The sequence below is a fragment of the Achromobacter sp. SD115 genome, from assembly GCF_017355315.1.
GTDB classification, from domain to species: domain Bacteria; phylum Pseudomonadota; class Gammaproteobacteria; order Burkholderiales; family Burkholderiaceae_B; genus Achromobacter; species Achromobacter xylosoxidans_B.
Map to the genome: position 1 here is coordinate 1 of NZ_JADIJM010000004.1, position 356,246 is coordinate 356,246.

The 356,246-nt window shown below is 65.7% G+C and carries 356 protein-coding genes, 8 tRNA genes and 1 pseudogene; 236 read left to right on the forward strand and 129 right to left on the reverse strand.

Features of this window, described 5'->3' with window-relative positions; all coding sequences use genetic code 11:
• The 4 genes from IPU70_RS06810 to aspT (IPU70_RS06825) form a co-directional block, all read left to right on the forward strand.
• On the forward strand, positions 1–265 hold a 265-nt coding region (locus IPU70_RS06810; protein ID WP_207466016.1), incomplete at its 5' end, for an electron transfer flavoprotein subunit alpha/FixB family protein.
• 195 nt (positions 266–460) lie between these two features.
• Positions 461–2,152: an aspartate-alanine antiporter gene (gene aspT, locus IPU70_RS06815; protein WP_207466018.1), complete on the forward strand. Its 1,692-nt coding sequence runs from the start codon at positions 461–463 to the stop codon at positions 2,150–2,152.
• A gap of 104 nt (positions 2,153–2,256) precedes the next feature.
• On the forward strand, positions 2,257–4,077 hold the full coding sequence (locus IPU70_RS06820) for a bifunctional aspartate transaminase/aspartate 4-decarboxylase (protein ID WP_207466020.1): 1,821 nt from the start codon (positions 2,257–2,259) through the stop codon (positions 4,075–4,077).
• Between the two features lie 37 nt (positions 4,078–4,114).
• Complete coding sequence (aspT, locus tag IPU70_RS06825; protein WP_207466022.1) at positions 4,115–5,815, forward strand: aspartate-alanine antiporter; 1,701 nt, start codon at positions 4,115–4,117, stop codon at positions 5,813–5,815.
• Here the strand turns inward: aspT (IPU70_RS06825) and IPU70_RS06830 are convergent.
• Positions 5,812–6,747, reverse strand: coding sequence for a LysR substrate-binding domain-containing protein (locus IPU70_RS06830; protein WP_207466024.1), 936 nt, complete (start codon positions 6,745–6,747; stop codon positions 5,812–5,814). The two genes, aspT (IPU70_RS06825) and IPU70_RS06830, sit on opposite strands and share 4 nt — an antisense overlap.
• 95 nt (positions 6,748–6,842) lie before the next feature.
• Between IPU70_RS06830 and IPU70_RS06835 the strand changes: the two genes are divergently transcribed.
• The 14 genes from IPU70_RS06835 (at position 6,843) to IPU70_RS06900 (ending at position 21,761) form a co-directional block, all read left to right on the forward strand.
• Positions 6,843–8,048 carry a CaiB/BaiF CoA-transferase family protein gene (locus IPU70_RS06835; protein ID WP_207466027.1) on the forward strand — a complete coding sequence of 402 codons (1,206 nt, stop codon included), beginning with the start codon at positions 6,843–6,845 and terminating at the stop codon, positions 8,046–8,048.
• Positions 8,045–8,812: an enoyl-CoA hydratase/isomerase family protein gene (locus IPU70_RS06840; protein ID WP_207466029.1), complete on the forward strand. Its 768-nt coding sequence runs from the start codon at positions 8,045–8,047 to the stop codon at positions 8,810–8,812. Before IPU70_RS06835 ends, IPU70_RS06840 begins: the two co-directional genes overlap by 4 nt.
• 65 nt (positions 8,813–8,877) lie before the next feature.
• The gene (locus tag IPU70_RS06845) at positions 8,878–9,855 is read left to right on the forward strand and encodes a tripartite tricarboxylate transporter substrate-binding protein (RefSeq protein ID WP_207466031.1); all 978 of its coding nucleotides are present in this window, start codon (positions 8,878–8,880) and stop codon (positions 9,853–9,855) included.
• A 10-nt stretch (positions 9,856–9,865) separates the two neighbouring features.
• The gene (locus IPU70_RS06850) at positions 9,866–11,692 is read left to right on the forward strand and encodes an acyl-CoA dehydrogenase (protein WP_207466033.1); all 1,827 of its coding nucleotides are present in this window, start codon (positions 9,866–9,868) and stop codon (positions 11,690–11,692) included.
• A gap of 147 nt (positions 11,693–11,839) precedes the next feature.
• The gene (locus IPU70_RS06855) at positions 11,840–12,481 is read left to right on the forward strand and encodes a peroxiredoxin (protein ID WP_042792543.1); all 642 of its coding nucleotides are present in this window, start codon (positions 11,840–11,842) and stop codon (positions 12,479–12,481) included.
• Positions 12,482–12,752: 271 nt separating this feature from the next.
• Complete coding sequence (locus tag IPU70_RS06860) at positions 12,753–13,733, forward strand: sulfate ABC transporter substrate-binding protein (RefSeq protein ID WP_242702379.1); 981 nt, start codon at positions 12,753–12,755, stop codon at positions 13,731–13,733.
• 24 nt (positions 13,734–13,757) lie between these two features.
• The gene (cysT, locus tag IPU70_RS06865; RefSeq protein ID WP_371818874.1) at positions 13,758–14,648 is read left to right on the forward strand and encodes a sulfate ABC transporter permease subunit CysT; all 891 of its coding nucleotides are present in this window, start codon (positions 13,758–13,760) and stop codon (positions 14,646–14,648) included.
• Entirely contained in the window at positions 14,645–15,544 is a 900-nt protein-coding gene (gene cysW / locus IPU70_RS06870; protein WP_207466039.1) for a sulfate ABC transporter permease subunit CysW, read from the forward strand. Before cysT ends, cysW begins: the two co-directional genes overlap by 4 nt.
• Before the next feature lie 26 nt (positions 15,545–15,570).
• Positions 15,571–16,635: a sulfate/molybdate ABC transporter ATP-binding protein gene (locus tag IPU70_RS06875; protein WP_013392420.1), complete on the forward strand. Its 1,065-nt coding sequence runs from the start codon at positions 15,571–15,573 to the stop codon at positions 16,633–16,635.
• Entirely contained in the window at positions 16,632–17,375 is a 744-nt protein-coding gene (locus IPU70_RS06880) for a phosphoadenylyl-sulfate reductase (RefSeq protein ID WP_207466041.1), read from the forward strand. The genes IPU70_RS06875 and IPU70_RS06880 overlap by 4 nt, the downstream gene beginning before the upstream one ends.
• Before the next feature lie 41 nt (positions 17,376–17,416).
• Positions 17,417–18,325, forward strand: coding sequence for a sulfate adenylyltransferase subunit CysD (gene cysD / locus IPU70_RS06885; protein ID WP_207466043.1), 909 nt, complete (start codon positions 17,417–17,419; stop codon positions 18,323–18,325).
• A 41-nt stretch (positions 18,326–18,366) separates the two neighbouring features.
• On the forward strand, positions 18,367–19,665 hold the full coding sequence (locus IPU70_RS06890) for a sulfate adenylyltransferase subunit 1 (protein ID WP_207466045.1): 1,299 nt from the start codon (positions 18,367–18,369) through the stop codon (positions 19,663–19,665).
• 211 nt (positions 19,666–19,876) lie between these two features.
• Positions 19,877–21,223: a PA0069 family radical SAM protein gene (locus tag IPU70_RS06895; protein ID WP_207466046.1), complete on the forward strand. Its 1,347-nt coding sequence runs from the start codon at positions 19,877–19,879 to the stop codon at positions 21,221–21,223.
• A gap of 73 nt (positions 21,224–21,296) precedes the next feature.
• A complete protein-coding gene (locus IPU70_RS06900; RefSeq protein ID WP_207466048.1) occupies positions 21,297–21,761 on the forward strand; it encodes a hypothetical protein in 465 nt (154 codons plus the stop codon).
• 98 nt (positions 21,762–21,859) lie between these two features.
• Here the strand turns inward: IPU70_RS06900 and IPU70_RS06905 are convergent, their stop codons facing one another.
• A complete protein-coding gene (locus IPU70_RS06905) occupies positions 21,860–22,732 on the reverse strand; it encodes a DMT family transporter (protein WP_207466050.1) in 873 nt (290 codons plus the stop codon).
• A gap of 297 nt (positions 22,733–23,029) precedes the next feature.
• Here IPU70_RS06905 and rplS point away from each other — a divergent pair, with 297 nt between their 5' ends.
• On the forward strand, positions 23,030–23,410 hold the full coding sequence (gene rplS, locus IPU70_RS06910; RefSeq protein WP_054423686.1) for a 50S ribosomal protein L19: 381 nt from the start codon (positions 23,030–23,032) through the stop codon (positions 23,408–23,410).
• A 123-nt stretch (positions 23,411–23,533) separates the two neighbouring features.
• Positions 23,534–24,265, forward strand: coding sequence for a CoA pyrophosphatase (locus IPU70_RS06915; protein ID WP_013392427.1), 732 nt, complete (start codon positions 23,534–23,536; stop codon positions 24,263–24,265).
• Positions 24,266–24,379: 114 nt separating this feature from the next.
• Here IPU70_RS06915 and rsgA read toward each other — a convergent pair whose 3' ends face one another.
• Both rsgA and IPU70_RS06925 read right to left on the reverse strand, forming a co-directional pair.
• Positions 24,380–25,294 carry a ribosome small subunit-dependent GTPase A gene (gene rsgA, locus IPU70_RS06920; protein WP_207466051.1) on the reverse strand — a complete coding sequence of 305 codons (915 nt, stop codon included), beginning with the start codon at positions 25,292–25,294 and terminating at the stop codon, positions 24,380–24,382.
• Complete coding sequence (locus IPU70_RS06925) at positions 25,291–26,541, reverse strand: M48 family metallopeptidase (RefSeq protein ID WP_207466054.1); 1,251 nt, start codon at positions 26,539–26,541, stop codon at positions 25,291–25,293. The genes rsgA and IPU70_RS06925 overlap by 4 nt, the downstream gene beginning before the upstream one ends.
• 138 nt (positions 26,542–26,679) lie before the next feature.
• On the opposite strand from IPU70_RS06925, the gene orn reads away from it, so the two are divergent.
• Positions 26,680–27,225, forward strand: a complete 546-nt coding sequence (orn, locus tag IPU70_RS06930) for an oligoribonuclease (RefSeq protein WP_207466055.1) — start codon at positions 26,680–26,682, stop codon at positions 27,223–27,225.
• Between the two features lie 13 nt (positions 27,226–27,238).
• A complete protein-coding gene (locus IPU70_RS06935; protein ID WP_207466057.1) occupies positions 27,239–28,213 on the forward strand; it encodes a sigma-54-dependent Fis family transcriptional regulator in 975 nt (324 codons plus the stop codon).
• A gap of 3 nt (positions 28,214–28,216) precedes the next feature.
• On the opposite strand, the gene IPU70_RS06940 is transcribed toward IPU70_RS06935, so the two are convergent.
• From IPU70_RS06940 to IPU70_RS06950, 3 genes are all read right to left on the reverse strand, one after another.
• Positions 28,217–29,167 (reverse strand): tripartite tricarboxylate transporter substrate binding protein, encoded by a 951-nt coding sequence (locus tag IPU70_RS06940; RefSeq protein ID WP_242702361.1) that lies wholly within the window; start codon positions 29,165–29,167, stop codon positions 28,217–28,219.
• 71 nt (positions 29,168–29,238) lie between these two features.
• Positions 29,239–29,565, reverse strand: a complete 327-nt coding sequence (locus IPU70_RS06945) for a DUF4387 domain-containing protein (RefSeq protein ID WP_207466060.1) — start codon at positions 29,563–29,565, stop codon at positions 29,239–29,241.
• Between the two features lie 12 nt (positions 29,566–29,577).
• Positions 29,578–30,939 carry an acyclic terpene utilization AtuA family protein gene (locus tag IPU70_RS06950; RefSeq protein WP_207466062.1) on the reverse strand — a complete coding sequence of 454 codons (1,362 nt, stop codon included), beginning with the start codon at positions 30,937–30,939 and terminating at the stop codon, positions 29,578–29,580.
• A 179-nt stretch (positions 30,940–31,118) separates the two neighbouring features.
• Between IPU70_RS06950 and IPU70_RS06955 the strand changes: the two genes are divergently transcribed.
• The gene (locus IPU70_RS06955) at positions 31,119–31,745 is read left to right on the forward strand and encodes an NAD(P)H-hydrate epimerase (protein WP_207466499.1); all 627 of its coding nucleotides are present in this window, start codon (positions 31,119–31,121) and stop codon (positions 31,743–31,745) included.
• 15 nt (positions 31,746–31,760) lie between these two features.
• Here the strand turns inward: IPU70_RS06955 and paaX are convergent, their stop codons facing one another.
• A complete protein-coding gene (gene paaX, locus IPU70_RS06960; protein WP_207466064.1) occupies positions 31,761–32,690 on the reverse strand; it encodes a phenylacetic acid degradation operon negative regulatory protein PaaX in 930 nt (309 codons plus the stop codon).
• Positions 32,691–32,864: 174 nt separating this feature from the next.
• Between paaX and paaA the strand changes: the two genes are divergently transcribed.
• The 9 genes from paaA (at position 32,865) to paaK (ending at position 41,021) form a co-directional block, all read left to right on the forward strand.
• Positions 32,865–33,854: a 1,2-phenylacetyl-CoA epoxidase subunit PaaA gene (paaA, locus tag IPU70_RS06965; RefSeq protein WP_207466065.1), complete on the forward strand. Its 990-nt coding sequence runs from the start codon at positions 32,865–32,867 to the stop codon at positions 33,852–33,854.
• Between the two features lie 83 nt (positions 33,855–33,937).
• Positions 33,938–34,222, forward strand: a complete 285-nt coding sequence (gene paaB, locus IPU70_RS06970; RefSeq protein WP_013392438.1) for a 1,2-phenylacetyl-CoA epoxidase subunit PaaB — start codon at positions 33,938–33,940, stop codon at positions 34,220–34,222.
• A gap of 15 nt (positions 34,223–34,237) precedes the next feature.
• The gene (paaC, locus tag IPU70_RS06975; RefSeq protein WP_207466067.1) at positions 34,238–35,002 is read left to right on the forward strand and encodes a 1,2-phenylacetyl-CoA epoxidase subunit PaaC; all 765 of its coding nucleotides are present in this window, start codon (positions 34,238–34,240) and stop codon (positions 35,000–35,002) included.
• Positions 34,999–35,505, forward strand: coding sequence for a 1,2-phenylacetyl-CoA epoxidase subunit PaaD (paaD, locus tag IPU70_RS06980; RefSeq protein ID WP_059379300.1), 507 nt, complete (start codon positions 34,999–35,001; stop codon positions 35,503–35,505). The genes paaC and paaD overlap by 4 nt, the downstream gene beginning before the upstream one ends.
• Positions 35,506–35,518: 13 nt before the next feature.
• Positions 35,519–36,607: a 1,2-phenylacetyl-CoA epoxidase subunit PaaE gene (gene paaE / locus IPU70_RS06985; protein WP_207466069.1), complete on the forward strand. Its 1,089-nt coding sequence runs from the start codon at positions 35,519–35,521 to the stop codon at positions 36,605–36,607.
• A 48-nt stretch (positions 36,608–36,655) separates the two neighbouring features.
• Positions 36,656–38,320 (forward strand): phenylacetic acid degradation protein PaaN, encoded by a 1,665-nt coding sequence (paaN, locus tag IPU70_RS06990; protein WP_013392442.1) that lies wholly within the window; start codon positions 36,656–36,658, stop codon positions 38,318–38,320.
• Between the two features lie 14 nt (positions 38,321–38,334).
• Positions 38,335–39,123, forward strand: a complete 789-nt coding sequence (gene paaG, locus IPU70_RS06995; RefSeq protein WP_207466070.1) for a 2-(1,2-epoxy-1,2-dihydrophenyl)acetyl-CoA isomerase PaaG — start codon at positions 38,335–38,337, stop codon at positions 39,121–39,123.
• Between the two features lie 2 nt (positions 39,124–39,125).
• Entirely contained in the window at positions 39,126–39,596 is a 471-nt protein-coding gene (paaI, locus tag IPU70_RS07000; RefSeq protein ID WP_054450972.1) for a hydroxyphenylacetyl-CoA thioesterase PaaI, read from the forward strand.
• 111 nt (positions 39,597–39,707) lie between these two features.
• Positions 39,708–41,021: a phenylacetate--CoA ligase PaaK gene (gene paaK, locus IPU70_RS07005; RefSeq protein ID WP_207466072.1), complete on the forward strand. Its 1,314-nt coding sequence runs from the start codon at positions 39,708–39,710 to the stop codon at positions 41,019–41,021.
• 101 nt (positions 41,022–41,122) lie between these two features.
• Here the strand turns inward: paaK and IPU70_RS07010 are convergent, their stop codons facing one another.
• From IPU70_RS07010 to radC, 6 genes are all read right to left on the reverse strand, one after another.
• Positions 41,123–42,523, reverse strand: a complete 1,401-nt coding sequence (locus IPU70_RS07010) for an MATE family efflux transporter (protein WP_207466074.1) — start codon at positions 42,521–42,523, stop codon at positions 41,123–41,125.
• The gene (locus IPU70_RS07015) at positions 42,520–44,250 is read right to left on the reverse strand and encodes a glycosyltransferase (RefSeq protein ID WP_207466076.1); all 1,731 of its coding nucleotides are present in this window, start codon (positions 44,248–44,250) and stop codon (positions 42,520–42,522) included. Before IPU70_RS07015 ends, IPU70_RS07010 begins: the two co-directional genes overlap by 4 nt.
• A 124-nt stretch (positions 44,251–44,374) precedes the next feature.
• A complete protein-coding gene (locus IPU70_RS07020) occupies positions 44,375–44,641 on the reverse strand; it encodes a type B 50S ribosomal protein L31 (protein WP_006218255.1) in 267 nt (88 codons plus the stop codon).
• 255 nt (positions 44,642–44,896) lie between these two features.
• Positions 44,897–45,745, reverse strand: a complete 849-nt coding sequence (gene kynA / locus IPU70_RS07025; protein ID WP_207466078.1) for a tryptophan 2,3-dioxygenase — start codon at positions 45,743–45,745, stop codon at positions 44,897–44,899.
• Positions 45,746–45,925: 180 nt separating this feature from the next.
• On the reverse strand, positions 45,926–46,552 hold the full coding sequence (gene kynB, locus IPU70_RS07030; protein WP_013392449.1) for an arylformamidase: 627 nt from the start codon (positions 46,550–46,552) through the stop codon (positions 45,926–45,928).
• A gap of 85 nt (positions 46,553–46,637) precedes the next feature.
• On the reverse strand, positions 46,638–47,315 hold the full coding sequence (gene radC / locus IPU70_RS07035; RefSeq protein ID WP_207466081.1) for a DNA repair protein RadC: 678 nt from the start codon (positions 47,313–47,315) through the stop codon (positions 46,638–46,640).
• A gap of 50 nt (positions 47,316–47,365) precedes the next feature.
• Between radC and IPU70_RS07040 the strand changes: the two genes are divergently transcribed.
• The 3 genes from IPU70_RS07040 to maiA all read left to right on the forward strand — a co-directional run bounded on the left by IPU70_RS07040 (position 47,366) and on the right by maiA (position 49,544).
• Positions 47,366–47,842 (forward strand): peptidylprolyl isomerase, encoded by a 477-nt coding sequence (locus IPU70_RS07040; RefSeq protein ID WP_207466083.1) that lies wholly within the window; start codon positions 47,366–47,368, stop codon positions 47,840–47,842.
• The gene (ispH, locus tag IPU70_RS07045) at positions 47,842–48,819 is read left to right on the forward strand and encodes a 4-hydroxy-3-methylbut-2-enyl diphosphate reductase (RefSeq protein WP_207466085.1); all 978 of its coding nucleotides are present in this window, start codon (positions 47,842–47,844) and stop codon (positions 48,817–48,819) included. Before IPU70_RS07040 ends, ispH begins: the two co-directional genes overlap by 1 nt.
• Before the next feature lie 80 nt (positions 48,820–48,899).
• Complete coding sequence (gene maiA, locus IPU70_RS07050) at positions 48,900–49,544, forward strand: maleylacetoacetate isomerase (protein WP_207466087.1); 645 nt, start codon at positions 48,900–48,902, stop codon at positions 49,542–49,544.
• Between the two features lie 23 nt (positions 49,545–49,567).
• On the opposite strand, the gene IPU70_RS07055 is transcribed toward maiA, so the two are convergent.
• The 4 genes from IPU70_RS07055 to IPU70_RS07070 form a co-directional block, all read right to left on the reverse strand.
• On the reverse strand, positions 49,568–51,010 hold the full coding sequence (locus tag IPU70_RS07055; RefSeq protein WP_207466089.1) for a DegQ family serine endoprotease: 1,443 nt from the start codon (positions 51,008–51,010) through the stop codon (positions 49,568–49,570).
• A 64-nt stretch (positions 51,011–51,074) separates the two neighbouring features.
• Positions 51,075–52,403 (reverse strand): ATP-binding protein, encoded by a 1,329-nt coding sequence (locus IPU70_RS07060; protein ID WP_207466091.1) that lies wholly within the window; start codon positions 52,401–52,403, stop codon positions 51,075–51,077.
• A complete protein-coding gene (locus IPU70_RS07065) occupies positions 52,400–53,059 on the reverse strand; it encodes a response regulator (protein ID WP_207466093.1) in 660 nt (219 codons plus the stop codon). Before IPU70_RS07065 ends, IPU70_RS07060 begins: the two co-directional genes overlap by 4 nt.
• A gap of 130 nt (positions 53,060–53,189) precedes the next feature.
• Positions 53,190–53,265 (reverse strand) — tRNA-Thr (locus IPU70_RS07070).
• A gap of 214 nt (positions 53,266–53,479) precedes the next feature.
• Between IPU70_RS07070 and IPU70_RS07075 the strand changes: the two genes are divergently transcribed.
• The 3 genes from IPU70_RS07075 to IPU70_RS07085 all read left to right on the forward strand — a co-directional run bounded on the left by IPU70_RS07075 (position 53,480) and on the right by IPU70_RS07085 (position 55,648).
• Positions 53,480–53,555: transfer RNA gene (locus tag IPU70_RS07075), tRNA-Asn, on the forward strand.
• Positions 53,556–53,633: 78 nt separating this feature from the next.
• On the forward strand, positions 53,634–54,632 hold the full coding sequence (locus tag IPU70_RS07080; RefSeq protein ID WP_207466094.1) for a GTP-binding protein: 999 nt from the start codon (positions 53,634–53,636) through the stop codon (positions 54,630–54,632).
• Positions 54,633–54,742: 110 nt separating this feature from the next.
• A complete protein-coding gene (locus tag IPU70_RS07085) occupies positions 54,743–55,648 on the forward strand; it encodes a LysR family transcriptional regulator (RefSeq protein WP_207466096.1) in 906 nt (301 codons plus the stop codon).
• Positions 55,649–56,301: 653 nt separating this feature from the next.
• Here IPU70_RS07085 and IPU70_RS07090 read toward each other — a convergent pair.
• Positions 56,302–56,378: transfer RNA gene (locus IPU70_RS07090), tRNA-Met, on the reverse strand.
• Between the two features lie 62 nt (positions 56,379–56,440).
• Here IPU70_RS07090 and scpB point away from each other — a divergent pair.
• The 8 genes from scpB (at position 56,441) to typA (ending at position 68,179) form a co-directional block, all read left to right on the forward strand.
• Entirely contained in the window at positions 56,441–57,697 is a 1,257-nt protein-coding gene (scpB, locus tag IPU70_RS07095) for an SMC-Scp complex subunit ScpB (RefSeq protein ID WP_207466098.1), read from the forward strand.
• A 35-nt stretch (positions 57,698–57,732) separates the two neighbouring features.
• Positions 57,733–59,559, forward strand: coding sequence for a 23S rRNA pseudouridine(2605) synthase RluB (rluB, locus tag IPU70_RS07100; RefSeq protein ID WP_207466099.1), 1,827 nt, complete (start codon positions 57,733–57,735; stop codon positions 59,557–59,559).
• 466 nt (positions 59,560–60,025) lie between these two features.
• Positions 60,026–60,529: a ribosome maturation factor RimP gene (gene rimP, locus IPU70_RS07105; protein WP_207466101.1), complete on the forward strand. Its 504-nt coding sequence runs from the start codon at positions 60,026–60,028 to the stop codon at positions 60,527–60,529.
• Positions 60,526–62,004, forward strand: coding sequence for a transcription termination factor NusA (gene nusA / locus IPU70_RS07110; protein ID WP_013392462.1), 1,479 nt, complete (start codon positions 60,526–60,528; stop codon positions 62,002–62,004). Before rimP ends, nusA begins: the two co-directional genes overlap by 4 nt.
• Before the next feature lie 91 nt (positions 62,005–62,095).
• On the forward strand, positions 62,096–65,143 hold the full coding sequence (gene infB, locus IPU70_RS07115; RefSeq protein ID WP_207466103.1) for a translation initiation factor IF-2: 3,048 nt from the start codon (positions 62,096–62,098) through the stop codon (positions 65,141–65,143).
• 24 nt (positions 65,144–65,167) lie between these two features.
• On the forward strand, positions 65,168–65,569 hold the full coding sequence (gene rbfA / locus IPU70_RS07120; RefSeq protein ID WP_006388333.1) for a 30S ribosome-binding factor RbfA: 402 nt from the start codon (positions 65,168–65,170) through the stop codon (positions 65,567–65,569).
• Positions 65,570–65,606: 37 nt separating this feature from the next.
• The gene (gene truB / locus IPU70_RS07125; protein WP_207466104.1) at positions 65,607–66,359 is read left to right on the forward strand and encodes a tRNA pseudouridine(55) synthase TruB; all 753 of its coding nucleotides are present in this window, start codon (positions 65,607–65,609) and stop codon (positions 66,357–66,359) included.
• Positions 66,356–68,179: a translational GTPase TypA gene (typA, locus tag IPU70_RS07130; protein ID WP_207466106.1), complete on the forward strand. Its 1,824-nt coding sequence runs from the start codon at positions 66,356–66,358 to the stop codon at positions 68,177–68,179. Before truB ends, typA begins: the two co-directional genes overlap by 4 nt.
• Positions 68,180–68,274: 95 nt before the next feature.
• On the opposite strand, the gene cynR is transcribed toward typA, so the two are convergent.
• On the reverse strand, positions 68,275–69,186 hold the full coding sequence (gene cynR, locus IPU70_RS07135) for a transcriptional regulator CynR (RefSeq protein ID WP_207466108.1): 912 nt from the start codon (positions 69,184–69,186) through the stop codon (positions 68,275–68,277).
• A 155-nt stretch (positions 69,187–69,341) separates the two neighbouring features.
• Here cynR and IPU70_RS07140 point away from each other — a divergent pair, with 155 nt between their 5' ends.
• From IPU70_RS07140 to IPU70_RS07155, 4 genes are all read left to right on the forward strand, one after another.
• Positions 69,342–70,568, forward strand: coding sequence for a muconate cycloisomerase family protein (locus IPU70_RS07140; protein WP_207466110.1), 1,227 nt, complete (start codon positions 69,342–69,344; stop codon positions 70,566–70,568).
• A gap of 42 nt (positions 70,569–70,610) precedes the next feature.
• Positions 70,611–71,525, forward strand: coding sequence for a dioxygenase (locus IPU70_RS07145; RefSeq protein WP_207466111.1), 915 nt, complete (start codon positions 70,611–70,613; stop codon positions 71,523–71,525).
• Between the two features lie 109 nt (positions 71,526–71,634).
• Complete coding sequence (locus IPU70_RS07150; RefSeq protein WP_207466114.1) at positions 71,635–72,981, forward strand: MFS transporter; 1,347 nt, start codon at positions 71,635–71,637, stop codon at positions 72,979–72,981.
• Positions 72,982–73,003: 22 nt separating this feature from the next.
• Positions 73,004–73,792 carry a 1,6-dihydroxycyclohexa-2,4-diene-1-carboxylate dehydrogenase gene (locus IPU70_RS07155; protein ID WP_207466116.1) on the forward strand — a complete coding sequence of 263 codons (789 nt, stop codon included), beginning with the start codon at positions 73,004–73,006 and terminating at the stop codon, positions 73,790–73,792.
• Between the two features lie 142 nt (positions 73,793–73,934).
• Here the strand turns inward: IPU70_RS07155 and IPU70_RS07160 are convergent, their stop codons facing one another.
• A complete protein-coding gene (locus IPU70_RS07160; protein WP_207466118.1) occupies positions 73,935–74,894 on the reverse strand; it encodes a LysR family transcriptional regulator in 960 nt (319 codons plus the stop codon).
• A gap of 124 nt (positions 74,895–75,018) precedes the next feature.
• Between IPU70_RS07160 and IPU70_RS07165 the strand changes: the two genes are divergently transcribed.
• The gene (locus IPU70_RS07165) at positions 75,019–75,936 is read left to right on the forward strand and encodes an alpha/beta hydrolase (RefSeq protein WP_207466120.1); all 918 of its coding nucleotides are present in this window, start codon (positions 75,019–75,021) and stop codon (positions 75,934–75,936) included.
• A gap of 64 nt (positions 75,937–76,000) precedes the next feature.
• Complete coding sequence (locus IPU70_RS07170; protein ID WP_242702362.1) at positions 76,001–76,930, forward strand: alpha/beta hydrolase; 930 nt, start codon at positions 76,001–76,003, stop codon at positions 76,928–76,930.
• A gap of 127 nt (positions 76,931–77,057) precedes the next feature.
• On the opposite strand, the gene IPU70_RS07175 is transcribed toward IPU70_RS07170, so the two are convergent.
• Positions 77,058–78,020, reverse strand: a complete 963-nt coding sequence (locus IPU70_RS07175) for a LysR family transcriptional regulator (RefSeq protein WP_242702363.1) — start codon at positions 78,018–78,020, stop codon at positions 77,058–77,060.
• A gap of 104 nt (positions 78,021–78,124) precedes the next feature.
• On the opposite strand from IPU70_RS07175, the gene IPU70_RS07180 reads away from it, so the two are divergent.
• Positions 78,125–79,108, forward strand: coding sequence for a tripartite tricarboxylate transporter substrate binding protein (locus IPU70_RS07180; RefSeq protein ID WP_207466122.1), 984 nt, complete (start codon positions 78,125–78,127; stop codon positions 79,106–79,108).
• Positions 79,109–79,150: 42 nt separating this feature from the next.
• Positions 79,151–80,575, forward strand: a complete 1,425-nt coding sequence (locus IPU70_RS07185) for a M20 family metallopeptidase (RefSeq protein WP_207466124.1) — start codon at positions 79,151–79,153, stop codon at positions 80,573–80,575.
• Positions 80,576–80,615: 40 nt separating this feature from the next.
• Here IPU70_RS07185 and IPU70_RS07190 read toward each other — a convergent pair whose 3' ends face one another.
• The gene (locus tag IPU70_RS07190; RefSeq protein WP_041652933.1) at positions 80,616–81,242 is read right to left on the reverse strand and encodes a TIGR00730 family Rossman fold protein; all 627 of its coding nucleotides are present in this window, start codon (positions 81,240–81,242) and stop codon (positions 80,616–80,618) included.
• Between the two features lie 64 nt (positions 81,243–81,306).
• Between IPU70_RS07190 and polA the strand changes: the two genes are divergently transcribed.
• The 3 genes from polA (at position 81,307) to IPU70_RS07205 (ending at position 85,848) form a co-directional block, all read left to right on the forward strand.
• Positions 81,307–84,024 (forward strand): DNA polymerase I, encoded by a 2,718-nt coding sequence (gene polA / locus IPU70_RS07195; RefSeq protein ID WP_207466126.1) that lies wholly within the window; start codon positions 81,307–81,309, stop codon positions 84,022–84,024.
• Between the two features lie 123 nt (positions 84,025–84,147).
• Positions 84,148–84,987, forward strand: coding sequence for a ZIP family metal transporter (locus IPU70_RS07200; protein WP_013392476.1), 840 nt, complete (start codon positions 84,148–84,150; stop codon positions 84,985–84,987).
• Positions 84,988–85,059: 72 nt separating this feature from the next.
• Positions 85,060–85,848: a dienelactone hydrolase family protein gene (locus tag IPU70_RS07205; protein WP_207466128.1), complete on the forward strand. Its 789-nt coding sequence runs from the start codon at positions 85,060–85,062 to the stop codon at positions 85,846–85,848.
• A 77-nt stretch (positions 85,849–85,925) separates the two neighbouring features.
• Here the strand turns inward: IPU70_RS07205 and IPU70_RS07210 are convergent, their stop codons facing one another.
• Positions 85,926–87,587: a Na/Pi cotransporter family protein gene (locus IPU70_RS07210; protein WP_207466130.1), complete on the reverse strand. Its 1,662-nt coding sequence runs from the start codon at positions 87,585–87,587 to the stop codon at positions 85,926–85,928.
• A 173-nt stretch (positions 87,588–87,760) separates the two neighbouring features.
• Here IPU70_RS07210 and IPU70_RS07215 point away from each other — a divergent pair, with 173 nt between their 5' ends.
• Positions 87,761–89,152: an L-serine ammonia-lyase gene (locus IPU70_RS07215; RefSeq protein ID WP_207466132.1), complete on the forward strand. Its 1,392-nt coding sequence runs from the start codon at positions 87,761–87,763 to the stop codon at positions 89,150–89,152.
• 66 nt (positions 89,153–89,218) lie between these two features.
• On the opposite strand, the gene htpX is transcribed toward IPU70_RS07215, so the two are convergent.
• Positions 89,219–90,100, reverse strand: coding sequence for a protease HtpX (gene htpX / locus IPU70_RS07220; RefSeq protein WP_013392481.1), 882 nt, complete (start codon positions 90,098–90,100; stop codon positions 89,219–89,221).
• 152 nt (positions 90,101–90,252) lie between these two features.
• On the opposite strand from htpX, the gene IPU70_RS07225 reads away from it, so the two are divergent.
• Positions 90,253–91,107: a DMT family transporter gene (locus IPU70_RS07225; RefSeq protein ID WP_041652943.1), complete on the forward strand. Its 855-nt coding sequence runs from the start codon at positions 90,253–90,255 to the stop codon at positions 91,105–91,107.
• A gap of 37 nt (positions 91,108–91,144) precedes the next feature.
• A complete protein-coding gene (locus IPU70_RS07230; RefSeq protein WP_207466134.1) occupies positions 91,145–91,996 on the forward strand; it encodes a sulfurtransferase in 852 nt (283 codons plus the stop codon).
• Positions 91,997–92,097: 101 nt separating this feature from the next.
• Here the strand turns inward: IPU70_RS07230 and IPU70_RS07235 are convergent, their stop codons facing one another.
• Positions 92,098–93,021: a LysR family transcriptional regulator gene (locus tag IPU70_RS07235; RefSeq protein WP_207466136.1), complete on the reverse strand. Its 924-nt coding sequence runs from the start codon at positions 93,019–93,021 to the stop codon at positions 92,098–92,100.
• 218 nt (positions 93,022–93,239) lie between these two features.
• On the opposite strand from IPU70_RS07235, the gene IPU70_RS07240 reads away from it, so the two are divergent.
• Entirely contained in the window at positions 93,240–94,373 is a 1,134-nt protein-coding gene (locus IPU70_RS07240; protein ID WP_207466505.1) for an MFS transporter, read from the forward strand.
• Here IPU70_RS07240 and IPU70_RS07245 read toward each other — a convergent pair.
• Both IPU70_RS07245 and IPU70_RS07250 read right to left on the reverse strand, forming a co-directional pair.
• On the reverse strand, positions 94,351–94,920 hold the full coding sequence (locus IPU70_RS07245; RefSeq protein WP_207466138.1) for a phosphonate degradation HD-domain oxygenase: 570 nt from the start codon (positions 94,918–94,920) through the stop codon (positions 94,351–94,353). The two genes, IPU70_RS07240 and IPU70_RS07245, sit on opposite strands and share 23 nt — an antisense overlap.
• Before the next feature lie 38 nt (positions 94,921–94,958).
• Entirely contained in the window at positions 94,959–95,822 is an 864-nt protein-coding gene (locus tag IPU70_RS07250) for a LysR family transcriptional regulator (protein ID WP_207466140.1), read from the reverse strand.
• A 149-nt stretch (positions 95,823–95,971) separates the two neighbouring features.
• On the opposite strand from IPU70_RS07250, the gene IPU70_RS07255 reads away from it, so the two are divergent.
• The 5 genes from IPU70_RS07255 to IPU70_RS07275 all read left to right on the forward strand — a co-directional run bounded on the left by IPU70_RS07255 (position 95,972) and on the right by IPU70_RS07275 (position 102,002).
• Complete coding sequence (locus IPU70_RS07255; protein ID WP_207466142.1) at positions 95,972–97,045, forward strand: putative 2-aminoethylphosphonate ABC transporter ATP-binding protein; 1,074 nt, start codon at positions 95,972–95,974, stop codon at positions 97,043–97,045.
• Complete coding sequence (locus tag IPU70_RS07260) at positions 97,023–98,813, forward strand: putative 2-aminoethylphosphonate ABC transporter permease subunit (RefSeq protein ID WP_207466144.1); 1,791 nt, start codon at positions 97,023–97,025, stop codon at positions 98,811–98,813. The genes IPU70_RS07255 and IPU70_RS07260 overlap by 23 nt, the downstream gene beginning before the upstream one ends.
• A 23-nt stretch (positions 98,814–98,836) precedes the next feature.
• Entirely contained in the window at positions 98,837–99,658 is an 822-nt protein-coding gene (gene phnX / locus IPU70_RS07265; RefSeq protein ID WP_013392490.1) for a phosphonoacetaldehyde hydrolase, read from the forward strand.
• 96 nt (positions 99,659–99,754) lie between these two features.
• The gene (locus IPU70_RS07270; protein ID WP_013392491.1) at positions 99,755–100,777 is read left to right on the forward strand and encodes a putative 2-aminoethylphosphonate ABC transporter substrate-binding protein; all 1,023 of its coding nucleotides are present in this window, start codon (positions 99,755–99,757) and stop codon (positions 100,775–100,777) included.
• Between the two features lie 94 nt (positions 100,778–100,871).
• Positions 100,872–102,002, forward strand: a complete 1,131-nt coding sequence (locus tag IPU70_RS07275) for a TIGR03364 family FAD-dependent oxidoreductase (RefSeq protein WP_207466146.1) — start codon at positions 100,872–100,874, stop codon at positions 102,000–102,002.
• 74 nt (positions 102,003–102,076) lie between these two features.
• Here the strand turns inward: IPU70_RS07275 and IPU70_RS07280 are convergent, their stop codons facing one another.
• The 3 genes from IPU70_RS07280 to IPU70_RS07290 form a co-directional block, all read right to left on the reverse strand.
• A complete protein-coding gene (locus tag IPU70_RS07280; protein WP_013392498.1) occupies positions 102,077–103,225 on the reverse strand; it encodes an aromatic ring-hydroxylating dioxygenase subunit alpha in 1,149 nt (382 codons plus the stop codon).
• Between the two features lie 242 nt (positions 103,226–103,467).
• Positions 103,468–104,478 (reverse strand): acyltransferase, encoded by a 1,011-nt coding sequence (locus IPU70_RS07285; protein ID WP_207466148.1) that lies wholly within the window; start codon positions 104,476–104,478, stop codon positions 103,468–103,470.
• A 204-nt stretch (positions 104,479–104,682) separates the two neighbouring features.
• Positions 104,683–105,651: a tripartite tricarboxylate transporter substrate binding protein gene (locus tag IPU70_RS07290; protein ID WP_207466150.1), complete on the reverse strand. Its 969-nt coding sequence runs from the start codon at positions 105,649–105,651 to the stop codon at positions 104,683–104,685.
• Positions 105,652–105,806: 155 nt separating this feature from the next.
• Between IPU70_RS07290 and IPU70_RS07295 the strand changes: the two genes are divergently transcribed.
• The 12 genes from IPU70_RS07295 (at position 105,807) to IPU70_RS07350 (ending at position 115,904) form a co-directional block, all read left to right on the forward strand.
• Entirely contained in the window at positions 105,807–106,661 is an 855-nt protein-coding gene (locus IPU70_RS07295; protein ID WP_207466151.1) for an IclR family transcriptional regulator, read from the forward strand.
• Between the two features lie 93 nt (positions 106,662–106,754).
• Positions 106,755–107,021: an exodeoxyribonuclease VII small subunit gene (locus IPU70_RS07300; RefSeq protein WP_054451022.1), complete on the forward strand. Its 267-nt coding sequence runs from the start codon at positions 106,755–106,757 to the stop codon at positions 107,019–107,021.
• A gap of 7 nt (positions 107,022–107,028) precedes the next feature.
• Positions 107,029–107,940, forward strand: coding sequence for a polyprenyl synthetase family protein (locus IPU70_RS07305; RefSeq protein WP_207466153.1), 912 nt, complete (start codon positions 107,029–107,031; stop codon positions 107,938–107,940).
• A 53-nt stretch (positions 107,941–107,993) separates the two neighbouring features.
• Positions 107,994–109,856 carry a 1-deoxy-D-xylulose-5-phosphate synthase gene (gene dxs / locus IPU70_RS07310; protein WP_207466155.1) on the forward strand — a complete coding sequence of 621 codons (1,863 nt, stop codon included), beginning with the start codon at positions 107,994–107,996 and terminating at the stop codon, positions 109,854–109,856.
• 181 nt (positions 109,857–110,037) lie between these two features.
• Positions 110,038–110,835, forward strand: coding sequence for a GTP cyclohydrolase FolE2 (gene folE2, locus IPU70_RS07315; protein ID WP_013392505.1), 798 nt, complete (start codon positions 110,038–110,040; stop codon positions 110,833–110,835).
• A gap of 7 nt (positions 110,836–110,842) precedes the next feature.
• Complete coding sequence (locus tag IPU70_RS07320) at positions 110,843–111,766, forward strand: DUF817 domain-containing protein (RefSeq protein ID WP_207466157.1); 924 nt, start codon at positions 110,843–110,845, stop codon at positions 111,764–111,766.
• Between the two features lie 187 nt (positions 111,767–111,953).
• Entirely contained in the window at positions 111,954–112,331 is a 378-nt protein-coding gene (gene rpsF, locus IPU70_RS07325; protein WP_013392507.1) for a 30S ribosomal protein S6, read from the forward strand.
• 51 nt (positions 112,332–112,382) lie between these two features.
• Entirely contained in the window at positions 112,383–112,706 is a 324-nt protein-coding gene (gene priB, locus IPU70_RS07330; protein WP_013392508.1) for a primosomal replication protein N, read from the forward strand.
• 110 nt (positions 112,707–112,816) lie between these two features.
• Positions 112,817–113,089: a 30S ribosomal protein S18 gene (gene rpsR, locus IPU70_RS07335; RefSeq protein ID WP_006218308.1), complete on the forward strand. Its 273-nt coding sequence runs from the start codon at positions 112,817–112,819 to the stop codon at positions 113,087–113,089.
• A gap of 14 nt (positions 113,090–113,103) precedes the next feature.
• Entirely contained in the window at positions 113,104–113,559 is a 456-nt protein-coding gene (rplI, locus tag IPU70_RS07340; RefSeq protein WP_013392509.1) for a 50S ribosomal protein L9, read from the forward strand.
• A 126-nt stretch (positions 113,560–113,685) separates the two neighbouring features.
• On the forward strand, positions 113,686–114,525 hold the full coding sequence (locus tag IPU70_RS07345; protein WP_207466159.1) for a hypothetical protein: 840 nt from the start codon (positions 113,686–113,688) through the stop codon (positions 114,523–114,525).
• Complete coding sequence (locus IPU70_RS07350; protein WP_013392511.1) at positions 114,522–115,904, forward strand: replicative DNA helicase; 1,383 nt, start codon at positions 114,522–114,524, stop codon at positions 115,902–115,904. The genes IPU70_RS07345 and IPU70_RS07350 overlap by 4 nt, the downstream gene beginning before the upstream one ends.
• A 65-nt stretch (positions 115,905–115,969) precedes the next feature.
• On the opposite strand, the gene IPU70_RS07355 is transcribed toward IPU70_RS07350, so the two are convergent.
• From IPU70_RS07355 to IPU70_RS07375, 5 genes are all read right to left on the reverse strand, one after another.
• Positions 115,970–116,947, reverse strand: coding sequence for a bile acid:sodium symporter family protein (locus IPU70_RS07355; protein ID WP_013392512.1), 978 nt, complete (start codon positions 116,945–116,947; stop codon positions 115,970–115,972).
• A 136-nt stretch (positions 116,948–117,083) separates the two neighbouring features.
• Positions 117,084–118,064, reverse strand: coding sequence for a 4-hydroxythreonine-4-phosphate dehydrogenase PdxA (gene pdxA, locus IPU70_RS07360; RefSeq protein WP_207466161.1), 981 nt, complete (start codon positions 118,062–118,064; stop codon positions 117,084–117,086).
• A gap of 62 nt (positions 118,065–118,126) precedes the next feature.
• Positions 118,127–118,435 (reverse strand): hypothetical protein, encoded by a 309-nt coding sequence (locus tag IPU70_RS07365; RefSeq protein ID WP_013392514.1) that lies wholly within the window; start codon positions 118,433–118,435, stop codon positions 118,127–118,129.
• 42 nt (positions 118,436–118,477) lie between these two features.
• Positions 118,478–118,936 carry an Lrp/AsnC family transcriptional regulator gene (locus IPU70_RS07370; protein ID WP_013392515.1) on the reverse strand — a complete coding sequence of 153 codons (459 nt, stop codon included), beginning with the start codon at positions 118,934–118,936 and terminating at the stop codon, positions 118,478–118,480.
• Positions 118,937–119,043: 107 nt separating this feature from the next.
• Positions 119,044–119,649 (reverse strand): hypothetical protein, encoded by a 606-nt coding sequence (locus tag IPU70_RS07375; protein ID WP_207466163.1) that lies wholly within the window; start codon positions 119,647–119,649, stop codon positions 119,044–119,046.
• A 182-nt stretch (positions 119,650–119,831) separates the two neighbouring features.
• Here IPU70_RS07375 and IPU70_RS07380 point away from each other — a divergent pair, with 182 nt between their 5' ends.
• Both IPU70_RS07380 and IPU70_RS07385 read left to right on the forward strand, forming a co-directional pair.
• Complete coding sequence (locus IPU70_RS07380) at positions 119,832–120,077, forward strand: hypothetical protein (RefSeq protein WP_013392517.1); 246 nt, start codon at positions 119,832–119,834, stop codon at positions 120,075–120,077.
• A 200-nt stretch (positions 120,078–120,277) separates the two neighbouring features.
• Positions 120,278–120,550 carry a hypothetical protein gene (locus tag IPU70_RS07385; RefSeq protein WP_207466165.1) on the forward strand — a complete coding sequence of 91 codons (273 nt, stop codon included), beginning with the start codon at positions 120,278–120,280 and terminating at the stop codon, positions 120,548–120,550.
• Between the two features lie 7 nt (positions 120,551–120,557).
• Here the strand turns inward: IPU70_RS07385 and IPU70_RS07390 are convergent, their stop codons facing one another.
• Together IPU70_RS07390 and IPU70_RS07395 are read right to left on the reverse strand one after the other, a co-directional pair.
• A complete protein-coding gene (locus tag IPU70_RS07390) occupies positions 120,558–121,121 on the reverse strand; it encodes a DedA family protein (protein ID WP_207466166.1) in 564 nt (187 codons plus the stop codon).
• Entirely contained in the window at positions 121,118–122,557 is a 1,440-nt protein-coding gene (locus IPU70_RS07395; protein ID WP_207466168.1) for a PLP-dependent aminotransferase family protein, read from the reverse strand. Before IPU70_RS07395 ends, IPU70_RS07390 begins: the two co-directional genes overlap by 4 nt.
• Before the next feature lie 244 nt (positions 122,558–122,801).
• Here IPU70_RS07395 and IPU70_RS07400 point away from each other — a divergent pair, with 244 nt between their 5' ends.
• Positions 122,802–123,107, forward strand: a complete 306-nt coding sequence (locus IPU70_RS07400) for a hypothetical protein (protein ID WP_242702367.1) — start codon at positions 122,802–122,804, stop codon at positions 123,105–123,107.
• A 20-nt stretch (positions 123,108–123,127) separates the two neighbouring features.
• Positions 123,128–123,204, forward strand: a tRNA-Met gene (locus IPU70_RS07405).
• Between the two features lie 3 nt (positions 123,205–123,207).
• Here the strand turns inward: IPU70_RS07405 and IPU70_RS07410 are convergent.
• Entirely contained in the window at positions 123,208–123,348 is a 141-nt protein-coding gene (locus tag IPU70_RS07410) for a hypothetical protein (RefSeq protein ID WP_207466172.1), read from the reverse strand.
• Positions 123,349–123,455: 107 nt separating this feature from the next.
• Between IPU70_RS07410 and IPU70_RS07415 the strand changes: the two genes are divergently transcribed.
• Complete coding sequence (locus IPU70_RS07415) at positions 123,456–123,800, forward strand: hypothetical protein (protein ID WP_207466173.1); 345 nt, start codon at positions 123,456–123,458, stop codon at positions 123,798–123,800.
• Positions 123,801–124,085: 285 nt separating this feature from the next.
• Positions 124,086–125,357, forward strand: a complete 1,272-nt coding sequence (locus tag IPU70_RS07420; protein WP_207466175.1) for a TIGR03862 family flavoprotein — start codon at positions 124,086–124,088, stop codon at positions 125,355–125,357.
• Between the two features lie 12 nt (positions 125,358–125,369).
• On the opposite strand, the gene IPU70_RS07425 is transcribed toward IPU70_RS07420, so the two are convergent.
• Both IPU70_RS07425 and IPU70_RS07430 read right to left on the reverse strand, forming a co-directional pair.
• On the reverse strand, positions 125,370–125,777 hold the full coding sequence (locus IPU70_RS07425; protein WP_207466177.1) for a hypothetical protein: 408 nt from the start codon (positions 125,775–125,777) through the stop codon (positions 125,370–125,372).
• Between the two features lie 65 nt (positions 125,778–125,842).
• Positions 125,843–126,202, reverse strand: coding sequence for a hypothetical protein (locus IPU70_RS07430; RefSeq protein ID WP_207466179.1), 360 nt, complete (start codon positions 126,200–126,202; stop codon positions 125,843–125,845).
• Between the two features lie 180 nt (positions 126,203–126,382).
• On the opposite strand from IPU70_RS07430, the gene IPU70_RS07435 reads away from it, so the two are divergent.
• The 5 genes from IPU70_RS07435 to IPU70_RS07455 all read left to right on the forward strand — a co-directional run bounded on the left by IPU70_RS07435 (position 126,383) and on the right by IPU70_RS07455 (position 130,473).
• Complete coding sequence (locus IPU70_RS07435) at positions 126,383–126,514, forward strand: entericidin A/B family lipoprotein (RefSeq protein ID WP_042792633.1); 132 nt, start codon at positions 126,383–126,385, stop codon at positions 126,512–126,514.
• 141 nt (positions 126,515–126,655) lie between these two features.
• The gene (locus IPU70_RS07440) at positions 126,656–127,087 is read left to right on the forward strand and encodes a BPTD_2524 family lipoprotein (RefSeq protein ID WP_207466181.1); all 432 of its coding nucleotides are present in this window, start codon (positions 126,656–126,658) and stop codon (positions 127,085–127,087) included.
• A gap of 3 nt (positions 127,088–127,090) precedes the next feature.
• Complete coding sequence (locus IPU70_RS07445) at positions 127,091–127,504, forward strand: hypothetical protein (RefSeq protein ID WP_013392528.1); 414 nt, start codon at positions 127,091–127,093, stop codon at positions 127,502–127,504.
• A 97-nt stretch (positions 127,505–127,601) separates the two neighbouring features.
• A complete protein-coding gene (locus tag IPU70_RS07450; RefSeq protein ID WP_207466182.1) occupies positions 127,602–128,894 on the forward strand; it encodes an aspartate carbamoyltransferase in 1,293 nt (430 codons plus the stop codon).
• Positions 128,895–129,036: 142 nt separating this feature from the next.
• On the forward strand, positions 129,037–130,473 hold the full coding sequence (locus IPU70_RS07455) for a diguanylate cyclase (protein ID WP_207466184.1): 1,437 nt from the start codon (positions 129,037–129,039) through the stop codon (positions 130,471–130,473).
• Between the two features lie 75 nt (positions 130,474–130,548).
• Here IPU70_RS07455 and IPU70_RS07460 read toward each other — a convergent pair whose 3' ends face one another.
• Positions 130,549–131,448: a recombination-associated protein RdgC gene (locus IPU70_RS07460; protein ID WP_054451049.1), complete on the reverse strand. Its 900-nt coding sequence runs from the start codon at positions 131,446–131,448 to the stop codon at positions 130,549–130,551.
• A gap of 148 nt (positions 131,449–131,596) precedes the next feature.
• Between IPU70_RS07460 and IPU70_RS07465 the strand changes: the two genes are divergently transcribed.
• On the forward strand, positions 131,597–131,806 hold the full coding sequence (locus IPU70_RS07465; protein ID WP_013392532.1) for a hypothetical protein: 210 nt from the start codon (positions 131,597–131,599) through the stop codon (positions 131,804–131,806).
• Positions 131,807–132,232: 426 nt separating this feature from the next.
• Here IPU70_RS07465 and IPU70_RS07470 read toward each other — a convergent pair whose 3' ends face one another.
• The 3 genes from IPU70_RS07470 to IPU70_RS07480 form a co-directional block, all read right to left on the reverse strand.
• On the reverse strand, positions 132,233–133,894 hold the full coding sequence (locus IPU70_RS07470) for an MFS transporter (RefSeq protein WP_041652979.1): 1,662 nt from the start codon (positions 133,892–133,894) through the stop codon (positions 132,233–132,235).
• 196 nt (positions 133,895–134,090) lie between these two features.
• Complete coding sequence (locus tag IPU70_RS07475) at positions 134,091–135,470, reverse strand: sensor histidine kinase (protein ID WP_207466507.1); 1,380 nt, start codon at positions 135,468–135,470, stop codon at positions 134,091–134,093.
• Positions 135,471–135,585: 115 nt separating this feature from the next.
• Positions 135,586–136,275 (reverse strand): response regulator transcription factor, encoded by a 690-nt coding sequence (locus tag IPU70_RS07480; RefSeq protein ID WP_013392535.1) that lies wholly within the window; start codon positions 136,273–136,275, stop codon positions 135,586–135,588.
• Positions 136,276–136,552: 277 nt separating this feature from the next.
• Between IPU70_RS07480 and recA the strand changes: the two genes are divergently transcribed.
• Positions 136,553–137,614 (forward strand): recombinase RecA, encoded by a 1,062-nt coding sequence (recA, locus tag IPU70_RS07485; protein WP_207466187.1) that lies wholly within the window; start codon positions 136,553–136,555, stop codon positions 137,612–137,614.
• A 135-nt stretch (positions 137,615–137,749) separates the two neighbouring features.
• Positions 137,750–138,433: a recombination regulator RecX gene (gene recX, locus IPU70_RS07490; RefSeq protein WP_207466188.1), complete on the forward strand. Its 684-nt coding sequence runs from the start codon at positions 137,750–137,752 to the stop codon at positions 138,431–138,433.
• 27 nt (positions 138,434–138,460) lie between these two features.
• Here the strand turns inward: recX and IPU70_RS07495 are convergent, their stop codons facing one another.
• Positions 138,461–139,378: a LysR family transcriptional regulator gene (locus tag IPU70_RS07495; protein WP_207466190.1), complete on the reverse strand. Its 918-nt coding sequence runs from the start codon at positions 139,376–139,378 to the stop codon at positions 138,461–138,463.
• A gap of 142 nt (positions 139,379–139,520) precedes the next feature.
• Between IPU70_RS07495 and metE the strand changes: the two genes are divergently transcribed.
• The 14 genes from metE to ppa all read left to right on the forward strand — a co-directional run bounded on the left by metE (position 139,521) and on the right by ppa (position 156,543).
• Positions 139,521–141,818 (forward strand): 5-methyltetrahydropteroyltriglutamate--homocysteine S-methyltransferase, encoded by a 2,298-nt coding sequence (metE, locus tag IPU70_RS07500; RefSeq protein WP_207466192.1) that lies wholly within the window; start codon positions 139,521–139,523, stop codon positions 141,816–141,818.
• A 227-nt stretch (positions 141,819–142,045) separates the two neighbouring features.
• The gene (locus IPU70_RS07505) at positions 142,046–146,029 is read left to right on the forward strand and encodes a Pls/PosA family non-ribosomal peptide synthetase (RefSeq protein WP_207466194.1); all 3,984 of its coding nucleotides are present in this window, start codon (positions 142,046–142,048) and stop codon (positions 146,027–146,029) included.
• Entirely contained in the window at positions 146,026–146,592 is a 567-nt protein-coding gene (locus tag IPU70_RS07510) for a 4'-phosphopantetheinyl transferase superfamily protein (protein WP_207466196.1), read from the forward strand. Before IPU70_RS07505 ends, IPU70_RS07510 begins: the two co-directional genes overlap by 4 nt.
• 80 nt (positions 146,593–146,672) lie before the next feature.
• Positions 146,673–147,275: a DUF2889 domain-containing protein gene (locus IPU70_RS07515; RefSeq protein ID WP_013392543.1), complete on the forward strand. Its 603-nt coding sequence runs from the start codon at positions 146,673–146,675 to the stop codon at positions 147,273–147,275.
• 10 nt (positions 147,276–147,285) lie between these two features.
• Complete coding sequence (sucC, locus tag IPU70_RS07520) at positions 147,286–148,446, forward strand: ADP-forming succinate--CoA ligase subunit beta (RefSeq protein ID WP_025140294.1); 1,161 nt, start codon at positions 147,286–147,288, stop codon at positions 148,444–148,446.
• A 22-nt stretch (positions 148,447–148,468) separates the two neighbouring features.
• The gene (gene sucD, locus IPU70_RS07525; protein WP_013392545.1) at positions 148,469–149,350 is read left to right on the forward strand and encodes a succinate--CoA ligase subunit alpha; all 882 of its coding nucleotides are present in this window, start codon (positions 148,469–148,471) and stop codon (positions 149,348–149,350) included.
• Between the two features lie 356 nt (positions 149,351–149,706).
• Complete coding sequence (locus tag IPU70_RS07530) at positions 149,707–150,405, forward strand: TerC family protein (protein ID WP_013392546.1); 699 nt, start codon at positions 149,707–149,709, stop codon at positions 150,403–150,405.
• A gap of 112 nt (positions 150,406–150,517) precedes the next feature.
• Complete coding sequence (locus IPU70_RS07535) at positions 150,518–151,237, forward strand: TerC family protein (protein ID WP_207466197.1); 720 nt, start codon at positions 150,518–150,520, stop codon at positions 151,235–151,237.
• The gene (locus tag IPU70_RS32965; RefSeq protein ID WP_042792647.1) at positions 151,224–151,346 is read left to right on the forward strand and encodes a hypothetical protein; all 123 of its coding nucleotides are present in this window, start codon (positions 151,224–151,226) and stop codon (positions 151,344–151,346) included. Before IPU70_RS07535 ends, IPU70_RS32965 begins: the two co-directional genes overlap by 14 nt.
• A 9-nt stretch (positions 151,347–151,355) precedes the next feature.
• Positions 151,356–152,303, forward strand: a complete 948-nt coding sequence (gene hemC, locus IPU70_RS07540) for a hydroxymethylbilane synthase (protein WP_207466198.1) — start codon at positions 151,356–151,358, stop codon at positions 152,301–152,303.
• Complete coding sequence (locus IPU70_RS07545; RefSeq protein WP_207466199.1) at positions 152,303–153,121, forward strand: uroporphyrinogen-III synthase; 819 nt, start codon at positions 152,303–152,305, stop codon at positions 153,119–153,121. Before hemC ends, IPU70_RS07545 begins: the two co-directional genes overlap by 1 nt.
• 37 nt (positions 153,122–153,158) lie before the next feature.
• Complete coding sequence (locus IPU70_RS07550) at positions 153,159–154,352, forward strand: uroporphyrinogen-III C-methyltransferase (RefSeq protein WP_207466200.1); 1,194 nt, start codon at positions 153,159–153,161, stop codon at positions 154,350–154,352.
• 5 nt (positions 154,353–154,357) lie between these two features.
• On the forward strand, positions 154,358–155,980 hold the full coding sequence (locus IPU70_RS07555) for a heme biosynthesis HemY N-terminal domain-containing protein (protein ID WP_207466201.1): 1,623 nt from the start codon (positions 154,358–154,360) through the stop codon (positions 155,978–155,980).
• Positions 155,981–156,012: 32 nt separating this feature from the next.
• The gene (gene ppa, locus IPU70_RS07560) at positions 156,013–156,543 is read left to right on the forward strand and encodes an inorganic diphosphatase (protein ID WP_207466202.1); all 531 of its coding nucleotides are present in this window, start codon (positions 156,013–156,015) and stop codon (positions 156,541–156,543) included.
• Here ppa and IPU70_RS07565 read toward each other — a convergent pair whose 3' ends face one another.
• The 4 genes from IPU70_RS07565 to IPU70_RS07580 form a co-directional block, all read right to left on the reverse strand.
• Positions 156,544–157,383, reverse strand: coding sequence for an IclR family transcriptional regulator (locus IPU70_RS07565; protein ID WP_207466203.1), 840 nt, complete (start codon positions 157,381–157,383; stop codon positions 156,544–156,546).
• A gap of 15 nt (positions 157,384–157,398) precedes the next feature.
• A complete protein-coding gene (locus IPU70_RS07570; protein WP_207466205.1) occupies positions 157,399–158,160 on the reverse strand; it encodes an SDR family NAD(P)-dependent oxidoreductase in 762 nt (253 codons plus the stop codon).
• Positions 158,160–159,371: an ABC transporter substrate-binding protein gene (locus tag IPU70_RS07575; protein WP_207466207.1), complete on the reverse strand. Its 1,212-nt coding sequence runs from the start codon at positions 159,369–159,371 to the stop codon at positions 158,160–158,162. Before IPU70_RS07575 ends, IPU70_RS07570 begins: the two co-directional genes overlap by 1 nt.
• A 78-nt stretch (positions 159,372–159,449) precedes the next feature.
• On the reverse strand, positions 159,450–159,848 hold the full coding sequence (locus tag IPU70_RS07580) for a cupin domain-containing protein (RefSeq protein WP_054451069.1): 399 nt from the start codon (positions 159,846–159,848) through the stop codon (positions 159,450–159,452).
• Positions 159,849–160,022: 174 nt separating this feature from the next.
• On the opposite strand from IPU70_RS07580, the gene IPU70_RS07585 reads away from it, so the two are divergent.
• The 7 genes from IPU70_RS07585 (at position 160,023) to IPU70_RS07615 (ending at position 165,496) form a co-directional block, all read left to right on the forward strand.
• Positions 160,023–160,802, forward strand: coding sequence for an SDR family NAD(P)-dependent oxidoreductase (locus tag IPU70_RS07585; RefSeq protein ID WP_207466208.1), 780 nt, complete (start codon positions 160,023–160,025; stop codon positions 160,800–160,802).
• A gap of 10 nt (positions 160,803–160,812) precedes the next feature.
• Positions 160,813–161,574 (forward strand): ABC transporter ATP-binding protein, encoded by a 762-nt coding sequence (locus IPU70_RS07590; protein WP_207466210.1) that lies wholly within the window; start codon positions 160,813–160,815, stop codon positions 161,572–161,574.
• Between the two features lies 1 nt (position 161,575).
• Positions 161,576–162,268, forward strand: coding sequence for an ABC transporter ATP-binding protein (locus tag IPU70_RS07595; protein ID WP_207466212.1), 693 nt, complete (start codon positions 161,576–161,578; stop codon positions 162,266–162,268).
• Positions 162,269–162,281: 13 nt separating this feature from the next.
• Positions 162,282–164,159: an ABC transporter permease gene (locus IPU70_RS07600; protein ID WP_207466213.1), complete on the forward strand. Its 1,878-nt coding sequence runs from the start codon at positions 162,282–162,284 to the stop codon at positions 164,157–164,159.
• Positions 164,159–164,461, forward strand: coding sequence for a Dabb family protein (locus IPU70_RS07605; protein WP_207466215.1), 303 nt, complete (start codon positions 164,159–164,161; stop codon positions 164,459–164,461). Before IPU70_RS07600 ends, IPU70_RS07605 begins: the two co-directional genes overlap by 1 nt.
• 165 nt (positions 164,462–164,626) lie before the next feature.
• The gene (locus IPU70_RS07610; RefSeq protein ID WP_013392562.1) at positions 164,627–165,322 is read left to right on the forward strand and encodes a fumarylacetoacetate hydrolase family protein; all 696 of its coding nucleotides are present in this window, start codon (positions 164,627–164,629) and stop codon (positions 165,320–165,322) included.
• A 42-nt stretch (positions 165,323–165,364) separates the two neighbouring features.
• The gene (locus tag IPU70_RS07615) at positions 165,365–165,496 is read left to right on the forward strand and encodes an entericidin A/B family lipoprotein (RefSeq protein ID WP_013392563.1); all 132 of its coding nucleotides are present in this window, start codon (positions 165,365–165,367) and stop codon (positions 165,494–165,496) included.
• A gap of 66 nt (positions 165,497–165,562) precedes the next feature.
• On the opposite strand, the gene IPU70_RS07620 is transcribed toward IPU70_RS07615, so the two are convergent.
• The 3 genes from IPU70_RS07620 to IPU70_RS07630 form a co-directional block, all read right to left on the reverse strand.
• Positions 165,563–167,263 (reverse strand): PhoH family protein, encoded by a 1,701-nt coding sequence (locus tag IPU70_RS07620; RefSeq protein ID WP_207466217.1) that lies wholly within the window; start codon positions 167,261–167,263, stop codon positions 165,563–165,565.
• Positions 167,264–167,326: 63 nt separating this feature from the next.
• Positions 167,327–167,791 carry a peroxiredoxin gene (locus IPU70_RS07625; protein WP_013392565.1) on the reverse strand — a complete coding sequence of 155 codons (465 nt, stop codon included), beginning with the start codon at positions 167,789–167,791 and terminating at the stop codon, positions 167,327–167,329.
• Positions 167,788–168,249 carry an Mth938-like domain-containing protein gene (locus IPU70_RS07630; RefSeq protein ID WP_013392566.1) on the reverse strand — a complete coding sequence of 154 codons (462 nt, stop codon included), beginning with the start codon at positions 168,247–168,249 and terminating at the stop codon, positions 167,788–167,790. Before IPU70_RS07630 ends, IPU70_RS07625 begins: the two co-directional genes overlap by 4 nt.
• A gap of 284 nt (positions 168,250–168,533) precedes the next feature.
• On the opposite strand from IPU70_RS07630, the gene alaC reads away from it, so the two are divergent.
• The 4 genes from alaC to IPU70_RS07650 all read left to right on the forward strand — a co-directional run bounded on the left by alaC (position 168,534) and on the right by IPU70_RS07650 (position 173,009).
• Positions 168,534–169,721, forward strand: coding sequence for an alanine transaminase (gene alaC / locus IPU70_RS07635; protein WP_008164319.1), 1,188 nt, complete (start codon positions 168,534–168,536; stop codon positions 169,719–169,721).
• A 177-nt stretch (positions 169,722–169,898) separates the two neighbouring features.
• Positions 169,899–171,203 carry a homoserine dehydrogenase gene (locus IPU70_RS07640; RefSeq protein WP_207466509.1) on the forward strand — a complete coding sequence of 435 codons (1,305 nt, stop codon included), beginning with the start codon at positions 169,899–169,901 and terminating at the stop codon, positions 171,201–171,203.
• Positions 171,200–172,609 carry a threonine synthase gene (gene thrC, locus IPU70_RS07645; RefSeq protein WP_207466219.1) on the forward strand — a complete coding sequence of 470 codons (1,410 nt, stop codon included), beginning with the start codon at positions 171,200–171,202 and terminating at the stop codon, positions 172,607–172,609. The genes IPU70_RS07640 and thrC overlap by 4 nt, the downstream gene beginning before the upstream one ends.
• Before the next feature lie 178 nt (positions 172,610–172,787).
• Positions 172,788–173,009 carry a YgdI/YgdR family lipoprotein gene (locus tag IPU70_RS07650; protein WP_013392569.1) on the forward strand — a complete coding sequence of 74 codons (222 nt, stop codon included), beginning with the start codon at positions 172,788–172,790 and terminating at the stop codon, positions 173,007–173,009.
• A gap of 86 nt (positions 173,010–173,095) precedes the next feature.
• Here IPU70_RS07650 and IPU70_RS07655 read toward each other — a convergent pair whose 3' ends face one another.
• Both IPU70_RS07655 and pepN read right to left on the reverse strand, forming a co-directional pair.
• Positions 173,096–174,118, reverse strand: coding sequence for a class 1 fructose-bisphosphatase (locus IPU70_RS07655; protein ID WP_207466221.1), 1,023 nt, complete (start codon positions 174,116–174,118; stop codon positions 173,096–173,098).
• Between the two features lie 9 nt (positions 174,119–174,127).
• Positions 174,128–176,833 carry an aminopeptidase N gene (gene pepN / locus IPU70_RS07660; RefSeq protein ID WP_207466223.1) on the reverse strand — a complete coding sequence of 902 codons (2,706 nt, stop codon included), beginning with the start codon at positions 176,831–176,833 and terminating at the stop codon, positions 174,128–174,130.
• A 149-nt stretch (positions 176,834–176,982) separates the two neighbouring features.
• On the opposite strand from pepN, the gene IPU70_RS07665 reads away from it, so the two are divergent.
• Entirely contained in the window at positions 176,983–177,627 is a 645-nt protein-coding gene (locus IPU70_RS07665) for a DUF4136 domain-containing protein (RefSeq protein WP_207466225.1), read from the forward strand.
• Positions 177,628–177,715: 88 nt separating this feature from the next.
• Here the strand turns inward: IPU70_RS07665 and IPU70_RS07670 are convergent, their stop codons facing one another.
• Positions 177,716–178,099, reverse strand: coding sequence for an H-NS family nucleoid-associated regulatory protein (locus tag IPU70_RS07670; protein WP_013392573.1), 384 nt, complete (start codon positions 178,097–178,099; stop codon positions 177,716–177,718).
• Positions 178,100–178,912: 813 nt separating this feature from the next.
• Between IPU70_RS07670 and tldD the strand changes: the two genes are divergently transcribed.
• The 6 genes from tldD (at position 178,913) to glcF (ending at position 187,274) form a co-directional block, all read left to right on the forward strand.
• Positions 178,913–180,373: a metalloprotease TldD gene (gene tldD, locus IPU70_RS07675; RefSeq protein WP_088139355.1), complete on the forward strand. Its 1,461-nt coding sequence runs from the start codon at positions 178,913–178,915 to the stop codon at positions 180,371–180,373.
• A 249-nt stretch (positions 180,374–180,622) separates the two neighbouring features.
• Positions 180,623–181,696, forward strand: coding sequence for a 3-deoxy-7-phosphoheptulonate synthase AroG (aroG, locus tag IPU70_RS07680; protein WP_013392575.1), 1,074 nt, complete (start codon positions 180,623–180,625; stop codon positions 181,694–181,696).
• Between the two features lie 102 nt (positions 181,697–181,798).
• On the forward strand, positions 181,799–183,208 hold the full coding sequence (locus tag IPU70_RS07685; protein ID WP_207466226.1) for an FAD-binding oxidoreductase: 1,410 nt from the start codon (positions 181,799–181,801) through the stop codon (positions 183,206–183,208).
• Between the two features lie 202 nt (positions 183,209–183,410).
• Positions 183,411–184,910 carry an FAD-linked oxidase C-terminal domain-containing protein gene (locus IPU70_RS07690; protein ID WP_207466228.1) on the forward strand — a complete coding sequence of 500 codons (1,500 nt, stop codon included), beginning with the start codon at positions 183,411–183,413 and terminating at the stop codon, positions 184,908–184,910.
• Positions 184,911–184,922: 12 nt separating this feature from the next.
• Complete coding sequence (gene glcE, locus IPU70_RS07695; protein WP_207466230.1) at positions 184,923–186,029, forward strand: glycolate oxidase subunit GlcE; 1,107 nt, start codon at positions 184,923–184,925, stop codon at positions 186,027–186,029.
• Positions 186,030–186,035: 6 nt separating this feature from the next.
• Positions 186,036–187,274 (forward strand): glycolate oxidase subunit GlcF, encoded by a 1,239-nt coding sequence (glcF, locus tag IPU70_RS07700; RefSeq protein ID WP_207466232.1) that lies wholly within the window; start codon positions 186,036–186,038, stop codon positions 187,272–187,274.
• Between the two features lie 36 nt (positions 187,275–187,310).
• Here the strand turns inward: glcF and IPU70_RS07705 are convergent, their stop codons facing one another.
• From IPU70_RS07705 to IPU70_RS07725, 5 genes are all read right to left on the reverse strand, one after another.
• Positions 187,311–188,750 (reverse strand): NAD(P)(+) transhydrogenase (Re/Si-specific) subunit beta, encoded by a 1,440-nt coding sequence (locus IPU70_RS07705; protein WP_207466234.1) that lies wholly within the window; start codon positions 188,748–188,750, stop codon positions 187,311–187,313.
• Complete coding sequence (locus IPU70_RS07710) at positions 188,747–189,064, reverse strand: NAD(P) transhydrogenase subunit alpha (protein WP_013392581.1); 318 nt, start codon at positions 189,062–189,064, stop codon at positions 188,747–188,749. The genes IPU70_RS07705 and IPU70_RS07710 overlap by 4 nt, the downstream gene beginning before the upstream one ends.
• A gap of 4 nt (positions 189,065–189,068) precedes the next feature.
• Positions 189,069–190,187, reverse strand: coding sequence for a Re/Si-specific NAD(P)(+) transhydrogenase subunit alpha (locus IPU70_RS07715; protein ID WP_207466236.1), 1,119 nt, complete (start codon positions 190,185–190,187; stop codon positions 189,069–189,071).
• Positions 190,188–190,419: 232 nt separating this feature from the next.
• Positions 190,420–191,295, reverse strand: coding sequence for an N-formylglutamate amidohydrolase (locus IPU70_RS07720; protein WP_207466239.1), 876 nt, complete (start codon positions 191,293–191,295; stop codon positions 190,420–190,422).
• A gap of 68 nt (positions 191,296–191,363) precedes the next feature.
• Positions 191,364–192,353, reverse strand: a complete 990-nt coding sequence (locus IPU70_RS07725; RefSeq protein ID WP_013392584.1) for a tripartite tricarboxylate transporter substrate binding protein — start codon at positions 192,351–192,353, stop codon at positions 191,364–191,366.
• A gap of 192 nt (positions 192,354–192,545) precedes the next feature.
• Between IPU70_RS07725 and gcvA the strand changes: the two genes are divergently transcribed.
• The 3 genes from gcvA (at position 192,546) to IPU70_RS07740 (ending at position 195,523) form a co-directional block, all read left to right on the forward strand.
• Positions 192,546–193,472 (forward strand): transcriptional regulator GcvA, encoded by a 927-nt coding sequence (gene gcvA / locus IPU70_RS07730; protein WP_207466512.1) that lies wholly within the window; start codon positions 192,546–192,548, stop codon positions 193,470–193,472.
• A 7-nt stretch (positions 193,473–193,479) separates the two neighbouring features.
• Complete coding sequence (gene mnmA / locus IPU70_RS07735) at positions 193,480–194,598, forward strand: tRNA 2-thiouridine(34) synthase MnmA (protein ID WP_207466241.1); 1,119 nt, start codon at positions 193,480–193,482, stop codon at positions 194,596–194,598.
• Positions 194,599–194,704: 106 nt separating this feature from the next.
• On the forward strand, positions 194,705–195,523 hold the full coding sequence (locus IPU70_RS07740) for a sulfite exporter TauE/SafE family protein (protein ID WP_207466243.1): 819 nt from the start codon (positions 194,705–194,707) through the stop codon (positions 195,521–195,523).
• Positions 195,524–195,695: 172 nt separating this feature from the next.
• Here the strand turns inward: IPU70_RS07740 and IPU70_RS07745 are convergent, their stop codons facing one another.
• Positions 195,696–196,301: a glutathione S-transferase gene (locus IPU70_RS07745; RefSeq protein WP_013392588.1), complete on the reverse strand. Its 606-nt coding sequence runs from the start codon at positions 196,299–196,301 to the stop codon at positions 195,696–195,698.
• 160 nt (positions 196,302–196,461) lie between these two features.
• On the opposite strand from IPU70_RS07745, the gene purB reads away from it, so the two are divergent.
• Together purB and IPU70_RS07755 are read left to right on the forward strand one after the other, a co-directional pair.
• Positions 196,462–197,838 (forward strand): adenylosuccinate lyase, encoded by a 1,377-nt coding sequence (purB, locus tag IPU70_RS07750; RefSeq protein ID WP_207466245.1) that lies wholly within the window; start codon positions 196,462–196,464, stop codon positions 197,836–197,838.
• A gap of 56 nt (positions 197,839–197,894) precedes the next feature.
• Positions 197,895–198,353, forward strand: coding sequence for a cytochrome c (locus IPU70_RS07755; protein WP_013392590.1), 459 nt, complete (start codon positions 197,895–197,897; stop codon positions 198,351–198,353).
• Between the two features lie 135 nt (positions 198,354–198,488).
• Here the strand turns inward: IPU70_RS07755 and cml are convergent, their stop codons facing one another.
• The 4 genes from cml to IPU70_RS07775 all read right to left on the reverse strand — a co-directional run bounded on the left by cml (position 198,489) and on the right by IPU70_RS07775 (position 201,862).
• Positions 198,489–199,676 carry a CmlA/FloR family chloramphenicol efflux MFS transporter gene (cml, locus tag IPU70_RS07760; RefSeq protein WP_207466247.1) on the reverse strand — a complete coding sequence of 396 codons (1,188 nt, stop codon included), beginning with the start codon at positions 199,674–199,676 and terminating at the stop codon, positions 198,489–198,491.
• A gap of 132 nt (positions 199,677–199,808) precedes the next feature.
• Positions 199,809–200,501 carry a cytochrome b/b6 domain-containing protein gene (locus tag IPU70_RS07765; protein WP_013392592.1) on the reverse strand — a complete coding sequence of 231 codons (693 nt, stop codon included), beginning with the start codon at positions 200,499–200,501 and terminating at the stop codon, positions 199,809–199,811.
• 84 nt (positions 200,502–200,585) lie between these two features.
• Complete coding sequence (locus IPU70_RS07770; RefSeq protein WP_013392593.1) at positions 200,586–200,867, reverse strand: hypothetical protein; 282 nt, start codon at positions 200,865–200,867, stop codon at positions 200,586–200,588.
• Positions 200,868–201,502: 635 nt separating this feature from the next.
• Positions 201,503–201,862, reverse strand: coding sequence for a hypothetical protein (locus IPU70_RS07775; RefSeq protein ID WP_207466249.1), 360 nt, complete (start codon positions 201,860–201,862; stop codon positions 201,503–201,505).
• A 124-nt stretch (positions 201,863–201,986) separates the two neighbouring features.
• Between IPU70_RS07775 and IPU70_RS07780 the strand changes: the two genes are divergently transcribed.
• From IPU70_RS07780 to IPU70_RS07800, 5 genes are all read left to right on the forward strand, one after another.
• Entirely contained in the window at positions 201,987–202,469 is a 483-nt protein-coding gene (locus IPU70_RS07780) for a GNAT family N-acetyltransferase (protein WP_242702369.1), read from the forward strand.
• A gap of 152 nt (positions 202,470–202,621) precedes the next feature.
• On the forward strand, positions 202,622–203,335 hold the full coding sequence (locus IPU70_RS07785; RefSeq protein ID WP_207466250.1) for a DUF3053 family protein: 714 nt from the start codon (positions 202,622–202,624) through the stop codon (positions 203,333–203,335).
• Between the two features lie 54 nt (positions 203,336–203,389).
• Complete coding sequence (locus IPU70_RS07790; protein WP_207466251.1) at positions 203,390–204,481, forward strand: AI-2E family transporter; 1,092 nt, start codon at positions 203,390–203,392, stop codon at positions 204,479–204,481.
• 116 nt (positions 204,482–204,597) lie between these two features.
• Complete coding sequence (locus IPU70_RS07795) at positions 204,598–204,819, forward strand: hypothetical protein (RefSeq protein WP_207466252.1); 222 nt, start codon at positions 204,598–204,600, stop codon at positions 204,817–204,819.
• 257 nt (positions 204,820–205,076) lie between these two features.
• The gene (locus IPU70_RS07800) at positions 205,077–205,700 is read left to right on the forward strand and encodes a GGDEF domain-containing protein (RefSeq protein ID WP_371818882.1); all 624 of its coding nucleotides are present in this window, start codon (positions 205,077–205,079) and stop codon (positions 205,698–205,700) included.
• Positions 205,701–205,727: 27 nt separating this feature from the next.
• Here the strand turns inward: IPU70_RS07800 and IPU70_RS07805 are convergent, their stop codons facing one another.
• On the reverse strand, positions 205,728–205,997 hold the full coding sequence (locus IPU70_RS07805; protein WP_207466253.1) for a 6-phosphofructokinase: 270 nt from the start codon (positions 205,995–205,997) through the stop codon (positions 205,728–205,730).
• Between the two features lie 150 nt (positions 205,998–206,147).
• Between IPU70_RS07805 and yddG the strand changes: the two genes are divergently transcribed.
• Positions 206,148–207,056, forward strand: coding sequence for an aromatic amino acid DMT transporter YddG (yddG, locus tag IPU70_RS07810; RefSeq protein WP_305827141.1), 909 nt, complete (start codon positions 206,148–206,150; stop codon positions 207,054–207,056).
• Positions 207,057–207,087: 31 nt separating this feature from the next.
• Here yddG and IPU70_RS07815 read toward each other — a convergent pair whose 3' ends face one another.
• Positions 207,088–207,279: a hypothetical protein gene (locus IPU70_RS07815; protein ID WP_013392602.1), complete on the reverse strand. Its 192-nt coding sequence runs from the start codon at positions 207,277–207,279 to the stop codon at positions 207,088–207,090.
• Between the two features lie 262 nt (positions 207,280–207,541).
• Between IPU70_RS07815 and IPU70_RS07820 the strand changes: the two genes are divergently transcribed.
• The 3 genes from IPU70_RS07820 to IPU70_RS07830 all read left to right on the forward strand — a co-directional run bounded on the left by IPU70_RS07820 (position 207,542) and on the right by IPU70_RS07830 (position 209,206).
• On the forward strand, positions 207,542–207,790 hold the full coding sequence (locus IPU70_RS07820) for a hypothetical protein (RefSeq protein WP_207466254.1): 249 nt from the start codon (positions 207,542–207,544) through the stop codon (positions 207,788–207,790).
• 128 nt (positions 207,791–207,918) lie between these two features.
• Positions 207,919–208,110, forward strand: a complete 192-nt coding sequence (locus IPU70_RS07825; protein WP_207466255.1) for a hypothetical protein — start codon at positions 207,919–207,921, stop codon at positions 208,108–208,110.
• Positions 208,111–208,297: 187 nt separating this feature from the next.
• Positions 208,298–209,206 carry a hypothetical protein gene (locus IPU70_RS07830; RefSeq protein ID WP_207466256.1) on the forward strand — a complete coding sequence of 303 codons (909 nt, stop codon included), beginning with the start codon at positions 208,298–208,300 and terminating at the stop codon, positions 209,204–209,206.
• A gap of 152 nt (positions 209,207–209,358) precedes the next feature.
• Here the strand turns inward: IPU70_RS07830 and IPU70_RS07835 are convergent, their stop codons facing one another.
• The 24 genes and pseudogenes from IPU70_RS07835 to IPU70_RS07945 all read right to left on the reverse strand — a co-directional run bounded on the left by IPU70_RS07835 (position 209,359) and on the right by IPU70_RS07945 (position 223,436).
• Complete coding sequence (locus IPU70_RS07835; protein WP_207466258.1) at positions 209,359–209,649, reverse strand: addiction module antidote protein; 291 nt, start codon at positions 209,647–209,649, stop codon at positions 209,359–209,361.
• Between the two features lie 77 nt (positions 209,650–209,726).
• On the reverse strand, positions 209,727–210,020 hold the full coding sequence (locus IPU70_RS07840; protein WP_207466259.1) for a type II toxin-antitoxin system RelE/ParE family toxin: 294 nt from the start codon (positions 210,018–210,020) through the stop codon (positions 209,727–209,729).
• Between the two features lie 399 nt (positions 210,021–210,419).
• The gene (locus IPU70_RS07845; protein WP_207466261.1) at positions 210,420–211,502 is read right to left on the reverse strand and encodes a tyrosine-type recombinase/integrase; all 1,083 of its coding nucleotides are present in this window, start codon (positions 211,500–211,502) and stop codon (positions 210,420–210,422) included.
• Complete coding sequence (locus IPU70_RS07850) at positions 211,477–211,764, reverse strand: DUF4224 domain-containing protein (RefSeq protein ID WP_207466263.1); 288 nt, start codon at positions 211,762–211,764, stop codon at positions 211,477–211,479. Before IPU70_RS07850 ends, IPU70_RS07845 begins: the two co-directional genes overlap by 26 nt.
• A complete protein-coding gene (locus IPU70_RS07855) occupies positions 211,761–212,435 on the reverse strand; it encodes a hypothetical protein (protein ID WP_207466265.1) in 675 nt (224 codons plus the stop codon). The genes IPU70_RS07850 and IPU70_RS07855 overlap by 4 nt, the downstream gene beginning before the upstream one ends.
• Positions 212,428–213,369: a hypothetical protein gene (locus IPU70_RS07860; protein WP_207466267.1), complete on the reverse strand. Its 942-nt coding sequence runs from the start codon at positions 213,367–213,369 to the stop codon at positions 212,428–212,430. Before IPU70_RS07860 ends, IPU70_RS07855 begins: the two co-directional genes overlap by 8 nt.
• Positions 213,366–213,725, reverse strand: a complete 360-nt coding sequence (locus IPU70_RS07865; RefSeq protein WP_207466269.1) for a hypothetical protein — start codon at positions 213,723–213,725, stop codon at positions 213,366–213,368. The genes IPU70_RS07860 and IPU70_RS07865 overlap by 4 nt, the downstream gene beginning before the upstream one ends.
• A complete protein-coding gene (locus tag IPU70_RS07870) occupies positions 213,722–214,087 on the reverse strand; it encodes a hypothetical protein (RefSeq protein WP_207466271.1) in 366 nt (121 codons plus the stop codon). Before IPU70_RS07870 ends, IPU70_RS07865 begins: the two co-directional genes overlap by 4 nt.
• The gene (locus tag IPU70_RS07875) at positions 214,084–214,695 is read right to left on the reverse strand and encodes a 3'-5' exonuclease (RefSeq protein WP_207466274.1); all 612 of its coding nucleotides are present in this window, start codon (positions 214,693–214,695) and stop codon (positions 214,084–214,086) included. The genes IPU70_RS07870 and IPU70_RS07875 overlap by 4 nt, the downstream gene beginning before the upstream one ends.
• A 14-nt stretch (positions 214,696–214,709) precedes the next feature.
• Positions 214,710–216,497 carry an AAA family ATPase gene (locus IPU70_RS07880; protein ID WP_207466276.1) on the reverse strand — a complete coding sequence of 596 codons (1,788 nt, stop codon included), beginning with the start codon at positions 216,495–216,497 and terminating at the stop codon, positions 214,710–214,712.
• Positions 216,498–216,506: 9 nt separating this feature from the next.
• Complete coding sequence (locus tag IPU70_RS32755; RefSeq protein ID WP_371818887.1) at positions 216,507–216,776, reverse strand: DNA translocase FtsK; 270 nt, start codon at positions 216,774–216,776, stop codon at positions 216,507–216,509.
• A pseudogene (locus IPU70_RS07885) lies at positions 216,765–217,667 on the reverse strand (recombination-associated protein RdgC); the annotation flags it as partial. The gene IPU70_RS32755 and the pseudogene IPU70_RS07885, both read right to left, overlap by 12 nt.
• Before the next feature lie 12 nt (positions 217,668–217,679).
• A complete protein-coding gene (locus IPU70_RS07890; protein ID WP_242702370.1) occupies positions 217,680–218,804 on the reverse strand; it encodes a hypothetical protein in 1,125 nt (374 codons plus the stop codon).
• A gap of 16 nt (positions 218,805–218,820) precedes the next feature.
• Positions 218,821–219,624, reverse strand: coding sequence for a PD-(D/E)XK nuclease family protein (locus IPU70_RS07895; protein WP_207466280.1), 804 nt, complete (start codon positions 219,622–219,624; stop codon positions 218,821–218,823).
• A gap of 14 nt (positions 219,625–219,638) precedes the next feature.
• Complete coding sequence (locus IPU70_RS07900) at positions 219,639–219,788, reverse strand: hypothetical protein (protein ID WP_207466282.1); 150 nt, start codon at positions 219,786–219,788, stop codon at positions 219,639–219,641.
• The gene (locus tag IPU70_RS07905; RefSeq protein ID WP_207466284.1) at positions 219,785–220,024 is read right to left on the reverse strand and encodes a hypothetical protein; all 240 of its coding nucleotides are present in this window, start codon (positions 220,022–220,024) and stop codon (positions 219,785–219,787) included. The genes IPU70_RS07900 and IPU70_RS07905 overlap by 4 nt, the downstream gene beginning before the upstream one ends.
• A complete protein-coding gene (locus IPU70_RS07910) occupies positions 220,021–220,323 on the reverse strand; it encodes a hypothetical protein (protein WP_207466286.1) in 303 nt (100 codons plus the stop codon). Before IPU70_RS07910 ends, IPU70_RS07905 begins: the two co-directional genes overlap by 4 nt.
• Entirely contained in the window at positions 220,320–220,604 is a 285-nt protein-coding gene (locus IPU70_RS07915) for a hypothetical protein (protein WP_207466288.1), read from the reverse strand. Before IPU70_RS07915 ends, IPU70_RS07910 begins: the two co-directional genes overlap by 4 nt.
• Positions 220,601–220,957 (reverse strand): hypothetical protein, encoded by a 357-nt coding sequence (locus IPU70_RS07920; protein ID WP_207466290.1) that lies wholly within the window; start codon positions 220,955–220,957, stop codon positions 220,601–220,603. The genes IPU70_RS07915 and IPU70_RS07920 overlap by 4 nt, the downstream gene beginning before the upstream one ends.
• Positions 220,954–221,163 carry a hypothetical protein gene (locus tag IPU70_RS07925; protein ID WP_175207190.1) on the reverse strand — a complete coding sequence of 70 codons (210 nt, stop codon included), beginning with the start codon at positions 221,161–221,163 and terminating at the stop codon, positions 220,954–220,956. Before IPU70_RS07925 ends, IPU70_RS07920 begins: the two co-directional genes overlap by 4 nt.
• On the reverse strand, positions 221,160–221,660 hold the full coding sequence (locus IPU70_RS07930; protein ID WP_207466292.1) for a zinc-finger-containing protein: 501 nt from the start codon (positions 221,658–221,660) through the stop codon (positions 221,160–221,162). Before IPU70_RS07930 ends, IPU70_RS07925 begins: the two co-directional genes overlap by 4 nt.
• A gap of 100 nt (positions 221,661–221,760) precedes the next feature.
• Positions 221,761–222,141 carry a hypothetical protein gene (locus IPU70_RS07935; protein WP_207466294.1) on the reverse strand — a complete coding sequence of 127 codons (381 nt, stop codon included), beginning with the start codon at positions 222,139–222,141 and terminating at the stop codon, positions 221,761–221,763.
• Positions 222,142–222,281: 140 nt separating this feature from the next.
• Positions 222,282–222,668, reverse strand: a complete 387-nt coding sequence (locus tag IPU70_RS07940) for a hypothetical protein (RefSeq protein WP_207466296.1) — start codon at positions 222,666–222,668, stop codon at positions 222,282–222,284.
• Positions 222,669–222,698: 30 nt separating this feature from the next.
• Complete coding sequence (locus IPU70_RS07945; RefSeq protein ID WP_207466298.1) at positions 222,699–223,436, reverse strand: XRE family transcriptional regulator; 738 nt, start codon at positions 223,434–223,436, stop codon at positions 222,699–222,701.
• 18 nt (positions 223,437–223,454) lie between these two features.
• On the opposite strand from IPU70_RS07945, the gene IPU70_RS07950 reads away from it, so the two are divergent.
• On the forward strand, positions 223,455–223,739 hold the full coding sequence (locus IPU70_RS07950; protein ID WP_207466300.1) for a helix-turn-helix transcriptional regulator: 285 nt from the start codon (positions 223,455–223,457) through the stop codon (positions 223,737–223,739).
• A gap of 52 nt (positions 223,740–223,791) precedes the next feature.
• Here the strand turns inward: IPU70_RS07950 and IPU70_RS07955 are convergent, their stop codons facing one another.
• Positions 223,792–223,947: a hypothetical protein gene (locus IPU70_RS07955; RefSeq protein ID WP_242702372.1), complete on the reverse strand. Its 156-nt coding sequence runs from the start codon at positions 223,945–223,947 to the stop codon at positions 223,792–223,794.
• Between the two features lie 98 nt (positions 223,948–224,045).
• Here IPU70_RS07955 and IPU70_RS07960 point away from each other — a divergent pair, with 98 nt between their 5' ends.
• Entirely contained in the window at positions 224,046–224,645 is a 600-nt protein-coding gene (locus tag IPU70_RS07960; RefSeq protein ID WP_207466304.1) for a hypothetical protein, read from the forward strand.
• A complete protein-coding gene (locus IPU70_RS07965) occupies positions 224,642–226,579 on the forward strand; it encodes a DNA cytosine methyltransferase (RefSeq protein WP_207466305.1) in 1,938 nt (645 codons plus the stop codon). The genes IPU70_RS07960 and IPU70_RS07965 overlap by 4 nt, the downstream gene beginning before the upstream one ends.
• A gap of 41 nt (positions 226,580–226,620) precedes the next feature.
• On the opposite strand, the gene IPU70_RS07970 is transcribed toward IPU70_RS07965, so the two are convergent.
• The gene (locus IPU70_RS07970) at positions 226,621–227,235 is read right to left on the reverse strand and encodes a hypothetical protein (protein ID WP_207466307.1); all 615 of its coding nucleotides are present in this window, start codon (positions 227,233–227,235) and stop codon (positions 226,621–226,623) included.
• 50 nt (positions 227,236–227,285) lie between these two features.
• Here IPU70_RS07970 and IPU70_RS07975 point away from each other — a divergent pair, with 50 nt between their 5' ends.
• Genes IPU70_RS07975 through IPU70_RS07995 form a run of 5 tightly spaced genes read left to right on the forward strand, consistent with a single transcriptional unit; the run spans position 227,286 to position 230,388 of the window.
• The gene (locus IPU70_RS07975) at positions 227,286–227,894 is read left to right on the forward strand and encodes a hypothetical protein (protein ID WP_207466309.1); all 609 of its coding nucleotides are present in this window, start codon (positions 227,286–227,288) and stop codon (positions 227,892–227,894) included.
• Positions 227,891–229,054: a DUF1376 domain-containing protein gene (locus IPU70_RS07980; protein WP_207466311.1), complete on the forward strand. Its 1,164-nt coding sequence runs from the start codon at positions 227,891–227,893 to the stop codon at positions 229,052–229,054. Before IPU70_RS07975 ends, IPU70_RS07980 begins: the two co-directional genes overlap by 4 nt.
• Positions 229,051–229,275, forward strand: coding sequence for a hypothetical protein (locus tag IPU70_RS07985; RefSeq protein ID WP_207466313.1), 225 nt, complete (start codon positions 229,051–229,053; stop codon positions 229,273–229,275). Before IPU70_RS07980 ends, IPU70_RS07985 begins: the two co-directional genes overlap by 4 nt.
• Positions 229,275–229,769, forward strand: coding sequence for a RusA family crossover junction endodeoxyribonuclease (locus tag IPU70_RS07990; RefSeq protein WP_207466315.1), 495 nt, complete (start codon positions 229,275–229,277; stop codon positions 229,767–229,769). The genes IPU70_RS07985 and IPU70_RS07990 overlap by 1 nt, the downstream gene beginning before the upstream one ends.
• Positions 229,759–230,388, forward strand: coding sequence for a hypothetical protein (locus tag IPU70_RS07995; protein WP_207466317.1), 630 nt, complete (start codon positions 229,759–229,761; stop codon positions 230,386–230,388). Before IPU70_RS07990 ends, IPU70_RS07995 begins: the two co-directional genes overlap by 11 nt.
• Positions 230,389–230,421: 33 nt before the next feature.
• On the opposite strand, the gene IPU70_RS08000 is transcribed toward IPU70_RS07995, so the two are convergent.
• Positions 230,422–231,054, reverse strand: a complete 633-nt coding sequence (locus IPU70_RS08000) for a hypothetical protein (RefSeq protein WP_207466319.1) — start codon at positions 231,052–231,054, stop codon at positions 230,422–230,424.
• A 158-nt stretch (positions 231,055–231,212) separates the two neighbouring features.
• Here IPU70_RS08000 and IPU70_RS08005 point away from each other — a divergent pair, with 158 nt between their 5' ends.
• Positions 231,213–232,004, forward strand: a complete 792-nt coding sequence (locus IPU70_RS08005; RefSeq protein ID WP_207466321.1) for a DNA adenine methylase — start codon at positions 231,213–231,215, stop codon at positions 232,002–232,004.
• Positions 232,005–232,013: 9 nt separating this feature from the next.
• Complete coding sequence (locus IPU70_RS08010; RefSeq protein ID WP_207466323.1) at positions 232,014–232,622, forward strand: putative metallopeptidase; 609 nt, start codon at positions 232,014–232,016, stop codon at positions 232,620–232,622.
• Here the strand turns inward: IPU70_RS08010 and IPU70_RS08015 are convergent.
• Positions 232,619–232,996 carry a DUF4145 domain-containing protein gene (locus IPU70_RS08015; protein WP_207466325.1) on the reverse strand — a complete coding sequence of 126 codons (378 nt, stop codon included), beginning with the start codon at positions 232,994–232,996 and terminating at the stop codon, positions 232,619–232,621. The genes IPU70_RS08010 and IPU70_RS08015 overlap by 4 nt on opposite strands.
• A gap of 332 nt (positions 232,997–233,328) precedes the next feature.
• Between IPU70_RS08015 and IPU70_RS08020 the strand changes: the two genes are divergently transcribed.
• The 28 genes from IPU70_RS08020 to IPU70_RS08155 all read left to right on the forward strand — a co-directional run bounded on the left by IPU70_RS08020 (position 233,329) and on the right by IPU70_RS08155 (position 255,597).
• Positions 233,329–233,802 carry a DUF2280 domain-containing protein gene (locus IPU70_RS08020; RefSeq protein WP_207466521.1) on the forward strand — a complete coding sequence of 158 codons (474 nt, stop codon included), beginning with the start codon at positions 233,329–233,331 and terminating at the stop codon, positions 233,800–233,802.
• Complete coding sequence (terL, locus tag IPU70_RS08025; protein WP_207466327.1) at positions 233,753–235,336, forward strand: phage terminase large subunit; 1,584 nt, start codon at positions 233,753–233,755, stop codon at positions 235,334–235,336. The genes IPU70_RS08020 and terL overlap by 50 nt, the downstream gene beginning before the upstream one ends.
• Positions 235,333–236,616, forward strand: a complete 1,284-nt coding sequence (locus IPU70_RS08030; protein ID WP_242702373.1) for a DUF1073 domain-containing protein — start codon at positions 235,333–235,335, stop codon at positions 236,614–236,616. The genes terL and IPU70_RS08030 overlap by 4 nt, the downstream gene beginning before the upstream one ends.
• A complete protein-coding gene (locus IPU70_RS08035; protein WP_207466329.1) occupies positions 236,558–237,397 on the forward strand; it encodes a phage minor head protein in 840 nt (279 codons plus the stop codon). The genes IPU70_RS08030 and IPU70_RS08035 overlap by 59 nt, the downstream gene beginning before the upstream one ends.
• 10 nt (positions 237,398–237,407) lie before the next feature.
• Entirely contained in the window at positions 237,408–238,496 is a 1,089-nt protein-coding gene (locus IPU70_RS08040) for a DUF2213 domain-containing protein (RefSeq protein WP_207466330.1), read from the forward strand.
• Positions 238,496–238,951: a hypothetical protein gene (locus IPU70_RS08045; RefSeq protein ID WP_207466332.1), complete on the forward strand. Its 456-nt coding sequence runs from the start codon at positions 238,496–238,498 to the stop codon at positions 238,949–238,951. The genes IPU70_RS08040 and IPU70_RS08045 overlap by 1 nt, the downstream gene beginning before the upstream one ends.
• A gap of 59 nt (positions 238,952–239,010) precedes the next feature.
• On the forward strand, positions 239,011–239,970 hold the full coding sequence (locus IPU70_RS08050; RefSeq protein ID WP_207466334.1) for a DUF2184 domain-containing protein: 960 nt from the start codon (positions 239,011–239,013) through the stop codon (positions 239,968–239,970).
• Positions 239,970–240,332, forward strand: a complete 363-nt coding sequence (locus tag IPU70_RS08055; RefSeq protein ID WP_207466336.1) for a hypothetical protein — start codon at positions 239,970–239,972, stop codon at positions 240,330–240,332. The genes IPU70_RS08050 and IPU70_RS08055 overlap by 1 nt, the downstream gene beginning before the upstream one ends.
• A gap of 2 nt (positions 240,333–240,334) precedes the next feature.
• Positions 240,335–240,709: a DUF4054 domain-containing protein gene (locus IPU70_RS08060; RefSeq protein WP_207466338.1), complete on the forward strand. Its 375-nt coding sequence runs from the start codon at positions 240,335–240,337 to the stop codon at positions 240,707–240,709.
• Positions 240,699–241,151 (forward strand): hypothetical protein, encoded by a 453-nt coding sequence (locus IPU70_RS08065; protein WP_207466340.1) that lies wholly within the window; start codon positions 240,699–240,701, stop codon positions 241,149–241,151. The genes IPU70_RS08060 and IPU70_RS08065 overlap by 11 nt, the downstream gene beginning before the upstream one ends.
• Before the next feature lie 3 nt (positions 241,152–241,154).
• A complete protein-coding gene (locus tag IPU70_RS08070; RefSeq protein ID WP_207466342.1) occupies positions 241,155–241,523 on the forward strand; it encodes a hypothetical protein in 369 nt (122 codons plus the stop codon).
• 158 nt (positions 241,524–241,681) lie between these two features.
• Complete coding sequence (locus IPU70_RS08075; protein WP_207466344.1) at positions 241,682–242,206, forward strand: hypothetical protein; 525 nt, start codon at positions 241,682–241,684, stop codon at positions 242,204–242,206.
• Between the two features lie 61 nt (positions 242,207–242,267).
• On the forward strand, positions 242,268–243,626 hold the full coding sequence (locus IPU70_RS08080; protein WP_207466346.1) for a DUF3383 family protein: 1,359 nt from the start codon (positions 242,268–242,270) through the stop codon (positions 243,624–243,626).
• Positions 243,627–243,636: 10 nt separating this feature from the next.
• Positions 243,637–244,065: a phage protein gene (locus tag IPU70_RS08085; RefSeq protein ID WP_175207223.1), complete on the forward strand. Its 429-nt coding sequence runs from the start codon at positions 243,637–243,639 to the stop codon at positions 244,063–244,065.
• Complete coding sequence (locus IPU70_RS08090; RefSeq protein ID WP_207466348.1) at positions 244,065–244,550, forward strand: phage tail assembly chaperone; 486 nt, start codon at positions 244,065–244,067, stop codon at positions 244,548–244,550. The genes IPU70_RS08085 and IPU70_RS08090 overlap by 1 nt, the downstream gene beginning before the upstream one ends.
• Positions 244,551–244,692: 142 nt before the next feature.
• Positions 244,693–247,044: a tape measure protein gene (locus IPU70_RS08095; RefSeq protein ID WP_207466350.1), complete on the forward strand. Its 2,352-nt coding sequence runs from the start codon at positions 244,693–244,695 to the stop codon at positions 247,042–247,044.
• An 11-nt stretch (positions 247,045–247,055) separates the two neighbouring features.
• Positions 247,056–247,661: a phage baseplate protein gene (locus IPU70_RS08100; RefSeq protein ID WP_207466352.1), complete on the forward strand. Its 606-nt coding sequence runs from the start codon at positions 247,056–247,058 to the stop codon at positions 247,659–247,661.
• On the forward strand, positions 247,658–247,990 hold the full coding sequence (locus IPU70_RS08105) for a hypothetical protein (RefSeq protein WP_175207227.1): 333 nt from the start codon (positions 247,658–247,660) through the stop codon (positions 247,988–247,990). Before IPU70_RS08100 ends, IPU70_RS08105 begins: the two co-directional genes overlap by 4 nt.
• Entirely contained in the window at positions 247,977–248,894 is a 918-nt protein-coding gene (locus tag IPU70_RS08110; protein WP_207466354.1) for a hypothetical protein, read from the forward strand. The genes IPU70_RS08105 and IPU70_RS08110 overlap by 14 nt, the downstream gene beginning before the upstream one ends.
• Positions 248,891–249,592, forward strand: a complete 702-nt coding sequence (locus IPU70_RS08115; protein WP_207466356.1) for a Gp138 family membrane-puncturing spike protein — start codon at positions 248,891–248,893, stop codon at positions 249,590–249,592. Before IPU70_RS08110 ends, IPU70_RS08115 begins: the two co-directional genes overlap by 4 nt.
• On the forward strand, positions 249,592–249,960 hold the full coding sequence (locus IPU70_RS08120) for a hypothetical protein (RefSeq protein ID WP_207466358.1): 369 nt from the start codon (positions 249,592–249,594) through the stop codon (positions 249,958–249,960). Before IPU70_RS08115 ends, IPU70_RS08120 begins: the two co-directional genes overlap by 1 nt.
• A gap of 25 nt (positions 249,961–249,985) precedes the next feature.
• Positions 249,986–251,437 carry a hypothetical protein gene (locus IPU70_RS08125; RefSeq protein ID WP_207466360.1) on the forward strand — a complete coding sequence of 484 codons (1,452 nt, stop codon included), beginning with the start codon at positions 249,986–249,988 and terminating at the stop codon, positions 251,435–251,437.
• On the forward strand, positions 251,437–252,102 hold the full coding sequence (locus IPU70_RS08130) for a DUF2612 domain-containing protein (RefSeq protein ID WP_207466362.1): 666 nt from the start codon (positions 251,437–251,439) through the stop codon (positions 252,100–252,102). Before IPU70_RS08125 ends, IPU70_RS08130 begins: the two co-directional genes overlap by 1 nt.
• Positions 252,102–253,670, forward strand: a complete 1,569-nt coding sequence (locus tag IPU70_RS08135) for a hypothetical protein (protein ID WP_207466532.1) — start codon at positions 252,102–252,104, stop codon at positions 253,668–253,670. Before IPU70_RS08130 ends, IPU70_RS08135 begins: the two co-directional genes overlap by 1 nt.
• Positions 253,671–253,681: 11 nt before the next feature.
• Complete coding sequence (locus tag IPU70_RS08140; RefSeq protein WP_207466365.1) at positions 253,682–254,302, forward strand: phage tail assembly chaperone; 621 nt, start codon at positions 253,682–253,684, stop codon at positions 254,300–254,302.
• Between the two features lie 82 nt (positions 254,303–254,384).
• A complete protein-coding gene (locus tag IPU70_RS08145; protein ID WP_207466367.1) occupies positions 254,385–254,570 on the forward strand; it encodes a hypothetical protein in 186 nt (61 codons plus the stop codon).
• Entirely contained in the window at positions 254,567–255,109 is a 543-nt protein-coding gene (locus tag IPU70_RS08150; protein ID WP_207466369.1) for a lysozyme, read from the forward strand. The genes IPU70_RS08145 and IPU70_RS08150 overlap by 4 nt, the downstream gene beginning before the upstream one ends.
• Positions 255,088–255,597: a lysis system i-spanin subunit Rz gene (locus IPU70_RS08155; protein ID WP_207466371.1), complete on the forward strand. Its 510-nt coding sequence runs from the start codon at positions 255,088–255,090 to the stop codon at positions 255,595–255,597. The genes IPU70_RS08150 and IPU70_RS08155 overlap by 22 nt, the downstream gene beginning before the upstream one ends.
• Here the strand turns inward: IPU70_RS08155 and IPU70_RS08160 are convergent.
• Entirely contained in the window at positions 255,594–255,884 is a 291-nt protein-coding gene (locus tag IPU70_RS08160; protein WP_207466373.1) for a hypothetical protein, read from the reverse strand. The two genes, IPU70_RS08155 and IPU70_RS08160, sit on opposite strands and share 4 nt — an antisense overlap.
• A 31-nt stretch (positions 255,885–255,915) precedes the next feature.
• Positions 255,916–256,242: a hypothetical protein gene (locus tag IPU70_RS08165; RefSeq protein ID WP_242702374.1), complete on the reverse strand. Its 327-nt coding sequence runs from the start codon at positions 256,240–256,242 to the stop codon at positions 255,916–255,918.
• 80 nt (positions 256,243–256,322) lie between these two features.
• On the opposite strand from IPU70_RS08165, the gene IPU70_RS08170 reads away from it, so the two are divergent.
• A complete protein-coding gene (locus IPU70_RS08170; RefSeq protein ID WP_207466375.1) occupies positions 256,323–256,517 on the forward strand; it encodes a hypothetical protein in 195 nt (64 codons plus the stop codon).
• On the opposite strand, the gene IPU70_RS08175 is transcribed toward IPU70_RS08170, so the two are convergent.
• The 5 genes from IPU70_RS08175 to egtD all read right to left on the reverse strand — a co-directional run bounded on the left by IPU70_RS08175 (position 256,514) and on the right by egtD (position 260,198).
• Positions 256,514–257,170: an SOS response-associated peptidase gene (locus IPU70_RS08175; protein ID WP_207466377.1), complete on the reverse strand. Its 657-nt coding sequence runs from the start codon at positions 257,168–257,170 to the stop codon at positions 256,514–256,516. The genes IPU70_RS08170 and IPU70_RS08175 overlap by 4 nt on opposite strands.
• A 15-nt stretch (positions 257,171–257,185) precedes the next feature.
• Positions 257,186–257,521 (reverse strand): hypothetical protein, encoded by a 336-nt coding sequence (locus IPU70_RS08180; RefSeq protein ID WP_207466379.1) that lies wholly within the window; start codon positions 257,519–257,521, stop codon positions 257,186–257,188.
• Between the two features lie 145 nt (positions 257,522–257,666).
• Positions 257,667–257,743, reverse strand: a tRNA-Met gene (locus tag IPU70_RS08185).
• A 125-nt stretch (positions 257,744–257,868) separates the two neighbouring features.
• A complete protein-coding gene (gene egtB, locus IPU70_RS08190; RefSeq protein WP_207466381.1) occupies positions 257,869–259,185 on the reverse strand; it encodes an ergothioneine biosynthesis protein EgtB in 1,317 nt (438 codons plus the stop codon).
• A 35-nt stretch (positions 259,186–259,220) separates the two neighbouring features.
• The gene (gene egtD, locus IPU70_RS08195; RefSeq protein ID WP_207466383.1) at positions 259,221–260,198 is read right to left on the reverse strand and encodes an L-histidine N(alpha)-methyltransferase; all 978 of its coding nucleotides are present in this window, start codon (positions 260,196–260,198) and stop codon (positions 259,221–259,223) included.
• Between the two features lie 419 nt (positions 260,199–260,617).
• Here egtD and IPU70_RS08200 point away from each other — a divergent pair, with 419 nt between their 5' ends.
• A complete protein-coding gene (locus tag IPU70_RS08200) occupies positions 260,618–260,953 on the forward strand; it encodes a YqjD family protein (protein WP_013392609.1) in 336 nt (111 codons plus the stop codon).
• Positions 260,954–260,964: 11 nt separating this feature from the next.
• Complete coding sequence (locus IPU70_RS08205; RefSeq protein WP_242702375.1) at positions 260,965–262,431, forward strand: phosphatidylserine/phosphatidylglycerophosphate/cardiolipin synthase family protein; 1,467 nt, start codon at positions 260,965–260,967, stop codon at positions 262,429–262,431.
• Between the two features lie 18 nt (positions 262,432–262,449).
• On the opposite strand, the gene IPU70_RS08210 is transcribed toward IPU70_RS08205, so the two are convergent.
• The 5 genes from IPU70_RS08210 to IPU70_RS08230 all read right to left on the reverse strand — a co-directional run bounded on the left by IPU70_RS08210 (position 262,450) and on the right by IPU70_RS08230 (position 268,734).
• A complete protein-coding gene (locus IPU70_RS08210) occupies positions 262,450–264,120 on the reverse strand; it encodes an FMN-binding glutamate synthase family protein (RefSeq protein ID WP_207466385.1) in 1,671 nt (556 codons plus the stop codon).
• An 84-nt stretch (positions 264,121–264,204) separates the two neighbouring features.
• Positions 264,205–265,431, reverse strand: a complete 1,227-nt coding sequence (locus IPU70_RS08215) for a YeeE/YedE family protein (RefSeq protein WP_207466388.1) — start codon at positions 265,429–265,431, stop codon at positions 264,205–264,207.
• A gap of 145 nt (positions 265,432–265,576) precedes the next feature.
• Complete coding sequence (locus tag IPU70_RS08220) at positions 265,577–266,857, reverse strand: arsenic transporter (protein ID WP_207466390.1); 1,281 nt, start codon at positions 266,855–266,857, stop codon at positions 265,577–265,579.
• 11 nt (positions 266,858–266,868) lie between these two features.
• The gene (locus tag IPU70_RS08225) at positions 266,869–267,813 is read right to left on the reverse strand and encodes an AEC family transporter (protein ID WP_207466392.1); all 945 of its coding nucleotides are present in this window, start codon (positions 267,811–267,813) and stop codon (positions 266,869–266,871) included.
• Positions 267,814–267,840: 27 nt separating this feature from the next.
• Positions 267,841–268,734: a DMT family transporter gene (locus IPU70_RS08230; protein WP_207466528.1), complete on the reverse strand. Its 894-nt coding sequence runs from the start codon at positions 268,732–268,734 to the stop codon at positions 267,841–267,843.
• A gap of 114 nt (positions 268,735–268,848) precedes the next feature.
• Between IPU70_RS08230 and IPU70_RS08235 the strand changes: the two genes are divergently transcribed.
• Positions 268,849–269,298 carry a GNAT family N-acetyltransferase gene (locus IPU70_RS08235; RefSeq protein ID WP_371818883.1) on the forward strand — a complete coding sequence of 150 codons (450 nt, stop codon included), beginning with the start codon at positions 268,849–268,851 and terminating at the stop codon, positions 269,296–269,298.
• A 131-nt stretch (positions 269,299–269,429) separates the two neighbouring features.
• Here IPU70_RS08235 and IPU70_RS08240 read toward each other — a convergent pair.
• Positions 269,430–269,514, reverse strand: a tRNA-Leu gene (locus IPU70_RS08240).
• 161 nt (positions 269,515–269,675) lie between these two features.
• Between IPU70_RS08240 and IPU70_RS08245 the strand changes: the two genes are divergently transcribed.
• On the forward strand, positions 269,676–270,287 hold the full coding sequence (locus IPU70_RS08245; RefSeq protein WP_207466397.1) for a tRNA-uridine aminocarboxypropyltransferase: 612 nt from the start codon (positions 269,676–269,678) through the stop codon (positions 270,285–270,287).
• Positions 270,288–270,398: 111 nt separating this feature from the next.
• Here the strand turns inward: IPU70_RS08245 and IPU70_RS08250 are convergent.
• Positions 270,399–270,483: transfer RNA gene (locus tag IPU70_RS08250), tRNA-Leu, on the reverse strand.
• Positions 270,484–270,702: 219 nt separating this feature from the next.
• Here IPU70_RS08250 and rnr point away from each other — a divergent pair.
• The 12 genes from rnr (at position 270,703) to IPU70_RS08310 (ending at position 283,330) form a co-directional block, all read left to right on the forward strand.
• Positions 270,703–273,168, forward strand: coding sequence for a ribonuclease R (rnr, locus tag IPU70_RS08255; protein ID WP_207466399.1), 2,466 nt, complete (start codon positions 270,703–270,705; stop codon positions 273,166–273,168).
• A gap of 130 nt (positions 273,169–273,298) precedes the next feature.
• Positions 273,299–274,036, forward strand: a complete 738-nt coding sequence (gene rlmB, locus IPU70_RS08260; RefSeq protein ID WP_013392619.1) for a 23S rRNA (guanosine(2251)-2'-O)-methyltransferase RlmB — start codon at positions 273,299–273,301, stop codon at positions 274,034–274,036.
• A 52-nt stretch (positions 274,037–274,088) separates the two neighbouring features.
• Complete coding sequence (locus IPU70_RS08265; protein WP_207466401.1) at positions 274,089–275,333, forward strand: cystathionine gamma-synthase family protein; 1,245 nt, start codon at positions 274,089–274,091, stop codon at positions 275,331–275,333.
• 58 nt (positions 275,334–275,391) lie between these two features.
• Positions 275,392–276,072: a Fe2+-dependent dioxygenase gene (locus IPU70_RS08270; RefSeq protein ID WP_207466403.1), complete on the forward strand. Its 681-nt coding sequence runs from the start codon at positions 275,392–275,394 to the stop codon at positions 276,070–276,072.
• 352 nt (positions 276,073–276,424) lie between these two features.
• Positions 276,425–276,697 carry an HU family DNA-binding protein gene (locus tag IPU70_RS08275; protein ID WP_003812968.1) on the forward strand — a complete coding sequence of 91 codons (273 nt, stop codon included), beginning with the start codon at positions 276,425–276,427 and terminating at the stop codon, positions 276,695–276,697.
• 153 nt (positions 276,698–276,850) lie between these two features.
• Positions 276,851–276,926 (forward strand) — tRNA-Val (locus IPU70_RS08280).
• A gap of 271 nt (positions 276,927–277,197) precedes the next feature.
• A complete protein-coding gene (locus IPU70_RS08285) occupies positions 277,198–278,007 on the forward strand; it encodes an energy transducer TonB (RefSeq protein WP_013392622.1) in 810 nt (269 codons plus the stop codon).
• A 1-nt stretch (position 278,008) separates the two neighbouring features.
• Complete coding sequence (locus tag IPU70_RS08290) at positions 278,009–279,004, forward strand: MotA/TolQ/ExbB proton channel family protein (protein WP_013392623.1); 996 nt, start codon at positions 278,009–278,011, stop codon at positions 279,002–279,004.
• Positions 279,004–279,486, forward strand: coding sequence for a biopolymer transporter ExbD (locus IPU70_RS08295; RefSeq protein WP_088139398.1), 483 nt, complete (start codon positions 279,004–279,006; stop codon positions 279,484–279,486). The genes IPU70_RS08290 and IPU70_RS08295 overlap by 1 nt, the downstream gene beginning before the upstream one ends.
• Before the next feature lie 65 nt (positions 279,487–279,551).
• Positions 279,552–280,223, forward strand: coding sequence for a response regulator transcription factor (locus IPU70_RS08300; RefSeq protein ID WP_006218435.1), 672 nt, complete (start codon positions 279,552–279,554; stop codon positions 280,221–280,223).
• 66 nt (positions 280,224–280,289) lie between these two features.
• A complete protein-coding gene (locus IPU70_RS08305; RefSeq protein ID WP_242702376.1) occupies positions 280,290–281,405 on the forward strand; it encodes a HAMP domain-containing sensor histidine kinase in 1,116 nt (371 codons plus the stop codon).
• A complete protein-coding gene (locus tag IPU70_RS08310) occupies positions 281,402–283,330 on the forward strand; it encodes a potassium transporter Kup (protein ID WP_041653043.1) in 1,929 nt (642 codons plus the stop codon). The genes IPU70_RS08305 and IPU70_RS08310 overlap by 4 nt, the downstream gene beginning before the upstream one ends.
• Before the next feature lie 420 nt (positions 283,331–283,750).
• Here IPU70_RS08310 and argG read toward each other — a convergent pair whose 3' ends face one another.
• Positions 283,751–285,091 (reverse strand): argininosuccinate synthase, encoded by a 1,341-nt coding sequence (gene argG, locus IPU70_RS08315; RefSeq protein ID WP_207466405.1) that lies wholly within the window; start codon positions 285,089–285,091, stop codon positions 283,751–283,753.
• Positions 285,092–285,168: 77 nt separating this feature from the next.
• Positions 285,169–286,101 carry a LysR family transcriptional regulator gene (locus tag IPU70_RS08320; RefSeq protein ID WP_207466407.1) on the reverse strand — a complete coding sequence of 311 codons (933 nt, stop codon included), beginning with the start codon at positions 286,099–286,101 and terminating at the stop codon, positions 285,169–285,171.
• A gap of 97 nt (positions 286,102–286,198) precedes the next feature.
• On the opposite strand from IPU70_RS08320, the gene IPU70_RS08325 reads away from it, so the two are divergent.
• The 4 genes from IPU70_RS08325 to IPU70_RS08340 all read left to right on the forward strand — a co-directional run bounded on the left by IPU70_RS08325 (position 286,199) and on the right by IPU70_RS08340 (position 289,199).
• Positions 286,199–287,065: an amidohydrolase family protein gene (locus IPU70_RS08325; protein ID WP_207466408.1), complete on the forward strand. Its 867-nt coding sequence runs from the start codon at positions 286,199–286,201 to the stop codon at positions 287,063–287,065.
• Between the two features lie 70 nt (positions 287,066–287,135).
• Positions 287,136–288,089 carry a tripartite tricarboxylate transporter substrate binding protein gene (locus tag IPU70_RS08330; RefSeq protein WP_207466410.1) on the forward strand — a complete coding sequence of 318 codons (954 nt, stop codon included), beginning with the start codon at positions 287,136–287,138 and terminating at the stop codon, positions 288,087–288,089.
• Between the two features lie 2 nt (positions 288,090–288,091).
• Positions 288,092–288,622 (forward strand): carboxymuconolactone decarboxylase family protein, encoded by a 531-nt coding sequence (locus tag IPU70_RS08335; protein WP_207466412.1) that lies wholly within the window; start codon positions 288,092–288,094, stop codon positions 288,620–288,622.
• Between the two features lie 13 nt (positions 288,623–288,635).
• Complete coding sequence (locus IPU70_RS08340; RefSeq protein WP_207466414.1) at positions 288,636–289,199, forward strand: DUF4286 family protein; 564 nt, start codon at positions 288,636–288,638, stop codon at positions 289,197–289,199.
• A gap of 69 nt (positions 289,200–289,268) precedes the next feature.
• Here the strand turns inward: IPU70_RS08340 and argF are convergent, their stop codons facing one another.
• Both argF and IPU70_RS08350 read right to left on the reverse strand, forming a co-directional pair.
• Positions 289,269–290,210 (reverse strand): ornithine carbamoyltransferase, encoded by a 942-nt coding sequence (gene argF / locus IPU70_RS08345; protein ID WP_207466529.1) that lies wholly within the window; start codon positions 290,208–290,210, stop codon positions 289,269–289,271.
• A gap of 58 nt (positions 290,211–290,268) precedes the next feature.
• Positions 290,269–291,450 (reverse strand): aspartate aminotransferase family protein, encoded by a 1,182-nt coding sequence (locus tag IPU70_RS08350; RefSeq protein ID WP_207466417.1) that lies wholly within the window; start codon positions 291,448–291,450, stop codon positions 290,269–290,271.
• 209 nt (positions 291,451–291,659) lie between these two features.
• Between IPU70_RS08350 and IPU70_RS08355 the strand changes: the two genes are divergently transcribed.
• Positions 291,660–291,950 carry a DUF3579 domain-containing protein gene (locus tag IPU70_RS08355; RefSeq protein ID WP_013392635.1) on the forward strand — a complete coding sequence of 97 codons (291 nt, stop codon included), beginning with the start codon at positions 291,660–291,662 and terminating at the stop codon, positions 291,948–291,950.
• Between the two features lie 78 nt (positions 291,951–292,028).
• Here IPU70_RS08355 and IPU70_RS08360 read toward each other — a convergent pair whose 3' ends face one another.
• Complete coding sequence (locus tag IPU70_RS08360) at positions 292,029–292,748, reverse strand: GntR family transcriptional regulator (protein ID WP_207466419.1); 720 nt, start codon at positions 292,746–292,748, stop codon at positions 292,029–292,031.
• A 249-nt stretch (positions 292,749–292,997) separates the two neighbouring features.
• Here IPU70_RS08360 and IPU70_RS08365 point away from each other — a divergent pair, with 249 nt between their 5' ends.
• The 8 genes from IPU70_RS08365 to IPU70_RS08400 all read left to right on the forward strand — a co-directional run bounded on the left by IPU70_RS08365 (position 292,998) and on the right by IPU70_RS08400 (position 302,106).
• Positions 292,998–293,753: an aspartate/glutamate racemase family protein gene (locus tag IPU70_RS08365; RefSeq protein ID WP_207466421.1), complete on the forward strand. Its 756-nt coding sequence runs from the start codon at positions 292,998–293,000 to the stop codon at positions 293,751–293,753.
• Between the two features lie 74 nt (positions 293,754–293,827).
• Positions 293,828–295,405: an ABC transporter substrate-binding protein gene (locus IPU70_RS08370; protein WP_207466423.1), complete on the forward strand. Its 1,578-nt coding sequence runs from the start codon at positions 293,828–293,830 to the stop codon at positions 295,403–295,405.
• Between the two features lie 62 nt (positions 295,406–295,467).
• On the forward strand, positions 295,468–296,460 hold the full coding sequence (locus IPU70_RS08375) for an ABC transporter permease (protein WP_207466426.1): 993 nt from the start codon (positions 295,468–295,470) through the stop codon (positions 296,458–296,460).
• Positions 296,450–297,397, forward strand: a complete 948-nt coding sequence (locus IPU70_RS08380; RefSeq protein WP_207466427.1) for an ABC transporter permease — start codon at positions 296,450–296,452, stop codon at positions 297,395–297,397. Before IPU70_RS08375 ends, IPU70_RS08380 begins: the two co-directional genes overlap by 11 nt.
• Positions 297,398–297,421: 24 nt before the next feature.
• Complete coding sequence (locus tag IPU70_RS08385; RefSeq protein WP_207466429.1) at positions 297,422–298,615, forward strand: amidohydrolase family protein; 1,194 nt, start codon at positions 297,422–297,424, stop codon at positions 298,613–298,615.
• Positions 298,615–300,102: an amidohydrolase family protein gene (locus tag IPU70_RS08390; RefSeq protein ID WP_207466431.1), complete on the forward strand. Its 1,488-nt coding sequence runs from the start codon at positions 298,615–298,617 to the stop codon at positions 300,100–300,102. The genes IPU70_RS08385 and IPU70_RS08390 overlap by 1 nt, the downstream gene beginning before the upstream one ends.
• Entirely contained in the window at positions 300,099–301,133 is a 1,035-nt protein-coding gene (locus IPU70_RS08395) for an ABC transporter ATP-binding protein (protein ID WP_207466433.1), read from the forward strand. Before IPU70_RS08390 ends, IPU70_RS08395 begins: the two co-directional genes overlap by 4 nt.
• Positions 301,123–302,106, forward strand: coding sequence for an ABC transporter ATP-binding protein (locus IPU70_RS08400; protein WP_207466435.1), 984 nt, complete (start codon positions 301,123–301,125; stop codon positions 302,104–302,106). The genes IPU70_RS08395 and IPU70_RS08400 overlap by 11 nt, the downstream gene beginning before the upstream one ends.
• Before the next feature lie 919 nt (positions 302,107–303,025).
• Here IPU70_RS08400 and IPU70_RS08405 read toward each other — a convergent pair.
• From IPU70_RS08405 to IPU70_RS08415, 3 genes are all read right to left on the reverse strand, one after another.
• Positions 303,026–304,303, reverse strand: a complete 1,278-nt coding sequence (locus tag IPU70_RS08405; RefSeq protein ID WP_207466437.1) for a TRAP transporter large permease — start codon at positions 304,301–304,303, stop codon at positions 303,026–303,028.
• Between the two features lie 35 nt (positions 304,304–304,338).
• Entirely contained in the window at positions 304,339–304,839 is a 501-nt protein-coding gene (locus tag IPU70_RS08410; protein ID WP_043544239.1) for a TRAP transporter small permease, read from the reverse strand.
• 102 nt (positions 304,840–304,941) lie between these two features.
• Positions 304,942–305,916 carry a TRAP transporter substrate-binding protein gene (locus IPU70_RS08415; RefSeq protein WP_207466439.1) on the reverse strand — a complete coding sequence of 325 codons (975 nt, stop codon included), beginning with the start codon at positions 305,914–305,916 and terminating at the stop codon, positions 304,942–304,944.
• A gap of 102 nt (positions 305,917–306,018) precedes the next feature.
• On the opposite strand from IPU70_RS08415, the gene IPU70_RS08420 reads away from it, so the two are divergent.
• The 9 genes from IPU70_RS08420 (at position 306,019) to IPU70_RS08460 (ending at position 314,890) form a co-directional block, all read left to right on the forward strand.
• The gene (locus IPU70_RS08420) at positions 306,019–308,550 is read left to right on the forward strand and encodes an ABC transporter permease (protein ID WP_207466441.1); all 2,532 of its coding nucleotides are present in this window, start codon (positions 306,019–306,021) and stop codon (positions 308,548–308,550) included.
• Positions 308,550–308,972: a group II truncated hemoglobin gene (locus IPU70_RS08425; RefSeq protein ID WP_207466443.1), complete on the forward strand. Its 423-nt coding sequence runs from the start codon at positions 308,550–308,552 to the stop codon at positions 308,970–308,972. The genes IPU70_RS08420 and IPU70_RS08425 overlap by 1 nt, the downstream gene beginning before the upstream one ends.
• 58 nt (positions 308,973–309,030) lie before the next feature.
• Complete coding sequence (locus IPU70_RS08430; protein WP_242702394.1) at positions 309,031–309,699, forward strand: 3-deoxy-D-manno-octulosonic acid kinase; 669 nt, start codon at positions 309,031–309,033, stop codon at positions 309,697–309,699.
• A 144-nt stretch (positions 309,700–309,843) separates the two neighbouring features.
• Positions 309,844–310,947, forward strand: coding sequence for a polyamine ABC transporter substrate-binding protein (locus IPU70_RS08435; protein WP_207466445.1), 1,104 nt, complete (start codon positions 309,844–309,846; stop codon positions 310,945–310,947).
• Positions 310,948–310,953: 6 nt separating this feature from the next.
• Positions 310,954–312,081 carry an ABC transporter ATP-binding protein gene (locus IPU70_RS08440; protein ID WP_207466447.1) on the forward strand — a complete coding sequence of 376 codons (1,128 nt, stop codon included), beginning with the start codon at positions 310,954–310,956 and terminating at the stop codon, positions 312,079–312,081.
• Positions 312,078–312,998: an ABC transporter permease subunit gene (locus IPU70_RS08445; protein WP_207466449.1), complete on the forward strand. Its 921-nt coding sequence runs from the start codon at positions 312,078–312,080 to the stop codon at positions 312,996–312,998. The genes IPU70_RS08440 and IPU70_RS08445 overlap by 4 nt, the downstream gene beginning before the upstream one ends.
• Positions 312,995–313,804: an ABC transporter permease subunit gene (locus IPU70_RS08450; RefSeq protein WP_042792726.1), complete on the forward strand. Its 810-nt coding sequence runs from the start codon at positions 312,995–312,997 to the stop codon at positions 313,802–313,804. Before IPU70_RS08445 ends, IPU70_RS08450 begins: the two co-directional genes overlap by 4 nt.
• Positions 313,801–314,157, forward strand: a complete 357-nt coding sequence (locus tag IPU70_RS08455) for an arsenate reductase (RefSeq protein ID WP_059380432.1) — start codon at positions 313,801–313,803, stop codon at positions 314,155–314,157. The genes IPU70_RS08450 and IPU70_RS08455 overlap by 4 nt, the downstream gene beginning before the upstream one ends.
• Positions 314,158–314,176: 19 nt before the next feature.
• Positions 314,177–314,890: a DNA-3-methyladenine glycosylase gene (locus IPU70_RS08460; protein ID WP_371818889.1), complete on the forward strand. Its 714-nt coding sequence runs from the start codon at positions 314,177–314,179 to the stop codon at positions 314,888–314,890.
• A 40-nt stretch (positions 314,891–314,930) separates the two neighbouring features.
• Here the strand turns inward: IPU70_RS08460 and IPU70_RS08465 are convergent, their stop codons facing one another.
• Positions 314,931–315,629 carry a PhoP regulatory network YrbL family protein gene (locus IPU70_RS08465; protein WP_207466451.1) on the reverse strand — a complete coding sequence of 233 codons (699 nt, stop codon included), beginning with the start codon at positions 315,627–315,629 and terminating at the stop codon, positions 314,931–314,933.
• A gap of 139 nt (positions 315,630–315,768) precedes the next feature.
• Here IPU70_RS08465 and rmuC point away from each other — a divergent pair, with 139 nt between their 5' ends.
• The 5 genes from rmuC (at position 315,769) to phoU (ending at position 322,120) form a co-directional block, all read left to right on the forward strand.
• On the forward strand, positions 315,769–317,148 hold the full coding sequence (gene rmuC, locus IPU70_RS08470; protein WP_207466454.1) for a DNA recombination protein RmuC: 1,380 nt from the start codon (positions 315,769–315,771) through the stop codon (positions 317,146–317,148).
• 105 nt (positions 317,149–317,253) lie between these two features.
• On the forward strand, positions 317,254–318,783 hold the full coding sequence (locus tag IPU70_RS08475; protein ID WP_207466456.1) for an amidase: 1,530 nt from the start codon (positions 317,254–317,256) through the stop codon (positions 318,781–318,783).
• Positions 318,784–318,847: 64 nt separating this feature from the next.
• Positions 318,848–320,509, forward strand: a complete 1,662-nt coding sequence (locus IPU70_RS08480; protein WP_207466458.1) for an isovaleryl-CoA dehydrogenase — start codon at positions 318,848–318,850, stop codon at positions 320,507–320,509.
• Between the two features lie 37 nt (positions 320,510–320,546).
• Positions 320,547–321,227 (forward strand): ribose-5-phosphate isomerase RpiA, encoded by a 681-nt coding sequence (gene rpiA / locus IPU70_RS08485; protein ID WP_207466460.1) that lies wholly within the window; start codon positions 320,547–320,549, stop codon positions 321,225–321,227.
• A 170-nt stretch (positions 321,228–321,397) separates the two neighbouring features.
• On the forward strand, positions 321,398–322,120 hold the full coding sequence (gene phoU, locus IPU70_RS08490) for a phosphate signaling complex protein PhoU (RefSeq protein WP_207466462.1): 723 nt from the start codon (positions 321,398–321,400) through the stop codon (positions 322,118–322,120).
• Between the two features lie 90 nt (positions 322,121–322,210).
• Here the strand turns inward: phoU and IPU70_RS08495 are convergent, their stop codons facing one another.
• From IPU70_RS08495 to argA, 3 genes are all read right to left on the reverse strand, one after another.
• Positions 322,211–324,163, reverse strand: a complete 1,953-nt coding sequence (locus IPU70_RS08495) for a phosphocholine-specific phospholipase C (RefSeq protein ID WP_207466464.1) — start codon at positions 324,161–324,163, stop codon at positions 322,211–322,213.
• A gap of 153 nt (positions 324,164–324,316) precedes the next feature.
• Positions 324,317–324,589 (reverse strand): oxidative damage protection protein, encoded by a 273-nt coding sequence (locus IPU70_RS08500; RefSeq protein WP_013392664.1) that lies wholly within the window; start codon positions 324,587–324,589, stop codon positions 324,317–324,319.
• 96 nt (positions 324,590–324,685) lie between these two features.
• Complete coding sequence (gene argA / locus IPU70_RS08505; RefSeq protein ID WP_013392665.1) at positions 324,686–326,044, reverse strand: amino-acid N-acetyltransferase; 1,359 nt, start codon at positions 326,042–326,044, stop codon at positions 324,686–324,688.
• Positions 326,045–326,260: 216 nt separating this feature from the next.
• Between argA and hrpA the strand changes: the two genes are divergently transcribed.
• Positions 326,261–330,178 (forward strand): ATP-dependent RNA helicase HrpA, encoded by a 3,918-nt coding sequence (gene hrpA, locus IPU70_RS08510; RefSeq protein WP_207466465.1) that lies wholly within the window; start codon positions 326,261–326,263, stop codon positions 330,176–330,178.
• A gap of 437 nt (positions 330,179–330,615) precedes the next feature.
• On the opposite strand, the gene lpxO is transcribed toward hrpA, so the two are convergent.
• Positions 330,616–331,515, reverse strand: coding sequence for a lipid A hydroxylase LpxO (gene lpxO, locus IPU70_RS08515; protein ID WP_207466468.1), 900 nt, complete (start codon positions 331,513–331,515; stop codon positions 330,616–330,618).
• A 140-nt stretch (positions 331,516–331,655) separates the two neighbouring features.
• On the opposite strand from lpxO, the gene dnaE reads away from it, so the two are divergent.
• The 7 genes from dnaE to IPU70_RS08550 are packed head-to-tail and all read left to right on the forward strand — an operon-like array spanning position 331,656 to position 340,820.
• Positions 331,656–335,150, forward strand: coding sequence for a DNA polymerase III subunit alpha (dnaE, locus tag IPU70_RS08520; RefSeq protein WP_207466470.1), 3,495 nt, complete (start codon positions 331,656–331,658; stop codon positions 335,148–335,150).
• Positions 335,147–336,247, forward strand: a complete 1,101-nt coding sequence (locus tag IPU70_RS08525; RefSeq protein WP_207466472.1) for a glycosyltransferase family 4 protein — start codon at positions 335,147–335,149, stop codon at positions 336,245–336,247. Before dnaE ends, IPU70_RS08525 begins: the two co-directional genes overlap by 4 nt.
• A complete protein-coding gene (locus IPU70_RS08530) occupies positions 336,244–337,092 on the forward strand; it encodes a polysaccharide deacetylase family protein (RefSeq protein ID WP_207466474.1) in 849 nt (282 codons plus the stop codon). Before IPU70_RS08525 ends, IPU70_RS08530 begins: the two co-directional genes overlap by 4 nt.
• On the forward strand, positions 337,089–337,841 hold the full coding sequence (locus tag IPU70_RS08535) for a glycosyltransferase family 2 protein (protein ID WP_207466476.1): 753 nt from the start codon (positions 337,089–337,091) through the stop codon (positions 337,839–337,841). Before IPU70_RS08530 ends, IPU70_RS08535 begins: the two co-directional genes overlap by 4 nt.
• Entirely contained in the window at positions 337,838–338,947 is a 1,110-nt protein-coding gene (locus IPU70_RS08540) for a glycosyltransferase (RefSeq protein ID WP_207466479.1), read from the forward strand. Before IPU70_RS08535 ends, IPU70_RS08540 begins: the two co-directional genes overlap by 4 nt.
• Before the next feature lie 24 nt (positions 338,948–338,971).
• A complete protein-coding gene (locus tag IPU70_RS08545; protein ID WP_013392673.1) occupies positions 338,972–339,697 on the forward strand; it encodes a polysaccharide deacetylase family protein in 726 nt (241 codons plus the stop codon).
• Positions 339,672–340,820: a glycosyltransferase family 4 protein gene (locus IPU70_RS08550; RefSeq protein WP_207466481.1), complete on the forward strand. Its 1,149-nt coding sequence runs from the start codon at positions 339,672–339,674 to the stop codon at positions 340,818–340,820. The genes IPU70_RS08545 and IPU70_RS08550 overlap by 26 nt, the downstream gene beginning before the upstream one ends.
• A 34-nt stretch (positions 340,821–340,854) precedes the next feature.
• Here the strand turns inward: IPU70_RS08550 and IPU70_RS08555 are convergent, their stop codons facing one another.
• Genes IPU70_RS08555 through IPU70_RS08565 form a run of 3 tightly spaced genes read right to left on the reverse strand, consistent with a single transcriptional unit; the run spans position 340,855 to position 342,888 of the window.
• On the reverse strand, positions 340,855–341,145 hold the full coding sequence (locus IPU70_RS08555; protein WP_207466482.1) for a YkgJ family cysteine cluster protein: 291 nt from the start codon (positions 341,143–341,145) through the stop codon (positions 340,855–340,857).
• Positions 341,136–341,900 (reverse strand): YdcF family protein, encoded by a 765-nt coding sequence (locus IPU70_RS08560; protein WP_013392676.1) that lies wholly within the window; start codon positions 341,898–341,900, stop codon positions 341,136–341,138. Before IPU70_RS08560 ends, IPU70_RS08555 begins: the two co-directional genes overlap by 10 nt.
• 16 nt (positions 341,901–341,916) lie before the next feature.
• The gene (locus tag IPU70_RS08565; RefSeq protein ID WP_207466484.1) at positions 341,917–342,888 is read right to left on the reverse strand and encodes a glycosyltransferase family 9 protein; all 972 of its coding nucleotides are present in this window, start codon (positions 342,886–342,888) and stop codon (positions 341,917–341,919) included.
• 107 nt (positions 342,889–342,995) lie between these two features.
• On the opposite strand from IPU70_RS08565, the gene msbA reads away from it, so the two are divergent.
• The 4 genes from msbA to IPU70_RS08585 all read left to right on the forward strand — a co-directional run bounded on the left by msbA (position 342,996) and on the right by IPU70_RS08585 (position 348,713).
• A complete protein-coding gene (msbA, locus tag IPU70_RS08570) occupies positions 342,996–344,771 on the forward strand; it encodes a lipid A export permease/ATP-binding protein MsbA (RefSeq protein ID WP_013392678.1) in 1,776 nt (591 codons plus the stop codon).
• Positions 344,772–344,940: 169 nt separating this feature from the next.
• Positions 344,941–346,746, forward strand: a complete 1,806-nt coding sequence (locus tag IPU70_RS08575) for a monovalent cation:proton antiporter-2 (CPA2) family protein (protein ID WP_207466486.1) — start codon at positions 344,941–344,943, stop codon at positions 346,744–346,746.
• A gap of 121 nt (positions 346,747–346,867) precedes the next feature.
• Positions 346,868–347,098 carry a hypothetical protein gene (locus IPU70_RS08580; RefSeq protein ID WP_207466488.1) on the forward strand — a complete coding sequence of 77 codons (231 nt, stop codon included), beginning with the start codon at positions 346,868–346,870 and terminating at the stop codon, positions 347,096–347,098.
• 142 nt (positions 347,099–347,240) lie between these two features.
• A complete protein-coding gene (locus tag IPU70_RS08585) occupies positions 347,241–348,713 on the forward strand; it encodes a sensor domain-containing diguanylate cyclase (protein WP_207466490.1) in 1,473 nt (490 codons plus the stop codon).
• Positions 348,714–348,781: 68 nt separating this feature from the next.
• On the opposite strand, the gene IPU70_RS08590 is transcribed toward IPU70_RS08585, so the two are convergent.
• Positions 348,782–349,483: a DUF3053 domain-containing protein gene (locus IPU70_RS08590; RefSeq protein WP_207466492.1), complete on the reverse strand. Its 702-nt coding sequence runs from the start codon at positions 349,481–349,483 to the stop codon at positions 348,782–348,784.
• Positions 349,484–349,675: 192 nt separating this feature from the next.
• Entirely contained in the window at positions 349,676–350,569 is an 894-nt protein-coding gene (locus tag IPU70_RS08595) for a LysR family transcriptional regulator (RefSeq protein ID WP_207466493.1), read from the reverse strand.
• 219 nt (positions 350,570–350,788) lie between these two features.
• Between IPU70_RS08595 and IPU70_RS08600 the strand changes: the two genes are divergently transcribed.
• The 4 genes from IPU70_RS08600 to IPU70_RS08615 are packed head-to-tail and all read left to right on the forward strand — an operon-like array spanning position 350,789 to position 354,537.
• Positions 350,789–351,328: a TRAP transporter small permease gene (locus IPU70_RS08600; protein ID WP_242702378.1), complete on the forward strand. Its 540-nt coding sequence runs from the start codon at positions 350,789–350,791 to the stop codon at positions 351,326–351,328.
• Complete coding sequence (locus IPU70_RS08605; protein WP_207466497.1) at positions 351,325–352,596, forward strand: TRAP transporter large permease; 1,272 nt, start codon at positions 351,325–351,327, stop codon at positions 352,594–352,596. The genes IPU70_RS08600 and IPU70_RS08605 overlap by 4 nt, the downstream gene beginning before the upstream one ends.
• 56 nt (positions 352,597–352,652) lie before the next feature.
• Positions 352,653–353,645, forward strand: coding sequence for a TRAP transporter substrate-binding protein (locus tag IPU70_RS08610; protein WP_013392686.1), 993 nt, complete (start codon positions 352,653–352,655; stop codon positions 353,643–353,645).
• 58 nt (positions 353,646–353,703) lie between these two features.
• A complete protein-coding gene (locus IPU70_RS08615) occupies positions 353,704–354,537 on the forward strand; it encodes an NAD(P)-dependent oxidoreductase (protein ID WP_013392687.1) in 834 nt (277 codons plus the stop codon).
• A gap of 2 nt (positions 354,538–354,539) precedes the next feature.
• Here the strand turns inward: IPU70_RS08615 and rng are convergent, their stop codons facing one another.
• A complete protein-coding gene (rng, locus tag IPU70_RS08620; RefSeq protein ID WP_041655367.1) occupies positions 354,540–356,003 on the reverse strand; it encodes a ribonuclease G in 1,464 nt (487 codons plus the stop codon).
• Between the last annotated feature and the right edge of the window lie 243 nt (positions 356,004–356,246).

The following is a 356,246-nucleotide window of genomic DNA, read 5'->3' on the forward strand; positions in this document are numbered from 1 at the left end:
CGCACTCGGCGCCTCGCGCGCCGCGGTTGACGCGGGCTATGCGCCCAACGACTGGCAAGTCGGTCAGACCGGCAAGATCGTCGCGCCGCAGCTGTATGTGGCGGTTGGTATCTCGGGTGCCATCCAGCACTTGGCCGGGATGAAGGACTCGAAGGTCATCGTCGCCATCAACAAGGATCCGGAAGCGCCGATCTTCGGCGTGGCCGATTATGGCCTGGTGGGTGATCTGTTCCAGGTCGTGCCTGAACTGACCGGCGCGCTGTAAGTCTTATCGCGCTGCAGTATTGAAGGCCCGCCAGCTTCGCGCTGGCGGGCTTTTTTATTTTTGACGCCAGGACCACATATCCTTTGATTTCAATATCCCAAATCTTTTGATTTCTCGAAAGATTCTGATAATGTGTTCCGCGCGCAGCTAGATTCGCGCAAGTGCTCGACCTGTACAGAACGAAGGAGATTCGGGATGGAATGGTTCTTTGACACTCTGCGAAAATATCCGGAACTTGCGATCTTCCTTACCCTGGGTGTTGGGTATTGGATAGGCGCCAAGAAGATTTTCGGATTCAATCTGGGAGCCGTGACCGGCACGCTGTTGGTGGGCGTGCTGGTGGGACAGCTCAATATCACGATCGCTCCCATCCTCAAGCAGGTCTTCTTCCTGCTCTTCCTCTTCGGTCTGGGTTACGGCGTCGGACCGCAGTTCTTCCGAGGCATGAAAAGCGATGGCCTTCCCCAGGTCATCTTCGCCGTCCTTATATGCGTGATCTGCTTGTTGGTGACATGGGCGACAGCCGTGGGCTTCGGCTTCGACGCCGGCACCGGCGCAGGCCTGCTGTCCGGGGCTCAGACCATTTCTGCGGTCATGGGCGTGGCAACGGACACCATCAACGGCTTGGGCATAGACGCAGCCACCAAGAAGAAATGGATCGACAGCATTCCGGTCGCCTATGCGGTCTGCTACATCTTCGGCACGGTCGGAAGCGCCTGGATACTGGCTTCCTTGGGCCCGAAGCTCATGCGCGTGGATATCGTCAAGGAGTGCCAGGAATACGAGGCCAAGATGTCCGGCGGCGCCGATTCGATGGAATTGTCGGGCTACCGCAAGTTCATCGCGCGCGCCTACAAGCTGGACCGTCCGGAATTCGCCGGCAAGACGGTGGGAGAGCTGGAGTCTCGCTTTGTCGAGGCCCGAGTATTCGTGGAGCGTATCCGTCGCGGCGACCAGATCATCGACAGCGATGCCAAGACCGTGCTGCAGCAAGGCGACGTGCTGGGCGTGACCGGCAGGCATGATGCGTTGGTTACGCAGGCCGCCGGCATCATCGGCACCGAAGTCGAGGACCGCGACCTGATCAACATGCCCGCCGAGGTCGTCGAAGTCGTCCTGACCAACAAGAACATTGCCGGCAAGACCATCAAGGAAATCGCGGACAGCGAAGCGGGCCGCGAGCTGGGACGCGGCGTGTTTCTGCGCAAGGTCGTGCGCGGCGGCCACGACATGCCGATCAACTGGGGCCTGAAGCTCGACCGCGGCGACCGCCTGTTCGTGCTGGGCGCCAAGCGCGACGTTGAGCGCGTGGTTGGCAGGCTGGGCTATGTGGATCGCGCCACCAGCCAGACCGATATGGTCTTCGTCGGCTTCGGCATCCTGCTGGGCGGCCTGTTCGGCTCTCTGGTGATGACCGTGGGCGGCGTTCCCGTCACCTTGTCGACCTCCGGCGGCGCGCTGATTTCCGGCCTGATCTTCGGCTATCTGCGCTCGGTGCATCCGACCTTCGGTCGGGTGCCGGAACCGGTGCACTGGTTCCTGACATCCGTGGGCCTTACAACCTTCGTCGCAGTCGTGGGCATATCGTCCGGGCCGGGATTCGTGCTGGGCTTCCAGCAATTGGGCGCCAAGCTCTTCATCGCGGGCATCATCGCCACCAGCGTGCCGATGATCGTGGGCGTGTACATTGCGCGGTACGTATTCAAGTTCCATCCCGCCATTGCGCTGGGAGTCTGCGCCGGAGCCCGGACCACCACCGCGGCCATAGGCCAGATCACCGAAACGGCGAAGAGCCAGGTGCCCGCCCTGGGCTACACGGTGCCCTACGCCATCGGCAATACCCTGCTCATCATCTGGGGGATTGTCATCGTCATGCTCATGTCCTAGCAGAACGCCCCGCAAGCCCCGTGCTTGTGGGGCGTTTTGCAAGCGCGCCGGCCCGGCCGGCGACGCTCAGCGCCTGTCACCATGCAAACCAGGAGTACTGAACAATGGCTTCCACCGCGCCTCTCACCGTCAGCCTGGCTTCGGCCTTGAAAACAACCCGTTCGCGCCAACGCGACCTCGAACAGCTTTCTCCGTTTGAACTGAAGGACTATCTGATCACGCTGGCCAAGGACAACCAGCACACCGCCGCCATCACCATGTTGAACGCCGGCCGCGGCAACCCGAACTGGATCGCCACCGAACCGCGCGACGCTTTCTTCCTGATGGGCCAGTTCGCGATGAAGGAAGCCCGCCGCGTGCGCGACGAGTCCATTCTGGCGGGCATGCCGGCCAGGAAGGGCTGCGCCGATCGGATGCGCAAATTCCTGTCCAAGCACAAGGGTATGGACGGCTACGATTTCCTGGTCGGCGTGCTGGAATACGGCGTCAAGGTCAAGGGCTTCGACCCCGACGCATGGGTCCATGAATTGACCGACAGCATCATCGGCGACAACTATCCCGTGCCGCCGCGCGCGCTGGTCCATCTTGAACAGATCGTGCACGATTACCTGATCAAGGAAATGTGCGACGGCCGTCCGCCCAAGGGCAAGTTCGATCTGTTCCCGGTCGAAGGCGGTACGGCTGCCATGTGCTACATCTTCGATTCGCTGATGCAGAACGGCTTGCTGAAGCAGGGCGACACCATCGCGCTGTTCCTGCCGACCTTCACTCCCTATATCGAAATCTCGCATCTGGAGCGCTTCCAGTTCAAGATCGTGCCGATCAACGCCAGCAGCCTGCGGGCCGACGGCACCCACGATTGGCACTATCCGGCGTCCGAAATCGCCAAGCTGGAAAATCCCAAGATCAAGCTGGCGGTCACGGTCAATCCCAGCAACCCGCCGTCGGTGGCGTTCAGCCCGGTCGAGATGAAGCAGATCGTGCGCCTGATCCGCAAGAACCCGGACCTGGTGCTGGTGACGGACGACGTGTACGGCACCTTCGTGCCGAACTTCCGCTCGCTGATGGCCGAGGTGCCGCACAACACGATCTGCGTGTATTCGTTCTCCAAGAACTTCGGCTGCACGGGATGGCGCCTGGGCGTGATCGCGACCCATGAAAAGAACACCATGGACCGCCGTATCGCCGAACTGCCGGCGTCCTGGAAACAGCGCCTGAACAAGCGCTACGGCGCCATGACGATGGAGCCCGAAAAGCTCAAGTTCATCGACCGGCTGGTGGCCGACAGCCGCAATGTCGCGCTGAACCACACTGCAGGCCTGTCGCTGCCGCAGCAGGTGCAGATGGGCTTTTTCGCGCTGTCGCATCTGATGGACCTGAAGGACTCCTACAAGCACCTGACGATGAAGATCGTGCGCGCGCGCCGCGATGCGCTGTGGCGCGGCCTGGGCATTCCCATGCCGCCCGAGGATCCGATGCGCGCCTGGTACTACGTCGAGCTGGATTTCATGGTCTGGGCCAAGATCACGTATGGCGAGGCGTTCTGCAAGTACATGATGTCCAACTACGAACCGGTCGACTTCCTGTTCCGCCTGGCCGAGAAATCCGGCGTGGTGCTGATGGACGGCGGCGGCTTCGGCGGCCCGCCTTGGTCGATCCGTGTGTCGCTGGCGAATCTGGACGACGGCGACTACGCCAAGATCGGCAAGCACATGGTCGAAGCCGCGACCGAGTACGTCGAGGCGTGGAAGGCCGGCGAGCTGGTGCGTTCGGGCCCGACGGCCGGCAAGGGCCAGACCACGAAGGCGCCCGCAGCCAAGCGCAAGGCGGGCAAGACCGCGGTTGCGAAGAAAGCCGTCAAGAAAGCGGTGAAGAAGTCTGACGTGGCGGTGAAGTCCGTCAAGAAGGCGGCCGCGCGCAAGTAGGCAGGCCAGGTAGCAACCTCCAGGGCGACATGACGACATGACTTGCACCGTCGGGTTTTTCAATAGCGTTCCCATCGCAGTGCTGTTCGTGACGGTGGGCTTGGGATACCTGATAGGCAAGCTCAAAGTCGGGCCGATCCAGCTGGGCGGCGTGTGCGGAACACTCATCGTCGCCCTGCTGATCGGCCAGACGGGTTGCCAGATGCGCGGCGACCTGAAGGAAGTCGCGTTCGCCCTGTTCATCTTTGCAATGGGGTATTCGGGCGGGCCGCAGTTCTTTGCCAACCTGAACCGCTCCAGCTTGCGGTACATGGCGCTACCCCTCGTCGAAGCCTTGCTGGTGCTGACGATCGTGCTGATCGCGGTGCCGCTGTTCGGCCTGGATGCAGGCACGGCGGCTGGCCTGGCTGCCGGCGCGGCCACCGAGTCGGCCGTGGTCGGCACCGCCGCCGAGGCGCTCAAGCACCTGGGGTTGGCGGATGCCGAGGTCCAGCGCATGGAAGCCAACATCGCCACGGCCTACACGCTGACCTACCTGGTCGGACTTATCAGCATCGTGTTTTTCACCAGCCAGATCGCGCCGGCGCTGCTGCGCATAAATCTGCGCGAGGCTTCCAAGGCGCTCGAGGAAAAGCTGGGCGTGGCTGCAGGCGAGGGCGAGGAAGCGACCCTGTCCACGCTGCCGCGGTTGGTGGGACGCTCGCACGTGGTCAAGGACGCCGATGGCAAAAGCGTGGCCGAAGTGGAGTCCGCGCTGGGCGGGCGCACGGTCATCAGCCGCATCCTGCGCAATGGCGAGGCGGTGGACGCCACGCCGGACGACCTGCTAGCCACCGGCGACATCGTGGTGGTGCTGGGCTTGCGGCGCTTCGCGCTGCGCGCGGGTTCCGTCATCGGACCCGAAATCCAGTTGCCGGAGGCGCATGCCGACGATCTGCAACTGAGCGAGTTGGCCGTCATCGTCAACAAGAAGACGGTCAACGGCCATACCGTCGGGGAACTGGCGAAGCGGCCGAACGCCCGGCGCGCGCGCGGCGTTTTCCTGCAATCCATTGTGCGCTCGGGCCACTCCTTGCCGATCACGCTATCCACGGTGGTGCAGTATGGCGACCTGGTCACGCTGGTCGGCGCCGAGCCTGAGCTGTCGGAAGCCGGCGCGGCCCTGGGCAACGAACTGCGGCGCAGCGGCGTGACCGATCTGGTGTTCCTGGCTTTCGGTATTCTCGCGGGCCTGATGATCGGCAGCCTGAGCGCGCGGCTCTGGGGCATTCCCGTGTCGCTGGGCAGCGGCGGCGGGGCGCTGGTCAGCGGCCTGGTCTGCGGCTGGATCAACGCCAAGCGGCCGGCGATAGGGCATATGCCGGACCATGCCGTGCAGTTGTTGAAGGACCTGGGGCTGGCGGTATTCGTGGCTTGCGTCGGGCTGTCGGCGGGACCCGAGGCCATGGCCTTGATCCGCGAGCATGGCGCGGTGCTGCCGCTCATCGGCTTGCTGGTTTCGCTGGGGCCGGCCTGCCTGTCGCTCTGGCTGGGCCACAAGATCCTGAAGATCGAGGGCCCCCTGCTGGTCGGCGCCATCGCGGGCCAGCATGTCAGCACCCCGGCCATCAGCGCCATCCTGACGTCCAGCGGCAGTTCCGTGCCGCTGCTGGGCTACACGGTGACCTACGCCATCGCCAATGTGCTGTTGCCGGTGCTGGGGCCGATCATTGTGTCGTTGGCGCATCATCTGGCCTAGCGCGAGCCTTGTTGTAGCAGTGCGCATCCCTGCCAGGTCTGATCGTCGATCAGGCGCTCTATTTCGTCCTTGCACAGATCGATGACCCGGCTTACCGCCGGCGTGGGAGGCAGGCTCTCGCTGGCGCAGAGCACCAGTTCACGCGACAGGGCTTCGTCCAGCGCGTGCGCCACGATCGATCCGTCCGCGATTTCAGGTTGGGCTGCCGAGGACGGCAGTATCGTGGCCGCCATTCCGCTGCGCACCGCCGGAACAAGGATCGCCGACGTGCTCGCTTCGGCGAACAGATTGCAGGTCAGGCCTGCCGTCAGGAAGGCATGGTCGAGGCGCGCGCGCAGGGTATTGGGCAGGCTGGGCAGGACTAGCGGCAAGGCGGCGAAGTCCGCAATGGCCAGGGTGCGGCGCGGCAGCGTCACGCTGGCGTGGGCCAGCAAGAACAGGTTTTCCCGCAGCAGCGGCGTGCGCAGCAGGCCCTGGATGGGCTGCTGGTCCGGCGATAGGGAAAAATCAATGCGCCCCTGCAGAACCAGCTTGGTCAGGTCCGCGCTGGGCACGTCGACGATTTCCAGCACCACCGAGGGCAGTTCCGCCTTGGCGCGGCGCATCAGCGGCAAGGCCAGCATGCGGGCGGTGCTGGAGGCCAGCCCGATCGATACCGTGCCGGTGACCTGATCCGTGGTCTTGGAGAGCAGGCTGCGGGTGCTGTCGACCTGACGCAGAATGGTTTGCGCATGCCGGTACAGCAGCAGGCCTTCGGCGGTGGGCTGCGCGCCCTTGACGCCGCGCACCAGCAACGAGACGCCCAGGCTTTCCTCCAGCAGCGCCATCTGTTGGCTCAGCGCCGGCTGCGCGACGTGCAGGCTTGCCGCTGCGCGGGTCATGTTGCGCATTTCAACGACACGGACGAAGTACTTGAGTTGGCGCAGATTCATTGAATAAGAGAATCTTATGAATAGATCGGAAAATAGTATTTTCGGCGCTCTCGAGGTGCTGCCTAGAATGGGCCTCGCATCAAGGGAGAACGAAAATGAGTCTGCCGTTGGCAGGGTTGAAAGTGCTGGATCTGACCCGAGCGCTCTCCGGACCGTTCTGCACAATGATTCTTGGAGACCTGGGCGCTGAAGTCGTCAAGGTGGAGCCCATGCCGGCGGGCGAAATGGCGCGGCAATGGGGCCCCTTCGAAGAAGATATAAGTGTTTATTATCTTAGTGCCAATCGTAGCAAGCAAGGTATAGGCGTGGACTTCCGCAAGCCGGAGGGGTTGGCGCTGCTGCGCAGAATGGCCCTGGCATCCGACATCGTGGTCGAGAACTTCAAGGTCGGAACCATGGATGCGATGGGCCTGGGTTACGAGGCGCTGGCGCAAGAACAGCCGGGGCTGATCATGGCGTCGATCTCCGGTTTCGGCAGCAAGGGGCCGGCGCGGGACTGGGCCGGCTTTGACCAGGTCGCGCAAGGCTACTCCGGCTTCATGAGCCTGACGGGCTCGCCGGAGTCGGGGCCGATGCGAGTGGGCGTGGCTGTCGGCGACCTGACCGCAGGCATGTGGCTGGCGATAGGGATCCTGTCGGCCGTCGCGCAGCGTTCGTCGACCGGACGCGGGCAGCACGTGGAAACGTCGCTGCTGGCTGGACTCATGGCGCTGCTCAGCGTCCAGGGCCAGCGCTACCTCAGCAAGGGGGAAATCCCCGAACCCTGCGGCAACGTGCATCCGGTCATCGCGCCCTACGGTACTTTCGAGACCGCGGACGGTCCGCTCAATCTGGCGCCGGCGACCCAGGCGATGTGGGTCAAGCTCTGCAGCATACTCGGGCTCTCCCATCTGGTGTCCGACGAGCGCTTCCTCACGAACGCGGAGCGCATGCAGCACCGCTATGCGTTGAAGCAGGAGCTGGAGGCCGGCCTCCAGCGCAAGACGCGCATGGAGTGGACTGCGCTGATGATCGAAGGCGGCATTCCCGCCGGGCCCATTAATACCCTGGAAGACGTGTTCGCCGATGCGCAGGTGCAGGCCTGCGGACTGGTGCGCTCCCTGGACCACCCGCTGCTGGGCGAACTGCGGCAGGTGGACCTGCCCCTGGGCCTGAGCGCTGCGGGCACGGCAAGCCGCCGCGCCCCGCCTGTCTTCGGCCAGCACACGCGTGAAGTGTTCGCGCGCTACGGGATGGCAGATGCCGAGATCGATCGCCTGTTGGCGGATGGGGTGGCGCATCAGGCGGAGGTCCACGCATGACGGCGCCTTCCGATACGCCCAGCTTGTCCATTGACGGACACGTTGCCACCGTCCGCCTGCGCAGGCCTGGCCATGCCAACCGTCTCGGTCCCCAGGACCTGGCTGTCCTCAGGGAGCAACTGGAGCGGGTCAATGCGGACGACGCGGTCAGGGTGCTGCGCTTCCAGTCCGAGGGCAAGTATTTCTGCAGCGGCTATGACATTTCGTCCCTGGCATCGGACCAGGCCCCCAGCTCTCTCTACTTCGGCCAGACCATGGACCTGATCGAGGCGGCGCGGCCAGTGACGATAGCGGCGGTCCAGGGCGGGGCCTATGGCGGCGGCACCGACCTGTGCCTGGCCTGCGATTTCCGCATCGGCACGCCGCAGGCGGATATGTTCATGCCGGCCACGCGGCTGGGCCTGCATTTCTACGCTGGCGGCATGTCGCGCTATGTGGCGCGGCTTGGCCTGGATCAGGCCAAGCGGCTGTTCCTGACCGCGGAAAAGCTCCAGGCCGACGAAATGCTGCGCATCGGATTCCTGACCGAACTGGTGCCCGAGGAGACGCTGGCGGCGCGGCTGGACGCCTTGAGCGCGCAGATAGCAGCGATGGCGCCGATCCCGCTGTTCGGCGTCAAGGCGCATCTGAACCGCATCGCGCGGGGCGAACTCGATCTGGCCGGAATCGAACAGGCGGTATTGCGTTCCGAGCGGTCGCATGACCTGGCTGAAGGCGCGGCGGCCTGGAAGGAGAAGCGCGCGCCGCATTTCACCGGCTGCTGACGCAGCCGGCGCATGAGCAGAGAGCCGCAGCACAAGCGGCTCCGATTCCACCAAAGGAGACACCGATGAAACCCGCTATCGCCGCCTGCGGCGCCGTACTTGCCGCTGTTGCCACTTTGTCCGCGATGCCCGGAGGGGCGCACGCGGCAGCTCCTTACCCCTCCAAGCCCTTGACGCTGGTGATCGGATTTCCGCCTGGCGGCGGGGCGGATCAGGTGGGCCGCGTCTATGCGAACGCACTTGCCAGGCAGTTGAAGCAGCCGGTCGTCATTGAAAACCGTCCTGGCGCAGGATCGACCATCGGCGCCAGCCTCGCCGCGCGCGCCGCCGCCGACGGCTACACGCTGTACCTGGGCAATTCCAGCGTCATGGGCAGCGACAGCGCGCTGTACAAAGTGGATTACACGCCGGACAGTTTCGTGCCCGTGGCGCAGCTCACCACCGGTCCCATGGTGCTGATCGCGAACGCCAAGCTGGGGCTCAAAGACGTGCAGGACCTGATCGACCGCGCCAAGAGCAAGCCGGGGTCCATCAACGTCGCGTCGTCCGGCAATGGCGTCATCACGCACCTGGCGGCGGTCGAGTTCATGACGCTCTCCGGGGTGAAGCTGATGCATATTCCCTTCAAGGGAGGGGCCGCAGCGGCGCAATCCGTGGCAGCGGGCGACACCGACGTCTCGTTCGCCACGGCGCCGTCGGCCAAGTCGGTGATCGACACCGGCAAGGTAGTGGCGCTGGCGGTCACGTCCGGCCAGCCTTCCCGGCTGTTGCCCTATCCTCCCATTTCGCAGACCGTGCCCGGCTATGACCTCTCCAACTGGTGGGGCATCTTCGCTCCCAAGGGCACGCCGGTGGAAGTGCTGGAGACGCTGTTCAAGGCCAGCAATGAGGTGCTGGCTTTGCCCGACGTGCAGCAGGGCATGGCCGCCGGCTATGAAGAAGTGACACCGTCCGCGTCCCTGGCCGCGTTCGGGGACTATGCCCGCAAGGAAGGAAGCAAGGGTTTAAGATTGGCCAAAGAAAGCCTAGAGACTGCCAATTGATGGAGACCCCATGCCCTACGTAACCCCGCTGCAGGACTTCCGCTTTGCCTTGAACGAGCTGGCCGGCCTCGAGGAAGTCCTGAAGCTCCCCGGCTTCGAAGAGGTCACGCCGGATCTGGTGGACGCCATCCTGGAAGAGAACGGGCGTTTCGTGGAACAGGCCGTGGCGCCGCTGAACGTGCCGGGCGACACGCAGCCGCCGGTCTGGAAAGACGGCCAGGTCACCACCACGCCGGGTTATGCGCAGGGTTTCAAGGACTACGCGGCGGGCGGCTGGCAGGGCTTGCAGCATCCCGTGGCCTGGGGCGGGCAGGGGCTGCCCAAGCTGGTCGCGGCGGCGCCGGGCGAGAACATCCAGGCGGCCAGCCTGGCGTTTTCCTTGTGTCCCATGCTGACGGACGGGGTGATCGAAGCCCTGCTCACTGTCGGATCCGAAGCGCAGCGCAAGCAATACGTGCCGCAACTGATCGGCGGCAAATGGACCGGCACGATGAACCTGACCGAGCCGCAGGCCGGTTCGGACCTGGCCCAGGTCGCGACCCGCGCGGTGAAGCAGGCTGACGGCAGCTACCGGCTGAGCGGCCAGAAAATCTTCATCACCTATGGCGACCACGACCTGGCCGAGAACATCATCCATCTGGTGCTGGCGCGCACCCCGGACGCGCCAGCCGGGGTGAAGGGCATTTCGCTGTTCATCGTGCCCAAGTTCCTGGTGCAGGCCGATGGCAGACTGGGCAAACGCAACGACGTCTGGTGCGCGTCGCTGGAGCACAAGCTGGGCATCCACGGCAGTCCCACCGCCGTGCTGCTGTACGGCACGGGCAAGGGCGAAGTGGGCGAGGGCGCCATCGGCTATCTGGTCGGCGAGCAGAACCGCGGCCTGGAGTACATGTTCATCATGATGAATGCCGCCCGCTATTCGGTCGGGCAGCAGGGCATAGGCGTGTCGGAGCGGGCCTGCCAGCACGCGCTGGCCTATGCGCGCGAGCGCGTGCAGGGGCGGGCGATCGAAGGCTCGGCCGCCGCCGTGGCCATCGTGCATCATCCGGACGTGCAACGCATGCTGATGACCATGAAGGCGCTGACCGAGGCGGCGCGCGCCGTGTCCTACGTGACCGCGGCCGCGCATGACAAGGGCACGCATCATCCGGATCCGGAGCAGCGCTCACGCAACCGGGCCTTCTACGAGTACATGGTGCCCATCGTCAAGGGTTTCTCGACCGAAACGGCGGTCGAGGTCGCGTCCCTGGGCCTGCAAGTGCATGGCGGCATGGGCTACATCGAGGAAACCGGCGCGGCGCAGTATTACCGCGACGCGCGCATCCTGCCCATCTACGAAGGCACCACCGCGATCCAGGCCAACGACCTGGTCAGCCGCAAGACGCAACGCGACGGCGGCGCCACCGCCCATGCCGCGATCGCGGCGATGCGGGAGACGCTGCGCGCCGTGGAGACCGAGGCGAAGCGCGCGTCCGCGGGCGAGCAGGAGGGGCTGCGCCTGCTGCGCGACAACCTGGACAGCGCCATCCAGGCCTACGAGGCCGGCGTGGCCTTCATCCTGGAACAATCGCCGACCAATATCAGGGCGGTCTATTCCAGCAGCGTGCCCTATCTGATGCTGGCCGGGGTGGTGCACGGCGGCTGGCAGATGGCGCGGGCCGTGCTGGCCTGCCGGCGCCACCTGGCGGCCGGGTCCACGGATCCGTTCCACACAGCCAAGCTGGCGACTGGATTGTTCTACGGTGCCCACATCCTGCCGCGCGCGCTGACCCTGTCGGCCGCGGTGCGTGCGGGGGTGGTGGCGGACGCCTGCGGCGCCAGCTTGAATATTGCATAAGGTTATATGACTTGCGTATTTCCCCGGCTACAGGTTTGATGGAAGAATCGTTTCACAGGCGCTACCTTGCGCCAAGAAACGCTGTTCTGCGCCGCCTGCCGCGACGGGCGGCCAGCCCCTCACCTGCATCCGCACACAGGAGACACCATGAGTCATCTACGCCTGGGCGACACCGCCCCTGATTTCGAACAGGAATCCTCGGCTGGACCGATCCGCTTCCATGAGTATCTGGGTAACAGCTGGGGTGTGCTTTTCTCGCACCCGGCCGATTTCACGCCCGTCTGCACCACCGAACTGGGCTACACCGCCAAGCTGGCCGACGAGTTCGCCAAGCGCAACGTGAAGGTGCTGGCGCTGTCGGTGGACGGCACTGATTCGCATACCAAGTGGATCGAGGACATCAACGACACGCAGTCCACCAAGGTCAACTTCCCGATCCTGGCCGACAAGGACCGCAAGGTGTCCGAGCTCTACGACATGATCCATCCGAACGCCAACGCCACGCTGACGGTGCGCTCGGTGTTCATCATCGACCCCAACAAGAAGGTACGCCTGACCATCACGTATCCGGCCAGCACCGGCCGCAACTTCAACGAAATCCTGCGAGTCATCGACTCCCTGCAACTGACCGACAGCCATAGCGTGGCCACGCCGGTGAACTGGGAAGACGGCGACGACGTGATCATCGTTCCGTCGCTGCAGGACGAGGCCGTGATCAAGCAGAAATTCCCCAAGGGCTACAAGGCTGTGCGCCCGTATCTGCGCATCACGCCGCAGCCGAATAAGTAAATTCGGAAACCGAAGGGGCTGGTCCCCGTTCAAAACCGCCGCCTGCCCTTTGGGGAGGCGGCGGTTTTTCATTGGCCCGCGCGTGGGGGCAGGGCAGATTCCCATTGCTGGGACGGCGGTCCTATATGCCTGCGAGCGATGAGCAACCAAATAATGATTCGTTCCGTTCAGAACGCCCAACCAGCACACTTGCTCCCACATTGCCGAACACAGGGAGCAAGGGATGTCTTTCAGGAAAGCCGGTTGGTTGGCCGCCTTGGCCGCAGTGACGATGTCGTTCGCCGCGATGGCGCCGGCGCAGGCGCAGCAGAAGCAGACGCTCCTGAACGTCTCGTATGATCCGACCCGCGAGCTGTATCGCGCGATCGACGACGCGTTCATCAAGCAATACAAGGAAAAGGCCAACGTCGACCTGACCATCCGCCAATCGCACGGCGGTTCCGGCCGCCAGGCGCGCTCCGTGATCGACGGCCTGGAAGCCGACGTGGTGACCCTGGCGCTGGCCTACGACATCGACGCCGTCGCCGACCGCGGGCTGCTACCTGCCGATTGGCAGGCCCGCCTGCCGCAGAACAGCTCGCCCTATACCTCCACCATCGTGTTCCTGGTGCGCAAGGGCAACCCCAAGCAGATCAAGGACTGGGACGACCTGGTCAAGGACGGCGTGCAGGTCATCACGCCCAATCCCAAGACCTCGGGCGGGGCGCGCTGGAACTACCTGGCCGCCTGGGCCTACGCGCTGGAAAAGAACGGCGGCAGCGAGGATAAGGCCCGCGCCTTCGTGGGCGACCTGCTCAAGCACGTGCCGGTGCTGGATACCGGCGCGCGCGGCGCCACCACCACCTTCGTGGAGCGCGGCGTGGGCGACGTGCTGCTGGCCTGGGAGAACGAAGCCTTCCTGGCGCTGGAAGAGCTGGGTCCGGACAAGTTCGACATCGTGGTGCCGTCGCTGTCCATCCTGGCCGAACCGCCGGTGGCCGTGGTCGACAAGGTCGTGGACAAGAAGGGCACCCGCGCCGCGGCGCAGGCCTACCTGGAATTCCTCTACACGCCCGCCGCGCAGGAAATCATCGCCAGGAACTACTACCGGCCCATCGACAAGACCGTGGCCGCCAAGTACGAAAGCAAGTTCCCCAAGGTCAAGCTCGTGACCATCGACGACCAGATCTTCGGCGGCTGGCGCAAGGCGCAGAAGGATCACTTCAGCGACGGCGGCACCTTCGACCAGATCTATCTGCCGCAAAAGAAATAAGCACATCACGATCGGACGATGGCCATGACTACAGCCTCGAACCCGGCGGCAAGCGGCGCGCAAGCGCCTTTTGCCTTTCGGCGCAACAGCCCGGGCGTGCTGCCCGGATTCGGCATCTCGATGGGTTACGCGGTGCTGTACCTCAGCATTCTCGTGCTCATCCCGCTGGCGGCCTTGCCGATCAAGAGCGCGGGATTGGGCTGGCAGGGCTTCTGGGACACCGTGACCGCGCCGCGCGTCGTGGCGTCGTACCAGTTGACCTTCGGCGCGTCGCTGATCGCGGCGCTGGTGAACCTGGTGTTCGGCACGGTGGTGGCCTGGGTGCTGGTGCGCTACCGTTTCCCGGGCAAGAAGATCCTGGACGCGCTGGTGGACCTGCCGTTCGCGCTGCCGACGGCGGTGGCCGGGATCGCCCTGACCTCGCTGTATTCGCAGAAGGGCTGGTTGGGCGGGCCGCTGGCCGACTGGTTCGGCTGGAAGGTGGCGTTCACGCCGCTGGGCATCGTCATTGCGTTGATCTTCATCGGCGTGCCGTTCGTGGTGCGCACGGTGCAGCCGGTGCTGGAAGACGTAGAGCGCGAGATCGAGGAAGCCGCGGCCAGCCTGGGCGCCAACCGCTGGCAGACCATACGCCGGGTATTGCTGCCCATCATCATGCCGGCCCTGATGACCGGCTTCGCGCTGGCTTTCGCGCGCGCGGTGGGCGAGTACGGTTCGGTGGTGTTCATCGCGGGCAATATGCCCATGGTGTCCGAGATCACGCCGCTCTTGATCATCGCCAAGCTCGAGGAGTTCGACTACGCGGGCGCCGCTGCCATCGCCACGGTGATGTTGGTGCTGTCCTTCGCGCTGTTGCTCGTCATCAATCTGCTGCAGGGCTGGCAGGCCCGCCGCAACCTCGGGAGGCTCGCATGAGCGCCGCGGACCGTCCCGCCCATCTGACCGAGCCGCGCTGGGTGCGCGGCGTGCTGCTCTTCATCGCGTTGGGATTCCTGGCGCTGTTCTTGCTGGTGCCGCTGGCGGCGGTATTCGTCGAGGCCTTCAAGAAGGGCTGGCAGCTGTACCTGGACGCCATTGTCGAACCCGACGCGCTGGCCGCCATCCGCCTGACGCTGCTGGTCGCGGCTATCGCGCTGCCGCTGAACCTGGTGTTCGGCGTGGCAGCAGCCTGGGCAATCACCAAGTTCCAGTTTCGCGGCAAGCAGTTCTTGATCACCTTGATCGACTTGCCGTTCTCAGTGTCGCCGGTGGTGGCCGGGCTGGTCTTCGTGCTGCTGTTCGGCACCCAGGGCTGGTTCGGCGGCTGGTTGCAGGAGCACGACATCAAGATCGTCTATGCCGTGCCGGGCATCGTGCTGGCCTCGCTCTTCGTCACCTTTCCTTTCGTGGCGCGCGAACTTATCCCGCTGATGCAGGCGCAGGGCAGCGAGGAAGAGCAGGCCGCGCTGACCCTGGGCGCGAGCGGCTGGCAGATCTTCTGGCGCGTGACGCTGCCCAACATCAAGTGGGGCCTCTTGTACGGCGCCATTCTGTGCAACGCGCGGGCCATGGGCGAATTCGGCGCGGTGTCGGTGGTGTCCGGGCAGATTCGCGGCCTGACGAACACCATGACTTTGCACGTCGAGATTCTCTACAACGAATACCAGTATTCCGCGGCGTTCGCCGTGGCGTCGTTGCTGGCCCTGCTGGCGCTGGTGACGCTGGTGGCCAAGAACGTCGTCGAGTGGCGCAACGCGCGCTTACAGCAAGCCGCCGACCTGCCGGTCGAGTATCCCGGCCAGCCGGCCGCCATCAAGCCGGCCCTGGCTTGACGCGGCGGCCTGCAAGGAGACCAAGCATGAGTATCGAAGTCCGCAATCTATCCAAGCGCTTCGGCCAGTTCCGCGCGCTGAACGACGTTTCGCTGCATATTGAAACGGGCGAGCTGGTCGCCCTGCTGGGCCCATCGGGCTGTGGCAAGACGACGCTGCTGCGCATCATCGCGGGGCTGGAATCGGCCGATTCCGGCAGCGTGCTGTTCGCCGGCGAAGACGCCACCGCCGTGGACGTGCGCCAGCGCCAGGTCGGTTTCGTGTTCCAGCACTATGCGCTGTTCAAGCACATGACGGTGTTCGAGAACGTGGCCTTCGGCCTGCGCGTCAAGCACCGTTCGCAGCGCCCCTCCGAAGACGTGATCCAGCGCAAGGTGCATGACTTGCTGGGGCTGGTGCAGCTGGACTGGCTGGCAGACCGCTATCCCGCACAGCTCTCCGGCGGCCAGCGCCAGCGTATCGCGCTGGCGCGCGCGCTGGCCGTGGAGCCGCGGGTGCTGCTGCTGGACGAGCCCTTCGGCGCGCTGGACGCCAAGGTGCGCAAGGAATTGCGGCGCTGGCTGCGCCGTCTGCACGACGAGCTGCACGTGGCCAGCGTGTTCGTCACCCATGACCAGGAAGAAGCGCTGGAAGTGTCGGACCGCGTGGTGCTGATGAATTCGGGCCGCGTCGAGCAGGTCGGCACGCCGCGCGAGGTCTGGGAAGAACCTGCCACGCCGTTCGTGTACGGCTTTCTGGGCGACGTGAACCAATTGCAGGGCTTTGCCACGCGCGGCGTCTGGAACGGCGCCGGCCTGTCCTTGCCCGCGCCGGAGCTGGCCCAGGCCGAAGCCCAGCGCGCCACCGCCTACGTGCGGCCGCACGAGTTCGACGTCGAGCGCTATCGCGCCGGCGCGGACGGCATTCCGGTGCGCCTGGCGCACGCCTTCCTCGCCGGTCCGAGCGCCTACCTGGAGCTGGCCAGCGAGGATTCCGACGCCATCATCGAAGCCGAAGTGCCCGAGTCCCTGTACCGGGAACTGGGCCTGCGCGATGGCGAAATCCTGTTGGCGCGTCCGCGGCGGGCGCGCATTTTCGCGACGCAATCATGAGCGCTACCGATCTCTCCCTTGAACTCGAGGCGGGCCTCGCGGCGCGCTGGCGCGACCTGGGCGCGCGACTGGCCGACGTGCAGCGGCGCCACCCGGACGCCGCGCTGGCGTCCTCGCTGGCGGCCGAGGACATGCTGCTGACGCACGCCATCTACAGCGCGGGCCTGGGCCTGGAAGTCTTTACGCTGGACACGGGCCGGCTGCATGCCGAAACGCTAGGCGTGCTGGACGCCGTGCGCGAACGCTACGGCCGCGAGGTCACCGTGTACCGGCCGGTGGCCGCCGCGGTCGAGCAGCACGTCGCCGAGCACGGCGCCTACGCCTTCTACGAAAGCGTGGAACTGCGCAAGGCCTGTTGCCAGATCCGCAAGGTTGAGCCGCTCAAGCGCGCGCTCGCGGGGCGCGGCGCCTGGATCACCGGGCAGCGGCGGGCGCAATCCACCACCCGCGGCGAACTGCCGCTGGAAGAGGGCGACGGCACGTTCGGCCTCTACAAATTCAACCCGCTGGCGGAATGGAGCGAGGACGAGGTCTGGTCCGCCATCCGCGCCCTGGGCATTCCCTACAACCCGCTGCACGATCAGGGCTACCCATCCATAGGCTGCGAACCCTGTACGCGTGCCATCCGCCCGGGCGAGGATCTCAGGGCCGGGCGCTGGTGGTGGGAGTCGTCGGACTCCAAGGAATGCGGCCTGCATGCGGGCAACCGGGTCATCAGCATCGCGGCGCGCGCCGATTGATGCGGCCCACGAATTCGAAATCTGTTTTAGGGGAAGTGCATATGTCTGTTGTGATCCAACGCAGCCACCTGGATTGGCTGGAATCGGAAGCCATCTTCATCCTGCGCGAGGTGGCCGCCGAAAGCGAGAAACCCGTCCTGCTGTTCTCGGGCGGCAAGGATTCCGTGGTGCTGCTGCGCCTGGCCGAGAAGGCCTTCCGGCCGGGACGCTTTCCGTTCCCGCTGATGCATATCGATACCGGCCACAATTTCGACGAAGTGATCGCTTTCCGCGATGCGCGCGCTTCTGAACTGGGCGAGACCCTGATCGTGCGCAGCGTCGAGGATTCGATCGCGCGTGGCAGCGTGGTGCTGCGCCGCGAGACCGATTCGCGCAATGCCGCCCAGGCGGTCACGTTGCTCGAGGCGATCGAGGAGTTCGGCTTTGATGCCTGCATCGGCGGCGCGCGCCGCGACGAGGAAAAGGCCCGCGCCAAGGAACGCATCTTTTCGTTCCGCGACGAATTCGGCAAGTGGGATCCGAAGGCCCAGCGCCCGGAACTCTGGAACCTGTTCAACACCCGCGTGCATCGCGGCGAGAACATGCGCGTCTTCCCGATCTCGAACTGGACCGAGCTGGACGTCTGGCAGTACATCCAGCGCGAGCAGCTGGCGCTGCCGTCGATCTACTACAGCCATGAGCGCGAGGTCGTGCGCCGCAAGGGCCTGCTGGTGCCGGTCACGCGGCTGACGCCGCCGCAGGAGAGCGAACAGGTCGAACGCCTGCAGGTGCGCTTCCGCACGGTGGGCGACATCTCCTGCACCTGCCCGGTGGCGTCCGACGCCACCGACACCATGGCCATCATCGCCGAGACCGCGGTGACCGACATTACCGAGCGCGGCGCCACGCGCATGGACGACCAGACTTCCGAGGCCTCGATGGAGCGCCGCAAGAAGGAAGGCTATTTCTGATCGCATGACACGCCGGCATGCGCCGGCGACCAGGGACGCACATGAACGCACTAAACGATTCTTTTCTTTCCGGCGCCGACACGGGCGTGTTGCGCCTGATCACCGCGGGTTCGGTGGACGATGGCAAGTCCACGCTGATCGGCCGCCTGCTGTATGACAGCAAGGGCGTGTTCGCGGACCAGTTGGACGCGATCTCGCGCGCCAAGCACAAGCGCGTGGCGGGTGACGGCATCGACTTCTCATTGCTGACCGACGGCCTGGAGGCCGAGCGCGAGCAGGGCATCACCATCGACGTGGCCTACCGCTACTTCTCGACGCCGGCGCGCAAGTTCATCGTCGCCGACGCTCCGGGGCACGAGCAGTACACCCGCAACATGGTGACGGGTGCGTCGACCGCGGACGTGGCCGTCATCCTGATCGACGCCACCCGCGCGGCCGACGGCGTGCTGTTGCCGCAGACCAAGCGGCATAGCACCATCGCGCGCCTCTTGGGCATCCGCCACATCGTGGTGGCGGTCAACAAGATGGACCTGGTTGACTGGGACCGCGCCGTGTTCGAGCGCATCCGCGATGCCTATGCCGACTTGGCGGGCAAGCTGGGCATCGAGCACTTCGATGCGTTGCCGCTGTCGGCGCTGAACGGCGATAACGTCGTCACTTTGTCGCCGCGGACGCCGTGGTATGACGGGCAGCCCTTGCTGGCCTTGCTGGAATCGCTGGACCTGGCGAGCGACGGCCGCGCTTTGCCGCTGCGCTTTCCGGTGCAGTGGGTGGCGCGCCATGACGGCAACCGCAAGGACGACTTCCGCGGCTATGCCGGCCGCGTCGCCGGCGGCGTGCTGCGTCCGGGCGATGAAATCGCGGTGCAGCCTTCGGGCGTGACCGCGGTCGTGCGCGAGGTGCGTGCCTTCGACCGCGCGCTGGATGAAGCGGTGGCGGGCGACTCGATCACGCTGGTGCTGGACCGCGACGTGGACGTGTCGCGCGGCGACGTGATCGTGCATGCGTCGGCGCCGGCGCAGGTCGCGCGAGAATTCGAAGCGGAGTTGTGCTGGCTCGATGCGCAGGCCTTGAATCCGGCGCGCAAGTATCTGCTGAAGGCGGGCACGCGTCTGACCTCGGCGAAGATACGCGCGGTGCTGTCGCATCGCGACATCCACGAACTGCAGGAAGTGGAGAACACCGAAGGCACGCTGCGCATGAACGACATCGGACGCGTGACGCTCACCACGCGCGAATCGCTGGCGGTCGACCGGTACGCCGATGTGCCTGCGACGGGCGCCTTCATCCTGATCGATGAGGCCACGCATCAGACCGCGGCGGCGGGCATGTTGCGATAAACGGCAAGAGGCCGGAAAACAACGGATTTCCGGCCGTCCTGAGCCTGTTGTTTTTTTGCTAGATCCAATGCTGGTGCGGCTTTCAGCGCGATCTCGCCTGGTGAAATCGATTTGTCCGGACGGCGTCGGCGTCTTGCGGTAAAGTGGGGCTGTCTTACGAAAAGGCTTTTGGTGCTTGTCAAAACCACTGTGTTTTTGTACAGTAGTTTTCATGGCACGCACCGATCATTCTTTTCCCGCCGGTTCTGGGTCCCCGGCTGCCGCCCCCGCCGCCTTGCGCGGTCGGGGTGCGGTTACTAATGTTCGGCATCGCTTTCAGCGCGATGACCGTGTGCAGGTCGACGACGGCTGGGCTTCCTCTGGTCTGCCGGCCGACTTCGTAGAATCCGTCCCCGATAATTTTCCCGAAGTGGCCGCTGGCAAGCAAGCGGCCCGCGTCATTCCCATCCTGCCGGACGCGCGTATCGCGCCCGCCGCCCCCAAAACCACGGTCACCGCCGAAGAAGCGCGCAAGATGCTGTCGCGCAACGATTCGCCCGACATCCCCTTCGACGTGGCGGTCAATCCCTACCGGGGCTGCGAGCATGGCTGCGTCTATTGCTATGCCCGGCCCACCCATTCCTATCTGGGGCTGTCTCCCGGGCTGGATTTTGAAACCCGGCTGGTGGCCAAGGCCAATGCGGTCCAGGCCCTGCGCGCCGAGCTTGCCCGGCCCGGCTACAAGCCGTCTCCCATCAACATCGGTTCCGCCACGGACGCCTACCAGCCCATCGAACGCGAATGGCGCCTGACCCGCGGCCTCCTGGAACTGATGCTGGAAACCCGTCATCCGCTGACCATCGTCACCAAGAACGCGCTGGTCGCCCGCGACCTGGACCTGCTGGCCGCGCTGGCCGAGCAAAAGCTGGTGGTGGTGTACATGAGCATCACCACGCTGGATGCCGGCATGGCCCGCACGCTGGAGCCGCGTGCCGCCGCCCCGTGGCGCCGCCTGGAAGCCGTGCGCAGCCTGACCGATGCCGGCGTGCCGGTGGGCGTGCTGGTGGCTCCCATCATTCCGTTCATCAACGACGAGTCCATGGAACACATCCTCCAGGAGTCCAGGGCGGCCGGGGCGCATTACGCCAGCTACACCGTGCTGCGCCTGCCCTGGGAGGTCAAGACCCTGTTCGAGGACTGGCTCAACGCCCATTTCCCCGACCGCGCTCAGCGCGTGCTGCATCGCATCGAAGACCTGCGCAACGGCCGCCGCAACGATCCCAATTTCGGGTCGCGCATGCGCGGAACCGGCGTCTGGGCCGATCTGTTGCGCCAGCGCTTCAGCCTGGCCACGCGCAAGCTGGGCTTGAACCGCCACCGCCTGGCGCTGGATTGCGACCGTTTCCTGCCTCCCGCCGCGCCTGCGTCGAAGGTTGCCGATTTCCTATCCCCGGTTGGCGCGCAAGCGTCTTCAGGGGTCCCTTTTCCTGCCGTATCGCCCGCAGCCGGCGGCGCGCACGGGCGCGTAGCGCGCCAGTTGCAAGCCATGGCCGCAGGCCAGTTGTCATTGTTCGATTGACCGCCGGCTGCCGCCGCGCATGCCTGCCGGGGGGCTATGCCCTGGCGCTGAACCGTCTTTGCTAGGAGTTCCCATGAACACCGCTGATATTTCCGTCTTGTCGGACGACCTCGTCGTCACCCTGAACCCGCTGCGCCGCAGCTCGCACCGCGCCCGCGCCTGGTGCGCCAGGGTGGCTGGCATGGCAATGCCCTGGAACGTGCCTGCGGCCGACGTCGAGCCGCGCCGTCGCTCGCGGCCCGGTTCCGGGCCGGCGCGTTGGCCATTCCCCCCGGCGCCCGCCGAAGCCGGCGCGCTGACCGGCCAAGCCGTTGCTGCACCGCTGCCGATGCCCGCGCCTGCCGCACCGGCGGCCCCCGTCGGTGTCTCGGCGACTGCGGCGCCAGCCGCACGCGAGCGCAGCCTGGGCAATGCCACGGTGGAACCCGTGACGGCTCAGGTGACCATGAAGGCCATGGTGATCGACGTGATGATGGTATTGGCCTGGGGCGCGATCATCCCCGGCCTGATGTGGCTGGGCGCCGCCGCCGGCTTCTGAACGGCGGCAGGCGCGGCGGAAACCGGCGCGCGCAATATGCCAACGGAGCGTTGGCCAAGAGACCGTTCGCGAACGCGAACCGGCCGGTCGAATGCCCGTCAGCTCGAGCCCAGCAGAATGACGCCCGCCAGGATGGAAAGGCAGCCTGCGAGACGGCCGATTCCGACCTTTTCCCGCAGCAGGAACATGCCGGCCAGGGTACCCAGCATCATGGACATTTCCCGGGCAGGGGCCACCAGGCTTAGCGGCGCGCCGTTGCGCAAGGCGTACAGCACCAGGATATAGCCCAGCGGCGACAACAGGCCCACCGCCAGCGCCAGATGCCAGTGCCCGCGCATGGCCTCCCAGGCCTGGGGGCGGCGGCGCAGCATGTGGGGGGTCATCATGGCTGTGCGGGTTACACAGGTGAACCAGTCGAACAGCACCGGGCTGATCAGCAGCACCTTCACGCCATAGGCGTCGACGACGGTATAGGCGGCGATGAACAGGCCGATCACCACGCCCCAGCGCACACCTATCCATGCCTGCGCCTGCTTGAAGATGGCCAGCCGGCCCTGGGTCGCGATCAGCAGCACGCCGGCCACCACGCAGAGCATGCCGATGATGCCGGTGCTGGTGGCGGGTTCGCCCAGCAGCAGAAAGGCGCCGGTGGTGGACAGCAACGGGCCCGTGCCACGCGCAATGGGGTAGACCACCGACAGATCGGCCACCTGATAGCCCCGTTGCAGGCACAGGCTGTAGCCCAGATGCAACAGGCTGGAGGTCAGGATGGCGGCGACCACGGGCCAGGTCCAGGTCATGCCGTCGTGCGCCAGCACCCAGATGACCCAAGGCGCATACAGCACCGAGGCGCACAGCCCATAGGCAAAGACGAAGGGCGCTCCCACCATGGCCGCGCGCTTGGCGAGCAGATTCCACGTGGCGTGGGCCATTGCCGCCAGGACGACCAATATCAGGGATGAGTACGACATGAAGGAACAGCGCCAGATGACGTGTTTGTTACAGAAGACGGAAGGGTACTCCAAACCGCGAGAACTGGGGCCATGTTACCTGATGCTCTGAGCGATTTTTGGTGTAGAATCATTGGTTTGCCAAATCTCATCCTCTGCTTGCGGCACATGCAACGGGGGCTGGCCTCACCGCCAGCTAGCCGTGCAACACGCGACGGATGCGGGCTGCGCGCATAGCGCAGTCTTGCAAAAATCGCGTGAACAACACCGAACGGCAAAAGTCTTAGTCCGCAAAGACATGATGATCTAGGAGTTCTCATGAACCTCATCGCTATCCTGGAACAGGAAGAAATTGCCCGTCTGACCGGCGGTCAAGCCAAGCCTGAATTTGCTCCTGGTGACACCGTCATCGTGAGCGTGAACGTCGTTGAAGGCACCCGCAAGCGCGTGCAGGCTTTCGAAGGCGTCGTGATCGCCAAGCGCAACCGCGGCCTGAACTCCGCGTTCACCGTGCGCAAGATTTCGTCGGGTGAAGCCGTGGAACGTACGTTCCAGCTGTACTCGCCGCAAATCGCCGGCATCGAAGTCAAGCGCCGCGGCGACGTGCGCCGCGCCAAGCTGTACTACCTGCGCAACCGCTCGGGCAAGTCGGCGCGTATCAAGGAAAAGCTGGTCAGCAAGCAAGCCCCGGCGGCTTGATCGCTTATCGGCACACGGCCCTACCAGTGTCGGACGCTCACGCCATCCAGCGTTTTCGTTCGGCACGGGTTTCCGGGTTAAAAAGGCACCTGCGAGGGTGCCTTTTTCTTTTTGCTGAGCCGTATGTCTGATTCCTCGTCTTCCCCGCGGCCCCGGCGGCCGCTGGCGCGTCCCGGCTTCGACCCGGCGACGCAACCCTGGGTGGTGGCCAACGAGTCCCTGCCGGCCGTGCCCAGCCGTTTGCTGACCCCGGATTCGCTGCGGGGCACGCTCAGCCAGCCGTCCACCTGGACGCTGGAGCTTTCGCGCGACACCGACCTGCGCTATCCCGGCCGCGAAGGCGTGCCGGTGCCGGCGGCGGTGCTGATTCCGCTGGTGACGCGCGACAACGGCGTGCACATCATGTTGACGCAGCGCGCTGCCCACCTGCACGACCATGCGGGCCAGATCAGCTTTCCGGGCGGGCGCATCGAAACCAGCGACTCCACGCCGGAGGCCGCTGCCTTGCGCGAAGCGCAAGAAGAGACCGGGCTGCCAGGCAATCACGTGGAAGTGCTGGGCAGCATGCCGCCGTACCTGACGGCTACGGGTTTTTCCATCATCCCGGTGGTGTCGCTGGTGCGCCCGGGCTTTGACCTGGCGCCGGACGCGTTCGAGGTGGCGGAAGTGTTCGAGGTGCCGCTGTCGTTCCTGATGGACCCCGCCAATCATCGGCTGTACGAAGCCCGCCTGGATGACGGCCGGGTGCGCCAGTATTACGGCATGCCCTACGGCAAGTATTTCATCTGGGGCGCGACCGCCGGCATGCTGCGCAACCTCTATCACTTGCTGCGCCATGGCTTCACGCCGCGCTGATCCTGCCTGGCGCGTTTCGCCGCAATGAATACGGCCCCGTTCAGGGGCCGTATTCATTGCGGGACCGCAGCCAGGACCGGGCCCCGCGTCGCACGCTTTTGCGGAACAGTGCGCCTAGTAGCGCTGCTGCCCCGCCAGGTTCTCTTCCAGAATGCGCTGGTACAAGGCGTAGCGGGCCGGATCGATCGCGCCGGCCTGCAGGGCCGCGACCACGCCGCAGCCAGGCTCCTGTCTATGGGTGCAGTTGTAGAAGCGGCACTGTTCGATGGGGGTAGTGAACTCCGGGAAGCCGCGGATGATGTCTTCGCGGCTCAGGTGCTGCAAGCCGAAGGCCTGGAAGCCCGGCGAGTCGATCAGGTCGCCGCCGGGTGCGGGCAGATGGTAGAGCCGCGTGCTGGTGGTGGTGTGCTTGCCCATGTCCAGCGCGGTGGAGTGTTCGCGGGTCGGGGCGGCGGCGTCTGGTACCAGGGCATTGAGCAGGGTGGACTTGCCCATGCCGCTCTGGCCCAGCAGCAGGCTGGTGTGCCCCGCCAGGCGCGGCGCAAGCAGGGTGTGCACCTTCTCGGGTTCCCGCGCGCTGAGTTCGATCACGTCCACGCCCAGCGCCGCGATCGGCGCCAGCCGTGCGCGCGCCGCCGGCAGTTCGTCCGCCAGGTCGGTCTTGTTCAGGATGATGATGGGCGCGATGTCCGCGCTCCAGGCGCCGGCCAGGGCGCGCCCGGTCAGATCGTCCGAAAACGTGGGCTGCACGGCGACCACGATCAGCAGTTGGTCGACGTTGGACGCGAACTGCTTGGAACGCATTTCGTCCGAGCGGTACAGCAGATTGCGCCGCGGCAGGATGGCGTCGATGGCGCCTTCGTCCTTGCCCTGGGGGGTGATGCGCACGCGGTCGCCGACGGCGGCGCCGGCCTTCTTGCCGCGGGGGAAGCACTTGCGCAGCGTGCCGTCGGCCAGCTCCACGGTGTAGTGACGCCCGTGGGCGGCGATGATGCGGCCTTCGTTGGGTCCGGCTGCCGGCGCGCTCATGCAGCGGCCGCCGTCAGGTGGCGGATGCGCACGGCGGCGGGCGGATGGCTGTCGTAGAAGGCGGAGTGCACGGGGTCGGGAGTCAAGGTGGCGGCGTTGTCGTCGTAGAGTTTGACCAGCGCGGATACCAGGCGTTCCGGCGAGCTCTGTTCGGCCGCATAGCGGTCCGCTTCGAACTCGTCGCGGCGCGAGTACCAGCTGGCCACGGGCGTAAGCATGAAAGTGAAGACGGGGATGACCAGGAAGAACAGCAGCAGCGCCATGGCGTCGTTGCGTCCGCCCAGCTGCGGCATGACGCCCAGCCCCACGTAGAACCAGGGCTGCTGCGAGATCCAGCCCAGGATGGCGAAGAATGCCAGCGCGGCGGCGAAGCTGAAGACGATGCGCTTGACGATGTGGCGCTTGGCGAAATGGCCCAGCTCATGCGCCAGCACGGCTTCGATCTCGTCGCCGTTCAGGCGCGCCAGCAGAGTGTCGAAGAACACGATGCGGCGCGAGCGGCCGAAGCCGGTGAAATAGGCATTGCCGTGGGCGGAGCGGCGCGAGCCGTCCATGACGAAGAGCCCGTTGAGCGCAAAGCCGCAGCGCTGCGCCAGGCGCTGGATGCGTCCGGCCAGCTCCGGGTCGGACAGCGGCGTGAACTTATTGAAGAGCGGGGCGATGAACATCGGGTAGACGATCAGCAGCGCCAGGTTGAACGCCGTCCACAGCGCCCAGGCCCAGACCCACCAGTAGGCGCCCGCGCTGCCCATCAGCCAGAGCACGGCGGCCGCCAGCGGCAGGCCCAGGACCGCCGCCACCAGCAGGCCCTTGAAGGCATCGGCGGCGAACAGGCCGGGCGTCATGCGGTTGAAGCCGAAGCGCGCCTCCAGCTTGAACTGCCGCCACAGCGTGAAGGGCAGGCCCAACACGCCCAACAGCAGCGCCACCACCACCAGCAGCAGCATCTGCCGCAGGAAGTCGTTGCTGGTAAGCTGGGCCACCATCAGGTCGATGAACTGCAGCCCGCCCATCAGGGTCAAGACCACCAGCAGAATGGCGTCATAGGTGCGTTCCAGCATGCCCAGCTTGACCCGCGCCACCGTGTAGTCCGCCGCGCGCTGGTGGCTGGCCAGCCCGATGCGGTGAGAAAATTCGGACGGCACCTGGTCGCGGTTGCGCGCGACGTGGCGGATCTGGCGGCTGGCCAGCCACAGGCGCACGGCAATATCGGTCAGCAGGAAGGCAACGAACAGCAGTGTGAACATGGGCGATGCGGCTTGCTCAAATAGGTATGTGCGAAAATCGCGTGTTTTTACCGCCAGGCGGTCCTAAGGCAGGAAGCGTCCCATTGGGGGCAGCATGCCGAAGGTGCCGCGTGGGGGTATTCCTTATAGGCAAATTATATGGCTGTGAATGAAAACCGCCTGGTCTGGCTGGACATGGAAATGACCGGCCTGGATCCCGAGAAAGAACGCATCATCGAAGTGGCCGTCGTGGTGACGGAACCCGACCTGACGGTCGTGGCCGAAGGCCCCGTGCTGGTGGTGCATCAGGCCGACAGCCTGCTCGACGCCATGGACAGCTGGAACAAGTCCACCCACGGCAAGAGCGGCCTGATCGACAAGGTCAAGGCCTCCACGATTTCCGAGGCCGAGGCCGAGGATACGCTGTTGGCGTTTCTGGCGCAGCACGTGCCGGCGGGCAAGTCGCCGCTTTGCGGCAATACCATCAGCCAGGACCGCCGCTTCATGTTTGCTTACATGCCGCGCCTGGAGCAGTTCTTCCACTACCGCAACCTGGACGTGAGCACGCTGAAGGAACTGGCGCGCCGCTGGGCGCCGGCCGTGTACAAGGGCTTCGAGAAGAAGAGCCGCCACGAAGCGCTGGCCGACATCTACGAATCGATCGACGAGCTCAAGTACTACCGCGAACACTTCCTGAAGGTGTAAGCGGTACGCGCCCATGCCTGCCGCCGTGTCCGCCTGCGAGCCGCTCATCGGCGATCACCCGTCGATGGCGGCCCTGCGCGATCTGGTCGGCCGGGTCGCGCGCAGCAAGGCCAGCATCGTTCTCATCTACGGCGAGACCGGCACCGGCAAGGGGTTGGTCGCCCGCAACCTGCATGCGCAGTCGGCGCGCGCGGCCAAGGGCTATACCGAGATCAACTGCGCCGCCATTCCCGGCAATCTGCTCGAATCCGAACTGTTCGGCCACGAGCGCGGCGCGTTCACGGGGGCGGTGGCGCGCAAGACCGGCCTGCTGGAAGCCGCCAACGGCGGCAGCGTATTCCTGGATGAGATCCGCGAGCTGGATCCGGTCATGCAGGCCAAGATCCTGACCTTGCTGGACAGCCGGCGCTTCCGGCGCATCGGTTCAGTCCAGGAAGTTTCGGTCGACGCCCGCTTCATCGCCGCCACCAACAAGATCCTGCTGGGGGAAGTGCAGGCCGGCCGCTTTCGCGACGACCTGTATTACCGCCTGCAGGTGGTGTCGATCAACCTGCCGCCGCTGCGCGAGCGGGGCGACGACGTCATCGTGCTGGCGCAGCGCTTCCTGGAGCGCTACAACGCCACCCACGGCAGCCGCTTCAGCGTCATCGATCCCGAGGTGCGGCGCATTTTCCAGGCCTATGCCTGGCCGGGCAATGTGCGCGAACTGAGCAATCTGCTGGAGCGGATCTGCATCCTGGAGGACGGCGACACGGTGCTGGCGCGGCATCTGCCGCAGCGCATCCTGCGCGAAGCGGCCAAGCCCGCGTCCGCGGCCTCGCCTGCCGCAGCAGGCAGCTATGCCGAACAATCCGCGCAGTTCCAGCGTGGCCTGATCCGCTCGGCCCTGCAGGCTCAGGACGGCAACCTGGGGCGCGCCGCCGAGTCCCTGGGACTCACGCGGCACGCCCTGCGCCACCAGATGCTCAAGCTGGGGCTGGACGGCTGAAGCCTATTCCGCGCTGATGTTGTGCTTGCGCGCGATGCCCTGCCACATCGCAAGCTCCTCGCGCACGCGCGTGCCGAACTCGGCGCTGTCCATACGGGTAGGCACGGTGCCGTCCAGATCGAGCAATGCCTTCATTTCCGGCGAGGCCGAGATCTCGACGAGCGCGGCGTTGAGCTTGTCGATATAGGGCTGCGGCGTGCCTGCCGGCGCGAACACGCCCACCCAGATCTGCACCGAATATCCCGGCAAGGCCTGGGCGGCCGGCGGCAGATCGGGGAAGGCCGGGGAGGGCGCCTGCGCCGTGGTGGCCAGCAGCTTGACCTTCTTGCCCTGCACCACGGGGGCCAGCGTGCTGTAGTTGGACAGCATGACGTGGATCAGGCCGCCCGCCAGGTCGGAGGCGGCGTTGGCCGCGCCCTTGTAGGGCACGTGGGTCATATCCGTGCCGGCGGCGTCGTCCAGCATGACCGTGGCCAGATGCGCCAGCGAGCCGACGCCGGCGCTGCCGTAGTTCAGGGCGCCTGGCTTGCCGCGAGCCGCTTCCAGCAGCTGCTTCAACGAGGTGTAGGGCGTCTGCGCCGAGGCGGCGATGACCAGCGGACCCTGTCCTATCATCGCGACCGGCGCGAACTGCTTCAGCGGATCATAGGGCAGGTGCGGCTGGGTGGCGGCGGTGGTCAGGAAGGTCGACGAGGTCAAGAGCAGCACCGAGCCGTCCTTGGCCGAACGGGCCACGTACTCGGAGCCGATCGCGCCGGCCGCGCCGCCGCGGTTTTCCACGATGACCGTGTTGCCCAGGCGGGCCGCGAGCTGCGGCGCGATCGCGCGGGCGATCGCGTCATTGCTGGCGCCGGCGGTGAACGGCACCACGATCTTGACCTGCTTGGGCACTTCCGTCTGGGCTGCTGCCGCGCCGGCCAGCAGGGACGCGGCCAGGAACAACGTTGTTTGCATGAGCGCTTTCATGATCGATTCTCAGGGAGAGCGAGGGTTGGAGCGGGCGCCGGATGCGGCGCCCGCGGCGTTCAGTCCGGCATGGGGACTGCGACGTCCAGCAGCGGCGCGTACTGCTGCGCGCCGAAGATGTCGCCGTCGCCCGCGGAGCCGCTGGGAGCCAGCCGGTAGATCGTGAACTTGATGGCCAGGCCGGGATCGTAATGCACGAAGTCCGAGATGCGGCTGTCGTCGATGCGGTAGAGAGCCGCCATGCTGGCGCGCGTCAGCGCGCCGGAGCGCTTGACCGCCTCGTAGGTCGCGGGCTCGCGGAAGATGATGTCGAAAGTGATCTTGTTCACGCCCGCGTTCTTGCTGCGGATGGTCTTGGCCAGGTTGCTGAGTTTCTGGGTGCTCATGATCTTGCCGGCTCAGGCGCCAGCCTCGGTGAGGTGGATCGGGAAGAGTTCACCGGCATCGGCCACCGGCAAGGTGTGGTTCAGGGTCCAGCGGTAGGCGGCGCTGGTGCGCACCACCTCGTCCAACGGGAAGGACACGGAGCCGGCCGTACCCTTCACGTCGGGCAGGCGGGCGTAGAACATCTGGCGCAAGCCCGTGAGCGTCAGTTCCTCGGCCATTTCGGCGGTCGGGGCCACGCCCTGGACCATGACGCAGAGCTCATGGCCGGGCTGGTCGCGCAGCGGTTCCAGGTCGCCCATGACGCCGTCGCGGCCGTAGACCTTGTAATGCAGCTCGTAGCCCGAGTCGCCGAAGCGCTCGCGCACCTTGTCGCGCGCCCAGGCGATGACGCGGTCGACGTTGGCGATGGTGTAGGGGTCGCGGATGCCGCAGAGTCCCATGTAGCGCTCGCCGACCTTGCCCGAACCTTCCAGCTTCACGCGCACCTGGGCGGCGGGCTCGAAGCGCGAGCCCGTGATGCGGGTGGTTTTTTCGCTGAGCTGCTCGTAGCGGCATTCGGCCATGTCCAGCCGGCCGCCTGCGAAAAATTCTTCATAGGGATTGGAGCGCTCGTACATCGCGTGGCCCGCGACCGAGGCGATGGTGCAGCGCTGGTCGGGGTGCATGGCGGTGACGCGCACGTCCTCCGCCGAGATCTCGCCCATTACGGTTTCCTTGCCGCCATAGGGTTCGGCGCAGAAGGAGGCGCATTCCAGCACCTTGCCCAGGTAATAGGCGCGGTCGGCGTCGTAGCCCTGATGCAGGGCGGGGGCGGCGAACACGGCGGCGTCCGAGCTGCGCCCGCCGATGACCACGTCCGCGCCGGCTTCGAGCAGCTTGATGTAGGGGTGCACGCCGGCCACCGCCACGATGCGGTCGCTGGCGTCGAGTTCGGCCTCGGTCAGGTCGGCGTAGCCGTCCAGACCCGCCACCTGCTGGCCGTCGCGCAGGGCGCGGCGCACGCGTTCCTTGTCGACTTCCGAATAGAAATAGCCGATCTTGAACGGCGCCAGCTTATGTTCCGCGGCAATTTCCTTGATCAGGCGCACGTACAGGTCGACGCGGCTGTTGGAGCCGGTATCGCCCGCCGATCCGATGACCATGGGCACGCCCAGCTTGCGCGCCGCCAGCAGCATTTGCTCCAGATCGTGGCGCTGCCAGGCCTGCGGGCTGGTGGAGGTATCGGAGCCCAGCGGCACGGGACCCACGTCGTCACTGCCCGAATCGGCGGCGATGCAGTCCGGCCCGGCGGCCACGCCGAGCTGGAAGCTCTCGGTGCGCAAGGGGGCGAATCCTAAGTGCCCATTCGGGCAGATGATGCTCATGGAACGCATGGGTGTAGTCTCTTCAGTTGAGTCGTCCGGTCTCGCTTGTACCGGTCATGACTACAACGCAAGATGCGTGCCAGCTGGCGGGAAGCGCAAATCCCGGGTATTTGCCGTGCCTGTGGCGCATTCTTTATCTATTTGAGGGTAAATTTTCACGCAATGCGTGAATTTCGCGCATGAAATCTATGCCATCTTCTTATGCCGTAGCCCGGATCCGCGCCGCCGAACGCCAGGCCCTGGCCGCGGGCAGGCGGCTGATGCCGCTGGCGGGGGCGGCCGCCGCCCGTTACGTCGCGGCGCGGATCCGGCCAGGGGCGGTGGTGCTGGCGCTGGCGGGCCCGGGCAACAATGGCGGCGACGCGCTGGAAGCCGCAACCGGCCTGCGCGCGATGGGACACGATGTGCGGGTGCTGTTGCCCTCGGGGCCGCAGAACCTGCCCGCCGATGCCGCCCGCGCCCATGCCGGCTGGCTGGCAGCGGGCGGCGCAACCTGGTCCGAGCTGAAACCGGATTTCGTGCCGGAGCTGGTCATCGACGGCCTGTTCGGCATCGGCTTGAATCGTCCGCTGGGCGCGGACTGGCAGGCGCTGGTGGACAGGGTCAACGCCTGGAACGTGCCGGTGCTGGCGCTGGACGTACCCAGCGGCATCGACGCGGACACGGGCGCAGCGCTGGGGCGGCCGATCCAGGCGCGTTGGACCCTGTCTTTCATCGGCCGGGCGCGGGGGCTGGAAGGCCCGGGACCGGGGCGCGACGCCTGCGGCGTGTCAGAGGTGGATACGCTGGGCGTGGCCATCGCCCCGGCGGCCTGAGCCCTGGGGCTGGTCTCAGGCGGGCTTGCCGCCGAAGCGCGCGGCGATATCCTCCGACAGCGGCGCGTAACGCTCGTTGTCGCGGCCGGCCAGCGCGTCCAGGTGCGCTTCCGACGCGTCGAACACCTGCCAGTAGATGCGTCCGCAGATCTCGCGGGCGGCATGGCCGGGCCAGTCCTCGGGCAGCATGGGGCCGGGCAGTTGCGGGTCGTGCAGGACGATGCGGCGCCAGCTGTGCAGAAGCATGACCCGCACGATGAACGCTTCGGCGGGCGCGGGCGGGGTCTCCAGCAGCTTTTCCAGCGGGCCGAAATTCTTGGCGAACTGGCGGTACTGCTCGGCCAGTTCGTCCAGGTTCCAGCATTGCGAGGCCAGGCTGGCTATCGGCAGACCGCCGGCGCCGGCCAGGTCGCGGGCCGACAGCACCAGCGCCCGGTCCGGGATGCCCAGCTTTTCCAGGATGTCGTGCGCGGCGCTCGCTTCCGTGTGCGGATGGGCGAACAGCCCCGGCGCGATCATGCCGAACCCTTCCCAGACCAGTTCCCGGCGCAATTCCGCGCGCTCGGCCAGCCCGTTGCCGGTGCGCGGCAGGGCGACCAGCGTCCATTCCCCGTTCCATTCCTGGGGCGGCCCCACATAGATGCGCTGCGACGCGTGCGCCGTATGGCGCAAGCCCTGCTCGGAAATCAAGTAGAGGCTGCGCCGCCCGTGGCGCTCGGATTGCAGCCAGTTCTGCGCCACCAGTCGGAAGACGCTGGTGCGCAGCAGCCGTTCATTGATGCCCAGCGGCGCCAGCAGCTCGATCAGGTCGCCCAGCCAGATGGCGCCGCCGTGCGGGGCCAATGCATCACCCAGCAGGCTGACGCAAAGCGACTTCGCGCGCGGCGGATCGTTCTTGATCAGGCGTGAAAGAAAGCGGTCCAGGGGCGACTGAGGGTTTGCCATTAGAAGGGGCCGCGGGCGGCCGATATCGGGATCCGCAATATGATACATAAATCCAATGTGATACAGATTTGAGTTTGACAATGAATTTTTTGTATTAAATAATCCTCCTATGACATGACGGCACTGCGGAACGTTTGCTTTGCGTTTTCGCAAACCGTCTTCAAGGAGACAAACATGTACGCTCAACTCGTCGAAACCGGCGTCAAGCAGGTCAAGACCGCGGACCAGCTCGAAGGCCGGGAACAGACGTTCCAGCGCCGGATCGACGACGGCGTCCGCATCGAGGCCAAGGACTGGATGCCGGAGGCCTACCGCAAGACGCTGGTGCGCCAGATTTCCCAGCACGCGCACTCCGAAATCGTGGGCATGCTGCCCGAAGGCAACTGGATCAGCCGCGCGCCTTCGCTCAAGCGCAAGGCCATCCTGCTGGCCAAGGTCCAGGACGAAGCCGGCCATGGCCTCTACCTGTACAGCGCCGCCGAAACCCTGGGCGTGTCGCGCGATGACCTGATCGACGATCTGCACGCCGGCCGCGCCAAGTACTCCAGCATCTTCAATTACCCCACGCTCAGCTGGGCCGACATCGGCATGATCGGTTGGCTGGTCGACGGCTCTGCCATCATCAACCAGATCCCCCTGTGCCGCTGTTCCTACGGCCCCTATGCGCGGGCGATGGTGCGCGTCTGTAAGGAAGAGTCCTTCCACCAGCGCCAGGGCTACGACCTGCTGATGCAGATGTGTCTGCACGGCACGCCCGAGCAGAAGGCCATGGTGCAGGACTCGCTGAACCGCTGGTGGTGGCCGGCGCTGATGATGTTCGGTCCCTCGGATGCCGATTCGCCCAACAGCGCCCAGTCCATGGCCTGGAAGATCAAGCTCTTCTCCAACGACGAACTGCGCCAGAAGATGGTGGACCAGACCGTGCCGCAGGCCGAATACCTGGGCCTGACGGTGCCGGATCCCGAACTCAAGTGGAACGCCGAACGCGGCCACTACGACTTCGGCGAGATCGATTGGTCCGAGTTCTACGCGGTGCTCAAGGGCAACGGCCCCTGCAACCGCGAACGCCTGGCCGCGCGCGTCAAGGCGCACGAGGACGGCGCCTGGGTGCGCGACGCGCTGGTCGCCTACGCCGACAAACAGGCCGAGCGCAAGGCAGCTTGAGCCCGCGAGCGGGCTCCACTTTTCTTCACCAATATTGCAAACCGGAGCGCGCCGCGCGCGCCCGGCATTCGAGGATATCCATCATGAGCAAAGACTGGCCTTTGTGGGAAGTGTTCATCCGCAGCCAGCACGGCCTGGCGCACAAGCACGTCGGCAGCCTGCACGCATCCGACGCCGAAATGGCGATCAATCACGCCCGCGACGTCTACACCCGCCGCAACGAGGGCCTGAGCATCTGGGTGGTGCGCGCCTCTGATATCTCGGCCAGCAGCCCGGGCGATAAGGATCCGCTGTTCGAACCGGCCAACAGCAAGGTTTATCGGCATCCCACGTTCTTCCCGATGCCCGAAGAAATCAAGCACATGTAAGACGGCGGGGGAGACATGGACAAGACTCTGTTTGAATACCTGCTGCGCCTGGGCGATTCCTCGCTCATCCTGTCGCAGCGGCTGGGCGCCTGGACCGGCCACGGCCCCATCCTGGAAGAAGACCTAGCGCTGACCAACACCGCGCTCGACCTGCTGGGCCAGGCCCGCATGTGGCTGACGCTGGCGGGCGAGGTCGAAGGCGCCGGCCGCGACGAAGACGCGTTGGCCTACCTGCGCGACGCCCACCAGTTCCACAACGTGCTGCTGGCGGAACGCCCCAACGGCAACTACGCCGACACCATGGCGCGCCAATTCCTGTTCGACGTCTGGCACTACTTCCTGCTGCAGCGCCTGGAACAGTCGGGCGATGAGCGCGTCGCCGCCATCGCGGCCAAGGCGATCAAGGAAGTGACGTATCACGTGCGCCGTTCCTCGGACATGGTGGTGCGCCTGGGCGACGGCACGGCGGAAAGCCACGCCAAGATGCAGGCGGCCATCGACGATGCCTGGCGCTTCACCGGCGAGCTGTTCGCCGACGATGCCATCGACCAGGACGTCGCCGCCCGCGGCATCGGCTGTGAGCTGTCGGCCTTGCGCCAACCCTGGCTGGCCCACGTGCGCGAAGTGCTGGAAGAGGCCACCCTGACCGTGCCCGACGAGTCCGCCGCCAACCATCTGGCGTACCGCGGCGGCCGCCAGGGCAAGCACACCGAGGAACTGGGCTACGTGCTCGCCGAAATGCAGTTCCTCCCCCGCGCCTATCCCGGAGCCACCTGGTGAACGCGCTGGCGCCTGTATCCGCCGACCAGGTCTACGCCTGGCTGCAGGAGGTCCCCGATCCGGAGATCCCCGTGCTGTCCGTGGTGGACCTGGGCGTGGTGCGGGACGTGTCCTGGGACGGCGAGGCCTGTGTCGTGGTCATCACGCCCACGTACTCTGGTTGTCCGGCCATGCGCGAGATCACCCAGGACATCCAGCAGACGCTGGCCCGCCACGGCATCGCCGAGGTCCGCGTCGAGACCCGTCTGGCGCCGGCCTGGACCACCGACTGGATGAGCGAAAAGGGACGCGAGGCGCTCAAGGGCTACGGCATCGCCGCGCCCGCCGAACGCGCCGTCGACATCTCGGGCATCAGCCGGCGCGCGGCCGGCCCCGCCATCGCCTGCCCGCGCTGCGGCTCGAAAGACACGCGCCTGGTCAGCAACTTCGGGTCCACGTCGTGCAAGGCGCTGTATCGCTGCGTGTCTTGCCGCGAGCCCTTCGATTATTTCAAGACTCACTGAGAGCGGTTTCGCAATGAGCCAGAACCAATTCCATTCCTTGACGGTGGCTTCGGTGGCGCGCAACACGCGCGACGCCGTGGTCGTGACCTTCGATCTGCCCGAAACGCTGGCGCAAGAGTTCGCCTTCCTGCCGGGCCAGTACCTGACGCTGCGCACCGAGCTGAACGGCCAGGAACAGCGCCGCTCTTATTCCATCTGTTCCGCGCCTCACGACAAGCTGCTGCGTGTGGCCATCAAGAAGGTGGACGAGGGTGTTTTTTCCAGCTGGGCCAACCATGAGCTGCAACCCGGCCAGACCCTGGAAGTCATGGCGCCGGCCGGCAACTTCACCGTCGATTTTTCGCCCGAAAACAAGCGCCACTATGTGGCGTTTGCCGTAGGCAGCGGCATCACGCCGGTGTTCTCGCTGGTCAAGACTGCGCTGTCGACCGAGCCCAATAGCAAGTTCACGCTGTTCTTCGGCAACCGCGCCTCGTCGGCCGTGCTGTTCCGCGAAGAGATCGAAGATCTGAAGAACCTCTACATGGAGCGCTTCTCGCTGGTCTACATCATGAGCCGCGAGACCCAGGACATCGAACTCTTCAACGGCCGCCTGGACGGCGACAAGGTCGACCAGCTGATGGCGGCCTGGATGAGTCCCGAGGATATCGATTACGCTTTTGTCTGTGGTCCGCAGACCATGACCGAAAGCGTGGTCGAGCGGCTGCAGGCCCGTGGCATTCCGAAGTCGAACATCAAGTTCGAACTGTTCGGCGCGCCCAAGGGGCCGCGCGCATTGCGCACCGGCCAGGACGCCCGCCAGGCGCCCGGCAAGGGCCAGTGCGAGGTGACCGTGGTGCAGGACGGCCACAGCCGCATGTTCGTGATTGAAAAGAATAAAGACAGCGTGCTGGATTCGGCGCTGGCGCAAGGGATAGAACTGCCGTATTCGTGCAAGGGCGGAGTGTGCTCCACCTGCCGCTGCAAGGTCATCGAAGGCGAGGTGGACATGGATGCCAACTTCGCCCTGGAAGACTACGAAGTGGCGCGCGGTTTCATCCTGAGCTGCCAGAGCTTCCCCGTCAGCGACCGCCTGGTCATCGACTTCGACCAGGAAACCTGACCCGGCCCGCGCCAGGCAGATAAAACCATATCCATTTGGAGAGACGCAGTGTCCCAACAATTCTTCGAACGCCACCAGCCCCTGCTGGAACAAGCCATGGCCGCCGCCTCCCTGCGCGGCTACTGGAGCCCGTTTGCCGAGTCGCCCAGCCCGCGCAACTATGGCGAGACCGCCAACGACGAGGGCCGCGCTGCCTTTGAAGCGCTGCAAGGCAAGCCTTTCCCGCTGAACCTGCATGACGCCGACGGCACCGTGGGCGGCGAGCAGTCGCCCTTTGGCTTCGACCTGGGCATCACCTATCCGCGCGTCCCCGCCGACAAGCTGATCGCCGCTTCCAAGCGCGCGCTGGAAGACTGGCGCCGCGCCGGCCCGCGCGCCTGGGTGGGCGTGTCGCTGGAAATCCTGGCCCGCCTGAACAAGCGCAGCTTCGAGATCGCCTACGCGGTCCAGCACACCACTGGCCAGGGCTTCATGATGGCCTTCCAGGCCGGCGGCCCGCACGCGCAGGACCGCGGCTTTGAAGCCGTGACCTACGCCTGGCAGGAAATGTCGCGCATCCCCGGCGTGGCCGTCTGGGAAAAGCCGCAGGGCAAGAATGACCCGATCCGCATGGAAAAGCAGTTCACCGTGGTGCCGCGCGGCGTCGCGCTGGTGATCGGCTGCTCCACCTTCCCGACCTGGAACGGCTATCCCGGCCTGTTCGCCAGCCTGGCCACCGGCAACACCGTCATCGTCAAGCCGCACCCCGGCGCCATCCTGCCCCTGGCCATCACCGTGAAGGTGGCGCGCGAAGTGCTGCAGGAAGCGGGCTTCGACCCGGACGTGGTGCTGCTGGCCGCGCACGCCGCGGGCGACGACACCGCGCAGAAGCTGGCGCTGGACCCGGCCGTCAAGATCGTCGACTTCACCGGCAGCACCGCCAACGGTGACTGGCTGGAGAACAACGCCCGCCAGGCGCTGGTCTACACCGAGAAGGCCGGCGTCAACCAGGTCATCATCGATTCCACCGACGACCTGAAGGGCGTGGCCCGCAACCTGGCGTTCTCGCTGGCCCTGTACTCGGGCCAGATGTGCACCGCGCCGCAGAACATCTATGTGCCGCGCGACGGCATCCAGACGCCGGAAGGTCGCGTCAGCTTCGATGAAGTCGCCGCCGCCCTGGGCGCCGCGGTCGAGAAGGTCGGCGCCGATGCGGCCAAGGCCGTCGAACTGACTGGCGCGATCCAGAACCAAGGCATCGTCGAGCGCATCGAAAAGGCCCGCGCGCTGGGCCTGCCGGTGGTGGCCGACAGCAAGGCGCTGACGCACCCGCAATTCGAGAACGCCCGTGTCCGCACGCCGCTGCTGCTGCGCACGGAAGCAGGCAACGCCGCCATCAGCCAGGAATGGTTCGGTCCGATCGCCTTCGTGGTCGCCACGGATTCCACCACCCACAGCATCCAGCTGGCGCGCGACAGCGTGATCAAGCATGGCGCGTTGTCGCTGTCCGCCTACACCACCAGCGACGCCGTCGCGGACCAGGTGCAGGACGCCGCCGAAGTCTCGGGCGTGTCGCTGTCGCTGAACCTGACGGGCGGCGTGTTCGTCAACCAGACGGCCGCCTTCAGCGACTTCCACGGCACCGGCGCCAACCCGGCCGCCAACGCCGCGCTGTCCGACTCGGCCTTCGTGTCCAACCGCTTCCGCGTGGTGCAAACCCGCCGTCATGTCTGAACGGGGCGGCTGACATGAGCTACCAGGATATTCAATTCGACCTGTCCGGCGGCATCGCGCGCCTGACGCTGAACCGTCCCGACAAGCTGAACAGCTTCACGGCCAACATGCACGGCGAAGTGGCCGACGCGTTGACGCGAGTGGAAAACGAAGGCGCGCGCGTGCTGCTGCTGACCGGCGCCGGCCGCGGCTTCTGCGCTGGCCAGGACCTGAGCGAGCGCAAGCCCGCCGCCGACGGCACGCCGCCCGACCTGGGCGAGACCGTCGACAAGTTCTACGGGCCGCTGGTGCGCCGCGTGAACGCCTTGCCCATGCCGGTCGTGGTGGGCGTGAACGGCGTGGCCGCCGGCGCGGGCGCCAATCTGGCGTTTGCCGGCGACATCGTCATCGCCAAGGCTTCGGCCACGTTCATCCAGTCGTTCTGCCGACTTGGGCTGATCCCCGACACCGGCGGCACCTTCGTGCTGCCGCGCCTGGTGGGCCGCGCCCGCGCCATGGGCCTGGCCATGCTGGGCGACAAGCTCAGCGCCAAGCAGGCCGAGGAGTGGGGCCTGATCTGGCAATGCGTGGCGGACGAGGAATTCGACGCCGCGCTGGAACGCTTGGCGCAGCATTTCGCCAAGGCGCCTACCAAGGGCCTGGCTTTCACCAAGCGGGCCATGCAGGCCAGCCTGGGCAATGACCTGTCCACGCAGCTGGACCTGGAACGAGACATGATGCGCGAACTCGGCCGCAGCGCCGACTACGCGGAAGGCGTGGCCGCCTTCCTGGGCAAGCGCGAACCGCAATTCAAGGGGCAATAAGAATGAACGCACACGTTCCCGCGGTCGAAGTGCCGGCCGATCCCCAGGAGCTGGCGCAGGCCGTCGGCACCGTCATGTTTGCAGGCGACGCGGCGTCGCAAGGCCTGGACATGAAAGTCGAGGAAATGGCGCCGGGCTACGCGCGCCTGACCATGCGCGTGCGCGCCGACATGCTGAACGGCCACAAGACCTGCCATGGTGGATTCATCTTCGCCCTGGCGGACAGCGCCTTCGCCTTTTCCTGCAATTCGCGCAACGTCAGCACCGTGGCGTCGGGCTGCACCATCGATTACCTGGCGCCGGGCTTCGAAGGCGACTTGCTGACCGCCGTGGCGCAGGAGCGCTCGCTGGCCGGCCGCACCGGCGTCTACGACGTAACCGTGACCAACCAGGAAGGACGTAACGTGGCGCTGTTCCGCGGCCGCTCCTACCGCATCAAGGGCCAGATCGTCGGCGTCCCCGCGGACGCTTGAGCCAGCCAACCAACCAAAGATACGGCCGCGGGCCGGGCCGCGAGCGGGCAGGGCTTCCGCCCGCCGCGAGACCGGGCTCCGCGCAGAGAGAATTTCAGGAGAGAGATAACCATGTCCAACACCATGAGCAAGCCGGGACTGGACCCCATCGAGCATGCCAGCGAGGATGAACTGCGCGCGCTGCAACTGGAGCGGCTGAAGTGGTCGCTCAAGCATGCCTATGAAAACGTGCCGCACTACAAGAAGGCTTTCGATGAAGCCGGCGTGCATCCCGACGACCTGAAGCAGCTGTCCGATATTTCGAAGTTCCCCTTCACCACGAAGAAGGAACTGCGCGAGAACTATCCCTTCGGCATGTTCGCCGTGCCGCGCGAGCGCATCTCGCGCATCCATGCGTCCAGCGGCACCACCGGCAAACCGACAGTGGTGGGCTACACCCAGGGTGACCTGGACAACTGGGCCAACCTGGTGGCGCGTTCCATCCGCGCGGCGGGCGGTAAGCGCGGCGACACGGTGCACGTGGCCTACGGTTATGGCCTGTTCACCGGCGGCCTGGGTGCGCATTACGGCGCGGAACGCCTGGGTTGCACGGTCATCCCGATGTCGGGCGGACAGACCGAAAAGCAGGTGCAGCTGATCAACGATTTCCGTCCGGACATCATCATGGTCACGCCCTCCTACTTCTGCAATATTCTGGAGGAACAGCGCCGTCAGGGGATTGATCCGCGTCAAAGTTCGCTGCGCATCGGCATCTTCGGCGCCGAACCCTGGACCGGGCAGATGCGCGCCGACATCGAGACCGAAGCCGGCATCGACGCCGTGGACATCTACGGCCTGTCCGAAGTGATGGGGCCGGGCGTGGCCAGCGAGTGCGTCGAGACCAAGGACGGTCCGGTGGTCTGGGAAGACCACTTCTACGCGGAAATCATCAATCCCGACACGGGCGAACCCGTGGCCGACGGCGAGCCGGGCGAACTGGTGTTCACCTCGCTGACCAAGGAAGCGATGCCCATCATCCGCTACCGCACCCGCGACCTGACGCGCCTGCTGCCGCCGACCGCGCGCAGCATGCGCCGCATCGGCAAGATCACGGGGCGCAGCGACGACATGCTGATCGTGCGCGGCGTCAACATGTTCCCGACCCAGGTCGAGGAACTGGTCTTGAAGATCGCCCAGCTGGCACCGCACTATCAGTTGGTGCTGTCGCGTACCGGCAATATGGACGAACTGGAAATCCTGACCGAACTGCGCGCCGAGTTCTCGACGCTGTCGGATGCGGAACGCGCGAACCTGGGCAAGCAGCTGCAGCACGCGGTCAAGACGCACATCGGCGTCAGCGCGCGCATCCAGGTGTCGGACTCGGGCCATGTGGAACGCACGCTGACCGGCAAGGCGCGCCGCGTGATCGACAAACGGCCGAAATAATGGGTAGTCCCCAAAGGGAGTCCCCTCCCTTTGGGGCGGCCTTTTGATCGACGCTTTAGCGGAGTTCCGCAGCAAGAAAAAGCAGCCATAGGGCTGCTTTTTTACTTGATCGTCCCGCGCACGATGCGCCGGTACCAGTAGTGCAGCAAGGCGGCCGACAGCCCCAAGCCGACCATGGCCATCAGCCACATGCTGCCCGCGCCCTGTGGCGAGCCCGGCACCAGGATGGCGCGCACGCCGTCCAGGCCGCCGCGGCCCGGGCCGAAGCCGAACCACCAGCCGCCGACCAGGCCCACTCCCGCCAGGGCGACCACTTGCAGCAGCAGCGGCACCACCGCGACCTTGTAGGCGCGCAGCAGGTAGGAATTGATGCATTGCATCGAGTCGAACAGGTGGAACAGGGGCAGGACGGCAAGCAGGGTGGTCGCCACCGCGGCCACCTCGGGGTTGTTGGTGTAGGCGGCCAGGATGAGCGGCCGGCCGGCCAGCAGCACTGCCGCCGTGAGCAGCGCGCCCAGGATGCCCAGCGTCAGGCCCGCCATGCCGGTGCGGTGCGCATGCGCAAGATTGCCCGCGCCGATGGCCTGCGCGGTCAGGGCGGCCGTGGCCACGCCCAGCGCCATCGGCATCATGTAGCAGAGCGCGGCCAGGTTGGACATGATCTGGTGGCCGCCGGTCACGAAGGTGCCTTCGCGCGCCACCAGCAGGGCCATGAAGGTGAAGGCCGACACTTCCACCAGATACGAGCCGCCCATGGGGATGCCCAGGCGCAACAGCTCCTTGAGCGTCTTCCAGTCGGGCTTGCCGACGTGCAGCTTGAAGCGCCGGTAGTAGCGGTCATGGGTGATGACCCACAGGCCCAGGCCCAGGCTCATCCACGACACCACGGCCGTCGCCAGGCCGGCGCCGGTGGCGCCCATGGCCGGCAGGCCAAGATTGCCGTAAATGAAGAGCCAGTTGAAGAAGGCCTTGAAGCCGATCGCCGTCAGGTTGATGGCCATGACCAGCTTGGGGCGCGAGACCGAGGTGCCCAGCGCGTAGATGGTGCGGAACACCAGGGCCGCGGGCAGCGCCAGCACCAGGGCCTGCAAATAGGAGCCGATGCGTTCGCGCACGCCAGGGGCGACTTCGCCCGACATGGACAGCCACATGTCCGGGAACAGCAGCAGCACCGCGCCGACCACCGAGAGCCCCAGCGCCAGCCACACGCCCTGGCCCCAGCTGCGCCCGACCTCGAGGTTATTGCCGGCGCCGAAGTGCTGGGCCAGGATGGGGATCAGGGCGTGCACCACGCCCATCAGCCCGACAAAGATGGTGATGTAGATGGACGCGGACAAGGCCATCGCCGCCAGGTCGGCGGCGCTGGAGTGGCCCGTCATGGCGGTGTCGAGCACGCCGAAGGAAATGCCGGCCCATTGGCTGACCAGTACCGGCCAGGCCTGCCGGGCGATGCCGCGCAGGGTGGCGCCGAAGCTCATCGGCGCGGCGGACGCGGGCGTCATCGGGGGGCGCCGACTCTGAGCAGGCGGAACACTTCCTGGCGGTCGGCGCGGCGGCCGCCTTGCCACAGGACTTCGGCGCCGTCGCTGTAGGCGGCGGTATTGTCCCGCAGGCTCTGGTTGCTGGTCTGCTGTAGCACCAGCGTGCACTTGGAGTCGAACGTGAACGTCAGGTTATTGAAGATCAGGAACGAGGCGCGCTGTCCGCTGCCCAGGCTCAGTCCGCGCACGCACTCGCCGGGGCGCACGTTCTGTTCCAGCGCCTGTGCCAACTGCCCAGACACGGTGCGATAGCTACGGGCGTAGTCCACGGCGGGCTGCCACAACAGCACCAGCAGGATCCACGTGACGGTCAGGCCCCCGGCCGACAGCACGGTGCCGCGCCACAGCGCCTGCGGCCGCACCCGCAGCCGCCAGACCACCAGCGCGATCCAGCCCACGGTAAAAACAACGGCCAGCGCGAACGCCACCCAGGAGATCTCGGGGTCGTAGCCGGTGGTCTGGCGCGCGATATTGCGGGAAATCTGTGCCGGCCATCCGAAGTGCAGGGCGACCCAGCCCAGCCAGACCGTGGTTGCCGTCAGCGAAAAGCACATGACGGCGAACCAGTCCAGGGTGTTGACCACGCCGCGGCGCAGCGTGGGCAGCGAAAACGCGCCCAACACCGCGCAAGGCACGGCCAGCAGCACATATTCGGAGTCGGAAGCTTCTTCCAGGCCGAATAGCACCGCCGCGGAGCAAACCAACAGGGTCAGGGGCAGCCAGATATGGGGCGCATAAAGCCAGGCGCGCCAGCGCCAGATGGCCAGCAGGGCCAATGGCCAGGTGGGCCACAGGTACCAGGGCAGGTCGCGCAGGGTGCGCCCGATGTCATGCCAGGAGGGCACGGCGAAGGACGACAGGTTCCAGATCTTCCAGTTGCGGATCCAATACTCGCTGCTGTGGCTGGCGGGAATCCACCAGGCCAGGATCAGAAGGGTGGCCAGCAGCGCGGCCCAGGGCAGCCAGCGGCGGCATTTCCACAGCCGGCTGCGAGGGTAGAAGGCCAGGGCCGCGCCCACCATGATGGGGATGGCGCCGACCCAGCCGCGGGTCAGGAAGCTGGCAGCCAGGGCGATGCCCAGGGTGGTGCTGCCGGTGAACGGCCGGTCTATGCTGCGCGCCAGCGAATAGAAGGCCAGCGCCTGCCACGCCATGATGGCGGGTACGACGGTGGTTTCGTGGGTGCGCTGCAGGATGCCGACCGTGGCCAGCAGCAGCAGCAGCGCGGCGTCGGCCAGCATGCGCCCGTAATCACGAGGTTCCGGTTCGCCGCCGAAGGGCAGGGCCAGCGGCTGCGCTTCGGCGCGGCGGCCCAGCAGGTAGGTGCCGTACCAGACGCTGGTCGCGGTGATGCCGAACCACAGCAGATTGGGCAGGCGGCCGGCGGTGATGTCGCCGATGAAGGGGCCGAACAGCCAGATGCAGATCGCGCCCACCCAGGTGATCAGCGGCCCTTCCTCGGCGTGGGCCAGGTGCCCCACCTGCGGCAGCAGCCAGGTGATGCCGCCTTCGCGGATCGCCGTGACCATGGTCGCCAGTCCCACCGCATCATCAGTTTTCCACGGGTCGCGCATGAACAGGCCGGCCACGATATAGGCCAGCGACAAGCCCAGCAGGATCAGCCTGGGCAGTTTCGCGGTGGCCACGGACGTGAGCCGGGCCGGAGTGGAAATGGAAAGTGGGGACACGGGCGTTAATGTAACCGAGTGGTCTGATTGCGCGAGTACCCGGCGTCAAGATTGAACTGCCAGGGAGAAAAAAAAGCAGCCCGGAGGCTGCCTTTTTGCTGCGGCTCCCGCGGGAGCGACAGGATCAGGAAGCGGACTTGACCGTGCCGGCAGTGCGGGCGAAACGGGCGCGGAACTTTTCCACGCGGCCGGTTTCGACGATGCGGGTCTGGGCGCCCGTGTAGAACGGGTGCGATTCGGAGGTCACGTCGCACTTGAAGAGCGGGTACGTCTTGCCGTCGATTTCAACGGTTTCGCGCGTGTGCACGGTCGAACGGGTGATGAACTTGTTGCCCGTTTGCAGATCGGCGAAGACGACTTCGCGGTATTCGGGGTGAATGCCTTCTTTCATGGTGCTTTCCTAGGGCTCTTTCGAGCCTTGCAAGTTGTTAGGGTCGCCAGCCAGGATGCGCGGTAATCCCGCCCGCCCGGCAAATCCGCCGATATCCTCATCGGGTTTGCCCAGCGGCCGGATACTCGTCGACTGTTCCAGCCACGTATCCAAAAAGTAACCCCAAATTCTAGCATGGGAATTTTGGCCAGGCCAAGAGGCAAGGAGGCCCTTTGGGAGGGGCGCCCTTGCCAAAAATTGGGGGCGGATAAAGGTTTAAAGATCCGTGCGCAGCTTCCAGATCTCGGGGAACAGCACCACTTCCAGCATGCGCCGCAGGTAATCCACTCCCGACGTGCCGCCAGTGCCGCGCTTGAAGCCGATGACGCGTTCGACGGTGGTGACGTGGCGAAAGCGCCACAGGCGGAATGCGTCTTCCAGGTCGGTCAGCTTTTCCCCCAGCTGGTACAGGTCCCAGTAGCGGTCGGGCTCGCGGTAGACCGTCAGCCAGGCGGCTTCCACGCCGGCCGACGCCTGGTAGGGCTGGGTCCAGTCGCGTTCGAGGTGGTCGGCCGGCACGTCCAGGCCGTGGCGGGCCAGCAGCCGCAACGCTTCGTCGTACAGCGACGGGGCTTCATAGGCGCTGCGGACCTGGGCCAGCAGGTCCTCGCGGTGCGCATGCGGCTTGAGCATGGCGGCGTTCTTGTTGCCCAAGAGGAATTCGACCTGGCGGTACTGGTAGCTCTGGAATCCGCTGGACCGCGCCAGATAGGGGCGCAGCGCGGAATATTCGGGCGGAGTCATGGTCGCCAGCACGTCCCAGGCATGGACCAGCTGTTCCATGATCTTGCTGACGCGGGCCAGCATCTTGAAGGCGGGCTGCAGCCGGTCGGCGGCCACGTTGGCGATGGCGGCGCGCAGTTCGTGCAGCATCAGCTTCATCCAGAGTTCGCTGGTCTGGTGCTGGATGATGAAGAGCATCTCGTTGTGCTCGGGCGACAGTGGATGCTGCGCGTCTAGCAGTTCGTCCAGATGCAGGTAATCGCCATAGGTCATGTCGCGCGTGAAATCCAGCTGCGCTTTTTCCTGGCGGACGATGTCTTCGGGGCGTTCGGAGTGGCTCATGCGCGGTCTCCCTGGCAGGGCGGGGCGGCGCGGCGCGCGGAGGCGGGCAGGGCGCGCCACGAGGGCGCATGGGGACGGGCGCAGGCAAGCGCCGCACGCGGATCGGAATGGTGTTTCATGCTCGTGCTTCCAGAACTGGCGGCCGATTTCGGATCGGCCGCCCATGGCCAGCGGACCAGCCTACAGTTCGCGCAAGACGGCGCGAACCGGGCTGGCATCGGCCTGGACCAGCGCCAACGGCAGTGCGATCAACTCGTAATCGCCTTCCGGCACATCGTCGAGCACCAGGTTCTCCAGTACCCGCATGTCGTGCCGCAAGATCGTGTGGTGGCTGTCCAGGGTCTTGCTGGACGCGGGATCGATGCTGGCCGTATCCAGGCCAATCAGCATGACGCCGCGTTCGGCCAGCCATTCGATGGTCTGGGGCGCGTAGGCGGAAAAGTCGTCGGTCCACCAGTCCTGCGCGGCATGCTTGGCGGTGCGGACCAGCACGCGGGGCGGCAGGTTCAAGGCCGCATGGGCCACGTGGTCCACCGTGATGAGGGGGCCGCAATCGATGGCGTGTATGACGCGACAGGGTCCCAGGAACGGTTCCAGGGATACCGCGCCGATGGCGGCGGCGCCGTTCTGGTAGTGCAGGGGCGCATCAGCATGCGCGCCGATGTGCGGCGACAGCGTGATTTCGCTGACGTTCACCGGGCAGCCAGGCGTAAGCGACCATTTCCATTGCTGGCGGTACGGCGTGTCGCCAGGAAAGACTGGCGACGCCGTGGAGACGGGCGGGGAGATGTCCCACAAGCGTTTCATGTCAGGCGGAATGGGTCGGAAGATGCGTTAAGCCTAAAACAATTGCGGGCGCTAGTCTAACGAATTCGGGCGCCATCCGCAGCCCCTACAGGCCGCCGAGTTCGGCCATGGAGATGACCGTGCCGGCGGCGACGATCAGATGGTCCACCAGCCGGATGTCCACCAGCGCCAATGCCTGTTTCAGGTGCTGCGTGAAGCCGCGGTCCGCGGCGCTGGGCTCGGCCAGGCCGGACGGATGGTTATGGGCGATGATCAGGGCCGCCGCATGGTGTCGCAGCGCCTCGCGCACGACCTCGCGGGGGTAGACCGATGCCTGGGACAGGGTGCCGCGCGCCAGCTCGCCCGTGGCGATGAGGCGCAGCCGGTTGTCCAGGTAGAGCGCGATGCAGTGTTCCACCTGGCGGTGCCCCAGCGCCATTTTGCAATATTCTTTTACCCGCAGCGGGTGTGCCAGGTTGCTATTGCGGGTCAGATCCTCTTCGATGGCGCGGCGCGCCAGTTCCAGCAGGGCGACCAGCATGCAGGCCTTGGCCGCACCCAGGCCCGGGACCGTGGTCAGTTCCTCGGGCGTCGCGCCCAGCAGGCCCCGCAGGCCGCCGAATCTGGCCAGTAACTGGCTGCCCAATTGCACCACGTCCAGGCCGGGAATGCCGGTGCGCAGGGCGATGGCGAGCAATTCCGAGTCCTGGAGCGAGCCGGCGCCGTGGCGCAGCAAGCGCTCCCTGGGACGCTCATGTTTGGGCAGTCGGTCGGACAATTTCATAAGAGGCTCTAAAATCAAGGTTTATTCAATTGCATATACGGTGGCAGATCTTGAGCATCGCCTCTAATGAAGTGAACGTTTTTGTCCGTCCGGATTCCTACCTGACGCTGCACTACCGCATCACGCTGGCCTCCGGGCCGGGCAAGGATTCCGTCTTCGCCGACACTTTCGACGGCCGTCCCGGCACGCTGCAGATGGGCAGCGGCCAATGGGCGCCCGGACTGGAAGCGGCGCTGGTCGGCCGCGCCGAAGGCGAGCGCTTCAGCGTCACGGTCGAGCCGGCCGACGCCTACGGCGAGCGCAACCCCGAGCTCATCCAGCGCGTCACGCGCGCCATGCTGGCCGAGCATGCCGGCGCCGACGCCACCTTCGAGCCGGGCGACCTGGTGGAATTCGCCGCGCCCAATGGCGGACGCTATTCGGGCGTGCTGAAGGAAATCAACGACGACTCGGCGCTGTTCGATTTCAACCACCCGCTCGCGGGCATCAGCTTGCGGGTCGACGTGGCGCTCTTGGGAGTCCTCTGATGAGCCAGGTTGTCACCGCCGCCGGCGCCGAAGTCCTGCTGGCGCAGCCGCGCGGCTTCTGTGCCGGCGTGGATCGCGCCATCGACATCGTCGAGCGTGCGCTCGAGCTGCACGGCGCGCCTATCTATGTGCGCCACGAGATCGTTCACAACCGCTACGTGGTCGAAGACCTGCGCGCCAAGGGCGCCATCTTCATCGACGAGTTGGACGACGCGCCCGCCGGCGCCATCGTGGTGTTCTCGGCGCACGGCGTGTCCAAGGCGGTGCGGGCCGAGGCCGAATCGCGCGGGCTGCGCGTGTTCGACGCCACTTGCCCGCTGGTCACCAAGGTCCATATCGAGGTGGCCCGCATGCGCGCCGCCGGCCGCGAGATCATCATGATCGGCCACAAGGGCCATCCCGAGGTCGAAGGCACGCTGGGCCAGGCCCAGGGCGGCATGTACCTGGTCGAGACCGCCGAGGACGTCGCCGGCCTGCAGGTGGCCGATCCCGAAAACCTGGCCTACGTCACGCAGACCACCTTGTCGGTCGATGACGCGGCGGCCGTGTCGCGGGCGCTGAAGCAGCGCTTCCCCAGCATCGTCGAGCCCAAGAAAAGCGATATCTGCTACGCCACCCAGAACCGCCAGGACGCGGTCAAGGTCATGGCCCCGGATTGCGACCTGGTGCTGGTGGTGGGCAGCCCCAACAGTTCCAACTCGAACCGGCTGCGCGAAGTGGCCGAGCGCAAGGGCGTTGCGTCCTACCTGATCGATGGCGCGCAATCGATCGATCCGGCCTGGCTGGTGGATCGCAAGCGCATCGGCGTGACGGCGGGCGCATCCGCGCCCGAGATCCTGGTGCAACAGGTGATCGACCGGGTCAAGGAATTGGGCGCGGTGTCGGTGCGCACCATGCCGGGTCTGGAAGAGAATGTGGCGTTCCCGCTGCCCAAGGGCCTGTCCCGCAAGTCGGCGCAGACGGAATCGCTGGAATAAGCAGGCGGAATCGCTGGAATAAGCAGGCGGGCGCCGCGCGAACGCGCGGGGCTGCCGCATCAGAACATCAAGGAGACTTCATGCAGTTGTACAGCTACTTTCGCAGCTCGGCCGCGTACCGGGTGCGCATTGCCCTGAATCTCAAGGGGCTGCCCTACGAGTACCTGCCCGTGCATCTGCTGAAGGACGGCGGCCAGCAGCTGTCGGCGGATTACCGCAAGGTGAATCCGACCGCGCTGGTGCCCACGCTGGTCGACGGCGACGCCGTCATCGGCCAGTCGCTGGCCATCATCGAATACCTGGAAGAGACGCATCCCGAGGTGCCGCTGCTGCCGGCGGACGCCATCGGCCGCGCGCGGGTGCGGGACCTGGCGCTGGGCATCGCCTGCGACACGCATCCCTTGAACAATCTGCGCGTGCTGAAGTACCTGAAGCACACCCTGGGCGTGGACGAGGCCGCCAAGACCGCCTGGTACAAGCACTGGGTGCATCAGGGCCTGGAAGCCCTGGAGGCGCAATTGGCAAGCTCTGCCGCCACCGGCCGTTTCTGCCATGGCGACACGCCCACGATCGCCGACCTGTGCCTGGTGCCCCAGGTGGCGAACGCCCAGCGTTTCGACTGCGATCTGTCGGCCATGCCCAACGTTGTGCGCATCGACGCCGCCTGCCGCGCGCTGCCGGCCTTCGAGGCGGCCGCGCCGGGCAAACAGCCCGACGCGGAGTAGCGGCCAACCAGGTGCGGACCGGCTCAGCCGATCTGCACCGGCACGAAGATCTTGTCTTCGCCGCGCTGTACCAGCAGGGCGACCGTCTTGCCCGCCTTGGACAGCGCTTCCTTGACCTGCGCGACGTTGTGCACGGGTACCCCGTTCAAGGACAACAGCACGTCTCCCGGCTCGATCCCGGCCTTGGCGGCCGGCCCGACCGAGCGTTCGATCAGCAAGCCCTCGGCGCCGGCCGCCTGCTGCTCCTGCGGGCTTAGCGGACGCAGCGCCAGGCCGAGCTGGCCGCGCTGCACCTCCTGCTCTCCCGCCGAGGCCTGGGCCTTGTCCTTGGGTATGCCGCCCAGGGTGGCGACCAGTTCCTTCTGCGAACCATTGCGCCAGACGTCCAGCTTGATCTTCTCGCCCGGCGTGGCCAGCGTGATGGTGGAGGCCAGATCGCCCGAGGACACGATGGTCTTGCCGTCGATCTTGCGCACCACGTCGCCGGGCTGCAGGCCGGCCTTGTCGGCGGCGCTGCCTTTCTCCACGCTGGACACCAGCGCGCCCGAGGGCGTATCCAGCTTGAAGGAGTTGGCCAGGTCCTGGTTCACTTCCTGCACCGTCACGCCCAGCCTGGCGTGCTGCACCTTGCCGTGTTCCAGGATCTGGTCCTTGATCTTGTAGGCCACGTCGATCGGAATCGAGAACGACAGGCCCTGGAATCCGCCGGTGCGGCTGTAGATCTGCGAGTTGATGCCCACCACTTCGCCGCGGTCATTGAACAGCGGGCCGCCCGAGTTGCCGGGATTGACCGCCACGTCCGTCTGGATGAAAGGCACCGAGGTGTCGTCCGGCAGCGAGCGGCCCTTGGCGCTGACGATGCCGGCGGTGGCCGTGTTTTCGAGGCCGTAGGGCGAGCCGATGGCCAGCACCCATTCGCCCACCTGCAGCTGGTTGACGTCGCCCACCTTCACCACCGGCAGGTTCTTGGCGTCGATCTTGAGGACGGCCACGTCGGTCTGCGGATCCGAGCCCAGCACCTTGGCCTTGTACTCGCGGCGGTCGGTCAGCTTGACCGTGACTTCCTTGGCGTCCTGGACTACGTGCGCATTGGTCAGGATGGTGCCGTCGGCGCTGACGATGAAGCCGGAGCCTTCGCCGCGCATCGGCACTTCGCGCGAAGGCCTTTGGCCGCGCGCGCCGGGAATCTGGCCGAAGAACTGGGCGAACGGGTCGCCTTCGTCGGCGGATACCTTGCGGGTGCCGCTGACGCTGATGTTCACCACGGCCGGGCCGAAGTCGCGCGTGATCTGCGCGAAGTTGGGCGGGCTGGACGTGCCGGGCGCCTGGAGGGAGGTGGTAATGGCCGGCGCGTTGGCCGCCATCGAAACGCCGCCGGTGAAGGCGGTTGCGCCCGCGCCGCCTATGGCGCCGGCTGCCAGCAGCGCCAGCACCAGGCGCGAGGGTTTCATTTGGGTGGTCTTCATGTCGGCTCCTGCGTTCATGTTGAAGGACATGGCGCTATCTTCGGGCCTGACACTTAGGCGAGCCTTAAATCGGGAAAACCACCTGCACGCGCAGGCCCTGGCCGGCCGGCGTGTCCTGCAGCGTTATCGCCGCGCCGTGCTGGTCGGCGATGCTGCGCGCGATCGCCAGTCCCAGGCCGCTGCCATGCTGCGCATTGCCTTCGACGCGGTAGAAGCGGTCGAACACGCGTTCGCGCTGGTCCGGGGCGACGCCGGGGCCTTCATCGTCAATCAGCAGGGTGGCTTCATGAGCAGCCTGTTCCAGGTGCAAATGGACGCGCTTGCCGGCTGGCGTGTACTTGATGGCATTGTCCAGCAGATTGCGCACCAGCAGCGTCAACGCATCGCGGTGTCCTTGCACCCATGCCTGTGGCGCGCCGTCCAGATCGATGCTGATCGATTTGGCGTTGGCCTGGGGCAGCATCTCGGAGAGCGCCTGGCGCAGCACGTCGGCCAGGTCCACGGCTTCAGGAGGTGTCTGTTCTGCCGCGTTTTCATGGCGCGCCATCGACAACAACTGCTCTACCAGGCGGGTGGCGCGGTCGATGCCGGCAGCCAGGCGCTGCTCGGCCAGCTTGCGCGCGTCCGCGTCGCCCGCGCGTTGCAGGGCCTGCAGTTGCAGCCGCAGCGCGGTCAGCGGCGAACGCAGCTCATGCGCCGCATCGCCCACGAATTGCTTCTGCTGCGCGAAGGCGCCGCGCATGCGTTCCAGGAGCAGGTTCAGTTCCTGGACCAGCGGCCGGATCTCGTCGGGCAAGCCTTGCACGCTGACGGGGGAGAGGTCCTCGGGCTGCCGCGCCGCGACCTGGGTGCGTGCGCGCTTCACGGGGCGTAGCGACCAGCTCACCACGCACCAGACGATCAGCATCAGCAGGGGCGCCGCGGCCGCGATGGGGGCGATGGTGCGCAGCGCCAGCGCGCGCGCCATGCCGGTGCGCACGCCCATGTCCTGCGCCACCTGGATGACCTGGAAGGGCGTGGCCAGCGAATATACGCGGTAGGTGCTGCCCTCCATTTTCGCGTCGGAGAAGCCGAGCACGATCTGGTCCGGCAGCGGGCGGCGCGAGCGGGAATTGAAGACGCGCAGGCCGTCGGGCGTCCAGATCTGGATGATCAAGTCGTCGGCGACGGGAGAGCCCGCACCGCGCGCGTGCGTCGGGCCTGTGCTGAGCAGTCCGTCGCCGGTGCCCAGCGACAGGGCGGTGCGCTGCAGCAGCGAATCGAAGATGTCGTCGGCTTGCGCCAAGGTGCTGCGGTAGGCGATGGCGCCTTGCACCAGCGCGCCGACCACGATGGCGGCCAACAGGAAAAAAAGCAGCCTGGCTCTCAGTGAGTAGCTAAGCGGAATGCTCATGTTTTGGGGATGACATAGCCGACGCCTCTGACGTTCTGGATCAGGTTCGGACCCAGCTTCTTGCGCAGGCCATGAATATAAACCTCAACCGCGTTGCTGCTGATGCTCTCTTTCCAGCTATACAGCTTTTCTTCCAACTGGGCGCGGGAGAAGATCATGCCGGGACGCGCGATCAGCGGTTCGAGCACGGCCCATTCGCGCGCGGTCAGCGTCACGGGGGTGCCGTCCACCATGGCGGCGTGCGATTGGGGGTCTATGGTGATGCCCTCGTGTTCGAACACCGGCTCGGCGCGGCCGGCGCTGCGCCGGATCAGGGCGCGCATGCGGGCCAGCAGTTCGTCCACGTCGTAGGGCTTGACCACGTAGTCGTCGGCGCCGGCGTCCAGGCCCGCGATGCGGTCGCTCACGGCGTCGCGGGCGGTGGCGATCAGCACCGGCGTGCGGTCCTTGCGCGCGCGCAGGTCGCGCAACAGCGACAGGCCGTCGCGCTTGGGCAGGCCCAGATCCAGCAGGATGAGGTCGTAGGTGTCGGTGCGCAGCGCGAGTTCCGCGGCATTGCCGTCCTTGACCCAGTCGACGGCGTAGTGTTCGGCGCGCAGGCAGTCCAGCACGCTCTCGCCTATCATGAGATCGTCTTCAACAAGAAGGATGCGCATGGTCGTTTCCGCCTGGATGGTCCAGCAGGTTGGATGCGCGGTGAGGGGCGGGAGTTCCCGGGCCAGGGTTCGATGCGGAACGGGCGCGGAAATGAAAAAAAGCAGCCCGAGAGGGCTGCTTCTTGAAATCTGGTGCCGGCAATAGGAGTCGAACCTACGACCTTCGCATTACGAATGCGCTGCTCTACCAACTGAGCTATGCCGGCAAGACCATTTGCTCCGTTCCCGCGATGCTGGAACCGCAAGCAAAACATCTTTGTTTTCCCTGTCTCGTGGCCCTGATTTATGGGGTCCGATCTGGAAAGACCGAGATCATATCAGAGTTTTTTGGCGATGGGAAACCGTGCGCTTAAAACGCCGGAAAAAACCAGCGATTTGCACAGTCTGATTTTTTAGTTCATAATCTCGTTTCTTAGCAGTTCCCCGATAGCTCAGTCGGTAGAGCGACGGACTGTTAATCCGCAGGTCGCTGGTTCGAGCCCAGCTCGGGGAGCCAAAGAATTCAGGGCCATTCACGCAAGTGAGTGGCCCTTTTGGTTTTCCGCATCGGAATGGCGGGCAAGGAAGGTCGGGCATGGACGATAAGCGCATAGGCGTGACGGTGATTTCCGGTTTTCTGGGCAGCGGCAAAACGTCGTTGCTCAACCGCCTGTTGCGGGATCCGGCATGCGCGGATGCCGTCGTCATCGTCAATGAATACGGCGAAGTGGGCGTCGACCATCATCTGGTGCGGCAGGCCCGCGACAATATCGTGCTGGTCGAGGGCGGCTGCCTGTGCTGCGTCGTCAGCGGCGCGGTGGTCGATGCCTTGCGCGATTTGTTCATGCTCGCGCTCAGCCGCAAGATCAAACCCTTTCGCCGCGTGCTCATCGAAACCAGCGGGTTGGCCGATCCTGCGCCTATCCTGTTCACTCTCAAGCACGACCGCTTCCTTTCCGAGCGCTATGCGTATCGGGGCGCGATCGTCCTGGTGGATGCGCGCAATGGACTGGATCAATTGGAGCGGCAACCCGAGGCGCCGCGGCAGCTGGCCCTGGCGGATGTCGTGGTGTTCAGCAAGCCGGACTTGTCGGACGCGGCGGGCCTGGATCGCCTGGAGCAGGCGGTCGCCGGCGTCAATCCGGGCGCGCAGCGTTGTGTCCAATGGCCTGATGTGCCGCTTGCCGACGCGCTACGCGCCGGGCTGGATGGGCAGGCCAGGCGCGATGGCGCTGCCCTGGCGAACTGGCTGCGGCCATTCGCGCAGCCCCGGGCGGTCCGTCATGGAAACGTGGGCAGTTTCTCCCTGGCGTTGGCTGTTCCCGTCGGGCGGGCGGCGTTTCTGGCCGGCATGTCGCGGATCCTGGAGCGCTATGGGCAGGGCTTGCTGCGTATGAAGGGGCTGGTGTGTTTCGAGGGTGAGATCTTGCCCTGCGAGGTTCACGCCGTGCATGGCGAGCTCTATCCGGTGCATCGGCTCGATCAATGGCCGGATGGGGAGCGGGTGTCGCGGCTGGTCTGCATCTTGCGCGGGCCCGAGGTGGCGGAGGTTCGCGCCGCCTTGGGTGCTGCGCTTGGGCAGTCCGTCCCTTGATTGCCCGTGCCAGGGCCTGGATCTTCTGGGTGGCGGTCTCGATTTTGATGTCGGCGTTGCACCGAAATACGGTATAACCGGAGCGGTCTGGTGCAAGAATCGAGACAATCATGGATCGTTTGAAGGCCATGCAGGTATTCGTGGAAGTCGCTGACAGGGGTAGCCTGTCGGCGGCGGCGATCCATCTGGACATGTCGCGCGCCATGGTGTCGCGCTATTTGGCGGAAATGGAGCAGTGGGTGGGGGTCCGTCTGCTGCATCGCACGACGCGGCGCCTGAGCCTGACGCCCGCCGGCGCTGAAACGCTGCCGCGCTGCCGGCAGATGTTGGACATGGTGGGGGATCTGCGCAACGCGGTATCGACCCCGGACGATACGCCGCGCGGCCTGCTGCGCATCACTACCAGCATGTCGTTTGGCTCCCGCCATCTGGCCAGCGCCATCACCGACTACGTCAAGCTGCATCCGGGCACCTCGGTCGATCTGATGCTGGTGGACCGCGCCGTCAATCTGGTGGAAGAGCGCGTGGATCTGGCCGTGCGCATCACCAATGACCTGGATCCCAATCTGATCGCCCGCAAGCTGGCGGTCTGCCGTTCGGTGGTGTGCGCCTCGCCCGAGTATCTGCAGCGCGAAGGCGCGCCGGCCCGCATCGAGGATCTATCCTTGCGCAACTGCCTGACCCACTCGTATTTCGGCAAGAGCCTGTGGCGCTTCGAGCGCGATGGCGAACTGGTGGATGTGCCTGTCAGCGGCAACATCAGTGCGAATGAGGTGTCGGTGCTGGCGCGCGCGGCGCTGGAGGGTGCTGGCATTGCCATGCTGCCGACCTACTACGCCGCGGACGACATCGCATCAGGCCGCCTGCGGGCCATCCTTACGCAAAGCAAGCCTCAGGAACTGGGTATTTACGGTGTTTACGTCTCGCGCCGCCAGATGCCCCTGATCTTGCGGTCCATGCTGGATTTTCTGGTGGGTCGCCTGGAATCCACGCCATGGGACAAGCCTGCGCCGTAGTTTTTGCGCCGCGTTCGGCGTCGCGCCGGCTTGAGGGCGGGGTATATGACGGTATAATCAAACATCTGCTTGAACATGTTTGGCGTGGCGGGCTTGTCCCTGTCAGCGTGTAGTCTTAGAAAACATCCAAGAATCGTGGTTGCAGCTCGGGTGAGTTGCGGCATGGCGGAACCCGTTTCCGCATGCGCCAGGGGAAGCGTATCGGGTTTGTGGCTGGCGGCGGACTGTCCGCGCTGTCCGAACCTTGATGATTCAGGTCCTTGATATCGATTGCCGCAGGAAGACGGCGCCGGGTTGCCGGTGTGCTCCGCGGGCTGGCCGGCGATTTCTGCCGGCTTTTCCAGAATTTGCTTGAGTGTTTGCCTTGCGGGTCACGGCAGGCATTCCGCCCAATCCCTATTGGCGCGGTCGTTTCGGCACATGTCCGGGGTACGCCTATCCGGGGCGCATGGCGGTAAACACAGGAATCCAGTGAAAATTTCGCAAACCAATGCTGTCTGTTGCTGGCGAGCCGCCGAGGCTGCCGGTCCGGCGGCGGGTGCGCGTGCCGGCATGCCGGGGTTGCGCGCGTTGGCCGGTTTGCCGTGCTCGTGGATTTTTTCCGGCGCCGCAAATGAAAAAGGCCCGGCGCGTGCGCCAGGCCTGAATCAATTTGGTTGCGGGGGCAGGATTTGAACCTACGACCTTCGGGTTATGAGCCCGACGAGCTGCCAGACTGCTCCACCCCGCGTCTGAGAAATGAATAGTAGCCTTATTTTCAACCTAGCGCAAGTTAGCCCTTTTTGAATTTGAATGTCGATGAACGATAGCGAGGCAATACTCGTGTTGGAAACCGCGCTGCTTTGCGCGGCGCAGCCGATGCACCTGTCCGATATGCGCAAGCTGTTCGGGGACGATGAACAATTCGACAACAGCGCGTTGCGCACGCTGTTGGAAACGCTGCAGGCCAATTGGGCCGATGGTGGCCTGGAGTTGGTCCAATTGGCCACCGGGTGGCGCTTTCAGAGCCGCCCGCGCATGCAGCGCTACCTTGAGCGTCTCAATCCGGAAAAGCCGCCGAAGTACTCGCGCGCCGTGATGGAAACCCTGGCCATCGTTGCCTGGCGCCAGCCGGTGACGCGGGGCGACATCGAGGATATCCGCGGCGTCACCGTGTCTTCCCAGATCGTGAAGGCGCTCGAGGATCGGGGCTGGATCGAGGTTATCGGCCACCGCGACGCGCCGGGCCGCCCGGCGTTGTTTGGCACCACGCGCCAGTTTCTGGATGATCTGGGTCTGCGTGCCCTGGACGAATTGCCTGCGCTGGAATCCGCGCAGGCGGCCGCGGCGCTCGCTGGGCTGGATCTGGGCGAAGTGCAGCAGGTGCTGGGTGGAGAGGACGGCGCGGCCGAGGGCGATGCGCCTGGCGAAGGCGGCGAAGCCGCCGGCCAGCAGCCTGAGGGCGTGGCCGAGGCCGCGGCGGATTCCGCGGGCGATGCAGATGCCGCGGGCGAGGATGGCGTAGAAATGGGCGCGCGCTCCGAAGGCGAGGCTGCCGCAACGGCGGGCGAGGACGGGGAGTCCGAGGTCAGTATTCCGGTTGCGGAATTGTCTGTTTCGGAACAGGATGTACCCATAGCTCCCGTCGATAGCGTAGAATCCGTGCTTTCGCGCACAGAAGAAGGCGCGGATCCCGCAGACGAATCCACCGTCCGGGAGCAAGCCGAAGGCTTGTCCAATACGTCAGTCATGTCCGGTTTTCCCGACGACGCGGCTGACAACGACATTTCCGATATGGCCGCCGATGCCCCAGAAGCCGGTGCTGCAAAGGAAAGCGTCGAGAACGCAAAACACGCGGAACCGACCGACCCGATTGACGAGACCGATACCGCGGCGCCTGGCGCCGCCGGGCACGAGCCCGCTTCCGGTCTTGCCGATCCTGTTCGGCCTGGCCCGGATGCCGCCTCCCCGGAATCGGACGAGGCAGGCTTTGAGCGGCCCGAGGCTGATCGAGAGCCGGCGTCCCCAGATGATGACGAGCCTGCCGCAGGCAGGCCTACCCAAGTTTGAAATTCGGAGCTGTCCCAGTGACAACGAATACAGCAATGCAGGACGACAACCCCCGTTCGGATGATGCCGTTTCCAACGGTCAGCCGGAATCCGCCGCGCGCGAGCCGGCAGCAGAAGGCGAGGCGGGCGCGCGCGGTCGAGGCCGCAAGCTGAGAACGCCGTTCCGCCGCCGTCGCGGCGATGCTGCCGCCGAGCAGGCGCCGGCGGGCGAGGCGCAGCCGGCAGCGTCGGCTGCAGTTGCCGCCGCAGTCCAGGTCGAGCCGCAGGAATCGCGCGGCACGGAGCAGGAAGCCGAACAGGCGCTGTCGTACCTGGAAACCGCTGACCGCATGGAGCAGCGCCTGGGCAAGTACCTGAATAGCGATTCGGTCATGCCCAAGTTGCACAAGGTGCTGGCCGACGCCGGCATCGGTTCGCGCCGCGAGATGGAAGAATTGATCGTCGCGGGCCGGGTGTCGGTCAACGGCGAGCCGGCCCATATCGGCCAGCGCGTGGCGCCCAATGATCAGGTGCGCGTCAATGGCAAGCCCATCATGCGCGTGAATACGAAGAAACCGCCGCGCGTGATCCTGTATCACAAGCCCGCCGGCGAAATCGTCAGCCATGACGATCCGGGCGGCCGCGCAAGCGTTTTTGCCCGTCTGCCCAAGCTGCGCACGGGCAAGTGGCTGTCGGTGGGTCGTCTGGACCTGAACACCGAGGGTCTGCTGATCTTCACGACGTCCGGCGACATGGCCAACCGCATCATGCACCCGCGCTACGGCACGGAACGCGAATACGCGGTCCGCGTGCTGGGCGAGATGGACGAGGCGCAGCGCCAGTCGCTGGTCGATGGCATCGAGCTGGAAGACGGCCTGGCCGCGTTCGGCGCGCTGGATTACCTGGGCGGCGACGGCAGCAACCGTTGGTACCGGGTCACTCTGCAGGAAGGCCGCAATCGCGAAGTCCGCCGCATGTTCGAGGCTGTCGGCGTCACGGTCAGCCGGCTGATCCGCACCCGTTTCGGTGATGTGGTCCTGCCGCGCACGCTGCGCCGCGGCCGCTGGGAGGAACTGGATGCATCCCTGGTCACGGCTTTGATGGTTCAGCTGGGTCTGGTGCGCGATGACGACGAAGCCGGCGGCAATCGCCGCCGCTCCAAGCAGCCGCAATCGCATGACAGCGCGCTGCCGCCGGGCTTTGGCACCATGGACCGCAACGGCTTGAACGGCGCCCGCATCGGCCGCCGCGGCAAGCTGCAGGGCGGCCGCTTGGGCAGCGCCGGCCAGGCGGCCGCGTGTCCGTCGGATCCCTTCGGCACGGGTTTGATGATTGCTGGCGGCTATGCCAACGGTCATCCCCTGTCGGGCGAAGGCGCTGGCGGCAACCGCAAGGGCGGCAAGCCTGGCGGCGGCCGTTCCGCGGCCGCAGGCGGCAAGCCGGGTGGCAAGCAGGGCGGCAGGCCCGCTGGCAACGCTGGCAAATCTGGCGGCAAGCCGCGAGGTCCGCGTGCTGCCGCAGCCGGCGGGCAGCCTGGCAATGTGGCGTCGGCCGATGCCGGCTTCGGCAATGCCGCCGAGGCGCCGGCTGGTGGCGCGCGCAGGCCGGCGGGCGGCAAGCCCGCGGGCGCGCGCGGCAACGCTGGCCGGGGCGGCAAGCCGGCGGCAGCCGGTGGCGGCCGTGGCGGCAACAAGGCAGGTGGTTCCGCAGGCAACAAGGCGGGCGGTGCTGCTGGAAACAAGGGGCCGGGCGCTGGCGGCAAGCCGCGCGCGCCGCGCAACGCCGCTTCTTCCCCCCGTGGCGACGACTGGCAGCCCCGCGGCGCGTCGGCGCATGAATCCCGCCTTGGCGTGATGGGCGGGCGCGGCCGGCAGGGCCGCTGATCGCTGCCGGGCGGCGCGCTGGCCGCGCCGCCGGGCGGGATATGTCCCGCATAGTCGTAAGCCCGTGACGAATCAGGCGTTTTTCCAGTTTATCTGGTAAAATCAATGGTTTTCATGGCTTCGTGTCGTTGCCTTTTGCGTGCCGTAAGGCCGCAGTGCCTCTGCAAACCCGCGCTAACCCATTGCCAACGCATCGCAAATGCATGGCAAGTTCGTGGCAAAAGCGTAGCAAATGCAGCGGTGGCGGCAGCAGCCAGGCAGTAGTTGGCATCGGACTTTGCGCCAGGTGCCGCCTGATCCGGATTGCGGGTTGGGGCGGCGGGTCAGAACTGACCGGGGCGGCGCAAGCCAAATTTAGGTCGCAATATAGGGCACTGCCCAGCATTGCTCCTTACGTGCAGTAGGGTGGCGGCTGGGCTCTGTGCAATACGGTGGGCTGGGCGTGCAGCCCATTTTTTTTGAGTATATGGCTGATTTATTCGCATTGACCAAAGAGGCTCTGGCCGGCATGGACGTCGAACTCGTGGACGTCGAGCGTGCCGCCCTGGGCCTTTTGCGCGTCACGATCGATCGGGTCGGCGGTGTGCGCATCGAAGACTGTGAGCAGGTGTCCCGCCAGTTGTCGCGGGTGTTTGAAGTCGAGAACGTCGACTACAAGCGGATGGAAGTCGGTTCGCCGGGTGTAGACCGCCCGCTGCGCAATGAGGCTGAATTCCGCCGTTTCGCAGGCGAGCGCATCGAAATCAAGCTGCGCGAGGCATTGGACGGCCGTAAGGTCTTTGCTGGCATCTTGACGATGCCCGAAGACGACGCCGCAGCCTCCGACGCGGCTGCTGGAATGCAAAAGACCGTGTTCGGTCTCGAATTTGAGGCAAAAAAGAACGAAATCCAGTTGTTGAATTTCACGGTCGACGATATCGAACGTGCAAAACTGGATCCCGTTCTGGATTTCAAGGGCAAAAAGCGATGAGTCGCGAAATTCTTCTGTTGGTCGATGCCTTGGCGCGTGAAAAGAACGTCACGCGCGACGTCGTGTTCGGAGCGCTGGAAAGCGCCCTGGCCTCGGCGATGAAAAAGCGCTTCAAGGATGATGCGGACATCCGTGTCGCCATCGATAGGGACACGGGCGATCACGAAGGCTTCCGCCGCTGGCTGGTCGTGCCTGACGAAGCTGGCCTGCAAGAGCCCGACAAGCAGGAAATGCTGTCGGACGCGCAGGAAATCGTTCCCGGCATCCAGGAAGGCGAATACATCGAAGAGCCGCTCGAACCCATCGAGTTCGGCCGCATCGGCGCGCAGGCCGCCAAGCAGGCCATTCTGCAGAAGATCCGCGACGCCGAGCGCGAACAGGTGCTGAACGACTTCCTGGACCGTGGCGAATCCATCGTGTCCGGCACGATCAAGCGTATGGACAAGGGCGACGCCATCGTCGAAACCGGCAAGATCGAAGCGCGCCTGCCGCGCTCCGAAATGATTCCGAAGGAAAACCTCCGGGTGGCCGACCGGGTTCGCGCTTTTGTGTTGCGCGTAGACCACGCCGCGCGCGGCCAGCAGGTGATCCTGTCGCGCACCGCGCCGGATTTCATCCGCCAGCTGTTCGAGAACGAAGTTCCCGAAATCGAGCAGGGCCTGCTGGAGATCAAGGCCGCGGCCCGCGACGCCGGCGTGCGTGCGAAGATCGCCGTGGTGGCATACGATAAGCGCATCGACCCGATCGGCACCTGCGTGGGCATGCGCGGTTCGCGTGTTACCGCCGTGCGCAACGAGCTGGGCGGCGAGCAGGTCGATATCGTGCTGTGGTCGGAAGACCCCGCGCAGTTTGTCATCGGCGCCCTCGCGCCCGCCAACGTCGAATCCATCGTCGTCGATGAAGACAAGCATGCGATGGATGTCGTGGTGGACGAGGAAAACCTGCCCAAGGCCATCGGCGCCAAGGGTCAGAACGTCCGCCTGGCTTCCGAGCTGACCGGCTGGCAGATCAACATCATGACGCCGGAAGAAAGCCTGAACCGCCAGGAAGTCGAGCGTTCGGGCCTGCGCGCCACGTTCATGAGCAAGCTGGACGTCGACGAGGAAGTCGCTGACATCCTGATCGACGAAGGTTTTACCGGTATCGAGGAAATCGCCTACGTGCCCATGCAGGAACTGCTGGAAATCGAGGCCTTTGACGAAGACACCATTAATGAGTTGCGCGCCCGTGCCCGCAATGCGCTGCTGACCGAGGCAATCGCCCAGGAAGAGCGCCTTGAGACCGCGCAGGACTTGCTTGAACTCGAAGGCATGACGCCCGAACTGGCTGCCAAGCTGGCCGAGCGCCAAGTGCATACGCGTGATGATCTGGCCGAATTGGCGACGGACGAGCTGGCGGAAATCGCCGGTTTGACCGAACAGGAAGCCAGCGATCTCATCATGCGTGCCCGCGCCCATTGGTTCGACGAAGAATAACCAAAAGGACACGGGTCCGCGGCGGGCGGGATATCCGCCGCCGCGAGTTCACGTTGTTTGTAATAGCTGCATATAGGGAAGAGAGAGCCTAATGTCGAGTAATACCGTCGCGCAGTTCGCTACCGAGCTGAAAATGCCTGCCAATGTGCTGCTGGATCAGCTGCGCTCGGCCGGCGTTGACCTCAAATCGGTCGACGATTCCGTCACCGACAGCGACAAGGCGAAATTGCTCGAATCGCTGCGTCGCGCCCACGGCGCGACCGAAGGCAAGAAGATCACCCTGACGCGCCGCCAGACGTCCGAAATCCGCCAGGCGGATGCCACCGGCCGCTCGCGCACGATCCAGGTCGAAGTGCGCAAGAAGCGCGTGTTCGTCAAGCGTGATCCCTCCGAAATCGCCCTGGAACAGGCCGCGTCCGCGCGCGCCGAAGATGACGCAGCCGTCGATGAAGCGCCGCAGGTGTCGGCGCCCGTCGTCCCCGAGGCTCCTGCCGCGGCCGCTCCTCGCGAGGCCGCTCCCGTCCAGGCCGAGGCTGTTGCCCCTGCCAAGGCGGAAGAGCCCGTTGTTGCAGAAGCGCCCGCGCCGGTTGAAGCGCCCGCGCCTGTTGAATCCGTCGCGGCCGAAGCGCCCGCTCCCGTCGAGGCGAAAGCCGCCGAAGTCCAGGCCCAGCCTGAACCCGAACCGACGCCGGCGCCTGCTCCTGCCGAGCCCGTGGCCGAAGAGGCCAAGCCCGAAGTCAAGACTGAATCCACCGAGCCCAAGGCTGAAGAAGCCAAGCCGGAACCCGTTGTGCTAGCCAATAAGTCCGAACCATCTACCTCCCAGGCCGCCGCGCCTGTCGCCCAGGCTCAGCCTGCTGCGAAGTCCGAACCCGTCAAAACCGCCGCGAAGCCCGAGCCCGCCGCGCCTGCCGTCAAGGTAGGCAACCGCGCGGACAACCGTCGCGCAGGCCCGCCTCTCGCCGCTTCCGCCGCGCCGGCAGCCCGCGATGAGGCCCGCCGCAAGGCCGAGGCGGAAGCCGCCGCGCTGCGCGAGATGCTGAACCGTCCGCGCAAGGTGCTGCGCGCTCCCGAACCGGAAGCGCCCGCCGCCGCGGCGCCGATCTCGGGTACGCTGCACAAGCCGGCCGGCAAGCCGGGCGCCACGCCTGGCGCCAAGAAGGACGCCAAGCCCGCCGCTCCCGGCGCGAAGAAGACCATCAAGACCGCCGAAGTCGCTTCGACCTGGTCCGACGACGCCTCGCGCAAGAAGCCCGCGGACAAGCCGGCAGCCCCGGCCAGCCGCGACGGCTGGCGCGCGGGCGGCAAGGGCGGCGGCAAGGGCGGCCGAGGCGGCCGCAACCAGCAGAACGATCGCCGCAACGAGCCGGCGCCGCAGGAATTCATCGCGCGTGAAGTCCACGTGCCGGAAACCATCAGCGTGGCCGACCTGGCCCACAAGATGTCCGTCAAGGCCGCCGAAGTCATCAAGCACTTGATGAAGCTGGGCCAGATGGTCACCATCAACCAGGTGCTGGACCAGGAAACGGCCATGATCGTGGTCGAGGAACTGGGCCACGTGGCGATCGCCGCCAAGCTGGACGATCCGGAAGCCTTCCTGGACGAAACCGCCAGCGTGTCGGAAGCCGAACAGATGCCGCGCGCCCCGGTCGTGACCGTCATGGGCCACGTCGACCACGGCAAGACCTCGCTGCTGGACTACATCCGCCGCGCCAAGGTTGCCGCGGGCGAAGCCGGCGGCATTACGCAGCACATCGGCGCCTACCACGTTCAGACCGAGCGCGGCATGGTGACCTTCCTTGATACCCCGGGCCACGAGGCGTTCACCGCCATGCGTGCCCGCGGCGCCAAGGCCACCGACATCGTCATCCTGGTCTGCGCGGCCGACGACGGCGTGATGCCGCAGACCCGCGAAGCCATCCACCACGCGAAGGCCGCAGGCGTTCCGATGGTCGTGGCCATGACCAAGATCGACAAGCCCTCCGCCAACCCCGACCGCGTCAAGCAGGAGCTGGTTGCCGAGGAAGTGGTGCCGGAAGAATACGGCGGCGACGTGCCGTTCGTGTCCGTGTCGGCCAAGACCGGCGAAGGCATCGACGATCTGCTCGAAAACCTGCTGCTGCAAGCCGAAGTGCTGGAACTGAAGGCCCCGGTCGACGCGCCCGCCAAGGGCCTGGTGATCGAAGCCCGTCTCGACAAGGGCCGCGGCCCGGTCGCGACCATCCTGGTGCAAAGCGGCACGCTCAAGCGCGGCGACGTGGTGCTGGCCGGCGCAAGCTTCGGCCGCGTGCGCGCCATGCTGGACGAAAACGGCAAGCCGATCCAGGAAGCCGGTCCGTCCATCCCCGTGGAAATCCAGGGCCTGACCGAAGTGCCGGCCGCGGGCGACGAACTGATGGTGCTGTCCGACGAGCGCAAGGCGCGCGAAATCGCGCTGTTCCGCCAGGGCAAGTTCCGCGACGTCAAGCTGGCCCGCCAGCAGGCCGCCAAGCTCGAGTCCATGTTCGACAACCTGGGCGAGGGCACGCAGACCCTGGCCCTGATCGTGAAGACCGACGTCCAGGGTTCGCAGGAAGCGCTGGTGCAATCCCTGACCAAGCTGTCGACCGACGAAGTGCGCGTGCAGGTCGTGCACGCTGCCGTCGGCGGCATCTCGGAAAGCGACATCAACCTGGCCATCGCCTCGAACGCCGTCGTCATCGGCTTCAACGTCCGCGCCGAAGCCAGCGCCAAGAAGCTGGCCGAGAACAACGGCATCGACGTGCGCTACTACAACATCATCTACGACGCCGTGGATGAGGTGAAGGCAGCCATGTCGGGCATGTTGGCGCCCGAGAAGAAGGAAGAAGTCATCGGCTTGGTCGAGATCCGCGAGGTCTACAGCATCTCCCGCATCGGCAATATCGCCGGTTGCATGGTGCTGGACGGTCTGGTGCGTCGCGATTCGCAAGTCCGCCTGCTGCGCAACAACGTGGTCCACTGGACCGGCCAGCTCGATTCGCTGCGCCGCTTCAAGGACGACGTCAAGGAAGTCAAGTCGGGCTTCGACTGCGGCCTTACGCTGCGCGGCAACAACGACATCCAGGTGGGCGACCAGCTGGAAGTCTTTGAAATCAAGGAAATCGCGCGTACGCTGTAAGGCGTCCGCGAGGCATTTTTTCTAATGAGCCGTCACAAGTCCAAAGCCATCCCCGGCCGCAATCTGCGGCTGGCCGACCAGATCCAGAAGGATCTGGCCGGGATCATCCAGCGCGAGATCGACACGACCCGCGCTGGACTGATCACGCTCTCCGGTGTGGAACTGTCGACCGACTACGCGCACGCAAAGGTGTATTTCACGGTTCTGGGCGCCGAGCCCGAAGCCGCGACCGCCTTGCTGAACGAAAAAGCCGGTTGGCTGCATTCGCAGCTGTACAAGCTGCTGCACATCCACACTGTCCCTACTTTGCGTTTCTTCCACGACGAGCAGATCGCCCGTGGCATTGAGATGTCGATTCTGATCGACCGCGCAAACCGGCCCGGCCCGCACTCGGGCGTGCCCGACGAACCTGAAGACCAGTCCTGATCGGGCTGTCGTCACTGCTTTAAACCGGATTCCGACGATGGCTAAACGACGCGGGCTTACGCTCGACGGTGTGCTGTTGCTCGACAAACCCGTAGGTTTGTCGAGCAACCACGCCCTGCAACGCGCCAAACGTGCCATGGACGCGGCGAAAGCCGGCCACACGGGCACGCTGGATCCCTTCGCCACCGGCCTGCTGGTGTGCTGCATGGGCCGCGCAACCAAGATTTCCGGCGCGATGCTCAACGCCGACAAGGCATATCGCGCTACGCTGCAATTTGGCTCCGAAACCGACTCGGGCGACCTGACCGGCAATGTGGTGTCCACCGCCGAGCCTGGGTTTACGGTGGATGAGCAGGCGCTGCGCGACGCGCTGTCACGTTTCTCGGGCACGATCGAGCAGATTCCGCCCATGTATTCCGCGCTCAAGCGCGATGGCAAGCCGTTGTACGAGTACGCGCGCGCCGGCATCGAGCTGGAACGGCCGCCGCGCCAGATCACGATTCACCGCATCGAACTGCTGTCCCTGAACGGGACCGAGGCAGAGATCGATGTGGCATGCAGTAAAGGCACATACATCCGGACACTGGCCCAGGACATCGGGCGCGTGCTGGGCTGTTACGCCCACCTGACGGCGCTGCGGCGCACGCACGTCGGGCCTTTTTCCCTGGAACGCGCCGTTGCGCTGGAAGCCTTGCAGGCCATGCCAGATCCCAAGCAGGCATTGCTTGCACTGAACGAATTGCCGGAGGGCTTGCTGCCCTCCACCCTGACCTTAAAGGACTCGCTATGACTCGCGCCTTGCGCAACGTCGCCATCATCGCCCACGTGGACCACGGTAAAACCACCCTGGTCGACCAGCTGCTGCGCCAATCCGGCACCTTCCGCGAAAACCAGGCGCTGACCGAACGGGTCATGGACTCGAACGACCTGGAAAAAGAACGCGGCATTACGATTCTGGCCAAGAACTGTGCCGTCGAATACGAAGGCACGCACATCAACATCATCGACACCCCGGGACACGCCGACTTCGGCGGCGAAGTCGAGCGCGTGCTGTCCATGGTCGACGGCGTGCTGCTGCTGGTGGATGCGGTTGAAGGCCCCATGCCCCAGACCATCTTCGTGACCCGCAAGGCACTGGCCCTGGGCCTGAAGCCGATCGTCGTGGTCAACAAGGTCGACCGCCCGGGCGCCCGCACCGATTTCGTCATCAACGCCACGTTCGACCTGTTCGACAAGCTGGGCGCCACCGACGAGCAGCTGGACTTCCCGGTGATCTACGCATCGGGCCTGTCGGGCTACGCGGGCCTGACCGCCGACGTGCGCGAAGGCAATATGCGTCCGCTGTTCGAAGCCATTCTCGAACACGTGCCGCAGCGTGAAGACGATCCCAATGGCCCGCTGCAAATGCAGATCATCTCGCTGGACTACAACAGCTACGTCGGCAAGATCGGCGTGGGCCGCATCAACCGCGGCCGCATGCGTCCCGGCATGGAAGTGGCCTACAAGTTCGGCCCCGAAGGCCAGGGCGGCCGCGGTCGCATCAACCAGGTGCTGAAGTTCCACGGCCTGGAGCGCGTCGTCGTGGACGAAGCCGAAGCCGGCGACATCGTGCTGATCAACGGCATCGAAGACCTGGGCATTGGCTGCACGGTGACCGACACCGCTACCCAGGATGTGCTGCCGATGCTGCGCATCGACGAGCCCACCCTGACCATGAACTTCATGGTGAACACCTCGCCGCTGGCCGGCCGCGAAGGCAAGTTCGTGACCAGCCGCCAGCTGCGCGACCGCCTGGACCGCGAACTGAAGTCCAATGTGGCGCTGCGCGTGCGCGACACGGGCGACGACACGGTGTTCGAAGTGTCGGGGCGCGGTGAACTGCACCTGACCATTCTGCTGGAAACGATGCGCCGCGAAGGCTACGAGCTGGCTGTGTCGCGTCCGCGCGTGGTGTTCAAGGACATCGACGGCGTGAAGTGCGAACCCTTTGAATCGCTGACCGTCGACGTCGAAGACGCCCACCAGGGCGGCGTGATGGAAGAGCTGGGCCGCCGCAAGGGCGACCTGCAGGACATGCAGCCGGACGGCCGTGGCCGCACCCGCCTGGAGTACCTGATCCCGGCCCGCGGCCTGATCGGCTTCCAGAACGAATTCCTGACGCTGACGCGCGGCACCGGCCTGATGAGCCACATCTTCCACGAATACGCGCCCATCAAGGAAGGCTCGATCGGCGAGCGCCGCAACGGCGTGCTGATCAGCCAGGACCATGGCGACGCCGTGGCCTACGCCCTGTGGAAGCTGCAGGATCGCGGCCGCATGTTCGTGAACCCGGGCGATGCGCTGTACGAAGGCATGATCATCGGCATCCACAGCCGCGACAACGACCTGGTCGTGAACCCCATCAAGGGCAAGCAGCTGACCAACGTGCGCGCCTCGGGTACCGACGAAGCCGTGCGCCTGGTTCCGCCGATCCAGATGTCGCTGGAGTATGCCGTGGAATTCATCGACGACGACGAACTCGTGGAAATCACGCCCAAGTCGATCCGCCTGCGCAAGCGCTTCCTGCTGGAAAACGAGCGCAAGCGCGCCGCGCGCGAGTCCGCCGTCTAAAGGACTTGCGCGGAGCGCTGCTTCGCGCCGGTTCAGAAAAAACGCAGCCCTCGGGCTGCGTTTTTTTGTTGCGCGGTGTTCTATCCGCGCGCCTTTCAGCGGCGGCCCGCAGCCACCGCACCCGGCAAGCGCAGTACCGCGTCCAGCAGCCTGGCGGCGAACTCCTGCGCCGCCCGGCTGCGCGATGCTTCCTTGCGCCACAGGATGGCCGCGCGGCGGATGGTGGTCGGGTCGGTGAGCGCGATGCTCTTCAATGCGGATCCTGCCGCGCCGGCGGCATGCTCGGCGGCGATGGTCGCCAGTTCTCCCTGCCGGCACAGGTGGATCAGCGCGTCCACCGATTCCATTTCCACCCGCACCTCGGGAGCCAGCCCGGCCTGGGCGCAGGCTGCATCTATCATGCGGCGCGTGGCGAAACTGCGGGGCAGCAGCGCCAGCGGCACACCCGCAAGGTCGCGCATGCGCAGGCTGCGCCGCGAGGCCAGCGGATGGTTCTTGCCCACCACCACCTGCAGGCGCTCGTCGAACAGGGGCTGCGCCTCAATCTCTTCGCGCAGCGCCGGATGGAAGGAGATGCCCAGGTCCAGCTGGCCGCTGACCAGCAGGTCCTCGATGGGGCCGGCCCGCAAGTCGCGGACGTGAACTTGCACCTTGGGAAAGTCCAGGCTGAATCCCGCTACCGCGTCCGGCACGAAATGGGTCAGGAACGTGGGGATGACGCCTATGGTCAGCGATCCGGCCTGCAGGCCCGCCAGATCCGCCAAAGCCATCTTCCCCGCTTCGATTTCCTGCAAGGCCCGGCTGGCGTGGTCGCGCAGCACCCGGCCCGCTTGCGACAGGCGCAACCCCCTGCCAATACGGTCGAACAAGGGCATGCCCAGTTCTTCCTCCAACTGCCGCAAGCCATGCGACAGGGTGGATTGGGTGACGTGCAGGGCGTCCGCCGAGCGGGTCAGGTGCTCGGTTTCCGCGACGCTGAGAAAGTAGCGTAGCTGGCGCAATTCCATCGGCGGGACTCCTGGTGCAAAGCCGGAACGGACGGTTAATGATGGGCGATTTATTATTCGATGGTATCGAATAATAGGTGCAATATAAATCATTGGATGAAAAACCGACCGGGCCCTAATCTTGTCTGCATCACTCACGCAGGGCTTCAGGCTTTATGACTTCCGTTTCGACTCAGGCTCCGATCACGCCAGACGACGCCTCCTGGCGCATCGAGCGCATCCACGCGAGGATCGTCGACATCCCGACGATCCGGCCGCACAAGTTCTCGTTCGGCGCCATCAACCGGCAAAGCCCGGTCATCGTGCAGCTCTGGCTGGCCAACGGCGCCTGCGGTTTTGGCGAGGCGGCGACGATAGGCGGGCCGTCGTGGAACGAGGAGTCGCCCGAAACCATTCTGCATGCGATCCAGAACTACCTCGCTCCGGCAGTGGCCGGGGCGGATGCGCGCCGGTTCGCTGAACACATCAACCGTCTCGATGCCGTCTGCAAGGGCAATGCCTTTGCCAAGAGCGCCGTTGAAATGGCGCTGATCGATGCGGTGGCGCGTAGCCTCGGCGTGCCGGCCTGGCAGTTGCTGGGCGGCAAGCGCATTGAGCGCCTGCCGCTGGCCTGGACCTTGGCCAGCGGCGATTCGCAGCGTGATCTGGATGAAGCCGAGCAGATGATGCAGGCGCGCCGCCATCGCCTTTTCAAGCTCAAGATTGGCGCGCGCAGCCCGGCCGATGACGTGGCCCACGTGGCGCGCATCGCGCGCGGCCTGGGCGGCCGCGCCGACATGACGGTGGACGTCAACCAGGCCTGGGACGGCAACACCGCGCGCCGCTATCTGCCGCAATTGGTAGAGGCCGGCGTGACCTTGATCGAACAGCCCGTGGCGAAGTGGGACGTGCAGGCCTTGCGCGAGGCGACGCAGTCGCTGGGCTCGGCCGCGCTGATCATGGCGGATGAGACCGTGTGCTCCGCGCAGGACGCCTTCATGCTGGCCTCGCAGCGCGCATGCCATGTGTTTTCCCTGAAGGTCGCCAAGCACGGCGGCCTGCTGCGCACGCGCGAAGTCGCGGCAGTGGCGCAAGCCGCCGGGCTCGGCTGGTACGGCGGCACCATGCTGGAGACCTCGCTGGGCAGCGCGGCGTCCGCGCATGTGTTTGCCACGCTGTCGGACCAGCACCACGGTTGCGAACTGTTTGGCCCGCAGCTGCTGGTCGACGACATCGTCGAGCAGCCCATGGCCGTGCGCGACTTTGAACTGCAATTGCCCGACGGCCCCGGCTTTGGTGTCGTTGTGGATGAAAAGCGGCTGGAGCGCTTCGACCGCGCCAGGGCTGGCCTGACGCCCGCCACGGTCGACTTTGGCCGCCGCGGCGAGGCTGCCGCGACCTGACCCACCATTTTCCCGATCATTCCAAAAAGCAGGAGACGCATCATGGCTGAATTTACCCAGCAACAACTACTGGACCTGGTCAACAGTTCCCAGGTCAATCCCGGCAACGACCGGGTCCGGCAGATTTCGCAGCGCATCGTGTCGGACCTGTTCCGCGCGATCGACGATCTCGACATCAAGCCCGACGAGTTCTGGGCGGGCGTGGATTGGCTCGCGCGCCTGGGCGCCAGCGGCCAGATGGGATTGATCACCGCGGGCCTGGGCTTTGACCGCCTGATCGATATCCGCGAGGAAGAGGCCGACGAGGCCGCCGGCCGCGCCGCCGGCACGCCGCGCGCCATCGAGGGACCGCTCTACATTGCGGGCGCCCCGCTGTCCGACAGCGAAGCGCGATTGGACGAAGATCCCGTGCCGGGGACCGTACTGGTGATGGAAGGGCAGGTGCGCGACGTGGACGGCCAGCCCGTCGCTGGCGCGCTCGTCGACGTCTGGCATGCCAACGAGCTGGGACGCTATTCGCATTTCGATCCGGACCAGAAGGACTATCACCTGCGCCGCAAGATCAAGACCGACGCGCAGGGCCGCTACCGCTTCCGCAGCTTCATTCCGCCGGGTTACGCGATTCCGCCGAACAGCCCCACGTCCGAACTTTTCGAGGCATTGGGCCGCCATGGCAACCGGCCAGCCCATATCCACTTCCTGGTGGCCGCCGAAGGCCAGCGCACCTTGACCACGCAGGTCAACATCCCGGGCGACACCTTCCTGGACGACGACTTTGCCTTCGCCACGCGCGACGGCCTGGTGGTCGAACTGCAGCCGGGCACGCCGCCCGCGGGCTATGAGAGCCTGGGAGTGAACGCGCCGTTCACGCGCGTCTGTTTCGACTTTGTGTTGCAGCCGGCGCTGGACGCCGACGAGGCCCGCCCGCAAGCCCGCATGGACCGCGCCACCGCCTGAACGATGCCCAAGGCGGCGCCCGCTCGCGGCGCCGCCACATTCCCCCCAACCACCTAGAACAACCCGCAGGCGCGAGGCCGGGTTCGGCCGCGCCATGGAGACAACCAACATGACCGCGACTTCCAGCTGGTCGATACCCACGCTGATCGACCAGGAGCGACTGGGCGCCTTTCAATGGCGTGTGCTGATCCTGTGCTTTCTGATCGCGCTGTTCGACGGCTTCGACACTCAGGCGATCGCCTTCACCGGGCCCGCGATCCTGGCCGCCTTCGATCTGAAGGCAGGCGCGCTGGCGCCCATTCTGACCACCGGCATCGTTGGCATGACGGTGGGCGCGATGACCCTGGGCCTGATCGGCGACCGCATCGGCCGCCGTCCGGCCATCATGCTGGGCCTGGCCCTGTTCGGCCTGTCCACGTTGGCCACGGCCTGGGCTACCGACACCAGCCACATCCTGGTGCTGCGCTTCATCGCCGGCCTGGGCATGGGCGGTTGCACGCCGGTGCTGCTGGCGCTGGCCGCCGAGTACGGCCCGGCCCGTTTGCGCGGCGCCATCATGACCGGCGTGCTGCTGGGCTTGCCCGCAGGCGCCATGCTGGGCGGCCTGCTGGCGGCCCGCATGCTGCCCGTCATCGGCTGGGAAGGCATCTTCGTGGTGGGAGGCCTGGCGCCCCTGGCGCTGCTGGCCGTCGCCGCCCTGATGCTGCCCGAGTCGCTGTACTTCAAGGCCACGCGCCGCGATCCGGAGAGTCAGCGCTATATCGCGCGGATTCTCTCGACGATATCGAGCCGCAAGCTGGGCGCGGACACGCAGTTCACCGTGCCGGAGGAATCCGTCGCGCGGGCCGGCGTGGGCGCGCTGTTCGCGGACGGCCACGGCGCCAAGACCGTGGCGATCTGGGCGGTGTACCTGCTGAACTGGGTCGCGTGGTTCATGCTGCTGTCATGGCTGCCCACGGTGCTCAAGGCCGCGGGCTTGCCCGCCGAGCAGGCGCCCATGGGGACGGTCATCGTCAATGCCGTCTTCATCATCTGCGCGATCCCGTTGTCCTTCATGTTGCCGCGCCTCAACACCCGGCGGCTGCTGGGCGGCATGTTCGCGCTGGGCATCGCGGTGGCCGTCGGCCTGAGCCAAACCGGCGACAACTGGACGCTGGTCTTCATCCTGGTCGGCGCGGCCGGCTTCGGCATAGGCGGACAGCAGATCGCGCTGAATTACCTGGTCGTGGGCGCCTACCCCACTGCCTTGCGCGCCACCGCCACCGGCTGGGCCATCGGCATGGGGCGCGCGGGAGCGATCGCGGGTTCGGCCATCGGCGGCAGCTTCCTGGCCTGGGGCGGGCCTTCGGGATTTTTCATCGCGCTGGCCATCCCCCTGGCGGTCGCGGCGCTGGCGGTATTGAGCCTCAAGCTCAAGCATGCGCGGCCCGAGGGCGCGCTGTCCGCGGCGCATTGATACAGCAAAGGACGACACAAGCATGAACACACATCTACGTTTCGAGGGCCAGGTGGCCCTGGTCACCGGCGCGGCTCAGGGCGTGGGCCGGGCAACGGCCCGGCGCCTGGCAGCCGAAGGCGCGCACGTGGTCGTGGTGGACCGGGCCGAGGAGCAGGGCGCTGCCGTGGCCGGGGAAATCCGGGCAGCGGGCGGACGCGCCAGCTTCGTGCAGGCCGACCTGGAAACCCATGCGGGCGCGCAGTCCATGGTGCGGGCCGCGCTGGCAATCAACGGTCGCATCGACGTGTCGGTACACAACGTGGGCGGTACGATCTGGACCCGGCCGTTCTGGGAGTACACGCCCGAGCAAATGCAGCGCGAGGTCAACCGGTCGCTCTGGCCCACGCTGTGGTCCTGCCGCGAAGTCATACCTGTGATGCGGGCGCAGGGCGCGGGCGCCATCGTCAACGTGGGGTCGAACGCCACGCGCGGCATCTACCGCGTGCCGTACTCGGCGTCCAAGGGCGGCGTGCACGCGGCCACCGTCTGCATGGCGCTGGAGCTGGCGAAGTCCGGCGTGCGCGTCAATTGCGTGTCGCCGGGCGCGCTGGACAACGGCGTGCGCGCGATCCCGCGCAACCACGAGGCGCCGTCCGCGCAGGAGACCGCGTGGGTGAGCGAAATGTATGCCTCCTGCCTGCGCGACACGCCGCAGGACCGACTGGGGCTGGCCGAGGAGGTCGCCGCGGCGATCTGCTTCATGGCTGCGCCCGAGGCTTCGTACATTACCGGGCAGATCATGTACGTGGCGGGCGGCGACATCGGCTGAACGGTCTGAGCCGCCTGGGGCCGGTTCGCCAACTGGTGTGGAAGTTCATTGAACATGCAACTTTGGTCATTGAATTTGAAATGTAGCCTCGCTGCATGGCAGTGCGCTTCTACTCGAGGGCGGACGCAAGGCTGGGTCGCCATCATGGCTTTTTGCCGCCTTGCTCCGCCAAGATAGATTCTCTAGCGAGTTGTTCCCGCTTCTCGATCAGGAAGTCCATCAACGCCCGGATCTTGGCCGGCATCTGCGCGCGCGAGGGCACGTAAAGGAAGAACCCTGGGAACGTCCTGCACCAGGGCGCCAGCACCCCCGCTAGCGAGCCCTCGGCCATATGATGTCGCACGCACAGATCGATGTGCTGCACCAGCCCCACCCCTTGCAGAGCGCCGCGCAACATGCTCTCGTCGTCATTGAAAACGGCATTGCCCTGCGGCTCGAACACCACCGTGCGCGCCTTGGTGTCCGGTGAAGTGAACGACCAACGGTCGATGGTTCCACTGGATGTGAAGCGGTAGGCCAAGCAGTTGTGCCGCATCAGGTCAGCCGGGGTTTCGGGTATGCCGTGGCGCGCGAAGTAAGCTGGAGATCCGACGATGGCGTACTGAAGGGGAGGCGTGACCGGCACCGCCACCATCCCTTCATCCAGACTCTCACCGAGGCGTAAACCGACATCCAACCCCTCGGCCACGATGTTGGTGAAACCGTCGTCCATTACCAACTCTAATCGCAGCTTTGGGTAGCGCGCCAGAAGTTCGCCCATGTACGGCTCGATCAGCAGCCGCGCTGCGATGCGCGACGAACTCAAGCGGATCAATCCCGACGGCTCGGCATGCGCCTCGCCCAATTCCGCCACTGCTCGCTCAATTGCGGTGAGCGCAGGTTGCAGAACGTCCAGCAGGCGCCGGCCTTCCTCGGTCAGCGACATATCCCGCGTCGTGCGGTTGAGCAGCCGCACGTTCAAGCGCTGTTCCAGCCCCTTGAGGTGCTGGGATAGCGCGGCCCGCGTCACGTCCATCTCCGCCGCAGCCTTGGTAAAACTGCGATTTCTGGCGATATGGGCAAACCACGTCAGAGATGAGGCGAGGGAGGGTTCGATTGGCATTTGTTTAGATTAACTAATCATTCATGTCTTGAAAAGCCTATTTATCAAATGCAATGGCGTCCTTACCATTGGATCCTGTCTATGTCGTCTGCCGACGATTTTTCATTCCTGACTGGAGAACCTCATGCCCAATGTCTCGTTCAAGAACCTCAACGGCCAAGGCATTACCATGGCCGCCATCATCAATTTCCCGGCCGGTTTTGATGAATCCAGGAAGTACCCGGCCGTCGTTGTCTCCCACCCTGGTGGCGGCGTGAAGGAGCAGACCGCAGGTCTCTATGCCAAGAAACTGGCTGAGAACGGCTTCATTGCCATCGCCTTCGACCGCTCCTACCAGGGCGAGAGCACCGGCGAGCCGCGCCAGCTGGAGAACCCCTACATCAGCACCGAGGACGTTAGTGCCGTTATCGACTACCTGACCACGCTGCCTTACGTGGATCAGGACAGGATCGGCGCCATGGGCATCTGCGCTGGCGCGGGCTATAGCGCCAACGCCGCCATCAACGACCGCCGCATTAAGGCGCTGGGCATGGTGAGCGCGGTGAACATCGGCCAGATGTTCCGCAACGGTTGGGAGAACACGGTCAAGGACGCCGACGCGCAGCCCTACCTCGAAGCCGGCTCCGCGGCGCGCACGGCCGATGCGAGCAATAACGACAGGGCCACCATACCGCTGGCCCCGCTGAAGGAAGAAGACGCGCCCAATGCCGAGCTGCGTGGCGCCTGGGAGTATTACCACACCCCCCGTTGCGAACACCCCAACGCGCCCGGCTTCACCCTGGCACGCAACCTCACGCAAATCATCACCTACGACGCCTACCACTTGGCCGAGGCTTTCCTGACCCAGCCCATCTTGGCCGTCGCCGGCAGCAAGGCGGGCAGCAAGTGGATGAGTGACGACCTGATCGCTCGCGCCGCCAGCATCGACAAGACGCTGCACGTTGTCGAAGGTGCCGACCACATGGACCTGTATGACGTGCCCCAGTACGTGGACGAGGCTGTCTCGAAGCTGGTGCCTTTTTTCCGGGCCAAGCTGAAGTAAGCCACTGAACCAAGGCACGGTGCGGGGCAGATAGTCCCCCTCCGTACCGAACAAGGAGTTCAACATGAGCGCCATCCAAACCGTTACTTACCAGAACCTGGGCTGGCAAACCGCAGCCGACATCCACCTGCCCCCCGGCTTTGACGAGAGCAGGAAGTACCCCGCCATCGTCAGCACGCACCCCATCGGCAGTTGCAAGGAGCAGACCGCCGGCAACATTTACGCCAAGGGGCTGGCCGAAGCGGGCTTTGTCGTGCTGGTGCATGACGCGAGTTTCCAGGGGGCCAGCGGCGGCGCGCCGCGCTTCATCGAAGATCCGGCCATCCGCGTCTCCGACATCCGCTTTGCGGTGGACTACCTTCAATCGCTGTCCTACGTGGATGCCGAGCGCATCGGTGCCATCGGCGTGTGCGGCGGCGGTGCCTACACGGTACATGCCGGTATCACCGATCAGCGCCTGAAGGCGTTGGTTTCGATCACGGGCGTGAACTATGGCCGGCTGATACGTGAGGGCTTCGCACAGTTCAAACCGCGCGAACTAGCCGCCAATATTGCGCAGATGCGCACGGCCCAGGCCCAGGGCGCCGCCCGGGATGCAGCGAACCTGCTGCCGGAGTCAGTGGGTGCCGCGAAGCAGGCCGGCATCACCGATATCGATGTGCTGGAGGCCACCGACTACTACAAGACCGCGCGCGGCCAACAGCCCAATGGCGCAACCAGCCAGCTTATGTCGTTCAGCGGTGCGGCGATGGGTTGGGACGCTTTCCTGCACGCCGAGGTGCTGTTGACCCAGCCGCTGATGGTGGTGATCGGTGACAAACCGGGAGGTTTCGGCGCTTTCCGCGACGGCTGGGAAATCTACAGCCGTGCCGCCTCGACGGACAAGCACATCGTTGTCGCCGAGGGCTGGTCGCACTACGACCTGTACGACAAGCCCGAGCCGGTGGCCATTGCCATGGGCAAGGTGGTGCCGTTCTTCAAGGACAGGCTCTGAAACAGGCGGTGGGGCAACTGGTCGCTGAATCACTGCTCTACAAGGGGCCAGGTTTCCAACTTAAATGAACTCCAACAAGTGGTGCAGGCTCAGCTGTTTGGGGGCGGTTCAGCCGCCTGGCGCCGGTTCAGCCGACTGGTCCGCTGGCGGCCAGCCAGTCCAGGAAATCGCGGCCGGGGCCGTGGTCGCGGGCGATTGCGCCGATGGGCTGGAACGAGCCCGGCGATTCGATCGGCACGCGCTGGAAGTGCCCATGCTGCATGTACCAATTGCCCAGGGTCTGGGGCACCATCGCCAGGGCCTCCTGGGCCTGCATGACGGCGATGAGCAGCGGCATCGGCGGGGCGGCGCTGCTTAGCCTGCACAGCCGGGGCACCACGCCGGCGCGTTCGAAAAACGCCTTGAACACCGCGTGGATGGCCAGTTCCGGCCGGGGCTCGATCCATAGCTGCGAGGCCACCTGCGCCAGCGTGGGCGCGCCGTCCGGCGCCAGCAGCGGGTGGCCGGCAGCGGCCACGATTACCGCCGCATCGTCTTGCAGCGGCACGAATTCCAGGCCGGCGGGCACCGCTTCCGGGCGCCGGCACAGCAGCATGTCCAGGCTGCCGCCAGCCGCCTGCGGCAGCAACTGCTCGCGGCTGCCTTCGACGACCTCCACTTGCAGTCCCGGCCGCGCCTTCAGGTAGGCGGGCAGGCGTTCGGCCAGCAGGCCGCCGCTGGCCGCGGGTATGGCGCCCAGGCGCAGGTAGCCCGTGGCGCCCTGGCGCAGGGCCGCCACCGAGTCCGTGGAGGCGCGCAGCGTTGTCAGCATGCTGCGGGCGCATTCCGCCATGAGCTGGCCGCTGCGCGTGGTGCGCATGCCGCGGGCGTGGCGCTCGAACAGCTTTACGCCCAGCAGGTCCTCGATGTCGGCCAGCGCATGGGTGGCCGCGGGCTGGCTCAAGCCGATATGGCTGGCCGCCTGCTGGATGCTGCCCAGGTCGGCGATGCTGGCGAGCAATTGCAGGTGGCGCAGGCGGCCCTTGGCGAGCAGGCGGGACAGCAGGGTGGCGGGGGCAACGTCCATGGCGCGGGCAGGATTGGTATTCAAAATATGAATATATCCACCCATTAATGTATTTGAAATAAGGATATGCCCTGGACACAATGCAGCGATCCCGTTGATTGCTTCCGTTCCCCAGGAGTGGCTGGTCCATGAAGTCCCGTCTGCTGCACGCGCTGGTTTGCGCCGTAACTTTCAGTGTTTCGTCCCTGGCCGCCGCCCAGGGCGCCTATCCTTCGCAGCCCCTGCGGCTGATCGTGCCATTTGCGCCTGGCGGATCCACGGATGCGCTGGCTCGCGCGGTGGCCGAGGGCCTGCGCAAGGAACTGGGCCAGAGCGTGGTGGTGGAGAACCGCGCTGGCGCGGGTGGCCTGCTCGGCACCGAGGCGGTGGCCCGGGCCGAGCCCGACGGCTACACGCTGGGCATGGCCACGGTCAGCACCATGGCCGTCAATCCCTTGCTATACGGCACCAAGCGCGTCGACCCGCAGACGCAATTGAAGCCGGTGGCGTCGGTGGCGACGGTGCCGGTTGTATGGATGGTGAATCCGGCGTTTCCGGCGCAGGATTTCGCGCAATTCCTGGCCGAGCTGCGCGCCCATCCGGGCAAGTATTCCTATGGATCGCCCGGCGTGGGCTCGCTGGGCCATCTGAACCTGGCGGCCATGAATGCCGACCTGAAGGTCGACGTGCTGCACGTGCCGTATCGCGGCATGGGCCCGGCGCTGACCGCCGCCGTGGGCGGCGAAGTGCAGGTGCAGCAGGACCAGTACGCCTCCGCGCAATCGCTGGTCAAGGCCGGCAAGCTGCGCGCCATCGCCGTGTCCGCGCCCGCCCGGATGCCCGACATGCCGGAGCTGCCGACCATGACGGAACTCGGCTATCCGCAGCTGAACGCGCTGGGCCAGACCTGGTTCGGCCTGGTCGTGCCCGCAGGCACGCCGGATGCCGTGGTGCAGCGCCTCAATAAGGCGGCGGTGCGCGCGCTGGCGGATCCGGCGCTGGTGCAGCGCCTGGCGGGCATGGGCGCGCAGCCCGATGCCGGTACGCCGCAGGCCTTCGCCGAGCGCATCGCCCAGACGCTGGCCGCCAATCGCAAAATCATTGAAACTGCCGGCATCAAGCTCGACGAGTGACCTGACCGGTATTTCCCCGCCATTACAGCCACAGGAGAGACAATGGGTGCCATCGAAAAACTTGCGCCGTTCATCGACGCGCGCAGCGAGCGCTACGCGGAACTGAGCGACCGCATCTGGAGCTTGGCCGAACTGCGCTACGACGAACACAAGTCCGCCGAGCTGCACATCGCGATGCTGGAGGAAGCAGGCTTTCGCGTCACGCGCGACGCTGCCGGCATTCCCACCGCCTTCGTGGCGGAGGCGGGCAGCGGCGGGCCTGTGATCGGCATCCTGGGCGAGTACGACGCGCTGTCGGGCCTGAGCCAGGAAAGCGGCGCCTACGCCTGCCAGCCTTCGCCGGAAACGCCGAACGGCAATGGCCACGGCTGCGGCCACCACCTGCTGGGCACCGCCGCGCATTTCGCCGCGGTGGCGGTGAAGGAATTCCTGGAGGCCAACGGCCTGCCCGGCACCATCCGCTTCTACGGCTGTCCGGCGGAAGAGGGCGGCTCGGGCAAGACCTTCATGGCGCGCGCCGGCCTGTTCGATGACCTGGACGCGGCGCTGACCTGGCACCCCGCATCGCACACCGGCATCTTCCACCAGTCATCGCTGGCCAACATCCAGGCTTACTTCCGCTTCCGCGGCATCGCGGCGCACGCGGCGAACTCGCCGCACCTGGGTCGCAGCGCGCTGGACGCGGTCGAACTGATGAACGTGGGCGTCAACTACCTGCGCGAACACATGGTGCCGGATGCGCGCGTGCACTACGCCGTGACCAATAGCGGCGGCATTTCGCCCAATGTGGTGCAGGCCCGCGCCGAGGTGCTGTACCTGGTGCGCGCGCCGATCAATTCGCAGGCCTCCGAACTGTACGAGCGGGTGCAGAACGTGGCGCGCGGCGCGGCGCTGATGACGGGCTGCGAACTGGAAATCGTGTTCGACAAGGCTTGCTCGAACTACATCCCCAACGGCGTGCTCAATCAGATCATGTACGCCAACATGCTGTCGCTGCAGGGGCCGGATTACAACGCGGGCGAACAGCAGGCCGCGCGCCGCATGTGGGACTCGATCTCCGCGGACGACATCGACAACGCTGGCAAGAACCTGGGCGCGGTGCTGCGCAATCCCACGCCGCTGTTCACCGGCGTGGCGCCGTACGAACCCGGCAAGGCCGAGATCACCTATGGCTCCACCGATGTGGGCGACGTGAGCTGGGTCACGCCCACGGCGCAATGCTGGGGCGCCTGCTATGCCTACGGCACGCCGTTCCATTCCTGGCAGATGGTGGCGCAGGGCAAGATGTCCATGGCGCACAAGGGCATGGTGCACGCGGCCAAGATCATCGCGGCGACCGCCGCCGATCTGTACACGCAGCCCGAGGCGCTGGCGCGCGCCAAGGAAGAACTGATGGAGACGCGCCGCGGACAGCCTTATGTCTGCCCGATACCGGCCGACGTACTGCCTTCGTTCATGCGCCGGTAATCATTGGGAGCGGGGCGGCGCAAAGCCGCCCCGGTTGACGTCAGGCCGGCAAGGACGGCGCGTATTGCGCGTCCGAATTGACCTTGGCGTGGAATTCCACCACCTTGCGCACCACCTTGACGGGATCGTCTTCGATGATGAAGAGATCCAGGTCGTGCGCGCCTATCATGCCGTTGGCCAGCACCTGGCCGCCCAGCCATTCGACCAGGCCGGACCAGTACTCGCTGCCCACCAGCACGATGGGAGCGGGCGGGACCTTGCCCGTCTGGATGAGCGTCAGCGCTTCGAAGAGTTCATCCAGGGTGCCGAAACCGCCGGGCATCGCCACATAGGCGAAGCTGTGCATGAAGAAGGTTGCCTTGCGCGAGAAAAAATACTCGAATGACAGGCTGATGGTTTGGTATTCGTTGTTGTGCGCTTCGTGGGGCAGGCTGATGTTCAGCCCGATGCTGGTGCCGCCTGCCTCGAACGCGCCCTTGTTGGCTGCCTCCATGATGCCGGGACCGCCACCGGCGATCACCGCGAAACCCGCATCCGCCAGAGCGGCTGAAATGGCGATGGTGGTTTCATAGTGGGGGGAATTACGGCTGACTCGCGCACTGCCGAAGACGCTGACAGCAGGCCCTATGTTCGCGAGCTTGTCTGCCGCCGTCCGTATCTCTGACATAATCAGCGGAATTTGTTTGTTGGCGGGTGTTTCCGCAGCTATTGCCATATCTGCCTTTGTAACCATGAAAAAAACCTTATTACTGGTCGACGGTTCAAGTTACTTGTACCGCGCTTTCCACGCTATGCCTGATTTGCGCAACGCGCAAGGCGAACCCACGGGGGCGCTTTACGGCGTGGTGAATATGCTGCGCAAACTTGTCTCTGATCATAAGGCAGAGTATGCCGCATGTATTTTCGATGCCCGCGGCAAGACCTTCCGGGACGATCTCTACCCGGAATACAAGTCGCACCGCCCGCCCATGCCGGAAGACCTGGCCGCACAGATCGAGCCCATCCACCGCGCGGTGCGCGCGCTGGGCTGGCCGGTGCTGGCCATTGAAGGGGTCGAGGCCGACGATGTGATCGGCACCCTGGCCAAGCGCGCCGCCGAACACGACGTGCACACCATCGTGTCCACCGGCGACAAGGACCTGGCGCAATTGGTCAACAGCCACGTCACCCTGGTCAATACGATGACCGGCGAAGTGCTGGACGAGGCCGGCGTGGTCAACAAGTTCGGCGTGCCGCCCGACCGCATCGTGGACTACCTGATGCTGGTGGGGGACGCAGTGGACAACGTCCCTGGCGTGACCAAGGTGGGTCCCAAGACGGCAGTCAAATGGCTTACGGAATTCGGCTCGATCGACAAGCTGGTTGAAGGCGCGGAAGACATCAAGGGCGTCGCCGGCAGCAATCTGCGCGAGGCCATTCCGAATTTTCCGCTGACGCGCCAATTGCTGACGGTGAAGTACGACTGCGATCTGGCCGGCCACGTGGACGCGGTGGACGACCTGACGCCGCGCCCGCGCGACGATGCGACGCTGACTGAACTCTACGAGCGCTACGGTTTCCGCACCTGGTTGCGCGACCTGACCGGCGACGCCGAACGCGTGCCGGCGGGCGATGCCCGCGTCGCGCACGAGGCGCCCGCCGCGCCGGTGGAACTGGACTATCAGATCCTCTCCGACTGGGCCGCGTTCGACGCCTGGATGGAAAAGCTGAAGGACGCGCCGCTGGTCGCGCTGGATACCGAGACGACTTCGCTGGACGAAATGCAGGCCCGGATGGTGGGCATGTCGCTGGCGGTGTCGCCTGGCGTCGCGTGCTACATCCCGGTCGCGCACCGCGGTCCGGACAACGCGCCGCAGCTGCCCAAGGCCGAGGTTCTGGCGCGCCTGAAGCCCTGGCTGGAAGATGCGACCCGCGCCAAGCTGCTGCACCATGCCAAGTACGACGCGCACGTGTTCGCCAACGAAGGCATCAAGCTGGCTGGCATTACCGAAGACACGATGCTGCAGGCGTATGTGCTGGAATCGCACCGCGGCGTGGGCCTGAACGATCTGGCCCAGCGCTACCTGGGCCGCAGCGGCGTCTCCTACGAGGACCTCTGCGGCAAGGGCGCCAAGCAGATCGGCTTTGACGAAGTGGCGGTGGACAAGGCCGGCCATTACGCCGCCGAGGACTCGGACTTCACCCTGCAGCTGCATCAGGTGCTGCGCCCGATGGTGGGGGCCGACGAAGGTCTGAACCGCATCTACCTGCTGGAAATGCAGGTATCGGCCGTGCTGACCACGGTCGAACGCAACGGCGTCAAGGTGGATGCCGCGGAACTGGGGCGCCAGAGCCACAAGCTGGGCCAGGAAATGCTGCAGCTCGAGCAGAAGGCCTATGAACTGGCCGGCCAGCCCTTCAACCTGAATTCCCCCAAGCAGCTGGGCGAGATCCTGTTCGGCCGCATGCAGCTGCCGGTGGTCCGCAAGACCGCCAGCGGGGCGCCGTCCACCGACGAAGAAGTGCTGAGCAAGCTGGCGCAGGATTACCCGCTGCCGCAGGTGCTGCTGGAGTACCGTGGCCTGTCCAAGCTGAAGTCCACCTACACGGACAAGCTGCCGCGCATGATCAACCCGGACACCGGGCGCGTGCACACGCATTATTCGCAGGCCGCGGTCATCACCGGCCGCCTGGCCTCGTCCGATCCCAACCTGCAGAACATCCCGGTGCGCACCGCAGCCGGCCGGCGCGTGCGCGAGGCGTTCATCGCCGAGCAGGGCATGCTGCTGTCGGCCGACTATTCCCAGATCGAGCTGCGCATCATGGCGCATGTGTCGGACGACGCCAATCTGCAGCGCGCCTTCGCGGCGGGCGAGGATATCCACCGTGCCACGGCCTCGGAAGTGTTCGGCGTGTCGCTGGAGGACGTCTCCACCGAGCAGCGCCGTGCCGCCAAGGCCATTAACTTCGGCCTGATCTACGGCATGGGGGTGTTCGGCCTGGCGTCCAACCTGGGCATCACGCGCGATGCCGCGCAGGCCTACATCGACCGCTATTTCGCCCGCTATCCCGGCGTGGCGATGTACATGGATGACACCCGCCGCCGCGCGCGCGAACAGGGCTATGTGGAAACCGTCTTCGGACGCCGCCTGCAACTGCCGGAAATCCGCGGCGCCTCGGGTCCGCGCCGCCAGGGGGCCGAGCGCGCGGCCATCAATGCGCCGATGCAGGGCACGGCGGCCGACCTGATCAAGATGGCCATGATCGCGGTGCAGGACTGGCTGGAAGCCGAAAAGCTGCAGACGCGCATGATCATGCAGGTGCACGATGAACTGGTGCTGGAAGCGCCGGACGCCGAACTGGAACTGGTCAAGGAAGCATTGCCGCGCCTGATGTGCAATGTGGCGGCCCTGCGCGTGCCGCTGGTGGCCGAGGTGGGTGTGGGCAAGAACTGGGAACAGGCCCACTAGGTAGGGCCGGGACCATCCTGTCCGCGGGACACGTGGGCCGCCTCCGGGCGGCCCATTTCCGTTTTTAGTATTGAAACAATATAATGTTGCGCTTCTCCCGCCTCTAAAGCGTCCCCCCCAAAAATGTTGCTGCTCTGGATTTTGCTCGCCACCGTCACCGGCGGGCTCATCGCGGTCCTGGTCGCCAGCTGGCTGGCCTACAAGGTCTTCGCGCAATATCTGCACCACATGGTCAGCCTGTCGGTGGGGGTGCTGCTGTCGGTGGCCCTGCTGCATCTGCTGCCCGAGGCGTTCGAGACCGGGGTGGGCGACGCCCACGTGCTGTTCGGCTTGATGCTGGCATCGCTGATCGGCTTCTTCGTGCTGGAGAAGATCGCCTTGCTGCGCCACAGCCATCACCACGAAGGCGACGGCCATCACCACCATAAGGGGCATGACCGCCACGAGGCGGGCCGCGGCGGCGTGCTGATCCTGATCGGCAGCTCGCTGCACAATCTGTGCGACGGCGTGCTGGTGGCCGCGGCGTTCCTGACCGATCCGCTGCTGGGCGTGCTGACCGCGGCGTCCATCATCGTCCATGAAGTGCCGCACAAGCTGGGCGACTTCGTGGTGCTGCTGAACGCCGGCCTGGCGCGCCGCCGCGCGTTCTCGCTGATACTCTTCACCAGCTTGTGTTCAGCCGTGGGCGGCATAATAGGGTACTTCGTGCTGCAGCAGGCGCAAGAATGGGTGCCGTATGTCCTGGTGGTTGCGGCCAGCAGCTTCCTCTACATCTCGGTGGCCGACCTGATGCCGCAGATGCACGAACGGGTATCCCTGGCCGATGCCGTCCCGCAATTGCTGCTGGTCGGCGTGGGCGTGGCGCTGATCTACAGCGTCACCACGGTGATGCACCACGGGCATGACCACGACGCCGAAGCCGGCCGTGGCGCGCCGCAAGTGGAGCATGTTCACCGGCACTAGGATCGGCGCGAGGCCATGCAGGCGCTGGCGGGATATCCGGCTTGGTTGATCATCCCTACACAGGAGTTCTTCATGAGTTTTTCCGCCGCAGCCGGCAATGTCGCCCCCACCGTGATCCACACGGACACCCAGGGGCTGGTCCACGGGGATTTCAAGCTGCCCGTGGCCGACGGCACCATCGCCGCCTATTACGCCGCGCCCGAAGGCCAGCGCGACCTGCCCATCGTGCTGGTGGTGCAGGAAATCTTCGGCGTGCATGAGCACATCAAGGACCTGTGCCGCCGGGTCGCCAAGGCGGGCTACCTCGCCGTGGCCGCCAACCTCTACCAGCGCCAGGGCGATGCCTCGGGCTATACCGACATCCCGAAACTCATCGCCGAGCTGGTCAGCAAGGTGCCGGACGAACAGGTGTTTGCCGACCTGGACGCCAGCGTCGCCTGGGCGGCCGAGCACGGCGGCGACCCCAAGCGCGTGGCGGTGACGGGCTTCTGCTGGGGCGGCCGCCTGACCTGGATGTACGCCGCGCACAACCCCGACGTGAAGGCCGCCGTGGCCTGGTACGGCAAGCTCAGCGTGGGCCATGGTCCGCTGATCAAGCGCTTTGCCTTCGACGTGGTGAATGAACTGCACGCGCCGGTGTTGGGCCTGTATGGCGGCAAGGACGCCAGCATTCCGCTGGCCGACGTCGAAACCATGAAGGCCAAGCTGGCCGCCGGCAACGACAACGCCAGGCGTTCTGAGTTCGTGGTGTACCCGGAAGCCGACCACGCTTTCCTGGCGGACTACCGCGCCAGCTACAAGGCCGAGGCGGCGCAGGACGGTTGGAGGCGCATGCTGGATTGGTTCAAGCGGTACTTGTAGGAGCGGAGCAGGGGGCGTAAGCGCCTCTTGCGGCGATCTGAGAAAGCCGGCCTTGCTGGTCGGCTTTTTTCTTCTTCTCAGTTCCCCGCCTCGCGCAGGCGGCTGGGCAGCAGTTCGCCGTGGCGCGCCAGCAAGGGGTAGGCGGCCGCGCCAACCAGGTGGGAATTGATGCCCTTCATGTCGCGCAGGATATCCAGATAGAGCGCGCCCACCTCGGCCGCGTCGACCTCGCCCGCCTTGATCTTCTGCAGGTGGGTATCCGCCGCATGGGTTTCGATCGAGCGGAAGCGCGCCTTCTCGCCCGCCAGCGCGCGGGCCTGGCGCAGGTCGTCGTTGACGAACAAGGCCGCGGCGGTGCGCTGGTTGGCGATGAGCTGGCCCAGCGTGTCGTCCAGGCTGGCGCGCTGTTCGGGCGAGAACATCCAGCCCTGCTTGCGCAGCTTGGCGACGTGGCTGAGAAGGCCGTGGTGGGCGATGTCGCCGGCATGGCCGATATTGCTGGTGAAGGCGAGGATGTCGTCCAGGCGCTGGATGTCGTCGCGCGTCATGTTTTCCTGGTCCAGGGTGGCCAGGTAGGTGGTGATGGCGTTCTCCAGCTTGTCCAGCGCGGCGTCCAGCTGGCGCGCCTGCACCATGCGGTGGCGGTTGTCGCGCTTGAAACCGGCGCGGGCGTAGAGCAGCAGGGTCTGCAGCATGTCGGCCATGCGCAGTGCTTCGCGCGCCGCGTTGCCCAAGGCCACGGCCGGCACGTCATGGGCCCATTCGTCCAGGTACTGGGGGCGCGAGGGGTCGTTCGGATCCGCGCGCTTGGGCAGCCAGCGGGTCAGCAGGGCGGCATAGGGCGTCAGCAGCGGCAGGAACACCAGGGCGATGACGGCGTTGAACAATGTGTGGAAATTGGCCACGGCGCGGGCGGGGTCGGAGGCCAGTTCGCTCATCATCGGCTGCAGGTAGGGCAGCAGTATCAGTCCGATCAGCACGCCCAGCACCCGCGTCAGCAGATTGCCCAGGGGCAGGCGGCGGGCGGCGGGGTCGTCGCCGGTCACGCCTTCGATCATGGGGTTGATGGCGGTGCCCAGGTTGGCGCCCAGCACCAGCGCGAATGCGACGTGCGGCGCCACCATGTGGTGGCTGGCCAGCGACATGACCAGCACCACCACGGCTACGCTGGAATGCGCCGCCCAGGTGAAGGCGGCCGCCAGCAGCACGGTGGCGACCGGCTGGGTCGCTAGCGCGTCCAGGATCATGCCCAGCATGGGCGCGGTCTGGAACGGCTGGAACAGCTCGACCAACTGGTGCAGCGACAGCAGCAAGAGGCCCAGGCCGATGAAGACGCGGCCCAGGTCGCGCGTGCGCCCCGGCGGATAGCGGCGGAACATCCAGACGCCCGCCAGGATCAGGATGGGGGCGAGCGAGGTCAGATCGAACGACAGCAGCTGGACGATGAGCGTGGTGCCGACGTTGGCGCCCAGCATGGCGGCCAGGGCCGGCGCCAGGGCGACCACGCCGCCGGCGGCAAAGCCGGTGATCATCAGGCCGGTGGCGGTGCTGCTCTGCAGCGCGGCGGTAATGCCCAGCCCGGCGGCGAAGGCCCGCAGCCGGGTGCCCAGGGCCTTGCCCAACGCCGCGCCCAGCGCGGCCCCGAAGGCGCGCTGCACGCCTGTTTGGACCATGTGCACGCCCCACAGGAGCAGGGCGACGTAGCCGGCGAAGTCAAGCAGGGTAATAAGTCCGGACATCCTGGCGTGTTTCCATTCTTTTATGACAAGTAATAATTCTGTAATGATCGCATGCGCGGCGCTGCCGGGGGAACCTGTCCCCTCAATACAGCATACGCCTCCAGGTCCTGCTGCGCGCGGACGGGCCAACGCGTATCATTGCCTCATCCTTCGTAGATGCATTGGAGTGTTGCGTGGCCGTTTCCGTATTCGACCTGTTCAAGATAGGCATAGGCCCGTCTAGCTCCCATACGGTGGGCCCGATGCGGGCTGCCCTGTTGTTCGCGCAAGGCCTGGAACGCGACGGGCTCATGCCCAGCGTGGCCTGGGTGCGCGCCGAGCTCTACGGATCCCTGGGCGCCACGGGCAAGGGCCACGGCACCGACAAGGGCGTGCTGCTGGGCCTGATGGGCGAAGCGCCCGATACCGTCGACCCTGCCGCCATCGCCGGCATGATTGCGTCGGTGCGCGCCAGCCGCCAGTTGCCGCTGCTGGGACGCCATCCGGTTCCCTTCGTGGAAAAGGAACACATGATGTTCTACCGCCGCGAAGCCATGGCGGAGCATCCTAACGGCATGAAGTTTCATGCGTTTGACGCCAATGGCGAATCGCTGCGCGAAGCCCGCTACCTGTCGGTGGGCGGCGGCTTCGTGGTGACGGCCGGCGCCTCCAACAGCCAGGTCATCGCCGCGCACGACCAACTGCCGTTCCCGTTCCGCATGGGCCGCGAACTGATGTCCATGTGCCGCGAGAACGGGCTGTCGGTGGCGCAGCTGATGATGAAGAACGAGCTGACCTGGCGCGACGAGGCCGAGGTGCACGCAGGCCTGGACCGCATCTGGCAGGTGATGCAGGACTGCGTGTCGCGCGGCTGTGGCATCAACTATCCCGAGGCCGACGGCGAGCTGCCCGGCCCCCTGCGCGTGCGCCGCCGCGCGCCCGAGCTGTACCGCAACCTGACCCAGCGCGCCGAGCGCACGCTGTCCGATCCCCTGTCCGTGATGGACTGGGTCAACCTGTACGCGATGGCGGTCAACGAAGAGAACGCCGCCGGCGGGCGCGTGGTGACGGCGCCGACCAACGGCGCGGCCGGCATCATCCCTGCCGTGCTGCACTACTACGACCGCTTCGTGCCCGGCTCCAACCGCGAGGGCGTGCGCGATTTCCTGCTGACCGCCGCGGCCGTGGGCTTGCTGTACAAGTACAACGCCTCGTTGTCGGGCGCCGAGGTCGGCTGTCAGGGTGAGGTCGGCGTGGCATGTTCGATGGCGGCGGGCGGCCTGGCCGCAGCCCTGGGCGGCACGGTCGAGCAGGTCGAGAACGCGGCCGAGATCGGCATGGAGCACAACCTGGGCCTGACCTGCGACCCCGTGGGCGGCCTGGTCCAGATCCCCTGTATCGAGCGCAACGCCATGGCCTCCATCAAGGCCGTCAATGCCGCCCGCATGGCGCTGCGCGGCGACGGCCAGCATTATGTGTCGCTGGATTCCGTCATCAAGACCATGCGCGAAACCGGCGCCGACATGAAGACCAAATACAAGGAAACCGCGCGCGGCGGGCTGGCGGTGAACATTGTCGAGTGCTGACCGGTTTGCCGGCCTGCGCTCAAGAAAAAGCCCCTCCGCAGAGGGGCTTTTTACTGGCTACGCGGCTTAGATCACGCGGGCGTTCTGCAGCGCGGCGATGCGGGCCGGAATCGGCGGGTGCGAGGCGAACATGGCGGCCAGGCCGCCCTTGCCGGTGATGCCCGAGGCCTCGAAGGACTTGGGCAGTTCGCCCGGTTCCAGGCCGCCGAGGCGGGCGAGGGCACGGATCATGGGTTCGCGGGCGCCCATCAGGTGGGCCGAGCCGGCGTCGGCGCGGTACTCGCGCTGGCGCGAGAACCAGGCCACGATGATCGAGGCCAGGACGCCGAAGATGATTTCACAGACCAGCACGGTGATGTAGTAGCCGGGGCCGATGCCGCGTTCGTTCTTGAACACGACGCGGTCGATGAAGTAGCCGACCACGCGCGCGAGGAACACGACGAAGGTGTTCACCACGCCCTGGATCAGGGTCAGCGTGACCATGTCGCCGTTGGCGATGTGGGCGACTTCGTGGGCCAGCACGGCGGCGACTTCTTCTTCGCTCATGCTTTCCAGCAGGCCGGTCGACACGGCGACCAGGGAGTCGTTCTTGAACGCGCCGGTGGCGAAGGCGTTGGGCGCGCCTTCATAGATGGCGACTTCCGGACGGCCGATGCCGGCGCGGTCGGCCAGCTGGTGCACGGTGTCGACCAGCCACGCTTCGCGCTGGTTGCGCGGCGAGTTCGGGTCCAGCACCTGGGCGCCGGTGCTCCACTTCGCCATGGGCTTGCTGATCAAGAGCGAGATGATCGCGCCGGTAAAACCCACCACGACCGAGAAGATCAGCAGGGCGTTGAGGTTCAGGCCGTTGGCGGTGATGTAGCGGTCCACGCCCAGGATGCGCAGCGTGGCCGACAGCACGAGCATGACGGCCAGGTTGGTCAGGACGAACAAGACAATGCGTTTCATGTTTTTTGTGTTCCTCTGCGAGCAGGATATGCCGGGATTCGACACTGCTGCGGCCCGCCAGTTCCCCGACTCGCGGCGCCGCTTCCGGTGACGGAGAGTATAGTATCGCTTTCCCTTATTCCTCCTCACTTTTCCCTTAGCGTAGACCCCCCATGCAGGCACTTTGGATGTTGCTGGCGTCCGCCATGTTCGCCATCATGGGTTCGTTCGTGAAGCTCGGCACCGAGCATGGCGCCTCGCTGCCGCAAGTGGTGCTTTTTCGCGGACTGCCGTCGGTCATCCTGCTGCTGATCTGGGCCCGCGCCGGCCGCCAGTCCATCATCCCCGTCAGCTGGAAACTGCACCTGTGGCGCAATCTGTCCGGCGTCACGTCGATGTGGCTGGGCTTTTTCGCCATCGCCCATCTGCCCCTGGCCACGGCCACCAGCCTGAACTACACCGCGCCGCTGTTCATCGCCTGTTGGATGCTGGGTTGGGGCGGCGCGCAGCGCGACCCTGTGCGCATCATGGCGGTGGCGTTGGGGTTCCTGGGCGTGATCGCGGTCCTGAGGCCCAGCATCAACGAAGACCAGTGGCTGGCCGCCTTGCTGGGAATGACCGCCGGCGCCATGTCGGCCATCGCCATGATGCAGATCCGCCAACTGGGCCGGGTCGGGGAGCCCGAGTGGCGCACCGTGCTGTTCTTCTCCGTGGCCGTGTGCGTGTCCAGCCTGGCCGGACTGCTGTTCGAGGGCTGGGGCTACGCCGACTGGACCGGCTACCTGTCGCTGCTGGGCGTGGGCGTGACGGGGCTTTTCGGGCAGTTGGCCATGACCCGGGCCTTCGGCCTGGGGTCGGCGTTGCTGACCGCGGCGCTGCAGTACAGCACCATCATCTTCGCGGCCTTGCTGGGCATGGGTATCTGGGGCGAGCAATTGGATGCCCTGGCCTGGGCCGGGATGGGCCTGATCATTTTCGCGGGCCTGCTGTCGATATGGCGCACCATGCGCGATCCCAAGCCGGCCTGACCCGTGACAGCTACGCACCATTACAGGAGCACACCGAATGACGATGACCCTGATTTCCGCAGCCGACCTGGCCGCGCGCCTGGATGCGCCGGATGTGCGCGTGTTCGATGTGCGCCATGACCTCGCCAACCATGCCGCCGGCCGTCAGGCCTATGACGCCGGCCATATCCCCGGCGCCCGCTACCTGGATCACGAAACCGAACTGGCCGCGGCCCGCACCGGCAAGAACGGCCGCCATCCGCTGCCTTCGCGCGCCGCGCTCGGCGCGCTGATGGCCGCCCATGGCGTCACGCCCCGGACCCTGGTGGTGGCCTACGACGCCAGCGGCGGCATGTACGCCGCGCACCTGTGGTGGATGCTGCGTTGGCTGGGACACGATCAGGTGGCCGTGCTGGATGGCGGCTGGCAGGCGTGGACCGCGGCCGGACTGCCGACCACGACCGAAGCCGCGGCCGCCGTGCGCGCGGGCGATCCGGTCGAGCCGGGTTCCTCGCTGGCGGGTTCGGTGGATGCCCAGGCGGTGCTGGACAACATTTCCCGCCAGGCTTTTACCGTGATCGATGCGCGCGCGGCCAACCGCTACCGCGGCGAGGTCGAGCCCATGGACCCGGTAGCAGGCCACATTCCGGGTGCGCTGAACCGCCCCAACGGCGAGAACCTCCAGGCCGACGGCCGCTTCAAGCCGGCCGCGCAGTTGCGCGAGGAATTCGCCAGCCTGCTGGATGGCCGCGATCCGGCGGCCATCGTGCATCAGTGCGGTTCGGGCATCACGGCCTGCCACAATTTGTTGTCCATGGAAATCGCGGGCCTGTCGGGTTCGCGCCTGTACCCAGGATCCTGGAGCGAATGGTGCAGCGACCCGTCCCGCCCGGTAGCCACGGGCGCGTAAGGTCTGGAAGCCGGGGCGCAAAGCCCCGGTTTTTATTTGTGGCAGCCGGTGGGGAGATTGCTGGCTAGGACGGCGGATACCGTGCCGAAACGCCTTGCCCGCTATCGGCCGGATCGGCCCCCGGGCCTGGACGCCTTGGTGTCCGCGAACACTCTTGAACACAGAAAATCCACCAGCGCCCGCACTTTCGGCGACGGGTGCTTGCTCGCAGGCCAGAGCACATGGAAGACGTTGGTGCGCTCGACCTGGCCCGCCAGGACAGGTACGAGGCGGCCGTCCGCCAAGGGTTCACGGATGGCGAAATCCGGCAGGTAGCCGATTCCCAGCCCTTGCAGCGCGAAGCACATCCGCGTCTCGATGTTGTTGCAGATCATCGAGACGGGCAGTTGCAGTTCTGGTTCGCCTTCGGCTTGCCGCAGCGCCCAGGTCTCCAGCTTGCCGCTGCTGGGAAAGCGGTAGTGCAGGCAGCTGTGATGCAACAGATCGGCCGGCGTCCGGGGCGTGCCCCGGCTGGCCAGATAGGCGGGCGAGGCGACCAGCAGGATCTGGAATGAACCCAGGCGGCGCGCCGACAGGCGGGAGTCGGCCGGTTCGCCCGTGCGTACCACGGCATCGAAGCCTTCTTCAATCACATCCACCATGCGGTCGGTGAAATCCAGATCGAGTTCGATCTCCGGATATTCGCGCATGAACTCGCCTAGTACCGGCAGCACCAGTCCGCTGACCAGCGGCAGGCTGACGCGCAGGCGTCCGCGCGGCGCGCCTGCCGCACGCGACAGCTCCAGTTCGGCCGCCTCGATTTCGGCCAGGATGCGGCGGCTGCGTTCCAGGAACAGCATGCCTTCGGCCGTCAGCGTGACGCTGCGCGTGCTGCGGTGGAACAGGCGCACCCCCAGCTTTGCTTCCAGCCGCGCCACGCTTTTGCCGATGGCGGACGCCGACACGCCGAGCTGCCGGCCGGCGGCGACGAAGCTGCGCGTTTCGGCCACCTGCACAAACACGACAAAGCCATTCAGGCTGTCCATTTCTTCCCTCGATTGCGGACATTTAGTTCCGCATAAGAAGGAAATGTAGCCCACTTTTTCTTTAATCCGGGCGCATTTATCGTCTGGGCTCTTCAGCTTCAACCTAGATGCCGCCCATGACAGATTCCGCGTTTTCCTCGCGCCCGCGCCCGGCGCCCACGTCTCCTCCCGCTGCCGCCTGCGACCGCCTGCCGTGGGGCTCGCTGCTGGCGCTGGCCATGGCGGGCTTCATCACGATCCTGACCGAGGCGCTGCCGGCCGGGCTGCTGCCGCAGATGGCGCAGGGCCTTGCCGTGTCCCAGGCCAGCATCGGCCAGACCGTCACCATCTATGCGATAGGCTCGCTGGTGGCGGCAATTCCGCTGGTCGCCGCCACCCGGGGCGTGCGCAGGCGTCCGCTGCTGCTGGCGGCGATCGCCGGGTTCGTGCTCGCCAATACCGTGACCGCGCTGTCATCCGCCTATGTGCTGACCATGGCCGCGCGCTTCCTGGCCGGCATGTCGGCGGGGCTGTTGTGGGCCTTGGTGGCCGGCTACGCCGCGCGCATGGTGCCGCCGCATCAGCAGGGCCGCGCAATCGCGGTGGCGATGCTGGGCGCGCCGCTGGCGCTGTCGCTGGGTGTTCCCGCGGGAACCTTGCTGGGCTCGCTGTGGGGCTGGCGCATCGGCTTTGGCATTATGAGCGGGCTGGCTCTGATCCTGATGCTCTGGGTGCGCTTGCGGGTGCCGGACTTTGCGGGACAAGCCCGGGGCCAGCAACTGCCGCTGCGGCGCGTATTCCTGCTGCCTGGCGTGCGGCCGGTGCTGTTCGCGGTGCTGGCGTTCGTGCTGGCGCACAACATTCTCTACATCTATATCGCGCCGTTCCTGGCCTCGGTGGGGATGGCTGCAAGCACCGAGCTGGTGCTGCTGGTGTTCGGACTGAGTTCCCTGCTCGGCATCTGGGCGGTAGGAGCGTTGATCGACCGCCATCTGCGGGCGTTGACCCTGGCCTGCATAGCCCTGTTCGGCCTGGCCGCGCTGGCGCTGGGCATCGCGGGCGGCATGCCGGCCATGCTCTATCTGTCTGTGGGCGCCTGGGGTGTGGCGTTTGGCGGCTCGCCGACGCTGTTCCAGACTGCGCTGGCCAAGACGGCCGGCGATGCCGCGGACGTCGCGCAGTCCATGCTGGTGACGGCGTGGAACACGGCCATCGCCGCGGGCGGCGTGGTCGGCGGCGCGTTGCTCGAACGCGTGGGCGTGGCCGCATTCGTGCCGGCCCTGCTGGCGCTGCTGGCGGCGACGCTGGCGGTCGTCTGGGCCGCCAGGACGCACGGTTTTCCCGCCAGCCCTACCAGATGGCAGCCAGCTTGATCCGTCCGGAGACGCTCTCGGCGATCTCCAGGAAATGATCCAGTGGCGGCGTGGCCAAGCCGGGGACCTTGGCCATGTCGTCCCAGCGCCTCAGGCGGATCGCATCCGGCGCGCCCGGCATGCTCGCGAAATCCACCGCCTGGCCCGCATCGAAACTGCCCCCTTGCAACGCCAGGCTGCGCTTCGAATCCTCCGAGAGCGACGCTTCATATTGGGGTTCCACATAGCAGAGGTAGCGCTTGGCCTCCACGTGCAGCCGGATCGGGTCCAGCACCGCCGGGCCGAACAGGCCGCGCAGGAAGGGCAGCACGAAATACTGGTGTTTGTCGTCGAGGCCGCGCAGCGTGGGCGTGCCCGGACGGTCGGCGATGAGGTGGCCCAGGTCGTGCAGCAGGCTGGCGGTGATCAGGTGGGCGCCGGCGCCGTGGCGTTCGGCCAGCGCCGCGGTCTGCAAGGCGTGCCGCAGATGGCTGACGGATTCGCCGTCATAGGCGCGATGCCCGCGCTCGAGGAAAATCTGTTCGATATCTTGCAGGGTCAAGGCCATGGTTGTCTCCTGGGTGGCCGCATAGGGGAGGGCGGCGCTCAGCCGGCGGCTGGCGCCATCTCCAGAAAGCGCGCGATAAGCTGCACCGGTTGGCGCTCGCGCAGGCAGTACAGGTATTCGTGCATCACGATGCCGGCGCCCTCGATGTCCAGGGCCGCCAATTCGGGATGGGAGGGGATCTCGCGCGAGGGGATCAGGCTGATCCCCAGTCCGCACAGGATGGCCTGGCGGATCGACTCGCGGCTGCCGATCTCCAGCGTGCGGCGCACGGCGACGCCGGCCGCCTGCAAGGCGTCCTCCGTCAGTTGCCGCGTCATGGAGCCGGGTTCGCGCAACAGCAGCGCGTGTTCGGCCAGATCGGCCAGGCGGACCTGGCTGTGGCGCGCCAGGGGGTGGTCGCGATGCGCCACCACCCGGATGGGATCGGCGGCGATCATGCGCCGGTACAGATGCTTGTCATCCATCAGAAAGGATGAAGTGGCAATCTCGATGCGATAGTCATGCAGCGCCTGCAGCATGCTTTGCGAATTGCCGATGGCCAGGGTCAGGTCTATGCCTGGGTAGCGCTGGTTGTAGGCGCGCACCGTATCCATGATGTAGTAGGGACCGGTGGCGCCGATGCGCAGATTGCCTTCGCGCAGGTCGCTGGCGTCGCGCAGGCGGAAATCGATCTCGGTTTCCTGCTGGACCAGCTTCTCCACCATGGGCATCAGGCTGTGGCCGGCGTCCGACAGGCGCATGCCGCGCCCCTGGCGGTGAAACAGTTCCACGCCGTAACGGGACTCCAACTGGCGCAATTGCCCCGTCACCGTGGGCTGGCTGACGCCCAGCTGGGCGGCGGCCTTGGTAACGGTGCCGCAGCGGGCCACGGCGTAGAAGGATTTGAGTTCGGCGACAAGCACGGTTTTTCGGGGGCGGATTATGGGCGCAATGCGCAAGACCGCCAGTACACCAAAATAATTTGATGTTTTTATTACTGCATTTGCGCGAAGTGTCATAAACACTCAATACGCGTCTTCCATACTGCCTTCGTTCCCAAACCGGAGGCCCCATGGCCGAACGCGATACCGCATTTCTCTCTGTCAGGCATCTGGTGAAGCGCTTTGGCAGCCATACCGCGCTGTCGGACGTCTCGCTCGACATCCGTGCCGGGGAGCTGGTGTGCCTGCTGGGCCCCTCGGGCTGCGGCAAGACCACCTTGTTGCGCGCCATCGCCGGCCTGGAGCGGCAGGACAGCGGCACCATCGTGCTGTCCGGGCGCGACATCTCGCATGCCGAACCGCAGGCGCGCGACTACGGAATCCTGTTCCAGTCCTATGCGCTGTTTCCCAATCTGACCGTGGCCCAGAACGTGGCCTACGGACTGAGCGGCAAGCGCGCGCACCGCAACCACGTCGCCAACCGCGTCGAGGAAATGCTGACGCTGGTCGGGCTGGCCGGCGCGGCCGACAAATATCCGGGACAGATTTCCGGCGGGCAGCAGCAGCGCGTGGCCCTGGCGCGCGCGCTGGCGCCGTCGCCGTCCCTGCTGCTGCTGGACGAGCCCATGTCGGCGCTGGACGCCCGCGTCCGCGAGCATCTGCGCATCGAACTGCGCGCCCTGCAGAAGCGCCTGTCCATCACCACGCTGATGGTCACGCATGACCAGGAAGAGGCCATGGTGATGGCCGACCGCATCGCCGTCATGAATGGCGGCATCATCGAGCAGTACGGCACGCCGCGGGAACTCTACCGCCAGCCCGGCTCGGCCTTCATCGCCGATTTCGTCGGCGAGGCCAACTGGCTGCCGTTCGAACGCCTGGACGCGCACCGCGCCCGCGTCGGCCGCCAGGAGCTGGCCGTGGACGAGGCGCTGGACGCCGCCAGCGGCAAGCTGTTCGTGCGGCCGGAAGCGGTGCGCGTCAGCACCGTGCGCCCGGAGCAGCCGAACGCTATGCTGGCCGACGTGCTCGACGGCGTGTTCCTGGGCCGAGGCTATCGCCTGGCCCTGCGCCTGGAGGGAGTGCCCGGCAGCACGGTGCATTCCATCGTGTCCCCCGAAATCGGAGACGCCCTGCTGGGCCCTCACGCCGCCAGCCGCTGCTGGGTGGAGCTGCCGCGCCATGCGATACGCGCCTACGCTTGATCCCGCCATGAACCGTTCCTCCACCACGGCCGCCCCGGCTGCGGCCAGCCTGGCGGCGTCCGCGCCGGCGCTGGGTCGCCGTCCGCTGCCGGCCTGGATCGGCACGCTCGGCCTCGCCACCGGGCAGGGCGCCCTGGCGCTGGGTCTGCTGTTGTTCCTGGCGCTGCCGCTGGCCGCGATCCTGATCCGGTCGGTGACCGACAGTGACGGCGCCTGGGCCGGGCTGTCGGTGCTGGCGGACATCATCGGCGGCGACGGCTTCATGGCCATGGTCGCGCGCAGCCTCGCGGTAGGCGTCGTGACCACGCTGCTGGTGGTGCCCTGCGCCTACGGATTCGCCTACGGCCTGACGCGTACGCGCCTGCCGGGCAAGGGGCTGCTGCGCACCGTCGCCTTACTGCCGCTGCTGGCGCCGTCGCTGCTGCCGGGCATTGCGCTGGTGTACTTGCTGGGCAACCAGGGCCTGCTCAAGGGCCTGACCGGCGGCGCGACCATCTACGGCTTCTGGGGCATCGTCGTGGGCGAGGCTTTCTATACCTTCCCGCACGCGCTCATGATTCTTCTGACCGGCCTGGCCCTGGCCGACGGCCGTCTCTACGACGCCGCGCGTGCCATGGGCGCGGGCCCCTGGCGCACCTTCCTGACGGTGACCCTGCCAGGCACCCGCTACGCCGTGTTCTCGGCCTGCTGCGTGGTGTTCACGCTGACGGTGACCGACTTCGGCGTGCCCAAGGTCGTGGGCGGCGACTACAACGTGCTGGCGATGGAAGCCTATAAGGCCGTGGTCGGCCAGCAGAATTTCCCCAAGGGCGCGGCCATTGGCATCCTGCTGCTACTCCCGGCTATCCTGACCTTCGCCCTGGACCGGCGGCTGCGCGCCCGCCAGGGCGCCCAGATGAGCGGCCGGGCCCAGCCCTACGCCGCCGGCCCCAACCGCCGCCGCGATGCCGCCTTCCTGGCGCTGGCCGGCGTGCTGGCGGCGTTCCTGCTGCTGATCATCGGCGTGGCGGTGTGGGCGTCCTTCGTGAAGATGTGGCCTTACAACCTGTCGATGTCGCTGCGTTCGTACGACTTCGACAATATGGACGGCGGCGGCTGGCTGGCCTGGCGCAACAGCCTGCAGTTGGCGTTCTGCACCGCCCTGATCGGCACGGCCGTGGTCTTCACGGGCGCATGGATGATGGAGAAGGTACCCGCCCGCGGCCAGCTGGCGCGCGGCCTGCGCGGCATGGTCGGCATGCTGGCGCTGATGCCCATGGCCGTGCCTGGCCTGGTGCTGGGCCTGGGCTACATCTTCTTCTTCAACAGTCTGTCGAATCCGCTGAACGTGCTGTACGGCACCATGCCGCTGCTGGTCCTGTGTACCGTCATCCACTTCTATACCAGCGCGCACCTGACGGCCGCCACCGCGCTCAACGCGCTGGACCCCGAGTTCGAAGCGGCCTCGGCGTCGCTGAAGGTGCCGCGCCTGACGACCTTCCTGCGCGTGACCTTGCCGATGTGCTTGCCGGCAGCGCTTGACGTGGCCCGCTATCTGTTTGTTTCCGCCATGACGACGGTGTCCGCGGTCGTATTCCTGTACAGCCCTTCGACGGTGCTGGCCGCGGTCGCGGTGTTGAACATGGACGACGCTGGCTTCATCGGCCCCGCCGCCGCCATGTGCACCGTGATCATGGCCAGCTCGGCCGTCGCTGCGATGGTCCTGCATCTGGCCAGCCGCGCGCTGGTGGCGCGCAGCCAGGCCTGGCGCCGTCCCGTGGCCCATTGAACGATTTTTCAAGGAAGACCCTCATGACTGTTTCGCCTTTGCCCGTCCGCCTGGAAGCGGTGATTTTCGACTGGGCCGGCACGCTGGTCGACTTCGGCTCCTTCGCGCCCACCAAGGTGTTCGTGGACGCGTTCTCGCAGTTCGGCGTGGAAATGTCGCTGGCGCAGGCCCGCGGTCCGATGGGCATGGGCAAGTGGGACCACATCCGCACGCTCTGCAACGATGCCGTGATCGCCGGCCAGTACCAGGCCCAGTTCGGCCGCCTGCCCACCGATGACGACGTGACCGCCATCTACGAGCGCTTCCTGCCGATGCAGCTGGACAAGGTTGCCCAGTATTCCGCGGCGATCCCCGGCGCAGTCGAACTGTTGCGCGCCCTGCGCCAGCACGGCCTGAAGATCGGTTCGTGCTCGGGCTATCCGGCCAGCGTCATGCGCCGCGTGGTGGAACGCGCCGCGTCCGAAGGCCTGGAGCCCGACTGCATCGTCGCCAGCGACGACGTGCCGCGCGCCCGGCCGGCGCCCGCGATGGCCCTGAAGAACGTGGTCGAGCTCGGCCTGTCCGACGTGGCCGCTTGCGTCAAGGTCGACGACACCGCCCCCGGCATCGAGGAAGGACGCCGCGCCGGCATGTGGACCGTCGGCCTGCTGCTGTCGGGCAACGCCGCCGGCCTGACGCTGGAGGAGTACCTGAGCCTGGACGACGCCGGCCGCCAGAAGGCGCGCACCGCCGCCAGCCTGGAGCTGTCGCCCGCCGCGCCGCACTACCTGATCGACACCGTCGCCGACTTGCCCGCGGTGATCGCCGACATCGAATCCCGTTTGTCCGCGGGCCAGCGCCCCTAAACGTTCCATTACCTGTCTGCACCGCCTGACGGGGCCGGCCCAGGCCAGCCCCGGGGACCTTCACAGCCTTTTTTCCGCCTACCAACGGAGTACTTCATGAATCGCTACAAGCTGCTTGCACTGGCCGCCGCCCTGACGGGCGTGATGGGCGCCGCCTCCGCCGAGACCACGCTGACGGTCTACACCGCGCTCGAAGCCGACCAGATCAAGGCCTACCAGGCCGCGTTCGAGAAGGCCTATCCCGACATCAAGATCCAGTGGGTGCGCGACTCCACCGGCATCATCACCGCCAAGCTGCTGGCCGAAAAGAACAACCCCAAGGCCGACGCCGTCTGGGGCCTGGCCGGCACCTCGCTGGGCCTGATGGACAAGGAAGGCATGCTGCAGCCCTACGCCCCCAAGGGCCTGGACCAGATCGCCGCCAACATGCGCGATGCCAAGGCCGAGCCCAGCTGGGTCGGCATGGACGGCTTCGCCGCCGCCATCTGCTTCAACACCATCGAAGCGGAAAAGCAGAAGCTGCCCAAGCCCACCTCGTGGCAGGACCTGACCAAGCCGGTGTACGCCGGCAAGATCGTGATGCCGAACCCGGCTTCGTCGGGCACCGGCTTCCTGGACGTCAGCGCCTGGCTGCAGATCTTCGGTGAAGAGAAGGGCTGGGCCTACATGGATGCCCTGCACAAGAACATCGGCTCGTACACGCACTCGGGCTCCAAGCCGTGCAACATGGCTGCCGCTGGCGAATTCCCGATCGGCGTGTCGTTCGACTACCGCGCCGCCAAGCTGAAGGCCGACGGCGCGCCGGTCGAAGCCGTGTTCCCCTCGGAAGGCCTGGGCTGGGAAGTCGAAGCCACCGCCATCATGAAGGGCACCAAGAACCTGGAAGCCGCCCGCAAGCTGGCCGACTTCTCCGCCAGCCGCGAGGCCAACGAACTGTACAAGGCCAACTTCGCCGTGCTGGCCATCCCGTCGATCGCCACGTCGAATCCGAACCTGCCGGCCGATCTGATGCAGCGCATGATCAAGAACGACTTCACCTGGGCCGCCACCAACCGCGACCGCATCATCGCCGAGTGGACCAAGCGCTACGACGGCAAGTCCGAGCCGAAGAAGAAGTAAGTCCGTTTGATCGCGGCGGCGCTGGTTGCCGCCGCGTCCCGGGGGCGCCCGCCAGGGCGGCTCCCGCCGCATTTCCCTTTGCAATGTTCCACAGATGAAAAATTTCGACGTAGTCGTGGTGGGCGCCGGCATGCTGGGCATTGCCCACGCCTGGGCGGCCGCCAAGCGCGGCCTGTCGGTGGCCGTGATCGAGCGCAGCCGCCAGGCGCATGGCGCCACCATCCGCAACTTCGGCCAGGTCATCGTGACGGGCCAGGCGCCCGGCATGATGCTGTCGCACGCCCAGCAGGCGCGCGAGCTATGGCTGGAACTGGCGGGCCGCGCGGGCTTCCATGTGCGCGCCAACGGCGCCCTGGTGCTGGCGCGCAATGCCGAAGAGGCGGACGTGCTGCAGGAGTTCGCCGATACGCGCATGCGCCAGGAAGGCTATCGCGCCGAACTGCTGTCCGGCCGCGAGGTGGGCAAGCTGTACGGCGGGCAGCTGGCGCATCACTGCGCGGGCCTGCAAGGCCACGACGATCTGCAGATCTACTCGCGCGAGGCGCTGCCCGCCATCACGCGCTACCTGGCGGAATCGCTGGGCGTGACGTTCATCACCGGCACGCTGGCGCGCGCGGTCGAGGACGGGCTGGTGTGCACTTCGGCGGGCGAGTTCAAGGGCGGACACGTGTTCGTCTGTCCCGGACACGACTACCTGACGCTGCTGCCAGAGCGCTTTGCGCCGATGAATCTGGAGGTCACGCGCCTGCAAATGCTGCGCGCCGCGTTCGAAACCCATCCCATCGCGCTGGACCGTCCCTTGCTGACCGGCCTGTCCTGCGTGCATTACGGCGCGTTCTCCGACCTGCCTTCGGCGCAGGCGCTGCGCGAGGTGATCCAGACGCGCACGCCCATGCTGCTGGAGAACGGCATCCATTTGCTGATCAGTCCCACGCCCCATGGCGAACTGATCATCGGCGATTCGCACCGCTACGGCCAGGATGCGCCGCCGTTCAACGACGAGGCGGTCGACAACGCCATGCTGGACCTGGCGTCCCAGGCCCTGGGCGCGCGCCTGCGCGTGCTGGAGCGCTGGCAGGGTGTCTATGGCGCGCACGGCCCGGCGCCGTTCTCCGTCATGCCGGTGGACCCGGCCACGACGGTGGCGGTCATGCATTCGGGCGTGGGCATGACGGTGGGACTGGCCATTGGCGAACGCACGGTGGCCAGCGTGCTGGGCCGCTGAGTCCGGCGCCGGGAAAAACAAAGGCCTCGCGGATGCGAGGCCTTTGCGTTTGGGGGCGGTGCCGAAGCGTGGCTTCAGACCCGCTCCTGCATGATGCGGCGATACCATTCATGGAAGTGCTGCATGCCGTCTTCCATGGGCGACTGGTAAGGACCGGTTTCGTTCACGCCGCGCAGCATCAGCGCCTTGCGGCCCGCGTCCATGCGCTCGGCGATCTCGTCGTCCTCGATGGCCGTTTCCATGTAGGCGGCGCGCTGCGCTTCGACGAATTCGCGCTCGAAGGCGGCGATTTCCTCGGGGTAGTAGAACTCGACCACGTTCACCGTTTCCTGGGGACCCTTCGGATACAGCGTGGAGAGCACCAGCACGTGCGGGTACAGCTCGATCATGTGGGTCGGGAAGTACGTGACCCAGACCGCGCCGAAATCCGGCGCGTCGCCCTCGCGGAACGCCAGCAGCCGGTCATGCCACTGCTTGTACACGTCGGACCCCGGCTGCGCCAGGGCGTTGTGCACGCCGACCTTCTGCAGGCTGTACCAGTCGTTGAACTCCCAGCTCAGGTCGTCGCAGGTGACGAAGCGGCCCAGGCCCGGGTGGAACGGACCGACGTGGTAGTCCTCCAGGTAGACCTCGATGAAGGTCTTCCAGTTGTAGTTGCACTGGTGCACTTCGACGTGGTCCAGCACATAGTCGCCGAAGTCGAATTCCGGACGCGAGAACAACGGCGCCATGTCGGCGGCCGGATCACGCGGACCTTCGAACAGCAGGCCATGGCAGTCGCGCAGGCGGAACTTCTGCAGGTTCATGCAGGGCGTGGTGGCGAACTGCGGCGCGCCCAACAACTCGCCCTGGTTGTTGTACGTCCAGCGATGCAAGGGGCAGACAATGTTGCCGCCGGTTGCCTTCAGGTTGCCATGCGTATTGCAGTTGCCGGCCACATTGCCGGTCTCGCCGCCAAGCATCAAAGCCTGGCGATGGCGGCAGACATTTGAGATGAGTTCGACGCCTTGCTGGTTGCGAACCAGTACGCGCCCTCCGTCTTCCTGGACCAACGTACGCCAATCCCCGTTTTCGGGCACCACTTTCTGGTGGCCGACGTATTGTGAGGATTGCTTGAAAATGAGTTCTTGCTCGCGGGCAAAGAGGGCTTCGTCAAAATACGCGCTGACGGGTAGCTGGGTGCGAGCTGGCACTACATGTGCCATCCGACCGATGTCGGTCATGATTCCCCCCGCTCGGATAAAAAAGCCAGGACGGAGAAGCATTTGCCTGGCGGCTTTGAAATCCGCTGGGTGCGTTCCGTGCTGGCGCGAAGAAAAATCGGTGCTGGCCGATCAAATAAGCCGTGAATTGTACCCCAAGCCCTTACCCCGCGCCCGTGAAGATCTGCGAAGCTTGGTGAAGTTATGCCGCGGCTGGTCGATGCGTGCCAGCTGCGGCATAACCCCTTGAAGATGTAGGCCTTTCAGACGAAGCGTCGGGTGGCGGGATGGCGCCTCAGCAGCCAGCTGCTGGCCGCCGACAGCGCGAACACGGCGGCGGCCAACACCGGCAGCGTCCATGCGTCATTGCGCGCGCCGCTCAGGGCGCCGGCGCGATGCGCCACGTCCAGGAACAGCGGATGGATCAGGTAGACGCCGAAGGTCAGCGGCGCCAGCGCGGCCAGCCGCGGCAGGCGCGGCGATGAGACGATCCACTGGAACGCGGCCAACGACATGAAGGGCACGGTGAGGCTGAAGTAATCGTAAAAGTAGGTGTTGAGAGCGCGGCTGCTCGACATCGTATAGACGCCCAACGCGGTGGCGGCCACGCTGGCTGCCAGCATCAGGCCGGGCCGGGGGATGCGCATCTGGCCGTCGAAGATCAGGCGGCCCGCCACGAAGTAGCCCAGATAGGGCAGGAACCAGGTCAGGAAGAAGCCGGCGGGCGCGCCCAGCGCGCGGCGGTACAGCGCGTCCAGGATCGCCACGCCCAGGATGCCCACCACCCACAGCGCCCGCGCCCGCGGCGTGCTGCGCGCATACAGGACGCGCACCAGCGGCGCGAACAGGTACAAGCCCACGATCATGTACAGGTACCACAGGTGGTAGTACGGCTCGCCCTGGACCAGTTTGCGTGGCCAGAACGAAAAATCGATGCGGCCGTCGTCCCACCAGTCCAGCGCCGTGCGCCATGCCAGATAGAAGAAGGTCCAGAACAGGAGCGGCGCGCAGATGCGCGCCATGCGCCGGCTGTAGAACTGGCGCGCGTCCTGCGGCTTCTCGGGATCCAGCAGCAGGGCGCCGCTGACCATGACGAACACGGGCACGCACCAGCGCGCGGCCGAGTCGTACAGATTGGCGGCCAACCAGGCTCCGCCGCCGTAGACGGCCGGGTTGCTGACTACCATGGCCGCGCTGTGCAGCAGCACGACGGCCACCGCCGCCAGCCAGCGGGCGGCATCCAGGCGCGCATATTTCTCTTCGATGTACGGCATCAGGCTCCCGTTGCGGTGTTTGCCTTTTCACCTTAGCAGCGGGGCGCGTCCCGGTTCTGTATCCAGGGGTTAGAGGGCCTGTCGGCGGCGCAACAAAAACCGGCAGAGGCTGCGGGAGCCTCTGCCGGTAGCAGCCGCAAGGCGCGGCGCATTCACGGGCAGGCGCGGGCCTGCCTACGTTTTGTCACGAAACGGCTCGCGCCTTCATTGCAGAACGATATTGGCCTGCTTGATCAGCTGCGCCACGATGGGCTGTTCGGTCTTGATCTGCTTGTCCAGCTCGGCGGCGGTGCCTGAGCGCGGGTCGATGCCCATGTCCAGCATGCGCTTCTTGACGGTTTCGTCCTGCAGGGTTTCGACCAGGGCCTGCTGCAGTTTTTCCATGACGGGGGCGGGCGTGCCCTTGGGCGCCACGAAGCTGAACCAGGCGGTCATGTCGAACGCGGGATAGCCTTGCTCGGCCAACGTTGCCAGCTTGGGCTGCGTCGCCAGGCGGCCGGGGCTGGTGATGGCGAAGACCTTGACCTTGCCGGCATCGGCCTGCGGCATGCCGGTGGCCACCATGTCGAAGAACAGGTCCACGTCGCCGCTGATCAGGGCGGGCAGGGCCTGGGTCGCGCCCTTGAACGGCACGTGCAGGATGTCGATGCCCGCGCGCTCCTTGAAGAGTTCGCCCGCCAGGTGCGAGGAGGTGCCAGGACCGAAGGTGGCGAAGGTCAGCTTGCCCGGGTTCTGCTTGGCGTAGGCCACCACGTCCTGGGTGCTGTTGAAGGGCCGCTTGGGGCTGGCCAGCAGGACCAGCGGTCCCACCCCGACCATGCCGATGCGAGCGAAGCCGTCGGGATCGTAGGGCAGTTCCTTGTACAGATAGCGGTTGGTGACCAGCGTGGAGTTGGTCGCCATCAGGATGGTGTAGCCGTCCGGCGCTTCGCGCGAGACAAAGGCCGCCCCGATCGAGGTGCCGGCGCCCGCCTTGTTCTCGACGATCATGGGCTGGCCCAGCGTCTTGGCCATGCGTTCGGCCAGGATGCGGGTCAGCACGTCGGTGGCGCCGCCGGCAGGGAAGGGCGAGACCACCTTGATCGGGCGGGCCGGGTAGGTTTCGGCCTGGGCGCCCAGCGCCGCCGCGCTGAGCAGCAGGGTGGCCAGCAGTTTGAAGCTAGTGCGAAGCATGTTTTCCCCTTGAAAACGTGTGCATGAGTGGAGGGTCGGGCCTGGCTTGGCGCCGCAAGGCAGTGCTTGCCAGGTCTCCTTGGATGCTTTAAATTCCGTAAAATGGAATTTAATTTTGTTGTTCGAAATAAACTATAAAAACGAAGCGAATAGAAATGCAATCTTTTTCTGACGCCAAGCGCATCGCGCATCCCGCCGCCAAACCTGATGGCAAGGTCGAACTCAGCCTGCCCGCGCGCCGCAAGCGCGCCGCCGGCGCGGGCGAGGGCGCCAATTCTCCCGACTTCATCACGGCGCTGGCGCGCGGATTGGATGTGCTGCGCTGCTTCCGCCATGGCGTATCGGCCTTGGGCAACCTGGACCTGGCGCGCCTGACCGGCCTGCCCAAGCCCACCATCAGTCGCATTACCTACACCCTTACTGAATTGGGTTACCTGCGCTATCACCCGGACACCGGCAAGTACTCGCCTGGCTACGGCGTGCTGGCGCTGGGCTTCGGCCTGCTGGCCGGGCTGGAGGTGCGCGAACTGGCCAAGGCCTCGATGACCGAGCTGGCGCGCGCCACCGGCGGCGCGGTGGCCCTGGGCGCCTTCGACGGCGACGCCATGACCTACGTCGAAGCCATCCATGGCTCTTCGGCGCTGTACCTGCGCCTGCCGGTGGGCTATCGCGCCAGCCTGGACAGCGCCATGGGCCGCGCATACCTGGCCAGCCTGCCGCCCCAGGCTTGCGCCGACGCGCTGGCCCGCCTGGGCGAGACGGCGCCGGCCGCGGACGCCATCGAGCGCGCCCGGGCGGAACTGCGCGACACGGGCTGCTGCTACGCCATCGGCGAATGGCAGTCGGGGATCAATGCGGTGGCGGTGCCGTTCTCGTCCATCACGGGCGAGGGCGTCTTCGTCATGAGCTGCGGCGGGCCCGCCAGCCTGTTGCCCGAGGCTGACCTGCGCACGCGCGTGGCGCCTCTGCTGCACGCCGCCATAGCGGGGCTGGCGGGCGCCCCGGCCTGAGACGCGTGGCGCGCGGCGGCAAGCCCGACGGCCTTGCGGGTATCTCGTACAATTCACGGATTGATCCACCCCCTAGCGCCCTCGGAGACCCGTTTGGCCAAATCTTCACAAGCCGATCCGCAGATCGATGACCGTCCCTTGCCCCAGGATTTCGAAACGGCGCTGGCCGAACTCGAGTCGCTGGTAGCGGCCATGGAAGACGGCTCGTTGCCGCTGGAGCAGTCGCTTGCCGCCTACCGGCGCGGCGTGGCGCTCACGCGGGTCTGCCAGGAACGCTTGGCGCAGGCCGAACAGCAGGTCAAGGTCCTGGAAGGCGATTTGCTGCGTCCGCTGGACCCGGCGGCGCTGGATGACGAATAAGAACCCGATGAAGCAAATTCAACTCGCCTTTCCGGAATGGTTGCAAGGGCGCGTGCAGCACGTCGAAGACGTGCTGGATGATCTGTTGCCCCCGGCGGATGCGTTGCCCTCGCGGCTGCACGAAGCCATGCGCTACGCCGTGCTCGGCGGCGGCAAGCGGGTGCGCGCCGCGCTGGTCTACGCGGCGGGGCAGGCCTGCCCCGTCAGCGGCAGCGTGCTGGCCGTGCAGGCCTCGCTGGACCGCGCCGCCGCGGCGGTGGAACTGATCCATGCCTATTCGCTGGTGCACGACGACCTGCCCTGCATGGACGACGACACGCTGCGCCGCGGCCGTCCCACTACCCATGTGAAGTTCGACGAAGCGACCGCCATGCTGGCGGGTGATGCGCTGCAGCCGCTGGCCTTCGATCTGCTGGCTTCCATGCCGATCGCACCCGCGCTGATCGTGCAGGCCACCCAGTCGCTGGCGCGCGCCGCCGGCAGCCAGGGCATGGCCGGCGGGCAGGCGATCGACCTGTTCAGCGTCGGCCACGCGCTGTCGCGCGACGAACTGCAAACCATGCACAGCATGAAGACGGGCGCCATGCTGGCTTGCAGCGTGGCCCTGGGCGGCATCGTGGCGGGCGCCAGCTCGGCCTCGCGCCAGGCGCTGGACGCCTACGCGCAGGCCGTTGGGCTGGCCTTCCAGGTGGTCGACGACATTCTGGACGTGACCGCCGACAGCGCCAGCCTGGGCAAGACGCCAGGCAAGGACGCCGCCGAAAACAAGCCCACCTATGTATCGCTGATGGGGCTGGACGGCGCGCGCGCGTTCGCCCAGGAACTGCGTGAGGACGCGCTGGCTGCCCTGGCTCCGCTGGGCGATGCCGGATCGCGCCTGGCTGAACTGGCCGACTTCATCGTCCTACGAGACCGCTGAGCCGGGAACAGCCCGGGCTGGAGGCAGGCCGGGCCAACGAACCACATAAAAGCATGACGACAGATTTACTGGACCGCATTCAATCCCCGGCAGACCTCAAGCGCCTGGATCGCCGCGAGCTGAAAAGGCTGGCCGATGAGTTGCGCGGCTTCGTGCTGGAGTCGGTGTCCAAAACGGGCGGGCACCTGTCGTCCAACTTGGGCACGGTCGAGCTCACCCTGGCCTTGCATCAGGTGTTCGACACGCCCCACGACCGCATCGTCTGGGACGTGGGCCACCAGTCCTACCCGCACAAGATCCTGACCGGACGCCGCGCCGGCATGGCCAAGCTGCGCCAGCAGGACGGGATTTCGGGCTTCCCGAAACGCAGCGAATCCGAATACGACGCCTTCGGCACCGCGCATTCGTCCACCTCCATCTCGGCGGCGCTGGGCATGGCGGTGGCATCGCGCAACGCCGGCGTGCAGCGCCAGCACATTGCCATCATCGGCGATGGCGCGATGTCCGCGGGCATGGCTTTCGAAGCCATGAACAATGCCGGCGTCACGCCCAACATCAACCTGCTGGTGATCCTGAACGACAACGACATGTCGATCTCGCCGCCGGTGGGGGCGTTGAACCGCTATCTGGCGCGCCTGATGTCGGGCCGCTTCTATGCGGCCGCCAAGAATGTGGGCCGGGCGGTGCTGCAGCACGTGCCGCCGGTGCTGGAACTGGCGCGCCGCTTCGAGGAACATGCCAAGGGCATGGTCACGCCGGCCACGCTGTTCGAGGAGTTCGGCTTCAACTACGTCGGCCCGATCGATGGGCACGACCTGGACGCGCTGGTGCCCACGCTGCAGAACCTCAAGGCCCTGGAAGGCCTGCAGTTCCTGCACGTGGTGACCAAGAAAGGCCAGGGCTACAAGCTGGCCGAGGCCGATCCGGTGCTGTACCACGGCCCGGGCAAGTTCGATCCGGCGGTCGGTATCCAGCAATCGAAGGCGCCGGGCAAGCGCAGCTTCACGCAGGTCTTCGGCCAATGGCTATGCGACATGGCCGAGCAGGATTCGCGTCTGGTCGCCATCACGCCCGCCATGCGCGAAGGCAGCGGACTGGTGGAGTTTGAGAAGCGCTTCCCCCAGCGCTATTTCGACGTGGGCATCGCCGAGCAGCACGCCGTGACCTTCGCCGCCGGCATCGCCTGCGAAGGCCAGAAGCCCGTGGTCGCGATCTACTCCACCTTCATGCAGCGCGGCTACGACCAGTTCATCCATGACGTCGCCCTGCAGAACCTGGACGTGACCTTTGCGCTGGACCGCGCCGGCCTGGTGGGCGCGGACGGCGCCACGCATGCCGGCAATTACGACATCGCCTTCCTGCGCTGCGTACCCAACATGGTCGTGGCCACGCCTTCGGACGAAAACGAAACGCGGCTGCTGCTGTCGACCTGTTATCAGCATCCCGGCCCGGCGTCGGTGCGCTATCCGCGCGGCGCAGGTTGCGGCGCCGCCGAGGAGCCCGGCCTGGGTACTGTCGAGCTCGGCCGCGGCGTGGTGCGCCGCGAAGGCCGCAAGGTCGCCATCCTGGGTTTTGGCACCTTGGTCCAGGCCGCGCTGGGCGCCGCCGAAAAACTGGACGCCACCGTGGCCGACATGCGCTTCGTCAAGCCGATCGACCGCGAGCTGATCCTCGATCTGGCCAGCCGCCACGACGCGCTGGTCACGCTGGAAGATGCCTCCATCATGGGCGGCGCGGGCAGCGCGGTGCTGGAAACGCTGAGCGCGGCCGGGATCACGATTCCGGTGCTGCAACTGGGCCTGCCCGACGAGTTCATCGACCATGGCGAACAGTCGGCGCTATGGGCCGGCATCGGCCTGGACGCGACGGGCATCGAAAGCTCGATCCGCGCCCGCTACGCCGATCTGCTGGGCTGAATCCGCTTCGATTCCTGCGGGCTTTGTCCGCAGGAATGAAACACACTGTTCCGGCCCCGCCAACCTACGAATAAAAGGGTTTTCCCTGGCGATTGGCGGACTATGGGCGATAATGGCCCCCTCTCAAAGATTACTAGGCCCGTGCGTTTTCACGACTGACTGCCTAGACAGGTAAGCCGAAATGAATTCTCCGATCGACCCCGCCATCGTGATGCCCGACGTCCAGAGTTCGGCGGACACCCGGCACATCCCGATTCAGCGCGTGGGCATCCGTGGCGTGCGCCACCCCATGTTGATTGAAAGCGGCGACGGCTCGCCCCAAGGCACCGTGGCCAACTGGACGCTGACCGTGGCGCTGCCGCCCGAAGAAAAAGGGACGCACATGTCCCGCTTCGTGGCCTTGCTGGAAAAATACCGCAGCACCCCCATGACGCCGACCCTGTTCCGCGCCATGGCGGCCGACATGCTGCCGCTCCTGCATGCCGAACGCGGCGACATCACCGCAGCCTTCCCGTACTTCATCAACAAGTCCGCCCCGATCTCCGGCGTGCAAAGCCTGCTGGACTACGAAGTGCAGTGGATCGCCCGCGCCCAGGGCGACGAGGTCGAGTTCGAACTGATCGTGCAGGTGCCCGTCACCAGCCTCTGTCCCTGCTCCAAGGCCATCTCCGAGTACGGCGCGCACAACCAGCGCTCGCACGTGACGGTGTCGGCCATCCTGAATGCCGACATCGGCATGGACGGCGTCATCCGCCTGATCGAGGAAGAGGGCTCCTGCGAGCTGTGGGGCCTGCTCAAGCGCCCGGACGAGAAGTACGTCACCGAACGCGCCTACGACAACCCCAAGTTCGTCGAGGACCTGGTGCGCGACGTGGCTGCCCGCCTGAACGCGCACCCCGGCATCGCCCGCTACCGCGTGGAAGCCGAGAACTTCGAATCCATCCACAACCACTCGGCCTACGCCGTCGTGGAAGGCTGAGCTTTCCGTGAGCCATCCGGCGGCCAACGACTGGCCGCTCATCGCGGGGCTGCAGCAATGGGAATCGCGGCTGGCCAGCAATCTGGCCGGCCGCGGCCGTTTTGGCGTCGCCCTCTATGAGTTCTTCCGCTTTGGCGTGAAGCAGGCCTGGGCCTGCCTGTTCGGCGGCCTGATGTGCGCGCTGCTGCTCGGCACGCACTGGTGGTACCCGCAGGATGCCGCGCTGGCCCGCTACGATTTCCTGACCCTGGCGGCCTTGGGCATCCAGGCGCTGCTGCTGGCGCTGCGCATGGAAACCTGGAGCGAAGCGCGCGTGATCCTGTTGTTCCATGTGGTGGGTACCGGCATGGAAGTGTTCAAGACCGCGGCGGGCTCATGGATCTATCCCGAGGCCAGCGTGCTGCGCATCGGCGGCGTGCCGCTATTCACGGGCTTCATGTATGCGGCGGTGGGCAGCTACCTGGCCCGCGTCTGGCGCCTGTTCGACTTCCGCTTTCGCGCGCATCCGCCGGTGGCGGCCACCGTGGCGCTGTCCGTGCTGATCTACGTGAATTTCTTCTCGCACCACTACATCATGGATATCCGGTGGGGGCTGTTTGCGCTGACCGCCATCCTGTTCGCGCGCACCTGGGTGTATTTCCGCATCTGGCAGGTCTATCGCCGCATGCCGCTGTTGCTGGGTTTCGTGCTGGTGGCCCTGTTCATCTGGTTCGCCGAGAACATCGGCACCTTCGCCAATGCCTGGCGCTATCCCAACCAGTCGCAGGGCTGGGAGCTGGTGTCCATCGCCAAGCTGGGCTCTTGGTTCCTGCTGATGATCATCAGCTATGTGATGGTCAGCGTGGTCAACCGGCCCGAGGAAATCGATGTTGCCGATTTGCCTCTGCGGACGGGGCAGGGCGGTGGAAATAGCCCGTCCCTGATTTCCTGAGCCCTCTTTGGCTTGCGCTGTACCGCTCAATCGGTGATAATCGAGAGCTTTCTTGCTCGACCGCCCATGGTTTTTGGGTAGCGGGCTGCCCCTTGCGGGCCACTGTCCATGATGCAAATCCACCCCTGATGGAAAGCGGCGGGTGTAAGACGGTCGGCCAGCGAGACATCCTCAAGGAGTTTTACTCATGCGTCACTACGAAGTGGTGTTTATCGTTCACCCCGACCAAAGCGAGCAAGTGCCCGCCATGGTCGAGCGTTACCAAGCGCTGGTCACGGGCCAAGGCGGCTCGGTTCACCGCCTGGAAGACTGGGGTCGCCGTCAACTGGCCTACCCGATCCAGAAGCTCGTCAAGGCTCACTACGTCTGCCTGAACATCGAGTGCGGCCAAGCCACGCTGGATGAGCTGGAACACTCGTTCCGCTACAACGACGCTGTTCTGCGCCACCTGGTCATCAAGACCAAGAAGGCTCAAGCCACGCCCTCGATCATGATGAAGTCGGTCGAACGCGAAGAAGCCCGCAAGGCTTCGGCTGAAGCAGCAGCGCCGGCTCAGGCCGAGTAAGCAGGGCTCACGCAGAGCTCATCCCATGAAGTCCCCTCGGTGCCTGGCAGGATGAACAAGCTGGAACTCAGCGCCCGCGTTCTCGAATGCGAGCCTTTGCGCCACACTCCCGCCGGATTGCCCGCACTGGAAATGGTGCTGGCGCACGAGTCGGAAGTCGTCGAAGCAGGCCACCCGCGCCGCGTCGAATTGACTATCGCGGCCGTGGCACTGGGCGATCTGGCGTTGCTGTTGAAGGACACCGCGCTAGGGTCTGAATTGCTGGTGCAGGGCTTTCTGGCTCCCACCCGCAAGGACTCGGTGAAGGTCAAGCTGCATTTGCAGCAGGCACGCAGGATCAGCGGCAGCGCAGGGCGCGATCCGCTGGTGGCTTGAAGGGAATTGGGCAAGAGGCGCGATGAGCGCCTTCTGAATACGGATAGGTTATGGGGGTTTGGGCCCGTTTTGGGTAAAACCCGGCCCCCTCAAACAAAGAGGCACATATCATGGCTTTCTTCGGAAAACGCAAGGAAAAACGCAAATTCACGCAGCAGAACCCGCTTTTCAAGCGTCGTAAGTTCTGCCGCTTCACCGCAGCCGGCGTGGAAGAGATCGACTACAAGGATCTGGACACCCTGCGCGACTTCGTGCAAGAAAACGGCAAGATCATCCCGGCTCGCCTGACCGGCACCAAGGCAATCTACCAGCGCCAGCTGGACACCGCCATCAAGCGCGCGCGCTTCCTGGCTCTGTTGCCTTACACCGACAACCACAACTAATCCGGGGCACTGAAATGCAAGTTATTCTGCTCGAAAAAGTCGTCAACCTGGGCAACCTCGGTGAAGTCGTCCGCGTGCGTGATGGCTACGCCCGCAACTTCCTGATCCCCCAGCGCAAGGCCCGTCGCGCAACCGACGCCGCCCTGAAGGAATTCGAAGCGCGCCGCGCCGAACTGGAAAAGGCCCAGGCTGAAAAGCTGGCCGCTGCCCAGGCTCTGGGCGAGCGTCTCGCCGGCTTCCAGCTGAAGGTCGCCCAGAAGGCTGGCGTCGACGGCCGTCTGTTCGGCTCGGTCACCAACGCCGACATCGCCGAAGGCCTGAAGAAGGCTGGCTTCGAAGCCGTCGAAAAGGCGCAAGTGCGCCTGCCCAACGGTCAACTGAAGGCGGTCGGCGAGTTCCCGATCCAGGTTGCCCTGCACGCCGACGTGCTGGTCGACGTGACGGTCCTGGTCGAAGGCGAACTGTCCTAAGCCGGTACCCGCAGTAAAAAGAAGCCGGCCCGCGTGCCGGCTTTTTTTCTTTTTGCCCCGCGCCTATTGCGTGTAGGCTTCGGACTCCACGATCCGGGCCTCGCGCCGCATTCCTCAGAGGACGTCTTGACTCAGCCCCCCGTTCACCACAACGCGCCTCCCGGCTTGCGAGCCTGGCTGGATAGCGTGGATGCGTCGCGTGAACCGTCGGTGCGGGATGTGACGATAGAGGGCGTGCGCTGCATCATCAAACGGCGTCGGCCCAGCATCGGCCGGGGCCTGAGCTACGCGCTGCGTTATGCGCGCGCCCTGTTCCTGGGCGTGGGGTGCAAGATCTTCCTGGGCGAATTTCCGCGTCCGGGTGTGCTGCTGCGCAATGGCCTGGCGCACGAGTCGCAACGCCTGGCACAGTTGCTGAAGGCGGGCTGCCGCGTGCCCGAGGTCTGGTGGCAGGAGCAGGGCCTGTTGGTGCTGGAGTATGTGGGCGAGGACCTGGCCGACCTGATCCGCAACGAGGACGCGACCTCCCGGTTGTGGTTGGCGCGTGCCGCCGCGGCCGATCTGGCCGCCTTCCATGCCCGCGGCATGTGGCATGGCGGCGCGCAGATCCGCAATATCACCTTGCAGGACGGCGAACTGTGGCGCATCGATTTCGAAGAGAATATCGGTTCGACCCTGTCGCGCCCGCTGGCCCAGGCCTATGACCTGTTCCAGATGCTGGCCTCTCTGGTGTCTTTGCGTAAATTGCCGGACGATGTGGCCCGCACGCTGGGTAAACTGGCGCTCGAAGTCTATTTCGAGAGCAACCCCGATGCCGAGGTCCGCGCCCGCCTGACACGCCTGGCGCGTGTGCTCTGCGCCCTTGCGGCGCCCTTGCGCGTGGTGCTGGGCCGCCTGCCCTCACGCGATATCCAGGGATTCTTCCGCGTTGCGGATATCCTGCAGCCGTTACTATTGAAGTCATGAATACACCCGCCGATTCCCAGCTCGAGTACCTGCGCGTTCCTCCCCATTCCATCGAGGCTGAACAGTCGGTCCTGGGCGGCCTGCTGCTGGACAACTCAGCCTGGGACCGCATCGCCGACGTGCTGGTGGAAGAAGACTTCTATCGCCACGACCATCGCCTGATCTGGCACCACATCGCCCGTCTCATCGGGCTGGCGCGTCCGGCCGACGTGATCACGGTCAACGAGTCCCTGATCAGCGCGGGCAAGGCCGAAGACGCCGGCGGCCTGGCCTACCTGAACGCGTTGGCGCACAACACGCCGTCCGCCGCCAACATCCGGCGCTACGGCGAAATCGTGCGCGAGCGCGCCATGTTGCGCAAGCTGGTGACGATCGCCGATGAGATTTCCTCGGCCGCCCTGAATCCGCAGGGCAAGGAAGCCCGCCAGTTGCTGGACGAGGCCGAGTCCAAGGTGTTCAAGATCGCCCAGGAAGGCGCGCGCGGCGCCGCCGGCTTCCAGGAGATCCAGCCTCTGCTCACGCAGGTGGTCGAGCGCATCGACGAGCTCTATCACCGCGAAGGCAGTTCCGACGTGACCGGCGTGCCTACCGGTTTCACCGACCTGGACAAGATGACGTCCGGCATGCAGGGCGGCGACCTGATCATCGTGGCCGGCCGTCCGTCCATGGGCAAGACCTCGTTCTCCATGAACATCGGCGAACACGTGGCCATCGAACAGGGTCTGCCAGTGGCGGTGTTTTCCATGGAAATGGGCGCCGTGCAATTGGCGATGCGTATGCTGGGTTCGGTGGGCCTGCTGGACCAGCACCGCATGCGTACCGGCAAGCTGATCGCCGACGATTGGCCGCGCGTGACGCACGCGGTGCAGCTGATGCAGGACGCCCAGGTTTACATCGACGAAACGCCCGCGCTCAGCCCGATGGAAGTGCGCGCGCGCACGCGCCGCCTGGCGCGCCAGTGCGGCCAGCTGGGCCTGATCATCATCGACTACCTGCAGCTTATGTCGGGCAACGGCTCGGGCGAAAACCGGGCCACCGAAGTGTCGGAAATCAGCCGCTCGCTCAAGGGCCTGGCCAAGGAACTCAACTGCCCGCTGATCGCGCTGTCGCAGTTGAACCGAAGCCTGGAACAGCGCCCCAACAAGCGTCCCGTGATGAGCGATCTGCGCGAATCCGGCGCCATCGAACAGGACGCCGACGTGATCCTGTTCATCTACCGCGACGAGGTCTATAACCCCGACTCGCCGGACAAGGGCACCGCCGAGATCATCATCGGCAAGCAGCGTAACGGTCCCATCGGCACTGTGCGCCTTACCTTCCAGGGTTCCAGCACGCGCTTCCTGAACTTCTCCGGCGCGCAGCCGCGCGACATGTACTGAGCCGGTTCCGGCCCAAGAAAAAACCGCGCCTCGGCGCGGTTTTTCATTGCAGGCGGGAAGCTGCTTCAGGCTTCAGCCTCGGGGCGTTTGCCGAAGCGCGCGGCCAGCACGCCGCACACCATCAGCTGGATCTGGTGGAACAGCATCAGCGGCAGCACGATGGCGCCCACGGCGTGGCCGGCGAACAGCACCTGCGCCATCGGAATGCCGCTGGCCAGGCTTTTCTTCGAACCGCAGAACAGCAGGGTGATGCGGTCTTCCACGTTGAAGCCGAAAACCCGGCCCGCCAGCGCCGACAGGCCCAGCGCCAGCGCCAGGATGACGGCGCAGGCCACCACCAGGCCGGCCAGCGCGGGGATCGGGGTCGAACTCCACAGGCCTTCGTTGATGGCTTCCGAAAAAGCCGTGTAGACCACCAGCAGGATCGAGCCCTGGTCGACGAACTTCAGCATGGCCTTGCGCTTGTGCACCCAGGCGCCGATCCAGCGGCGGGCGAATTGGCCCAGCACGAAGGGCAGCAGCAGCTGCAGCATGATCTTGCCGACCGCGTCGAACGAAATCGGTGCGCTGCCCGCGTTGGCCACCACCGTGCCCACCAGCAGCGGGGTAAGGAAGATGCCGAGCAGGCTGGAGGCGGAAGCGCTGCACACGGCGGCCGGCACATTGCCGCGCGCCATCGAGGTGAAGGCGATGGCCGACTGCACCGTGGCAGGCAGGCAGCACAGGAACAGGATGCCCAGATAGAGTTCCGGCGTGACCAGCGGCTCCAGCACCGGCTTGAGCGCCAGGCCCAGCAAGGGGAACATCAGGAAGGTCGCGGAGAAGATCGTGAGGTGCAGCTTCCAGTGCGTGAGGCCGGCGATGATGGCTTCGCGCGACAGGCGCGCGCCGTGCAGGAAGAACAGCAGGCCGACCGCGATGTTGGTGATCCAGCCGAACACCACCACGCCTTGCCCGTGCGCGGGCACGATGCTGGCGATGATGACGGTGCAGATCAGGTAGAGGGTGAAGCGGTCGGGAAGAAGGCGGGCAAGGCGTGACATGGAGGAGGGGAGGGAGGGCGGACGGAAAGCGCCGCAGGCGCCGTAAACGGGGCGTATTGTAGTCCCGGGGACGCCTTGCTTCCTGACAGCCAGTTGTCAGCGCTGCAGGGGCCGCGGCAAGGCCGCGGCGCAGCGCTCAGGGCGTCATGGCCAGCGCCAGGTCGAAGGCGGCGACCAGCGAGGCGTGGTCGGCCAGGCCTTTGCCCGCGATGTCGAAGGCGGTGCCGTGGTCGACGCTGGTGCGCACGAAAGGCAGGCCCACCGTCACGTTCACGCCATGGTCCAGGCCCAGGTACTTGACCGGGATGAGGCCCTGGTCATGGTACTGCGCCACGACGATGTCGAATTCGCCGCGTCGGGCGCGCATGAAGATCGTGTCGCCGGGCCAGGGGCCGCTGGCGTCGATGCCTTGCGCGCGGGCGGCGGCGATCGCGGGCTCGATGATGTCGAGGTCCTCGCGGCCGAACTTGCCGCCTTCGCCCGCATGCGGGTTCAGGCCCGCGACCGCGATGCGCGGCTGGGCGATGCCCATCTGGCGGCAGGCCTGATCGGCCAGTTTCATCGCGGTCAGTTCGGCTTGCGGCGTGATGCGCGCGATCACGTCGGCCAGCGCCACGTGTATGGTCACCAGCAGCACGCGCAGCTCGTCGTTGGCCAGCATCATCGCGAAGTCGCGCGTGCCCGAACGCTCCGCCAGGATCTCGGTGTGGCCGGGATAGTCAATGCCGGCGGCGTGCATGGATTTCTTGTTCAGCGGCGCGGTGACGATCGCGCGGATGCGTCCGGCCTGCGCGTCGTCGATGGCGGCGCAGACGTAATCGTAGGCGCCGCGTCCGGCGGCAGCGCTGATCTGTCCCAAGGGCAGGTCGGCAGGCAGGGCGGGGCTGCAGGCGATGACGTTGATGTGGTCCGCGCCCGGCGCGGCCTGGCCCACGTCCGCGATCTCGACGATTTCCAGCCTGGCGCCCAGTTGGGCGACCGCGCGGCGCAGCGCGCCCGCGTCGCCATACACCACGCAAGGCGCATTCAGGCCTTGCGCGTATGCCTTGACGACGATTTCGGGGCCGATGCCGGCGGCATCGCCCATGGTGATGCCGACGGGCAGGGAGGTCTTCACGGTGCTGGAGCTGAGGTTGTGTTGCGGATCATGCTACACCCGATGGCGGGCTGGCCGCCGCCTTACTTCGAGGGATTCTTGGGCGGTTCGATGACGCCGCATTCGAAGGTCACGGTGGCGCGCTTGGGGCCCAGGCCGGTCGCGTGGTTGGACGTGATCTTGGGCTTGACCAGCTTGCGGTCGATGGACTGGCAATACTGTTCGGCGCGCAGCAGGGCCTGGTTCTTGATTTCCACCCAGGTCATCATCTGGGAGCCGGAGCTGTGGGTGACGCTGTAGGTGTCCTTGCCGACGGACGTGACCTCGCTCATGCTGGAACAGGCGCTCAGCAGGGCGAGCAATACGGCGGCGGGGGCAAGGCGTGCAAACATGAGGCGTCCTGAAATGGCGATTCCCCCAATTACACCATCATTTCAGGGCGCGGCCACGGCGCTGCGGCGGTCGAGCTTGCGGCTCAGGACGATGGAGGTCTGGGTCTGCTTGACCCCGTCGATCAAGCCGATGCGGTCCAGCAGTTCGTCCAGCTGTTCGTGGGTTTCGCAGCGCAGGAAGATAAGGTAGTCGTAGGGGCCGCTGACCGACGAGACCTCTTCGACCTCGGGCATCCTCTCCAGTTCGCGGATCACCGCGGCAGTCGTCTTGGGCAGCACGCTGATGGAGCAATAGGCCCGCACCGCCGCTTCTTCCAGCAGCCGCCCCAGCCGCACGCCATAACCCGCCACGATATGTTCGCGCTCGAGCCGGGCGATGCGCGCCACCACGGTGGTGCGGGCCAGGCCGAGCTTGCGCGCCAGGATGGCCGCGGGTTCGCGCGCATTGGCTTGCAGCAGGCTGAGCAGTTGCCGGTCGATGGCGTCGAGTCGTTCGTTCATACGGTGATGGGCAGCGTGGAGCGAGAGGGCGCGAGTGCCGACGGTACAGGCGCGGGGCAGCCCGCGTCAATGCGCGGCGGTGCGCGCGCGTTGCGGCGGGTTGGGCGCTAGCCGTCGGATTCGGGCGGAATGCCGCCCTGATAGATGCGGCCGTCGAATTCGAAACGCGTGATGGTTTTGCGCGCGGCATCGAAGATGCGGTCGCGGCTGGCGTCGTCCAGGCCGTCGTGGTCGGCGAAGCTGAAGCGGCACAGATCGATGTCGCTGTCGTAGAAGGCCGAATGCACGTAGCGGCTGACGTCGGCCTCATGCGCAAAATGCGCAAACTCGCGCAGCTGCTCCATTTCGTGGAAGGATCCATTGCGGCTGACCAGCAGCATGCCGAACTTGCGCTCTTCGTCGGCCACGGGCTCGGGCGCGGCCAGGGCGTCGGGCTGCCGCAAATCTTCGTAGTCGAAGCGCGCGCCGAGTTCGTGCATGGCGGCCAGCACGCGCTGCCATTGCGCTTCATCCAGCGTGAGGCGGGCCGCCACATAGAAGAGGCGCTGGCGGCCCAGCGAGCGCGGCTCGGCGCCGCCGATATAGCTGTGCCAGGGAATGGCCGCGTCCAGTCCGGCCAGTTCCGCCATGCGCGCGTCGCTGTAGTCCAGCCGGTCTTGCAGGCGGCGCATGGATTGGGCGTCCGGCGCAACGTAGTTCTGGATGGTCTTCATGGGGGCCTCCGGTTGCACCGGAGTGTCGGGGCCGCAGCCCGGGAGACGCAACCGGTGACGTGCGCCGCCGTGCCTCTGCGGCTACGCTTCATGCTAGCGCGGCGCGCAGGGCTTGCCTAGCTTGGGCGGGCGCGGCGCCGTGCTAGGATTTGCGCCGACTTCAAATGCCAGGAGGCTTTCAAATGGACATCCAGGAACAAATCGCCGTCATCGTGCATACCATTTCGCATCAGGGCGGCCGCATCGACGCGCTGAATTCGACCCTGTTGTCGATGCTGCATCTGGCCAAGGCGTCGCCCGGCCTGCGCGAGGCCATCGAGGCCCAACTCGAACAGAACTATTCCAGCTTGCTGGCCCGCTCCGAGAACCCGCAGTACGTGGCCGGTTTCGAGAGTGTGCGCGACATGGTCCTGGGCGCCCTGAAATAGCCGTCCCGATAGCGCCGGCAGTTGCGGGAGTTACCCACAACTTCTGTGGACAAGCCTTGGGATAGCGCGGGCATAGATGTCCAATTTCCTTTAATTACAAAGGCTTGCATGGGGCGCTCAAAGCGGGCTCCAATTGCGCTCGCTGGCAGCGATTCGGGCGGCACGGCGCAGGTCATGCAAGCCGGGTAATATGCGGCCCCATGCGGAATCAGTATTCATTGGAATGCCGGGGCGGATCGATCGCGGTGCGCGTCTCGGAAGCAGCAAAGCTGGCGGCGTTCGACCCCGGCAAACTCTCCCCCGAGGCGCGCCAGAGCTGGGAGCGCATGGGGCATGGCTTCAAGGCTTGGCACGACTTCGACCAGCGTCATCCCATCCTGCGCCGCCTGGCGCGCTTGCCCCTGGTGGGCCGCTGGTACCGCAATGCGCGGCGCCGCTACGTGCTGCGGGCCAGCGGCAAGCTGGTGGTCTGAGGCCGCTTTATTTACGGCGCCTGCCCAGCAGGTGATAAGCCAGCCAGATGGCGGCGCCGATCGCGATGGCCACGGCCAGCTTGGTCTCGACGCCATGCAGGCGTCCCAGCATCGATTCGATGGTTTGTCCGAACAGGTAGCCCAAGGCACTGAAGCACACCGCCCAGATGGCGGCGGCGATGGCGTTGAGCACCAGGAAGCGTATCGGCGGCACGTTCGATACGCCCAGCGCCACTGGTCCGACTGTGCGCAAGCCATACAGAAAGCGCAGGCTCAGGATGAAGCCGTGGGGATAGCGGTCCACTGCCGCCAAGGCCTTTTCGAAAGCGGGTTTCTCGCGCACTCGCCGGACATAGCGATGATCGCGATAGCGGCGGCCCAGGAAGAACAGCGCCTGGTCGGCGAGGAACGAACCGGCGAAGGCGCACAGCACCACGTAGGGCAGGTGCAGCAGGTGCTGGTGCGCCAGGAAGCCGGCGAACACGACCACGCTTTCGCCTTCGAGCAGCGTGCCGCCGAACACCGCCCACAGGCCATAGTCGACGATGAACTGATGCAGGGCCGGATTCATCTGGGCCGCTCGGCCACGATGCGCGCCAAGGTCTGCAGGGCGCCGGTGATCTCGGGCGTGGTGCGTTGCCCGCAACTGATGCGCAGGAAGTGGTTGTAGCGCGTGCCGTTGGAGAACATGGCGCCCGGCGCGACTCGTATCCCTTGGCGCAGGGCGGCCTCGAACACGTCCATGCCTGAGCGGCTGTCGGGCATTTCCACCCATAGCAGCATGCCGCCTTGCGGCATGCTCAGGCGGGTGCCGGGAGGAAAGTGCGCGGCAATGGTCTCGGCGGTCTGGTCGCGCTGCATTTTCAGGTGCCGGCGCAGGCGCGACAGGTGCCGGTCGTAGGCGCGCGAGCCCATGAATTCGGCCACGGCGATCTGCGCCAGCGGTTCGTTGGGGCGGCTCTGCGCGAACTTCAGCATGGCGATGCGGGTTTTCCAACGGCCGCCCAGCAGCCAGCCCAGGCGCATGCCCGGCGCCAGCGTCTTGTGCATGGAGGAACAATAGATGACGTTGCCGGTCGCGTCCCAGGACTTGGCGGCGGCCAGCGGCGTGTCGTCATCGGTCAGCGCGCCGTAGGTGTCGTCTTCGATCAGCGGCACCTGCTGGCGCTCGCACAGGGCGACGAGCCGCGCCTTTTCCGCGTCCGGCATGACGCAGCCCAGCGGGTTCTGGAAATTGGGCACCACCACCACGGCGCGGATATTGCCATGGGTCTGGAACGCCAGGTCCAGCGCTTCGATCGACAGGCCGTGCTGCGGGCTGGTGGGAATCTCCAGCGCCCGCATGCCCAGGCTTTCCAGTATTTGCAGCAGGCCGAAGTAGGCCGGCGATTCGACCGCGATCGTGTCGCCGGGCCGGGCTACCGCGCGCAGTGCCAGGTTCAGGGCCTCGATGCAGCCATGCGTGACGATGACGTCGTCGGGCGTGGCGTTGATGCCATTGGCCAGCGCCCGGCGAGCCAGCACGGTGCGCAGGTCCGGATGACCTTGCGGCGGCACCGGGCTCACCAGCACCTCGGGCGATTGGCGCAGCGCGCGCATCATGGCCTGTTTCAGTTCCTCCAGCGGGTAGGCCTCGGGTACCGCCGCGGCCAGGGCGAAGTTGGCGCTGACCGGGTGCGCTTCGCACTTGGCCACGAAGTCCGAAACCCGGTCGTGAATGCCCACGTACTGCGCGGCGCCGAGTGTTTGGCGGATGTCGGGTTCGTCGACGGGCGGGATGCTGTTGCGCCGTGGCTTGAGCACGAAATAGCCCGAGCGGGGGCGCGCTTCGATCAGGCCGTCGTCTTCCAGCTGGCGGCAGGCCTGCAGCGCCGTCGACAGGCTGACGTGATGGGTGCGCACCAGGGTGCGGACCGAGGGCATGCGCTGGGCGGGGGCCAGCACGCCGGTCTGGATGGCGCGCCGGTAATGGTTGGCCAGGCGTAGGTATAGCGGTTGCGGGTCCATGCGCCGATCATGCTCCCCGAGGTTGGAATGAGGGTAGGCACAGATTCATGCAAAGTACACCATAACAGCATGAAAATCGAGGATCTGCATCGGTACAGAAACCCTGGGAGTGTGACTGTTGCGCATAGCAGGGCGCGCGTAGTCTGTAGTTGTCCGACAGGAGACGACGATGATTGCGACTTACACCCCCGATGCCCAGGCCCGCCGCTTGGAACTTGCCGCCGGCGCCAGCCGGAAATTGGTCTTGCGCGCCGGCGCCACGCTCGTATGCGTCAGCGGCAGCGTGCGGGTCGAGGAGCCGGCCACCGGCCCGGAAGCCGCGGGCGGACTGCCCGGCGCGGTATCCGTGCGCATCAATGCGGGGGAGGGACATGGCCTGGGCTACGGCGGCGTGGCGCATGTTACGGCCATCGGTCCGGCGGAGCTGATCTGCCTGGACAGCCCGGGCTATGCGCAGCGCTTTTTTCGGGCCGCCGCCGTTTTTTTTCAGCTGGAATCGCTCAAAAGCCGGAAAAATCGGCTGGGTGCGCTGCACAAGATTTCAAAATGATGTATGATTCACACATCAGACGCGGGGTGGAGCAGTCTGGCAGCTCGTCGGGCTCATAACCCGAAGGTCGTAGGTTCAAATCCTGCCCCCGCAACCAGTTTCAAGCAGGACCAGGCCGGTCCGGCAGCATGGCAAAAATGCTGCGACGGATAGGCTCTTGCAGAAGAAAGCCGCGATTTTCATCGCGGCTTTTTTTTTCGCCGTCGCGGCAGGATTCCCTGGGCTGCTTGTTCTGCGTCAAGCCTTTGTTCCAGTCCGGACTTTCCCTGGTGTTCGCGGCCGCACAGGCCGCCAACCCTGCGCTACCATGGGGCACGCGCGCTAGGTTGCCGCACTCGAGGAGGGTCCATGGGAACAGCAAAATACGATCATCCTGGCTACGTCGCCGATACTGGCGCTGACGGCAAATACCACGTGGGCATCTGGTGCCCCCACGGCTATCCTGCCCATATCCATATCGGCCGGCCCGCGGAACGCGGCGATCCCCAGGCGCTGCTGCGCCTGCGCATACCGGACGGGGTGTTCCAGTCCTTGCCCGACGATCCTGAAACCCTGTGCCGCCGCGCGCTTGGCCAGGCGCTGGATGCCGGCCTGCTGTCCTCCGTCTCGGTGGATGGCGAATACCAGGAACTGCGTTTCCAGATGGACGCCGAACCCTGGTCCGGCCCGATGCAGGCCGCGGGCCATGCCTGAGTCCGCGGCGCATGTCCGGGCTGAATTACCCACAGCTACTGTGGACAAGCCTTGGGATAGTCTCTGCGAATTTCGGGTTTTCCCTGTCATAACAATGACTTGGTAGTGCCGGTCAAAAAACGCCCCATCGGGCGTTTTTTGCTTCCAGCTTGTCCGGCGCTGCGGCTATGCGACAATCTTTTCCCTTCCTGGCGCGCCTGCGCCTGTTTTGCCATTCCCTCCCGGTTCGTTCCCCATGCTTAGTGCTACGCCTATCCATCCCCGCGGCCTGAAGGCGCCGGCGCCATGAGTCCGGCTGTCGCGCGCGTGGCCGTGATAGGCGGCGGGCCCGCCGGCCTGATGGCTGCGGAGCGCCTGGGCGCGCAAGGCGTGCAGGTGGATGTGTTCGATGCCATGCCCTCGGTCGGCCGCAAGTTCCTGATGGCGGGGCGAGGGGGATTGAACCTGACCCATAGCGAGCCGGCCGCGCCGTTCCTGGCGCGCTATGGTGATCGCGCTGCCCACGTCGCGCCCTGGCTGCAGGCGCTGGACGCGGACGGCTTGCGCGAGTGGACGCATGGTCTGGGCATCCAGACCTTCGTGGGTTCGTCCGGCCGCGTGTTTCCCCAGGAGATGAAGGCGGCGCCCCTGTTGCGGGCCTGGCTGGCCAGGCTGCGCGCCAGCGGCGTGCGTTTGCACATGCGCCACCGCTGGCTGGGGTGGCCAGCTGGCTCGCGGCCCGGTGCGGCCACCTTGCGCTTCCAGACGCCCGAGGGCGAGCAGAACTACGCAGCAGATGCCGTGGTGCTGGCGTTGGGAGGCGGCAGTTGGGCCAAGCTGGGGTCGGACGGCGCCTGGACCCCCGGCCTGCAGGCGCACGGTGTTGCGGTCGCGCCGCTGCGTCCGGCCAATTGCGGCTTCGACGTGACATGGTCGGATCATTTTCGCGAGCGCTACGCCGGGCAGCCGGTGAAGTCCGTGGCCATGGCCTGCGAGACCGCGGCCGGCAAGACGCCTGCCAGGCAAGGCGAGTTCGTCGTGTCGGAAACCGGCGTAGAAGGCAGCTTGGTGTACGCCCTGTCCGCGCCGCTGCGCGACCGGATTGACGCCCAGGGGCAGGCTATCGCCCTGCTGGATCTGGCTCCGGATTGGTCCCAGGAAAAGGTGATGGCTGCCGTGACGCACCCCCGAGGCTCGCGTTCCATGTCCAGCCATCTGCAGAGCCGGCTGGGGCTGACCGGGGTCAAGGCGGGGCTGCTGCGCGAATGCGCATCGGTCGAGGATTTCCGCGATCCCGAACGCCTCGGCCTGCGCATCAAGGCCTTGCCGCTGCGCCTGCTGCGCGCGCGGCCCATGGATGAAGCAATCAGCACGGCGGGCGGCGTGTCGTTCGACGCTCTGAATTCCGGCCTGATGCTGCGCGATATTCCCGGCGCGTTCTGCGCCGGGGAAATGCTGGATTGGGAGGCGCCGACTGGCGGCTACCTGCTCACGGCCTGCATGGCGAGCGGCGTAATTGCCGCGGCCGGCGTGATGGAATTCCTGAGGTCCGGCGGCCGCATGCCGCCGGATGCCTGACGCCGGGCGGCTTCAGGAACCCGAGGTGTAGGGCGCCAGGCCCAGCGGCGCGCGCGGCGCCAGGTCGCCGACGACATGCCCCACCACTGGGGCGCCGCCCTCGGGTTGCGTGATGATGCCGATGACGCGGGTAATCGCACTGGCCGGGATATCGGTGCCATGCGCGGGATCTTGTACCAGTTGCCAGATGGTGGCTTCCGCGGGAATGGCGTCTTGATCGACCAGTTCAGAGTTGTCCAGGCAACTGCGGGCAAAGGCAGACCAGTCCGACGCGTTGCAGGGCAAGCCATGAGCGGTGGCCAGACGGGCCAGGGCCAGGGGCGCATCCGCCTGGGCGGCGGCATGCTGGGCGGCGGCTCCCAGGGAAACATCCAGCGACAGCAAGCGCAGGAACTCTACGACGTTGTCGGTATTCTTCATTGTGCGGTCTCCTGCTGTAACTGTTCTGGTTATGGCCCTGAACGGTGGGCAAGTCGGGCGGCGTTTCAGGCCGGGCCTTGGCCCAGCATTGATACCAAGGATTGTTTCAGGCGGGCCGAAAAAATGGGTACCGTATGGGACACCCCGTCGCGGTCCACGCCCTCTTTGAGTTCGACCGATTGGCCGAGAAAAATATCCGGCGCGGCGCCTATTTCGTTGTAGCGGGCCAGCAATTCATTCACGTTTTGCTGCGCATCGGCCAGCGTGCTGCTTTCAGCCAGCTTGCCGGCGGTATGCGCCTGCAAAATTCGGTGGAGATCGTCGATGAAGAGCGCCAATGCCGCTTGTCCGCGGCATTGGGGTTGTTCCCAGCCCCAGCCCTGGTGGGCTGAGCCGGCGTCTTGTGATGCGTGTTTCTTGGTCATTTGCGAATCCTAATCGATTGGCGGCAATTGCGCGACAGGCGAACGCAAGCCTTTCGAATCGTGTTTGATCTCGCGCCGATGCGGCCGGCAGCGGCTGCGGAGCCCGTGTCCGGCCGATGCCCAAATGAGGGTCTTTGGGGTATGCTGGCTTCACTTTCCAAGCCCAGACAGGAGATGTCCATGAAGAACAAAGTCTTTCTCGTCATGTTGCTTTCGATCGCTGCCCTCTCGGCGGGATGCAACACCGTAGCCGGGGCAGGCAAGGACATCCAGCGGGGCGGCGAGAAGATCGAGGGCGCCGCCACCAAATAGGCCTTCGTTCCCCACGCCGCAATTCCGGCCCAGAAGCCGCGAGACATGCCCGTGCATCCCTCTCGCGGCTTTTTTGTTGCCGGATCGCGGCCCCCCCTCCTGGCATAATTCGGGAAGTTGAATTCGATCGTGGGAAGTGTCATGCGCAAGTCTTTGTGGGTGGGAATGGCGTTTGCGGCCCTGTTGGCCGGCTGCGCGAGCAAAGGGGTCTACGAGTCCGATGCCGTGGTGACGGAGACCTTCACCGTCAATACCCACTACGAAGCGGCTTTCCGCCGCGCGGGCGAGTATGTGCGTACCTGCCACGTGAATGTGCAGCACGCCTACAACGTGGCCTATGCCTGGCGCCACGTGAAGGGCGAGAAGGGCGCGCCCGACGAGGTGCAACTCTACAAAGTGACGGAACCCGCCAAGGTGCTGGAATTGATCGCTGCCGAAAGCGCCAGCCCCTCGACGTCCAAGGTGACCATCACGGTGCTGGGCGAAGGCCGTTGGGATGCGGCCGAAATCGCCGCCGCCCGCGCTTCCATCCAGAGCGCCACGCCGGTCTGCCGCAAGGGCGGCGAAGGCTGATCGATGGACGCCCGCGCCCAGCAGATCCGCGCCAGCGGCCTGTCATTCTCGCTGTTGGCGGGGGCGTTCCGCTTCCTGGGCTGGCTCAATGGCGGCGCGGCGCTGGTCCTGACGGGCTTTTCGCTGGGCGTGGTGGGGGGCGACATCGCCGCGCCGGATCTGCAACTGCCGCTGGCGCTGTTGCTGGGCGGCTTGCTGGCTGCCTGCCTGGGAATATTGTTTGCCTACCTGGCGCAGGTCAGCTTGTTGCGCCAGGGCTACACCGGCCATCTGACGCGCGCCCACTGGCCCGCGCAGATTCTGGCCATGCTTTGCTACCTGATCAGCGCGCTTGCCTTCTGCGCCGCCTGCTGGCTGGCGGCTGCGCAGGCAATCACAGATGCGCCCCAGACCACCACAGCCTATGCAAGGCGGTAGTTGCGGGTAAACCCGTGTGCGCAAAAACGTTGGACTTGGATTTGTGTTGAGAATAATATGCGCACAGCGTATATAAATCTCCTGTTCGGGGCCCGTCATGACCATCTCCCAGCAAGCCTTCCTGCGCGACGCCATGCGGCGCCTGAATCTCACTCGCGACGTGTTCGCGACCCGCATCGGCGTCAAGCGCCGCGCGCTCGATACCTGGTTGCTGCCAGAGGGCTCGCAGGAATTCCGTGCGATGCCGGAAGTGGTGCAGCGCTTCGTCAGTGAAATCGTCCAGAACGGCGTCTTGCTGGAAAAATATACGCAAAGCGTACAAGAAGGTCCTTTGCGTGACCGTATCGCGGTGGAAGGCAAGCATCAGTTGCTGTCGGTGGATCAGTTCACCCGCGAATCGGTGGAGGATCTGTTCCGCGTGGCCGACATGATGCAGCCCATCGCCCGCCGCCAGAAGGTGTCCCGCGTGCTGGAAGGCGCGGTGCTGGGCAACCTGTTCTTCGAAGCCAGCACCCGCACCCGCGTCAGCTTCGGCTCGGCGTTTTGCCGCCTGGGCGGTTCGGTCTGGGACACCACCGGCTTCACGTTCTCGTCCATGGCCAAGGGCGAATCGATCTACGACACCAGCCGCGTCATGAGCGGTTACGTGGATGCCATGGTCATCCGCCATCCGGACCAGGGTTCGGTCGCGGAGTTCGCGCGCGCTACCAACATTCCGGTGGTCAACGGCGGCGACGGCCCGGGCGAGCACCCCAGCCAGGCCTTGCTGGACCTGTACACGATCCTGACGGAGTTCTCGCGCCTGGGCAAACTGCTGGACGGCGCGCATATCGCCATGGTCGGCGACCTGAAGTACGGCCGCACCGTGCACTCGCTCATCAAGCTGATGGCGCTGTACAAGAACGTGAAGTTCTCGCTGGTGTCGCCCAAGGGCCTGGAAATGCCGTCCTACATCATCGAGCAGGCCAGCCGCAACGGCAACGTCATCGAGCAGAAGAGCTCGCTGGCCGAGGGGCTGGCCGGTGCCGACGTGATCTACGCGACGCGCGTGCAGAAAGAGCGCTTCGCCAACGAAGAAAACGAAGGCTACACCCCGGACTTCCAGATCAGCCGCGCCATCATCGACGCCTACTGCGGCCCGGACACCATCGTGATGCACCCGCTGCCGCGCGACAGCCGTCCCGGCGCCAATGACTTGAGCGTGGACCTGAACCACGACCCGCGCCTGGCGATCTTCCGCCAGACCGACAACGGCATCCCCATCCGCATGGCGATCTTCGCGGTGTTGCTGGGCGTCGAGGGTCTGGTCCAGCACTCCCTGCGCGATGTGACCTGGCAGCATCCGTCCCATATCGGGCCGGACGATTCGTCCTTCCACGGACTCGAATAAGCGCCGGGCGCCGGGCCGAATATCCCTAGGCCCGGGCCGCCGGACGGCCTCGGCCCGGGGTTTTCAAGCATAATCCGCGCTGGTTTTTTCTGTCGCGTGTCGTTTCCGGACACGCCGTGGGGCCTTCGGGCGGATTATCTATATGTCTTCAAGCAGTCTTGGCGTCCCGCCAATTCCCGACCGGCACGCTGGCGCATCCGATCAGGCGTGCTACCTGAGCGCGTCCAACGAGCAGGCCTGGATTGCGGTCTACCAGTCGGTTGACGCCTATACGCGCGGGCAAGTCGCCGCGGTGGTGGGCGACAGCCTCTCAGAACTGGTCGACGCCTTTTATTCCACCCTGCTGGCCGACGCCGAGGCCGGCCCGCGGCTGTCCCATGAAATCGTGTCGAGCCGCCTGCATGCGGGCATGACGCGCTGGCTCAAGGGGCTGCTGTGCGTGCGCGACCAGGGCGACATCGCCGCCCTGATGGCCACGCAGAAAAAGGTGGGCGAGGTGCATGCCCGCGTCCATATCCCCATCCATCTGGTGATGGCCGGCGCCCGCATCCTGAAAAACGAGATTGCCCTGCGCCTGCGCGCCAGCGACCTGGACGGCATGGCCGCGTCCGTGGCGACCCAGTACGTGTGCAATCTGTTCGACCTGGCGGTCGAGCAGATGAGCCGGGCCTTCATGCGCGACATCAGCCGCGGCGCCCGCAACGACGAGGCCTACAGGCTCTTCGCCTTGGGCCAGAACATCTCCACGGAGCGCGAGCGCCAGCGCGCCGCCTTACTGGAATGGAGCCAGGCGGTGCTGATCGGCCTGCACTACCGCGCGCCGGGACAAAGCCTGCCGCGGCTGGCGGCCTCGGAATTCGGGCTGTGGCTGCAGCACAAGGGCGGGGCGATGTTCGAAAGCGCGCCGGGCCTGCAGCAGATCACGGACGCCGTCACGCAGCTGGACGGGGTGGTGCTGCCTCAATTGATGCGAGGCGAGGAACTGGGGCAGGCCTCGGCGATGCCCGACCACGTGCGCGAATTGCAGGAGCTGGTGGCGCGCATCAAGCACCTGCTCAACGGCCTGTTCGACATGGTGGCCGAGATAGAGAGCGGTAGCGACCCACTGACCAATGTGTTGAACCGGCGTTTCCTGCCCTCGGTGATCGGGCGCGAGATATCGATTGCGCGGCGCCAGCGCAGCGAATTCTCGGTCCTGTTGCTGGACATCGACCACTTCAAGGCCATCAACGACCAGCACGGCCACTCCGGGGGAGACCAGGTGCTGCGCCAGTTCGCCGAGGTCCTGCACCAGGCATGCCGCTCCAGCGACTTCGTGTTCCGCTATGGCGGCGAGGAATTCCTGGTGGTGCTGGTTGATACGCCGCGCGAGGCCGCGCTGGCCGCGGCCGAGAAGCTGGGCGCGGAGATCCGCCGTCACGTCTTCAATATTCCCGAGGCCGGACCGCTGCACATCACAGCCAGCATTGGCGTGGCGACGTTCGACGGCCATCCGGACTACGCCTATCTGATCGACCGCGCCGACCAGGCGCTCTACCAGGCCAAGCAGGCCGGCCGCGACCGCGCGGTGGCGGCCTGAGGCCAGGCTTGCGGGCATGAAAAAGGCCGCCCTGCCAAGGGCGGCCCAGCTTGCAGGCGCGATGGCGCCCGCGGCTTACACCTTCTTTTCGCCGCCCAGCGCGTCGACCAGCTCGGCCATCATCTTGGCCAGTTCGCCCGTCATCAGCATCATGTCGGAATCGAATTTCTCGTCGTCGTTGGCGGCCACGCCTTCGTTGCCTTCCTTCAGCACGTCCAGGGGCGCGACGCGCTTGACGTCCAGGCCCTCGGTCAGGACGAACGAAATGCGGTCGGCCCAGGTCATGGCCAGGCGGGTGCACTGCTTGCCCGACTGGATGTGGCGGCGTACGTCGTCGGCGTCGATCGAATGCTTGACGTAGCGGATGGCCGCGCCGCTTTCGCCCGACGAACGCAGTTCGGTGTCCTGGTCGATGGAGAAGTTGGCCGGAGCCTCGTCCTCGGCCAGCCAGCCGGTCATGGCCGAGGCCGGGGACTGGGCCACATACAGGTTCTCGAGCGGGAAGGGATCCACGCACTTGGCCAGGAGGCCGATGACTTCGTCGGCCTTGGCCGAGGCGGCGGCATCGATGACCAGCCAATGGTTCTGCGGGTCGATCCAGACGCGGGTGTCGCGGTATACGCTGAAGGCGCGCGGCAGGAGCTCGTCGGTGACGCGTTCCTTGATTTCCTTCATCTGCTTGCGGCCCGGCTTGTAGCCTTGCTGCTCTTCGATTTCCTGGGCGCGGGCCTTGGCGACCTGGTTGACGACCGTACCCGGCAGGAGCTTTTTCTCGGCGCGCAGGCTCAGCAGGATCTGGCCGTTGACCACATGGGCCAGGCCGCCGTTTTCGCGCGGCGGCACCCAGCCCAGGCTTTGCATTTCGAGGTTGTTGCCGCTTTGGTAGGCATGCCGCGCGAGCGTTTCTTCAAGCTGGTCGCCGACCAGCGTCCACGGCGAGGAGAGGCGATAAATCTTGAGATTCTTGAACCACATGAGCGTCGGCCAAAAGGGTAGATTCTATACGACGCGGACGCTTTGCCGAAGTGCGGCAATACCGCAGTGTGATGCGACACCTTCTGTCACTGACAGCCGCGGGCCTATGCGCTACTGTCCGCGCAGCAAGTCGAACAGGAGAGAAAAAATGAAGATCATCGGCGCCATCTTGATCGTCCTGGGCATCGCCGCCCTGGCCTACAAGGGCTTCAATTACAAATCCGAGGAGACCGTGCTGCAGATCGGTTCGGTCAAGGCTACCGCCGAGACCGAGAAGTCCGTGGCGATCCCGGCCTGGGCCGGCATCGCGGCCATCGTGGCCGGCGTGCTGGCGATCGGCGTGGGCATGCGCCGCTGATTGCCGGCGGCCCAGGCCGCCGCCTGCAGGATCCGATGATGGCGACCGCCGCGCGGTCGCCATTTTTGCGTGCCTTGCGTGCGCCAGCACAAAAAAAAGCGGCCCGGCTCATTGAGGGCCGGGCCGGTACGGGAGCACGCAATACCGCGTCATAAAAGGCTCGCGGGGAACGCGGTATCGGTGTCAGAACACTGGCCCTGCAATCGTCCGACAGGGGGATCAATCGTCGGTCGATCTGGCGCAAGGCCGTAATCTGAGCGCTCAGTCTAATGGCGCGGGTCTGACATGGTCCTGAAAGTGCGGATCTCTTTTTCGCCAGGGCGTAGCGGAAAGGGGCGGCCTGAACGGAGGCAAAAAAAAAGCTCCATAAGGAGCTTTTGAAAGGCCGGGCGGGCGCAGCAGTCCCGTCCGGCGGGGGATGGCCGTTTATGCGTTGATGTCGTTGTCCTTGGATTCGCGCACGAACAGCGTGCCGATGACCAGGGTCATGACTGCAATGATGATCGGATACCACAAGCCGTCGTAGATGTTGCCGGTTGCGGCAACCACGGCGAAGGCGACCGGGGGCAGGAAGCCGCCGAACCAGCCGTTGCCAATGTGGTAGGGCAGGCTCATCGACGTGTAGCGGATGCGCGTCGGGAACATTTCCACCAGCATGGCGGCGATCGGGCCGTAAACCATGGTCACGTAGAGCACCAGGATGGTCAGCAGCACCACGACCATGACGTTGTTGCTCTGGGCGGGGTCAGCCTTGGCGGGGTAGCCGTGGCTGCGGATCGCGGTGGTCAGCGACTTGTCCAGTTCGGCGGCCTTGGCCTTGAAGTCCGCCGGGGCCATGGTCTTGCCGTCGAACGAGGCGAACTCGTCGTTGCCGATCTTGACCTTGGCGACCGAGCCGGCCGGCGCCGCTTCGTTCTTGTAGTTCACCGAGTTGCGGGCCATGAACGACTTGACCACGTCGCAAGAGCTGGTGAACGACGAGGTGCCCACCGGATTGAACTGGAACGAGCAGGTGGCCGGGTCCGCGATCACGGTGACCGGGGCCGTGGCCTGGGCCTTTTCCAGCGCCGGATTGGCGAAGTGCGTGATGCCTTGGAAGATCGGGAAGTAGGTGATCGCGGCGATCAGGCAGCCTGCCATGATGATGGGCTTGCGGCCGATCTTGTCGGACAGCGCGCCGAAGACCACGAAGAACGGAGTGCCGATCAGGAGCGCGATGGCGATCATGATGTTGGCGGTGTTGGCGTCGACCTTCAGCGTCTGCGTCAGGAAGAACAGGGCGTAGAACTGGCCCGTGTACCAGACCACGGCTTGGCCGGCGGTCAGGCCCAGCAGCGCCAGGATCACGACCTTCAGGTTCTTCCATTGGCCGAACGATTCAGCGATCGGCGCCTTCGAGCCCTTGCCTTCTTCCTTCATGCGCTTGAAGGTCGGCGATTCGCTCAGTTGCAGGCGGATCCACACCGAGATGCCCAGCAGCACGACCGAGATCAGGAACGGAATGCGCCAGCCCCAGGCCTTGAATTCGTCTTCGCCCATGAACGTGCGGATGCCGAGGATGACCAGCAGCGACAGGAACAGGCCCAGGGTCGCGGTGGTCTGGATCCAGGACGTGTAGAAGCCGCGGCGGCCATGCGGCGCGTGTTCCGCGACGTAGGTCGCGGCGCCGCCGTATTCGCCGCCCAGCGCCAGGCCTTGCAGCAGGCGCAGCACGATCAGGATGGCGGGGGCAGCCAGGCCGATGCTGGCGTAGCTGGGCAGCACGCCCACGAGGAACGTGGACAGGCCCATGATCACGATCGTGACCAGGAAGGTGTATTTGCGTCCGACCAGGTCTCCCAGGCGGCCGAACACCAGCGCGCCGAACGGGCGCACGGCGAAACCTGCCGCGAAGGCCAGCAGCGCGAAGATGAAGCCCGCGGTGGGGTTCACGCCCGAGAAGAAGTGTTGCGCAATGATGGCTGCGAGCGAGCCGTAGAGGTAAAAGTCGTACCACTCGAAAACCGTGCCCAGCGACGACGCAAAGATGACGCGGCGCTCATCCTTGGTCATCGGGCGCGGATCCGCGGATGGACCGCGGCCTGCCATGGTTGTTGTGCTCATGATGTCTCCTCGGTTTTTATGGCCGGCGGTTGTCCGCCGTGCTCCGCCCGCTGCCGGCGAGACCGACATTGAGCTATACGCAACATTGGGGGGCGAGGCTGACGAGGTTCTGACGAGATCCTTACTTGAGTCTTAAAATTGAAACTAAAAGTAACGTCTCCCCGGGGCGCTAGGGATAGTCCTAGGATGCGGCGGGCGAATCCGGAGACTCGGCATAAAGTGGAAAAACCACGCGGATCCGCGTGCCGGGCAGGTTCGAATGCGCCGTGGGGTGATCGCTGATTTCAACGCTGGCCTGGTGTTTCTGGGCGATCTCCCGCACGATGGCCAGCCCCAGGCCGCTGCCGTCGGACGTGGTGCCCAGCACCCGGTAAAAGCGGTCGAACACGCGCTCGCGCTCTTCGGGCGGGATGCCAGGACCAGAATCCTCGACCTCCAGCAGCGCCTGTCCATTCCGGCTCTGCGCGCGCACCGTGATGTGGCCGCCGCGCGGCGTGTAGCGCAGCGCGTTGTCCACCAGGTTGTTGAGCAGTTCGGCCAACAGCAGGGGGTTGCCGTTGATTTCCACCGGATGGTCCGAGCCTTCGAAGCCCAGATCGGTGTTCAGCGAGAGCGCCAGTGGCACCCAGTGCATGGCCTGCTCGTAGGCGATGGTGTTGATGTCGGTGCGCGTCAGGCCGATGGCGCTGGGGTTTTCAGCCCGGGCCAGCAACAGCAGCTGGTTCACCAGGCGGGTGGCGCGCTCCGAACCGGTCACGAGTTGGCGCAGGCTGGACTGCATTTCCTCGGGGCTGGCGTCGCGCAGGGCCAACTCGGCCTGGGTGCGCAGCCCGGCCAGCGGTGTCTTCAACTGGTGCGCCGCGTCGGCGACGAAGCGGCGCTGCGCCTGCACGTTGGATGAAAGCCGGTCCAGCAGGTCGTTCATGGCGGCCACCAGGGGCGCGATCTCGGTGGGCGCGGCGCGCTCGTCGATGGGGGAAAGGTCGTCGGGCCGGCGCGCCCGCAGACGCTGCTGCAGCGCGTTCAACGGCGCCACCCCGCGCGACAGCCCGAACCACACCAGCAGCACGGCCACGGGCAGCACCACGAACTGCGGAATGATCACGCCCTTGATGATGTCGTTGGCTAGCTGCGTGCGTTTTTCGACGGTCTCGGCCGCGATCAGCAGCGCCGGCTGCGTATCGGGCAGGTGCAGGTCGACCCACGTAAACGCCAGCCGGATGCCGAAACCGCGCAAGGTGGCGTCTTCGTATTGCACTTCGCCGGGGCGGGGCTGGCCCACGGTGGAGGGCAGGGGCAACGCGCGGTCGCCGCCCAGGTATTCGCCGCGGCTGCCCAGCGCCAGCCAGAACACGCTGTCGGTCTCGTCGGCGTGCAGCACCTCGCGCGCGGTGTCGGTCATCTTCAGCACGGCCCGGCCGTCCTGCGCGTGGACTTGCAGGGTCAAGACATGCAGATTGTTGGCCAGCGCGCGGTCATAAGGCACATTGGCGATGTTCTGGGCCACCACATAGGTGATGGCCACGCTCATGGGCCACAGGAGGAATAGCGGCGCCAGCATCCAGTCCAGGATCTCGCCCAGCAGGGAGCGCTGCGGCGGCGCGAAACTCGGGCCCTTGGCCCCCGCCCGCATGACGTCCAGTGCTTCCTGGTTCAGCGCTTCCGGCGGCGCCGCTTCAGCTTGCGAGGTACGCCGCACCCTGGTCCCGCTCAAGACAGTAGCCCAGGCCGCGCACGGTCACGATCTTCACGCCGCTGGGTTCCAGCTTCTTGCGCAGGCGGTGGACGTAGACCTCGATGGCGTTGGTGCTGACCTCTTCGCCCCATTCGCACAGGTGGTCGACCAGCTGGGTCTTGCTGACCATGCGGCCGCTGCGCGTCAGGAGGATCTCGAGCAGGCTGACTTCGCGCGCCGACAGGTCCAGGGTCTGGTCGTCGACCATGGCGACGCGGCCGGTCTGGTCGAACAGCAGGCGGCCGTGCTTGATCATGGTGGCGCCGCCGCCCGCGCCGCGCCGGGTCAGGGCCCGCACGCGGGCCTCGAGCTCGGACAGCGCGAAGGGCTTGGCCATGTAATCGTCGGCGCCCAGGTCCAGGCCTTTGACGCGCTGCTCGATGCTGTCGGCCGCCGTCAGGATGAGCACCGGCAGGGCGGAGTTGCGGGCGCGCAGGCGGCGCAGCACTTCCAGCCCGGCCAGTTGCGGCAGGCCGAGGTCAAGGATGAGCAGGTCGAACGCCTGGGCAGCCAGGGCCGAATCGGCCGCCAGCCCGTCGCGCACCGCATCCACGGCGTAGCCGTTGTGGCGCAACGAACGGGACAGGCCGTCGGCCAGGATGCTGTCGTCTTCGGCGATCAGGATACGCATGGGCTACAGTGAAAAAAGACCCCGCGGCGCAAAGGGGACAAAACGCCGGATTCGTCTTGCATTCTGGCATAGGGCGCCATGCTTGCCACTCAGGGTATACGTGCAAAACACTGGCACACTGTTTTTTTGTACAGTATAATCCGATGCCATAATCTGATCCGTAGCTCAAAGCACCCGCCGGACCGCAGGGCTAGGCAAACCCGGCAAACCCGGCTGAACCCGGTCAGCCAGACCCGTAATCCCCTCGACACCAGATACGTTACAGACAGGACTCTACATGGACGACAAAACCTCCAAGGCCGCCGCATCGGAAAAGGCCAAGGCGCTTGCCGCCGCGCTTTCGCAGATCGAAAAGCAGTTCGGCAAGGGCTCGATCATGCGCTACGGCGACAACGAGGTCTCGCATGATATCCAGGTGGTTTCCACGGGCTCGCTGGGTTTGGACATCGCGCTGGGCGTCGGTGGCCTGCCGCGAGGCCGCGTGGTCGAAATCTACGGCCCGGAATCGTCGGGCAAGACCACGCTGACGCTGCAAGTCATCGCTGAAATGCAGAAGCTCGGCGGCACCTGCGCCTTCGTCGACGCGGAGCACGCGCTGGATGTGCAGTACGCCTCCAAGCTGGGCGTCAAGCTGACCGACTTGCTGATCTCGCAGCCGGACACGGGCGAGCAGGCGTTGGAAATCACCGATGCGCTGGTGCGTTCGGGCTCGGTCGACCTGATCGTCATCGACTCGGTGGCGGCGCTGGTGCCCAAGGCCGAAATCGAAGGCGAAATGGGCGATTCCCTGCCCGGCCTGCAAGCCCGCTTGATGAGCCAGGCGCTGCGCAAGCTCACCGCCACCATCAAGAAGACCAATTGCATGGTCATCTTCATCAACCAGATCCGCATGAAGATCGGCGTGATGTTCGGCAACCCCGAAACCACCACCGGCGGCAACGCGCTCAAGTTCTACGCCTCCGTGCGCCTGGACATCCGTCGCATCGGTTCCATCAAGAAGGGCGACGAGGTCGTCGGCAACGAAACCCGCGTCAAGGTCGTGAAGAACAAGGTCGCGCCGCCGTTCAAGCAGGCCGAATTCGACATCATGTACGGCGCCGGCATCTCGCGCGAAGGCGAAATCATTGATCTGGGCGTGGCCGCCAATGTGGTGGACAAGTCTGGCGCGTGGTACAGCTACAACGGCAATCGCATCGGCCAGGGCAAGGACAATGTTCGCGAGTACCTGAAAGAGCACAAGGACATGGCCGTCGAGATCGAGAACCGCGTCCGCGAGAACCAGGGCATCGTCAGCCGTGCGGCCGAGTTCGTGCCGACCGCGGAAGACACCGAAGAGTAATCGGATCGATGACGGGCCTTGCGCGGGCGGATCCAGGTCCGCCGCGAAGGGCTCGCATCCCGCGTCGGGGTCGCCCGAATACTTGCGGCAGGCGCCAGGACGGGCCTGCCGTTATGCATAGCAAGCAGGAAACGCATGAGTTGGAAACCGCCGCCCGCGTCTGCCGAGCGCCTGCGCGCCAAGTTGGACGATGAGTTCGAAACCGTGGCCAAGCCCCAGGGCTTGCGCCGCACTTCGGATGCGCGCCGCGAACCGGATGCGGAATCCAGCGATGACGCGGACCAGTGGAGTCGCAGTTCGGAAGCGGGCAGTGTGCGCCGCGGCCGTCGCGCCGCTGCAGCGGGGGACGGCCCGGATGCGGACGGCCAGTCCGCCCGCAAGGGGCCGTCGCTGAAAATGCGGGCCGTGGGCTATCTGTCGCGGCGCGAGCATGCCCGCGAGGAACTGGCGCGCAAGCTGGCCGCCTACGCGGAGGACCCGGCCGAAGTCGAGGCCGTGCTCGACGCCCTGGAAAAAGAAGGCTGGCTGTCCACCGAACGTTTTGCGCAAAGCCTGGTCCATCGGCGCGCGTCGCGCCAAGGGGCGGCGCGCATCGTGCAGGAATTGCGCCAGCATGGGGTGGATGACAACCAGGTCGCCGAATTGCGCGAACAGCTGCGGGCTACCGAGTACGACCGCGCGCTGGAAGTCTGGAAGAAGCGCTTCAGCGCCAAGCCGGAGGACCGCGCGGCCTACGCAAAACAGGCCCGCTTCCTGGCCAGCCGTGGCTTCGCGCATGACGTGATCTGCCGCATCCTGGGCGCCGGCGACGAGGACTGAGCGTTTCGGCCCGAAGCGCCTGGCGCCTTACTTTGCCGACTTGATTCCGGACAGCGTCTTGAAGCAGACGTCTCGGGTAATGGTCAGAAACTCATCGATATACGAGGCGTCCGTGTCCTCGCTGCGCACCGTGGCGTACAGCGTGCGCCACACGCCTTGCGGACCCAGCCGGCACAGGCGCAGCCAGCCCTGATTCATGTATTCCGTCAGCGCCCAGTTGGGCAGCGCGGCCACGCCGCGGTTGCTGGCCACCAACTGCGCAATGATGGGCGTGAGTTCCGCGCGGCGGATGGCGGCCGGCTCCACGTCGGCGGGGTCGAGGAACGCCGTGAAAATATCCAGGCGCTGCTTGTCCACCGGATAGGTGATGAGCGTCTGGTCGGCCAACTGGTCTGGCATGACGAACTTGCTGCCGGCCAGCGGATTGGATTCCGACACGGCCAGCACCAACTCGTACTTGAAGAGCGGCAGATAATCCACTGCGTCCAGCGGTTGGGGATCAGACGTAATGACCAGATCCAGGTCGCCACGCACCAGGGCGGGCAAGGGGGCGAAGGAAAACGCCGCCGACAGGTCCAGCGCCACATCCGGCCATTGCGCGCGGAAGGCGTCTAGCGCCGGCATCAACCACTGGAAGCAGGAATGGCAGTCGATGGCCAGGTGCAGCCGGCCGGTGCGACCAGCGGCCAGCCGCTGCAAATCCCGTTCCGTCGCGCGGATGCGCGGCAGCACCTCATCCGCCAGCGCCAGTACCCGCAGGCCCGCCGTCGTCAGTCGCGCCGGCCGCGTGCGGCGGTTCAGCAAAGGGGTGCCCAACCGGGTTTCCAGGTCGCGCAACTGGTGGGACAGGGCCGACTGGGTCAGATGCAGGCGCTCGGCGGCTTCCTGCAGGCTGCCGCCGTCGCGGATGGCGGTGAGCGTTTCAAGATGGCGGATTTCAAGCATGGGTGACTGCTGGAACTGGAAATAAGCTCATATTTTATGAGATTTCTTCATTTTATGGATGTAGACATTGATTTTGATTCATGTTGATTTGGCCTCAGAATGCCTTCTACTTGAACAAGTTTTGTCTAACGGTGGAAATGTCATGAATATTATTCATAATTTGGGGTTTCCCCGCATCGGCGTGCAACGTGAACTGAAGCGCGCGGTTGAAGCCTATTGGGCCGGCCACCAGACCGCCGAAGCGCTTGAGCAGACAGGTCGCGACCTGCGCGCCAAGCACTGGAAGCTGCAGGCCGCCGCCGGCCTGAAGTTCGTGCCGGTGGGCGACTTCGCCTGGTACGACCAGATCCTGGAATGGACCACGCTGCTGGGCGCCGTGCCCGCCCGCTTCGGCCAGAAGGACAGCGAGCCGGTCACGTTGGACACGCTGTTCCGCATGGGCCGCGGCCGCGCGCCGTCGGGCAAGCCCGCCGCCGCCTGCGAAATGACCAAGTGGTTCGACACCAACTATCACTACATCGTGCCGGAACTGGTGCCGGGCCAGACCTTCCGCATCGCCCGCGAATCGCTGTTTGAACAGGTCCAGGAAGCGCAGGCCCAGGGTCACGCCGTCAAGCCCGTGATCCCCGGTCCGCTGACCTGGCTGTACCAGGGCAAGGGCGACGCCTTTGCCGCCGGCGCCGCCGACGCGGGCAAGCTGCAACTGCTGGCCGCGCTGCTGCCGGTCTACCAGGAAGTGCTGGCGCGCTTCGCCAGGCTGGGCGTGCAGTGGGTGCAGATCGACGAGCCCATTCTGGCGCTGGATCTGCCGCAAGCCTGGCGCGATGCGTTCAAGCAGACCTATGACCAGTTGTCCGCCAGCCCGGTCAAGCTGCTGGTGGCCACCTATTTCGACGGCCTGAAGGACAACCTGCCGACCGCGCTGAGCCTGCCGGTGGCCGGCCTGCACGTGGACCTGGTCCGTGCGCCCGAGCAACTGGCGGCAGTGGTTTCCGGCCTGGGCGTCGAGCAGGTGCTGTCTGCCGGCGTAATCGACGGCCGCAACATCTGGCGCACTGACCTGGACGCCGCCATCGCCACGCTGACCCCGATCAAGCAGCAATTGGGCGATCGCCTGTGGCTGGCGCCGTCGTGCTCGCTCCTGCACGTGCCGGTGGACCTGGCCCATGAAACCGAGCTGGACGCCGAACTCAAGAGCTGGCTGTCCTTCGCCGCGCAAAAGTTGGAAGAACTGAGCCTGCTGGGCCGCGCCCTGGACAATGCAACGCAAGCCGCCGCGCAGGACGGCCTGGCCAGGCAGCGCGCCGCGCTGGCCGCCCGCCGTTCTTCGACCCGCATCCATAATCCGGCCGTCGGCCAGCGCATGGCCGGCGCCGCCGCCGTGTCGCGCGATCGCGCGCCGTTCGCCGGCCGCATCGCCCGCCAGCAAGAACAGCTGGGCCTGCCCGCCTACCCGACCACGACCATCGGGTCCTTCCCGCAGACTGCCGAAATCCGTGCGCTGCGCCGCGACTGGAAGTCGGGCGCGCTGACGGACTCGGGCTACGAGACTGCCATCCGCAAGGAAATCGAGGAAGTCATCCGCTTCCAGGAGAAAGTTGGCCTGGACGTGCTGGTGCACGGCGAACCCGAGCGCAACGACATGGTGGAGTACTTCGGCGAACTGCTGGCCGGCTTTGCCTTCACCAAGAACGGCTGGGTCCAGAGCTACGGCTCGCGTTGCGTCAAGCCGCCGATCATCTTCGGCGACGTCGCCCGTCCCGCGCCGATGACGGTGGGCTGGTCGTCCTACGCGCAGTCGCTGACCGACAAGCCGGTCAAGGGTATGCTGACTGGTCCGGTCACCATCCTGCAATGGTCGTTCGTGCGCGACGACCAGCCGCGCGAGCAGACCTGCCGCCAACTGGCGCTGGCGCTGCGCGACGAAGTGGTGGATCTGGAAGCCGCCGGCATCAGCGTCATCCAGATCGACGAGCCCGCCATCCGCGAGGGCTTGCCGCTGCGCCGCGCCGATTGGCAGGCCTACCTGGACTGGGCCGTGGATTGCTTCCGCCTGTCGACCGCCGGCGTGCGAGACGAGACGCAGATCCATACGCACATGTGCTATTCGGAGTTCAACGACATCATCGAATCCATCGCCGCCATGGACGCGGACGTGATCACGATCGAAACGTCGCGCTCCAACATGGATCTGCTCAAGGCCTTCGAGGACTTCCGCTATCCGAACGACATCGGTCCCGGCGTGTACGACATCCATTCGCCGAATGTGCCCGAAGTGGATTGGATGGTCGGCCTGATGGAGAAGGCTGCGGCCCGCCTGCCCAAGGAACGCCTGTGGGTCAATCCTGACTGCGGCCTGAAGACGCGCGCCTGGCCTGAAACCGAAGCCGCACTGATTGGCATGGTGGAGGCGGCACGGGCCTTGCGCCAGGCGGCCTGAGCAGACAGCTTGCCGTAGCGCCGCCGGATTCCATGGGTCCGGCGCCAACCCTGATCCGCGCATGCCGCGCGCGGATCAGGGTTTTTTCTTTGCAGCCGCAAGGTCTCTGTGATGGCTGCAAGCCACAGCTTGGGCGCGGCGCCGATGTTTTTTTCAATCCTGCTTGAACGAAATTCCGCGGCATGGGTCAATACGCAAAATCCCATTGCTGGATCCTTGTCGTTCCTATGATTCTCCAAGGCCCCTGTCGGCCCGACCTGCTGCTCGCAGAGACGCTGCCCGACATTCTGGAAGCCACGATCCGCCGGCATCCCGCCGCCGTCGCCATTCATTGGCTGGATCACACTCTCACTTACGACATGCTCGGCCAGCGCGCCGACCTGGCCGCGCATCATCTGATCGAGGCCGGCGTGCGGCCCGGCGATATCGTGGGCCTGTGTCTGCCGCGCGGGGCGGACCTGCTGGTGATGCAGGCGGCCATCGCCAAGGCCGGCGCCGCCTGGCTGCCGTTTGAATCGGATACGCCACCGGACCGCATGCAGGTCTGCCTGCAGGATGCGGGGGCCAACGGCTTGATCGCGGGCGCCGAGGTCCGGCTGGACGGCATGTCTACCTGGACCACCTGGGCGCTGTCGGAACCGGTGGACGGCGCCTTGCGCAGACGGGACGGGCTGCTGCCCGAGCATCCCGCCTACGTCATCTACACCTCGGGCTCCACCGGCAAGCCCAAGGGCGTACCCATCAGCCACGCCAGCATCTGCCATTTCCTGCGCAGCGAAAACGAAGTGCTGGGCATGCGCCATGAAGACAAGGTCTACCAGGGCTTCTCGGTGGCCTTCGACATGTCGTTCGAAGAGATCTGGATCAGCTATCTCGTGGGCGCGTCCTTGTGGGTCGCGCCCAAGATGCTGACCACCGACCCGGAAGGCTTGCCGGACGCCCTGGTGCGGGAAGGCGTCACCGTGCTGCACGCAGTGCCGACCTTGCTCGCCCTGTTCGCGCGCGACGTACCCGGACTGCGCATCGTCAATCTGGGCGGCGAGGTCTGTCCGGACTTCCTGGTGCCGCGCTGGGCCACGCCTGGCAGGCGCCTGTTCAATACCTACGGTCCCACCGAGACCACGGTGTCCGCCAGTCTGGCGGAGCTGCTGCCTGGCCAGCCCGTGACGATAGGCGCGCCGCTGCCCAACTACGGCATGCTGGTGCGCGGCGAGGACGGCGCGGTGCTGCCGCAAGGGCAGGTGGGAGAGCTGTGCATCACCGGTCCCGGCGTGGCCGGCGGCTATCTGGGCAGGCCCGAACTGACGGCCGAGAAATTCCTGGCGAACCCCTGGCCTTGCGCCGATTACGACACCCGCATGTACCGCAGCGGCGACCTGGCACGCATCGATGAGCACGGGCAGATCCATTGCCTGGGCCGCAGCGACGACCAGGTCAAGGTGCGCGGTTTTCGCGTCGAGCTCGGGGAAATCGAGGCCGCCCTGTACCGTCTGCCGGGCGTGGGCGCTGCGGCCGTGGTACTGCGCGATCTCGCGGGCATCGAACAACTGGTGGCCTTCCTCAAGCCCGAGGGCGAGGCGCGGCTGGACCCGCATGTCCTGCGCGGCGCGCTTGCCGCGGACTTGCCCGCCTACATGATTCCAGCCCGGTTCGAACTGGTGGCCGACGTTCCCCGCTTGACCTCGGGCAAGATCGACCGCAAGGCGCTGAAGGCGCGCGAACTGGACGCCGTGTCCGAACCCAGTGGCGAAGACGACGAGCCCGTCACGCCGGGCGAGCTGGCCCTGTTCGACGCCTTGCGTCCGCTGTTCCCGGGGCAGCCCCTGCGGCTGGCCAGCGATTTCTTCCGCGACCTGGGCGGCCATTCGCTGTTGGCCGCGCGTCTGGTGTCGGCGTTGCGCAAACATCCGCATTTCTCCGCGCTGACCATGCACGAGCTGTACCAGCATCCCATCCTGGGCGCGCTGGCGGGCCGGCTGGATGCGCTGGCCTCGGCCGAAATGGCCGCGGCCGGACCGGCAGGCGTCGCCGGGACTGGCAACGATCCGGCGGCCGCGCCCGAGTGGCGCCGCTGGACCTGCGGCCTGGCGCAGTTGGCAGCCTTGCCGCTGCTGATCGGCGTGCGCATGCTGATCTGGCTGACGCCGTTCTTCACGTATCACTATTGGACGGGCGACGAGGGCGACTCGGTCTGGCGCGCGGTGGCGCTGTCCATCGCCAGCTACCTGGCGTGCAACCTGCTCAGCTTCGGCGTGGCAGTGGCCTGCAAATGGGGCATCCTGGGCAGGCTCAAGCCCGGCAGCTACCCGCTGTACGGTTGGCTGTTTTACCGCTGGTGGCTGGTGGACCGGGTCCTGGACATACCCCCCGCGCACCTGCTGGCTGGTTCCCCGTTGCAGATCTGGTACTTGCGGGCGCTGGGCGCGCGCATTGGCCGTGACGCCGCCATCAGCCGCGTTTCCGTGCGCGCGCCCGACCTGCTGTCGGTGGGGAACGGCGTGAGCATCGGCGCGGCGGTGAATCTGGAGAATTTCTCGGTACTCGGCGGGGAGTGGAGCGTGGCGCCGATCGCGCTGGCGGACCACGCCTACATCGGTTCCTATTCGGTGCTGCAGGGCGACGTGGCCATGGGCGAGGGCGCGCGGCTGGACGGCCTGTCTGCCCTGGCGCAGGGCGCTCGCGTGCCGGCGGGCCAGATATGGAGCGGCGCGCCGGCGCGGCACGATCCGCAGGCCCGCGCTCCCGAACTGCCGCCGCGGCCCCGACGCCAGGGCCTCTGGACCCGGCTGGACTGCGTGGCCTACGCGGGCGGCGGCACGCTGATTGCCGCGCTGTTCTTCATGCCAGTGTTTCCCAGCTTCGTGCTGATCGACTGGATCGACGCGCGTTGGCTGGACCTGATGGGCGCGCGTGTGCCCTGGCCCCAGGCCTTCCTGAGCTATCTGCTGCTGGCCTTGCCCGCCAGCGCCTTGCTGCTGATGCTGACGGTGCTGGTGTCCGCGCTGCTGCGCTGGACGCTGCTGCCGCGGCTGGCCAGCGGCCGCTGGCCGGTGTACGGCCAGATTTATCTGCGGCGCTGGTTGACCAACCAGATCCAGGAATCCAGCCTCAGCGTGCTGCACGGCCTGTACGCATCGATCTACGCCGGCAACTGGTACCGCCTGCTGGGCGCCAAGGTCGGGCGCGGCACGGAAATTTCCACCGCCATGGGCGTGGTGCCCGACATGCTGACCCTGGGCCGCGACAGCTTCATCGCCGATGGCGTCATGCTGGGCGACGAGGAGATCGACGGTGGCTGGATGACCATGCGCCCCACCGTCATCGGCAACCGCAGTTTCGTCGGCAATGGCGCCTACGTGCCGGACGGCTCGGTGTTGCCCGACGACGTGCTGATCGGTGTGCAGAGCCGAGCGCCGGCCAATGCCCGCATGGCCAGCGGCCAGACCTGGCTGGGCAATCCGCCGCTGGCGCTCCCCGCGCGCGAGCAGACCGCGGGCTTTCCGGCACACCTGACTTTCCGGCCCAGCGTGGGCCGCAAGATCCTGCGCGGGGGAGTCGAGGGCATGCGGATGATCCTGCCGCTGGCCGTGGTGATCGCGGTGGGCTATCTGACCGTGATGAAGGTCATCCCCATGGCGGCGCGCGAAGGCTTCGTCTCCGCCTTCGACGAACTGATGCTGGCCGGCGTGCTGTACGGCGTCGGCGCCTTCCTGTTCCTGGTGGCGCTGAAGTGGACGCTGATTGGCCGCTACCGGCCGCGCGCCGAGCCGATGTGGACGCCCTTCGTCTGGAAGAGCGAAGCGGTCACCAGCCTGTACGAATCCATCGCGGTGCCGAACTTCTTCAACTTCCTGCGGGCCACGCCCTGGCTGCCGCTGGCTTTGCGCTGCATGGGCGCCCGCATCGGCAAGCGGGTCTTCATGGACACTACCGACATCACCGAGTACGACTGCGTATCGATTGGCGACGACTCGGTGCTGCACGCCTGGTCCGGTCCGCAGACCCATCTGTTCGAAGACCGGGTAATGAAGATCGGCCTGGTCCGCATCGGCGACGCCGTCAACGTGGGGCCGCGCAGCACCATCCTGTATGACACCCGGGTCGAAACCGGCGCGCGTCTCGGTCCGCTGACGCTGGTGCTCAAGGGCGAGGCCATTCCGGCGGGCCAGGCCTGGATCGGCAGCCCGGCCACGCCTTGGACGCAGCGGTGACCCCAGCCCTGAAGCTGACCGGGGAGGGCGCGCCGGTCGAGATGTGGCTGTTACACCTGCCGGCGCCCTGGCAGGCGCAGCGGCGGGCGGCCAGGGACTGGCTGGCCGCGGAACTGGCGCGGCGCGATCCGGCCACGCCGCCGGACTGGACCGAAACCTCCAAAGGTCCGCGGATGCCGCGGGGCGCGCGCTGGCACAGCTCGTTTTCCTATTGTGGCCCTTATATTCTTTGCGGCCTGTCCCGGCAGGGCGTGCCGGGCGTGGACCTGACCGGCGCGCAGGTCTGGCCGGGCGATGCCGACGTGCTGGCCCTCTACTGCGGCCCGCGGGCGGCCGCCGAACTGGCAGCCAGTCCGCCCAGCGGCCGGGCAGACGTCTTCGCCCGGGCCTGGAGCGCGCTGGAAGCGCGCCTGAAAGCCTGCCGGCGCGGGCTGGAGGAGTACTCTCCGCAGCGCGAGCGGCACCTGGCCTCCGCCAGGCTTACCTGCCAGATCCGGCACCAGGGCTTGTGGGCCGCCGCTGCCCTCTGCGGCAGCGCTCCAGGCGCCGGGCAGGGGGCTTGATTGCAGTCTGCCTGCGCTATACTTTGAAGGTTTTGTTGCCACGCACCATGCGCAGGCATCTCGCCCCGCAGGCCCCCAGCATGCCCTTGCCACCGCCGGACTATCCTCGCCAACCATTGCATACGCGTTCCATACGCGTGCAGTCGTATGCGCGCGAAGACGGGCTCTGGGACCTGGAAGCCGAGCTGATCGACGTCAAGGCGTACGATTTCCCCAAGCGCGACGGCGAGATGTTCAAGGCCGGACAACCCATCCACCACATGCATCTGCGCATCACCATCGACGAGACTTTCTCGATCGTGGCGGCGCAGGCCGTCTATGACGCGGCGCCCTACGGCGAGCATTGCATGGCCATCGAACCGGCTTACACTGATCTGATCGGCATGAACCTGCTCAAGGGGTTCCGCGGGCAGGTCAAGGAGCGGTTCGGGCACGTGGCGGGCTGTACGCACATGACCGAACTGTCGCAGGTGCTTCCCACCGCGGCAGTCCAGACCATGGCCAATCGCCGGCGGCAGGAAAACAACCCGAACCGGCGTCCATTCCAATTGGACGGCTGCCATGCGCTAAGCACCAGCGGCCCGGTGGTGGCTGAGCACTATCCCAAGTGGTACACGGGGGGTAGCGCTGAGGCATCGGCCGATTCGTCCTCCGATTCACCTTCTTTTTCTCATACGTCCTGACAGGTAACACATGAAAATCCACGAGTATCAAGGCAAGGAACTGCTGAAGCAATTTGGCGTCCCCGTGCCGCGCGGGATTCCCGCTCTTTCCGTCGACGAGGCCGTGGCTGCCGCTGAAAAGCTGGGTGGACCGGTGTGGGTCGTCAAGGCACAAATCCACGCGGGCGGCCGCGGCAAGGGCGGCGGCGTGAAGCTGGCGCGCTCGCTGGACGACGTCCGCAAGCTGGCCTCGGAAATCCTGGGCATGCAGCTGATCACGCACCAGACCGGCCCGGAAGGCCAGAAGGTCCGCCGCCTGTACATCGAAGACGGCGCCGACATCCAGAAGGAATACTACGTGTCGCTGGTCACCGACCGCGCCACCCAGAAGGTCGCCTTCATCGCCTCCAGCGAAGGCGGCATGGACATCGAGGAAGTGGCCCACTCCACTCCCGAGAAGATCATCACCGAATACATCGACCCGCTGACCGGCCTGTCGGCCGAGCAAGCCACCAAGATCGCCAACGCGATCGGCCTGCCCGCTGATTCCACCGCCCAAGCCGTGGACGTGTTCCAGAAGCTCTACACGTGCTACATGGACACCGACGCCTCCCTGGTCGAAATCAACCCGCTGAACCGCGACAGCAAGGGCAACATCATCGCCCTGGACGCCAAGTTCAACTTCGATCCCAACGCCCTGTTCCGCCACCCGGAAATCGTCGCCTACCGCGACCTGGATGAAGAAGATCCGGCTGAAATCGAAGCCAGCAAGTTCGATCTGGCCTACATCCAGCTCGACGGCAACATCGGCTGCCTGGTGAACGGCGCCGGTCTGGCCATGGCCACCATGGACACCATCAAGCTGTTCGGCGGCGAGCCGGCCAACTTCCTGGACGTCGGCGGCGGCGCCACGGCCGAGAAGGTCACGGAAGCCTTCAAGATCATGCTCAAGAACAAGAGCGTGAAGGCCATCCTGGTCAACATCTTCGGCGGCATCATGCGCTGCGACGTCATCGCCGAAGGCGTGATCGCTGCTTGCAAGGCCGTCAACCTGAACGTGCCGCTGGTCGTCCGCATGAAGGGCACCAACGAAGAGCTCGGCAAGAAGATGCTGGCCGACTCCGGTCTGCCGATCATCAGCGCCGACACGATGGCCGAAGCCGCCACCCGCGTCGTAGCCGCCGTCAAGTAAAGAAAAACCCAAGGATTCACAAATGTCGATTCTGATCAACAAGGACACCAAGGTCATCACCCAGGGCATCACGGGCAAGACGGGCCAGTTCCACACCCGCATGTGCCGTGAGTACGCCAATGGTAAGGCCGCCTTCGTGGCCGGCGTGAACCCCAAGAAGGCGGGTGAAGACTTCGAAGGCGTGCCGATTTTCGCTTCGGTGAAGGACGCCAAGGCTGACACCGGCGCCACCGTGTCCGTCATCTACGTGCCGCCCGCGGGCGCCGCCGCCGCCATCTGGGAAGCCGTCGAGGCCGAACTGGATTTGGTGATCTGCATCACCGAAGGCATCCCGGTCCGCGACATGCTGGAAGTCAAGAACCGCATGAAGGCCAAGGGCAGCAAGACCCTGCTGCTGGGCCCGAACTGCCCGGGTCTGATCACCCCCGACGAAATCAAGATCGGCATCATGCCCGGTCACATCCACCGCAAGGGCCGCATCGGCATCGTCAGCCGTTCGGGCACCCTGACGTACGAAGCCGTGGCGCAAGTCACCGAGCTGGGCCTGGGTCAATCCAGCGCCGTCGGCATCGGTGGCGATCCCATCAACGGCCTGAAGCACGTCGACGTGCTGAAGATGTTCAATGACGATCCCGACACCGACGCCGTCATCATGATCGGCGAAATCGGCGGTCCGGACGAAGTCAACGCCGCCGAGTGGGCCAAGGACAACATGAAGAAGCCGGTCGTCGGCTTCATCGCCGGTGTCACCGCTCCTCCCGGAAAGCGCATGGGCCACGCTGGCGCGCTGATCTCGGGCGGCGCCGACACTGCCGACGCCAAGCTGGAAGTCATGGAAGCTTGCGGCATCCGCACCACGCGCAACCCGTCCGAAATGGGCAAGCTGCTCAAGTCGGTGCTGTAAACGTACCAGGCCAGACGTCGGGCGCCTTGGCGCCCGGCGCCTGTCGCCTCCGGGCGGGAGGCCTGGCTCCGGCGTCAAACCCCTGATGTCCGGTGCTCTTGCGTCCCGCTGATGGAAAGCCCGCTCCGGCGGGTTTTTTTTCGCGTTTTTTTCGGCAATCCTAGGGAAATCCCGCGTCCATGCCGCGGCCTGGCAAACATACGGAAAGCTGAACGAAACTATAATGAAAGAAATTCCACGCGTACCAAGCAAGAATGCCGCCGGGCTCGCACCAAGGCGGTCAGTACGTTTTTTTCGTCTTATTTCACCCATTCATTTGGTTTGTCCTAGGGGGATCACACCTAGGAAAGAGAGGCATGGAACTCAGTTCAGCGGCATTCTGGATAGCGTTGCTCCAGATCATTTGGGTCAACATTCTGCTATCGGGCGACAACGCCGTGGTTATTGCGCTGGCGGCGCGTTCGCTGCCTCCGGCCCAACAGAAAAAAGCGATCGTGGTCGGCTCCGCCGCGGCGATCATCATGCGTATCGTGCTGACGCTGGTGGCGGCCAAGCTGCTCTTGCTGCCGTGGCTCAAGCTGATCGGCGCGCTGCTCCTGGTCTACATCGGCGTGACGCTGCTGTTGCCTGAAGGCGAGGAAGACGGCGCAGGCAAGACGCAAGGCAATCTGCTGACCGCAATCCGCACTATCATGATTGCCGACCTGGTCATGAGCCTGGACAATGTGGTGGCCGTCGCCGCCGCCGCCATGGGCGATACGACCTTGCTGGTATTGGGCCTGGCCATCAGTATTCCGCTGGTCATCTTCGGCAGCACGCTGCTTCTGAAGGTCATCGAGCGCTTCCCGGTCATCGTCTGGGTGGGCGCGGCGCTGCTGGGTTTCATCGCGGGCGAATTGCTGGTGGGCGACCCGGCCTTGCAGGAACCGGTTGCGCGCATCGATGCGGCCCTGGGAATCACGCAGCATAGCTTTGCGCTGATGACGGGCGTGCTGGGCGCGGTGCTGGTGCTGGCTATCGGCAAAGTTTTGCTGATGCGCCAGAAAGCTGACTGAAAGCTGAATTATACTAATAAGTTGTACTGAATAAGCTCGCCGCGCCCTGCGCGGCGAGTCATGCCGGACCGGGACCGGCCACTCTTTTCATAAATGCCTTCGGGGGTTCATAGTGCTTGAGTTTCTACAGACGCTGAGTTGGACAGCGGTATTCCAGATCATCCTCATCGACATCCTGCTCGGCGGCGATAACGCCGTCGTGATTGCGCTGGCCTGCCGCAATCTGGCGCCCAAGCAGCGCATGCAAGGCATTCTGTGGGGCACCGCCGGCGCCATCATCCTGCGCGTGGTCCTGATCGCCTTCGCCCTGACGCTGCTGTCGATTCCCTTCCTGAAGGTCGTGGGCGGCCTGTTGCTGGTCTGGATCGGCGTCAAGCTCCTGGTCCCCGAGGATGATGCCCATGGCAATGTGAAGGGCGGCACATCCATTGCCGCCGCGATCAAGACCATCATCATCGCCGACTTCGTGATGAGCCTGGACAACGTGATCGCCATCGCCGGCGCGGCCCAGAATGCCCACGCCGACCATCAGATCGGCCTGGTCGCCTTCGGCCTGATCGTCAGCGTGCCGATCATCATCTGGGGCAGCACGCTGGTGCTCAAGCTCATCGACCGCTATCCGCTGGTGGTTACGTTTGGCGCGGCCTTGCTGGGCTGGATCGCAGGCGGCATGCTGATTACCGACGTGGTTGTCGAACGTCAATTCGGCGTTCAGCCCACTGCGGTTAAAATCGGCGCAGAAATCATTGGCGCCTTGCTGGTTGTTGTCCTTGGACGGTGGCTGGCAAGCCGCAAAACCGCTTCCAAGGAATCAGCACATGAGTCTGCGTAGATCCACCGATCCCCAGCAATCCGAATCGGGCCTGAGCCTCCTTCAGGGCCTTTTCGTGCTGGCCATCCTCGGGGTGGTCGCGACGGTCATCGTCTCCAATTTCGTTTGATGCCGTCTCGTGTCTCTACCGCAACGCCTGGTCATCGCGACCCGCGCCAGCCGGCTTGCCCTGTGGCAAGCCGAGCATGTGCGCGACCGGCTGCGCACGCTGTACCCGGCGTGCGCGGTTGAGCTGCTCACCCTGACGACCCGAGGCGATCAGATCCTCGACCGCACGCTCTCCAAGGTGGGCGGCAAGGGTCTCTTCGTCAAGGAACTCGAAAACGCGCTGCTCGACGGGCGCGCCGATCTGGCCGTGCACTCCTTGAAGGACGTGCCGGTCGATCTGCAAGCCCCGTTCGAGCTTTGCGCCGTCCTCGATCGCGCGGATCCGCGCGATGCCTTCGTCTCCAACACGCATGACACGCTGGCCGATCTGCCGGCGGGCGCTGTCGTGGGTACTTCCAGCCTGCGCCGCGAATCCCAGATCCGCGCGCGCTATCCGGAGCTGGTCGTGAAGCCGCTGCGCGGCAATCTCGATACGCGCCTGGGCAAGCTGGACAAGGGCGAGTACGACGCCATCGTATTGGCTGCTGCCGGTCTGGAGCGCCTGGGCCTGAGGTCGCGCATCCGCAGCCTGCTTGAACCCGCCGACAGCCTGCCGGCGGCCGGGCAGGGCGCCCTGGGCATCGAGATCCGCGACGACCGCGACGACATGCGCGCCTGGCTGGCGCCGCTGGTCAGCGCCGATACCACTTCCTGTGTGGTGGCCGAACGCGCCGTGTCCCGCAAGCTGGGCGGCTCCTGCCAGGTGCCCCTGGCGGCGTACGCCGAGATCGCCGGCGGCACCTTGTCGCTGCGCGCGCTGGTGGCGTCGCCCGATGGCGTGCGCATGGTCCATGCGTCCCGCAGCGGACCCGTGGCGGATGCCCAGGCCATCGGCGAGGCGGCGGCCCAGGCGCTGCTGGACGCGGGCGCGCAGGACATCCTGCGCGAACTGCTGCAAGACGAGCCCAGGCCCGACTGATGGCCACGGCGTCCGCAGCCGCCGAGCTGCCGCGGGTCGCCATCCTGACGCGGCCCGATGGCCGCAACGAGGCGCTGGCCGGCCGCCTGCGCGGCGCCGGCTGGACGCCCTGCATACTTCCCGCCCTGGAAATCCAGGCCCTGCCGGCCACGGCCGGCGGGCCGCCGCGCCCCTCCGACTACGACATGGTCGTGTTCGTCAGCGGCAACGCGGCCAGGCTGTACCTGGAGCAGTGGGCCCAGGCGGACGGGCCCGTCCCTTGGCCGGCCGGCGTCATCGCCGCCACCGTCGGGCCGGCCAGCGCCCAGGCCTTGCGCCAGTCCGCCTGTTTTGGCGCGAATACAACAGTTCTGCATCCGCCTGAAAATGCTCCCAGCCATGATTCCGAGGCGCTCTGGGAGGTTTTGCAGGGCCTGCCGCAACGACCCCGCCGCGTGCTGCTGGTGCGCGGCACGCAGGGCAGGGACTGGCTGGGCGACACGCTCGAGGCGCACGGCGCGGCGGTGACCCGCCACGCCGCCTACCTGCGCCGTCCCGCGAGCTGGGACGCCGATCAACTCGCCAGCCTGCGGCGCTGGGCCGGCGCAGACGTCCCGGCGACCTGGCTGATCACCAGCGGCGAGGGCGCGGACGCGCTGCGGGCCGGCCTGGACGTCGCCGGCCTGGCGGAGTGGTGGGCGCGCTGCCGCTTCGTGCTGACGCATCCCTCCCTGGAGCGCCGCGTGCCACAGGCCTGTCATGAAGGCGGGGCGCGGCCGATGGTAAAAATCTGCCTGCCCAACGACGAGTCGATATTCCAGGCTTTTGTTGCTGCTTGATTCGTTGCATCGGACTGACACCGAATACAATCGCGTCATGACAGACAAGACTCCCGCTACCGATCCGGTCGTTCCGACGGCCGCCCCGGGTGCAAGCGCGCCCGCGTCGGCCCCGGCCGATTCCGTCAAGGCCCGCCCGGCCAAGCGCGGCAGTGGCCCGCTGGTCCCCGCCCTCATCATTCTCATCCTGCTGGCAGCCGGCCTGGGTTACGCCCTCTGGATGCAGCGCACCCAGTTCGTGTCCGCCGGCCGCGAGGTCGCCACGCGCCTCGAAACGCTGACCACCGATCTCGCGCAGGCCCGCAAGGACACGCGCGAGGCCCTGGCCCTGGCGCAAGCTCAGGCCGGCCGCGTCGGCGAGCTCGAAGACACCGTGCGTGAAACGCAAAGCCAGTACAACGCTCTGCAACTGGCCTGGCAGAACTTCAACGACAGCGCCAGCGACGAACTGCTCGCCAACGACGTCGAGCGCCTGCTGACCATCGCGAACCAGCAGCTGCGCCTGGCTGGCAACGTCTCCAACGCGATCGTGGCGCTCGAAACCGCGCAATCGCGCCTGGCGCGCGCCGACCGCCCGCGCTTCTCCAGCCTGCAGCAAGCCATCAACGGCGACCTGGACCGTCTGCGCGCCGTGTCCACCGTGGATATTCCCGCCCAGTCGGCCCGCATCGACCGCCTGGTGGCGCTGATCGGCAAGGCGCCCCTGCTGGTGCCGGACGCCGCCGCGCCCGGCGTGGCGCCTGCCGGCGAAACCGCTCCCACGGCCACGCCGGCCCCCTCGGTGGATCCGCTGGCCGGCCTCCCGGCCGACGCGCCCTGGTGGCAGCGCTGGCGCGCCGAGATGGCCTCCTGGCCCGGCCGCGCGGGCGCGGCGCTGGCCCATGAACTGGGCGGCCTGATCACGATCCAGCGCGTGGACGAACCCGCGGCCCTGCTGCTGTCGCCCGAACAGGCCGACCAGGTGCGCGGCACGCTGCGCCAGCGCCTGCTGACGGCGCAACTGGCCATGCTGATGCGCCAACCTGCCGTGTGGAAGAGCGAATTCGACAACGTCGGCGTCACGCTGGCCAAGTATTTCGACAACCGTTCCCCCGACACCGTCGCCGCCCAGACGCTGGCGCGCGAACTGGCGCAGACCGACATCGCCGTGCGCATGCCGGAAGTGGCCGACAGCCTGAACGCCGTGGCTGCGCTGCGCGCCGCGGGCTTCAAGACCAGCGGGCAGGACTGAGGCTTATGCGTACCTGGTTCTGGACACTGCTGCTCGCCGTCGTCGCCGTCGCCCTGGCGGTGGTGCTGCGTTCACACTCCGGCAACGTGCTGTTGCTGGTCTGGCCGTGGCGCATCAACATGTCGCTGACGCTCGCGGTCCTGCTCATCGTTGCGGCCTTCATCGTGCTGTACGTGGGCCTGCGCCTGCTGGCATGGCTGCTGGCTATCCCCGACCGCGTGCGGGCCTGGCGCGGCAAGCGCGCCCAGGCGCGCGACCACGAATTGCTGGAGCGCGGCTGGATCGGCCTGCTGGAAGGGCGCTACACCACCGCCGAAAAAGATCTCACCAAGCTGCTGGACCAGACCAAGGTCCAGACGCGCCGCGTGCTGGCGGCCTTGTCCGCAGCCCGCGCCACGCATGGCCTGGGCGAATTCGACCGCCGCGACCGCCTGCTGGCGACCGCGCAGGAACAGGCCGGCACGGACGCCGGCCTGATCGAAGCCACCGCTACGGTGTCGGCCGACATGCTGCTGGACCAAGGCCGCGCCGAGCGCGCGCTGGGCGTGCTGGAGCCGCTGGCCGACGGCGGCGCGCGCCATCTGCACACCATGCGCCTGCTGCTGCGCGCGCATACCGCCCTGCATCACGACGAACAGGTCTTCACGTTGGCGCGCGGCCTGGTGCGCCGCAATGCCCTGGCCCGTGCCGAAGCCGACCTCCTGATCGACGCTTCGGGCGCGGCGCGCCTGCGCGCCGCGGCGGCTGGTGGCAGCGAGGCCTGGCGCGCCATCTGGAAGGACCTGAAGGCCGAGGAACGGCTGCTGCCGGAAATCGCGCTGGCGGGCGCGGCCGCGTTCGAGGCCGCCGGCGAAGCCAGCGAAGCCGCGCGCGTGCTGGAAGCCGCGGTCGCCGTGAAGTTCAATCCGGCTTTGGTGGCGGCCTACGCCCGTTGCGAAGCCGAACAGGTTTCGCGCCGGCTGGCCCGCGCCGAGACCTGGCTGCAACAGCGTCCCACCGATCCCGACCTGCTGACCGCGCTGGGCATGCTGTGCCTGAACGGCCAGCTCTGGGGCCAGGCCGAACGCTATCTGCTGCGCAGCCTCAGCCGCCGCAGCGACGCGCAGACGCATGCGCTGCTGGGCAGCCTGTATGACCGCCTGGAACGTCCCGCCGACGCGGTGCGCCACTGGCGCCTGGCAACGGCGGCCAGCATGGCGCTGCCGGTGCTGGCGGCGGATGCCGCCTTGCCCGCCGCGGACACCGGTTCCGATCCCTATCGCGTGGATGCCGAAGGCGGCTACGCGGTGGGCCTGTCCGATACCGACGGCGACGCCGAACTGGGCGGCGATTACCCCGCGCTGCCGCCGGCAGTGGCGGCCTCGGCCTCCGACTACGTGCTGGATCCGGACGCCCGCGTGAACAAAGAGCAGCGCGAACGCGCGCTGGCTCCCGAAGACGCCCCGCTGGCTGGCGGCAGTACCTCCGACATCGACGAGTACTTCGATAGCGCCCCCATTCCGGCGGCGGCTTTCGATGACCCCGTGCCCACGTACGCGCCGGCTACGCCCGCAGGGTCCAAGCCCGCGCCGGCCGCCGCGCCCGTGCCGGCGACCAAGCCGCCGTTCAAGGACGACGGCTCGATTTGAACAATCCTTCAGACACACAACAAGGTTGAATCATGAGTCTTGATCGCGTCTCCCCTGGCAAGAAGCTGCCGGAAGACTTCAACGTCATCATCGAAATCCCCATGAACGCCGACCCGGTGAAGTACGAGGTCGACAAAGACACGGGCGCGATTTTCGTTGACCGCTTCATGCTGACCGCCATGCACTATCCGTGCAACTACGGCTACATCCCGCAAACCCTGTCCGAAGACGGCGACCCCGCCGACGTGCTGGTGCTGACCCCGTTCCCGATCCAGATCGGCGCGGTGGTGCGCTGCCGCGCCATCGGCGTGCTGGAAATGGACGACGAGTCGGGCGGCGACGCCAAGCTGCTGGCGGTGCCGATCGAAAAGCTGTACCCCCCGTACCGCAACATCAAGTCCTACGAAGATCTGCCGGCCGAAGACATCGCCCGCATCCAGCATTTCTTCGAGCACTACAAGGACCTGGAAAAGGGCAAGTGGGTCAAGGTCAAGGGCTGGAAGGGCCTGGACGCCGCGCACGAGGAAATCGTCCGCAGCGCCGAGCGCTACAACAAGGCCTGATTACGGTTTCCTGGTCCTGGCCGGTGTTGCTGCGGCCGGGGACTTGGTGCGGCGCGGCCGCGACGGCATGATGCCGATCGCCGCCGCGCCGTTGCTTTGTGGGGCCTGCAGATTGCGCGACACCTGCGCGGCCGCGATTTGGATGCGCGCCTGTAGTACCTCCAGACGCTCGGCCGAGGTGCGCGCTTCCGCGGCGATGAATACCAGGCTGCCCACGACCTTCTGTTCGGCGCTGAAGATGGCCGAGCCTATGCCTATCAACCCCGGGTCGACCTCGCCATGCGACACGTACACGCCAGCGGCGCGCAGCCGCTTGAGGTTGGCGCGGAACTCATCCCAGTCTTCGCCCAACCCGGCCTCGCGGATTTCGGCTGCGTGCCACAGCATCAGGTTACGCAGCTGGTACGGCGGCAGGTTGGCCAGGATGGGCTTGGCCGTGGCGCCATGGAACATGGTGTAGGGACGGCCGCGGGCGTAGCTGGATTCGATGGAATCGTCGGTCCAGTAGCGGTCCACGCACATGACCTTGTCGCCGTAGTAATTGCACAGCATCAGATTGGCGTGCAGTTCGTCGCCGGTGGCACGCATGACCTCGCGCGCCGCGCGCATCAGCGGGTCGTGCCGGCGCAGATGACGGTCCAGTTCGATGATGCGCGATCCCAGCACATAGGCGCCGCCCGCAGTGGGCGCGAGCAGCCCGCTTTCGGTCAGCGACTTCAGGTAGCGGTAGGCCGTGGCGCGCGAGCAGTCCAGATGCGCCATGACGTCTTCCTGGAACGCGGCGGTGGTGTCGTCGCGAAAGAGGTCGAGGATGGACAACATGCGGTCTGGAGTGCTCATTGCGGAAGGGCGCGCCTAGTGAATGTGGAAGCCGCCATTGACGTCGACCACGATGCCGGTTGAGTAGGAGGACAGGTCCGAAGCCAGGAAAAGTATGGCCTGCGCGACTTCGGCGGGCGAGCCAAAGCGCTGTAGCGGAATGCCCTGTTTGAGTTCTTGTTCCCAATTTTCGCCGAATTTCCCCAGCGTCATGTCCGTCTCGATGATGCCGGGGGCCACGCAGTTGGCGCGCACGCCGCGCGGGCCGAGTTCCCGGGCCAGCGCCTTGGTGAAGCTGATGACGCCGCCCTTGGAAGCGGCATAGTGCGAACCCCCCAGGAGGCCGCCGCCGCGCAGCGCGGCGGTGGAGCCCAGGTTGACGATGGCCGGGCGCCGCGGGCTTTGCAGCAATTCGGGCAGCGCTGCGTGCGTGACGTTGTAGGTGCCGGTCAGGTTGACTTCGACCATGCGGCGGAACTCGTCCTCGGGCAGATCCCAGATGCGCGTGGCGGCGACGATGCCGGCGTTGTTGACCAGCACGTCGATGCCGCCCAGTGCATCCCTGGCGCGCTCGATCGCCGCCTCGCAGGAGGCCGTGCGCGACACGTCGCAGTGCAGGTCGATGCGGCCGGCGGCCAGCGTCGCGCTGGCGCCGTCCGGATAAGCCTGGTCCAGCACGGCGACGGCCGCACCCTGCGCGATGAAAAGGTCGACGATGGCGGCGCCTATGCCACGGGGGTTGGCGCCCCCCGTGACAATGGCGCGCTTGCCGGCCAGCAGCCCAAGCGCGCCGTCCATCACGATTTCACCAGCGGGCAGGCGCCGTCCTTGAGCGGGCGGAAGGCCTGTTCGGCCGGAATCTTGCGCACCAGGTTGTAGTAGTCCCAGTCGCGCTTGGATTCCGAGGGCTTTTTGACCTGGAACAGGTACAGGTCGCGCATGATGCGGCCGTCCTCGCGGATGCGGCCGTTCTCGGTCATGAAGTCGTTGATGGGCGTCTCATGCATCTTCTTCAGTACCGGCTCGGAAGCATCCGTGCCGGCCGCCTTGATGGCGTTCAGGTAGTGCATGGCGGCGCTGTAGTTGCTGGCCTGGACCATGGACGGCATGCGGCCGGTGCGCTTGAAGTAGCGCTCGGACCATTGCCGCGACTTGTCGTCCAGGTCCCAGTAGAAGGGTTCCACCAGGTTCAGGCCTTGCGCGTACTCCAGCCCCACGCTGCGCACGTCCACGATGCTCATGAAGAGCGCGGCCACGCGCTGCTTGCTGCCCATGATGCCGAACTCGAAAGCCTGCTTGATGCTGTTGATGGTGTCGCCGCTGCCGTTGGCCAGGCCGATCACCTGCGCCTTGGACGCTTGCGCCTGCAGCAGGAACGAAGAGAAATCCGCGCTGGCGATGGGATGGCGCACGCTGCCGACCACCTGCCCGCCCTTGGCCTTGACCACCGCCATGGCGTCGCGTTCCAGCGAATGGCCGAAGGCATAGTCGGAGGTGATGAAGTACCAGCTCTTGCCGCCGTCTTCCATGACGCCATTGGCCACGCCGGTGGCGTAGGCATAGGTGTCGTAGGTCCAGTGCATGCCGTTGGGCGAGCAGGCCTTGCCGGTCAGGTCGGCCGAGCCGGCGCTGGTGAAGATCACCACGCGCTTCATCTGGCGGGTCAGGTCCTGCACCGCCAGCGCGATGGCGGAATTGGGTACGTCCAGGATCAGGTCCACCTTGTCGTTCTCGTACCAGCGGCGCGCGGTCGCCACGCCGATGTCGACCTTGTTCTGGTGGTCGGCCGAGATCACTTCGATGGGCTTGCCCAGCACGGTGCCGCCGAAATCCTCGACGGCCATCTTCACGGCTTCCACGCCGAACTTGCCGGACAGGTCGGCCATCATGCCGGACTGGTCGCCCAGCACGCCGATCTTCACGACGTCATCCGACACTTGCGCCTGGGCGGATACGGACAGGGCGCCCAGCACGCAGGCGGCCAGGCTGTTCTTCAAACGGGTCTTCATGGGTATGTCTCCTCGGGGGCTTCGTTCTTGCGCGCCGACCTGTGCCGGACGGTCGCGCCGGGTCTTCTTGTGGGGGGCTTATTCCAGCGTCTGGCCGGCGTAGGCGTCGATAAACATATTGGGTTTCAGGAAGAAGCTCAGCACCAGGGCGCCGTTGGGCGCGCGCGCCACGTGCCGGTTGCCGCGCGGGCGCCACACGTAATCGCCGGCGCAGACTTCGCCTTCGGCGTCGACGATCGAGCCTTCCAGCACGAAGGTCTGTTCGACCTCCACGTGCTCGTGCAAGGGCAGTTCGGTGCCGGGCTGCCAACGGAACAGGGCGGTCAGGAGGCCGGTCTCCTTGTCCTGCATCAGCACCTTCATGTCTATGCCTTCCACCTGCGTCGGCTTCCATGGCAGATCAGCAACCTTGAGGAAGCGTGAAGCCAGGGGCGGCAAGGCGTTGGCTGCAGGGCAGCCGGGAGTTTCCAGGGCCATGATGTCTCCTACCAGAACTCTTTATGAGAGATAAAGAAAAAATCTTGTTATTGAGTGTTTAAAAATAGTCGCGTATATTGAGATTTATGTCAATCGTGTTTTCGCTTGACGCGAGCATGCAGCGACACAGGCCGGGCCAAGAAATCCGGCACATATAAGACCAAGGAGACAAGCTTGAAACACGACTATCTGGACCGCACGTTCGGTCTGGCGGGGCGCGTCGCGCTGGTGACCGGCGCGGCACGGGGACTGGGTTACGCCATCGCGCGGGCCTTGGGCCAGGCGGGTGCCCAGGTGGTAATCAACGATCTGTCGGGCGACGCTTGCGCCGCCGCCTGCGAGCGCCTGGCGGCCGAGGGCATCAAGGCCCATGGCGCGCCTTTCGACGTCGCCGACGACAAGGCGGTGGCCGACGCCGTCGCGCAGTTGGAGCGAGCGGGGCTGGCGGTCGACGTGCTGGTCAGCAGTGCCGGCAACCAGAACCGCAAGCCGGTGGTGGAAATGAGTTCCGCCGAATGGCAGGCCTTGCAGAACGTGCACGTCAACGGCGCCTTCCATTGCGCGCGGGCGGTGCTGCCCGGCATGGGCAAGCGCGGTTTCGGCCGCATCGTGCTGATGTCGTCCGTGGCGGGGCAGGCCACCATGCCCAACATTGCCGCCTATGCCACCGCCAAGGGCGCGATCGCGGCCTTCGCCCGCGCGCTGGCGGTCGAATACGGCGCCAGCGGCATCACCTGCAACGCGCTGGCGCCCGGCTTCGTGCGCACCGATTTCACGCAGGGGCTGCAGGACAATCCGCAGTTTCAGTCCTTCCTGGCCACGGCGGTGCCCGCTGGTCGTTGGGCGGCGCCGGAAGACATTGCGCCGGCCGTGGTCTACCTGGCCTCGCCGGGCGCTTCGTTCGTCAACGGACACGTCCTGGCGATCGACGGCGGCCTGCTGGCCCGCATGTAGGAGGGCGCCCATGAACACCCAAGCGGTCCTGTCCGCGCAGGGATTGATCAAGCGGTTCGGCGGTTTCAACGCCGTCGACGGCGTCTCCTTGTCCCTGCGCGAAGGCTCCATCCATGCCTTGATCGGCCCCAACGGCGCAGGCAAGACCACCTGCTTCAACCTGCTGACCAAATTCCTCACGCCCGACGCGGGCGTCATCCACTACCGCGGCCGCGACATCACGGCGCTGGCGCCCGAGCAGATCGCGCGCCTGGGGATCGTCCGCTCGTTCCAGATATCGGCGGTGTTCCTGGGCCTGACGGCGCTGCAGAACATGCGCGTGGCGCTGATGCGCCAGCACGGCGACGGCTGGCGCTTCTGGCGCAACCGCAGCAGCATCGACCGCCTGAACGGCCGCGCCATGGAACTGCTGGATGCCGTCGGCCTGAGCGGCCTGGCGGACACCACGGCGGCCCTGCTGCCCTACGGCCGCAAGCGCGCGCTGGAGATCGCCATGACCCTGGCGCTGGAACCGGAAATCATGCTGCTGGACGAACCCATGGCGGGCCTGGGCCAGGAGGACGTGACCCGCATCGCCGCGCTGATCCGGCGCGCATCCGCCAACCGCAGCATCCTGATGGTCGAGCACAACCTGTCGGTGGTGGCGGACCTGTCCGACACCATCACGGTGCTGGCACGCGGCGCGGTGCTGGCCCAGGGCGACTACGCCACCGTGTCCAGCGACGAGCGCGTCATCACGGCGTACATGGGTTCGGACGAGGAGGCGCACTGAGATGCTGGAGATCAAGGACCTCAACGCCTGGTACGGCGAATCCCACGTGCTGCACGGCGTGGACATGGAAGTGCGGCGCGGCGAACTCGTCACCATCCTGGGCCGCAACGGTGCGGGCAAGACCACCACGCTGCGCGCCATCATGGGCATCATGGACAAGCGCCGCGGCTCCATCCGCCTGAACGGCCACGAGACCGTGGGCATGGCGCCGCACCGCATTCCACGGCTGGGCGTAGTGTATTGCCCGGAAGAGCGGGCCGTGTTCCGTAGCCTGGACGTGACCGAGAACCTGATGCTGCCGCCGCGCCTGGCCGACGGCGGCATGTCGCTGGACGAGATCTACACGCTGTTTCCCAACCTGCGCGAGCGCAGCGCCAGCTCCGGCGGCAACCTTTCCGGCGGCGAACAGCAGATGCTGGCGATCGCGCGCATCCTGCGCACTGGCGCCCAGCTCATCCTGCTGGACGAGCCCACCGAGGGCCTGGCGCCGGTCATCGTGCAGCAGATCGGACAGGCCATCCGCACCTTGAAGGAGCGGGGCTTCACCATCGTGCTGGTCGAGCAGAACTTCCGTTTCGCGACCAAGGTGGCGGACCGCCACTACGTCATGGAGCACGGCTGCGTCGTCGATCAGCTGTCGGCCGAAGAAGCGCGCAACGATCCCGAGCGGATCAAGCGCCGCCTGGGTGTCTGAGGGGAGAATCCACGTGTTCGAAATTTTCGGCGTGCCGTCCACGGCACTATTCGGCCAGCTGCTGCTCGGCCTGATCAACGGCTCGTTCTACGCGCTGCTGTCGATCGGGCTGGCGGTGATCTTCGGCCTGTTGAACATCATCAACTTCGCCCATGGCGCGCAGTACACCGCGGGCGCATTCTTGGCCTGGATGCTGCTGAACTACCTGGGCGTGAACTACTGGGCCGCGCTGGTGCTGGTGCCGCTCATCATGGCCGTGTTCGCCATCGTGGTCGAGCGCCTGCTGATCTCGCGCACCTACCGCATGGACCATCTGTATGGCCTGCTGCTGACCTTCGGCATCGCGCTGCTGATCGAAGGCGGCTTGCGGCAGGCCTACGGCGTGTCGGGGCTGCCCTACACGATACCCAAGGCGCTGACCGGCGGCATCAACCTGGGCTTCATGTTCCTGCCCTGGTATCGCGGCTGGGCGGTGGCGGTGTCGCTGGTGCTGTGCCTGGCCGTCTGGGTGCTGATCGAGAAGACCCGCGTGGGCGCCATGCTGCGCGCGGCCACGGAAAACCCGACGGTGGTGCGTTCCTTCGGCATCAACGTGCCGCTGCTCATCACGCTGACCTACGCGCTGGGCGTGGCGCTGGCGTCGGTGGCGGGCGTGATCGCCGCGCCCATCTACCAGGTCAGTCCGATGATGGGCTCCAACCTGGTGGTGGTGGTGTTTGCGGTGGTGGTGATCGGCGGCATGGGCTCCATCATGGGCGCCATCGTCAGCGGCTTCGGGCTGGGCATCATCGAAGGCCTGACCAAGGTGTTCTATCCCGAGGCCGCCAATCTGGCGATCTTCATCATCATGGTGCTGGTGCTGTTGTGCAAGCCCGCCGGCCTGTTCGGCAAACCCTTGCAGGTGCAGAACGTGTTGGCCGCCGAGGCGACGCGCGAACCGGTGCAGCTAAGCCGCCGCGGCATGCGCGTGGCGATGGCAGTGCTGGCCTTGGCCGCCGTGGCCGCGCCCTGGTTCATCTATCCGACCTTCCTGATGAAGGTGCTGTGCTTTGCGCTGTTCGCCGCAGCCTTCAATCTGCTGGTGGGCTATGTGGGCCTGCTGTCGTTCGGCCATGCTGCGTTCTTCGGCGCGGCAGCCTATGCCACCGGCATCGTGATGAAGCTGTTGAGCGCCACGCCCGAGCTCGGGCTGCTGGCCGGGGTGGTGACGGGCGGCTTGCTGGGCCTGGCGTTCGGCGCCATCGCCATCCGGCGCCAGGGCATCTACTTCGCTATGATCACGCTGGCGCTGTCGCAACTGGTGTACTTCATTGCGGTCCAGGCGGGCTTTACCGGCGGCGAGGACGGCCTGCAGAGCGTGCCGCGCGGCAAGCTGTTCGGCATCTTCGACCTGGAAGGCGTGATGCCTATGTATTACTTCACGTTGGCGGTGTTCGCGTTGGGCTATGCCTTCGTGTTGCGCGTGTTGAATTCGCCCTTCGGCGAAGTGATCCGCTCGGTGCGCGACAACGAACAGCGCGCCCGCTCGCTGGGCTACTCCACCTCGCGCTACAAACTGATGGCGTTCACGCTGTCGGCCTCGGTGGCGGGACTGGCCGGCGGCCTGAAGGTGCTGGTGTTCGGCGTCGCTTCACTGACAGACGTGCATTGGCATGCCAATGGCGAAGTGGTGCTGATGGCGCTGCTGGGCGGCATCGGCACGGTGTTCGGCCCGCTGGCCGGCGCCTTCACCTTCGTGTCGCTGCAGAACTACCTGGCGCCGCTGGGCTCATGGGTGCTCATCGTCCAGGGCGCAATCTTCGTACTCTGCGTCCTCTTGTTCCGCGACGGCATCATGGGGCTGGTCTCGCGGGCCTGGCTGGCGCTTACCCGCAGCAAAAAGGAATCCTGATGTTCTTGCATGTCGTAATGCTGCAACTGTCCAGCGCCGCCGACGCGCGCTTCCATGACCGCGTCCAGGGCTATTGCCAGCGCATCCTGGCCGAGTGCGAGGGGGTGGCGGGGTACGCCTTCCGGCCCAACCAGGCCAGCCGTTCGGACGGCCTGACCCACGCCGTGGTGGCGGCGTTCGCGGACAGTCCCGCGCATGACCGCTACCAGGTCTCCCCGGCGCACCAGGAAATGAAGGCCTACATGGCGGGCTTCATCGAACGTCTGGTGGTGTACGACGGGGAAATTCCTACTTTCAGCTGAACGTCCCGGACCGCGCCTTGCCCTCCGGAAAGGGATAAACTCGCGGATGGCTTTTCCCTGTCCGGCCCGCCTCCTGAGGGGTACCCGCGGTAGCGGCCGCCTGGCGGGCCTGGCTGTATTCTTCTGCCGGATTCCGGCCACGTATTCTTCATAGGTCGAGTGAACATGGACTACGTATTGCCCCCCCAGCCGCCCGTCGCGGTTCCCGTTGCCGGCAGCGCCGCGCTGTTTCCGGTGCGCCGCGTCTATTGCGTCGGCCGCAACTATGCTGAACACGCCAAGGAAATGGGCTTCACCGGCCGCGAAGATCCGTTCTTCTTCTGCAAGCCCGCCGATGCCGTGCTGAGCGTGGCCGACGGCGAAACCGGCAAGATGCCGTATCCGCCCAAGACCTCCAACCTGCACTACGAGATGGAATTGGTCGTGGTGCTGGGCAAGGGTGGCCGCGACATTCCGGTGGAACAGGCCAATGATTGCGTGTGGGGCTATGCGCTGGGCCTGGACATGACCCGCCGCGACCTGCAAGGCGAAATGAAGAAGCAGGGCCGTCCCTGGGAAATCGGCAAGGCCTTCGACCTGTCCGCTCCGCTGGGCCCGATCCATCCGCGCAGCGTCGTCGGCACTCTGGATAAGGGCGCCATCTGGCTGGACGTGAACGGCCAGCGCAAGCAGTCCAGCGACATCTCGCAAATGTTGTGGAACATCCCTGAAAGCATTGCCTACCTGTCCGGCCTGTTCGAACTGCAACCCGGCGACATCATCTTCACCGGCACACCCGAAGGCGTGGGCGCCGTGCTGCAGGGCGACGTGATCACCGGCGGCGTCGAAGGCCTGGGTGAACTCCGCGTCCAGATCGTTTAAAGTACGCTCCGGATCCGTTTTCATCACTTCAGGAGCGCCAGCATGCGCAGCAAGATCGTGCTGACCGCCTTCGTCGTGTTCGGCTTTGTCCTCGCCGGTTGCAATACCGTCGCGGGCATGGGCAAGGACATGTCCAAGGCTGGCAGTGCCATTACCAATGCCGCCGACAAGTAATCGTCGCCGCCGGCAAAAAAAAGCCCCTTGATCGCTCAAGGGGCTTTTTCCTTTGGCGGCAAGGGTTTACAACACATCTCCGGCGTAGTCGGCCAGGCGCGAACGCTCGCCGCGCTGCAGTGTGACGTGCCCGGAATGCGGCCAGCCCTTGAAGCGGTCGACCACGAAGGTCAGGCCGGAACTGCCTTCGGTCAGGTAGGGCGTATCAATCTGGGCAATGTTGCCCAGGCAGATGACCTTGGTGCCGGGGCCCGCGCGCGTGACCAGCGTCTTCATCTGCTTGGGCGTCAGGTTTTGCGCCTCGTCGATGATCAGGTACTTGTTCAGGAAAGTGCGGCCGCGCATGAAGTTCAGGGACTTGACCTTGATGCGCGAACGGATCAGGTCCATGGTGGCGGCGCGCCCCCAGTCGCCATTGCCTTCGCCTTCACCCATGTTCAGGACGTCCAGGTTGTCTTCCAGGGCGCCCATCCAGGGCAGCATCTTCTCTTCTTCCGTACCCGGCAGGAAACCGATGTCTTCGCCGACCGGCACCGTGACGCGGGTCATGATGATTTCGGTGTAGCGCTTGGTTTCCAGTACCTGGGTGATGCCCGCAGCCAGTGCCAGCAGCGTCTTGCCCGTGCCCGCCTGGCCCAGCAGCGACACGAAGTCGCATTCGGGATTCATCAACAGGTTCATGGCGAAGTTCTGCTCGCGGTTGCGCGCGGTGATGCCCCAGACGTTGTTCTTGCCGTGGGTGTAGTCGCGCAGCGTCGCCAGTACCGCCATCTTGCCGCTGACTTCGCGCACCTGCGCGTACAGGGGCATCTGGCCTTCGAAGTAGACGAACTGGTTGACCACGAACTGCGAGCATAGCGGGCCGTGGATGCGGTAGAACGTGGTGCCGCCCTGTTGCCAGGATTCGACGTCCTTGCCGTGCTTGTTCCAGAAGTCCTCGGGCAGCTGCATCACGCCCGAGTACATCAGGTCCGAGTCCTCCATGACGTGATCGTTGAAGTAGTCTTCAGCGGCCATGCCCAGCGCGCGCGCCTTCAAGCGCATGTTGATGTCCTTGGACACCAGCACGACTTCGCGCTGCGGGTACTTTTCCTGCAGCGCCCGTACGACGCCCAGGATCTGGTTGTCGGCCTTGCCCATGGGCAGGTCGGACGGCAGGGTGCTGTGGATCGCGGTCGTCTGGAACATCAGGCGGCCGGTGGCGTCCTTGTTGCCCAGCTTGGTCAGCTCCAGCCCTTCGTCGAGCTGGCTCGCGTCCTGCACCAGCGCGTCCAGCGAACGGCTGACCTGGCGCGCGTTGCGCGCCACTTCCGACATGCCTTTCTTCTGATGATCCAGCTCTTCGAGCGTCATCATCGGCAGGAAGATGTCGTGCTCCTCGAAGCGGAACAGCGAGCTGGGATCGTGCAGCAACACGTTGGTATCCAGCACGAACAGCTTGCGTGGTTCGTTCTGGGCGCGGGCTTTCGTGCGCTTGGCGGGCCCGGGCTTGGCGCGGCGCGTTTCGGCGCGCGCGGCGGGAGCGGCTGGCGCCGGCGGCGGCACCTGGCGGGCGGGCGCCGGGATCTGCGCCTTGCGGGCCGGTGCGGCCAGACCTTCGAGTTCGGGCTGGACGAGCAACTCGTCTTCGTCGTCCTCGGCGAGGACTGCCTGGGTACTGGACCGCGCAGCGGCGGTCTTGGTGCTGCGGGCCTGCGCCCGGGCGGATTCGCCCGAGGGGAAGGTCAGGATGGCTGCGGGACGGGTGGGCAACTTCGGAAGCGGCATATTTGTCACTCTCCAGTGTGGGCCGGCTATAGCGCCTGACGGGTAAAACCTGTGCTTACACGGCTAACCGATGCTTTTCGCTGCCTGCAGGACTTCCTTGGCGTGGCCCGGGACCTTCACCCCGCGCCACTCCTGCACCAGCACGCCATAGGCATCGATCAGGAAGGTGCTGCGTTCAATGCCGCGCACCTGCTTGCCGTACATATTCTTCTGCTTGATGACGCCGAACAGATTGCAGACGGTTTCGTCGGCGTCGGAGATGAGAGGGAAGGGAAGCTCGTACTTGGCCTTGAAGTTCTCGTGCGACTTCAGCGAGTCGCGCGAGATGCCGATGACCACGGCGCTGGCTGCCAGGAATTCGGCGTTCAGGTCGCGGAAATCCTGGCTTTCGGTGGTGCAGCCAGGCGTATTGTCCTTGGGGTAGAAATACAGGATCACGGCGCGGCCCTGGCACTGCTCCAGGCTGATCGGACCTATGGTGCTTTCAGCGGTGAACAGCGGGGCGGGTTTGCCTATGGTCGGCGTCATTTCTGGGATTCTCCGTTGGGGGGGATGAGGGCCACGACCACGCGCCGGCCCTCCGCCATCAGGATGTTGTAGGTGCGCGAGGCGGCGTGCGTGTCCATGATCTCGACGCCGATGCCGGCCGCCAGCAGCGGGCGCAGCACGTCGGGGCGCAGGAACTGCTGGCGCCCGCCGGTGCCCACCAGCAGCACTTCCGGCGCATTCGCGGGGCGGCTGGGGGCGGCTTCCGGTTCGTCCAGAAAGGCCATGGGGTCGCGGACGGGCTCGGACAATCCGGCCGCCTGGCGCAAGAGAGTGGGGGTGATGTCGGCCGGCGACTCAACGGGCCAGTGGGTCACTTCGCCTTCGGGGCCGAACGCGACCGAGGAGGAAAAACGTACCTGGTTGACCTCGATATAGCCATCACCATAGGCGGTGACGGTATTCAGAGCGGCCGTCGCAGGATCGGTATGCAGCTTCAATAAAAACTCCGGCTATATGGCCCGATAATAGCGCATCAGGATGACGCCATGTTGCAGGGTATCCACGTGTGGGGCGTAGCCCTCTTGCGACACGAGATTTCCCTGGAAGCCCCCCTGAAATCGGCCCCTTTTTTTCCCCATTTGCCGCACAGGCGTCCTTGCGCTAGATTACAGGGTTTTGCTGCACTGCAATCCCATGCCGGCGCAGCGTTTCGGACCCTTTTCCCCTTCGCGCATTCGCGCCCTGGTTTTTTGCCCTTTTATCGCCCCTAAGGATTCCCATCATGAGGAAGTTCTCCCGCATCGAGCGTTTGCCCCCGTACGTTTTCAACATTACCGGCGAGCTCAAGATGGCGGCGCGTAGGCGTGGCGAAGACATCATCGACATGTCGATGGGCAATCCGGACGGCGCGACTCCCAAGCACATCGTCGACAAGATGGTGGAAGCGACGACGCGTCCGACCACGCACGGCTATTCCGTGTCCAAGGGCATCCCGCGCCTGCGCAAGGCGATCTGTGACTGGTACCAGCGCCGCTACGCGGTCGAGTTCGATCCGGATTCCGAAGCCATCGTCACCATCGGCTCCAAGGAAGGCCTGGCCCACTTGATGCTGGCCACGCTGGACCGTGGCGATACCGTGCTGGTGCCCAACCCCAGCTACCCGATTCACATCTACGGCGCGGTCATCGCCGGCGCCAACATCCGTTCCGTGCGCATGACGCCGGGCGTGGACTTCTTCGAGGAACTGGAGCGCGCCGTGCGCGAATCCATCCCGAAGCCCAAGATGATGGTGCTGGGCTTCCCCAGCAACCCGACCGCGCAGTGCGTGGACCTGTCGTTCTTCGAACGCGTGGTGGCGCTGGCCAAGGAACACGACATCCTGGTCGTGCACGACCTGGCCTACGCCGACATCACGTTCGACGGCTACGTGGCGCCCTCCATCATGCAGGTGCCTGGCGCGCGCGATGTCGCCGTCGAGTTCTTCACGATGAGCAAGAGCTACAACATGGCCGGCTGGCGCATCGGCTACATGGTCGGCAACCGCGAGCTGGTCAACGCGCTCGCGCGCATCAAGAGTTATCACGACTACGGCACGTTCACGCCGATCCAGGTGGCGTCCATCGCCGCGCTGGACGGTCCGCAGGACTGCGTGAACGAAATCGTGGCGCAGTATCAAAGCCGCCGCGACGTGCTCGTGCGCGGCTTGCATGAAGCAGGTTGGAATGTGGAAATTCCCAAGGCGTCCATGTACATCTGGGCGCAGATCCCCGAACCCTACAGGGCGATGGGCTCTTTGGAATTTGCCAAGCGCGTCCTGTCGGATGCGAAGGTAGCCGTGTCCCCCGGGATCGGCTTCGGCGAGTATGGCGACGAATACGTGCGCTTCGCCCTGATCGAAAACGAGCAGCGCACCCGGCAAGCGGTGCGAGGCATCAAAGACATGTTCCGCAAGGACGGATTGCTGAAGTAGGGGTAACCCACCCCCGCAGCGCTGCGCGCTTCCCCCTCAAGGGGGCGCTGCAGCGGACCGGCGAAGCCGGCTCCGCGCGGCCGCGCTTGGTGCTGCCAAGTATGGTGTTCCTTGCACAGCAGTTATGGAGAACCAAAAATGAATTCCCCTCAACGCCCGCCCGCAGAAGGCGCCGCGATGAATCCCATGAAAGTCGGCCTGCTCGGCCTGGGCGTGGTTGGCGGCGGCACCTGGGCGGTGTTGTCGCGCAACGCGGAAGAGATTGCGCGCCGCGCCGGACGCCGCATCGAAGTGACCCGCGCCGCCGTGCGCGACGTGGCCAAGGCGCGTGCGCGCGTGGGCGACGCGATCCTGGTCGATACCGATGTGCACGCGCTGGTGCGCGATCCTGAAATCGACATCGTCGTCGAACTGATCGGCGGCGACACGCTGGCGCGCGAGCTGGTGATGGAAGCCATCGCCAACGGCAAGCACGTCGTGACCGCCAACAAGGCGCTGCTGGCCAAGCACGGCAACGAGATCTTCGCCGCGGCCCACGAGCGCGGCGTGATGGTGACCTTCGAGGCTGCTGTCGCCGGCGGCATCCCCATCATCAAGGCGATCCGCGAAGGCCTGACGGCCAACCGCATCCAGTGGGTGGCCGGCATCATCAACGGCACCACCAACTTCATCCTGTCCGAAATGCGCTCGCGCGGCCTGCCGTTCGCCGACGTGCTGGCCGAGGCCCAGCGCCTGGGCTACGCCGAAGCCGATCCCACGTTCGACGTGGAAGGCGTGGACGCCGCCCACAAGCTGACCCTGCTGGCTTCGCTGGCTTTCGGCGTGCCGGTCCAGTTTGACCGCGCCTACATCGAAGGCATTTCGCAGCTGGCCGCTGAAGACATCGAGCATGCCGAACGCCTGGGCTACCGTATCAAGCTGCTGGGCATTACCAAGCGGCGCCCCGATGGCATCGAATTGCGCGTGCATCCCGCGCTGGTGCCGGCCGAGCGGCTGCTGGCCAACGTCGAAGGCGCGATGAACGCCGTGCTGGTCAAGGGCGACGCCGTTGGCCCCACGCTGTATTACGGCCAGGGCGCGGGCGAAGAGCCCACCGCCTCGGCCGTGGTGGCAGACCTGGTCGACGTGACCCGCCTGCACACCGCCGACCCGGGCAACCGCGTGCCGCACCTGGCTTTCCAGCCGGACGCCATGTCCGATACGCCGATCCTGCCGATCGAGCAGGTCAGCACCTCGTACTACCTGCGCCTGCGCGTGGACGACCAGCCGGGCGTGCTGGCCGACATCGCCCGCATCCTGGCCGACCGCTCCATCTCCATCGGTTCGATGATCCAGCAGCCGTCGCACATCGGCGGCGCCGACATCATCTTCCTGACGCATGAAGCGGTCGAAGGCAACGTCAATCAGGCGATCGAACGCATCGAGGCATTGCCGTTCGTGCGTTCCAAGGTAACCCGCCTACGCGTGGAAAACCTGACATGAAATACATCTCTACCCGCGGCGGCATGGCCGCGATGGAATTCTCGGACATCCTGCTGGAAGGCCTGGCGCCGGACGGCGGCCTGGCGGTGCCGGAGCAATTGCCCCAGGTCTCGGCCGAAACGCTGGAGTCCTGGCGCGGCCTGCCGTATGCCGACCTGGCGTTCGAAGTGCTGTCGCTGTTCGCCACCGACATCCCGGCCGATGACCTGCGCCGCCTGACGCGCGCGGCCTACACCCAGCAGATCTTCAACAGCGAGGACATCGTCCCGCTGCGTCCGCTGGATGGCGGCCTGTCGCTGCTGGGCCTGTCGGAGGGGCCGACGCTGGCCTTCAAGGACATGGCCATGCAGTTCCTGGGCCAGGTCTTCGAATATGTGCTGGCCAAGCGCGGCACCACCCTGAACATCGTGGGCGCAACCTCCGGCGATACGGGTTCGGCGGCGGAGTACGCCTTGCGCGGCAAGCAGGGCGTGGCGGTGTTCATGCTGTCGCCCCACGGCCGCATGAGCGCTTTCCAGCGCGCCCAGATGTATTCGCTGCAGGACGAGAACATCCACAACATCGCCGTGCACGGCGTGTTCGACGAGGCCCAGGACATCGTCAAGGCCTTGGCCGGCGATCTGGCGTTCAAGACCAAGTACCGTTTGGGTGCGGTCAACTCCATCAACTGGGCGCGCATCGCCGCCCAGGTGGTGTACTACTTCCACGGCTGGCTGCGCGCCACCAGCAAGGCCGGCGAGCAGGTGTCGTTCGCGGTGCCCTCGGGCAATTTCGGCAACATCCTGTCCGGCCACATCGCGCGCAGCATGGGCTTGCCCATCCGCCGCCTGGTGCTGGCCACGAACGAGAACAACGTGCTGGAAGAGTTTTTCCGCACCGGCGTCTATCGTCCGCGTCCCGCCGAGCAGACCTACGCCACCTCCAGCCCGTCGATGGACATTTCGCGCGCCTCGAACTTCGAGCGCTTCGTATTCGACCTGGTCGGCCGCGACGCGGCCCGCGTCAAGGAACTGTGGGCCGGCATGGCGCGCGACGGGTCTTTCGACCTGTCCGATCTGAAGCCGCAGTTCGAGGAGCGTTATGGCTTCGTGTCGGGCGCGAGCTCGCATGAAGACCGCCTGGCGACGATCCGTTCGGTCTACGACGAAACCGGCGTGCTGATCGATCCGCACACTGCTGACGGCGTCAAGGTCGCGCGCGACTTCGTCGAACCCGGCGTGCCCATGCTGGTCCTGGAAACCGCTTTGCCGGCGAAGTTCTCGGAAACCATCGAAGAGGCGCTGGGCCGGCCGGCCACGCCGCCGGGCAACCTGGCCGATCTGGAATCCCTGCCGCAACGCGTGGAAATCATGGACTGCGACGCCGGCGCCGTGCGCCGCTTCATCGAGGCCAACGCCAAGGTGTAAAGGCCGCTTGCGTCTTGTATGCGTGTGCAACCCCTCGCAGGCTGATCTTGCGAGGGGTTTTTTGCATTTGGCGGGTCCGCCGGATTACCTTCGCATGCATTTTGACCACAACCGGTCACGAATGAGGGGACAGTGTCCGATACAGTGAATTCACGATTCACTTTCGGAGAACACGCCCATGAAACTGAAGACCATGACGCTCGCCCTGGCCGTGACCGGATTCGGGGTACTGGCCGGATGCTCGTCTCCGTCGGTCATTCAGCAGCGGGACGGCAGCTCGACCGTGACGCCCGATACGCCCAAATACGATAAGGATTCGGGCATGTACGAATATGACAAGGACGGCAAGAAGGTCCAGATCAACAAGGACGACGTGAAGTCCATTGAACAGGTGAAGTGACCACCGTTCCGGTAATCCTTCAATGACAAAGCCCCGGCCGCACAAGGCGCCGGGGCGTTTTTCATTGGCGCGGAGCGCCTGCGGAATTACTGCTTGGCAGCCTCTTCCGCGTGGTAGCGGCCCACGCGGTCGACTTCGTTCTTCGAGCCCAGGATCACGCTGACGCGCTGGTGCAGCTTGTCGGGCTGGATTTCCATGATGCGTTGCACGCCGTTGATCGCGGCGCCGCCGGCCTGTTCGACCAGGAAGCTCATGGGGTTGGCTTCATACATCAGGCGCAGCTTGCCGGCCTTGCCCGGTTCGCGGGCATCCCAGGGGTACATGAAGATGCCGCCGCGGGTCAGGATGCGATGCACGTCCGCCACCATGGAGGCGATCCAGCGCATGTTGTAGTCCTTGCCCAGCGGACCGGTGGTGCCGGCCAGGCAGTCATCGACGTAGCGCTTGACCGGGGCGGCCCAGTGGCGCATGTTCGACATGTTGATGGCGAACTCCTTGGTGTCTTCCGGTACGCGGATGTTCTCGTGCGTCAGCACCCACGAGCCCATTTCGCGATCCAGCGTGAAGCCCACCACGCCATTGCCGATGGTCAGCACCAACATGGTCTGCGGACCGTAGACGGCATAGCCGGCCACGACCTGCTTGTCGCCCGGCTGCAGGAAGTCCTGTTCGCACACGGGCGCGCCCGACACGTTGTGAGGCGCGTGCAGCACCGAGAAGATGGTGCCGATGGAGACGTTGACGTCGATGTTCGAGGAGCCGTCCAGGGGATCGAACAGCAGCAGGTATTCGCCCTTGGGGTAGCGGTTCGGAATCAGATGGATGGTTTCCATCTCTTCCGAGGCCATGGCCGCCAGGTGGCCGCCCCATTCATTGGCTTCCAGCAGGATCTCGTTGGACAGCACGTCGAGCTTCTTCTGTACTTCGCCCTGGACGTTCTCGCTTTCCAGGCTGCCGAGGACGCCGCCGAGCGCGCCCTTGCTCACCGCATGGCTGATGGCCTTGCAGGCGCGCGCGACCACTTCGATGAGCAGCCGCACTTCCGGCGCGAGGGCTTGGGTGGAGCGCTGTTGCTCCACCAGGTATTGGGTCAGTGTTTTGCGTTTCAAAGGAACCTCCTATGCTGCGAATTCTAAAGCCTTGGATACGATTTCCTGCACGTTGCGCGACAAGCCTGCGTGCGCGCGCACTTGCTGCAGGGCAGCCTGCATGGGCGTGCGCAGGGCGGGCACGAAGCGCGACCAGTTGTCCAGCGCGCGCGCCAGACGGGCAGCGATTTCGGGATTGAGTGCGTCCAGCGCCAGCACCTGCTCGGCCCAGAAGGCGTAGCCCGTGCCGTCGGGATGATGCATGCCGCGCGCGTTGTTCAGGCAGAACTGGAAGATCAGCGAGCGCGCGCGATTCGGATTGCGCAAGGTGAATGCGGGATGCTGCATCAGTTCGCGCGCCGTCTGCACGGTGGTTGAACGTGCTGCGGCTTGCAGGGCGAACCACTTGTCCACCACCAGGGCGTTGTCGCGCCACTTGTCGTAGAAGGCGGCGAGCGCCTCTTGCGGGAACTCGCCCTGGCCGAAATTGATCAGGGCGGACAGCGCGGCCATGCTGTCGGTCATGTTGCCCGCTTTGTCGTACTGCTGCTCGGTCAGGCGCTGGGCGTCGAGTTCGCCCGCCGCCATCAGGTGGCTGAGCGCCAAGTTCTTCAGCGCGCGCTTGCCCGCCGGAACCGGGGCCGGGCTGTATGCGCCCGGAGTCTGGTTGTCGTCGAAAGCCTGGCGGAATTCGGCGGCCAGCTGGCGTCCCAGTTCGGCGCGCAGGAAGTCGCGCGCGACCGCCAGGGCCGGCGGGTCCACCTGCTGCATGCGCTCGGCCAGGGTCTTTTCCGACGGCAGGGCCAGGGCACGGGCGCGGTAGGCGGCGTCGATCTCGGGATCGGTCAGCAGCGCACGCCAGGTGTCGATGAAGGCGGAATCGGCATGCAGCGTTTTGCCGGCCTGGCGGGCCTCGGCCAGCGCCAGAATCTGGCGGGTGGCAAATTCCTGGCCGGCCTCCCAGCGCGCGAAGGGGTTGCTGTCATGCGCCGACAGCAGCGCCAGCTCTTCGTTGGTCCAGTCGTAATCGACGATGACGGGCGCCGAGAAGTCGCGCAGCAGCGACGGCACGGGGCGCTCGGCGATATCGTCGAATACCCATTGCTGGCTTTGCTGAGTCAATTCCAGCAACGCGGTTTCCTCGACCTTGCCGCCCTGGCGCAGCGGCAGGGCGCGGCCGCTCGGGTCCAGCAGGCCGATGGCGAAGGGGATATGGAAGGGGGCCTTCACGTAGTCGGCGCCGGCCTTTCTTTCCACGCCGACCGGCGGGCATTCCTGAGTGAGCGTGACGGTGCAGCGGCGCGCGGCGGCGTCGTGCTCGAGCTTGACGGTGACGCGCGGCGTGCCGGCCTGGCGGTACCAGCGGCGGAATACGGACAGGTCGCGGTCCGGATGTTGGCGCACGTAGACGGATTCCATGGCGGCGACGAAGTCGTCGCAGGTCACGGCCTGGCCGTCATGGCGGCGGAAGTACTCGTCCATGCCGGCGCGAAAGCCTTCCTCGCCCAGCAGGGTGTGCTGCATGCGGATGACCTCGGCGCCTTTTTCGTACACGGTGGCGGTGTAGAAATTGCCGATTTCCTGGTAGCTTTCCGGCCGGATCGGATGAGCCATGGGGCCGGCATCCTCCGGGAACTGGGCGGCCCGCAGCGCGACCACGTCGTCGATCCGCTTGACCGCGCGCGCGCTTGCGGCTTCCGCGGCATCCATGCCGTGGGCCATCATGTCGGCGCTGAACTCCTGGTCGCGGAAGACGGTCAGGCCTTCCTTCAGGCTCAGCTGGAACCAGTCGCGGCAGGTGACGCGGTTGCCGGTCCAGTTATGGAAGTACTCGTGTCCGATGACGGACTCGATGCCTTCGTAATTGGCGTCCGTGGCCGTATCCGCATCCGCCAGCACGTAGGCGGCGTTGAAGATGTTCAAGCCCTTGTTTTCCATCGCGCCCATGTTGAAGTCATGGACGGCCACGATCATGAAGCGGTCCAGGTCCAGCTCCAGGCCGAAGCGGCTTTCGTCCCAGCGCAGGGCGCGCACCAGCGAATCCAGCGCCCATTCGGTCTTGGACTCCGAGCCCGGGTCGCTGTAGACCTGCAGCAGCACATCGCGGCCGCTGGCGGTCTTCACGGTGGTTTCGCGGTGCGTGAGCTTGCCTGCCACCAGCGCGAACAGATAGCAGGGCTTGGGGAAGGGATCTTCCCATTCGACTTCGTTGCGGCCGTCGGGCAATTGGCGCGTGGCCAGCAGGTTGCCGTTGGACAGCAGCACCGGGTATTCCGGCTGCGCGCGCAGGGTCACGCGGTAGCGCGACATGACGTCGGGCCGGTCCGCAAACCAGGTGATGCGGCGAAAGCCCTCGGCTTCGCATTGAGTGAAGAAGTTTCCGCCCGAGACGTACAGGCCCATCAGCGTGGAATTGGCCGACGGCTTGCAGCGGCTGACGATTTCCACCGTGGCGCTGGGCGGCAGGCCGTGCAGCGCCAGGCTGTGTTCGGACAGGCGGTAGCTGCTGGCGGGCAGGGCCGCGCCATTCACGCCTACCGAAACGAGTTCCAGGTCTTCTCCGTCCAGGACCAGGGCGGCGTCGGCGCTGGCCCCGGCCTTGCGCTGCACTTGCATCGTGCAGCGCACTTCGGTCGCGTCCGGCGCGAGGTCGAAGGCGAGGGCGACTTCGGGAATGTCGTAGGGGTAGGGCTGGTAATCCTTGCGATATACGGTTACGGGCGTGTCTGTGCGCATGGGATTGCAGTCCTGTTTGAACGAGGCTCCTATTGTAGTGGCTGGGCATGACGCGCCGCGCTGGGCCTTTTGGCTTACCGTAAACTTTTTGTAGCGGTCCGAGTCAAAGTCAGTATCATGGCGCCGTCGCGCGCTGGAGGGGTTGCAAAATGTCGAGGTTGTCCATGTTCAATGTGCGCCGCTGGGCGGGCCTGCTGGCTGTGGCGGGGGCGCTCGCCCTGACCGGGTGCGCGGCGCCGACGGTTTCCGCGCGGGTGACTTCCTTTCAGCAATGGCCCGCGGGCGTGGAGGGGCAGACATACCAATTCATTACCGCCGACGCCTCGCAAAACAACAATCTTGAATATCAGTCCTATCAGGACATGGTGCGGGCCGGCATAGGCGCAACCGGTCTGGTCGAAGCCAGGCCCGGGGCCAAAGGCCGTTTCGACGTGTCGTTCAATTACGGCACCTCGCAGACCCAGATAATGGTGCAGCGTCCATACGACCCGTACTTCTACGGCGGCTACGGCTATGGCTACGGCGGCTTCTACGGCCCGCGGCCCTGGGGCGCCGGCTATGGCTATTGGGGGCCGGACTGGGTGGATGTGCCGATGGCCGTGCAGCGCAATACCCTCACCCTGCATATCTATGACACGCAGCGGGGCGGCGCGGAGGTGTACCGTTCCAGCGCTTTCATATTGAGCGAGCGCGACGATTTCCTGCGGACCATGCCGTACCTGGTGCGCGCAATATTTGATAATTTTCCCGGGAATAATGGCGCTGAGCGCGAAATCCGTTTCCCGGTGCAATAAATTCCGGCTGTCTTTGCGTACCAGCCTTTAAATAAAATCGGCGCACCATTTTGGTGCGCCGATTTTTTTATTACTGGCGAATAGGTTCTTATTCTTTGATAAGAAAACTGTCGCGGGTCGCGCCTGCGGCTTCTTCCGCGGCGAGCCAGCGGGGAGCCTTGCCACGGCCGCTCCACGTTTCCCCTGTTTGAGGATGGCGGTACTTGGGCGCAACGGCGCGTTTGGCGGCGTTGGCCGGACGGGCAGCGGCGCCGGCCTTGCGGCGGCCGCCAGTGGCGGCGCGGGCGGGCTTGCCGGCGCCATAGGCTGCAATGATCTCTTCAGGCGTGATTTCGTACTCGCGCATCGACGTGATGATCTGCGTGATCACCGGCTTGCGGCGCTTGGTTTGCAGGACTTCAGCCTTCTTTTGTAGCTTGTTGATTTCCTTTTCGATCTTTGCTTGCAGTGCTGCGTAGGATTCTCGGGCCATGGTTTATTCCTGATTATGGAACTGCTGTAATCGCCGGCGAAGTTATGTGTAATTGTTGTGCTTCGCATAATACAGAAATTGCGGCTTGACTTCGCGGTTTTCGAAGCAATTACTTTGTATCAAAAGAGCCCGATACCGTTTTTCGGTCTGGGAATGCCTGCAATGAGCCAAGTGCTGGGAAGGATATTCTTAAATTTGGGACAACTTGAAACAATAGGGATATTGGTTCACGAGGCGGACAAATGGGCCGTTGAACCCTTGCGCCTGCGCGGTTTGTCTCGCAGAGCGTGCAAATACGCGGCTTGCGGGCTGCCGACATCAATCGTGCAAGCTGCCTGCCCGGCGCTGGCGGAGGTCTGATGACGGTATGCAAGGGAACGAATGAATTGTCCTGTAGTCCGATATTCATGCGGTCCCGTCTGATGTGATCCCGTATTGGGCGCCGGGGCGTTCCTTTGGCACATTTCATTTTCATGTCAAGTTGTATGACGAGTTTGGCGGGTGCGTTCGAGATATCGCGGGTCTATATGCCGACGAGCCGCGCATGTCTTCCGGAACTGGGAAAGAGGGGCGCATCGAACATTGTTTGAGCCTGCGTTGGAGCCAGCCTGTCCCGCTTGATATGTAATATTCCGGCCCCATCCCATGTCCCATAGATAATGCCCGTGGTATTTTTCGCCGCCCGCGTGCCCCTCGCTGAATCCTCGGCGCCGGAGCGCCCCGCGACGGCGGGGCCGCGCCAGCGTTACGATATGATCTCGAGTATCACCGCGAGCGCGCGCCTGCGCGCCGCCGCCTCCTGTACAGAGCCCCATGAAAATCATCGATCCCGCCATTGCTTCCCTCGCCACCGCCAAATCCCTGCTGCTCGACCCTTGGGGGCTGACCGAGGCGGATATGGCGCGCGCGCTGGGTGAGATCTTCACGCACAAGGTCGACTACGCCGACCTGTACTTCCAGTACACGCGCAGCGAGGGCTGGAGCCTGGAAGAGGGCATCGTCAAGACGGGCAGTTTTTCGATCAGCCAGGGCGTCGGGGTGCGCGCCGTGAGCGGCGAGAAAACCGCCTTCGCCTATTCGGATTCGCTGTCGCCCGAAGCCTTGCTGTCGTCGGCCCACGCCGTGCGCGGCATCGCGCGCCGCGGCGCCGGCAAAGTGAAGGTGGCGGCGCAGGTCGAAGCCGAGATCGGCCGCAGCCTGTACGCCGATATCGATCCGGTGGCCACGCTGAGCGCCCCGGAAAAAGTTGCACTACTAGAGCGCGTGGAGCGCATGGCGCGCGCGCGCGATCCGCACGTGATCCAGGTCATGGCGGGCCTGGGTGCCGAATACGACGTGGTGCTGGTGGCCGGCAGCGACGGCCGCCTGGCCGCCGACGTGCGTCCGCTGGTGCGCCTGTCGCTGACTGTCATCGCCGAACGCAACGGCCGCCGCGAAATGGGCCACGCCGGGGGCGGCGGCCGCCTGGGTCTGGCCTATTTCACGGACGAAATGCTGCAAGGCTATGTCGAGCGCGCGGTGCATGAAGCCATGGTGAACCTGGAAGCGCGCCCGGCGCCGGCCGGCGAGATGACTGTCGTGCTGGGCTCCGGCTGGCCCGGCATCCTGCTGCACGAGGCTGTCGGCCACGGGCTGGAAGGCGATTTCAACCGCAAGGGCTCCAGTGTGTTTTCCGGCCGCATCGGCGAACGCGTGGCCTCCAAGGGGGTCACCGTGGTGGACGACGGCACGATCCCGGACCGCCGCGGTTCGCTCAATATCGACGACGAAGGCAATGCCACCCAGCGCAACGTGCTGATCGAAGACGGCATCCTGCGCGGCTACATGCAGGACACCCTGAACGCGCGCCTCATGAAGACCGCCGCTACTGGCAACGGTCGCCGCGAATCGTTCGCGCACTTGCCCATGCCGCGCATGACCAACACCTACATGCTGGCGGGCGACAAGCCGGCCGAGGAAATCGTGTCGTCCGTCAAGCGCGGGCTGTACGCGGTCAACTTCGGCGGCGGCCAGGTCGACATCACCAACGGCAAGTTCGTGTTCTCCGCGTCCGAGGCCTACATGATCGAAAACGGCAAGGTGACCTACCCTGTCAAGGGCGCCACCCTGATCGGCAACGGTCCGGACGCCATGACCCGCGTCACCATGATCGGCAACGACCTGCAGCTGGACTCGGGCGTGGGCACCTGCGGCAAGGACGGCCAGAGCGTGCCTGTGGGCGTGGGCATGCCCACGGTCCGCATGGAAGGCCTGACGGTCGGCGGCACGGCTTGACCCAAAACACGGGTGACGGTCCGGAAAATTTGTGCTAGAGTCAATCCCCATGAAATTCGCGTCCCCCGCTTTCTATTTTTATTTTTATGGTTTTCTGAAGCCGCTGGCGGAGGAAGGGACGCGCTCAATCTGAAGTTTGGAAAGAACCCCCCAAAAAAGCCGCCAGCGAACTGGCGGCTTTTTTTGCGCCGCCAGTTGAGGAAACCACCTCGGGAACATCCCCGTGGCGGGCAACCCAGGAGCAGTACCGTGTCACACAATACCGACGACCTTCGCATTCGAGAAATCAAAGAGCTGAACCCGCCCGCGCATGTCATGCGCGAGTTCGCCTGCACCAAGGAGGCGTCCGACACCGTGTTCGCCGCCCGCCAGGGCATGCACCGCATCCTGCATGGCATGGATGACCGGATGATCGTCGTGATCGGTCCTTGCTCCATCCATGACACCCGCGCGGCCATCGAATATGCCAAGCGTCTGAAGCCCGTGCGCGACCGGCTCAGCGCCGACCTGGAAATCGTGATGCGGGTGTACTTCGAGAAGCCGCGCACCACCGTGGGCTGGAAGGGCCTGATCAACGATCCGGACCTGGACGGCAGCTTCGACATCAACAAGGGCGTGCGCGTCGCCCGCGAACTGCTGCTGGACATCAACAGCCTGGGACTGCCGGCGGGTTGCGAGTTCCTGGACATGATTACGCCGCAATACATCGCGGATCTGGTCTCCTGGGGGGCGATCGGGGCTCGGACGACGGAAAGCCAGGTGCATCGCGAACTGGCTTCGGGACTGTCGTGTCCGGTGGGGTTCAAGAACGGCACCGACGGCAATGTGAAGATCGCGGTGGACGCGATCAAGGCGGCGTCGCAGCCGCACCATTTCCTGTCGGTGACCAAGGGCGGCCATTCCGCCATCGTGTCGACGGCCGGCAACGAGGACTGCCACGTCATCCTGCGCGGCGGCAAGACGCCGAACTACGATGCGGCCAGCATCGATGCGGCCTGCCAGGACATGTCCAAGGCCGGCCTGGCACAGCGCATCATGATCGACGCCAGCCACGCCAACAGCAGCAAGAAGCCCGAGAACCAGCCGCTGGTCATCGAAGACGTGGCGCGCCAGATGGAAGCGGGCGACAGCCGCCTGGTGGGGGTCATGGTCGAAAGCCATCTGCTGGGCGGCCGCCAGGACATGGTGCCGGGCACGCCGCTGGTCTACGGCCAGAGCATTACCGACGGCTGCATCGATTGGGACGCTTCGGTCGCCGTGCTCGAGCGCCTGGCGCACGCCGTGCGTGAACGCCGCCGGGTCGCCCTGACTTCCGGCAAGTAAGCACCTGGCAGCGCCGCCGATCGCCAGCGCCTGGCGGTTTGCGGCGCTGCGTGCGCGGCGGCGTAGAATAATCAGGTTAACGAACCCGAGATCACGCTGACCATGAACGCTCCCTTGCACGCCGAATCGTTGCGCCGTCCGGTGCCGGCCGCCTGTCTGGATGCCTTGCGCGCCCGCTTTGGCGATCGCTTGTCCGAATCTTCCGCCATGCGCGACCACCACGGCCGCGATGAATCCCCCTATCCGGCCATGCCGCCGGACGCGGTGGTTTTCGCGCATACGACCGAGGAAGTGGCCGAGATCGCCAAGCTGTGCAACCAGCATCGCGTGCCCCTGATTCCCTACGGCGCCGGCTCTTCGCTCGAAGGCCACATCCTGGCGATCCAGGGCGGCATCAGCCTGGACCTGTCGCAGATGAACAAGGTGCTGGCGGTCAACGCCGAGGACTTGACGGCCACCGTGCAGGCGGGCGTGCTGCGCAAGCAGCTCAACGAAGAAATCCGCGACACCGGCCTGTTCTTCCCGATCGATCCTGGCGCCGATGCCAGCCTGGGCGGCATGGCGGCCACGCGCGCTTCCGGCACCAACGCCGTGCGCTACGGCACCATGCGCGAGAATGTCATGTCGCTGACCGTGGTCACGGCGGACGGGCGCATCGTCCGCACCGCCGGCCGCGCCCGCAAGTCCTCGGCGGGCTACGACCTGACGCGCATCTTCGTGGGCAGCGAAGGCACGCTGGGCATCATCACCGAAGTGACGGTGCGCCTGTACCCGCAGCCTGAAGCCGTGTCGGCCGCGGTCTGCAATTTCCCCACGCTGGATTCGGCCGTGCAGAGCGTGATCGAAATCATCCAGATGGGTGTGTCGGTCGCCCGCGTCGAATTCATGGACGCGGCCAGCGTGCGCGCGGTGAACCTGCACAGCAAGCTGACCCTGCGCGAGACGCCGCTGCTGGTGTTCGAATTCCACGGCAGCCCCGCCGGCGTGCAGGAACAGGCCGAAACCGTGCAGGCGATCACGGCGGACCATGGCGGCATGGACTTCGAATGGGCCGAGCGCCCCGAGGACCGCAGCCGCCTGTGGACCGCGCGCCACAACGCCTACTTCGCCGGCCTGCAGCTGCGCCCCGGCTGCCGCGCCAGCACCACCGACGTCTGCGTGCCGATCTCGCGCCTGGCCGATTGCGTGCGCGACACGGTCGAGGAACTCGACCGCGCCAGCTTCCCCTACACGATCGTCGGCCACGTCGGCGACGGCAACTTCCATGTGCTGATGCTGCTCGATGCGGACAACGCCAAGGAATGGGAAGAATCCGAAACCATCAACCACAACCTGGTGCGCCGCGCGATTGCCGCCGACGGCACCTGCACCGGCGAGCACGGCGTGGGCCTGCACAAGATGCAGTTCATGGCAGAAGAGCATGGCGAGGATGCCCTGGACCTGATGCGCAGCCTGAAGCACGCATTTGATCCGAACAATATTCTCAACCCCGGCAAGATCGTGTCCTGGTAAGCCTGCTGCGGCAGCGCCGCCGACATCCGAAGCCGACGGCATGCCGTCGGTTTTTTTTGCCGGCGGAATGGTCGGACGAGCCGGGCGCCGCCCATGTGCGGCATGCGATTACGGCTGGTTACTTATCTGGTGTGCCATAGGTGCACGGATGCGGGTAAATCCCGGTCTGCTAGTGGCCGGCGCTCGCGCTATTGTTGCGCTCATGAATTCATTGGTCGAAACCGGCCTGGCACAAGTGCAGGCGCCTTATTCCTTGCAGCAGCTCATCGAGGCGTTGTCGGCCGCGTTGCCCGCGCACTGCGTGTTGTTCCGCGAAGAGGATACGCGCCCTTACGAGTGCGACGGCCTCTCTCTTTATCGCGCGCTGCCTGCGGTCGTTGCCTTGCCTGAAACCGAAGAGCAGGTGCAGGCCGTCATGCGCATCTGCAAACGCCTGAATGCGCCCGTGGTTGCGCGTGGCGCTGGCACCGGCTTGTCCGGAGGCGCCATGCCGCACAGCCGCGGCGTGTTGCTCGGCTTGTCGAAATTCAATCGCATCAAGCACATCGACCTGGCCAGCGCCACGGCCATCGTGCAGCCCGGCGTGCGTAACCTGGCGATCTCCGAGGCGGCTTCGCCATATGGGCTGTATTACGCGCCCGATCCCTCCAGCCAGATCGCCTGTTCCATCGGCGGCAACGTGGCGGAGAACTCCGGCGGCGTGCATTGCCTGAAGTACGGGCTGACCGTGCACAACGTGCTGCGGGTGCGGGTCGTGACGATTGATGGCGATGTGGTCGAGCTGGGTTCCGAAGCGCCCGATGCGCCTGGCCTGGACCTGCTGTCCGTCTTCATCGGTTCGGAAGGCATGCTGGGCGTGGTCACGGAAGTGACGGTCAAGCTGATCCCCAAGCCGGCCTGCGCGCAGGTGGTCATGGCCAGCTTTTCCAGCGTGGAAGCGGCCGGCAACGCGGTCACTCAGGTGATCGCGGCCGGCATGATACCGGCGGGCCTGGAGATGATGGACCGCCGCGCGACGCACATGGTCGAACCCTTTGTGCGCGCGGGCTACGACATGGACGCGCAAGCCATTCTGCTGTGCGAGTCGGACGGCACGCCTGAAGAGGTCGAGCACGAGATCGCGCGCATGGAGGCCGTGTTCCGCGAGGCGGGCGCCACGCGCTGCCAGGTCTCGTCCTCGGAGGCCGAGCGCCTGAAATTCTGGGCCGGCCGCAAGAACGCGTTCCCGGCGGCCGGGCGGGTGTCGCCTGATTACTATTGCATGGACGGCACGATACCGCGCCGCCATCTGGCGCGCGTGCTGGGCGCCATCGAACAGATGGAAGACGAGTTCAGCCTGCGCTGCGCCAACGTCTTTCACGCCGGCGACGGCAATTTGCATCCGTTGATCCTGTTCGATTCAAACAAGCCGGACGAGGTGGAGCGTGCCGAGAAATTCGGCGCCGCCATTCTTGAACTGTGCGTGCAGGTAGGAGGGACCGTGACTGGAGAGCACGGGGTGGGTATGGAGAAAATAAATCAAATGTGCGTGCAATTCTCTCGCGAAGAACTCGACGCGTTCCTGGCGGTAAAGCGGGCCTTCGATCCGCCCTGCCTGCTCAATCCTGAAAAAGTCATCCCCACGCTGGCCCGCTGCGCCGAATACGGCAAGATGCACGTCCATGCGGGAGAGCTGCGCTTCCCCGATCTCGCCCGTTTCTAGGACCTGTCCCTTATGGATTTCGTCCTGTCGGAGTTGTGCGACCAGGTCATGACGGCCCGTGCCGGTCACAAGCCCTTGTTTGTGATGGGCGGAGGCAGCAAGGCGTTCTATGGCAATTACCGTCCAGTCACGCCGCAGGACGGCCACTGTCTGCTGGACATGACGCCTTATCGCGGCATTGTCAGCTACCACCCCTCTGAACTCGTGGTGACGGTGCGCGCGGGTACGCCGCTGGCCGAACTCGAGGCTGCGCTGGCCGAGAACGGGCAGATGCTGGCCTTCGAGCCTCCGCATTTCTCGACCTCCGCCACGGTGGGCGGCTGCGTAGCGGCGGGGCTGTCGGGCCCGCGTCGCATGAACGCGGGTGCGCTCAAGGATTTCGTCCTTGGTGCGCAGCTGCTGGATTCGGAAGGCCGCATCCTGTCGTTCGGCGGAGAGGTCATGAAGAACGTGGCGGGCTATGACGTGTCGCGCTTGCTGGCGGGTTCGCATGGCATCTTCGGCGCCATACTCGAAGTGTCCTTGAAAGTCGTGCCGCGGCCGATGGCAGAGCTCACCCTGGCGCTGCCCGCCACCCAGGCGCAGGCGCTGGCCAGCTTCGCCCTGTGGCGCGGCAAGCCCTTGCCGATCTCGGCCACCAGCTGGAGCGGCGACGACGACAACGGCGAAGGCCAGATGGCCGTGCGCCTGTCGGGCGCGCCGCCCGCAATCGCCAGCGCCCGCCAATTGATAGGCGGAACGCCCATGACGCCTGAAGCGGCGCTAGCCTGGTGGCGCTCGCTGCGCGAGCAGACCCATGCCTTCTTCGCGCCGGGGCGTCCGTTGTGGCGCCTGGCGTTGCCGCCCACCGCCGCCGCGCTCGGCCTGGGATCGACCCTGTTGGAATGGGGCGGGGGCCAGCGCTGGCTGTCGGGCGAACACGACGCCGCCGCACTGCGCGAGACCGCCGAACGGCTGGGCGGCCATGCCACGCTGTTCCGCAGCGGGCAGGGCAGACCGCCGGCCGACGGCGTATTCCATCCGCTGGCGCCCGGGATCGCTTCGATCACGCGCCGCCTCAAACAAGAGCTTGATCCGGCCGGCCTGTTCAACCCCGGCCGCCTGGTCCTGGATCTATAGGGCATCATGCAAACCAATCTGGCATCCTGGGCACGCGAGTCCGATCTGGGCAAGGAGGCCGACGCCATCCTGCGGCGTTGCGTGCACTGCGGTTTCTGCACCGCGACCTGTCCGACCTATCAGGTGCTGGGCGATGAATTGGACAGCCCGCGCGGACGCATCTACCTGATCAAGCAGGTGCTGGAGGGCGCCGAGCCCACGCAGTCCACGCAGCAGCACCTGGACCGCTGCCTGACCTGCCGCAATTGCGAGACTACTTGCCCGTCCGGCGTCCAGTACGGCCATCTGGTGGATATCGGCCGCAAGATCGTCGAAGAGCGCGTGCCGCGCAGTTGGGCCGCCAAGACCAAACGCACCTTGCTGCGCAAGACCATGCTGTCGCCGCTGTTCGCGCCCGCGATGCGGCTGGGGCAGGCGGTGCGCGGCATGTTGCCCGAGGCGCTCAAGCGCAAGGTGCCGGAACGCCGCGCGGCGGGGCCGCTGCCGCAGGTGGCCGGCCATGCGCGGCAGGTGCTGATGCTGGCGGGCTGCGTGCAGCCCGCCATGATGCCTGCCATTGATGCGGCCACCATCCGCGTGCTGGACGCGGTCGGCATAGGCGCGCGCATCGCCCCCGGCGCCGGCTGCTGCGGCGCGGCCAGTTTCCACCTGGACGCCCAGGACGCCGCGCTGGCGCAGATGCGCGCCAACGTCGACGCCTGGTGGCCGCTGCTGCAGGACGTCGAGGCCATCGTCATGAACGCGTCCGGCTGCGGCGCCATGGTCAAGGAATATGCGCATCACTTGCGGCACGATCCGGCCTATGCGCAAAAGGCCGCGGACATCGTGGTGCTGGTGAAGGACGTAGCCGAAATCGTTGCGCCACATGCGGCGCAATTGCGCACGCGGCTGCAGGCGGGCACGCGCGCGGCCTTCCATCCGCCTTGCACGCTGCAGCATTGGCAGGGGCTGCGGCCGCTGTCCGAACAACTGCTGGCGGATCTGGGTTTTGCCTTGCAGCCGTTCGCCGACAAGCACTTGTGCTGCGGTTCGGCGGGCGCCTATTCGGTGCTGAATCCGGAAATCGCCCTGGAGCTGCGCGACCGCAAGCTGGGCGCCATCGCCGCGGGCGGACCGGACGTGATCCTGTCTGCCAACATCGGCTGCATCGGCCACCTGCAAAGCGGCACCGACACGCCGGTGCGGCATTGGATCGAAGTGGTGGACGAACAATTGCGCCAGCCTGCCGGCCAGCGCAACGCGTAGGCGCCAGACGCCTGGCGGCATCCGGCGCCAGGCGTCTTACTCCACCGCCTTGACCATGTCTTCCAGCACCTTCTTGGCGTCGCCGAAAACCATCATCGTGCGGTCCATGTAGAAGAGCTCGTTGTCCAGGCCCGCGTAGCCCGAGGCCATGGAGCGCTTGTTCACGATCACGGTGCGGGCCTTGTAGGCTTCGAGGATGGGCATGCCGGCGATGGGCGACTGCGGGTCGTTCTTCGCGGCCGGGTTGACCACGTCGTTCGCGCCCAGCACCAGCACCACGTCGGTTTGGCCGAACTCGCTGTTGATGTCTTCCATTTCGAAGACCTGGTCGTAAGGCACTTCGGCCTCGGCCAGCAGCACGTTCATGTGGCCGGGCATGCGTCCTGCCACCGGGTGGATGGCGTACTTGACCGTCACGCCGCGCTCGGTGAGTTTTTCCGCCAGCTCCTTCAGCGCGTGCTGCGCACGCGCCACCGCCAGGCCGTAGCCCGGAACGATGGTCACGCTTTCGGCGTTGGTCATCAGGAAGGCGGCGTCGTCGGGGCTGCCCGACTTGACGCTGCGCTGCTGCGCATCGCCCGCTGCCGCAGCGCCGCCGGCCTGGCCGCCGAAGCCGCCCAGGATCACGTTGAAGAACGAGCGGTTCATCGCCTTGCACATGATGTAGGACAGGATCGCGCCTGACGAGCCCACCAGCGAACCGGCGATGATCAGCATGGGGTTGTTCAGCGAGAAGCCGATGCCCGCTGCCGCCCAGCCGGAATAGCTGTTCAGCATGGACACCACCACCGGCATGTCCGCGCCGCCGATCGGGATGATGATCAGCACGCCCAGCACGAAGGCGATGATCGTCATGATGATGAAGGGCGTCCATTCCTGCGTGAGCATGAACCAGATGCCGCAGCCCAGCATCAGCAGCGCCAGCGCGAGGTTCAGCATGTGCTGGCCCGAGAACACCACCGGCGCGCCCTGGAACAGGCGGAACTTGTACTTGCCCGACAGCTTGCCGAAGGCGATGACCGAACCCGAGAAGGTGATGGCGCCGACGAAGGTGCCGATGAACAGCTCGAAGCGGTTGCCGGTGGGGATGAGCATGCCGGCCGGCACGATGCCGAAGGCATGCGGCTCGGCCACCACGGCCACCGCGATGGCGACCGCCGCCAGGCCGATCATGCTGTGCATGAAGGCGACCAGTTCGGGCATCTTGGTCATTTCGACGCGCTTGGCCATCAGCGTGCCGATGGAGCCGCCCACCAGCAGGCCCAGCACGACCCAGCCCAGGCCGATGGTGGCGGCGCCGTCGCGGGCCAGGGCGACGATGAGCGCGGCCGTGGTCAGCACGGCGATCGCCATGCCGGCCATGCCGAACGCATTGCCCAGCCGCGAGGTGGTGGGATGCGACAGGCCCTTGAGCGCCTGGATGAAGCAGACCGAGGCGATCAGGTACAGCAGGGTGACGAGGTTCAGCGAGATCATTTCGCTTCCTCCTTGCCTGCCTTGCGGTCCTTCTTCTTGAACATTTCCAGCATGCGCCGGGTCACGAGAAAGCCGCCGAACACGTTGACCGCGGCCAGCGCCACGGCAAACACGCCCATGCCGCGCGCCAGGCCGCCTTCGGTCAGCGCGGCCGCCAGCATGGCGCCCACGATGATGATGGCGGAAATGGCGTTGGTGACGGCCATCAGCGGCGTGTGCAGGGCGGGGGTGACGTTCCACACGACGTGGTAGCCGACATAGATGGCCAGCACGAAGATGATGAGGTTCATCAGGGTGGGGTTGATCGCTTCCATGCTGTTAGTTCCTCCGCGCCACGTTGCCGCCTTCGCACATCAGGCAGGCCGCGACGATTTCGTCGTCGCGCTGGATCGCCAGCGCGCCGTCCGCATTGATGATGAGCTTCAGAAAATCCTGGATATTGCGCGCATACAGCGCCGAAGCGTCGGTCGCGACCAGGCCGGGCAGGTTGGTCAACCCGATGAGGGTCACGCCGTGCTTTTCCACGATCTGCCCTTTCTCGGACAGCGGGCAATTGCCGCCGCGTTCGACCGCCAGATCCACCAGCACCGAACCCGGCTTCATGGCCGCGACGGTTTCCGCGGACACCAGCGTGGGGGCGGGGCGGCCGGGGATCAGCGCCGTGGTGATGACGATGTCGGCCTGCTTGCAGCGCTCGGACACGAGCGCGGCCTGCCGCGCCATCCAGGCGGGCGGCATGGGCCGGGCGTAACCGCCCGTGCCTTGCGCGATTTCGCGTTCTTCATCCGTTTCGAAAGGCACGTCGATGAACTTGGCGCCCAGCGATTCCACTTGTTCGCGTGCGGCGGGGCGCACGTCCGAGGCTTCGACCACCGCGCCCAGCCGCTTGGCGGTGGCGATGGCCTGCAGCCCGGCGACGCCGGTGCCCAGCACGACGGCGCGGGCCGCTTTCAACGTGCCCGCGGCGGTCATCATCATGGGGATCAGGCGGCCGTAGTGATGCGCTGCCAGCAGCACCGCCTTGTAGCCGGCCAGGTTGGCCTGCGAGGACAGCACGTCCAGGCTTTGCGCCCGCGTGATGCGGGGCGCGGCCTCGAGTGCGAATCCCGTGAGCCCCGCGGCCGCCATTTGCTGGAGGCCTTCGGCGTCGAAGGGATCCAGCATGCCGACCACGACGGCGCCGGATTTCATCTGGGGCAGCTCCGCGGCAGAAGGCGCGCGCACCTTCATGACGAGGTCTGCCCCCAACGCATCCTGGGCGCTGCCGAGCGTGGCGCCCGCTGCCTCATAGGCCTCGTCGAGATAGCGGGCGGCAGTGCCTGCCCCGCGCTCCACGACGACGGTGTGTTTGCCGCCTACGTACTTCTTGACGGTCTCCGGTGTTGCTGCGACACGAGTTTCCCCGTCTCGGGTTTCTTTTGGTATCCCGATGTGCATCTACGCCTCTCCTCATTAGTTGGCATCAGTTATACACGGGAAAGTGAAAGGAAAGGTGTCTCGGGCCTGGGAAGTGAGGGGGATGAATCCGGGGGGGCGTCGGACCGCTGATGCCCGGCGCCAAGCCAAAAAAAAGCCCCATGGCGAACCATGGGGCTGGGGTTTTGCAACCCAACTGCTCCGGCCAGTCTGACTTTGCCGCTGGCCGGCACCTGCGCGCAAACGTCCGGCGTCAAGCCGTTTGCGCGCGAGTCCAGGAGATCAGCGCGGCGGTGAGGTCGCGCAGATCGGCCTTCAGGCGGCCGTAGTTTTCAGAAGGACGCAGCGAGACTTCGTCCATGTAGAGCTTGCGGTTGATCTCGATCTGCAGGCTGTGGCGGCCTTCTTCGGGGCGGCCGAAGGCGCGCACCAGTTCCACGCCCTTGTAGGGGTCGTTGACGGTGACGTTGTAGCCGCGTTCGCGTAGCCAGGCGGCGATGAATTCGCGGAAGGCCGGGTCGCTGGTGCTGCCGTCGCGGTCGCCCAGCACGAAGTCGGGGTGCACCAGGCCGGGGCGGTCAGTGGCATAGGCGCCGGCGACGCTGGGCATGGAGTGACAGTTGATGTGCCAGACCTTGCCGAACTTCTGGTGGGCGGCGTCCAGCACCTGGCCCAGCGCGGCGTGGTAGGGCTTCCAGCAGGCGTCGATGCGGTGGCGCACTTCCGCCACCGTCAGCTTGCGGTTGTAGAGCGGCGTGCCGTCGTCCAGCATGCGCCAGATCAGGCCCTTGCCGAGCTTGACCTTGGGCGAGGCATTGACGGCGTCGGGCCAGGCCTCGTCCAGCAGCAATTCGTCGATTTCGTCGGGCGAGCGGTTGGCGTCGATGTAGGCGCGCGGAAACGCGGCGGCAATCATCGGTACGCCCATGTCCAAGGCGTCGCCCCACAGGTCGTCAACCCAGGTGTCCTCGGCGGTGCGCAAGGCGCCAAAGTCCACCGCAGCCGCGAAATCGGGGGGGTAGGCGGTGCCGCTGTGCGGGGAGTCCAGCACGAGGGGAGCCGAGGCGTCCGAATCAGGATATTGCTGCGGGAGGTCGAGCCGGTAAGACAGGGGTTGGGTAATTCGCATAGGGGGGTATTGCGTTCGTGAATCGGAGATCCTCGCCGCCGCGAGGGGCGGCGAGGATCGAAGACCGCTTAGTCGATCTTCACGTTGGCTTCTTTGGCGATGCGCTTGTTCTTGGCGATTTCAGCCGAGATCTGCGCCGCGAATTCGGCCGGGGTGTTGGCGGCCGGCGCGGCGCCCAGGGCTTCCAGGCGGGTCTTGACGTCGGCTTCGGCGCTGACCTTCTGCACGGCGGCGTTCAGCTTGTCCAGCACGGGCTGGGGCAGCTTGGCGGGAGCCACCAGGCCGAACCAGGACGCGTCGTTCACGGCCGGCAGGCCAGCTTCAGCGAACGTGGGCACGTCGGGCAGGGCGGCCACGCGCTTGGGCGAGGCGACGGCCATGGCGATCAGGCGGCCGGACTGTACGTGCGGCAGCGAGGAAGGCAGGTTGTCATACATGACGTCGACCTGGCCGGCCAGCGCGTCGTTCAGCGCCGGGCCCACGCCGCGGTACGGCACGTGCATCAGGTTGGTGCCCGAAGCCATCTTGAACAGTTCGCCCATCATGTGCGAGACCGAACCGTTGCCAGCCGACGCATAGGTCAGCTTGCCCGGCTCGCTCTTGGCCAGCTTGATGAAGTCGGCGATGTTCTTGGCCTGGACCTTCGGATTGATGGTCATGATGTTGGGCACGGCCGCCAGGTTCGAGATGGGCGTGAAGTCCTTCTCGCCGTCGAACGGCAGGTTCGGGTAGATGGCCGGGTTGATGCCGTGGGTGCTGACGGTGGCGATGCCCAGCGTGTAGCCGTCAGGCGCGCTGCTGGCGACGAAGGCGCTGCCGATCGAGCCGCCGGCGCCGCCGCGGTTTTCCACCACCACGGTCTGGCCCAGTTCCTTGCCCAGCTTGTCGGCGAACAGGCGGCCGACGATGTCGGTGGTGCCTCCGGGCGGGAACGGAACGATCAGGCGGATGGGCTTGGTCGGATACGCGTCTTCAGCGTGCGCGATGCCCGAGGTCAGCGGCGTGGCCAGGGTCGCGGCGGCGACGCACAGGCCCAGTACTACATTACGGCGTTGCATGGATTCCCCTAATGAATTGGAAAGCGGATGCGCAAAGGCAGACGCAAACGCAACGATTCTTTCCTGGCGGTCGGGTTTGCGCAAACGAAAGTTTCTCCGTAAGCTATGAGTTTTTTTCATGCCTCTTTTCGCGGCGGCCCGGAACACGGCTGTTTTGACTGCGCGGCCTGAAACAATTTGCGTACCCCATCCATGCGGCGTTTCTGTCCTTCTCTCACGGATCTCCAGGCGTTCGAAGTCGCCGCGAGACATAGCAGCTTCACGCGCGCGGCTCAGGAATTGTGTGTCACCCAGGGCGCGGTCAGTAAGCAGGTGAAACATTTGGAGGAGTTCGTCGGCATCGAACTATTCCTGCGGATCAGGCAAGGCTTGGTCCTGACCGAGGCCGGACGCAGCTATCTGACCAAGATCCAGGCCGGCCTGGGGCAGATCGAAGCTGCCACCGTGGAGCTGATCGCGCACCAGGGGCAGGGCGGCACGCTGAACCTGACCTGTATGCCGACTTTCGGCGCGCGCTGGCTGATCCCGCGCCTGACCGCCTTCATGCGCTTGCGGCCGGACATCCACGTCGAGTTCCTGCCCCACCGGCAGGGCTATGACTTTTCCACGCCAGAACTGGACGCTGCCGTGCGCTTCGGCGAGGGCATCTGGCCGGGCAGCGGGGCGGATTACATCGTCGGCCGCGAAATCCTGCCGGTCTGCAGTCCGCGCCTGATTCCGGGCGGCTGCGCCACGCCGGCCGACCTGCTGGCCTACCCGCTGCTGCACCATACCTCGGCGCTGGACGGCTGGCGCGACTGGTTCGAGCAGGCCGGCTGCGATACCCGGCGCAGTCTGGAAGGCGCGCGCTTCGACCAGTACGCGCTGTTGTCGCAGGCGGCCGCGGCCGGCTTCGGCGTGGCGCTGATTCCACGCTGCCTGATCGAGGACGAGCTGCGCGACGGCAAACTGGCCGTTGCCATCCAGCTGCCAATCCGCGCGCGCATGGGGTATTACCTGTGCTATCCGGAGCAGAAAGCCAATCTTCCCACCCTGCAGGCTTTCCGCACCTGGCTGATGGAAGTGTCGCGCGCGGCGGAGCCGCAGCCGCGGGAAGATGCGCTGTCCGATCTAAAATAGATCCATCATGAATCAAAAATCTACCAAGAAAGGCCGCGTTGTCGTCGGCATGTCCGGCGGGGTCGATTCTTCGGTCACCGCCTGGCTGCTCAAGCAGCAAGGCTATGAGGTCGTCGGCCTGTTCATGAAGAACTGGGAAGACGACGACGATTCCGAATACTGTTCCACCCGCCAGGACCTGCTGGACGCCGCCAGCGTCGCGGACCTGGTCGGCGTGGAGTTCGAGTTCGTCAATTTCGCCGCCGAATACAAGGACCGCGTGTTCGCGGAGTTCCTGCGCGAGTACTCGGCGGGCCGCACGCCCAATCCGGACGTGCTGTGCAATGCCGAGATCAAGTTCAAGGCCTTCCTCGATCACGCCATGGCGCTGGGCGCCGAGCACATCGCCACGGGCCATTACGCACGGGTGCGCGAAGTGCCGGCCGAGGGCGGCGGCACGCAGTTCCAGCTGCTCAAGGCGCTGGACGCATCCAAAGACCAGAGCTACTTCCTGCATCGCCTGAACCAGGCGCAGCTCTCGCGCACCATGTTCCCGCTGGGCGAGATCCACAAGACCGAAGTGCGGCGCATCGCGCACGAGATCGGCTTGCACAACGCCGCCAAGAAGGATTCCACCGGCATCTGCTTCATCGGCGAGCGGCCGTTCCGGGAATTCCTGAACCGCTATCTGCCGACCGAGCCGGGTCCGATCATGACGCCGGAAGGGCAGAAGGTCGGACGCCACGAAGGGCTGTCGTTCTACACGCTGGGCCAGCGCAAGGGCCTGGGCGTGGGCGGGGTGAAGGGACGCCAGCGCGAGGACGGCACGGCCGAAGCCTGGTACGTGGCGCGCAAGGACCTGGAGCGCAATGTGCTTTACGTGGTGCAGGGGCACGACCACCCATGGCTGCTGTCGGGCGAACTGCGCGCGCAGGACGCCAGCTGGGTCGCGGGCCACGCGCCGGCCGCCGGCACGTATGGCGCCAAGACGCGTTACCGGCAGGCCGATGCTGCCTGCCGCCTGGACGGCGCTGCCGACGGCACCTTCAACCTGAGCTTCAGCGAGCCGCAGTGGGCGGTGACCCCCGGACAGTCCGCCGTGCTTTACGATGGCGAGGTTTGCCTGGGCGGCGGCATCATCCTGTAGGCGCTGCGCCGGCATCCGCCGCGCGGCGTGCGCGGACTTCGATCAAAGCCCCTCGGGCGCGGCCCCTGGGGCTTTGTTCATTACCAAGAAGAAAGAGGAGAGAGTTGTGGATGTAACGATGGTGATTTGCCTGCTGGTGCTGGGCGGCGTGGTGGGTTTCGCCGCGGGCCTGCTGGGCATAGGCGGGGGCATGCTGCTGGTGCCATTCCTGACGATGCTGTTCGCGTGGAAGGGGATGCCCGCCGACCTGGTGGTGCATGCCGCCATCGCCACGTCGATGACCTCGATCCTGTTCACCTCCATTTCCAGCGTGCGGGCGCACCAGCAGCGCGGCACGATCAAATGGAACATCGTCTGGGCGATGGCGCCGGGCATCATCATCGGCGGCCTGCTGTCCGGCGGCGCGGTGTTCGCCGCGCTCAGCACGCTGTGGCTGTCGCTGTTCTTCGCGCTGTTTGTCGGCTATTCCGGCTGGAGCATGCTGCAGAACAAGAAGCCCAAGCCTAGCCGGCAGATGCCGGGCGTGGTGGGCACCAGCGCGGCGGGGGCGGGCATCGGCTTTCTGTCCGGCCTGGTGGGCGCGGGCGGCGGCTTCCTGTCGGTGCCGTTCATGGTCTGGTGCAACGTAGCCTTGCACAACGCGGTCTCGACCTCGGCCGCGCTGGGCTTTCCCATCGCGCTGGCCAATAGCGTCGGCTACGTGGTGTCAGGACTGAATTCGGGCGAAGCGCGTCCCGGCATGCTGGGCTATATCTACTGGCCGGCCTTGATTGCGCTGGTGTGCACCAGCGTGCTGACGGCGCCGCTGGGCGCGCGTATGGCGCACCGCCTGCCGGTGCAGACCTTGAAGCGCGTATTTGCCTGCCTGCTGTTCGCGCTGGCCGCGTACATGCTGTTCAAGGCCTGGCAGACGTTTACCGCTTGAGCCGGGTACGGCTGCGCCGATGGATAGGCGCAGCCGTCGCGCAAGCGTAGACGGAACAGAAACGTAGGCGGAGCAGAGGCGCCGCCTACGAGAAGCGGGGCCGCACGGATCCGGCTCCGCCGGTCCGTAGCGGCGCCCCCTGGGGGGAGGCGCGCAGCGCCTCGGGGGGGGCTTATCCTGGAACGGTATCGACGAACGATTGGCGTTGCGACAGCTTGTCGTACAGGCGGGCCAGGTTCTGGTGGTTGGTACGCCAGTCGAGCGCGGCGAAGCGCAGGTCCAGGTAGCCCAGCGCGCAGCCGACAGCGATGTCGGCCAGGCTGTAGTTGATGCCCATACAGTGGGCGTTGTCGCCCAGGCTCTTGTTCATGGCGTCGAGGCTGGCGTGGATCTTGGAGTACTGGCGTTCGATCCATTCGGGGCTGCGCTGAGCCTCGGGACGCTGGTTTTCCTTGACGATGGTCACGCAGGCGTCCAGAAGGCCATCGGCGATGGCTTCCCAGCACTTGACGGCCGCGCGGTCGCGCCCCGGCTGAGGAATCAGGCGGGCGACCGGGGACAGGGTGTCGACGTATTCGACGATGACGCGCGAATCGAAGAGGGCGCCGCCATCTTCCATGACCAGGCAAGGTACCTTGCCCAGCGGGTTGTACGTTTGGATCTGCGTGTCGGCGGACCAGACGTTTTCGAGTTCAAGCCGGTAGTCCAGCTTTTTCTCGGCCATGACGATACGCACTTTGCGCACGTAAGGACTGGTAAGCGAGCCGATCAGTTTCATGGAGTCACAAGCGGAGTCGGAAAGCGGCCGAAGTATAGCAGGCCGCATGACGGCAGACGGCCAAGAGGCCGGAATCTTCGTCAGTTTGCCACAATGTTGCATGCTTCCGGATGATAAAATCGCCCGATTCGCTCATTCCCCGCTTTTTCTTTCCCATACCATGCAAATCGCCGATCAGCTCAGCCAACTCAACGCCCTTTCGCCATTGGATGGCCGGTACGCTTCCCGGGGCGACGCGCTGCGCGGCCTGCTCTCCGAAGCCGGCTTCATGGCGCATCGCGTCGAAGTCGAGGTGGCCTGGCTGATCGCGCTGTCGGATGCCGGCCTGCCGGAACTGCCCGCCTTCTCCGATGCTGCCCGCGCCCGCCTGCAACAATTGGTGCGCGACTTCTCGGAAGCAGATGCCGCCCGCATCAAGGACATCGAACGCGTCACCAACCATGACGTCAAGGCCGTCGAGTACTGGCTGAAGGAAAAAGTGGCCGATGACGCCGAGCTGGCCCGCGCCGCCGAGTTCATCCACTTCGCCTGCACCTCCGAGGACATCAACAACACCTCGCACGCGCTGATGCTGACGCGCGCCCGCAACGAGGTCGTGGTGCCGCGCCTGCGCGAACTGGCCGCCAAGCTGAACGATATGGCCGTGGCCCAGGCCGACCAGCCCATGTTGTCGCGCACGCACGGCCAGCCGGCCAGCCCGACGACCCTGGGCAAGGAATTCGCCAACGTGGCCGCGCGCCTGAACCGCGCCATCGCCGCCGTCGAGGCCGTCGAACCGCTGGCCAAGCTGAACGGCGCCACCGGCAACTACAACGCCCATCTCTCGGCCTACCCCGAGATCGATTGGCCCGCCTTCAGCCAGCGCGTGCTGGCCGGCCTGGGCCTGACCCAGAACCGCCACACCATCCAGATCGAACCCCACGACTGGATGTCGGCGTTGTTCGATGCCATCACGCGTGCCAACATCATCGTGCTGGACCTGGACCGCGACATCTGGGGCTACGTGGCGCTGGGCTATTTCAAGCAGCGTCTGAAGGAAGGCGAGGTCGGCTCGTCCACCATGCCGCACAAGGTCAACCCGATCGACTTCGAAAACTCCGAGGGCAATCTGGGCCTGGCCAACGCCGTGCTGCGCCACCTTGCCGACAAGCTGCCGATCTCCCGCTGGCAGCGCGACCTGACCGACTCCACCGTGCTGCGCAACCTGGGCGTGGGCCTGGGCTACTGCCTGGTGGCCTGGGACGCCTGCATGCGCGGGCTGGGCAAGCTGGAAGTCAACACGGCGGCCATCGACGCCGACATCGACGCTTGCTGGGAAGTCCTGGCTGAACCGGTGCAGACCGTCATGCGCCGCTATGGCTTGCCGCAGCCGTACGAACAGCTCAAGGCTTTGACGCGCGGCAAGGGCATCACCGAGGAAGGTCTGCGAGAATTCATCCAGGGCCTGGCCCTGCCCGAAGAGCCCAAGGCGCGCCTGCTGGCGATGACCCCGCGCTCCTATATCGGGCTGGCGGCCGACTTGGCCCGGGCGGTATAGTCGCCTTGCCGCGCGCCTGGGGCGCGCGGCCTCTGTTGACCTTACGGGAGATTGCAATGAAGAAGTTGTCCACGCTCGCCGCGTTGGCCTGTATGACGGTGGGGCCGCTGCTGGCGACGAGCGCGTCCGCGCAGTTCGCCAAGCCCGAGGACGCGGTCAAGTACCGCCAGTCGGCGCTGACGCTGATGGCTTCCCACTTCGGCCGCATGGCGCCGGTGGTCAAGGGCCAGCAACCCTATGACGCCGCGCAGATCAAGGCCAATGTGGAAGTGCTGAAGACCTTGTCGGCCTTGCCGTGGACGGCTTTCGGCGCGGGCACCGAGGGCGGCGATGCGCGTCCTGAAGTCTGGAGCGACGCCGCGGGCTTCAAGCAGAAGCAGCAGGCCTTCCAGGACAACATCGTCAAGCTGTCGGCCGCCGCCGATGCCGGCGACCTGGACAAGCTGCGCGCCGCGTTCGGCGATGTCGGCGCAAGCTGCAAGGCCTGCCACGACTCGTACCGCAAGAAGAAATAAAGCGCCGGCCGTCCGCGGGCGGCATGTGGGCAAAGAGGCGCCAGCGGAATCGTTGGCGTTTTTTTTCGTCATTGCGCGGCATGGAGGCGGCCCGGTCCGCGAGCAATGATGCTGCCTGCGGACTTGGGGGGGGCTTCAATCGCGCTTGACGGTGCAGGACAGGCAGAGCACCGCCGCAGCCAGGCTCAGGCCGTAGGCGATGATGGGCCAACTGGTCTCGCTCGGAAAGAACGTGATGGCGAGGGTTCCAAGACCGCCCAGTATCAACCCGCCCAGGCAGAAATAGACTGCGGTGACCGTTCCCGCCATATGGTCGAAACCCTGAAGCGCACCGTTCGGCGCCACCGAGACGGCCGCGGCGATGCCGGCGCCGACCAGCCACATCGGGGCGATGAGGCCCAGCGCGGAAGAGGGCAGCCACAGTTCGGTGAGCGCGAGGGCAAGGGCTCCTGCGATCAGGCAGCCCATTCCCATCCTCAGCGTTTTCAGGCTCCCCCAGCGGGCAATCAGCCGGCCCATGAGTCTCGCCGTCACCATCATCGCGATGGCCACCGTCGCAAACAGCAAGCTGAAGCCCAGTTGTGACAGCCCCTGTCGGCCCATCATCAGCCAAGGCGCGGTCGAGAAAAAGACAAAGAAGCTGCCCATCCCCGCGCTGTAGCCCAGCGTGTAGAGCCAGAAGCTCCGCCGCCTGAGGGGCTGCAGGAGCTGCGACCACTGTGCATCTGCGTCTCCTCGCCGTCTGGTCTCGGGCCATAGCAGCCAGGCTGCGATGAACGCCCCCGCCATTGCCATTCCCAGCACGCCGAAGATGGCGCGCCATCCCAGCCAGGCGCTGACCAGTGCGCCTAGTAACGGGCCTGCCGCTGGCACCATCGCCAACATGGACCCGAGCAAGCCATAGATGACGTGGCATTCCTCGCGGCCCGAGTAGACATCGCGCACGGTTGCGAAGGTGGCGACGAGGCATGCCGCAGCCCCGCAGCCTTGGAGGATGCGCAAGCTCAGGAACAGGGCTGGGGACGAGACGGCGGCGAGGCTGAACGAGGCGGCGATGTAGGCCAGGGCGCCGCCGAGCAAGACCGGGCGGCGGCCCAGCCGGTCCGACAGCGGGCCGAAGACAAGCTGGCCGGCTCCGAGCAGAACCAGGTAAGCCGTCAGTGTCCATTGGACCGTCGCGGCGCCGGTGCCGAGCGCATCGGCCATGAGGGGCACGACGGGCAGGTACATGTCCATGCCCAGCGATGCCAGCAGATCGAACGGTGATAGCAGGAAGAGCGTGGCGGCGAGAGAGAGCCGCCAGGAAGAGTCATTTGAGCGCACGAAACCATCTCCTTCAGGAAGGATCAGGCGGCGCTCTCCTTGAGCGGATGGAGTCTCGAGAACGCCGCAACAACCGAAAAAAGCGAGTTGTTGCGGCTTACTTGTCTGCTTGCTTGGCGGTGCTCATGTGCGTCAGGAAAAAGACATATCGGCGGCCACTTCCAGCGACCGGATCCACAGCACCAGGCCCGTGACGCATGCGCCCAGCACCAGGGCGCGCAGCCAGACGGCAAAGCCGTCCTGCGTGGGCGGGGTGCCGGCGGGCACGTCCTTGGCGTCGACCTTGCCCGTGATGATGGCGCGCACCAGGCGCTTGCGGCGCACCAGCGCGTACCAGAGCACCGCGGCCAGGTGCAGGGCGACCAGCGCCAGGATGACCCACTCGTTGAGCTTGTGCCAGGAGGTCATGGCGCCGGACACGGTTTCGCTGACGAGTCCGAACAGCGGACCCTGCGTCATGATGTCGTCGGTGGTGAACAGGCCACTGACCGCCTGGAAGCCGATCACCAGCAGCAGCGCCAGCACCGACAGCGCACCCAGCGGGTTGTGGCCGGCGGGCGCGGCGGCGCCCTTGAGGTATCGGGCCACGGCAGCCGGGCCGCGCACGAACTGCGAGAAGCGGGCGTAGCGGGGGCCGAAGAATCCCCACAACAGGCGGAACAGGATCAGGCCCAGCGCCGCGCAGCCGAAGCGCACGTGCCAATCCATGTACAGGCCGCCCAGCTTGACGCTGACGAACGCGCCGACGATACAGGCGACCAGCGCCCAGTGGAATAGACGGGTGGGAAGGTCCCAGATATGGACCGCGAGACGATTGTTCTGCATGGAGGGATCGCCAGGGCTGTGTTGCCGGGGACTTTATCACGCACAAATTGCCCCGTTGCGTGTGCAACGGGGCGGGGCACTGCTTCAGTGGGTGTTGCGGCGCACCGGCACGATGCGATGCACGTGCTCATGGCGGAAGCGGATGCGTTGGCCAGGAGCCTCTTGCGCAGGCGCTCCGCAGGGCACGACTTCGGTCGTGTAGGTCGTGGTGCCGTTGATCGGCGCGTTGTAGATGACCGTGGCGCGGATTTCCGGGCCATTCGCGGGCTTCAGGTAAACGATGTCGCCGATATGGATCGGCATGTTGTCCAGCGTGCTGTGGGCCGGGCGTCGGATCAGGTCCGAGGTAGTGAAACGAGTATTCATGGTGTTTGTTCTCTTGGTTTCTAGTTATGTGAAAAGCCGCGTCAGGCCACGTGACGCGCGGCATTCTTGCCGCATGCCGCTGCCAGCCGTATCGAATCGGGCGGGCGTGTGGTGACACTAACGCATATCTGCCGCCGTCCCTTTGCGCATTCTCATGTTTTTGCGCGCACGGGCTGACGGTGCGATGCTGTCCATCAGTCCGGGACGGCATCATTTCGGGCTGTGCGATGCGCGAGGCATGCAGGGGGCCGAGGATTCAAGCAGGGCGTGCAGGCCCTGGCGATTGCGGCGCGGTTGTCGGTACTTGTCGCTTGCGCGTGTTGCAGGCGCCGCAGATTGTCTTGTTGCTTCTTGCCAAGCCGGACTGGCGGTTTGGTGAAGGCGTTTCCCCCCAAGGCCATGATCCGGATTTGCGTTCTTCGCAAACGGACGGGATGCTCGGTCTTGGGTGTTTTTGAGGGTCTGCTTGGTGTTTGGAGTAGGGGCTGATGCTCAGCCCTCAGGACCTGCGCCGTTTTATTTTCGAATGGAAATTGGCGCAAACCGCAGAACTCAACCGTCGATATTACGGGTTCTCGAGACTTCTTGCAAGCGTTTTGTGGTAGGGGAGCTGAATTTCTCCCCTCATCCGTCCCTTAATGCGCAGTTGGACGGGCTTGGCGCTGGGCTTCGATGATGAGCCCTTCCAGACGCGCGGACATGCGCAAGGCGACCTGCGCGCTGGTCTGGCCGTCAGGCTGGTTCTCGGTTTCCAGCGCAAGTTCGATGCGCTCGTTGTCGAAAGCCTCGGGGGCGGCCTGGATTTCCACGTAGCGGGCCAGCAAGGCGTCGACCGCCTTTTGCGCGTCGGCCAGCGCTTCATCAGACAACTGGCCCGGACTCAGGTACTGGTTGACCACCCGCGCCAGGTCGTTCATGAAGAACAGCAGGGCGGCCGCGCCGCGGCAATCGGGATGGGCAAAGCCCCAGGAATCGGAGGTGGCGGTTTGAGTCATGGTTTGGGGCTAGCCTGTATTGCGAGGGCCGTCGCGGCCGAAGACGCCATTTTATGGGATCGGGCGCCGGGGCCGCTTGAGGCATACTGCCATGCCTATGATCAGACTCGCTCGACCTTCAGACATGGCCCGCTTGGCCGATATCGAACGTTCCGCCGCGCGGCGGTTCCTGGGCACGCACATGGCTTGGGCCGCCGGCGACGATACGGCGCCGCAGGCCGATCTGTCGCAGGCGCTGGCGGCCGGTCTGTTGTGGATTGCGGAGTCCGAGGGCCAGCCCGCGGGTTTTGCGTTGACCCGGCCCATGGATGGCGATCTCTACCTGGCCGAGATGGCGGTCGCCTTGCCATGGCAGGGGCGCGGCCTGGGGCGGGCGCTGCTTTGCGCCGTATGCGCCCACGCCCGTACCGCGGGCTGCTACCGTTCCGTGGTGCTGACCACCGACCGCGAATTGTCCTGGAACCGGCCGTTTTACCTGCGGCAAGGCTTTGCCGAGGTGCCGGCGGAGGAGCTCTCGCCGGGGCTGTGGGCGCGATTGCGGCACGAGGCAGCCATGGGCTTTGACCCGGCGCTGCGATGCGCGATGACGTATCCCCTGGCGCCATGATGCGGGCGACAGACCCTGTGTCAACACGCTTCGATAGCAACAAAATCCGCCCGCCGGCGGCGGCAGGAAGCGCCTTCGGGATAATCTGCCGGAGAGCGGCCGCCCTGTTGGAGGGCGGCGGTTTCGCGAACCCGCATGCAAGGAGGATGGGCATGGCACTGCTGCGAGCTTGCCTGCTGGGCCTGACGATGGCGTCGATGCTGTTTCTGTCGGCCTGCGTCAACAAGGAGCCCCAGGAGCGGGTTGCGTTCATCCAGCTGTTGCAAAGCCGGATGAGCAGCGCGTCGCTGCTGCCCATAGGCATGTTGAGCGAGCCGGAAAAGGAGGCCGTCGGCGGCTATGCCGAGGCCTACGAAGTGATCACCGGTTTCCAGGAGGCCATGGCGCAAGCGGCCGAGTCCATGCGCGGCGTGGTGGAAGTCGAGACCATCCGCTCGGTGGCGGAGATCGTGGAACGGCGGGCCCGCTTCGAGGCAGCGCGCAAAACGTTGGCCGAGCAGGCTGCCGAGGTTCAGCAGGCCCAAGCCAAGGCCGACAAGGCGCGCGCGGCGCTGGCCTTGCCGGCGGATCTCGCTCCGGTCTATGACGGCGTCTATGACGAAGCCGTGACGGCGCCCGCGGGAGAACTGCTGGATGCCGCGGCCGCCATGGATGCGGTGGCGCGCGATGCGCTGGGCGTGGCGGATTTCGTCGCCGCCCATGCGCAGGACATCCTGCTGGCGGACGGGCAGGCGCGCGTCGCGACGCTCACGCTGCAGCAGGAGCTGAACCTGCGCCTGCAGGGCTTGAACGCGCAGTCGGACGTCCTGGAGCACGCGCGCGCCGTGTTGCTGCAGGTTGCCGGGCGGCAGTCAGACGCCCGCTGAGCGGCGCTTTGTACAATGCGGGTCTCGCGGCGTCAGCCGAGCCTGGGACGGAATATGAGCCAATCTTCCAGCGTGCACTACAGAACCTTTCTGCTCCTGCTGGTGGTGGTCACCATCGCATTCGGCTGGTTGTTGTGGCCTTTTTACGGCGCCGTTTTCTGGGGCGCGGTTCTTGCCATCATCTTTGCGCCGCTGCAGCGCCGGCTGGTGCCGCGCATCGGCGGACGGCGCAACCTGGCTGCGCTGATCACTTTGCTGCTGGTGTTGCTGCTGGTGATCCTGCCGCTCATCGTCATCAGCGGATCGCTGGTGCGCGAAGGGGCGAATCTCTATCAGAGCGTCAAGTCCGGGCAGATCAACTTCGGTGCCTATTTCCAGCAGGCCATGGAGGCTCTGCCGCCGTCCGTGCATGACCTGCTGGCGCGCTTCGACCTGACCGACATACCGAGCCTGCAGGAGAAGCTCAGCGCGGGCGCCATGCAGGCCAGCCAGTTCCTGGCGACCCAGGCCTTGAACATCGGACAGGACACGTTCCAGTTCGTGATCAGCTTCGGCATCATGCTGTACCTGTTGTTCTTCCTGTTACGCGACGGCCCGCTGCTGTCGGCGCGGCTCAAGCGCGCCATGCCGCTGAGCGACACGCACAAGCAGCACCTGCTGCGCAAGTTCACCACCGTGGTGCGAGCCACCGTCAAGGGCAACGTCGCGGTGGCCGCGGCGCAGGGCGCGCTGGGCGGCATCATCTTCTCGATCTTGTCGATCCAGGGCGCGCTGCTGTGGGGCGTGATCATGGGCTTTCTGTCCTTGCTGCCCGCGATCGGCGCCGGGTTGATCTGGGCGCCAGTCGCGATCTACTTCCTCCTGACCGGCGCCACGATCAAGGGCGTCGTGCTGATACTCTTCGGTGTGCTGGTCATCGGCATGGTGGACAACGTGCTGCGCCCGATCCTGGTCGGCAAGGACACCAAGATGCCTGACTATGTGGTGCTGATCTCCACGCTGGGCGGCATGGCCTTGTTCGGCCTGAACGGTTTCGTGATCGGCCCGCTGATCGCCGCGCTGTTCATGGCCAGCTGGGACCTGTTTGCGCCGCCGGTGGACGGAGTGGCGGACAGCGCAGAGGATCCGCCGCGCGTCGAAAAATAAGCGCTGAAGGGCGCCCGATGGCCCGCTCGTACCCGGCGGGTGTATGGTGTAGCAGCGCCGGTATCCATTGGGCCGGCCTTTCGTATCAACCTCGACTATTCGGGAGCGCGTTGGATATGGAATGGAAACTGCATCGATCGGGCTGGATCGAAGAACGCAACTTCGACATCGAATTCGCCGAGACCCCAGAGGGCTATCACGCCCGGGTGCGGGTCTTCGGATTTCCAGTACTCGAAGACACCAAGCACGTATTCCCCAATGAGGCGCTGGCCGAGAAGGGGGCGCTGACGCTGCTCAAGGCCCAGTTCACCGGCACCCCGGACCTGGAAGACCGGTAGCCGACAGGCGCCGCGCGTCCGCAATAAATTGGGGACGCGCTGTTTTCACCACATCGGTATCGACGCGGCGAGGGGATTCCCATGGCGCGGATTGTGCGATTGCGAACTTCTGCAATAATTTCTGGCGTTCGTTCGTCCTCGGGTCGTGGGCCGGGCGGAACGTATCGGGAGGCGCATGGGTCCAGAGGTGTGGTTTCGTTCGGCAGGCCGACGCTTGCGGACTTCGCAGGGCGAGGTTCCCGTGGCTGACTTCGGCCGTGCAGAGCCTGGTCGCACCCGCGCTGGCGCTGGGCAAGGGACACGCGGTGACGGTGCCGGGCACGCGCGTCAAGGAGGTTGCGGAAGTGGGCGGCGCGCTGGTGCAGGCCTCGCGCATGCTGGCGCATGCCCAGCATCTGGCGCACTACGATCCGCTGACAGGCCTGTGCAACCGTGTGCTGTTCAATGAACTGGTGCTGCGCGAGCTGGCGGTGGCGCAGCGCAGCGGCGAGTCCTTCGCCATCCTGGCGATCGACCTGGACGGATTCAAGGCGGTCAACGACCTGCACGGCCATGCGACCGGCGACGCGGTGCTCCAGGAGGCGGCGGAACGCATGGCCGACGCGATCCGCGTGTCGGACGTGGCGGCGCGGCTTGGGGGTGACGAATTCGCGGTGCTGTTGCTGGGCGCCAGCCGGGACGACGCGCGGCGTGTCGCGCAGGCGTTGGTGGAAAGCCTGTCGCTGCCGTATCCCGAGGTCAGTGTCTCAGTATCCGCCAGCGTCGGAATCGCGGTGTATCCGCAGTCAGGCGTTGCCGTGCGCGAGCTGCTGGAACGCGCTGACATGGCGCTCTACAAGGCCAAGGGGCAGGGCAAGCGCAGGGTGGAGGCGGATCAGTGATCTGGGCCGCCTGCCGCCCATGCGCCGTCATGCGTCGTGGGGCGGCGGCGCCAGGGCGGTAAGTACTTCGCCCGATTTCAGCCGATACCGATTCCGATCCAGCGGCACCACGAGCTCCCCCTCCGTGGTGCGGAGTATGTAGCGCGCCGCGTCAGGCCGGGCCGCGTCAGGCCGGGCCACGTCAGGCCGGGCCACGTGGCCTGGCTCTTCCGTCCTCAGGAATACTTCAATCCGGTAGAGCCGGCCCGATTCCGTGCTGGCAAGCACGTCGCTCAATCTGCGTGTGGAGATGGTCATGCGGCGCTTGCTCCTTGTTCTGCATTGTTCTGGCGGGCATTCGGGGGTGGGGCGCCGACTCTGCCGCAGGCCGAAGGCTGGCCGCGAATCGAGCAGGTTTTCGCTAAACTGCCCGGCTTGGCGCCCCAAAGCGGGCAATCGGAATCGGTAATGCAACTCTCCCTGAGCCGGAACACGGCGACTTCCCTAGGTTTGCTGGCGGTGCTGCTGTGGGGCACCGTCGTCGGCCTGATCCGTGGTGTCAGCGAAAGCTTCGGTCCGGTGGGCGGCGCCGCGCTGATCTATACGACGGGTTCCGCGTTCCTGGTGCTGTTGCTGGGCTTTCCGAAGCTGCGGACCTTTCCACGCTCCTATCTCGTCGTTGGCAGCCTGCTGTTCGTCGCCTACGAGATCTGCCTGTCGCTCTCCTTGGGCTACGCCGCCAACCGCGGACAGGCGATCGAATTGGGCATGGTCAACTATCTCTGGCCCTGCTTCACCGTGATACTCGCCATGCTCATCAACGGCCAGCGGGCCAGCGCGTGGGTGGTGCCGGGCATACTGTTGTCGCTGTGCGGCATCGTCTGGGTTCTGGGCGGATCCGGCGGCTTGTCCTGGGACCGCACCATCGCCAATGTTTCCAGCAATCCTCTCAGCTATGGCCTGGCCTTCAGCGGCGCCATCATCTGGGCTGTCTATTGCAACGTGACCACGAGGTTCGCTGACGGCAGGAATGGCGTCGCCTTGTTTTTCATGCTGACCGCGGCCGCCCTGTGGATCAAGTTCCTGCTGGGCGCCGAACCTGCCTTGACCTACACCTGGCCCGCCACGCTGGAACTGCTGGTGACCGGCGGCGCCATGGCGGCAGGCTATGCGCTATGGAACGTGGGAATACTCAAGGGCAACCTGACCTTGCTGGCCACGGCGTCCTACTTCACGCCGGTGTTTTCGACATTCTTCGCTGCCGTCTGGCTGTCGACCCGCCTGACCGCGTCATTCTGGCAGGGCGTGGCCATGGTGACCGCCGGGTCGCTTTTGTGCTGGGCAGCGACCCGCGGCAAAACCGCCCGGGGCGCATAGCCCCGGGCGTGTATGCCGTAATGAAAAGGAGTTATTCGATCAGCACGGTCTGCGCGACCGCGTATCCGAGCGGAATCAACAAGAGCGAAGCAAATAAGGAACTGACAATCGCCGCCGAGATCTTCAGCCAGGGTTCGGACCCTGCGCTTTGAACCGTTTGAATCACCAACGCGACGATACCCACAACCATCAAACAGCTCATAACCACTGCTACATAAGTCATGTTGTCTCCGTCCTCGCCTGATTAAAGGGATGCGGCTGCCGCTGGGGCGGTCTAGATGTTTGTATTGATTGTGCGCCTGTATTCGGGCATTCGGCCCTAGGGTTTTCCTGACGCGCTGCGCGGTTTGTGGCGATTTTGCCGCGGGGTGTGCAGCATGAAATCATGTGCGGGCGCAGCATTTTCGCCAGGGTTCGCGCCGGCGCGTTTGCGTCGGCGCGTTTGCGCTACGATGTCGGCGTCGAACCACGTTAAAGGCCGCCATATGCCGCAACTGCGCCCAGGCACGCGCGCCACGTTGCAAGTCAGGCAACTGATGCCGGGAGAATTCGCCTGGATCATTACCTTGTTCGATCCCGAAACCGGCAATGTGCGCAGCACCAATTATTCGCGCAGGCGCTACGGCAGCCAGGATGAGGCTTCGGCGGCGGGCAAGGCTGCCGTCGTCGAATTTCTGGGTAGCGGCGGCCAGAAAGCCACCGAAACGGCCAGGGACGGCAAGAGCAAGTCCTGATGCCCTCACCGTTGTGCGCGCCATGATGCCCTCGCAAGAGGGCTTTTTCATGTCCGTGGGCGCCAGGCGGGTATGCGGCTTGCTGGGGGGATGGAGTGGCGCGCCTGGCGCCGCTCGAGGAGAGCACCATGTCTCAGTCCATGCATCGCGAACCCGGCGGGGGCGACGAGCCCGTACCCGACGATCCTGCCTTTCCCAACAATCCGCCGCCTGACGACCCGCCGCTGGATCCGAATCAGCCTCGCAACGATCCCGACGTCATCGATCCCGTGCAGCCGCCGCCGAATCCTCGCGCGCCGGGCACGATCGATCTGGCCTGAGCGCCGCGCGCAAGGCGCGGGACATCATCCAAGGAGGTTTTATGCGTTCCATCTTGTTGTGGCTGCTTGGCGTGCCCATTCCCATCATCATCCTGTTGGCGCTGTTCTGGCATTGACCGCGAGATTTTCCTGCAGCTGTGGCGCATGTCGGCGCAGCCGCAATGAACCGTGAACAAGGAACATATCCATGGAAAACGCATCTTCATTGAGTCAGCCGTACGCAGGTGGCGTGCCGCCGCGAGAATCCGCCATCTCGGCCGTGTCGTGGGCCGCCGTGGTTGCGGGCGCGGTCATCGCCGCGGCGCTTTCGCTGGCGCTGTTCGCCGGCGGCACGGGCCTGGGCTTTCTTTCTGTTTCGCCCTGGAGTGGCGAGGGCGTGTCGGCGCCCGCGATAGGCATCGGCCTCATCGTATGGATGCTGGCCACGCAGATCGTCGCCTATGGCATAGGCGGCTATGTCGCGGGGCGGCTGCGCACCAAATGGGTCGACGTGCATTCGGACGAGGTCTATTTCCGCGACACGGCGCACGGCTTTCTGGTGTGGGCACTGAGCGCGGTCGTCAGCGCCGTGCTGCTGGGCGCGTCCATCGCGACCCTGGCTTCCGGCGTGGCGAAGGCGGGCGCTTCCGTCGCTGCGGGAGCCGGCACGGCTGCGACGGCTGCGGCCGCTGCGGGCGGGGGCGACGGGATGGCGCAGGTTCGAGGCTACTTCTCGGATGCCTTGCTGCGTCCGGAACGGCCCGATGCCGGCGCCGATCGCAACGGGGCAAGAGATGAAGTGGCCCGCATCGTGGCGATGAGCGTGGCGCGCGGCTCCATGACAGGCGAAGACCGCGACTATGTCGTGAAGGTCGTGGCCGCCCAGACCGGCATGGAGCTGGCAGCGGCGCAGCGCCGCGTCGATCAGGCCGTGCAGAACGTGAAGCAGGCCGCCGACGACGCCAGGCAAAAGGCCAAGGAGGCCGCGGACCAGGCGCGCAAGGCCGCGGCGGCATTCGCGCTGTGGGGATTCGCCTCAATGCTGATAGGCGCTTTCGTGGCCAGCCTGGCGGCGACCTGGGGCGGCAGGCGGCGTGATGCGGTGCGGCTGCCCTGATGCAGGGAAGGCTTCGTCAGCATGCAGGAGCCGCAAAGCAAAAGGCCCTCGCAGGAGCGAGGGCCTTGCTTGATTCTGGCGGCGCACGCAGGATGCCGACAATAGGGCTTTTGATCTGCTTTCCTGCTGGTCCAGCTGATTGTGCGACCCGTTCAGGCTCGCGTTGCGTGCAGCCGCAGGCCCAGCGCCCTGGACACCTTCAGGATGGTGGAGAAACCGGGATCACGATCCCCTGAGAGCGCCTTGTAGAGGCTCTCGCGCGAGAGGCCCGCATCCTTGGCCACCTGCGTCATGCCCTTGGCGCGCGCGATGTCGCCCAATGCCTTGGCAATGAACGCGGCGTCACCTTGGCTTTCCTCAATGCAGGCGTCAAGATAGAGGGCCATTTCCTCTGGCGTACGCAGCCGCTCGGCGACATCGTACTCACGCGTGGTCAGTTTCATGGCGTATTGCTCCAATGGATTCGCGTAAGCCGTCGGGTCCGGCGGCAGCAGGAACCTACTGCCGAACGCCACCACATTTACAGCTGTTCTGCTAGCGCGTAGGCAAGATCTATATCCCGCTGTTGGTTGGATTTGCCACCCCCAACCAACAAGATAACGATGGTGCTGTCTTCGCGCTCCGTGTAGTAGACCCGGTAGCCGGGTCCGACGTCGATGCGCAATTCAGACACCCCTTTCCTCAGATTGCGGTGGTCACCAGGATTGCCGTGGGCCAGGCGCTGAATGCGCGCTTGAATTCGGGCTCGTCCGGACAAGTCCTTCAGTGACGATTCAAAATCGTCGTAGTTGACTGTGGTTCGAATCGCTTTCATGCGGAGTATCCATAGATCCTCACGCGAAGCTTCAGGCTGTATTTAGTGTAGCCAATGGGCTACGTTCTTTCAATCGATTTGGAAATGCCGGCGTGATTTGCGATGGTAGGTACATGCGTCGAGCTGCTGCAACCGTCAATCCTGCCAGTGCATGGGGCTTCGAGTGCACCGAGATATGTCGGTGCCAGAACGAAAAAGCCCGGAACCAAGGTGGTTCCGGGCTTTGAATTCCTGGTGGCGCATCCCTGATTCGAACAGGGGACCTGCGGATTATGATTCCGGTGTCCGAACGGGCTGGAAAGCCACGCCAGATATAGGAATGCGGGCGAATACTGTCCAATAATTCGGCGCCCAGACCGGGCCTGTAGGTCGCTTGTTTCCTGGCTTCACCGCTCTATTTTAGACAGCCGGAAGGGCCGTTTTGTTCGGGCTGACGGTGCCCCGCCAGCGGGCCTTCACATAGATTTCAGTGGTGCGCACGGACTCATGACCACATAGCACCTGGATATCGGTCAAGGGTACCTTGGCCAGCCACATGTCGGTTGCGCCCTTGCCTTTCAGGTCATAGAAGCCGAAGGGTTCGGCCAGCTTGCCCTCCTTGACCGCCCGGTACACGCGGCGGCGCAGCATGGCTGAGATTCCATCGTAGGTATAGGCCTCGCCCTTGCGCGTTCGCACCAGGTGCAGCCCCGGGCCGAGGATCGCCTCGCCCGGCGCCGCGCGGGCCAGGATCGCCTCGATTTCTGGCGTGACGCGGATGTCCACAACTTGGGCGGTTTTCGCCTGGCGATTGCGGATTACGCGCTGGACCGTTCCGTCCGCCTCGCGTTTGTTGACCAGATTGGCGGCCGTCCAGGTGATGATGTCCTCAGGTCGCTGCAGCGTCCTGTAGATGAGATCCATCAGGATCCGCTCAGGCTTGGAGGCCTTCGCGTAGATCAGGGCGTACTCGTCATGGTCCACGTACCGATCGCGCTTCTGCTCGGGATTCCGGGCGATGCCAAAGCAAGGGTTGGCCGAGGCACCAGTCTCTGGTCGTCGCATCATCCAGGTGAAGGCCGCTGACAGGCAGGCCTTTTCGCGGTTCGCCCGTACCGCGCGGTCTGCGCTTGCGCCTGCGTCCAGGTACTGCGCCACGTGGTAGCCCTGGACTTGATTGGGCAACATCTTGCCGAAGAACGCGGTCAGCGGTTTCACCGCGCCTGCGTAGTCGTCGTAGGTGCGTTGGGCGATCCCGCGTCGGACCTTCGGCAAGCCGATGCGCTTCTGGCAGTCTGCGATGAACATGCCCAGCCAGTAGGCCATGGTGCCGTACTCGCCGGCGGGATCGTTGTAAAGATTGCCGCGCCGCTTCGCCTCGACGATGTCGGTACCGATCCGCTCCCACTTGCCAGTGCCCGGGTGGACGTAGTAGAAGGCGCCGTGTTTGAGGTAGACACGCGGCGGCAGCCCCAGGTCACCCGATTTTCGCTTGCGTCCCATGCTTCCGTTGCTTGTTGAAAAGTTGTTGCAGCGCGGCGTGGTCCGGCTGAGGTCCAGAAGGCGGAGGGTGCGCGTCGTTCGCGGCTTCAGGTGGCGAGCCCGCCATGACACGATCAAACGCCGCCCGGCCGACGAGAGGACGCCCGCCGGGCTTGCGGCTGACGGGGACCCCCAGGCGTTGCAGGTATCGTATCTGGGCGTGCGGCTGCGTCAGCGGTTCGCAGATCTCGTCGATCTCGGCGTCAGAGAGGTAGGGCTTCATGATTGCCCTCCGCCCGCTACACGCCGGAACTCCACCACCCACACCCAGGGGTTGGCGGCCCAGGCCTCGGAGCCGTTGATCTGCTCCCACATCGCGCGGAACATGACGCGCGGCAGCGAGTCGCCGGCGGGCGTGGTCATGGTCACTTCCGCGGCGGACGGATTCAGTCCGACGCCCTCGGCGATCGCATCCACGTGGTTGATAGCCTGTAACCGCTCCACGCGCACGCGCGTGATCTCCAGCACCAGGCGGCAGGCCCAGCGCGGCATGTGAATGGGCGGTACTGTTGCGCCACGATTCCGGCGGTACTGGTGCAGGGCCAGCCACGCTTCGGCCGATGCGCTACTGTCCTCGATCGGGACGAAGGCGTCGTCGGCGAGGTAGCGGACGCCATCGAGGCCGCTGGCTTGTTCTTCCCCACGGACCGCTTCGCGCACCCAGAGGCGGTCGCCTGGCTGTCCGTAGGGGCAGCGGACGGCGCGTTCGTGCGGGGATTGCTTGTAGACCATGTAGGCGTGGCCGTCCTCGACGCGTGCGCACCACCAGCCGTCCGGATCGTTGTCAGAGCGGGAGAAGTACTCCAGTCCCTTTGTGCGGCGCGTCAGTGTCTTGTCGCTGGCCAGCACGGCCTGCACCATGGTGCCATTGAAGAGGATGGGGAGTTCACGCATCGCTCCCTCCCTTCTTCCGCGCGCCCGGTTGCGCGGGCAGGGCGGCGCGGGCGTCGGATTCAATGCAGTAGAGCTGAAGAAACTCGTCCACTACGGCGGCATCGCCGGCATACCAGCGCTGCCCTAGCTCCGTCAGGTGGACTGCCAGCTGTCTCACCATTTCCGCCATCGCTGGGGCATTCTCGCCCCGCTTTAGCGCGCTCCGTGCCTGTCCGAGCAAGCCGGTGTAGTCCACGGTCATGCCGACGTGTTCGGCCGCGAGCAGGCACCCGGGCACCGCCTCGCTGGCCTGGGGCGCAGCAGGGACGCTGCGCTTGCGCGGCTTACGTTCGTTGAGCTCCGCACGTGCGTACTGCTTGAATCCAGCGAGTTCCCATTCGTCGGGCTCGACATTGGCCGCGTAGTCGAGCATCTTCTTCAGGTCGCACGCTTGCACGACCTCGCGCCAGATGGTTGCCGCGTCGTGGCCCGTGATTACCTGGAGCGCAACGCAGACGCCACCACTGAATCCCAGGTCACTGCCGTGCTGGTGCCCAAGATCCCATCCCCTGCTAAAACCTCGGTCATGTTCGACCTTCAACTGCTGTGCCTCCCCGGCTACAGGGGCGCTTGCCACGGACGCCGCGTAGCCGGCCAACGCATGTGCCATGTCGGCAACCTTCTTCAGCGCGATCGCCTTGGCATCGTCAAGGTTCATCGCGGTGTCGAGATAGTCGCCATCCAGGTGAACGCAGTAGGAGTCGTGAGGCTTCCAGCTCTTCCATTCGATGCTGAACCGGCCCAAAGGCGATTCCGCCAGGACGTGGGTATAGCGGACCTGCTCATTCGGCTCGGCCGCTTCCGACCATTGCAGCGTGGCTACAGGGACGTGCTGTGCGACCTCTTCGGTGGCCTGCATTGCCACCTTGGCCCCGGAGGCGTTGAGGTTGGTCATTTCCGGTCTCCTTTACTCCGGGCATGCCCGGCAAGCGCGAGGACGTCGTCGGTCCAAGACGGATAGGCAGGCTCGCCGCCGGCACACATTTCCTGGCCATAGATCGCCCTGGTCTCCCGCGCCAGCTTGGTCAGGCGCGCGGCCGCGGCCTGCAGCTCGGGCGTAGGCTGGGGGCCGTCGGCCGCGGTACCGTGGGTAAGCACGCCGGCGTGGCGCAGTTCGCGATCCAGGCGATCGATGACGTGCAGGGCGACGCGCAAGTCTTCGCGCTGGACGCGGCAGGTTTCTGGCGCCTCGCCTTGGACGCGGGCGGCGGCAGCTTCGCGCAGGCGCGCGATGGTCGTGTGAAAGCTCATGCTGCGAGTTCCCTCCAGGTGACGACGTTGCTTGCGGCGGGGGTCAGGTGCGGCTGCACGTCGGCGGCGCGGGTCGCGATGGTGCGCATGGCCAGGTCGTAGCGCATGGGCCGACGAACTACCGGGCGATAGGGCGGGGGCGTCACGCCTGCGCGGCTGACGTCCAGGAAGCGCAGGAAGAAGGGCAGCAGCGCCGCAGGAGTGGGCTCCGGCGCAGCCCAGCCCATGCGTTCGGCGATCAGTTCGGCCAGCTGCGCATTGCTGGTTGTCGGCTTCACCCGTACGCCCAGCAGGCGCAGCTGCCCGGCGGTCATGCGCCGCGCTGCCTGCATTTCCGAGGAGTGGTGGCGGATGGCGGTCATGCGGCCTCCCGCTGGCGATCCAGGATCCCGAAGTAGACGTCCATGCAGCCGCGGACGTCCGCCATCGCGCTGTGAGCGTTCTCCAGGGGTTTGCCCGTGAAGAACTGGACAGCCTCGCCAAGGTTCGGGGTCTTGTAGTGCGTGCGGCGGGCGGCCAGCATTTTCGCCGTGGGCGGCAGCTGGATGATGTTGGTGGACAGGAGCGCGGTGCACTGGGCGGGCCCGGTCTTCCAGCGCTCGAGATCCTGTTCCGGCTCGCCGGCGCGATGCTGCGCGATCCGCACGATACGCGCATCGAAACTCTCATTGTGGGCGATGCGCTGGCGACCGCTCCACAGCTCAAGGAAGAGGGACAGCGCCAGCGATTCCGGGATACCGACGGAGCGAGCGTGTTCGGTCGTGATGCCGTGCACGGCTGCAACCTCGTCCGGGATCTCCCAGCCGTCGGGGCGCACGATCACATCCAGGCTGGCGACGATTTCGCGAGAGTCCAGGTCTACCAGGGCGCCGGCCAACTGCACAATGTGCGGCTGGTCGGGGTGTTCGGACGGCTCCTTGAACAGGGGCAGGCCGGTCGTTTCGGTGTCGTAGAAGAAACCCAGGTTCATGACGGTGTCCTTGTTCAAGCCGCGGCGCGCAGCTTGGGCTGCTCGGTGGTGCCGTTTTCAATCCAGAAGGAGGTGAAGGCGTCAGAGGGGGCGGGCGGCGCGGCTTTGAGCGTGCCCAACACCAGGATGGTGTCCATGCGGCCGTCGGCGGCCAGGGCATCGACCAGTCCCAGCGCATCGGCGCGCCCAGCCATGTCCAGGCAATCGAAGCGGTCCAAGATCAACATGCGCAGACCTGAAATCTCGGCCAGCGCCGCGCCGAACAGAGCGTCGACGCGCCAGCGTTCTGATTCGGACAGCAGGCGGTAGGGGCGGCCGCCCCAGGTGATGCCCATATCGGCGCCGACGGCCGGTGCGCGCCAGCCCGCCAGTTCGGCCAGGCCGGCCAACTTGTCGTTGACGGGCTGAAGGGCCTCGGCCAGAATTTCGCCCGGGATGCCGTCGGGCGACAGCGCGTCGCCGATGGCCAGCCAGGCCAGCACGTCGCCGTGGTAGCGCGTGGCGTTCGCCGTGCGCTCGGTGGCGCCGGTGGCGGCCTGCTTGGCGTTCATCAGGGCCTGCACACGCTCGTTGATCGTCTTGTGTTCGGCGCGCAGGGCCGTTACCTTGGCGCGGGCCGCCTCCACGTCCGCCGGCGCGATCGCCTCGGGCTGGTTGTTTCCGCCCAGCTGCTCGGCCGCCGCTTCAGCCGCGGCGATGTCACGGCGGTCGTTCTCGACGCTGCGCGCCATCAGGTCGCGGGCTTCGATGGCCTTGGGCAGGGTAGCAGAGGCCTCGGCGTCGCCGGCGTCGTCGTCCAGGCTGCCGTACTGCTCCTCATATGCCTTGAAGGCCTTGAGGATCCGCCCATCCAGTTCTGCGGGCAAATTGAGGCCCGTGTCTTCGAAGTTGTAGGCGTCATCTAGGCAGCGGGCCAGGTCGTGCACCAGCCCCACGCGCGGCCCGATTCCGGCCTTCGCCTCCAGCGTGGCGACGCGCTCGGCCAGCTTGCCGTGCTCGGCCTGGTCGAACTCGAGCTTCTGGCGCAGTGCCGGCAGCTTAGCTGCCTGGGCCTGCCGGGCCGAATGCAGGTGCTGCCAGTCCGCATAGTGGGTGGCCTTCTGCTGTAAGGCGCCCAGGGCGGTGGTGGCCTGCTCGATTTTGGCCTCGACCGCGGCCAGTGCCGCGCGCTCGCCCACCAGCGCGGCCTGGTCGAACGGCGGGACTTCCGCGGCCCAACTTTCGGCCTTCTGGCTTCCCCACTGCTCGCCGGTTGTTGCTTTCCATGAGCCCTTGGCTTCGGTGCCCTGTTGCTTGGCATAGTCCGCGCCGGCAGCGAAGCCGCCGCGCAGGATGGGCTTGATGGACGGCACGAGGAGCGGGCTGCAGCCACGCGCCAGCAGACGGCGCTCGATCTCGTCGGCCTTCACGTTCGTTCCCGTCAGCGCGAACAGCAGGGTGCGGCGCTCGTCTGGCTTGGCCGCGGCGAAGCGCTCGGGCGCCAGCACAAAGGGCAGCGCGGGTGACTGCGGGACCAGGGCTTCGCCCGACTGCGTTCCCTTCGGCAAGCTGACGCCGACCGTGCCTTCGTCCAGGTCCAGCGCGACGGCACCGACCTTCGCGCCGTCCGTGACCAGGGCGCCGAATTCCTTCTTCAGCCCGATGCGCTCGGGTGTACCCAGGAATGCCAGGCGCACGGCCTCGGCGATGCTGGACTTGCCGGCGCCGTTCGCGCCGGCGATCAGCGCCGCAGGCGTCCGCAGATCCAGGTCAACGGCGCACGCGCCTTGGAAATTCTCGATGGTGAGGCGATTGATTCGCATGATTGCTCCTTAGGCACGCAGCTCGCGGCTGCCGTTGGATTGCATGGCCGTTACAAGGCCAGCCAGCTCCATGGAGGCCAGGAGATGGGCGGCGCGGTTGTAGCCAATACGCAGATGGCGTTGCACCAGGGAAATGGAGGCGCGGCGGTGCTTGCGCACTACCATGACGGCTTCGGTGTAGAGCGGGTCGATCGCGGCTCCGGCGTCGTCACCGCCATCGTCTCCCTCGAGCGGCAGCTGGCCGGCCGTCGGCGCGGCCGCAGCGGCGGAATCCGGGATCTGCTTCTCGCCGCCCAAGGCGTGAACCAGCTCGGCCAGCAACTTGGCGATCTCGCCGGCCATCAGCAGGAACTCCGCATCGAAGACCTCGGCGTCGGTGTCCTCGGCCGGGTGGTTCTCCTTCAGCACGTCCAGCGCGCGGATCTTGCGGATATCCAGGTCCTCGGTCAGCTCGAACGAGATTTTGTCCGCCCAGGTCATGGCCAGGCGCGTGCACTGCTTGCCGGACTGGATGTGCCGGCGCACGTCGTCGGCGTCGATCGAGTGTTTGACGTAGCGGATGGCGGCGCCGCTGGCGCCCGTAGCGCGCAGCTCGGCGTCCTGGTCGACGCTGAAGTTGGCCGGGGCTTCATCCTCTGCCAGCCAGCCCGTCATGGCGGACGTCGGCGACTGCGCGACATACAGGTTTTCGAGCGGGAAAGGTTCAATCGATTTGGCCAGGAGGCCGATGACCATGTCCGCCTTCGATGGCGTGCTGGTGTCGATGACCAGCCAGCGCTCGATCGGGTCGATCCACAGCCGGATATCGTCATACTGTGTCAGCGCCGTGGGCAGCTTCTCGTCGATGATTCGCTCGCGGATCTCCTTCATCTGTTTGCGGCCCACCTTGTACCCCTGCTGCTCTTCGATTTCGAGTGCGCGCGCGGCCGTGGCCTGATTGATGGCCTTGCCGGGGAGGAGCTTGGACTCGGCGCGCAGCGTCAGCAGCAGCTTGCCGCCCACTGCGTGCGCCAGCTTGGCATCCTCGCGGGGCGACACCCAGCCGATCGACTCGCGCACCAGCTGGCCGGCTGGGACGTAAGCGTGGGCCGCAAGGTTCTCGACCAGGGCGTCGAGGTTCCAGAAGGGCAGGGCGGACGTGAGCCGGTAGACCTTGGCATTCTTAAGCATGGCGGTGTCCCCTTATTCCGGTGCAGCCATGCGGCGGCGGGTGGTGCTCGCCGGGCGCTGCTGCTGCTGCTGCTGCTGCGCTTCGGCCTGCTGCTGGGCGGCAACCATGGCCGCGCGGCGATCCTGGTAGATCTGGTGCAGGTTCGCGCGCACGCCCAGGTCGTTTACGCCGTCGATAGAGTCGCTGGCCAGGTCCAGCACGTCCAGGGTCTTGGCGTGGACGAGTTGGTGTTCGACAGCGGCCGGGTCCAAGCCCGAATCCTCGCCAGCGCCGGGCAGGTTGGCTTGTTGGCCGCCGGTCGGCTCCGCCTGGGGGGCGGGGGCGGCCGGTGCCGCGCCCCGCGCCAGGTTTCCGACCTCGGTTTGCGCCCTCACCGGGGAGGTGTGCGTTTGCGAGGGGACGTCGCGGGCCTCAACGTCAGTGGCGTTCTGGTGCTTGGGCGTGGCGACGGAACGATTGCCCGCGGCCTGGTCGGCAGCCTGGGCGCGCAGGGCGTCCACGTCCACGCTGATGGTGCCGTCCTTCGCCTGGCGGCCTTCGAGGGTATCTTGCAGCTCCTCGTGCGACATCAGCCCCATGCTGATTTCCGGGGCATAGCCACGTTGCCAGAATGCAGCGGCGCGATAGATGAACATCTGATCGGGCATCGTCAGCCACTTGCTGCCACTCTTTTTGTTCCAGCCCTCCGCCTTGACCATCTTCCAGTCGATCCAAGTGCCGAAGAGCTTTTCGCCTGTGGATCTCTCGATCGTCCACGCTCGGCAGCCGTAGTCATCGGTGCCGGCCTGCCCGCGCCACTCATAGCGCAAGGTCTCGAAGCGGCCGCAGGTATTTACGCTGGCGATAAGGAACTTGCTCGACCAGCCGGGGTTGCCGTGGACGATGTACAGGTTCTGCATCACCATGAGTTCGTCAGCCCGCAGGCGGCGCGCGAGGTTCAGCGCGATCATGCAATTGGCGACGTTGTTCTGGTACTGCTGAGGTACAAGCGAGGATGACGCGAATGCCTTTGCGACGCGTTGCAGCAGCTCGAAGCCCTGCAGGTCGAAAAAGCCCGCGACGACGGGCGCCATACGGCTTTCGGGAGGCGCGCTCAGGTCCTGCAGTGAAGTAGTCTGGGTGGTGGGGTGAGTCATGGTCAGGGTCCTCGGGTTAGCGGAAAAGGCAGGTGGACCAGCGCGCGCAGTACTTCTGGCTGCACAGCACGCTGGAGGGGTTCGGGGGGAAAAGGCCGGTGCGGAACATGGCTGCCGCGTGCTCGAGCAGGCCGGGCTGATCGGGCTCGCCGACCATGACGCGGCGGGCGTCGAAAATGGGGCTGACGGCCGTGGCCGCGCTGCCGCTGGTAGATAGGGCGATGATCTGGGAGCCGACCGTACGCACTTTCTTGGTGTGCTCGTACATGAGCTGGTAGGTGCCGGTCTGCGCGGCGCGGCCCTGTGTGACGGCCTTGCCGTCCTGGACGACGCGGGCGCCGGTTTTCACGTCGGGCACGACGATGCCGCCCTCGGTTTCGGCCACTCGGGCGCGGTCCATGGTGCCGGTCAAGCGCACGGTCATGCCGCCGCCGCAATCGATGTCCAGCGGGTCCAGGGCCGTTTCCACGTCGATGTACGTGAACTGCGGTGCGATGTCGACGCAGTACTTCACCAAGACGGTCAGCGCGATCGCCTCAGCCTTCGCCAGCGTCAGCCCATCCTGGGCGTGATCGACCTCATAGGCGGGGTTGTGCAGCTCGTCGACCAGTACGTCGGCGGCTTCGTCGGGCGTGCACGGGTTGCCGTCCAGCCGGGCCTGGTCGTAGACGGCAGTGCCGGCGTGGACGGCCGTGCCCAGCAGCGCACGCATGCCGGCGGGCTTCTTCATGCCCAGGATGTGCGTGCCTTCCCAGGCGTGGGCGCAATCGAACAGGCGGCCCCAGCTGGAGGCGCGGACCTTGAAGATGTTGGGTTGCATGGTGGTGGCTCCGATCATTTGGAGGCGTGCTGCTGGGCGCCGGCGCGTAGCGCGGCAGCTTCGTCGGCCTGCTGGACGAAGCCGTAGGCCAAGACGGCGCAGACGATGGCCAGGGCCGCGACGGCGTGGTCGCGGTCGAGGGTGGCGAGGAGGCGGCGGGTCATGCGAGTTCCTCCAGGCGCTTGAGGGCCACGGGCAGCGCCGCGTCCGCACCGCGAACGGCACCCTCGTAGGTGACGTTGGGGTCGGTCAAGCTGGACGCGAAGATGGCCAGCCAGACGTGCTGCTGCACGTTCAGACCGGTTTCCGCGCCGTATGCATATGCCGCAGTTACCGTCTCGCGCGCCTGGTCGTAGACGACGGATTGCGGATAGGCGGGCGATTTGGCGAAGGCGCTCATTGCTGCTCCCCCTTGGCCTTGGCGATGGCGAGGTCCAGGCGCTGATGAGCCGCAACAGCGCCGGGGTGGATCGGGTCCAGCTTTCCGATCAGCGCCATCGCGGCCTCGGCGGCTTCAAACAGCTCCGGCGCCGCAGCGATCAGGGGCCGATTGCAAACCGCGACGGACTCCGCGATCAGATGACCGCCGTAAGCTTCGGTGTGGTCGTTATCCAAGCCGGCATTGACCGGGACATCAGACACAACAGCGCCATAGGATTTGCCGATGCGCCACGGGCCGCGCGTGTGGTTTGTGGTCATGCGTGCCTCGCATAGTCGGAGTCCGGCACGATCACGACGTCGCCGCGGATCTGGTGAGGAATGCCGCGGGCGTCCTGGTACAGGCGCGTCGCGGCGGGATTGACCGGCAGGCCCTTGCTGATGCCGTCGTCATCGACCAGCATCACGTGCACGCGGTCGGCGAGGCGGACGGTGTCCAGCGCGTCGGCACCGATCATCTGGCAAACGTCCTGGATGGCGTGCGGCCCGTGCAGTTCGGTTTCGGCGCCGTCGGCGCGAATCAGCTTGCGGGTGGCCTTCATGCCCGGCTCCCTTGCTCGGCGTCGAGGGCGGCCTGGGCGATCTGCGCCAGTTCGGTGTCGCGGTCCAGGTAACCGGTGGCGCCGCCGGCGACCTGCGCCAGCGCAACGCGCATGCGGGCATTGGCCAGGCGCAGCTGGTGGTTCTTGGAATGCAGCACGGCCTCGCCGACCATCTTGGGCTGGTCGTGTTCGGACGCGACGAAAGGGCGGCCCTGCAGCGCCGCCTCGGCGCGGCTGGCGATCCAGCGCAGGCGCCGCGTCTGCGACGAGCTGGCGCGCGCCGTGCGCATGATGTGGTCGAGCGCGTCCTGCAGGACGTCGCTCGTCCGCGGAAGTTGTTGGGGAGCGTTCATAGCTGGCGGTTCTCCATGGGTGGCACGCCAGCGCGGATCTGCCGGCTGGGCATGCAGTCGAAGGTGACGCGGGTGGTGGGCGGGAAGACGGCGAGGACGTCGAGGCATTCGGCCTGGGTGGCGAAGCGCTCGACGACCATGACGGGCGGACGGTCATGGCCGGCGGGCAGGAAGGCCAGCAGCACCCAGAGCGTGGCGGCGGTCATGCGCGACTCCCGAGGGCCATCCGGCATACCTGGCCGGCGCGCTCGGCCTGCTCCTGGCCGAACATGCCGAAATGGCAGATGGACGGCGCGATTCCCAGGGCTTTTGCCAGCCAGGCGTAGGCGGCGTTGCGGTCGTTGCCGAAGCGTTCGCGCGTCAGGCGTTGGAAGACGCCTTTCGCATCTTTTCGAGCGCTGACGGTGGCCCCGCCTGCCATGAGGCCCAGCGGCAGGTCCGTGTCAGGGTGCAGCCCGACGTAGGCCTGGCATTGCGTGCAGCGGTAGACATAGGGCCAATCTCCGAAGGAGTGGCCGTTGTAGATGTCGCGGTTGTTGGTCAGCTTGACCGGGCCGCTGCAGCAATGGCAGGCCTTGGGCGGCTCAATGCGATCGCGCACGCGCGCCAGAGCGCGGCGGGAGACATGGGGGAGAGGAGCGGGCGCCTGCAGCTTGGTCTTGCTCTTGCTGCGCGGGTCCACGCCCAGGACGGTGATCGTCATGCTTTTGCACTCCACGGGTCGGTGCGGCGGCGATACGCGGCGTAGATGTCGATGCCGCGTGCCATCGCGTAGGCGAGGGGGAAGAGGAAGAGGGCGGCGATCACAGGGCTACCTCTCCGGTGTCGCGGGCGGAACGATCAATCAGGAGGCGTGCGCGCTGCAGCAATTCGGCGCGCAGCTGCTTGACGCCTTCGGCGCCGGCGCGCTCGTCGAACGGCCACTTGCTCAGCGCGGAGAGCGCGACGCCGGCCGCGGCCTTGGGCGCTAGATCGCACTGCAGCGTTTCAATCCACCAATCCAGGGGCTGGCCGAGAACACGGAAGGCTCGGCCGGCGAAGAGCTCGAAGAGGGCGGTGAGAATCTGTTCGTCGGAGATCCGGGGCGTCCGGACGCTGGCCTCGCGCGGCAAGCGGCCGTGGTCCGCGGTGCGGCTTGGGTCGTCTCGTAGCGCCGCGTCAGGGCGGGTGAGGTGGGCATGCATATTTGCCTCCTTATTTGCGTGATACGCATACAATGAAGTGCATGATACGCAAATTTAAAAATGCGTCAAGCGCATTTTTGAGGCATAAAAAAGGCCGCCCGGTGTGGCGGCCTTGTCAGAAGGGGTGATCTTGCGAGTAGTTACCGGTCTTCGATGGACACTGTCCGCGGGCCGTTCGGCGGATAGATACAGATCGCCCTTTGGGGTAGCAGATTGCCGAATCCATTCTTAGCCTCGAAGTCCAGCCGAACCTCTATGGTCCCGTCATTCTTGGCCTGCGCCGCGCCGCCGAACGTGCTGAAGCTGACGGAGGACGGGAACTTGGCGCTTTGCCTGGTGCTCGCCTGGCAGTCCGCCATGGCGTCGTTTTTCGAAAGCGCGGATTGTGACCCGGCCGGCACGTCGCTGGACTTATTGTTGCCGGTCATGGCCGCGATCGCCGCGGCGATCACCACGATGCCCAGCAACCCCATGGCCTTTCGCTGCGCCTGCTTGCGGCGGTCCGCCAAACTGGTCGTGTTCTTCATTTCTTCTCGGGTGTGGGTTTGGTCGTCAATTCAACGACGCTTCCGATAGCGGCGGTGCTCCACCATGGTGCCGATGATGTTCACATGGGTGTAATCGGACCGAATGGAAGGGTAGTCCGGGTTGAGCGGGACCAGCTCGAAAACCACGACGCCATTTTCGTTGACACCGCGGGGCCGGTACTTTTTGAACGTGGCCTCGTGCTCGCCGTTCTTGGCCACCACGAAATCCCCGGGTAGCGGCTCCACGGAAGGATCGATGACTACCAAGTCGCCCTCATTGAAGGATTCTTCGCTCATCGGGCTGTACATCGACAGACCTTTGATCCGCAGGGCGAAGGCCGATCGGGAAAGGTCCAAATCGGTCAACAGCCAATCGTCGGGGTTCGTGTAGGGGACGACCGATTCAGTTAAGGCCCCGGCTTGGACATAGCTCAGCACGGGGATGCGACGGCTGCCGAGCGCCGTCACTTCTACATTGGACTCGGCTGATACGCCTTGGAAAAGATCGCCCACGGCACAGCCCAGCGCCGCTGCGATTTTGCCAAGGATCTCGTCGCTATAGCCTTGCTTCCCCCGCTCGAGGCGCGACACGTTCCCGACGTCGCTCCCGATTCGGTTTGCAAGATCCAAGATTGTCCAGCCCAACGCTTTGCGTCGCTGGCGAATGTTATCCCCTAGGTTCATAGCGGAATTGTCCCGTTGGGACTGCGTGTGGCGCAAAGCGCATTGCGCATATTTCGCAATGGAATTAATATGCGTCACACGCATAATTTATGGACCGAACAGATGACCACTCCTTTGCGCATGGCGCGCGAGAAGCGCGGCCTGACCATTCAACAAGTCGCCACTTCGGTGGACATTGACCCGGGCAACCTGAGCCGCATCGAGCGAGGTAAGCAGGTGCCCTCTAAGGATCTCGCCGAAAAGCTGTCCCAGGTGTACGGCGGCGAGGTCACCGAGACCCAGATCATCTATCCCGAGCGCTTCGCATGCGTCGTGCCCGGCGAAGCCGAAAGCGCAACAGGCGTCAGCGCGCCGCGCCTTGACCCAGGTATGGCCGGCCATGCTTAGGCGGCGGGCCGCTCTGCGAGTTGGCCCGGGGCCGTGCCGCGCTCTCATGCCGTCAGTGCAGGGACGCCGAGGGCTGCGCCGCGGCGTCGGGCTCCGGACCCATATCCGTTTCCAAACACAGCCGATCGAACACGGCGCGCACGGTGGCTTGGTCCGCGTCGCCGACGACGCCATCGGCGATTTCCTTAGCCAGTTTCAGCAGCGCCATTGTGGCCTGCGCCGCTCTTCCTTGCCCCCCAATTGCCATTTCTCCCTCCCGGTATTCGCTGCTGTGGTGGGAATGTAACTGTTCGGAGTACCTGACGCATGCGACATGAATCGCACAAAACCCTGATCGCCATCCTGCGGGAGCACACGTCGGCGTGGCGCAAGTCGCACGACTGGTCGCGAGAAACCATGGCAGAAACCATCGTCGCCGCGCATGAGCGCATCAATGGCGCCAGCTCCACCGGCATCCGCTTCGAACCCAACACGCAAGACGCCTTCGGGCGCCTGAAGGTGAACGCCGACCGGATCTTCCGCTGGCTCGATGACGAGTCCAAGGACACGAACCTGCTGCCGGCCAACTTCATTCCGTCTGTGCTGGCGGCGTTGCCGCACGACCGGCGCCGGCATTGCGTCGATGACATGCTGCGGCCGCTGGGCCTGGCCGTGCGCACGCTGGCGCTCGAGGCTGGCGACGGGCTGGCGCAGGGGCAGGTGACCAATCTCATGCGCGAGCAGACCGAGGCGGCGACCGCCGCGGTGGCGTTGCTGGACGCGAACGCTACGCCGGAGCAGATGGTGAACGCGCACCGTGAACTGTCGGAATCCATTGTGGCCGCACGCAATGTGCGCGCTGCGGTCGAGGGGCAGATGGCGCAGGCCGGTATCGATGTGCCGGCGAAGGAGGCCGACCCGTCATGATCAACGAAATCAATCACTTCCACCTGTTTTCTGGTTCCGGCATCGGCGCCGCGGGCATGCAGGACGCCAAGCCGGAGATCCCCGGCCTGCGTGGGCGCATGGTCTGCTCGGGCGGCATCGATGTGGACGCGGCGGGCGCGGCCGATTTCTTCCGCTTTACAGGCGTGCGCTGCACGGTGCGCGACCTGTTCAGTCGCAATCAGTACATCGCCTTTCACGGGCATGAGCCGCCGGCCAGCTGGGTTGAGGCCACGCCCGCGGACATCCGCGAAGCTGCCGGCGGGCGCCGCCCGCACATCCTCTTTCTGTCGGCGCCATGCAAGGGCTTTTCGGGCCTGCTGTCGCATTCGCGCAGCCTGACCGCCAAGTACCAGGCGCTGAACGAGCTGACGCTGCGAGGGATCTGGCTGACCCTGGAAGCTTGGAAGGAAGACCCCGTCGAGGTAATCCTGTTTGAGAACGTGCCGCGCATTGCCTCGCGCGGCCGCCACTTTCTGGACCAGATCGTGCAGCTGCTGCGCCACTATGGCTATGTCGTGCGCGAGACCGCCCACGACTGCGGCGAGCTGGGCGGCCTGGCTCAAAGCCGCAAGCGCTTCCTGCTGATCGCGCGCCACGCCGAAAAGGTGCCGGCGTTCATCTACGAGCCACCCAAGCGCCCACTGCGCGCCGTGGGCGAAATCCTGGGCCGCATGCACCTGCCGGGCGATCTGCGCGCCGGCCCGATGCATCGCATCCCCAATCTGAGCTGGAAAACCTGGGTGCGGCTGGCCTTCGTCGAGGCCGGCAGCGACTGGCGCAGCCTGAATCGCCTGGCCGTCCAGGACGGCTACCTGCAGGACTACCTGCTGGTGCCTGAAATGCACCGCGGCGCCCTGGGTGTGCACGGGATGCAGGACAGTGCTGGTGTCATCGCTGGGCGTAGCTACCCATTGAATGGCGCCTTCTCTGTGGCGGACCCGCGCTTCGATCCGTCGGCCGCGTGGAAGGATGGTCAGGCCTACGGCGTGCGGCGCTGGGATGCGTCTACCGGCGCGATCGCCGGGCAGCAGGGGCCTGGGCAGGGCGCATACAGCGTGGCCGATCCGCGGCACCACGGTCCTGCCAAACACAGCAATGAATTCCGCATCGTCCGCTACGACGCCGCCGCGCGCGCCGTCACGGGCGCCCACGGCACCGGGCAATGCGTGGCGGATCCTCGCGGGTTTGGGGAGGACACCCACAAGAACGTGTTCCGCGTTGTGTCGTGGGAAGGCACCGCCGGCACCGTCAGCGGCGGACATGGGCCGTCCAGCGGCGGCCAGGCCGTCGCGGATCCGCGCGGCGGCCCGGACGCCAACAAGCTGCACGGGAAATTCCATACGGCTGCATGGGATGAGCATTCGCACGCGGTGATTGCTGGCTATGCCAATGGCGCATTCGCTGTGGCCGATCCCCGCCCGGGCCTGGCCCGCGAGCGCGGCGATCACTACCTGACCGCCGGCCATTACGGCGTCGCCGCCTGGGACAAGCACATCGGCGCCGTATCGGCGTCCGCCTGCCACGACAACGGGGCATGGTCGGTGGCTGATCCGCGCGCGCTGCCGGCGGCCAACGACAAGCTGGTGTGCCGCATCACGGCCGAGGACGGTACCTGGCACCGGCCTTTCACCACGCTGGAGCTGGCCGCCCTGCAGAGCCTGTACGACCCCGACGATTACACCGAAGCCGAGGAGCATGGCGCTCCCTTCCAGATGGAAGGCTCGTCGGACAGCGCCCACCGCGAACGCATCGGCAACGCCGTGCCGCGCAAGGCCGCCAAAGCCATGGCCGAGGAAATCGGCCGGGCCATTCTGCTTTCCCGGGCCGGCGAATCGTTCCAACTGTCCAGCACGCCCATCTGGGTGCGGCCGATCGCTACTGCGCTGGCCGTGCGGGGCGGGGAGACACCATGACCAAGCTAACGCTAATTCAAACTGGCTGCATTCCGGTGGCCTCACGTGCTGCTCATGTAGCCCTCGATCCTGCTGTGCACCTTCGCGGCGCCAGTCGTGGCATCGTTCAAGACGCGAAAAAGGGTGTCGTACTCCGCCGCATTCATTTCGGCATGACGTTTTATGGCCGTATGAACGTTCCGGTTGAACTGACGAATCGTGCCTCTGAGAATCAGGAGTTCCCGCGTGATTTGAGCGCTCCTGACTTCCTGCATCGAGATGGCCGACATCATCGCCCACAAGTCTTCAAGGGCCGTGAGATCAAAGTAGATGGCATGCGTTGCGACATCGAAGACGCCCTGCCTGGTACTAAATTGGTCTCGGGTGAGCGTCAACAAATTCCTAGCGTAGAGAGCAACCTCCGAGGCGGCCTCCGCCGCCTGTTTGCGGGCCGTATTCTCGGACCGGGCTTGGACATGCAGCGCAAGCCACGCGCTGGCAAAAATTGCCAGGCCGGCCGTGATTGCTTGGACCCACGCCGCGACATCGGCGCTTCCTTGCGGCACATAGCTACCGGTATGAGGCGCAAGGAAGACGGTCAAAGCGCCAATGGACGCAAAAAATGCCAGGAAGGCCAGGGCCGCGGCGATGGCGACTATTCGGGCGTATTTTTTCACGTTCCTTCTCCTGAGGTGCCGCGCCATATTAGCGCGGCTGAGGGGGCGGCATGACCTGGTCCGAGACTTCGATCGCCCGCGCACTGGTGCGCCAGACGTTCAACCGGAAGTATCTGGTGGTGGTGCCGAATTGCAACTGGACCGGCCACGAATGCGACCTGCTGGTGGTGACGGAGAACCTGCGCCTCATCGACGTCGAAATCAAGATCACCCGTTCAGATCTGAAGGCCGACGCCAAGAAGGAAAAGTGGTGGCATCGCGAACACCTCGGCTACTGGCCCACCGTGACGGAGCTGCGCCACAGCAAACTGTCGAACGACCTGGCCGAGGTGCGCCTCCACCGCAAGTCCCGATACAAGAGCACGCCCAAGGACTGGCCGCGCAAAGTCTGGAAGCACTATTACGCGCTGCCGAAGGAGATCTGGCACCCGGATTTACTCGCGGCGCTGCCGAGCGCCCAGAGCGGCGTTCTGTTGCTTGACCGCGACGGCTATCCGCGCCCGGTCGGCGACTCAATGCGCGTTGAGTGCGTGCGCCGAGCCACGGCGAACGGAGACGCCGCGCCGATCAGCCCGGCCGCCGCCGTCGATATCGCGCGTCTGGCCAGCCTGCGGATGTGGGACGCCTATGCGCGTCTGGAGCAAAGGGAGGCTGCATGACGGACTTCGACCAGTTGCCCGCACCCTTGACCCCGCCCGATTGCAACCTGCGCGGCTTGCCCTTCATGCCGCTGCACACAGAGCGCCTACTGGACAGCGACATGATGGCGCTGTCCACGGGTGAAGAGTTCAAGACGGCCTTGCGGCTGTGGTGCAAGAGCTGGAACCAGGAGCCGGCCGCGTCGCTGCCGGACGATGACCGGATCCTCGCGCACCTGGCCGGCAAAGAGCTGCCTGCCTGGCGCAAGGTGAAAGACATGGCCCTGCGCGGCTTCGTGAAATGCTCTGACGGGCGCCTCTATCACCCTGTAATCGCACAGGAGGCCATCAACGCCATGCAGCGGCGTGAGGAACACCAGGCCGCCAAGGATGGCGACAACGAGCGCAAGCGCGAGGAGCGCGAAGACCGCAAGCTGCTCTTTGCCGCGCTACGCGACGTGGGCGTGGTTCTGCCGGCGAAAGGCACCAGTACGTCACACCTGCGCGAGGTCGCGGCGTCACGCGGAATTTCCATCATCGTCACGGAGGGACACAAGAGTGTCACTGTGACACCTAATGGAAGTCACAAGGAAAGTCACGGGGCTGTCACGGCTAAGACAGGGACAGGGACAGGGACATATATAAAAGAAGAAGCAGCGGCAGCGGAACTCTCGCGCGAGGGCGACCCTGTGGGGAACTTCCCGCCGCCGCCCGCCGCAGGTGTCGAATCCACTGCCGCGCACTTTGCGCAGCTGCTGGACCGCTGGGAGCGGGAACGCGGCAAAGCCGGCGCGTTCCATCCTGGTGATCCGTTGCTGCTCGCCTGGGCTGACGCCGGCGTCACCAATGCCGAGCTGCAGGCCGCCCACACCAAGGCCGTAAAGCGCCGGGTAAGGGCGAACGACCAGGCTCCCGTCAACGTGGGGCTGCTCGATGCGATCCTGCCCGAGGTGCGGGTCAAGCCCGGGGTGACCAGCGCCGTCGCTCGCGCTGAGACACGCCAGGATCCGGCCGCCTGGGCGTTGACCTGGTCCGGCCTGGTCGCGCAGGGGGCAGGCCTCGGCATCGCGCAGGAGCAGGGCGAGCTGGACCCGAATTTCAAGGCCCGCGTGCACGCCGCAGCTGGCCTGACCGATGCCGACCGGGCGCGGCTCTTCGCGGACTACGGGGTGCGGGTATGACCGGCACCGTTCAATGCGTTGCCTGCGAGCGCTTCACCTTGCGCGAATCGACGAAATTCGCTGAGCTGGGCCTGGGCCGCTGCTCCGGCATGGCCGATCGCCCTGGCACCTTCGTCAGTCCGTCCTATCCCCGGCAGTGCCCGGAATACCAACCTGCGCCGGCGAAAAAGACCGCCGCGCGTATCGAATGGCTGCGCGACCAGCGCAGCGAGGGAGTTTGATGTCGAACCAGATCACCTTCCACGTGCCCGGTCTGCCCAGAGGGAAGGGGCGCGCGAAGTCGAGCTCGCGCATCGGCCGGGATCCTCGGACCGGCGCGGCACGCGTCTTCACGCGCCACTACACGCCCGAGGCGACTGCCGCGTACGAAAGCCTGGTCAGGCTTGCCGCGGCGAAGGCCATGGCGGGCCGTCCGCCCTATACCGGGGCAATACGGATGCGGTTGCATATCGTGCTCCCAATCCCGAAGTCCTGGTCCGGCATGCGCCAGCGCCGCGCTGCGGACGGCCTGATCGCGCCGACCGTAAAGCCGGATAGCGACAACGTCGAGAAGGCCATCAAGGACGGCTGCAGCAGCGTCGTCTACCGCGACGACACCCAGGTCGTGGATGACGGCAAAACCAAAGTCTACGGCGCCGAGCTGGGCGTCACGGTGGAGGTGACCTTCCTCGACCATCTGGAACCCGCCCAAGGAGTGAAAAAGCATGCGCCGTGAAGCCGGAACCTTTTCATGCCCCGAGCATGCGATCGCAGTAGCCTACTTGATGTTGGCCTACCCGATCGAGCCGAAGAACCCGACACAGCTGATCTGCGAGGCCCTGCGGGAGCGGTTCGACGTAGACTACGAGCGCAAGGCGCTGTCAGGCCTGTCGCCGCACGACTGGCACGCGCAGGCGGTTTTCACCGTCAAGGTGCTGGAGCGCACGCTGGGCGATGGCGTCGGCTTTCACATCCTGCAGGCGCAGTACGGCACGGGCGAGAGCGGGGCCGCCAGCGCGCGGCGCGTGTCGGAATGGTTGAACCCGGAGGCGCCGGCGGACAGCCGGGAGCGCGAGGTGACGGACATGCTGACGGCGAATATCCTGCGGGGCAGGCCGCGGCTGCGTGACCTTTGCGATCGGTTCGACCTCCCGTACTCGGCTCTACAGCGGCCGGGCAGCGCTTACCGCGTTCTGGTCGAAGGCGCGCGCCGCGCGGCCCTGCGCCGCCTGGACATTCGGATGCGTGACGCGGATATCGTGGTGGACCTGGAGGGGGACGTGAAACCCACTGCGCTTGACAATGTGAATCAAGATGAGCAGAATTCGCCCAGACTCGTAGCCAGTACGTCTTGAAGAAACGCCCCGGCCAACAACCGGGGCGTTTTTTTAGCGCGTCGCCATCATCATTACGGCTGCCAGGATAAACAGCCAGCCCGCAGCCATCCACAGCATCGCCAGCGCGTAGCCGAATGCTGCCTTGCGGTCTCCCGGATGCGTCATCGGCCTGATCAGCTCGAAAGCCACGATTTCATCCGGATCTGCTCCAGCGACCCGTTTCGAAAGCTCGTTCGCTTGTGCCCGATAAATAATCGTAGAGGCGACCTGGGCGGTTGTGCACATGAAAAAGGCGAAGAAGTGCAACGCCGCCGCAGCATAAAGCAAGACCCTCGGTGCTTCCGCGATTGCAAGGATCGTTCCGGATGCGGCGAGTCCGAGGCCGGCTCCTGTAGCTATCGATCTGAGCGCGGCAGTGCGCGCGTCGAGAAAACGGCGGGATTCTTGGTACCACAGATCAGTAGCTTGCGAAGCGTGAACATGTGCGATTCGATTTCCCGACAAACCTGGTCGTCGCTTGTTTGCGCGTCTTCTAAGTAATGACAGGAGCGCTACGGGTAGGCATAAAGCTAGGAGCGCGATAACAAGTGCGATCGCTTCCCCGGTTCTCTTCTGTTCGCTGGGTGACATTGCGAGCCACGTCTCGCGCGCGCTATCAAGCATGGTCTTCCAATCGAAGTCCACTGACGCAGTCCTTGAAATCACAGATTGAAAGAAGACGGCGACGGCCGTGCGGCGGCAACCGCGCGACCGACAGCCGACCCACGGGTTAAGGCCGTGAGCGACCCGAGGCCGTCCCACCTGTACAGGCGGGGGCAACGGTAACACATCCTCACGCAAACATGGCATCCCCAATCATTCCCTGGCTGGGCGGCAAGCGTCGCCTGGCCGATCGCATTTTCCCTTTTTTCCCTGTCCATGAGTGCTACGTTGAGCCCTTCGCCGGCGGGGCGGCGCTCTTCTTCCTGCGGCCGACGCCGGCCAAGGTGGAGGTGCTGAACGACGTGAACGGCGAGCTGGTGAACCTGTACCGGGTGGTGCAGCACCACCTCGAGGAGTTCGTCCGGCAGTTCAAATGGGCGCTCACAAGCCGCGATGTGTTTAAGTGGTTGCAGATCACCAGGCCGGAGACGCTGACCGATATCCAGCGGGCGGCGCGCTTCTTCTACCTCCAGCAGAACGCCTTCGGTGGGAAAGTGGACGGGCAAACGTTCGGCACCGCGACCACGGCGCCGCCGGGCCTGAACTTGCTGCGCCTTGAGGAAAATCTGTCAATTGCGCATCTGCGCTTGGCGGGCGCCTACATCGAGAACCTGCCCTGGCAGAAGTGCCTGGAGATGTACGACCGGCCGCATACGCTGTTCTACATGGATCCTCCCTATTGGGAGACCGAGGGCTACGGGGCCAGCTTCGGCTTCGAACAGTACGAGGACATGGCGGCACGCATGCGCAAGCTGCAGGGCCGTGCCATCGTCAGCCTGAATGATCACCCCGACATCAGGCGGGCGTTCGATGGTTTCCATATCGAAGCCACGGAACTTCGCTACACCGTCGGCGGTGGCCGCGGCGTAGAGCGGGGCGAAATCCTGATCTTCAGCTGGGATGTGGCCGCCGCGCCGGCTGGGCTGTTTTAGGAGCACACCATGGCGAAGAGACCGGCCCTCATGCGGCCTGCGCCGCCCGAGCAGTTGGATCGCTTCCAGCCTGCCCCCGAGCTGCTTGCTTGGGTCGAGCAGACCATCCTGGCTTCGTGCGGCGCTCTTCACAACCCGGACCACACTCACCTGGTGGACGCAGACCTTGCATTCCTGTGGGCGCCGACGGCTTTCGAGAAGGCCGGCCGCACTGTACTGGGCCAGGCCGAACAGGTCATGTTCCGCGCCGGCGGCTGGCAGAAGGCCCGCCAGGAACAGCAAATGATCGAATGGTTCGGCCGCGTGCCGGAGTTCCTGATCACGCTGGCAGCCGACTACTGCGGGATCTGCACCGACACGGAATTCTGCGCGCTGGTCGAGCATGAGCTGTACCACGTGGGACAGCGCAACGACGAATTCGGTGCGCCGGCCTTCGACAAGGAAGGGCGGCCGAAACTGCGGATCGTCGGGCACGACGTAGAAGAGTTCGTCGGCGTCGTGGCGCGCTACGGGCCGTCGACGGATGTGCAGCGGCTGGCGGCGGCCGCCAGTGCCGTGCCGACTGTGCTGCGGCTGGACATTGCCCGCGCCTGCGGCTGTTGCCTCAAGGTTGCCTAGGCATCTCGCCTCTCGATAGCCGCCCGTGCGCCCTGAGGAAGTGACGCATACATGGCTTCTATTTCTTTGGGGTGGGCAATCATGTTTTGCACAATAATATTGACTAGCCCGAATAGGGCTGTTACCTGTGCGGCGTGGTCGTCTTGACTCATCTTGCCGGGATGCACTGCGTTGTTGCCCACAACTCGCACCACATCCAGTGCCTGCTGGACTGCGACCGGCAAACCCTTCTTGACGAGTTCTCCGATGTCGTCATTTATCCTCTCGCCGGGCAGACCCAGAAAGATGCAGAGCTTTTGGATGCACAAACGCAGTAACGCCGCTGCACCCCTGGGCGAAAGCGCCGCGATTTGACGCGCTTCTTCAAAATCCAAGCGAATCTCGTCGGGCATATGTGCGTGAGCTGGTGGCGCGGTTACGGTCCCCGGCCAGATCATGGTTGGTGCCGCGGGTTCGACCTCATCCTCTGCGGCATCTCGTTGTAGCCACAGTGAAGCCTCTCCGCAAACGATGCATCTGGCAAGACGAAACTCAGACTCTCGACGCATGCCCGCGCCTAAGGGAACATTCAGGACACTCCAATCCATTTGAGCGTGCGCGAGGCAGTGGGGGCAATTGAAAGCTGGCAGTCGATACTGTGGTTGCGTCATTGGTAGCCTCTATTTAGTGTAGTGGTTTGTAACATATTTCGATGCCTCCCTTGACCATGGCAAAGCTCACCGATGCGCACAAGCGCTTCATTGTCCAGGCCCTGGCTTGCTGGGACACCCCCAGCCAGGTCGCTGAGGCTGTCAAGGAAGAGTTCGGCCTGGACGTACCGCGCATGCAGGTCGCGCAGTACGACCCGACCAAGGTGGCAGGCCAGAAGCTAGCCAGGAAGTGGGCGGACCTGTTCGAAGCCACGCGCAAGCGCTTCCGGGAGGAGGTTGCCGAGATCCCCATCGCGGACCAGGCTTTCCGGCTACGTGCGCTGGGCAGGATCTACGAACGGCATATCAGCCGGGGCAATGTCGTCGGCGCGGCCGGCGTGCTGGAGCAGGCCGCCAAGGAGGTGGGCGGCGCATTCACGAACAGGCGGGAGCACACGGGCGCCGGCGGCGGCCCCATAGAACAGAAAACGGTGGTGGTCGATGGAAAAGAAGTCGCCGCCGCCGTCGCCGAGCTCAACCGCGACTATTGACCCCGCAGTCCTGCGCGCCACGGCCAAGGCCATGTGCGAGCAGGATCACCTGTTCTTCAGCCGGTATTTTTTCAAGCACCGCCAGGCCATCAAGTTCCGGGTCAACTGGCACCATGAACTGATCGCCGAGAAGGTGCAGGCCGTCATCGACGGCCGCATCAAGAACCTGGTCATCAACGTGCCCCCGGGCTCGTCGAAGACCGAGCTGGTCGCCATCAACCTGATGGCCCGCGGCCTGGCGCTGAATCCGCGCGCCCGGTTCCTGCACATCAGCTACTCCGACGACCTGGCGCTGCTGAACTCGCAGACGGCCAAGGAGCTGGTCCAGTCGGAGGAGTTCCAGGAACTGTGGCCGCTGAAGGTTGCCGCAGACGCGAAGAGCAAGAAGCGCTGGAACATCGAGGTCAACGGCCGGAAGGCCGGCGGCGTCTACGCGGTGTCGCTGGGCGGCCAGATCACGGGCTTTCGCGCCGGCCACATGGCGGAAGGCTGGCAGGGCGCCATCGTCATCGACGACCCGCTCAAGGTCGGCGATGCCTACAGCAAGCCGCGCCGGGCCAAGGCGAACCGCGATCTGATCGCAACGGTGAAAAGCCGTCGGGCGAATCCCGACACGCCGATCATCGTGATCATGCAGCGCCTGGCGCAGGAGGATGTGACCGGCTTCATTGAGGCCGGGAACCTCGGGCCGGAATGGGAACAGGTCGTCATCCCGGCGTTGATCGACGACGCATATGTGGCCGGCTTGCCGGCCGAGCTGCGGGCCAAGGTCGACAGCAGCGTCCGGGACGACAAGGGGCGCTTTAGCTATTGGCCCTACAAGGAGCCACTGGCGGAACTGCTCGCCATGGAGGCGGGCGCGGGTGCAGACAAGGAAGGCGCGCGCATCAGTCGCTACGTCTTTTCGGCGCAGTACCAGCAGCGTCCGGCGCCGCTAGGCGGGGACCTGATCAAGGGTTCCTGGTTCGGGCGATACACCGTGCCGCCACGGATCGTCGCGCGTAAGGTGTTCGCGGACACCGCGCAGAAGACCGCCGAGCGCAATGACTACAGCGTTTTCGAATGCTGGGGCCTGGGCGACGACGGCAAGATCTACTTGCTGGACCTGCTGCGCGGGAAATGGCAGGCGCCGGAGCTCAAGCGCCGTGCGCTGGACTTCTGGGCCAAGAACAAGCCGTTCAACCCGAAGCTCTCCGCGCCGCTGCGGCAGTTCCTTATCGAGGACAAGTCCAGCGGCACCGGTCTGATCCAAGAGATTGGCACGGGCGGGCGGATACCCGTGAAGGGCATCCCACGGGACAAGGACAAGTTCACGCGCTTCATGGACGTGCAGTCGTACATCGAGGCAGGGCTTGTTTGTATTCCGGAGGAGGCCCCCTACGTGGCGGACTTCGTGACCGAGTGCGAGGCCATCACGGCAGACGACACGCACGCGCACGACGATCAGGTCGACCCGATGGTCGACGCCATCAACGACATGCTCGCCACGGCGGGCAGCAACCTAGGGCGCTTCCAGGCGCTGGCAAGCACATGATGAACCAAGACGGCTACCTGAGCGCGGTGCTGGGTACGGCCATGCTCGACGTGGCTTCGGGCGGCCTCGGCGCGTTGGACGACCTGGCGATGTATGCCGAGGGCGGCCTGCCGGCGCGCGTGGTGGACATGATTCCGGACACTGCTGTGTCGCGCGGCGTGGACATCACTGGCGATGACCGGGTGCGGGGGGAACTGGACCGCCTGAAGGCGCTACCGGCGCTCGCGGACGCCTGGCGCTGGGCGCGTTTGACCGGCGGCGGGGCAATCGTCGTTATCGCCAGGGACCGGCGCTCGCTCCGGGACCCGCTGAATCTGGAGGGCCTCGACCAGTTGCTGGAGTTGAAGGTGTTCACGCTGGATGACGTTTCAGCCACTGAGAAGCGGTACTCGGATCCGAACGCGGCCAACTACGGCATGCCGGAACTCTATCGTGTGCGGACGCAGGGCGCGGGGGGAGCAGCGGCGGCCGAGTTCTTCGTCCACGAAAGCCGGTTGATCGAAATTCCGGGCGATCCGCTGCCAGCGAAGCTCAACCGCAAGGGCATTCCTTGGGCGGGCCGGCCGGCGGTGACCAGGGCTTTCCGTGCCATCCGCCGCTATGGGGAGGGCCTGCATTGGGCGCTCCGCTTGCTGGAAAAGAAACAGCAGGCCGTTCACAAGATGAAGGGCCTGGCTGAAGCGATCGAGGCTGAGCTGGAGGTGGCCATCCGAAAGCGGGTGGAGATGGTTGACTCGGTCCGGAACGCGCTCAACGGAGTGGCGGTGGACTCCGAGGACGATTATCAGATCCTCAGTTCCGACATGGGGGGGGTCAAAGACACCCTTGCGGAGTTCCAGATTGCTTTGGCCGCGGAAACCGGGATCCCGGTGACCCAGCTTTTCGGGCGCTCGGCCGCCGGGCTGAACGCCACGGGCGACGGCGATCTGGAAGCCCTTTACAACACCGTGGCCATGGGCCGCGAGGTGAAGGTCAACCCCGCCCTGGAGCGCTTGGTGTCGCTGATCCGCGCGCAGCGCGCCTTGGCCGCCGGCGAGGCGCGGGGGGAAGCCTGGTCCATCAAGTGGCCGGCACTCAAGCCTGCTACGGCGAAGGAAGCCGCCGAGGTCCGGAAGGCAAACGCCGACGCCCAGGCGCGCGAAATGGACGCGCTGAGTGCGGCGGTCGACAACGGCCTCAGTCAGGACCAGGCATTCGAGTACATGAAACAGGAAGGGCTCTATGGCCTCACCCCCGACGCCGGCGGCCAGTCGGCGAAGTCGTACGCCGCGGCCACCTAAGCAATGGCGCTATCCCCTGGGCGAGGAGCGCGACTACCTGCGCGCGCTGCGCACACAGGCGGAAGCCGCCGTCCTGGCGGTCGAGCGCTACGTGCTGCCCGAGCTGCCGAGGGTGCTCCGGCAGGATGACCTGCGCAACACGCCAGAGGGCGATGAAGGCTGGTTCGAGTCGTTGCGCCGCGCGTTCATGGACGCCCTGGGCGCTGCGGAGGTGGCCGACGGAAAGGCGCAGGAGCTGGTCGCGCTGGTGGCTCGGCGGGTCGAAAGGTACAACCAGGAGCAGTACCACCGCATGCTGCGGCGGGCCTACGGCGTGGATCTGTTCAAGGCCGAGCCGGGGCTGGCCAGGATCCTGCGGCCCTGGGAGGCCGAGAACATCGGCCTCATCAAGTCGATCCCGGAACAGTACCTAAACACGCTTCACGGGCGCGTCGTGGCCGCGGTACGTCAGGGCACGTCCCTGCGGGACATGACCACGCAGATCCGGGAGACCTACGACCTGCCGCGCAAGCGCGCGGAACTGATCGCCCGCGACCAAATCGGCAAGCTGAACGGCGATCTGACCGAGTACCGGCAAACCAACATCGGCGTCAAGAAGTACAGATGGCGCGGCGTGATGGATGAGCGTGAGCGCGACGAACATGTCGAGCGCGAGGGGCAGGAGTTCGAATGGGATAGCCCTCCGGCCGATGGCCACCCCGGTAAGCCGATTCGCTGCCGGTGTTGGGCCGAGGCTGTTCTGCCGGCGCTCGATGACCTGGACGCTCTGATAGTCCACTGAGGATAGAACCATGGTTATGCGATATGACCGGGCGCCGTTGAAAGCGACCCGGACGGACGAGGGCTACCTCGTCGACACGCCGGTGCTGACCCGCACGGGCGTTTTCGAGTACCGGGACGGCGCGGGGAAGGTCCGGCGCGAGTACCGGCCCCCGGAAGAAGTATTCAGCACCGATTCCATGAACAGCCTGCGGGGCAAGCCCATCACGGACGGCCACCACGGTGTCGTCACGGCAAAGAACGTTCGTTCCCACATGATCGGGACCGCGCTGTCGGAAGGGCGCCAAGACGGTCCTGAAAACATGGTTGGGGACATCCAAATTTTCGACACCGGCCCGGTGGATGCGGGCAACAAAGAACTGTCCCTGGGCTATGAGTTAGAGCTCGAAGAGACTCCGGGCGTTCTGCCGACCGGCGAGCGCTACGACTCCATCCAGAGAAACATCCGATACAACCACCTGGCGGTGGTGAAACGCGGCCGGGCGGGTAACGCGCGGCTCAACCTTGACGCGGCAGACGCCGTAACGAAAACCGAAGAGGAAAATGACATGAGCATGGTCAAGATCCGCCTCGATTCCGGCCTGTCGTATGACGCCGCGCCGGAAGTCGAGCAGGAATTGAACCGCCTGCGCACCGAGCTGAAGGCCGCCACCGCCAAGGTGGACACCGAAGCGGCGCGGGCGGACAGCGAAAAGGCGCGCGCCGATGCGGCTGAGGCGGGCATTGCCAAGGCGCGCGAGGATGCGCAGGGCGCCGCCTTGGCGCGCGTGAAGCTGGAGGCTACCGCCACCCAGCACAAGGTGGAGTTTAAGGCCGACACCGCCGACCGCGCGCTGCGTGAAGGTGTCATCAAGGCCATCCGCGGTGATTCCTTCGATATGGTGGGCAAGTCCGATGGCTACGTGGAAGCGGCCTTCGATCTGGCCGTCAATGATGTCCAGGCCCGCCAGGATGCGGTCGCGAATCAGCGCCGCGAGATGGGCGGTGGTCAACAGCCGGCGCCGGCCGGCAAGCAACGCGCCGATGGCGCCGAGCCGCCCGCGTCGGCGCGCTCGGCTCGCCAGGCCTATCTCTCGAACCTGAAGCAAGGAGGCGAATAATGCCCCCCATCTATGACGACCGCATGGACGTAGCCTACGCCGGCATGAAGGCGGACCTGGGCTTCGACGATGTCGAGACCTGCGCCGCTGCCGGCAACATTCTCCCGGGCGTGATCGTGGGCGACACCACCGGCGAGCGCATCGTCGCCGGTCCGGGCTCGCGCATCCGCGGGCTGGCCCTGCACACGCACACGGTCCCCCGCGATAGCGGTTATCGCGAGTTCGATGCGGTCAGCGTGCTGCGCGTGCGCCGTGGCTGGGCGAAGGTCACCACCGGCGGTGCCGTCACCAAGGACGGCCCCGTGAAGTGCGCGGCGGACGGCACGGTATCCGATGCCGGCGCCACGGCGGTGCCGAATGCCGTGTTCCGCTCTGGCGTGGTCGATGTGGCGGGCGGCAAGATCGCTCTGATCGAACTGCACGCGCCGTTCGCGCAAGCCCCGGCAGCCCCCTAAACCCCCGCGAAACTGATCAACCCAAGGCCCCGAAAGGGGCCTTTTTCATTGGGAAAACCATGGACAAACACGAGCATTACGACGAGGCCGACCTGCCGGCCGTGAAAAAGATCGTCGTGGCGCTGGCCGGCATGCGCGAGGACGAAGGCCTCTTCACGGCCCGCCAGCTGGACTACGTCAAGACGCGCACCTATGACAAGAAGCTGCCGCCCATGATCGGCCTGCAGCTGGTGCCGATCTCCACCGAGGTGCCGGAATGGGCCGAGACCTTCACGTACTTCATGTACGACGAGGTCGGCATGGCGAAGATCGTGGCGAACTATGCCGACGATCTTCCGCGCGCCGATGTCAAGGGCGAAGAAAAGGTCGCGCAGATCAAGAACATCGGCGACTCCTACGGCTACAGCGTGATGGAGCTGCGCGCGGCGGCGGCCAACCGTACCGACCTGCCCACGCGCAAGTCGATGGCGGCCCGCAAGGCCGTCGAGATCAAGCTGAACCAGATGGCGCTGATCGGCGACACGAAATTCGGCCTGTACGGCCTGGTGAACCACCCCAACGTTCCGCTGGTGGTGGGCCTGCACGGCGACTGGCTGAATCCGACCACGACGGCCGATCAGATCCTGGCCGACCTGGACATGATCTACGACGCGGTGGTCACTCAGTCCAAGAACGTGCATACGCCGACCCGCATCGTCATGCCGACCGAGCAGCGCAGCAAGATCTTCTCGCGCCGGGTTCCCGACGCCAACGGCAAGACGGTGGGCCAGTTCTTCCAGGATAAGCATCCCGGGCTGCAGATCATGGGTGCAGCCGAATTCAAGGGCGCGGGCGCCGGTGGCAAGGATCTGATCCTGGCCTACGAGTACAGCGAGGAAAACCTCGCCATGGAGCTGCCCATGCCGTTCAACCAGCTGGCGGCGCAAGCACGTGGCCTCGAACTGGTGGTTCCCTGCCTGGCGCGTGCCGGCGGGGTGGTCGTTTACTACCCGCTGTCCTTGGCGAAGGGGGAAATCTGATGCGCTATTTCATCAACACCACCAAGGCCGTCATCAACATTGGTGGCCACACCGTGATCGCGCCGACGAAGGCGGCAGCGGTGGATCCCGAGGCGCGCGGTGTGAAGGACCTGATCGACCGCGGCCTCCTGGTTGAAACGGACGCTCCGGTCGAGTCCGACGCTTCGAAGAAGCGGGGCGGCGCCGGCGACAGTTCGGGCGATGTCAAGGAGCCTTCCACGGTCAAGGAGCTGAAGGCTTGGCTGGATGAGCAGGGCGCGCAGTATGACGCCGCGGCGAACAAGGCAGAGCTGCAAGGGCTGTACGAAGCCCTGAAGGCCAGCCTCGCAGAGCAGAGCGGCGTCAGCACCACGGAGCAGTAATCATGGCGGCCACTATCGACGATCTGGACTTCCTGGCGCCGGCGGTGGCCCCCATGCCGACTCCGGACAAAGAGCGGGCGCTGGCCATGGCCGCCGACTACCGGCCGGCTTGCCTTCCTCCAAGGAAGCAGGACGAGGCCCAGCTTTGGTTTGCGGCGTGGCTGCTCTATGGCATCAAGCAGCAACGCTCCGCGGAAGCGGACGGCGTCCTTGCCCGGCCCGGCGTTGTGAGCGAGAAGGAAGGCGACCTGCAGCGCACCTACGGCAAGGTGGAAGGCGCGGCCGATCCGGCGGGCTTTCATGCCCAATACGAGCGCCTGGCGCGCGTGTGTCGCGTGGGCGCCGCCACCGTCAGGAGTACTCCCCGTGTCTGTTAAATCGATCGACAAGGGGCTGGGCGAGCACGTCCGCCTGGCCAAGGCAATCGACGGGCGTGGCGTGAAGTTCGGGATTCAGGCTGGGGCCGGCAAGGATCCAAAATCAGGCGCGGACCTGCTGGACATCGCAATCTTCAATGAGCTGGGCACCGAACACGTCCCGGCCAGGCCGTTCATGCGGGATTTCGCCGAGAAGAACGGCGAGGTGCTGGGCCAGGCCATGGACCGTATGGCGGGCGCTGTCCAGGAAGGGCGCCTCGGCGTCGACGCCGCGCTGGACCAGCTCGGAACCTTCGCGGAGAAGCACCAGAAGGCGCACGTGCAGCAATCCAAGAAATGGGCCGAGCCGAACGCGCCCGCCACGGTCAAGAAGAAAGGGAGCGATGTGCCTCTCATCGATCATGGCCTGATGGTGGGCGCGATTCGCTACGAGAAGGTGTGACCTATGAGCTTTCGACGACCGCATGTGGTCCGTACGCGGCTCCCCGGCCGCCACGAGCGGGGCCATTGGATAGATGGGGCGCCGGGACCGGACAAGGGGATTCTGGCGTCCGTGCAGCCCGCCAAGGCTGGCGACTACGACCAGCTGCAGGTGCACCCAGAAGGGCGCCGCGTCCGCGCGGCGGTGCGCATCTACACCAGCGCCGACCTGGTCGTCGCCGGGCAGGACTGGACAAATGGCGATCGCCTGGTCTGGGGTGTCGGGCCGCTCGCAGGGGAATACCAGGTGGTGGCCGTGTCGCCCTGGCAATCGGGGGTGATCCCCCATTTCCGATACTTGGCGGTCTTGCTGGCCGCCGACGAGTTGCAGTAGCCCAAGGACCTCGGCAGTCTGGATCGAGACCGGACGGGGCAAAACGTCCGGGAGGACTCCCCAGGCCCGGCTGGGCATTCCAGGCCACCGGGTAGGGCAGCATCGAGTCGGCGCTGGGCCGATAGCCCCATCGATGCGCAACGAAGGCAGGGATCACCATGGCACCTGAAGACCGCATTTTCGAGCTGATCGAGGCCGCCGCGGGCGCCACGCCGGTGATCTTCGCCAATGAAAACGGAAAACGGCCGGCTACGGCCTATATCGCCATGGCCGTGCACTGGGCGAAGATAAGCGCCGCTGAGGTAGGCCTGGTCGGTGATGACGGTGTGCAGCCAGTGCGCCAGCACGACGACGCGACGGTCGAACTGCAGGGCTTCGGCCCGGCTGCCTACGACGCGCTGGACGAACTGGCGCTGAAGTTGCGGCACCCTCTCTATGAGGAGCGCGCCGAGGCCCTGGGCCTGGCGCTCTTCGAAATTGGGCGTCTGCAGAACATTCCAGTCATGCGGGATGCCGTGCGTTTCGAGCGGCGCGGTTTGCTGGAACTGGGCATCCGCTACGCGCTGGTCCACTCCGAGCAGGTCGGATTCATTGAAACCGTGACCGGCACGGCGACCACCACCGGCGGCTTGACGCCTGCCATAGAAACCCCCTTTACCGCGACAGTTGCGGCCGCGCCGTAGCGGCCGCGTCGTGCAATCGCCATCCAGCCGCCATCAGGCGGCTTTTTTTTCGGAGCCGCAAATGGCAAACATCGACCGGATCGTCAATGTGGCGATCTCTCTGAACACGACCGCCATCAAGGAGCAGAATTTCTCCGACGTGCTCGTCTTGGGCGCCCACGCCTTGGGCGTCGGCCGGATCCTGGTAGTGACCGAAGCGTCCGAGCTGCTGGACCTGGGAATCAGCCAGGCCGACCCGCTCTACATAGCGGTCCGGGACGCCTTCAAGCAGATCCCGACTGTACAGCGCGTTTTCGTGGGGCGCCGGCACGTAGAAACGTCGCGAGTGACGGTGACCCGTGCCAGCGTGTCGTCCTTCCTGATCACGATGAAATGGCGCGCCGCGGACGGCGCCGTGCAAACCGCGCAGGCGAGTTTCGCGGGCCTGGCCGACAGTACGCCGACGACCATCGCCGCCGGTCTGGTGGCCGCCATCACGGCGGCGAGCGCGCCCGTCGAGGCCACGGCCGTGGGCGCCGAGATCTCCATCACGGCGAACGACGCAGAAGCCGCGGTGGCGGTCACCGTCAAGGGTAATTTGGCCCAGACAATTCCTACCAGCACCGAGACGCCCACGGCGGCCCTCAGCGCCTGCCGCCGAGAGAATGCGGACTGGTACGGCGTCGCGCTGGCCAGCCGCCTGGAGGCGGATGTTCTGGACGCGGCAGAATGGGTGGAATCCAACGGTTGCCTGTTCGGGGTTTCCAGCGCGCAGGCCGGCATCCTCGACGCGGCGATCGACACGGACCTGGCCTCCAAGTGCCAGCAGAAGCAGTACTTCCGCACGCATGTCTGGTTCCATGGCATGGCGACCAGCGAAGCGCTGGAGTCGGCCGTGATGGCGAACCGCTTCACCTACTATCCCGGCGGTGAAACCTGGGCGAATACCCGTCTCGCGGGGATCACCTATGACAACCTGGGCGAGGGCCAGGCGCTGGCGGCGCACGCCAAGAACGCCAACACATTCGAGCAGATGCGAAATTTCGCCATCACGCAGAACGGCAAGGTGGCCGCCGGCGAGTGGATAGACGTGATCCGAGGCCGTGACTGGCTGGCCGAGCAGGTGAAGATCAACGTTGCCACGCAGCTGATCAACGCCAATGGCAAAGTGCCTTTTACGGACGACGGCATCCAGATCATCGTCAACGGTCTGCGCCAGGCGCTGCTGCTTGGCCAGGCGCGCGGCCTGATCGCTCCAGACGAAATCGACGGCGCCGGCAACCGCATCCCGGGGTTCGTCATCACCGCGCCGCGGTCGATGGATGTTCCCGCCAACGACAAGGCCAACCGCATTCTGCGTGATCTGAAATTCAGCGCACGCTTGGCCGGCGCCATCCATGTTGCCGAGATCAAAGGCAACCTGACCTATCAACAAATCTAACGGGGCGACCATGTCCGCAAAAACTTACGCACCTGGCCAGGTCAAGATCGTGATGGGCGCTGTCGCTCTCAGCGGCCTGGCCGAAGACACCTTCGTGACGGTCGCCGAGATCGGCGAGGGCATCACTTCCGTTTCCGGCGCCGATGGCGAGGTCGCGCGCTCCATGTCGCGTGACTCGCGCCTGCGAATCACCGTGACTTTGATGCAGACCAGCACCAGCAATGCGCTGCTGACGGCGATGCATCAGGCCGACAAAGCTTCGGATGGCCAGGGCGCTCTGCCGGTGGCGGTCACCGATTTGCGCGGGAAGTCGCTGCACGCGGCTGATTCTGCCTGGATCGTCAAGATGCCGGACGCCGGCTATGCCGCCAAGTCGGGCAATCGGGAGTGGGTTATCGAGACCGGCCCGTCCATCAACTTCATCGGAGGCAACAGCTGATGAGCCGCAATATTCCGGTGGTGATTGGCACCACGACCTTCCACATCTCGAAATTCGACGCCTTCCGTCAGCTGGAGCTGCTGGGCGACCTGCAGAAGGAAGTGCTGCCTCCGGCGGGCTCCTTGCTGACGGCGGTCTTCAGCCCGGACGGCGCTGGGCAGGAGCGCGACGAACAAGCGATGCGCCTGGCGCTGCAAGACCTTTCGGCGCGGTTGGGGGGTGTCGCCCTTAAGAAGTGGTGCGACGAACTGATCGATCCCGAGCTGGTGAGCTTCGAGCTGCCCGGTCGAGATCCGCAGAAACTCACTCCGGCCCATCGCGGCCTGGCCTTCGAGGACTTCTCCCAGATCCTCGAGCTGCTGTTCCACATCCTCCGGCACAACTTTGCCGGCCCTTTCGTGCAATGGGCCGGCCGCTTTGGTCCGGTCCGCGAGAAGCTGGGGACTCTGTCGGCCAGTTTGACCCCGCCTTCGAGCAAGAGCTGATCATCTGGCGGCCGGTGCTGGCGGGCCACGTCAGCCTGGACGCGATCCGCCGCGGAGAGGTCGATCTTCTCGACCTCATGAAACTGAACGCGCTGATGGACGCCCAAGACGCCGCGCGGGCGCACGCAAGTAGGAAGACACAATGAGCGTAATCCGTGAGCTTGTCACCCTCCTGCGATATCAGGTGGATGAATCCGGCCTGAAGAAATACCAGGAAACCTACCGGGCGGCGCAGGACTCCCTGCAAAAGGCCAGCGCCAAGACCGTCCAGACGATGCGCCAAGCGCTGACAGGCTCGGTGTTCCAGCCCGGGGTGTGGGGCGACCGGGGGGCAAACCCCAGGGCGCCGATGGCGCCGGTCGTCGCGCCTGTTGTGGCGGGGCCATCGCCCATGCCGGCGCCGCGCGCTACCCCGCGTGCCCAGATGACTGGCCTCGGCCGGCCTGCGGCATTCCCGGTCGACGTCGCGGAAAGCCGCGCGCGGATCGGCCAAGTTCAAGCTGCATACGGCGCGCTGATGGCGCGCGCGCGAGTTGGCCTGGCCACCGTGCGCGAGGCCGGGATTGGCGCGTGGGAGGGCGCCCGCCTGGCCATCCAGGACGCGCGGCGGGCGCAGGAGGGCTTCAACCGGAACATCGTGCGCGGCGCGCGCCTGGCCCGGGAGCAGGCCGGGGCGTTCAGCGGGCTGCGTGGCGTGCTGGGGGCCGTCTTCGGCGTCTCGATCCTTAGCCGGATCTCGCGCGATATCGACGCGTGGGGGCAGATGGAAGCCCGTATGCGTCAGGCGACGGCGTCGGCTCAAGAATACGGCGAGGTGGATACGGATTTGGCCCGGATCTCGCGGCTGACGTACAAGGCATACGCGGACAACGCCGAGCTGTTCGTCCGCACGCGCCGCACGATGGCGGATCTGGGGAAGACGACCCAGGACACGGTCGATGTGACTGAGGGCCTCTCGCTAGGCATGGCGCTGTCCAGCACCAAGGCCCAGGATCAGGAATCGGTAATTTCCGCCCTGACTGCCGCCATCATGCAGGGCAAGCTGGGCATGGAGCAGTACGCGATGCTGATGCGCGCGGCGCCCCGCCTGCAGGTGGCGCTGGCGGATGGCCTTCGTACCACTACCGACAAGTTGCTTGAGCAGGTGAAGGCGGGCAAGGTCACGACAGACCAGTTTTTGCCCGCGCTTCAGTCCCAGCTCGCCAAGATGCGAGTCGAGGCCGAGGCTATGCCGGTCACTATCGCTGACGCGATGACGGTATGGAGCGACGCCTTCCAGCGCTTCTTCGGACAAATGCAACTTGGACGGGCCGCGGTCGGCGGGGTGACGAAGTCGATCGAGACGTTGGCCGATAACCTCGGGCTGGTGATCAAACTGCTGGCGCTCACAGGCGGCGCGTGGGGACTTCTTCGCCTGCGTAACTGGATGGCGCTGGCGACGGTTCAATCTGGCGGCTTGATCCGGTCGATGATCACGGCGACCCGGACGGCCATTGGCCTGGATAGCGCCATGGCGCTTCGGCGCGGCCCGGCCGGGGCGCTGCGCATGCTGACGCTCTGGACGCGCTCTCTGGCGCCGCTGTTGCGCATGGCGGCGGTGCTGACCACGATCTACCTGATCGGCGACGACATCGTTTCCTGGATGCGTGGCGACATTTCGGTGTTGGGAAGTCTGATAGGGCGTGTCGAGGATTGGAAGCACGAAATTGACGCTGTTCGCGCCGTCCTGGTGTGGATCAAGGACGCACTCGGTGGCGCCGGTAAGGAGCTTGGTCCCTGGATACTGAAGTTTGGAACCATCAGCGTTTTGGTATACGGCCTCTGGAAGATCCTCAGCCCTATCCGGGGGCTACTGGTTTTCCTGGCTACCAGGGTTGTGCCGATGCTGTGGGCAGCCTTCGCTGCCCATCCTATCGGGCGCATCATCGGCTTGGTGTTGGCCGGCCTGCTGTTGATCTGGCAGAACTGGGACAGCATCAGCAAGTTCTTCGGCGAAACCTGGGACGGGTTCAAAAAGAAGGGAAAGGAGGCTCTAGACGGCCTGCTCGGCTTTTTCGAGGACATCGGCGGGCGAATGATCGCCAAGATCCAGGAGATTGGTAGCGCCATTCAGAAATGGATCATGGATAAGGTCAAGGCTGCGGCTGACTGGCTTAACGAACTCCTGCCCGGCGAAATGCTGAACGATGAGCAGCGGGCAATGATGACGGCTCCGCGCGGCGCGCTAGGCAGACAGGGGCAGTGGCAAGCCTTCGCGTCTGGCGCCGGCGTCCCGCTGGTTTCGCCCGGGGCGGCTGTTCGGGCGGGGGCTGGCGCCGGGCGTGGTCCGGTTTCCGTGGAGATCCACAACGAAACCACGGTCAACGCTCCCGGAGCAGATCCCAATGCCGTTGCCGGCGCGGCGCGCCGGGGAACGGAGGCAACGCAGCGCCGCAGCATTGATCGCATGTCACGAATCCTTGGCGCCCCTGCTGGGGTCGAGGTTCCGCCGTAAAGGGGTAGAGGATGAGCTTTGTTTCTTTGGTTTTCGGGTGGGGAGGCGGCAGCAGCATCGGCGTCATCCCCCTCGATGCGCTCATCAGCGAAACGACCGAGCTGGAAAGTCAAGCCACCAGCTACGCGGTGGAGGACGGCCCGCCTGTGACGGATCACATCGTGCAGGACTCCGAGCGTCTGGCGCTGGACGGCTGGGTGACTGCTGCGGAGGCGACTCTTCTGGGCGGATATGGAAGAGACCTCGTCGGCGCGCCCAATTCGCTGGGCGTTGGACGTCAGAAACTGATAAGCGCCAAGGCGGCACTGCGCACGATTCATGCGGACCGCCTGCCCATCACCATCACGACCGGCCTGGACGTCTATGTGGACTTCGCCATGACCCGTTGTTCAATCGGGCGGACCAACGACGGCGGCGACAAGTTCGCAATCACTGCCGAGTTCAGGAAGATCCGAAAGGTCACCCTGCGGCAGGCGGACATTCCGCCCGAGAAAACCAGTGGCACGGCTGCCGGCAAGGCAGGTGGGACGAAGACGAATGGCGGCAAGGCGGCCGGAGCCGAACCGACCGCCAAGCAGGGCTCGGATCTGAGCAAGATTCTTGGGAGGGGCACGTGATTGTCATACCTGTGATCGACGCGAACGACAGCCTCACCGAGGTGGAGCTGGAGGGCATCACCTATTTTTTGCACCTGGCCTGGAACAGCGAGGCTGAACTATGGACTCTCTCGATCGAGAACGCCTACAACGAGGTCATCGTTGCGGGAATCGGCGTGGTGCCGGATACGCCGCTTCTCACCCGGTACCGGCATCTGGCGGTGCCACCCGGCGAGCTGGTCGCGCTGGCGCCGGACCGGCGCAACACCATCAGCCGCGAAGCTCTGCCGGCCGGCCAGGTCGCGCTTGCTTATGTTGAATCGGCGGAGGTAGCGGATGGCACGGTTTGACCGGGTATACCGGCTGCTGGTCGGCAAGCCCAACCAGAAGGGCGTGGAGATTGTCCAGCCCATGCGCATAACGTTCGACATCGCCAAGGACGCCGCCGAGGAGCCGAACGAGCATGTGATCCGGGTCTACAACTTGGCCGAGACCACGCGCCGCGCGCTGGAAGAGCCTGGACTCATGTGTGTGCTGTACGCCGGGTACGCGGAGGAGGGCGGCCCGCTCCTGATGGCCGCCGGAAGCGTGGTCTTCGCCTACACGAAGTTCGAGCAACCCGACGTGGTGACGGAGCTTATCGTCAAAGACGGCTACGCGGAGGTGCGGGACACAGCAGTTTCCATTGGCCTCGGCCCTGGCGCCCAGGCCTCGTCCATCATCCGCGACATAGCACGGCAGATGGGCCTGCCCTTGATCATGGCCGAAGATGTGCCGGACCGGCGCTGGCAGCAGGGATTTTCGTTCTATGGCGCGGCCCGCACAGCGCTGCACAAGGTGACCCAGGGGACCGGCCTCGAGTGGTCGATCCAGAACCAACAACTGCAGGTCGTCGCACGCAAGGGCACGACACGCAGGCAAGCGGTGGTGCTGGCCGCGGACACCGGGTTGCTCGGGTATCCAGAGCGCACCCGCGAAGCGGCCCGGGAAAAGGCCAAGGTCAAGGACAAGACGACCGGCGACGACGTGAACATCGTAAGCGCGCGGCAGCAGCGTGACGGCTGGCGGGTTACGTCCCTCCTGCTGCCCACGTTGAACCCTGGTGACCTGGTCAAACTGGAAAGCAGGACGGTGGAAGCATTTCTGCGCATAGAGGCGTTACGCAGTACGGGCGACAGCGCCGGCGGCGACTGGCAAACCGAGCTCGAACTGGTCGACAGGTATGCGCCGCCGAAGAAGAAGGCAAAGCCATGAATCAGAATCCGACCTCTGCGCTTCGCGCGCTGATCGCTGGCGAGCTGGCCGAGGTTTACACGACGCTCCCGGGCGTGGTGGTCTCCTATGACGGCACGTTCGTCACCGCGCGGCCGGCGCTGGCCAAGCGCCTGGCTAATGGCGAAGTGCTGCGCGCCCCTCAAATTGTCCGTGTACCGGTCTGCTGGCTCGTGGGCGACGTGAACGGCGCGCAGGCGCTGATCTCCGTGCCGCTCAAGGCCGGTGATCCGATCAAGCTGTCTTTTTCGGCGCGGGCGCTGGAAAACTGGCTGGCAGGCAGCGATGGGCCGCCGGATGATCCCCGGCAGTTCGATCTGTCCGATGCCTTTGCCACTTCGGTGGTGCGCCCGGGCACGGTGGCGGCCGATACCGAAAACGTGAGTATCCAGTACGGGCCGGCTTGGCTGAAGCTGTCTCCGGAAGGGGACTTGTCCTTCATGGTCAAAGAATGGACGGTGAAGGCAGATCAGACAACTTTCAATTCGCCGGTGACGGTAAATGGCCCTTTCGTCTACACGCAGGGCCTGGCGGGCGAGGGCGGCGATGGCGACGCATCGATGCGTGTCCGGGGCGGTGTAGCTTTCGAAGGCGGGCAGCTGACCCACGACGGCAAGAATGTCGGCAGCACCCACCACCACCGTGACAGCATGGGTGGCGAAGTTGGAGACCCCTACTAATGACCCTAGATCTAGCACTAGCCAATGACGGCGATCTTGCCGTGGACCTGTTGGGGCGCACGCGGATGATCGGCGGGGCGGACCGCGTGCGGCAGCAGGTCAAGGTCACCTTGCTCGCATTCTTGGGCGAATGGTTTCTGGACACGACCTTCGGGGTGCCCTACTTCGAAGAGGTCCTGGTCAAAAACCCAGATCGCTCCGCAATCGAGGCGGTCCTGCGCTCCCGGATTTTGAACGTGCCAGGCGTGACGCGCGTGGGCCGCCTGGCGCTCGACGTTGAGCGAACGCTGCGCGCGCTGAGAGTGAGCTTCGAAGCTGAAACGGCCGAGGGCTTGGCCAGCGACGTTGTAACTCTGCAGCTCGCCTAAATTCAATTTATTCAAGAGGTTAGTTATGGCCTACGGTGTAACGCCGGACGGGTTCGTGCGCATGCGCCTGCCCGAAATTCGCCAGGAGATCGTCGCTGACCTGCGTGCGCGGCTGATGGCCGCGGGAGTAAGCGAGTCAGTGGAGACCCGCCCGGACAGCATCACGGGGTTGCTTATCGACACCTTTGCCGAGCGTGAGGCGGCCTTGTGGGAGCAGGCGGAAGGGGTCTATTTGTCCATGTACCCCGGTTCGGCCAGCGGCGTTTCATTGGACCGGTCGGCGTCCTTTACGGGCGTCACGCGGCTGACCGATGAGCGGTCACGCGCGTATGTGGTGTTCTACGGCACCAGCGGCACAACGGTGCCAGCAGGAGCGTTGATTCGCCATCGGGTGAGCCAGAACTTGTGGGGGGTGGACGGTCAGGTGCAGATCTTGGCGGGCGCGGCCGCCGATATCACGCTCCTGCCGGAGGTGCACGCGGGGGCTCTGTATGCCGTCACCATCGACGGGTCCGCCTACTCGTATACATCGGCAGCTGTCACCAACTTGCCTGCAATCCTTTCCGGCCTGGTCGCCGCACTTGCACCCAGTGGATTGGCTGTGTCCAGTGATGGCGCGTCGGTGCGCGTTCACACCGACGGCCGCGTCGCGGCAGCATTTGCATGGACAGCGAACCTTACCCTCGCGCGGCTCGGCTCGCCGGGCTTGGCCCTCTCCGACGTGGCGTCGAATGAGGTTGCGGCAGTGGGCGATCTCAACGGCATTGTGACGGCCGTGGACGGTTGGCAAGGAGTGGAAAACCTCCAGGCCGGCACCGCAGGCAGGTTGGCTGAGAATGACGCGGATCTGCGCGCGCGTTACCCCTCTGGCCTGTTTCGACTCGGGGCGGCGACGCTGCCTAGCATTGCACCGAACGTGCGTGACCGCGTGGCGGGTGTACAGGCGCTGCGCGTCTTCCAGAATGACACCGACGCAGCTGACGCTGCCGGTCGTCCTCCGCACAGTATTCACATAGTTGTGGATGGGGGGCTTGACGATGAGATTGCCAGTGCAATCTTCCGCGTCAAGGCCGCAGGGATCGATACGCATGGCGCGGTGACAGCGGTCGTAACGGACGAAGATGGGGCATTGCAGCCGATTCGCTTCGATCGGCCGGAGCGGGTGTACGTATGGGTTTCCTGCGCGGTCACGCTGCTGCCTTCGTCTGAGCAGGCCTTTCCGCCAGATGGATTCGACAGGATTGCAGCCAACCTGGCTGCAGCTGGCGCCAGCTTTTCCATCGGCGATGACGTGATTCGCCAGCGGCTATTTGGTGCGATCTACCAAACCCAGGGGATTGCGTCTGTCGAGCTGCTGCTGGCGTCAGCTACCGATCCATCCTTCGAGCCAGGCCCGGGCGATTTCGCGCCCTCCAACATCGAGATCCTGGATATGCAGGTCGCGGTGTTTGACCGCTCCCGCATCGAGGTGACCTGATGGATCTCCAACAAGACCACGCAGGCGTTGCCTGGGGGCATTGGCTGGGGCAGTTCCAAGCCAAACCGAGACTCCAGGCGCTGGTCAAGGCGCTCCTTGAGCCCGCAGCTGGGCTTCAGGGCGCGCTGCGCGATATGTACGACCAGCGCTGGCTGGATACAGCAGTCGGGAAGCAGCTGGACGGCATTGGCGAAATCGTCGGGCTGCCGCGCGTCATCGACGACACGGTCTATGTCCGCTTCTTCGGTTTCAACGGCCAGCCCAATGTGGGCGGGTTTGGTGAAGCACGGCTGCGACGGGCCAATGAGCGGGCCGTCGGCGGCTCCACGACGCTGTTGGATGCCGAGTACCGAAAGCTTCTGTACTGGAAGATCGCGCTCAATAACGGGCACGGCACGGCGCCAGAGATTGCCGCATCGCTCAAACCCATTTTCGACGTCTCCCGCGTGATTGTGCAGGACGCGGGCAACGCGAAGGTCAGGATCTGGGTAAGCCGCATCCCCGGTCCGAACGATCCTCTCATGGCCAATCCCCGCAAGTGGGTGCCCAAGGCCGCGGGCGTGGGCGTGCAACTAATCACCGGCTCGACCGAGAAACCGTTCGGTTTCCGCGGGCAAGGTTTCTATGGCTTTGGCGTCGGCGTGCTGGCGCGAGGTATCTATTGATGGCAGATCCCACTTTCTTTGAACTCTTCAAGGCCACCTGGGCACAGAACGGCCTGGCTGAGGGTATCACCGAGGTTCAGTACAAAACGGGCTGGGCCTACATCGGTTCAGTGCCGCCGTCTGTCGAACAATTCAACAAGGTGCAGCAGACGACGGACGAACGCTTGGGCTGGATCTACAACCAACTCGACGCGCTCGCCGCGGTCACCGGCCGACCGCTCCTTGCTACGAGCTCCGATGCGCTGAGCTTCGCGTTCCAGAACCTGAACGCGGCCAATCTGAAGGCCGGGACAGTGCCTGTGGCGCGGCTGTCGGGCGTGGCCACCGGCCTGACGGCTGGCGCGGCGCAGAAGCTCGAAACCGCGCGGGCGATTGGTGTGTCTGGCGATGCGACAGGCTACGGCACATTTGATGGCACGGGAAACCTCTCTTTCCCGGTCACGCTCACCGCGACAGGCGTGGCCGAGGGCATTTATGGGACCAAGGACTACATCCCGACCTTTGCTGTGGACGCCAAGGGACGGGTGGTGGGCGCGAATGCCGTCCCTGTGGGAAATGCCGCTACGGCTACGCGACTTGCGACAGGCCGTAGCTTTTCCCTTTCAGGCGGCGCCACGGCTGCAGGAGTGTCTTTCGACGGGTCCAACAATGTCAATCTGGTGGTGACCGAGCTTGACGTCAGCAAAGCGGCTGCGGGCGTGCTTTCAGTGGCGCGAGGAGGCACGGGGTTGGCGATCGCGACGGCAGGTGCGTATGTCCGGGGTAACGGGTCCGGCTTTTCGCTTTTGACCGGCGCCGATGTCATGTCCGACCTCGGCGCCGCTCCGCTGAACTCCCCACAATTCACGGGCACGCCCGGCGCGCCAACGGCGGCTCCCGGTACCGACTCGGCGCAGGTAGCGACTACGGCATTTGTCGTTCGGCACACAGCAAAGAGCATCCCTTGGATCACGCTGGCCAACTTGCCCGCGACGGACAAAGGGCCGGTCTTCGTCGTCGAGCGGCGAGAGATCTGGGTATGGGTCGAAACCACGTACTACGTCGGCTATCGGTCGCCCTACTGCGGCCGGCTGGAGTTCGGGCATACGGCCTCGCCCCTGCCTGGACAGATCGACGCGAATGGCCAATGGGTGACCACCGCAAGCTACAGCTCGCTTCAGGCCTACGCCAAAGAGAATTCCCTGATGGTGAGCGTCGAAAACTGGGCTCCGGGCGCCTATGTCTTTGCCGAAACTGGCACCGGCCTCCGGCTTCCTGACCTGCGGAATCAGTTCGTGCGCTTCACCGGCTCCGACGTCGACGGCAACACTCGGTATCTCGCCAGCTCGCAAAGGGATGCGCTGCAGCGGATTCATGGGGGTATCGAGAAAGTTCAGATCGCGGCCGGTGGTAGTGCGACATCGGGGGCGCTGTCGCTTTCGCCCTGGAATGAGTATGGGCAGTACCTGACGTCAACGGAGCTCGGGCAACGCGTGGCAAATCTGGCCTTGGATTCCGAAGCAGTTGCGAGGACCTCGTCCGAGACCCGCCCGACCAACGTGGCGCTGCACCCGCGAATCCATTTCTGACAAGGAAAGCAATGAAAACGGTGTATCAGACTGACGCCCTGGGCGTCTTTATTTTTGCCCAAGACTTGGCGGGCGACCCGCTGGATGATGAGTACCGCTTGCCGTTCCGGGCGGTGTTTGAGGCGCCACCTGCCACGGGCCCGGGGTTCGTCGCAAAGTGGGAGAGCGAGGTTCCGCCGAGCGATCCGGCATTCGGGGCGGAGGGAAGCGGGAGTTGGGCCGAAGCGGTCGACCTGCGAGCGGTGCCGCTGTATTTGACCGCGTCGGGGGCCGAGTATGTGGTGGGGACGCAGATTGACGGGGCCGCTTATCTCGGTATCGGTGCGCTGCCGGATTGGCTCACGGATGTTGCCCGCCCCGGCGAGTATCACATCTGGGAGGCGCGCTCGGGTTGGGTGCTGAACACCGCCGCGCGCGACGCGGCATTGGCGCGTAGCGCACGCGCCTGGCGGGATTTCGAGATCGCCCGCACCGATTTCCTGGTGCTGCCGGATTACCCCATTGCGGAGGCAAGGCGAGCGGAGATTCTCGAGTACCGCGCAGATCTGCGGGACTGGCCGGCGCGTCCGTCGTTTCCTGACGCCGGGTCCAAGCCGAAACCTCCTGCGTGGCTGTCCGAAATCCAGCAGTAGCCGCGGCAATCCATGCCCGCTTCGGCGGGCTTCTTTTTGTCTACCGGGGGCAGGTTTGCCATCCCGACATAGGAGCATGTGCATGCATGAAGACCAGGCCGCAATGGTCAAGATGGGTATCGGCGCCGGTGGCGCCGTTTTTTATGGCTTGACGTTGAACGAATGGGTCGCCGTGGCGACGCTGCTGTATCTCGCGATGCAGATTGGCCTGCTGGTGCCCAAGTACTGGCGGTTGCTGGTGGACTGGTGGAAAGGGAGCAGGGTATGAGCGGCATTGGGAAGCGCATCGCAGGCGGCGCCGCGGCGCTTGTCGCTTCGGGCGCGCTGACGCTGTTCAGCGCAGATCTGCAGCAGTTTCTGGGACGATGGGAGGGGGAAGGGCAGAACGTCGTCTATGCGGACAAGCTGGCCAAAGGCCTGCCCACTGTCTGCAAAGGCGTCACGAGGCACACTAGCCCGTATCCCGTTTTGGTTGGCGATTATTGGTCGCCTGAGCGATGTGCCGAGGTCGAACAGATGGTGGTGAGCAAGGGGCAGCTCAAACTGGCCGACTGCATTGGCGTAGCCATCAGTCAGCCAATTTTCGATGCCTTGAGCAGCCACTCCCACAATTTCGGCGTCCCCAGCACTTGCGCCAGCCGGGCCGTCGGCCTGATCAACGCCGGGCGTGTGGCGGACGGCTGCAACGCGCTCGCGCACGGTCCCGACGGAAAGCCTGTTTGGTCGTACGCAGACGGCAAGTTTGTACGCGGCTTGTACAACCGCCGACTTGAGGAGCGCGCGCTATGCCTATCGGGACTGCATTGATCGGTTGGCGGGGCTACGTGGTAGCGCTGGCAGTGGGCGGTGCGGTGGCTGGCGGCGCGGCCTGGGCGGCGCAGAGCTGGCGCTACGGTGCCAAGATTGCCGCCATGCGCGCCGACGAGGCTGGCCGCGTGGCCGAAGCCCAGCGCCAAGCGCGGGAGATCCTGCAGCGGCGCTACGCCGATGTGGGTTTGATCAACGAACGGAACGCGAAGGCCGAGTGGGCCGCGTATGGAGGGCTGCGCAGTGCCCAAATCGAAGATGACGGCCTTCGGGCTGATGTTGATGCTGGGCGCCAGCGGCTGCACGTCGCTGCCGCCTGCCCCGCCGCCAGCGGTGGTGGAGTGCCCAAAGCAGGAGCCGCCGCCGGCGTGGGTAATGGAGCCCGCGCCGAGCTTGATCCTGCTGCTCGATCGGATTATTTCGCCCTTCGAGCTGGAATCCGGCAAATGACGGCGCAGCTGGAGGCATGCCAAGCGCGGTTGCGTTAGTCGGCGCCCGACCATTCATCGCGCACCGCACGCAGGCCCCGCTCCAGGATGAACGTCGCCCGATAGGTCGTAGGTGTGACGCGGCAGTCAATCTCCAGCAGTCCGTCGCGTTCGCCGGCGGCGAGCACATCGCGCAACTTTTTGCCGCCTTCGAGCCTGAACGCTTCGCGCAGGCGCTGGATACTCAGGTAGTCGCCATTCTTGACGTCCGCGAGCGCGGGCAGGGCTCGGATCCAAATATCGCGAACGGGTGGGGAATTGGTATAAGTGTCGTCGTAATAGTTCATCGTGATGAAAACCTGCGCGCAGCCAAGCTGGCTAGCTGTCGATCCACTGCATCCACCACCCCTGGTAGTAGCGGGTGCCAGCAATCTCCTCGAAGCCCGCAACCATCATGCCCCTGTCTGATGCGAATGTCAGGAGCTGAGGCTCGATCAGGTCCGGGATTGATGCCCTTTCCCTGGCGCCGAACGTCAAGAGCTTGTCCATAGTCATCACCGTGACCTGACGGTTGAGACCTTTGTGAAGTATTGAATACATGTGCACCGTCCCGACCACGGGCTGGCCCGGATCGTTGTCGCGGCGGCGTTCGCCCAGGTGATGGGTGCGCAGGACGGTGCACTGGAACGGCATGATCGAAAGCAAATATACTGGACAAAAACACAGTATATTTCACCCGCAGACCTACGCAACTCGGCCCAACCTCGGCCGATAGGGGACAGATCATGGCTGATGTGGAATGGGTGCAGCGGGACGACTACTACTGGCAGGGGCCGCCTGGCTGGACGATCTGTCGAGTCTTCGTGGACGACATGTGGCAGTACGAACTGTGGTTCAGTCGCGGCGACAGTGGCACGATTTACGGCATGCGCGCGTCGTTGCCGGCCGCCCAGGACCTATACCGGCAGAAGCTGAACTAGAAAAGCGATAGGTTGGTCGCGTTCCCTACCGGCATCGGGGTGGCGGTCCACGCCTCGGCCGGTGCGCCGCGGAGCATACCCATGGCCTGATCTGGAACCGCGTCGAGCCACGCGTCGTGGGCCTCGTCCGGCAGCAGCACCGCCATTCGCTTCTCGTCATTGAGCCCGTGGTAGAGCTTGAAAAGCGTATGGTTGTCGGCGTTGACGGTGATCATGGTGTAGGTCTCCATCGGCTCACCACCGGCATCTACGGCGATATCCCAGAGTCCGGCCAAGCCCAGTGGGGCGCCGTCGCTGCGCGTAAACCGGGTAGCGATCTGGTACTTCTGCCGCCAGTCCGGCTCGAAGATAGCGTCAGCCGGAATGATGCAGCGTTGCCCTGCCTGCCAAGCGGCTTGGAACGTGCGGGCCGTCTCCAACCTGTCGGACCGCGCGTTGAAGGTGGAGACCGCGGGCGATACCCTGATACCCCGCCGAGCCAGGCCCCAATGGCCAACGACCGCTTCCCGGCCGACGCTTCCTATCGTCCGCCGGACGAACAGACCCTCATAGCCTGGGCGCATGTCGTAGGAGTAGGCGCGCGCGGGAGGGTGCACTCCGAACTTCTTGAGTAGCTTTTCAGCATCCTTGAGTGTTTGGTAATGCGAGCACATCGCGCGTCTCGTACGCTATCGTGACGGTGCCTGCCAGCCGTGCCGCTCGGCGATCACTTGCCATTCGGGTTTTTGAGAAGCAATGGCACCTTCGCAGAACAAGCGGAGCGGCTTCCATTGGGCATGGTCCAGGTCCAGCCTGTCGCCCGCGCTGGTAGCGGCTACACCCTCATAGTACTCATTGCTGTGAAGCCGATCGATTGCTGACCTCAAGTGGGCTTTAAGGTCTGGATCGTCGGTTTTCGTGTAGACCGCGGTGAATTTGTTGACACGCGCCGGCACCTGGGCGGTGACCATCAGCGCCTCAAGGGTCTTTTGGTAGCTTGTTGTCGACATTGCTGCGTAATCCATATGAAGCCTTTCGACCATCTAGGTTACTCAATGCGATGTGACAGCGGTACTGTTCGGACTACTGGATATTGGACGCTGTCTAATATTTGGTCCAAAACGCACCAAAGAAAAAAGCCCCCACTTACGTGGAGGCCCTTGAATTCTTTGGTGGCGCATCCCTGATTCGAACAGGGGACCTGCGGATTATGATTCCGTCGCTCTAACCGGCTGAGCTAATGCGCCATTTCGATAAATCCCTGCATTTACGTCACATCCGTGTCGCAATCAGTGATCAACGAAGAACGAAATTCTAGCATGAAATTTTTGGCGTGCGCAAGCGATCCGTACTCAAATTTCAAGGAAGTGCTTCATGCGTCCCGTGCAAGGCGGATCCCGGAGAACTGCCAGCGGGCTTCGGGCGGGAAAAAGTTGCGATAGCTGGGGCGGATGTGGTCCCTGGGCGTGGCGCAGGAGCCACCTCGCAGCACGTACTGGTTGCACATGAATTTGCCGTTGTATTCGCCCACCGCGCCGCTGTCGGGCTTGAAGCCGGGGTAGGCGTCGTAGGCGCTGGAGGTCCATTCCCAGGCGTCGCCGAATAGTTGCACGGGCCCGCCCGTGCCGTTGCGCGCGGGGGCGGGGCGCGTGTCCAGGTGGCCGTTTTCCAGCATGTTGGCGCGCGCGGTCAGCGCGCCTTCGGGCAGTTGGCGGGCGGCATGTTCCCATTCGGCTTCGCGCGGCAGCCGTACGCGCGCCCAGCGCGCGTAGGCATCGGCCTCGAAGTAGCTGATGTGCGTCACCGGCGCCTGCAGTTCCAGTTCCTGCATGCCGCGTAGGGTGAAGATGCGCCAGTCGTCGCGCTGTCCTTCCCAGTAGAGCGGGGCGCGCCAGCCTTCGGCGCAGACCCGGTCCCAGCCCAGCGACAGCCAGAGTTCGGGGCGCTTGTAGCCGCCATCGCGGATGAAGGCCAGGTACTCGTGCTGAGTCACCAGCCGATCGGCCAGATGGAACGGCGCCAGCAGCACGTCATGGGCGGGGCCTTCGTTGTCGAAACCGAAACCGCTGCCGTCATGGCCGATGCGCGTGACGCCGCCGGCGTAGCGGGTCCAGCCGGCAGGCGTGGCAGGCGGCAGCGCAGGCGTGCCTGGCGCTACGTAGACGGGCTTGAGCGGATTGGCCGACAGCATGTGCTTCAAATCAGTCAGGATCAGTTCCTGGTGCTGCTGTTCGTGATTCAGCCCGAGTTCCAGCAAGGCGTCGAAGGCGGGATCGTTGCCCCCCAGGCGCGAGATCAGCTCATGCATGGCCTCGTCCACGTGGCGGCGATATTGCTGCACCTCTGTCAGCGCGGGACGCGAAAGCAGGCCGCGGTGCGGACGCGGATGCTTGGCGCCGACGGCGTTGTAGTAGGAGTTGAACAGCATGCGGTACTGCGGATGGAAGACCGAATAAGGCGGATGAAAGCGCGTCAGCAGAAAGGTCTCGAAGAACCAGGTCGTGTGGGCCAGATGCCATTTGACCGGGCTGCAGTCCGGCATGGATTGCACCTGGCAATCCTCGGCGCTCAGGGGGGCGGCCAGGGCCGTGCTGGTCGAGCGCACGGCGTCGTAGCGGTCGTGCTGCCCCGCCTGGCCGGCAGCGTAAGGTCCGGTGGCGGGGTGAGTCAGCAGGCACGCAGGTTCCATGGCGATCCTCCAGTGGCGTTGAGGGCGGGCCCGCTTCAGGCGCGGGCGCTGAAAACCGAAAACCAGCCGCGGGAATCCGACCAATGCACGACGTCGCGGTAGCCGGCGCTTTGCAGCAGGTCGGCGAAGGCTGGCGGGGTGAACTTGTAGGAATTTTCGGTGTGGATGCGTTCGCCGGCGCTGAAGGCGCGCGCGCCGCCGGGCCAGGCCACGCGCACCGCGCGTTGCGCTTCCAGATGCATTTCGATGCGCGAACTGGCGCTGTTGAACAGCGCCACATGGCGCCAGTCGTCCACGTCGAAATCGGCGTCCAGCACGCTGTTCACGTGCCGCAGCAGGTTCAGGTTGAAGGCCGCGGTCAGGTGCAGCGCGTCGTCGTAGGCGGGTTCCAGCACCTGCTTGGGTTTGACGCGGTCCACGCCCACCAGCAGCCCGCCGCCCGCGCATTGCTCGCGGATCCGCCGCAGCATGGCATGCGCGTCCTCGGGACTGAGATTGCCGATGCTGGAGCCGGGATAGAAGAACAGCCGCCGTTCGGCGGGTACGCTGGCGGGCAGGGCCAGCGCGTGGGTGTAGTCCTGGCCGATGGCGGTGATCTGCAGGTCGGGGTAGGACAGCTGCAGGCGGCGCACCGCGGCTTGCAGGTAGTCGGCCGAGATGTCGATGGGTACGTAATGGCGCGGGCGCAGGCTGGCAAACAGGCGTTCGGCCTTGACGCAATCGCCCGCGCCCAGGTCCACCATCGAGAGCACTGGGCCGATGTGGCGGGCGATGTCGGCGCCGTGACGCTGGAAGATTTCCGACTCGCAGCGCGTCGGGTAGTACTCCGGCAACTGCGTGATGGCGGTGAAGAGCGCCGAGCCCAGCGCGTCATAGAGGAACTTGGGATCAATGTGCGCGTGACGCGCCAGCAAGCCGTCGCGCAGTTCGATTTGTTCGGCGCTGGGAGGCTGCGGCTCCTGGGCGATGAACGTCGGCGCGGCGGGGGCAAACAGTGCGGAAGGCGAAACCATGCGTCCTGTTCCTTTTCTGTCGCCGGACCACCCCCGGCGGACACGTCCCCGAAAGGGGTGGCAAGCGCTAGGGAGGCACGGCGTTGGGAGGCCCAGACCAGGCGGTTCTGGCGCATTGCAAAAGTCTATTGTGGCCGCCAGGGCAGGGCCGGTGTCAAGCGCCAAGCCGCTGAATGCAATGGACTTTTACGAATTCGAAAGGGAGCCTGGACGCCTGCGCCCGCGTTCGGCCGCAGCCTTCCGATACGTTTGCTTGCGTTGAAATATCGGTTTACCGCTGGTTGCCAAAGCTCTGGCGAGGGTGCCCGATGATGGTCACAATGGGGCCACGCAATGCGCAGCCCCGTCCGGGAACGCGGCATGCTGCATTGCGTCAGGCGGCCCGATTCCGCGAGGCCCGACAACGACAAGGAGCGACGATGAACCGTAAGCACCAACGCGCCGAAATGGCCCTGCACCGTGAACGGGTGAGCGACAGCTTCCATGAACTGCTCGCCGGTACGGAAGACCTCTTACGGTCGACCGCTACGTACACAGGCTCCGAGATCGAGGCGGCGCGCGCGCGCCTGAAGCGCCAGGTGGCCGAGGCGCGCGAGTCCGCCGGTGATTGGGAGGGCGCGGCACGGGAGCGCGCGCGCCGCGCCACCGCCTACGCCGACGAGTACGTGCATGAACATGCCTGGAAGTCGGTGGGCGTGGCGGCGCTGGTGGGCGCCTTGCTCGGCTGCCTGCTGGCTTCGGGCGGCCGCCGCTAAGCCGGAAAGCCATGAAGCCGCCCGCGGCGGTGCGCCGGCCGGGATTGCGGCGGGACAAGTGGCCGTGGCTGGCCGGCGCATACCGGTGGTTGTTGCCGCTGGCGTGCGCGGCCTTGCTGGCGGCGTGCGCCAGCGTTCCCGACTCCCAGGAGCGCCGCGAACGCGAATCGCAGGCCAGCCTGTCGGCCGACGCGGCGCTGGACAGCTATCGCCGCGGCCAGGGTATCGCGGCGGATCCGCAGACTCCCAAGGATGACTTCCTTGCGCGTCACCTCGCCGTCGAGCAGGCGGTCAGCGGCGCGCCGCTGGTGGCCGGCAACCGCGTCCGGCTGTTGGCTGACGGGCCCAGCACCTATCGCGCCATGTTGCAGTCCATTGCGCAGGCGCGCCGATATGTGCACATGGAAACCTATATCTTCGATGACGATGCCGAGGGTGCGCGCTTTGCCGAAGCCTTGATCGCGGCGCGCAATCGCGGCGCCGAAGTGTCCTTGATGGTCGACGCGGTAGGGACCATCAAGACGCCCGATGCCTTGTTCCAGCGCCTGCGCGACGCGGGCGTGCAGGTGGCGATATTCAATCCGGTCAACCCGGCCAGCGGCCGCGCGGGGTGGTCGCCGAACCAGCGCAACCATCGCAAGGTGCTGGTCGTGGACGGCAAGGTCGGCTACCTGGGCGGCATCAACGTCAGCAGCGTCTACGAATCCTCGCCCGGGTCTGGATCAGGATCGAGATCGGGAAGCGGCGCCGGCAAGGCCGACGGGCCAGCTGCGGCGGATGCCAAGGAAGCTCCTTGGCGCGACACGCATCTGCGCATCGAGGGGCCCGCGGTGGCCCAGCTGGAGCAAGTCCTCCGCGCTGGCTGGGAATCCCAGTCCAAGGAACCGATCAAGGGTGGAGACTCGCAGGTAGCGCCAGCCGCAGGCGCGACGACCGTGCGGATACTGGCCAACCAGCCGGATCGCAGCGATGGCTACACCGTCTATCTGACGCTGATGTCGGCGTTTGAAAGCGCGCAGGAATACATCCACATCACCATGGCGTACTTCGTGCCGGATCCGGCCTTCATCGACGTCCTGACGGACGCGGCCGGACGGGGCGTCGACGTGGCGCTGGTGCTGCCAGGCTTCAGCGATTCGTCGCTGGTGTTCCATGCGGGGCGGTCGCATTACACGGATCTGCTGAGGGCCGGCGTGAAAATCTACGAGCGGCGCGATGCGCTCCTGCATGCCAAGACCGCGGTGGTGGACGGCGTGTGGTCCACGGTGGGTTCCAGCAACCTGGATTGGCGCAGTTTTGCCCTGAACTACGAAATCAACGCGGTGGTGCTGGGGCCTGAATTCGCGGCGGAAATGGAGGCGCTGTTTCAGCGCGATGTCGCCGATGCGGTGCGGATCACGCCCGAGGCCTGGCAGGCCAGGGGCGTGGGAGACCGTTCGATGGAGTTCTTCTCGCGCATGTTCGAACGCTGGCTGTAGCGCCCGGCGCCAGTCGGCTCAGACTTGCGCGGCGGCCGGTGCGGCATGGGCGGCGTGTTCTTGCGCCAGGGCCGTGGTGATGTCGTGGGTCGGCTGGAACGAACTGGCCTGGGCCATCGACCAGCCTGCGCGGAACACCTGGTGGCGGAATTCGCCGCGCAGCAGTTCGCCGGGCGCCAGCTCCGGGAACAGCGCCGACAGCAGCCGGATTTCGCTGGACGAGATGCGGCGCGCGATATGGTGCGGACGGAGTTGGCCGGGGTGAGTCAGGCCGGCTGCCGCCAACAGTTCCGCCAGCGCATGCAGGGTGTTGCGGTGGAAGTTGGCCACGCGCTGCGCCTTGTCCGGCACCACCAACGCGCGCTGCCGCAGCGGGTCTTGCGTGGTGACGCCAGTGGGGCATTTGCCGGTGTGGCAGGCCTGGGCCTGGATACAGCCGATGGCGAACATGAAGCCGCGCGCCGCGTTGCACCAGTCCGCGCCCATGGCCATGACGCGGGCCATGTCGAAGGCCGTGATGATTTTGCCGGACGCGCCTAGCTTGATGCGGTCGCGCAGGTTCACGCCGATCAGCGTGTTGTGGACCAGGCGCAGCGCTTCGCGCAGGGGCGTGCCGACGTGATCCACGAACTCCACGGGCGCGGCGCCGGTGCCGCCTTCGGCCCCGTCCACCACGATGAAGTCCGGCGTGATGCCGGTTTCCAGCATGGCCTTGACGATGGCGAACCATTCCCAGGGATGGCCCACGCAGAACTTGAAGCCGACTGGCTTGCCGCCGGACAGCTCGCGCAGGCGTGCCACGAACTTCATCAGGCCGATGGGCGAGTCGAAGGCGGAATGGGTGGCGGGCGAATTGCAGTCCTGCCAGGCCACGACGCCGCGCGCCTCGGCGATCTCGGGCGTGACCTTGCCCGCGGGCAGGATGCCGCCGTGGCCGGGCTTGGCGCCTTGCGACAGCTTGATCTCGATCATCTTGACCTGCGGCGTACAGGCATTCTTGACGAAGGCTTCTTCGGAGAACGCGCCGTGTTCATCGCGGCAGCCGAAGTAGCCCGAGCCGATATTCCAGACCAGGCCGCCGCCCGGCTGGCGATGGTAGCGGCTGATGCCGCCTTCACCGGTGTCGTGCGCGAAGTTGCCCTGGCGGGCGCCCTCGTTCAGGGCCAGGACGGCGTTGGCCGACAAGGCGCCGAAGCTCATGGCCGACACATTGAACGCGGACATGGAGTACGGCTGCTTGCACTCGGGGCCGCCCACGGTGACGCGGAAGTCGGTGTCGGGGATTTGCGAGGGCGACATGGAATGGTTGATCCATTCGTAGCGGTCGCCGTAGACGTCTTCCTGGGTGCCGAAGGGGCGCTTGTCGATTTCGCGCTTGGCGCGCTGATAGACGATGGAACGCTGCGCGCGCGAGAACGGCGCGGCCTGCGTGTCGTCTTCCAGGAAGTATTGGCGGATCTCGGGACGGATGAACTCGAACAGGAACCGCAGATTGCCCAGGACCGGATAGTTGCGTCGGATGGCGTGGCGGGTCTGCACCAGGTCATAGACGCCCAGCGCGCCCAGCAGCGCCAGCGGCACGGCCAGCCACAGCCACCAGAGCGAGCTGGTCGCAGCCAGGGCCGCGGTGACCGCGGCGCCGATCAGGGTCAACAAAAAAGCCGTGTAACGGCCGAAAAACCAGCTCATGTCCATCTCCGTATTTCGGGATGGAGCAACCATACACCAGGAGCCATCCCCTCGTGCCGGGGGAAGGTCCTGGAATACTGTTTCTCAGCAGCTGGAAGCCGCCGGGGTCTTCTCCACCGCGAGGCCGAACGCCGGACGCAGGCGCACGCCCAGGGCGCTGCCGGCGAAGGCGGCCGGCAGCCACAGCCAGGCGTGCAGGCTGCCCGACAGGATGCCGCTGAAGTAGGCGCCGATATTGCAGCCGAAGGCCAGGCGCGAACCGTAGCCCAGCAGCAGGCCGCCGACGACGGCGCCCACGAGCGAGAGGGCCGGCACCTTCCAGATGGGTGCGAACTTGCCGGCGGCGCTGGCGGCGGCAAGCGCGCCCAGCATCAGGCCGATGTCCATGACGGTGGTGACGTCCTGGCGCAGCGGCGCGGCCAGCGAGGGCTGCTTGGCCCAGTAGGCCCAGGTGGCCACGTCGCCGCCGAAGGCGTCCAGGGTCTTGGCGCCCCACAGCGCGAAGGCGGACGTGATGCCCCAGGGGCGGCCGGCCAACGCCAGCGTGGCGAAGTTCAGCACCACCAGCGCCACGCCGCCCCAGATCAGCGGCCAGGGACCTTGCAGCAAGGACACCGGGCGCGCGGTGCGCGAGGCAAAGGAGATCACATGGCCGTGGCGGCGCTTTTCCAGCGCCGTGGCCGCCCACGCGATCAGCGCGAACACGGCCAGGTTGATGGCCAGCGCGGGCGCCAGGCCCCAGGTCTTGATCAGCGAGGTCGGCGCCAGCGCCGGCAGGTTCGACCACCAGCCGAAGTTGGCGGTGGCGATGACCGAGCCGATGATGAAGAACAGCAACGTGACCACCATGCGGGTGTTGCCCCCGCCCACGGCGAACAGCGTGCCCGAGGCGCAGCCGCCGCCCAGTTGCATGCCGATGCCGAACAGAAAGGCGCCCAGCAGGACCGAGACGCCCGGGGGCGACACGAAGCCGCTGACCGGCTGGCCGAACAGCGAGCCCGCCGCCAGGAAGGGGAAGAACAGCAGCACGCCCGCGGCCAGCATCAGCATCTGCGCGCGCAGCCCGGCGCCGCGGCGGTCGGACACGAACACGCGCCAGGCTTGGGTGAAGCCGAAAGAGGCGTGGTACAGGGTCACGCCCAGCAGGGCGCCGACAACCCACAGCGCTCCCTGGCGCCAGCTGACGGTCTGGTGCAGGTACAGGGCGCCTGCCAGCACCAGCAGCAAGGCGATCCAGAGCGGCTTGCGGTTGATCTGGATGGGCGGCAGGGCGGAAGACGGCAGGGGGAGGGTGGAAGCGTTGGTGCTCATGGGCGAGTCCCGGGGATCTGATGCGTAAGAAAGCAAAACGGGCGCGCGCAGGCACCCGTATAGGTTCGTAAGTCTAAAGCGGTGCAAGCCTGACTCAAACCATCGATTAATGTCTTTTAAATAACTAAAAGTAATATGTGGCCGTCTATTGCAGCCGCCACGCCAGCGCCGCCAGGGTCAGCAGCAGCACTGGCAAGGTCAGCACGATGCCGACCCTGAAGTAATAGCCCCAGGTGATGCGCAGGCCCTTGCGCGCCAGCACGTGCAGCCACAGCAGCGTCGCCAGGCTGCCGATGGGGGTGATCTTGGGGCCGAGATCGCTGCCGATGATGTTGGCGTAGATCATGGCATCCTTCACCACGCCGGTGGCGCTGGTGTCCGCGATCGACAGCGCGCCCACCAGTACGGTGGGCAGGTTGTTCATGATGGAGGCCAGGAAGGCGGTGATGATGCCCGTGCCCATCGCCGCGCCCCACACGCCATACTCCGCGCAACGGTCCAGCACCTGCGCCAGGTGCGCGGTCAGGCCGGCGTTGCGCAGGCCATACACCACCAGGTACATGCCCAGCGAGAAGACTACGATGTGCCAGGGGGCCTCGCGCATGATGCGCCGCGTGCCGACGATATGCTGCCTTCCGGCGATCAGCAGCAGGCCCAGCGCCCCGACGGCGGCGATGGCGCTGACCGGGATGCCCATGGGTTCCAGGATGAAAAAGCCCGCCAGCAGCAGCGCCAGCACGACCCAGCCGGCGCGGAACGTGGTCAGGTCGCGGATCGCGGAAGCAGGCGCGGGCAGTTGGCTTACGTCATAGCGCGGCGGAATGCTGCGGTGGAAGAACAGCAACAGCACCGCCAGGGTCGACGCCACGGCCATCAGGTTCACCGGCAGCATCACCGACGCGTACTCGCCGAACCCGATGTTGAAAAAGTCGGCCGAGACGATGTTGACCAGGTTGGACACGATCAGCGCAATGCTGCCCGTGTCCGCGATGAAGCCCGCAGCCATCACGAAGGCCAGCGAAGCGCCGGGGCCGAAGCCCAGCGCCACCAGCATTTCCATGACGATGGGTGTGAGGATCAGCGCCGCGCCGTCGTTGGCGAACAGCGCGGACACCGCCGCGCCCAGCAGCACGATCAGGACGAACAGCAGCCGGCCCCGGCCTCCGCCCCAGCGTGCCACGTGCAGCGCAGACCATTCGAAGAAGCCGGCCTCGTCCAGGATCAGACTGGTGACGATGATGGCGATGAAGGTGGCGGTGGCGTTCCAGACGATGCGCCAGACATCCGCGATGTCGGCCAGGTGGACCACCCCCGTAGCCAGCGCGAGCGCCGCGCCCAGCACGGCGCTCCAGCCTATCGACAGGCCTCTGGGCTGCCAGATGACCAGGGTGATGGTGAGTACGAAAATGGCGGCGGCGAGCAGCATGATGAAAAGCGTCAGGAAAGCGGATGGGCGCTGATCCAGGCGACCAGCAGGCTGACAGTCAGCACCGATGCCACCGTGGAGACCAGGATGGCGCGCGAGGTCACGCGGGCGTCGCGGCCGTACATCTGCGCCAGCATGAAAGGCCCTGTGCCGATCGGCAGCGCGCTCATCAGCACGGCGGTCCAGGCCCATATTGGCGGCATGGTGAAGACATGGAACGCCAGCACGGCCGTGACGGCGGGCTGCAGCAAGAGCTTGCCGGTGACCAGGCGCATGACGCCCGGCCCCGAGCTGGATGTTTCCGTCTGCGCCAGGAACAGGCCTATCGTGACCAGCGCGCAGGGGCTGGCGGACGCGCCGAGCAAGGCCACGTAGCGGTCCACGCCCTCTGGCAGCGCGAGCCCGGTGAAGGCCCAGGCCAGGCCCAGCAGCGGCGCCGCCAGCAGCGGATTGCGCAGCAGCGCGCGCCCGACCTTGAGCAGCGTGGAGGGCAGGTTGGGCGTTTGCTGGCGGTCGAACTCGATCAGGGCGATGGCACAGCCGAACAGCACGCTGGCGGTGAGCAGAGTGGTGAATGTGGCGGGCGCCATGCTGTCGGGGCCGAACAGCGCCAGGCATAGCGGAATGCCCATGTAGCCGGCGTTGGCGTAGGATGCGGCCAGGCCCTGGATGCCGCGGTCGGTCAGCGCGCGCTGCGTGCGGCGCGCGCCGGCAAAAGAGACCAGGAACGTGACGGCGATGCCGCCCGCGAAGGCTCCCACGAAACCCCAGTGCGCCATGTGCGCCAGGTCCACCTGGGTCATGGCGCGGAACAGCAGCGCGGGCAGCGACAGATAGACGACGTAGCGATTCAGTGCGTCGGTGGCGCCGGAACCCAGGATGCGCCAGCGGGCGGCGAGCCAGCCGGTCAGGATCAGCGCAAAGACCGGCAGGGCGGAGGTAATGACGGCGTTCATGGACGGGGACCTGGAAGGGCGCTCATTCTACTTGGGCGACGCCCGTGCCGTGCGCGTCACCAGCAGGATGCCGAGCGCTGCCAGGGCCATGCCGGGCCAGGCCAGCGCGGGGATGGCTTCGCCCAGGATGATCAGCGCGATGATGGCCGTGCAGGGCGGCACCAGGAAGAACAGCGCGGACACGCGCGAGGCCTCGCCGTAGCGGATCATGGTCAAGAGCAAGGTGATGGCCACCAGCGAATTGCCCACGACCAGATAGGCCAGCGAACCCAGCAAGGGGCCGGTCCACTCGATGTGCATCGGTTCCAGCCAGAACGCCAGCGGCGCGGTGGCGATCAGGCCGACCGCGTACTGCACCATATTGGAGGTGACGGGGTGCGTCTGCACGCCGTAGCGCTTTTCATACAGGGTGCCCCCAGCGATGCAGAGCAGGGCGCAGATGGCGAACGCCAGGCCTAGCGGCGAGAGCACGTCGATCGAGGCCTTGGCGATGATCACCAGCGCGGCGCCCGATACCCCCAGGCCCAGGCCCGCCCAGCGGCGGGCGTCGACTTTCTCGTGCGCGATCGCCGGCGCCAGCAGGCCGATCAGGATAGGCTGCAGCGATGTGATCAGCGCCACGGCGCCGGCCGACATGCCCTGTTTGAGCGACAGATAGGTGAAACAGAAGTAGCCTGCCTGCAACAGCAGCCCGACCATCGCCAGATGGCCCCAGGCGCTGGCGCCGCGCGGCAGCGGCGGGCGCAGAACCAGCATGAAGGGCGCAAGAATCAGCACCACGCAGGCATAGCGCAAGGCCAGGAACGTCATGGGGTCGGCATAGGCCAGACCCACCTTGAGCACGACGAAACCGCTGGACCAGAGAAGCAGGAAGAGCGCGGGCGCGGCTTTCAACCAGGCGGGGGGAGCGGCAGGCGGCATGTGGCGGAACATGGACGACGTGGGCAAGCCGCGATCGTACCCCCTTTTGGCCCTTGTTCATCCCTGCCTAAAATGAGGCGTAGGATTCTTTTATTCATTTGCTGCACGCGAGGGATGGACATGTCGACCAACAAACAAGCTACGGTGCGTATCGCCCTGGGAACCTGGGACCGTTTGCGCGACGACGCATATTCGGTGCGTCACGAGGTGTTCGTCGTCGAACAGAAAGTGCCGCCCGAAGTCGAACTGGACGACGACGACGCCGTGTCGGTGCACGCCGTGGCCTACGGCCCGGACGGCACGCCGATGGGTACGGGCCGGCTTTTGCCCGACGGCCACATCGGCCGCATGGCGGTTCACAAGAAGGCGCGGGGCATGGGTGTTGGCAGCCAGTTGCTGGACGCGTTGATCAAACAAGGCCATGGCGACGGCCATCGCATGCTGGTGCTGCACGCGCAGACACATGCGGCGGGCTTCTACCAGGCGCACGGCTTCAGTGTGGAAGGCGAGGAATTCGTCGAGGCCGGTATTCCGCACGTGGTCATGACACATGTGCTGAAGTAGGGCGGTCTTGCCCGGCTCAAGAAAATTGCGAGCCGGGCAAGAAAATTGGGCCGGACAAAGAAAAAACCCCGGACGCTTACGCGTTCGGGGTTTTTTTGGCGCATCACGCAGGTACCTCGTGATGTAATAATTGGTGCCCAGGAGAGGACTCGAACCTCCACACCTTGCGGCACACGGACCTGAACCGTGCGCGTCTACCAATTCCGCCACCTGGGCGCTGATGCTTTACTTGTCGCTTCGCTTTCGCGTTGTTTCTTGTTCAGCAGCAGAGGAACGAGATTATGCACACTTTTTTAGAAGTGTGCAAGTCATGTGGGGTTTTTTTCATATTTTTTTGCCGCCGGGCCGCTTTCGAAGTTTCGATATAGTGTCGCCCCATGTCCCGTACCCTCTGCACGCGTTGCCTGCGTCCTCGATCACACTGTTTGTGCGCGCTGATTCCCGCGCTTTCCTGTCGCACGCGAGTCGTGGTGCTGCAGCATCCCAGCGAGGCGCGCCATGCCTTGAACACCGCGAGGCTGGCCGTGCTGGGCCTGGCGGGCGCGCGGCGCGTGGTGGGCGAATATTTTTCGGAAGAAGATTGGGCATTGCCCGGGTACCTGCCTCGCTTGCTGTTTCCCGGAGAGGGCGCCGAGGTGTTGGTGCCGGGCTACGGGCAGGATCTCGCCGCGCCCATCAGGTTGATCGTGCCCGACGGCACTTGGGGGCATGCACGCAAGTTGCTGCATATCAATCCCGCACTCGCCGCCTTGCCGCGCGTGATGTTGCCCGCGGGGCTCTCCACGCGCTACCGCGTGCGCCATGCCGACGTGCCGGGTGCGCTGTCCACGATAGAGGCCGTGACGCATGCCTTGAACGCCATCGAAGCGCCGATGAATTTCGATGCGCTGCTGCGGCCTTTCGAGGCATTGATCGATGGCCAGATCGAAGGAATGGGCACCGACCTGTACGCAAGGCATCATTTGAACCGCAAAGTGCCTTGGCGTTGAAGGGCAGGGTTTGCGAAGCGCAAAGCAAAAGCCCCGGAAATCTTGCGATTTCCGGGGCTTTTTAGCCTTTGCCATCAAGACCGGCTTGCTTGGTCTTGATTGAAAATTCCGTGGTGCCCAGGAGAGGACTCGAACCTCCACACCTTGCGGCACACGGACCTGAACCGTGCGCGTCTACCAATTCCGCCACCTGGGCACTGAGCGATACTGTCAGAAGTATGTGATACGCTGCCGCCCTAGTTGCATCGCTTCAGTTAAAACACATTAACTAAAGCATGCTTCCAAAGTGCAGTTGGTTCTACAATACGGTTTTAAGCAACACTTGCTTTAAACCAACCTTCTGACCATTTTCTGCTTCAGTGTTCAGCCTTGGGCGAACCACAGAAGCTGCGCATTATATACGGAAATTTTAGCTTTGGCAAAACGATCGAATAACGAATCGAATAACAACAGATCAACACCCTTGCCCGAAGCGCCGCCGGACTTCGATCCTGATGTCCCGTCCCGTGAAGCCATCCTGAAAGCGCTGCGCGCCGCAGGCTCGCCGCTGTCTCCGGTGGAACTGGCCGAACGCATGGGCGTCGAGCGCGCCGCGACGATGGTGGGATTTGAGCGCCGCCTGGGCGCCATGGAGCGCGACGGGCAATTGATGCCCAATCGCAAGGGCGTGTTGCTGCTGGCCACCAAACTGGACTTCGTTGCCGGCAAGGTGCTGGGGCATCGCGACGGCTTCGGCTTCCTGCTGCGCGATGACGGCGGGCCCGATCTGTTCCTGTCGCCGCGCGAAATGCTCAAGGTGCTGCATGGCGACCGCGTCCTGGTCAAGCCTGCCGGCGAATACCGCGGCAAGCCTGAAGGCACCATCGTCGAAGTCATCGAACGCCGCACCAACAAGCTGGTGGGACGCTTTCTGCACGAACACGGCCTGTCCATCGTCGTTCCCGAGGACCAGCGCATCAAGCACGACATCCTGATTCCGCCCAGCGATACCAACGGCGCCCAGCACGGGCAGGTGGTCGCGGTTGAAATCATGGAGCAGCCCACGCGCCATACGCAGCCACTGGGCCGCGTGGCCGAGGTGCTGGGCGAGATCGACGATCCCGGCATGGAAATCGAGATCGCGGTGCGCAAGTTCGACGTGCCGGTCGAATTCTCGGAGGCCGCGCGCAAGCAGGCGGCGCGCCTGCCGGATGTGGTCAAGAAGACCGACCTGAAAGACCGCGTCGATCTGCGCGACGTGCCGCTCATCACCATCGACGGCGAAGACGCGCGCGACTTCGACGATGCCGTCTACTGTGAGCCTGTGGAACTGGGTACGGGTCAGCGCAAACGTCCGGGCTGGCGCCTGCTGGTGGCCATTGCCGACGTGAGCCACTACGTGCGTCCGGGCGACGCGCTGGACGACGACGCGATCGAACGCGGCACCAGCGTGTACTTCCCGCGGCGGGTCATCCCGATGCTGCCGGAGTCGCTGTCCAACGGCCTGTGTTCGCTGAACCCGGACGTCGACCGTCTGGTGCTGGTCTGCGACATGGTCATCCCGGCCAGCGGCGCCAAGGCCGGCACGGTCACGGCCTACCAGTTCTATAACGCGGTCATGCATTCCCATGCGCGCACCACCTATACGAACATCTGGGCCGCCTTGCAGCAGCCCGGCGGTCCGTCGGCGCACGCCATGCGCAGCGTCATGCCTCAGGTCCAGCACCTGTACGAGCTCTATCAATTGCTGGCGCAAGGGCGCAAGAAGCGCGGCGCCATCGACTTCGATACGGTCGAGACCAAGATCGTCTGCAACGAGCTCGGCCGCATCGAGCAGATCGTGCCGTCGGTGCGCAACGATGCCCACAAGCTGATCGAGGAATGCATGCTGGCCGCCAATACCTGCGCGGCCGACTTCATGACCCGCAGCAAGCATCCCGGCCTGTACCGCATCCACGAAGGGCCCACCCCCGAGCGCCTGCAATCGTTGCGCGAATTCCTGCGCACCATGGGCCTGTCGCTGGGCGGGGGCGAGACGCCCACGGCCAAGGACTACGGCGACTTCCTGGATTCGGTGCGCGGACGTCCCGACTATCAGCTGCTGCAAACCATGTGCCTGCGCTCCATGCAGCAGGCGGTCTACAGCCCCGACAATATGGGCCACTTCGGCCTGTCCTATCCTGGCTACAGCCATTTCACTTCGCCCATCCGCCGCTATCCCGACCTGCTGACGCACCGTGTCATCAAGGCGTTGCTGGCCGGCCAGCGGTATGTGCCCAGCCTGGAAGACCAGCCTGTGGTGATAGGCCGTACGCAGCGCGAGCACGAACACGCCATCTGGGAAAAGATGGGCCTGGTCCTGTCCGCCAGCGAGCGCCGCGCCGACGAGGCGTCGCGCGACGTCGAGGCCTGGCTCAAGTGCTGGTTCGTCAAGGAGCGCGTGGGCGAAGATTTCAGCGGCACCGTTACCGGCGTCGCCAGCTTTGGCATCTTTGTCACGCTGGATACCCTGCACGTCGAAGGGCTGGTGCATGTTTCCGAGCTGGGCGGCGAGTACTTCCAGTTCAACGACGCCCTGCACGAGCTGCGCGGCGAGCGCACCGGCATGCGCTACCGCCTGACCGACAAGGTTCAGGTCCAGGTTTCGCGCGTGGACCTGGAGGCCCGCCGCATCGAGTTCCGCCTGGTGCAGGGCACGAGCTTCGACGCCCTGCGCAAGGCCTCGGCCCGCGGGCCGGACGAACCGTCGCGCCGCGTGAAGAAGGCGGCCTCGCCCAAGCCCGCCGCCCTGAAGGGCCAGACCGCCAAGGAGCGGCGCGCCGAGGCCAAGAAAGCCAGCAAGCCACCCAGGGCGTCCAAGCGCGCCGCGCCGGCCAAGAAGGCCGCGCACAAGCGCCACTGACGCTTCTTTATGGCCTGGCCGTCGTTTGGCGGCCGCGCCATAAGGGGTAACATTGCATTTATGCCCGGCTTGGTCCGGTGGCCCGCCCCGCTCTGGGGCGGGTATTCGTTTATCTAAAGGTATTGCATTTATGGCGTCGACCCAAGTCCTGGCCGGGTTTCACGCGGTTGTTGCGCGGCTGCGCCACGCGCCCGACTCGATCAAGGAAATCTATGTAGAGGCGTCGCGCCGCGACAAGCGGATGCAGACGTTCATCGAGCAGGCCGAGAAAGCGGGCTGCCGCCTGCATCCGGTCCCCATGGAACGCCTGGACGGCTTGTCCCGCGGCACCCGCCACCAGGGCGTGGTGGCGCTGGCCGAAGAACGCCAATTGGCGGTGGATGTGGACGAAGTTCTCGACGTCATCGAAGGTCCGCCGCTGCTGCTGATACTCGATGGCGTGACCGATCCGCACAACCTGGGCGCCTGCCTGCGCACCGCCGATGCCGCTGGCGTGCACGCGGTCATCGCCCCTCGCGACCGGGCCGTCGGCCTGAACGCGACCGTGCAGCGCGTGGCTTGCGGCGCCGCCGATACGGTGCCCTATCTGATGGTGACCAACCTGGCGCGCACCATGCGCAGCCTGAAGGACCGCGGCGTGTGGCTGGTGGGTACCGACGACCAGGCGACCGACAGCATGCACCAGATCGATGCGCGCCAGCCCATGGCCTGGGTCATGGGGGCGGAAGGCGAGGGCATGCGCCGCCTGACGCGGGAAACCTGCGACCAGTTGGTGAACATTCCCATGCTGGGTTCGGTGGAAAGCCTGAACGTCAGCGTGGCCAGCGCCGTCTGCCTTTACGAAACCGTGCGTCAGCGCCGTTCCTGATCCATCCGCCTTGCCTATCCTGTAGACCACATCCTCTTCGCGTCAGCCCATCATGCACCAGAACGGCTTTACCACCACGATCCTCCATTCCGACCGCAAGCAATCCGTCGAGCACGGAGCGGTGCACAAGCCCATGCATCCGTCCTCGGAGTTCGCTTACGAAGACGCCCGCGAGCTGGCTGCGGTCTTTCAGGGCAAGGCCGGCTTCACCTACGCCCGCCAGGGCACGCCCACCACTACCGCGCTGGAGGCCAAGGTCAACCAGATGGAAGGCGGCAAGGGCACGGTCAGCTTCGCGACCGGCATGGCTGCGCTGGCCGCGATCTTCACCACGCTGCTGCGCCGCGGCGACCATCTGGTGTCCAGCCAGTTCGTGTTCGGCAATACCAACAGCCTGCTGGGCACGCTGCTGGAGCTGGGCATCGAGATCACCTTCGTGGATGCGACCGATTCGGCGCAGGTGCGCGCGGCGATCCAGCCCAACACCCGCATGGTCTTTACCGAAACCATCGCCAACCCGGGCACGCAAGTTGCTGACCTGGCCGTGATCGGAGAAATCTGCCGCGAGAAGGGCCTGGTCTACGTCGTCGACAACACGCTGACCTCGCCCTGGATGTTCCGGCCGGCCTCGGTCGGGGCCTCGCTGGTGATGAACTCGCTGTCCAAGTACATCGGTGGCCATGGCAACGCCTTGGGCGGCGCCGTGACGGATACCGGCCTGTACGACTGGTCGGATGACTCGAACATCTACGAGGCCTATCGCAAGGGGCCGTCCACCAGTTGGGGTCTCACGCAGATCAAGAAGAAGGGCTTGCGCGACATGGGCGGCACCCTGGCGGCCGAGCCGGCTCACCGCATCGCGGTGGGCGCCGAGACGCTGGCCCTGCGCATGGCCAAGCATTGCGCCAACGCGCTGGCGCTGGCGCGCTTCCTGGAAGAGCATCCCGGCGTGGCCAAGGTGCATTACCCCGGGCTGGCCAGCCATCCGCAGCATGCGCGCGCGGCGGCGTTGTTCGGTTCGCGCTTCGGCGGGTTGCTCGGCGTGGAACTGGCCGAAGGGGTGGATTGCTTTGATTTCCTGAACCGCCTGCGCATCGTGCTGATGGCGACTCACCTGGGCGATACGCGCAGCTTGGCGCTACCCGCCGCTCACACCATCTATTACGAGATGGGCGCCGAGCGCCGCAAGCAGATGGGCATCGCGGACAGTCTCATCCGGGTGTCCGTGGGCATCGAAGACGAAGCCGATCTGCTGTTTGATTTCGATCAGGCGCTCAACGGCTGCCTGCAGGGATAATGCGGCACGCGCGCGGCCGGTGGCTGGCCGCGCCTGCAACGCCATCGGGATAGTGCCCATGCTTATACAGATCGCAGAAGTTTTTACGCCTGAAGAGGCGGCCGAGATCCGGCGTCGCCTGGACGCCGCCGATTGGGTCGACGGCAAAGTCACGGCCGGCCATCAGTCGGCCGAGGTCAAGCGCAACCGCCAATTGCCGGAGCAGCACCCCTTGGCGCAGGAGCTGGGCAACCTGATCCTGCAACGCCTGGCGGTCAACAACCTGTTCATGTCGGCCGCGTTGCCGCGCAAGATCTTTCCGCCTTTGTTCAATCGCTACGAGGGTGGCGAGTCCTTCGGCTATCACGTGGACAACGCCGTGCGCGGCATTGCCGGCACGGCCGAACGCGTGCGCACCGACCTGTCGGCTACGTTGTTCTTCTCCGAGCCCGACTCCTACGACGGCGGCGAGCTGGTCATCGACGATACCTACGGCCCGCGCGCGGTGAAGCTGCCCGCCGGACACATGGTGCTGTACCCGAGCACCAGCCTGCACAAGGTCAATCCAGTGACGCGCGGCGCGCGCGTGTCGTCCTTTTTCTGGATGCAGAGCCTGGTGCGCGAAGACAGCCAGCGCGCGCTGCTGCTGGACATGGACGTGGCCATACAGCGCTTGAACCAGGACGCCGCGGGGCATCCTTCCATCGTGCAGCTCACCGGCATCTATCACAATTTGCTGCGCCGATGGGCCGAGGTCTGACGCAAGTTAACTATCGCGTTCGGGGGTGTCGCGCAAATCCCGAAATGCGTGTTTCTGTTTATTGCGAAAAGGTCTAAAAGCTAGTATTGGCGCGGGTTGTGGTGAGGTTTTCGCTTGACAGCCGCGCCACGCCAAGGCCTAATACACGTCTGCGTCGCTGACGATTTGAAGGCAATTTGCCATTGAATCCAAGCGGCGCAGCAGTTTAAAAGTTGTGCTTCGCAGCGCAAGAAAAAAGTTTATCCACTGTCTGTTCGTCGTTTGTCGGGTCTTGCGTCTTCAGCGGCGTCCATCATGACGGCCATGAACTGCACTACCGGCAGACTCCATACCTTGTGAGGGGTACACCTGAATGAACAAAACCGAACTCATCGATCACATCGCCAGCAAGGCTGACATCTCCAAGGCTGCCGCTGGTCGTTCGCTCGACGCCCTGATCGGTGCCGTCAAGACCACCCTGAAGAAGGGCGGTACGGTTACGTTGGTTGGCTTTGGCACGTTCGCTGTGTCGGCTCGCGCCGCTCGCACCGGTCGTAATCCGCGCACCGGCGAAACCATCAAGATCAAGAAGGCCAAGGTGCCGAAGTTCCGTCCGGGCAAGGCCCTGAAGGACGCCGTCAACTAATGGACGGCGGGCGGATCGCAGGCGCAGACCTGGCGATTTGCCCACAAGTGCGCGGTCCGGTATACTCCGGCCCGCGTATTGCTTTTGAGTGCCCCGGTTGGCAGTTGCTTGTACGGATTTTTCGCGAATTTCGTCTTGAGGCTGCATCAGAATGGGTGCTTAGCTCAGTTGGTAGAGCGGCGCCCTTACAAGGCGTAGGTCACAGGTTCGACCCCTGTAGCACCCACCAAAAGCTCCGATATGCGCTCCACACAAAACCCGCACACGTCATGGTGGCGGGTTTTTTGTTTTGGGTTTTGTTCTCCATCGATTGGGTTGGCTTGCATCGCTCGGGCGCATTGATCCTGGTCAGAAATGTAGGACCGGATCAGATGAAATAGGACGTGCGAATCATTCGCATTTAAGATATTATTGTGGGCTTGTACCGGTCAGCCGGCGTCGCCATTGCGTGTGCGTCTTTTACTGGCTGGCCGGATAAGTCAATGCACCCTGGCTGATTCATGCCTAGTTTTCAACGCGGTTGGAATTCTTCTTCGCGCTCTTCATTCGGTATACGCGCAGGCGCTGGCCTGACGGTCCTGGCGCTGCACGCGGCAGTAATCGGCGCCATCTTCATGGCGCCCGAGAATCGTCCTGAACTCGAGGAACCGGAAGCCATCATGGTGAGCGTGGTGGATGCGCCCATTCCCCAGATCGCCAAGGCCGAGCCCACTCCCGAAGAGCCGCAGCCGGTGACGGAAACGCCGCCCGAGCCGCAACCCGAGATTGAACCGGAACCCGAGCCTGAGCCCGAACTCAAGCCCGAGCCGGAGCCTGAACCCGAACCGGAACCGGTGGTTGAAAAGCCGCCGATGCCGGCGCCCAAGCCCAAACCCAAGCCGCCACCCAAGCCTAAGCCCAAGCCGGAGCCCAAGCAGGACGTCAAGGTCGAGCCCAAGCCGGACGCGCCGAAGGCGCCGCCCAGCGGCGCGCCCGAAGGCACCCAGGCGCCGCAAGGGCCGCAGCAGGGACCGCCGCCCGACCAACCGGTGCTGGTGTCCAGCATCGAGTTCCAGGGCGCGCGTCCCATGCCCAATTACCCGATGGCCTCGCGCCGCATGCGGGAAGAGGGCCGGGTGGTGGTGCTGGTCGAGATCAATACCCAGGGGCTGGTCGAGCGGGCAACCATCGACGCTTCCTCGGGCTTTCCGCGCCTGGACGAATCGGCGCTGGCAGCCGCCCGCAAGGGCCGTTTCAAACCGTATACCCGTAACGGCGTGGCCTATCCCGCCAAAGCCAAAATTCCGTTCGATTTCGTAATGAGGAACTGAGATGTCCAACGCACTGCATAGCGCCACCCTGGTGGCGCAGGCGACCACCAGCCCGGCAGCGCCGGCTGCCGCCGCTGCTGCGCCTGCCGCGGCTGCGGCCGCGCCCGCCGCCCAACAAGCCGCCTCGACCGTCGGCGCCGTGGCTCAGCAAGCCGCTGGCGCTGTCCAGCAGTCGGCCGACACGCTGCAAGGCGCTGCCGCCGCGCTGCCCTCGGCGCTGCCTGCCGCGCCGGCTCCCATCGCGGTCCCCGACATGGGTTTCATGCACTTCATTGCGCAGAGCGACTTTGTCGGCAAGAGCCTGTTCATCATCCTGATCCTGATGTCGCTGGTGACCTGGTACCTGATCCTGGTCAAGGTGGCCAGCAACGTCAGCATGCGCAAGCGCTCGGCGGACTTCCTGAACAAGTTCTGGAACGCCAGCTCGCTCGAGCAGGTGGAAAACGAAATCGTCACGCACGGCGCGCGCGATCCGTTCTCGCACTTGGCCAGCCATGCCATGCATGCGCAGGCGCATCACAACAAATTCGGTGCGACCAAGCTGGAAGAAGCCGGGAGCAATACCGATTTCGTCACGCGCACCATGCGCAAGGTCATCGATGAAGAAACCGCCAAGCTGGAAAACGGCCTGACGGTACTGGCTTCGGTTGGTTCGACGGCGCCGTTCGTGGGCCTGTTCGGCACAGTCTGGGGCGTGTACCATGCCCTGGTCGGCATCGGCCTGTCCGACGGCGTGACCATCAACCGCATCGCCGGTCCGGTGGGCGAAGCGCTGATCATGACGGGCCTGGGCCTGGCGGTCGCCATCCCTGCGGTGCTGGCGTACAACACCTTCGTGCGCAACAACCGCGTGTTCCTGTCGCGCCTGGATGCCTTCGCGCATGATCTGTTCGCGTTCCTGACCACCGGCCAGCAAGTTGCGCTGTCCGACGGCAAGGTGCGCGCCCTGCGCCGCCAGAACGGCAACGGCGCTGCGGCTCAACGCGGGAGCGAATAATGGCCTTTGGCAGCTTCGAGGGCAAAGGATCCGGAAGCCACACGGTTTCCGAGATCAACATGGTGCCCCTGATCGACGTGATGCTGGTGCTGCTGGTGATCTTCATCATCACCGCGCCGCTGCTGGCGCATTCGATCAAGATCAACATGCCCCAGGTGGCCGCCGAGCAGATCGAGGAAGAGCCCAAGACGGTCGACCTGGCCATCGATGCCAGCGGCGCGCTGTTCTGGGACGAGAAGCCGGTCAATATCGATGACCTGCCCAACCGCTTCAAGTCGATCGCCGGCACCAAGCCGCAACCCGAGATCCGCATCCGCGCGGACCAGAACACCCGCTACGAAACGCTGGCCAAGGTCATGGCTTCGGCGCGCCGTTCGGGCATGACGCGCATCGGGTTCGTCACCACGCCTCCTTCGGGCGGCGCTGCGGGCGCGGCAGCCCCCGCCGCAGCCGGAGCCGCCCCGGCTCCGTCCGCACCTTGAACGCTTCCCGGCCTCGGGGCGTATTTCACGCCCCGTTCCGGCCGGGATCGCGCTAGAATCGCCGCATGCGAGTTCTGGTAATCGAAGACGACACCACCCTGGGCCATGCGCTCCAGGAATTTCTGGCCGACCAAGGCTATGCGGTCGACTGGCTGACCGAGGGCGACCGGGTTCTGGGCGCCTTGGCAGGTCAGCCCTACGACCTGATGCTGCTCGACCTCAATCTCCCGGGTATGAGCGGGCTGGACGTGCTGCGGCAGTTGCGGCAGGACGGCAACCAGGTCCCCGTGCTTATTCTCACCGCCCGCGATGGCATCGAGGACCGCGTTGCCGGCCTGGATGCCGGGGCGGACGATTACGTCACCAAACCTTTCGAACTGCCCGAACTGGCGGCGCGCGTGCGCGCCTTCGGCCGGCGCCGCGCCGGCCAGGCGCAGCCCCTGATCGAAGTCGGACCGCTGGTGTTCGATACCGTTGGCCGCGAAGTCCGCGCCAATGGCCAGCGCTTGTCCCTGTCGGTGCGCGAACTTTCTGTCCTGGAAATGCTGATGGCCCGCGTCGGCCGCGTCGTGACCAAGCGCCAGATCGTGAACTCGCTTTCGGCCTGGGATGCCGACTTCAGCGAAAACGCCGTCGAAGTCTATGTGTACCGCCTGCGCAAGCGCCTGGAAGGCACGGGCGCCAGCATTCAAACGGTGCGCGGCTTTGGCTACATGCTGGATGTGGAAACGGCCTGACGGGCCGGCTCCGGCCGGATCGCGCCGGCCGAGCGCATCCATACGCCTGGGCGAGAGTATTGCGTCATGATGCAGGAACGCGCTCCTACCGCTACTCCGGCTCCTCGCCCCTTGCTTCCCTCCCGTTCGCTGGCGCGGCATCTGGTTATTCGCCTGATGCCGCCGATCCTGCTGCTGGTCCTGCTGGACCTGGCAGCCACCTGGGTCATCACGCACAAGATCGACATGTCGCTCTGGATGCTGGAAGATTTCTTCTGGCTGATGGTGGTGGGGCAGATCGCGCTGATTGCGCTATTTACCTGGGTGGTGGTGCAGGGGGTGCGCTCGGGGCTGCGTTCGGTCAATCATCTGTCTGAGGAGATCAGGCAACGCTCCATCGACGACATGCAGCCGCTGGAAGTGGCCGGCGTGCCGGTCGAGATCGAGCCGCTGGTGACCCACACCAATGATTTGCTGCTGCGCCTGGACGCCTCGCTGGCGGCCCAGCGCCGCTTCATCGGCCATGCGGCGCATCAGTTGCGCACGCCCTTGTCCGGCTTGCGGCTGGAGTCCGAGCTGATGTTGGCGCGTCCCTTACCCGACGACGTGCGGGCGCGGGCGGAACGCATCAAGGCCGTCAGCGACCGCATGATCCGCCTGGGACAACAATTGCTGGTCCTGGCGCGCGCCGACCCCAACGCCCGCCCGCAAGACAGCTTCGTGCGCATCGACCTGTGCGAATGGGTGCGCGCGAACGGTGCGGAGTGGTTTCCGCGAGTGCGCGAGGCGCACTACGAGCTGGATCTGGTGGCGCCCGACGCGCCGATCTGGATCGACGCCGATCCCTTGCTGTTGGCCGAACTGCTGGGCAATCTCATCGACAACGCGCTGCGCTATGGCAACAAGACCGGCCGCATCACGCTGATCGTCGGCGCCAATCCGCCGTCGCTGACCGTGGAGGACGATGGGCCGGGCATTTCTCCCGATGAGCGCGAACGCGTGTTCGAAGCCTTCTACCGCTCGCCCACGGCTACCGCGGGCGGGTCGGGCCTGGGGTTGGCCATCGTGCGGGAAATCGCGCATGCGCATGGCGCCTGGTGGAAGCTCACCAGCCGCCCGGACTTTTCAGGAACACGGCTTTCCGTCGTGTTTCCCGGCCCCCGCAAGGGAGCCCAACTCACTCGTCAAGAACCTACATCATGAGCCAAGGTTCGGCCAGCGTTCCTTCGTCGTCCAATGGGCATGCACTCGGCGGGCACGCGCCGTCGTCGCGCGCGGCTCTCATCATGGGGGCGCTGGGTGTGGTGTACGGCGATATCGGCACCAGCCCTCTGTATACGCTGCGGGCCTGCTTGACGGGGCTGAGCGTGCACACCGATCTGGAGCCGGCCCACCTGCTGGGCGTGCTGTCCATCCTGTTCTGGATGCTGATGGTGGTGGTGTCGTTCAAGTACGTGACCCTGGTGCTGCGCGCCGACAACCGCGGCGAGGGCGGCACGCTGGCCTTGCTGGAATTGGCGGTGCGCGGACGCGAAGGCAAGCTGCGCTGGGTGCTGATCGTGTTGGGGATCTTCGGCGCGGCGCTGTTCTATGGCGACAGCATGATCACGCCGGCGATCTCGGTGCTGTCGGCGCTGGAAGGGATCGGCATCGTGTCGCATCAGCTGGATGCCTGGGTGGTGCCGTTGGCGCTGGTGGTGCTGATCGCTCTGTTCGCGATCCAGTCGCACGGCACGGGCGCCATGGGCAAGCTGTTCGGTCCGGTGATGCTGCTGTGGTTCGGCACGCTGGCCGCGTTGGGCGGTTGGCAGATCTGGCAGACCCCGGAAGTGCTGCGGGCGCTGAATCCGATGTGGGGGCTGCGCTTCATCGTCGAGTTTCCCTGGATCAGTTTCGTGCTGCTGGGGGCGGTGGTGCTGGCCCTGACCGGCGCCGAGGCGCTGTATGCCGACATGGGCCACTTCGGCCGTCCGGCGATCCGCCGCGCCTGGTTCAGCATGGTGCTGCCGGCCTTGACGCTGTGCTATTTCGGCCAGGGCGCGTTGCTGCTGCGCGATCCGACGGCGATACGTAATCCGTTCTTCATGATGGCGCCGGAATGGGGGCTGGCCCCGCTGGTGGCGCTAGCCACCATCGCGACCATCGTGGCGTCGCAGGCGGTGATTTCCGGGGCCTACTCGGTCACGCGGCAGGCGGTGCAGTTGGGGTTCTGGCCGCGCATGCAGATCCTGCACACCTCGGCGGTCGAGAAGGGGCAGATCTATCTGCCGCAGGTCAATGCGCTGCTGCTGTGCGCGGTGCTGATCCTGGTGCTGCTGTTCCGCAATTCGGACAATCTCGCTGCGGCCTATGGCTTTGCGGTCACCGGCACGATGCTGACGACTTCGGTGCTGGCTTTCGCGGTGCTGCCGCGAGGTTCGACCGGAATCAAACGTGTGTTGTGGCTGGTGGCGCTGGGCCTGCTGCTGTTGTTCGACGTGCTGCTGTTCTCGGCCAACGTGTTCAAGATCCACGAGGGCGGCTGGCTGCCGCTGCTGGTGGCCATCGTGGTGTTCACGCTGATGATGACGTGGCGGCGCGGACGCCGGCTGCTGTCCGAGATGCAGCAGCGGGACCGTCAGCCGCTGAAGGAATTCATGGCGCAGCTGGAGGAATATCCGCCGTCGCGGGTGCCGGGCACCGCGATCTTCATGACGATGAATTCGGGCAATGTGCCGCCGGCGCTGCTGCATAACTTGAAGCACAACAAGGTGCTGCACGACCATGTGCTGTTCCTGACGATCCTGGTGGCGGACGTGCCTTATGTCTCGCCGGAAGAACGCTTCTCCGTGACCAAGCTGTCGGCGTCGAGCTGGCAGGCGACGATCAACTACGGCTTCAAGGAAGATCCGGACGTGCCGGAGGCGCTGCGGCTGGTGGCGGAGGCCTATCCCGAGATTGATCTGGAGCCGATGCGGACTTCCTACTTCCTGTCGCGGCAGACGGTGGTGGCGGCCAGGAAGCCGGCGTTGTGGCGGTGGCGGCGGGCGGTGTTTTCGTTCATGGCGCGGAACTCTACGCGGAGTACTAAGTTCTTCAAGATTCCGGCTAATCGGGTGGTGGAGATGGGGATGCAGGTGGAGCTCTAGGCTCTTGCTTGCTTGTCTGTTGCGGTGTTCGGGTTCTGTTGACGCCTGTGGCGGCGGGGGCCTGCCACGCGCGGGGCAACGATTGCGGTCCGGAGCCTTCGCTCCGGACTTCCCCTTCGTCATCTTCGTCAAGGCCTTCGGCCTTTCCTTCAGATTCCCTCGGGCTTATCGACGCCCCGCGCGCGGCAGGCCCCCGCCGCCCCAGGCTGCGTCGGTTGAATGTGTCCGGTCGCAGAAGAGGACGGCGTGCTTGGCGTTCTCGCCAAGGATTTGGGTTTGGCGATGGATCTTGCGGGGCTCGCCCCCGGCCGGCCGCGCGAGCGGCCTTTGGGGGCTTCGGCGGTTTCTTGCGATTGATGTTGTTCAAACAAAAAGCCCTTCGGCATGCCGAAGGGCTTTCTGGTTTTGGGCCTTGAAGAATTACTTCTTCTTGCCTTCGCCGCTCAGCTGCGGCAGCGAGCTGCCGGAGGAGGCGAGCAGGCCGGTCTTCACGTAGGTGAAGAGCTTGCCGCGGGTGTCGACGATGTCGAGGTTGCGCATGGTGAGCTGGCCGATGCGGTCCGCGGGCGTGAACGGGGCGTTTTCGACCTTTTCCATGGACAGGCGCTCGGGCGCGTAGGTCAGGTTGGGCGATTCGGTGTTCAGCAGCGAGTAGTCGTTGCCGCGGCGCAGTTCGACGGTAACTTCGCCGGTGACGGCGCGGGCGACCCAGCGTTGGGCGGCTTCGCGCAGCATGATGGCTTGCGGGTCGAACCAGCGGCCTTGGTACAGCAGGCGGCCGAGCTTGCGGCCGCTTTCGCGGTACTGCTCGATGGTGTCTTCGTTGTGGATGCCGGTGACCAGGCGCTCGTAGGCGATGAACAGCAGGGCGAGGCCCGGGGCTTCGTAGATGCCGCGGCTCTTGGCTTCGATGATGCGGTTTTCGATCTGGTCGCTCATGCCCAGGCCGTGGCGGCCGCCGATGCGGTTGGCTTCGAGCATCAGTTCGACGGGGTCGCTGTATTCCACGCCGTTCAGGGCGACCGGATGGCCTTCCTCGAAGCGGACGGTGACTTCCTCGGCCTTGACGGCGACGTCGTCGCGCCAGAACGCGACGCCCATGATGGGCTTGACGATGCGGATGCCGGAGTTCAGGTGCTCCAGGTCCTTGGCTTCGTGGGTGGCGCCCAGCAGGTTGGAGTCGGTGGAGTAGGCCTTTTCAGCCGACATCTTGTAGTCGAAGCCGGCCTGGCGCATGTATTCCGACATTTCGGAACGGCCGCCGAGTTCGTCGATGAAGCGCTGGTCCAGCCAGGGCTTGTAGATCTTCAGGTCCGGGTTGGTCAGCAGACCGTAGCGGTAGAAGCGCTCGATGTCGTTGCCCTTGAAGGTGCTGCCGTCGCCCCAGATGTTGACGTCGTCTTCCTTCATGGCGGCCACCAGCATCGTGCCGGTGACTGCGCGGCCGATGGGGGTGGTGTTGAAGTAGGTGATGCCGGCGGTCGAGATGTGGAACGCGCCCGCTTGCAGGGCAGCGATGCCTTCGGCAACCATCTGCGCGCGGCAGTCGATCAGGCGGGCCTTCTCGGCGCCGTAGGCCATGGCCTTGCGCGGGATCTCGTCGTAGTCGGACTCGTCGGGCTGGCCCAGGTTCGCGGTGTAGGCGTAGGGGATGGCGCCGTTGTTGCGCATCCACAGGAGCGCTGCGCTGGTGTCGAGGCCGCCGGAGAAGGCGATGCCGACCTTCTGGCCGGTGGGAAGGTTCGGGAGAATAGTGGTCATTGTTTGAAGTGAGACGCCAACAGGACTTGGACAGCAGACTTGGACAGCCGCTAGCCGCCAAACAAGAGAAACGGACGCTATTTTAACTCTTTTGCCGCCGACGGGCCGGGGGGCGCGAATAGCGCCGGCAGCTCCAGCCGCCGGATCAGGAGCGCGGTGGCGGCGGCCAGCCGGGTGGCGGGGCGGTGGCGGGCGCTGGCCAGGACCAGGTCATTAGTGATGGTCGGGTCGACGATGTCGCAGAGCGACAGCTCGTGCTCGGCGGCGGGGCCGCGCGCGGCCGAGCGCGGCAGGATGGCGTAAGCGTCGCCCTGGGCGGCCAGTTCGACGATGGTCTGGACCGCATCCACCTCGACCGCGATGGTCAGGCGCACGCCCTGGGCGCGGCACACGCTTTCCACCAGGGTGCGGATGGCGTTGGGCAGGCTGGGCACCACCAGCGGGTAGTTGCCCAGTTCCGCCACGGCGATGCGCGCGGGCAGGGCGGGCTGGTGGCCGGGCGCGGCCACCAGCACCAGGTCTTCGCGGAACAGGGACTCGTAGGCCAGTTGGGGCGAGGGCGCGGGGTCGTAGAGCAGGGCCAGGTCGACGCGGCCGGCCAGCAGCCATTCGCGCACCTGCGCGCTTAGGCCTTCGGCCACGGCGATGGAGGCTTCGGGAAAGCCGCGGCGGAAAGCCTGCACCAGCGGCGGCGTCAGCACCCGCGCGATGCGGGGCGGCAGGCCCACCACGACCTTGCCGGTGGGCGTTTCGCGCAGGGTCTGCAGGTCTTCCTTGGCGCGTTCGGCCAGGGTCAGCAGGGCGCGGGCGTGCTCCAGGAAGCGCAGGCCGGCCTCGGTGGGTTCTGCGCCGCGTCCGTTGCGATAGAGCAGGTGCTGGCCGAGTTCCAGTTCCAGCAGGCGGACTTGGCGGCTGAGCGTGGGTTGCGCCACGTCCAGCATTTCGGCCGCGCGCGAGAAGCTGCGCCTCTCGGCCACCCGCAGGAAATACTCGATCTGCTTCAAGTCCATTGGATATTAGGAAAATCTATATCTGAAATCAAAGATATAGCATTGTTGGGCTGCGGGCAATCCGGGACCATGGCGTTTTCACCGCAGGAACCCGCCTGTGTCCGATTGCCGTCCTCCGCTTGCCACGCCGTCCCGTCCCCGCCACGCCTTGCCGCCGGGCGCCTGCGACGCGCATTGCCACGTGTTCGGGCCGGCGGACGTGTTTCCGTATGCCGAGGGCCGTTCGTACACGCCGCCGGACGCGCCTTACCAAGCGATGGCGGCGCTGCATGAGCGCCTGGGCGTGGAGCGCGCGGTGGTGGTGCAGGCCAATTGCCATGGCTCCGATCACCGCGCCTTGCTGGACGCGCTGGCCCAGAGCGGCGGCCGCTATCGCGGCGTGGCGCTGCTGGGGGCCGACGCGACCGAGGCGGGCGTCAGGCAATTGCATGAAGGCGGGGTGCGCGCGGCCCGTTTCAACTTCGTGCCGCATCTGGGCGGCGCGCCCGATCCGGCGGTCTTCGATCGAGTGGTGGCGCTGATCGCACCGCTGGACTGGCATCTATGCCTGCACCTGGATGGCGCGATGCTGCCGGCGCTGCTGCCGCGCCTGGCCGCGTTGCCGCTGCCTTTCGTGGTCGATCACATGGGACGGCTGAAGGCGAGCGACGGGCTGGCGTCGCCGGCGATGCAGGCTTTGCTCGGCTTGGCGAATGTGCCGAAAGCCTGGGTCAAGGTGTCGGGCATCGACCGCATCGCGCCGGGCAAGCGTCCGTTTGCCGAGGGCCTGCCCTTCGTGCGCGCGCTGGCCGAAGCTTTGCCCGACCGCTGCCTGTGGGGCACGGACTGGCCGCATCCGAACGTGGCGGGCGATATGCCGGACGACGGCGAACTGGTCGACCTGTTTTTCCAAGCGTGCCCCGATGCCGCCTTGCGCCAGCGCATCCTGGTGGACAACCCGGCGCGGCTGTACGGATTCGAGTAGGCGCGGCAAACGCGGCGGCCATCTGGCGGCGCGCGAACGACAAGAAAATTCCATTCAATCAGGAGACATCATGTTCAAGAAAATACTGTCAGCCGGCTTGCTGAGCCTGGCCGCTTTGGGCTCCGCCCATGCCGACGGGCCGGTGCGCCTTATCATCGCCTTCCCGCCGGGCGGGCCGGTGGATCTGGTGGGCCGGGTGCTGGCCGAGCAGTTGGGCAAGGAACTGAAGCAGCAGGTCATCGTGGAGAACAAGGCCGGCGCCAACGGCAATATCGCGGCGGCTTATGTCGCCAAGGCGCCCGCGGACGGCTCCGTGCTGTTCCTGACCAGCGTGGGCGCGGTCGCGATCAGCCCGGCGCTGTACAAGGACTTGCCGTATGACCCCGTGCGCGATTTCGCGCCGGTGTCCAAGGTGGTGAACAACGCCACGGTGTTCGTGGTGAATCCGTCCAATCCGGCAGTTGACGCCGCGGACTTCGTCAAGAAGTCGCAGGCCGCCTCGCAGTCGGTGGCGATCGGCTCGTCGGGCATCGGCAGCATTCCCCATCTGACGCTGGAAATGTTCGCCGATTCCAGCAAGGCGAACGTGATGCACGTGCCTTACAAGGGCGCGGCCCCGGTCATCAACGACGTGATGGGCAATCAGGTGTCGGGCTTCTTTGGCGACGTGCCGGGCCTGATCGGCCATATCCAGGGCGGCAAGCTGAAGCCCCTGGGCATCGCCGCGCCGACCCGCCATCCGCTGCTGCCCGAGGTCAAGACGCTGGCGGAGCAAGGCATTGCCGGGGTGGAATCCAACAACTGGTACGGCATCGTGGCGCCGGCCGCCACGCCGCCGGCCACGATCGACAAGCTCAACCAGGCCGTGCGCGCCGCGCTGAACACGGAGAGCGTACGCGCCCGCCTGGAGAAGTTTGGCGCCCAGGCCGCGCCGGGCAGCCCGCAGGAACTGGCCGCCCTGATCGCGTCCGACCGCGAGAAGTGGACCGCGCTGATCCAACGCAAGAACATCCGGCCGGAGTAACGATGAACGCATGCAGAGTAGGGCTCGTGGCACCCGGCACCCGCCCGGAACTGGCAGAGGTCGAGGCGCGGATCTCGGCTGCGCGGGGGCGCATCTCGCCCCTGTACCAAGTGCTGCTGAACAGTCCGGCCGTGGTCCAGGGTTGGGAAGCGATGTTGACCGCGATCCGCCTGAACACTTCGGTGCCGCCGCGCCTGCGGGAGTTGATCATCCTGCGCGTGGCGACCTTGAACAACGCGCCCTACGAGTTCGAGGCCCATGTGCCGCACGCGCTGGCTGCAGGCATGCCGCAGGCGCTGGTCGACGAATTGCGCGGCGGCCCGGCGCCCGCGGACTTGCAGGGCCTGGAGCCGGGCGAGGCCGAGGTGTTGGCGCTGACGGATGCCATGACGCGCGACATCGAGGTGCCGGACGCGGTGTTCGCGCCGCTGCGCGCGCGCTACGATGACACGCAACTGGTGGAACTGGCGGCGACCGTGGGCGCGTACAACATGGTGTCGCGCTTCCTGGTGGCCTTGCGCGTTGGACATTGAAAAGGAGACGGGAGTGCAGGAAACCATATTGCTGGCGTCGCTGGGCGAGCGCTTCGATGAGCCGCGCGCGCGCGAACTTGAGCGGACCTTGACCCAAGGATTGGAAGGCTTGCGCGCCGCCGCGTACGCCGCCGTGGAAGAAGACGAGACCTACGTCTATCTGCGCGGCCAGGCGGCCGCGTTGCCGGAAGCGCAGGCCCGCCTGGCCGAGAGCTTTCCGGGCGCCCGCAGCCGCGTGCTGCACCTGACGCTGGACCTGGCCGGCGCCTCGGCGGGGCAGGACGCGCCGTGGCACTACATCGTCGAAACCGACGTATTGCCCGAGGCCGAAGCCGACTTGAACGCCTGGTACGACCAGGAGCACCTGCCGGGCCTGGCGGCGGTGCCTGGCACCGTGCGCGCCATGCGCTATGAATGCCGCGACGAGTCGCCGCGCTACCTGGCCTGCTACGACCTGCACACACGGGAGACCTTCGGCAGCCCGCCCTGGCTGGCCGTGCGCGCCAGCGACTGGAGCAGCCGCGTGCGCCCGTCATTCCGCAATACCCGCAGGACCATGTTCAAGCGGATCCTGTAGGCTCGCGGAGCCGTAAAAAAAAGGCCTGCGCATCGACAGATGCGCAGGCCTTTTTTGCGTGCGTAAGCCTTACTTGATCTGGCCCAGCAGCAGGAATTCCATCAGCGCCTTCTGCACGTGCAGGCGGTTTTCGGCCTCGTCCCAGACCACGCTTTGCGGTCCGTCGATGACTTCACCGGTGACTTCTTCGCCACGGTGGGCGGGCAGGCAGTGCATGAACACGGCTTCGGGGTCGGCGGCAGCCATCATTTCGGCGTCCACGCACCAATCAGCGAAGGCGGCGCGGCGCTCTTCGTTTTCGGCTTCATAGCCCATGCTGGTCCAGACGTCGGTGGTGACCAGGTGCGCGCCCTTGCAGGCTTCCATGGGGTCCTTGAACTGGCGCAGCACCGTGGCCGGCGGCGTGCCGATGCGCGAGGCTTCGAGCTCGTAGCCGGCCGGGGTCGACACGTGCAGCGTGAAGCCCAGCATTTCGGCGGCATGCAGCCAGGTGTAGGCCATGTTGTTGGCGTCGCCCACCCAGGCCACCGTCTTGCCGGCGATGGGGCCGCGGTGCTCGATGTAGGTGAAGATGTCCGCCAGGATCTGGCAGGGGTGGAATTCGTTGGTCAGGCCGTTGATCACGGGCACGCGCGAGTGCGAGGCGAAGCGCTCGATGCGGGTCTGCTCGAAGGTGCGGATCATGACGATGTCGACCATGCGCGAGATGACGCGCGCGGTGTCTTCGATGGGCTCGGAGCGGCCAAGCTGCGAGTCGTTGGAGGTCAGGTTGATGACCGAGCCGCCCATCTGGTACATGCCGGCCTCGAACGACACGCGGGTGCGCGTGCTGGCCTTTTCGAACACCATCGCCAACGTGCGGTCATGCAGCGGCATGTGGGGTTCGTAGCGTTTGAACTTGTCCTTGATCAGGCGCGCGCGGTCCAGCACGTAGGCGATCTCGGCGGAGGAGAAGTCCTTGAACTGCAGGAAGTGCCGCAGCGGGCCGTTTTGAGTCGTGGGAGGAGTCATGGTGATGTCGCAGGTCATGGGGCCCGGCCAGGCTCATGGCCCGGGCGGGACGTTGATTTTATGGTGTTTCGGCCAGGAATTCCTGGATGAGCGGAACCAGGATCGCGACGATGCGGTCGGCTTCGTCGCGGTTGAGGATCAGCGGCGGCAACATGCGGATGACGCGGTCGCGCGTGACGTTGATGAGCAGGCCGGCCTCCATGGCGCGCAGGGCCAGCACGCCGCAGGGACGGGCAAGCTCGATGCCCAGCATCAGGCCGCGGCCGCGGATTTCAGTGACGCCCGGGGTGCCGGCCAGCGCGTCGGCCAGGGCGGCTTTCAGGTGGTTGCCGACGTTGTGGGCGTTGTCCAGCAACTTTTCGGATTCCAGCGCGTCCAGCACGGCCAGTCCGGCCGCGCAGACCAGCGGACCGCCGCCGAAGGTGGTGCCGTGACTGCCGGGTGTGAGCACGCCGGCGGCGGGGCCGGCGGCCAGCATGGCGCCGATGGGTACACCGCCCGCCAGGCCCTTGGCCAGGGTCATGACGTCGGGCACGATGCCGGCCCATTGGTGGGCGAACCATTTGCCGGTGCGGCCGATGCCGGACTGGACTTCGTCGATCATCAGCAGCCAGCCGCGCTCGGTGCACAGCCGGCGCACTTCCTGGAGATAGGCGATGTCGGAGGGACGGATGCCGCCTTCGCCTTGCAGCACTTCCAGCAGCACGGCGGCCACGCGCGGTTCGGCGTCGCCTGCGGCGCGCACCGCGTCCACGCTGTTGTAGGGCACCTGGATGAAGCCCGAGGGCAGGGGCTCGAAGCCCTTGCGCGCCTTTTCGCTGCCGGTGGCCGCCAGCGTGGCCAGCGTGCGGCCATGCCAGGACGAGTCCATGGTGATGATGTGGGCGTGCTGGTTGCCGCGCTGGTAGGCGTAGTAGCGCGCCAGCTTGATCGCGGCTTCGTTGGCCTCGGAGCCGCTGTTGTTGAAGGCGACTTCCTGCATGCCGGACAGCTGCGTCAGGCGCGCGGCCAGCGCGGTCTGCTGCGGCACTTCGTAGATGTTCGAGGTGTGGATGACGCGGGCGGCCTGCTCGCTGATGGCGGCCACCAGTTTCGGATGCGCGTGGCCCAGGCAGGACACCCCGATGCCGGCCAGCGCGTCCAGGTACTTGCGGCCCTGCTCATCCCACAGCCAGACGCCCTGGCCGTGCGTGAACGATACCGGCAGCCGGGCATAGATATTGGCCAGAGGCGAGGTCATCGCGGATCCTCCTGGGGATGAAGCGGATTGCGCCGGAGGGCTGCCGGAGTTCCGGCGGGGCGCCGCCGGTCTGGCGGGGCGTTTCCCCAGGCGAATCGCTTTTTGAAAGAGGGCAAAGGATCAATCATATACAATTCGCGGCGCAGGGCGCATGTTTGATCACGCCGAAGATCCGGCTTTCGTGAAGGGCGCGCTGTAGTGAAGAACTCATGGCAACTCGCGTCAGACAATTCGTAATTCATGGCGTTACCGAAAGCGGTAGCCGCTTTCGCCCCAGCGATTGGGCGGAACGGCTCGCCGGCGTAATGGCACAATTCCGGCCCGCCGGCTGTGCTGGTAACCACCTCACCTATTCGCCCTATGTGCTGCCCGTCGTGATCGACGGCGTGCGCGGGATCGTGGTCGATTTGCGTTTGCGCGATCTGGAACCGCTGGCGTACAAGTTCGTGGTGGATTTCGCCCGCGACAACAACCTCAAGACGGAAGAGCGCGAAATCTAGCCTTCCCCACCAAAAAAGCGCCCGGACCGGGCGCTTTTTCGTTGGGGGACGCCGCACGCCCAGCGGGCGGGCGCGCCCCTACGTGCCGTATCGATCCAGGATCTTGCGGATATCGCGCACGCCCTGGCCGTCCGCGGTCAGCAGGGCGCGGGCGGTCACCGATTCCAGGTGGTGCTCCAGCAGGTGCAGCACGTGCTTCTCGTCGCGCGCGCGCAGGCCCGCCACGATCTCCATGTGTTCGCTGACTGCGCATTCGCTCGAGTGTGGCCGGCCATACAGGGCCAGGATCAGCGAGCAGCGCGAGACGATCTCGTTCACGTAGCGCGCATACACCGCATTGCCCGACAACTCCGCCATCAGGATATGGAATTCGCCTGACAGCCGGATCGATTCGTTGGCGCTGTTGCGCTTGCGGGCTTCTTCTTCCTGCGCCACGTGCTGTTCCAGCCGTGCCAGCCCCGCCTCGGTGATGTGTTGCAGCAGCCGGCGCGCCACGTCGCGCTCCAGGCAGCGGCGCGCCTCGAAGATGTCGTGCGCTTCTTCCAGGCTGGGGCGGGCCACGGCGGCGCCGCGGTTCGGCCGCAGATCCACCAGCCCTTCACTGAACAGGCGCGTCAGGACGCTGCGGACGATGGTCCGGCTGACGCCGAATCGCTCGCCGATGATGTCCTCGGGCAGCTTGTCGCCCGGCAGCAGGGCCTGCTCGATGATGGCCATGCGCAAATTTTTGTATACGATTTCGTTGCGGCTGATGTCTTTCTTGGCGGGCTCATTGGCCGGCGGCGCGAGGGACTTCATCTTCTTGTTGGCTCCTATGCCTGCGCGCTTTTCAGAGTGTTGGAATGGCCCGGCTGGCGCTGCCGGCGCGCATTTTTCTTAGTGCAGGAAAGCATACTACACCGCAGGCTAAGGGTTAGCGATAGCTTGCCGCCGTGACTCTGCGGAGTACATTGGCGACATAAATCGTATACAAATTTTTATACAAAACATTCAGGATTGTCCAAAAACAGTCTTTTTGTTTGTATACAAATAAACAAAGGCTGATCCATGTCCGCTGTACCGCAGGCCGCTGCAACCGAGCTGTCCCTTTCCTCGCCTTACCGCCTGCTGGTGGTCAACGGCAACACCACGTCCGACCTGACGACCAGCCTGGCCAGCCAGGCCGAGGCTTTTTACGGGAATACGGTCCGCATCCATGCGGTGACCGCGGCTTTCGGCCCCGCCTACATCGCCAGCCGCGCGGAGGCGGCCATTGCCGCCCATGCGGTGCTGGACATCGTGGAGCGGGCGGCCGGCGAGACGCCGGACGGCGGATTCGACGCCTGCCTGCTGGCCTGTTTCGGTGAACCCGGCATCGGCGCGGTGCGCGAACGCCTGGACGTGCCCGTGGTGGGCATGGCCGAGGCTTCGATCATGAGCGCCATGCAGCGCGGCGACCGCTACGCCATCGTGACGGTGGGGCAGCGTTGGCCCGGCATGCTGCGCGAACAGATCCGCCAACTGGGGCTGGAGTCCCGCTGCGCCGGCATCCTGGCCTTGCCGGGCAATGCCCTGGACTACGTGTCGCGTTCGGCCGAGTCGGCGCTGCAGGTCAGCCGGGCGCTGGACGCGGCCGTGGCGCAGGGTGCGGACGTCGTGATCGTGGCGGGGGCCGCACTGGCGGGCTATCTGCCCAGCCTGCCGCGCCTGCCTGCCGTGCCCATCATCGATTCGTACCGCGCCGCCCTGGCCCAGGCATTGGCGCTGGCGTCCCTGGAGCGTGCGCAGCGGCTGTCGCTCATCCGCCCGGACGCGCATTCCTAGTTTTTTCGTCTTACCCACCGCGCCGGGCACGACCCCGGCGAGTTCAGACCGATACACAAGGGAGAGTTGCAGCCATGAAGACTTTGCTCAAGTGGACCGCGGGCGCCGTGATCGCGCTGTCGGCCATCGCGGGGGCCAGCGCCGCCAACACGCTGAAGTGGGGCGCGGCGCGGGACCTGGATTCGCTGGATCCGTACTCTTACGGCAGCACCTTCAACCTGGCGTTCCTGAACCATGTGTACGAAGCGCTGATCCGCTATGACGACAAGTTCAACATTACGCCCGCGTTGGCGGAGTCCTGGGAGACCCCGTCGCCCACGGTGTTGCGCTTTCATCTGCGCAAGGGGGTGAAGTTCCACAATGGCGCACCGTTCTCGGCGGACGACGTGGTGGCGTCTATGACCCGGGTCTCGGACGAGGCCTCGCCCTTGAAGGGCAATCTGCCGGCCTTCAAGGCGGTGCGCAAGGTGGACGACTACACGGTCGAGATCGAAATGACGCATCCGTATCCGCTGATGCTCAATGACCTGACCAATATCTTCATCTTCAACCGCCAATGGCTGGTGGACAACAACAGCCTGAAGCCCACCGACGCCGCCAAGAAGATCGAAGGCTACGCCACCCACAACGCCAACGGCACGGGTCCCTTCAAGGTGGAGTCGTACCGACCGGACACGCGCACCGTGCTGGTGGTCAACCCTGGCTGGTGGGACAAGCCGCGCCACAATCTGGATCGCATCGAATTCACGCCGATCGCGTCCGCGCCCACCCGGGTGGCGGCGTTGCTGTCGGGTGACATCAACTTCACCGAGAACGCGCCGTTGCAGGATCTGGACCGCTTGCGCGCGGCGTCCAACGTCAAGGTGCTGGCCTCGACCGAGCTGCGCACGCTGTACTTCGGCTTCAACCTGGGCGACAAGCTGGTCGGCTCCAACGTCACCGACAAGAACCCGCTGAAGGACTTGAAAGTGCGCCAGGCGCTATACATGGCGCTGTCGCCGGAACTGATCCAGAAGCGCGTGATGCGCGGCCTGTCGCGCACCACGGGGGCGCTGGTGGCGCCATCCATCCCGGGCTACGAGCCCAAGCAGGAAGAGCGCCTGCCGTTCGACGCCGCGCGCGCCAAGAAGCTGCTGGCCGAGGCCGGCTACCCGGACGGATTCACGGTGTCGCTGCTGTGCTCGAACGACATGTTCGTCAATGAAGAGGAAATCTGTCAGGCCGCTGCCTCCATGTGGGCGCGCATTGGCGTGAAGGCTTCGTTGGCCAGCGGCCCGCGCTCCTTGCAGAACCCGAAGCGCTCGCGCGGCGAGTTCGACATCACCATCCACGGTTGGGCCAACGAACCGCAGATCGACGCGCTGTCCATCCTGTTGCAGGTGATGCACAGTCGCAGCGGCCCGGCCGGCGTCTTCAACTGGGGCCAGTGGGGCGACCCGGCGCTGGACGCCAGGATCGACGCGGCGGCGGCTGAAATGGACCGCCCCAAGCGGGTGCAGATGATGGCCGACGTGCTGCAGACGCTGCATGAAGACGTGCGCTTCCTGCCGCTGCACCAGCAGCCGATGGCCTGGGCCGTGGGCAAGAACGTGGGCGAGGTGCTGCAGATGCCGGACAACAAGGCGCGTCTGTGGACCGTGCGCATGCAATGAGGCCGGGGACCGCCGCCCGCCGGCGGTCCTGGGAATGACAGAGGTCTGAAGGGGAGCCGCATATGCTGACGTTCATCGTAAGAAGGGTCTTCAACGCGGTCGGCGTCATGCTGGCGGTGGCGCTGCTGGCCTTCGTGATTTTCCGGTTCGTCGGCGACCCCGTCGACATGATGCTCAACGAGCAGGCCTCGCAGACGCAGCGCGACGAACTGCGCGAGCGCCTGGGCCTGAACGCCTCGGTGGGCATGCAGTTCGTGCACTTCGTCACCAACGCGGCGCAGGGCGAGTTCGGTATTTCCTACCGCAACCAGCAGGACGTGTTCGCGCTGGTGGCCGAACGCTTTCCGGCCACGTTCGAACTGGTCCTGATGGCGACCTTGCTGTCGCTGGTCATCGGCGTGCCGCTGGGCGTGCTGACCGCCATCTACCGCAAGTCGCGCCTGGCGCAGACGCTGCAGTTCGTTTCCATCCTGGGCATCTCGCTGCCCAGCTTCGTGGTGGGGATCATGCTGATCCTGATCTTCTCGGTGCAGCTGGGCTGGCTGCCGGGCTTCGGGCGCGGCGACACGGTAAAGATTGGCTGGTGGACCACCGGCCTGCTCACGCCCTCGGGCCGCGCCGCGCTGGTGCTGCCGTCCATCACGCTGGCGCTGTTCCAGATCACGCTGATCATGCGCCTGGTGCGGGCCGAGATGCTGGAGACGCTGCGCACCGAGTTCATCAAGTTCGCCCGCGCGCGCGGCTTGCCGGACAGGGTGGTGCATTTCCGGCTGGCCCTGCGCAACTGCCTGATGCCGGTGATCACCGTGACTGGCATGCAGATCGGCAATCTGATCGCCTTTGCGCTGATCACCGAAACGGTCTTCCAGTGGCCCGGCATGGGGTTGCTGTTCATCCAATCGGTCATGTTCGTGGACATTCCCGTCATGGCCGCCTATCTGGTGATCGTGTCCTTCATCTTCGTGGCGCTGAACACGCTGGTGGACATGATGTACGGCGTGGTCGACCCGCGCCTGCGCAGCCAGCACGTCAAGGGAGGCGCCAATGCTCACTAAGCCATTTTCCGCAACGGGGCAGGGCCAGGGCTGGTTTGCCCGCTTCCTGCGCAGCGATCTGTGGTGGAGCCTGCGGCAGGACTACGTGGCCATGGGTGCGGGCATCGTGCTGCTGGCCGTGGTGCTGCTGGCGGTGTTCGCACCCTGGATCGCACCGCAGAATCCCTACGACCTGGCACAGCTGGACCTGTTGAACGCGGAGCTGCCGCCAGTCTGGGAGGCCGGCTCGGATCCGCAGTTCCTGCTGGGCACGGACACGCAGGGTCGCGATGTCTGGTCGGCCATCCTGTACGGCTCGCGCATGTCGCTGGTGATCGGGCTGGCCACGGTGGTGCTGTCCCTGGCCATCGGCCTGCTGGTGGGACTGGCGGCGGGCTATTTCGGCGGCTGGGTCGACAACGCGCTGATGCGCCTGGGCGACACGCTGCTGAGCATTCCGACCATTCTGGTCGCGATCCTGGTGACGGCGGTGTTCCGCCAGCTGTTGCCGCCCGGCATGCGCGAAACCCTGTCGGCGGTGATCCTGATCCTGGCCATCTCGATGACCAACTGGGTGCAGTACGCCCGGACTGTGCGGGCTTCGGCCCTGGTGGAGCGCGGCAAGGAATACGTGCAGGCGGCGCGCCTGATCCGGGTGAGTTCGCTGCGCATCATGCTGACGCACATCCTGCCCAACACGCTGACGCCGGTCATGGTGACGGCCACCCTGAACCTGGGGCTGGCAATCCTGATCGAGGCCACGCTCAGCTTCCTGGGCGTGGGCATGCCGCCCACGGAACCGTCGCTGGGCACGCTGATCCGGCTGGGCAACCAGTTCCTGTTTTCGGGGCAGTGGTGGGTGGTGGTGTTTCCCGCGCTATACCTGAGCCTGATCGTGCTGGTGGTGAACCTGCTGGGCGATTGGCTGCGCGACGCCCTGAATCCCCGTCTGCGCTGAACGCAAACCGACAAGAGTAGAACCATGGAAAACGCAACGCTGTATACCCAAGTCCGTCCGGCAGGCGGCGAGCTGACCTCGGTGCTGGTGCGCGACGGCCGCATCCAGACGCTGGGCGGACAGGCGCCCGCCGGGGTGGAGATCGTGGACGGAGGCGGCGCGCTGATGCTGCCGGGCCTGATCGACGCCCATGCGCACCTGGACAAGACCATGTACGGCATGCCCTGGTACCGCAACGAGGTCGGCCCGCGCCTGATCGACAAGATCGAGAACGAGCGCGCCGAGAAGAAGCGCCTGGACATAGACCCGTACCGCCAGTCGGCCCGCCAGTTGGTGATGTCGATCGGCGACGGCACCAGCCACATCCGCAGCCATGTGGACGTGGACACGGACATCGGGCTGGGGGCGATCGAAGGTGTGATGCGTGCGCGCGAACAGTACCGCGACCAGATCGACGTGGAGATCGTCGCGTTCCCGCAGAGCGGGCTGTTGATCCGGCCCGGCACGCTGGAACTGATGGACGAGGCCCTGCGCATGGGCGCGGAAGTGGTGGGCGGGTTGGACCCGGCCGGCATGGACCGCGATCCCAAGGGCCATCTGGACGCCATCTTCGGCCTGGCCCAGAGGCACGGCAAGCCTATCGACATCCATCTGCACGAGGCCGGCGAACTGGGCGCGTTCTCGATGCAGATGACCATAGACCGGGTGCTGGCGCTGGGCATGCAGGGCAAGGTCACCCTGTCGCATTCCTTCTGCCTGGGCATGCCGGACACGTACGCAGTGCAGGCATTGACCGAAGGTTTGTTGAAGGCCGGCGTGCACATCATGACCACGGGCTCGGCCTCGCGACCGGTGCCCAATGTGGCGAAGCTGCACGCGGCCGGCGTCACGCTCTGCACCGGCAACGACGGCATGCGCGACACCTGGGGCCCCTATGGCAAGCCCGACATGCTGGAGCGGACCATGCTGGTGGGCCTGCGCAACAACTTCCGCCGCGATGACGAGCTGGAGTTGGCGCTGCACGTGGCCACTTATGGCAATGCGCGGGTCATGGGCCTGTCCGACTACGGTCTCGCGCCGGGTTGCCGCGCCGACTTCGTGTTGGTCGATGCCGAGACGGTGTCCGAAGCCATCGTCTCGCGCCCGTTGCGCAAGCTGGTCGTCAAGGGCGGGCGCGTGGTCGCGCGCGGCGGCCGCGCATTGGCGGAGGCGCCGTGATGAGCGCGCCGCAAGGTCCCATCCTGCTGACCGCCCGCTGGGTGGTGGGCCACGAGAACGGCCGCCATTGCCTGTATGAGAACGGCGAGGTGGTGTTCGAGGGCGACCGCATCGTCTACGTCGGCCACCGCTATCCGGGACCGGTGGCGCAGCGCCGCGACTACGGCCGAGCGCTGATCGGCCCGGGCTTCGTGGACCTGGACGCGTTGTCCGACCTGGACACGACCATTCTGGGCTTCGACAATTCGCCCGCGTGGAAGAAGGGCCGCATCTGGCCCGAGACGTATATGAAGCAAGGGCCGTACGAGATGTACACGGCGGCCGAACTGGCGTTCCAGAAGCGCTATGCCTTCGCCCAGCTGATACGCAACGGCATCACGACCGCGCTGCCCATCGCGTCGCTGTTCTACCGGGTGTGGGGCGAAACGCGCGAAGAATTCCTGTCGGCCGCCAACGCGGCGGGCGAGCTGGGCCTGCGCGTCTACCTGGGGCCGGCCTATCGCAGCGGCCACACCTATGTGGACGCGGACGGCAAGATCCGCTGCCACTACGACGAGGCGCGCGGCATGGCGGGCCTGGCCGATGCCCTGGCTTTTTGCGACGAGATCGAAGGGCGCCACCATGGCCGCGTGCGCGCCATGCTGTCGCCCGACCGCATCGAGACCTGCACGCCGGCGTTGCTGCGCGCGTCCGCGGCCGCTGCGCGCGAGCGCGATATGCCGATCCGGCTGCATTGCTGTCAATCGCGCCTGGAGTACGACCTGGTGCTGGAACAGCACGGCATGAGCTCGCCGGAATGGCTGCAAAGCCTGGATTTCCTGTCCGAGCGCGCCTTGCTGCCACATGGCACCTATGTGTCGGGCTCGCGCCATATCGATCGGCCCGGGCGCGACCTGGAGATCATCCGCGACGCCGGCGCCAGCATCGTGCATTGCCCGCTGGTGTCGGGCCGCCACGGCGCCACGCTGGAATCGTTCGCGCGCTACCGCAAGCTGGGCGTGAACATCGGCATGGGTACGGACACCTGGCCGCCCGACATGGTGTTGAACATGCAGGTGGGGATGATGCTGTGCCGCGTGGCCGACGGCTCGACGGAGGCGGTCCGTTCCGAGGACTACTACGACGCCGCCACGGTGGGCGGCGCGGACGCGCTGGGCCGGCCGGACCTGGGCCGGCTGGCCGTGGGCGCCAAGGCCGACATCGTGGTCTTCGATTTTTCGCACGACCGCAACGGCCAGCTGATCGATCCGATACAGACCTTGATGGTGAGCGGCAGCGGGCGCGACGTGTCGCAAGTCGTGATCGATGGCCGCTTCGTCATGGTGGATGGCCGCATTCCCGGCTTCGACGCGCGCCTGGCGCAGGAGCAGGCGCAGACGCAGTTCGACGGGCTGGTGGCCCGTTACCCCGACCGCACCTGGGGCCATCCGCCGGTCGGGCAGATTTTCTCCTCCAGCTATCCGCGTCCCGCAAGGAGTCCGTCATGATGGCCATCGTTCCCAACACCACGCAACCGCCGGCCGCAGCCAGCGCCGCGCCTACCCTGTCCGTGCGCGGCCTGTCGGTCGAGTTCCCCACGCGCCACGGCGTCCTGGTCGCCACGCGCGACATCAGTTTCGACATCCAGCCGGGTGAGATCCTGGGCATGGTCGGCGAATCCGGCGCCGGCAAGTCGCTGACCGGCATGGCGGTGATCGGCCTGCTGGAACCGCCCGGCCGGCTGGGCGGCGGCGAGATCCATCTGGCGGGCAGGCGCATCGACAATCTGCCGCCCAAGGCGCGCCAGCGCCTGCGCGGCAAGGAGATCGGCGCGATCTTCCAGGATCCGCTGACCAGCCTGCATCCGCTGTTCAGCGTGGGCGACCAATTGGTCGAGACGATCCGCCACCATGACAAGGTGACGGCGCAGGCGGCGCGCCAACGGGCGCTGGAGCTGTTGCTGGCGGTGGGCATCCCGGCGGCGGACAAGCGCATCGACCACTATCCGCACCAGTTCTCTGGCGGCATGCGCCAGCGCGTGGTGATCGCGTTGGCCCTGGCGGCCCGGCCGGCGCTCATCATCGCCGACGAGCCGACCACGGCGCTGGACGTGTCGGTGCAGGCGCAGATCACGGCGCTGCTGCGCCGCCTGTGCCGCGAGCAGGGCACCTCGGTGCTGCTGGTGACGCACGACATGGGCGTAATCGCTGAAACCGCCGACCGCGTGGCGGTGATGTACGCGGGCCGCATTGTCGAGATCGGACCTGTGCTGGAAGTATTACGCCGCCCGGGCCACCCGTACACGCAGGGCCTGATGAATGCCATTCCCGGCCTGCGCCAGCGCGCGGCCCGGCTGAACCAGATCGACGGCGCCATGCCGCGCCTGCACGCCATGCCAGACGGTTGCGCGTTCCATCCACGCTGCGCGATGGCCGGACCGCGCTGCGGCCAGCAGCGCCCGCCGCTGGCCGCATCCCCGGCCGGCGCCACCGTCAGCGCCTGCTGGCTGCATCAAGGAGGAGTCGCCCATGCCGCGTAACGATGATGTGCTGTTGCGGGCCGAAGATCTGGCCTGTTGGTTCGACGTGTCGCCGCCCTGGCTGGAACGCACGCTGTCGCGGCAGCCCGAGCAGACCCTGAAAGCCGTGGACGGGGTCTCGCTGTCAGTGCCGCGCGGCACGACCCTGAGCATCGTGGGCGAATCGGGCTGCGGCAAGTCCACGCTGGCCAAGCTGCTGGTGGGCCTGGTGGCGCCGACGCGCGGAACGCTGCGGTATGGGCAGAACCGCAAGGGCGGGGTGCTGCATCCGCAGATGATTTTCCAGGACCCTTATGCCAGCCTGAATCCGCGCTGGCGCGTGGGCAATATCGTGGCCGAACCGATCACCACGCTGGGTCTGCGCGCGACGCCCGCCGAGACGCGGCGCCGGGTCGACGAGCTGTTGGAACTGGTGGGCCTGTCCGCCAGCGACGCCGGCCGCTTTCCGCACGAGTTTTCCGGCGGCCAACGCCAGCGCATCTCGATCGCGCGGGCGCTGGCGACGGAGGCGGAGTTCCTGGTGTGCGATGAGCCGACTTCGGCGCTGGACGTCTCGGTGCAGGCGCAGATCCTGAACCTGATGGGCGACCTGCAGAAGGAGTTCGGGCTGACCTATGTCTTCATCAGCCACAACCTGTCGGTGGTGCGGCACGTGTCGGACAGCGTGGCGGTGATGTATCTGGGGCGCATAGTGGAGCAGGCGCCTGCCGATCAGTTGTTCGACTCGCCACAGCATCCGTATACGCGGATGCTGCTGGATACGATTCCGGACCTGGATGATCCGCGGCGGGATCGGGAGCCGATGGGGGGCGAGGTGCCGAATCCTATTCGGCCGCCGTCGGGGTGCACGTTTCATCCTCGGTGTTCGATGGCGCGGGAGCAGTGCAGGGTGGAGGCTCCGGTGGTTGCTAGCGTTGGCGGACGGCAGCTGCGGTGTCATGCGGTGACTTGGGATGTGGTCAAGGCTGCGTGAATTTTTTCGGCTGGGTGGCGTTGGTTTCTTAAGGCGCCAGCCGCGCCGTGGGCCTGGGGCGAGCGGGGCAACGATTGCGGTCCGGAGCGTTCGCTCCGGACTTCCCCTTCGTCATCTTCGTCAAGGCCTGCGGCCTTTCCTTCAGATTCCCTCGGGCTTATCGACGCCCCGCTCGCCCCAGGCCCACGGCGCGGCTGGCTCTGGCAGTTGAAACTTGACGTCAGACGGGGCGGGCGGTGTTCTTGGCGTTCTGGCCACGAGCGGTAGGGGATGGCGGGTCTTGCGGGGCCCGCCCCATGCCGGCCCGCCCGGGCGGCCTCGTGGGGCTTACGCGGTGTCTTGCGATTCGTGATGGCGCTGCGCGCTGTTGGTGGCCAATTTTGGATGGCAATAGGCAGTTGGCGAACAATTGGCATTTCAACTGCGGCGCCAATAAGTACAGATCGGCCAACATCGTAATTTCAACTCCGCCGCCGGATGGGTGGCGCGCGCGAACGGATCTTGATGCGCAAGCGGCTGCGCGCCGCGCGCCACCCATCACCGCCACACCCCAAATGCCGGCGCCATTAGCAAACAGCTCCCCGCATTCGCGCAAGCGCCGACAGCAACGACGCCCACCAACGCGTACGCTGCTTGCGGCCGCCCGCGCGGCCGCAAGCAGCGGGCGACGCAAGACTCGCCACCAACCACAGATCTAGCAGCGCAACAGGCCAAGAATTCGGTAGCTCGCCGGCGCTGGCGCCTGAGGGGCGAGCAACCTCGATGCGCCCGACGGAATCCGAAGGAGTCGCCGAAGGCGAGGACGAGGATGAGGCAGTCCGGAGCGAACGCTCCGGACCGCAATCGTGGGCGCTCGGCCCTCAGGCGCCAGCGCCGGCGAGCGGCCTACGAAGCCAACTCGCCACAAGCCAAGAAGCAATTACTTAGCGTAGACCAGATCCCGCAAACCCAGCGACAACCCCGGCCAATAAGTAATCACCATCAGGCAAACAATCACCACCCCCACAAACGGAATCAACGGCTTAATCAGCCTCTCCAACGGCAACTTAGCCACCGCGCAAGCCGCGAAAAGATTCACGCCGAACGGCGGCGTAATCATCCCCAGCGCCAGGTTCACCACCATGATGATGCCGAAGTGCACCGGCTCCACGCCGAACTTCAGCGCCACCGGCAGCAGCAAGGGGGCCAGCACCACGATGGATGCCGAGGTTTCGATGAACATGCCGATCAGGAACAGCGCCGCGTTCACGCCCATCAGGAAGGTGAACTTGGTATCGAAGATCTGCGCCAGCCACACACCCAGCGCGTCCGGGATGCCGGCGCGGTTGAGCAGGAAGCTGAAGATGCCGGCGTTGGCGATCACGAACATGATCACGGCCGTAGACACCACCGACTTGTGCAGCGTGGCGGACAGTTGCTTGAAGGTCAGGCGGCGATAGATGAACTTGCCCACCACCACCGCGTACATCACTGCCACCACCGAGGCCTCGGTCGGCGTGAACACGCCGCCGTAGATCCCGCCCAGGATGATGACCGGCATCAGCAGCGCCAGCCAGGCGTTCTTGAATGCCGGCCATAGCGGCAGGCGGCCTTCGCCGTCGCGCTTGCCCAGGTTGTTGCGCTTGGCGTAGAACCAGACGTAGAACATCAGCGCCACGCCGATCAGGATGCCGGGCATGACGCCGGCGATGAAGAGTTCGCCGGTCGAGGTGTCGGTGGATACCGCGAACAGGATCATCGGAATGGACGGCGGGATGATCACGCCCAGTTCCGCCGCGCTGGCCTGCAACGAGGCGGCGAAGGGCGCGGGGTAGCCGTGCCGGATCATCGCGGGAATCAGGATCGCGCCCACCGCGAAGGTGGTGGCTACGCTGGAGCCGGCCACGGCGGCGAAGATCATGCAGGTCAGCACGCAGGTGCAGGCCAGGCCGCCCTGGATGCCGCCCACCACGCTCTTGGCGAACTCCACCATGCGTTCGGAGATGCCGCCGGCTTCCATCAGGTTGCCGGCCAGGATGAAGAAGGGGATGGCGACCAGGGGGTATTTGTCCAGCGCGGCGAAGAGTTGCTGGGCCACCACCACCCAGGGCAGGCCGGCGGCGCCGACTCCCGCCAGGCTGGCCAGTCCGATCGACACGGCGACCGGCACGGACAGCCCGAAGAAAATCAGCATCGAGACAATCATTAATTGGGACATGGCGATATCTGCTGCTTATGTTCGATGGGGTCGGCTCAGCCTTGCGCGTCGTTGCGCACGGGCACGTCGTCTTCTTCGCCGGCGCACCAGCGGGCCAGCACGGCGATGGCGGCCAGGGTAGCGCCCACGGGGATGGCCAGGTAGATCCAGGAAATCGAAATGTCCAGGCTCGGCACGTTCTGGAAGCGCACGCGGTAGGTCATGTTGCCGCCGATCCAGGCCAGAAAGCCCAGGAATCCGGCGCAGATCAGGCCGATGACGGCTTCAAGCACGCGGCGGCGCGTGCCGCCCAGCAGGTTGCGCAGCAGCTCCACGCTGATCATGGCGCCGTGGCGGAAGGCCAGGGCCACGCCCAGCAGCACGGTCCAGATCAGGAGGGCGCGGGTCAGCACCTCGCTCCAGTCGGCGGGGGAGTGCAACACGAAACGCGCGATGACTTGGTAGAAGGCGGCGGCCGCGGCGGCCACCAGCAGCAATTGGGCAAAAACCGAGACCAATTTGAACAGGCCCCGGTCGAAGGCGCAGAGCAAACGCATGATGAATCCTGTTGGCGTGGTACGCAAAGGATGGGAACAAAAGCGGCGGGACCAGGATCCCGCCGCCAAGGGCGATGCGCCCCGGGTCGGGGCGGGCCCTGCTTACTTGGTGTCGCGGATCGCGTCGATCAGCTTCTTATCGAACTTCTTGTAGTACTCGGGGTAGGCGGGCTCGACGGCGGCGGCGAAGGCGGCGCGGTCCACCTCGGACACTTGCATGCCTTCCTTCTTCAACTGCTCGACGCCCGTCTTCTCGATGTTGTCCACGTAGGCGCGCATGGCCAGGGCGGATTCCTTGCCGGCCTTGTCGAAGTTGGCCTTGTCCGCGGCCGACAGGCCTTCGTACACGTTGGCCGACATCAGCACCAGGGCCGGGCCATAAACGTGGCCGGTCAAGGACAGGTACTTCTGCATTTGCGACAGCTTGGCCGAGGTGATCACCGACAGCGGATTTTCCTGGCCGTCGATGGTGCCTTGCTGCAGGGCGGTGGCGACTTCAGGCCAGGCCATGGGGGTGGGCAGGATGCCGATCTGGCGGAAAGCCGTGATGTGGATCGGGTTTTCCGTGGTGCGGATCTTCAGGCCCTTGGCGTCGGCCGGGGTCTTGACCGGGCGGACGTTGTTGGTCAGGTGGCGGAAGCCCTGTTCGCCCCAGGCCAGGGCGATGATGCCGCGGCTGGGGAACTTTGCCAGCATATCTTGTCCGATCTTGCTGTCCAGCACGTTACGGGCGTGCGGCAGGTCGCGCAGCAGGAAGGGAATGTCGAAAACGCCGGTTTCGGGCACGAAGTTCAAGGTGGCGCCCGTCGAGACGATGGCCAGGTCGATGGTGCCGATCTGCAGGCCTTCGATCACTTCGCGTTCGCCGCCCAGCGCGCTGTTGGCGAATTGCTGTACCTTGTACTTGCCGCCGGTGGAGGCTTCGATGGACTTGGCCAGCGCGTCGGCGCCGGCGCCGTAGTGCGAGGACGTGGACAGCGCATAGGCCATCTTCAAGGTGTTCTGCGCCGTGGCGGGCAGGGAGGTGGCGGCCGCGCAGGCGGCCAGAATCGTGGCGGCAAGCCAGGATTTACGCATTGTCTTCTCCAGGTTTGGGTATCTTTATGGGTGGCTTTGCCTCCCGCCCCGGGATGATATCGGGATTCGGCCCCGATCTAGGCCGTTGGTTAACATTGTGGAATGATGGATTTCCCTGATATGTCACGGGCCAGGCGCCCAGGTTTTTGGTCCACCCTGCGCCAGGGCGCCAGGATGATGATGCGCGACGCCCGTGCCGGAGAGCTGCGCCTGCTGGTGCTGGCACTGGTCGTGGCGGTCGCCGCGGTGACCAGCGTCGGCTTCCTGGCGGACCGGGTCGGCCGGGCGCTGGAGCGCGACGCCGGGCAGATGCTGGGCGCCGACCTGGTGCTGGATGCCGACGAGCCGGTACCCGCGGCCTTCATGGATCAGGCCCGGGAACGCGGCCTGGCCGTGTCCAGCACATGGCAGTTCCCCTCCATGGTGGGCGCGGGCAACGGCGCACAACTGGCCGCGCTGAAGGCCGTCGAGCCCGGCTATCCGCTGCGCGGCGCCTTGCGCGTGGCGGGGGCGCCGTTCGAGCCCGACGCCGCAACGCGCGACATCCCGCCCGAGGGCGCGGTCTGGGTGGATGGGCAATTGCTGTCGCTGCTGAACCTGAAAGTGGGCGACATGCTGAACGTGGGCGACGCCCATCTGCGGGTAGACCGCGTCATTACTTATGAGCCGGATCGCGGCATGCAGTTCGTCAACGTCGCGCCGCGGGTGCTGTTGCGCGCCAGCGACCTGCCCGCCACCGGCCTGATCGCGCCGGGCAGCCGCATCGGCTACGCCATGCTGGTCGCGGGCCAGCCCGATGCCGTGGCGGGGTACGCGTCCTGGCTCAAGCAGAACCTGAAGCGCGGCCAGAAGGTCGCCACCCTGGAGTCCGGCCGTCCGGAAGTGCGCCGCACGCTGGACCGGGCGCAGCGTTTCCTGTCGCTGGTGGCGCTGCTGGCGGTGCTGATATCGGCGGTGGCCGTGGCCCTGGCCGCCGGCCGCTACATGACGCGCCACCGCGACGGCATTGCGGTCATGCGCTGCCTGGGCGCGGTGCAGTCGCAGGTGTCGCGCATGCTGACGCTGGAATTCACCCTGGTCGGCCTGTTCTCGTCGGCCGCGGGCTGCCTGCTGGGCTACGCGGTGCACCAGGTGCTGGTGATGCTGCTGGGCTCGCTCATCGATACCACCTTGCCCGCGCCCTCGGCCATACCGGCCTTGCAGGGGGTGCTGACCGGCCTGCTGCTGTTGCTGGGCTTCGCCCTGCCGGCGCTGGCCCAGCTACGCCACGTGCCGCCCGCCCGGGTGCTGCGGCGCGATGCCGATACGCTCAGCGCGCGCAGCGCCCTGGGCTATGTCCTGGGCGCCGCGGGTTTCGCCCTGCTGATCTGGTGGTTCGCGGGAGATGCCAAGCTGGGCGGGGTGGTGGCGGGCGGCTTCCTGGGCGCGTTCGCCGTGTTTGCGCTGGTGGCCTGGCTCTGCATCCTGGGCCTGGCGCGCGTGCGCCGGCTGGCCGCCGGCTTGCCGGCGCTGCGCTTCGCGCTGGCTGGCGTGGTGCGCCGGCGTGCCGCCACCATTACCCAGGTCTGCGCGCTGGCGGTGGGCCTGATGGCGCTGCTGTTGCTGACCATGACGCGTACCGACCTGATCCAGGGCTGGCAGCGGACCCTGCCGCCGGACGCGCCCAACCGCTTCCTCATCAATGTGCAGCCGGACCAGCGCCAAGCCGTGACCGACGCGCTGACGCGCGAAGGCCTGGGCCGCATCGCGCTGGCGCCGATGGTGCGCGGCCGGCTGATCGCCATCAACGGCAAACCCGTGGGACCGGACGACTACGAGGAGCCCCGCGCCAAGCGCCTGGTGGACCGCGAGTTCAATCTGTCCTATGGCGACGAGCTGCCCTCGTCCAACCGCATCGAGCAGGGCCGCTGGCTGGAACCCGGCGCGGCCGAGGTGTCGCTGGAGTCCGGCCTGGCCAAGACCCTGGGCCTGGCGCTGGGCGACAAGATGACCTTCGATGTGGCGGGCCAGCAGGTCGAGGTGGCCGTGACCAGCACCCGCCGGGTCGATTGGGATACGATGCGCGTCAATTTTTTCGCCATCCTGACCCCCGCCGCGCTGGCCGACATGCCCCAAAGCTGGATCACCTCCTTCTACCTGCCGCCCGAAAAGGCCTCGGTCCTGCCCGCGCTGGTGCGCGAGTTCCCGAACTTGACCGTGTTCGACGTGGGCGCCATCCTGCAGCAGTTGCAGTCCGTGCTGAACGAGGTGGGCAAGGCCGTGCAGTTGCTGTTCCTGTTCACCTTGGCGGCCGGCGTGCTGGTGCTGTCCGCGGCGCTGACCGCCACGCGCGACGAGCGCATGCGCGAAGCCGCCGTGCTGCGCGCGCTGGGCGCGACCCGCAGCCAGCTGGCGCGCTCCCAGCGCATCGAGCTGTGGGCGGTGGGCGGCCTGGCCGGCCTGCTGGCGGCGGCCGGCGCCACGGCGATCGCTTGGGCTTTGTCAACGCAGGTCTTTGATTTCACTATTACTCTCAGCCTCTGGCCGTGGCTGGCGGGCATCGCTGCGGGCATGCTGGGCGCCTGGGCCGGCGGCGCCCTGGCCCTGCGCGGCGTGTTGCGCACGCCGCCCCTGGTCACCCTACGAGAAACCTGATGCCGACGCGCGTCCATACGATTACCGAACCCGTGGAAAATTCCAGCAGCATTTTTGACCTACTCGGCGGCGAGCCGGGCGTGCGCGCCCTGGTGGACCGCTTCTATGACCTGATGGACATGGAGCCCGACCTGAAAGAACTGCGGGCCGCCCATGGCCCCAGCCTGGACCAGGCGCGCGACAAGCTGTTCTGGTTTCTTTGCGGCTATTTCGGCGGTCCGGACCACTATATAGAACGCTTCGGCCATCCGCGGCTGCGCGCCAGGCACCTGCCGTTCTCGATCGGCGAGGTCGAGCGCGACCAGTGGGTCACCTGTATCGGCCGGGCCATGGAAGACCAGGGCATAGCGCCGGCCCTGGTGGATCGCCTGCTGCAGTCCTTCTACGGCGTGGCCGACTGGATGCGCAACCGTGAAGGCTGAAGACGATACCCGATCCGGCGAACGGCGCCGGGCCTGGTCCGGCCCGCTGGGCGGGGCCATGCTGAGCGATCCCTCGCGGCTGGCCGAGGCCGGCCCGGACCTGTTCAACCCCGCGCACTACGGCGAGCGGGCACGGCCGGTGGACGCGGGCGGGCGCCAGGCGGCCTGGTTCGTGCAGGGCGCAGGCTGGCAGGGCGTGCTGCGCCGCTACCGCCGCGGCGGGATGATCGCGCGCATCAGCCGCGACGCCTATCTCTGGAACGGCGAGGCCCGTACCCGCAGCTTCCGCGAATACCGCCTGCTGGCCGCCATGCGCGCCCAGGGCCTGGCGGTGCCGGCGCCGCTGGCCGCCGCCTACTGGCGGCAGGGCCCGATCTACCGCGCCGCCATCGTGGTCGAGCGCATACCCGGCGTGCGGCCCCTGGCCCAGATGTTGGCCGAACCGGTCTGGCAGGCGGCGGCCGAGGCCATCGTGCGCATGCACCGGGCCGGCGTCTGGCATGCCGACCTCAATGCCTTCAACATCCTGGTGGGCAGCGACGGCCGCGTCTGGCTGATCGATTTCGACCGCGGCACGCAAGGTGCCCTGTCGGACCGGCAGCGCGAGGCCAACCTGGAACGCCTGCGCCGCTCGCTGCGCAAGGTGGCGGGGGAAGAGGGCGAGCGCTTCTGGCTGCGCCTGCGCGACAGCTACTGGACGGCCTGGGGCGTGGGAATCCAGCCTTGATCCGGGCGCGGGCGGCCAATTGCCGCCATTGGGTCCAAATCGCGCCAATCAGCCGGCAAAGTTGGGCAGGTCATCGCTAAAAAGCTTTATCATTTCGCCTTTTGGTACTCCTGTCACATACGGCATAACGCAAGGGGGCTGGTGATGAAATTACGGGCGGGCATGCGCTGGGCGCTGGGGGCGATGCTGGTCACGGCGGCCTCTTCGGCGGCGGTGGCGCAGAATAAAGTCGTCAACGTCTACAACTGGGCCGAATACACGGCTCCGGACACGATTCCCGGTTTTGAAAAGGAAACCGGCATCAAGGTCCGCTATGACGTCTACGACAGCAACGACACCCTGCAGGCCAAGCTGTTGGCCGGCAAATCGGGCTATGACGTCGTTGTCCCGTCCACGCACTACGCCTCGCGCCAGATCGAAGCCGGCCTGTTCCAGAAGCTGGACAAGTCCAAGATCCCGAACTGGAAGTACCTGGATCCCGAAGTGATGGCGCTGGTCGCCACTGTCGATCCCGGCAACGAGTACGCCATACCCTGGGGCTACGGCACCAACGGCCTGGGCTACAACGTCACCAAGGTCAAGCAGATCATGGGCGATGGCGTGGACTTGGCCAACTGGGACATGATCTTCAAGCCCGAGAACGCCGCCAAGCTGAAAGAGTGCGGCATTTCGATGCTGGACGAGGCCGCCCAGGTGTTCCCGGCCGTGCTGAAGTACCTGGGCAAGGACCCCAATAGCACCAACGCGGACGACTACAAGGCCGCGCTGGACGTGCTGATGAAGATCCGCCCGTACATCCGCCAGTTCAGTTCGTCCGGCTACATCGACGAGCTGGCCGTGGGCGACCTATGCATGGTCTACGGTTTTTCCGGCGACGTGATGATCGCCCGCAAGCGCGCCCAGGACGCCAAGAAGGCGTATGAAGTGAACTACTTCATTCCCAAGGGCGGCGCGCCCGCGTGGTTCGACCTGATGGTCATCCCCAAGGATGCGCCGCATCCCGAAGAGGCGCTGGCCTTCATCAACTACATCGAAACGCCCAAGGTGCATGCGGCCATCACCAACACCATGTTCTATCCCAACGCCAACAAAGAGGCGCGGCAGTACGTGGTCAAGGACGTGGCCGACAATCCCATGATCTACCCGCCGGCGGAGGTCTCCAAGACCCTGTACGTGATCAAGGCGCTGCCCTTGAACATCCAACGCCTGCAAAACCGGATGTGGTCCGAGCTGAAGTCTGGAAGATAAGTCATCATGAGCGATAGCCGTTACTCGGCGCAGCATTCGGCCGATCCGGATGAATTCGTCCGGATCTCCGATGTCGTAAAGATCTTCGGCGATGTGGTCGCCGTCCGTTCCGTCAATCTCTCGGTCAAGCGCAACGAGATCTTCGCCCTGCTCGGCAGTTCGGGCAGCGGCAAGTCGACCTTGCTGCGCATGCTGGCGGGCTTCGAGGAGTCCACCTCGGGTCAGATTTTCCTGGACGGCGAGGACATCACCCACGTGCCGCCGTACCGCCGGCCCGTGAACATGATGTTCCAGTCTTATGCGCTGTTCCCGCACATGACGGTCGAGGCCAACGTGGCCTTCGGCCTGAAGCAGGAAGGCGTGGACCGCGCCGAGATCCATGACCGCGTGTTCGAAGCCCTGGATCTGGTCCAGATGGCCGGCTATTCGCGCCGCAAGCCCAACCAGTTGTCGGGCGGGCAGCAGCAGCGCGTTGCGCTGGCGCGCAGCCTGGTCAAGCGGCCCAAGCTGCTGCTGCTGGACGAGCCCATGTCCGCGCTGGACAAGCAGATCCGCCAGAAGACCCAGATCGAACTGGTGAAGATCCTGGAGCAGGTCGGCGTAACCTGCATCATGGTCACGCACGACCAGGAAGAGGCCATGACCATGGCCCACCGACTGGCCGTCATGACCGAAGGCCAGATCGTCCAATGCGGCACGCCGCAGGACGTCTATGCCTTCCCGAATTCCCGCTTCGTCGCCAGCTTCATCGGTTCGACCAATATGTTCACCGGCACCATCGTGGTCGATGAACCCGACCACGTCGCCATCGAGTGCGGCGAGCTGACCCGTCCACTCTTCGTCAACCACGGCGTGAGCGAGCCGCTGGGCATGGAAGTGCACGTCTCCATCCGGCCCGAACGGCTGGTGGTGTCGCGCGAGCAGCCCGAGGCCGAGTACAACTGGGCTCACGGCATGGTCAGCCACATGGCGTGGATGGGCAGCTATGCGCTCTATCAGATCCGCCTGGATTCCGGCAAGACGGTGGAGGCCAGCGTGCCCAGCCAGTTGCTGGCCCAGATGGATGCGCCCGGCATCGACGAGGAGATCTTCGTCAGCTGGGACGCCGACAGCGCGACGGTGCTGGCGTCATGATCCGCTTTTCGCCCCGCGACTGGTTGCCGTCGGGCCGGGCGCTGGCGGTGGTGCCGCCGTTCGCCTGGCTGGTGCTGTTCCTGCTGGTGCCGTTCCTGCTGGTCCTGAAGATCAGTTTCGCCGAGCTGAAGTTCGGCATTCCGCCGTATACCTCGCTGGCGGAATTCAAGGACGAGGCGGTGCAGTTCAGCCTGCACCTGCGCGGCTACATCCTGCTGTTCACGGACAGCCTGTACTTCGCCACGTATCTGAATTCGGTGAAGATCGCCGCGATCACGACGCTGTGTTGCGTGCTGATCGGCTATCCCATCGCCTACTACATCGCGCGTTCGTCGCCCGCGGTGCGCAACCTGCTGCTCTTGGGCGTGATCCTGCCGTTCTGGACTTCGCTGCTGCTGCGTGTGTACGCCTGGGTGGGCATCCTGCGCAACGACGGCCTGCTCAACAACCTGCTGCAGAGCCTGGGCATCATTTCCAGCCCGCTGGAAATCTACCGCACCGACGTCGCCGTCTATATCGGCATGGTCTACGCCTATCTGCCTTTCTTCATCCTGCCGCTGTACGCCACGCTGGTGAAGATGGACCTGCGCCTGCTGGAAGCCGCCTACGACCTGGGCGCCAAGCCCTGGCAGGCCTTCTGGCAGATCACGGTGCCGCTGTCGCGCCAGGGCGTGATCGCGGGCGCCATGCTGGTGTTCATCCCGGCAGTGGGCGAATACGTGATTCCCGAAATGCTGGGCGGCGCCAATACGCTCATGATGGGCCGCGTGATGTGGAATGAATTCTTCAACAACGCCGACTGGCCCATGGCCTCGGCCGTGACCTGCGTGATGGTGCTATTGCTGCTGGTGCCGCTGGTGGTCTTCCAATACAACCAGGTCAAGCAGCAGGAGCAGGTGAGCGGAGGCCGCAAATGAACGGGCCCAACAAGACTTTGCGCGCCGTGGTGCTGGGGCTGGGGTACTTCTTCCTGTACGTGCCCATCATCAGCCTGATGGTGTTCTCGTTCAACGAGTCGCCCACCGTCACGTCCTGGACCGGCTTCTCGTTCCGCTGGTATCACTCGCTGTTCAACGACGACGCGCTGCTGCGCGCGGCCTGGCTGTCGTTCCGCATCGCCGCCATGACCGCCACCGCCGCGGTCATCATTGGCACCTGGGCGGGCTACGTGCTGGGCCGCATGGGGCGCTTCCGCGGCTTCGCGCTGTACGTGGGCATGCTCAGCGCGCCGCTGGTCATTCCCGAGGTGGTGCTGGGCATCTCGCTCTTGCTGATGTTCGTGGAACTGCGCGGCAGCCTGGGCTGGCCTGCGGAAAACGGCATCTTCACGATCTGGGTCGGCCACGTGACCCTGTGCATGGCTTTCGTCGCGGTCGTCATCCAGACGCGCATCCGCGACCTGGACCGTTCGCTGGAAGAGGCCGCGCTGGATCTGGGCGCCACGCCCATGACCGTGTTCTTCAAGATCACGCTGCCGCTGATCGCCCCGGCGCTGGCCTCGGCCTGGCTGCTGTCCTTCACCCTGTCGCTGGACGACGTGGTGCTGGCGTCGTTCCTGTCCGGTCCCAGCTCCAGCACGCTGCCCATGGAAGTCTTTTCGCGGGTGCGCCTGGGGTTGAAGCCCGAGATCAACGCATTGGCGACCCTATTCATCCTGGCGGTCGGCACCTGCGTGATCCTGGCCAACCGCATGCAATGGCGCAAGGAGTCCGAGCCCAAATGAAGCAAACCACCCTGTACGGCCTGACGAAGTGCAGCACCTGCGTCAAGGCGCGCGACTGGTTGACCGCGCACGGCGTCGCCCACGCGTTCGTGGACTATCGCGACAATCCGGTGCCCGCCGCCACGCTGAAATCCTGGGCGGATCAGGTCGGCGGCTGGGAAAAGCTGGTCAACCGCACATCCATGACCTGGCGCAACCTGCCCGAAGAGCGCAAGACGGCGCACACCGATGCCCAGTGGAGCCAGTTGATCGCCGAGTACCCGGCGCTGGTGCGCCGTCCGGTCACGGTCACGCCCGATGGCGAGGTGAGCGTTGGCTTCAGCGAAAAGCGCTACGGCGAACGTTTCGCCTGAGGCGCTGGCCCAGGCTGGCCTGGCGCCCGGCGCGCCCGGCCGGGCTCTGCCTGACGCCTTCTTCGACCGCGACGCCTTGCAGCTGGCGCGCGAGCTGCCGGGCAAGGTCATCCGGCACCGCGTGGGCGATTTGTGGCTGTCGGCCCGCATCATCGAGACCGAAGCCTATTACCTGGAAGAGAAGGGCAGCCATGCGTCGTTGGGGTACACCCACAAGCGACGGGCCCTGTTCATGGATGGCGGCACGGTCTACATGTACTACGCCCGTGGCGGCGACTCGCTCAATTTCAGCGCTGGCGGGCCGGGCAATGCCGTGCTGATCAAATCCGCCTATCCCTGGACGGATGCGCTGTCCGGTCCGCAGGCGCTGGCCCGCATGCTGCAATTGAATCCCGATGCGCAGGGGCGGCCGCGACCCGTCTCGGGCCTGTGCGCCGGCCAGACCCTGCTGTGCCGCGCGCTGGGCCTGAAAGTGCCCGACTGGGACGCGCGCAGTTTCGATCCGCAAGCGCTGTATGTGGAAGATGTGGGGGAATCGCCCGAGGCCCTGATCTGCACCACGCGGCTCGGCATTCCCTTGGGGCGCGACGAACACCTGCACTACCGTTACGTGGACCCGGCCTATGCGGCCTGCTGCACGCGCAACCCCCTGCGTCGGGGGCAGCGCGCAGGACACGACTATGTATGGGTGGACCGCCAGGGCGTGGTGCTGCCGGAGGCGCCGCAGCCGTAGCCGCCTGGACCACGCCACGGCTGTGGCTGGGGCGGGCGCCTCAGAATGCGCCGGTGGCGATGCGTTCGGCCAAGGCAGCGCGCATGCGCGTGTACTTGCGGTGGATGCGCCGGCTGTTCAGGCGTTTGCTCCAGGCATAGATCGGTATCAGCGGCAGCCCGCCGAAGCCATCGATCAGGTACAGGCCATGCTTGCCGTCGGCGTTCAGGCCGCAGGCGATATTGCTGGCGGAAACGTCGTGCAGGACCACGTGGGCATCGGCCAGGTCTTCGAAGAATTCGTCGAGCTGCGCGCTGAGGGCGTCGTCCAGCTTGCCTTGCCTGGCCAGGTCCGTGACCGTGGGGGCGATGTTGCCGTGGGCATCACAGATTTTCTCGACCACCAGGCCCAGGCCCAGGGTGGTTTGGGCGACCCCCAGTATGCGCGCCATGGGCACCTGCCATACGCCAGAGGGTCGGGTGGTGGTGGTGACGTATTCCGAGAATTCGGTCAGGTAGACGCGGTACGCGCTTTCGCGCTGGTATTGCTTGTACCAGCGCTTGAACGGACGGGCTTCCAGGTAAATCGCGCGGGCGCGCATGTCCATGACCTTGACGAGCAAGGAGGGCATGTTGGGGTGCTGGAATATGTGCCTGTCGTGACCGGAGGCGACCGGCGTGGCGGCGTTCAGGTCCAGCGGTCCGAAGATGGACTGGAAGGATGCCTGGGGCGCGCTGGGCGAGGGATCTGCGGGGTTCAAGGGGTAACAAGCCTGTTTGGGTGCTCCAGAGTTTAATCCCTAGCTCCCGATTGTCAGTCCAGCCGAGTCGGATCTAGGTCGGATTTACCGCGGCGGATGTGGTCCGGGTCCTACAATCCCGGCTTTGGAGACGCATCTTTTGAATGACATACATTTGCTTTGGATTGCCGCGGGTGGCGCTGTTCTGGCCTTTCTGGCGGCCTTGCTGGCCTGGCTGCGCCCGCCCGCAAGGGACGACCGGCTCGACGCGCTGCTGGAAAGCCTGGAGCGGACCGAGCGCGCGCTGCGCTCCGACATCGCGGAAGGCCAGCGCGGCCTGCGCAGCGAATTCGCGGACTCCACGCGCGCCCTGCGGGTGGAACTGTCGCAGTCGCATGGCGACTTGCGCGCCGGGCTGTCGCGCGACGCCCAGGCCGCGCGCGCGGAGTCGGCGGAATCCCTGGCGCGCTTCGCCGCGGGTTTCTCCGAGCAGTTGCAGGGCCTCATCCAGATCAACGAGCGGCGCCTGATGGAAGTGCGCGCCACGGTGGATCAGCGCCTGCAATCGTTGCAAACCGACAACAGCGCCAAGCTCGACGAAATGCGCCGCACCGTGGACGAAAAACTCCATGCCACGCTGGAGCAGCGCCTGGGCGAGTCCTTCAAACTGGTGTCGGACCGCCTGGAGGCCGTGCACAAGGGCCTGGGTGAAATGCAGGCGCTGGCGGCCGGCGTGGGCGACCTGAAGCGGGTGCTGACCAACGTGAAGTCGCGCGGCACCTGGGGCGAAGTGCAACTGGCCAGGCTGATCGAGGACAACATGACGCCGGACCAGTACGCCAGCAATATCAAGCCCGTGCCGGGCAGCGACGCGGTGGTGGAGTTCGCCATCCGCCTGCCGGGACGCGGCGACGGCGGCGAACCTGTCTGGCTGCCGATCGACGCCAAGTTCCCCAAGGAAGAGTACGAGCGCCTCATGGACGCGCAGGAAGCCGCGGATACCGAAGGCGTGAAGAACGCCGGGGCCGCGTTGGGCCGTGCGGTCGAATTGCAGGCGCGCCTGATCGCTGGGAAGTACGTGGCGCCGCCGCACACCACCGACTTCGCCATCATGTTCCTGCCCACCGAAAGCCTGTACGCCGAGGTGTTGCGCCGCCCGGGCCTGCTGGACAAGCTGCACGACCTGCGCGTCAACGTGGCCGGCCCCAGCAATCTGGCGGCGTTGCTGAACAGCCTGCAGATGGGTTTCCGCACCTTGGCCATCGAGCAGCGCTCATCCGAAGTCTGGCAGGTGCTGCGCGCGGTCAAGACGGAATTCGGCAAGTTCGGCGAATCCCTGGCCAGCGTCAAGAAGACGCTGGACACCGCCAGCAACAAGATCGGCCAGACCGAAGTCCGCACCCGCGCCATGCTCAAGAACCTGAAGGCCGTCGAGGCGCTGCCCGAAGCCGATGCCCGGCTCCTGCTGGGCGCGGTGGACGAGGGAGCTGCCGCGGACGACGAGGAAGACCAGGGGCTAGAGGCCACAGGCCCGAACTGATCCGGCCGCAACGGCATCGCAGGGGGGCGCGCTTGTTGCCCGCCGCGACTGCCGATATCCTGGTGCCAGCGGCAATCCGCCGACGACACCTGGAGCATTGCAAGCATGAGCACCGCTGAACGCCATGATTCCTCCACCCTGGATGCGACGGCGCTGGGCGCCGATATCGCGCAAGGGGCCACCACTGCGCTTGCTGCGATGCAGCAGGCGGTGGACCGGGTGGCGGCTCGCAATCCCTCGATCAACGCCGCCTGCGGCTTGCAGGCGGAAATCGGCTTGCGGCTGGCGCAGTCGCTGGACGAGGATCTCGCCGGCCTGTCGCAAGCGCAGCGCTTGGCGCAGTTGCAGGACCGTCCGTTCCTGGGCGTGCCCACCCTGCTCAAGGACCTGGGCACCGCCGCGCTCGGCCTGCCCAGCGCCATGGGGTCGGTGCTGTATGGCCAGGTGGTATGGAATGTCGACGCCGAGATCGTCAAGCGCTACCGCCGCGCCGGCCTGATTCCGTTCGGCCGGACGACCAGCGCAGAGCTGGGCCTGAGTCCCACCACCGAATCCCCGGTCTACGGGCCGGCCACCCAGAACCCCTGGAAGGCCGGCCACAGCGCGGGCGGATCCAGCGGCGGCGCGGGCGCGGCGCTGGCCAGCGGCATGGTGCGCATCGCCCATGGCAGCGACGGCGGCGGGTCGATCCGCATTCCTGCGTCCTGCTGCGGCGTGCTCGGCCTGAAACCTTCGCGCGGCCTGATGCCGCTGGGCCCGCTGAAGGGAGAGGGCTGGGGCGGTCTGGCCACCGAACACATGATGACCCTGTCGGTGCGCGACTGCGCCGCGTCGCTGGATATCAGCGCCGGCGCCGACGTGGGCGCGCCTTATGCCGCGCCGGCGCTGCCTGCGGACTCCTACCGCGCCGTGGTGGCGCGGGTCGCCGCTGATCCGCAGTCGGCCGCGCTGCGCCGCATCGCCTTCGTCAACACCAACTATGAGGGCGAGGCCATCCATCCCGAAGTGGCGGCCACGGTGGACGAGGCCGCCCGCCTCTTCGCCTCGCTGGGCCATGAACTGGCGCCCGCCGCGCCGCCGGTAGGCTCCGAGGAAGTGTTGTCGCCCATGCTGCCGTTGATCGCGAGCGCGGCGGCCAACGCCATCGACGCCTTCGTGGCCGCGCGCGGCCGCCGGCTGGCCGCCGATGAACTGCAGCCGACCACGCTGGGCGCGCGCGAATATGCCCGCGCGATCTCCGGCGCGCAATACGTGGCCTGCGTCGATACCTGCCACGAAATCACGCGCCGGGTCGGCCGCTTCCTGGAACGCGACGGCGCGCAGGGCTACGACCTGTTCCTGAGCCCGGTGCTGGCGTTGCCGCCGGCGCCCATCGGCCGCTACGCCATGGACAACGCCGACTACCTGGCCTACCGTTTGGGCAAGAAGGGCGTCATCGGCTATTCGCCGTTTGCGCCCTTGGCCAACCTGACCGGCATGCCCGCCATCTCCATCCCCTTCGGCATGTCGTCCGACGGCCTGCCCATCGGCATCCAGCTCATGGGGCCGCTGGGCAGCGAGGCGCTGCTGCTGGAACTGGCGGCGCAGGTCGAGGCGCTGCGGCCCTGGGCCCTGGTGGCGCCGATGGCCAGATAGGGCTGAAGGGGCAGACCGCGCCGCGGGCAGGCGGCGCATCAGTGGACCGATCCAGGGAGCCGCCATGTCATCGTTCGCGACGCACACCGTATCCAACCAGGTGCCGCCCCTGGAGGACTACTCCCTGTACGAGACCGATCCGGCCTTGCGCGAGGCAGTGCGGCGCGAAGGCGCGCAAGCCTGGGTGTCAGACCTGGCGGCGCACGGCGCCTGGCTGGGCCGGGCGCAGACGCTGGAGGCTGGTGCGCAGGCCAACCGCTGCCCGCCGCGCCTGATCAGCTACGACCGCGGCGGCCACCGCATCGACCGTGTCGAATTCCACCCGTCATGGAATCTGCTGATGGGCGGCATCATGGCGCGCGGCCTGCACAGCCGCGCTTGGGCGCAGCCCGAGCCGGGCGCGCAGGTGGCGCGGGCCGCGGCCTATGTGATGCAGGGCCAGGTCGAGGCAGGCAGCTTGTGTCCCACCACCATGACTTTCGCGGCGGTGCCGCTGCTGCAGCGCGAACCCCCTGGCGTGGTGGACTTCGGCGGGCAGTGGCTGAACGCCCTGTATTCACGGGAGTTCGACGGCGCCGATGCGCCGCTGGCCGCCAAGCGCTCGGCCCTGATCGGCATGGGCCTGACCGAAAAGCAGGGCGGCTCGGACCTGCGCGCCGTCACCACGCGCGCCACGCCAGTGGGCCCGGCTGGCAGGGGACGCGCCTATCTGCTGGTGGGCCACAAGTGGTTTTTCTCGGTGCCGCAGGCCGACGCGCACCTGGTGCTGGCGCAGACCGACGAAGGGCTCAGCTGCTTTTTCGTGCCGCGCTGGATTCCGGACGGGCCGCGCAATGCCGTGCGCGTGCGCCGCTTGAAGGACAAGCTCGGCAATCGCAGCAATGCCAGCGCCGAGGTCGAATTCGAGGACGCCTGGGGCGTCATGGTGGGCGAACCGGGCCGTGGCCTGACGGTGTTGCTGGAGATGGCGGCCACCACGCGGCTGGATTGCGTGCTGGGCAGCGCGGCGCTGCTGCGGCAGGCGCTGGTGCAGTCGGCCCATCATGCGCGGCACCGGCACGCCTTCGGCAAGCCCCTGATCAAGCAGCCCCTCATGCGCAACGTGCTGGCCGACCTGGCGCTCGAAAGCGAAGCGGCCATGGTGTTGGGCCTGCGGCTGGCGCGCGCGGTGGACGAACGCGCCGACGCCGCGGCGCGGGCCCTGGTCCGCGTCGGCACGCCGGCCGCCAAACTGTGGGTCTGCAAGCGCGCCATCGCCGCGGTGGCCGAATGCATGGAGGTCTGGGGCGGCAACGGTTACGTGGACGACGGACCCATGCCCAGGCTTTACCGCGAAACGCCGGTCAACTCCATCTGGGAAGGTTCCGGCAACGTGATGGCGCTGGACGTGTTGCGGGCCTTGCAGCGCGAGGCCGGAGCGCTGCCCGCGCTGGAGCGCGAGTTCGCGCAGGCGGCGGGGCAGTACCAGGACTTCGACGACGCGCTGGCGCGCTGGCGGGCCTTGTTGGCCGACGAGGCCCAGGCCGAGTTCCAGGCGCGCCGCATCGCTGCAGGCCTGGCGCGGCTGTGGCAGGCCGCCTTGCTGATCCAGCATGCGCCTGCGCCGGTGGCGCAGGCTTTCGCCGCCAGCCGCCTGAACGCGGGCGGCGGTGTCTTTGGCGAACTGGCGGCCGGCGCGGATGCGCAGGCCATCCTGGCGCGGGCGTGGCCTGCCGCCGCATGCTAAATTTCCTGGCTCGAGCAACCTTCCCGCATTTTCCGCCATGCTTTCCCAGCAAGAACTCAAGCAGCAAGCCGCCGACGCGGCCCTGGAATTCGTTGAACAGGTCGCCGGCCCGGACGCCATCATCGGCGTGGGCACGGGGTCCACGGCCGATCTCTTCATCGATGGTCTGGCCCGTTTCAAGGGCCGGATCGGCGGCACGGTGGCCAGCTCCGAGCGCAGCGCCGCGCGGTTGGCCGGGCATGGACTGAAGGTGCTGGACCTGAACGACATCACCACGATGCCGATCTACGTCGACGGCGCCGATGAGATCGACGCCAACCTGCACATGATCAAGGGCGGCGGCGGCGCGCTGACGCGCGAGAAGATCGTGGCCTCGGTGGCTGAACGCTTCATCTGCATCGCCGACGAATCCAAGCTGGTGCAGACCATGGGCAAGTTCCCGCTGCCGGTCGAAGTCATTCCCATGGCCCGCGAGTCGGTGGCGCGCGCCCTGGCGGCGCTGGGCGGCCAGCCCAAGCTGCGCGAGGGATTCGTCACCGATAACGGCAATATCATCCTGGACGTGTCCGGCCTGGCCATCACCGACGCGCAGGGCCTTGAAGCCCGCGTCAACAACCTGGCGGGCGTGGTGACTTGCGGCCTGTTCGCGATCGCCGGAGCCGACGTGGCGCTGCTGGCCACGCAGAACGGCATCCGCCGCCTGGATCGCCGCGCCTGAATCCTGTCGCGGCCTCTTGGTCCAGCCCCGGCACCCTGCCTTGCAGGCGCCGGGGGGCGCATTCATAATCCTGTCACACTTGGGTCATAACCTTGCGGGTTGTGCAGGCCCACCTTGTAATTTCCTTTTTTCAGGGCAGTGCAATGAGACCAACCACGCAGGGAGCCCGGATGTCGGAGCATACAAACAAGCAGTTCGATGCGGACCTGGAAAGCGTCCGTTCGCAGTTCCTGCAAATGGGCGGCTTGGTGGAAGCCATGATCCAGGAGGCCATCGACGCGCTCGCCAGCGGCGACATGTCGCTGGTGGAGAAAGTCCGTGAGCGGGAAAAGGAAGTCAACCGCCACGAAGTCGAAATCGACGAAAGCATCAGCCGCATCCTGGCGCGCCACCAGCCCACCGCCATCGACCTGCGCATGCTGATGGCCGTGTCAAAGATGCTGACCGACATGGAGCGTTCCGGCGATGAAGCCGAGAAGGTCGCCACCGTCGCGCGCCGCATCCACGAAGCCGAACTGCGCCATATTCCGGTGATCGAACTGCGCCACATGGCCGCCGCCGTCCGCACCATGCTGCATCAGGCACTGGACGCGTTCGCCCGCCTGGATCCCATCCAGGCCGCGGCCGTCGTGCGCAGCGACAAGGAAGTGGACAAGGAATGGAAGGGCGCGCTGCGTCACCTGATCACCTACATGATCGAAGATCCGCGCACCATTTCGCGCGCCATCGACATGATCTTCATCGCGCGCGCGCTGGAACGCATCGGCGACCATGCCAAGAACATGTCCGAGCGCGTGATCTACATGGTCAAGGGTGCCGATGTGCGCCACACCGGCGTGAAGAACACCGAGCGCCTGGCGCGCGGCGAAGAAGAAGAAGGCACGGAAGAGTAAACCTCCGCTGTCGGACGCCCGGCGGGTTCACGCCGGGCGTCCGACAGCGAAGACTGCGTTGCGGCGTCGCCAGACGCCAGGCGCCTCGCGTCAGTCCAGCGGCAGCGCGGCCCCGGCTTGCAGGCGCGGGTCGGGCAGGCCGGGTTTGCCGGCGTCGATGCGGCCCGCCAGCCTGCGGCCGAAGGCCGGCAGGGCAGGTGCGCTGATTTCCAGGTCGTACCACCCCTGGCAACCGCCATAGGCAAGTTCCAGCGAGCCGTCCGCTTGCACGTGCGCCATGGCGCACCAGCCGTCGCCCATGCGCGACTCCACTTTCACCGGCTGCGGCGCTTCGCCGCGATTGACGAGACGCAGGCTCAGGCCAGTCGCCGTCGGCGTGACTTGCGCCTCCAGCGCGCCGGCATCGCGCGCATCGCCGCGGAACTGCCGGTGCAGGCCGTCGGGACCCAGCAGCCACAAGTCATAGGCGCCGCCATCGTGCAGGCGCCAGCCGTCGTCCAGCCGCGCGCCCGCGCCCACGGTGTAGCGGCGCGGGGCATGTTCCAGCGCGCGGCGGTCGTAGACATGCAGCACCGCGCCCGCGGCGCCGGGGTTGCGCAGGGTCAGCCGGTAATGGCCGCCGTCGGCGGCCATCTTGCCCTGGACCTCCAGCGCATAGGGCAGGGCGCAAGTCCGGCGTGGTCCTGCGGGGGCCGCGCCGCGGTCCGCGGCGAAATCGAAGGCCGAGCTCAGGTCGCCGGCGATCTCGCGCCGCCAGGCGCTGATATTGGGTTCGACCACGCCGAAGCGCGCCTCCAGGAAGCGGATCACCGAGGTGTGGTCGAACACCTGGGAATTGACCCAGCCGCCGCGGCTCCAGGGCGAGACCACCAGCATCGGCACGCGCGGCCCCAGGCCGAATCCGCGGCCGTGCAGGCCGGCGGGGTCGTCCGGCGTGGCCGCGCTGGGCCCGTGGCGCGCATCGTGGTATTCGCCGTCCAGCTCGACCGTGGACAGGCCGCCCGACAGGCCGTCGGCTGCGCGGGCCGGCGGCGCGGGCGGCGGCATGTGGTCGAAGAAGCAGTCGTTCTCGTCGTAGGTGACGAAGAACACGCAGCGGCTCCAGACCTCCGGATTGCGGGTCAGAATGTCCAGCACGCGCTCCGTGTAGGCGCCGCCCCGGGCCGGCGACGAGACCTCGGGGTGTTCGGAATCGGCCGTGGGCGCAATGATCCACGACACCTGCGGCAGCGTGCCGTCGGCGACGTCGCGGGCCAGGTGGTCCAGCGTGCAAGTGGACAGGCCGCGGTCGCGCAAGGGGGCGTCGCCGTCCGCGCCCGCATGCTGGCGCCGGTACTGCCGGAAGCCGGCCAGCGGGTTGTCGTGGTAGTTGTCCGCCATGTCCTGGTAGATGCGCCAATCCACGCCGGCGTCCTGCAGGCGCTCGGGATAGGTGGTCCAGGCATAGCCTTCGCTGGCGGGGCCCAGGCGGTCAAACGTGTTGACCAGCGCCGGTCCTCCGGCCAGGCCCTGCGGATCATTGGTGCCGGTCCAAAGGAACAGGCGGTTGGGATTGGTGCCGGCGTGGATCGAGCAGTGATAGGCGTCGCACAGGGTGAAGGCGTTTGCCAGCGCGGTCTGGAACGGCACCTCCGCGCCGCGATAGGCGCCCATGCCCAGCCGGCTCTTGGCGGGCAGCCATTGATCCATGCGGCCGTCGTTCCAGGCGCGCTGCGCGTCGTCCCAGGTATGCGGCGTGATGTAGCCCACCTGTGCATCGCTGGCATATTCCGCCTGCAGGGCATAGGGCCGAACCTGTGTCGCGTCGTCCGCCTGCGTCAGCACATTGCCGGCCAGCGTGGGCGCGGGATGCGGATCCGCGAACCCGCGCACGCCGGGCAAAGTGCCGAAATAGTGGTCGAAGGACCGGTTTTCCTGCATCAGGATCACCACGTGCCGCACGTCCTGCAGCGTACCCGTGCGGCGGTCGGGCGCGATGCCGAGCGCGCGTTCGATGGGCGAGGAGGGGGCGGCGGACGGGGGCAGGCGCGATTCTTCTTTCATGACAGCGATGATACGGCCAGCAATGCTTGAATCTTAAGGCCGGCTTGGCGGCGGGAGCCGGAGCCGGAGCCGGAAACGAACAGCCCCTCGCGGGCGAGGGGCTGGATCGGGTCGGCCGCCGCTAGCGGCGACCGGCGGAAAAGCACGGCCGGGTCAGGCCGAGGGCGGAACGTAGCCCTGCGCTTCGACGGTGCCGTCTTCGAACAGGAAGCGCTCCATCTGTTCTTTCAGATACTTGCGGGCGCGGGCGTCCGCCAGGTTCAGGCGGTTTTCATTGACCAGGCGCGTCTGGATGCCCTTCCATTCTTCCCAAGCTTCCTTGGAAATGCTCTGCCAGATCTTGGTGCCGAGTTCGCCGGGATAGGGCGGAAAATCCAGCCCTTCGGCTTCACGCTTCAATTTCACACAGTTGACGATACGGGCCATGGTTCGCTGCCGGAAGAAATGAGTAATCCTGCATTTTAACGGGCTTGGCGACCTGATGGCGCCAAGCCCCTGCGGACCCTGCGGGTAGCCTGGGTGTTACAGCTTCTTGATGAAGACCAGGCTGTTGCGCGAGCGGTTGTAGTTGTTCTGCTTTTCGCGCGGCAGGTCGGCGATGCCGCCTTGCACGAAACCGCGCTTCATGAACCAGTGCGAGGTCCGCGTGGTCAGCACGAACAGGCGCTTGGCACCGGTGGCGCGCGCTCGCGATTCCATGTGGCGCAGCAGGATTTCGCCTTCGCCCGAGCCCTGCCATTCCGGATGCACGATCAGGCAGGCCATTTCGGCCATTTGTTCTTCGGCGAAGGTATGCAGGGCCGCGCAGCCGTAGATGACGCCGTCGTGCTCCAGCACGGTGAAGTTCTCCACGTCGCGCTCGACCACGCTGCGCGGGCGCGGCACCAGGGTGCCGTCCGCTTCCAGCGGTTCGATCAGGCTGAGGATGGCGCCCACGTCGTCGATGGTGGCGGCGCGCAGGTCGTCCAGCGTGTCTTCCACCACCATGGTGCCCACGCCGTCGTGGGTGAAGATTTCAAGCAGCACGCTGCCGTCCAGCGCGAACGGCAGCAGGTGGGCGCGGGCCACGCCGCGCTTGACCGCCAGCGAGGCGTATTGCAGGAAGGAATGGGTTTCCTCGTCGAGTTCGCCGCCGGCCAGCAGGGCGTCGGCATCGACCCGGGCCAGTTCGGTGTCCAGCGTGCCGTCGTCGTTCAGCACGCCCTGCGAGCTGGACAGGAAGATCAGTTTTTCAGCGCGCAGCGCCACGGCGACGCTGGTGGCCAGGTCTTCCATGGCCAGGTTGAAGGCGTCGCCGGTAGGGGAGAAGCCCAGCGGCGACAGCAGCACCACGGACGAACCCTTTTCGATGGCGAACTTGAGCGCGTCGATGTCGATCTTGCGCACCTGGCCGGTGTGCTTGTAGTCCACGCCGTCCAGCACGCCGGTGGGGCGGGCGGTGACGAAGTTGCCGGAGATCACGCGGATGTGGGCGTGCGACATGGGCGTGTTCGGCAGCCCCTGGCTGAAGGCGGCCTCGATGTCCAGGCGGATTTCGCCGGCGGCTTCCTTGGCGCATTCCAGCGCCGCGGCGTCGGTGGGCGACAGGCCGCGGTCGAATTGCTGGGTGTAGCCCTTCAGGCGCAGCTGCTCGTTGACCTGCGGACGGGAGCCATGCACCAGCACCAGGCGGATGCCCAGCGAGGACAGCAGCGACAGATCCTGCACCAGCGCGTTCAGCGCGCCGGCCTGCACCAGTTCACCGCCGAACGCCACCACGAATGTCTTGCCTCGGAACGCATGCACATAAGGCGCCACTTCTCGGAACCATCGGACGAACTGGGCGGCTGCGAATTCTGGGGCTTCGAGGGCGGAGACGGTGTCTGGTTCCAGGTCGGGCATGATGGGCGGAAGGATTCCTGAGAGTCGGTCAAAACGCGGCGCAGTGCCGCGCCATGGCGCCGTCAGGCGACGGCGTGGCGAAATTATATGACCGTCGCGCCCCGGCGCAGGAGGAAAAGAGTGCCAATTTGGTGCCGGATTTTCCGGTTTGGCCGCGGCGCGCCGGCAGGGCGTCCGCGGAAATTTATAATGCCGGGCTAACCGGACAAATCGTACATGCCTGAATCCTCCAGCCCGCGTGCGCCCAAGAGCGCGGACGCGGCGGCCGCGGAAGCGCGGAATGCGCGCCGAGCGCCGCGTCCCGAGCGGCCCATCCCCGTGGTGACCTACCCCGAAGACCTGCCCGTCAGCGCGCGGCGCCAGGAGATCGCGCGCGCCATCGCCCGCCATCAGGTGGTGATCGTCAGCGGCGAGACCGGGTCGGGCAAGACCACCCAGCTGCCCAAGATCTGCCTGGAGCTCGGCCGTGGCCGCCAGAAGATGATCGGCCACACCCAGCCGCGCCGCCTGGCCGCGACCTCGGTGGCCAAGCGCATCGCCGAAGAACTGAATACGCCCATGGGCGAGGTGGTGGGCTACCAGGTGCGCTTCAACGACCGCACCGGCCCCAACGCGTCCATCAAACTGATGACGGACGGCATCCTGCTGGCCGAGTCGCAGCGCGATCCGCTCCTGCGCCGCTACGACACCATCATCATCGACGAGGCGCACGAACGCAGCCTGAACATCGATTTCCTGCTGGGCTACCTGAAGCAGCTGCTGCCGCGCCGCCCGGACCTGAAGATCATTATTACCTCGGCCACCATCGACGCCGAGCGCTTCGCGCGCCACTTCGCCGCGTCCGAGGACAAGCTGGCGCCCGTCATCGAGGTGTCCGGCCGCTTGTACCCGGTCGAGGTCCGCTACCGTCCCGTGCGCGAGGAACTGGCGGAAGACGAGGCCGCTCCGGCCAAGCCTGGCCGGGACCGCGAGCGCATGTCGGGCGACGAAGAGCGCGACCTGATCGACGCCATCGTCGACGCGGTGGACGAATGCGCGCGCCACGGCCCAGGCGACGTGCTGGTGTTTCTGCCCGGCGAGCGCGAGATCCGCGAATCCGCCGAAGCGCTGCGCAAGCGCCATCCGGCCGGCACCGAAGTGCTGCCGCTGTACGCGCGCCTGTCGCAGGCCGAGCAGGAGCAGATCTTCCATCCGCGCACCAATGCGCGGCGCATCGTGCTGGCCACCAACGTGGCGGAAACCTCGCTGACGGTGCCGGGCATCCGCTTCGTGGTCGACAGCGGGCTGGCGCGCATCAAGCGCTATTCCTGGCGCAACAAGGTCGAGCAGCTGCGCATCGAGCCGATCAGCCGCGCCTCGGCCAACCAGCGCGCCGGCCGCTGCGGCCGGGTCGGCCCGGGCGTCTGCATCCGGCTCTACGACGAGCTGGACTTCAACAACCGCGCGCCGTTCACGGACCCGGAAGTGCTGCGCTCGTCGCTGGCCTCGGTCATCCTGCGGATGAAGTCGCTGAAGCTGGACGATATCGAGCAGTTCCCCTTCGTCGAGGCGCCTCCGGGCCGGGCGGTGGCCGACGGCTACCATCTGCTGCAGGAACTGGGTGCGATCGAGCTGGCGTCGGCTGCGGACGACGACGCCGACGCCTCCCGCACCGGCGCGTCCTTCGTGTTGACCCAGACGGGCCACGAACTGGCCAAGCTGCCGGTCGATCCGCGCATCGGCCGCATGATCCTGGCGGCGCGCGAGCACCAGTGCCTGTCCGAAATGCTGATCATCGCCTCGGCCCTGTCGGTGCAGGACGCGCGTGACCGGCCCATGCAGGAACGCGAGGCGGCCGAGGCGGCGCACGCCAAGTTCGCCGACGACAAGTCCGAATTCATTTCCTTCCTGAAGCTGTGGCGCTGGTACGGCGAGCAGGTCCAGCACAAGGCCTCGCAGCGCAAGCTGGTGGCCTTGCTGCGCCAGAACTTCTTGTCGCCGATCCGGCTGCGCGAATGGCATGACGTGCATACCCAGCTGGCCGCCCTGGTGGGCGAGCAGGGCTGGCGGCTGAACCAGATCGAGGCCACCTACGAGCAGTTGCACATGGCGCTGCTGTCGGGCCTCTTGGGCAATATCGGCTTCAAGAGCGACGAAGGCGGCCACTACCAGGGCGCGCGCGAGATCCGCTTCCATATCCATCCCGGCTCGCGGCTGGTGAAGAAGGCGGGGCGCTGGATCGTCGCGGCCGAACTGGTCGAAACCACGCGCCTGTACGCACGCTGCGTGGCGCGGATCGATCCGGTGTGGCTGGAAAAGGTCGGCGCGCACCTGATCCGCAAGAACTGGTCCGACCCGCGCTGGGAAAAGAAGGCGGGGCAGGTGGTGGCCAACGAACGGGCCACGCTCTACGGGCTGACCATCTACACGGGCAGGCGGATCCACTACGGCCGGGTCAATCCGACCCACGCCCGCGAGCTGTTCATCCGCCAGGCCCTGGTGCCTGGCGAGATCGACACGCGGCTGGCGTTCGTGGCGCACAACCGCAAGCTGATCGCGGGCATCGAGAAGCTGGAACACCAAACCCGCCGCCCCGATATCCTGGTCGACGACGAGCTGATCCACGCCTTCTACGACCGCCAACTGCCGGCCGACATCTCGCAGACGGCCTCGCTGGAAAAGTGGGTGTCCGGGCTGGACAAGGCGGCCGCCGCCAAGCTGATGCTGACACGCGACGAGCTGATGCGGCACGAAGCTGCTGGCGTCACGACCGATGTCTTCCCCAAGAAGGTGGAATGGCAGGGCGTGTCGATGGCGCTGGACTACCACTTCGAACCGGGTTCGCCGCGCGACGGCGTGACCCTGTCGGTGCCGCTGTTCGCGCTCAACCAGATCGACCCGGCGCGCTGCGAATGGCTGGTGCCCGGCATGCTCAAGGAGAAGGTGCATCTGCTCTTGAAGTCGCTGCCGCAGAAGCTGCGCCGCCATTGCGTGCCGCTGCCGGACTATGCGGCGGGCTTTTACGAGCGCTGGTTCGAGCGCCAGGCCGATCCGCAGCAGGGGCTGGTGGACGCGATCATCGCCGATATGTGGGACCAGGTGCAGGTCCGTCCGGCGGCGGGCGATTTCAAGCTGGAGACTTTGCCGGCCCACCTGTTCATGAATTTCCGGGTGGTGGACGAGCATGGCCGCATGCTGGCGGCCGGGCGCAACCTGGCGCAGCTGCGCGCCGAATTCGGCAAGCAGGCGCAGGCTACATTCCAGCAATTGGCGGCCAGCGACACCCAGGTCGCCCAGGCGCTGGCGCATGAGAACCTGACCTCCTGGTCTTTCGGCCCCTTGCCCGAGATCATGGAGATCAAGCGGCGCGGGCAGTCGGTGATCGGCTATCCGGCGCTGGTGGACCGCGGCGCGCATTGCGACCTGGACGTGTTCGACGATCCGGACGAAGCGCGCAAGCATCATCGCGCGGGCTTGCTCAAGCTGTTTCGCCTGGGCTTGCGCGAGCAGGTGAAGTTCCTGGAAAAGAACCTGGCTGATCTGACCAAGATCAGCATGCTTTACATGACATTGGGGACGCAGGAAGAACTGCGCGACCAGATCATCGATTGCGCGTTGGGGCAGGCTTGCCTGGCCGAACCCTGGCCGGTGAACGAGCAGCAGTTCGAGGCCCGGCGGGCCGAGGGCAAGGGCCGGCTGGGTCTTTTGGCGCAGGAAGTGGCGCGGCTGGCAGGGGCGGTACTGACGGAGTGGGCAGCGGTGCAGCGCAAGCTGCCGCAGGCCAAGCCGCATGCTTCGGCCTATGCGGACTTGCAGGCGCAGCTGGGGGCGTTGATGCCCAAGTGGTTCATCCGCGATACGCCTTATGCGCAGCTCGCGCATTTTCCGCGGTATCTGAAGGCGGTTCTGGCTCGCATCGACAAGCTGCGGGCGGATCCAGGCAGGGATGCCAAGCTGGTGGCGGAGATGGCGCCGTTGCTGACCCAGTATCAGCGGGCGCGCTCGGCGTTGAAGGGGGCGCCGGATCCGCGGCTGGATGAGTTCCGGTGGCTGCTGGAGGAGTTGCGGGTGGCGTTATTTGCGCAGGAGTTGCGGACGCCTATGCCGGTTTCTGTTAAGCGGTTGATGAAGAGTTGGGAGTCGTTGAAGCGTTGATCGCTTTTGTGTTTTTCTATATTTCTATTGTGGTTTATTGTCGGGCGGGTTCTTCGTAGGTCGCCCGTCGGCGCGGGCAGCGTGGCGGCTCGCGCCCACGATTGCGGTCCGGAGCGTTCGCTCCGGACTCCCCCTGCCTCATCCTCGTCCTCGCCTTCGGCGACTCCTTCGGATTCCGTTGGGCGCATCGAGGTTGCGAGCCGCCACGCTGCCCGCGCCGACGGGCTACGTGCGTCTTGGGTCGTCGCGATGCTGGAGCTGGCTGGTGGGGCGGGTCTTGCGGGGCCCGCCATTTTCGGCCGCCCGGGCGGCCGAAAATGGCATACGCGGTGTTTTGCGTCGTGGCGGTGGACGCTCGCGATGTGGCTGGGCTGGGCGGAGGGGCGGAGACGCTGGAAGGAAGCGGAGCGGCGCCCGGATTTTCCGGGCGCCTTTTCTTACAGGGCCAGGAAGCCCACGATGACCAGGGCGATCAGGCCGTACTTGGTGGCCTTGTAGGCCGTGCGGTTCCAGGCCTTGAAGGCCTTGCGCTTCTGGTCGATGACCCAGTGGGCGTGGGTCAGCTTGTTGATGGCGCCGGTCTGGTCGCCGCCGTCGTTGGGCGAGCTGGCGGCGGACATGACGACGCGGCCGAACCAGCGGTTGAAGGCTTCCGCCCAGCGCCATTTCAGCGGACGCTCCACGTCGCAGAACAGGATGATGCGGTTCTCGTCGCTGTGGTTGTAGGCTTCGTGCACGTAGGTTTCGTCGAACACCACGCTTTCGCCGTCGCGCCAGCTGTAGCGCTCGCCGTCGACGATGATGTGGCAGCGGTCATCGTTGGGAGTGACCAGGCCCAGGTGGTAGCGCAGGGATCCGGCGAACGGGTCGCGGTGCGGGTTCAACTGGCCGCCGGGCGGCAGTTCGGCGAACATCGCGGCCTTGACCTTGGGCAGGGTCTTCAGGATGGCGACGGTCTTGGGGCAGAGTTCCTCGGCGGACGGGTGGCGGGCGTCGTACCACTTCAGGTAGAAGCGCTTCCAGCCGTACTTGAAGAAGGAATTGAAGCCGATGTCGTTATGGGTGTCGGCGGCCTTGATGCGGCGCAGCTCGGCCATTTGCACGGCTTCCTCGCGGATCGTTTCCCAGTTGTCGTCCAGCACCTTGAGTTCGGCGATTTCGCTCGTGGTCAGGTAGGGCGTGGGCGGCACGCGCGACGCCAGCACCATGAAGGCGTTGATCGGGGCGAGCAGCACGGAGTGGTCGAGCAGTTGCCTGCCCAGCGGCAGCTTGACGCGGCCGCGGAAGTGCGCAAACAGGATGGCGCTCAGCCAGATACCGGGAATTAGCCATTTCATACGTGAATCTCGTGCGTAAATCTCATGTCAACAATGAAGGATGACGTGCAACGCGTATTGTTACACAGCCGCCTGCGGTGTCCTTTGCGCAAGCGCAGAGGCCTCGGCTTGGACCGCGTTGACTAGGTACAATTCCCTTTATGTCCGAAGAAGCCGTAACAACCCCGTCCCCATTTGTTCACCTGCGCGTACACTCCGAATTCTCGGTCGTGGACGGCCTCGTGCGCATCCCCGACCTCATCAAGCGCGTGGCCAAGCTGGGCCAGCCCGCAGTCGCCCTGACGGATCTGTCGAACCTGTTCGGCCTGATCAAGTTCTACAAGGGCGCGCGCGGCGCCGGCATCAAGCCGATCGCCGGCTGCGATGTCTGGTTGTCCAACGATGACGACCCTGCCAAGCCTTTTCGCCTGTTGCTGCTGGTGCGCAACCACCAGGGCTATCTCAATCTCTGCGAATTGCTGTCCAAGGCCTTCCTGACGAACCAGGGCAAGGGCCGCGCGGAGATCCGCCGCGAATGGCTGCAGGGGCAGGAGGGGCTGATCGCCCTGTCGGGCGGGCGCGGCGGCGACGTGGGCCAGGCGCTGGACGCGGGCAACGCCGTGTCGGCGCTGGCGCTGGCGCGCCAGTGGGCGCACCTGTTCCCGGGCAGCTACTACATCGAATTGCAGCGCGCCGGCATGGACGGCGACGAAGCCTACACCCAGGCCGCCATGCGTCTGGCGAGCGAGGCCGGCCTCCCGGTGGTGGCGACGCATCCGGTGCAGTTCCTGGACGAATTCGAATTCCAGGCGCACGAGGCCCGGGTCTGCATCGCCGAAGGCGAAATCCTGGCCAACCCGCGCCGCGTGCGCCGGTTCAGCAAGGAACAGTACCTGCTCAGCTCCGAGGAAATGGCGCGGCGTTTCGCCGACGTGCCCTCGGCGCTGGCCAATACGGTGGAAATCGCCAAGCGCTGCAACCTCAGCCTGGTGCTGGGCAAGCCGCGCCTGCCCAACTTCCCCACGCCGGAAGGCGTGGGCCTGGACGACTACCTGGTCCAGCTGTCCGAAGAGGGCCTGGAAAAGCGCATGGAATTCCTGTTCCCGGACGCCGCCGAACGCGAGTCCAAGCGCGAGCAGTACTACGAACGCCTGCGCTGGGAATGCAAGACCATCATCCAGATGGGCTTCCCCGGCTACTTCCTGATCGTGCAGGACTTCATCAACTGGGGCAAGAACAACGGCGTGCCGGTGGGGCCGGGCCGGGGCTCGGGCGCGGGCTCGCTGGTGGCCTACGCCCTGGGCATTACCGACCTGGATCCGATCCGCTATGACTTGCTGTTCGAGCGCTTCCTGAATCCCGAGCGGGTCTCCATGCCCGACTTCGATATCGACTTCTGCCAGGACAACCGCGAACGGGTCATCGACTACGTCAAGGAAAAGTACGGCCGCGCCGCCGTGAGCCAGATCGCCACCTTCGGCACGCTGGGCGCCAAGGCCGTGGTGCGCGACGCCGGCCGGGTGCTGGACATGCCCTACATGTTTTGCGACGGCCTCTCCAAGCTGATCCCGTTCAACCCGATGGATCCCTGGACCCTCGAACGGACCTTGAAGGACGAACCCGCCTTCAAGGACCGCTACGAGCAGGAAGAGGAAGTGCGCGCGCTGGTGGACCTGGCCAAGCCGCTCGAAGGCCTGACCCGCAACATCGGCATGCACGCCGGCGGCGTGCTGATCGCGCCCGGCAAGCTGACTGACTTCTGCCCGCTGTATTGCCAGCCGGGCCAGGAAAACAGCGCGGTTTCTCAGTTTGACAAGGATGACGTCGAGGCCGCCGGCCTGGTCAAGTTCGACTTCCTGGGCCTGCGCAACCTGACCATCCTGGACTGGGCCGTGCGCTATGTGCGCCAGTTCAACGAGGACAAGCGCGACTTCGACGTCATGGCCCTGGCGCTGGACGATGCGGCCGCCTACAAGATCCTGTGCGACGCCAACACGACCGCGGTGTTCCAGCTGGAATCGCGCGGCATGAAGGAACTGCTGAAGAAGCTGCGGCCCAACACCTTCGAAGACATCATCGCCATGCTGGCCCTGTACCGGCCGGGGCCGCTGGAATCGGGCATGGTGGACGACTTCGTCAACCGCAAGCACGGCCGCGCCGCGGTGGACTACTTCCACAACGACCTGGAAAGCACGCTCAAGAGTACCTACGGGGTCATCGTCTACCAAGAGCAGGTGATGCTGATCTCGCAGATCATCGGCGGCTACTCGCTGGGCGGCGCCGACCTGTTGCGCCGCGCCATGGGCAAGAAAAAGCCCGAGGAAATGGCCAAGCACCGCGAGCTGTTCGAACAGGGCGCCAAGGAAAAGGGCCATGACCCGGACCTGGCGGTCAAGCTGTTCGACCTGATGGAGAAATTCGCGGGCTACGGCTTCAACAAGTCGCACTCGGCCGCGTACGCGCTGATCTCGTACCAGACGGCCTGGCTCAAGGCCTACCATCCGACCGAATTCCTGGCCGCCACCATGTCCTCGGACATGGACGACACCGACAAGGTCCAGATCTTCTGCCGCGACGCCCAGGACAATGGCGTCGAGGTGCTGCCGCCGGACGTCAACTTTTCCGGCTACCGCTTTGAACCGGTCGCCGACAAGCACACCAAGAACGGCAAGCCGCCGCGCACCATGCGCTACGGCCTGGGCGCGGTCAAGGGCACGGGGCAGGGCGCGGTCGAGGACATCCTGCGCGCGCGCAAGGAAGGCGGTCCCTTCCTGAACCTGTTCGATTTCTGCCGCCGCGTCAGCAAGCAGGCGGTCAACCGCCGCACCATCGAGGCCCTGATCAAGGCCGGCGCCTTCGACACCATTGAACCCAACCGGGCGGCGATGCTGGCCTCGGTGCCCACCGCCATGGAAGCCGCCGAGCAGGCGGCGCGCAGCGCCAACCAGGCCTCGCTCTTCGGCGACGACAGCGGCGACGTGGTGGCCGGCGAACTGGCCAAGGTTGCGCCCTGGGATCTGCACAAGAAGCTGACGGAAGAAAAATCCGCGCTGGGCTATTACTACAGCGGCCACCTGTTCGACGCCTGGCGCGATGAAGTGCGCCGCATCGTGCCGATGCAGCTGGTGCGGGTCGAGCCGCAGCGCGACTTGCAATGGATGTGCGGCGTGCTGGCCAGCGTGCGCGTCATGATGACCCGCCGCGGCAAGATGGTCTTCGCGGTGCTGGACGACGGCACCGCGCAGGTGGAAATCTCGGTCTTCAACGAGCTCTACGAAAAGCACCGCAACCGCCTGCGCGAGGACCAGCTCGTGATCGTCCAGGGCAAGGTCAGCAATGACGACTACTCCGGCGGCATGCGCATCGTGGCCGAACAGCTCTATGACCTGCAACTGGCGCGCGAAGCCCGCGCCAAGTCCCTGCGCGTCAAGCTCAACGGCAGCGCCGACGCCGCCCGCCTGCGGCAGATGCTGAACCCGTTCCGGGCCGAGCCCGAGAACGGCATTCCTGGCGTGCCGGTCGATATCGTCTATACCAAGAATAATTTCCTGTGCACGGTCCGCCTGGGCGAGGAGTGGCGCGTCCGCATGGCCGACACGCTGCTCGCCAACCTGAATGAATGGACCAAGCCGGATGGCGTGGAGGTCACCTATTGATGCCTATGCGTATCGTTCACTCGGAAGCCGCCACCAGCTTTGGTGGCCAGGAAGGCAGGATCTTCAAGGAGATGACCGCCATGCGCGCGCGCGGCCATCACATGGAAGCCATCTGCCAGCCCAAGGCCTTATTGGCCGAACGCCTGTCGGATGCCGGCTTCCCCGTGCACACCCTGGAAATGGATGGCGCGGTGAATTACCTGAAGGGCATCGCCACCATTCGCGGCATTCTGCGCGAAGGGCGCTTCGACGTGCTCAATACCCACAGCCGGCGCGACACGGTCATCGCTGCCGCCGCCGGCCGGCTGGCGGGGACGCCGCTCATCGTGCGGACCCGGCACCTGTCCAACAAGGTGGGATCGCTCTGGTCCTACACCTGTCTGCCGCACAGGGTCACGACGGTCAGTGATCATGTGCGGCAACACCTCATCGACCGCGGCGTGCCAGCCGGCAAGGTGGCCACCGTCTATTCGCCCATCGTGCTGCCGCCGCCCGTGGAGCGTTCCACACTGCGCGAAGAGCTAGGCTTGGCCGATGACGACATCGTGGTCGGCTGTGTGGCCGTCATGCGCGCCACCAAGGGCCACAAGGACCTGATCGACGCGATCGCGCCGCTGATGGCCAGCCGGCCCAAGCTGCACCTGGTGTTCGTCGGCGGCGGTTCGCCGGTGTTCGAGCAGACCCAGGACTATGTGGCCGAGCTGGGTTTGCAGGACCGCATCCACCTGATGGGCATGCGGCGCGACGTGCCCAATCTGCTGGCGGGTTTCGACCTCTTCGCCCTGGCGACACAGCAGGAAGCGTCCGGCACCGTCTATGTCGAGGCGCAGGCCAGCGGCCTGCCCGTGATCGGTACGGACGTGGGCGGCGTGTCGGAAATGTTCCGCGACGGCGAAACCGGCATCCTGGTGCCGCCCAAGAACCCCGAAGCCCTGACTGCCGCGCTGGTGCGCCTGATCGACGATGCCGATCTGCGGCGGCGCATGGGCGAAGCCGGCCGCAAGATGGTCTGGGACGAGGGCGTATTCTCGCCCGCCCGCCTGGCGGAAACCACCGAGGCCGTCTACACCAAATGGCTGGCGGAGCGCGCGGGATGAATGCGCCCAACGTCCCGGTGCTGATGTATCACCACGTCACGCCGGCCGGCGGCATGATCGCCGCGACGCCCGAGGTGTTCGAGGCGCAGATCGCGCGCCTGGCCCGCGCCGGCTACCAGTCCTTGTCCGCCGACCAGTTCGCGGCTTACCTGGCGGGCGGCGCCGTGCCCGAGCGCTCGGTGCTGATCACCTTCGACGATGGCTACCTGAACAACTGGGTGCACGCGCATCCGGTGCTGGCGCGCCACGGCATGCGCGCCGTGCTGTTCACCATCACCGGCTGGATCGGCGACGGGCCGGTCCGCCCGCATGCGGGCCAGGGCGGACCCTTGCCCGCCACGCCCGATCATGACGCCTGCAAGCAACTGGTGGCGGCGGGCCGTGCCGACGAGGCCATGCTGCGCTGGAGCGAGATCGAAGCCATGCGGGCGGCGGGCACCTTCGAATTCCATTCCCACACGCATACCCATACCCGCTGGGACAAGGTCTGCGGCGCTGACGAGGACGCCAAGCGCGCCCATATCGCCCAGGAGCTGCGGGATTCCCGCGACACCCTGACGCGCCGCCTCGGAGCCGTCAGCGACCACCTCTGCTGGCCGCAAGGCTACTTCGACGCGGACTACGTGGCCGCGGCGCGGGCCGCCGGGTTCCGGCACTTGTACACTACCGACCCTTTCGGCCAGAACACCCCCGGCGCGGATCCCGAACATATTTATCGTTTCGCGGTGCGCAACCAGGGCGGCTCCTGGCTGAACCGGCGCATCTGGCTGTCGCGCGATCCCTTCTGGGGCCCGCGCTTTCATGCCTGGAAGGCCTGGAAAAAGCGTCTCAGGAATCGCGGATGAAGCTATCAGTCATCATCATCACCAAGAACGAGGTGGCGAACATCGCCGCCTGCCTCAAGTCCGTGGCCTTCGCCGATGAGTTCATCGTGGTGGACTCGGGCAGCACCGACGGCACAGTCGAAGTCGCGCGCGCCCTGGGCGCCAGGGTGGAAGTCACCCCGGACTGGCCTGGCTTCGGCCCGCAGAAGAACCGCGCGCTGGACCTGGCCACGGGCGACTGGGTGTTGTCGATCGATGCCGACGAACGCGTCACGCCGGAACTGGCCCAGGAAATCCAGGACGTGTTGCGCGCGCCGCGCGCCGATGCCTACGAGATCGCGCGCCTGTCGAATTTCTGCGGCCGCGACATCCGCCACAGCGGCTGGTGGCCCGATTACGTGCTGCGCCTGTTCAAGCGCGGCACGGCGCGGTTCAACGACGTGGCCGTGCACGAGCGGGTAGTGCCGGCCAACGGCAAGCCGCTGCAGATGCGCGGCTATTTCCACCACTATCCCTACGACAACCTGGATGCGCTGATCACCAAGGTCAACCGCTATTCGTCCGACGCCGCCGCCATGATGTACGCCAAGGGGCGGCGCACCTCGGTCTTCGGCGCACTGGGCCATGGCTTCTGGACCTTTGTGCGGATCTATCTGATCCGGCGCGGCTTCCTGGACGGCAAGCACGGCCTGGTGCTGGCTGTCGTTGCCTCGGCCGGCAGCTTCTTCCGCTACTCGAAGCTGATGTTCCTGGCCGAGAAGAAGAAGTGAAGATCCTCTATACCAACTTCCACGCCGGCAATGGCGGGGGGCACGTCACCTACATCATCAATCTGGCCAAGGCCCTGTCCAAGGACCACCAGATCACGGTCGCGGCGCCGGCCACCAGCCGCCTGTACCGGTACGCCAAGGCGATTCCGGGGGTGACGGTCGAGGACATGCAGTACACCACGCGGCCTTCGTCCTGGTTCAAGGACCGCTCGCGGCTGCGCCGCCTGATCAAGGCCGGCGGCTTCGACATCATCCATGCCAACGGTTCGGCCGACCACAAGCAGGTCATGCTGGCCACGCTGGGCATGCGCCGCCGCCCGCGCATCGTCTTCACCAAGCACAACGACCATCCGTTGACGAGCTTTGGCCACAAATTGCGGGTGGCGCTGGCTACTGACCACGCCATCGCGGTCAGCGACTACGTCCACGGCCTGATGCAGCATTCGCCCTACGGTAAGCGTCCCATCACCACCATCCGCCACGGCATCGACACGAATTTCTTCGCGCCGCCGCCGCCGGAAAGCCTGGACAAGCTGCGCGCGCTCATCTTCGGTCCCGAGTGGCAGGGCAAGCTGCTGCTGGGCAGCGCCGGCGGCACCGACTACGACAAGGGCTGGCTGGACCTGGTGGCTGCGGCCGCTGCCTTGCCGCCGGCAGACCGCGCACGCGTATTGCTGATGGTGGCGGGCGATCCGCCCAACGAGGCCAAGCTTGCGCGGGTGCGCGAACTGGGCATGATCGATCAGGTCCGCTTTCCGGGGCTGCTCGATGACGTGCGGGCCGCGCTGGCCTCCTGCCATGCGGGTTTTGTGCTGTCCTATCGCGAAGCCCTGTCGTTCGCCTGCCGCGAGATCATGGGGCTGGGGTTGCCCGCCCTGGTCAGCGACGCGGGCGGCCTGCCCGAGAACGTCACCGATGGCGTCGACGGCTGGATCGTGCCCGCGCGCGACGTCCCCGCCATCACGGCCAAGCTGCGCTTCATGCTGGACCATCCCGACGCCGTGCGCGTCATGGGCGCCCGGGCGCGGGAAACCAGCCTGCGGGATTTCAATCTGGAACGTTTCGCCGCCGCCACACTGGACGTATACCGACGCACGCTGGGATAAGACCGGGCTTTATAATCTGTCCCTATGTCTATCCCCATACTCATGTACCACCAGATCGGCGAGCCCAATCCCAAGGGCACACCGTTCCGCGGCCTGACGGTGCACCCCGACAGCTTTGCCCGGCAGATGCGCTGGATGCGCAGGCTGGGCTATCGCGGCCTGTCCATGCGCGACGTCATGCCTTATGTGCGCGGCGAACGCCAGGGCAAGGTGTTTGGCATCACGTTCGACGACGGCTACCGCAACGTGCACCACAACGCCATGCCGGTGCTGAGCGAACTGGGCTTCACCGCCACCAACTACTTCGTGGCGCGCCAGTTCGATGGCGGCAACGTGTGGGATCTGGAAAAAGGCATTCCGTTTTCGGCGCTGATGACCGTGAACGAAATGCGGGAATGGGCCCAGGCCGGCAACGAAGTCGGTTCGCACACGCTGGACCACGTGCACTTGCCCCAAATGTCGCCCGACGAGGCCCGCCGCCAGATCGTCCAGTCCAAGGACGAGCTGGAGCAGGCCCTGGGCGCGCCGGTCACCGCCTTCTGCTATCCCTACGGCGACCATGGCCCGGAACACCGCGCCATGGCGCGCGAGGCCGGCTACGACAACGCCACGTTGACCCAGCGCGGCCTGGCGGCAGCCTCGGACGACCCCTACGGGTTGCCGCGGGTCACGGTCTCGCGTTCCACCAACATCATCCGTTTCCTGCAGAAGTGCCTGACCCGGTATGAAGACTCCCGCCGGCGCGGCTGAGCGGCGGCTGCGCATCGCGCTGCTGGTCGACCGCTTCGGCAATCGCTTTGGCGGCGCGGAAGCCTACGGCGTGGAACTGATGCGGGTGCTGGGCCAGCGCCATGACGTATCCATCGTGGCGCGCGACTTCGACAGCGATCTGCCGTTTCCCTTCCTGCCCGTGCGCTTTCCGGGCTGGCTGCCCAGCTGGATGCGGGTACTGTATTTCGCCTGGCGCGCCGACCGCCTGACCCGCGGCCGCTACGACATCGTGCATTCGCACATGAACGGCTGGGCCGGCGAAATCCAGGTGATGCACGTGACGCCGGTGCGCTACAACCGGCTGACCCGCGTCAAGCCTTTGCAGCGCCTGACCGCCTGGCTCAGTCCGCGCCTGGCCACCTATCTGCTGCTGGAAAAGCTGCGCGTGCGCCGCGCGCCTGCGAGGCGCGTGGTGGCGGTGTCGGGCCTCATCATGGACCAGCTGCACCGCAGCTACGGCCCGCAGTTGCCGGTGGACATCATCGCGCCGGGGGTCAAACTGCCTACCGCGGCGCAACGGGAAGGCCGCGAAGCCACCCGCGCCAGCCTGGGCTGGGACGCAGGCACCATAGGCTGTCTGCTGGTCGCCCGCAATCCCTTGCGCAAGGGATTGCCGGCGCTATTGGACGCCCTGGCGCAACTGCCGCCGCAGTACCGGCTGCTGGTGGTGGGGGCGGACGAGCCTACGCGCGAACGCGTGCGCGCCGCTGGCGCCATCGCCAACCGCGTCACCTTGATCGACCCTACACCCGACGTCGCCCGCTACTTCAGCGCCGCCGACATCTACGCGCATCCGACCCTGAACGACAGCTACGGCATGGCGCCATTGGAAGCCATGTCGCATGGGCTGCCCGTGGTGGTGAGTTCTCCTGCCTATTGTGGCTTCGCGCAGTATCTGTCCGCGGGCAAGGATGCGCTCATCCTGCAGGATCCGCGCGACGGCGCTCAACTGGCGCAGGCGCTGGAGCGGCTCGGCTCCGAACCGGAATTGCGGGCGGCCCTGACCGAGCGCGGTCTTGAAATCGCCCGCGAGCAAAGTTGGGAAACGGTCGCGGCGCGCTACGAGGCGCTGTACGAAAAGGTGCTGCAGGAGCGCGGCTGATGGCAGGCGCGGGTCCGGGCTAGTCGGCCGCGCTTCAATGGCCGGGGGTGGTGGCCTGTTCGAGTTCGCCCAGCCACCGGATCGCGTGTTCGCGGCCGGTGCCGCACATCTCGGCCTGGGGCTGCAACCCACCGCAGAAATCCGGGCGCGACGGCTGCCCGAAAACCGCGCAGCGCATGTCCGGCAGCAGCTGGATACAGGGCACGCCGGCGGGCTTGCCTTGCGGCATGCCGGGAATCGGCCGGGTGATCGATGGCGCGATGCAACAGGCGCCGCAGCCGGGCCGGCATTCCAGCGCGGCGGGCGCCTGCGGGTTCAGACCCATCCGCGCAACCAATAGACGAACAGGCCGGCGTACTCCTTGATGATGGAGCGGCTGGCGTCGAACGTGCGCTGGTCTGGCAGCCACAGCGGCAGCGATCCGTCCGCGGGCGCCACGATCTGCGGCGGTGCCGGAGCGGCGACAGCTTCCACGCCTTGCTTGGAAAAGGCCGCCATGGCCCGGGGCATATGCAGCGCTGATGTCACCAGCAGGACTTTGCCGATTCCGCGGGATTTGAGCTGGTCCTCGGTCAGGGCCGCGTTCTCATAGGTGGTGCGGCTGGAGTTTTCCAGGATCAGGGCCGTTTCCGGCACGCCCTGCTGGCGGATGGCGTGCGCCATGCCGCGGGCTTCGCTGACGTCGCCTTCCAGCGCGCCGCCCGACAGCAGCACCTTGGGCGCGCGCCCGGCCAGATAGAGCTGGGCAGCCGTGTCCACGCGCACCACCGCCGTGTCCTTGTCATAGGGCAGGAACCAGTTGGCGCGGCCATTGGCGGTATTGCCTCCCAGCACCACGATGGCGTCGGCCGTCGGGGACTCGGAAGGGGCCAGATGCGGATAGCGGGATTCCAGCGCGCCGCCCAGCCAAAGCGAGGTGGCCGGCAGCGACCAGGCCAGTGCCCAAAGCAAGCCTGCGACGATGAGGGCGCCGCCGGTCTTGCGCAGCCGGAACAGGCCCAGCACCAGTCCGATGACGACCAGGGTCACGCACAAGTTGTAAGGAATGATCAGATTCGTGAGATAGCTGGACAAGGTCATTTTGAAACAATCCTGATTACTGCGTCTCGCCCAGCAGGAGGTTGGCCTGCTGCTCGACTTCCTCGACGGACGGCCATGCATGCTCCGAGCCTACGCACACGGCCCGCGGCGACCACGGGCCGGTACGTCCCGGACGCGTTACGCCAAACAGGGTCAGTTCCCTGGCATCGGCTGCCGCAGCCACGTGCGAGACGCCGGAATCGTTGCAAATTACCAGCGCCGCCCGCGCCGTCAGGGCCGCGAACGCGCCCAGGGACAGGGGCGGCAGCAGCAGCGCCGTGGGCGCATTGCGCCGCGCCTCCTCGGTTTCGGCCGGAGGGGGGCACATTACCACGGTATGGCCGCGAGCCTGCAGGGCGCGGGTAAGTGTATCGAATCCCGGCCAGACCTTGATCTTGCCCTTGTGCAGCCCCGTGGCAGTGGGCGCGATCAGCACGAAACGCTGGCCCGCCAGTCCGGCCGCCTCCAGCGCCAGATCGGCCGCGCCCTGGTGGGCGGAGGTCAAGGGCAGGTCCAGGGTCGGGGCGGGTTCGGCCGGGCCGCTGGGCAGGCCCCAGCGGGTCAGGGCCTCGCGGGTCAGGTGATGCCAGGACTGCACCGCGTGCAGCGAATCGCCGGGCTTGGCAACGGGCCAGCGCAACAGGAAGCTGCGGCCATCGTCGCGATAGCCGGCCGAGGGCAGTCCCGCCAGCCGGAACACCAGCGCGCTGGACAGCGAATCCGGCAGCAGCAGTCCGCGGGCGCGGCGGCCCTGCGGCCCCAGGCCGCGGCGATGGGCGCTGACTGCCGCCCGGTCGGGACCGACCTTGCCGCGCATGGGGATGAAATCCTGCTTGGCCACGCCATCGAGCAGGTCGCGGGCCCAGGGGCGGGCGCAGATCACCAGGGGCAGGCCGCTGGCGTGCAAGGCGCGCAGGCTGGGCAGGCTCATGCAAACATCGCCCACCCAATTGGGTAACCGGACGTACAGGCAGCTGATATCGGACATGGAAGGGCGCAGGGCGCGTTAAGGCTGAAGGGGGCATGGCCCGGACGGCGACTTGTCGCGCAGCCGGTACAATTCTCGCCACAATTGTATAAAAGCGAGTGATCCCTTTGAATTCTGCCGCACGCAACGCGCCCGCGAGCTCCCAACCCGTCAAAGCTGAACTCTGGAGTCGGATCTACAGCCGCGTGGGCTCCTACTGGAAGGGATTGTTGCTGGCCGTCCTGCTGATGGCCGGCGCGGCAGCCACGCAGCCGGTCCTGGCCGTGATCATGAAGCCTCTGCTGGACGGCGGCTTTTCGGGCGCCAAGCCGTACTACGTCTGGGCCTTGCCGCTGGCGGTGGTGGGCCTGATCCTGCTGCGCGGCATTTGCAACTTCTTCAGCGACTACCTGTTGGCCTGGGTGGCCAACAACGTGCTGCTGGGCATGCGCCGGGACATGTTCGAGCGGCTGCTGGGCTTGCCCGACGCCGACTTCAAGCAGGGCGACACCGGCCGTCTGCTCAACCGCTTCACCATCGACGCCGGCAACGTCACGGGCTACGCCACCGACGTCATCACGGTGTTGGTGCGAGAAACCCTGGTCGTCATCGCCCTGATCTGCGTGCTGCTGTACATGTCCTGGGTGCTGACGCTGATCATCCTGATCATGCTGCCGGTGTCGGTGCTGATCTCGCGCTTCTTCATCAAGCGCCTGCGCCGCATCAACCGCGAAACCGTCAACATGAACGCCGAGTTGACCCGCGTCGTGGGCGAGGGCATTGACGGCCAGCGCGTCATCAAGCTGTTCGACGGCTATGAAGTCGAGCGCGGCCGCTTCGATTTCGTCAGCCGCCGCCTGCGTCGCTTCGCCATGCGCACCGCCACGGCGGACGCCGCCCTGACGCCGCTGACCCAGGTCTGCATTTCCATCTCGGTCGGCGCCGTCATCGCCGTGGCGCTCAGCCAGGCCAACCACGGCGCGCTGACCGTGGGCAGCTTCGCCTCCTTCATGGCGGCGCTGGCCCAGATCTTCGATCCCATCAAGCGCCTGACCAACGTCGCCGCCCGCATGCAAAAGATGCTGGTGTCCGCCGAAAGCGTGTTCACGCTGATCGACCAGACGCCCGAAAAGGACACCGGCACCAGGGAATTGGCCGAGCCGGTGCGCGGCAAGGTGGAATTCCGCCACGTCCAGCATCGTTTCCCCGATGCCGACCGCGATACGGTCAAAGACATTTCCTTCACCGTGGAGCCTGGCCAGACCGTCGCCCTGGTGGGGCGCTCAGGCAGCGGCAAGACCACCCTGGTCAATATGCTGCCGCGCTTCGTGCTGGCGGATAGCGGTTCCATCCTGGTGGACGACACGCCGATCGACGAGCTGACCTTGCGCAGCCTGCGCTCGCACCTGTCGCTGGTGAGCCAGGACGTGGTGCTGTTCGACGACACCATCGCGGCCAACGTCGGCTACGGCGCATTGGGCAAGTCCAGCGAACAGAAGGTGCGCGATGCGCTGGCGGCGGCCAATCTGCTGGAGTTCGTCGAAGGGCTGCCGCAGGGCCTCAATACGCCGGTGGGCGAAAACGCCGCCCGCCTGTCCGGCGGCCAGCGCCAGCGCCTGGCGATCGCCCGCGCGTTGATCAAGAACGCGCCCATCCTGATCCTGGACGAAGCCACCTCCGCGCTCGACAACGAATCCGAACGCCAGGTCCAGGCCTCGCTGGAACGCCTGATGAAGGGCCGCACCACGCTGGTCATCGCGCACCGCCTGTCCACGGTGCAGAACGCCGACCGCATCATCGTGCTGGATGCGGGCAAGATCGTCGAACAGGGCCCCCACGCCGAGCTGCTGGCCGCCAACGGCCTGTACGCCTCGCTCTACAAGATGCAATTCCGCGACGATTGAGCCGGTCCGCGCAGGCCGGCGGCTGTTTTTTCCTGTCGCATTTCCGGATTGCCAAGCGCCCGGATTGCCGGAAAATGGAGCCGGGCCTGCCGGCAGGCCCGGCCCCGGCCCGATGCGGACGGGGCGGCGCCGCCAGGCGCTTTGGTCCGCCGAGCATCAGGAGCGCCCCATGTCCCTGCCTGCCGAAGGCAATCAGCTAGTCAATGTCGTCGTCCTGCTGGGGGCTGCGGTCGTCGCGGTTCCGCTGTTCAAGCGCCTGGGGCTGGGATCCGTCCTGGGATACCTGGCCGCAGGCCTGGTGATCGGCCCGTTCGGCCTGGGCTTGTTCTCCGATCCCAAATCCATCCTGCACGTGGCCGAACTGGGCGTGGTGATGTTCCTGTTCATCATCGGCCTGGAGATGCAGCCCTCCCGCTTGTGGAAGCTGCGCGGCGAGATCTTCGGCCTGGGCGTGGCGCAGGTGCTGGCCTGTGGCGGACTGCTGACGGTGGTCGGCCTGCTGGCGGGGCTGTCGGGTCCCGCGGCTTTCATGGCCGCGATGGGCTTCGTGCTGTCGTCCACCGCCATCGTCATGCAGATACTGGCCGAGCGCGGCGAAACCGCCAGCGCGCAGGGCCAGCGCATCGTCTCGATTCTGCTGCTGGAAGACTTGGCCATCGTGCCCTTGCTGGCCCTGGCGACCCTGCTGGCGCCGGCGGACAACGCCAGCCATGGCGATCCCTGGATGCAGTCGGCCATCGCGGTGGCCTGCATTCTGGCGCTGCTGGCCGCCGGCCGCTGGCTGCTCAACCCCTTGTTCCGTCTGCTGGCCGCCGCGCATGCGCGCGAGGTCATGACGGCGGCCGCCTTGCTGGTGGTGCTGGGCGCGGCGCTGCTGATGGAATTGGGCGGCCTGTCCATGGCGATGGGCGCCTTCCTGGCAGGCGTGCTGCTGTCCGAGTCCACCTTCCGCCACCAGTTGGAGGCCGAAGTCGAACCCTTCCGCGGCATTCTGCTGGGCCTGTTCTTCCTGGGCGTGGGTATGTCGCTGGACCTGTCGGCGGTGGCCCGCGAGTGGCCGCTGATCCTGGCTGCGGTAGTGGTGTTCATGCTGGTGAAGTCGGTGGGCGTGTATGTGGTGGCGCGGGTGCTGCGCGCCACCCACGCCGAGGCCATGACCCGCGCGGCCTTGCTGGCGCAAGGCGGCGAATTCGCCTTCGTGTTGTACGGGGCGGCGGCCGCTGCCGGCATCTTCGATCCGCATACCGGCGCCGTGCTGACCGCGGTCGTCATCATTTCCATGGCGCTCACGCCGCTGTGCGTGCTGGCGCTGCGCTGGCTCCTGCCCAAGCCGCAGCCTTCGATGGAGGGCGTGGACGTGGCCAAGGATCTGGAGGGCTGCGCGCTGATCGTGGGGTTCGGCCGCTTTGGCCAGATCGTGACCCAGGCGATGCTGGCGCGCGACCTGACGGTGTCGATCCTGGACACCGATACCGACGCGATCCGGGCGGCGGCCAAATGGGGCGTCAAGGTCTATTACGGCGACGGCACCCGCGTCGACATGCTGCGCACCGCTGGCGCGGAAAATGCCTGCGCCATCTTGATCTGTATCGACGACCCGAAAGCGGTCAACCACATGGTCAAGCTGATCAAGGCCGAGTTCCCGCTGGTGCGGGTGGTGGTGCGCGCTTATGACCGCATCCATTCGCTGGCGCTGGCCAAGGAAGGGGTGGATTACCAGGTGCGCGAAACCCTGGAATCGGCGCTGGCCTTCGGCGAGGCTGCGTTGCGCGTGATCGGCGTGCCGGCCGACGAAGCCGCCGAGGTGGTGCTGGATGTGCGCAGGCGCGACACCGAGCGTTTCGATCTGGAGGTGGCGGGCGGGCTGTTCGCTGGCCGCTCGCTTCTTTACGGCAATATGACCAGCGCCCCGGACGGCCGCAACGACCAACCCGACCGGGAAACCGGGAAGGCTGCGGCCAGCCCGACCGCGTAACCGACTATTTCCTTATCGTTGCATTACTTTTCGCATCATTTCACGCGCAGGCGCTGATGGCTGAGGTAGATTTGTCCGCACTGACTCTTCATCCATGACGAGCATTTGCCAGGGGGCTGCCATGCTGCAATCGGATCGGATTTCCACGACGCCGCACGCTGTTGGAGTAGAACTGGCCCGGCGGCAGGCCTTGGCCTTGCGCTGCGGGTTTTCGGCGGGTTCGATGCGCCGGCTCATGTCGCACACGGGCGGTGCGGGTCCGGCCTGGTCCATCGGCGCGCATCGCGAAACCGACAGGGCCAGGGGCGCCAAGGCCTTCCCCTTCCGCATCGCGGCGGTCGCGGCGAGCTGAGGAAAGATCCAGGCGGGCGGCGCGGAATTTTTTTTAGGGCCGGATCTTGCGTGGCATGTCCGGGGGCGGCATCATCAGCGGCGTAAATGTCTGCTGGAAGTGAACCGCTTTCCCCCGACGTCCCCTGCGTAGGAGCGCCGTATTGAAGTCTCGCGGGCTAGTGCATCGCGCCTTGTACGCATTGGCGGTGCTCGTCGCAATCGGCATCTGCGCGGCGGCGGTCGCGCTGCTCTGGATCGATCGCCGCGCCACGTGGGAATCCGCCCACGCCTCGGCGCGCAACATCACCGGCGTGCTGTCCGCGGATATCAGCCGCACCCTGCATGTCTACGACTTGTCGCTGCAAGGCATGGCGGAACGCCTGCGCGAACCCGGTCTCGACCGGCTCGCGCCCGAAACCCAGCACCGTTTCCTGTTCGACCGGCCATCCACCGCCGAATACCTGGGCGCCGTGGTGGTGCTGGATAAGAACGGCAACATCCGCTACCACTCCGGGGGGCTTGATGTGCCGGACGTGAGTTTCGCCGACCGGGATTTCTTCCAGGTGCATCGGGATGCGGACGACGTCGGCATGTACGTCAGCAAACCGTATCGCAGCCGTCTGCGCGACGGCGACGAGAGCATCGCCATCAGCCGGCGCTTGTCCAATCCGGACGGCAGTTTCGCCGGCGTGGTGGGCGGCTCGCTGCGCCTGGCCTACTTCCGCGACCGTTTCGCCGCGCTGTCGATCGGCGAGCGCGACGAGATCAGTGTCTTCCGCAACGATGGCCTGCTGCTGTTGCGCGCCCCGTACTCGCTGAACGACCTGGGCAGCGACATCGGCATGACGCTGGATTTCCAGCAGTTCCTGATCCGCCGCGAAGGCTCGTTCGAGGGCGCGCTGTCGCCGGATGGCGTGAACCGCTACTACACCTTCGCCAGCATCGAGGACACGCCGCTCATCATCGACGTTGCGATGGACGTGGACGAATTGCTCGAACCCTGGGACCGCCGTGCGCTCTTCATCATCCCGGTGACCACGGCGTTGCTGCTGTCGGTGGTGGCGCTGATCGTGCTGTTCAGGCGCGAGATGGCGCTGCGCAAGGCGGTCGAGACGCAGCTGGCGATACAGGCTCGCACGGACGGACTGACGGGCCTGGCCAACCGGCGCGCGTTTGACGAGACGCTGGCGCGCGAATGGCAGAATGCGCGCCGCGAACGCGTGCCGCTTTCGCTGCTGTTCCTGGATGCGGACCATTTCAAGCGCTACAACGACCGCTATGGCCACCAGCAGGGAGACCAGCTGCTGACCGCGCTGGCGCGCGTGCTCAAGAAGAAGGCCCGGCGTCCCCGCGATCTGGCGGCGCGCTACGGGGGCGAGGAATTTGTCGTGCTGTTGCCCAACACCAGCCGCCAGCGCGCGGTGGAGATTGCGGAGAGCATACGGCGGGCAGTTGCCGGCCTGAAGGTGCCGCACGAGGACGCCGCCGCCGGGATCGTCACGATCAGCGTCGGGGTTGCGACCTCGGTGCCGCAGGCCGACGATACGCTGGACAGTCTGGTGGAGGCGGCCGACGCTGCGGTCTATCGGGCCAAGGAATCCGGCCGCAACCGCGTGGCGGTCGCAGGGACGTGATCCGGCGCAGCATGAAAAAAGCCCCGCCGCGCTCATCGCGCGGCGGGGCTTTCTAGTGCCACCTGGGCTTAGCGGCCGACCATCACGGCCTGCATGCGCGTCTGCGCCTGCTGCACGTTCTTGGCTTGCGCATTCAGGTCCTGCAGCAGTTGGTTCAGCTCGGCCTGCACGGCGGGATCCTGGACCTTGACGATGGGGCCGGAAATGTCGATTTGCGCGGCATGCGCGGCGACGTAGTCAGCGATCTTCAGGCTGCTGTCGAAGGTCGCGTTCAGTTGCGGCAGCACATCGCGGAAGGTGTCGGCCGGCAGGCTGACGGTCTTCTCGTAGGCCTTGTCGTACACGGCCTTCAGGTCTTCCGGCTGCTTGAGCTGCGCGCGCGCGGCGTCGGCCTTGGCCTGCTGCTCCTTCAGCGCCGTACCCATTTCATTGAGCGAGGCCTGCACGGTCTTCAGGTCGTCGCGACGGGTCACGATGTCGTTCAGCGAGCGCATCGAGCCTTTCTGCATGATGCCGGACAGGGGCTTGACCGAGGCATCCATGCCTGCGTTGAAGTCCGTGATCACCGCATATTGCGCCGCGTAGTCGCCGAAGGACTTCTTCTCTTCATCCGTCAGCTGCGGGACGCGCACGCCGGGCTTGTCGACGATACGGGTCTGCAGGAACTGCGTGAACGCGGCACGCTGTTCGGGTTCCTTGTTGCCGCAGGCGGCCAGCATCAACGGCAGCGCAGCGGCCAGCACCAGGAACGGACGGAATAGGGACTTCATCGCATCGAACTCCTAAAAGCGAAGTAAAGAAATGGTCAGGGTATACCCTGAAGGCGCCCGCAGCTTATCGGGTCGTCTTCCTTGCCGCCATTGCTTTCAGAATTGTTTGCAATCGAATCGTTAAGAAACACAATTCACACATAATGAAGTGAAATCCCGACTGCTACCTGCTACGCGTGCGCGCGTCGCTCCTTATTCCTGGACGGCGATTTCCCGCAATGCCGAGGTCAGCAGCTCCGCCGAACGGGACAGAGAGCGGCCCGCGCGCCGCAGGATGCCGATGTGCCGGTATAGCGGCGGGCTGCTGATGGCAACACAACGCAGACGATTGGTATCGCCTTCGCGGGCTGCCAATTCAGACAGGATGGCCACGCCCAGTCCCTGTGCCGCCATTGCCAGCACGGTCGAGTTGTAGACCACCTCATACGCCGCCGGCAGCGAAATCTTCAATTTATCGGCCGCCGCTTCGATGTGCGTGCGGATGCTGCTCTCCCGCACCGGCAATATCAATGGATGCTCGGCCAAGTCCTTCAGCGTCACGGTGTCCGGCGCGGCCCAGGGATAGTCATGCGCCATGTAGGCGCAGAAGCGGTCGGTCACCAACTGCTCCCAGACCAATTCCTGATCGCGCTTGATCGGGCTGCCTATTCCAAAGTCGACCTCGCCGCTGCGGGTCATGTCGTTGACCCGGGAGGCCACCGTATCCCGCACACAGACGGTAATGCGCGGATAGTCGCGATTCAGCCTGTGGATGGCTTGCGGCAGCAAGCCGGCGGCCAGCGAGGGCAGGACGGCGACGGTTACGGTGCCCCGTTCCCGATCGCTGGTGTCGCGGGCATGGGTCACCAGGTCTTCGATTTCGGCCACCAGCTTCTCGATCCGCGGAAAAAGCTCCTGGCCCCGGGGCGTCAGGCTGACGCTGCGGTGGTTGCGATCGAACAGCCGCGTGCGCAGATGGGACTCGAGCTGCTGGATTTGTATGGTCAAAGCCGACTGCGAAATGTTCAGTTCGTGAGCGGTCCTGGTGAAGTTGCCCAGGCGCGCAATCGTGAGGAAGGCGCGCAACTGCTTGAGATCACTCAACATTATCGAAACTCCGGTTCAAAGCAGGACGATTCAACAATCGTTTTTTTGGAAAAGAATGTTCTGTTATTTGAATTTTACGAATCGCATGCCGCTGAGTATATTGCCTATCGAACGCCTGGCTCAAAAAGGCGGCGAATAAATAAATGAGACAAAGAGGGAGGGCTCCGCATGGCCGGACATTGTGCCTCACGCCAGAGGCTTCAAACGCTGCAGCGAATAATGGATTCGATAAACGCCGCAGCTGAAAAGTGCGCCGGACTTTTTCTTATAGGAATGGTCCTGGCGATTTCAATTTCTGTATTTGTACGGTTGCTTTACACCTATACCGGTATTCCGTTTTCCACGCCCTGGGCGGAAGAACTGGGCCGCTTCATGATGGTCGGAAGCGTCTTCATCGGCGGCGCCGTCGCGACTTATCGCCTGCGGCTGATCGGTGTCGATGCGTTCATAGGCATGGTGCCGGAGTCGGTCGCCCGCTGGCTGCGCGTGGTGGCGCATATCCTGACCTTGATGCTTGCGCTGCTCTTGGCCTGGAAATCGATCAGGCTGATAGAACTCGGCATGCGGCAGACATCGCCGGCGATGGAAATGCCCATGGCATACATCTACATATTCATGTTTATTGGCTGCGTGCTCATGAGCCTGAATACCTTCACGCACGTCATCAAGGAATTGCTGAGCGTTGACGTATCGAAGCAGGGCGGCGAGGAGGAAAGAGTTGCCGCCGCCATGCAAAACAGTGAAGGAGGGGCGCTGTGATTCCGGTTCTGTTCTTGTCATTTACGGCGATCCTGATCATCGGCGCGCCCATCGTCACCGCCCTGGGCATGTCGGCCGCGTTCGCCTTGCAGGCGGGCGACCGGTCGCTGCTCATCGTGGCGCAGATGGCGTTCCAGTCGCTGGATTCGTTCAGCCTGATGGCCGTGCCGTTCTTCATCCTGGCCGGGCATCTCATGTCCTCGGGCGGCGTGGCTACCAGACTGGTGCAACTGGCCAATGCCTTCGTCGGCTGGATCCGGGGCGGCCTGGGCGCGGTCGCGGTGCTGACCTCGCTGCTGTTCGCGACGGTTTCCGGTTCGTCGTCCGCCACTACCGCGGCGATCGGCTCCGTGCTGATTCCGGAAATGGAAAAGAAGGGCTATCCGAGATCGTTCGCGGCCTCCATTGCCGCATCCTCGGGCGAGCTGGGGGCGATCATTCCGCCATCGATCCCGATGATCGTGTACGCCTTGACGGCGAACGTATCGGTCGGGTCGCTGTTTCTCGCGGGCATCCTGCCGGGTCTGCTGATCACCGTGTCGCTGATCCTGACGGTCTGCCTGGTCGCCCGCTTCCAGGGTTTCGATGAAGTCACCGCGGTGAGCTTTGGCGGGTGGCTGAAAGGCGTCCTGGTAGCCCTGAAGGATGCAACGCTGGCGCTGATGATGCCGGTCATCATCCTTGGGGGAATCTACGGCGGATTGTTCACGGCCACGGAAGCCTCCTGCATCGCAGTGCTTTACGGGCTGGCGCTCGGGCTATTCGTCTACAAGGAAATAACGGTCAAGGATCTGCTGGGCATTTTCGCGCGCTCCGCGGTGATGTCTTCCATCATCCTGCTGATCGTGGCCTTCGCCGCCGTGTTCGCGTACCTGTTGACGATCAACCAGGTGCCGCAGCAGGTCGCAGCCATGTTGGGTTCGGTCACGACCAATCCGATCGTGTTCCTGCTGCTGGTGAACGTCATGTTGTTCCTGGTCGGCATGTTCATCGAGGCATTGGCGGCGATCCTGATCATCGTGCCCATCCTGGCGCCCATCAGCCTGGCTTTCGGCATCGATCCCATCCACTTCGGAATGATCGTCATCACCAATCTGGCGGTCGGCATGGTGACGCCTCCGGTCGGTGTGAACCTGTTCGTGGTGTGCGAAGTCGCCCAGTTGAAAATGCACCAGTTGGCGAAGTACCTGGTTATCTTCCTTGCCGTGCTGGTGCTTGATGTCCTGATTATTTCTTACGTGCCCGCCATTAGTACTTTTTTCTTATAAAAAATAATCCGGCCGCCTGACGGCAGCGCCTGTCGGGCGGCTGGAAAATCGAGGAGATGGATGTGAAGCTATTCAAGAAACTGTTTGGCGCCGGCGCCCTGAGCGCCCTCATGTTTGCCGCGCCGTCGCATGCCCTGAACATGGATGTGGGGCACACGCTCACGACGGACAGTCCTTTTCACGTGGGGGCGCAGAAGTTTGCCGACGTGCTGAAGGCGAAATCGAACGGGAAAATCACGATTTCCGTGTTCCCGCATTCGCAGCTGGGCGGCGAACTGACCATGATCCAAGGCGCCGTGGCCGGCGCCACCGACCTGGTCATCACGGGCCAGCCGACCTTGAACGGCATCGTCAAGGAATTCCTGGTCTTTGACTCGCCGTTCCTGTTCGACAGCGTCGAGCAAGCCAACCAGATCCTCAATGGGCCGGCGGGCGACAAATTCATGGAAGTCCTGCCCAAGTACGGCCTGGTCGGCCTGGGCTGGTTCTCGGCAATCGAGCGCAACGTCTTCGGCAACAGGCCCGTCAACTCGGCTGAAGACCTCAAGGGCATGAAGATCCGCGTCATCCAGTCGCCGGGTTACGTCGAAAGCTACAAGGCCCTGGGCGCGCAAGCGACTCCCATGGCCTATTCGGAGTTGTATCTGGCCCTGCAGCAGAAGGTGCTCGACGGCGGCGAAACGACGCCGGACCAGTTTGTCTCGGACAAGTTCATCGAGGTGTCCAAGTACTTCAACATGACGCACGTCAACATCCATCCTGCGCTGCTGCTCATGTCCAAGGACCGCTGGGACCGCTTTTCGCCCGCGGAACAGAAAATGATCAAGGAGTCCGCGGACGAGGCCATGGCCTATGCGCGCGACTACTACAAGAAGGTGTACGACGAGGGCATGAAGACGATGCAAACGAAAGGGGTGTCCATCGTCTATCCCAGCAATCTCGATTCCATGGTGCAGGCTACGCGGCCCGTTGTGAAAAAGCTCGTCGGCGAAGCCCCCAATGGCCAGGCGCTCTATGACGCGCTGATCGCCGCCAAGCAGAAGCAGTAACGGGCGCGAACGGCACAGGCCCCGGCGCTTTCATAGTCAAGAGAAACTGGACAGATTGATGACACCTTTCAACCAACCCCAAAACCTGCGCGTGCTGATTACCGGAGCAGCCGGAAATATCGGCCTTTGCCTGCGCTCGCAGCTGCGCGGCCGCTATGCCTTGCTGCGTCTGGCCGACATCGCACCGCAGGAACCGGCGCAGGCAGGCGAGGAAACCTGCACCATGGACGTCCGGGACATCGAGTCCCTGGAACGCTGCATGGAGGGTATTGACTGCGTCATCCATCTGGCCGGCATTCCCGGCGCCGATGTCTGGGAAAAAATCCTGCCCATGAATATCGAGGGTTGCTACAACGTATTCGAGGCGGCCCGGCGCCAGAACGTGCGCCGGGTGATTTTCGCGAGTTCGAATCACGCTATCGGCTATCACCGGCGGGAGAAGTTTCTCGATGACACCGTGCAGCCCAGGCCGGATTCGCTGTATGGCGTATCGAAGGTATTCGGCGAGGGCTTGGGTCGGATGTACGCGGACAAGTACGGCATGTCCGTCGCCTGCTTGCGGATCGGCACCTTCCGCACGCCGGACCGCCCGAGCGAGGCGCGGCAGCTATTGACCTGGATCAGCCACCGCGACATGGCGCAACTGGCGGCGCGTTGCGTGGAGCACGAGTCCTATCATTTCACCGTGGTCTACGGGGTGTCGAACAACCTGCGCAACCGCTGGGACAATTCCAACGCGAAATTCCTGGGCTACGCGCCGCAGGACGATTCCGAGGTTTTCGCCGCGGAGATCCTGGCCCAGAACATCCCCGAGGATCCCATTGCGGCGCAGTTCCATGGGGGCTTTTATTGCCCCCTGGAATTCGTCGGCACCACCGACAGGATTTCCTGAAATCAGACCAGGATGATGTCGTACTGCTCTTGCGAGTACGCGCCTTCCACTTCCAGCGAAATGCGCTTGCGCACGAAGTCGCCCAGCATCGCCAGATGCTGGCTTTCCTCTTCCAGGAACAGGTCGACCACCTCTTGCGAGGCCAGGATGCGGAATTCCTTGGGATTGAATTGCCGCGCTTCGCGCAGGATCTCGCGCAGGATTTCATAGCAGACCGTGCGCGGCGTGCGCACGTTGCCGCGTGCTTCGCACATCGGGCAGGGCTCGCACAGCTGATGCGCCAGCGAATCGCGTGTGCGCTTGCGCGTCATTTCCACCAGGCCCAGCTGTGTAAAGCCGTTGACCGTCATGCGGGTGCGGTCGCGCGACAGCGCCTTCTTCAGTTCGGCCAGCACGGTTTCGCGGTGTTCCTGTTCCTCCATGTCGATGAAGTCCAGGATGACGATGCCGCCCAGATTGCGCAGCCGCAGCTGGCGAGCGATGGCCTGGGCCGCTTCCAGGTTGGTCTTGAAGATGGTGTCGTCGAAATTGCGGCCGCCCACGAAGCCGCCGGTGTTGACGTCGACCGTGGTCAGCGCCTCGGTCTGGTCGATGATGAGGTAGCCGCCCGACTTCAAATCCACCCGGCGCGATAGCGCCCGTGCAATCTCGTCGTCCACATTGGCGGTGTCGAACAGCGGACGCTCCCCACTGTAATGCTGGATGCGGTCCACCACCGAGGGGGTATAGACACGCGCCCATTCGAGCATCGCGGCGCTGGTCGTGCGGGAATCCACAAGTATGGCACCGGTGTTCGGACCCACCATGTCGCGCAACACGCGCTGCGCCAACGTCAGATCCTGATGCAGCAGAGCAGGGGCGGGCTGGGTGCGGGCTGCTGCCTGAACGCTGGTCCACAGTTTGCGCAGATATTCCAGGTCCGCCGTCAGCTCCTCATCATTGGCGCCTTCCGCCTGGGTGCGGACGATGAAGCCGCCTTTTTCCTCGGCGGGCATCAAAGCCTGCAGGCGTTCGCGCAACTGGATGCGCTCGGATTCGTCGTCGATCTTCTGCGAAATGCCGATATGCGGGTCGTGGGGCAGGTAAACCAACATCCGGCCGGCCATGCTGATCTGGGTCGATAGCCGCGCACCCTTGGTGCCCAGGGGGTCTTTGACCACCTGGACCATGATGGTCTGTCCCTCGAAAAGCAGCTTTTCGATGGGCGTGGGGGTGAGCCCCTGGCTTCTTTCGCCACGATTTTCACGCAGATCGGCGATATGTATGAAGGCCGCGCGCTCCAGTCCGATATCGATGAAGGCGCTCTGCATGCCGGGCAGCACGCGGACCACTCGTCCAAGATAGATATTGCCGACATGGCCCCGCTGAATGCTGCGTTCTACGTGCAGTTCCTGTACCGACCCTTGTTCCACCAGCGCAACACGGGTTTCGAAGGGGGTGACGTTGATCAGGATGTCTTCGCTCAGGGCGATGGCTGGGGGCATAGCGTGTTCGTCTCCAGTTAGGTGCGGCGTACAGGCGAATAGTAAACGTAGGGCAAGGCGGACGAGACAACTATCTCTATGGGGCGGCTGAGGGCGTCACCACTATATGTAGGGGAGGGCAAGGTTTGGCTGTTGCATGAATTCCAGAACCGCTGTGCTCCAACACGCCTGGAAATCTGTGCTATAGTCTCGCTCCTTCGCAGTTCAGACAGTTTTGAACCGCGT

What these genes read in the sequence shown, in the direction of transcription:
- infB (WP_207466103.1), top strand. Translation starts at nt 62,096, where the DNA reads ATGTCGAGTAATACCGTCGCGCAGTTCGCTACCGAGCTGAAAATGCCT.
- IPU70_RS08005 (WP_207466321.1), top strand. Translation starts at nt 231,213, where the DNA reads ATGGCATCCCCAATCATTCCCTGGCTGGGCGGCAAGCGTCGCCTGGCC.
- hrpA (WP_207466465.1), top strand. Translation starts at nt 326,261, where the DNA reads ATGCCTGAATCCTCCAGCCCGCGTGCGCCCAAGAGCGCGGACGCGGCG.
- cynR (WP_207466108.1), bottom strand. Translation starts at nt 69,186, where the DNA reads ATGGAATTGCGCCAGCTACGCTACTTTCTCAGCGTCGCGGAAACCGAG.
- IPU70_RS07245 (WP_207466138.1), bottom strand. Translation starts at nt 94,920, where the DNA reads ATGGCCTTGACCCTGCAAGATATCGAACAGATTTTCCTCGAGCGCGGG.
- IPU70_RS08335 (WP_207466412.1), top strand. Translation starts at nt 288,092, where the DNA reads ATGAACGCATGCAGAGTAGGGCTCGTGGCACCCGGCACCCGCCCGGAA.
- IPU70_RS07670 (WP_013392573.1), bottom strand. Translation starts at nt 178,099, where the DNA reads ATGGCCCGAGAATCCTACGCAGCACTGCAAGCAAAGATCGAAAAGGAA.
- IPU70_RS08480 (WP_207466458.1), top strand. Translation starts at nt 318,848, where the DNA reads ATGTCATCGTTCGCGACGCACACCGTATCCAACCAGGTGCCGCCCCTG.
- IPU70_RS07155 (WP_207466116.1), top strand. Translation starts at nt 73,004, where the DNA reads ATGAACACACATCTACGTTTCGAGGGCCAGGTGGCCCTGGTCACCGGC.
- sucD (WP_013392545.1), top strand. Translation starts at nt 148,469, where the DNA reads ATGTCGATTCTGATCAACAAGGACACCAAGGTCATCACCCAGGGCATC.
- ppa (WP_207466202.1), top strand. Translation starts at nt 156,013, where the DNA reads ATGAGTCTTGATCGCGTCTCCCCTGGCAAGAAGCTGCCGGAAGACTTC.
- IPU70_RS08555 (WP_207466482.1), bottom strand. Translation starts at nt 341,145, where the DNA reads ATGGGTCTGAACCCGCAGGCGCCCGCCGCGCTGGAATGCCGGCCCGGC.
- IPU70_RS06850 (WP_207466033.1), top strand. Translation starts at nt 9,866, where the DNA reads ATGCCCTACGTAACCCCGCTGCAGGACTTCCGCTTTGCCTTGAACGAG.
- IPU70_RS07875 (WP_207466274.1), bottom strand. Translation starts at nt 214,695, where the DNA reads ATGAACCTGGGTTTCTTCTACGACACCGAAACGACCGGCCTGCCCCTG.
- tldD (WP_088139355.1), top strand. Translation starts at nt 178,913, where the DNA reads ATGAAAATCATCGATCCCGCCATTGCTTCCCTCGCCACCGCCAAATCC.
- rsgA (WP_207466051.1), bottom strand. Translation starts at nt 25,294, where the DNA reads ATGAGCGCGCCGGCAGCCGGACCCAACGAAGGCCGCATCATCGCCGCC.
- folE2 (WP_013392505.1), top strand. Translation starts at nt 110,038, where the DNA reads ATGAATTCTCCGATCGACCCCGCCATCGTGATGCCCGACGTCCAGAGT.
- IPU70_RS08430 (WP_242702394.1), top strand. Translation starts at nt 309,031, where the DNA reads ATGCTGAGCGATCCCTCGCGGCTGGCCGAGGCCGGCCCGGACCTGTTC.
- paaB (WP_013392438.1), top strand. Translation starts at nt 33,938, where the DNA reads ATGAGCAAAGACTGGCCTTTGTGGGAAGTGTTCATCCGCAGCCAGCAC.
- IPU70_RS08045 (WP_207466332.1), top strand. Translation starts at nt 238,496, where the DNA reads ATGCCCCCCATCTATGACGACCGCATGGACGTAGCCTACGCCGGCATG.
- IPU70_RS07380 (WP_013392517.1), top strand. Translation starts at nt 119,832, where the DNA reads ATGGACATCCAGGAACAAATCGCCGTCATCGTGCATACCATTTCGCAT.
- recX (WP_207466188.1), top strand. Translation starts at nt 137,750, where the DNA reads ATGAGTTGGAAACCGCCGCCCGCGTCTGCCGAGCGCCTGCGCGCCAAG.
- IPU70_RS07920 (WP_207466290.1), bottom strand. Translation starts at nt 220,957, where the DNA reads ATGAACGCTCCCCAACAACTTCCGCGGACGAGCGACGTCCTGCAGGAC.
- rbfA (WP_006388333.1), top strand. Translation starts at nt 65,168, where the DNA reads ATGAGCCGTCACAAGTCCAAAGCCATCCCCGGCCGCAATCTGCGGCTG.
- IPU70_RS06820 (WP_207466020.1), top strand. Translation starts at nt 2,257, where the DNA reads ATGGCTTCCACCGCGCCTCTCACCGTCAGCCTGGCTTCGGCCTTGAAA.
- IPU70_RS07710 (WP_013392581.1), bottom strand. Translation starts at nt 189,064, where the DNA reads ATGGAAGCGATCAACCCCACCCTGATGAACCTCATCATCTTCGTGCTG.
- IPU70_RS07205 (WP_207466128.1), top strand. Translation starts at nt 85,060, where the DNA reads ATGAGTTTTTCCGCCGCAGCCGGCAATGTCGCCCCCACCGTGATCCAC.
- IPU70_RS07990 (WP_207466315.1), top strand. Translation starts at nt 229,275, where the DNA reads ATGTCGAACCAGATCACCTTCCACGTGCCCGGTCTGCCCAGAGGGAAG.
- IPU70_RS07940 (WP_207466296.1), bottom strand. Translation starts at nt 222,668, where the DNA reads ATGAAGAACACGACCAGTTTGGCGGACCGCCGCAAGCAGGCGCAGCGA.
- IPU70_RS07785 (WP_207466250.1), top strand. Translation starts at nt 202,622, where the DNA reads ATGGCACTGCTGCGAGCTTGCCTGCTGGGCCTGACGATGGCGTCGATG.
- IPU70_RS07480 (WP_013392535.1), bottom strand. Translation starts at nt 136,275, where the DNA reads ATGCGTATCCTGATCGCCGAAGACGACAGCATCCTGGCCGACGGCCTG.
- IPU70_RS07020 (WP_006218255.1), bottom strand. Translation starts at nt 44,641, where the DNA reads ATGAAAGAAGGCATTCACCCCGAATACCGCGAAGTCGTCTTCGCCGAT.
- IPU70_RS07840 (WP_207466259.1), bottom strand. Translation starts at nt 210,020, where the DNA reads ATGAAAGCGATTCGAACCACAGTCAACTACGACGATTTTGAATCGTCA.
- IPU70_RS08200 (WP_013392609.1), top strand. Translation starts at nt 260,618, where the DNA reads ATGAACCGTAAGCACCAACGCGCCGAAATGGCCCTGCACCGTGAACGG.
- IPU70_RS07275 (WP_207466146.1), top strand. Translation starts at nt 100,872, where the DNA reads ATGAAAAATTTCGACGTAGTCGTGGTGGGCGCCGGCATGCTGGGCATT.
- IPU70_RS08310 (WP_041653043.1), top strand. Translation starts at nt 281,402, where the DNA reads ATGAGCCAAGGTTCGGCCAGCGTTCCTTCGTCGTCCAATGGGCATGCA.
- IPU70_RS06945 (WP_207466060.1), bottom strand. Translation starts at nt 29,565, where the DNA reads ATGAGCACCCAGAAACTCAGCAACCTGGCCAAGACCATCCGCAGCAAG.
- IPU70_RS08615 (WP_013392687.1), top strand. Translation starts at nt 353,704, where the DNA reads ATGACACCTTTCAACCAACCCCAAAACCTGCGCGTGCTGATTACCGGA.
- IPU70_RS07975 (WP_207466309.1), top strand. Translation starts at nt 227,286, where the DNA reads ATGACCTGGTCCGAGACTTCGATCGCCCGCGCACTGGTGCGCCAGACG.
- IPU70_RS08395 (WP_207466433.1), top strand. Translation starts at nt 300,099, where the DNA reads ATGATGGCCATCGTTCCCAACACCACGCAACCGCCGGCCGCAGCCAGC.
- IPU70_RS06905 (WP_207466050.1), bottom strand. Translation starts at nt 22,732, where the DNA reads ATGTCGTACTCATCCCTGATATTGGTCGTCCTGGCGGCAATGGCCCAC.
- IPU70_RS07140 (WP_207466110.1), top strand. Translation starts at nt 69,342, where the DNA reads ATGACTTCCGTTTCGACTCAGGCTCCGATCACGCCAGACGACGCCTCC.
- radC (WP_207466081.1), bottom strand. Translation starts at nt 47,315, where the DNA reads ATGAAATTGTCCGACCGACTGCCCAAACATGAGCGTCCCAGGGAGCGC.
- IPU70_RS07055 (WP_207466089.1), bottom strand. Translation starts at nt 51,010, where the DNA reads ATGAAGACCACCCAAATGAAACCCTCGCGCCTGGTGCTGGCGCTGCTG.
- IPU70_RS07370 (WP_013392515.1), bottom strand. Translation starts at nt 118,936, where the DNA reads ATGAACGAACGACTCGACGCCATCGACCGGCAACTGCTCAGCCTGCTG.
- terL (WP_207466327.1), top strand. Translation starts at nt 233,753, where the DNA reads ATGGAAAAGAAGTCGCCGCCGCCGTCGCCGAGCTCAACCGCGACTATT.
- IPU70_RS07010 (WP_207466074.1), bottom strand. Translation starts at nt 42,523, where the DNA reads ATGACGCCCGCGTCCGCCGCGCCGATGAGCTTCGGCGCCACCCTGCGC.
- IPU70_RS07590 (WP_207466210.1), top strand. Translation starts at nt 160,813, where the DNA reads ATGAACACCCAAGCGGTCCTGTCCGCGCAGGGATTGATCAAGCGGTTC.
- IPU70_RS08110 (WP_207466354.1), top strand. Translation starts at nt 247,977, where the DNA reads ATGGCACGGTTTGACCGGGTATACCGGCTGCTGGTCGGCAAGCCCAAC.
- IPU70_RS07495 (WP_207466190.1), bottom strand. Translation starts at nt 139,378, where the DNA reads ATGCTTGAAATCCGCCATCTTGAAACGCTCACCGCCATCCGCGACGGC.
- IPU70_RS08205 (WP_242702375.1), top strand. Translation starts at nt 260,965, where the DNA reads ATGAAGCCGCCCGCGGCGGTGCGCCGGCCGGGATTGCGGCGGGACAAG.
- IPU70_RS07950 (WP_207466300.1), top strand. Translation starts at nt 223,455, where the DNA reads ATGACCACTCCTTTGCGCATGGCGCGCGAGAAGCGCGGCCTGACCATT.
- IPU70_RS08230 (WP_207466528.1), bottom strand. Translation starts at nt 268,734, where the DNA reads ATGCCGCCTGCCGCTCCCCCCGCCTGGTTGAAAGCCGCGCCCGCGCTC.
- paaX (WP_207466064.1), bottom strand. Translation starts at nt 32,690, where the DNA reads ATGGCAAACCCTCAGTCGCCCCTGGACCGCTTTCTTTCACGCCTGATC.
- IPU70_RS06830 (WP_207466024.1), bottom strand. Translation starts at nt 6,747, where the DNA reads ATGAATCTGCGCCAACTCAAGTACTTCGTCCGTGTCGTTGAAATGCGC.
- IPU70_RS08375 (WP_207466426.1), top strand. Translation starts at nt 295,468, where the DNA reads ATGCTGACGTTCATCGTAAGAAGGGTCTTCAACGCGGTCGGCGTCATG.
- purB (WP_207466245.1), top strand. Translation starts at nt 196,462, where the DNA reads ATGCAAATCGCCGATCAGCTCAGCCAACTCAACGCCCTTTCGCCATTG.
- IPU70_RS06950 (WP_207466062.1), bottom strand. Translation starts at nt 30,939, where the DNA reads ATGCGTTCCATGAGCATCATCTGCCCGAATGGGCACTTAGGATTCGCC.
- paaC (WP_207466067.1), top strand. Translation starts at nt 34,238, where the DNA reads ATGGACAAGACTCTGTTTGAATACCTGCTGCGCCTGGGCGATTCCTCG.
- IPU70_RS08545 (WP_013392673.1), top strand. Translation starts at nt 338,972, where the DNA reads ATGTCTATCCCCATACTCATGTACCACCAGATCGGCGAGCCCAATCCC.
- IPU70_RS07620 (WP_207466217.1), bottom strand. Translation starts at nt 167,263, where the DNA reads ATGCCGCTTCCGAAGTTGCCCACCCGTCCCGCAGCCATCCTGACCTTC.
- rplI (WP_013392509.1), top strand. Translation starts at nt 113,104, where the DNA reads ATGCAAGTTATTCTGCTCGAAAAAGTCGTCAACCTGGGCAACCTCGGT.
- IPU70_RS07285 (WP_207466148.1), bottom strand. Translation starts at nt 104,478, where the DNA reads ATGCCGTACATCGAAGAGAAATATGCGCGCCTGGATGCCGCCCGCTGG.
- IPU70_RS08600 (WP_242702378.1), top strand. Translation starts at nt 350,789, where the DNA reads ATGGATTCGATAAACGCCGCAGCTGAAAAGTGCGCCGGACTTTTTCTT.
- IPU70_RS07440 (WP_207466181.1), top strand. Translation starts at nt 126,656, where the DNA reads ATGCGCAAGTCTTTGTGGGTGGGAATGGCGTTTGCGGCCCTGTTGGCC.
- IPU70_RS08030 (WP_242702373.1), top strand. Translation starts at nt 235,333, where the DNA reads ATGATGAACCAAGACGGCTACCTGAGCGCGGTGCTGGGTACGGCCATG.
- IPU70_RS08285 (WP_013392622.1), top strand. Translation starts at nt 277,198, where the DNA reads ATGCCTAGTTTTCAACGCGGTTGGAATTCTTCTTCGCGCTCTTCATTC.
- IPU70_RS07355 (WP_013392512.1), bottom strand. Translation starts at nt 116,947, where the DNA reads ATGTCACGCCTTGCCCGCCTTCTTCCCGACCGCTTCACCCTCTACCTG.
- IPU70_RS07615 (WP_013392563.1), top strand. Translation starts at nt 165,365, where the DNA reads ATGCGCAGCAAGATCGTGCTGACCGCCTTCGTCGTGTTCGGCTTTGTC.
- IPU70_RS07305 (WP_207466153.1), top strand. Translation starts at nt 107,029, where the DNA reads ATGAAGCAAATTCAACTCGCCTTTCCGGAATGGTTGCAAGGGCGCGTG.
- IPU70_RS08095 (WP_207466350.1), top strand. Translation starts at nt 244,693, where the DNA reads ATGAGCGTAATCCGTGAGCTTGTCACCCTCCTGCGATATCAGGTGGAT.
- IPU70_RS07955 (WP_242702372.1), bottom strand. Translation starts at nt 223,947, where the DNA reads ATGGCGCTGCTGAAACTGGCTAAGGAAATCGCCGATGGCGTCGTCGGC.
- IPU70_RS08380 (WP_207466427.1), top strand. Translation starts at nt 296,450, where the DNA reads ATGCTCACTAAGCCATTTTCCGCAACGGGGCAGGGCCAGGGCTGGTTT.
- IPU70_RS07790 (WP_207466251.1), top strand. Translation starts at nt 203,390, where the DNA reads ATGAGCCAATCTTCCAGCGTGCACTACAGAACCTTTCTGCTCCTGCTG.
- IPU70_RS08420 (WP_207466441.1), top strand. Translation starts at nt 306,019, where the DNA reads ATGATGGATTTCCCTGATATGTCACGGGCCAGGCGCCCAGGTTTTTGG.
- IPU70_RS08270 (WP_207466403.1), top strand. Translation starts at nt 275,392, where the DNA reads ATGCTTATACAGATCGCAGAAGTTTTTACGCCTGAAGAGGCGGCCGAG.
- IPU70_RS07900 (WP_207466282.1), bottom strand. Translation starts at nt 219,788, where the DNA reads ATGACCCGCCGCCTCCTCGCCACCCTCGACCGCGACCACGCCGTCGCG.
- IPU70_RS08235 (WP_371818883.1), top strand. Translation starts at nt 268,849, where the DNA reads ATGGACATGTCGACCAACAAACAAGCTACGGTGCGTATCGCCCTGGGA.
- cysD (WP_207466043.1), top strand. Translation starts at nt 17,417, where the DNA reads ATGTCTGTTGTGATCCAACGCAGCCACCTGGATTGGCTGGAATCGGAA.
- argF (WP_207466529.1), bottom strand. Translation starts at nt 290,210, where the DNA reads ATGACTCCTCCCACGACTCAAAACGGCCCGCTGCGGCACTTCCTGCAG.
- paaI (WP_054450972.1), top strand. Translation starts at nt 39,126, where the DNA reads ATGAACGCACACGTTCCCGCGGTCGAAGTGCCGGCCGATCCCCAGGAG.
- IPU70_RS06835 (WP_207466027.1), top strand. Translation starts at nt 6,843, where the DNA reads ATGAGTCTGCCGTTGGCAGGGTTGAAAGTGCTGGATCTGACCCGAGCG.
- IPU70_RS08080 (WP_207466346.1), top strand. Translation starts at nt 242,268, where the DNA reads ATGGCAAACATCGACCGGATCGTCAATGTGGCGATCTCTCTGAACACG.
- rpsR (WP_006218308.1), top strand. Translation starts at nt 112,817, where the DNA reads ATGGCTTTCTTCGGAAAACGCAAGGAAAAACGCAAATTCACGCAGCAG.
- IPU70_RS06955 (WP_207466499.1), top strand. Translation starts at nt 31,119, where the DNA reads ATGCCATCTTCTTATGCCGTAGCCCGGATCCGCGCCGCCGAACGCCAG.
- IPU70_RS08135 (WP_207466532.1), top strand. Translation starts at nt 252,102, where the DNA reads ATGGCAGATCCCACTTTCTTTGAACTCTTCAAGGCCACCTGGGCACAG.
- IPU70_RS07995 (WP_207466317.1), top strand. Translation starts at nt 229,759, where the DNA reads ATGCGCCGTGAAGCCGGAACCTTTTCATGCCCCGAGCATGCGATCGCA.
- IPU70_RS07860 (WP_207466267.1), bottom strand. Translation starts at nt 213,369, where the DNA reads ATGACCAACCTCAACGCCTCCGGGGCCAAGGTGGCAATGCAGGCCACC.
- IPU70_RS07385 (WP_207466165.1), top strand. Translation starts at nt 120,278, where the DNA reads ATGCGGAATCAGTATTCATTGGAATGCCGGGGCGGATCGATCGCGGTG.
- IPU70_RS08120 (WP_207466358.1), top strand. Translation starts at nt 249,592, where the DNA reads ATGACCCTAGATCTAGCACTAGCCAATGACGGCGATCTTGCCGTGGAC.
- IPU70_RS07980 (WP_207466311.1), top strand. Translation starts at nt 227,891, where the DNA reads ATGACGGACTTCGACCAGTTGCCCGCACCCTTGACCCCGCCCGATTGC.
- IPU70_RS07610 (WP_013392562.1), top strand. Translation starts at nt 164,627, where the DNA reads ATGGACTACGTATTGCCCCCCCAGCCGCCCGTCGCGGTTCCCGTTGCC.
- IPU70_RS08295 (WP_088139398.1), top strand. Translation starts at nt 279,004, where the DNA reads ATGGCCTTTGGCAGCTTCGAGGGCAAAGGATCCGGAAGCCACACGGTT.
- IPU70_RS08565 (WP_207466484.1), bottom strand. Translation starts at nt 342,888, where the DNA reads ATGTCCGATATCAGCTGCCTGTACGTCCGGTTACCCAATTGGGTGGGC.
- thrC (WP_207466219.1), top strand. Translation starts at nt 171,200, where the DNA reads ATGAAATACATCTCTACCCGCGGCGGCATGGCCGCGATGGAATTCTCG.
- IPU70_RS08085 (WP_175207223.1), top strand. Translation starts at nt 243,637, where the DNA reads ATGTCCGCAAAAACTTACGCACCTGGCCAGGTCAAGATCGTGATGGGC.
- IPU70_RS08435 (WP_207466445.1), top strand. Translation starts at nt 309,844, where the DNA reads ATGAAATTACGGGCGGGCATGCGCTGGGCGCTGGGGGCGATGCTGGTC.
- IPU70_RS07830 (WP_207466256.1), top strand. Translation starts at nt 208,298, where the DNA reads ATGGAAAACGCATCTTCATTGAGTCAGCCGTACGCAGGTGGCGTGCCG.
- IPU70_RS07445 (WP_013392528.1), top strand. Translation starts at nt 127,091, where the DNA reads ATGGACGCCCGCGCCCAGCAGATCCGCGCCAGCGGCCTGTCATTCTCG.
- sucC (WP_025140294.1), top strand. Translation starts at nt 147,286, where the DNA reads ATGAAAATCCACGAGTATCAAGGCAAGGAACTGCTGAAGCAATTTGGC.
- IPU70_RS07815 (WP_013392602.1), bottom strand. Translation starts at nt 207,279, where the DNA reads ATGACTTATGTAGCAGTGGTTATGAGCTGTTTGATGGTTGTGGGTATC.
- IPU70_RS06840 (WP_207466029.1), top strand. Translation starts at nt 8,045, where the DNA reads ATGACGGCGCCTTCCGATACGCCCAGCTTGTCCATTGACGGACACGTT.
- argG (WP_207466405.1), bottom strand. Translation starts at nt 285,091, where the DNA reads ATGACCACTATTCTCCCGAACCTTCCCACCGGCCAGAAGGTCGGCATC.
- IPU70_RS08125 (WP_207466360.1), top strand. Translation starts at nt 249,986, where the DNA reads ATGGCCTACGGTGTAACGCCGGACGGGTTCGTGCGCATGCGCCTGCCC.
- rluB (WP_207466099.1), top strand. Translation starts at nt 57,733, where the DNA reads ATGCAGGACGACAACCCCCGTTCGGATGATGCCGTTTCCAACGGTCAG.
- nusA (WP_013392462.1), top strand. Translation starts at nt 60,526, where the DNA reads ATGAGTCGCGAAATTCTTCTGTTGGTCGATGCCTTGGCGCGTGAAAAG.
- egtB (WP_207466381.1), bottom strand. Translation starts at nt 259,185, where the DNA reads ATGGAACCTGCGTGCCTGCTGACTCACCCCGCCACCGGACCTTACGCT.
- IPU70_RS07870 (WP_207466271.1), bottom strand. Translation starts at nt 214,087, where the DNA reads ATGACCGCCATCCGCCACCACTCCTCGGAAATGCAGGCAGCGCGGCGC.
- IPU70_RS07065 (WP_207466093.1), bottom strand. Translation starts at nt 53,059, where the DNA reads ATGCGCATCCTTCTTGTTGAAGACGATCTCATGATAGGCGAGAGCGTG.
- IPU70_RS07530 (WP_013392546.1), top strand. Translation starts at nt 149,707, where the DNA reads ATGGAACTCAGTTCAGCGGCATTCTGGATAGCGTTGCTCCAGATCATT.
- IPU70_RS07280 (WP_013392498.1), bottom strand. Translation starts at nt 103,225, where the DNA reads ATGACCGACATCGGTCGGATGGCACATGTAGTGCCAGCTCGCACCCAG.
- paaG (WP_207466070.1), top strand. Translation starts at nt 38,335, where the DNA reads ATGAGCTACCAGGATATTCAATTCGACCTGTCCGGCGGCATCGCGCGC.
- IPU70_RS06890 (WP_207466045.1), top strand. Translation starts at nt 18,367, where the DNA reads ATGAACGCACTAAACGATTCTTTTCTTTCCGGCGCCGACACGGGCGTG.
- IPU70_RS06845 (WP_207466031.1), top strand. Translation starts at nt 8,878, where the DNA reads ATGAAACCCGCTATCGCCGCCTGCGGCGCCGTACTTGCCGCTGTTGCC.
- IPU70_RS07260 (WP_207466144.1), top strand. Translation starts at nt 97,023, where the DNA reads ATGCGATACGCGCCTACGCTTGATCCCGCCATGAACCGTTCCTCCACC.
- IPU70_RS08360 (WP_207466419.1), bottom strand. Translation starts at nt 292,748, where the DNA reads ATGAAGTCCCTCGCGCCGCCGGCCAATGAGCCCGCCAAGAAAGACATC.
- kynA (WP_207466078.1), bottom strand. Translation starts at nt 45,745, where the DNA reads ATGAGCCACTCCGAACGCCCCGAAGACATCGTCCGCCAGGAAAAAGCG.
- IPU70_RS07650 (WP_013392569.1), top strand. Translation starts at nt 172,788, where the DNA reads ATGAAACTGAAGACCATGACGCTCGCCCTGGCCGTGACCGGATTCGGG.
- IPU70_RS06880 (WP_207466041.1), top strand. Translation starts at nt 16,632, where the DNA reads ATGAGCGCTACCGATCTCTCCCTTGAACTCGAGGCGGGCCTCGCGGCG.
- IPU70_RS08115 (WP_207466356.1), top strand. Translation starts at nt 248,891, where the DNA reads ATGAATCAGAATCCGACCTCTGCGCTTCGCGCGCTGATCGCTGGCGAG.
- IPU70_RS08140 (WP_207466365.1), top strand. Translation starts at nt 253,682, where the DNA reads ATGAAAACGGTGTATCAGACTGACGCCCTGGGCGTCTTTATTTTTGCC.
- IPU70_RS08425 (WP_207466443.1), top strand. Translation starts at nt 308,550, where the DNA reads ATGCCGACGCGCGTCCATACGATTACCGAACCCGTGGAAAATTCCAGC.
- IPU70_RS07460 (WP_054451049.1), bottom strand. Translation starts at nt 131,448, where the DNA reads ATGTGGTTCAAGAATCTCAAGATTTATCGCCTCTCCTCGCCGTGGACG.
- IPU70_RS08370 (WP_207466423.1), top strand. Translation starts at nt 293,828, where the DNA reads ATGAAGACTTTGCTCAAGTGGACCGCGGGCGCCGTGATCGCGCTGTCG.
- rpsF (WP_013392507.1), top strand. Translation starts at nt 111,954, where the DNA reads ATGCGTCACTACGAAGTGGTGTTTATCGTTCACCCCGACCAAAGCGAG.
- IPU70_RS08040 (WP_207466330.1), top strand. Translation starts at nt 237,408, where the DNA reads ATGGTTATGCGATATGACCGGGCGCCGTTGAAAGCGACCCGGACGGAC.
- IPU70_RS08390 (WP_207466431.1), top strand. Translation starts at nt 298,615, where the DNA reads ATGAGCGCGCCGCAAGGTCCCATCCTGCTGACCGCCCGCTGGGTGGTG.
- ispH (WP_207466085.1), top strand. Translation starts at nt 47,842, where the DNA reads ATGAGCCAGGTTGTCACCGCCGCCGGCGCCGAAGTCCTGCTGGCGCAG.
- rplS (WP_054423686.1), top strand. Translation starts at nt 23,030, where the DNA reads ATGAACCTCATCGCTATCCTGGAACAGGAAGAAATTGCCCGTCTGACC.
- glcF (WP_207466232.1), top strand. Translation starts at nt 186,036, where the DNA reads ATGCAAACCAATCTGGCATCCTGGGCACGCGAGTCCGATCTGGGCAAG.
- IPU70_RS08330 (WP_207466410.1), top strand. Translation starts at nt 287,136, where the DNA reads ATGTTCAAGAAAATACTGTCAGCCGGCTTGCTGAGCCTGGCCGCTTTG.
- IPU70_RS08150 (WP_207466369.1), top strand. Translation starts at nt 254,567, where the DNA reads ATGAGCGGCATTGGGAAGCGCATCGCAGGCGGCGCCGCGGCGCTTGTC.
- IPU70_RS08055 (WP_207466336.1), top strand. Translation starts at nt 239,970, where the DNA reads ATGCGCTATTTCATCAACACCACCAAGGCCGTCATCAACATTGGTGGC.
- IPU70_RS07505 (WP_207466194.1), top strand. Translation starts at nt 142,046, where the DNA reads ATGATTCTCCAAGGCCCCTGTCGGCCCGACCTGCTGCTCGCAGAGACG.
- IPU70_RS08495 (WP_207466464.1), bottom strand. Translation starts at nt 324,163, where the DNA reads ATGAAAGAAGAATCGCGCCTGCCCCCGTCCGCCGCCCCCTCCTCGCCC.
- cysW (WP_207466039.1), top strand. Translation starts at nt 14,645, where the DNA reads ATGAGCGCCGCGGACCGTCCCGCCCATCTGACCGAGCCGCGCTGGGTG.
- IPU70_RS07190 (WP_041652933.1), bottom strand. Translation starts at nt 81,242, where the DNA reads ATGTCAGAGATACGGACGGCGGCAGACAAGCTCGCGAACATAGGGCCT.
- IPU70_RS08275 (WP_003812968.1), top strand. Translation starts at nt 276,425, where the DNA reads ATGAACAAAACCGAACTCATCGATCACATCGCCAGCAAGGCTGACATC.
- pepN (WP_207466223.1), bottom strand. Translation starts at nt 176,833, where the DNA reads ATGCGCACAGACACGCCCGTAACCGTATATCGCAAGGATTACCAGCCC.
- IPU70_RS07150 (WP_207466114.1), top strand. Translation starts at nt 71,635, where the DNA reads ATGACCGCGACTTCCAGCTGGTCGATACCCACGCTGATCGACCAGGAG.
- egtD (WP_207466383.1), bottom strand. Translation starts at nt 260,198, where the DNA reads ATGGTTTCGCCTTCCGCACTGTTTGCCCCCGCCGCGCCGACGTTCATC.
- priB (WP_013392508.1), top strand. Translation starts at nt 112,383, where the DNA reads ATGAACAAGCTGGAACTCAGCGCCCGCGTTCTCGAATGCGAGCCTTTG.
- cysT (WP_371818874.1), top strand. Translation starts at nt 13,758, where the DNA reads ATGACTACAGCCTCGAACCCGGCGGCAAGCGGCGCGCAAGCGCCTTTT.
- IPU70_RS07475 (WP_207466507.1), bottom strand. Translation starts at nt 135,470, where the DNA reads ATGCTGGCGCCGCTATTCCTCCTGTGGCCCATGAGCGTGGCCATCACC.
- IPU70_RS07580 (WP_054451069.1), bottom strand. Translation starts at nt 159,848, where the DNA reads ATGGCCCTGGAAACTCCCGGCTGCCCTGCAGCCAACGCCTTGCCGCCC.
- IPU70_RS07180 (WP_207466122.1), top strand. Translation starts at nt 78,125, where the DNA reads ATGAAGTCCCGTCTGCTGCACGCGCTGGTTTGCGCCGTAACTTTCAGT.
- IPU70_RS07565 (WP_207466203.1), bottom strand. Translation starts at nt 157,383, where the DNA reads ATGAGCACTCCAGACCGCATGTTGTCCATCCTCGACCTCTTTCGCGAC.
- aspT (WP_207466018.1), top strand. Translation starts at nt 461, where the DNA reads ATGGAATGGTTCTTTGACACTCTGCGAAAATATCCGGAACTTGCGATC.
- IPU70_RS07945 (WP_207466298.1), bottom strand. Translation starts at nt 223,436, where the DNA reads ATGCGTGTGACGCATATTAATTCCATTGCGAAATATGCGCAATGCGCT.
- phnX (WP_013392490.1), top strand. Translation starts at nt 98,837, where the DNA reads ATGACTGTTTCGCCTTTGCCCGTCCGCCTGGAAGCGGTGATTTTCGAC.
- IPU70_RS06900 (WP_207466048.1), top strand. Translation starts at nt 21,297, where the DNA reads ATGAACACCGCTGATATTTCCGTCTTGTCGGACGACCTCGTCGTCACC.
- argA (WP_013392665.1), bottom strand. Translation starts at nt 326,044, where the DNA reads ATGCCCGACCTGGAACCAGACACCGTCTCCGCCCTCGAAGCCCCAGAA.
- IPU70_RS07365 (WP_013392514.1), bottom strand. Translation starts at nt 118,435, where the DNA reads ATGTTTGCACGCCTTGCCCCCGCCGCCGTATTGCTCGCCCTGCTGAGC.
- lpxO (WP_207466468.1), bottom strand. Translation starts at nt 331,515, where the DNA reads ATGAAATGGCTAATTCCCGGTATCTGGCTGAGCGCCATCCTGTTTGCG.
- IPU70_RS08210 (WP_207466385.1), bottom strand. Translation starts at nt 264,120, where the DNA reads ATGAGCTGGTTTTTCGGCCGTTACACGGCTTTTTTGTTGACCCTGATC.
- rlmB (WP_013392619.1), top strand. Translation starts at nt 273,299, where the DNA reads ATGGCGTCGACCCAAGTCCTGGCCGGGTTTCACGCGGTTGTTGCGCGG.
- IPU70_RS08090 (WP_207466348.1), top strand. Translation starts at nt 244,065, where the DNA reads ATGAGCCGCAATATTCCGGTGGTGATTGGCACCACGACCTTCCACATC.
- IPU70_RS06895 (WP_207466046.1), top strand. Translation starts at nt 19,877, where the DNA reads ATGGCACGCACCGATCATTCTTTTCCCGCCGGTTCTGGGTCCCCGGCT.
- IPU70_RS06860 (WP_242702379.1), top strand. Translation starts at nt 12,753, where the DNA reads ATGTCGTTCGCCGCGATGGCGCCGGCGCAGGCGCAGCAGAAGCAGACG.
- IPU70_RS08175 (WP_207466377.1), bottom strand. Translation starts at nt 257,170, where the DNA reads ATGTGCTCGCATTACCAAACACTCAAGGATGCTGAAAAGCTACTCAAG.
- gcvA (WP_207466512.1), top strand. Translation starts at nt 192,546, where the DNA reads ATGCGGCGTTTCTGTCCTTCTCTCACGGATCTCCAGGCGTTCGAAGTC.
- IPU70_RS08225 (WP_207466392.1), bottom strand. Translation starts at nt 267,813, where the DNA reads ATGAACGCCGTCATTACCTCCGCCCTGCCGGTCTTTGCGCTGATCCTG.
- paaK (WP_207466072.1), top strand. Translation starts at nt 39,708, where the DNA reads ATGTCCAACACCATGAGCAAGCCGGGACTGGACCCCATCGAGCATGCC.
- IPU70_RS07425 (WP_207466177.1), bottom strand. Translation starts at nt 125,777, where the DNA reads ATGAAGAATACCGACAACGTCGTAGAGTTCCTGCGCTTGCTGTCGCTG.
- IPU70_RS07555 (WP_207466201.1), top strand. Translation starts at nt 154,358, where the DNA reads ATGCGTACCTGGTTCTGGACACTGCTGCTCGCCGTCGTCGCCGTCGCC.
- IPU70_RS07390 (WP_207466166.1), bottom strand. Translation starts at nt 121,121, where the DNA reads ATGAATCCGGCCCTGCATCAGTTCATCGTCGACTATGGCCTGTGGGCG.
- IPU70_RS07545 (WP_207466199.1), top strand. Translation starts at nt 152,303, where the DNA reads ATGGCCACGGCGTCCGCAGCCGCCGAGCTGCCGCGGGTCGCCATCCTG.
- IPU70_RS08405 (WP_207466437.1), bottom strand. Translation starts at nt 304,303, where the DNA reads ATGTCCCAATTAATGATTGTCTCGATGCTGATTTTCTTCGGGCTGTCC.
- IPU70_RS07625 (WP_013392565.1), bottom strand. Translation starts at nt 167,791, where the DNA reads ATGACGCCGACCATAGGCAAACCCGCCCCGCTGTTCACCGCTGAAAGC.
- IPU70_RS07575 (WP_207466207.1), bottom strand. Translation starts at nt 159,371, where the DNA reads ATGAAGACCCGTTTGAAGAACAGCCTGGCCGCCTGCGTGCTGGGCGCC.
- IPU70_RS07230 (WP_207466134.1), top strand. Translation starts at nt 91,145, where the DNA reads ATGACGATGACCCTGATTTCCGCAGCCGACCTGGCCGCGCGCCTGGAT.
- IPU70_RS07715 (WP_207466236.1), bottom strand. Translation starts at nt 190,187, where the DNA reads ATGCACATCGGGATACCAAAAGAAACCCGAGACGGGGAAACTCGTGTC.
- IPU70_RS08320 (WP_207466407.1), bottom strand. Translation starts at nt 286,101, where the DNA reads ATGGACTTGAAGCAGATCGAGTATTTCCTGCGGGTGGCCGAGAGGCGC.
- IPU70_RS07430 (WP_207466179.1), bottom strand. Translation starts at nt 126,202, where the DNA reads ATGACCAAGAAACACGCATCACAAGACGCCGGCTCAGCCCACCAGGGC.
- IPU70_RS08100 (WP_207466352.1), top strand. Translation starts at nt 247,056, where the DNA reads ATGAGCTTTGTTTCTTTGGTTTTCGGGTGGGGAGGCGGCAGCAGCATC.
- IPU70_RS07850 (WP_207466263.1), bottom strand. Translation starts at nt 211,764, where the DNA reads ATGAAGCCCTACCTCTCTGACGCCGAGATCGACGAGATCTGCGAACCG.
- IPU70_RS07415 (WP_207466173.1), top strand. Translation starts at nt 123,456, where the DNA reads ATGGGAACAGCAAAATACGATCATCCTGGCTACGTCGCCGATACTGGC.
- IPU70_RS07255 (WP_207466142.1), top strand. Translation starts at nt 95,972, where the DNA reads ATGGCCGAACGCGATACCGCATTTCTCTCTGTCAGGCATCTGGTGAAG.
- IPU70_RS07915 (WP_207466288.1), bottom strand. Translation starts at nt 220,604, where the DNA reads ATGAAGGCCACCCGCAAGCTGATTCGCGCCGACGGCGCCGAAACCGAA.
- IPU70_RS08245 (WP_207466397.1), top strand. Translation starts at nt 269,676, where the DNA reads ATGTCCCGTACCCTCTGCACGCGTTGCCTGCGTCCTCGATCACACTGT.
- IPU70_RS07685 (WP_207466226.1), top strand. Translation starts at nt 181,799, where the DNA reads ATGAACGCTCCCTTGCACGCCGAATCGTTGCGCCGTCCGGTGCCGGCC.
- IPU70_RS07605 (WP_207466215.1), top strand. Translation starts at nt 164,159, where the DNA reads ATGTTCTTGCATGTCGTAATGCTGCAACTGTCCAGCGCCGCCGACGCG.
- IPU70_RS07465 (WP_013392532.1), top strand. Translation starts at nt 131,597, where the DNA reads ATGAAGATCATCGGCGCCATCTTGATCGTCCTGGGCATCGCCGCCCTG.
- IPU70_RS06855 (WP_042792543.1), top strand. Translation starts at nt 11,840, where the DNA reads ATGAGTCATCTACGCCTGGGCGACACCGCCCCTGATTTCGAACAGGAA.
- maiA (WP_207466087.1), top strand. Translation starts at nt 48,900, where the DNA reads ATGCAGTTGTACAGCTACTTTCGCAGCTCGGCCGCGTACCGGGTGCGC.
- IPU70_RS08610 (WP_013392686.1), top strand. Translation starts at nt 352,653, where the DNA reads ATGGATGTGAAGCTATTCAAGAAACTGTTTGGCGCCGGCGCCCTGAGC.
- IPU70_RS07450 (WP_207466182.1), top strand. Translation starts at nt 127,602, where the DNA reads ATGACCATCTCCCAGCAAGCCTTCCTGCGCGACGCCATGCGGCGCCTG.
- IPU70_RS07925 (WP_175207190.1), bottom strand. Translation starts at nt 221,163, where the DNA reads ATGACCGCCGCCACGCTCTGGGTGCTGCTGGCCTTCCTGCCCGCCGGC.
- IPU70_RS07845 (WP_207466261.1), bottom strand. Translation starts at nt 211,502, where the DNA reads ATGGGACGCAAGCGAAAATCGGGTGACCTGGGGCTGCCGCCGCGTGTC.
- IPU70_RS07855 (WP_207466265.1), bottom strand. Translation starts at nt 212,435, where the DNA reads ATGCGTGAACTCCCCATCCTCTTCAATGGCACCATGGTGCAGGCCGTG.
- alaC (WP_008164319.1), top strand. Translation starts at nt 168,534, where the DNA reads ATGAGGAAGTTCTCCCGCATCGAGCGTTTGCCCCCGTACGTTTTCAAC.
- IPU70_RS08440 (WP_207466447.1), top strand. Translation starts at nt 310,954, where the DNA reads ATGAGCGATAGCCGTTACTCGGCGCAGCATTCGGCCGATCCGGATGAA.
- IPU70_RS08180 (WP_207466379.1), bottom strand. Translation starts at nt 257,521, where the DNA reads ATGGATTACGCAGCAATGTCGACAACAAGCTACCAAAAGACCCTTGAG.
- IPU70_RS07825 (WP_207466255.1), top strand. Translation starts at nt 207,919, where the DNA reads ATGTCTCAGTCCATGCATCGCGAACCCGGCGGGGGCGACGAGCCCGTA.
- polA (WP_207466126.1), top strand. Translation starts at nt 81,307, where the DNA reads ATGAAAAAAACCTTATTACTGGTCGACGGTTCAAGTTACTTGTACCGC.
- dnaE (WP_207466470.1), top strand. Translation starts at nt 331,656, where the DNA reads ATGTCCGAAGAAGCCGTAACAACCCCGTCCCCATTTGTTCACCTGCGC.
- IPU70_RS07420 (WP_207466175.1), top strand. Translation starts at nt 124,086, where the DNA reads ATGAGTCCGGCTGTCGCGCGCGTGGCCGTGATAGGCGGCGGGCCCGCC.
- IPU70_RS08530 (WP_207466474.1), top strand. Translation starts at nt 336,244, where the DNA reads ATGAATGCGCCCAACGTCCCGGTGCTGATGTATCACCACGTCACGCCG.
- IPU70_RS07395 (WP_207466168.1), bottom strand. Translation starts at nt 122,557, where the DNA reads ATGGACCCGCAACCGCTATACCTACGCCTGGCCAACCATTACCGGCGC.
- IPU70_RS07435 (WP_042792633.1), top strand. Translation starts at nt 126,383, where the DNA reads ATGAAGAACAAAGTCTTTCTCGTCATGTTGCTTTCGATCGCTGCCCTC.
- IPU70_RS07720 (WP_207466239.1), bottom strand. Translation starts at nt 191,295, where the DNA reads ATGCGAATTACCCAACCCCTGTCTTACCGGCTCGACCTCCCGCAGCAA.
- IPU70_RS08300 (WP_006218435.1), top strand. Translation starts at nt 279,552, where the DNA reads ATGCGAGTTCTGGTAATCGAAGACGACACCACCCTGGGCCATGCGCTC.
- IPU70_RS07455 (WP_207466184.1), top strand. Translation starts at nt 129,037, where the DNA reads ATGTCTTCAAGCAGTCTTGGCGTCCCGCCAATTCCCGACCGGCACGCT.
- IPU70_RS07890 (WP_242702370.1), bottom strand. Translation starts at nt 218,804, where the DNA reads ATGACTCACCCCACCACCCAGACTACTTCACTGCAGGACCTGAGCGCG.
- IPU70_RS07350 (WP_013392511.1), top strand. Translation starts at nt 114,522, where the DNA reads ATGAATACACCCGCCGATTCCCAGCTCGAGTACCTGCGCGTTCCTCCC.
- IPU70_RS07570 (WP_207466205.1), bottom strand. Translation starts at nt 158,160, where the DNA reads ATGGACGGCGCGCTTGGGCTGCTGGCCGGCAAGCGCGCCATTGTCACG.
- IPU70_RS08580 (WP_207466488.1), top strand. Translation starts at nt 346,868, where the DNA reads ATGCTGCAATCGGATCGGATTTCCACGACGCCGCACGCTGTTGGAGTA.
- IPU70_RS08010 (WP_207466323.1), top strand. Translation starts at nt 232,014, where the DNA reads ATGGCGAAGAGACCGGCCCTCATGCGGCCTGCGCCGCCCGAGCAGTTG.
- IPU70_RS07835 (WP_207466258.1), bottom strand. Translation starts at nt 209,649, where the DNA reads ATGAAACTGACCACGCGTGAGTACGATGTCGCCGAGCGGCTGCGTACG.
- IPU70_RS07210 (WP_207466130.1), bottom strand. Translation starts at nt 87,587, where the DNA reads ATGTCCGGACTTATTACCCTGCTTGACTTCGCCGGCTACGTCGCCCTG.
- IPU70_RS08070 (WP_207466342.1), top strand. Translation starts at nt 241,155, where the DNA reads ATGAGCTTTCGACGACCGCATGTGGTCCGTACGCGGCTCCCCGGCCGC.
- IPU70_RS07240 (WP_207466505.1), top strand. Translation starts at nt 93,240, where the DNA reads ATGGCGGGCTTCATCACGATCCTGACCGAGGCGCTGCCGGCCGGGCTG.
- yddG (WP_305827141.1), top strand. Translation starts at nt 206,148, where the DNA reads ATGCAACTCTCCCTGAGCCGGAACACGGCGACTTCCCTAGGTTTGCTG.
- IPU70_RS07295 (WP_207466151.1), top strand. Translation starts at nt 105,807, where the DNA reads ATGCAATCTTTTTCTGACGCCAAGCGCATCGCGCATCCCGCCGCCAAA.
- paaA (WP_207466065.1), top strand. Translation starts at nt 32,865, where the DNA reads ATGTACGCTCAACTCGTCGAAACCGGCGTCAAGCAGGTCAAGACCGCG.
- recA (WP_207466187.1), top strand. Translation starts at nt 136,553, where the DNA reads ATGGACGACAAAACCTCCAAGGCCGCCGCATCGGAAAAGGCCAAGGCG.
- orn (WP_207466055.1), top strand. Translation starts at nt 26,680, where the DNA reads ATGGCTGTGAATGAAAACCGCCTGGTCTGGCTGGACATGGAAATGACC.
- IPU70_RS08130 (WP_207466362.1), top strand. Translation starts at nt 251,437, where the DNA reads ATGGATCTCCAACAAGACCACGCAGGCGTTGCCTGGGGGCATTGGCTG.
- IPU70_RS07910 (WP_207466286.1), bottom strand. Translation starts at nt 220,323, where the DNA reads ATGACCACAAACCACACGCGCGGCCCGTGGCGCATCGGCAAATCCTAT.
- IPU70_RS08575 (WP_207466486.1), top strand. Translation starts at nt 344,941, where the DNA reads ATGTCCCTGCCTGCCGAAGGCAATCAGCTAGTCAATGTCGTCGTCCTG.
- IPU70_RS08060 (WP_207466338.1), top strand. Translation starts at nt 240,335, where the DNA reads ATGGCGGCCACTATCGACGATCTGGACTTCCTGGCGCCGGCGGTGGCC.
- IPU70_RS08550 (WP_207466481.1), top strand. Translation starts at nt 339,672, where the DNA reads ATGAAGACTCCCGCCGGCGCGGCTGAGCGGCGGCTGCGCATCGCGCTG.
- IPU70_RS08455 (WP_059380432.1), top strand. Translation starts at nt 313,801, where the DNA reads ATGAAGCAAACCACCCTGTACGGCCTGACGAAGTGCAGCACCTGCGTC.
- IPU70_RS08050 (WP_207466334.1), top strand. Translation starts at nt 239,011, where the DNA reads ATGGACAAACACGAGCATTACGACGAGGCCGACCTGCCGGCCGTGAAA.
- IPU70_RS08075 (WP_207466344.1), top strand. Translation starts at nt 241,682, where the DNA reads ATGGCACCTGAAGACCGCATTTTCGAGCTGATCGAGGCCGCCGCGGGC.
- glcE (WP_207466230.1), top strand. Translation starts at nt 184,923, where the DNA reads ATGGATTTCGTCCTGTCGGAGTTGTGCGACCAGGTCATGACGGCCCGT.
- IPU70_RS08305 (WP_242702376.1), top strand. Translation starts at nt 280,290, where the DNA reads ATGATGCAGGAACGCGCTCCTACCGCTACTCCGGCTCCTCGCCCCTTG.
- IPU70_RS08400 (WP_207466435.1), top strand. Translation starts at nt 301,123, where the DNA reads ATGCCGCGTAACGATGATGTGCTGTTGCGGGCCGAAGATCTGGCCTGT.
- IPU70_RS07145 (WP_207466111.1), top strand. Translation starts at nt 70,611, where the DNA reads ATGGCTGAATTTACCCAGCAACAACTACTGGACCTGGTCAACAGTTCC.
- IPU70_RS08385 (WP_207466429.1), top strand. Translation starts at nt 297,422, where the DNA reads ATGGAAAACGCAACGCTGTATACCCAAGTCCGTCCGGCAGGCGGCGAG.
- kynB (WP_013392449.1), bottom strand. Translation starts at nt 46,552, where the DNA reads ATGAAACGCTTGTGGGACATCTCCCCGCCCGTCTCCACGGCGTCGCCA.
- IPU70_RS07905 (WP_207466284.1), bottom strand. Translation starts at nt 220,024, where the DNA reads ATGAGCGCCTTCGCCAAATCGCCCGCCTATCCGCAATCCGTCGTCTAC.
- htpX (WP_013392481.1), bottom strand. Translation starts at nt 90,100, where the DNA reads ATGAAACGCATTGTCTTGTTCGTCCTGACCAACCTGGCCGTCATGCTC.
- IPU70_RS07165 (WP_207466120.1), top strand. Translation starts at nt 75,019, where the DNA reads ATGCCCAATGTCTCGTTCAAGAACCTCAACGGCCAAGGCATTACCATG.
- IPU70_RS07935 (WP_207466294.1), bottom strand. Translation starts at nt 222,141, where the DNA reads ATGCATGCCCACCTCACCCGCCCTGACGCGGCGCTACGAGACGACCCA.
- IPU70_RS06915 (WP_013392427.1), top strand. Translation starts at nt 23,534, where the DNA reads ATGTCTGATTCCTCGTCTTCCCCGCGGCCCCGGCGGCCGCTGGCGCGT.
- IPU70_RS32965 (WP_042792647.1), top strand. Translation starts at nt 151,224, where the DNA reads ATGAGTCTGCGTAGATCCACCGATCCCCAGCAATCCGAATCGGGCCTG.
- IPU70_RS07930 (WP_207466292.1), bottom strand. Translation starts at nt 221,660, where the DNA reads ATGACGATCACCGTCCTGGGCGTGGACCCGCGCAGCAAGAGCAAGACC.
- IPU70_RS07235 (WP_207466136.1), bottom strand. Translation starts at nt 93,021, where the DNA reads ATGGACAGCCTGAATGGCTTTGTCGTGTTTGTGCAGGTGGCCGAAACG.
- typA (WP_207466106.1), top strand. Translation starts at nt 66,356, where the DNA reads ATGACTCGCGCCTTGCGCAACGTCGCCATCATCGCCCACGTGGACCAC.
- IPU70_RS07060 (WP_207466091.1), bottom strand. Translation starts at nt 52,403, where the DNA reads ATGAGCATTCCGCTTAGCTACTCACTGAGAGCCAGGCTGCTTTTTTTC.
- IPU70_RS08355 (WP_013392635.1), top strand. Translation starts at nt 291,660, where the DNA reads ATGGCAACTCGCGTCAGACAATTCGTAATTCATGGCGTTACCGAAAGC.
- scpB (WP_207466098.1), top strand. Translation starts at nt 56,441, where the DNA reads ATGTCGATGAACGATAGCGAGGCAATACTCGTGTTGGAAACCGCGCTG.
- IPU70_RS08450 (WP_042792726.1), top strand. Translation starts at nt 312,995, where the DNA reads ATGAACGGGCCCAACAAGACTTTGCGCGCCGTGGTGCTGGGGCTGGGG.
- IPU70_RS07290 (WP_207466150.1), bottom strand. Translation starts at nt 105,651, where the DNA reads ATGCTTCGCACTAGCTTCAAACTGCTGGCCACCCTGCTGCTCAGCGCG.
- phoU (WP_207466462.1), top strand. Translation starts at nt 321,398, where the DNA reads ATGTCGGAGCATACAAACAAGCAGTTCGATGCGGACCTGGAAAGCGTC.
- IPU70_RS07375 (WP_207466163.1), bottom strand. Translation starts at nt 119,649, where the DNA reads ATGAAGACCATCCAGAACTACGTTGCGCCGGACGCCCAATCCATGCGC.
- IPU70_RS07225 (WP_041652943.1), top strand. Translation starts at nt 90,253, where the DNA reads ATGCAGGCACTTTGGATGTTGCTGGCGTCCGCCATGTTCGCCATCATG.
- IPU70_RS07755 (WP_013392590.1), top strand. Translation starts at nt 197,895, where the DNA reads ATGAAGAAGTTGTCCACGCTCGCCGCGTTGGCCTGTATGACGGTGGGG.
- IPU70_RS07665 (WP_207466225.1), top strand. Translation starts at nt 176,983, where the DNA reads ATGTCGAGGTTGTCCATGTTCAATGTGCGCCGCTGGGCGGGCCTGCTG.
- IPU70_RS08445 (WP_207466449.1), top strand. Translation starts at nt 312,078, where the DNA reads ATGATCCGCTTTTCGCCCCGCGACTGGTTGCCGTCGGGCCGGGCGCTG.
- IPU70_RS07185 (WP_207466124.1), top strand. Translation starts at nt 79,151, where the DNA reads ATGGGTGCCATCGAAAAACTTGCGCCGTTCATCGACGCGCGCAGCGAG.
- IPU70_RS07550 (WP_207466200.1), top strand. Translation starts at nt 153,159, where the DNA reads ATGACAGACAAGACTCCCGCTACCGATCCGGTCGTTCCGACGGCCGCC.
- IPU70_RS07795 (WP_207466252.1), top strand. Translation starts at nt 204,598, where the DNA reads ATGGAATGGAAACTGCATCGATCGGGCTGGATCGAAGAACGCAACTTC.
- IPU70_RS08265 (WP_207466401.1), top strand. Translation starts at nt 274,089, where the DNA reads ATGCACCAGAACGGCTTTACCACCACGATCCTCCATTCCGACCGCAAG.
- truB (WP_207466104.1), top strand. Translation starts at nt 65,607, where the DNA reads ATGGCTAAACGACGCGGGCTTACGCTCGACGGTGTGCTGTTGCTCGAC.
- IPU70_RS07770 (WP_013392593.1), bottom strand. Translation starts at nt 200,867, where the DNA reads ATGAATACTCGTTTCACTACCTCGGACCTGATCCGACGCCCGGCCCAC.
- IPU70_RS08160 (WP_207466373.1), bottom strand. Translation starts at nt 255,884, where the DNA reads ATGAACTATTACGACGACACTTATACCAATTCCCCACCCGTTCGCGAT.
- IPU70_RS08410 (WP_043544239.1), bottom strand. Translation starts at nt 304,839, where the DNA reads ATGCGTTTGCTCTGCGCCTTCGACCGGGGCCTGTTCAAATTGGTCTCG.
- IPU70_RS08560 (WP_013392676.1), bottom strand. Translation starts at nt 341,900, where the DNA reads ATGACCTTGTCCAGCTATCTCACGAATCTGATCATTCCTTACAACTTG.
- IPU70_RS08590 (WP_207466492.1), bottom strand. Translation starts at nt 349,483, where the DNA reads ATGAAGTCCCTATTCCGTCCGTTCCTGGTGCTGGCCGCTGCGCTGCCG.
- IPU70_RS07200 (WP_013392476.1), top strand. Translation starts at nt 84,148, where the DNA reads ATGTTGCTGCTCTGGATTTTGCTCGCCACCGTCACCGGCGGGCTCATC.
- IPU70_RS07780 (WP_242702369.1), top strand. Translation starts at nt 201,987, where the DNA reads ATGGCCCGCTTGGCCGATATCGAACGTTCCGCCGCGCGGCGGTTCCTG.
- aspT (WP_207466022.1), top strand. Translation starts at nt 4,115, where the DNA reads ATGACTTGCACCGTCGGGTTTTTCAATAGCGTTCCCATCGCAGTGCTG.
- IPU70_RS07880 (WP_207466276.1), bottom strand. Translation starts at nt 216,497, where the DNA reads ATGCGAATCAATCGCCTCACCATCGAGAATTTCCAAGGCGCGTGCGCC.
- IPU70_RS08415 (WP_207466439.1), bottom strand. Translation starts at nt 305,916, where the DNA reads ATGCGTAAATCCTGGCTTGCCGCCACGATTCTGGCCGCCTGCGCGGCC.
- IPU70_RS08020 (WP_207466521.1), top strand. Translation starts at nt 233,329, where the DNA reads ATGGCAAAGCTCACCGATGCGCACAAGCGCTTCATTGTCCAGGCCCTG.
- IPU70_RS08145 (WP_207466367.1), top strand. Translation starts at nt 254,385, where the DNA reads ATGCATGAAGACCAGGCCGCAATGGTCAAGATGGGTATCGGCGCCGGT.
- IPU70_RS07820 (WP_207466254.1), top strand. Translation starts at nt 207,542, where the DNA reads ATGCCGCAACTGCGCCCAGGCACGCGCGCCACGTTGCAAGTCAGGCAA.
- metE (WP_207466192.1), top strand. Translation starts at nt 139,521, where the DNA reads ATGAATATTATTCATAATTTGGGGTTTCCCCGCATCGGCGTGCAACGT.
- IPU70_RS07960 (WP_207466304.1), top strand. Translation starts at nt 224,046, where the DNA reads ATGCGACATGAATCGCACAAAACCCTGATCGCCATCCTGCGGGAGCAC.
- IPU70_RS07775 (WP_207466249.1), bottom strand. Translation starts at nt 201,862, where the DNA reads ATGACTCAAACCGCCACCTCCGATTCCTGGGGCTTTGCCCATCCCGAT.
- IPU70_RS07705 (WP_207466234.1), bottom strand. Translation starts at nt 188,750, where the DNA reads ATGATCTCGCTGAACCTCGTCACCCTGCTGTACCTGATCGCCTCGGTC.
- IPU70_RS07895 (WP_207466280.1), bottom strand. Translation starts at nt 219,624, where the DNA reads ATGCAACCCAACATCTTCAAGGTCCGCGCCTCCAGCTGGGGCCGCCTG.
- IPU70_RS07690 (WP_207466228.1), top strand. Translation starts at nt 183,411, where the DNA reads ATGAATTCATTGGTCGAAACCGGCCTGGCACAAGTGCAGGCGCCTTAT.
- IPU70_RS08215 (WP_207466388.1), bottom strand. Translation starts at nt 265,431, where the DNA reads ATGAGCACCAACGCTTCCACCCTCCCCCTGCCGTCTTCCGCCCTGCCG.
- IPU70_RS08035 (WP_207466329.1), top strand. Translation starts at nt 236,558, where the DNA reads ATGGCCTCACCCCCGACGCCGGCGGCCAGTCGGCGAAGTCGTACGCCG.
- IPU70_RS08535 (WP_207466476.1), top strand. Translation starts at nt 337,089, where the DNA reads ATGAAGCTATCAGTCATCATCATCACCAAGAACGAGGTGGCGAACATC.
- IPU70_RS06925 (WP_207466054.1), bottom strand. Translation starts at nt 26,541, where the DNA reads ATGTTCACACTGCTGTTCGTTGCCTTCCTGCTGACCGATATTGCCGTG.
- IPU70_RS07270 (WP_013392491.1), top strand. Translation starts at nt 99,755, where the DNA reads ATGAATCGCTACAAGCTGCTTGCACTGGCCGCCGCCCTGACGGGCGTG.
- IPU70_RS07985 (WP_207466313.1), top strand. Translation starts at nt 229,051, where the DNA reads ATGACCGGCACCGTTCAATGCGTTGCCTGCGAGCGCTTCACCTTGCGC.
- IPU70_RS06935 (WP_207466057.1), top strand. Translation starts at nt 27,239, where the DNA reads ATGCCTGCCGCCGTGTCCGCCTGCGAGCCGCTCATCGGCGATCACCCG.
- IPU70_RS08350 (WP_207466417.1), bottom strand. Translation starts at nt 291,450, where the DNA reads ATGACCTCGCCTCTGGCCAATATCTATGCCCGGCTGCCGGTATCGTTC.
- rimP (WP_207466101.1), top strand. Translation starts at nt 60,026, where the DNA reads ATGGCTGATTTATTCGCATTGACCAAAGAGGCTCTGGCCGGCATGGAC.
- rpiA (WP_207466460.1), top strand. Translation starts at nt 320,547, where the DNA reads ATGCTTTCCCAGCAAGAACTCAAGCAGCAAGCCGCCGACGCGGCCCTG.
- IPU70_RS06875 (WP_013392420.1), top strand. Translation starts at nt 15,571, where the DNA reads ATGAGTATCGAAGTCCGCAATCTATCCAAGCGCTTCGGCCAGTTCCGC.
- IPU70_RS08500 (WP_013392664.1), bottom strand. Translation starts at nt 324,589, where the DNA reads ATGGCCCGTATCGTCAACTGTGTGAAATTGAAGCGTGAAGCCGAAGGG.
- IPU70_RS07080 (WP_207466094.1), top strand. Translation starts at nt 53,634, where the DNA reads ATGGACGATAAGCGCATAGGCGTGACGGTGATTTCCGGTTTTCTGGGC.
- IPU70_RS07865 (WP_207466269.1), bottom strand. Translation starts at nt 213,725, where the DNA reads ATGAGCTTTCACACGACCATCGCGCGCCTGCGCGAAGCTGCCGCCGCC.
- IPU70_RS07170 (WP_242702362.1), top strand. Translation starts at nt 76,001, where the DNA reads ATGAGCGCCATCCAAACCGTTACTTACCAGAACCTGGGCTGGCAAACC.
- mnmA (WP_207466241.1), top strand. Translation starts at nt 193,480, where the DNA reads ATGAATCAAAAATCTACCAAGAAAGGCCGCGTTGTCGTCGGCATGTCC.
- IPU70_RS07805 (WP_207466253.1), bottom strand. Translation starts at nt 205,997, where the DNA reads ATGACCATCTCCACACGCAGATTGAGCGACGTGCTTGCCAGCACGGAA.
- IPU70_RS07595 (WP_207466212.1), top strand. Translation starts at nt 161,576, where the DNA reads ATGCTGGAGATCAAGGACCTCAACGCCTGGTACGGCGAATCCCACGTG.
- IPU70_RS07160 (WP_207466118.1), bottom strand. Translation starts at nt 74,894, where the DNA reads ATGCCAATCGAACCCTCCCTCGCCTCATCTCTGACGTGGTTTGCCCAT.
- IPU70_RS07965 (WP_207466305.1), top strand. Translation starts at nt 224,642, where the DNA reads ATGATCAACGAAATCAATCACTTCCACCTGTTTTCTGGTTCCGGCATC.
- IPU70_RS07765 (WP_013392592.1), bottom strand. Translation starts at nt 200,501, where the DNA reads ATGCAGAACAATCGTCTCGCGGTCCATATCTGGGACCTTCCCACCCGT.
- IPU70_RS07470 (WP_041652979.1), bottom strand. Translation starts at nt 133,894, where the DNA reads ATGGCAGGCCGCGGTCCATCCGCGGATCCGCGCCCGATGACCAAGGAT.
- IPU70_RS08475 (WP_207466456.1), top strand. Translation starts at nt 317,254, where the DNA reads ATGAGCACCGCTGAACGCCATGATTCCTCCACCCTGGATGCGACGGCG.
- IPU70_RS06940 (WP_242702361.1), bottom strand. Translation starts at nt 29,167, where the DNA reads ATGCAAACAACGTTGTTCCTGGCCGCGTCCCTGCTGGCCGGCGCGGCA.
- IPU70_RS07640 (WP_207466509.1), top strand. Translation starts at nt 169,899, where the DNA reads ATGAATCCCATGAAAGTCGGCCTGCTCGGCCTGGGCGTGGTTGGCGGC.
- IPU70_RS07515 (WP_013392543.1), top strand. Translation starts at nt 146,673, where the DNA reads ATGCCCTTGCCACCGCCGGACTATCCTCGCCAACCATTGCATACGCGT.
- IPU70_RS07745 (WP_013392588.1), bottom strand. Translation starts at nt 196,301, where the DNA reads ATGAAACTGATCGGCTCGCTTACCAGTCCTTACGTGCGCAAAGTGCGT.
- dxs (WP_207466155.1), top strand. Translation starts at nt 107,994, where the DNA reads ATGACGACAGATTTACTGGACCGCATTCAATCCCCGGCAGACCTCAAG.
- IPU70_RS08595 (WP_207466493.1), bottom strand. Translation starts at nt 350,569, where the DNA reads ATGTTGAGTGATCTCAAGCAGTTGCGCGCCTTCCTCACGATTGCGCGC.
- paaE (WP_207466069.1), top strand. Translation starts at nt 35,519, where the DNA reads ATGAGCCAGAACCAATTCCATTCCTTGACGGTGGCTTCGGTGGCGCGC.
- IPU70_RS08155 (WP_207466371.1), top strand. Translation starts at nt 255,088, where the DNA reads ATGCCTATCGGGACTGCATTGATCGGTTGGCGGGGCTACGTGGTAGCG.
- IPU70_RS08365 (WP_207466421.1), top strand. Translation starts at nt 292,998, where the DNA reads ATGTCCGCTGTACCGCAGGCCGCTGCAACCGAGCTGTCCCTTTCCTCG.
- IPU70_RS08220 (WP_207466390.1), bottom strand. Translation starts at nt 266,857, where the DNA reads ATGCTGCTCGCCGCCGCCATTTTCGTACTCACCATCACCCTGGTCATC.
- IPU70_RS08290 (WP_013392623.1), top strand. Translation starts at nt 278,009, where the DNA reads ATGTCCAACGCACTGCATAGCGCCACCCTGGTGGCGCAGGCGACCACC.
- IPU70_RS08170 (WP_207466375.1), top strand. Translation starts at nt 256,323, where the DNA reads ATGGCTGATGTGGAATGGGTGCAGCGGGACGACTACTACTGGCAGGGG.
- IPU70_RS07085 (WP_207466096.1), top strand. Translation starts at nt 54,743, where the DNA reads ATGGATCGTTTGAAGGCCATGCAGGTATTCGTGGAAGTCGCTGACAGG.
- IPU70_RS07725 (WP_013392584.1), bottom strand. Translation starts at nt 192,353, where the DNA reads ATGCAACGCCGTAATGTAGTACTGGGCCTGTGCGTCGCCGCCGCGACC.